Consider the following 460,262-nt stretch of genomic DNA (forward strand, 5'->3'; position numbering starts at 1 on the left):
ACAGCATTGAGAGCATCCTCAACGCGCGCCTTCTTTTCTTTCAGTTCGAGTTCGGATGCCGCGCCGACACGAATGACAGCAACGCCGCTTGCCAGCTTGCCGAGACGCTCCCGCGCACGATCCACTGCAAATTCATCTTTCGCCTCAGCCAGCATACGGCGGAGCTTTTCTATCTCCTCCGCAATCGCTGCCTTGTCGCCTGCACCGCCGACGATAATAGTCCGGTCCTTGCGGACAGTGACCTTCTCCGCCTCGCCAAGCATATCTACCGTCGCCTTTTTCAGATCATATCCGGTCTCTTCGCGAACGACGGTCGCGCCCGTGAGCAGAGCCAACTCATCCACCAGCGCCTTTTTGCGCTCCCCCACGCCAGGCGCACGCACCGCAACCGAGTCAATTGCGCCCTGTAGCTTATTGATTACCAAAGCTTTAAGCGCTTCGCCTTCCACATCCTCTGCAACAATCAGCAGCTTTCTGCCGCATTGCGCGACCTTGTCCAAAATTGGGATAATATCACCCAAACTGCTGATTTTCTTATCCGTAAACAAGATATAGGGATGCTCCAGCATAGCCTCCATCTTTTCCGTATCAGTAACCATGTACTCTGAAAGGTAGCCCTTGTCAAATTGGCTGCCCTTCACAATCTCAAAGGAGGTATCCATAGTCTGCGAATCTTCAATGGTAATGACGCCATCCTGGCCCACCTGATCCATGATCTCTCCCAGAATCTCGCCAGTCTGGCGGTCCGCACCGGAAATCGAAGCGACCTGCACAATATCCTCCTTACCCTTCGGCAAGTATGCGCTTTCGCTGATCGACTGCACAGCCGCATTCACTGCACCCTGAATGCCCCGGCGAAGCCCCATCGGGTTCACACCGGCCGCCATATTGCGAGTGCCTCCGCGAATAATCGCCTGCATCAGCAACATCGCAGTCGAGGTACCGTCGCCGACGGCCTCGTTGGTCTTTTCTGCAACCTGCTTGAGCATCTGCGCGCCAAGATTTTCCGTGATATCGGACAGTTCGAAGTCCTTGGCAACGGCCGATCCCTCGTTTGTAACGAAAACCCTGTCACCGAAGCCGGCGACCATAACATTGCGCCCCTTGGGGCCGATTGTAGTTTTTACTGCGTCTGCCAGCTGATTCATGCCCGCTTGCAGACGCTTTCTAGCTTGATCGCCATAATATAAATCTCTTGCCATGTTGTGTTTACATCTCCCTGACTGCTTTCGCACAGATAGGCATGCGGAAAACACCGCATGCCTATTGTACCTGCAAAGTATTTAGGAAAGGATTAAACCTTTTTTTCTATTATCTCACACTCGCTCGCTTCTTGCAAGGCCCCTCGCACATTAGCGTTCTCTTCAATCGTTCTCTCCCTGTCCTCTGCTTCCTTGATCGCTATGATCTCCGCATGGAGGCCGCTGCGCTCGTCTTCCTTCAGCCACTTTAACAGGCCAAGCATCATACCGGCCAGAATCAGGAGGAATGGGGCGGAAATGATAATCGCAATGTACTTGATCGAGTCGAATGAGGCGCCAACCAGCAGTACAGACATCGGGATGATCGCCAGCAGCACACAGAAGAAGATGCGAAGCGCCATCTTCGGCGTACCGCGCTTGGTTACGGTTTCCGCCAAAGCCAGAGAAGCGGAGTCCATGGACGGCGCGACGAAACCGACGATCAGCACCAAAATCAGGAACGGTAGAAGTGTCGAGCCCAGCGGCAGAGCCTTCAAAATCTCATAAATCGCTGCATCACCAATACCGCTTGCAACCAGGCCGGTTACGTCAACCATACCCTGGGTATGTGCATAAATCGAGAAGCTGCCGTCGATGCCGAAGATGCACATGCCGCCGAAGGACATGATAAAAATGGTGTAGATTGCAATCTCACGGATGGTTCTGCCTTTGGAAACCTTCGCAATGAAGATACCCATCATTGCAACATAGTTCAGGTAGAAAGCAACGAAGTAAATCGTCCAGCTTTCTGCAAAGCCTGTATTCGCGATCGGGTCGGTGAACAGCGCCATACGCGGCAGATCCTGAATCAGATAGCCCAGAGAGTTGACAATATTCTTGAAGATGAACGTCGTTGGCCCCATAAACAGTACATACAGCAGGAAGAAGATACACACGACAGAAGCGATATTACTGATCGTCTGCATACCCTTCTTCGTGCCGAGGAAAGAGGTAAACGTATAAACCAGCGCGATGAATACGATAACGCCAATCTGAACAGCCGGCGTCGCCTCGATACCCCAGAGCGTATTCAGGCCAGAAGTTGCCAGCGGTACACCAAGACCCAGCGAAGAGCTGAGCGCACCCAGAATGCCAAAGATGACCAGAAAGTCGATCACTTTGCCGATGATAGACTTCCCCTTGACCTTTTTGCCCAGCATTGCGCAGCATACCGCGCTCGTCTGGAAAGAAGGGAGTTTTCTGACATACACACCGTAAGCGATCGCCACGCCGGCAATCGTATACAGGGACTGGTTGACAAAGCCCCAGTGGAAGAACTGGTACGCCAGCGAGGACTCGAGCGCTTCCAGGCTTTGCGGCTCCATGCCAAGGCCGGGTGCCTGGTAGTAACTCGCCCATTCTACGAACGACCAGTACAGTGCAGCAGACGCCAGAGACGCCAGCAGCATCATAGCAAAATAGCTAAAGTTCGAGTATTCCGGCTTGCAGTTACCCAAGCGGATCTTGCCATATTTGCCAAAGCCCAGATAAAGGGATACCAGAAAAGAAATAAACGCAACCAGCAGGAAGAACGGCCCCAGCGCATCTATCATGACATTAAAGAAGTTCATGATCGTGTTGAGTGTTCCTTCCGCATTCACAACCATACAGATGATAAATGCAACCAGTATGGCTACGCTAACAATAATCAAGCCTACTTCTACATCAGCGTTTTTATTCTTTTTGGAGTCATTATCCATCTTCCTATTTCGCCTCCTCATAACGGTGGTAGGTTTTACGAGCTCAAAAGCGCTCTCATCAAGTCAGTAATCGGGCGGCTGGTGCGGTTTTCCACATCATAGCCTACATATACCGACTCACACAGGAGGATCAGGTCATCCTCACCTTGATGATAGATCTCAAACTGTATGGTAAAGCTTTTCTTGCCGATTTTGATCTTGCTGATACCAACTTCAAGCATGTCGCCCGCATATGCGCTGGAAACAAATTCATAGGTAGACTTTTTATGACATACCTCAGAGTCATGCTTTTCTGCCAGTTCTCGGTAGGAGTATCCCTTGGAGCGGAGGAATTCCTCAAACGCCAGGTCGGTATATGCAACATAATTACCGTTGTAAACAATGCCCTGCTGGTCTACCTCGCCGTAGCGAACACGAAACGGAGGGCAAAAGTAAAAGCAATCACGCCTCATTATGGCTCTCCTCGCTTTTTTCTGTATTCTCTGGATCTGTTCAGGCGTTTTACTGCCGCACGCAGCGCGGCAGCAGAATTAGCCGAACGCTTACGGACCTTGTGTTTCAATGCACCTGGAGCGCAGACATCCACACAATAGCCGCAGTTAATACACGTCAAAAACGCTTTTCCAACCGCATGCGGATAGCCCTCTTCATCCACGCTGATGACACGCATCGGACAGATATCCACACAGGCATTGCATTTTACGCATTTTTCCTTGTCCGGAGAAATCAGTTCAACAGCTTCCACAACAAAATCCCCTTCAAAACAGAATCCATCCAACGTTCAATGTCCTTGTATACACCAGGCCATGAATATCAGATGGATCGTTTTACCTTTGATAGATCATCAACCTGCCTGGTGTATTGCACCCTCTGCGAGCAACTTGTCGATTCTCTCCTGATCATAGCCAAGGCTGTTCAAGATTTCGATGCTGTTCGCACCAGGGAATCCGGCCGTCGAAGCGTCCGGATCTACCGGAGTCTCGCTGAAGAGGATAGGCGTATTGGTCACAGTGTATTCCCCTACGCCAAGCTGATTGATCTGGGTAATTACATTCAGTGCTTTTGTTTGCGGGTTATTGTCAAACTCCTGAAGCGACTGCACCGCAGCAGCGGGTACGCCAGCCTCATGGAGTTTGTTTTCAACATCATATCTTCCCATTGCACCTGTTGCTTTTTCCAGTTCCACGATCAGCGCATCTCTGTTCTGCACACGCAGTTCGTTATTGCAGAACCTCGGATCCGCCGCCAGATCATCCACCCCAAGCGTATAGCAGAGGGTTTTCCACTCCCCCTCGCTGCTCACGGCAATGACAACATTGCCGTCCTTGGCAGCGAATTCGCCATAGGGCGCATACCAAACATAATGGTTGCCGGACTTTTCGGTGAACTTGCCGGTCACCGAATGCTCCAGGACAGGAGCTTCACACATATAAAACGCACAATCGAGCATTGCGATGTCAACGCGAAGCCCCTTGCCGGTCTTCTGCTTATACAGCAACGCCATCGACAGGCCTCGCATCATCTGCAACCCCGCCCATGTATCGCACATGGAAAAACCAGGCTTAATAGGGGCATCGCCCGCCTGACCACTCTGCGCAACCAGACCGCTTCGGGCAGCAGCGATAATATCCATACACGGCAGGTGGGACAACGGACCATATGTACCGAATCCAGAAATAGATCCGTAAATCAGACTGGGATTGACTTCCACCATCTTGTCATAGCCGAGCCCCAGCTTTTCCAACGTGCCTGCCTTGAAGTTCTCAATGACAATATCTACCTGCGCAACCAGATCAAGGACAACCTTCTTGCCCTCTTCCGAACGCATGTCAATTGCAATTCCCTTTTTGCCGCGATTATATTGACAGAAATATAGGCTGATGTCGTTGACATACGGGCCGTATTCACGGGAAATATCGCCGTTTCCGGGCCGCTCTACCTTGATTACGTCTGCTCCCATGTCTGCCAGCATCATGCCACAGAACGGTGCAGATAGAACTTGAGAAAAATCAAGAACTTTAATTCCTTTGAGAGGTCCCTTCCTCATTTTTCACTCCCCCAAACTCATGATCTCAGGCTTATCCAATACTACCGTTCAAATGACGCCTTCTCTATGCAGATTTTCCATCGCCGCGGCATCAATTCCAAGGGAGGTATAGACCTGCTCATTCTGCGCACCGATTTCGGGCGCCGCAGACAGCGGCTCCTCTTCTTCTCCGCAGAACTTGACCGGCTTGCCCGGCATCTCAAGTTCGCCAAGGTCGGTATCATTCACAGAAACAATCATGTTTCTTACACGCAACTGCGGCTGCTGCAGTGCTTCTTTGGTGGTACTGCACATCGTACCTGGGATAAGTGCCTGATCGCAGATATCGGCAATTTCCTGCATCGTGTAACCCGAGAATAGATCCTCCAGTTTAACACGCAGATCACCGAAATAGTGGTAACCCCTCACCAGATTGGAACAGTATTTTTCATCTTCTGTCCATTCCTTCGGACAGTTGAATGCATTACAGAACTTTTCCCACTGAGCGTCGGACGAAATCCCCATCGCCACATAGCCGTCCTTACATTTCAGGATGTCATAAGGGTTGATCAGCGGGTGTGCATTACCGGTACGCATCGGATCCTCATGCTCCGCGCCGTAGGTGATAACCTTATCTTCAGTGATGGCAACAGCCGAGCCACAAAGTGTCGTTTCCACTACCTGCCCCTCGCCGGTTTCTCTGGCATGATAAACCGCCAAGCACACAGCAGAGGAAAGGAAGCTAGCCGCGTAGTGCTCCGATATCGCAAAGCCAATGCGGGTGGGTGGTTTTTCCGGAAAACCAGTAAAATGCATCACGCCGCTCTTCGCCTGCGCAATCAGATCTAACTGCGGGGTATCCGCTTCGTCGCCTGTGGAACCGTATGCGGAAATGCGTCCGTATACAAGAGATGGTTTGATGACTGATAACACATCATATCCGAGCCCAAGCTCTTCCATTGTTTTGGGCGGGAAATTTTCCAGAACAACATCGGCCGTAGCCACCAGCTTTTTGAAAATCTCCTTCCCTTCCGGATGCCGCAGATCGAGCGTTATGCTCTTCTTTCCGCGGTCACGAAAGGCATGATGAACACTGGCACCATTTTTTAATGGTGCCAGTGTTCTCAGCGGGTCTCCACCGGGAGACTCCACCTTAATCACCTCTGCTCCGTAATCAGCCAATTCCATCCCGCAGTAACCGGAAAGTGTCATCAGGTCAAGAACTCTTATTCCTTCTAAAGGGAACATAGCAACCTCCTAATTACTGTAAGAAGCAAGCCTCACGGAAAATATTACTCCTCGTAAGCCCAGCCAGTATAGAGCTCGATGCCGCGCTTCTTAATCTGGCCACCAATGACGTTGCGCTGGATCTCGGAAGTGCCTTCCCAGATACGGTCAACGCGCTGGTCACGCCACAGACGCTCGACAGCATTCTCGCGCATGTAGCCGCGGCCACCCAAAATCTGAACGCCCTTGTCGGTTACACGGTTTACCATCTCGGAACACCACAGTTTGATCGCAGATGCACGGGCATGCTTCAGTTTGCGATCCATATCGCCCGAAATTTCCCAGCATACACGATAAAGCAGGCTCTTGGCCGCCATGATGTCCATGGTCATGTCAACCAGCATATGCTCGATGACCTGATAATCGCGGATGACGCGGTCGCCCTGTACACGGTTCGCAGCGAAGTCGTTGGCTTCCTTCAAAACACGCTCAGCGCCGCCTACACAGCGAGCCGCAATACCCAGACGTGCTTCCACAAACCAATCCTTGGTCATGTTAAAGCCTTCGCCAATTCCCTTCAGGATTTTGGACTCATCTACAACTACATCCTCGAACAGGAATTCCGGATGCTTGAATGCAAAGTGGTGGGTGAACTCAGGGGTGCGCTTAATGCTTACGCCCGGGGTGTCCTTCTCTACGAAGAATACGGTCGCCTTGTTCGGGTCGCCGTCGATGTGGGTGTGAACCAGCAGGTAGTCAGCGATGTTACCAACGGTCACGTACCACTTCTCGCCGTTGATCTTGTAGCCACCGTCACACTTAACAGCGGTGGTCTGGCACATGGTCGGGTCAGAACCAGCGTCCGCCTCCGTGATTGCATATGCATCGCGGCGCTTGCACTGACAGGTCGGGATCAGGTACTCTTCGATCTGCTCCTTGGTGCCGAACTTCATCGGGAAAGACGGCTGCGGAACAGCGTCCCAGATAGCGCCGGTGGACATACCAAGCTGCTCACTGATCAGAGCCTGCTCAAACAAGGTGTAGCCGGTGCCTCCGTGCTCTTTGGAATGGTTGGTAGCGTTGAACCCCCACTCCATTACCTGCCCGTTAATGTACTTATGACTCTCAGGACTCAGACCGTTGTTCTCCTCAACTTCCATCTCGTACGGGAACAGGACCTGCTCAGTAAACTCTCTTGCCTTTTCCTGCAGCGCGCGGTGCTCTTTGCTCAGTTTGAAATCCATAAATATGCTTCCTTTCTGAAATGAAATCAATTCGTCCGAACTCGGTTCATCTGTGTTTTGTTCGTCCGCTCTCGGATGATTCTATTATAAAATATTCCAAAAAAAAATCAAGTGCTTCCTCAATCTTTTATGCAATTTGTATGTTTGAACAAAAATACATACCCTAATTTGTGCATTAGTAAATGTCATTCTGCACTTTCTATTTTTTCTAGATTTTTTTACATGCCGCCCTGTGCAAAAACAGCGTAATTATACGCAGTCTGAAAGGTTACGGCGCTCCCACTTCACTTCCGATTTCTAGCCTTTTTTCATGTCAAAGTATAAAACTATTGACGGTCTTCGGCAAATATGTTATTCTAACATACATATGCTGAGAAGAGGTGATGGTAAGTGGACGAGCGGGAGAGTAATCTGTTCGACAGGTTTTATAAAAGCTGGCGCGGGATAGAGGTCGCGTATGAAAAGATTGCGTCAGACTGTGGCGTTACCACCAACGTCATGTATATTCTTACACTACTGTACAAAAATTGCGAACCGATGACACAAAACGAGCTGAGCAAGGAACTGCATTTATCCAAGCAGACTGTGACCAGTGTGGTGGATAGTCTGGAAAAACGCGGCTGGGTCACCCGTAGCATTGACCCCAACGACCGACGCAACCGAATCGTAACCCTCACGGAAAGCGGCCGAGAAACTGGGCGCCATATTGGCAGAACAATGCGTCGTGCCGAATTCTCTGCGTTCGAAATGCTTCCGGACGAGGAGAAGCTCAGTCTGGTCAACAGTATGGAAAAGCTGTGGGATGGGTTTGCACACCTTTGGGCATAGGATGCGGTATTCACGCCATTTTCTATCGGCACGATGAAGTGCCTGTTCATTATTTACTCCTTATTGGAAGAGCAAGGATAAACAACTTTTACATCCAGTGGATCTTTTTTCCATTGGATGTTTTTCATTTTTATGCATTCGATGCTTATTCAGCAAAAGCCGGCTCATAGAGCTTGGGATGCATGGAAAATCCCCTTTCCGCATGACATCCTGAATTCCTTTATAAGTATAGCGCAGTCTTACTTCTGAGCGTTTTCTTTCTTCTCTAACTCGCTCAATCTTAGCAAAGTATCCTCTATTTCCGCCAGACACAGCTTATGTTTGAGCTGCTCAATTTCGATTTGCGCCCACTCCAGTTCAGTGCAGGGAAGTTGGTTTTTCTTGAGGCAACCGCGCCGATCCTCCAAGCCAGCTTCTCCATTTGCTCAAAGGAAAGCGTCCTACTACGCACCTGCTGGCAAATCACCCGGCACTTTCACGCCATCTCGCCGTAGTTCATCCCTCTTTTAATCCCGCATATCACAAAATTTACTGAAAATGGCTTGTCCCGTTGTTTTTTTGCCTCATTTTGTTCTTATAGGATCGCAGGTATAGAAACCCCACCATACGCAAAAGCATAGATTTTATGCGAGTCTGCGACCTGTTTGTACTTTCGGGATTGCAACAGAGGAGAAACCCATTCCTACTTCCGCAGTCACTGTTACAGATGAGACGCAGGTTCTTCCCAACCGTGCGCTCTATATATGGCACCATCAAGGCGATCGCCAAAGACACGGATGGATCTATCACTCGTCTGCACATGATCTCGGATCGCTATGGCGAGTTATCATGAATATCACGGAGCAAACCGCGTGGAACGCCAGAGGAAACCATACGTCTGGTGATCCCGCTAAGTTGCAGGAGGAGCAGAGCCTTTATGTGTTCACAGCGCCGTGGAGACCCGTTCTCTGTCGTCCCAATCTGCTGCCCGTGGTCTGGGATATCCCCATAGACACCGGTGCTGCCTAACTCCACAAGGCAGAGGACATTTCTTTAAGATTACTATCGATAATGGTGGGTCGCACACCTTAGCCGATAAGGACACTGCACTGTCTGTCCATGGATCGGATGAGACTATTGCGTTGGAGAATATTCAGGCAGGTGACCAGATGATAGCTTGGTATGAAGGCTATGCCGCCGCCTATCCTGCGCACCCCCACGGCGAACTGGTTCAGATGATATATGCGCAGGCTGGTAAGCCTGTTGTGAACTTTGCCATGGATTACGCTGATGTCATACCGGACGTGGCGTATGCTGATTCCATTCGCTGGTCCTCCAGCGAGAATCCGGTCAGCGGATACGAAAACGGCATGTTTGGCATACAGGACACTGTGACCAGAGAACAACTGGTGGCAATCCTCTGGCGCTATGCCGGCACCTCTATACTGGCGGATTATCCCGACCTGAGTTAGTCCATTGACGCGGACAAGATTTCCTGCTTCGCCCAGCCCGCGGTTGCTTGGGCTCATCAGAAGGAGGATATCACAGCCGTGGATGATGTCCTAGTGTCTCAGGATAGCGTTATCCACGACTTGGCCGAAACCGTTCTGACCGCTCTTGCCCAACAGTGGTCCAACCCTTTTCACTCAGCTTATAAATCATCAAACAGGCATCTATGCACTACCACGTCTGAATGCCTGTTTGTAATGATATTCATGGGAAAGCGGCTCTACTCTGTGAGTTTATTTAAAAACGCGCTCAGTCTATACTCATCCAAGAGCGCTATAGAATACCAAATGGGATAGAAAGCGAAATCCATCCTATCATATGCCCAGACTACTATCCGACTATCGGAAAACCAAGATATGCAGACTGTCTGGTAAACTTCAAGACGGAAAAGTCCTCTTACAAGACCCAGCACAGCATTGAAAACAGGTGATTGTTGAAAGCCACCATGAGCCGATTATCAACAAGGAAACACGGAAACGGGTGCAAAAACTTCGCAATCAGCGAAACGCCCCAACTGCTATGATGAAGTGGTGCTGCTCTCTGGGATTTTGTTTTGCGCCGACCGCGGTCATGGGATGTATCAGCAGAGATACCAGACGGGCAAGCGGCAGCAGGATTGCTACACCTGCGAGAGTTACAAGAATCAGACAGGGGACTACACCGCCCATTTTATCCGTACCGACCTATTGACCGCGGGCGTCCTCTCCAATCTCCGGCAAGTAACGGAATATACCGCCAAGCACAAGAGCTGTTTTGTGAAGCTACTTTATCCAGCAGAACGAAATCGGCAGCAAGAGAAAGGCCACAGCCGCCACCAAGCAGCTTGAACCGGCGTAGGAACACACGTTTACATACCTTCCCATAGAAGCAGGGCTTTCACTTCGGGCAGGAAGAAGATGTGCCCGGCAAGCTGGTAAAATTCCGCTTCCCCATGCCCCCCCCCCGACCTCTGGGACAATGCTCTCCACGGTGGCTCCTCTGGTAATAAGGCAATGGACGTGTTTCTGCCGCTCGCCTTTTTCATAATACTGCTTGCGCTGTTCCAGCCGCTTAGCCCGATGCTGGTATTGCTGCAATTTGGCTTCATTTTTGGCGTACTCCCGCCTAAGCTCGTCTAACTCTTTGCCCATGGTGGTTGACCTCCTTTAGCTGAAAATGGGTAAAACAATGACCGTTCTCTGGGGCGTTCACGGTGAGCGGTCAGGGTGTCGGTTTTGGTTTTCAGACCCGCCGAACCGACGTAGCCGCGTAAGCGGGTGTATCGGTTCGGCGGGTGCGCAGGGTAAGCGGCGTAAGCCGCGCAAGAGGTGCAGCCCCTTGGACGGAGCGTAGCGACGCATAAGCGGCAGGGTTGTCTCCATCTGCAATCCACCGCTTTGCCTCGCAGAGCGCACTTCTATTCTGTACATGGCCGTTAGGCTATGTATAGAAGTGTGCCTTTCTTCCAGAGGGGCAGTTTATGGGCGGCGGCTCTGGAAGTGATTATGGCCGTTCACGGCCTTTGTCTTGCCCTTCAAAATGGCCGTTTCCGGCAAATACTTTTTCCATACGCTGACGGGTGCTGTCCTGATGGAACAGCAGCTTCAAGAACAAACTGACCTGTTCATCCGTGACAGCTTCCGTGTTGGGAATGTAGCTTTCCAGCATGGCGGCTCTGGTGCAAACCCGGTGCGTCCGTTCCTTCCGGGTGAACTTCTTTCTCTGGTGTTCCAGTATCTTTTCTTCGTGCTGCGCCCTCCGCAGCCTTGCTTCGGTTTTCTCTATCTCTTGATTGAGTTTTTCCAACTTTTCATTCATAGACGACTGTCCCCCCTTGTTTGGGATAAGCACATATATCTCGTTGGGTTCTCCAAATCCCTGACGTACCCGCCGTATCAGTCCGGCGTCCTCCAATTCATTCAGGGAACGCTTCACGGTCATGGCGCTACGGGCAAGTGCCGCCGCAGCTCCACAATGGGGAAATGGATAAATAAAATCCCGTTGGCGTCCTCTATGCCGGATAAGAAAATCATATCCAACATCCGGGCGTACATGACTTTGGCGGTGCTGCTGATCGGGAGCTGCAGCATGGCTCTCAGCAGCAGCATACAGGGCAGCAGGGCAGTGTCTACGGTCATAAACTCAACTTCCATTCAATCGGTAGCCTCCTTTGCTTTTCGTTTTGGGCCGTTTGGAAAGATAATGGGGCAGTCCAAAATGACTGCCCTGAAACTCTGCTTACAAGCGCGCTGGCATTTCCGGCAAAGGTCGTTGTAGGCTCTGCGCTCCTGGTCATTGAGGAAGAAAGCAAGTTCCTTCTTCATCTTCTTTGACATTCTCGGCATAGTGCCTCCTTAATGAAAAATCCGCCCATTTCAGCCGCAATAGCTGGGTAGCAGATTCTATTATCGTGTTCCGTGGCGATTTTCGGGGTAAAACTGGCTTTTAAGCCGTCTGGAAATCCCCTGTAGTATTACGGGTAGGGCAGACTATGCTCTATCGGGTTGTTGTGTTTTGGTATCGATTCGATGTTCATTTTCGCCGTTTCTCCCTGATGTCGTTCCTGCCCCCAGCTCTCATAACGGCGTTTCGCTTCCTTTGGTACGCTCGTTGCGATTAGGGGTTCCTCCATTTCCCCGCCGCAGGTCATGGCGCTACATCACCGGGTAGCCTATCCCATACAAGCCGGTCATTCGATTGGAATAATCCATCGATGAGCTACCTGTATCATAGAATATTTTTGTGACTTGTGCTGTATGTCCACAAAATAGGATTTCTGGAAGAAAAACAGAAATTTCCACGATTGCGGAAAGTATGGTATAATCCAGTTAAGCAGTGGGAGAACAGCCGCCAGGAAGGATTGCGTGTCCATGATAAGAGCGACTACCATACAGGAACGCCTTTGGGAGTTACGCAAGGTTAAAAGCTTAAAGTTGGAAGAACTGGTGGAGCAGACCGGCATTTCAATCTGCCCCCGCCAGCTATGAAGCCAATAACTACAAAGAAATCAACCACAGAAATCTTGTCACGCTGGCAGACTTCTACGGGGTATCTGTTGATTATCTGCTGTGCCGGCCGGAGAACAGGGAGCAGGCTAATATGCCTTTAATGGAATTGCACCTGACGGATGATATGGTGGCGCTGCTGAAAAGCGGACGTATCAACAATCGGCTTCTATGTGAGATTGCTACCAATGATAATTGAGCAGCTTATGATCGACACGGAGATTTACATAAACGGTCACGTCACCGCTACCTTCCGCACCCTTTATGAGTCTTTGAGAGAACAGCGACAACTTATTACCCGTAAATATAAGCAGGCGGAAAATGACTTCTATTCGCAGACGATTCTTGCCGCAAAAGTAAAGAAATAAAATTTCTTCTGCCATGTGACACACAAAACATGGGGCGCCATTCTCCACGACATACGGAAAGCCCATGAGCATGACATTGACACCACGCCGGATAATTCCGCTGCAAAGAAAGTGGCTTTGGAAATCCGTAAAGCTATCCAATCCTCTGGGGATTATCTCGAAAAGGTGTGGGCGGTCATTTTCAATATGCACGGACTTGACTTTTACCAACTGCCACCGGATGAACAGAAGATCCTGTAAAAATCTCCCAATACCCAAAACAGCCCCTTCAATTTCCGGCGCAAAAAGAAATGAAAAGCAGCTGTCTACGGATTTCGCGTCCGTTGGCGGCTGCCGTTTTATCTGTATTCAATTTTTATATTAGTGGTATTATTACCATACTTTTTCTGCAATCCGCTTTATAAGGGCTAATTTTTCCACTGTTCTTCATCTGTTAATTTGTTTCCAATTTCGCAGGAAACAAAACCACATTGCGGACTTAAACATGGATTTTCGATGGTAACAAACTGAGTTGCCTCGTGAATACGGGCAATAATGGCTTTTTTATCTTAAAGGTCAGGTGATTTAGATGTTATCAATAGTAAGCTTTATCCATGCTCCTGATTTGGTCCCGCACCTCATCTTCCGATATGCCGTCGCATTTGACCACACGCTAAACACGGAAGTCTGCAGCGCGGCCTACAATCACACAGCTTCCCTGGCTGGTAATATGCAGTACAGCTTCCTGCTGTGCCCTGAAGCTCTACTGAAATGCTGCAGTTTCCCATCTCCAGGTTAGGCTGTCCCAAGCATAGAGAGTGCAGCAGGCTGTACGGATGTTTTTCATCCATATCCTGAAGGAAGTTAAGAGCCAATCCGCTCTCTTTTGCGACCACAACCAACAGTTTTTTATCATAATAAGGAATACGCAGCTTTTGCGCAATTTTCTTTTCGATCTCACGACCTCGGCTTCCGAACCACCATCCGACTGTGACAATTATTTTTTCCATAAAGTCGCTCTTAAAAGTCCGACTATGTACTTTTTAAGTAGTAATAGAAGAAATCATGCAAAATGTCAAACCCAATAAAAGATGGCTTTCTCAAGATAAAATATATAAGGATTCGCTAACATATTAAATGATATTGCACAATAAAATTTATATAGGGTTATCTTGACAACACTTATTTTTACGCATTATAATTAGTCTTGATTTAGACTAATTGAAAGAGGGCGGAGTATGGAAAAGCTCTATCAGCTCAGCGATAGCTATAATGCGATATGGCTTGAAACAAGTCAGTTATATGAAGCATGGGCACGACAGCGGGGAATATCGTTTTATGAGTTGTTGGTGATTCTTTCTATCACTGAGGCGGATGGCAAGGTGCTTCAAAAAGATATATGCCAACGATTTACGATTCCAAAACAAACGGTGAATACTGTTATTAAAACGCTGATACGCAAAGGATGGCTGGATCTGGAGGTTTCCGAGCAGGATCGCAGAAGCCGGAATCTCTGCCTGACGGCTGAAGGCAGGGAAAACACCGCGCAGATCGTACAGGAACTCCAGAACCATGAAGCTCAGGTTTGGCTCCAGTTAGGGCTGGATCGGGCGGAACATCTGATTGAATACACCGCCCTATACAACCGGTATTTCAGAGAGGTCAGTGACAAAAATGCACGTTCGTAAGGAATTTTTCCGATATGTAATCCCTGCTATGCTGGCATTTGCGCTATCCGGCATCTATGCGATTGCCGATGGCTTTTTTGTTGGAAATGCGCTGGGAGATGGCGCTCTGGCTGCTGTCAACATGGCTTTTCCATTGACGGCTCTCCTTCAAGCAATAGGAACTGGCATCGGCATGGGCGGCGCGATTGAGTACGCAATTAACGCTGGGAACAGAAATGAGAGCAGGGGCAGGCAGTACATGGGTATGGCCATCGTCCTGCTGAGCGGACTCAGTATTCTCTTTACTATCCTGTTTCTGTTTGCCGGCCTGAATATCCTGGGACTGTTCGGTGCGTCGGGCGAGATACTGGACTATAGCAGTGAATATTTGCGCTTTGTCAGCTATGGTGCAGCATTTCAAATTGCTGGCACCGGTCTGGTTCCTTTTATCAGAAATATGGGTGGAGCTGTCATGGCTATGGCGGCCATGGTAACCGGCTTTGTCACGAATATTGTTCTGGACTATCTCTTTGTATGGGTGTTCCCTTGGGGAATGATGGGAGCGGCCATCGCCACAGCCATCGGTCAGGCAATGACCTTCTTGGTGTGTCTTGTATTGTTTATCTTCAAAAAAAGCGCCCCATCCTTCCGGTTCGATGGAGATGGGAAATCTCTTGCAGTCCGCATCTTGAGCGTAGGACTTTCCCCCTTTGGGTTGACCTACTCGCCCAATATTACGCTGATCCTGCTTAATAAGAGCGCTGTAATCTTTGGCGGAAATATTGCCGTGACCTGTTATGCACCCATCAGTTATATTTCTTCGGTGGTCATGCTGCTGATGCAGGGCGTCAGCGATGGAAGCCAGCCGCTGATCAGCCTAGCTTATGGCGAGGGGAAGCACCGTATTACAAAAGCAGTGCGAAACCTAGCGTATCGGTTTGCTTTTGGGGTTGCGGCAACCTGTTCGGTTATCCTTTTCCTACTGCGGGGCAGCGCCGCATATTTATTTGGCGCTTCTGAGCAAATAGCAGCACTCGTTGCTCAAATCTTACCGATTTTTATTATTGGCTTCATCTTTGTTAGTGTATCCAGAGTAACCACTGCTTATTTTTACGCAACGGGAAGAAATCTATGGGCCTATATCTTGATTTATGGAGAGCCGCTGACGCTTTGTATTTCACTTTTAATCCTTCCCAATGCCATGGGAAACGTAAACGGGACCTGGATTTCGGTTCCTTTATCTCAAATTGTCGCGATGCTACTCAGCTTGCTTTTGATTCAAAGAAACAGAGCGCGGGAAAAACAGCAACAGCTTATGAAACAGAATCAGGCAACAAATGGAGACAGAGCATCTGACATATCAGATGAAGAGAAAGACGGATAGGAAGCAATGGCTTCTTATCCGCCTTTTTCTGCTATTATTTCGCAGCGTTATTGGGAAACTTTCCAGCCGGCAGCTTCCTGCCTATCCGTTACAAAATCGGCGTACAGGCTTTTCCGCCATAGTAGCGGAGACAATCCGGTCATGGGTTTCTGTCTTATCCTTTGGCATGCTTTCCTTCTTGTTGAAGAGTTTTCCGGGTGCATCGGCCCCGCGTGCTCTATTGCTATGTGATTCTCAGCGCACGTCATCGGTGGAAGCGCAAGCCATCCTGATCCTGTTTCAAATACCTCGTACTCCCGTACTTTGGAAGGACTCCTCGGCGGGGTGCCGTCCGCCTAGCTGAGCTGACCCAGCTGGATACCACCATCTCTTTTCGTATTCACATGTTCTGAAAGCAGGACCATCTCTGAAGGTGGGACGCGGTGTGTTGCTTGGTTCCGTCTCCACCGGCTTACGAGAGCCAACCCTGTTTTTTCCAACGCCGGAACTCCCGCAGTACCAACACCAGGGAGAGGAGAAAGGAAACCACGTCGGCAACGGGGGCTGCCAGAAGCGCTCCATTGAAGCCAAAGGTCTGGGACAGCAGCAGTGCCAGGGGAATCAGCACCACAGCCTGCCGGATTAAGGGAATGGCCAGCGCCTGCACGGGCTTCCCAATCCCCTGGAAAAAGGAGGCGGTAGCCATGTGAATCCCATAGAGGAAAAAGGCCAGCATGTAAACTCGGAAGATGTGCTGGCAGGCATCTAGGTACACTGGGTCCCCTGAGACAAACAATGTGCCAATGGCCCGGGGGAAGATCTGATAGACCGCAAACCAGCCCACAGACACCACCAGCGCAATGGTGGCCGCCATACGGTAGGTGGCCCGCACCCTGTCATACCGTTTGGCGCCGAAATTGTAGCCGTTGATGGGCTGGGTGGCTGAGGACACTCCCACGAACATGGCGTGGGCAATCTGGTACACCTTCATCACCATGCCATAAACCGAAAGCGCCACATCCCCGCCATAGGCCGTCTGGGCCCCATACCGGGTCATCAGGTTGTTCATGGTCACTTGGACGGCAGCGGTCATAATCTGCGTGAGGAAACTGGGGATGCCCAGCTTAAAAATCCGGCCCGTGAGGGCCGCCGTGGGACGCAGCCAGGCCCGGCGAATCCGCACCGACTGAAGCCGCCGCAGATAGGCTAGGCACAGACCGCCGGCCGCCACCTGTCCAATGACGGTGGCAATGGCGGCCCCCACCACCCCCATGTGCAGACCGAAAATGAAAACAGGGTCCAGCACCGTGTTGATCACCGCCCCTAAAATCATGCACTTCATGGTGTATTTGGGGTTGCCGTCCGCCCGGATGATGGCCGTGAGAGCAGAGCTGAAGAGCAGGAAGGGCAGCCCCCAGACGATGATCCGGGTATAATCCAGAGACGCCTGAAAGGCCGTCTCCGTGGCCCCGAACAACAGGACAATCTGCCGGGCAAACAGGCTTCCCCCCACCGCTAGGAACCCCCCCGCGGCCACCAGCAGGGTCACGGTATGGCTGGCGGTCCGGTCCGCCTCCTCTTGCTGCCGGCGGCCCAGACAGAGGCTCATATTCGCCGCGCAGCCGTCCCCGATCATCAGTGCCAGGGCAATGGTGACAATGGTCAGGGGAAAGGCCACGTTGGTGGCGGCCATCCCCATAACCCCCACCCCCTGGCCGACAAAGATCTGATCCACAATGTTGTACAAGTAGTTGACCATCAGGGTCAGGGCTGTGGGGATCGAGTACCGACAGATCAGACGGCCGATGGGTTCGGTCTCTATAGGATTCTGTTTCCGTTGGGGTTGTTCCATAGCTCCCGCTCCTTTCTTCCACGGCGGGGCAGACGGGCAACAAAAAGCACCCGGATACGCCCCTGATCTCAGGGCCGCCGGATGCCATCCCAAGCTCACGTTACAGACAACAAGGGGATGGGAGGCCGCCCGTGACACGCCGCAACCTCTTTCTTCTCCCATCCAGACCAACTGTTGGCTTCGGACTTTCACCGAATCAGCGCATGGCTCGCGGGCTTTGACCGCCAGTAGAGAATACCTCGTTTCCGAAGAAAGCATTTCTTTTGCTTTAGGATAGCACACCTTCCCCACCTGTGTCAATGGAAATTTTCTCATTTCAGTAATCAATATTAAATAGTACACTTTGCAAATATAGGCTAATAAGCAGCCACTCAAAAGCTGAAAAGAAATAAGCATCTGACATATCAGATGAAGAGAAAGACAAATAGGAAGCAATGGCTTCTTATCCCCCTTTTTCTGCTATTATTTCGCAGCGTTATTGGGAAACTTTCCAGCCGGCAGCTTCCTGCCTATCCGTTACAAAATCGGCGTACAGGCCTTTCTGCTTGATCAGCTTTTCATGCGTTCCGTGCTGAGTAATATGGGCGCTGTCCAATACAAGGATTTGGTCGGCGTTTCTGACAGTCTTTAATCGATGGGCGATCAGGATAATGGTTTTATTATGGGGCAGGGCTTCGATTGCGCATTGGAACTCGACCTCGTTTTCGGGATCTACGCTAGTCGCCGCTTTATCCAGGATAATGATGGGAGCGTCCCTGAGTATGGCGCGAGCAATGAAGATGCGCTGTTTTTCATCGCCGGAAAGATGGCCACCGCCCCCGACGCAGAGGGTATCGTATCCTTAGTCCAGCGCACGGATGAAGCCGTCGCATTCGGCGACCTTGGCTACCGCTTCCACCTCTGTGTCGGAAGTGCTCATGCAGCTCGTGCGGATATTCTCACGCACGGTGCGGTCAAAAAGATAGTTGTCTTGGGACACATAGGCGATTTGCCGATTGAACTGCGCCAAAAGAACTTCTTTTAAGTCCACGCTGCCCAAAGTGACGCGTCCGCCGGACACATCCCAAAAACCGGCGATCAGCTTGGCGATAGCGCTTTTGCCGGAGCCGAAGTAACCTACCAGCGCAGTCACCGTACTGGAGGCAATATCGAGGGAAATACCATGAAGCACCTCGCCGTCTTCCTGCTTGTAGGTAAAGGAAACATGCTCCATCCGGATGGCAGCATCGTTCAGCGAGGCGTATTTTTTCGGCCGGTGGAGCTCTGCTGCCTCCAGAATGGCGTTGATTTCTCCAACACTGGTGCCTACTACGGCCAGTTCGTCCGCAAAGGTCATCGCAGAAAGCAGTGGACCGGTGAGGCCCAGGAACAACGCTACAATGTGGTGAGGCAGTGCGGCGGAAAGGCTTCCAAAAGATCACAGCAAAAGACCGGCCGGCAGCACCGGAAGCAACACGGAGGGGATTACTGTCTGCATGACCGCTATAGCCCCCTCCATATCCCCGCTCCTCCTGCAGTCGGTAGACGAGCCGCATCGTCGTGTGCTGCTGCTTCCGTGGCACTTTTCGATCTGTTTCCATCCATTCGTCTATCGTGAGATGTATTCCTCCAGCGACGGATAATTTTCTGCCTCCAGGTTTGGTAGTTCATTCTGGCCCCAGTCCTCTTTATATGCGTACTTTTGTACCGTATGGAAACTCAGGTTCGTCCGCCGCGCGATCTCCCGCTTGCATAGGAAAGATAAAAATTCAATTCGTCTTGCGGCGCTTGTTCGTGTAAGATTTCATACATTTCAGTACATAAACTGCCATAATAACTCTGCTTTGATTTACTCATTTCACACACCCTAAAACTGTTTATAAGTTTGGCTCGATAAAATGCACAGCAGAGGTTTCCCAATATTTCTTGTAAACCCGATCTTCCTGACTGTCAAGATTTAACTGGTACATACGGAAGATAACAGGTATATTCTTCGGTTGCCACTGTTCCACATAAGAATACTGATACTTCATGCCAACATTCTTCATCACATTCCCACTACGGGGATTATTGCGGTCATGGGTCGCGGTAATATAGGGAAGTCCATCCCGCTTTACCTGGTCGACGACAGCCCCTCCAGCCTCACTTACAATGCCCCAGTGCCAAAATTCTTTTCGCAGACCATAGCCAAAATCATGGTGTTCCTCCATATCGACTTTGATATAGCCAATCGGAAAATTGTCACTTTTCAAGCAAATAGCATAGGCATACGCTTGTGGTTGCCGGTACTTAGCAGCACACCTTTTCTCGTAAAACTTTCTAGCCTCGTCTATGCATTTGGCAGGATACCACGGCAGGAAAGTATTGACTTCTTCGTCCTTTAAAATGAAAAAAAGCATTTATATCTTCTTCCGTTGTCCTCTGCTCTTTCTTGTAGTCCAGCACAGGCAGGTGCCTTTGTCCTCCCACTCTATCCCGTGCCGCTCCATCACCACGGCCAACCGCTCTCTTTCCGAGCGTATCCACTGGCTCCACTCCATGTCCCCTCTGGTGGCACCCTTGAAGCCTTGCGCCGCTAACGCCTGTTTGAGCGATCCCCTGATATCAAGTCTCCACTTGCTCCCCGTGGTGAAGGGTACAAAGTCGATGTAAATATAGCCGTAGTTCATAAAGATTGCGCCGAGATCTTTCTTGGCGATCTGCTTGCCGCCTGCGGCGAACTTGGCCACCGCGCCGGTCGGTGTCGCCTTGGAAGACTGGCCGCCCGTGTTGGAATACACCTCGGTATCCAGTACCAGCAGATTGATATCGCGGTTCTGCGCCAGAACATAGTCGATGCCGCCGAAGCCGATATCGTATGCCCAGCCGTCACCGCCGATGGCCCAAACCGACTTTTTCGCCAGATATTCTTTGTTTTCCATCACATACTGCACATCTTCAGTCTGTTTGCACTGCGCAAGCGCTGCGAGCAGGGCGCCGGTCACCGCGCGGGACTGACGCTTGTCGTTCCAGTTTTCCAGATAGCTGCCGACCGCTTCGAGCGCGACGCCGCTGTAAGCGTACGAACAGCCGGCCGCATTGCCGACGTACATACGGTCGCCCACCAGCTGGCTGACCATCTTAAGGTAAGTGGTCTCGGCACAGCCCGCGCAAGCCGTAGAGAACCGGAAGTATGGCTTGGAGAATTCCAGAAACTTGATGTTCCTGTCGCTGATGACATCCTTCTTGAGATAGGACTCGTTCATCGCCGTCTCATCGAAGTGCGCCTGCTCACCTTTCATCTCGTCGAACGGGGTCATGGTCAGTGCGCCCTCGACCGGACAGACAGTCAGGCACACGCCGCAGCCCAGGCAGTCATAGGGAGAGACCTGCATGCGGTAAAAATACGCCGGCGCATCCTTGCCCAGCCCCTTGGCGGGTACAGTCTCAAACAAAGCGGGAACGTTCGCTTTCTCCTCCTCGGTCAGCAGCACCGGCCGGATAGCTGCATGCGGGCAGGCCGCCGCGCAGCGGTTGCACTGCGTACACTTTGCGCCGTCCCACTTGGGTACGCTGGTCGCTACGCCGCGCTTGGCATAGGCCGAGGTGCCGTTCTCCCATGTGCCGTCCAGCATGCCGTACTTCTGGAACACGGAGGCTGGGAGCTTGTCGCCCTGTTGGCGATCCATCGGGAGCACGATGTCGCGCACGAACGGCGGCATCCCGCACGCTTCTAACCGGCTTTCTTTGCTTATGTGTGATAAAGAAGTAATAGAAGTGTAAAAAATTTTGCCGTTCCTATCCGGCACTTAGCTCTTGTGTCGGATAGGTCGGGCGGTTATTCGGGCAAGTCCACCTTGCCAACAAAAGAATAATAAATCTCAATATCCTGTCTGCGGGTCTTGTTCTCGTCATAGCTGCACTCATGCACAACGATTTTCTCTACAAACTCCCGCAGCAGAGTAGGGGTAAGTTCTTCAAAGCTGGTATGCCTCCGGACAACATTCATAAACTTTTCTGCGTTCACGGTGGCTTCCTGTGCTTTGGAAAGCTCCGCTTGGATAGCAGCGGCTCTTTCTTTCAGTTCCCGTTGTTCTGCTTCATAGTCTGCCGACAGTTCTGTGAAACGCTCGTCTGATATGCGCCCAGTCACGCTGTCCTCATACAGCCGCTTGAAGATAGCGGATAACTCGGCTATGCGTTTCTCGGCGGCTTCCAGTTCCTTTTTCTTGGCGGCGTTCCTGCGCTTGCCCCCGTCCTCGTTCTGCTCAATCAAGAGCTTCATAAACCGGGCTTCATGCTTTGCCGCATAGCTGGTCACTTTCCGCAGATTGGAGAGTACGCCAGCGGTCAAGAGGTCGGTGCGGATAAAGTGCGCCGTACAGTCATGGGTGCGTTTCTTGTAGTTGCCGCAGATATAACAGTCCTGCTTGCGCTTGTCTGTCTGGTATCGCTGCTGATACATGACGCTGCCACAGTCCGCACAGAACAGTATGCCGGAGAACAAGCCCACTTCATCATAGCGGTTGGGGCGTTTGCGCTGCTTGCGAAGCTCCTGCACCCGTTCCCATGTTTGGGTGCCTATGATAGGCTCGTGGTGGTTCTCAAAGATTGCCTGCTTATCCTCGTCATTGTAAATAATTTTGCTGCACTTGTAGGATTGCGTGGTAGTCTTGAAGTTTACCAAACAGCCCGTGTATTCCCGGTTTTCAAGGATATGCACAACGGTATTGGTCGCCCACTTACACTCATAGCCGGGGTGGTAGCGGTGGGTGTGTCCCGTCCTGCGGTATTCCAGCGTTCCCGGCGTGGGGATTTGCTGCTCTGTGAGCATACGGGCTATCTTGGTCGGACCGTTCCCGGCAAGGCAGAGGTTGTATATCTGCTTGACTACGGGTGCGGCTTCCTCGTCAATAATGAAATTTTCGTCCTCGTCCATGAGGTAGCCATACACAGGCTTGCTTGTGATGGGCTTTCCACTCATGCCTTTTGAGCGTTTTACCGCCCGTATTTTCTTGCTCGTATCTCTCACCAGCCATTCGTTAAAGATATTCCGCAGCGGGGCAAAATCATTGTCGCCCTGTGCGCTGTCCACTCCGTCATTGATAGCGATGAAGCGGACGCCTTTCTGTGGGAAAATCATTTCTGTGTACATTCCCACTTGCAGGTAGTTTCGCCCTAACCTCGACATATCCTTTACGATAACTGTCCCGACTTTTCCGGCTTCAATGTCCGCAAGCATGGCTTGAAAACCGGGTCTTTGAAAGTTCGCACCAGAATAACCGTCGTCCGTGTACCAGCGCAGATTGGAAAAGCCGTTCTGTTTTGCATAGGTTTCAAGGATACGCTTCTGATTGGAAATGGAATTACTCTCGCCTTGCAGCTCGTCCTCATGGGAAAGTCTTGGGTAAAGGGCGGTAATTGGTTGTTGGTTGGTCTGTCTTAACATAAAATCCTCCGTTTCCGACAGCCAGCCCCACTATTCCGTACCTTGATTGTACCACATGGGGCGGCTGTCTGTATAGCGGCAAAAGCGTCAAATCTGCTTCTTTATGGTCGGTCAAATCGCCGTTTTTTGTGTAGCAGCTTCCGCTTCCAGCACTTTCATCATCTTGTCGGCTGCGGTATCGGTTGCACCCTGCTTGAAGAAGCCGGAAACGGTAAGGACGGAGTTGCCCATGCGGATTTCCGTCACACAGTCCGGGCGGCGGTCTGTTTTGGTGGTGCTTGTCTGTTTCATTTCTGTCATAGGCTCTCCTTTCGCTGCTTCATCAGTTGCTTTAAGCGTTCCAGCTTTTCCTGTGCGGTTTCCTTTCGGAAGTTGCTGCCCGTGAAGCGGACGGGGGCGCACATGGAAGTCAGCCTGTCATAGATACGGGCGTGGGGCGTGTCCTGCGGGTGCTGCAATTCCTCCAGCGTGAGGTTGGTCGTGGCGATCAGCGGCTTGCCGCTTCGGTAACGGCTGTCAATCACGCTGTAAACCTGTTCCAGCCCGTATTCTGTCCCTCGCTCCATACCGAAATCATCAAGTATCAGCAGAGGGTAGCTGCAAAGGCGGGAAATATATTCGTTCCTGCCCTCAAAGCTGGAAGCAAGGTCATTAAGTATCGTTGCAAAGTTTGTCATGCAGACGGCGACCTCTTTTTCCATAAGGGCGTTGGCGATACAGGCGGCAAGGTAGCTTTTTCCCGTCCCCACGCCGCCCCAAAACAGGTAGCCGATATTTTCAGCCTGCATGGTTTCCCAGCTCTCCACATAAAAGCGGGCGGTTTCGGTCTGTGGGTTTCTGCCGTTGTCATGCTCAAATGTCCAGTTCCGCATAGCAGGGTCGGTAAAACCCCGGCGTTTCAAGTCCTCCACTGTTTCAAGGTGCTTCTGTCGGCTTTCAGCGGCTTCCCGTTTTTCACGGGCTGCCCGCTGGCAGTCGCACTCTGCCGGGTGTCGGTCATGCCCTAACCATTGGGCGGTTTCTTTTGAAAAGTAGGCTTCTTTTGGCGTATGGCACTTGCCGCAGTATAAAAGCCCGTCCTCGCCTGTGTAGTCCTCCGCTTCGGCGGTAGTGGCTGTAATGTCCGTAATCATAGCTTCCATCTCGTTTTTCATAAGCTCTCGCCCTCCTTGCATGAATAATCGGGTATGCCCTGTTTCGGGGCAGCCTTGCCTTTGACAGCGTCCTCCTGCGCCCACAAATGGTGGCTGCATGGCTGTGGTACTGCTTCCCGATGGAAGCGATATGGCAGGAAAGGCGGTCAAGGTAATACTCCCACTTGCCGGGAAAGTCCTGTTCCAGCTCCAAAAGTTCTGTGTCAGAAAGGAATACATTTTTATATCTGCCATAAGCGGCGGGAGGCTGCCCCTCACTCGCTCCTTTTGTTTGGCTCTCTGTAAGGTTGTTTATATTAGTTTGGTTAGGGGACGGTTTTCCGACCGTCATAAGGTCAGTTTTCCGGCTGTCAGTCGGTCGGTTTCCCGCCCTTATGAGGGTCGGTTTTCCGTCCGTCAGTTGGTCGGAAAACTGTACCACTGGAATATCCGGCACTTTCACATACAGGCGGTTGGCGGCAGAAAAGCCCGTCCGTCTGCGTTCCAGCAGCCCGGCAGCGTCCAGTTCGTTCAGTGCGCCCTTTATGGTGGTGCAGCCTTTATCCAGCATTTCCGCTATCTCTGCTATGGGGTAGACAATGTATGTCCGTCCCTCGCTGTCCTGCCAGCCGTTCTTCTGCGAAAGGGTGGAACGGTCTAACAGCAGCGCATACAGCAGCTTGGCGGTGTGGGATATGTCCATTTTCAGCAGGAAACGGGGGTAAGGCAGGTAAGCGGGCAGCTCCGTTTCTGCGGTCATATAATCAGCGATAGTGTTCACCTCCTTGTGGTGTCTGTCTGTGGGTTCTGTTACGCTTTTAGAGGGCGTTTTTGGGGGAAAAGGATAAATGTATCACGCCCCCTTTGACCCCCTCCAAAAAAGCCTTGATTTATGCGGGTTTGAAATGCCCTAAAGCGTGACATTTTCCCTTTGTTTCCGCTTCCGTCTGGCGGCGTTTATCCGCTTCATGCGTCCGGCGCAGTCCGGGCAGTATTTCCCCCGGTTGGATTTGGGGGCAAAGAACGCCCCGCAGACAGCGCAGCGTTTCCGGCTTCCCCGGCGCAAGAGGGCGGCTTCCAGTGCTTCATCAAGGGGCAGGACAGCGGCAGTAAACCAGCGGCAGAGCAGCGAATAGCTGATACTCTGTACACACACGCAAGGCTCGCTGTCCTCCAACAGCAGACAGTTCCCGCTGTCATAGTTGCAGCACTCATGCACAAGGCGGCGGGCTGCCCGGTACTGGCGGTAGTCCATGCGGGGGATATTACCGTTCATGGCTCTGCTCCTTTCTGCGCTGCGGCTCGTTCCGGCGTAAAATCTGGTCGATATTGCCCTTGACAGTCTGTAAGCGGCGGTATTCCTCCCGTTTTGCCCGGTAATCGTTGTAGCCGCTGTTTTTCTCTTTGATAAGGATTTCAATCTCTGCTTGCAGGGATTTATAGCTCGGCAGCTTGGAAATGCCGTTCTCCTTGAAATAACGGGCGGCTGCGTCCGCTATGATAAAGTCGCTTTCGTGCTTCTGTCGGTAGGCTGCTTTTGCTTTGGCGTTTTTCTGCTGTTTCAGCCCGTCCCGGACAGGGCGGGTCTTGGAATAGGCAAGCACCTGCCGTTGCAGCTCCTTTTTCCCGTTCAGCGTCTTTTCTACCTGCTTCAGCCCTGCAAGGCTTTCCTGCATGGCGGCATAGGCGGCAGAACAGGCTTCGTCCAGTTCCTCCGGGGAAGAAAAGCCGTACTGCTGGTAGGCGGTAACGGTAGCCGCCATCTGCTTTAGGTTGTGCTTTGCCGCCCAGCGGTCATAGCCTATGCCCTTGCCCTCGGCTCGCTTGGCTTCCCGGTCAACCATACGCTGCAAGGTGTTGTCTGCCGGGGTGGTTTTTGTGGCTTTTTCCCCTTGTAACGGCTTTTTGACTGCGGCAGGATATTCGGGTATGGCTGTGGTCTGTTCGGCGGCTCTGTGGGCGTTCTGCGTGAGCAGGGCAAGGACAGCAGCCTTGTCAAAATCGTCCCCCAGCTTCCGGGCTGTGATGGGCTTCGTCCTGTCCGGCGTGAGGTAGGAAAGCCGCCCCCGGCTCTCCTTGACAGTTACGCCCTCCCGCAAAAGCAGGGAAGAAAATTCCTCAAAGCTGCCAGCTTGGGAAAGTGCCTGCCGTATCGTCCGGCGCAGCTTCGCCTTGTCGGTTTCAAACTTGGTGGGCTTGGTCGGCTGTCCGGCGGCTTCTCTGGCGGCGTTCTCTTTGTCAAGGGCAAGCTGCCCTTTCTTTGCCGCCCAGTATTCCCGTTCGGTTATCCGTTCCTTGCTGCCGTTTAGGAGGTCGATTTGATAAAGCCCCTCCCGGTGGCACATCTCCATGACTTCACTCTTGAAATATTTCATAGCGGCGTTGGTGCAGCGGTGCTTGCAGCCCTCCAGTGTGTCGGCTGGTCTGTCCATGTAGGGCAGAAGCGGGACTTCGTAAATCCGCAGGGAGTTGATGACGATATGCACATGGATATTGCCGCTGTGGTTATGCCCGTCCGGGTGGGTGCAGATTAGGGCTTGGTGTCCGGGGAAATGTTCTTTACAGAACTGCTCGCCCAGCTCCTGCGCCCGGTCTACGGTCAAGCCGTTGTCTGTCCCGTCCCGTGGGTCAAAGCTGATGATATAGTGGTGGCTTTTCACATCTTCCCGTTTTTGGTTTTTCTCATAGCGGAGATTGGCTCGCATACAGGCAACGGCAAAATCCTCGTCCCCGCAGTTAAGGGAAGAAATGCAGTAATCCTCCCTCGGTATCAGACGCCCGTTTTCATCAAGGATGGCTTTCATGGTAAACTCGTCATGCTCAAATGTGAGGTAGGCTTCCGCTGCGCCATAGTCGGCATTTTTAGAGCTGATATGTTTGAATGTTGCCAACAGCGTCACCCACTTTCTGCAAGACTTCAAACTTTAGGGCAGCAAGGTCGGAAACCGCCGCCCGTACCTCCCCGGCAAGCTGCGGGAAGGGACTGTGCCACTCGTTCAGCGTCCGGGCTATCTGGTTTAAGTTGCCGCCGATCCTGCCGTATTCGGCGGTCAGCTTCCCGACAGCGGCAAGCAGCTCGTCATTGACGGGAGAAACGGTTATGATGGGGCGTATGGCTGCCCCGGTTATGGCTTGCCGGATAAACTCGGCTTGGCTCATGTTGTAAGCAGAAAGTCTTTCCGCAAACTCGGTGTATTCTTCCTCGGTCATGCGTGTCTTGACTATCCGGCTGCGGTGCGGCGTGTTGTATCGTTTCATGGTCGGCAGACCTCCTTTCTGTGTGTGGTGTCCTCTCACTAATAGGAGAAAAACAGGGTGTGAAGCGGAACTGTTTTTGAAAAATCCGAAAAAATATTTTGAGGGATTTTTCAGCGGCGTAAGCCGCATAAGCAGGGTTTGGGGAAGGCACTCCCCAACAAGATTCCCGCAGGGGCAAAATGAGCAGAAAGCGAATTTTGGCACCTCGGTAGAATCTTGCTCTAAGAAACTGTCGGACTGCCGTTCACTTCCTACTGCCACTTTTTCAAAAAATCGCAACTAACTTTTTTATAAAGAGCTGCCGGATTGCCCTCACTTGCTACTGCCACTTTTTCGGGAAACCTATAACCAGCTTTTTTCATAAAAGGCGGCGGGCTGGCATTCTCTCCTTACTCCCTACAAACCACAAAAGAGCAGAATGGACGGACTTTCCGGCAGGAATTTTTCTGTGGCTCGGTCTTTCCCGACAATAAGGCGTTTCGGAAGCTGTGTTTTGCCCGCTGTCTGAAAAAAACGGCAGCCTTTTTTGGCTTCACTGTCTAATACGGAACATTTGGAAATTTGCCAAAATGGGCGCAAAAAAAGCAGCAAATCTTTTTCGGATTTACTGCTTCGTGTGCCGCTGCGGGACGGCGGGATATTCAGTTATATAAACATCAACAGTGTGATTATAAGTTTTTATACCCTCGATTTTGAAATATTATTTTTATGGTGTTTCTATCATTGTTTGCAAAAGTTCAATCCACTCAGCTTCCTCTATGCCCTCACTTAGTGATAATGAATATGCAAATTCGCTATCCGTCCAGACAGCCAAAGTATATTTTTCATTCCTGCCCTTTAGTGTGACATTAATACTATTTAACGATATTTTGCTTGTCAATTCATAAGAATTATAGTCACCGCTTACATCATCAGAGCCAATACCTTTGCGAAAAAGCGCTGTTTTTTCATCATTGCTATAAATGATTTCAGCCATTTCCGTCCAATAAGCAGTATAAACCACACTTTTTGGGGTAAACGGTAATTTCCACGGCTCGACCACATCAAAGCCTACTGTTTCCGATAATTCTTCGACAGAAGATACTTCGACAATATCGTTATTTCCAATAACAGGCGGCTCTTGAGAAATATTCAGCAAATTAGGCAGGGTTAACGCTCCAACAAGCATAATGGCAAGACAAGCTGCAAGTGCTGCAAAGCGCTTTACAGTTGGAAAACGAACAATCTTTGCCTGTTTCTTTTCTGCAAAATCCATGTTATTGATATTGCTCAAAATTCGGCTACGCATTTCAGGCGTAACTTCAATATGTTCCATCACTTCGTCATATTTATTATCCAAAGTCATACGCCTCCTTTAACACAGCTTTCAGCTTTTCTCTGCCACGGGATAAATTTGAACGGACAGTTGTTTCTTTCATTCCCAATATTTGAGCGATTTGAGCCGTTTGGTAACCCTCGTGATAAAAAAGATGTACGACCTCACGATACTTGTCCGGCAAATCCTTTACCGCTTCCCATACAAAAGAAAGGTCATCCCTGTTTTCTGCAACCAGTTCCTCCATCAGCTCATCTGTCTGGCGGATGGCATTGTACTTGATACGGTTCTTACTCAGATTAGCAGCAACATGAAGAAGCCACGCCTTTTCATGCTCTTTTGTGTTCAGCACAGGTGCTGTCCTCAGAAACTGGACAAGCGTATCCTGCAATACTTCCTCCGCATCAGCGGTATTATGAAGATAAGAGTAGGCAAGTCGCAAAACGGCATTGCCGTACTCGTTAAGCATTCGTTCTGCCTGACAATTGATTTTTTCACGGCTGTTCGTCACTGTCAAATCAGTTTGACGGCAAGTGGTTCCAAATAGTGTTACTGCAAGAAAGTAAAATAATTTTTTTAGCATATCTCTGAAAGACGGTAAGTATCTTTCTGCTACAAGGCAATATCCCACATCATCCCTCCTGTTCATGCTTCAAAGGACAGACCCAATGAGCCTGTCCTTTGAGCTATAATCTTATTTTACGCTGCCCACAAGTACCATCATATCGGTCTGAGAAAGTGCGCTTCCAACGCTGATAGAATAAGTATACTCGCCGTTTGTCCACAGGGCAAGAGAAAACTGCCCGTCTGTGCCTTTCAGGGTTACGCCGTCTACAGTTTCGGTCTGTGCATACTCATTATAATCTCCGCTGATATCCTCGTTACCAAGTGCTTTACGAATCAGCATATCAGTGCCGTCCTCACCATAGAAAGCTTGAATCATTTCGTTTTCAATCGCTTCCAGCTTGTCAGCAGTTTTAGGCAAGGTCAAATCAAAGCCAGCCATTTCTTCGGCAGCATCCAGTGTGTCACAAGGCTGAAAGGGGCTGGGCGGCTGCACGCCGTTATCGCTGGGCTGATTATCAGGGCCCCAAGTAGCCGGGTCACCGCCGATGGGCTGGTTACCGGGTCCCCAAGTAGCTGGATCGCCACCGATAGGAGTATTATCATCATTGTTGACAGCCTTGATGAAATCTGTCATAACAGTTTTGTCCATTGCTTCTGTGCTGTCGATAGAGTATGAATAGCCGTCCGCACTCCAAGTGGCGAGATTCACTTTACCATCTGAACCTTTCATCTGAACGGTAGAACCATCTACATTGACATCGCTCTTTTCGGAAAAATCGTTATAGTTGCCGCTGATGTCCTCATCGCCAAGCCCCTTGCGGAAGCGAATCTCATCATCATCGCTTTGGAAAATAATTTCAATCATACCATCAGTTTTGTTTGCCCGGAAAGCACAGTCATCATAACCTTTGATAACTTCAGGAATGGAAATCTCAATTCCCGTCATCTCGATTGCTTCTTCCAGTGTGTTGCAGTCCACATAGTTGCTGGGCGGCTGTACCGCACCGGGCTTATTGTTATCGGCTACGGGAGTGTCATTGCTGGCGTAAGCTACCGTGGAAAGTGCTAAAGCAGCACCCAAGGCAAGCGAAAAAAATCTTTTGAGTTTCATGTTTAAGTCCTCCTAATTGTTATATAATCTTGAGTGGCGTTTTTGCCTCTCTGCCCTATATACAACTGGGAAAAATGAAATGTTGCAAAGGTTTCTAATTTTTTATCTAAAATATGATTTTCTTTCTGTGCAATTTTCGTTTGTCATAATATTTATATAATCTGTGTCAGCCTTTGGAATATTTATAGTATGAGAAGAATATTGGCGGAATAGTGATAACTGGCTGTTTCTATTTATATTTTTTGTTATGCTTCTTTATTAACCATGAGCATTGAAGTAGGAGTTGTAATTGTTTTTCTTCATATTCTCGACTGCGACATACAGCGGAATGACCTTGGTCAGGGTAAAGAATGCCGCCTATAGGATATCATCTCCCCTGCGATCTTCGCCGCGTCAATGATGTAGAACCGCGCGTGCTTGTGATGCAGGTCGCGCTTCATCTTGGCGGGCAGGCGGTCCTCCAACTCCTCTGCGCTCCACGGGCAGTTGAGCAGATAGATGCCGCCGTCTTTGAGGTCCTCGGTCGTGTCGTATTTATTCACATAGGTCGGCGCATGCACAGCCACAAAGTCTGCCATGGAGACCAGATAGGTCGAGCGGATTGGATCGTCGCCAAAGCGCAAGTGGGACTGCGTCAGGCCGCCTGACTTCATCGAGTCGTAGGAGAAATACGCCTGCGCGTATTTGTTGGCGGTCAGGCCGATCGTGGTGATGGCGTTCTTGTTCGCGCCCACGGTGCCGTCGCCGCCAAGTCCCCATATCTTGCAGGAAACCTGCCCTGATGCGGCAGCTCGATCTCCTTGTAATCCAGCGATTAAATGTAACATCACCGTTGATGCCGATGGTAAAGTTGCTTCGGGGCTTATCCTGCCGTAGGTTATCGTACACCGCGGTAAACATACCGGGCGTTACGTCCTTGGAGGGCAGGCCATAGCGCCCGCCGACCACAGTAATATCGCCCCTGCCGGCCTGGTTGAGCGCTGTGACCACATCCAGATAAACCGGCTCGCCAACCGATCCGGTTTCCTTGGAACGGTCAAGCACCGCAATTTTTTTCAGGCTGCGGGGATGGCCTCCACAAAATGTTTGACAGAGAACGGGCGGTACAGGTGGATCTGCACCATACCGACCTTACGGCCGGCTGCATTGAGGAAGTCCACAGTTTCCTTGACCGCTTCCGAGGCCGAGCACATCGCAACAATGACCGCTTCCGCGTCCGGAGCGCCGTAATAGTTGAACAGCTTATAGTCCCGACCGGTGAGGGCGTTGATCTCGTCCATATAATGCTGCACCGTGTCCAGCACAAGGGCGCTCTTGACGTTCGCGCCTTCCTTGCTCTGGAAGCAAATATCGGGGTTGACATTGTTGCCGCGGTTGGTCGGGTGCTCGGGGTTGAGCGACTGGCGGTGGAACGCATTGAGGGCGTCATAATCCACTAGGCCGCGCAGGTCCTCATAATCGAGCACCTCAATGCGCTGCATCTTGTGCGAAGTGCGGAAGTCGTCAAAGCAGTGTATGAAAGCATACTTTGCATGGATTGCCGAAAGGTGCGCCACCGCGCCCAGATCCATTGCCTCCTGCGGGAAGGAGGACATCAGCATCGCATAGCCCGTCATGCGGCAGATCATAAAGTCGGTATGGTCGCCAAAAATCGAGTGGTGGTTGCTCGTCACCACGCGCGAGGCAATGTGAATGACGTTCGGCAGGAACTGTCCACCCATCGCATACATCGCCGGTATCATCAGCATCAGGTCCTGGGACGAGGTAAAGGTCGTCGTCAGCGCGCCTGCCTGCAGCGAACCGAGGCAGGTGCCTGCGGCACCCGCCTCGGACTACATCTGGATCACGTCCACCGTGGAGCCGAACAGGTTCTTCCGGCCCTTGGCAGACCATTCATCCACCTTTTCCGCCATCGGGGAGGAGATAGATCGCAGCAACTTCGGTAAACGCGTAGGCCACATGAGCCGCAGCGGTATTGCCGTCCATCACAGCATATTTCTTTTTCATTCTGATACTCCTCTGCTTCCTCATGAATACATCTGCTGCAGCAGGGAACGCCCCCTGCTGTTTTAACACAGATTTTTGAACCTGCACAATTTATTTAAATAACCATATCACACGCAAAATGGGGTTGTCGAGGGAAGCGTGCTGAATAGTGTTATAGAATTATCAATCTAATTTTGTGAAATCCGTCTAAATTTAATTTTCACTTTATGCCTACAAATTAGTGCATTTCTGTAACTCCCGTTGTATTTAGCCTGCGCCATTCCTAACGCAGATACCTCATGCAGGATTTTCCATAATAACGTGTAGAGAGAGACGCGGGCTTAGTATCTAAAAAGAAAATTTCTCCACAGAGCCAATCGTTCTGTGGAAAACTCCCTTACTTTGAGTTGGGCTTTACCGCTGCCCTTGTGCAGACGCGCCTTAGCAGGACAGCGGTTTTTAACTTTTAGCACCTGCACTGTCTCCATTACACTGATATCTGCCGACACATCCTTACTTTAATAAGGGTAAAAACATTTCATCTTTCCAGAGCAGGTAAACCGTGTTATATTAAAGGAGAAATCAGGTCAGAGTAATTCGTGTCAGAGTAACCCGCCCAGGAGGCAGTCTGCCTGTCTGGACCGCACACCAGCTCCGTACTTGATTCATCACCTGACTAGACCATACAGAAATCCACTATCGGATGCTGTATGGTCTTTTTTTGCGTCAAAACAGAGAATGGAGGAAAAAGACAATGAGCGAACAGAACAACAGCATGAACGGAATGGATCTTGGGATCGGAAATAGCCTGGAGGAGCTTTTCGGTTCCGCACTCCCGCCGGTAGACCTTGGGGACCAGATACCCGCATCAGCGCAGGTAATGCAGCCCCAGCCGGCGCCTGTCGGAAGCCAGCCGGCCTCAGCTCCGGAATCGCAGCCGCAGATGCAGCCGTCCCAAACTGCGCCGTACCGTGCAGGGCAGCCCGTCCTGCAGCAGATGCCGCAGGGCGTCCCCCTCCCCGCACCGCAGCCAGTACAGCAAACGGTAAGCCAGCCTCAGGCGCCCACACAACAGACAGCAGGCCCCGTAACGCAGGCAGCCACCGCTGCACCAGTACAGCAACCTGCAGCAGCGCCCGTCCCGCAGCCCGCGGCCGGCCAGGTCATAGACCTGTTCGGCGCGGTCGCGGAGGACGATGCGGAGGCCCGCCTCGCACGGCTGGCCAACGCAACCCCTGTATTCGAGTACGGCTCTATCCGGGAAGATATCACAGACCCCGCCATGACCTTTGAACAGCTCCGCGTCAAAATGTCCGCGGACTGCCCTGAGCTCGAAGCGCGCAGCCATGTGTCCTGGACTGTGAGCTGCGCCGGTATCACGGAGCGGGTATCCAGCGCGGACGCGAGTATCTTCGAGACAAAGGCCAAAATCGAGAAGGGCAGGAAATTTAAGGACGCACTGAAAAAGCTGAAGGAAAAGGACAAGGATCCGGTATGTACCGTCAAGCCTACGGTCACGGCCCAGAAAAAGGGCGTACTGCGTTTCCCAGGCTACAAGGGGCTGTTCTGCAGCACAGAACAGGCGGAGCAGTCGGATAAGGCTATCGCATACATCCCCGCACAGGACGGCAGGGTATACGAAATGCGCCGCAACGGGATCGGCACATTTATCGCGCCGTCCCAGCATATTGCGGAGCTGGAGGGCGTCCGGTCAGGCTTCCATATGAGCCTGCCCCGGCTCCCGGCGGCTCTGCTCGCGCAGATCATCGCATTTTTCCGGCGCGTGTGCGTGGACTACGGCAGGGATGTAGAGGCGCTGGTCAACGTACTGTGGGACCGGCAGGGACGCCAATACGTCCTGCACGTCCCGCCGCAGCGCATTGATAAGGCCAGCGTGGAGACAGACCTCTCGCAGCAGCCGGACCCAGAGCGGTACCTGCACGTCATGGACGTGCACTCGCATAACACGATGGCCGCCCGTTTTTCCCGTACAGACGATGCAGACGAACAGGCCACGCGCCTGTACATGGTCATCGGCCGCCTGGACCGGTATTATCCGGACATCCGCTGCCGCTTTGCGTGCGGCGGCCGCCATGTTGAGGTACCGGCGGAGCAGGTCTGCGAGCGGACAGACGTCCCTTTCGCCCCTGAGTGGCTGAAAGCCGTTCAAGAAACCGGCCTGAAGGAGGCGGCGTGATGCGCTTCCCTGCCTCCTGCCCCATCCATATTGTGATGCTCGGCTGCGGCGGCACGGGCGGGCATATCGCCCCGCACCTGTACCGCCTGCTGTATTCGGTGTTCCGCCCTTCCACGGCCATCCTCTGTGATGGGGATCTGGTGGAAAAGCGTAACCTTGTCCGGCAGAACTTCGTCTCCCACGACCTCGGCCGCAATAAGGCGGAGGTACTCGCGGAGCGGTATTCGGCAGCGTTCGGTATGGAGTGCTGCTATATGCCGCGCTACATCGAAAGCGAGGACGAGCTCCGGCGGCTGCTCCAACCGGAACAGGAAGACGCGCTCGTTATCCTGCTCGGCTGCGTGGACAACAACCGCAGCCGGAGGATGTGCAACGAGGTGTTTTACCACGCGCGCGACCTGGTCTACATCGATTCCGGCAACGGGCTGGCGAACGGGCAGGTCGTGTGCGGCGTCCGCAAAGGCGGGCGCACGCTGCGCAAACCTGTCGCGGGGTTTTATCCGGATATCCTCAATCCAACGGACAAATTCCCCAGTGAGCTGTCCTGCACGGAGGCTTCCGTATCCTCGCCGCAGGCCATGACGGCCAACCTCATGGCGGCCACGCTTACACTGTGCATGCTGTATAACATCATCGCCGGCGGCGAGCTTACCACCCGCATGACTACCTTCTCCAGCAGGACAGTGAACGTCCGGCCGCTGCTCCCGAAACGGAGGGCGGCATGATGGAGCAGATCCCGTATGCCTGCGGCCGTCTGGGCGAGCTTGCGCAGGATATCCGCTGGTGTGCCGGCCAGCTTCCCGCCCTGCGGGAGGCAGGCGGCGCGGCGGAACTGCGGCAGATCGCGCAGCAGATACAGAAGCTGGCATCCGCCCTCCATGAAGCAGCGCTCCTGCTCGAAGAGCTGGACCTGCCCAGGGTCTCCGCCTATACGGCGCAGCTCAGCGCGGCGGTATCCAGTTTCCATATCCAGACGCCGGATTACAGCAAGCTGCTAAAAGCGTTTTCGGACTGGCTGGCTTACATCAGGCCGGTGCTGCCGGATGCGGGGACAAAAACCGTATCCGCCGCCGCGATCGGACGGCAGATGAACAGCGTCCGCCTCGGGTACTATCCCACAGACCCGGCGCATGTCGCGTATATCCGCCGCGCTTTGGTGTTCCCAGAAGGCAAAACGGTGAACCTGCTGGACCCCTGCTGCGGGGAAGGCAAGGCCCTCCATCAGCTTGGGGACGGCGGGAACGCCGTGACCTACGGCGCAGAACTGGATGACAGCCGCGCGGAGGCGGCGCAGGAACAGCTGGACCACGTCGCGATGGGCAGCTACTATTTCTCCCGCATCTCGCGCAGCGCGTTCCACCTGCTGTTCCTCAACCCGCCGTACCTGCAGCTCTATGGCGGCGCGCGGAGCGAGAAACGCTTCCTCGGCGAGAGCTATAACCACCTGATGCTGGGCGGGGTGCTGGCCTGCATCATCCCCTATTACCGTCTCACCGAGGACGTGTGCCGCTTCCTCGCCGCCCACTTTGACAGTTTGATGGCGTACCGCTTCTGTGAAGAGGAGTTCCGGAAGTTCCGGCAGATCGCGGTGCTGGGCGTGCGCAAGCCGCGCGCGGAGAACCCGCGCATGGCGCGGCTGCTGGAAATGGCGTCGCTGTCTCCGGATAAGCTGCCTGCGCTGGACCAGATCCCACCGGGCAGTTATCCGCTGCCGGATGCAGAGAAGGCTGTTCCCCTGTTCCAGGGCGCTCGGTTCAACGTGCGCGAGCTCGCGGACCAGATGCGCCGCATGGGCAGTATGCTGCCGCGGCAGTCCGCGCTGGACGGGCGTGAAAAGCGCCCGCCGCTGCCGCTCACCATCGGCCAGATCGGCCTGGTGGGCGGCTCCGGCCTCATCAACGGGCTGATCGAGTGCGGCGCGCCGCATGTCCTGAAAGGCCGTGTTGTAAAAGCGGTCCGCCGGCGCACCGGCGAGCAGTACGACGAGACAGACGGTACGACTACCACAGAGATTGTCGAGACGACGAGCAATAAGATGGTGTTCAATGTGCTCACGCCCCAAGGCGTGAAGCTGCTGGCATGAAAGAAGGAACGAAAATGAAAACAGAAAATGCGCATGTGATCCATGAAGTACCGTTCCCCGCCGGTCAGATCGTTGTGACACGGCGCATTGCGGAGGAACTGAACAGCCTGGTCATCGGCCATCTGCTCAGCCGCCACCTGCGCTGTGACTGGGGAGACCTTTGTGACGAAGACTGGGCGCAGAATGACCATGCAGTGAAAAACGGCGAACGCCTGCTCTCCTCGTATCAGGCAGCAGGACAGAAGGTGTTCATCATCACCGAGTGGGACCGCTCCGTGACCACCATCCTGTTTGCGGACGAATATTAATGAGAAAGGACAGGAAGATGCTGAAATTGAACATGACGGATTTTATCCGCAGTCTGGACAGCCTGCCGGAGAGCAATGAGAACGAACCGCTGTTCGGCACAGGGTATCTTACGGAACACGTCGCCCTGCCGTTCCTGTTTGGGAAGGATATTTCCCTGTATGAAATAGACTGGGGTGCTTTCCAGCCGGAGGACGCCCGCGACATGTATTACCGCTGCGAAGAAGCAGACAGCCTTGGCGGCCCGGTCCTCCAGCTGTACCAGCCCGCAGTTTATACAAAGCCGGCGCCGCAGCCGCAGATCTTTTATGTCTGAGGGGGCGATATTCATGCGGAGCTATGAGGACTTGCAGTACGCATTCCTGCAGCTGGAACTCGCAGCCAGATATCAGGAAGCCGGCAGGCTGGACGAATTCATCCGGAACACTGGAAATGCGCTCTGGGGCGATGAGGACTTCCTCTATACCTACTGGTCCGAACTGCTCGATGCGCTGGCGGACTTCGTTGATATCCGCGAAGACGAGGATACGATGACCTGCCGGATGTACTTTTCGGACGCCGTGATACAGGACTATTTCCGCTTTGCGCAAAGGCACGCGGAACAGGCCGGTATCCCGCTCAAGCAGGACGTTTACTATCTGGACGCGCTCTCGTATTTCAATAACACCATGCTGGATTACTGCCCGTACAGCTGCTGGTTCCACCTGGTAACACAGACACACCATGAATGCGGGTTTGGCTTATCTGTCTGGATATATGAGGACCAGTTTACGGACTGGGAGCCCCTGCTGGCCGGCCTGCTGGATGTGATGGCGTATTTCCGCTCCAGTATGGAGCTGTTGGCCTCGGACGATAAGACGGGACAGGTCATAAGCTTTTCGCATTCCGCGCAGGCAAAGGAGGCGGCATGATGGCTGGAAGCATCCGCAAGGCTGTGCTGCATCTGGACCCGCTGAAAAGCGTGGTGAAGACCGAGCTGATCCGCGAAGACGGCACACGTGAAGTCAGGCATATCCCCGGATACGCGCTGTTGAGCGGGCTCGAGGCGCATACCCGGATGGCCCCTGTGCGGAGCGGCCTGCTCCCGCCGGGCGTCGCCTCGCTCACCGCGTATCCGGACGGCTGGGACGTGACGCTCCAAAACGTCACGGACCGCTGCACGGTCTATTATCATAAGACCGTATACCCAGATTTCCCGCTGCCTCGCCTTTTGCTGCGGTGCAGAATGAAAGGCGGGATGCTGAACGGTTTCCAGATGGCGGTGGCCGATACCGGCGCGCTCATGCCCGAAAGCCAGCTGTACCGGTTTCCGTTCCCGAATGTCAGCGGCTTCTCGCTCTGCGTGGGGACCAACCCGTTCACCGGCTACGATACGCTGTGGAAGCTGCGCGGGCTGATGCACCGCGTACTCTCCCTGCCCTTTGGGGACGATTATTATAAGCCGGACTGCACAAGGCTCGGCCTGTCCGCGCGGGAGCTGTTCGAGCACCTGAAGGACAAGGATCCCGCGTACTATTACAGCGATGTGCTGATCCCGAACGGGAAAACGCTTACGGATTTCATCGGGGGAGGTGTATGACGAATGACCGGAGCAGAACTGCACAAGCGGCTCAGCGAGCCGTTCGCGGCCGCGGACGTGGAGTGGCGCGTGACCAAAACGCGAAACTCGAACAGCGAAGGGCTGGCCGTGGCATTCATAGACAGCCGCGCGATCCAGAACCGGCTGGACGATGTGGTTGGGCCGTTTTTCTGGCGCACGAGGTTCATCCCGTGGCACCAGTACATCCCCAAGCCCGGCAAGTATGAGGACCCGTCCGAAGCGCCGAAAGCGCCTGTCTCCTCCCAGCTCTGCGGGCTCTCCATCTATCATGAAGAGCGCAGGGAATGGGTGGAAAAGGTGGACGGTGCGGAAAATACGGATATCGAGGCCATCAAGGGCGGTATCTCGGACAGCTTTAAGCGCGCGTCTGTGCTTTGGGGTATTGGCCGGTACCTGTATGAGATCCCTGCCAAATGGACGTCCCTGGACAGGTACAGGCAGATCGCCCATCCGGCGGAGCTGGATTCGTATTATACGGAGCAGCTGCAAAAGCTGGGGCTGGCCCCTGCGCAGCCGCCCAACACAGGCAATGCGCCGGCGGACATCTATGCGGTACGCAGCCTGCAGCCCGCGCCAGTGCAGGGCTATCCGGCTGCGGCGTGGGTCGATCTGGTCACGCCGACGGGCCGCGCGTTCAAGGTGTTCAGCCTCGGGACAAAGCCCGGGCTGGCAAACGGCGTGCGGATACAGGGCGCGAAGATCGTGCGGCGCAGCGCCGCCGGCGGGACGTACTATGAGTTGCAGGACTACCAGCCTGCCGCGTGAAATGGAGGATGCTATGGAACAGGATAAACGCATGTACTATGCTTATCTGGACGAGCTGCGGGACAGCGGGCTGATCGATATGTTCGGCGCCGCCAAGTATCTGGAACGCGAGTTCCCAGAGCTTGGATACAGGGAGGCTGTTTCCGTCCTGCATGGCTGGATGGAAAGCCATACGCAAGGGGGCGTGTGCTGATGGCGCAGATCGCTTCTCTGCAGATTGAACAGCTGGCCGTTACCGGCTTCGGCTGCTTTGCAGACGAGCACAGCTGGACGTTCGGCCGCAGGACGGCCGTCACGGGCCACAACTACCAGGGAAAGTCCACGGTCGCGGACGCGATCGCCTATGCGCTCACCGGCGCGCCGTACTTCGGCGGACGCGATCTGGACCGGCTGCAGAACGGGTCGTCTGCGGGCATGCGCGTGGAAGTCACCGTGCGCACGGAGGACGGCCAGACGCATGTGATCCGCCGCGGGCGGCACGAGGGGAAGACCTTCGTATCACTGGACGGCGTCCTGATGACACAGGAACGCTTCGCGGAGCGGTTCGGCAGCCGCGACCTCATCCTCTCCCTTCTCAATCCCCTGTACTTTGCAGAGGTACTCGGCGGGGACGGGCGGAAGCTGATCGAGCAGTACCTGCCCGCTGTGCCGCACGAAGCGGTGATGGAAAAGCTGAGCGAACACATGCGCGGCATCCTCGGGGACGACCGGCTGGAAATGCCGGAGGTCTACCTGAAAGAGAAGCGCAGCGAGCTGAAGGAGCTGGAAAAGGACCGGCTGGTACTGGACGGCCAGATGCAGCAGACGGACAGCCAGCGTGCAAGGCTGCAAAAGGAGCTGGACGAAAAGAAAGCCCTGCTTGCCCACACCGCTGCAGCGCTCGCGCCGCTCGTGCGCAAGCAGGAAGCGCAGGATTTTACTGCACTGGATGCAGAGATCGCCCGGCTCAGCGCGCAGTACGATGCGGTGCAGGACGGGCAGGCGGATGGCCGCCACGCGGCCCTGCAGGCAGAGCTGGACGCCGCGCAGCAGCGGCAGTACGAATCTGCCGGCGCGGCACAGCTGCAGCAGATGCAAAGTCAGCTTCAGCTCCTGTACGGCAAGTACAATGACGAGGCAGGCTGCTTACAGTATTTGCAGCAGCAGGGTGTCTGTCCGACCTGCCTGCGCCGCTTGGACGGCGCCGCATTTCCTGAAGTGCAGGCGGCCTTTACCCAGCGGCTGCAGAAGATCCAGACGGACGGCACTGCCCTGCGGCAGCAGAGTGAAGCGCTCGCCGCACAGGAAACCCAAAGCCGTCTGCAGTTTGAAGCGCAGAAAGCCGCCGAAATCTCCCGTCTTGCCACGGCGCTCCAGACACTGCCCACAGGCGCCGCCGCGCAGCAGCGGGGCAGCATTAAGGCAAAAATCAAGGAACTGTCCGCAGCCCTTTTGTTGGGTGGCTTGACGGCCGAAGAGGCGCAGCAATACCAGACCCTGTTCCATGAGCAAGGCAAACTGGAGAGCGAAATGGAGCAGATCCAGAAGCTGCTGAGCAGCCTGCCCAGGGGGCAGAAAGAGGCTTTGGACAAGCTGGATGAAGAAATTCGTGCAATAAACGACAAGATCACGGCGGCGAAAGCCTGCCAGTCCGAACGGGCGGCGCTGCTGTTTGCCCCTGTGAAAATGCGCAGGGCCGGCCTCAAGCTGTATGAGCCGATGAAGGAAAGCGGCGAACTGCGGGACGTGTTCAAGCTGACCTGGGATGGCCGCGACTATGTCCGGCTCTCCCTTTCCGAACGCGTCCGCTGCGGGCTGGAGGTGGCAGAGCTGTTATCCAGGTTATCCGGCAAAAGCTATCCGCTGTTCGTGGACAACACGGAGAGCCTGTGCGACCTCGGCGCCGCGCAGCACGGCGGGCAGATGATACTGGCCCGCGTCGTACCGCGGCAGACACTCCAGGTGAAAGCGCTGGACGAGCCGCAGCGGAAGGCCGGGTGACGGGATGGGCTATAAGACCTTCCCCATCCTGCCCACGGCAAGGAAGAGCGGCCTGCCGGTGGAGGACAGCGGGCAGCGGCAGGTGCATATCAACTGCCCGTTCTGCGGGGACCGCAGACGGCGGCTGTACCTGTACACGGGCACGGACCAGTACCACTGCTTCCACTGCGGGGCGCACGGAAATGCCGTTTCCCTGTACGCAAGGCGCACCGGGCTTTCTTACCGTGACGCCTACCACGAGCTGCTGGGGGACAGCGTGATCCACTTCCCCCGTCCGGCCGTGCAGCGCCCGCCAGAACGCGAACCCGCGCCGCTTGACCGGCGGGACGCGGTGTACCGCGCCATGCTGGGGCTGCTGCCCCTGTCCGCGGCGCATAGAGATAACCTGCTCGCCCGCGGCCTGACCGACGCTGCCATCTGGCAGAACGGCTACCGCACGCTGGGGAGCGGGAAGGGGCTGCGCGACCAGATCGCCGCGCAGCTTTCCGCCCGCTTTGACCTGAACGGTATCCCCGGCTTTTTCTACAAACTGGGCGCGTGGCGGACGTGCGCATACAGCGGCCTGCTGGTCCCAGTGCGCGCGGCGGACGGACGTATACAGGGCGTCCAGATCCGGCGCGACAACGCGGAACGCATGAAATACGCATGGATGTCCAGCGCGGGCAAGCCGTATGGGACAGGCGCAAGAAGCTGGGTGCATGTCGCCGGTGACCGCAGCCGGAAGGAAGCGGTGATCACAGAAGGCCCGATAAAGGGCGATGTGTCCAGCTTCCTGACTGGAGGGACGCTTTTCGTCTGCGTCCCGGGCGTGAATGCAGTCTCGTTCCTGGCGGATGCTCTGAAGGAGCTCCGCGTCTCACAGGCATGGGAGGCGTTCGACATGGATAAACGCTGCAACCCTCAGGTACAGGCGGCTGTCTCCCGCCTACGGCTGGAAATGAAAAAAGCCGGCGTCCCCTGCCGCACGATGGCATGGGATCCGGCCTGCAAGGGCATAGACGATTTTCTGGCGATGAAACGAAGTGCATAAGGAGGATTTGCATTATGACAAACAATGCGAACGGCTTTATGGTAGTACAGAACAGCACGGACGAGAGCCGGCTGCTGGGCAAATTCCTTTATTATTCGCTGGCCGATGTGCTGGTGGAGCAAAGCGATTTCGAGCGGATCTGCGCGGCGTTGGGCTTCCCGTATGCCGGGCGGCGCATCTCGGAGGTGGACGCCTTCCGGAATGCGACCGGCCGTGTGACGCGGCGGACCGTGTCCGGCTCCGGCGGCGCACAGGAGATCTTCCGTATCTACTGCCGCGACAACCAGCGGGACGGGAACCTTTATTCGCGCGAGCTGGTGCGGGAGACCGTTGGCCTGCGCACGAACCGGTATGAGAAGCTGGCCAACGTCTGCTATGACAGCGGCGCCGGCATGATGTACCACGATACTGTGCAGGGCGACCCGCTGTTGGATGTGGACCAGCTCTGCACGGACATGGAGCAGAAATTCGGCGTGTTCCGGAACTGCCTGGGCCGCAGCCAGATAGACACGGTGCTGCTGCACTATCTGAAGGCACTGGACGCGCTGCCGGTTTCGGTCTATGGCAAGCTGTATTTCATCCCTCGGGACAAAATGCATCAGGTTGGCCTGTTCGAGGAACTGATAGAGCAGCTGAACCATGCCAACCGGAACGACAAAGCGCTGGTGGTGAACAGCTTTTTTGTGGCTGACGATGCAAAGCAGCGTGGAAAGATGGCCGGCGAGTTTTATGCACTCGCACGCAGGGAGGCGCAGGAGTACCAGGAGAAGGCAGCTTACCTGATAGACAGTGGCTGCCAGAGCGCGGCCATCATGGAGCGCTGGGTCCGCCGTATAGAGGAACTGAAGGAGAAAAAACAGCGCTATGAGGCGCTGTTCCGGAAGGAGCTGACGGAGACAGACGAGGAATTTCATTCCCTGCAGCTGTACCAGCAGGAATTGCAGATACGGTCCCAGGGGATACGGGCTTTGAAAGCAGCCTGAAAGCACACTCTATTTATAGCGTATACCGAAAGGAAAGGCGTGCATAAGCACGCCTTTCCTGAATAATAAGTTCCATTTATATTTTTTAGTACCTTAGCTAAACCGGCTTCAAAGGGGCTTCCTGTAATCAGGCAAGCATACCTGATTATTTTCAACCCAAACAATTAAACGGGTATCCGCAATAACTGGTTGAAAATCGCAAAGCGGGAAGGATATTTTTCCATAATTTCTGGTTGAAAATATCGGACAATTTTTTCTTTATTTTGTGGTTGAAAAGCAATTGTTTATAAGAGCATGGCCGTAAGTGACCATGCTCTTTTGCTGTATGCTCAGATAAACGGAAGATCGTCCTCGTAGCTTTCGAGCTTGCTAATACCATCGTCGAAGATTTCACCAGTTTCAGGATCGTAGTCTTCCCAAGCCTTCAAACCGGCAAAAGGATCGCAAGAGAAGCTGTCATAATATGTACTCTCATCCTCTACTGTTTCATCTTCAATTCCTTTAATCTCCTCAAAGTGGAAGACGGGGCCTTTCTTGGGGATTGACGGTCCGAGAAGCATGCCGCTGGTTTCCAACGCCTGAAGGTTTACTTTTCTAAACAGTGTCCTTCCGCGCAAAACCTCAAAAGAACTGCCGCGCCCGCGAACGCTGTTCTCACGGATAATTCGGTTCGTGCATTCAGTAAATCCGTTTGTAATCGCTATTGGGCAATCCCAGTAATTGAAAATCTGCTCATAGAAGTTATGCACTGTTTTGGCGAGAGTGCGGAATGGCTCGAAGATGTCATCTGCTGGAATACTTTTCTCCCAGTCCGAAAAGGCTTTCTGCGCATTTTCTTTTGAGGTCCGATTCTCGTCATAGATATTAAAGAAGTCTTCCTTTAAATCAAATGCTATCGCCAATTTATTGAGTTTCTCGCTATTCCTGCATTCCTTTATTTGAGCAGCTTCTTCAGAAGTCATCTTGCTCTGCCTGGTTCTCAAGGTGTATGCCAAGCCTTTCTTTGTGGCAATGCGTTCTTTATCCGATAGACCTTTTTGAATTTCTTTTCTCACCGCATCCATCGCCAAGTTCGCATAGGCCACTAAATGATAGTGATCTATAACCCAGCGCGCATTAGGAAGGGCTTCTTTTATGGTTTTTTCAAATGGACGGTACATATCAGTGCAAACCCAGATGACTCTTTCTGGGTTTGGCATATTGGCGAAGTATTCCGTAAGCGTTTTCTGATTCCGGCCCAGCGTCATGTCGTAGAGCGTTTTATGCTCTAAGTCTGTGATGACAGTTACCTCACCGAGTTTTTTGATTTTTATTTCGTCCAAACCGATAAAGGCAGGGGTTTGAAATCTGAGCACATCGCCCTTCTTCCGTATGTAGTTAACGAAGATATTTTTTGCCGTTGTTGGGACGATCCCATATTCTTTTGCGACATCTTCGAAAGACTGCTTAATTGAACTGTTTGCTATTTTGGCAAACGCTCTGTTTGTAACATAATGTCCTTCGTCCACATCTTGGATGTCCGGTCTCCAAATCGTTCCACACTTCTTGCAACGTCTCCTCGGGAATGAGATCTCCGCTTCAGCGGGACTCCCTAAGAGAGTTGTATCAATAAAGCTAATGGTTCGTTCCCCGTGCTTGTATAGCTTCTCGCCACAATTCGGGCAAGTGACAGGAATGTTGCCATTGTACTTCATGACAAGAATAACTTTTTCGATGTTATTCTTTGTGGTTTTATCCAGATTGAGCAACTCAAAATGAGGAATAGTAAGGACATCACCGATTGAGTTATTTCCCATGTAACCCCCTATTTCGATTACACAAGATCGACATTTCATCGAGCTTGGCTTAGTCCTTGCCGTTTCCCTTACTCAAGAGCTTCATCAGGTCGGGCATATCTATACGTTTATTCTTATCAACAAGATCGTAGATGATTTCGGCAAGAGTATACCACGCCTGAGGATCGTTAATGATGCGGTCTGCCAAATCACCGAACTCGTTGTTCTTCAATGCAATCGCAGCAAGGCGAATGATGCTTTCCATACGGCCGTCTGCGATAATTGCTTCCTTGGAGTTCGTCGTGTTCTGGATCTGAACGCGTGCAACATCATCAGCGGCCACATAGTCGGCAATAGCATTGATTGTACGGGCGCCGGTAACCGGAGATGCCTCGCTGCCCCAAATCTCGTTGATGCGCGCCACAATTGCTCTGAGAGACTCCTTGCGGTTGCTGTGGCCTTTGCCGCCCGCCGTCATAGGTTTCAGCGCCGGCTCGTCGTTAGGATCTGGAACAGGAGCGGTAACTGCGGCAATCTTATAGTCTGAAAGAATCAGACTGCTGATATCGATTTCGTCCACGGAAATGCTGTCCAGCTTCTTGGAGAGAAGCTTCGCAAAGCTACGGAACACTTCAAGGTCAGGATCTCCAAGATCGACAATCTGTGAGATATAGTCATAGGCAGCGCAATACTTTTTCAGCTTTTTGCGGAAATCCATCAGCTTGTCCAGTTCATCTTGGATGTTTTTCAGCCGGGTTTCAGCTTGCTGCTCCGCGTCATTATCGCCAGTTTGTTTCGCTTTATCCCTAACGCTCAACCACATGTTATAAGCGTTCTGTTGAGCTCTCAGAGCGGAATTCCAACGGTCAGCAGGTACGGACACAGCAGCGTATATTTTTGCCCTATATGAATCTCTCCGCGTCTCTTCCACATCTGTCATGGATCTGTACTTGACCTTCTTATAGCTCTCAAAGTCAGGCGCAGTGTAGATGCCTGCATCATCCAGAGCGCGCTTCAGATCATAGATGAAGTTGAGATCTTGCGCTTTCTCCATCTTTGCGCCTTTATCATAGTGCTGGAAAGCCTTTACGACCTTGTCGGGATCGTTTACGAAGTCGACAATGAACACGCGGTCCTTACCGGGGAAAGTTCTGTTGAGGCGAGAATACGTCTGCACGATCTCGATGTCGTTGGCGATCGGCTTATCAATGTACATGGCGCAGAGCTTCTTCTGATTAAAACCGGTCTGGAACTTGTTCGCGACAATAAGCATGCGGCTCTCAGTCTTATCAAACGCGGTTTCGATTTTCTGATACCCGATGTTGTTCATGTTGTTTTCGGTATACTCAAAATCGCGCTTGATATAGGCGAACGGGTTTTCTTTCAGATAAGTGAACTCATCCACAATATGCGCATCTTCAGGTATGATCGCATCTGCGCCTTTGACCTTTCCGGAGAATGCAACCAGCGGTTCACCAGGAACAGTGAATTGTAGCCGCTTTTCGATTTTATCTTTGTCGTACTGAGGATGGGCCTTCAAATACGCATCGATTGCGTACTTGTAGCGGATGACAGATGCGCGCGAGAACGTAACGACCATGGCTTTTGCCTGACCGTCAAGGAGCTTTGCAACATTCTTTACAAAGTGCTCTACTATGAACTCCGCTTTGCTCATGACGTTTGTCGGGTGCATGGATTGCCAATGAGCGATGGTACGAATAGCCGCGCGTTCGTCAACTACATTTTCAGGAACAACGTCCTCTTTGAGACGATACGCTGTCCTATACGGCATATATCCAAGAAGAACATCAAGAATATATCCTTCCTCGATTGCCTGACGCATGGGATACTTATGGAACGATTCCGGAATCGGATTGCCGTCTTTATCGAGCTTTGTACCTGGGCGGCCGAACAGAGTCATAGTATCTGCTTTCGGGGTAGCCGTGAATGCGAAGAATGACACGTTGTCCGGCATGACCTTGCTCTCCTGCATCTGCAGGAAAAAGGCATTGATGGCATCTTCGTCGGTAGCATCTTCTTCACTGGTTTTGACTTTGCTTTTCTTGGAAGCATACTTCAAGGCAGCCTTCATCTTACCCGAGAATTGTCCTTCCTGTGAAGAATGCGCTTCGTCGATGAGAACAGCAAAGTTGGCCCCATGCAGCGAAGAATCGTTTCCGATAGCTTCCATCGCGAACGGGAAGGTCTGAATCGTAACAACGATGATCTCACGTTTGTCATGAAGAGCTTTGGCAAGTTGAGTGTTCTTGGAACCTTGCTTTTTCTCGGTTTCATCGCCGCCGATCATCTCGATCAGACCGACGGTTTTCTTCAGTTGCTTGATAGTGGCCTTGATATTTGTATCCAGACTAACACGGTCTGTGACAACGATGATGGAAGAAAACTTGCGCTCGCCATTAGGCTCCATGAGACGCATGAGCTCATGGGAAAGCCATGTAATGGTTTCTGTTTTGCCGGCGCCGGGCGAATGCTCGATTAGATAGCGCTGCCCTACGCCGTTTTGCTTCACATCATCGATGCATCTGGTGACAGAGTCCCACTGATGGAAGCGCGGGAACATTTGCGCACGGACTTCACGGATACGTCCCGTGAGGTCTTCTTTCTTTTCCACTTCCTCGAAAACGAAGTTGTGGAAGATACGAAGCCAACTATCCTTGCGGCAGATGTCGTTCCAGAAATAGCCCGTGGGATACTCCGTGTCGCCTTCCTGCATCGGCGGGTTACCGGCATGACCATCTTCGGTTCCCTTGTTAAAGGGCAGAAACTTCGGCTGCTTCGGACTCAAATCCGTGCACATCCAGATCTCGTCCTCGGAGATGGCAAAATGAACCACAGCCCCGCGTTTATACATGAGAAGATAGTTCTTTCGATTGGTTCCGGGTTCAATGGGTTTGCGCTCGTTTTGATACTCCACAATGGCATCTTGAACCTTCTGCGTAAGCTCCGTTTTAACCTCGGCCGTAGCTACAGGGATACCATTGATAAAGAAGACCAGATCCAGGGACTTTCTCCCAGCGGTCTGATAATGCACCTGACGCATGACGCGCAGAATGTTCTTGTCATAGTTCTCCTTCAGCTTCGGCAAGCGGGGATCATCTGGATAGTGTCCGGAGCAGGTAATCGTCTGATACCCGGCCATCTGGAAGCCTTCGCGGAGCGTCATGACAGTCCCGTAGTTCTCCAAAGACTTGACAAGAGAAAGCTCCAAATTCTTTTGCCAATTTGCCCCCATGTTTTTCTTCATCTTCTCAATCTTATCTGGGGCTATAGCCTCCTGATAAGCGATGAAATCCTGCATATACAGTGCGGAATTAGGATCGAATCCTGTGTTGTCATTACTGACCTGCCATCCTGAAGCTGCGAGCATAGCGAGCTTCCGCGTGATGTATGCTTCAAAATGAGTTTCTTTATGGAGAGCATCCTTGTTCATTTCACACTGTCTCCTTTCTGCAGTCGATTTTACCGGTGACCGCTTGATAGATAATGGATTTGCGATATTTTTCGAGCTTTTCGATTACTGCAGTTTGACGAGAAATCGATTCTTCTACTTTGTTCTTTGTATCATCAAGAAATGCTGCGATAGCTTTCTGTTCCTTCATTGGCGGAATAGGGTATTTGATATTCAGAAACTGGTCTGGATACAAACGAAGTCTGGATGGCCTAATTCCAGTTGACAGAGCCTTGTAATGCTGCACAAGGGGCGTAACACGTAGAAGATAGTCAAGATATAAATTGTCGTACTGATTATCGATTTGCCGATAGATATTGTAAGATGGGCTAATCAGTCCCCTGTAACTGGAAACACCTATGGCACCAGCCCACAACCACATAGTATTTGCGGGGATATCATTCACTTCACAGATTTTGTATCCCACTAAAGATTCGGCTTCAAACATATTGACGTTCTTCTGGCTTCTTGGTGTGATACCCGTATACTGAGATACAGTGAGCAGTTCTTCACTTCCGTCTATAGATCGCTCATTAGTTTTTACAAACAGGTATTTTCCTCTTTTAATATTCCACGACTCAGGAATCTGTGAGCTCCACTCCACACCGCTCGGCTTCATTTCGGAACTTGAAATCCCATGCAAAGTCGCATTTGCTATTGTCTCCGCAAGAAACATGTTGAGCTTCTCAATGATCTGCTTATGCCGTTCAATGGCGTCATCGATTGCGGCGCATTTGGAGTCAAGAAAAGCAACAATCGCTTCGCGTTCCTCTTTTGGTGGAACAAGAATTGTGGTAGATTTCAAAACTTTTTGAGAAATACTATACAGCTTAACTTCTGTCAGTTCTTTACGAAGCTGGTATCGCCATGCATCAGTTTGAAACAAATATCCGAGATACTTCCAGTCTTCTTCGGTCTTGGGCTTTAAATTGACGGTGTGATATCCAGCATATATGCCGTTCTGATCAACATAGGTGCAATTGCCACACCCATCAAGATCTTCAGATGTGTCAGCAAAGATAAATCCATTCTTCACTGCAAGAGATTCCGAACATCCATCCGTTATGCTATCAGGAACAAAACGAAGCAACTCGCCTACAATTCCCGTTTTTGCATTGTTCTTGGAATGAATCTGCCCGTAGCTCAGCACAGGGCAACCTGTGTCTACCAAATCAGCCTTGGTAATAGAAAGCCCTTTGCTAAAGTTGAATTTACTTTTTAATGGAACCACGTCCCAATGTGATGGGATTTTCCCCGCCCACGAAACATCAATCATTATAGGAACTCCTTCATGAACGATTCCAGACCGTTTTCCAACTCCAGGATTTCGGCGGCAATTACTTTCGGGTCTTTCGGCTCCTCGTACTTATAGAAAAACTTGTTGAACGAGATATTGGTCCCAACAATTCCAATCTTTCCATCCTGCAAAGGCCCTTTATCCACTACAGTCTCATCAATCCAAGTTTCCGGCGCATAGGGAAGCACCTCGGTCTCCATATAGGAATCAAAAGAGGTACCAAATGGGATACTTTCAGAATCTTTCAGATCGGGATCGGGCATCACACTGCCATTCTTGTCGTAAACGACAGGAAATTCAGGACCTTTGACGATGCAGAAATCACGCATGGCTTTTGCGATGATTGCCGCCGTGATTTCAGGCTTGCTCATTTTGGCACGAGCCGCCTTTGCCACGCTATCAGCGTTCTCATAGGAGATTTGGTTGCTGCCCGCGGCAATGTATTCCTGAGATAAAAAGCTCCGAAAAACGTCTTTATTTGTGTCAGAGAGCTTGGCAAACGGCTTGCAGGACAACATCTCATTCACGTTTGCTTTTGTGAACCGGATAACTGCATGTAGCGGCCTCTGCGTCGTGACCTTGCGGTACATGAACGTCTCTTTCGGTACGAGCACACTGCTTCCGTGATCGTGACCGTCAATGTATGTCTGAATAATCCAGTTGCGCTGATCTTCAGAGAGCTCAAAGCGCTTGTTGCCCTGGTTCTTCTTTATGGATGTCTTCATTTCAGACGCATCGATCAACTGAATCATGCCCTTGCGGCCTTCGGGCTTGTTGCTGTTCAGGATCCACAGATATGTATTGATGCCCGTTCGGAAGAAGATGGACTGTGGGAGCTTCACAATGCAGTCGATTACGTCTTTCTCGAAGAGCCATCTACGGATATTCGAGGGGCCGGAACCTGCATCACCTGTAAAGAGCGGAGATGCGGAAAGAACGATTCCTGCTCGGCTACCGCCGGTTCCATCCGCATTCGGCTGCTTCAACTTGCTGACGACATGCTGCAGAAAGAGCATGGAGCCGTCATCCACAGAAGGAGTACCAGCACCAAAGCGGCCGGCAAAACCAAGTCGCGCTTCGGCAAGTACATCCTCCTGCTCTGGCTTCCACTCCTTGCCGTAAGGTGGATTGGAAAGAATGTAATCGAAGTGGTCGCACTCGAATTTATCATCATTCAGAGTGTTCCCGTACATGATGTGAGCGCTCATATCCTTGATCTGATCATGGATATCTTTGTCCTTGGTTCCGACATTGCGCAGAAGAAGGGCGGCCTTGCCCATGGCCCAAGACTCTGGCTCCACTTCCTGACCGTATGCAACAATCGTCGCCGGAGCCTTCATCTTCTTCTCAGCCTGCCACTCTTCCAACTGATCCAGCGCGTCCGTAATGAACCCGCCGGTTCCCATGGTTGGATCGTACAGCGTTCTGACAACACCCTCATCGCCGCTGAGGAGTTCAACGTCATTGGCAAAAATCATACCGACGGCGAGCCGAACAACATCCTTGGGCGTCATGAAGTCTTCAGCGTTTTCGGCAATAGACTCGCCGAATTTCTGAATCAAATGCTCATAGATGTTGGACATGTCACGGTCACTGACATTTTCGGAAGAAAGGTCAAAACCTGCAAACTTGGTGCAAACGCTGTACAGCATCCCATGCTCTTGAAGCGTCTTGCAGGTTTCTTCCATCTTGAACCTAAGCATGATCTCCCTTGCGTTCGGAGAAAAACCGTTGATGTACTCCATAAGAGCATCCAACGTATCAACTGAACCCAGACTGTTCAGCCGGAAAGAGGTAATGTTGTAGAACGCTTTCTTGCTGAAATCGCAATAATGATCGTTCTCGCGGCCCCATTCTTTTTCGTTCTCCTCAAACGCCTTGACTACGGCATCCCTGGTCGGCTCCAAGGCACATTCCAGTCTACGGAGCATTGTAAATGGAAGGATAACTCTATTGAACTCAGAGGTTTTAATCGGGCCCCACACAAAGTTGGCTACAGCCCAGATTTCACTTTCATAGTCAAACGGGGTTTTCTTTTCGTTTGCCATACTCAATGATCCTCACTTCGAAGAAATAGTTTGCGCGCAGAATGGTAAAAAATTCAACCACAAAATGCAGAAAAATCCACCTATAGTGTACTGCTATAGGCGGATAATGTCAACCACTAAATACGGAAAAATTTTTCTTCGTTTTCTGGTGTTTCAACCACTAAATGCGGATACCCAAAATTTGAAAAGTAAAAACGATGGCCAGACGATAGGTTACAGGTTTTTCGGGGGTTGTTGCCGGGCCTCGTTGCCGATGCCCTTTGTCTGGCTTTTCTGATCTATGGAGGTAGCCTATGGGAAATGAAAAGACAATGACTTGCAGTAAGAAGTGTTTGGATATTCCGGTCTGGCGGCGCTATACCCTGACCATTGCGGAAGCCGCCGGATATTATCATATCGGAGAGGGAAAGTTGCGGATGCTGATCGACGAGCACCCCAGCGAGGATTTTTATGTGATGAATGGAAACCGCGCTTTGATCAAGCGGGAGAAATTTGAGAGGTATCTGGATCAGGTCACTGCGGTATAATAGCCGTTCAAAAATTCGATGGCAGATTGCCGTTCTTTCGCGGCAGAGGTATGCGGAGAGCTTGACTTGTGTTATGATAAGGGTGCAAGCTTGGCTCTCCTTTCTTTTGGAGGAGAGATTGCAATGAGCGTAAAAAGACGAGACAATCGCAATCGGATTTTGCGAGAAGGCGAGTATCAGCGCAAGGATGGGAGGTATCGGTCCCGCTATCTGGACGAGGATAGCAAAGAGCAAAATGTGTACAGCTGGCGGCTGGATAAAAATGATCCTATGCCCAAGGGGAAAAAGCGAGAGCCATCCCTGAGAGAAAAGGAAAAGCAGATTGAAGCGGATCTGTTCGATCACATCGTAACCAACGGTGGAAAGCTCACGGTTTTGGAGCTGGTGGAAAAGTATGTGTCCCTGAAAACCGGCGTCGCCATAATACGGTCGCAGGCTACAAGACGGTGATCAACATCTTGAAAAAAGAGCCGTTCGGCAGGCAGCGCATTGACAAGGTGCGTTTGTCGGACGCCAAGGCATGGCTCATCAAGCTTCAGAAGATGGATGGCAGAGGGTGCAGCTCCATTCATTCCATTCGAGGCGTTCTCAGACCTGCATTCCAGATGGCGGTGGATGATGACCTGATCCGTAAAATCCGTTCGGTTTTGCGCTGGCATCGGTGGTCGCCAATGACGTAGTGACGAGAGAAGCTATCAGCCGGAAACAGGAACGGGATCTTCTGAAATTTATCAAAGAGGACAAGCATTTCAGCGGATACTACGACGGGATCTATATTCTCTTTCACACAGGGCTTCGTATCTCGGAATTCTGTGGACTTACGATCCAGGATATTGCGTTTGAGGAAATGCGTATCAAGGTAGATCACCAGTTGCAGAGAACATCACAGATGGAGTATGTGATCCAGCAGCCAAAGACAGAAAGCGGTACCCGCTATGTTCCGATGACCGAGGAGGTAGCATCCTGTTTCCGCCGGATCATCGCCAACCGTGCGATCCCCAAAACGGAACCCATGGTTGATGGATACGTTGGTTTTCTGTTTCTGGACAAGAACGATATGCCCATGGTAGCGCTTCATTGGGAGAAGTATCTGGAGCATATTGTCCAGAAGTATAATAAAATCTACCGTATCCAGATGCCGAAAGTAACCCCTCATGTGTGCAGGCACACCTTCTGCTCCAATATGGCAAAATCCGGGATGAACCCCAAGGCATTGCAGCACATCATGGGCCATGCAGATATCAGCGTAACGCTGAATACCTATACCCATGTGAAGTTTGATGACGCCAAAGATGAACTGCTGCGTGTGGCAAACGCTTAAAATTGCCCGTTGGTAAAGCGGCTTCCTTTACCAACGCCTTTACCAATATTTCAGGAAAAAACATGAGAAATGCTGCGAAGATTTGAGAAGATATCCTCAAAGTAGATGGAAGCTCAGGCTGCACGAAAAGCGTGAAAAACCCTGTAATATCAAGCATTAGGGAAAAAATACAGGACTTATGAGGAGTTATAAAAAGATGATCAAAACACTTTTCGTTTGCCACTACGGCATTTGCACCGATGATTGCACCGTCCCCGATGTGCACGCTGGGCAGCGCCGTGACATGCTGGCCGATCCACACATCGTTTCCCACAACAGTATCCCCTTTGAGGGGCAGTTCGTCCAGCGCAGGCGTACATTTCTCCCAGCCATGCGCGAAAATATTGAAGGGGTAGGTCGTGACCGAAGCCATGCGATGATTTGCCCCTTTCATCACGAACTCCACGCCCTTGCCGATCGCGCAGAACTTGCCGATAATCAGCTTGTCCCCAAGAAATTCATAATGGCGCGTTACATGCGCTTCAAAATCCTCCCCGCCAGTGTCCGCGTCATCGTAATAGGTGTAGGCGCCCACCTCAATATTGGGTCGGGTGATGACATTTTTGATGTAGCAAAAGCTGGGGATGTTTTCATTGGGATGCACCGCATCCGGGTTCGGTCTAAACATACCATACCCCCCTTTTATCCGTTTTGCAGCCCGCGGTAAAACGCGCGGGCTTTGTCCAGATCGCGCGCATCGGGGTGCCCCTTGGCGATGCCGCACAACAGTTTCTGTCATCAATAGAATGAATGACATCAGTGTCTTTTTCTACTCACCATGCATTTTAGCCACTACCCAATCTCCATATTGGTCAATCCATCAAGCCCCGCGATATATTTTATGCAAAGGCTATTTTGTTGTCCTGCAAAAAAGACTCATTGTCGTATCTGCCTTGTCTCGAACGCGTTTACTCCCATATCACCGTTCTTATTTTTTCATTTGGAATGGATTATAAAGCATTATCGGCAGCTTCCAATACTACGGAACGTCCTTCACCTTGCGCAAGAGGAGGAGAGAGAGAGGGGGGATGGACCACACATCGCTATTTCTCTACAAAACGTGATAAAAGACGGCTATATCAGCCGTCTTTTATCAGCACATCACGCCACTTCACACCAAACTAGGCTCTCATGAAAAGCTGCATAATATACGTTTATTTTTTCGATCTCAAATGTTTCGCGAGGTAAATATAAAACCTTCCGATTATATCTGTCGTCTATGCCATATCTGCCAAAAGCCTTGCTGTGGCAGTATCGACAACCAAGGCATTAATATATCTACCTTTCATCGCTGCACAAATTGCCTTTGCTTTGGGAGGCAATCCGGCCACACCGATTCGAACCGGAATCCGCATATAGTCTTCCAATTCTATTGCGATAATACGATCGCGATATCTGTTTATAACCCGCGCACCGTTTTGGTCAAACAAATGCGTACCCACTTCCCCGACCAATTGTTGACCGGATTCTGACAGCGCAATATCATGGATATCGACTCCGACAAAGGAATATCGCATATCTACATTTTCATATGCACCAATACCTACTACAGCAATATTGCAGCGCCGCATGACTTGATAGGTATCAAAAAAACTCGGCTCCTGCTGCAGAGATTTTTTCATTTCCGCACTGCTGACCACAATCGGAGCAAACAGCATAAACGGCTTGGCTCCCAATCGTGCTGAAATATTATGAACAATCTCATTTGCTGCCGTATTCTGTGGCTCACTGTTACGGCTTCCAAGCATCTGCACTACGGTAATATCCTTTTTATTCACAAAAGGCATTTGCTCCGCCATGGCGGCCAATGTATTGCCACGCGTCATGCCGATCACATCGCCATCCCGTACAATAGTTGCAAGATATTGCGCAGCCGAAGCACCCAGATCGCGGTACACATCCGTCTCACCTGCGATATCTACAACACGAATATCGTGTAGCTGATATTTTTCTTTCAACTGGCTTTCCAACTCCAGCAACATTGTGCTTGGGCTGGCTGTAATAGAAATATGCACAATACCGTATTCCAAACAATCGCTTAAAATTCGATTGACTCGCTGCCGCGGCATATTCATACGCTGCGCAATCTGTTCTTGGGTACAGCCTTCTTTATAGTAATAGTGAGCCACGCGGGTAAATTCTGCAATTTGCGCCTCAGATAATTTCTTTTCGTGCATGCCAAAATCCCCCAATGCCATTCTATCTTTATTGTAAAGAATTTGTTTGAAAAAGTGTTTTGCGCGGGATAGGAAGCAGTCCTCCGGAAACAGCCGTTTTGACAAAAACTGGGGTGTGTTATGATGAATATATAAAAGGACGCTGCCGTTGACTATGAGCCCAGTGTTAAGGTCGTCGCAGTCCCTCTCTTGATATTCAAAATGGATATTGTTGCTGCCATTGAAAACATCCTTGCCGATCACTGCTTATTATCGATGAATGATGTTTGCTGTCTAAAACCAATAGGGAGCGACGCTGCAATCATTGGGACTGTCAATAATTTGCCCATAAATTAGACGTTTCCCTAAAATGCCGAAAGCGAACAAACGCTTTGCAGTAACCGATAAAGAGATATCATAAAGTGCGGTAAAGGATTTTATATAGAATTTACTCCCCCGAAGAGTATCTGTGCCAATTCAAATAGATTACAGGCGCTTTTTTATGTTAGCAACAGTTCGCCTTTCAGGAAAAAACTGTGAAATCAGCATCATTAACGGTTTCCCACAGGAAATTATTCATCCATTCAACGTAGTTTTTATACAATCCCTTTCGACAGAAAAATATCGTTCCAACAGCTGAATGAACTGCTGTTCGGTCGCATCAATCGGTTCTCCCGCACGTTTGACCAGCAAAAGCTCATTTACCGTATTCAATTCATTTTTGCTCTCCACCACTGGAAAAAAGCGAAGTGCCGGATTTTTGAAGCATCCAATCGCCCACTTGGCAACAAATAATACCGCATCTGTTTCTGCCAGAAAAGATTCACACGCGCTGATTGTATTAAAGAAAACAACGCGGTTCAGATTGAAATGATGCTGCGTTAAACCAAAACATTTGTCTTCTTTTGCGCGTGACCCCATATCCAGCACGATACAGGTGCTGTTTTCAGCCTCCCTTGTGCTGATGCAGTCTTTTTCGTAAAATGGTGCTTTCGGACCTGCGCAGGCATATACAGTAGCACGCGAAAGCACCTGAATATCTAATTTTTTTGCCTCTGTATGCCACAAAAAAGTCTTGTCATCCGCACTGCTTCGAACAAAAATACCAAGATCTACCGCACCGTTCAAAACCTGTTCAATAACGCTGTTTCGGTCGGTTTCCACCAAGTTATAGTGAATATTCTTATCTTTATTTTGTTCATATATTTCCAAAAACATTTGATAAACAAAATCAAGCTGCTGCGCACCAACAAATAGGCGAGACTCCCAGCCGTCTGTCTCAGCCAAGGAAGAAAAGCGCTGTTTCAACACCTGTGAAGCAGTCAGCACACCTTTTGCATAATGGACAAAGTCTTTCCCATCATCTGTCAGCTCGATACCGCGCGGTTTGCGCACAAAAATTTGAACACCGTATTCCTTCTCCAGATGGGAGATGGATTTTGTCAAGCTTGGCTGACTGATAAACAGTTGCTCTGCTGCTTTCGTGATCGATCCACATTCCGAAATTTTTACAATATACTCTAATTGCTGCAACTGCATGTGCCATCCTCTCCTTTTCTGTGGCGTTAAGCCCATCATAACGGAAAATGATCAGGCTGTCAAACCAAAGCTTGCGGTATGCATTGGGGTTATGGGTGGGAGATAGTATTTTGATATTTGTTAAGTGTTACAGTCGGTGTTATATTAAAAACAGAAGGAGAAAAACAGAAATATTTATATATTTTATACAAATTTTGCGATTTCTTTTTATGCGATTGCAAAACTGATATTCCTGTTTTTCATAACAGTATGCGTGTGTCCCGGACAGCACGTTGATCAAAAGGAGGAACACCCGGATGGCAGAAGAATTCTACGCAGTATATCCCAAGGATGCTTGGAAAGACTCCTCATACCGATTGATGGATAAGTTCTCACTGAAGGGCAAGAAGGGTTTTGTCACCGGCGGCGGCGGTGGCATTGGCAGAAACACGGCGGCAGCCTGGGCTGAGGCTGGAGCAGATGTCGCGCTGGTGGATATTCCCGCCTCCAAAGACCGATTAGAACCGCTCGCCAAGGAGATGTCCGAACGCTACGGTGTTAAAGTTGTTCCGCTGTATTGCGATGTATCGGATGAAGAACAGGTCAAAGCACTCAAGGATGATTTGATCCGCGAACTGGGCACGGTTGATTTTGCACACATCAACGCAGGTGTCTGCTTGATGGGCGATGACGTTGATGTGCCGTACAGCACTTGGAAAAAGATTATTGATATCGATCTGAACGGTGCGTTTATGACCGCACAAGTGGCACAGCAGATTATGCGTGAGCATAATCACGGCGGTTCGATCATTATGACCTCTTCTCTCTCCGGTTACAATGCTAACTTTATCGGCGGCGGCCCGTCTCCGGTCTGCGCCTACGGTACTGCAAAGGCCGGCATCTCTCAACTGGCGCGCTATATGGGCGCGGGACTCGCTCCTTATGGCATCCGTGTCAACACGATTTCCCCGGGCTATATCTGGTCGGGCATCCACGAAGGCGTAATGGATAAGGCCGGACATGATATGTGTCTGGAAGTAGTGCCGATCAAGCGCTTCGGTCGGACAGATGAGCTGCAGGGCGTTATGCTCTTTCTGGCAAGCGAGGCTTCTTCCTACATCACCGGCATCAACATTCCGGTTGACGGCGGCTATTCGATCTTCTAACAGAAAGGATGAATTCATACCATGGCGAAAGTACATGTTGAAAACGTACGCGATTTGGTGGTCAAGGCCGGCGAAATCCGCGAAAAGCTGGCGCTCGGCACGCGCCGTATCGGCAACGTACACATCGGCGGCCCTATGTCCGCAACTGATGTGACAGTAGCGCTGTATTACAAGTATATGGGCTTTGATCCGGACAATCTGGACGATCCCAACCGTGATATTTTTATTCTGAGCAAGGGGCACAACGGCATTCTGCTGTTCACCATCTTCTGCGATATGGGGATGTATGACTGGGATTTGCTGCTGGATACCTATAATACCATCGGCCATCCCTTCGGCGCGCATCCGAACCACAAGCACGTCAAGGGCATTGAGGTTTCCTCCGGCTCGCTTGGCCATGGCCTCTCGTGGTGCTGTGGTTTAGCGCACGCCAACCGCGGACGGAACATTAAATCCCGCATCTGGACGCTGCTGGGCGACGGCGAAATGGAAGAAGGCTCCAACTGGGAAGCGATTCTGTATGCCGCATCGCATAATCTGGACAACATTGTTGCCATTGTTGACTTTAATCATGCGTCGGCTGCGTTTGAAACCGGACAGAATGAGCGCTGGGGCGAAAAGGGCGGCCCCGAAGGCATGGCAGACTGCTTCCGTGCCTTTGGCTGGAATGCTACGGTAATTGACGGCACCAAGATGGCTGAAATCGATAAGACACTGGCCAATTTGCCGGAAGTTACACTCAACGGCAAACCGAACGCGATCATTTGCAGCACAACCAAGGGGCAGGGCATTAAGTTTATGATGGAGCGCCCTTGCGCATGGCATATCGGCGGCTTTGACGATGAAAAACTTGAAGAAGCGCTTAAGGATATCAGAGAATACACAGCGGAAAGACTGGCGGAGGTGTAATCAATGGGTGGATTTACTTTTTGCTGCGGTGATATGGGCCCCGCAATGGAAGCCAAGGGAACGGTTACAAACGAAATCCTCGAAATGATCGATGATGACTCCAGAGTATGTTATATCAACGCAGACGGCACAGGCAACGGCGGCCGTGTGCAGCAGAAACAACTGCAATATCCGGATCGCATCCTTGATGTAGGTATTCAGGAGATGAACATGGTCACCATGGCAGCCGGTCTTGCCAAGCAGGGCTTCCTGCCGTATGTGCAGACGTTCGGCCCCTTCCTGTGTGTGCGCGCGCTGGATCAGATCCACAACGACGTGGCATACAACGATTATCCGGTACGTCTCATCGGCACGCATGCCGGCCTGTCCTCCGGCTATGGCCCGACGCACAACACCATTATTGAATTCGGCGTGATGAACTCCCTGCCGAACATGACCATGATCGCGCCCTGCGATGCGGAGCAGTGCAAAAAGGTGCTGCGTAAATCGCTCAACTATCCCAAGCCGATCTATATTCGTATTCCGCGCGGTGAGGAGCCGTTAGTTTATAACCAGGATTACGACTATGATTTTGAGATCGGCAAGGCTAATGTCATCCAAGAAGGCACCGATTTGAACATCATCGGCACCGGCATGGGCGTATACGGCGCCGTGCAGGCGGCACGTCAGCTGGAGGAAGAAGGTTTTAGTGTAGGCGTAATTGATATGCACACCATCAAACCGATTGATAAGGATGCTGTCATCCACGTTGCCAAAAAGAGCGGTGCCATCATCACCGTGGAGGATCACAATATCCTCGGTGGTCTCGGCAGCATTGTTGCCGATGTGCTGATGGAAGCCGGTGTGTTCGCACGGCTGAAGAAAATTGGCATTCCTGATACTTTTGTGGAATTTGGTTATCCGGAAGAACTGTATCCATACTACGGCATGGATGGCGCCGGTATCGCCAAAACTGCGCGTGAATTCCTTAAATAATGAAAGTGCAGTAAGCAGTAAACCACAAAGCCGATCCGCCCGATTACATAATATGTTCACAGCGGATCGGTTTTTTATTTTCTGAATGAGGGAGCTTTCAAAGTGATGAAGCAACTATATATTACTTCGGTTCGTGATTTCGAAAAAAATACCATGGGAACCGTGGAGGCAAGAGAGGTGCCAGTTCCGGAGCCTGCCGATGACGAAATTCGTGTCAAAATCATCTACTCCTCCATTTGCGGATCGGACACTCACACGCTGACCGGCCATCTGGGCGAATTTGAAGAAAGCACCAAGGCTATGCTGCCTATGCCGTTCGGTCATGAAGTTTCCGGCATCATTGACAAGGCCGGCCCTAAGGCCGAAGCGCTCGGCTATCATGCCGGTGACAAGGTCGTTGCCAATTACGCAAAATACTGTTATGCCTGCGACAACTGCCGTAGCGGACATGAAAATCTTTGCACCAACGTGCAGTTTTGCATGAACGGTTTTGCGGAATATGCCGTTTATCATGTAACGCAGATCCATAAGCTGCCTGAAGAATACGATTTGGAAACCGCCTCCCTGATTGAACCGCTGACCATTGCGCTGGCGGCTGCCGAACAGGCCAATATCTCTTACGGCAAGTCCGTTGCAATCATGGGCGCGGGCGGTCTGGGATTGATGCTAGTGCAGCTTGCCCGTCTGGCCGGTGCGTCAGTTATCACCGTTTTTGATCTGGTGGAAGAAAAATGCGAGCTGGCAAAAAAGCTTGGTGCTGATTTTGCCTTTGACCCCCGTGAGGAAGGGGTAGCGGAAAAGGCCATCGCCGCTGCTGGCGGAATGTACGACTGTGTTTTGGAGGGTACCGGCGTTGTGTCCGCCGCAGAAACCGCGCTGCAGCTTCTGGCGCGGAATGGCGACGGCGTTTACTTTGCCATGTACGGAAAAGACCCCATCCTAAAAGTGAACCTGCACAATGACTTTTACTGGAATCAGAAGCACCTGCATGGCGTGATCATGGGATCCGGTTTGTTCCCCAAGGCCATTAAAATGGCTCGCCGGCTGGATTTGAAGTCTCTCATCCAGCGTGTACATCCCCTCAGCCAGTATGAAAAGGCATTTGAAGATCTCTATACTAAAAAATTTGCCAAAGTTGTTATTAAAATGGACGAATAACATCAGATTAAAATAGAAAAGAGGAAAGATTAGCTGCATCTACAGCCAATCGACAGCAAGATGGATAACGAAACAAAAGTTGCTGTACCACCAGAAAAAAACTATTATCATGGTGGGCAGGCCATCGCCAAAAAGCTTGCTTTTGCCTCCGGCGAATTGGTTTATAACCTCCCTTGGATGCTCGTCAGTTCTTACTTAGCATTTTTCATGACGGATATTGCCCTCATCCCCGCAGGCGCTGTTTCCATTCTATTTCTGGTGTGCCGCGTCTGGGATGCCTTTAACGACCCCATGATCGGCTCTCTGGCTGACCGTACCAACACCCAAATGGGGCGTTACCGTCCTTGGATGTTGGGCGGCGCCATTGGTCTGATCCCGTTAGTCATTCTACTATTCTGGGCTCACCCCGACTGGAGCGTTGGCGCCCGCACTGCTTATGGCTGCAGTCTCTATTTTATCACGGTTATCGCCTCTACTTCCTGGAATATTCCGTTCTCTGCGCTAAACGGCGTTATTTCCCCTTACCCCCGTGAACGCGCTTCTTTCTCCAGCTACCGCATTTGCATTTCCGCTCTGGCCTGTGCACTTTCAACTGCCCTCTTTATTCCGCTTGTTACCCTGTTCAGCGGCGCAGAAGGCAATTCCGTTCGCGGCTATCTCTTGGCTGCGGTTGTAGTCTGTGCGCTGGCAATTCCCTTTGTATTCACCTGTATTTTGGGTACCAAGGAAGTCGTCAAGGCTCCCCCCAAGCAGAAGGGTCAGAAAATGGGGGGCAAGGCCATGGCGAACTGCTTTCTCCAAAATCCGCCCCTATTGATCATCTGTCTGGCTTTTCTAGTCTACGGCTTCCTCAACTACGGCAGATCGACCGTCGGTATGTACTATTTCACATATGTCTGGGGCGATGCCGGTCTGTTTACCCTGTATGCGACTGCCAACGGCATCGTAACCGCCATTGCAGCGCTCTTCTCTGCCACGCTGGTCAAGCTATGCCACGGAAAACGCGGTGCGATGCTGTTCTCCTATATATTCAGTTTTATTGTTAACTTTATCTTGGTATTCCTGAATCCCGGCAACACTTCTTCCACCCTTGTTCTCGTTCTCCTGTTCATCGCGGGTGCGCTCAATGGCTTCTGCACCGCGCTGCTTTACGGTATGATTGGTGATACGGTAGAATATGGCCAATGGAAAACCGGTGTCCGTGCGGATGGTCTTTGCTCTTCCGGCACCAGCTTCATGCTCAAGCTGGGCGGCGCTCTGGCTCCCACCACTCTGCTCACTATGCTGGCGATGAATGGTTATGTGGAAGGCGCGGCCTCCCAGACCGCCAGCGCACTGTCCTCCATGAATGTGGTGATGAACCTCATTCCCGCAGTTCTGAGCATTGCCGGTGTCATCCTGTTTGCCTGCTATAAGCTGAATGATAAGATGCATGCGCAGATTATCGAAGATCTGAAAGCGCGCGGCGAATTCTTCGTCGATGAATGATCGGGAAACATAACCAAACATCTGATTCTCATAAAGCCCTCTGCCGGAAAACACGGTTGTTTTTCCGGCAGAGGGCTTATATGATAGCTGCCTTCCACTCACCGAAACCATTCTCGTACGGTGGCATGTGTCAAAAAAAGAGCAGCCTATCGAAAAAGCGTATTGCCGATGCGCGTCGGTAATGCGCGCGGCAGTGCGCATGAAACAGCATTTGCATTGCAACTGCATAAACAGTCAGGACATGCGCCGGACTATTTATAATTTGAGAGAGAAAAAGTTCCCATATGGGAACTTTTTCCGTCCGTGTTTGGCAAAGCCCAAACACAGGCTGTCGGAAAAACGAAGCTTTTCGACAGCCTCATAGATGGCGATATACCGCCATCTTCATCTGATCCGGAACCTGATATGCCGGTTTTGCTGCTAAACACTGACATATGAACCGGACGATACATACAGACACCAAAATATACGATTGAAAGCACAGTGTTTCCGCAGACACTCAGCCATGCATCAGCCGATGCTCCATATAATCGTGCGCGCTGTTTTCCAGCGTATCATCCAGAGGGCCAAGCGGTTCGCAGGTATCATACTTGCGTTCCAATGCGGTTTGCAGGATAAAATCACACAGGGCAGTTTTTTTCGGCAGCAACGAACCATGCGAATACGTGGCAAAAACATTTTTGCACCGTGCACCTTCGGTATGATCCTCGCCGTTATTGCCAAATCCTTTGAGCACCATGCCAAGCGGCGCCACATCTTCCCCTAAATAGGTGCCCGAGTGATTTCCAAACCCGACAATGACTGAGCCGCTGCTTTCCGGTGTGGTGCGGAACATATAATTACCGATCATGCGTTCCTTGGCGCCGATCGTATGCACATTGATGGCACCGATAAAATCCATCTGGCTGCTATCCCACGTTTTGTAGTACTGGCCAAGCATCTGATACCCGCCGCAGATGGCAAGAAACACCTTTTCATCTTCCACCGCGGTGCGGATATCGCGTCCCTTGCCGCCAGCCAGGTCGCGCAGTAGTACCTCCTGTTCAAAGTCCTGTCTGCCGCCGATGAAAAACAGATCGTATTTGTCGATATCCAACGGCTGTCCGATCATCTGTACGCCGATCCCACGTGCCTCCAGCCGTCGCTTCATTGTAAAAATATTGCCCCGGTCGCCGTACAAATTCAGGATATCCGGATAAAGGTGGCAGATATGCATTCCATCGTTTTCGTTCCTCCTTATTCGTAAAACGCTTTTACATCGGTATGCTTTCTGATCTCTCCGCGCAGCTCGAACATTGCGGTATAGCTCGGCATCAAAAAGGCAGGTGCCTCGTCTGCGCCGACGGCATCCAGCAATTCCTCATATGTGCGGATCACCTCGATCCGGTCGAATACAAAGCCGGCATATTTCAGCCGCAGCGCCATGTCATTCGCCCGCACGCCGGAAACCAGAATGCAGGTGAAACGCGCCTGCTGCGCGGCCAGCGCTTCAAAATCCACATCCCAGATCCAACTGATATCCGTGCCGTCTGCAAAACGGTCGTTCAGCAGGAAGGCCAGCTTGCAGCATCCCTCATCGTGCGAGATCAGATTGATCACCTGATTAAAGCCGGCCGGATTTTTGACCAGCATCATACGCGCCTGCGCCTGTCCGAGTGTGAACTGCTTGGCGCGGCCAAAACCACACTCAAACTGGCCAAAGGCAGTGATCGCGGTTTCCTCTTTGATGCCGATGATCCGTGCTGTTGCCGCCGCATTGTAGATATTATAGCCTCCCTGCAAATTGACATGCACCTCATGCACATGACCAAACAAGTCCAGCAGGATATCGGAAGAATCCGGGCCGGTTTTCAGCACCTGCGTAACCGCAACCTGCGGCTCCTGCCTGAGGTAACCGCAATGCGGGCAGGAAAAACCGCCCAGATGACCGTAAGTCGTATAGTCATATTGATATTCGGTTTTGCAGCGGATGCAGTAAGGGGCATCGGAAAGTTCCTGTGCGGTATTTTCATAGATCGGCACATTTACCCCAAACCAAACAATCTTATTCGGCACCTGCAAGGCCAAAGAGGCGGTGAGTGAGCAATCCGCATTCAAGCACAGCGTGGCATCCGGAATATGGGTGATACCATCACGGATGGCATGCAGGGTATGTGTGATTTCTCCAAACCGATCCAGCTGGTCGCGAAAAATATTGTTGACCACCAAACACTCAACCGGCAGATACTCACTGGTTTTGCGAAATGCAGCCTCATCACATTCAATCAGCGCATGGGTCATGGGTATACGGGCACCGTCCGGACAGGGTGCCGTGCTGTGCAAACACAGCAATAATACCGGTCAGCAGGTTTGCGCCAGTATTATTTCAGCCCGGCATCAGCAAAAGCCTGCTCAATCATATGGGCCGTGGTGGTTTTTCCGTTGGTGCCGGTCACCACGGTGACCTTGATGCCGCGCGACAGCTCACCCAAGATATCAGGGTCAATTCGCAGCGCGATCTTGCCGGGCAGATTGGTTCCGCCGCGGCCCAGCCGGCGCAGCACCGCACCTGACGCTTTACATGCCCAAACGGCCAGCTTTGTTTTAAACTTCATGGTTCTCCCTATTGTTCGTATCAAAAGTATACCGCATTTTTCGCCGCAGTACAAGCGCGTATCCGGCGGTTCGGGCGTTTTGCATAATTCCACATCTGAAATTTCTACACCGCGGCCGGGGGCTTTGGTGGAAAAGCGATGGGCGGCGCCTGCTTCACCCGCGCAAAACACTTTTCCGAAAAAGTTGCATTTTCCGTGCAAATATGCTATTATTACCCGTCTGCCGCCGAAAAATTTTCTTTTGCCTGCCATCAGAAAAAGGTTCTTCTGACCGGCTCTGGCGAATTGGCTCTTGAATATTATCAGACGATCTTTCAAAACCGGACACTCGGTTTTTCTATCGATCATTACCTTGGTCCGCATGATTGCCTTCCCGGGATTTCATATTTGGGAACTTATGATGCCCTTCCTAAAGTGCTTAGCCGATTTAATCCTGACGAAATCGTCATTGCATTGGAGGCAGACGATATCCTTATTTGCAAAATATCATTGCCAGCAGTGAAAAAAACGGTGTAAAAGTCTCTTTGATTCCTTTCTACAACAAATTTATGCCCTCACACCCCGTAATTGACGAGATTTGCGGCATCTCTCTTGTAAACATCCGCCATATTCCGCTTGATAATATCGGCAACGCATTTTTTAAACGTGCCACAGATATTGTTGGCTCGCTCATATTAATTATTTTGACTTCTCCGCTTATGCTGTTTGCTGCCATTGGCGTTAGGCTGTCCTCTCCTGGTCCTATTCTTTTCAAGCAGGAACGTGTCGGCTTGGGTAAAAAACCTTTTTATATGTATAAATTCCGTCCCATGCGTGTTAATGATCAACAGTCTACTGGCTGGAGTACCGACAGCGACCCACGAAAGACCAAATTTGGTGCATTTATCCGCAAGTTTTCTATCGATGAGCTCCCACAATTTTTTAATGTTCTCAAAGGGGATATGAGTTTAGTTGGTCCCCGCCCTGAGCTCCCCTACTTTGTCAACCAATTCAAGGAAAGCGTTCCTCTGTATATGGTAAAGCACCAAGTACGTCCCGGCATTACTGGCTGGGCTCAAGTGAATGGATTCCGCGGTGATACGTCTATTAAAGGACGGATTGAGCATGGTATTTATTATATCGAAAACTGGACGCTTCTATTTGATATCAAGATCTTGTTTATGACTATATTTCGTTTTAAAAACAGTGAAAATTTCACACCAATCCATATACTTTCTTTTGCTTTCAAATACGGTTTGTTATCATGCCAAAGGCCATGCCTGAAAATTCAAGCATGGCCTTTACAAGAACTCTGTATTCCTCTGCTCTGCCCGTAATAACCACTTTCTTTTGTTCCTAATCGCTGGTTTGACCATACAGATACCCATGTATTGGAAAAGGAGGGAGCCATTACTCCCTCTTTTTTACTCGCCGAACTTAGGAGATCATTTTTAAGTTAAAAACTGAAAACAATCCAAAACATTTCAGAAATAAGCGACTGAGCAGCATAAGAGAGCAAACGAAAGCCGCCTTTTAAAAAGGCAGAAATAGTTATGTGAGAGCCGCCCGAAAAGAGACCAGTGGTGTTGTGCGGCTGTAAAGAAACGAGCGGCTATGTATAGTATAATACAAAACAAGTCATCTGGCAAAAGGAGAAAAAATTTTTATCATCTTTTCATCTCAAAATCGGAAAATAAGATTTCCGTTACACAAAAATTCTCAATTCCCGCCGATCCAATCCATTTTATTGCGCTGAACCCTGTTTCTTACTGATATCTTCTATATCATACCTTTGGTCAATCCACATATCATCTTTTATTCGATCTACAGTACCGGAAATTAAATAGTCCTTGCTGCACCACCTACAAATTTCATGCTCGTCGTTTGCAAGTATTGCCCTGCACGTTTGGCAGTATCTCTCATCCATACAATCAGGCTCCCCTTTAGCTGTCTCCATATAATATCAAACATTATAGCAGCAAGATTGAAAAAAGACAACCGGTGTGTTTGTCAAATAAAACGTAATCAGACTTTATTAGCCGTTTAATATATGTATATGGTGATAAAGGAACCCGCTGACGCTCGAAATATCCCAATGAGACGAAAGCACTCCTGTGTAGATACCACACGGGAGTGCTTTTTAGGGTACTTACATATCGAAAGCAATCGTTTGTTTTTCTCCCATAGCAGAACTTTCTTTTTCAAGCCAAGCGTTGATCATCACAGGTAGAATCCCTGGGATCAGGTCAACAGCCATGGATAGAGAAAATAGCAAAGATATCAGCCAGTCGCCTTTGGCAATATTGGAAACGACAAATGCAACCGGAACCTATGCCACCATAAAGCGTATCAAATCCGCGTTTGCTCTGTTAAAACTTGGAAGGATAACCCCATATTACTGTATTACTACCCAATTTTCCCCTTTATTTTACCCCGCAGCCATTTCCTGCCCTCCATGTACGAGGTTATCTCCACATTCACAATATCCTCTGGGCGGAATTGACTGTCTTCAAACTGCCTGGCATAACGGCAAACGACCGTACAACCATCCGTCAGCCGCGCAAACACACCGCCCTTATATTTGCTGATGATAGTGGCAAGCCGTGTCGAACCCACAGGATGACGGTACTCCGCCCCAATATACGGATCAGGCGCGGCGTCCTTTACCGAAATTTCCAAATTTCCCTCGTCCACCGCTATCACTTTTGCTTTCAGCCTTTGTCCCGGCCGGTAAACAGACCGCAAGTCCCCAAGGCAGGAGTAGGACAATCCGGATTGAGTCACCGTATAGTCAAAGCCATGACAGGACATCGTCAGCAGGCCCGGCCCAACACTCAGGATCTCACAGCTTGTTATGTCGCCGGCCTGCAGCCTCTCAACCATTGTCATTTGCCATCTCCTGCGGTCCATCGCCCGTACCCGTGAGGCGATGGCAAATTCATTCAGCCGGTCTACCGCTATAATCACAAAATCCACATTCGCCCCGCCCATATGGTTGAGCAAGAAGCTCTCTCTTTCCTCGCCCGGCCACCATATCAACGGCTCCGGAATCAGTATCTTTACTCGGTACGGCACAACCACAATGCAAGTAATTTCATCCGGCCCGTCGCCATCTCCCTCTGCGCTGTCCATGAAAGGCGCTGCAATCTTCTCTACGCCGATCACAGTCCCATGCAGCAGCGCTCCGGACCGGTAGGAAGCATAAATGCTGTTCCATTCTGTCCGTCCTTCGGGAGTCAGTTCCTTATCCAGTTCTTTATAATCCGATTCAAAAAACCTTTGCCGTGAGCTTTCCAGCCATTGCTGCATTCTCTGGTCAATCCCCATGATGTTGTCCCTCCAAACTTTTTATTTTCAGGCAGCCTGCGCTGTCTGTGTATGCCGCTACACACGGAACATGTGTCCCGATCCGTTCCAATTGTCCTTCATCTGCCAGAAGCATCACCTGTAAGGTCTTTATCTGCGCTTTTTTCCGCATTACAGACAACTGTGTACCGCAGCGCCATTCCATCCCTACTGGGACATAAAGGATCAAAAGCTGTAATTCCCGTACGGCGTAGTATGCCAGCATCAGATACGGCCTTGGAGGTGTCATTATCTCAGGCGCATCCCCTTGTTCGGCAAACGAAAAAGCGATATCAAATGCACGGATAATATTGCGGTCACACTCCTTGCCAGGTATCACAAGATCGCCTGTGTTTTCATCAATATGGATATCCCCTTTATACCGCAGCTGCCGAATAATACTCTTTGCAGCCTTCTCCTCCATACCAAAGCACAGCCGGAGAAATGTTTTGGCCTGGCGCATCTTCATGCAGCCCAACTGTTCCAGGGCGTCCAGCAGCCTGATTTGCGGCTCGCTGTAATACATTGACTTCATATCGTCAACCTCCGTTTCACCTGGTTTAGCACGGGATCGAGCAGGGCTTCGCTCCCCATCTCCACGATCGTACTGAAAATGACCTTGGCGGTGTAGACCAGCGTGTTGGACAGCGTCTCGTTCTCGTTCCGCCGCAGCTTGTACAGCGCCTCATCGAGCACGTCGGCATCCAGCCGCCGGAGCGTGTCGCGGACATAGCCCCGCGGATAAGTACAGGCGCCCATGCCGAGCCGGCCGCAGTAGTACAGCCACGAGACCGCGTCCCGGAACACCGCCGCTTCCTCCGGCTCATAGCGGGAAAGCTCGCATCGCTGCAAGATCGCCGCTATGGCCCCGCGCCCGTCATCCGCGCCCGCGCGCGGGACTGTCGGAAGCTCCTCATCAGTATCCCTGTACTCTTTCTTACTCTTCTCTTTCTTACTTGTGTGCGGTTTTTGCAGGTCTAAAGCTGCCGTTTCAGCACTTCTGGAACTGCCGTTTTGGCAGGTCAAGACCTGCGGATTCGGCATATCAAGAACTGCAATTTCGGCAGGACTTTCAGACGTATTCTTGTCCGTATCCAGTTGTCCTTCCGGCATAGCTGGCTGTTCAGCTGCCGGTTCCGCTGTATCAGGCGTCTCGTTCTCCTTTTCCAGAACTGCCATTTCTACAGGTCTTGGCGTGGGGCAAAACGGCGCGCAGTCATAGCCGTAGGCCGCCTTTTCGTCCAGCGCCACCTCGGCCAGAAAGATACGGTTCGGCATACCGCGGCCCTGTCGCTGCTCCCAGATCAGTTCCCTGTCCGCCAGTTCCTTAAAGCAGGCTATCGCCTTGCGGTAGGAAACCTGCAGCTCCCGTGCCAGATCCTCGCGCGTGTAGATGATGTACACCTCGCCGTGCCGGTTCACCCAGCCGTTGCGGCGGGACAGCTGGTACCGGTTGAGCAGGAATGTGTAGGCCACTTTGCTCTCCAGCGCCATATCCATGTAACGCAGGTCGCAGAACAGCCACCGCGGCATCTGCATGTGGAAATAGGAAATAGCGCCGGACAGCTTCATCAGCGTAAAGTCCGGCCGGTCTTCTGCAGAGATGTTCTTTTTCATAAGGCAGCATCCTCGCTTTCGTTGTCTAATTCGTTGTTTCGATCCAGTTCCTGTTGGTATTGGTCGATCTGGTCGTCTGTTGGGATAAATGTCGTATGATCGGGCATATCATCCTCCTGATCGGGATCGTCCGGCTGCAGCAGGTCGGAATAAGGGGACTTCGGCTCTGCTGGCAGTTCAGGAGGGGGCACCGCCGATCCTGCATCCGGCGCAGGCTGCTTTTTGTTTTCCCCGCCCGCCGCACCGTCCGGCCTGTCCGGCGGGTAGTCATGGATGGACGCCGGCCGCAGCTTGCCGTAATCGGTAAATTCCGGCGGCGTTATCTTGTGCAGCAGCATCGGGTACTGGCCGCGCAGCAGGACGATGCACCTGTCGTTGCCCAGCCGCAGCACCTCGTCCGGCTGCATGAGCGCGCGCTGGGTGTTGCTGCGCGTCATGGAATACGGCCGGATGTTGTTCTGCAAGGGGGAGAACAGCGGCGTCTGCGGCTGTTGGTTATTAGTCACGCGGATGGTTGTCATGCCGCATTTCTCCGAAATGAATTTGGCGCTCGTCAGGTCGTTCACACCCAGGCAGATGGTGGCGTCGCAGCAGGCCGCGATCTCCTCCCACTCGTGCCGCGGGTACATGTCCGCCAGCTGGGAGATGGACTGCACCAGCACCTGGCAGCTCATGCCGAACGACCGGGTGAACGCGATGGAGCGCTTGAAATCCCCCAGCCTGCCGATGGACGGGAATTCGTCCAGCAGGAAGTTTACCCGCACCGGCAGCTTCCCGTCCTTCGTCTCCTTCCGCGCGTATGCCTCCAGACGGGAGAACAGCATGGTGAAGAACAGCGAGGACAGGAAGGTGTAGGTGCTGTCCTGCGCGGACAGGATGCAGAAATAGGCGCAGGGCTTCTGTCCTGGCAGGGTGAGGTCTATCGTGCTGTCCGAAGTCAGGCTGTCCACCAGCGCATCGTGGAACACGTTCAGCCGGTTGCCGAGACCGATCACGATGTTGCCGCGCAGATTCTCCTTGGCGTTCAGGAACAGGCCGTAGGGGCCTTTGGCCGGATGCCCGGCCGGCAGCCGCTTTATCGTCTCATCTATCTGCTTGAGGCCGTCCTCGCTGAGCAGGGCCAGCACCCTGCCCAGCCGCCGCATCGCCAGCGGCAGTCGCCGTCCGGACTTGTCCTGTTCGTTCTGGACATAGTACAACAGCGCCGTGAGCAGGTTAAGTTCAGCTTTAGACCAGAAATCGTTGGCCTCCTTCTCGCTTGAGGTGTTAGCGATGATGGTGGAGGCAATGACAGGGACAAGGCGCGGGTCGTGGTCCGCCTCGCCGATCGGATCCCAACGGTCCGAGTGCTCCATATCCAGCAGGTTAAACACCCGCACTTCGTAACCCTGATCGATCAAGTAGCCGGCCATGCTTTCATAAAGTTCATTTTTGGGATCGGTCAGGACGATGCTCTCGCGCCGCTTCACACACTGGAGTACAAACGGCCGGACGAACCCCCAGCTCTTGCCGGTACCCGGCGCGCCCACGACCAGCAGGCTGCCGGCGAGGCCAGCCTTTTTGCTGGACGCGACATAGTCCGCATAAGCATCGCTGTCCAGCGGGTCGTCCTTATGCTTGCCGTAGACCGTGCCGGAAAGGCTGTCCAGCCTGCCCACATCCAGTACCCGCCCCATCTCCTCCCGCTTCATGAACCGGCTCGAGCCGTGTGTGCCGTCCGGCAGGATATCGAACCCGCGCCTGTCCTTTACCGGATGATAGCCGGCTATCCAGTTATACCCCTTGCGCGTCAGCAGGCAGGCCAACGTGACCAGTGAGGCGGTGACAAAAATACCGGTGGGGGTAAACGGGGCGATCAGGTTGAGGAACGGGTTTACCGTCCAGATATCCGTGATCCCACTGTCCGCGTCAAAGGACTGGCAGACGCCGAGCCGGACGGAGTTTACCAGCATGCCGTAAAAGTACCAGATGACTACGCCAAGGGCGGCGTACAGCTTCCCGCTCCCCGGGTGCCGGTCCCGCCAGCGCTTTGTCTTTTTCAGTACCCGCTCCTCCAGCCTGGCAATCTGTTCAGACAGGCGGCGCATGGCGCTCACCGTCCTTCAGCCGATCCAGGATGTCATTGGACAGGGTGGCGGAGGAATAGAACGGCGGCCTGTAATACTGCTTCAGAAAGCGGTTCTGCTCCTGAAAGCCTGCCAGCACCAGCCGCTGGTACCCTTTCCGCCGGATCTGATGCGCGGTCTCCTCTATTTTCCGGATATCCATGTCCGCGACCAGCAGGAACGCCGTATGATCGTTCGGATCGATCCAGTCTGCACCGATCCCGCTGTCCATCTTGCCGCCGTAGCCCCACAAGGCCCTGCATATCTTTGTCCGGTAGTCCGGATACTTCAAGATATGGAGCTGGCGCACGCCCTGCATGGAGCAGGGCAGGTAAAGGCACGGCTCCTGTGCCATCCGGTAAAAGCGGCCGTATGATACGCAGCGGCTTCGTGCCGATACTGCTTTGGACGATCCGTGCAGGGCGCTATGGATCGCCGCATAGTCAGCGCCGCAAAACAGCAGCGCCCCGCAGGTACAGCCGGCGCCGGTGCAGACGCCTTGCAGGAGATCTGTCTCCCGCGCAGGATTTACGACCCTGTCCATGCCGGGCGAGACATAATACACCGCATATACGGTGTCCTGCAGCCGGAGCAGCCCTGCTATCTGGTTATTCCCCAGCACCTGTTGTCCCCGCCTTGCGCGCAGGGCAAATGCCGGCAGATAACCGTCCCTGCTCCGCAGCTCCTCTATCGCTGTCAGATAAGGGTAGATGCCGGCAGCATACATCGTCGCCGTGATCTCAGCATGCTCGAACCGCCGGCCCACCCGCTGTGTGTGGGCGTCAGGGTGCAGCGGGATGCCGCTGTCCTGTAAGAGGCGGTACCCTTTTCTTGTCAGCCGCCAGCCATATACGGGATCGCAGGCTTTCAGCAGTTTTTCCTTCTGCAGTTCCTCCATAAGGGACGTGCGGAAGACCGAACCTGCGTACCGTTGCACACATGCGTCCCCCACGTTGCGGCACCAGCCGATCAGCCGCGCGACCTCCTTCGCATTCCGCATCGCCATGCCGGTCCTGCCCCCTTTCCGGAAAGTACCGTTCTGCTTTGCATAGGCCGCGGTATTTTTCGCCTGTTGTCTGTCCTCTTCCAACTTTTCATGTGCTTCAACCTCCTGTAAGTGTATCTTTCGCTACTTTTACGCAGTACCGTCCGGTTTTGCAAACCAACAAAGCCGAACGGTACTACCGTATGCTTTTGCACCAAACTACCGTCCGGCTTTGCCCAAAGTACCGTATCCGTTTTTCAGGGCTTGGAGCGGTTTGCAGCCGTATCTTTCCCGAAATTCCGGCCGGAAAGATAAGCCGCGGCCTCGTGATACGGCAGCACCATGATCTCCGTACAGCCCCTGCCGTCCGGCACGGTGTCCAAGATCAGGCTCACGGTGAACTGGTCGTCGTCCTCGAACAGCACGCCCTTGAGGGCGTTGGTCACGGCCTTCCATTCGCGGTTATCCGGGTCGTAGACGCTGCCGCCCCTCCGGTCCGTGTGCTCCGTGATGGCCACGAACGCGTGCCGGTACCACGGCAGCACGCCGCCGCGCCCGCGCCACTGGCGAAGCAGCTCCAACAGGCTGTTCTCGATGTATCCAGTCGTCCGCCGCCGTGCGTTCTGCAGCAGCGTGTCCAGCCGGATCGCCGTCCAGCCCTCCCGCGTTACCGAGACCGTCCCCGTGAGGGCGGGAGCGCGCGGCGCGAGCCGCAGCGGTTTTCCCTGCCTGCCTTTCTCCAGCAGCCCGCCGAACGTGCGGCGGGCGGTGAGCACCGCGGTCTCCGCCGCGCACAGGGCTTCATCCGCCGTCCGGCTGCGTTCCGGCGCGTCCGGCGGGAGCTGTTCCAGCTCCCGCGCAAGATGGTATGCCTCCTGCAAATAGAAACTGGGGGTGTGTTCATTCGTCATATTCGGTATCCTCGTATTCGTCATAGTCGGTATCCTCCTGATCTGTGTCTGTCATTCCTGCCGCCCAGTCTGCGCGCTGCCGCCGGAGCCGTTCCAGCTCCTGCCGCTCCCGTATGCGCTCGATGTCCCGCGGGTCGGTGGTGATGAGTTCCAGCTCCCGTTCAGACGCGATGATATCCACGCCCAGCCGGTTGCGGCCCGCGCAGAGCAGCGCCTGCCCGCGCGTAAACTCCGCGTGCATCTGCATCTCTTCATCGGTAAGATGGTAATGCTGCTGGATGAGCGCCGCCTCCTCCGGCTCGGTCATCAGGGCGAACTTGATGCGCGCATTGTTGAGCAGCGCCTTGCCGTACTTGCCGTTCTCCAGCGCAAAGAAGTCCTCCAGGTCCTGCGACGCGCCGATGGCCGCCGCACCGTACCCGCGGACGGTCTTGAACAGCTCAAGGACGAACCCAGCCGCCTCGGGGTTGGAGCCCGCGCCGATGAGCGACCAGATCTCGTCCAAAATAATGATCTTCTGCTCGCTGCGCGAGCGCTTGCAGTAGTCCAGACAGATATCCGCCGCCAGCAGGGTGCCGAAAGCGAGCAGGTCTTTGCCAATGTCCGAGATATCCAGCACGATGTATTTGTTGCCCATGTCGATGTTGGTCTCCCCGCCGAGGTTTGCCGCAGAGCCGTTTACGAACCGGCTCAATACAGACGCCAGCGGTTTTGTTTCCTCCTGCTCCATCAGCAGGTCATAAAAGTCCCTTGGCGTGGGCTGCCGTCTGGGCTGCCCGTCCTCATCCAGCAGGCTGTCGTTATCCCGCGTGACGCCGAACCGCCCATATAAACGGATAAGGGCAACATCCAGCCTGCCCATATCCTCCTCGGTGAGGCTGCGGCGCAGCAGGGAGAAGTAGATGTGCAGCCGGCTGATCTTGTCCGCGAGCAGCGAATCCCCGCGCGTCTCCGTCCGCTCCAGCTCCGCGTCCACATCCAACGAAGTCCGCCGGATCTCCATGAAGTTGATGCAGTCCGTGGAGGATGGCGCGAGCCTGATGTACAGCCCGCCGATCGCCTCGCACGCGGCGCGGTATTCGTGGCCCTTGTACGGGGCGATGAGGAAGACCTGCCTGCCCTGCTGGCGGTACCGCATGGCGATAAGCTGCAAAAGGAAGGTCTTGCCCGCGCCGGACATGCCCAGCCCGACCACGTTGGCGTTGCTGTAGCGGTCGCTGTCAAAGATATCGAGCATACAGACCGAACGGCTGCGCCGGTCCCTGCCGATGAGGATGCCGTTCTGCTCGCAGAGCTCCATGGAGTAGAACGGGAACGCGCCCGCCACGCCGGACAGCAGCGCGTTGCGCCGCGCCTTGCGTGCGATCTCCGGCGCAACAGACACCACCGGTAAAAATGAATGGAACGCCTGCTCCTCCTCGTAGTCACAGCGCTTGCAGATGATGTCCTGCGAGGAACAGAACCGCTCCACCTCGGAGAGCCGCACCTCCAGCCGTTCGGGTGTGTCCGCCGTGACCTCTAGCAGGGTGTACATATCGTAGTAGTCCTCGTTCGCCCGGTTCATCTGGGACTTGATGTACTGCCCGGCATAGATGGCGCTGTCCATCTGCTCATAGTCCGCGCGGGTATCGTCCACGTCCCGCATCCGGCTGCGGCTCCACATCGTGGAGTTCGCCACCTTGGGCAATATCTTTTCCCGCGGCTGCCGGTGCAGGGTGACGGAGAGCGAGATCCCGTCCCCCAGCCCCACGAGCGCCGCCAGCCAGCCGCCGCGCACCAGGCTGCGGTAGCCGTAGCCCGCGATGTACAGATAGGCGTGGTACACTCCGTCCAGTTCGATGCAGTCCCGCGCGGTGAAGTCCGCCGAGGCGGGGCAGATCAGGTCCATCACGCCGGTGGGCTTGTATTTTTCGGTCTTTGCACCGCGTTTTTTCCGGCCACATTTTGGTTGGGCAGTCGTTTCTTCGTCTGTTGTCTCCACACCTTCGTTTTCCTGCCTCGCAGCGGCTCCCTCTGCCGCAGCAGCTTCAGCCGCGTCCGCTTCCGCTTTTTCCTCTGCCGCAGCAGACGCGAAGCAGTCCTCCAGCATAAAGCGGAAGCCTACCGGCAGGCGGATGTTCCGGCTGGTCCCCTTGCACAGCATCCCGAAGACCGTCTCCACCATCTGGTTGTCTATATACTGCGGCTCCACTACCGTGAGCCCGCAGCGGGCGAGGTACCCCTTTGCCGTGGCCGCAACGCGGTACAGCTCCGTGTATGGGCCTGGCCCCATGTCCGCTTCATACTGGTACGCGATGAAGAAACGGGTCGTGAAGGCGCCGTCCTGCACCATGCTGCGCACCTGCCGGATATTATCCTCGATGCACTGCCGGCACAAGGGGGCTGTTTCCCGTTCCCAAAATTCCTGCATCCGTCTGGTGTAGTGCTCCACATCCACGGGCTGGGACAGGCACAGGAGCTGTATCCGGCTGGGCGCGATGCGCAACCAGGCGGCAAAGCAGCTGATGATGCGCTCCCGCTCCGCTGTGTTCTGCAGGAAGAAGTTCATAGGCAGTACCTCGAACAGCCCGACCATCCTGCCGTCCCGTGTACGGATCACGCCCTGATCGATATCCGCGATGGGCAGGCTGCCCTGCAGGTCCTTATCTGCGGGCGCGAGGCTTTGCGCCGCGCCGGCCTGCGCGCCGAAGATGATCTCTTTTACGTTCATATTTGATAATACCTCCTTTGTTCAGTGCGATGCGGCGGTTTTTCCGCCAGCGGATATAGGTGATAAGGAACCGCGACAGCGGCTCGTCCCGAATGCCTGCCAGTGCAAAGCCGCAGACCGGCACCAGCAGGCAAAGCGAGATAATCAGCTTTACCGTCATGGAAAACGGGGTGAGGTTCGCGATCAGGGTGCATAGCCCCACCGTGGGGGCGGCGAGCACCGCCGCCTCGATGCAGTTGCGCAGCTCGAACAGGCCGAGCACACGGCCCGCGTCCGTGAAATTCACGGGGATATAGTAAATGTCTTCATTTGGATGCATCCTGACCACCTTCCGCTTTTTCCATTACAACATCAAATAATCTCTCGCGCTCACATTGGAAGTCCCGCAATGCAATGGCGGTATTTTGAATACGGCTGTGCAATATAGCTTCCAGAGCGCATAATATCCGCTCTCTGCTCCCTGGCGTGAGGGAAAATTCCGTCCGCTCGATACAGTTGATCCGCTGTACTGTAATGCCGGACTGTGCAGATAATTCACGAAGCGTTATGCCGTGTCTGATACGAAAAAGCCTTATGCGCAGCACATGTCCGTCTGAATATGGGTTCATGATTCTATCTCCTCCTCTCATCCCAGCACCCAGAACGGCCCGCCGGCCGCGGCGCCTTTGTTGCATTCCGCGAGGAACACGCCAAGGTCCCATTCCTTCTGGCTGCGCTCATAACTGGCGCAGTCCGCGACCAGGATCTTGCCGCTGTCCGTGACGCCCCGCAGCACGATGAAATGTCCCCCGCGGGTGAAATGCCCCGCGGACATGATCGCGATCACGAGCTTGCCGTCCTGCAGGGCCTTTACCAGCTCGGTCCCGCTCCGGCCGGCGCCGCGGCAGGGGACGTTGTAATGCGCCGCCCCGTCCGGGATCAGGCTGTGGTAGCTCCCGCTGCCTTCGCAGCGGTGGCCCGTTTTTACGGACCAGTCACAGACCTCCGGCGGCGTGACGATGGTATCCGTTAGCGTGGATACGCAGATGGCAAGCGACGTTGGCCCGCAGCCCGCCCCCGCGATCGTATTGGTCTGGCCGTACATCAGCCCACCCCAGCGGGGATCGTACTGGCTGAAATACACGACGTCCCTGGAATTACCCCTGCCGGTGAACACCACATCGGAGAAATCCATACCCGCTGTGTTGTCCACAGACCCGCCCGGCGCACTGTATTCCGCGTCGCAGATGGTATTGTAAATGACCTCCGCCCACATGCGCTGCTGCCCGTCCATGCCCAGCTTGTCCATGAGTTCGGCAGGCGTCATGTCTGAGATCACCAGCACATAGCCGATAAAATCCCCCTCCGCGTCATACTCCGCTTCGAGGTCATATTGGAGCTTGGCCTGCATGGTCCGGACGATCTTCGCCTCGTCTATCGTCATCACGTCCTGTTCGCTGTACACCGAGGTAATGGCGATCATCCAGTAATCGTTCGTGTTGCCGAGCCGCTTCTCGATGCGGATAAAGCCCAGATCCTCCGGCAGGAGCGATACGAACAGGTCTACCGCCTGCTGCTCCAGCGTGCGCTGCCGCTTCCATGCGGCGGTGAGCTCCTCCGCATGGGCGGTCATCTCCTGGATATCCGGAGACGACACGCTGGGCGCGCCGAACAGGCTGCACGGCACGGCGGCGAGCAGGAGCAGGGGCAGGCAAAGGCCGATGAGGAGCAGGGCCAGCACTGCTTTGCGCAGTACAGGCGCGGCGGCGGCCGCTGCTGCGCCGTGGACGCCTCCCACCCATACCGCCTGCGCGATCCGTGCTGCAGCGGCTGCGGTGTGGCTGTGATTATTTCTTTCTCCTGCGTTTTCTATTGCGGGTTCCTCCTCCCTTTGGTGTTTCCGGCGCCGCTTTACTTTTCAGCGGCTGTGCGCTGCGCCGTAGGGTACGGGGCTGGACGGCAGGCGGCGTTACCATATCCGGCGTGCGGACGCCCGGGGTGACGTCCGGATGGGATGCCGTATCTGGGCGCTCCGGTTTTTGTTCCCGTTTTGCTGGGGTAACTGTAGGGCAGCGGTCTGCGGGTGTAGCGTCCGGCTGCAGCTTTGCGGCTGGCTGCGCGTATGCCTGCGGCGGTGCGGCCGGTGTCACAGCTGCCACCTGTGCGGGCGTGACCTGTGCCGCCGCCTGTGCAGATGTCTTGTGCGGTGCAGACGGCGTCACCCGGGCAGGGGACGGAGCCCCCTGTTGTGCCGCAGGAGCCTCCTGACGCCTTGCTGGAGAGACAACGTTCCCCGTTGCCGGTCGTGCTTCCCGCAGCGGCGCTTCCCTGGCCGGTGAAATGTGGGCTTTATCTGCGTGTCTGGACGCCATGCTGCCTGCGGCAGCGGCAGCACTGGCAACCGGCGCCGCCGTTTGCTGTTCCTGTGGCGCCCCTCCGGCCGCTATGGGCGGGGAAATCGGCATCTCGCGGGCAGCGGGATGCACCGCCGACTGCTCCTGTACCGTGCCTGCGGCCGTTATGGGCGTCGGCACACTGGTTGCCTGTGCCGACGCTGCCGTAACGGATGCAGCTCCATGTACGCGGCTTTCCCGTGGTACATTGTCTGCAGGTGCAGCAACTTGTGAAGGAACCGCCCCCTTTCCCGTTGGGGGTATCCTGCCGGAAGGGGTGGATGGATTCGCCGGCATAACGCGCGCGGCCGTTGACCGTGACGCAAGCTGCGCCGCGTGAGCATCTGTGCCCTGCTTTGCCTGCTGCGGCAAGGGCGGCATCACTGGGCTGATTTTTCCTGCCTGCTGGGCAGGTTCTGTTTTCCTGCCTCCATACTCCGGCGCCGAATCACCGTGTCCCTGCGCAGTCTCTCTGCCGGAGAGAGCATGAAACGCCTGTTCCGGCGGCTGCGGTGTAACAGGGGAGACCATATGGCTGGCCTGTCCATCCTCTGTGCGCTGCGGCATGACCGGCGGCAACTTGCCGTCTGTCTGCAGCGGGCTCATGCGGCCGAAATTCTCCGTAAGCGGGCGCTTCGGCGGCGCCGGCGGCGTCACCCTGCCGCCCGCTTCGGAGATGGTTTCGGCGGCGCTGCTGTTTTTCTCCACATGGCTGCTGATATGGCTTTCACCATCAAAGTCATCCGCGTCGATGGAGACCGTCCTGCGCACCTGCCGCATCATCTCCGTATTGTCCGCACCGTACCGGCGGCGGAAGGCCTCCAATTCCTGCGCGGCCCGCATACCCGAGCCCGCACCGCGGGTCGCAGCCGTCCCACCTGCCGCTGTCCGGCTGCGGATGCTTTCCTTCCGGCTGTCTGACAGCCTGCCGCTGGAAACCGGTCCCCCTGTACCGTTCTTCCCCATACCGCCCCAGAGCGGGCCTTCCCGCGGCGGAGGGCTGAAGGTATTGCTGTGTCCGGCAGGCGGTGTGTGTTTCGCCGCCGTGCGCGTCACGACGGACGCGATGCTGCGCAGGGCCATGGCCGTGAGCGCGCCGGGGAAGCGCGCACCCAGCGGGTCCCCGGTGAGAGCGGGGTTCAGGCCGATGCGCAGGATAACGCCGTCCATCTTCTTCGCCATACGGACAATGCCAACCACGAGCATCGCCCACGGGATGACCGCCGCGCCGTTCGGGTCTGTGGAGAGCGCGGACAGCACCAGCTTGACGAACACCAGATTGAACACCATGAGTACGCACATGCTGGCGAACATCCGCAGCCAGCCGCGGAAGATATCGCCCGTGCTTTTCGACCCGCCCATCGCAAAGGCCAGCGGCGCGCAGTAGGTCAGGACACAGAGGATAACGTACCGCTCCGCGACCTCGAAGAACAGCCGGATAAGCTGCCACTGGATGACGATGTTTACCACGATGACGATGAGCCAGCCCGCGTTGGGGAGCGTATCAAAGGTTTCCTCCCCGAACGGGTCAAAGGTGACGGCGTCCGGCACCTGCAGCATCTCCATGACCGTGGCGGACAGGCCAAAGCCAATCGCGCAGATCTGCCGGCTGGCGAGCAGCAAAAAGGAGAATATCGCGCTGCGCAGGAACAGCCGCCCCGGCTCTTCCGCCTCGATGCCGACGCCCGAGGCCATGGAACGCATCGCCTGATACGCCAGGTTGCCGATGAGCAGCGCCCAGCCCACCGCTACGAAGATGTTCGCGATATCGTCTATGACCGGCACGCGCTCCGCGAAGTAGGACAGGTCTACAGTGAACAGCTCCATGAGCTGGTCCAGCAAATATTCCACCATCTCATACCACAGTGACGCCAGCCATTCAAACAGGGCTTTTACTAACTTTTCGAGAATTTCAGGTTCCCTCCCTTCCAGTAAAACAAAAAAACGGCGCCGCATCAGGGAAAATGTGATGCGGCGCCGCTAACAGAAAAGACGCTTCAGTAACAGAAGCGTCTTTATCTTATTCAGTTGTTATCCTCATGTTTTTTCTTTCCTGTCCCTGCAACTTCTTCGATCATCCCTGTAACCACGGTATTAAGCTGTGCTGCATTTTGTGAAGAGATAACAGGCCTTCCGGTTTCCGCCTCAAGAGCTTTTTTGGCTATTCCGGCTACGTTACCGCCACGGCGGGCAACCTCTACATTTTCTGCAAAAGTTTCCGGCTTGGCCTCTTTGGAAATATCCTTTGTTGAGGTTTCTGCAAGCATATTCAGGATAATTTCCGTTGTCGTCATATTATCCCGCAGATTTTCCTTTTTCAGACCCTTCAGCTTTTTATACTGCCGCGTCGTCATACCAGACCATGCACGGGTGATCTCGTCTGTAAGTATTGCATACTCAACACCCTTTTGCACACCGCGATCCTGCCATTCGTCTGTAAGCTCTTTGCGGACCTGGATCGCCTGCAGCCGTTGGTTGATCCATTCTCTGGAATACCCCTTTTTCAGGTAGGTCTCAAGCGCACGGTCTATGATGAGTTCCGGATCTATGGTTTCTTCGATCCGCTCCCGTCCGACTTCTGCAAGCCACAGTTTGAACGGCTCTGCTTTGGGAGAGGGGATCGATTGGATGATGCGCAGCAATTGTTCGGTGTTTGCAGCAAGCGTTTTGCGGAGCTTTCCTGTCGCGGTTCGCATGGCTATCTGGGGACAATTTGTCCCCAGGTACGTACCCAGCTGCGCATCTCGCTTACGCATCTTTTTTAAATAATCAGTGGGATTTACGCTGTCCGTCAGAATCGCAACAACATCAACGACAGAAAAGTACCATTCCTCTTTTTCCTCGTCCCATACCGTTCGGATCTCCTTGTTATCGAAAAGTTGCATCTTATCACGTTCCATTAGAGATATCCTCCTCAAAATAACATCATTTTACCAAGGATCAAGCCGTTTTTCAAGCGTCCAACAGAGGTTGGGCTGTATTTTGCATATTACTTTTGCTCTTGCGAATATAGCAGAATTATCCTATAATAATGTCATAATTTATGGAGGCAGCTGCAATGAAGATCAAGTCCTCTACCGTCCTTCGAAATGGCTATAATACGATCTCTACTCTCGCGCACGAAAACCAGGAGCCGATCTATATCACCAAAAACGGGGAAGGCGATATCGTCCTGATGAGCGTAGATGCATTGGAAAACCGTGAACAAGTTCTAAAGCACCGTGCGGCTATCCTTGAAGCGGAATTCTCCAGGCTCAGCGGCGAACCCACCTATTCGGTTGATGAAGTCCGCAAAATGCTGAAGGAGAAGTATCGCAATGCCTGACACACACAGCTAGTGATCCTTACCCCTGCATGGGAGGATATTGACCGTATCTCGGATCTGCATTTGATGCTGGTTGGGTCGAGATCCGCAGAAGAGATCACGGACAGACTGCTTGATACCATCTCACTTCTTGCAGAGCAGCCATACATGGGTGCTCTGCATCCGGATGCTTTTTTAGCGCAGCATCAGTATCGAAAGCTGATCTGCGGCAATTATGTCTGCATCTACAAAGTAATCGGCCAAACGGTCTATGTATACCGTATCGTAGACGGCCGGACGGATTATCCGAAGCTGCTGCGATAACGGTCATTCCAGCGTCGCCAGCCCGTCAAAAAGCGGGCGGACGTAGGCGATGAACGCGCCGATGCCGTTGATGATGACCCAGGCGAGCCAGACTCTTTTGAGCCACTCCCACGCGCTGTCAGCCTTTTGCTGCGTGCCGCTCATTTTGGCGCCGATGACCGCCACCGCGCTCATCAGGCCGGCGAGTACGGTTGAAATGGCGGCGATCTTGGAATACACGTCCTTGATGATGCGGTCCGCCGCCGTCCACATGTCTTCCACAGCAAAAGCCTGCGGGATCAGGACCGCGGCGATGACAGGCAGCACCAGCGCGATACGGTAAAATAAGAAGGCGCGTTCTATCCATCCGAGGGCGGGACGCGCCTTTTGCAGTTTATTTTGATTCAATGGGAAATTCCTCCTTTGGTTGACTGGCCTGTACAGCCCTGCTATAATAGGCAAAGCAATACAAGGTAAGAGGTGTGATGAAAATGGCATGGACCGATGGTAATCTGGCAAGCGCGCTTACCGAGCTGGAGGCCGCTGAACGCCGGCTGGAAGCAGGGGAGCGCAGCCGCGACCTGAAGCAGGCCGCGCAGCACGCATACAATAGCGCCTATGTCAACGAAAATCCCGCGCAGGCGGAATGGCGGCGCGAGATCCTGGAGCGGGCGCAGCATGTGATAGATGCATGCCTGAAGCAGTAAGGGAGACCACGGTCTCCCTTTTTGCTGCCCTTTTCCATCAGACCTGGTTTGCCGCACTGATGATATCCCAAAACGCCCAGTGCGAGGCAGGCACATCCGCAAATCTGGTCTGGATAGACTGCACACGCAGCGGCCGGCTGGTCACACGGTTAATGAGCTTGGCCGCTTCCGCACGGGTGATGGACGCGTCCGGTCTGAACATCCCGTCCTTATAACCGTCGATCCAGCCGTGCATCTGGCCGTATGCCACCGCATCATGTGTCTCCCCATAACTGGGGACATCTGGAAACGCCATCGTGCCGGCCGCCACCCGTGGGGATCCGCTCAGGCGGTACAGCCACACGGCCAGCTCCGCACAGGAAATGGGCGCGTCCGGCCGGAAATACGGCGCGGTCTCTACCCCTGCATCATAGAATGCATCCACTTCGTGGGCGTACCAGCCGTTTACCGGCACATCCGCCGTGCCGCAGGCCGGATAGTCTATCAGGCTGGAGTAGTTGGTTAGCCGTGCAAGCATCACGGCCGCTTCCGCGCGGGTCAGGGTGTCCTCCGGACAGAACCGGTAGTTTCCCATACCTTCAAAATACGGCGCGGTGATACCGCTGCGCAAATACAATGTGCCGCTGCTTTCGCGTACCGCACAGGCACTGAGCTGCACATCGTCACGGATATTGCTTACTGTTATCTTGAGGACGCCCTGATTGGACAGAGACATAGGGTATGACTTGCCCCCAACTCTAATACTGCTGTCCTCATCAACATGGGCAGTCTCCTGCCGGCTGCCCACGCGCAGCGTGACGGTATCCAGCGTATAACCTTTGTCCGGCGAAACCGTATACGTCGCCGAGCCGCCGTCGTTCACACCCGTGCGGGAGGCCGATACGGTACAATTCGGTGTCTTGCCGATAGTGATCGAATGATCGTAGTAAGTGGTCAGCTTAGAGGCAGTAGCAGAGACCTTGACCGGTGCATAAACATCATCCACACACAGAATAACATCCTCGCCGCTCTGCTGCAGTTGGTAGTCTATTCCATCCACACTAATCTCGTCCTCGTCCGCATCCACCGTACGGCTGGTGCCGTCCACGGAAAGCGTGATACGGCTGAGGCGGTAGTTTGTCTTGGCCGAAATGGTAAAGCGCACATCCGTACCCTTGGGAACCGTGCTGCCGCAATCCCTGTCAATGTCCACGCCCGTGCCTTCCGAGGTGGTAATAGGGATGTGCTCTTCGTCCAGCTCGGAGATAAAGTACGCCTCCATATCGGTTTGCACATCGGTAAGGCACAGCGTCACGCGGCCGCCGTCCCTGTCTATGCGGTACACCTTGCCGCCCAGCCAGATACGGCCCTCAGATACATATCCCGCAGCGGACTGCACTCCATCGTCCAGCCGTATCTCGGTGATCTCATAGCCGCGTCCGGCATCTGCAATAATGTTTGCATCGTTCCCGCGCCGCACCTTGACACGGCTTCTGTCCACGTCCACGCCCTTATCGCCGCTGACGCGGACGGTGAGCGGCTGTTCGCCCTGCTTACCGTTGCTGAAAAAGTGGATGCCAAGGCTTTCTCCTGCGGTCAGCATCATCGTAACCTTGCCGCCCGTCACGGAAAACGGATAGGTTTTATCCCCGATCTGGACAGCACCATCGGCCAGATCGGCCGTGTTTGCCTGTCCCGCATCCGTGCGCATCACCTGTACTCGGGTGATCTCGGCTTCTCCAGATGGCGCGGCGGTGATCGTAACCGTCTTGCCGATGCCGTATGTCCCCCCGCCGCTGGCCTCGATGCCGCTGTCTGCGCTTACATCCATGTGGCAGGAGACCGCTTCCACGGATGCTGATAAAACAAGATCTCCTGTACAGTTGCCCGGCACCGTGACGGTTATCTCCCGTCCGCTATGGCGGAGCGGCAGCACCATGCCGCCCACTATAAGCTGTGCGGGCTTGTCCTGAACCGTGGTGTTTACGGTCTGCCCATCATAATAGGCGGTGACTACTGCAAGCCGGTACCCGTCCAGTGGAGTAAAGGTGACGTCCCTCACCACGCCGGTCTCCCACATGTTGACGCCGACCGCGCTGGACGTATAGCCTGTACCCGCCTTGACTTCGACGCGGTGCATACCGCCCGCGGCATAGGACTGCGGGATGACCGTCGCCGCTATCAGCCACAACGCCAGCAGTAAAATCGGGATGCGCAGTTTCTTTATGGTCATGTTTTTCGCTCTCCTTTCCCTGTAAAAAGGGCCGGTATGAACAGAACGTCATACCGGCTCATGCCAATATTATAAGGTCTGGTCTGAAATGAGATAAGCGGCGGTCCTTTCAAATGCGGGCGAGCTTTCCTCCGCCTGTATATCCGGTATGGCGCGCCACAGGCGGTCCACCCGGGCGACGCCGCCCAGATCAGTGTAGACCACCAGCTGCTCCATCCCGACTTTGTCATTTTCCAACCGCAGATGGACTGCATATCGGGTCTCGTTGATCTGCAGCGGCTGGGTGTACTGGATCAGGTCGAATTCGCTCGCATCTGCCCAGTGGTACAGCTCACTCTCGGCCAGTTCGCGCACTGTGCCGTATTCGCCCAGCTGGACAGCAGCGCTGTTCAGCACCAGCTCCGCGCTGACCGATGTGAGTTCATCCGTTCCGGCAGACGGCTCCTCGCCCGTATCAAGTGCATACAGGGCGGCCGTACCTCCTGACGCGAGTTCCACATCACGCCGCACCAGCGGCACATCCTGTACCGTCTCATTCTCTGCGTCATCCCATCCCTCCAAACCTGTCTGTTCCATCTGTATAAATACCGCCGTATCCGTATCGGGTACCTCCATTTTTGCTTTGTCGTCCGCACAGCCTGTGGGCAGGAGCAGCAGCCCCGCCGCACAGGCAGCGATTATATTGCGGAATTTCATTGTATCACTCCTCTATCGAATTTCCTGTCCGATCACGCAGAACCGGTAAGCCGGTTCGTTTGCGATACAGGTGAGCATGGTGATCTGGTTGCCTGCCGTAGGGTTCAGCACGTCCGTATCCGTTGCAAGGATGCGTCCGGCAAAGGTAACGCGGTAGGTGCGGGCGCCGAGCGAGGTCTTATAAGTGACGACATCCCCGACCTGCACATATTTCAGGTTACCGAAATACGGCCACGAACCGCGGTTATGGTAGAGTAGGGAAGCACCGCCTTACTGCATTCCTGCGGCAGGTTTGCGCCACCCTCTCACGAAACCGTGCGTACACCTCTCGATGTACACGGCTTCCCCTCATTACTCCGTCTTGCAAAACTTTTTTCCATGAATCAGCTTGTGGCAGCTTTCACATACCACCATCGTTTTACGCCGCTTGGCAATCATGATTTGCTCCCAGGGTTCTTTACCCTGTAGATCCTTTACCTTGCGGACATGGTGGATTTCGTAATGTTCTGCGTCAGTTGCACCGCATAACTCACAGATTTTTGCGGCCAGACGTTTCTCAAAAGTTGTCGTAGTATACGCAAAGCGCACGGTAGCTTTTGAGATATTGTCGGTGAAGCTCATTGCATCTTTGCAGTCACCGTATTTGGCAAAATAGCAGCGTTTTCGTCCGCTCTTTGTCTCATATGGTATGCCCCAACCGCCTAATCCGTCCTTGTACATATTCCTGATTTTCCCGGTTTTGCATTTGTGCTTTCCTGCAAGGGTTTTCAAGCAGCTATATTCCATTAAATACGCAAAATAATCCAATTTCCCGAAATTACTCGCTATAGAATAGTAGTTGCATATTCCCCTGAGTTCCGCATTGTAGGCAGACACGATTTCCAGGTCAGTACACCGCAGCAAGGTTTTTCGGCGTTCCGGTTTTATCCTGCCGTCCTCCGTCTGACGTATCACTTTATGTTCAAACAGAAAAGGCATGATTTTTTCATTCAATGGCACGCAGAGCTCCACCATACCATTCAGCGTTCGTTTGGCACGTTTTCCTGGCCCTCCACGTTTGATTTTCCCGTCACGCCTGACCCGCACATCATAGTTCAAAAATCTGGCGTATTGATTGCTGTGGGTAATAAGCGTCTTTTCCTCACTAAGTTCCATTTTCAGCGTTCCCGCGATAAACTCTGATAGCTGGTGTTTGATTTGCGCACAGTCTTCTTTGCTGCCATTCACACCAATCAGAAAGTCATCCGCATAGCGCACATATTTCAGCTTCTTATCCGTCTGCGATTTACAGGGCGTTTTAATCAGCTCTTTGCGTAGTGTTTCCCGTCGACGTAAAAGTTCGGCCTTTTCATCATCTTCAGCGGTTTTAAGCCTTTTGCGGATATATTCCAGTTTACTGGAAATCTTCTGATATTCCGGTGTAAACTTTCTTTCTTTGGGTTTGTCAAAGTCCTTGGCAAGATTGACAACGAACTTATCCAGTTCATGTAAGTAGATGTTTGCAAAAATCGGCGAGCAGATTCCGCCTTGCGGCGTTCCGCTGTACGTCATGTGATACCGCCAATCTTCACAATATCCTGCTTTCAACATTTTCCAAATCAATTTGATGAGACGTGCATCTTTGATTTTATTGTTAATGATACCTACTAATACTGAATGGTTTATGTTGTCAAAACAGCCTTTGATATCTCCCTCTACAAACCAGCGGATGCCGTTAAAGCCCTTCTTGATGGACTTTAGAGCCGTATGGCAGCTCCGATTAGGGCGAAAACCATGCGAGCAGTCCAAAAATACTGGCTCGTACACTGCTTCCAATATCATTCGCAGAACCTCTTGAATCAGCTTGTCCGTAAAGGTAGGGATTCCCAAGGGGCGCATTTTACCGTTTGCTTTTTGAATATAAGTACGGCGGGCCGGGTGCGGCATATATGTTTCATCCGAAAGCATTTGAATGATTCGCTCAATCTTCGCCTGGCTGAAACCGTCCGCCGTGTCCCCATTTACCCCTTGGGTAGACGCTCCATTATTTGCGTATAGGTTTTGATTCGCCTGATAGTACAGGTCTGGACGAAGCATATATCGGTATAACCGTGTAAAAACCTCGTCCTTGTTCCTTGCAGAGTTTTGTTTGACATTCTCCAAAATCTCCATTGTTGGTTTCATTGTGAGGTGTTCCTCCCTAATCGCCGTCGATTTTGGCACGTAATGACTGCCGCCCTTCGCCGTGTAAGGGGTATTATCCCTCTCGTTGACTACTATGGCGGCTCCGTTGCCTTGCAGGATATTCAGACACTAAATGTCATAGCCGTTGCTCACCTCCCTGTGGCGTTCCTGTTTAGGCAATCCCCAGTTAGCATAGTTAGTTGGTATGCGGATTGTCGGATATGCTTTCGCTTCTTTACCACTGGCTCTCCAGCAGGTTTCATGAGTTGTTCGACAACCGTCCGTACTGCGGTCAATTACAGACGTACTCATGTCAGAGGTTTCAGGCACTTTCCTCTGTTCGGAACTAACGAAAACTCGAAGCTCACAATAACAAATCCAGTTCTATCCTCGTATCCGCTTGACATTGCGGTTCAGTCGTGCCAAATTGCCTTTAGGCAACTTACCGCTTTCCTGCCGTGCTATGTTCCCGTATTAGCTTTCGCCTTTCGGTTAAGCAGGTTGTCTCCCGTGTTGTCTTACGGGGTAGTACCATTTTTTCTACTTCTAACTACACCCTATCTGGGCGCACGCCGCACAGTGCGACGTTGCCGTTCCAGACGCTCGTCCCGTCCACATGGCCGGCGCCCTTTTTCATACTCTCATAGGTGGCGCCAGGGTAGACATAGGCGAAAATGCCGCGGCTGCCGATGGACACCGCACCGAAATGCCCGTTCGTGGTGACAAGCTGGCTTTGGGCAGTGTAGCCGCCGCTCATGCCCTCCAGCCGGTTAAAGGACAGGCCTTCCAGACCGTTCAGCTTTTCATCCGCAGCGATCTGTTTTTCCACTGCGCTGCCCCACGGATCTATGTACGACCCGATGGGGATGACGGGCGAGCCGGCGCGCGGCGTGGTCTGTTCTGCGTCCATGCCCATGCTGTCCGACGGGACGACGATCGCAGCGCCGCCGTGATCATCCTTGCTGTCCAGATCCAGCGCATGGTTACTGGACGTTGGGGTGTAGAAGTGGTCGTCATAGAGGTCTGCGCTGTAATGGTACTCCAGCGCCGAGACAAACGGCAGGCTGAGTATCAGCAGACCGCAGGCCAGTGCGCCTCTGAAAGCGTATTTGATCGTTGTTTTCATCGAACTCATCTCCTTCTGCAAAAAAATCCCCATCTTTGAGGGATAAACCGCACGAAGCGGCTCTCTTGACAAAGACGGGGGATATGTTATAATAATGATAAGAAAGGGCGCTGCATAGCGGTTGACCCTTAGGCTAACTTAATGGATAAGCTAACCGCTTGGTGCCAGCCGAGCGGTTAGCGCACTTTTATGAGGAAAATATGTAGCAACAGGATTGCCCATATCAGAGTTCTTACGAACTTCTTCATAAAGCATCACTCCTTTCTCAAGGAGTGGCCAACCGCTGTTTTACAGCGCCCGGACAGTAATGCTGTCCAACTGCATTATATCATACCTGTTTATTTCCCGTCAATCCGGACGGCTCTGAGACCACCATCTTGACAAATTGAAGTGAAAACAGTATAATAAATACCAGTAAGACGGCTGCTTGGTGCGAACAAGCGGTCGTTCCTAATCAAGTTTAGAGCTTGAGGAAACGCCGCTCGGTTTACACTGGGCGGTTATTTCTTTCTATACATAAAGCATAGGCCGATGACGCCGACGATCAGCAACCCGAACTGAAACAGATCGGAGTAAGTAACCACGGTATCACCTCCGTTCGGAGGAACAACCTGCCGTCTTAACTGGCGGTCTGATTATATCACATCCCTTCGCTTTCCATCAATCCAAGCCGCTATAAGGCGGCTTTTGTCATATCCTCACCTGAAACGCGTAGTCGCTCCCTACAAAGGACTCTACGACATGGTGCTGTCCTTCGCCGCCGGTCTCGATAGCGATATCCCTGCCTACCAGCCGTCTGGCGAGCCGCCGGCGCAGGATGACCGTGTACTCGGTTTCCTCATGCCCCTGTAACGCTGAAAGCCGCAGCTTCGGCGTCCGTACCCGCACATACTGGCAGCTCACAACGTCATGGATGCGGCGTTCTTCATTATAGACGTAGACTCGGGCGGTATGCCAGCGGATATACCGCCAGATCAGCACCAGAATGAGCAAAACCGCCAGCCCTGCCGCGAAGGCGATTTGCAGCACTGTGATATCTGGATCCAGCCCCGGCAGGACCGGTATCTTACTGCCCGTATAGGTCACGGTGTAGACCACGCTCCCGATGCTGGTTTTCCCCACTTCGCCCCTGTAGGCTGCTGTGGCGCGGTATCCGTCCGCCACTTCGCGGGTCGTATAGGTGGTCTTACTGTAAGTTGCCGTTGCCGTCCAGACCGCGGGAACATCGGAATCCTCCACGTTTTTCGTTTCAGACCAGCTCAGGCCTGTCAGCGGCAGGGTCAGCCCGTCTGCCTGCACCGTCTCCGGCACAAGGCTGCGGTCATTGTAGGCCAGCTCATACGTTTTGGTGACCGTATGTGGGTGGCTGTCCGTGACCGTGCTGTATCCGGTCGCCTCCACCTGAATGCTCTGCACGTCCAGCAGCAGTTCGCCGGTGTAGCCGTCTTTGCTGTATGATCGTGTCGCTGGGAACTGGCCGATCACATCCGCCAGTTCTCCGGAGGGCGCGTCCACCGTGATTGTTTCCTGGACCGGCTGCGTGTCTGTCGTCTCCTGGTCTGCCTTGTCCATCCGCTGATAACGGTACCAGTAGCCGTCCTGAGAAAACGGTTCCTCGCGCAGCAAGGACGGGTCGATCTCCGGTAACAGTTCGAAGGTCTTAGTGAGTGTCGGCACTCCGTTGATCTCAACCAGTTCGGTGCTGACCGGCTCAAAACTTGCTTTGTCGCCGTCGAGCAGCACCTGTTCGCTTTCCTGTACTGCGCCCGCCGCTCCGATAAACAGCGCGGCGAGCAGCGGCATAATCAGCCTCCGCAGTTGTTTCCTTTCCATACGTTTGATCTCCTCGCAATCAAATATAAGGGAGCGGTTCCGTTTGAACCGCTCCACAGAATATCCGCCTGTTTACTTTTCCCGCCGCTCGATCCGGATCAGGCGGCCCGGCTTTTGACAGGGGCGGCTATGCTGAAGTGTGAATACCATATCCGGCTCCCGTTCAAAAAATCCTATATCCTGTTTCCAGCTCATGCCGCATTTGCAGTGCTGCAGGCCGATGAACTGCTGCTTCATTTTTCGCCCGCACCCAGGACAGATTTTGTTGCTTTTTCTCATTCTATCGCCTCAAGTACAAATTGCATTTGTGAACATAGATATTATAGCAGACGCCTGCAATCTCAGTAAAGCTGCATTAAATTGAAGAGAATCAGAATCCGGTCTGCGGCAGTGTGGGACTGGTATATGTGGGCGCGCGGTAGATTTTAGTCACCCATGCGCTGGCAGCGTTGTCCCACTCGCCCTGATACGAGCCGCCGCAATCCGCCCTGTTGATGATGTTATAACCATTCGCCATGTAATCCGGCACATAGACCAGCAGCGTCGCTTTCTCAGTCATTTTGAAGCCAGCCGGTACGGTGCCGAACTCAAAGCGGATATCGGTCACATATTCGCCGGCCGCCAGTTTGAGTGAGCCGCTGTCGATCTTGAACGAGTATGCGTTAGTCGAAAGCAGGTTATCTGCCAATGTCCGGTAATCATTCATGTTGGTCTTAAAGGTGATCTTATACCAGACGCGGGCATTGTAGGTACCGGTGGTCAGCGTGGCCGCGCGCACCGCGTCCGTGGGGATGCGGTCATGCCAGAAGAAGTTGTCCAGCGGCACATTCGAGTTATTCGCGATGTTCGTGAAGTCATACCGCATATTCGAGCCGGCGTCTACCGTGTAGTTGCCGGTCTTTTCAATGGTGGTCTGGATGTTTGCCGGGTCGTTGTACATCTCGATCTGCACCACATCGCCTTCCACCTTGAGCCTGGCCTCTACCTTTTCGTTGTTCAGCTGATAAAACCGCGGCGCCTGCACCTCCTGCACATAGTAGCGTCCCAGCGGGAGCGGGTTGGAGGCGGCAATCCCTCTGGAATCCGAGGTCATGGTATCCACCACACGGCCGGTATCGGCATTGTTGATTTCGAACACCGCGCCCTCAAGCAGACTGCCCTTGGGCTGGTTGGTTACGGGGTTGTCCTGCGCGGATTTCTTGACCACCTGGATCTGGCCGAGAATCGGGGTGTTCTCGATGACAAGCTCGGTCGTCTCGCCGCGCCGGACGCGGAGCGTGCGCACAGTATCGTCCAGCACATAGCCCTCCGCGGCGGCGATCTCCTCGACCTTGAGCTTGATTTCGCTCTTGCCGTCCGTAAGGATGTCGTCCAGCTCGATATAGCCGTCCTGATCCGTACTGTACTCGCCGATGAGGTTGTTGTCCTCATCCTTGATAAGGAACCGAACGCCGTAAATACCCTCGCCTGTCACGGCGTCGACCTTTTTAATGCGCACGCCGGCGAGCTTTTCATTTTCAAAGGTGACGGTCGCCAGCTCCCCGGACTTTACAATCACGTTCTGCGGGGTGGCGTTCAGCCGGTAGCCCTCCGGGCAGGAGACCTCGGTCACAACATAGACGCCGTCCTCCAGACCGGAAACCGTCACAAGGCCGGAGGAATCCGTGGTGTAAGTGCCGGCCATCTCGCCGTTTGCCTTTTCCACCGTGAATGTGCAGCCGTCCAGCGGCTGGTTTGTACCCTTGATTACCTTGCGGATCTGCAAACCGTATGCCTTTTTATTCGTGAATACCAGCTCCATGCTCCCGCCATCCTTGATCTCAAAAGTCTTGGGCGCGTCCTGCAGGATATAGCCGTCCGGCGCTTTGATCTCCGTCACGATGTAGCTACCCTCCGGCAGTCCGTCCAGTGTGATAACGCCGTTTGCGTCGGTTTCAGCTTCCCTGACAAACTCGCCGTTAGACTTGGTGATCTTAAACACGGCATTCTTGAGCGGCTGGCGGGTATCCCCGTCTATCTTCTTAATGGTGAAACCGCCCTTTTTCGTGTTGGTAAAAGTCACCTCATAGGTCTGGCCTGCGCGGATTTCCACGGTCTTGAGAGCCTCGTCGATGGCATAGCCATCCGGCGCGGAAACCTCCGTGATGATGTATGTGCCAGTATCCAGCTCAGGCAGGTGGATGACGCCGTCCGCATCAGTCGTAACGCTCTCACGCACAACCGAGCCGTCCCCGCGCGTGATCTTGAACACCGCGCCCTGCAGCGGCTTCTTCGTCTGGCTGTCGATCTTCCTGATCAGCAGGCCGGGCTTTTTGGTGTTCTCAAGCGTCAGGGTATAGGTTTTACCCTCCTCCAGTGAAACGGGGTGCGGGTTGCTGTCGATCAGATAGCCGCCCGGTGCGGTGATCTCAGTCACGATATAATCACCGGCTTCCAGACCCTCAATAAACGCCGTACCGTCCTCTCCGGTGATGACATCCTCCTTGACCATATCACCGTTTGCCTTTTTGAGCTGGAACACCGCGTCTTTCAGCGGCTTGCGCGTCTCCGCGTCTATCTTCTGGATCAGCAGGCCGGGGCGCCTGGTGTTCTCAACCGTCAGCTCGGTGTCCTTGGCCGTCGTGTGCTCGATCTCCAGCACCTCATCATTCAGGATGTACTCCTTCAAGGTTTTGGCTTCCTGCACCTTGTAAGTGCCTGCGGGCGCATTTTTAATCTCAATACGGCCATTTTCATCCGTGGTGTAATCGCCCAGCAGTATGCCATCCCGCCAGATCTTGAACTGTACGCCTGCCAGCGGCTCTTTCGTCTCACTGTCTATCTTCTTCACAATGAAGGATTTCTGCTCGACGTTATCCAGCGTCAGCACAAGGTCGCGGTCTGTGGTATGCTCGCCCTCCAGCACCTGTGTACTCAGTTCATAACCGGCAAGCGTGTGCCTTTCCACAAACTTATATGTGCCGGGGTCTGCATAGTCAATGGTGAACGTGCCGTCCGGTCCGGTCGTGAACATGCCGATGCTCCTGCCGTCCTTGAAGCCCTCAAATACAACGCCCTGCATGGGCTTTCCCGTATCAAGGTCGATCTTCTTTACGATAATATCCTTTTTGCGGGTGTTGGGGATGGTGAAGAACGTGGGGTATTCACTGTTGTTCTCGATGGTAAACGTCGTTTCGTTGAGGACATAGCGCGGGTCTGTCACGATCTCCTTTGCCTGATATGTCCCCGGCTCTGCATACGGGAGCCAGATGCGGCCATGCTCGTCCGTGGTGTAGTTGCCCAGCAGCCTGCCGTCCTTCCAGATCTCAAAGGTAACGCCCTGAATCGGCTCCCGTGTTTCCTCATCGATCTTGTAGATACCGAAGTGCTTCTTGATGGTATTCTGGAAAATCAGCGTGGGGATCTCGGCCTGATCTCTGGCAAGTTCGATGGTCTGTTCCGGCGCGTCCAGGTTGTAATGCTCCTTATCACCGTCCACCTCAACAACGCGGTATGTACCGGGCTGGAGGTTTTCGATCATCGCTTCGCCGTCCTGACCCGTGGTAACGGAGGTGAGCTTGGCGTCGTTGTAGTATACGTCAAACTTCCAGCCCTGCAGGGGGACCTTAGTGTCCTTGTCCTGCTTGATGATACGGATGGACAGCTTCTTCGTGTTCGGCACATTGACCTCGCGGACGATCTGCGTCGGGTCTGCGGAGGGGTCTATGTAGACCTCGTGTTCCACTTCGTCCTTCAGGTAGCCCTGCGGCGGCTCGACCTCGACCACCTGATAAAAGCCCTTGGGGAGGTTGTACACCTTGGCATAGCCGTTCACGTCTGTCTTGACGGTCTGCAGCACCTGGCCATCCCTGCGGATCTCAAAGGTAGCGCCGGCCAGCGGCTCCTTGCTGTCCTTGTCATACTTGTAAATTTCGATGCCGGGCAGCGGGGCATTTTGGAAAGACAGGGTAATATCGCGGGTATTGTCCCAGCTGAAAGTCTGGATATCCGCACCGTCTGTTGCAAAGCCCTCCGGCGCTGCGATCTCATACACCTCGAAAGAACCGGTGGGCAGGTCCCTGCCCTGGATGGTGAACTCGCCCAGCGCGTCCGTTACGTAGGTATTGACAAAATCGTTATCTATGCCCTTAACCTCAAACTTTGCGCCCATCAGGTTCCGCCCGTCCGCCGAACTGGTCTTATGCACCTTGAAAACGTGGTCATCACTGTTGGCCAGTGTCACTTCAACGGTTTTGCCGCCAGTGGAGCCAGTGTTTACCACTTTATCCGGCAGCAGGGTATAGCCCTCCGGTGCTTCGGTTTCCTTGATTGTGACATCAGTGTTAAGAGGAAGGTTTCGAAAGCGGACTTCTCCATTTCCATCTGTCGTCCCCTCTTTTTGTTCAGAACCATAAGCGATTTGGAATGTACAGCCCTTTAAGCCTGCGCCGTTTTCATCTGTTTTAAGTATTTTTAGGTCGACGCTTTGTGGTAATACCCCTTCAGAAGAAAACCCAATGTTTGCACTCAATTTCTGTACCGCCGGTTCTACCATGATAACCGGCTGCACACCTGAACTGGTTGTGCTGGCTGCGTACACATTATAACGGTCTGCATTCATGCTGACAAAGAGTTGGGTTTCCAGGGGCGTGCTGGCTTCATCCATCTGCTCCGCTGTGGCCTTGGGGATACAGAACAGGAAGGTTTCACCATAGGCTGTATCGTTGCCGTTCTTGTACAGGTCATTGTTTTTCTGCACATTCTTCAGCGTAAGGCGCTGCGCCCCGCTTTCGTCATAGCTCTTGTTGCCCTGGCTGTCCATGAGAAACGCACCGGACGGTACGTTGTCCGCACGGACGAAGATCTGATTGCCGCGCACGAACGTAGCGGACGCCGCCGCCATAGGCAGCACCATGTAGTCCTGTCCGTCTATTTCCTTTTCTGCAAATACACCAGAGTTTACAATACCCTGCGGCAAATCTACTGAGCCGGTCTTTTGTGCGGCGGGCGCGTACTCCGTGTTGCCGGGCGTGTAGTTGATGGTTGCGCCCACCCACGGCGCATGCCCTTTGCCATTTGGCCCCCATACGCCATAGAACTCGTTGCCGTATTTCAGCATTTCGATAGCGGCATAAAGGGTAAGCGCTTCCGAGGTGCTGCTGGCGCTGAGCGTTTTGCCGCTGGCACGGTAGCCCAGTGACGTGGAGCTGACGTAATTCACGCCGTAGCTGCTGTTAGCCGCGATCTGCGCATCTCCCAGCGCCGCCCACATGGCCGCCTGCGACGCACTGAAATACATATCCGCTGTAAAGTTTTCATTCGTAAGGGGGCTGCCCACCGTGGAAATGAATTCATTAAGCGACATGCGCGAATCACTGCGCACGGCCACTCCGTACACATGCATATCCGATATGCGGCTGGTGACGGTATACGGCATACCGCCCATGCCGGGGTTGCCCTTACTGTGGTCTGCGCAGTATGCGCGGATCTCCGTACCGTCTGACGCTTCCGTGAACATAGGCCAGACGTTGCGCGGCGCGCCGTTCTGCTGGAACCATGCCTTTTGCACGCCTCTGTCCGCGATAGTGTACACCTCGCCTACATTGATCTCAATGCTGGACGCCTCGTTGTCCTCCTCTGCCAGCGGTATGATCCCGCCGTCTGCCGCGCCGGAAAACGGCACGGTGGTAAACAGGGTAAGGACGGACAATGCGCCTGCGGTTACCCGTCTGAAAATATCCTTTATCATAGTTTGCCTCCTCGTATTGAAATAAAAAAGCCGCCTTTCAAGAGAAAGACGGCGCGCGCTGATGACGATTTACTTATTTCATAGTCTGGATAAAAAGAAGGAGCAATTAGGTGAATCTAATCGCTCCTTTAAAAATTTATGCTCCTGCAAAAATCTGTGTCCAATAAAATGTTCCGTCAGACGATATGGCAATACCCGCACCGACTTCGACACATTCTTCGCTCAAAAGCCAATCTCTATGACCTTGAGATTGCATCCACGCATTTACTACGGTTTGAGGAGTTTTCTGCCCATAGGCAGCTACTTCACCTGCCAACTTCATCTCCAAGTCATATCCTACTTCGCCAAATACGGAATAGATCTCATCTCCGTTCGGTCTGAGATGTGCAAATTGTTTTGTCAACTCATTGGCACGGATAGCAGCAGCCTGCATGAGTTTATCGTTCACCTTCAATGCAGGTAGTCCAGCTTTTGCACGTTCCTCATTCGTTAAACGGATGACTTCCTGTGCGTACTCTTCCAGCGTATTGGTGCCTACTGTTTCACCAGAGCTATCGTTCTCAGCATTTCCGTTATCGGATATGCCTTCACCCAGCACCTTACGCAGCTCATCTGCCCAAAAGTGGTTTACCGTACGGTCATCTTCGAACGAAACCGCGTCCACCGGCGCGCCTTTCATGGCGTCCAGCGCAGCAATAACGTCCTCTACCGTGCTGTTCGCTTTACCCGTGATGACCGGCGCATATTTTTTTGCCGTCTCAAGATATTTTTCAGGCCGCCAGTTGCAGTCTATCATGGCCTGATTGAATTCTGACATGGTTTTGTTCCACTTCGTAATGGCGCTGCCACTGACAGGCGTTGTGCTTTCCGTGTACAGCGCATCCGTGTCGATACGGACACTCTCCGTAGCCGCGTCATATGATACGCCAAAATCGATCTGCTTGCCGATATCCTGCAGCTTCACATAGTTGTTTCCGCTGATCTGGTAGGCCGTCATGCTGGCCTGCTTGCCATCTATGGTGATTTTCTGATCCGTCACCTTGGCAGACGCGCCGCTTACAGCCTCGTCCTTAATGCCCGCCGTGCTGGGGGCCGTGCGCTCCGTGCTGATCTCTACGGTCTGCGTCTCGCCGTTCCACTCCACGCCGAAGCCCACAAGCGTACCAATATCGCGCAGTTTGAAATAATTGTTGTCCGCTATATTGTACCCTGTGGGATAGACGCGGGTGCCATCAACGTAGACCGTCTGGCCCATGTCACGGGTAGGGGTGGCAATTACCGTATCAGCCGCACTGGCGAAAGGCACTGTACCGGCAATAAATGTCGCTGTACAAAGTAAAGCTGCAAGACTGGTCTTCATAAGATTTCACCTTCGCTTTCCATTCCTGTATCTTTACTTTACAGCGAGTGCGCGATGCTGTCAACCAAATTATTTTGAACCGAAATGTTGTCAATTGCAAGGGAAGCCGCTTTTACATCATACGGCGGCTTCCCTGCAAAGATTTCACAGGATAAAGAGAAGCGACCTTGCCTTCCTATAGAATATATAACACGTTATCGAACAGGCGGCGGACGTTGCCTGTGAATAAGCAGGTACATTGTCGAACGCCTCCTATACAATTTGTTTAACCAAATTGGGTGTATCAATTTTCAAAAGAAACTGCGCCGGATCGTGTTCGATTCGACGCAGTTTTGCCAGTGCAGTTTCAAGTGCTGCATCCGTTTTCCGTTTGTGGTTTTTGATAAACGCTTCCAGTATAATCACATTCCCCTTGGAATCATAGGTGAAAATAACACGGCTCAAGGTCGTCTTGTATTTGTCCCGCAATTCAAATAGCCGCCGGTATCTATCCATTTGGAAATGTTTGACCGGTGGTTTTCCTATCGTATCGTGCGGCAACAGCAGCATTGTGATAAACCATAGCAGTCGTTCCTGTTGCTTTGGGTGTAGCGTTTGTAAAAACTGCTTGATTGCATCTCCACCTAAATCATGATATGTATAAAGTATCTTCATAACGAAAACTCCTTTATTTTTGATCAACAAGGTATGGGGCTTTTCTTGTTGCCAACATTCTGCCAACAAATCTGCAATTGCGAACAATCTGCTTTCTTCAAAAAATTATAAAATTCAGAACAAATAACGCGAAATAAGCCTTAATAATGTGGCCTAAAGGATTATAAAAAATATATATGAACACTTAAAATCCTCCGGTAGCGATACTGTGCCGGTTCGATTCCGGCTGGCGGCACCATCGTCCTCAAAGCCTGCAGCCATATGGCTGCAGGCTTTTTTCTGCCCGCCGGCGCAGCGCATCCCTGCCGCGCGCTGACGTGCCGGACGCGTCCACAGCCTCATCCTCTCGCCAAGCAAAACCCATGCCAGAAGTTGGCATGGGTTTTGCTTTATACTTTTTTGTGCCGTTGCGCTTACTGCTCGCCAAGCAAAGCCCCTCAACGCACAGACCGAAGACAGAGAGGAAGAACCAGATGGACGTCTTTGCAAACCACCCTGTTCAGCAGCAGACGCAAAACATGATCCTGTCCCAGCAGCAGCTGCAATCGCTGAAAATGCTCGAGCTGACCGCCCAGGAGCTGGAGAAATTCCTGCAGGAGGAATTCACAGAGAACCCCGCGCTCGAGTGGAAAAGCAGCTGGAGGACAGGCACCGCCCCCGCTGCGGAGCCGCTTTCCTACGAGGCCTCCTGCGGCCTGTACACCGACGAGGAGCAGTGGAAGCTGCATATCCTCGACCAACTGCAGCGGCATCCGTCTTTCCGCGCCCACGCCGGGGATTTTCTGCTTTTGCTGGACTGGGCAGACGACGATGGACTGTTCCGCACGCCGCTTGCGGAGTTCTACCAGTCCACAGGTATGCCCGCCGACACCGCGGCGCATTGCCTGGAGGTCCTGCGCGGCCTTGATCCGCCCGGCATCTTCGCAGCGGACGCCGCGCACTGTCTACTCCGGCAGGCGCAGGCACGCGGTCTGCTTGACGACACGCTGCGCAGCATCATCCTGCGGTATCTGAGCGAGATCGCCTCCGGCTATTACGCCAAGATTGCCGACGAGCTGCATCTGCCCCGCAAAGCGCTCGCCCGTTATATCGACCTCCTGAAGGAGCTTTCCCCCCATCCGCTGAACGGACTTGTGGGCGGGGACGCGCCCTACCTTATGCCGGATATCACGCTGCGCAAAACCGACGGCAGCTGGGAGATCCTGCTCAACGACCGCACGGCCGACACCTACTGCGTCAGCCCCTACTACGCGGCGCTCTATCAGCAGGCCCAGTCCCCCGAGCTGCACACCTACCTGAAGCAGTCGCTCGACCGCGCCCGTCTGATTATCAGCGCTCTCGCTCAGCGCCGCGAAACCCTCCTGCGGCTGATCCGCGCAGTCATCGCGCGCCAACGCCCGTGGCTGGACGGACGCGGCCCGCTCGCGCCGATGACCATGAGCCAGCTGGCGGCGCAGCTTCAGGTCCACCCGTCCACGGTTTCCCGCGCCGTGAAAGGGAAATACATCGAAACGCCGACGCACGGCACGCTCGCGCTGCGCGGCCTGTTTTCTCAGGAGGTGTCCGCCGAGGGTGTCAGCGCGAACGCCCAGGATGTGCGCGCCCGCATCCGTGGGTTGATCCAGCGCGAGCCGACCGACGCCCCATACAGCGACCAGAAGCTCTCCGCCCTGCTGGAGGAGCAGGGCATCTATATCTCCCGCCGCACGGTCGCGAAATACCGGCAGGAAATGTGCATCCCCTCCGCGTTCGCGCGGCGGGAGGGACCGTCCGGTCCCGCTTGAAAACTTGAAAAAACGCCGCGCACACCTGATATTTTTCCCGCGTTCCGCTTGGATGGCACCGTTTTTGCTGCACAAATCAGTATAATATGTTCGCCTACGTGATGGGACGATAAATTTTTCAGATGGGAGATGTTTTGCATGAATCTTTGCATCCACGAACGGGACGGAGAAAAAAAGGTCTTTGACGGCCGCCAAGTCTATTGGCTGCACACACCGGAAAAGACCGGCGGGAGTTACAGCTCGATCTGCACGGTCAGCTATGACCCGGGCGCCAAGGCCAAGCCCGCTCACGCGCATGACAACGGCGAGGAGACCGTTTATGTGCTTTCCGGAACGGGAAAGGTCAAGGTCGGCGACAAGGTCATGGGGCTGGAGCCCGGAACCCTGGTGCTGTTCCCGCAGGGCGTGCCGCATATGGTATGGAACACCGGCGATATCCCGCTGCACATGGTCTGCTTCTATGCGCCGAACGCGGACGCTATCCAATATACCTTTTACGAGGATTTTGACTTCTGAACCACGCAACTGCAGCCGCGTCCAGCGCTCCGGACGCGAAAGAAAAGAAAGGAAGGATACTATGAAACAGCTTTACATTGGGCCGGAAATCCACCAGTTTGATACGTTCAAAGACTTTGCGGAGGAATTTACGCTGTGTGCGTCCGACCTGATCCTGACCAACGAATACATTTACAAGCCCTTTATCGAGAAGCTGGAGCTTCCTTGCGGCCGGATCTATCAAGAGAAATTCGGCCTGGGCGAGCCGACCGACACCATGACGCAGGCCATCCTGGACGAAGCCGCCAAGGGAAATTACGACCGTGTGATCGCGATCGGCGGCGGCACGGTCATCGATATCGCCAAGGTTCTGGTCCTCGGCGGCGGCGCAACGGTGGACGAACTGTACGACAATATGGTGGGCCTGACCAAGGCGCGCCGGCTCATCATCATCCCGACGACCTGCGGCACCGGCAGCGAGGTGACCAATATCTCCATCCTCAACCGCACCAGGCTGGGTACCAAGCAAGGGCTTGTCTCCCCCGCCATGTTCGCCGACCACGCCGTGCTCATTCCGGAATTCCTGCAAAGCCTGCCGTACAGCGTGTTTGCCACCAGTTCGATCGACGCGCTCATCCACGCGGTCGAGTCCTACCTCAGCCCCAGCGCAACTCCGTATACCGAGATGTACTCCCTGCAGGCCATGCAGGATATCCTGCGCGGCTACTGCCAGATCGCCGAGCGCGGGCAGCACGCGCGCTTCCAGAGCAGCGCGGAATACCTGCGCGCCAGCAATTACGCGGGCATCGCGTTCAGCAACAGCGGCTGCGCCGCAGTCCACGCGATGAGCTACGCCCTGGGCGGCAAATACCATGTGGCGCATGGCGAAAGCAACTACCAGTTCTTTACCGACGTCCTGCGCAAATACCAGGAAAAGAAGCCGGACGGAAAAATCCGCACGCTGGACCATTTCCTGCAGAATACGATTGCCGCGGCCGGCAGCGGCGCAGAGCTTGAGGGAGACACTGGCATCGACCTGCTGGAATGCCTGCTGTCCAGGGTGCTGGAACGGAAGCGCATGGCGGATTACGGCGTCACCCGGGAGGACATCCCTGTCTTTGCCCAAAGCACCATCGACAATCAGCAGCGGCTGCTGAAAAACAACTATGTCCCCCTGACTCTGGAGGATATCACCGCGATCTATCAGGCGCGGCTGTAATCCCTTTCATTCCCGACAATCTCCTTTTCTTTCTCTTTCGATACCCTGGGCCTGCTTTCTCCTTGATTCAATTGTGCTATATATCTCTTCCTTTTAACTCTTTCTTATTGTCAACCTGTCGGCAGGCCCAGCGTATCCATACAAAAACCGGGGAGCCCTCCGCTTGCGGCTGCAAGCGGAGGGCTCCCCGCATCATTTTCCCCTGTCATTCCCGCCGGCGCAGGTGCTGGTAATCGATCTCCAGCTTCTGCATTTTGCGGTACAGCGTCCTCCGGCTAATGCCCAGACGCGCCGCCGCGTTTTTGACGTTGCCGCGCGACTCGTTGAGCTGTTTGAGGATCAGCTCCCGTTCCGCATCGTGGATCGTGCCGCGCGCCGGCTCGTTTACCGCCGGTGCAGGCGCGGCCGGCGCGCGGTAACGCAGCACCGACGCCGTGATATGCTCCGGCCGGATATACACATCGGTCGTCAGCAGGCAGGCGCGCTCGACCGTATTTTCCAGCTCGCGGATATTACCCGGCCATGGGTATTCCAGGAAGAGCCGCATCACCTCGTCTGTAACGCCGCGTATCTGCGCCTTGCCCGCCGGCTGGTATTTGCGGATGAAATAATCTGTAAGTATCGGGATATCCTCCTGCCGCTCGCGCAGCGTCGGTATCTGGAGGGAAAGGACGTTCAGACGGTAATACAGGTCGCTGCGGAAGGTCTTTTCCTCAATCGCCTGCTGCAGGTCCACATTGGTACCCGCAATGATGCGGATATTGAGCGGGATCGGCTTCTTCCCCCCGACGCGCGTCACCTCGCGCGTCTGCAGGATGCGCAGCAGGTGGACCTGCACCTCGTAAGGCATATCGCCGATCTCGTCCAGAAAGATCGTGCCGTTGTTGGCCAGCTCGAATTTGCCGGCGCTGCCCTCGCGCTTCGCGCCGGTGAACGCGCCCGACTCGTAGCCGAACAGCTCGCTCTCGACCAGGCTCTTGGGTATCGCGCCGCAGTTCACCGCCACAAACGGCCCGCAGGCGAATTCGCTACTGTTGTGGATCGACTGCGCGAACAGTTCCTTTCCCGTACCGCTCTCCCCGAGCAGCAGCACGTTCGCGGAGTTGGTGCTTGCGATCTGGGCGTATGCCTTGGCGGTTGTGATGGCGGAGGACTGCCCGATGATGTCGTCAAAGTTGAACGAGGCGGTCGCGCCGATATATTTTGTGACAAATTTGCGCACCTCCGGACTCTGCCGGAAGGTGATCAACAGGCCCGAGCCATCGCTTGAGGCGGCGTTCTGTACCATCTGTATCGTGACAAACGCGCGGATTGTGCCGTATTTGCCCTGCACCGTCAAATCGCGGTCATATACGTTTTTCTTCATCTTGAAGAAGTCGAACGAGGGCATGATTTCCAGGATGGACTGCCGGAGCAGCTCGTCCTTGGTATAGCCCAGGATCTGCAGCGCGGTGTCGTTTGTTTTGACGATGGTATAGCCGCTGTCCAGCAGGAACACGCCCTGGTTGATGGTCGAAATGATGGTTTGAAGCTGGTTTTCCGCCGCAGCAAGGCGGTTGTACAGCCTTTGCAGCGAAAACTGCCGCATGATCGCGTAGCTTGCCGCAGCCACCAGCCCCAGCGTGTGCGGGTGCGTCTGATTCCAGGCGCCCGACATGCAGATCGCGCCCCACAGCCGGCCGTCCGCGTCGATCAGCGGCGCGCCGATTCCAGTAAACTCATGCTCGGACGGATAAAACATCTCGTAGGAGGCAAGCTGGACGGGCTTCCGAATCGCCATCGGCGTGCCGATCCCGCCCGTGCCGAACACCGATTCATGCCGGCACGCCCCTTCCACCAGCGGGTTTTCCTTTGACTGGATGTCAGCCACCGCGTCCTTATCCCCGATCAGCTTCAGGATATACCCGTCGCTGTCCGACAGGAGAAGTACAAAGCCCGATCCCTTGACCAGGGTATGCAGGAACTCCATAAAGGAGGTGGCAACCTCCATCAGCACCGCGTTTTTCCGGCGGCGGGCCTCCAGCTCCTCCGGCGCGAGCCTTTTAACGGATTGCTTCTCCGGATCAAGCCCATAGGCCAGCGAACGCTTCCAGGAATCATAAACCACTTTGGGAAACACGCTGTAGTCTTCCGCCCCGCTGTGAAAAAATTGATATCTGGCCCGTTCCATCTGCTCGCGTTTCGCTTCTGCAATCAACAAAGGCTCCTCCTTTCAAAGCATTGCGTTTCAGTGTGTCATTATTATACACCAAAACCAGAATTTTGCACGAAAAAAATAAATTCTGCCGTTTCCCTCCCGCTGTCCCCGGCCGACTGGGACGCTGTGTGTCCCTATGTGACAAAAGTGTGACACACTTTCGAAAAACCGCTGCAAAACCGCGCCCCGCACGGCAAAGTATTCCTTTTTCAGCAATTGCTTCCTTCCCTTTCCTGTCACATGTGCCACTTCGTTGTCACATAAAATAAAAATGCACAGAATAATACAAATATTATTATATATATTGCACAAACCGCATGAAGCCCGTCCCGTCGATTGCGGGTCGGATGCGTCCCTGTTTTCCCACGCCGGGCGGCAATCCGGCCTTCTGTAAAAAAGCGGGTTTTTTCGGAGCGACGGTACAGTTGGCACAGGAGTTGCTTCTCTATCTTTTATATAAGATCCCTGCAAAAAACGGCTGGACAGCAAAAGGGGAACAGAAGCATGAAAGCATTGATGAAATGGGAGTCCGGCGCGGGCCATGTCGCGCTGCGCGAAACCGAGCGCCCCGTACCGGGGCCGGACGAGGTCCTCATCCGCGTGGCCGCGGCGGGTATCTGCGGCACGGATATCAAGATATGGCACGGCACCACCTGGAGCAACCCGCCCGTCATCCTGGGCCACGAGTATTCCGGCGTGGTCGTTGGGCTTGGCCGCAACGTCACCGGTCTGCAGCCGGGCGACCGCGTGGTCAGCGAGACCGCACAGGTCGTCTGCGGGAAATGCGCTTATTGCCGCAGCGGTCGGGAACTGATGTGCGACAGGCGGCTTTCCATCGGCTACGGCGTCAACGGAATACATCGCTGTGCGGCAGGGCATTGTCCACAAGATACCGGACAGCCTGGACTTTGACAAGGCCGCTCTGTGCGAGCCGTTCGCCGTTGCGCTGCACGGACTGCTCGACCATACGGCGCTTACCGCTGCCGACCGCGTGCTGGTCATGGGGCCGGGCGCGATCGGACAGCTTGTGGCGCAGGCCGCCCGCTCGTGCGGCGCGAAAACCGTGCTCGTCGGTCTGCCGCAGGATCAGGAACGGCTAGATGCCGCCCGACGCGCCGGTATCGACGTGACACTGACCCGACTGACCGACGAAGCGATGCAGGAGCTGACTGGCGGCAGGGGCTTTGACGTCGCCGTGGACTGCACCGGTGCGGAGCCTGCGATACGGCAGGCCATGAAGGCAGTCAAAAAGGCCGGCACGTTCATCCAGCTCGGCCTGACCAAGCCCGAGCTGACCATCGATTACTCCCTGCTGACCGCAAAGGAGCTACAAATTGTCGGCACGTTCGGCCACCAGTACCACAACTGGGAAATGGCGATCGAGCTGATGGCCAGCGGCAAGGTGCAGGTCGACCATCTGATCACCAGCCGCTACGATCTGGAAGACTGGCAGCGCGGCTTTGAGGAAATGCAAGGCAGCAAGGGCATCAAGATCCTGCTGTACCCGAACGGAGAGCAAGGAGTGGAACCATGAAAGCAGTCGTCAATTACGAAAGCGGGGCGAAAAAGGTCCGGCTGATGGAGGTCGAGCCACCGCTCCCCCAAGCCGGCCAGGTCCGCATCCGCGTCTCCTACTGCGGCATCTGCGGCACGGATATCCATATTTTCAGCGGCGACGGGGGCTACCCCACCAACCCGCCCGTAACGATGGGGCATGAGTTGTCCGGTGTGGTGGAATCCGTCGGCGCGGGCGTCGATCCCGCCTGGATCGGGCAGCGGGTCGTGAGCGAAACCTATTACCACACCTGCGGCGTCTGCCCCTATTGCCAGACCGGCCACAAAAACCTGTGTCCAGAAAAGCAGTCCATCGGCAGCGCGGTCAACGGCGCGATGGCAGAGCTTGTGGTGGTGCCAGCGAAAAACCTGCACCGCATCCCGCAGGGCGTCAGCATGGAGGAGGCCGCCATGACCGAGCCGCTCGCCTGCTGCGCGCAGGGCGTGTTGGAGTTCGGCGGCCTACGGCCGGGTGACAAGGTGCTGATCACCGGCCCGGGCGCGATCGGCCTGATGTGCCTGCAGCTCGCAGCCAGCGCGGGCGCGCGGGTCGTGATAGCCGGCACCCAAGTGGACGCCGAGCGGCTGGAGCTGGCCAAAGAGCTTGGCGCCTGCGCCGCGGTCTTTTCCGACCGGCCGGATGCGGAGGATCGGATCGCCGCGCTTTGCCCGCCCTACGGGCCGGATGTCGTGTTCGACTGCTCCGGCGCCGGCCCTGCGATCCAGATGGGTCTGCGCGCCGTGCGCAAGGGCGGCCGGTATGTGCAAGTCGGCCTGACGGGCAAGCCCACCACGTTGGATATGAACCTGATCACGCTCAAGGAGTTGACCGTTTACGGAACCTATGCCCAAAAAACCGAGTGGTGGATCCGCTCGCTCGAACTGCTGGGGCAGAAAAAGATCAGCCTCAAGCCGCTGATCAGCAACATATACCGTCTGGAGGACTGGGAACAGGCCTTTGACGGGTACATCCGGAAAATAGGTTTGAAATATTTGTTGGCGGCTACGGAAGAGAGGCGGTGAGAAGAAGGAGTGAGCTGTTTTGTGTAGCTGCTGCAAATAAAAAATCCCAACACACTAAGGAGGAAGAAAAATGAAAAGAGTTAAGCGATTGATCAGTTTGGGCCTGTCCCTCACCTTTGCCCTCAGCCTTGTGGGCTGCGGGAACGGCGCGGACACCTCCGACGCCAACGCGCAGGACACGCCATCCACAGGCGGCAACGTTGTCAAGATCGGCAGCCTGTGGCCGTTGACCGGCGGTTCCGCAACCATCGGCCAGCAGCATGCGGACGGAGCCGAGGCCGCGATCAAGGAGATCAATGCCAACGGCGGCATCAAGTCGATGGACGGCGCACAGATCGAGCTGGTCGTTGCGGATACGCAGACTGCGGCTGACCAGGCTTCGGTCGCATGCGAGCGCCTGATCACGGACGATGATGTATCCCTAATCATCGGTGCGTATAACAGCACCTGCTGTATCTCCGCATCTGAAGTCGCCCAGAAATACTCCATCCCATTTATCTCCCAGGGCGGTGTTGCGACAGACGTGACCGAGCGAGGCTACGATTATGTATACCGTATCAACAACACCGCGACGTTCGACGTGCAGGAGATGATTGTCGCGCTGGACGAGGTGTGTAAGGAATATAATCTGGATACCCTGACCTACGCTCTGATTTATGAAAACACAGACTGGGGTTCGGATAACGCCCGCATCTGGAAAGAGCTGGCAGACGAGCGCGGCTGGACTTGCGTGCTTGACGAGCCTGTGACCAACGGCCAGGCGGACATGACCTCCCAAGTGCTCAAGATCAAGGAATCCGGCGCGGACGTGTGCAACGTTTCGTTCTATACCGATGACGCCATCGTATTCGCCAATGCAATGTACGCCAACCAGGTTGATCTGCCCTACGGTATCTGGTCGGTCGGCGGCGGCTGGCAGGACTCCGCGTTCTATGAATCCGTCAGCCCCGAAGTCTATGAATACACGTTCGTCCAGGAGGACTGGGACATGTCCGGCGTCCAGAACAAGGAATGGATCAAGGAAGTCGCCCAGCAGTGCAAGGATACCTACGGCTATGAAATGAGTTCGTTCTTCGCCCAGGGCTGGACCGCGGCCTATGTCGCCTACTATGCGCTCGAATCCGCGGGTACCACGGACGCGGAGGCCCTGCGCGACGCGATCGCTAACCTGAACATCCAGAACAGCGACGAGGAGCGCGCGCTGCTCTCCGGCTACAGCGCCATCGTCTTTGACGAAAAAGGCCAGAACACCTTTGGCGGCGGCCCGACCGGCGGCACGATCGTCCAGTACCAGAACAGCGAGCCTGTCGCCCTTTATCCGGCTGAGCACAGCTCCGGCGGCACGGCGGTCCTCCCCATCCCCGCGTTCAGCGAGCGCTGACTTTCCCTGTACGGAAACAGCTCCATGCCAATACGGCGGCGGCCTGGGGCGGGAAGCCTTCCCGCCCCTCCGCTGCGCCGTTTTCGGCGTTATCCTTTCGGCATACCCGTTCCAGCCATACGCCCTTTACAACGCTCTGCAAACTGTATCGAGGCGGTAATTACAGAGGAAAGGAAATAGGTTATGAACAATTTGTTTTTGTCCATTCTGCACGGGCTGATCCTGGGAGGGGCATACGGCCTGATCGCGGTCGGCCTGAGCGTCATCTTCGGCGTGGTGCGCATCATCAACTTCGCGCACGGCGCCATGCTGATGGCCTCGGCTTATGCGTATTACGAGCTGTTCACGCGGTATGATGTCGATCCGTTTTTAGCCATGATCGTCATCGCGCCCCTGTTCTTTGTGATCGGCTTTTTGCTGCAAAAGGTTGTCATCCGTCCGCTGCTCATCCGCGAGCGCGCCAGCGTGCTCGAACCGACCAGCGTTATGCTGTTCACGATCGGCCTGGACTACGCGATCGCAAACCTTTACCTGATGATCTATACCTCGCGCTATAAAACGCTCAACACCTGGGCTTATTCGAATTACGCGCGCCTGTTCGACGGAAAATTCGTCACGCAGTATTCGCGCATCATCTCTTTCGTGCTGGCCTTTGTCGTCGCGGGCATCCTGTGGTTCATCATCAACCGCACCGAACTGGGCAAGCGAATCCGCGCGGTATCCCAGAACCGTGACGCAGCGGCGCTGTGCGGCGTCAATGTACATACGACCTACGGCATCGCGTTCGGTCTGGGTACCGCGGCGCTTGCCATTGCGGGCGCCTGCATGGCCTCGTTTTACCTGGTCTCCCCCTCCGTCGGCAATGTGTTCGGCACAAAGTCGTTCATGATCGTTGTGCTGGGCGGCCTGGGCAGCATCCCCGGCGCGATCATCGGCGGCCTGATATTCGGCCTGATCGAGCAGGTCGGCGCGCAGTTTATCACCTCTACCATGGCGTCCATGCTGTCGTTTATCCTTTTCCTGATCGTTCTGGTCATCAAGCCGGACGGTTTGCTGGGCAAGAAAAAGTGAGGGATGCGAGATATGAGCTATAAAGGAAATTCTATTTTTAAGGGTAAATTTTTCGTTTGGCTGGCAGCGCTGTGCTTTCTTGTCGCGCCGCTGCTGGCAAACACCTATATGCAGAGCATCCTGATCCTGGTTTGCTTCTATGCATTTGCAGCGGTCGCCTGGAACCTGATCTGCGGCTACGCCGGCACGATGTCGCTCGGCCATTCGGTTTACATGGGCATCGGCGGCTATATCTCTACGATCCTCCTGGAAACCAAGGGTGTTTCCCCCTGGATCGGCATGCTGATCGGCGCGGCGGTCGCCATGCTGATCGGCGTTGTCATCAGCTATCCGACTTTCCGCCTCAAGGGTCCGTATTTCACGCTCGCCTCCATCGCGATCTGCGAAATATTCGGCACCTTTGTCCTGAACACGGAAAACCTCGGCCCAATCCCGCTCAAGGGCGGCTCCGGCTGGTCGCTGACCCAGACGGGCTATCAGGCCGTTATGTATGAGTTCCGCAGCAAGCTGGGCTACTACTATGTTGCGTTTATCCTGCTGGCCATCGGCGTTTTTGTCACCTGGAAAATGTCCAGAAGCAAGCTCGGGTATTATCTGGTCGCGATCCGCAGCGACGACGACGCCGCGCGGAGCCTGGGCATCAACGTGACCAAGTACAAGCTGATCGCCATGGGCATCAGCTGCTTTATGATCTCCCTAGCCGGTACTTTCTATGCCCAGTACTTCCGTTACATCGGTCCGGACCGCATTTTCGGCTACGACCTGGCGGTACAGATCGCCCTGATCGCCCTGATCGGCGGGCAAGGCACCGTTATGGGTCCCGTGATCGGCGCGGTCGTGCTGGTCCCCCTGTCGGAATACCTGTCCGCCACCTTCGCGGGTACGATGTCCGGCCTGAACCTATTCCTGTACGGCGTTATCATGATGCTGGTCGTTTACTTTATGCCTCACGGTTTGTGCGAATATGTCGTAAAGGCGGCGCAGTGGATCGAGGAGAAGCTGTTCGGCGCGCATGGAAAGAGGAAACAGTCCAAGGCGGCGTCCAAATAACCGCCGCCGGCAAAGGCACCGCGCAAATATGTACGAAGCGAGGGATAAGAAAATGTCAGTAATCGTTAAAATGGAACATGTGACCAAGCAGTTCGGCGGCCTGACAGCGGTAAACGATTTTTCCGGCGAGATTGAGAAAAACGCGATCGTCGGGCTGATCGGCCCCAACGGCGCCGGCAAGACCACCCTGTTCAATATGATCGCCAACTACTACCACCCGACCAGCGGCAAAATCTATTTCAAGGACCAGGATATCACCGAGGCCAGGACCGAGGACATGGCCAGGATGGGGCTTGCGCGCACCTTCCAGGTCACAAAGCCGTTCGGCGACATGACCGTGCTGCAGAACATCATGGTCGGCGCGTTCCTGCACACCACCAACGCCAGGCAGGTGGAGCAGAAGGCGCGTGAGGTTGCTGGTCTGGTCGGCATGACCTGCGATCTGGATATGATCGCCAACAACACGACCACTGTGGACAAGAAAAAGCTGGAGATCGCCCGCGCGCTGGCGGTCGGTCCGGAGCTTATTCTGCTTGATGAGGTCATGGCCGGCTGCAACCCGCAGGAAAAGCTCGAGCTGGTCGACACTTGCCGCAAGGTGCGCGACGCGGGCGTTACCATCCTGATCATCGAGCACGATATTAAGACGATCATGTCCCTGTGCGACAAAATCTACATCCTGCACCGGGGCGAAAAGCTGGTGGAAGGCACGCCCGAGCAGGTCGCCAACGACAAGCGTGCGATCAGCGCCTATTTGGGGGAGGATTTTGACAATGCTGAAAATTAGCGATTTACGCACCGGCTACAACGGCGGTGAAATTGTCCACGGCATTTCGCTGGAGGTGCCGGACAATCAGATCGTCGCGATCGTGGGCGGCAACGGCGCCGGCAAAAGCACACTCATCAAGGCGATCACCGGCCTGATTCCGCTCACCAGCGGCACGGCGGAATACAACGGCGAAAAGCTGAACGGCCTCTCCCCCGACAAGATCATGCAAAAAGGCGTCTGCCTGGTGCCGGAGGGCCGCCAGCTCTTCCCCAACATGACGGTGGAGGACAATCTCGACATCGGCTCCTGCACCAAGGAGTCCCGCAAGCGCCGCAAGGAAAACAAGGAAGAGATGTTCCAGATTTTCCCGCGCCTGCTCGAGCGGCGCCGGCAGCTCACCGGTACGCTCTCCGGCGGCGAGCAGCAGATGGTCGCCATGGCCCGCGCACTGATGAGCAACCCCAAGCTGCTGATTATGGACGAACCCTCCTGGGGCCTCGCGCCGATCCTGGTGACCGAAATGTTCCAGACCATCGAGATGATCCGCGACCGCGGCACCGCGATCCTGATTGTGGAGCAGAACGTCGGTAAGACGCTGTCCATCTCGGACTGGGGCTATGTCATTGAGAACGGCACGGTCGTCATGCAGGACGTGGGCAAAAAGCTGCTGCAGGATGAAAGCCTGAAGAAAGCATACCTGGGCATTTGACCGGACGGAAAGGAGCCGATAGCCTATGCTCAAATTCACTGTTGACAGCGTAAAAGGAAAGGTCATCAACCCCGGCACCATCAACGAGCGGCGGATCAAGCTGTTCGCCTCGCCCTATTCGCCCGCCAGACGGGACGCCTACGGCTGCGGCATGGCCCTGATCGACCCGGGTCAGGTGCATGAGGAGCACGCGCATCCGGACAGCGAGGAGCTGATCTTCGTCGTCCATGGGACCGGCACAGGCCGGATCGCAGGGCAGGAGGTGCAGGTGCAGCAGGGCGACCTGATCGCGATCGAAAAAGGAGAGCCGCACCAGTTCCGCAACACCGGCGCGGAGCAGCTCCGGCTGCTCTGGATCTACTCGCCGCCCGGGCCGGAAAAGAAGTTCTTAGACGGTTGACCAAAACAATCCCTGAAAACCGAAGGAGATCATTATGTTAAGTGCCGAAAAAATTCGGGAAATGAAGGTATTTTCCAAGCAGGTGCAGATGGAGGTCGTAAAAATGATCGCCGGCCTGGGCGTGGGGCATCTGGGCGGCTCGCTGTCCATCACCGACCTGCTCTCCGTTCTGTACTGCAATCAGATGCGCTACGAGCCTAAAAACCCCCGCTGGGAGGGGCGTGACTGGTTGGTGCTGTCCAAGGGTCACGCCGGTCCGGCGCTGTACGCCACGCTCGCGCTCAAGGGTTTTTTCCCCGTGTCCGAGCTGGCAACGCTCAACCGCCCGCACACCAACCTGCCCAGCCATGTCGACCGGACGAAAACCCCCGGCGTTGATATGACCTGCGGCTCGCTCGGCCAGGGCGCCTCGGCCGCCGCGGGCATTGCGCTCGCGCTGCGGCTCGACCACAAGGATAACCGCGTGTTCGCCGTGTTCGGCGACGGGGAGATCGACGAAGGGCAGGTCTGGGAAATGGCGCTGTTCGCCGCCCAGCGCAAGCTCTCCAACCTGATCGCCTTTGTCGATTACAACAAGCTGCAGCTCGACGGTACGACCGACGAGGTCTGTGCCTTGGGCGATATCACCGCCAAATTCCGCGAATTCGGCTGGTATGCGCAGGAGGCGGACGGCCACGACGTTGCGGCGATCAACACGGCCATCGAAAACGCCAGGGCGCAGTCGGATAAGCCCTCCATGATCGTGCTGCATACGATCAAGGGCAACGGCTGGAGCAAATCCGCCGGCCAGGTGGGCAGCCACAGCCGCGGCCTGACAGCGGAGGAGCTGGAAGAGGCGCTTTCGGAAATGCAGTCTACGATCGACTCGTATTAAGTCCGCAGGAGGATAGACTTATGCAATTTCAGTTAGAAGAAAAGCTCAGCAACGACCCCGTGGAAATGCGTTCGGTCTTCTGTGACACACTGATGGAGCTGGCCGGGCAGAATCGGGACATCATGGTACTCGACGCGGACCTGATGGGCGCGATGGGTACAAAGCCCTTCGCCAAGGCATTTCCCGAGCAGACCGTAGACTGCGGCATCCAGGAGGCGAATATGATGGGCGTGGCCGCGGGCCTGTCCGCGGCCGGCAAAATCCCGTTCGCGCATACGTTTGCGCCGTTCGCAACACGCCGCGCGTGCGACCAGATCTTTGTATCCGGCGCTTACGCAAAGCTCAATGTCAAGATCGTCGGCTCGGACCCCGGCATCACGGCGGCGCTCAACGGCGGCACGCATATGCCGTTTGAGGATATGGGCATCATGCGCGGCATACCGACCATGACCGTGCTGGAGCCGGTGGACACCGTTATGCTGCGGGATCTGATGCGGCAGATTGCCGGCGTCTACGGCATGCATTACATGCGCCTCGTCCGGAAGACAACGGTCCGTGTCTTCCATGACGGCGCGACTTTCGATATTGGGAGAGCCGTGCTGCTGCGCGAGGGAACGGACGTCACGATCATCGCCTCCGGCTTCTGCGTCGCGGAAGCGCTCAAGGCGGCGGCCGCGCTGCAGGAACAGGGCGTCAGCGCCCGCGTACTCAACATCTTCACTTGGAAGCCGATCGACGCGCAGGCAATCATCGCGGCGGCCGCGCAGACCGGCGCAGTCGTGACTGCGGAAAACCACAATATCATCAACGGCCTGGGCAGCGCGGTGTGCGAGGTCCTGTGCCAAAACCAGCCCGCACCCCTCGAGATGGTCGGCGTACACGATGAATTTGGCGAGGTTGGGCCAGTGGATTACTTGGCCGACCGCTTCGGCCTGACCGCACCCTATATTGTGGAAGCGGCGAAAAAAGCAATCGCCCGAAAAGCACGGTAAGGAGGCTGTTATATGAAAGCATTGGTTATTGAAGAGCCTCTCAAAATGCACCTAACTGAGATCCCCCGTCCGGAGCTGGAAAGCGGCGAGGCGCTGATACGGGTGCAGTACATCGGTATCTGCGGCACGGATATCCATGTGTTTAACGGCCACCATCCCACGGCGGTGTTCCCGCTGGTACCCGGCCACGAGTTCGTCGGAGAATTGGTGCAGATCAGTGGGGAGGGTGCCGAGGGTTTTGAGCTGGGCGACACGGTCGTCGCGCAGGAGCTGCTGACCTGCGGACGCTGCGACGCCTGCGCCAAGGGCGAGGACAACGTCTGCGAGCATCTGAAGATCATCGGCGTACACGCGGACGGCGGCTTTGCCGAATATGTGCGCGTAAAAACCAGAAAGATGTACCGCGTCCCCAAAAGTGTGGACCTGCGGCGGGCAGCCCTGATCGAACCACTCGCGGTGGCGGTCCATGACGTGCGCATGAGCGGCCTGAAGATCGGGGAAAGCGCGCTCATCGTAGGCGGCGGCCCGATCGGCCAGCTCATCGCCTGCGTTGCCAAGGCCGCGGGCGCGCGCAGGGTGGTCGTTTCCGAGGTCGTGGAAAGCCGGCGCGTGCTGGCGGAAAAGCTCGGCTGCATCGCCCTCAACCCGCTCGACCACGATTTCGCGGCCAAGCTGCTCGCCGCGAACGGCGGCAAGCCCTACGACGTCAGCTTTGAGGCCGCCGGCGTCCCCTCCGCTATCACCAACTGCGTCGATTACACCAAGAATACCGGCACCATCGTCCAGATCGCCATGACGCGCGAGCCTTATCCGGTGGATACCGGCAAGCTGTTCGCCAAGGAGCTGCGCGTACAGGGGGTACGCATCCACAGCCAATATGCCTTCTCCTGCGCGGTCAATCTGGTTTCCTCCGGCATGCTGGACGAGGCGCTCGACCTGCTGATCAGCAAGGTATTTCCCTTTGACGCGGTCGCGGACGCGTTCGACTATGCGGAGACGCACAAGGATGCATTCAAGGTGCTTGTCCGGATCGGATCATAACATCTTCCATACACCTTTTGTACCGATATTTATCAAACAAGAAAGGATACTTGATCGATATGATGACCAAAGACCAATATATCGAGTCCCTGCGGAAGCTGCACCTGAACCTGTACAGCTTTGGGGAAAAGGTGGAGAATCCGGTGGATAACGCGATCATCCGCCCGTCGCTGAACTCGTTCGCGGCGACCTATGAGCTGGCGGAGGATCCGCAGTACGAGGACCTGATGACCGCGACCTCCAACCTCACGGGCAAGAAGATCAACCGCTTCACCCATCTGCATCAGTCCACGGACGACCTGATCAAGAAGGTGAAGATGCAGCGCCTGCTGGGGCAGAAGACCGCCGCCTGCTTCCAGCGCTGCGTCGGCATGGACGCGTCCAACGCGGTCTACTCCACCACCTATGAAACCGACGAGGCGTGCGGCACGCATTACTTTGATAACTTCGTGAAGTTCTGGACCGACGTGCAGGAGAACGACTGGGCGGTGGACGGCGCGATGACCGACGTCAAGGGCGACCGCAGCCTGTCCCCCTCCAAGCAGGCGGATCCGGACCTGTTCCTGCATGTGGTGGAGCGCACGGCGGACGGCGTTTACGTCACGGGCGCGAAAGCGCACCAGACCGGTTATATCAACAGCCATTATGTGCTGGTGATGCCGACGATCTCGATGCGCGAGGGGGACGAGGACTACGCGATCTCGTTCGCCTGCCCGACGGACGCGGAAGGCATTACGCTGATCCTTGGGCGGCAGTCGTGCGACACGCGCAAGACCGAGGAATACAACGACATCGACGTGGGCAACAAGGTCTACGGCGGGCATGAGGTGCTGGTGATCTTCGACCATGTGTTCATCCCGAACGAAATGATCTTCCTGAACGGGGAGGTGCAGTTCGCGGGCATGATGGTAGAGCGGTTCGCGGGCTACCACCGCCAGAGCTACGGCGGGTGCAAGGTAGGCGTGGGCGACGTGCTGATCGGCGCGACGGCGCTTGCGGGCGATATGGCAGGCTCGGCGAAGGCCAGCCATGTAAAGGATAAGCTGATCGAGATGACGCACCTGAACGAGACGCTGTACTGCTGTGGCATCGCATGCTCCAGCCAGGGAACGAAGACAAAGAGCGGCAACTACCTGATCGACCTGCTGCTGGCGAACGTATGCAAGCAGAATGTGACGCGGTTCCCGTATGAGATTGCGCGGCTGGCGCAGGACCTTGCGGGAGGTCTGATGGTGACGCAGCCGAGCGAGGCGGACTACCGGAATCCGGCGACGCACGACTACATCGAGAAGTACCTCAAGGGGGTGGCAAGCGTGCCGACCGAGGACCGCATGCGCGTGCTCCGGCTGATCGAGAACATGACGATGGGTACGGCCGCGGTTGGCTACCTGCCCGAGTCCATGCACGGCGCAGGCTCCCCGCAGGCCCAGCGCATCATGATCGCACGACAGTCCAACCTCGAAATGAAAAAAGAACTCGCCAAGAAGATTGCCCGTATCAAGTAATCGCAGGCATTGGAAAGGCGGAAAGATCAATGGATTGGAGAACCTATTATAAGGAGCATACGATGACGCCGGAGCAGGCAGTTTCGGTCATCAAGGATGGCGATCGGGTGGTGTTCGGCCACGCGGTCGGCGAACCGATCATTTTCCAGCGGACAATGGCGCGCTTGGCGGAACAGTTCCACCAGGTTGAGGTCGCGCATATGGTTTATCTCGGCTCGGGCGAGTACCTGCAGCCCGGCATGGAGCCGCATTTCCGCCACAACGCACTGTTTGTCGGCGGGCTGGGACGCAAGCCGATCGCGGAGCACCGCGCGGATTATACCCCTGTGTTCTTTTCCGATGTGCCGCGTCTGTTCCGCGACGGCACGCTGCCTGTCGATGTGTTCGCGTTTACCTGTTCCCCGCCGGATGAACGGGGCTATGTCAGCCTCGGTCTGTCCTGCGATTATGGCGCGCAGACGGTCAAATCCGCCAAAACCGTGATCGCAGAGGTCAACCCGAACATGCCGCGCACCTATGGCGAAACCTTTGTGCATGTGTCCGAAATCGATGGTTTCCTGTGCTCTTGGGAGCCGCTTCCCGAATCCAGGCCGGCGAAAATCAGCGACGCCGACCGGCAGATCGGCAAATATATCGCCGGCCTGGTGCAGGACGGGGACTGCCTGCAGCTTGGCATCGGCGCGCTGCCCGACGCTGTCTGCTCTTTTCTGGGGGAAAAGCACGACCTCGGCCTACACAGCGAAATGATCTCGGACGGCATCCTGCCGCTGCTGGACAGCGGCGTGATCACCGGCAGACGCAAGCAGCGCGATACCGGCAAGATCACGGTGACATTCCTGATGGGGACGCGCCGGCTGTATGATTATGTGGATAACAACCCGCTTATACGGATGCTTCCGGTGGATATTTGCAATGATCCCGCGGTTATTTCACAAAACGACAACGTGGTTTCGATCAACTCCTGCGTGGAGGTAGACCTGCAGGGACAGGTCTGCGCCGAGGCCATCGGCCTGCGGCAGATCTCGGGCATCGGCGGACAGATGGACTTTGTGCGTGGCGCGAACCTTTCCAGAGGCGGACGGTCGATCATCGCCCTGCATTCCACAACCAACGACGGTTCAGCCTCCAAAATCGTACCCACGCTGACGACCGGCGCGCCGGTCACGACCAGCCGGTGCGATGTCAACTATATCGTGACGGAATACGGCGTGGCGCAGCTTCGCGGCCAGACGCTGCGGGAACGCGCCCGCCGTCTGATCACCATCGCACATCCCAGCTTCCGCGAACAGCTCGCCGCGGAATATGAGCAGCGCTTCGGGGAAAAGCTCCCGCTTTCTCCCGTCTGACCGTGCGCTTTCTCTTTTACGATACACTTCTTCACTTCTCTTTCTTCTCCGTCCAGACGGGGTATCCCTCCGTCTGGACAAACCACAGGCGCCCGCAGCGTTTTGCTGCGGGCGCCTGTGGTTATTTTTACCGTCTGGCCACTTTCCGGTGGCCGCCCGAATAGTTGTCGGCACCGCAATCGGGAGAAGCGGCGGAATAGCGACCTCCTCATACGGCCTGGTTTCCAGCGCCGCGTAATCCCAGCTCGAGCGGCCGTTGGTCGCCACCGCAGCAACCGCCTTGCCTATGTCGATGCCACCGCCGCAGTCTGTTTTTCTTTTGCGCCGGCCGCGTTTTGCCGTATTGTCCCGTACATGCCGGATGTGTAATTGCATTTATTGATTACCTATTAAAAATATGATATAATTGGACGAAAAAGCATGAATTATTCACTTAATTTACCAAAATAATACTATTTTATACAATTTCTTCATTTTCTTTTTTGTCATCCTAGAAGAAATTCCTCATATTTCCAATGCTACCACTTAAATTTGTATAAAATCCGTTTTTTTACAAGTCACACCATTAAATTACCGCTTATAATTGGACTATTTCCATAAAACGACTTCTATTATCAGAGTCTTTGGGGAATCTATGTTGTATCATCAATGCAAGAGGTGATTCTCCATGTACTCTCATTTTATCGGCCAGCGCATTACGCAGCTTCGGCTTGAGAAGGATATATCCGAATACCAGCTCTCTTTGGAGTTAGGCTTAAGCAAAAGCTATATTCAGGGGATCACTTCGGGTAAATCGCAGCCTTCGGTCAAGCAGCTGCTCAATATATGCGACTATTTCGGTATCACACCCGCTCAGTTTTTTGACACCGATCCGGCGGCCACCCTGCTGTTTCATGAAACAGTTAATACATTAAAAGGACTCAACGACAGCGATATCAAACTGATTTTAAATTTTGCCCAGCGCATACAGGAGCTTACCTCGGAAAAACTGCCCAGCCCCCCATCCGTGCCGGCTTCTAACTGCCCTATCATCCCACAGAAATGAGTATGCTGACATGATATCTTTTCTTTTCGCCAAAACCGAAGAAAATGACCCCGCATCACAAGCCCTGCTCATCCATCTTTATGCGGATCACTACGGTCTATGGGTGAGCAAACTCAATTCGTTTTCCGGCATTGACGATGCCAACGATATCATTCAGGATACCTTTGTAGCAATGCTTTCCAAAACTGAACTGCTGAAAACGCTTCCCGAAGCAAAGCAGATCGCTTACATAACCAAGTCACTTCTCAACCGTGCGCGGCGGGTATACTCCAACCGAAGCCGCTACAAGGTAACGGATGAAATCGAAACCGGTCTGGCGGACCGGTCGATCGATCCTGCGCTGCTGTTTGATAAAAAGGCAACCGCCGAAGCGTTCCGGCGCGCGTTGGAGCGCTTGAGCGACCGAGACCGCGAGCTGCTGCTCGATAAATACTTTGAGGACCTGCCCGACGCCGCGATTGCAGATCTGGTCGGGCTCAAGCCGGCGTCTATCAGAAGCGCTCTGACCAGAGCGCGCCGGGCTTTGAAAAAGGAACTGGAAAAGGAGCTCGAAGATGCGTAACGACTCTTTTGAATATAAAGGGACCGACAAGGAAGCAGAACTCCAGAACCATCTGGAGGAGGCTTATCTGCGTCTGATGATGCAAAAATATATGGAGCAGTATGGGGAAGAACTGCTTGAAGAAGAGAAAAACCTGCCGGACGGCGTACCCAAGCAGCCGACCGAGGCGCAGATTCAGCAGTTGAAGGACAAGCTGGCGCAGGCTGCCCAAAAGTCCGCGCCCCCGAAGCGGCGCCGTATTGCAAAGCGGCTCATTCCGGTGGCGGCGGTGCTGATCGCGCTGTTTTTGGCCACCTTGGCGAACGCCGGAGCGAGGTCGAAATTCTTAAATTTTTTCAATACGGATAGCTCTGTTGCAACCGAATACGGAACACAAGATAATTCTAATCAAAAATATAACTTTGATTATCTTCCCCAAGGATTTAGTCAACATATGTATACAGAAATAGATAATTCAACTCGTATTTACTTTGTAAATATAAACAATGAAAATGAATATATTCTTATTAGTATTACAGACAATGACCGTTCGGTTATAACAGACACTGAAGATGTTGACATAATTTCATCTATAACAATAAATGGAAAGGCAGGCCAACTTTTTAAAAAAGGTGAACTTTGGAATCTGATTTTTACTGATCCGTCTACTGGCTGCACATTCCTATTACAATCTCAAATTAATCAAGACGAACTGATCAAAGTAGCTGAAGGAATTTCCGAAAAATAATTGGTGCAAAATTTACTCTGCTGTATTTATTAAATGGAGGATAAATCAGGAGGGTAAAAATGAAAAAAAGGCTACTATGTATATTCGCTATTTTGAGCATGATATTAAGTTCGAATTTCGCCTTTGCAGTTGATGTGTCAACTAAAGAAGACAGTGATATCGAATTAATGTATGAACAGGTTATGAATATGTCTGCCGGATTAAGTATCTCTAGTTTCGGGCAGGCGACCTGTTCAGGATTTGCAAGCGTACATCCTGGCTACAACATCCGCATGACTATAGAACTCCTAAAGATGGAAAACTATTCTTGGAAATCAATTAAGTCTTGGGTTCATACTGGCTCAGGTGTTGTTGGTGTGAATGCAAGTGATACATATTGGGTAGACCACGGCACTTATACTACTAAAATTACCGTTTATGTGACAGATTCTAATGGAAATTACATTGAATCTCCTTCCACTACTTCAGTAATAAAGGAATACTAAAATATAAAAATAAAAAAACATCCTCCACCCATCCTGAAAGGCTTGCCTCCGCGCAAGCCTTTCTTTTTCCATAAATTGTATTAATTTAAAAATATTTGTATATTTTTCCTGCAACCGCATATAAATTCAATCGACAAATATCGCGCTTTAATTCAGGATTTCCGACACTATTTCCCTTTATTTTTCCGCTAATTATTGGATTAAAAGGAAATTTTCGTCATTTTCCACAACCTGAACTATGAGTTCGTTTCTGTTTCATTTTTCGTGGTTTATGTTTCCTCTAAAGAAGGAGGTAATAAACCATGTCTCTAAATTCTACAATTTCTCGCGAACTCTTCAAAGCGCGCACCCAGCACGGCTGGACGCAACAACAGGTCGCTGAGGCGGCCTCGATCTCGGTACGCTGGTACCAGCATATTGAAAAAGGGACGCATCTTCCCAGTACGCCTGTTATGCTCCGGCTGATCATCCTACTCGAAATTGATGTCACGTCATTTACTCAGGAGGTCGGTCTCAATGCCACAGCTTCAGTATTATCCTGTTAGAGAAACGCTCTTTTCCGCGGAGGCCGGAACACGGTATGTCTCCTTCGGCCTGCGCTGCTGCGCGCCGGAACAGGGCGTTCCGCAGCTTGCTTTTATCCCTGATGTCTCTTGCGACGAGATTTTTGTCCGCGGCCTGGCGGACAGGTTCACCAGGCATCAGCTATCACCCTGTCATTTTCTCGACGCGGTGCTGGATTCCCTTTGCTGAATCCAGACCAGCCGCATAAAACAGCGCCGAAGCGGCTCTACAGCCGTTCCGGCGCTTTGTTTATCCTTTTTGTTCGTTCCGTATTAGGTCCATCACCTGCGCCATGTTCTTTTTGCCGAATGAAACCTTGCCGTCATTGACGACCAGACACGGTACGCTCATTACATGGTATTGCTCCCGCAGCATGGGGAAATGGTTCAGGTCATATACCTCCGCGGAAACCAGCGGACTTTCCGCCGCAATGCGCTGCGCCGCCGTGACCAACTCCGGACACATCGTGCAGGACAGGGAAACCAGTATCTTCAACTCGACCGGCTTGTCCAGCGCTTCCACCGCCGCCTTTACCGCAGGCTCGATGGCCTGCCCCGGCCCTGCCGCGTTGTACAGCCCCAGAACGAACGAGGTAAACTCATGCCCGCCCGGCACGCCATGGAACGCAAGGCCGGTCGGCGCGCCGTCCGCGCGGCAGATGCGGACAAACGGCTGGTCCGCCGCTTCGGACTGTACCACTTCGACCGACAGCTTATCGGTCAGGCCGGCCAGTTCCTCCATATAGGCTTTCAGTTCCGCCGAAACCGGACGGTCGTCCAGATACAGACACAGCCGCAGCGGGGACGCCATCTTGTCAAACACCGTATGAAGCTGCGCCAGCATATCGGCTGAGAACAAGCCGTCCTCCGCCGCTTGCGTTGCCTGCACGGGCGATTCCGGCTCCATCTGCGGCTTTTGCGGGATCAGCCCTGTTTTTCGCTGCAGCTCGGCCGCGCAGCGCTCTATCTCGGTCGCCGCGAGCGCACCGTCACCGACCGCGGTCACAACCTGACGCAGGCTTTTCACGCAGACATCGCCCGCCGCATACACCCCGGGAAGCGTGGTGCGCTGGCACGCATCGGTCACAACATAGCCCTGTGCGTTCAGCTCCGCCTTGCCTTGCAGCAGCGCGGTATCCGGCTGGTAGCCCGCAAACACAAACACGCCGAACGTATCCCCCTCGGGCGGACGGTACTCGGTGACCTCGCCGGTCTGGCTGTTGCGGTAGCGTAGGTAACGCAACGCCGTATCGCCCGACACCTCCTCCACCTGGGTATGCGTCCGTACGGTGATCTTCTCGTGGCTGCGCGCCGCAGCCGCCGCAGACGGCGCGCACTTGAAATCGTCGCCCCGTATCAGGATGGTGACATGCCTGGCATACTTGGTCAGGAACACGCCCTCCTCCGCGGCCGCGAAGCCGCCGCCGACCACAAAAACATCCTTGCCGGTGAAAAACTCGCCGTCGCAGGTGGCGCAGTACGCCACGCCATGCCCGCGGAACGCCTCCTCGCCCTTAAAACCGACCATCCGCGGGTGCGCGCCGGTCGCCAGCAGGACACAGAAGCACCGCAGGTCGCCCCGGCTGGTGCGGACCGTTTTGATATCCCCGTCCAGTTTAAGCTCCGTGACCTCGGCCAGCAGGAATTCCGCGCCGAAGCGCTGCGCCTGCCTGCGCATTGTTTCGGTCAGGTCCGCGCCGCTGGCGCGCTCCACCCCGGGATAGTTGACCACCTCGGCCGTAATCGTGATCTGCCCGCCGAACCGTGCTTTCTCCACAACCAGTACACGGTAACGCGCACGCGCCAGATATAATGCCGCCGTCAATCCAGCCGGACCGCCGCCGACAACAACAGCGTCATACAAAACATCTTGGTTCATCCTATGCTCTCCCCGCTGTTTTCCGCGACGCCCTTACAACTGGCCGACCAGATCCAGGCTGGGTTTGAGCGTTTCCGCGCCCGGCTGCCACTTGGCCGGACACACCTCGTCGCCATGCTCGGCAACAAACTGGCTCGCCTGTACGCGGCGGAACAGCTCGTCCGCGTTACGGCCCACATTCCCCGCCGTTACCTCGTAAGCAACGATCCGGCCCTCCGGATTGACGATGAAGCTGCCGCGCTCCGCCAGGCCGTCCTTCTTGATATACACCTTAAAGTCCTTTGCCAGCGCGTGCGTCGGGTCCGCCAGCATCGGGTATTCGATCTTCTTGATACGGTCGGAGGTGTCGTGCCATGCCTTGTGGACAAAATGCGTGTCACAGGACACCGCATAGATCTCGCATCCGACGGCCTTGAACTCCGCATACTTGTTGGCCAGGTCCTCCAGCTCGGTCGGACACACAAAGGTGAAGTCCGCGGGGTAGAAGAAAAACACGCTCCACTTGCCGAGGATATCCTTCTTGGTGACGGTATGAAACGCATTATTCTGATAGGACTGCACGGAAAAATCGCTGATTTCCTTATGAATCAAAGACATAAACAAAACTCCTTTTTATTTTTAGTTAGCAATAGCTAACTTATTTTTGATTATATATTTCATTTGATAGTTTGTCAAGTTTAGACAGGGATATCCTTATCATTCTGGAAAAATTCCGGCATTGGCCCTGTTTTACCTCGCGGAAGCTGTGAATTCTGTCCAAAAACGGATATTTTCCGCCGCTCCGCCCTGTTAGCATGTCCGGACGCTTTTGTTTTATCCGTTTTCGGCAAAAAAGCACCGGAGCTATGCTCCGGTGCTTTTTCATCCATTTCGGGTCAGTCCCCCATGGACAGCCCCAGATCGCGCGCCGCCTGCACGATATCGCTGTCCGGCGGGACGGTCTTGAGCTTGCCCGCCACCTCGGACAACGGCACGGGGACGATCTTATCGTCCTGCACCGCAACCATGTTGCCGAACTTCCCGTCGCGGATTAACTGGGCCGCCGCCACGCCCAGGCGGCTGGTCAGCAGGCGGTCCGCCGGACAGGGCGCGCCGCCGCGCTGGTAATGGCCGGGGATGGTCACACGGATCTCCTGGCCGGTCAGCTCCTTCAATTCCTCCGCGATCCGGTAGGAGATCGAGGGATACGGCATGGCTTCCCGAGCGGCCTTGAACTCCTTTTTGCTCATTTTCGCCTCCTCCTGGCTGATCGCGCCCTCGGCGACCGCGAGGATGGAGAAACGCTTGCCGCTTTTTTCTCGCTTCTGGATGGCCTTGGCGATGGCCTTGGCGCTATACGGGATTTCCGGAATAATGATTACATCCGCGCCGGACGCAATTCCCGCGTACAGCGTCAGCCAGCCTGCCTTATGCCCCATGACCTCCACAATGAACACACGCGAATGCGAGAACGCGGTCGAATGGATGGAATCGATGACCGTTGTCGCGATATCGACCGCGGACTGGAAGCCAAACGTCATCTCCGTCCCCCACAGGTCATTATCGATCGTCTTGGGCAGCGTCACCACATGAACGCCATGCTCGGACAGCAGATTCGCGGTCTTGTGCGTGCCGTTGCCGCCCAGAATCACCAAACAGTCGAATTTGGCCTCCTTAATGGTTTTGAGCATTTTCTCGAGCTTGGTTTCCTCGTTCTCCTCCGCCTTGAGCATGGATTTGAACGGCTGGCGCGAGGTGCCAAGAATGGTGCCGCCCACCGTCAGGATATCCGAAAAATCGGATTCCTTCATCTCATGGTAATCTCCCTCGATCAGCCCGCGGTAGCCGTCCCGAATCCCGTACAGGGTCAGCTTGTCCCCAAATTCGTTATACAGCGTCTTCGCCACGCCGCGCAGCGCGGCGTTCAAGCCCTGGCAGTCGCCGCCGCTTGTCAGCATTCCGATTCTCATGGCAGTTCTTCCTCCCATTCGTTTTTATATCCTTATCATACGCCATTTTCCCCCGCTTGTGAAGAGCTTACCCAAGGTTTTACACAGTTTTACATTTGTTCGCTTTTTGACGGGACAGGCAGACTATGCTGTTTTTTTCACAAAATTTTTGTCAGTTTCGGCAGTTGCCTTTCCCTGCCCGCTATGATATCCTAAAGCCATGACAGATTCCCTGCGACTGACGGGCAAGGTGGAGCGTAAACCACCGGGAAGCAGGGGTTCCGCAATAAATGCCGACCGTCTGGGCAGTGTCGCAAGCAACAAGCGATGCTGCCCTTTTTTGCATGCAGAAAAGGGCAGCCGGACCAGGAAAAGGAGAAGCGATCAATGAACGCATGGCACAACTTCACCGGCGGCGATTGGCAGAAAGAGATCAACGTCCGCGACTTTATTCAGAAAAACTACACCCCCTATGACGGCGACGGCGCCTTCCTCGCACCCGCGACCGAACGCACCGTGCGGATGCGCGAAAAATTCGCGGCCCTGCTCGCGGCGGAACGCGAAAAGGGCGGCGTGCTGGATATCGATACCGAAACCGTTATCACGATTGACGCGTTCGGCCCGGGCTATCTGGATCGGGAAAACGAGGTCATCGTCGGCCTGCAGACCGACGAGCCGCTCAAGCGCGCCTGCAACCCGTTCGGCGGGATGCGCATGGTGCGCGACGCCTGCAAGGCCTATGGCTATGAGGTCTCCCCCAGGATTGAGGAAGAATTCAGGCATCACAAAACGCATAACGACGGCGTGTTCTCCGCCTATACGCGGGATGTGCGCGAGGCGCGGCACGTCGGCCTGCTGACCGGCCTGCCGGATGCGTACGGCCGCGGGCGCATCATCGGAGACTACCGCCGCGCCGCGCTGTACGGCGTGGACCGCCTGATCGTGGAAAAGCAGAAGGACAGGGACGCGCTGGGCGGGATCCCGACCACCGAACAGGAGATCCGCTGCGCAGAGGAGCTGTCCGACCAGATCAGGGCGCTCAAGGACATAGTCAAAATGGCCGCGTCCTACGGCTTTGATATCGCCCGTCCCGCCGAAAACGCGCGGGAGGCGGTTCAGTGGCTGTACTTCGCTTACTTGGCGGGCATCAAGGAGCAGAACGGCGCGGCGATGAGCCTGGGCCGCACCTCCACCTTTCTGGATATCTACTTCGAGCGCGACCTGCGCGCAGGCGTGCTGACCGAAGCCCAAGCGCAGGAGATCATGGACGATTTCGTACTGCACCTGCGCATGGCACGCCACCTGCGCACGCCGGAATACAACGAGCTGTTCGGCGGCGACCCGATGTGGATCACCGAGGCGGTCGGCGGCGTGGGTGAGGACGGCCGCCATATGGTCACCAAAAACAGCTACCGCATGCTGAACACGCTGTATAACCTCAACCCCGCGGCCGAGCCCAACCTGACCGTGCTGTGGAGCGAGCGGCTGCCCGAAAACTGGAAGCGGTTTACCGCCAAGGTGTCGATCGATACGGACGCGCTGCAGTACGAAAACGACGATGTGATGCGCCCCTTCTACGGCGACGACTACGCGATCGCCTGCTGTGTTTCCGCGATGCGCGTGGGCAAGGACATGCAGTTCTTCGGCGCGCGCGCCAATATCGCTAAGCTGATGCTGCTGGCGATCAATGGCGGTCGGGACGAAAATAAATTTGAGCAGGTCGGTCCGGAAATGCCGGTTTACGAGGGCGAATATCTGGATTATAATGAAGTTATGAGGCGGATGGATTTTTACCGCCCCTGGCTGGCCAAAACCTATGTTTCGGCCATGAACACCATCCACTATATGCACGACAAGTATGCCTATGAAAAAAGCCAGATGGCGCTGCACGACACCGAGGTGCGCCGCCTGATGGCGTTCGGCATCGCGGGCATGAGCTGCATGGCGGACTCCCTCTCGGCGATTCGCTATGCCAAGGTGCGCCCGATCCGCCATCCAGAGAACGGCGTCATCGTCGATTTTGAGATCGAGGGCGATTTTCCCCGCTTCGGCAACGACGACGATCGGGCCGACCAGATCGCGTGCGAGCAGGTGCGCAAATTCTACGAAGCCCTCTGCGCGTTCCCGCTGTATCGCGGCGCGGTGCATACGCTGTCCATTTTGACCATCACCTCCAACGTGATGTATGGCAAAAAAACCGGCAACACGCCGGACGGGCGCCGCAAGGGCGAGCCGCTGGCACCCGGCGCGAACCCGATGAGCGGGCGCGACGCCTCCGGCGCGCTGGCGTCGCTCAATTCGGTCGCCAAGCTCAGCTATGAATACTGCCGCGACGGAATCTCCAACACGTTTTCAATCACGCCGGACGCGCTCGGTAAGACCGAAGACACGCGCATCGGCAACCTGGTCTCCATCCTGTCCGGCTACTTTGCGCAGAAGGCCCACCATCTCAATGTGAACGTCCTCCATCGGGAAACACTGCTGGCGGCCTACGAGCATCCGGAGCAGTACCCCAACCTGACCATCCGCGTTTCCGGCTATGCGGTCAATTTCTACAAGCTCAGCCGCGAGCAGCAGCGCGAGGTCATTTCCCGCACCTTCCACGAGGCGGTATAACGGCCGCGAACGGGCAGCTCATTCCGCCTGGATTCAGAGAATTCCCGCAGCGGCTTTCGCCGGTACTCCCCGCTTTTGCCGCGGGGCCATCCGTTCCTATCCCACCAGAAAGGTTGTGCAACGATGACCGGACGCATCCACTCCATCCAGTCGCTCGGCGCGGTAGACGGGCCGGGTATACGGTATGTCGTATTCCTGCAGGGCTGCCCGCTGCGCTGCGTCTACTGCCACAATCCGGATACCTGGGCGGCAGAAGGCGGCGACACGGTTGAAGCAGACGCGCTGGTTCAAAAGGCGTTGCGCTGCCGCGCTTACTGGGGCGATTCCGGCGGCGTGACGGTATCGGGCGGCGAGCCGTTGCTGCAGGCACCGTTTGTGGAAGAAATTTTCGCAAAGCTTCAGGCGCAGGGCGTACATACCGCGCTCGACACCTCCGGCGTCGGCAATCTTGCCGGGGCTGAACGTGTGTTGCGCCATACCGATCTGGTGCTGTGCGACCTGAAATTCCTCACCCAGGCGGACTATTTCCAATACTGCCGCGCCGACCTCACGCAGGTGGAACGCTTTTTGCAGCTCACCGCCATGAAGGGCGTCCCGCTCTGGATCCGGCATGTGGTCGTCCCCGGCCTGACGGACAGCCTGGAGCATCTGCGGCTGGTCAAGGCAAAGGCGGAAAGCTACCCCAATCTGGAAAAGCTGGAGTTCCTGCCGTTCCACAAACTCTGCCTGGAAAAATACGACCGGCTGGGGCTGGAATTCCCCTTGCGCGACACCCCCGCCATGAACGACGCCTGGCTCAAGCTGCTGCTTGACAAGCTGTAATAATAAAAGAGAGGGAACGGGCGTTCCCTCTCTTTTTTACACCGCGCTGTCAGCGCTCCTCTTTTTCCGGCCGGCGGCCGCAGAAATGCACCTCGTACCGGTCCATGCAGGCTTGGATCACCTCTATCGCGGTCTCCCGATTGAGCGCGTCCGACGTGGCCGTATGCTTATGCTCCAGGCCTTTATACACCTCAAAAAAGTGCGATATCTCGCTGCCGTAGTGCGGGGGAAGCTGGTCGATATCGTGATAAAAATTCCAGGTCGGGTCCTCATACGGGATCGCAATGATCTTATCGTCGATCTCGTCGTCGTCAATCATGCGGATCACGCCGATCGGATAGCATTCCACCTCAACCAGCGGGTCGAGCGATTCCGTACACAGCACCAGTACGTCGAGCGGATCCCCGTCGTCTGCATAGGTGCGCGGGATAAAGCCGTAGTTGGCCGGATAATGCGTGGAGGTATACAGGATGCGGTCGAGCCGCAGCAGACCGGTCTCCTTATCCAACTCATACTTTTTCTTGCTGCCGGCCGGAATCTCGATCACAGCCGTAAAGCGCCCCGGCGATATGTAGCGCTGGTTAATGTCGTGCCAAATATTTCTCATGCCACGTCTTCCTTTCTCTTTTTTTCAGTGTATCAAATCCTCTCCCTTTCCGCAAGTCTTACGCTGCCGAAAAACGCGCATTATTTTACGCGGTTTTTACAAAATACGCATTGTATGGGCGCGGAAATACGGTATAATAATAGTAAGATATTATAATGCAAGCCGTGTGCGCATTCCGCCGCGGCCCTGTGTGGGGAAAAGAGGGGTACAGCATGACACAGGCGATTTGGGAACAGGGTTATACACAAAACCGCGAGCTGTCGTGGCTGCAGTTCAACGCACGCGTGCTGGCCGAGGCGGAGGATGAGAGCGTCCCCCTGCTCGAACGGCTGAAGTTTCTTTCCATATTCACCAGCAATCTGGACGAATTTTTTATGATCCGCGTCGGCAGCCTGGACGACATGGCGGCAGTCGATAAAAACCACATTGACAACAAATCCGGCATGACCGCCCGCGAGCAGCTGCGCCGCATTTACACGGCGGTGGAGCCGCTGTACGAGCGGCGGGACGCCGCGTTTTCCGACGTTGAACGCCGGCTGCGCGGCGAAAGCCTGTGCCGTCTGCACATCAGCGAGCTGGACGCGGCGGGACAGAAGTACATCAAGCACTATTTCAAAAATGTGATGGCGCCCGTGCTGTCGCCGCAGATCGTGGATTCGCACCACCCTTTCCCGCATCTGGAGGGCAAGGTGCTGCACATCGCCGCTCTGTTGGCCCATAAGAAAAACGAGCGCCTCGGCCTGCTGCCCGTACCCGCCTCGCTGCCCGCGCTGGTATTCCTGCCCGGCCAGCCCGGGCAGTACGTTCCGGTCGAGGATATCCTGCTCGAATACGCGGACCATGTGTTCGAGATGTACGACGTGCTGGAAAAAACCGTGTTCTGCGTCACCCGCAACGCGGACATCAATCCGGACGACGAAACGTTCGGCGCGGAGGAGGGGGACTTCCGCAAACGGATGGAAAAGCTCCTGCGCCAGCGCCGCCGTATGGCCGTGGTGCGCGTTGAACTCAACCGCCCGATCAGCGACCACTTCAAGGAATACTTCCGCACCCGCTTCGAGGTAACCGACGCGCAGATTTTTCTGTCGCGCCGGGCGCCGCTCAAAATGGCGTATGCGTTCAGCCTGGGCGAGCACCTGCCGGAAAAGCAGCGCGCTGCGCTTTCCGACCCGCCGTTCACGCCACAGCAGCCGGGCATGCTGCCCGCTGGGCAAAGCCTGCTCAAGGCGGCGCTCAAAAAGGACATCCTGCTTTCCTATCCTTATGAAACCATGGAGCCGTTCCTGCAGATGATCCGCGAGGCCGCAGGCGACCCGCACGTTGTCTCCATCCGCATCACGATCTACCGTCTCGCGCGCAAGGCCAAGCTGGTTGAATACCTGTGCGCGGCCGCAGAAAACGGCAAGGATGTGACCGTGCTGATCGAGCTGCGCGCCCGTTTCGACGAGCAGAACAACATCGACTGGTCCGAACGGCTGGAGGAGGCCGGCTGCAAGATTATCTACGGCTTTGAGGACTACAAGGTCCACTCCAAAATCTGCCTGATCACCCGCCAGGACCGCGCGGGCCTGCGCTATATCACCCAGGTCGGTACAGGCAATTACAACGAAAAAACCGCCGCGCAGTATACCGACGTGTCGCTCATCACCTCCAACGAGCATATCGGCATGGACGCGGGCGCGTTTTTCAACAACATGGCGCTTGGCAATCTGGAGGGGAAATACGAGCGTCTGCTCGTCGCGCCCAATAGCTTCAAGGACCATATCCTCGCGCTGATGGACGAGCAGATCGCCAAGGGCGGCGAGGGCTACATCCTGCTCAAGTTCAACTCCCTGACCGACATCGATGTGATCGAGAAGCTGCGGCAGGCGTCCTGCGCAGGCGTTCGGGTCGAAATGATCGTGCGGGGCATCTGCTGCCTGCTGCCCGGCGTCAAGGGCCATACGGAAAACGTTTCGGTCACCAGCATCGTCGGCCGTTTTCTCGAGCATTCCCGCATCTTTGTATTCGGCCGCGGCGCGGATGAAAAAATGTATATCTCCTCGGCCGATCTGATGACGCGCAATACCGAGCGCCGCGTCGAGATCGCCTGCCCGATCGACAGTCAGGAGGTCCGCGCGCGCCTGCATGATATCTTATACGCCATGCAGCATGACACCGTTAAGGCTCGCGTCCTGCAGCCGGACGGAACGTACTGCAAAAAGCCGGCCGTTCCCGATCCGGTGTGCGCGCAGGCGCTGCTCATGCAGCAGGCAATTTCCGAAGCGCACCAGCAGTCGGCCAATCCCGCGCCGCCGGCGCCCGGTTGGAAAAAATTCCTCCATCATTTGTTCGGCGGCGAGGACTGACCCCGCGCCCGCTCCCCCAAAGCAGCAAAAAGCGGTTCCTACCGGAACCGCTTTTTTCATTTTTCCCATTTTTCAGCCGTCCGCTCTCACGCGCGGCTCCACTGGGTACCCTGGCGGGTATCCTTGATGGTCACGCCCATAGCGGCCAGCTCGTCGCGGATGCGGTCTGCCTCGGCAAAGTTCTTTTCCTTCTTCGCCGCCGCGCGCTGGGCGATCAGCGTCTCGATCCTGTCCGCGTCCGGATCGGCGGCCGCGTCCTCGCGCTTCTGCACCAGGTTGAGCACGCCGGTCAGCTCCATAAACAGGCTGTGCGCCGCGGTCAGAAACGCCTTTGTCGCGTCCTGGTGCGCGCCCATCCAGGCGTTGATCTCGCGCGTCAGCTCGAACACAGCGGAGAGCGCGTCCGCGGTGTTCAGGTCGTCGTCCATCGCGTCAATGAATTTCTGCTTGTACGCCGCGAGGGTTTCCAGCTTGGCGGACTCCTCCGCGGTCATTGCGTCGCCCTCGGCCTTGCTGATGCGGAACTCCATATTATTGCGGGCTTCGTACAGGCGGGCGAGGGATGCCTTGTTCATCTCGAGCGACTCGGCCGAGTAGTTGAGCGGGGTGCGGTAGTGCGCGGACAGCATGAACATGCGGATAGTCTCATAGCCGAACTCCTTTGCCGCGTCGCGCACCATGAAGAAATTGCCCTTGGATTTGGACATCTTCTCGTTGTCGATGGTCAAAAAGCCGTTGTGCAGCCAGTAATGCGCAAACGCGCAGCCGTTGGCGCACTCGGACTGGGCGATCTCATTCTCGTGGTGCGGGAAGATGAGGTCAAGGCCGCCGGAGTGGATGTCGATGGTCGGGCCGAGGTATTTGTTGACCATAGCCGAGCACTCGATATGCCAGCCGGGACGTCCCTTGCTGCCCCACGGCGTGTCCCACGCCGGCTCGCCGGGCTTGGCGGCCTTCCAGACCGCGAAGTCCATCGGGTCCTCCTTCTGCTCGCCCACTGAGATGCGCGCGCCCGCCTGCAGCTCCTCCATCGGCTGATGGCACAGCTTACCGTAGTCCGGATCGGATTTGGTGCGGAAGTACACATCGCCGTTCGGGGCAAGGTAGGCGTGGCCGGTATCGAGCAGCTTCTGCACAATGCCGATAATTGCGTCCATGGTTTCGGTCGCGCGGGGATGCACGGTCGCCTTGCCGATGCCGAGGCCCTCCGCGTCCGTGTAGTATTCCTTGATATAGCGGTCGGCAATCACGTCATAGGTCACGCCTTCCTCGTTGGCCTTGTTAATCACCTTGTCGTCGATATCGGTGAAATTCTGCACGAACTGCACCTTATAGCCGCGGTATTCAAAGTAGCGGCGCAGCAGGTCGAACACGATGAACGGGCGCGCGTTGCCGACGTGGAAATAGTTGTACACGGTCGGGCCGCAGGAATACATTTTGACCTCGCCCGGGGTGATCGGGACAAACTCCTCTTTCTGACGGGTCAGGGTGTTGAACAGTTTCATGGCTTTATCTCCTTTTCGGATTTGTTTACAATGGCTGGTTGATCTGTTTGGCGCAGTTCAGATACTCGGATAATCTGGTTTTTACGGACGGCAACAAAAACGCGCCGTCTCGGCGTGAACAGAGGCAGATGCCTGCTTTTGCAGGTGTACCAGCCTGCGGGCCGACGTATCAGCGGGCGCAGGCGTACCGTACGGCGCTTTCTGCCAGAAAAGCGGGGCTTTTCCCTTATTTCCAGTACCTCCGCGGCAAAATAATCCTCCGCCTTACTGGTGTCCGGCCAAAAGCCAAGCAGCACCTCGCCCACCGCTGTCAAAAGATCATCCCACATGTGGTCTCCTTCTATCAACAAAGCCGCCCCTTTTATCCAAAGAGGCGGCTTTACGTCGCGGTTCCACTCCTGTTTTTCACTCGAAAGCGCGGTAACGGGCGCATTCCCGCGGGGCGCTTGACCCCGATGCTCGGCGGGCGCACTTCTCCGCGCGGCGCGCAAGACCCTTGCAGCCGGAGGGGCCTCTCTCTTGGGCGCGCCGGAAAACGGTTACTCTTCCCGCGTCGTCGCATACGTTGCGATCTGAATTTGATTTCAGTATACCATATACTGCCCGAAAGTCAAGCCGCCCATGCGCTTTATGCGGTAGCTGCGTATTTCGCCACCAGTGTCTGCGCCATGGCAAGCGACTCCTCCCCGCGGTTCAGCCGCAGCGACAGGTACGGCGACGAGCCTGCGTTCAGCAGCAGACGGCCCCTGAAGTCGCTGTCCCCGCACAGTACGGACAGGCGCGCAAAGTCGGTTTCCGCAAAGGTGAGCAGCAGACGGCCGTCCTGCTGTTTGATCTCGGCAATACCCTGCCCGCTCGCCTGGCTGCGCAGCAGCGCGATATCAAGCAGCGCCACCGCCTCCGCGGGCGGCTCGCCGAAGCGGTCGATCAGTTCGTCGAGCATGTCGCTCTTCTGCTCCTCCGTGCGGATAAGCGCGATGCGGCGGTACAGGTCCACGCGCTGGCCCGCGTCCGGCACATAGGCGGCGGGCAGGTTCGCGGAGAGCAGCAGCTCGGCCGCACAGTCCACGCGCGGCTTGGGCATTTCGCCCTTTTCCTCCTGCACGGCCTCCTCGAGCAGCTTGAGATACAGGTCGTAGCCCACGCTCATCATATGACCGGACTGCTCGGGGCCGAGCACGTTGCCCGCGCCGCGGATCTCCAGATCGCGCATGGCGATCTTAAATCCCGAACCGAACGCCGCGTACTCGCGGATGGCGGACAGGCGCTTCTGCGCGATCTCGGAAAGCGCCTTGCCGCGCCGGTAACACAGGTAGGCATAGGCGTGGCGCGACGAGCGGCCCACGCGCCCGCGTATCTGGTGCAGTTGGGCCAGCCCCAGGTTATCCGCGTTCTCGATAATCAGCGTATTTGCGTTTGGAATGTCGATACCGGTTTCGATGATAGTCGTGCAGACTAGGATATCGGTTTCGCCATCCGCCATGGCATTCATGGCAGCGGCGATCTCCTTCTGCGTCATTTTTCCATGCACCACGCCGATGCGCGCTTCCGGCAGGCGCTGCTGGAGCAGGTTCGCGCACCGCGCGATGGATTCCACATGGTTGTGCAGGTAGTATACCTGCCCGCCGCGCGCCAGCTCACGCCGGATCGCGTCGAGCAGCACACCGTCGTTCTGCTCCAAAACATAGGTCTGTACCGGATGGCGGTCGAGCGGCGGCTCCTCTATGGACGACATATCCCGAATGCCGGACAGAGCCATATTGAGCGTGCGCGGGATAGGCGTGGCCGACAGCGTCAGCACGTCCACGGTTTTGGAAAGCTCCTTGAGCGCCTCCTTATGGGAAACGCCGAAGCGCTGCTCCTCGTCCACGACGAGCAGCCCCAGGTCCTTGAATTTGATCCTCTTGTTGAACAGCTTGTGCGTGCCGATCACCACGTCCACCGAGCCGGCCTCCAGTTTTTGCAGCAGACGCGTCTGCTCCGAGCCAGTCTTGTAGCGGGTGAGCAGCTCGATCGTCAGCGGATGCCCCTGGAAGCGCTGCAGCGCGGTCAGGTAATGCTGGCGCGCCAGCACGGTTGTCGGCACAAGGATGGCGGCCTGCTTGCCCGCCAGCACGCACTTCATCACCGCGCGCAGCGCGACCTCGGTCTTGCCGAAGCCCACGTCGCCGCACAGCAGGCGGTCCATCGGCCGATCGGACTGCATATCCTCCTTGATTTCCGCGATACAGCGGAGCTGATCCTCGGTTTCCTCATAGGGAAACGCGTCCTCAAATTCCCGCTGCCATTCGTCGTCCGGCGGGAAAGCGAAGCCGCGGACCTTGGCGCGCTCGGCATAGAGCCGGATCAGCCCCTCGGCCAGCTTCTTGGCCGCGGCCTTGGCGCGCGCCTTGGCCTTGGACCAGTCCGCGCCGCCCAGCTTGTTCAGGCGCACGCGCTCGTTCTCCCCGCCGCCGATGTATTTGGAGATCAGATCGAGCGAGGTCGCCGGCACATACAGGAAATCCGTTCCGGCAAACGCAATCTTGATAAAATCACGCTCCGCGCCGTCCACAGTCATGCGCTCCATGCCGACGAACCGGCCGATGCCGTGGTGCTCATGCACCACCAGGTCGCCCGGCATCAGGTCGGTAAACGACTTGACCCTGTCGCGGTTGGATTTTTTGACCGGCGCCTTTTTGCGGCGCGCAAGCACCTGCCCCTCGGTCATCACGACCAGCCCGAGGTCTGGGTACTCAAAGCCCGCGGACAGCGTCCCCTCCAGAACGCTGACGTGTCCCCCCTTGGGCAGCAGGTCGCTGACCGCCGCGCGGATGCCCGCGCCCGTCAGCGCGTCGCACATGTTGCGGCAGCGCAACCCGCTGCCACAGACCACCGCCACCGCGCGTCCCTGCTGGATATAGGCGCGGATATCCGCCGCCGCCATGTCCAGATTGCCGCCGTAGGCGTTCATCTGGTTGGCTACAAAGTTTTCCAGATGCTGCGGCACCAGTTCGGGAACGTTGTTCAGGAAGCTGTCCAACCGCAGCACCGTACGCGGCACGCGGCACAGGCTGGCAAAATCGAGCGCATATCCGTCCAGCCCGGGCGGCAGCTCGCCGCGCTCGAGCAGGGCGGTCACATCGTCCGCGATGCGGGCGTGGAAATCGCGCGCCGCGTCCCGCAGGCGCGGCGTGTCCTCAATGAGCACAAGCGCGTTTTCCGGCAGGTAATCGAACGCGGACGCGGGCTCCGGATAGACGAGCGGCAGGTACTTGTCCGCTGCGGGCAGTCCTCCGGTCTCGCGCAGGCGCTCCGCGTCGCGTTCCAGGTTGGCCGCCAGGTCGGGATGCTTTTTGCGGCGGGTGGAGAGCAGACCCAACACAGCCTTTGCCAGCCCCGCCGCGCCGCCCTTGGCCAGCGCGGGCAGTGTCTCCATGCACGGCAGACAGCGCAGAGCCTCCGCCGTGTCCAGCCGCCGTTGGCTACCCACGTCAAAGGTTGCGATTGAATCGACCTCGTCGTCCCAGAATTCCACGCGGTATGGGTGCTCCGCCTGCGGCGGGAATACATCCAGAATGCCGCCGCGCACTGAAAACTGCCCCGCGCCTTCGACCTGCGTACACCGCTCATAGCCCGCGCGGGTCAGCTCCTGCGCCAGACCGTCCAGCGGGGCCTCCTGCCCCGTGCGGATGGTCACCGACGCACTCCCGAGCGCGTCGGGCGGCAGCGTCCGCAGCGCCGCGGCCTGCACCGAGGCGACCGCAAACCGCGCCTCCGGCAGACCGTCCAGCGCCGCCAGCCGCTTCTGCTCATAGCCGCGCGACACGCCCGCCACATCAGCCATGACAAGGTCGCGCGCCGGCAGGACGGTCACCGGCTTTTCCGAAAACGCATGCAGGTCGGAGGCAAAGCGGTTGGCCGCGTTGTCGTCATCGGTCAGTACGAACACCGGCCGGCCGGTCTCCGCTCCCAATGCCGCCGCCAGATGCGCTTTGTGGATCGCCGACAGGCCGACTGCAAGCAGCGGTGTTTTTCCGGCAAGCAGGGCTTCTTTTAACTTTTTGTATTCTTTTAGATATGTTATACTTTTTGTAATTTCCGTCATCGTGTGCCACCCTTGCGGAACGATTTTTGTTTCTATCTGAGTCCCCGTATGCTATACTGAAAGTACCGCAATAAAAAGAAAGAGAATGGGAAAATGTATTTCATGAAGCATTTGCATCGCATCGCAGCGGGCCTCGCCGCCCTGCTGGCCGTTTCCCTGTCCGCCTGCGGCAGCCAGCCGGCAGATAATGCCGGCGCGGATACGGCGGACCACGCCGCCGCTCTGATGCCCTATGACGCGCCGAGCGGACGGTTCACACTGTCCGTACCCGAAATCGAGGGAGGCTGGACCGTAACCGACGGCGGTAACGACGAGCATCTGGTGCTGGACAACAGCGACCAGAGCTTCACCGTGATGGTGCAGGCCCTACCGCTTGACCAGTCGCTCGCGTTCTTTTCCAACCTGGACGAACTGGCCACATACCACCAGCAAACCACGCTCAGCACCTTCGGCGACGCGGCCGAGGCCGAGGTCGCGATCGGCGGCGGGCCGGACGCGCCCGAGATCGAAAACGTCAAATCCGCATCCTACACCGTCGAACTGAGCGGCGTGACCGCCAGGGCGCAGGTCAGCTATTTCCAAACCGACGGCGCCTACTACATCCTGACCATCACAGGGCTTGCGGACGTATACGACGCCAATATCGGCAAAATGCAGAGCGCCCTGTCTTCCTTCCATGAAAACGCGCTTTAACGCTTCCATCCCCTCAAGGCAGGCCTGCAGCCTGCCTTTTTTCTATATATCAAGCATGCCAAAAGGGCAGATTTTGCAATCTGCCCTCATTATATGCGTTTACGCGCGGCTTAATGCGTGTGGTGGTCGTGCTCGTGGTGGCACGCTTCGCAATCCAGGCTGCAGCCGAGGATCTCGGCCGGATCCTTGCCCATGCGCTTGTAATAATCCGCGATGGCCGAGCGAAGCGCCTCCTCCGCCAGCACCGAACAGTGCATCTTGACCGGCGGCAGGCCGTCCAGCGCCTCCGCGACCGCCTTGTTGGTCAGCTTGAGCGCCTCTTCGAGCGTCTTGCCCTTGACCATTTCGGTCGCCATCGAGCTGGTTGCGATCGCCGCGCCGCAGCCGAAGGTTTTGAACTTGACATCCTCGATCACGCCGTCGTCCGACACCTTGAGGTAAATCTTCATGATATCGCCGCACTTGGCGTTGCCGACCTCGCCAACACCGTTCGCATCTGCGATCTCGCCTACGTTGCGCGGGTTGGTGAAGTGGTCGAGTACCTTTTCACTGTACTGCATAATTACGACTCCCTTTATATCTCAAATCTATCAAAATGCTTGGTTTTCATCTTTTGGGGCTTATCCGTGCAGGTTGGAGGCCGCGGTCAGGTTGGGTCTGCCGTCTTCCCACACCGGACTCATGGCGCGCAGCGTGCCTACGACCTGGGTGACAGTCTCGATGATATAATCGACGTCCTCCTCGGTATTCTGCTCGCCCAGCGTCAGGCGCAGGGAACCATGCGCGATCTCATGCGGCAGGCCGATGGCCATAAGCACATGGGAGGGATCGAGCGAGCCGGTCGAGCAGGCCGAGCCGGTCGAGCCGCACACACCCGCAAGATCCAGGCGCAGGATCAGTCCCTCGCCCTCGATGGCCTCGAACACGAACGAAGCTGTGCCAGGCAGCCGGTTCACCGGATCGCCCGTGTAGTGCGTATAGGGAATTTTCATCACGCCCTCGACCAGACGGTCGGTGAGCTTTTTGACATAGCCCATTTTTTCATCCAGGCCCTCGACCGCTTCTTTCATGGCCGCCGCAAGGCCGATGCAGCCCGCGGTGTTCTCCGTGCCGGAAACCAGGCCGCGCTCCTGCCCGCCGCCGTATACCAGCGGCTCCAGCGCCACGCCCTTTTTGACATACAGCACGCCCACGCCTCGCGGGCCGCGGAACTTGTGCGCGGAAAGCGAGAGCATATCGATACCCATTTCCTGCACGTCGATGTGCATGTGGCCGACCGCCTGCACCGCGTCCGTATGGAACTTCGCGCCCGCTGCGTGCGCCAGCTCGGCAATCTCCCGAATGGGCTGGATGGTGCCGATCTCATTGTTCGCCGCCATGATGGTGACGAGCGCGGTATCCTCGCTCAGCTCGCGCTTGAGCTGCTCCAGATCGACGCGCCCCTGCTTGTCCACATCCAGATATGTGACGCGAAAGCCCTCCTTTTCCAGCGCCTCGCAGGTATACAGCACCGCGTGATGCTCGATCTTGGAGGTGACGATATGTTTGCGGCCCTTGGCGCCCGGCCCGTGCATAAAACCGCGGATAGCGAGGTTGTCTGCCTGCGAGCCCCCTGCGGTGAAAATAATCTCGCCCGGCGCATAGTCATTCGCTTCATTGACCGGCATGGCCGCGTTCAGGCACTTGCCGACCGTGGCGCGCGCCTCGTTAAGCGCTTCCTTTGCCGCGCGCCCGATGCGGTACAGCGAGGAAGGGTTGCCGTAATACTCGGTCAGCCACGGCTTCATCGCCTCGAACGCGGTTTCGGACAGCGGCGTGGTCGCCGCATTATCCGCATAGACAAATTTTTTCATCTTATATCAGCCTTTCTCTGCAAAAGGTTCGTTTTGCTGCATGCCCCCATTTGCCAGTAAATCGGTAGGTTCAGGGGGTACTATTAATATACACCTGAAACGCGCATTTTAGCAAGCAAAAAACTGACGAAACCAGACGCACAGCGACAGCGCTTTTGCATCATTTCGTGCATTTTGTGCAGTTTATCCCTTTTTATCCGAATCCAAATGCCGCTTCAGTCGCTGCAGCACGTCGTCGTACTGGGCCGACCGCGCGCTCGGATTGCCGCGCAGCATTCTCTTACGCGTGCGCTTCAGGCTTTCCGCGCGCTCGTTGAAACGCTGCTGGATCTCATCCAGCCGGTCCAATATCTGCTCCTTGGTATCCGACCATTGCTCGCGCGCGTCGTCCATTCTTTCGTTGAGCTGTGCGCGCGCATCGTCCATTTTCTCCGACCACTCGCCGCGCGCCTCGTCCACCCGATAGGATAGATTCGTCAGGCGCACCATCGCGGTCTGCGACAGCTCATGCCGCAGTGCCGCGCCCTGCTCGCGCAGTTCGTCGAGCTCCTCAAGCAGTCTGGCAAGATCGAGCGCCGTGCGGACGGATACCGCCACGTCGCCCGCGAACGCAATGGTCAGCAGCGCCACCAGCACCGCCAGCAGCACGGACGGGAGGCCCACCGCCAACACCTCGACCGGCGGATGGATAACCCGCGCCAGAAGCACCCCAAAAAATCCCCAGCACAAGGACGATTGCAGGCAGATCCGTCCCTGAAACTGGAATCGATGGGAAGAATAGTCCCAGTATTTTACCTTGAACAGTTTTTCCATGACTACGCCGACAATATACTCAAATATTGTTGCTACCAGCATGCTGACAGCAAAAAGCGCCGCCGGATGGTTATACAGCGGCAGCGAAACGTGCAGCAGAAGCGTAGCCCCAAAGCCATAAATCGGCAGCATCGGCCCACGGAGAAAGCCGCGGTTGACAAAGCGCCTTTGCTGCACGGAAACGACCGTGGACTCAAAGCACCAGCCCAAAAAGCAGTAAATATAAAATATCAGCATCCATTGCAGGAACGAATAATCGTAAACCATATTCAGCCTTTCTCCATCCGCCGCAGCCCTCATCCCATATGGTAATTATTCTATCTAACTTTTTGACTTTTGGCAAGCGCACAGGTATAATATAACTATCTTATAATAAGAAGGGCGGGCGAACCCCACTATGCTGAATTTCACCATCCATACCACAACCGAAGTCGTTTTCGGACGCGATATCGAAAAGGATATCGGCCCCAAGCTCAAGGAGATTGGCGCGCACCGCGTGCTCGTGCATTTCGGCGGGTCGAGCGCCCGCTCCTCCGGCCTGCTCGATCGGGTGGAGCACAGCCTTTTTGAAGCGGGCCTGTCGTTTGTCGAGTTGGGCGGCGTGGAGCCAAATCCTAAAATTTCGATGGTGCGCCGCGGTATTGAGCTGTGCCAGCGCGAGGGCATCGACTTCATCCTGGCGGTCGGCGGCGGCTCGGTCCTCGATTCCGCCAAGGGCATTGGCATGGGCGTCGCCACAGGCCGCGACCCCTGGGAGTTCGCTGCGACCGGCACCGCGCCCGATCAAACGCTTCCGGTCGGCTCGGTGCTGACGCTTTCGGCTTCCGGCTCGGAAACCAGCAACTCCTGCGTGCTTACCAACGAGGAGCTCAAGGAAAAGCGCGGCATCACCAGCCAGACCAACCGCCCCCGCATCAGTTTCCTCAATCCGGAAAACACGTTCACTGTATCCAAATTCCAGACCGGCTGCGGCATTGTGGACATCATGATGCACACGCTGGAGCGTTACCTGACCGCTGGCGGCGAAACCGACATCACCGACCGCATCGCCGAGGGGCTGCTCATCGCAACGCGCGACGCGGGCCGGCGCGCCATCGCCGACCCGAACGACTATGAGGCGCGCGCCACGCTCATGTGGGCGGGCAGCATATCGCACAATAACCTGACCGAATGCGGCCGCCTGCGCCTGTTCCCTGTCCACAAGCTCGAGCACGAGCTTTCCGCTTTCCGTGATGAAATCGCGCACGGCGCGGGCCTGTCCGTGCTGTTCCCCGCGTGGGCGCTGTATGTGATGGAGCATGACGTGCCGCGTTTCGCGCAGCTCGCGCACCGTGTCCTCGGGGTGGAAATGGATTTCTCCCATCCGGAACGCACCGCGCGCGACGGAATCCTGACCCTCAAGCGGTTTTTTGAGGAGATCGGCATGCCTGTGCATATGGCGCAGCTCGGCATCAAGCCGGAAAACTACGAAACGCTTGCCGACAACGCGATCAGGACTGCCGGCGGGCCGGTCAAAAGCTATGTGCCGCTGGATAAGCCGGCAATCCTGGAGATTTTCCGGCTGGCGGAATAACCTGTTTGGAAAGACCCCCTCGGCAGCGGGGACAGTGCGCCGCCCGGCGCGGGGGCAAAAGGGGAGGACAACCCGCATGGGTTGTCCTCCCCTTTTGAATTCCCTGCTTTCCTTTTTTCACGGCTGCAAGGCTTTGGCGCTTCCACAGGGCCGGTTTACGGCATTTGCTCCCGCGCGCTCCGCGCGCAAGGTAGGTCGTGCGTTCCACCTGCCGCCCATTTGCTGTATCACGGTAAGCGCAACGGCTTCCACCCCAAGGGGGTGGTGGGTGGGGTGGGCGGCGGCTTCTCCCTCCCGCGCACTGTTACGCGCGCATAGACCGTTTCGGACAGGCGGCATCCGTTTTCCCGCTGTCCCGCTCTAACCTCCGCGCGAACAGAGCTCCCGCAACAGCCTCCGTATTTTTTTCGGAGCGGTCCCGATCAGAAATAGGAACGGCGCAGCCGTTCCGGCCTCCGGCCTGCGCATCAGGGAAAAGGGGTGATTGGCAAGAGGGGAGAAACCGACGGTTTCTCCCCTCTTGTCCGCCCGCGCCGCGCAGGCGCAGCTTCCCCGCTTTCGCCAAAGCGGAAACCCACGCCCTCCCCCTCCGCTCCCCGATCGCTATTTATAAATTTCCTGTTTTTCTTATCTTTACCTATTGACAAACTGAAATAATGCGCGCTATAATATTTAGGCTAACTGTAATAGATGTACCAGCATCTTTGGACATTCCTCAATAGCTCAGTTGGTAGAGCATGCGGCTGTTAACCGCAGGGTCGTTGGTTCGAGTCCAACTTGAGGAGCCATACAGGGGTATAGCTCAGCTGGTAGAGCATCGGTCTCCAAAACCGAGTGCCGTGGGTTCGATCCCTACTGCCCCTGCCATTTTGCTGCTGTAGCTCAGTAGGTAGAGTGCATCCTTGGTAAGGATGAGGTCACCGGTTCAAATCCGGTCAGCAGCTCCAGTAGAGAAGCCCGTCGTTCGCGCTATGCGCCGGATGCCGGGCTTTTTTCGTACACCGTGCGCGGCGGCAGCCGAAAACACGCCAGCTCTTCCCGCAGACCTGCCGACCAGACGAACCCCATCTCAAAGGCCTGCTGCTCCAACAGGTCGGCATAGTCCATGCACGCATCCCACAGCCGTTCGCCGCTTTCCCCTGCCTCCGTCATGCTGTGCAGGCGGTCAAAACGGCTCAGGAGCGCCTCCTTGCGGGGCTTTTCGCCCTGCTCGCTCCACAGATAGAAAATCTCTGCAAAGATACTTTTCATTTTCTCACCTCTTTTCCTCTGTATAGATAATACACTGAAATCAGTGTATTATCAATTATTAAATTTCACAAAAATAACACAAAATTTTGTACTGATTTCAGTACAACCATGAGGGATTACTATGCCAATCAGTGAAGCACGCCGCAGGGCAAACGAAAAGTACAACGCCAAAGCCTACGACCAGATCCAGTTCCGCGTCAAAAAAGGGCAGAAGCAGGTCATTCAGGCGCATGCGGAACGCCAGGGCGAAAGCATGGCCGCCTTTATTGCCCGCGCTATCCAGGAAACCATGGAGCGCGACCTGCAAAACAAGGGGAACCCATGACCCTTGTCCTACACCAAATCTCCTGGGAGGAAATCCTGTGAAGCTCCGCAATTCTCTTCTGTTATTCCTTACTGCTACCATCTGGGGCTTTGCGTTCGTTGCGCAACGCGTCGGTATGGATTATGTTGGCCCACTTACATTCCTGTTCGCGCGCAGCCTGATCGGCGGTATCGTGCTGTTGCCAGTGGTCGCCGTGCTGCACCGCTCGGGGCCGGGGCACGCGGGCGAAACGCCTGCCGACCGGTGCAGGGCGCGCAAAACACTGCTGCTCGGCGGTATCTGCTGCGGCACTGTACTTTGTGTGTCTGACCTTGCGCAGCAAGTTGGGTTACTCTATACGACCGTTGGTAAATCCGGCTTCCTTACAGCATGCTATATTCTGATCGTCCCGTTGATTAATCTGCTGTTCTTCCATCGAAGATGCAGGCGGTTAGTTTGGGGCGGGATAGCGCTTGCTATTGTGGGAATGTACTTCCTGTGCATGACCGATGGCTTGACCATCAATTTTGGGGATGCAATCAGCCTTGTCAGCGCGCTCTTGTTTTCCGTTCATATTCTGGTAATCGACTATTTCTCCCCGCGCACGGATGGGGTCAAAATGTCATGTGTCCAGTTTTTTGTATGCGCGGCGATCGCTGCCGTTGGCATGCTGCTGTTTGAACAGCCCAGCCTGGGCGCGCTCCTTGCTGCGTGGAAGCCCGTACTGTACGCGGGCGCGCTGTCCTCCGGCGTGGGCTATACGCTGCAGATCGTCGGACAGAAAGGGATGAACCCTACTGTCGCTTCGCTTATCATGAGCCTGGAATCCGTGATTTCGGTCATTGCCGGCTGGCTGATTCTGGGCCAGTCGCTATCCGGCCGCGAGATATTCGGCTGTGTGCTAATGTTCGCCGCCATCGTGCTGGCACAGCTCCCCAACGCGCCAAAGGAAAACGCCGTCAATTAGATGCTCCCTCATAAGGGTATCTACAATTGCATGGAATCCCTCTGCGGATATCGGTTCACGATGCCCGCAGGGGTGTTTCTATTTCTGTGCCTTTTATAGGTTTTCAGCTTGATCTCGAATAGCAGGGTTGCCAACCATGCCAATATCGGTGTAGTGAATTACTTCGGTTTGGCGTGCATGTATAGAATACTTTACGTCTTTTTCATGCACCACGATTTTCTGGATGAACAGACGCAGCAGCTCCGGCGTCAATTTCTGAATGTTGGTGTAACGCTTGTCCTTGGTGATGATGATTCCGATTTTATCATTTTCCATGTCCGGCATCACGCGCTGGAAATCCGTGCGGTTGAAGTTGGCATCGGAATATCCGTCATCTACATAGAATTGCGGGTTTGGGAACAAACCAAGGATGGGGGGAGTTTTAAGACCAAGAACAGTTCGGCCAGAAATTGAAATTTGATCTATACGGAAGTTTTTTCCGAAGCTACAATGAAGGGAGAATCGGTCTGACGACGCGATGCTTGCGCTATTCATGCTCATGGCCGCAAACTGTCAACCGTCGCTTTCGTTGCAGCGTTCGATTTTGCAGATCGAGGTAGCGGCGTGGCCGCATGCTCGAATAACAACGCAAGCTGAATAGGAAACAAATTAGGATTGGTATTGATTTCATGTATTGCTGGAGGGAGCTATATGATGAATCAAACGATCACTACTGTTGGCATTGATGTGTCTAAGGGAAAACGTGCGGTCGCTGTCCGCAGGGCTGATAGGAAAATTGTCCTCCCTCCGGTTCAGATCGACCATACTGCCGATGGAGTCTCTCGACTAGTGGAACAGTTACGAGAAATCGGCGGCGATATGCGAATCGTCATGGAGCATACCAGAATGTATTGGCGACCTATAGCGCACATGCTTAGAGCAGCTGGGTACTTTGTCAGTGTTGTCAACGCGATCCGCATCCATAACTTCAGTGACAATTCCCTCCAAAAGATGAAAACCGATAAAACTGACACCCTTAAGATCGCAAATTATGGTCTTGCATTTTGGACAGATCTACGCAATTTCTCTGATGAAGATGAAACCATACAAATGTTGAAAATGCAATGCCTCCTGTATGAACGAACACAGAAAACCAGTGTTGAACTGCAGAACGGACTGATCTCACTGCTAGATCAGACGTTTCCTCCCCAGCGCTCCGTTGCATAGCGTGATTAAGCCCCCCAGACTGTCAGCACAAGCAGCACCACTGCCGAAACGCTCAGCAACAGGCCGATCAGTCGGGTGATCATCGTCACCCGACTGATGCTCATGCTGTGGAATGTTTCAAACGAACTGATCGGATAGGGGAAAGCCAGAAACGCCAGGCCGGCGACCAACTGGCCGATATACGCGCCGACCATGTGCAGCGGCCCGTCACCGCCAAAGAATGCGCTGATCATAAAGCCCAAACCGCCTGCGAATACCAGCAGGTACAGCGCGGTTTTGAACCGTCGGTCGAGCTGTACATAGCGCTCAGTACGCGCACGGCATTCTTCACAGCATACGCCGAACGACCTGGTATGCACTTTGGCCATCAGTTTGTTTTCCGGCAGGGCTTTACCGCAGTAAACACATTTTTCCATGTGATTTTCCTCCTGAACATGCGCGGCAAAGCCGCACGGCTTTACTTTTTCCGATAGTTCTGGAACGAGTTGAGCACAACGCCTATCTGCTCGTCAGTCAGCAGGTTGGGCTGCTGTCCCGCCGCACGCACGCGGTAATACAGCTCCGCGCAGAATTCAATCTGCTCGGCCACATCCAATGTGTAGCCGATGTTGCTGCCGCAGCACAGCAGGCCGTGGTTGCCGAGGATGCAGGCGTAATTGTCGCCCATGGTTTCACAGGCGCACTGCGCCAGCTCATAGGTGCCGAACTGAACATAGGGCGTACACGGCACTTCGCGGCCGGAATAGGCAACTAGGTAGTGCAACGGTGGGATGGACCACCCCATGCAGGACAGCGCGGTGGCAAAGGTCGAATGGGTATGCACCACAGCATGGATGCCCGGGCGCTTCTGATAGAAAATGCGGTGCATGTCCACTTCACTCGAGGGCTTGCGGTCGCCGTCTACCTTTTCGCCTTCCGGCGTCAGCACAACCACGTCCTCCGGCGCGGTTTTGAAATAATCCATACCGCTCGGGCTGATGGCAAACAGATTCTCCTTTTCATTATACACGCTCAGGTTGCCGAAAGTACCCACAGTCAATCCTCGCTCGATCATTTGTTTGCCGTATTCTACAACCAGTTCTCTTTCTTCCTTCAGCAGCATAGCATATTCTTCCTTTCATTAGTCCAGAGTGATCGAAGCGGCATTGACCACACGATCGTTGACGCCGCTTTGCAAAAAGCGGTCCGCTTCACGCATCAGCAGAAACGGCGCGCGCGGGATCGCGTCCACCGTCGTTCCCGCGATGTGCGGGGTCAGCAGCACATTGTCCATTTGTAGCAGCGGGGAGTCCGCGTCGAGCGGTTCGCTGTCGTATACGTCCAGTGCCGCACCTGCCATGTAGCCCTGCTGCAGCGCCTCAACCAGCGCAGGCTGATCGACTAGGCCGCCGCGCGCGGTGTTAATGAAGTACGCTGTCTTTTTCATGCGGGAGAAATACTGCATGCCAATCATATGCTCGTTTTCAGGTGTCAGGCGCAGATGCAGCGAAACAATATCGCCCTGCTCGAACAGCGCTTCGAGCGAATCAACCAGCTTGACCGCGCCCAGCCCCACCTGCGTGAGCTTTTCCGGGTTGGTATAAGCATCATAGGCGATGACCGGTACGCCGAGCGCGAGCAGACGGCGCGCTAGCGCCGCGCCCACGTTGCCGATACCGGCCAGCGCGACCGTGTGGCCGGACAGGGTCATAAGGAAATCCGAGTTATAGTAGTTTTTGCACCATTCCCCGCCGCGCATTTTCAGGTGGGATAGTGCGATGTCGCGCGTCAGGCACAGAATCATGCCCAGCGCGAAGTCTGCCACCGGTTCGGCGTTGCGGATGACATTGAGCACCGGGATATTGCGCGCGCTGGCGGCTGCCAAATCGATGTGCTCCAGACCGCCGCGGCAGGTCAGGATCAGCTTAAGGCTTTTGGCCTTTTCCAACAGCGCGGCTGGCACCGGGTTGAAATGCACCAGAAGGACGTCTGCATCCGCGATTGCTTCGTCCAGTCCATCGGCGTAAGGGACGGCCTCTGGGCCGCCGCGCTCAAGCCTGAGTTGCCGGGCGGTGAATTCCTGCTTGTCGGTCGACCCCCAACGCAGCTTCCGGATTTCGCCGCAGCAAAGCGCGCTCGCGCGGACGGCCTGCTCCATGGTTTCGGGCGAAACGAACGCGTCGCCCACAACAACGACCTTTTGCGGCCGCAAGGTGAAATCTTTCATTTGGTCTCCTTTTCCTAAATACGATAGCCGCCGCTGCAAAATGCAGCAGCGGCCGATTAGTTGATTATTGCGTTGCAAACCTTATACCAAAAGCAATGGACTTAATAAGCCGAATACTCTGCGGCAGAGCGCTCCAGATACTCGACAAAACGGGCTTTATTCTTGCGGAACAGGAAGTACATCACGAAGTATACAATTACAACCGCGCCGATGATGATCGGGTTCTTGCTCAGGAAGCAATAGAACAGGCCGGCAATCAGCGGATGGCAAAGGATACCGAAGCTGGTGATGTACACGCCTGCCTGCGGCAGCTGGAAGCCGGCTTCTACAGCTACCTGAGTGAAAGTCGGCGCCAGCTGAGAGGCGATGATCAGGCCCAGCGAGAACCAGATCGCACCGCTGACCACACTCTTGGCAATGTTGCCGTTGGATACGCAGATGAAAATTTCAACCATGTACGGCAGCGCGCACAGGTCGGCCATCGGCAGAATGATGTTGCCCGGCAGCACGAACGAGAGCAACAGCATGATTGGGATCAAGATGATGCCGGTAACCAACGTGTTCGGTTCGCCGTAACCGCAGGCGTCGTTAACGGACAGGTACCACTCGCGGCCCTTGCCGGCCTCGACAGCCTTGGCCTTATAGGCGTCGGACATCGTGGTGAATGCGTTAGCAAAGATACCTGCAACCTTGGGGAATACCGCCATGATCGCCGCAGTCGAAACCGCAGCCGAGCTGACCGTGCCCCAAGCTGCCAGCGCGCCTTCGCCGAACAGCATGTTGTAGTTACCGATCACGCCAATGATGGCGCCGACAATCAGGCCGATGAACATCGGCTCGCCCAGCAGGCCGAGCTTTTTCTGCAGGGTTTCAGCGTTAAGCTTGATCTTGTTGAAGCCGATCTTACCCAGCAGCCAGTTCATGATAACCGCAAACGGCAGGCTTTCCAGATGGTGCGGCGCCGTCATACAGCAGTTGTCATATTCATAATAGGTGGACCAGCGCTTGGCACAGGCTTCAGAGAACAGCAGGATATAGAGCAGCTGCATAATCATGCAGGCCATCGCAAGCATCATGTTCTCCGTCAGGGCATAAATCAGCGAGCCCCAAACCATGAACGAATAGTTGTTCCAAAGGTCGGATGCCATGAAAACGTCCGTCCACTTCGCCAAGAAAAGGACGATCTGCAGTACGATGGCTACACCGATAAACAGAACGCCGACTTTGGTGGAATACGCGATGACCGAAACCGATTGCCAGCCGGTATCCAGGCCGGGCAGGTTAACGCCGGCGTTGGTGACCATTTGATTGACAACCGGCGCGATAATCGCCGAATAGCTGTTAACTACAAAGTTGAAGCCGGTCAGACCGACTGCACACAGCAGCGCGGACTGAAAGGCTTTTTTTGCAGGCGCGCCCATGCACATACCAATGATGAACAGGATGATGGGCACGAACACCGTTGCGCCAAAGGTTGAGAACACATTGCTCAACGTCTGCAGAAATTCTGTCATTTACTTTTCCCCCTTTTTTGTCTGAACGGGACAATCGGAATTGCGGCGGCATAAGGTCTGTATCGGTTTGCTGGATGCAGGCCGGAAATCAGCCCTTGGCTTCCAGAATAGCCAGGCAGTCTTCGACCACCTTGTCTTCTGCCATGCCGGTCAGCATGCCGACAGCCTTCACCTTCGGGATGCCGAAGTCCTGACGGACCGGGCTGACGCAGGCGATCAGGTCAAACTGCTTGCCCGAGATTTCAGAAGCAATGCTGTTGGGGCTGGCTTCGGTCATGGAAGCGTCCCAGCCTTTTTCAGCCAGCTTTTCCTTGAGCTTGCCGGCTACCATTGCCGAGCTAACCGTGCCGGAACCGCACACGCAGAGAATCGTACAGCTTTTCATGATTACATTCCTCCTGTTGTAAACGGAAAATGAGATGGATGGGTTTTAACCGATATATTTCTGCGCGGCTGCAAACAGCTCGTCGTCTGTTTTTGCCGCGCGGAATTCCGCGACTACTTCCGGCTGCTGGAAGACGCCGAGCACTTTCTGCAGCAGCTCAACCTGCTCATCGGGGTCCTGAATGGCCATCATAAACAGCATTTCCGCCTCAACGAGCGTATCAGGATCGCCCATATGGGCGAAGGTGACCGGATGCGCCAGTTGCGCGATGCAGACACCGGGGCGATATACGTGCTGCGGGTCGGTATGCGGCATGGCCACGCCTATTTCCGCCAGCTGCAAGCCGGTGGGATAGGTTACCTCGCGCGCTAACACCGCATCGATATAGGTATCCTTGACAAAGCCTGCGTCAAAAAAGCGCTGACCGACCTGCCGGATCGCGTCCTCGGCATTCTTGGCCTCCACATTGCGCAGGATCAATTCACGAAAGGTTGCCTGTTCCATAGTGTTTGCCTCCCTTGATCATTCGTTCAGTCCGTCGAGAAAAGCGACGATCTTGTTGCCGACTTCCTGTTCGTTTTCGCCCTTTACTTCAATGGTGATGGGCGTGCCTTTTTTCAGTCCAGCGCTCAAAATACCGATAATATTTTTGGGGTTGATCGACCCTTTCTCGGTAATAAGGCGGATTTCTTCCGGAAATCCCTTGCAGAGCGCGGTAAGCTGCGCCGCGGGACGGGCGTGCAGGCCAGTCTGGTTCTTGATTGTAAATTCTTGGCTAAACATGATGCTTTTCCCTCCGATTACTGTCGAATTATATCCGTTTTGCTTGATTATTGTATTTTACTCTGTCTATGCTGTCAACGCAGAATAATTTGACATTTGCGTCAAAATCGGTTATACTATGTTCAAATGGTGAACAAAGTTTCACGTCATTGTTGGTGAGAGGAGCCTTTTTGTGAGCAATCGTGTTGATTTACTGGTGCATATTTCCGAACTTTATTATCAGCAGGAACTGAGCCAGCAGGAGATCAGTCAGATCATGGGAATTTCCCGCCCAACGGTTTCACGCCTGTTGGATGAAGCCAAGGAAACCGGCGTTGTCGAGGTGATTATCCACAGCCCGATCGTCAAGCATCCCAAGCTGTCCTATGCGCTGCGCACGGAGTTCGGTCTGCGTGACGCGATTGTGGTTTCCGGCAACTATGAGTTCGACAAGGCGCTTGCCCGTTGCGCAAAGTGCGCCGCCCATTTTCTCAACACGGTTTTGGAGAACAATATGTCGATCGGCATCTCGTGGGGCCGGGCGCTGGAAGCGCTGTGCAATGCGGTCGAGCCGAGCGAATATTATAATGTTAACGTGGTGCAGATGGTCGGCTGTCTGGGTACCGGTAATCCCCGTGTAGACGGGCTGGAGTTGGCGCTGCGCCTGTCGAAAAAGGTAGGCGGCACATATTCCAACATCTATGCGCCGGTTTATGTGGACAGCGAACTGGTTTATTCCTATCTGGTTGCTGAACCGCAGATCGAAACAACACTGAAAAAGGCGCTCTCGGTTGATATTGTAATCACCGGCATCGGCTCGCTGGACGATCCGAATGCTTCACTGTATCAATCCGGCTGCTATAGCCCGGAGGATCGCGAGGAGCTGATGCGCCGTGGCGCAGTATCCAGCCTGCTTGGCCGTATGTTTGATATCAACGGCAAGGAAGTGCAGCTGGATGGCCGCTTTGTGATTTCCGCCCCGCTGGAAGCGATGTATTATCCGACGTGGTCGATCGGCATCAATGCCGGTGCAGCCAAGGCAGAATGCACGCTGGCAGCGCTGCACGGAAAATATCTCAATACCCTGATCGTGGACGAACCACTTGCCCTCCGCATACTGGAACTGGAGGGCAAGCCGTTCGAAACATGAGGGGTGAAAAAATGCGAAGGCAGGGATGCAGGCATCCCTGCTTTTTTATGCTTATTTCAGCGAGCCGTCCAGCACGATAACGCCCTTGGCGCCTTCGCCGCGGATCATCTTGTCGAAGCCGTCGCGCCAGTTTTCCAGCGGATCGATCGAGGTGACGATCTTCTCCGGTACGACCGTACCGGCTGCGAGCAGTTCGAGCGACTTGACCCAGGAAGAGGGCTTCTGGCTGCGCGAACCGACGTAGGCAATTTCCTTGTGCAGGATCAGGTCGGTCCAGATGCTTTCGTGTGCTTCCGGGAACACGCCCATCTGTACGACCGTGCCCTTGCGGCGGACGATCTCAAGCGCCTTATTGGCCGCAGGTACAGCGCCCGAGCATTCGAAGCACTTGTCTGCGCCGACGCCGTTCGTCATTTCCATGACGATTGCTTTCAGATCCTCGGTCATCTGGTCGACACAGCGGTCCGCACCTGCGCTTTTTGCGATTTCGAAGCGCTCGGCATCGTGTGTCAGGCCGGCGACGATAACGGTTGCGCCCTGGCTCTTGGCGACTTGCATGACCATTTGGCCAATCGCACCCGCGCCAAATACAACGCAGACGTCGTTGGGCTGTACGTTGCCCTTTTCGATCGTCGCATGTACGCCGCAGGCAAGCGGTTCGGTCAGCGAAGCGGAAAGCAGGCTGACATTATCCGGCAGCACATGGACGCTTTCTTCACGGCTGACCAGATATTCCGCCATGGAACCATTGATCTGTGTACCGATGCCCTGCCGGTTGCCGCAAAGATTGTAGTCCTTGCTTGCGCACATCGGGCAGGTGCCGCAGGTTTTATAAGTGGTTTCGCTCGTCACGCGGTCGCCGACCTTGATGTTTTTGACATCGGGGCCGACTGCGGTGACAATACCGGAAAACTCATGCCCTAAAACCACTGGCGGTTTGGTGCTTGCATAAGTGCCTTTAAAGGCATGTAAATCGGTTCCGCAGATGCCGGAATACGCCAGCTTGATTTTGACCAGATCTCCCATCGCCTCCGGTTCCGGGATATCCATATATTGCATATGGTCGTATCCCGCTTCGGTTTTGACAACAGCTTTCATCATCGCATCCCCTCTTGCTTGAAAATATGTTCATATATAGAAATAATGTTCTTTCTTCGTTTGACAAATTATCATATCCAGTTGCATTTATTATAGCGTGATCGGCTGTATTGTCAAGCAAAAACCAGAAAAATATTGTTTAATTTGATCATTTCAACAAAAACCAAATGGGGTTTTTAGTCAATATATCCATTTTAATGCAGTTGACATTTGTTCATATTTATGAAATAATAAAAGCACGATAAACGGTGTATCGCTGCACCCAGCAGCAGTGGGTTGCATAATCCGACATTTGTTTTCACGCGCTTATCAGAAAGGAGTCAATATTATGGCGGAAAAAAAATATTCTACCGAAGAAGTCCAGAAAGTAGCCAACCAGATCCGCAAGCAGATTTTGGGCGTAGCCCTGCAGACCGGCGGCTGCTATCTGGCGCAGGCATGCTCCTCGGCAGAAATCATTGCTTCCCTTTATACTAAGGTGATGAACCTCGGTCCGTCCGTCGGTAACTGGGAGCCAATCCCGTTCCCCGGCGTTCCCGGCCCTGATAACATGGACTATCAGCGCGGTTCTGCGTATAACGGCGCCCCTGCGCCAGACAAGGATCGCTTCTTTGTTTCCTGCTGCCATTACGCATCGGTTATTTACAGTGCGCTGGCGGCGACCGGCCGTATCAGCCCGAACTGCATGGAGAAGTTCAATGTCGACGGCTGGAATATGGAAATGATCGGCGCAGAGCATTCTCCCGGTTTTGAAAACACCGCAGGCTCGCTCGGCCAGACAATTTCGATTGCAGGCGGCACTGCCCATGCCCGCAAGCGCCGCGGCGACACCGGCAAGTGCTATGTGCTGCTGGGTGATGGCGAGCTGCAGGAAGGCCAGACTTGGGAGTGTATCCAAGCGGCTGGTCACTATAAACTGGACAACTTTATCGTTGTTGTCGATGCCAACGACCAGCAGGTTGAAGGCAAGATCGCGGATCAGATGACCGAGGAACCGATCGTTGCTCGTTTCGAGTCCTTTGGCGCGACCTGCGTGGAATGCAACGGCCACGATATTGAAGCGTTCTGCAAGGCGTTTGAAACCCCGCATAAGGGCCGTCCGCTCGTTGTTATTGCACGCACCAGCGGCGCAACCGGCATTAAGCCGCTCGAGAAGCCCCGTTCGATGCATTTTATCCGCATCGGCAAGGACGAGCGCGATGAATTCCAGAAGATCTACGACGCGATGTAAGAGAGGGGTTCAACCATGAAAATTGAAGTCAATACCCACGAAAAAAATATGATCCGCTTTGCCGCGGAGCATTCGGAGGTCGTGGTTATGTCCGCCGACCTCGGTTCGTCCTGCGAGGTCAAGAAGTTCCGCCAGGTTTATCCGGACCGTTATCTGACCATGGGCATCGCCGAGCAGAATATGTGTTCCTGGGCGGCTGGTATGGCGCGAGAGGGCTACCGCCCCTTCCTGCACACCTTTGCCGTATTCCTTTACCGCCGCATTCTGGACCAGCTTGAGATGAGCGTGGCCTATCCGAACCTGCCGGTCGTATTTGTCGGCTTCGTTCCCGGCATCACCACTCCGGGCGGCGTTACCCACCAGTCGATCAATGACGTCGGTGTGCTGCGCACCGTGCCGAACATGACCATTTTCGATATCGGCGACGCAACCGAAATCGAAGGCGTGCTCGATCTGGCATATGAGTGCAACGGCCCTGTTTACATCCGCATGCTCCGCAAGGAAGTGCCGCGTCTGTTCCCTGCCAACGAGCCGATGCAGTTCAACCGTGCCCGCGTGCTGTCCGAAGGCGACGATATCGTGCTGCTGTCCTCGTCGATCTGCACCGAGGAAGCCATGCGCGCCACGGCAGCGCTCAAGGAAAAGGGCGTTTCTGTGCAGCATATGCATGTTTCTACCCTCAAGCCGTTTACCGACCCGACCATCGTCGAGGCGATCAACAAGAGCAAGTACGGCGTTATCACGATCGAAAACCATCTGGACATCGGCGGTCTCGGCACGGCAGTTGCGGACATAATCGCAGAAAACGGCCTGGGTAAACGTCTGGTCAAGATCGGCCTGCCGGGCTATCCGCACGGCGCGTCCAAGATGTACCTAATGAAAAAGTACGGTATCGATGCAATGCATCTGGTCGAAGCCGTCGAGGAGCTGACTGGAAAGAAACTCGGTATTCAGGAAGACGACCTTGAGAAGGTTCGTTTCGTCGATTTCCTGGAGGTATAACGTGCCCTATCGTGCCTGCGTGTGGGATATGGACGGCACACTGCTCAACACCCTGCCGACCATTCTGTATTACTGTAACCAGTCGCTGGCGCATTTCGGGCTGCACAGCATTGCGATGGAGGACTGCCGCGATCTGTGCAGGCTGCCGATCTCGCATTTTTATCATCGTCTGCTCAGATTGAGCGGCTGCCCGGAGCAGGATGTGGAACGGCTACAGCCCGCGATCCGCGATTATGACTGCGCCAGTTACCTGAAGGATTTTTCCCATCTGACCGAACCGTATGAAGGCATACGCGAAACCCTTGAAGCGCTGCGGGATATGGGGATCAAAAACGCCGTGCTGACCAATAAGCCGGATGCACTGGCCCACTCATTGACCAGGCAGTTCTTCGGCGGACTGATGGAAGCTTGCATCGGTCAGACACCGCAAACCATTTCTAAACCTGACCCGCGTTCGATGGACCGGGTGCTGGATACGTTGCATGTGCAGTGCAGTGAGATCCTGTATGTCGGCGATACGGATATAGACATGCAAACAGCGCACAACTCTGGCGCAGCCGCAGCCGCGGCCTGCTGGGGGTATCAGTCCATCGAGCAGCTCATGCCCTATTCGCCCGAGCATGTGATACATGCCCCGGGCGATCTGATCGAAATATTTAGGAGGTAACCGCTATGTTTTCCGAAATGAAAAAAGAAATCATTGATGCCGGCATCATGCTTGACCGCTATGAGTTGGTTTCACTGACCTGCGGCAACCTGAGTGTGCGAATGCCGTCAGGTGAGATCCTTGTCACTCCATCCGGTATGATGTACGAAAAAATGGTTGAGGATGACATGATCGTCATGGATCTCGACGGCAACATCATAGAAGGTACACGCAAGCCGTCATCAGACACACCTGCTATTCTACATATCTTCCGCGAACGCCCGGATATCAACGCTGTTATCCACACTCACCAGCCCTATGCAACTGCAGTTTCTCTTATCCCCGGCCTAACCGAGTTCCGTGTATGCATCACCGCGTTGGCAAACGCTGCGGGCGGTAACGTGCCTATCACCCCGTATTCGGCCGCCGGCTCGATCGATATGGGCATTGACACCGTTAAGTATGTCGGCGACGGTCATGCTGTTATCCTGTCCCAGCATGGCGTTATGACCGTCGGCAAGGATCTTAACCAAGCACTATATGCTGCGGTTTATCTGGAAGAAGCCGCCAAATGCTATCTGGCAGCGCGCGCAGCCTGTGTCAACGGCGAAACCAAGCAAATGAGCGATGCCCAGATTCAGCAGATGGTCGATGTGTTCAAATACTACGGTCAGGGAACAGCCACAATCCCGCAGGAGATGGTTCAGCGTTTGGGCTAAGCAACCGGAAAAAGCCGCCTGCGCGAGCGCTTTCCCCAAGCACACACTGCATGACGTTTATGATGTAACATCTAAAACCCCTTGATTGCATGATCAAGGGGTTTTAGAATAACCTCATTAGGAGAAATGCCCATTTTACACCATCGACTTATACGCATGAAAAGAATAGGCTTGCATCGGATGATTCCCGCAGCAGTCGAGATTGAATCTGCTTTTCAGTCTTATACTCTAAACGGTTTCAGTGTTGTCCCTATGGGACCGCACCTTTGACGGCGTTTTTTGTGCATCTTTTTTTCTTTCCCGCTATTGACAAATCACCGTTCTCGGACTAATATGAATACATGAACATATGAGCAATCATTCATATATAATTCAGGAGGCGAGATTATGGCGAGCGAAAGAACGCGCACTGCCTTACAAGTGCCGGACGAACATACAGCCGAACAGAGTCATCATCCGGAAACGTGCGGCTGCGGCCGCGATCATCAACACAAGCATCACCATCATCACGACGACGGTTGCGCCTGCGGCCACGAGCACGAGCATCACCACCATCACGACGACGGCTGCGCCTGCGGCCACGAGCACAGCCACGGACAGGAGCGCCATCGCACGAGCGCGCACGGCATAAAACGGGTATACACCCTGCAAAACCTCGGCTGCGCGCACTGCGCCGCCGAGATGCAGCGCCAGATCAGCCAACTCGACGGCGTGGACGACTGCGTACTGGTCTACGAGACTAAGCAGCTCCGCGTGACCGGCAAAAATCCCGACGCTCTGCTGCCGCGCATCCGCGAAATCTGCCAATCCATCGAAAGCGAGACACAGGTTATCGCTTCAGAGGATGAGGCCGGCACCGGCCGCAGCCATCCGCTTGCCGGTATCCTGATCGGCGCGGGGCTGTTCCTCGCCGGTGAGCTGGCGCTCGGCGGCATGCCAAAAGTACTCGTCATGCTCGCAGCGTACCTGCTGCTCGGCTGGCGCGTGTTGCTGACCGCGGTCCGCAATATCGGCAGGGGCCGCGTGTTTGACGAAAATTTCCTCATGGCGCTTGCCACGGTCGGCGCGTGGGCGATCGGCTCGTTCGACGAGGCGGTCGGCGTTATGCTGTTTTACCGCGTGGGCGAATACTTTGAGGACCGTGCGGTCGAGCGCTCGCGGCGGCAGATCATGGCCGCGGTCGACCTGCGTCCGGAAACGGTCAACCTCGTCGAGGCGGACGGCGGTGTCCGCCCAATCCCTGCGGAGGACGCTGCGGTGGGCGATATCGTGCTGGTCCGCCCGGGCGACCGCGTACCGCTGGACGGAGAGGTCGTGGAGGGCGAGAGCCGCCTGGACACCTCGGCCGTGACCGGCGAGCCGGTGCCGGTGCGCGTCGCGGCTGGCGACCGCGCGATCTCCGGCTGTGTCAATACGGACGGTGCGATCAAGCTGCGCGTCACCCATGTGCTGGCGGAGAGCATGGTCCAGCGCATCTTGGACAGCGTGGAAAACGCGGCCGCGCGCAAGCCCAGGATCGACCGCTTTATCACCCGCTTCTCCCGCGTGTACACCCCGGCTGTCGTCGCCATCGCGCTGCTGACCGCCGTCGTACCCAGTCTGGCCACCGGCGACTGGAGCAAATGGGTGTACACCGCGCTCACCTTCCTTGTCATTTCCTGCCCCTGCGCACTGGTACTCAGCGTGCCGCTGACCTATTTCGCGGGCATCGGCGCAGGCTCCAGGCGCGGTATTCTGTTCAAAGGCGGCGCCTCGCTCGAAGCGCTGAACGATGTGAAGGCCGTTGTCATGGATAAGACCGGTACGATCACCAGGGGCAACTTTGTGGTGCAGCGCGTATGCCCGGCGGAGGGCGCGGACATCGACGAAAACGAGCTGCTTTGGCTCGCCGCTGCGTGCGAGGGCGCGTCCACCCACCCAATCGCAAAATCCATCCTCGCCGCCTATGAGACGTGCAAGGAAACAGCGGAAAGCGCCGGTCGGCCCAGCCTGATCTCGGTCGGCGCACCCGAAGGTATCCGCGAGCAGGCCGGTGAGGGCGTGGAAGCCGTGCTGTGCGGCAAGCCCGTGCTGTGCGGCAACGCCAAGCTGCTACGGCGCCACGGCATCGGTCTGTCCGGCTACCACGGTACGCTGGGCAGCACCGAGGTCCTGCTGGCGATGGATGGCCGCTTTATCGGCCATATCGACATCGCGGACACGGTCAAGCCGGACGCGCGGCAGGCGGTCGCCCGCATGAAAGCGCAGGGCCTGACGACCGCGATGCTGACCGGCGACGGGCAGGACAGTGCGGACGCGGTCGCGCAGGCGGTCGGCATCGACGAGGTGCGCGCGCGCCTGCTGCCGGAGGATAAGCTTTCCGCCCTGACCGATATCCGCGAAAAGCGCGGCGCGGTGATGTTTGTGGGCGACGGCATCAACGACGCGCCCGTGCTGGCGGGCGCGGACGTGGGCGCGGCCATGGGCAGCGGCGCGGACGCGGCGATCGAAGCCGCGGACGTGGTGTTTATGAACGCCGACCTGTCCTCCATTCCAACCTCGGTAAAGATCGCGCGGCGGGCAAGCTTGATCTCCAGGGAAAATATCGTGTTTGCGCTGGCGGTCAAGCTGCTGGTCATGATACTCGGCCTGAAGGGAATCGCCTCTATGTGGCTGGCGGTGTTTGCCGACACCGGCGTCGCCATGCTGTGCGTGCTCAATGCCGTGCGCATGCTGTATATGAAAACTGAATAAACGTCTGCGGAACAGAAAAAGAGGAAACCGAGGCCGGTTTCCTCTTTTTTCAGTCTTCTGTGGCGAGTTGATACAGGTGCGCGTACGCGCCGCCCCGCGCGAGCAGCTCGGCATGCGTCCCCTGCTCGGCCACGCCGTCCTCGGTCAGCACGACGATCTTGTCCGCGTTGCGGATGGTGGACAGGCGGTGCGCGATGGTCAGCACCGTGCGCCCCTTGGCCAGCCGTTCGAGCGACTGCTGCACCAAGCGCTCGGATTCATTATCCAGCGCGCTGGTCGCTTCGTCCAGAATCAGGATGGGCGGATTCTTGAGGAACACGCGCGCGATCGAAATGCGCTGCTTCTGCCCGCCGGACAGCCGCACGCCGCGCTCGCCGACAAAGGTATCATAGCCGTCCTGCGTGGCGCTGATGAACTCGTGCGCGCCCGCCTGCTTGGCCGCCTCGACGACCTCCTCGCGCGTCGCGCCCGGCCGCCCGTAGGCGATATTGTCAAAGATCGTGCCTGAAAACAGATACACATCCTGCTGCACCACACCGATCTGTCCGCGCAGCGAATCCAGTTCGACCGTGCGCACGTCATGCCCGTCCACCGTGACGCGGCCGCCGGTCACATCGTAAAACCGCGGGATCAGGTTGCAAATCGTGGTCTTGCCGCCGCCCGACGGGCCGACCAGCGCCACGCTCTGCCCTGCCCGAATGTCCAGCTCCAGATGGTCGAGCACCGGCGTATTCGGGTCGTCCGCATAGGCGAAGCAGACGTCCTCAAAACGGATATTGCCCTGTACGCGCGGCAGCTTTTCCGCGTTTTCCGGACTCTCAATATCCGGCTCCACGTCCATGACCTCGAAAAACCGCTCGATGCCGGTCATGCCGCGCTGGAACTGCTCGGCGAACTCCACGATGCGGCGGATGGTCGCGAGCAGCGTCGCCACATACAGCAGGTAAGCCATAAAGTCCGCGGGGTCGATGCGGCGGTGTACCATGAACAGGCCGCCCGCGATGATGACCGCAATATACATCAATCCGTCAAACGCGCGGGTGGTTGCGGTGAACGCGCCCATCCAGCGGTAATTCTCCTTTTTGATCTCCAGCCAGTCGCGGTTGCCCTGCTCGAATTTCTCGATCTCGCGCGCCTCGCCGGTAAACGACTTGACCACGCGCACCCCCAGCAGGCTGTCCTCGACCTGCGCGTTGACCTCGCCCACCTGTCGGCGGTTTTTCGCAAATGTCCTGCGCATCGCCATATTGAACTTGCCCGCGACGATCGCCATGACCGGCACAATGGCGAAGATGATGATGGTCAGCGGCACGTTGACCGTACACAGGATGACGAACGACACCACGATCTTCAGCCCCGCGATGAAAAATTCCTCCGGACAGTGATGCGAGAACTCGGTCACGTCGAACAGGTCGCCCGTGATGCGCGCCATCAGCTGACCGACCTTGGTGTTTGCAAAATAGCCGAACGACAGTTTCTGCAGGTGACCGAACAGGGCCGAGCGCATGTCGGTTTCGATGCGTGCGCCCATGACATGCCCGATGTTCGCCATAAAGTAGGAGGCGGCCACATCGATCAGCCGCAGCACGATATACAGCGCCGCCACGCGCAGCACCAGTCCGCTCGTCAGCAGGGAAACATCGTCCATGCCGACCTGCGCGAGGCGGCGCATCATCATCGGCAGGCCGATCTCGCACAGCGTCGTCAGTGCGGCGCAGAACAGGTCGAGCAGCAGGACGCCCGCGTAGGGCTTGAAATAGGGGGCAAAGCGCCGCATCAGGGCGCCGGTCGATTGCTTCAACAGAGCACCGTTCCTTTCTCTTTTCCGGCGTGCAAAGCAAAAAGGAGCTGCAGGGCTGCAGATCCTTTTTGCCGGTTTGCTTTTTGTTTTTTACAGCATGCGCGCGCGCAGCTCCTCGCCCGTCCGCGCGGACAGGTAGGCGGGCGCAATATCAAACACGGTCTTGGCGCCGCTCATACCCTCCTGCGCCATGCGGTAGGCCGCTCGGGCGTAGGCAGTCAGCACCGCGCCCGTGAACTCCGGATTGGAGTCAAGCTGCAGACGATATTCGATGATATGCCTGTTGCCGGCGCCGGTTTCGCCGCTGCGGATGACGAAGCCTCCGTGCGGCAGGCCCGCATGCTCGCGCGCGAGCGTGTCCGCGTCGATGAAATGCACGGTCGTGTCGTAATCCGAGAAGTAGTTTGGCATCTCCTTGATCTCCCTCTCGATGCGGGCGCGGTCCGCTCCCTCCTCCGTGACGACATATACCTCGCGAGTATGCTTCTCGCGGGTGGTCAGCGCGGGGTTCCGGCCCGCGCGCACGGCCTCGAGCGCCGCCGGCACCGGCACGGTGTACTGGCGCGCGTCCTTTACGCCCGCGATGCGGCGCACCGCGTCCGAATGGCCCTGGCTCACGCCGCGACCCCAGAAGGTATAGTCCTGTCCCTCCGGTAGGATGCAGGAGGCGTACAGGCGGTTCAGCGAAAACATGCCCGGGTCCCAGCCGCAGGAGATAACGCCCACCTTGCCGGCTTTCTTCGCCGCCGCGTCAACGCTGGCGAAATGCTCCGGAATGCGGGCATGGGTGTCAAAGCTGTCGATCACGTTGAACAGGGCCGCGTATTTGGGGGTCTGCTCGGGCAGGTCGGTCGCGCTGCCGCCGCAAAGCACCAGCACGTCGATCTCGTCCTTCATGCCTTCTGCCGCATCCACATGCAGCACCTTTGCGCCCGCGTCCGCGATCCGGAGGGCTTGCGGGTCGCGGCGGGTGAACACCGCTTTCAGCTCCATATCCGGATTCTGGCGAACCGCGGCCTCCACACCGCGGCCCAGATTGCCATACCCCAAAATACCGATACGAATGGTCATAGTTCAGAAGTCTCCTTTACTGTGTGCCGAAAAAGCGTGTTTTTTCTGCTCCTATGATACCATGTCCGCCGGCGTCTGTCCAGTATTCCTATTGGTTTTCCTTGTTTTCCGTCGGGCGGCTCAAAGCCTGTCCAGAAAGCTGTGCCGCCCCGCCCCGTCCCGCCAGCCGAGCAGCTTCGCGGTATCCACGTTTTTGACCGCGTTGAGGATATTCGCCTCGACCTGTGGGTTTTCCGCGGCCAGCGACGCGATCAGCTTTTTGACCGCCGCGCGGCGGGTATCGTTTGCGAGCGCTTTCGCCGGACAGTCACACGGGAGGAACGTCAGCCCGCAGTAATCCGCCCAGGCCTGCACGCTGCGCTCGCGCACCAGGCAAAGCGGCCGGATCAACTCCATCCCCGCGTAATTTTTCGCCCGCATGCGCGGCAGCATGGCCTGCACCTGACCGCCGTACAGCAAGCCCATGAGCACGGTTTCGATCGCGTCGTCATAGTGGTGGCCGAGCGCGATCTTGTTGCAGCCGCGCTTCCGCGCCTCGGCGTACAGGTAGCCGCGCCGCATTTTCGCGCACAGAAAGCAGGGATGCGCCGCCGCGTGGCGCGCCGCGACGCGCAGCACATTGGTGTCGAATATCTCAAGCGGAAGAGCAAGGCGCGCGGCGTTCTCCTCCAGCCGCGCGCGGCCGGCGGGCGCGTATCCTGGGTCCATGGCAAGGAACACCAGTTTAAAGTCCACCGTGCGCTGCAGATCCTGCAGCAGCAGGGCGAGCAGCATCGAGTCCTTGCCGCCGGAAATGCATGCCGCGATCCGATCGCCCGGCCGCACCATGCCGTATTCCCGGACCGCGGCCGCAAACGGCCGGCGCAGCAGGCGCACAAATTCGCGCTGCAGCGTCCTTTTGATCTCCTGCGCGGTCATCCGCCGTTTTTCCTGTGCTGGAAATGATAGGTGACGCGCGCGAGCAGGCAGTCGGGCGCGAAGTGGCGCGCCAGGGTCATGGCTTTCATCGCCGCGCCCGGCACAACGACGCCCCTGCCCGCGAACAGCCCGCCGACCGCCTCGCGCGCCACGCGTTGCGCGCTCAGGCCGCCGAGCGAAAACCGCACGCCCGCCACCTTGTTGAATTCGGTATCCACCGGCCCTGGGCAAAGCGCGCAGACCTTGACTGGACTGCCCGCGCGGCGCAGTTCCTCCCGTATGGCCTCGGTCAGCCGCAGGACATAGTTTTTGGTCGCATAGTAGGTCGCCATGAGCGGGCCGGGCAGAAAGCCGGCCGAGGACGCCACATTCAAGACGTACCCGCGCCCGCGCGCAGCAAAATCGCGCACCGCCAGCTTGGTCAGGATATGCACCGCGCGGATGTTCGTGTCGATCATGCGCAGTTCCTCCTCCAGGCTGGTCGAAGCGAATTCACCGAACAGGCCGAAGCCCGCGTTGTTGACGACCACCTCCAGCTCCTCCCCGCGCACCGCCTCGTACAGCAGGCGGCATTCCCTTTCATCCGCGATATCCGCCGCGATCACACGGCACGCGGTGGGCAGTTCGGCAGCGAGCTGCCGCAGGCGCTCCTCGCGCCGCGCGCACAGGATCAGGTCATACCCGCGCGCGGCGAGCAGGCGCGCGATCTCTCTCCCAATGCCGGAGGACGCGCCGGTAACAAGTGCTTTCATCATTTTTTCCTCCTTTGCCGGACTTATTTTCTCCCATCCTTAGTGTATCATGCCGCTGGAGGAACGTCAAACCATGCCTTACGTCAATTTTCCTTTTATTCGGACAGCAAAGATGGTATACTGATACCAGAAGAAAAGAGGAAGAGGAGGGCTATTTATGCAAGATCATGCGCTGGAAAGCAGGCTGCTTTCGCTGCTCACACAGCCCATGCGGTTGGATGAGCTGCGCCGCGCCCTGCCGGAAGCCGGCAAGCAGGAGGTAAAGGACGCGCTCGACCGCCTGACCGCGGACGGTGCGGTCATGAAAAACAAGAAAAACCGCTTCGCTGTTTCCGCGCATTACGGCTGCGTCACCGGCACCTACCTCGCCACCGAGCGTGCGTTCGCGTTCGTCACGCCGGATGTAGCCGAGGGCGAGCCCCGTCCGGACGACCTGTTCATCCCGCCCAACGCCTCGGGCGGCGCGTGGCACGGCGATCGGGTGCTGGTCAAGCTCTCCGAACGGAAAAACGGGCGCGGGCGGCGGGAGGCCGCAGTCGTGCGCGTCCTGCGCCGAGCGGACAGAGAGCTGACCGGCGCGCTGGTGCAGCGTGGAAACGCCTTTTTCGTGCAGCCCACCTCAAAAAAATATCCCGAAATCACGATTGACCGGCACGACTTGGGCGACGCGCGGCCCGGCGACCGCGTGGCGGTATCGATCTCTTACTATGGGGACGAAAAATTCGCGCCGCAGGGCGTGGTGCAGGCCGATTTGGGCGAGGACGGGACAATGGAGGCCTCGATCGCGGCCATCCTGCATGAAAACGGCGTATTCAATGCCTTTCCGGACGAGGTGCTACGGCAGGCGGACGCCATCCCGCAGACGGTCGACCTGGCCGCCGCCGGAGAGCGGCTCGACCTGCGGGACAAGCTGATCTTCACCATCGACGGGGACGACGCCAAGGACTTTGACGATGCGGTATCGCTCGAGCCGCTCGAAAACGGGCATTACCTGCTCGGCGTACACATCGCGGATGTGTCGCACTATGTAACGCAGGGCAGCCCGCTCGACCAAGAAGCGTACCGGCGCGGCACCTCGGTCTATTATCCCGGCCATGTCGTACCGATGTTGCCGTTTGCGCTGTCGCACGGCATCTGTTCCCTCAACCCGGGCGTGGACCGGCTGACCTTTTCCGCGCTCCTGGAGGTGGACAGGGACGGACGGCGCTATCGGGCGAGCTTTGCAAAGTCCGTCATCCGCTCCCAAGCGCGCATGACCTATAACAAGGTCAACCGCATCCTCGCGGGCGACGCGGCGCTGCGGGAGGAATATGCGTTCCTCGTCCCCACTGCGGAGAAGATGAACGGCCTTGCACACGCGCTATATCAGCGCCGCATTGAGCGCGGCGCTTTGGAACTGGATATTCCGGAGGCGCAGATCACAGTGGACGAAACGGGCAATCCCGTGGACATCTGCTTCCGCGAACGGGGAGAAAGCGAAAAGCTGATCGAGGAATTCATGCTGCAGGCCAACGAGGCGGTCGCGGAATTCATGTGCAAGCGCGGCCAGCCCACCGTGTACCGCGTACACGAAAATCCGGATCCGGAAAAGCTGCGCGTATTCGCGCAGTTCGCGCGGCCGTTCGGCTACCGCATCGACCCCGGCAAGCCGGAGGATACGTTCCAGTTCCAGGCCGTGCTGCGCGGCGTGAAAAACGACCCCAGGCAGCGTATCCTGCCGACGCTGCTGCTGCGCTCGCTCGCCCGCGCGCGCTATGCGGACGATTGCATCGGCCACTACGGCCTCAAGGCGAAATTCTACCTGCATTTCACCTCGCCCATCCGGCGCTATCCCGACCTCGTCGCGCACCGGATGCTGCAAAAGGCGCTCGCCGGCGAAGCGTTCACCGCCGCCGACCAAAACGCGTGCGAGGAGGCCGCGGCGCAGTCCACCACCCGCGAGCAGGCCGCGGACAACTGCGAGCGCGATATCGACAAGCTGTTCATCGCGGCGTATATGAAGCCTTTCGTCGGCGAGGAATTTGACGCGGAGGTGTCCGGCGTGCAGGCGTTCGGCATCTTTGTCGCGCTGGAAAACGGCTGCGAGGGGCTGATCCGCATCGAACTGCTCACGGGCGATTACTACCAGTATGACGAGCAGCACATGGCACTGCAGGGCCGCCATACCGGCAAGCGCTTTACGATCGGCACGCCCCTGCGCGTGCGGCTGCTCGCCGCGAGCGAGGTGACTGGCCAGATCGACTTCGCGCCCGCCGAGGGGAGCCTCCCGACCGCCGATGTGCCTGCCGTTCCCCCTGCGCGGGAGCGCACGGACGAGCCGCGCGGGAACCGCGCCCAGCGGCGGCGCGGCGCACGCGGGGGCAAAAGCCGGAAAAAGCCACCCACGCGCAAACGCCGGTAGGCTCCGGCGTACCGGACGGGCGCGCCGCGCGCCCCTGTTATCTGAGAAAGGTTTGAAAAAATGCCCGCACTTGTTTTGGAGGGCGGCACGTTCCGCCCCATCTTTTCCTGCGGCGTGATGGACGCGCTGCTGGACCATGATCTTCTGTTCGACTATGTGATCGGCGTTTCCGCCGGCATCACCTACGCGGTTTCCTACCTGTCCCGCCAGCGCGGGCGCAATCTGGAGGTCCTGCGCCGGTACCGGAACGACAAGCGCTATCTGGGCGCGCGCAACCTGCTGCGCGACCATTCGGTATTCGGCGTGGATTTCGTATTCTCCACCATCCCAAACGAGCTGATCCCGTTCGATTGGGAGGCGTTCCACACCTACCGCGGGCGCGCGCTGGTCGGCGTAACCAACGCCCGCACCGGACAGGCGGAATATCTGGACGGGATGCGGCTTGACCGCCCCAGCACCATGCTGCGCGCAACCTGCGCCATCCCGATCTATTTCCCGCCCATATCCATCGGCAGCGAAACCTATTACGACGGCGGCCTGGCCGACCCAATCCCGATCCTGAAAAGCCTGCGCGACGGCAACCACAAAAACCTGATCGTGCTGACACAGCCGGACGCTTACCGCAAGGAGCTGACGTGCGGCACGCGGTTCGCCGCGCGCGCCCTGCACCATCGCTACCCCCGGCTGGCCGCAACCATGCTGTCCCGCCCCAAGCGGTACAATCAAACGGTGTGCTTCTGCCACAGGCTTGCGGCGGCCCAGCCGGAAAACACCGTGCTGCTCCAGCCCGCCGAACGGCTTGAGAGCTTTGAAAAGGATGTAAAAAAGCTTGAATGGGGCTATGAAATGGGGTATAATATGGCCTGCTCGCGCATGGAGGATATCCGGCGCCTGTTTGACTGAGGAACGCCGCCGCGCGTTTTTCATACAGCGCCGCACGGCGCGGCGCAAAAGAAATGAGAGGGGATAAAAGAAAAATGCAGACAAACAGAATCATCCAGGTAGAGGACAAGGTGCCGCCCCGTCTGCTGGTGCCGCTGTCCATCCAGCATATGTTCGCCATGTTCGGCGCGTCCGTGCTGGTGCCGTTTATGTTCGACATCAATCCAGCGATCGTACTGTTCATGAACGGTATCGGCACGCTGCTGTTCATCTTCATCACCAAGGGCAAAGCGCCCGCCTACTTAGGCTCGTCGTTCGCGTTCATCGCTCCGGCGACGCTGGTCATCCAGAACTGGGGCTACCCTTATGCGCTCGGCGGCTTCGTGGTGGTCGGCCTGTGCGGCTGCGTCCTGGCGGCAGTCATTTACAAATGCGGCACCAAATGGATAGACGTGGTGCTGCCGCCTGCCGCCATGGGTCCGGTCGTCGCGCTGATCGGCCTCGAGCTGGCCGGAAGCGCCGCCTCCACTGGCGAGATCGTGGGGGACGGCGTGACTACCGCCTCGGTCATTACCTTCTGCGTCACGCTGGGCGTGGCGGTGCTGGGCAGCGTGCTGTTCCGCAAATTCCTGTCCGTTATCCCGATCCTGATCGCGATCCTCTGCGGCTATGCCGCCGGCCTTGTCACCGAGTATTTTGCCGGAGAGCGCGTGATCTTGGACGGCATTATCGCCGCTTTCCACCAGCCGTTATTCCAGCTTCCGAATTTCCAGGCGCCCAAGTTCGACCTGGAAGCTATCCTCATCATCCTGCCGGTGATCTTGGTCATTGCCAACGAGCACATCGGCCATCAGCTCGTCACCAGCAAGGTGGTCGGGCGTGACCTGCTGCGGGACCCCGGCCTGCACCGCTCGCTGTTCGCGGATAACTTCTCGACCATGCTGTCCGGCTTCATCGGCTCGGTGCCGACCACGACCTACGGCGAAAACATTGGCGTAATGGCGATCACCAGGGTCTACTCGGTGCGCGTAATCGGCGGCGCGGCTGTGCTTTCCATCATCTGCTCGTTCGTCGGCCCGCTCGCGGCGCTCATCCAGACCATCCCCGGTCCGGTCATCGGCGGCATCTCGTTCCTGCTGTACGGCATGATCGGCACCTCCGGCCTGCGCATCCTGGTGGATAACCATGTGGATTACGGAAAAAACCGCAACATGGTGCTTACCTCGGTCATTTTTGTCACCGGCCTGTCGGGCGTAACGCTGTCGCTTGGCAACGTCGCCCTGTCCGGCATGACGCTGGCCGCCATCGTCGGCATGCTGATGAGCCTGCTGTTCTATGTGTTTGACAAGTGCAGGATCTCCAACGACCTGCAGGAATAATCTATAGTGAAAAAGAGTCCCGCTGCTCCCTGGGGGAGCAGCGGGACTCTTTTTTACTGCCGTTTCCTGCCGACTGCACGCGCCGCTTTCCTGACGATCTCCCGGGCGTTCAGCCGGTATTCCTCCTGCAGAAACCCGATCGCCCCGACTTGTCCAAAACGATCCTGTACGCCGACCATTTCAACTGGTATCGGACAATGCTCTGCAAGCACGCGCGCCACAGCCGCGCCCAGCCCAACCGTGCAGTTATGATTTTCCGCTGTTACAATGCATCCGGTTTTCGCAGCCGACTGGAGCAGCAGCTCTACGTCGAGCGGTTTCCAGGTAAACATATCGATCACACGCGCCGATATCCCCCGTTCTGACAGAATCTCCTGCGCTTTAAGGGCCTCGTCCACCAAGAGTCCCGATGCAACAATCGTTACATCGTTTCCCTCGCGCAGAAGCACGCCTTTGCCGATCTCAAAATCCGCGCCATCCTCGTATATGCGCGCGGAATTTTTGCGCACCATGCGCAGATAGCTGACACCATACCACGCATACAGCTTTTTCAGTAGGTTAATAAACATCACATAATCAGACGGATCGAGGACTATTGCATCCGGCACTGCCAGATACAGAGCGCAATCCTCAAACGGCATGTGCGTGCCGCCATTATACGCCGCACAGATACCGGGGTCCGAACCGATCAGCTTGACATTCAGCTTCGCATAGGCCGCGGACAGGAACGCCTGATCAAACGCCCGCCGTGAGATAAAGGGTCCAAAAGAATGCACAAACGGTATCTTCCCTGCCGCCGACAGACCCGCCGCGATGCCGACTGCATTCGCTTCCGCAATTCCAGCGTTAATCACCTGCGCCGGATAAACCTTTGCGATCTCCGACGCTTTGCTGCAGCCAGCAAGATCACAGTCGATATGGACAACGGAGGAATCCTGCGCGATCAGCTCGACCATCGTCTGTGCATATCCGTCCCCGCCCATCCGCTCATCTATTTCATGTTTTCCCGCGATTCGATACTGCATACTGCCTCCTTTTCAAGCCTGCGCTGTCAGACGTTCCAGTTCACGCTGTGCAAATGCAAGCGTCTCATGCCACTGTTCCGCTGAAAAGCTGGAAAAATGCGCGCCAGTCTGCTCCGCCAGGGGCAATCCTTTCCCCTTGACTGTATTCAATATAATGCAGGCTGGCTTTCCGACGTTATGGTACGCGCGGTCTACTGCTTCATACACCTGCTCTACATCGTTTCCATCCCGTACCTCGGCCACATCCCAACCGCAGGCACGAAATTTTGCACCGATGCCTTCCCCATGACTCATTACTTCGCTGCACAGGCCATCCAATTGTCTTTTATTGTTATCCACCAGACATATCAGCCGGTCCAGTCCGTAATGCGCCGCAAATTGCGCACTCTCCCATACCTGGCCCTCGTCACACTCGCCATCTCCCAGTATGACAAACACATGATTGTCCCGTCCGTCAAGCCGGTTCGCGTAAGCAATGCCGACCGCCGCTGAGATACCCTGTCCGAGAGAGCCGGTCGTCATGTCTACCCCTGGGGTCTTGAGGCGGTCTGTATGAGAGGGGAAATCCGTATGCGGCTGGTTCAATGTGTAGATATTCTCCAGAGGAAAAAAACCTTTCAATCCTAAGGCCGCGTATACTGCCGGCCCCGCATGCCCCTTGGACATAACGCACCAGTCGCGCTCCTCCCATCCCGGGTTCTGGGGATCGATTTTCATGATGCCGCCGTACAGCACAGCCAATGCCTCTGTAACCGACATAGTGCCTCCCGTGTGGCCAAAGCCCAGCGTTGCGAGTGCGCGTATGGTTTCTACCCGTATCTGTTGTGCAAAAACCTGAAGCTCCCTGATCTTATCCTCCTGCTGCATGAAACGCTCCTTTCCGTTATTCTTCCAGTATGCCACGCAGGAACCGACCGCCAGTCTGTGCATCGCACACCAGCTGCTGCAGCGTAGCGCCATGGCTCAAATCACGCCACACGCGGGTGCGTTTGGCATTAAAAGCCGTAGTCAGCACAAACGGCTCCATCACGACCGCACCAGCATAGCCGGCTTGACGCAGCGCCCGCCCAATCGCTCTCCAGTCCAGATTGGCCGCGCCGACCCCCGGCACTCGCCGGTTGGATTCCCCCGCATGGAAGTGTCCCAGCCGGCCACTGACACCCGCGAAACAGATCGCGGCACAGGTATTATCCTCCTCGATATTCATGTGGTAAGTATCCAAATGCACCTTGGCGCGCGGGCTTCCCACCGCCTCGGCGAATGCCACTGCCTCCTGTGCCGTATTAAACAGAAATTGCTCGAACCGATTGACCACCTCAAAGCAGTAATCAATCCCTTCCCGCTCAGCGGCACGCAGGATCGGCTGCAGACTTTGGACCGCATATCCGCAGGCGCGCACTTTCTCTTCCTGCGCATCCCCCTCTGGCTGCGGCGCCCGCAGCCAGGCGGAGTAGTTGACCCCCGACCACAGAGTCATTTCCAGCTCGCTCATGCGTTCCAACACCCGGATACAGTATTCAATGCCCTTTCGGCGCGCCGCTTCGTCGCCGGAAGCAATGTCATTCGTTGCATCCAGGCCGCCGTTCAGCGTAAACCGTACGCCGCAGTCCTTGGCACGACGCAACAGCTTCTGACATGCTTCCGGCGTCATCCGCAGCAGACAAGCCGGATTGACTTCCAGTATCTCCAGTTCTGCCTGCGCGGTTAACTCCAGAATACGGTTTAAATCATCGGATGCTTCGGTTCCCCACCAATATCCCATGTGCAGTCCTATCTGATTTTTCATATTGATTCCCTCTTTGCCGCGCTATGAAGCGCCCAGCAGATTCGGCACCAGCATGACAATCCCCGGAATAAAGGTAAGTACCAGCAGTACGCCTACCAACGCCCCCATATAAGGCAGTGACTCCCGAATGTAATCCTCAATGCGACAATTGCAGATGCCGCAAGTTGTAAACATCTGACTGCCGAACGGTGGAGAAAAGCCCGCAATTGTCAGGTTGATACACATAACGATGCCGAAATGGATCAGATTGATACCCATAGACTGTGCGACCGGTACAAGCAGCGGTGCAAGCAGAATCATCGCCGCGCCGCCATCGAAAAAGCATCCAATGGCCAGCAGCAGGATGTTGACAATCAGTAAAAACAGGTATGGCGAATGGATACCATTGATGATCGCCTCAGAGATCATCATAGGGATGCGTTCCCAAGTCAGGTAAGCGGACAGCGCCTGCGCGCCCGCCAGAATGAACATGACACCGGCCGTTGCTGTCAGCGACTCCATGATGATTGCTTTGATATGCGCAAACTTTAGCTCTTTATAGATAAACGCGCCAACCAGGATTGCGTAAAGGATGGAGATAGCGCCCGCCTCGGTCGGCGTAAAGGCGCCAAAACGCAGGCCCATTACGATGCCGAACGGTACCATCAGCGCCCAAACTGCATCCAGCAGTGCGCGGCCAAATTCTCGGGGTGTGACACGCTCCGTACGCGAAGGGCGGTAATTCCGCTTTTTGGAGATTGCATAGTTTAGTATCATCAGCGTCGCCATGATGCAAAGACCCGGCAGGTAGCCCGCATAAAACATGCTTGCAACCGACACGTTGGACGCCGTAGAATACAGGATTAATACAATGCCTGGAGGAATGATCGGCGTAATACAGGCAGACGCCGCGGTAACGACGCAGGAATAGGCCTTTGAATAACCCATGCGTTCCATTTCAGGCACCAGCATCTTGCTTTCCATTGCCGTATCTGCAATTGCCGACCCAGATAGGCCTCCCATCAGAGTGGAAAGCACGATATTGACATGCCCCAGCCCACCAACCAGATGGCCAACCAGCATATCTGCAAGCACCATCAGCCGGTGTGTGATGCCGGAATAGTTAAAGATAACACCCGCACAGGTGAAAAACGGGATAGCGAGAAACACGAATGACGAATTTGCTGCCACCATTTTCTGGCACATCAGTAAAACGTTCATTGCATTTGGGCTGAAAACAAAATACAGGGCGGTAGCAATCAACATCGCAAATGCCACCGGTACGCGCATAAAAAACAGCACAAACAAAATTACAATCGGCAGCCATGTCCACAGTTGTTCCAAAACAGCTCCTCCTTTCCTACGACCGTTCTTCCAGAGCCGCCACTTCGGTTTCCTGCCCCCGAATGGTCTGAACCAGGAATTTCAGCGAATAACCCGCAAGACAAACCGCCGCCAACGGGATCGGAATATCAAAGAAAAAATAAGGGATATGCAGCGAGGGGCTTTTCCGCGTCCATGCAGACATCGCAAACTGCCAGCCCCAGACAACAAGCGCAACACAGATCGCCGTGATCAGCGCATAGTTCAAGATCAGCACCACACGGCGTGCTTTTTCCGGCAGAGCGTTTACCAATACGTCAATTGCCGTCAAACCCTGGTACCGGTAGACCACTACAACACCAAAGAAAACCGCCCAGTTGAACAGCATGTAGGTCACTTCTTCTGCCCAGTTGAATGAGGTGGCAAACAGAAAACGGCTGATAACATTTAAAGAAATCAGAACCACCATGCCCACCAATGAAACACCGCCAATGACCGATGCAACCCAGTTAACGGTATTCTCCAGCTTTGCTCCTTTCCGTTTCATACAATCATTATCCTCCCGTTTCTTTTTGTTGCGCTTTCAGATACGGCAAGGGCAGCGCCGGCTTGACAGCGCTGCCCTGTAACTGCCGTCATTTATTGCCGCGCGCTTCCTCCAGTACAGCTGTCAGTTCATCGTATACCCCCGGCGTCCAATCTGGGAACTTATCCGGAATGCTCTTTGCCGCCTCGATAAACTCAGTCTTGTCAATTGAGGATACCTGCACACCGGCATCGATCAATTTCTGCTTATATTCATCCTGTACGCCGCCAGACAACTCCAAGAATTCCTGCATATATTTCTGAGCGGTTTCATCCATCGCCGCTTTTGCCGCGTCTGACAACGTGCTATAAACTTCACTGGACATGACGATCGCTGTATAGCCCACCAAATGCTCGGTCTCGATGACATGCGACAGTACTTCATTCCACTTATTCGAATACATGACAGAGTACACACCCTCAGCCGCATCCGCCACGCCCTGGCTGAGCGCCTGGTAAGTTTCGCTCATGGCGATATTTGTCGGATTGCCGCCCAGCATTTCTGCCACAGCATTCCACATCGTCGTGGAAGCGCAGCGGATCTTGAGCCCGTTGACATCCGCACGGGAGGTGATATCTTTTTTCGTCAGCAGATTACGAGTCCCCTCATAATTCAGCGCGATCAAATGCAGCCCTTGAGCTTCCAACTCGGTACACATATCCTGGAATACCTCAGAATTCCATATCGCCATAATCTCCTCCGGCTTCTGGATCAGATACGGGGACATAATCGCCGCCATATCCGGTACATAGTTTGCCAGCCATGCCAGGTCGCAGTCCGCAACCACGCGTTCACCCAGCGCAGCCTGTTCGATCACGTCCGCTGTCGGACCCAGGCTCTCCGTGGTATATATCTCGCCGACGATCTCTCCATTTGAAGCAGCCTCCAGATCGTCAAAAAACCGGCCATACCACTCATACTGGGGATCGGTATTGGATTTGACCAGGTTGAATTTCAACGTGGTGGCTTCCGCCGCAGCACTCTGTCCGCCGCCCGGGTTTTCACCGCCCGGGTTTGCATTGCTGTCCGTTCCTCCTCCGCATGCGGCCAGGGAAAAAGCCATTATTGCTGCCAGCATTCCTGCGATCAGTTTTTTCATTCCTTTTTCTCCTCTCTTCTGCTGTAAAATTAATAGTTGGATGCTTTAATAGCGCTCTGCGCTTAAAAATACATTTTTCATTTTATGGGATACGCGTTCAGCCAAGTGATCCCTGCCGGCACCTATGTATTTCCGGTAATCAATTTGTTCCGGCGCTTCATGCAGATATTTTCTGATCGCACCTGTCATAGCAAGCCTGAGATCGGTGTCCACATTGATCTTGCAGACCGCAAGCCGAGACGCCTGTGCCAGCATTTCCTCAGGAATACCGATTGCTCCGCTGATGTCACCTCCCATTGCATTAATCTCCGCGATATCCTCCTGGTTAACTGACGATGCCCCGTGCAGTACGATCGGCAGACGCGGCATCAGCCGGCTGACCTGCTCCAGAATATCAAACCGCAGCATCGGCTTTTGTCCCGGTTTAAATTTGTAAGCCCCGTGGCTGGTACCGATGGCGATTGCGAGGGAATCCACCCCTGTCCGTTCGGCAAAGTCGCGCGCCTGCTCCGGATCGGTATAGAGTGACTGTTCCGCGCTCCTGCCATCCTCAACACCGGCCAGCGTTCCCAGCTCGCCTTCCACCGTGATGTCATACCGGTGCGCATATTCGCAGACGCTTCGCGTCAGCGCCACATTTTCCTCATAGGGAAGGTGGGAACCGTCGATCATGACTGAAGTAAAGCCAGCTTGAATGAACTCCTTGCAGGTCTCCAGATCTTCGCCGTGATCCAGATGCAGGGCGACCGGCACATCCGCCAGCCGCGCCGCGTTTTCCGCGATGCCGACGATATAGCCTAAATCCGCATATTGGCCCGTAAAGGATGATGCCTGTAGGATGACTGGCGACCGCTGTTCTTTCGCCGCCTTTGCAACCCCCTGGATCACCTCCATATTGTTGACATTGAATGCGCCGACCGCATAGTGGTGATCATAGGCATGCAGCAACATGTTTTTGGTATTGACAAGCGCTCTCAACTCTGTACTCTCCTTTCTCTACTGTGCAATATTTTCTACCAGGTGCCGGTTTTTCCGGATATATTGCCGGACACTTTCCACGTCCGGTACGCCGCCGACCGCACCGGGCGCCTGTATGGTATAGGAGGCGGCAGCCGATGCGAACAACGCGCTCTCATATAGATCGAGCGACAGAAGCTGTGCGGCTTCAAATCCCGCAACGAAGGAATCTCCTGCCCCCGTAGTGGAAGCGATCGATTCCACTGGAAACGCTGGCAGGAAAAACTCTTCCTTGAAATCCGTCATATAGCAGCCCTTCTCTCCCAGCTTAACGCCAAATACTGATAATCCGAACGGCTTGAGCACGTTCCGCATGGCTCGGACATCGGTCTCACCTGTGATCTGCACCGCTTCCTGGTAGCTCGGCAAAAAGATATCTGTATGGCGCAGGGTAGGCGCAATGCGTGGGAGCCATTCCCCTTTCCGGTTCCAAACCGTATCGACTACAGTTCTCACTCCATACTGTCTTGCTTTCTGAAACAGCGGCACGATCCCTCCGTCATCCAGATTCTTCAGCCGGTAATGGCCGTTCAGGCTGAGCAGGCGTGCCTGCCGCAGCCACTCCTCCGGCACCTGCTCCGCGTAAAGCGTATCGAATATCTCCGTATTGGTCAGAAAATGCCGTTCCCCGTTCGGTTCAACCAAAGCGATACTGGTGCCAGTTGTTTGCCCGCCCCGTACTGCCAGCGAACGGATATCGATATGCCGTTCGTCCAGCCAGCGCCGAAGGAACGCGCCATTTGGATCATCCCCTACGACAGAGACAAGCGCGGTTTCCATACCGAGCGCCGCCGCGTTACAGGCTACATTGCAGGCATCCCCACCTGGCAGCATCTGTATCGTGTCTACCGGCGTTGCGTCCAAAGACAGCGCCTTTTCGGTCACCGGTTTGACGATGATATCGCACATTAACAGGCCAATACAGATAATATCCATTTCATCACTCATTTCCCGCTTCACAATATCGATTTTTATAGATTAGATCAAATTTTATCAAAAATGTTTTTATAAATTGATCGATAATAAATCATCTCTCTCTTGTTTAACATTAACTTAACACATGCGATAATATTTGTCAATATTTCGATCAATATTTGACATATTTAAAAATATACAAACTTAACCTTTCCTTTTTGTATATTTAAATGATAATATTCATCTTTTTAATGATAATATTTGTTTCATTATTATTTATTCTCTTATTGACGAAAGTGGAAAGATAAGGTATCATAAAGGTAAATAACAAGGTCATCTTCCCTAAAAATCACGAAAGGAGATGTCTTAAATGGCCGTTCGCACTTCTCGTCTCGACCAAATGGAGGAATATATCCGTAAGCACGATTTTGTTCCTCTCGACGATTTATGTGTAGCATTCCAGCGTTCTAAAATTACGATCCGCCGCGATCTCTCCATGCTGGAGGAAAAGGGAGTGATAGAAAAGGTGTATGGGGGCGCGCGCCCCAGGCACCGCGATATCGGACGTCCCGTTGCGTCATTTACCGAGCGAAACATCTGTTTGACCGATCAGAAGCAATATATCGGTAAACTGGCCGCACAGCATGTCAACGACGGGGATACGCTTTACATCGATTCTGGTACTACCACACTGACCATGCTCCCTTATCTTGCTGAACGTTCGGTCACGATTTTGAGCAACAATTTATATGTGATCATGGAATGTATGAACTATCCCCAGATTAATGTAATCTCTTTCGGCGGCCGGCTGAACGTAAAAACCGCATCTTTAACCGTAGACGACCCCGCTGAGCTAAGTCGCTTCAATATCACAAAGGCTTTTATGGGTACAACCGGCATCAGCTTGCGAAGTGGTGTGACCGATACCTTTGTTGGGGAGAGTACGCTCAAAAGCACGATCACCAAGAACAGCCGGACACGGTATTTGTTGGCAGATCATACCAAATTCGAACTGGTGGCGGTTTCCACCTATGCACGCTTAAGCGATTTCGATTTTCTGGTCACCGACCTTGCACCATCACAGGAGTATCTGCAGTACTGCAAGGAGCACCAGCTCACCTGCTGTTATTAAACAAAAGCGTCCCCTGGCTTCCCTAAGGAAACCAGGGGACGCTTACTGCCATACACCCTATTCCTCCTGCTTATCCCGTGCAAGCAGGAAAATGGTGGACAAAATCAGTGCAAAGCCGATCAGGTCGGTCGGGCTGAAATCCGCTTTCATCCAGAGAACGGCAAGCACCGTCGCGGACACCGGCTCGATCGAGGAAAACAGGCTGCCCTTCTCGGGTCCGACCAATCGGATCCCCTCCAGATGCAGCGTGAACGCCGCGACCGAGCCGACCAGAACAACGACCGCGAGCGCGCTGACCGCCCCGGCGTCCAGCGTCACAGGCATCCGCCACGGGCGGAACAGGAAGGACAGCGCCGTGCCGCCGAGCAGCATGCCCCATGCTGTTACAAGCGCCGCACCGTATTTATGCAGCAGCGGCACCGGCTGCACCGCATAGATCGACATGGCTACCGCGCTCAGCAGCCCCCAGAACAGCGCACGGCTGGACAGGACCATCTCCCCCGGATGCCCGTGCGTCGCCAGCAGGAAGGTTCCGCCCACGGCCAGCAGGATGGACAGCACCTCAATGCCCCGTGGCGGGCGGCGGCTGCGGACCGATAGGTACACCAGGATCAGGACCGGCGAAAGATACTCCAGCACGGTGGCGGTCCCCGCGTTGGAGTATGTGATTGCGGAAAAATATGTATACTGGCACATGCTCATGCCCAGCACGCCAAACACCAGGATGCCGGCGGCGTCCTGCTTCCAGATGCGGAACACCTGCTTTTCGCCCCGCAGCAAGCATAGCAGCAGCAGGATCGCGCCGGCCGACAACAGGCGCACCGAAACCAGCCATCCGGTCGGTACGCCCTTTGCCTGCAGCAGGAACTGGCCGCAGGCGCCGGAAAGCCCCCAAAAGATACCGCCCGTCAGCGTCAGCAGCACGCCGCGCAGCATTTTATCCCGCTTCACACAGTTTTCCCCTTTCACAAAAAGACCTCTTGTGCAGATCACAAGAGGTCTTTTGGTTTTACGTTGCTACAGGACTGACTTACTTGTTGTCAACCTCAGCCATGTGCTCGATGAGCATCAGCAGCTTGTTGGAGTAGCCCCACTCGTTGTCGTACCAGGAAACAACCTTGACGAAGGTGTCGGTCAGCGCGATGCCAGCCTTCTTGTCGAAGATGGAGGTGCGCTCGTCGCCCAGGAAGTCGGAAGAAACAACGTCCTCGTCGGTGTAACCCAGAACGCCCTTCAGGCCGCCCTCGTAAAGCGGCTTCTCAGAAGCAGCCTTCATCGCCGCGCAGATCTCGTCGTAGGTGGCCGGCTTAGCCAGATTGCAGGTCAGGTCAACAACGGACACGTCCAAGGTCGGAACACGCATGGACATACCGGTCAGCTTGCCGTTCAGCTTCGGGTAAACCTTGCCTACCGCCTTGGCAGCGCCAGTGGAGGACGGGATGATGTTGCCGGAAGCCGCACGGCCGCCGCGCCAGTCCTTCTTGGAGGGGCCGTCAACGGTCTTCTGGGTGCCGGTGGTGGAGTGAACGGTGGTCATCAGGCCCTCGGTGATGCCGAACGCCTCGTCCAGAACCTTGGCGATCGGCGCCAGGCAGTTGGTGGTGCAGGAAGCGTTGGAAACAAAGGTCATATCCTTGGTGTAGGTGTCCTGGTTAACGCCCATAACGAACATCGGGGTGTCGTCCTTGGACGGGGCGGACATGATGACCTTCTTCGCGCCGCCGTCGATGTGCGCCTGCGCCTTTTCCTTGGTCAGGAAAACGCCGGTGGACTCGACAACGTAATCAACGCCGTCCTTACCCCACGGGATGTTCTTGGGATCCATCTCAGCGTGGAACAGAACCTTCTTGCCATCCACGGTGATGGAGTTGTCGTCATACTCAATGGTACCGTCATAGCGGCCGTGCATGGTGTCGTACTTGAGCATGTACGCCATGTAGTCCGGCGTCATGAACGGATCGTTTACCGCTACGAATTCGATATTCGGGTTCTTCAGACCAGCGCGGAAAACCATACGGCCGATACGGCCAAAGCCATTGATACCTACTTTAATAGCCATTTGCAGTGTTCCTCCTCAATTTTGACAATTATCTTCTTGTCGATGGCTTTATTATACACTATCTGGACGATATGCCGCAAGGTGTAATATTTGTGAAATTTTTGTCATTATATTCTGGGTTTTTGTACATTTTTCTTTGCAAAGCGGTCCCGTCTGGTGGTATAATAGAAGCATCATACAAAATATAGTATTGCAGTCCGTAAGCAGCCTTATACCCACAAAGAAACAGAAAGATCAGCGATTCGGAGGATAGAGATGGCGGATACATTTTTCTCTCAGCTTGACAGCGCGGCTCTGCGCGCCCTGCTGAACCGTACCGCGCTGCACGACGCAGCATTGCTCACAGTAGGACCGACGCTATATATTGAGGCCTGCAACGACGCCGCGGCGCGCCTGACCGGCCTGCACCCGCTCGAACGCATCGACCAGCTCTTGAGCGGCGCCTCCGCCGGCGCGCTGCGCGACTGCATCGTGCAGCAGGCACCGCGCACCGTTTATGAGGAGCTGGACGGCGCCGAATACCGCCTGGAACTGCTGCCGCACCGCGGCGGCGCGCTGCTCGCGTTCCTGCACGACAACCGCTCCTCTTACGACGGGAGCCTGCGCGTACTGCACGCAAAAAGCGCGCAGTATCTCGGCACGCTTTTCGCCTGCGCAGAACAGGTGCAGGATCCCGCCCTCGCGGCCGAGCTGCGCAAGCAATGCCTGCGTATGCACCGCATACTAACCCATTCCGATTTCCTGCACGACCCGCCTCTCACCGAGCAGCTCCGCCTGTACCGCACCGACCTCGTGGCTCTCTGCCAGACGGCCGCGGCCAATGCGGTGCTGTACGGCCCGTCGCACGGCACCAAAAACATCACCGTACACGCGCCCGATTTCTGCGACGCGCTGATCGAGCCGCAGCTGATCCAAAAGGCTCTATACAACCTTCTGTCCAACGCGCTGCACGCGTCCCCCGCGGGCGGCGATATCGTCCTTACCCTGACCGACGACAGCAGCTTTGCGACCATCACGGTTGCGGATCGCGGCCCCGGCCTGGATGCGGAGCTGTTTGAAGCGCTCCTGACTGGCTGGGAGCGGCAGGTTTCGCTGGACGATTACCTTTCCCTGGCGCGCTGCGGCGCGCCGCTCGGCCTCGGTCTGCCCCTGATCCAGCGCATCGCGCAGGCCCACGGCGGCAGCCTGCTCCTGTCCCCGCGGGAGGGCGGCGGAAGCGAGCTGCACATGAGCATCGCCCACCTGCCGGCCGCGCTTGCGGATAACAACCTGCGCGCGCCGATGATTTTGGAGGAGGGCTACTCGCTCGAAGAGATCGAGTTTTCCATCTTTGACTGACTGCCTCGGCATAGGCAAAAAACCGCCGTATCCACCCGGATACAGCGGTTTTTCTTTTGGGGTTGTCTTACCGGCCGGCATCCGAGGCGATGTTTCTCAAAACCTGCGCTAGTTCCGCGCGAAGCACATTGCCCTGCGGAGCGAACGAACCGTCCGTGTTGCCGTTCATCAGCCCATTCTTCAGGCAGAACGCAACGCTGTCCGCCGCCCAATCCGAGATCTGCGAAGCGTCGGTGAACTCCTGCACGGCCATGCCGTCGCCCGGCACAGTTTCGGTCAGGCCGTTCTCCTCCAGCAGGCCGAGGTAGCGCGTCAGCATCACCGCGAACTCCTCGCGGGAAACCGTTTTCCCAGGGCGCAGGCGTTTCTCGTCGTCGCCGGTGAGGATGCCTGCGTCAAAGCAGAAAGTCATCGCCGGATAGTAGTCCTGACCGATATCCGCGTAGTCGGCCATCTCGCGGATGCCCATGCCCGCGGCGCCCGCTGTCAGCTTTTCGTCCCTGTTTTTGGCATCACGGTAGAGCGCGTCCGCAACCGCCTGACGGCTGACCGCGTGCAGCGGCCAGAAGCCCGCGTCCACCGGCGCGGCAAGATCCATCAGTCCCTCCTCCAGCACATAGTGGACCGCCGGCGCATACCACGCGGTATCGGCCACGTCGGCCGGCAGGGCAGTCTCCAGCCCATCCACCACCGTATTGGCGCCCGTATCCTCCGCCGCGTCGGACGCGGTGTCCGCCGCCAGTGCGGTGGCCGACATGGACAGCACCGTCGCGCCGGTCAAAAAAAACGAAAGCACCTGTTTGAATGTCATTTTTATAAATCCTCCTTTTGGAAGCTGTTATTTTCCTTAGCTGCTCCCTATTATAACACGGCGTCCCGCGCCCGCCTGCAAAATGTAACAGAGGTGTAATAAAAACGGCGGCCGGTATCCGGCCGCCGTCTTGTGCGTTTTCCGTCTCAGTCCTTATAGAACGCCCCGAAGCCCTTGTAGGCCATATACAGGTCGAGCTTGGCGATCACCTCGAACGGCGCGTGCATGGAAAGCACGGGTACGCCCGCGTCCACCGTATCGATGTTGCGGTTGGCCAGGTACATCGCCACTGTGCCGCCGCCGCCCTGATCGACCTTACCGAGCTGGCCTGTCTGCCAGACCACGCCCGCCTTGTCAAAAATGCAGCGGATGCGCGCCATCAGCTCGGCGGTCGCGTCCGACGTGCCGGACTTGCCGCGCGCGCCCGTATATTTGACCAGCGCAAAGCCGCAGTTGGCGCGGGCATCGTTGCGCTTTTCAGACACCTCAGGGAAGTTGGGGTCAAAGGCGTTGCATACGTCTGCGGACAGGCACACCGAGTTTTCATAGCATTCCTCCACCAGCGCGCCCTGCGCACGGCACAGGTCGGCCATGAAGGTATCGAACGCGCGCGACTGCATGCCGGTTACACCGTCCGAGCCGGTTTCCTCCTTGTCCACCAGCAGGCAGACGCAGGTGTGCGCGGGCGTGGTTTTGAGATCGAGCAGCGCAGTCGCTGCGGTGTAGGAGCACACGCGGTCGTCGTGGCCGTAAGCGCCGACAAACGAACGGTCAAAGCCAATGTCGCATGCGGGGAAGGCAGGCACGCAGCACAGCTCGGCGGAGAGGAAGTCCGCTTCCACCATGCCGTACTGCTTATTCAGGTATTCCATGACCGCAAGTTTGATCTTCTCGCCGCATTTCTCGTCCACGGTCCCGCTCGGCACCGAGCCGACCAGCACGTTCAGGCCCTCGCCCTTAACAACCTCGGTCGCCTTTTTGGTCATCTGCTCAGAGGCCAGATGGGGCAGCAGATCGGTGATGACGAACCTGGGGTCCTCCGGCTTGTCGCCGATGCGCACCTCGACTGTTTTCATTTGCCCGTTGTGGCAAACGCACACCACGCCGCGCAGCTCGAGCGGAATGGCGGTCCACTGGTACTTTTTGATGCCGCCGTAATAGTGGGTCTTGAAAAAGGCCATGCCGCCGTCCTCGTACAGCGGCACAGTGCGGATATCCACACGCGGCGCGTCCAGATGGGCAGCGGTCAGACGCACGCCCTCCTTGAGGCTCTTTTTGCCGATCACGGCCAGCGTGATCCCTTTGTGACGGTTGACCTGGTAGAGCTTGTCGCCAGGCTTGACGGTATCATCCCGCGTCCATGCGCGGAAACCCTTGGCCTCCGCCAGACGAACCATTTCCTTGACCGCGTCGCGCTCGGTCTTGGCTTCGTCCAGAAATTTCTTGTAGTCCCCGGCATAGGACTGGATGTTCTTTTTGTCGCTGCCGGTCAGCCGGTCGAAGCCGGTTTTCTTGTCATAAAAAAGCTGTTCAGAGGTCATTTTCGTTCTCCTTTGCTCAAAATGGTATATAAAGCATCGGTTTCCCGCCAGAGCGCGGCGAGGTCGCCGTTGTTTTCCAAGATATGGTCGCAGCGGGCGCGGTAAAAGCCATCGTCCGGCTGGGCAAGGATGCGCGCGCGCGCGGCCTGCTCGGAAATGCCGTCGCGGGCCATCACGCGCCGCACACGCGTTTCGGTATCCGCCAGCACGCCGACCGTCTTTTCGCACAGATCGTCCGCGCCCGCCTCAAACAGGGTCGGCGCGTCGTACAACACGATCGGGCAGGCGGCCTGCGCCTGTATGGCCGCGCGCGACGCGGCGCGGATATAGGGGTTCGTGATACGGTTCAGCTCGCGCAGCCGGTCGGGATCGGAAAATACGAGCCGCGCCAGCTTCGGGCGGTCGAGCGCGCCGGTTCCATCCAACACGCCGCCGAACGCCGCGTCCAGCGCCGCGAGCATCTCGCGGTTTTCCGCACACAGGCGGCGGTAGACCGCGTCCGCGTCCACCCAGCCCGCGCCCTGTTCGCGCATCCGCGCGGCGACCGTGCCTTTGCCCGTGCCGCTGCCGCCGGTCAAGCCTATGATTTTCATTATCCCACACCCCCTGGCTGGATATGCACCCCACTCAAAGCTCGATCACCGCGAAACCCGCCGCCTTTTTAATGCGGTTTGCTACCGCCAACCCCAGCCCCTCGTCAGACGGACACTGCGCCCAGATCTGCCGGACGTCGGTTTCGTCGAACGCCCGCAAGCGGTCGAACACCTCGCGCGCCTGCGCCGCGAGGTCGGCTTGGGAACCGAAGCACTCCACCACGCAGGTAGGGAAGCACTCCCTGTATTCATCAAAGCACAGCACACCAGTGGGGCCGCTGATATGCTCTTTAATATACTGCGCCGTGTGTTGTGGGTCGCCCCGCACAACCGTTACCGGCGCTTTCGGGGCATAGTGGCGGTATTTCATGCCGGGCGCGGACACCCTGACCTCATCCCCTATCTTCTCATACAGCGCGCGGTCGACCTCGACCTCGCCCAGCACGGCACGGAGCTGTTCGAGCGTCACGCCGCCCGGCCGCAGCAGGCGCGGCTTGTCCAGCGCGAGAGTGACGACCGTGGATTCCACGCCCACGCCGCACGGCCCGCCATCCAAAATCGCAGCGATCTTGCCGTCCAAATCGCACAGGACGTGTGCCGCCGTAGTGGTCGAGGGGCGGCCGGAGGTGTTTGCGGAGGGGGCGGCCAGCGGCACGCCCGCCGCACGGATGAGCGCGCGCGCCAGCGGGTGCGACGGAAGACGGATACCCACCGTGTCCAGCCCGCACGATACCTCGTTTGGAATGCAGCTCCCTTTGGGTACGATCATGGTCAGCGGCCCGGGCCAGAACGCTTCGGCCAGCGCCACTGCCTGCGGCGGCACCGCGGGACACAAATCGGAAATCTGATTAAAATCCGCGATGTGGACGATCAGCGGATTATCCTGCGGCCGTCCCTTGGCGCGGAAGATTTTCGCCACCGCTTCCCCATTCAGGGCGTTTGCCGCCAGCCCGTACACGGTTTCCGTGGGCATCCCCACCACTTCACCCCGCCGAATCAGGTCTGCGGCGATCCTTATGGCATCTTTATCAAATTGTGGGGAAAGTATGCTTGTTTTCATCAATTACACTTCCATCAGTGGGAAATTTAATGCTCCAGTGTGCGGTCCGTTCCTGTGACGCGACCATTTTGCAGGTAAATATCCAGGGTGGACTCGTCAAACGGCATGTCAATGATGTAGGCCAGCAGCTCCGGCGAGTCGGTATAGTCCGGCGCGGTCTTCGCCCAGTTTTCCGCGGTAAAATCGCGCGGCACGCCGAGGCCAAGGCCGAAAAAGCCGTTCGCCTGCCAAACGCCCCCGCCCAGCAGCAGCACGCCCGCGAACAGCAGGATACTCCCCGCCAGAAACACCAGGATGCCGAGCAGCGTCAGCCCAAGGCCGGAATACAGCGCCAAGTCCCATAGCGATCTCTCCTGCCCTCATTATAGCAGCGGCAAAGCGGAGATTTGTAACCGCGCTGTTAAATCGCGAAAAACGGCAGCGCCAGCAGGCCGACGGGCGCGTCAATCACGCCCGTATAGATGCCGACCGCGATCAGCAGCGCACCGGCCGCCAGAAAGATCAGCTTGCGGGTCAGCTTCAGGAGCAGCAGCACAATGTTGATCAGCACCAGCGCGCCGCCCACCACCAGCCATGGCGCGGACTGCCAAAGGGCAGAAATTTCGTTCATTGGGATTCTCCTTTCCAGGGATCATGCTTCGCCCTGCGCCTTGAGCTTTTCAGCCGTGTCGGCGGCGATCAGGGCGTCGAGTATCTCGTCCATATCCCCGTTCAGGAATTGGTCGAGCTTGTAGAGCGTCAGCTTGATGCGGTGGTCGGACACACGGTTTTCCGGAAAGTTATAGGTGCGGATGCGCTCCGAACGGTCGCCCGTGCCGACCTGGCTTCTGCGGTCCGCGGCGATCGCGGCCTTCTGCTTTTCCTCCTCGGCTTCGTACAGACGGGCGCGCAGCACGCGCAGCGCCTTATCCTTGTTCTTGTGCTGGCTGCGCTCGTCCTGACATTCGACCACCGTGTTCGTCGGGATATGGGTCACGCGGATGGCCGAGGATGTTTTATTGATATGCTGGCCGCCTGCGCCGGATGACCGGAACGTGTCGATGCGCAGGTCCTTGGGGTCGATGTAAAAATCCACCTCCTCGGCCTCGGGCAGCACGGCCACCGTGGTGGTCGAAGTGTGTACGCGGCCCTGCGACTCGGTTTCCGGCACGCGCTGGACGCGGTGTACGCCGCTCTCAAATTTCAGGCGGGAATACACCTTATCGCCCGCCACGCGGAACACGATCTCCTTATAGCCGCCCAGCTCGGTTTCGGACGCGCTCATCACCTCGGTCTGCCAGCCGCGCTTATCCGCGTACATGGTGTACATGCGGTACAGGTCGGCGGCGAACAGAGCACTTTCCTCGCCGCCCGCGCCGCCGCGGATCTCGACAAAAATGTTCTTGTTGTCATTCGGGTCCTTGGGCAGGAGCAGGAGCTTCAGCTCGTCCTCCAGCCGCGCGATATCAGCCTTGGCCTGCTGCAGCTCCTCCTGCGCCAGTTCCTTCATATCCGGATCGGACAGCATATCCAGCGCGTCCTCCTGCGCCCGCCGTGCCTTTTGGCAGGCGCGGAACGTCTGGATGATCGGTTCCAGCTCGTTGCGCTCCTTGAGGAGCTTGGCCGCGCGGCTGGGGTCGTCATACAGGCCCGGCTCGGCGAGACGGGCCTCCAGCTCGTCCATGCGCTGCGCAAGAGCGTTCAGTTTGTCAAACATAACAGGTTCCTTTCCGATTCCGCCGCCTTACGCGGCCGGCATATCCTTTCCCGTGCCGCCCTGCCACCTGCCGGTGAGCATCAGCCCCAGGATGGAGCAATACTCCCGACAATGCACCGCCACGCGCTGCGCCGGATAGGGCGTCGGCGCGGGGATGCCGGCCGCGTCCAACCCACCGCGCACCATCAGCACGCGGGCGCGTGCAAGGTGGTAATCGCTCGTCACCACCGCGGTCCTGTGTCCGTCCCCGATCAGGGCACGGGCGTTTTCAATGTTCTGTATCGTATTGTTGGATTCGTCCTCGAGCAGCAGACGGTCCGCGTTCATGCCTCTGGCGGTCAGGTAATCATACATCGCCTCCGCCTCCGGACACGGCTCGTTGCTCCCCTGCCCGCCGCACAGGATGGCGGTAGCCTCGGGGTGCGCCTGCAGGAAATCATACGCCGTATCCAGCCGTGCGGCCAGCGCCGCGGACGGACGGCCGTCCTCATACACCCGCGCGCCCAGCACCAGCAGGTAATCCGCGTCTCCGGCTTCCGGATCGGCGCGCATCCCGTGCAGGATGACGCCCTGCACCGCGACGAACGATACTACGAACAAGCCGAACAGCACACGTCCCACAACGGACAGCACGCGGCATACCCTGTGCCGCTCCCGCAGGCGCAGCATCAGCCATTCGCCCGCGCAGCCGGCGGCCAGCGTAAGGAAAAACACGCCGCCGAACCGCGAGGGCGCCCAGGGTAGCTGCACCACGCCGCCCGCAGCGAACACCGCCGCCAGCGCGAGCCAGATCTTCCGTTCGCTCATTGCTGCAGCTCCTCCAGCTCGGCGGCCACGGCCTCCCATTCGTCCATTTTCGCGGCGAGCGACTCGTCGCATTGCTCCTTTTTGGTCATCAGTTCGAGTAGCCGCGCCGAGTCCGAGGACGCGTCGATCATCTGCTGCTCCAACTCGGCCGACTGCAGCTCGAGCTGGGAAATTTCACGTTCGAGCGCGCTGAGTTGCTTTTGCAGGTTTTTGGTGCCGCCGGTGCGCTTGGGTTTTTCCGGCGGACGGGGTACGTCGTCCAGCGTCGGCGCATCGGGCTTTTTCCGCCTGGGGGCCGGCGCGGAGGCAGGCGCCTCGGGCAGCTCGCCCCGTTCACGGAATTTCAAAAAGTCGGAATACGAGCCGATGAAGTCGGTCAGCCGCCCGTTTTCCAGATACAGCACGCGGGTGGCGAACCGCTCGACGAAGTACCGGTCGTGCGAGACGAACAGCAGCGTGCCGTCGAACGCCTCCACCGCCTCTTCGATCCACTCGCGGCTGGCAAGGTCGAGGTGGTTGGTCGGCTCGTCCAGAATGAGGAAATTCAGGGGGTCGTACATCAGCTCGCACAGGCGCAGGCGGCTTTTTTCGCCGCCGGACAGCATATCGACCGTTTTCATCTGCGTTTCGCCCGTGAACTGGAACGAGCCCAGCCGGTTGCGCGCGACCTGCATGGACACGTTCTTGTCATAGATCAGCGTGTCGATCAGGTTGCGGTGTGGGTTGGCGAAATGCACCTGCTGCGGCAGATAGGCAGGCTTCAGGCCCACGCCCTTGCGGATCGTACCCTCGTCCGGCGTTTCCTCCCCCAGCAGGATCCTGAGCAGGGTGGTCTTGCCCGCGCCGTTTGCGCCCAGCAGGGCGACTTTCTCGCGGTTGCGGATGTTGAAGCTGATACCGTGTAATATTTCACGCCCTTCATAACTCTTTGTAATATCCCGAACCTTTAACACTTCTTCGGTCTCGTAGTTCGGGTCGCCGAAGGTGACGGTCAGCTTTTTGTCCTTTTTCGGGCGGTCGGTTACGGTCATGCGCGCGATGCGCTTTTCGATTGAGGCGGCGCGCTTGGCCAAATGCTCGGTGCCGTGCTCGTGCATGATGCGGGCGACCGCTTCCAGCCGTTTTTTCTCGGCCAGCTCGTGCTCGTGATGCTTGAGCTGTTCCTCGCGGCGGCGTTCGCGCTCGACCGCGTAATAGGAGTAGTTGCCGTTGTAGAACTCGCAGGTGCAGTCGTGAATCTCGATCACACGGTCGCAGCACTGGTCAATGAACCAGCGGTCGTGCGAAATAATCATCACCGTGCCGCGATAGGACTCGAGGTAACTGCCCAGCCAATCGACCGCGTCCATGTCCAGATGGTTGGTCGGCTCGTCCAGCAGCAGAATGTCGGTCTGCTCCAGGATGATGCGCGCCAGGTTGATGCGCGTCTTTTCGCCGCCCGAGAGCAACGCGAACGGCTGCGCGCGCATGGCTGCGGGGATTTCCAGACCGTTGCACACACGGTCGATCTCAAAATCACGGTTGTAGCCGCCGAGGAGCTCCAGACGGGTTTCAAGCTGGGCGTAGCGTTTGAGCAGCGAGGCGTCTTCCGGCTTGCGGGCCATCTCATCGGTCAGCGCGTCCATCGCGGCGGCGACCTCGTCGGATTCGCGGAAAGCCAGGCGCAGCACATCCTCGACCGTGGATTCCGGCGGGAAATCCGGCATCTGGTCGATCACGCCCGCGTTCTTGCCCGCGCCAAGCGAAACATGCCCCCCGTCATAGGGCAGGCGGCCGGTGAGGATATTAAGCAGGGTGGTCTTGCCCGCGCCGTTCGCGCCCAGAATGGCGACCTTTTCCCCTGGCTGGATATCAAAGGAAATATCCTGTAGGATGAGGCGGTCGCCGTAATATTTGGTGAGATTTTGTACGGAAATGTCAGCCACAGCCGCGGCTCCTTTCAAATATCGGGATAAATGGATATATACCGTTTTATTATAACACAAAAGATAGATAAGGGAAAGCCTCTCCCCCGCATTTTACCGCTCAACAACGCATCGACGCACCGTAGAACGCCGCTAATACTGCCTCAACTTTGCGTCGGTTGCACCAGGCTGTCTGATACGGTATACTTTTCCCCAAAAGGAGGATATAGCAATGGATGCAATAAAAACAGGCGTTTTTATCGCCGCGGTACGTCGGGAGCGGAACATGACACAGGCAGAGCTGGCGGCCAGGCTGCATGTGACTGATAAAGCGGTCAGCAAGTGGGAACGGGGCGCGGGCCTGCCGGATATCAGCCTCATCGAACCGCTTGCGGCGGCGCTGGACGTCAGCGTGCTGGAGTTGATGCAGGGACGGCGAATTCCCGCCGAGACTGTCCGCCACACCGAGGCCGCAGAGGTGCTGACTGACATCCTCGGGATGGCAAAGCACACACGGGCAGACAAGCGCAGCCATCTCAAGCAGGCAGACCGATTTCTGTCCAGACTGCTCGAAGCCATTGGCCTGCTGTTCCTGCTGTGCTCGGTATATTGCAGGACACAGCTCCAAACGCCGATACCGCTTTGGCTCACCATCAGCGCCCTAGTCCTTGCGGCAGCCGTCCTGCTTGCCAAATGCGTCTTACATCGGGCGGTGGGAAATCAGACATAATAAAAACGCAACAAACCCCCGGAACAGCTTTTCCGGGGGTTTTATCAACAAACAGGGATCAAAACCGCATTAGCGGGATCTGGTGCGGCTCCGCCTCGCCCGCCGGCAGCAGCATGGACGTAATATCCGGCCGCGCCGTTTCAATAAAGTTGACGCCGCTGCGGATCAGCCCTGCCAGCGTGCGCTCGTCATTTGTCGGCAGGCTCATGGTGAACAGCCCCGCCCTCCGGCAGGCCGAGAGCAGCGCCGGCGTCAGGTCGCCCGCCGCCGCGCGCAGGCCGAACAGGCCGGTCGTCTGCGCCGCGCGCACCAGCGCGTCTATATTGTCCGGCAGCGCGGGCAGCTCGCCCATGATGTGCAGGTCAGGGTTAGCGACTGCGATGCGCGCCGCCTCCACCAGGCCCAGGCCGACAAAGATCGTATTGTCCAGCCATTCGGAATGGCGCAGGGTGATGCGGAGCTGCGGCAGAAGCGTCTGGTTATGTACCGTGATCGCGATTTTTGCCCGGCAGGTGCGCGCCAGCTCGATCGCCTGTCCGGCGGGGACAAGCTGCGGTGCCGCCTGGTGCAGCTCCGCGTAGCTGTAATCCGTGATGCTCAACCGCGTTCCGTCGTTCGCCACGCAGTACCCGTCTGACGACAGCACCGCGATACCGTCCGCGGTCATATCAACCGACAGACAGCAGCCTTTTGCGCCCTCCTCATTCCCTGCCAGGATGGACTCCAGCCCATCCGGCTCGGTATCCATACAGCCGACCGCGGAAAGGACGAAAATCTCTTTGTTGGTATAATACAATACCATTCCCCTTCTTTCCGTTTACAGGGTTTCAGGCGCCTCGTACGCCACGCCCAGCGTATCGACGGTCACCTTGCGCATGCGCTGCTCCTGGCGCGGACGGTCGTGCCAGTCGCGCGGGGCGTTCACGATCCCGTCGACCACATCCATGCCCTCGGTCACCATGCCGAAAGAGGCGTACTGGCCGTCCAGATGCGGCGAATCCTCGGTCATGATGAAGAACTGGCTGCCCGCGGAATCCGGCACCGCGGTGCGCGCCATGGACAGCACGCCGCGCGTGTGGTTCAAGTCGTTCTGGAAGCCGTTGGCGGTGAATTCGCCGCGGATTTCATAGCCCGGGCCGCCCATTCCGGTGCCTTCCGGATCGCCGCCCTGGATCATAAAGCCCGGAATAACGCGATGGAAGATCGTTCCGTCATAAAAGCCCTTCTGGATCAGCGAAATAAAATTGCGCACCGTATTCGGCGCGACCTCGGGATATAGCTCCGCGCGGATGATACCGCCCTGTTCCATTTCAATCGTAACGATAGGATTGCTCATTACCATACTCACTCCATTATTACCGCGAATTTGCGGATATTCATTTATATTGTAGCAAATTTCCACGCAAACAGCAAGACATGTTTCCATAATGAAACTCTGTGCCGCAGCACGCCCTTTCCGGCGGACGAAATCCACTTTATACACAAAGCTTTCCACCATGCATTGGGGATAACTCTGTGTACAAAGTGGATAACTTCCGGTATTTACTTGTAAAAGCTGCCTGTTCTACCGGATCCGCTGTTTACAGTCTGTAATATTTCCCTGCTCCGCGCGGGCCGCGCATGAAAACCACCACCGCGAAGCATACTCTACCGTAGGGATTTTTATATCAAAAAGGAGGAGCGATATGGCGGAGGAACACCCATCCATCCAGGCGCCGGAAGAAAATAATATTATGGAGACCGGCTCGATCACGGCTAAAACCTCGCGCGGCACGGTCCACTGCATCACGATCGTAGGCCAGATCGAAGGGCATATGGAGCTGCCCGCGCAGAACAAAACCACAAAATACGAGCATCTGATCCCGCAGATCACTGCGGTAGAGCAGGCGGAGGAGATCGACGGCATGCTGATCCTGCTCAACACCGTGGGCGGCGATGTGGAAGCCGGCCTGGCGATCGCCGAACTGATCGCGGGCATGACCAAGCCGACGGTCTCGCTTGTGCTGGGCGGCGGCCATTCGATCGGCGTACCGCTCGCCGTGGCTGCGAAAAAGAGCTTTATTGCTGCCTCCGCCGCCATGACCATCCATCCGGTGCGCATGAACGGCACCATTATCGCCGTGCCGCAGGCCTTTGAATACCTCGCCAAGATTCAGGAGCGCATCGTGGATTTCATCACCACGCACTCGCGCATTTCCGCCGAACGGCTGCAACAGCTCATGCGCGAGACCGGACAGCTCACTGCGGACGTAGGTACGGTCATCTCCGGCAAGCAGGCGGTCACGCTCGGCCTGATCGACGAGGTGGGTACCCTGTCCGGCGCGCTCGACGCGCTTTACCAGATGATTGGCCAAGCAAGGGAAACGCATCTGTAACGCCCGCGTTTCGGAAAAAGCGAACAAGAAAGGCCTCGTCCCTATCGAACGAGGCCTTTTACTTCCAGATCTCCATAGATTCTCTTTTCTCAGCAGGATATTTCCCGCTGTCCTTTTTTATTTTTTGCTGTCCGCTTTTTCATCCTACGTTCACGGGAACCACCCGGCTGCGGTTCTTCGGGTAATGAACACATTTCGGTTTGTTACCTTAACTACATTCAGGAACTCTATATCAAGTCAGATTTTGAAATGCGTCTCTTCCTGGCGGGCAATCGTTCGATTCTATTCCTGTATGCCCGAACCATTTTCAGCAGGCTTTGATATGATCTCTGTCCTGTGCTCTGGTCCGCTTTTGCCGCATCATACTCATCAGTATGCCCATCGGCCTTTTTTCTTGGATGCGCACTATTTTTGGCGATTACAGGTATCGTACTGATCAATTTTCATATTCGCCAACGCATTGCTTCAGGGTTCTTTCATGCATGAACCTTACTTTCCTGCTGCCTCGATCCGCTTACATCGTCAGTATGCTTTCACGGATATATTTTCACGAGGATAGCTTCCTCACAGGTGCCGTTCCTTACTATCAGAAGCCGATCGCGCTTTTCAGGCGGTTCGTTTTTTTAATTTGGAACTCGCTCTTTTTATAAATAGCTATCACCTTGATCGTTTCGGTCACAGCGCCGCGGCGAGTCCCGCGAACTGGTAGGATGTTTCTTCTGATACCATTGGACTCACCCCTTTCTCCGGTATCATTTGGCTTTGTACGCCAACCCTTCAGAATAAGAATGGGTTCTCGCCCTTTGTAAAGCCCCTGCTTTACGTCCCTTGGTGTTTGCCCTTTTCTTTTCTGTGACATTATAATATCATCAACCTTGCACAACGTCAAGCATTATTTTATGTTTTTTCATGGTTATATTAAACAAAACATTCTTGTCCTTTTCAGCGTTTTCCCTCTTCCCACGCTTCCGCTGATTTGCTATAATTGTATTGTTGGGTGCGTTTCGGCCCCAGCCGGAAAACGTACAGCAAGCAGCATTCGCATGGGGGTCGTTGGACCCCCTTTTTTTGAGGGAGGTTTTCTCGTTGGATATTTTCAGCTTCTATATGCCCACCCGCCTGTTTTTCGGCAACGGCGCCGTGCGCAAGCTCGCCAAAGCGCGCCTGCCGGAGGGCTGCGGCCTGATTATCACCGGCGGCACGTCGACCACACGGCTCGGCTATGTCGACCGTGTGGCCGACGTGCTGCGGCAGGCCGGACACGAAACGGCTGTTTACAACAAGGTACAGCCCAACCCGACCATCGAAGGGGTGCGCGAGTGCGCGGCGCTTTGCCGCGCGGCGCACATCTCATTCATCGTCGGCCTGGGCGGCGGCTCCTCGATCGACACGGCCAAGGCGGCCGCTGTCATGGCCACCAACGACGGCGACTGGTGGGACTATGTCCACGGCGGCACGGGCGGCGGCAAGCGCATCGCCAACGCCGGTTTGCCGGTGGTCGCCATCCCGACCACTGCGGGCACAGGCACCGAGGCAGACCCGTTCACGGTCATCACCAACGGCGAGGAAAAGATCGGCGGGGGCGGCGAAAAGTGCTTCCCCGCCATCTCGGTCGTGGACCCAGACTTTATGATGACCGTACCGCCGCACCTGACCGCCTATCAGGGCTTTGACGCGTTCTTCCACGCGGCCGAGGGCTATATCGCCCGCACCGCCAGCCCGATGAGCGACATGTTCGCGCTCCGCGCGGTCGAGCTGATCGGCCGGTCGCTCGCGACCGCCGTGCATGACGGCGGCGACCGTGAGGCCCGCGCCGAGGTCGCGCTCGCCAACACGCTGGCCGGCTTTGTCGAAACGCTGTCGAGCTGCACGGGCGAGCATGCGATCGAACACGCCCTGAGCGCGTTCCATCCCGCGCTGCCGCACGGCGCGGGCCTGATTATGATTTCGCGCGCCTATTGGAGCCGGTTCGCCGAGGTTTCCGGCGACCGGATGGCCGCGCTGGCGCGCGCGCTCGGGCGCACGGGCGCTACTGGCGCGGCGGATTTCCTGGCGGCGCTGTCTGGCCTGCAGAAGCGCTGCGGCGTCCACCAGCTCCGCCTGTCCGGCTACGGCGTCCGGCCGGAGGATTTCGGGAAGATCGCGGACAACGCGGCCGCCACCATGGGCGGTCTGTTCCGCGCCGACCCGCGTCCGCTCAGCCGCGAGGAGATCATTGGCATCCTTGCGGACAGCTACCAGTGAACCGCGGACGCGGGGAGGGCAATCAATGAAAAAGGTGCTTTTGATCGCCACCGGCGGCACAATCGCGTGCCGTGAAACGGCAAACGGGCTGTCCCCGACCCTGACCGGCGGGGCGCTTGTCCGCCTGCTGCCCGCGCTGGAGACGGTCTGCGCGGTCACGGTGTGCGAGCTGATGCGGCTGGACTCCACCGACCTGACCGCCGCGGACCGTATGCAAATGGCGCGGGCGGTCTGGGAAAACCGAGGCCGGTACGACGGCTTTGTCATTGCCCACGGCACGGACACGCTTTCCTATACCGCCGCGCTGCTGCACCATGTGCTGCGGAACATCGACCGCCCCGTGGTGCTGACCGGCTCGATGCTGCCCATGGGCGCGCCGGGTTCGGACGCGCCCCGCAACCTTCTCGACGCATGCCGCGTCGCGGCGGCGGACTGCGTCGGCGTGCTGGCGGTGCTGCACGGAAAGATCATCCACGGCCCACACGCCGCAAAGCGCCATTCGCTCGAAGCGGACGCATTCACTTCGGTCGGCGCGCCGCTCGCGGGCGTAATCGACGGAGCTGGGTGCGTGCGGCTGGCGCACCCGCCGAAGCGCGACGGCACGCCGCGCTTCGTGCGGGACATCGACACGGACGTTCTGCTCGTCAAGCTGACGCCCGATCTCCCGCCCTCGTTTTTCAACGTCCTGCACAGGTATCCCCGGGTGGTGGTCGAGGCGTTCGGAGCGGGCGGCATCCCCCGCCGGCTGGAGGACGCGGTGCGGTCGCTGCTCCGAAGTGGCACGCGCGTCTATCTCATCAGTCAGTGCGCTGAGGGCGGCGTGGACCTGCACAAATACGAGGTCGGCCGGCGGGCCGAGGCCATGGGCGTCATCCCGCTCGGCAGTCGGACGACCGAGGACGCGCTGGCCGCCATCCAGTGCCGCGAGCTGTGACGCGCGTCTGTTTGATTTTTCCAGCTTTCCCGTTTTCTCCCCGCAAGACATACCACTCATAACGCCGCTCCTTTCTGCGCATACTGTGTGCGAGAAAGGAGTGTTTGTTTATGCAGGTCACGATCGACCGCGGCGGCTGCATTTCCTGCGGCCTGTGCGAAGCAACCTGTCCCGATGTGTTCCGCATCGCCGGAGATGGTCTGGCAGAGGTCTATCACCAGCCCGACACCGCGGCGCAGGAAGCGGACTCTCAGGAAGCCGCAGGCGGCTGTCCGGTCTCTGTTATTCACACCGAGGGCTGATTTTTGTATTAATTGCACAATTCTTTCTTATCTAATTTGTATAATTCATACAATCAGCCTCTTGTTTTTCCCCCAGAAAAAAGGTATGATATAAGCAAATCTTAAAAGAAAGAAGGCCGCAATATGAACAAGTTTGTAAAGGCACTTAGCAACATGAGCGAAGCATCTATGCAGAACAACGGTTATGTCCGTAACCTGCTGCGCACCTATGGCGGCAAGGTTTCGAACAGAGCCAACACCCCGAAGGACTAAGCCCCCATCGGGATCATGCCATAGAACGAAAAGACGTCCGGAGGCGCTCGCCTTCGGACGTCTTTTCTATATTTTGCGGATATTCTCCCGATAATAGGCTTCAAACAGGCTCATCATCAGGCCCTTGCGCCGCCCCTCACCCCTGTGCCGCAGGTAGCGCCAGCAGGACCGCGCGGTCAGCAGCCCGCCGACGGCGCAGACGATCATATCCTGCATCGTGTCGCCCACGCCGGTGGACGCGACCTGCTGCGGGTCCGCGCCGGAAAAGGAAACCGCGTATTCCCATATCTCCCACAAGACCGCGCTCAGCACCGCGAACATCCAGGTATACAGCGAGGCGTTGAACGCATCCGCCCGATCGAGCGCGTGGCCTGGCTTTTTCGCAAAATACACCACCATGCCCAACACGGCGAACAGAAAGCCCGACAAAAAGTGCAACAGCTTATCCCAGCAGGGAATCCACTCATACCCGCCGAACAGGCTCGCAAACGGCACAGCCGCCAGCACGAACCAGTCGAACACGATCTCAAGCAGGTACACCGGCCGCAGCCGGCAGACCCGATAAAGCGCAAACGGCACAGCGGGCAGGGCGAGCGCCGCAGCGGCAAGCAGGGCGTTGTATGCCGTCAGGTCCCGCCGCAGGCCGTATACCGCGGCGCACAGCGTGAACATATAGTAAAACAGCAGGGTGCCTCCCCGCAGACCGCGCAGCCTGTCCATCCGGCCGGCCTCCCATCACTTGTATTTCTGGTACTGACTTACCGCCAGCTCGTCGCAGCGGTTGTTATAGGGGTTATCCGCGTGTCCTTTCACCCAATGGAACCGGACCTCATGCTTTTCGAGAAGAGCGAGCAGCCGTCCCCACAGCTCCGGATTTTTGGCCGGTTTTTTATCTCCCTTGATCCACCCTTTCGAGCGCCAGCTTTTCGCCCAGCCCTTTGTGATGCCATCTACCACATATTTGCTGTCCGAGTACAGGTCGACCGAGCAGGGCTCGGAAAGCGCTTCCAGCGCGGTGATCACGCCGAGCAGCTCCATGCGGTTGTTGGTAGTCGATGGCTCGGAGCCGGACAGCTCCTTCTCATGCGCCCCGTACCGTAAAATGGCACCCCAGCCACCCGGCCCTGGATTGCCGGAGCAGGCCCCGTCCGTATAAATCGTCACGTTTTTCATAGTATCTCCCATTGTTTTTTCTTTATTATAGCACGGACCGCCGGAAAAAAGAAGTGCGACCGACGCACGCCGCAAAAACAAGCGCCGTCCGGCTCTCCGGACGGCGCTTGCCGCAACAGCGTGTAAAAAGTGTCTGTATCAGGCGATGACCGTTGCGGGTACATCCACCTGCTCGTAAACGATGCTGATGATCGAAAGCACAACCATTGCGGTTGCCCGGCAGATATGTATCAGGTCGTCGTCAATCCCATGATGGCGGCCGGCCGCGCGGTATTCGTCATGCATGGCGCCGATGCGGTTGATCAAAGCGTCCACCGAGGCCGGCGGGATAATCGGGCTTGCCCACTGCTCGAATTTCGCTTCGGTCATCCGGCGGCGGATCACGAGCGCAACGCGCTTTTCGTATACATAATGCGCCAGCAGGTTGCGGTCGTAGATATCGTCGTTATGCGGATAGGTGAAAAAATCGGTCATAAAGTGGCATATCTCGCCCAGATCAATCGAAAGCTCATGTCCATTCACCGGACCGATGGTGTATTTTTCGGTAAACGCGCGGATTTTTTCCATCACCTCGTCCATCATGATCGACGGATTATGGCGCTTGGTCAGGTAGGTCCCTGTCAAATCCGGCTTCAGGTTTCCATAAACGAAGCCGCTCTGGTCAAAGGTAACGCCGCAGGTCTGCTCGACATAATCGAGCAGCAGGTGTGCAACACGAATGTGGGATACGGAATCCATTAGCAATCCTCCAGCCGGAATACGCTTTTCTTAACAAGTTCTTAACAGCACGGCCGCTCAACAGCCTTTCATTTCCCCAAATCATCAATAGTATAGCACATCTCCGCGCCGTTGTCTCGTTTTTTTCTAAATTGTAACGAAATCAACATCTTAATTTCGCGTTTTCTCTGTTTTTCACAATACAGGCAAAATTATTTTAGCTATCTCGCACGAAATGCTTCGTTGCGGAATTGCACCTCGCCCGCCAATGCCTGCCGCAGGCGTTGACACATCGCCTCCCGATCGCGGTTGAGCGTACCGGCAAGGTTGACATAATTGGAGGCGTGGTTGGCGCGGAACACGCTGCCCTCGGCGTCGATATGCTCCAGAAGCGTGAGCGTCTCCCGCGCGATCTCGACCGGCTGCATCAGATAAAACCGCCCTGCCCGCCAATCCCGCATCAGGGGCGTTTCCAGCTCAAACAGCAGGGTCAGCAGGCCGATATACTCCGGCTTCATGCGCGACAGGGCCAGCGCGGTCCCGATCGCGTGCTCCTCGCTCAGCTCCAGCGAGCCAAGGCCCGCGATGCAGGTGACCGACAACTTCATGCCCGCCTTTTTCACCATCAGGCCCGCGCGCACGATCTCGTCCACCGTTTCTCCCTTATTGACGCGGCGCAGCACCTCGTCCGAGCCGGATTCCAGCCCCATATAGACCATTTCCAGGCCAAGCCCGTGCAGCTGGTCCAGCTCCTCCTGCGTTTTGACCAGGATGGACGCGGGCGAGCCGTAGCTTGTCACCCGCTCGCACTCAGGAAACAGGCGGCGGATATACCGCAGGAGCTCGGCCATATGCTCCGCACGGCACATCAGCGCGTCGCCGTCCGCAAGGAAAATGCGGTCCACGCGGCGGTACATGCGCCGCGCCTCATCGAAATCCGCTTTCACATCCTCCAGCCGCCGCACGCGGAAGCGCTTTTCCTTATACATATCGCAAAACGTGCATTGATTATGGCTGCAGCCGACCGTCGCCTGTATGATCAGACTATATGCCTCTGACGGCGGGCGGAACACACGTCCCTCGTATTCGATCACGTCCCTCGCTCCTTTCTCCCGGCAATAAGGAACGGGCGGAGGGTGGCTCCGCCCGCTTTGCCTTATTCCTCGTCTTCTTCGGCCTGATCTTCCTCCGCTGGCGCCTCCGGCTCGGCAGCCGCAGGCGCTTCCGCTTCCTCCGGCACCTCTTCGTCGAACGTGTCCTGATAGGAGGCGTCCGCCGCCGCGCACTCCTCCGCGCAGGCGCAGGAGGCGCAGTCGGATTCAGCGCGCATCATTTCCTCCAGCTCGTCCATTGCCTTGAGCTCCGCCTCATGATAAACTTCTTCCTCGCGCTTTTTCTGAAGCAGAACGAGCGCCGCCGTCGCGCCGGCCGCACAGGCCAGACTGGTCAGCAGCAGCCCGGTTTTTACTTTCGTCGATTTTTTCACGGTATCCACTTCCTCTCAAAGTGATGCGGAATATTTGTCTTTACTTTACCATATGGTCTACCTAAAGTCAATGGCGAAGGGTGGCTATTTGCCCAGTTCGTATGCGCGGGCAATGCAGTTATCGCACGCTTCCGCCAAAATATCGTACAGACCGCGCGATTCGAGCACCTTCATCGCCTCGACCGTGGTGCCGCCGGGCGAGCAGACCGCGCCAATCAGCTCGGCGGGCGTCCGGTCCCCCCGCAGCAGCATTTTGGCGGAGCCGATCATGGTCTGGCAGAACATCCGGAGCGCGTCCGCCTCCGGCACGCCGTGCTGTACGGCGCTGCGCACCATCGCGTCCGCGAAGGCGTAAATATAGGCGGGCGCCGAGCCTGCATAAGGAATGACCTCGTTGAGCATGCTTTCCTCATCGAACACCGCGGTCGCGCCCATGGTATCGAACAGGGCGCGCACGGCGTCAAGCTGCTCCTGTGTCGCGGCCGCGTTTTTCACAAGCTGCGCCGCCCCCTCGCCCAGCATGAGCGGCGTGTTCGGCATCACGCGGACAACCGGCGTATCCGCGCCGAGCGCGCGCTCGATCTTCGCAAACGTTATGCCCGCCGCGATCGAAACCACCAGCGGCTTTTCACACCGGCACCCTGACAGGACCGGCAGGATCTCATCAAAATTCTGCGGCTTGACCCCCAGCACGACCGTATCACACGCCGTATACACTTCGGTATAATCCCCCGTGACCGCAAAGCCCTTTTCCCTGTTTTTCTCGCGTTTTTCCGCGCTGCGGTTGAACAAAAGCGCCTGCGCGGGCGGGAACAACCCCGCGCGCACCGCGCCCTCCACGATTGCGGTACCCATGTTGCCCGCGCCCAGCACACCGAAACGGTAGGTTTTCATCCGAACACACTCCTTATTTTATGGCTGCCTGTAGGATTTATTATAGCACAGCGCGCTTTTGTGTGCAAACGCCTTGTGAAACGGTCTGTTTCATGGTACAATACTTTTATTATTCTATTCCGGAGGCGACGCCATCGTGGGACATTTGCTGCCGCATATCGGGCTACGGACGGTCAAGACCGGCCTGGCGGTTGCGCTGGCCCTGTTTTTTGCCGATCTGCGCTCCTCGCCCGCGGCGATCTTCGCAGCCATTGGCGCAATCGTCGCCATGAACCGCACGGTGGGCGACGCGTTCCAGTCCTGCCGCACACAGTTTTTCGGCATCCTGTTGGGCGCGGGCTTCGGCGCGGTGTTTGTCAACCTGTTCGAGGGGTTCCGCTATATCGGCGTCGGGTTGGGGTTGATCGCCCTGATCCTGCTCTGTGTGGAGCTCAAGCTGCAGTTTGCGGTGCCGCTGGCGTGCATCGTGTTCGTGTCCATCTGCCTGTCCCCGGCGGACGAAGCCTTTTTTTACGGCGCCAACCGCCTGCTGGACACCTCGATCGGCTTGGCCACCGCCCTTGTGGTCAACATTGCGCTCAAGCCGTACAACAACCGCGCGCGTATCACGGAGCAGTTCACCCATTTCCTGCAGTCCGTACCCGCTTATGTGGAGGCGCGTGTCATCTGCGGGCGGTATCCGGACCTTTCCCCGCTCAGCCGCCAGCTGGGGCGCATCGCGGAGGAGCTTTCCATCTTTGAAAAGCAGAACGTGTTCCGCTTGCCGGACCACCGCACGCAGGCGGTCTATCTGCGCGGCTGCGAGCAGCTCGCCAACGCCCTGCTGCAGGAGCTGACCGCGCTGTGCGCCATGGATGAAAAGGGTCGCCTGTCTCCGGAAAACGCGGAAAAGCTGTCCGCGCTCGGCCTGCATGTGCCGGATACGCTGCCCGCGCCGCCGCAAAGCGACGCGGATGTGGTGGGCAATTACCACCTGTCCGGCCTGCTTCAGGCCTACCACTACCTGAGCGAATTCAACCTCATGGAATGAGCCGTCCCAGGGTCGGGCATCCGGCATGGGGCAACAGAGAAAGAAATGTAGTAAGGGAGTTTAAAACAACACATGGAAAAGAAAAAGAGAAGCAGTTTTTCCAGCCGCATCGGCTTTGTGCTCGCCGCGGCCGGCTCGGCGGTGGGGCTGGGCAACATCTGGCGCTTCCCCTATCTTGCGGCAAAGTATGGCGGCGGCATCTTTCTGCTGGTCTACCTAATCCTGGCGGTCACGTTCGGCTTTGCGCTGATGATCACCGAAATCGCGATCGGCCGCCGCACCGGCCTGTCCTGCATCGGCGCGTACAAGGCGCTGGACAAGCGGTTCTCCGGCCTCGGCTGGCTCGCCTCGCTCGTGCCGGTTATCATCACGCCGTACTACTGCGTCATCGGCGGCTGGGTCATCAAGTATTTTGCCGATTATCTGTCCGGAAGCGGCAGCCTGCTGGCTGAAAGCGCCTACTTTGACCGCTTTATCGGCTTTGCCGGCGAGGGGCTGTTCGCCACCCCGCTGCCCTGGTTCCTCCTTTATGTGCTGCTGACCGCGGTGGTCGTGCTGCTCGGCGTGGAGAAGGGCATTGAGAAGGTGTCCAAGTTCATGATGCCCGTGCTGGTCATCCTGTCTATCATCGTGGCTGTGTTCTCGCTGACCATGGAGGGCGCACTGGAAGGCCTCAAGTTCTATATCGTACCGGATTTCAGCAACTTTTCCGGCAAAACCGTGCTGGCGGCCATGGGGCAGATGTTCTATTCCATGTCGCTGGCCATGGGCATTATGATTACCTACGGCTCCTATATGCCGAAAGAGTCCAACTTAGAGCGCTCGGTCGGCCAGATCGAGATCTTCGACACCGCGATCGCCTTTATCGCGGGTCTGATGATCGTACCGGCGGTGGTGGCGTTCAACGGCGGCGACCCATCCGGCATCAACGCCGGCCCCGGCCTGATGTTCGGAACGCTGCCGCAGGTATTTGAACGCATGTGGATGGGCCATCTGATTGGCGGCGTGTTCTTTCTGCTGGTGCTGTTCGCGGCGCTGACCTCGTCCATTTCCCTGATGGAGACCGTCGTCTCCATCGTGTGCGACAAGCTGCACTGGAAGCGCCGGCCGGCCACGGTCGCCGTGACCCTGTTCGTACTGCTGCTCGGCCTGCCCTCCTGCCTGGGGTACGGCCCGCTGGCTTCGGTCCAGATCCTCGGCATGGCGTTCCTCGACTTTTTCGACTTTATCTCCAACTCGGTACTCATGCCGATCGTGGCGTTCTTCACCTGCCTGCTGGTCGGCTGGGTGGTCGGCACCAAAACCGTGTCCGACGAGGTGGAAAAGAACTTCCCGTTCCACCGCAAGCGCCTGTTTGAGATCATGGTCCGCTGGGTCGCCCCTATCCTGGTGGTCTGCATCCTGGTTGGGCAGCTGCTCGATGTGACGGGCATCATGAAGCTGTAAAGCAAAAAACCAGGCTTCCTGCTAATGCAGGAAGCCTGGTTTTTTGCTATCCCAGCCACTCCGCCGGACAGCGCAGCAGCTCTTCCAAGTAACAAAAGAACAAATGACAGTGATACCCGTCCGCCGCCGCGTGATGGATCTGCAGCGTAAACGGCAGTACGGTTTCGCCGCCGGACGCGGTCAGCCTGCCCCATACAATGAACGGGCGCAGGAAGATGCGGTCGTCTTTCATCCGGAAAGAAACCTCAGTATAGGAAAACCACGGCACGCAGGAAAGCAGCACGGCGTTTTCCCGCGGCGCCGTACGCAGCCCTTGCATATGGAAACGCCGGATATCCTGCACCATCGCGGCATAAAAATCAGGGAATCGGTGCGTATATGCCGTACACAGGCTGTCCATCCGCCCCGTCTCCTCGGACAGCACGGTGTATTCCGGATGCACGGTGTCAAAGCGTCCCAGCCGCCCCGCGCTGTCATAGCCGAGCCGGAACTCTGGCCGGCTGTTCACGGCCGCCGCCACCGCCCAGGTAAACGCCGGAAAAAAGCGCAGGCCGCTTTCCTTTGTGTACCGGCGGAACGCGGTGACGCAAAGCTCCCGCGTCAGGCTGTAAACGCAGCCCGCCTGCATGAAATGCGTAAAGGTATCCCGCTGCTCCCAGCCTTGCAGGTCGATTGGATGGAACATATTTCCGCCCCCTTTTCCCCCATTATAGCACAGCCGCGCCCCCTGCGGCAAAAAAAGCAGGCCGGACCTGTAGGGTCCGGCCCGCTTCGGCAGGGAGGTGATATTGTCTGTTTTGTCAGATCAGCTGGCCGCGCAGGAGCAGTGTGTGGACGTTCAACTCGTCGTCCAGCAGCAAAACATTCGCGAGCTTGCCCGGCTCGAGCGAGCCATAATCGTGCTGCACGCCGATCGCGCGGGCCGGATTGGTCGAGGCAGAACGGATGGCCTGCCCCAGTGGTATGCCCATTTTGACCGCGCTGCGCACACAGTCGAGCAGGTTGGTGGCCGAGCCGGCGATCGTACCGTCATGCAGCGTCGCGCGGTTGCCGCGCACGGTGACCGCCTGCCCGCCGAGCGAGTACTCGCCATCCTCCAGGCCGGTGGCCATCATGCTGTCCGAAATCAGCATAACGCGGTTCCAGAACATTTTGAACGTCGCGCGCACCACGGCCGGATGGATATGCACCCCGTCCGCGATCAGCTCGACCGCGACCTCGTCGTTATCGGCCGCGGCACCGATAACGCCGGGCGCGCGGTGCGACAGGGGCGGCATTGCGTTATACAGGTGAGTGACCTGCCGCGCGCCGCGGCGAAACGCCTCGCACGCGGTATCGTAATCCGCCTCGGTGTGGGCGATGGACAGGCGCACCTCGCCCGCCAGCGCCTCGATGGTTTCCATCGCGCCCGGCAGCTCGGGCGCGAGGTCGCACAGCTTGAACAGCCCGTTCGCCTTTTTCTGCAGGCGGCGGAACATATCCGCGTCCGGCGCGTGCAGGTAGGCCGCGTTCTGGGCGCCCTTTTTGGCCTCCGAAATGAACGGCCCCTCCATATTGATGCCCACTAAAGCGGCGTTCCTGCTCTCCGTGCGGTAGCTCGCGGCAGCCTCCGCGATCACGGAAAGCTTATCCTCCGGATAGGTCATGGTCGCCGGACAGATAGCTGCGACGCCGTTCTGCGCCTGGTATCTGGCGATCGCGGAGATCGCCTCATGCGTCCCGTCGCAGAAGTCATAGCCCACGCAGCCGTGGAAATGCAGGTCCACCAGACCCGGCACCGCGTACAGACCGCCCATATCGACCGCCTCCGCCGTTGGCTCGGCGGCGGATATCCGGTCGCCCGAAATGGTCAGGCTGCCCGTGCGGAACGAGCCGTCCGGCTGGTATACCTTCAGATTTTTAAACTCCATACTTTCCCTTCTTTTCCTTTACAGCAGATCCCCGCACTTGGACAGCGCCGCTTCGTCCGCAACCACGGATACGTCGGTGTGGAGCTGCAGGATAGTCGCCGGCACGCGCGGCGTAACCGGCCCAAAAAACGCCTGGCGCACGATATCCGCCTTATTCTCTCCGGAAACGACGATCACTATGCGGCGCGCGAGCATGATGGTCTGCACGCCCATGGTATACGCCTGACGCGGCACATCGTCCGCGGAGGCGAAAAAGCGCTTGTTTGCCTCGATGGTGGACTCGGTCAGGTCGACGCAGTGCGTACCCTTGGAAAAGAACTCATCCGGCTCGTTAAAGCCGATATGTCCGTTCAGGCCCATGCCCAGCAGCTGCAGGTCGATCCCGCCGGCCGCTCGGATCGCCGCGTCGTAACGCGCGCACTCGCGCTCCGCATCGAGCTGAGCGCCATCCGGCAGGTTGATGCGCTCCGCCGGCACATTGATGGCGTCGAAAAAGTTTTTGTGCATAAAATAGTGGTAACTCTGGTCATGATCCGCGGTCAGGCCGCGGTATTCGTCCAGATTGAACGTGGTACAGGCGCCGAAATCCACGTCGCCCTTATTATACCACTTGATCAACTGCTCGTAAATGCCAATCGGGGAAGAGCCGGTCGCCAGGCCGAGTACCGAATCCGGCTTGAGGATGACCTGCGCCGAAATAATGTTGGCCGCCTTACGGCTCATATCGTTATAGTCCTTTGCGCGAATGATTTTCATATCCAGCACCTCTCCAACAAATAATAGATTATTTTATTATATCACAGCGGCGCGTTCCCATTAAGCGGTGCGCCGCCGGTCGCTGGGCTGATTTCACGGCCGCAGCACAGGGACAGGCACTGCCCGCCCGCAGAACGAATGCACACTGCCCATCCCTGCACGGGATGGCCCTGCCTGCGCTTGGAAAGCAGGGAGGCGGGCTGTCCGCCCGCCTCCCCGTTGCGCGGAGCGCAAATCCATGGGTTTTCTGTTTTTACAGCATCTTGTGCATCTCGTCGGCTACGAATTGCACCTTGGTACCCACAATGACCTGTACCGAGGTCTTGGACGGACGCATGACGCCCGCCACCCCCGCGGATTTGATCTTCTTTTCATCCACCAGCGTGTAGTCCTTGATTTCAACGCGCAGGCGGGTGATGCAGTTATCCAGCGAGGTGATGTTGTCCTTGCCGCCGAGTCCCTCCAGCACGGTGGCAGCGATGGCGGTAAAGTCATTGTTCGCCAGGGTCGCGCCCGCGTCCTGCGCGGCGGTATCGTCGTCGTCATCCTCACGGCCCGGGGTCTTGAGGTTGAACTTGCTGATTGCGATGCGGAACACGATATAGAACACAACGAACGCCGCGATGCCCAGCGGGATAATCAGCAGGGTCTTGGCCGCCGCAGGCAGAGAAGCGGAGAATACCAGGTCGGTCAGGCCCGCGGAGAACGAGAAGCCTGCGCGGAAGCCGAGCGCCACGGTGACGAACGCGAAAATGCCGTACAGCAGCGCATAAACAACGTACAGGGCGGGAGCCAGGAACATGAACGCGAACTCAAACGGCTCGGTAACGCCGCAGATGAACGCACAGAGCGCTGCGGAGCCGACCAGACCGATCGCGATCTTCTTCTTGTTACTCTTGGCGCAGTGAACCATTGCCAGGGCCGCGCCCGGGATACCGAACATCATGCAGGGGAAGAAGCCGGACATATACATGCCGAGGCTCCAGGTGATCGGCGCATTGGTCAGGCTCATATCGCCGGTGACCTTGCCGGCCCAGAAGTTCTGCAGGTCGCCCAGGCCGATGGTATCGAACCAGAACACGTTGTTGAGCGCGTGGTGCAGGCCGGTGGGAATAAGAAGGCGGTTAAAGAATGCGTACAGGCCGGCGCCAACTGCATCCAGGCTGACGATCGCCTCGCCCAAGGCAACCAGTGCGCCGAATACGATCGGCCATACGAACAGCAGGATTGCCGCAACCACAATGGATACGACAGCGGTTACAATAGCGACGCAGCGCTTGCCCGAGAAGAACGACAGCCAATCAGGCAGTTTGGTATCCTTGAACCGGTTATAGCAGGCCGCGCCAAGCAGGCCGGCAATGATGCCGATGAACGGGTTCTCAATCTTGCCGAACGCCAGCATCGCATCCTCGTTGTTCGCGATCGACGGCATGATGACCGTAACGACCGCGGTGTTCAGCAGCTTGGTGATCATCAGCCAGGATACCAGACCGGCAAGACCCGCCGTACCGTCCTTATCCTTGGCCATACCGACCGCAACGCCGATGGCGAACAGCCAGTGCATGTTGTCAATGAGCGCGCCGCCCGCCTTAATCAGGAAGAAGCCGATCGTGTATGCCGCGCCGCTGGCGACATAACCATTGACCTCGCCCGCCATGGCAGCGGGAGCGAGCGCGTAGCCAATCCCCATCAGGATGCCGCAGATCGGTAGGCACGATACCGGCAGCATCAGGGCTTTGCCCAGTCTCTGCAAATACTTTAACATAGGATTTTCCCCTCCTCATTTCTTTCAGGCCTTTCTTTATCCGGCCCTATGTAGTGCCGCGCGCCTTACCGAGCCGAACGGCAAGGCGCGCATTATTCCACTGCCCCTCGGGGCAAAATGAAAACCTCTTACAGGTTTGCCTTGAGGAACGCCTCGATCGCTTCCGCGGCCGCATCCTCGTCCGGCCCCTCGATCGTGACCTTGAGCGGATCCCCCTTCTTGGCGCCCATGCTCATCACACCCATAATGCGCTTTGCGTCAACCTCTTTCTTCGGGGAGGCAACCATGATTTTGGACTGGAACTTCGCAGCCTCTTTCACCAGCATGCCGGCCGGACGCGCGTGGATGCCGAGCTCGTCGGTAATCGTGTATTCAATGGTTTTCATAGGGATGACTTCCTTTCCTGAATAATATTTGAATTTTTGAGGGTAAACTGGTTTATTTTGCCTGCAGCGTCAGCAGCACGTCTCCGGCCGCGACCGGTCCAGTCTTTTCCGTCTTTACAGCGGCGAATCGGTCCGTGTTGCAGATAATGACAGGCGTGACCGTTTCATAGCCCGCGGCCTTGACCGCCTCGGGGTCGAATTCGATCAGCAGATCGCCTTTTTTGACCCTGTCGCCCGCCTTGCAGCACGCCTTGTAGTGCTGGCCGTTGAGCTGGACCGTGTCAATGCCGACGTGGATCAGCACCTCGGCCCCGTCCGCCGTGGTCATGCTCACCGCATGGCCGGTGTCGAACATCACGTCGATCGTGCCGTCCGCGGGCGCCGTTACGCGGCCTTCGGCCGGCAGGATGGCCGCGCCCTGCCCGAGGATGCCCTGCGCAAACGTCGGGTCAGGTACCTCCTCCAGCGGGACGACCGTTCCCGCCATCGGCGCGGCGATCGAGATGCCGGCGGAACCGCCGAACAATCCCTTGAGTTTCCCAAACATACAATCACACCCTTTTTCGACGAGTATGTCCTCCTGATGCAAAAAGTATCCAAAAACGAAAAAGAACCAAATTTCGCCGCAGTAACACAGTCTTACCTAAAAGACAAACTACGAGAAATTTGGTTTTGCCCGCCGGAGCGGTAACAATCCAATCATTCAGAGGACATTGTTTACTTGTTGAGTGTATTGTAACAAATTGTTCACAATTTTGCAAGCCCGATTTGCACGGCAAACTATCCGAAAATGTCATCCTTTTTTTGTGAGTTCATACCAATAAAATCGGTTTCACCAACAAAAAAGGAGGCCTTTCTTTGGCCTCCCGCTTGCTTTAGCCAGCATTTTTATCCATCACGCGCGCGATATGTATGGTGAGGTAAAGCAGCTCGTTCTGTCCGGAGGCGAAGCCCTTTTCCCGCTTGACGTAGGCGCACACCTTTTGCGCGGAGGCGAACGCGCGGGGGTATTTATACCGCACGACGCCGAGCAGGTCCGCGTCCTCATCCCCGTACTGCTGGCCGCTCACGATGCGCCGCGCGAAAAACTTCAGGTGCGTCACAAAGCGGTAATAGTCGATCGAATCGCAGTCCGGCTCAAAGCCGTAAGCGCTCCGCACGATGCGGAACACCTCCTGCATGAGATAGGTCATATCGTACACGTCGCGGATCTCGCCGCCCACCTGCGCGTTGACAAAGTGCATGGCGATAAAGCCCGCCTCGTCCTCGGTGAATTCTACGCCCGTTTCCTCACGGACGATCTCATTGGCCTTGCTGCCCACCTGGTATTCATCCTTGTAGAACTGCCGGATATCCCACAGCAGGGGATTGGGCAGGCGGATGCCCTCCTTATACCGGTGGATAGCGGCCGAGATATGGTCGGGCAGGGTGACATAAATACTGTCCGACAGCTCTTTCCCCAGCGCGATCTTGGCATGGTTGATAATGCGCTCGCTCATCAGGAAGTGCGGAAGCGGGATGCTGGTGATGAGCTGCTGAAACCGGTCTGAAAGCTGGTCCGAGTGCAGCGTGAAGCGTTTTTCCACCTGCGCGGCCGGCGCCTCGTCCCCCGCGCGCCGGCCAAAGCCCAGCCCACGCCCCATCAGCACGGTTTCCGCGCCGTTTTCGTCCAGCGCCACAACCACGTTATTGTTCAGTACCTTTTCAATCCGCATGGCTTTCCCCCTATTCTGCGCCGCAAAGCGCGTCCAGCGCGCATCGCGCGGCGCGGACAGCCGCCTCATCGCACCGCCAGACCTCGAATTCGCTGATGCCGGGCAGCCCCATCGGCACCCCCTCGCGCCGGTAGGTCATGCGGCTGTTTTCTGTCCGCTTGGCGGACAGGTGGAACGCGTCCGCCCCTGTCATCGGCTGCAGCGCGCGGATCACGTCCGCGTTCACGCCCGCGCCGACCAGGATCTGCGGCCGGCCGCCGCTCCTCCCGACCAGCTCGCGCAGCAGCGCCGCGCCCTCGGTGCAGCTTGCCTGCCGGCCGGAAGTCAGGATGGTGTCCACGCCCAGACGCCGCGCCGCCGCGAGCGCCTCAAATGGGTCGCGGCACACGTCGAACGCGCGGTGCAGCGTGATCCCGCAGCCGCCCGCCAGCGCGATCAGCTCCGCCATGCGCGGCTCGTCCAGCGTTCCGTCCGCCCGAAGCACGCCGATCACGACCCCATCCGCCCCCAGCGCGGCAAAGCGCCTGACCTGCCGCCGCAGCAGCTCGAACTCCTCCTCCGAATACAGGAAATCCCCGAACCGCGGCCGCAGCAGCACGCGGATCGGGATATCCACCCGCCTGCGCACCATGCGGAATAGGTCCTCATCCGGCGAGGTGCCGCCGATCACCAGGTTCGCGCACAGCTCGAGCCGCATCGCGCCGCCGCGCGCCGCGCTGACCGCGGATTCGACCGAATCCACGCATACCTCCAGCACCCGTGCCATGTCCCATCCCTCCCTTTATCAGGGCGCTTCCCGCCCGATTGCGCCGCGCCCCGTCCGGCGCAGCTATTTGCTTTCAGTATACCATGCGCCGCAGCCGCGGTCAACGCCGCCGCGGCGCGCAATATCTTCGGAAAGATATTGTCTTTTTGCCGGTAAAACGGTATAATCGCTATGGGCATTAAGAAAATATTAAGATTCGTATCGGAGGCGCATTATGCGTATCATTATTGTAGGCTGTGGCAAGGTCGGCTCAGCTTTGGCCGAGCACCTTTCCAGCGAGGGGCATGACCTGACGCTCATCGACCTGTCCGAGCGACGGCTGGAGGACCTGACCACCTCGCTTGACGTGGCCTCAGTCAAAGGCAGCGGCACCAGCTACCATGTGCTGCAAAGCGCCGGCATCGAGGACTGCGACCTGCTGATCGCCGTAACCGCACATGACGAGATCAACCTGCTCTCCTGCCTGATCGCGCGCAAGGCATCGGGCTGCCATACCATCGCGCGCGTGCGCGATCCGGAATATGTTTCCGAGGTCGGCTTTATCCGCGATGAACTTGGCCTGTCCATGGTCATCAATCCGGAGTTATCCACGGCGCGGGTCGTTTCCCGCCTGATCCGTTTCCCCTCCGCAATCGGCGTGAGCACGTTTGCCAAGGGGCGTATCGAGCTGCTGGACATCCGCCTCCCGTCCGGCTCCCGTCTGGCGGGCATGCCGGTCTGCGAGATCAACGTCTCGCTGCATACCCATGTGCTGCTGTGCATGGTTCGGCGGGCGGGTACCACCTTTATCCCCAAGGGCGACTTTATCCTGCAGGCGGGCGACGATATCACGATCATTATTCCCCCAAACGAGCAGGTCTATTTCTTTGAAAAGATCGGCGTGCCGCACAGCCATATCGGCTCGGCCATGCTGGTGGGTGGCGGAAAAATATCGTTTTTCCTGGCCGGCATACTGCTCAACTCGGGCATTTCGGTCAAGATCATCGAAAACCGGCTCGACCGCTGCGAGATGCTGTCCGAGCTGCTGCCCGGCGCGACCATCATCCACGGCGACGGCACCGACCGCGACCTGCTCGACGAGGAGGGGCTGGCCACCTGCGGCGCCTTTATCGCCCTGACCGGCATGGACGAGGAAAACATCCTGCTCGCGCTGCATGCGGGCCGCCATTCCAAGGCCAAGCTGTTCACTAAGATCAACCGCGTCAATTTCGAGGAGGTCATCGAAAGCCTGCCCATCGGCGCCATCATCCGCCCTAAGCAGACGACCGCCGACCTCATCAGCCAGTACACCCGCGCGATGCAGAATTCCATGGGCTCCAATGTGGAAACGCTGCACGAGCTGCGCGGCGCGGAGGCGCTCGAATTCCGCGTGGCCGCGCACGACCTGACCGGCGTGCCGCTGCAGGACATGCCCATCCGGCCCGACGTGCTGCTGTGCTGCATCAACCGCCGCGGCAAGCGGATCATCCCGCGCGGCCAGGACATACTGCAGGAGGGGGACACAGTCATCGTCGTTTCCACCCGCGAGGGCATGAACGACCTGCAGGATATCTTTCTGCCCCGTGAAACGGAGGAACAGAGGCCATGAATCACGCTATGGTGTGCTACCTGGTCGGCTGGATGTTGAGTGTGGAGGGCGGCATCCTGCTGCTGCCCATGCTGACAGCAGTTATCTACCAGGAACCGATCGCGTTCGCCTATTTGGCCGTGTCCGCGCTCTGTCTGGTCTTTTCCTGCCTGTTTACCCGCTGCAAGCCCAAGAACACCCGCTTTTACGCGCGGGAGGGCTTTGTCACCGTATCGCTGTGCTGGATCGTACTCGCGCTGACCGGCGCGCTCCCGTTCTGGCTCAGCGGCGAGATCCCCTCCTATGTGGACGCGCTTTTTGAAAGCATCTCCGGCTTCACCACAACCGGCGCGACCATCCTTGGCGATGTGGAGGCGCTGTCGCACGCCTCGCTTCTTTGGCGCAGCCTGACCCACTGGGTCGGCGGCATGGGCGTGCTGGTGTTCATGCTGGCCGTGCTCCCGCTCGCAGGCGGGCAGACGATCTACCTGATGCGAGCGGAAAGCCCCGGTCCATCGGTAAACAAGCTGTCGCCCCACCTGCGCGACACCGCGTTCATCCTGTACGCGATCTACCTGGGTATGACCGTTCTGGAAATCGTGCTGCTGCTGCTCGGCGGCATGCCGCTGTTCGATGCCGTCAATACTGCTCTGGCAACGGCCGGCACGGGCGGCTTCGGCATCTGGAACAACTCCATGGCGCATTACAGCGGCTATTACCTGCAGGCCGTGGTCACGCTGTTTATGATCCTGTTCGGCGTAAATTTCAACATCTATTTCCTGATCCTGACGCGCCGCTGGAAGCAGGCGCTCCGGATCGAGGAGCTGCGCGTTTACCTTGGCGTAATTGCCGCCTCCGCCCTGCTGATCGCGTGCAACGTCCGTCATCTGTTCGGCGGCTTTTTTGACAGCCTGCACCACGCGCTGTTCCAGGTCGCCTCCATCATCACGACCACCGGCTTCGCCACGGTGGACTTCAACCAGTGGCCCGCGTTCAGCAAGTGCATCCTGGTGCTGCTCATGTTCATCGGCGCCTGCGCCGGCTCCACCGGCGGCGGCATCAAATGCTCGCGTGTCCTGCTGATGTGCAAAAGCATCAAAAAGGAGATGCAGTTCCTGATCCATCCGCGCTCGGTGCGCGTCAATAAGATGGACGGCCGGCGCGTGCAGCATGAGGTTATGCGCTCGGTCAATGTATTCCTGATCGCCTATCTGATCATTTTTATCCTGTCCACTCTCGCGCTGTGCCTTTCCAGCCAAGACCTTGTCACAAATTTTACCGCGGTCGCGGCCACGCTCAACAACGTCGGCCCTGGCCTGGAGCTGGTCGGTCCGTCTTCCAATTTCGGCTTTTTCGACCCGCTCAGCAAGATCGTGCTGATGTTCAACATGCTGGCGGGACGCTTGGAGCTGTTCCCCATGCTGCTGCTGTTTGCGCCGGATACCTGGCGCAGAAACCGCTGACGCGGCGCCGTACAAACGCGAAAAACCCCCGAAGCCTACTTCGGGGGTTTTTCAGCGGATCCCGCTGTTCAGCGGACGATCTCCTTTGCCGCGGCGGAGAGTGCCTCCACCTTTTCGGCGGCCGCCGCCTTGCTGTCGCCCTTGGCCATGATATAGACCTTGACCTTAGGTTCGGTGCCGGACGGACGGATGATAAATGTCGTTCCGCCCTCCAGTTCGTAATACATGACGTTCTGGCCTTTCAGCTCCATCTGCTCCGCGCTGCCGTCCGCCATGCGGGTGCGGATGCCGGACATATAATCGCGGGTGTACTCCACCTGATGCGTGCCGATCCTGCCGAGCGGCTTTTCGCGCAACTCTGCCATCAGTTCTTTCATGCGCGTCAAGCCGGAAACGCCGGGCATGGTGATGGAAACCGTCTTTTCGCAGTAATAGCCGTATTTTTCGTACATTTCCTCCATCGCGTCGTACAGGGTCTTGCCCTGCGTGCGGTAATAGGCCGCCATCTCCGCGATCAGCATGGAGGCGGTCACGGCGTCCTTGTCGCGCGCGTAGTCGCCCGCGAGATAGCCGTAGGACTCCTCAAACGCAAAGAGGTACTTGTGCGAGCCGGTCTTTTCAAACTGCTTGATCTTTTCGGCCAGGAATTTGAAGCCCGTGAACGTATCAAAGCACGCCACGCCGTTCTTTTCCGCCGCTGCGCGTGCCATCTCAGTCGTCACGATCGACTTGAGCACCGCCGGATGCGCGGGCATGGTGTTCGTCAGCTTGCGGGCGGTGATGATGTAATCGATCAGCAGCACGCCCACCTGGTTGCCCGAAAGGGTGACATAATCGCCGGTCTTGTCCTTGAGCACAATGCCGGTACGGTCGGCGTCCGGATCCGTGCCGATAATGAGGTCGACATCGTTCCGCCGCGCCAGCTCGATCGCCAGGTTGAAGCCTTCCTTGTATTCCGGATTGGGGTTTTTAACCGTCGGGAAGTCCCCGTCGATCTTCATCTGCTCCGGCTCGCAGATGATATGCTTATAGCCCAGCCGGCGCAGGATCTCCGGCACCAGGCGGTAGCCCGCGCCGTGGAACGGGGTGTAGACCAGCTTAAACTCATCCGCGACCTGCTTTACACAGTCCGGATTGACTGCGACCTTGAGCACCTCGTTGAGATATGCCTCGTCCGTTTCCCTGCCCAGAATGCGGATCATGCCGCTTTCCACAAATGCGCCGTAGTCGCCCGTGCGCACGCCGCTGAAAATATCGGTCGCCGCCATTTCCTTGGCGACCACGTCGGCCTCCGCGGGGGGCAGCTGCGCGCCATCCTCCCAATACACCTTATAACCGTTGTATTCCTTAGGATTGTGGGATGCGGTGATATTGATGCCCGCGATGCAGCCGTAATGGCGGATCGCAAAAGAAAGCTCTGGGGTCGGACGAAGCTCGTCGAACAGCAGGGTCTTGATGCCGCTCGCCGCAAGGATGCAGGCCGACTGTTTGGCAAATTCAGGCGAAAAATGGCGGCTGTCGTACGCGATCGCAACACCGCGGTCCATGGCGGCTTTTCCGTTGGATACGATCAGGTTGGCCAAGCCCTGAGCGGCCTGTCCCACGGTAAAACGGTTCATGCGGTTGAGGCCTACGCCAAGCACGCCGCGCAGGCCGGCTGTTCCAAAGGACAGCGGGGCAAAAAAGCGGCTTTCGATCTCTTCCTTATTTTCCTGAACGGACTGAAGCTCCGCGCGCTCGTTCTCAGTAAGCGCCGGATTCTCCAGCCAACGTTTGTATTCTGCAATATAGTCCATTGGTATCACCTCATCCTGTAATTTGGCCAAAGCCACTATATAAATTATACAATATCTATCTGTCAATGCAAGGGCTTTTGTGCGAATTCGTGAAAAGCACCTGATACTCCGGCACTTATATACAAATATAAATATGCATTTTTGTGTATATTGTTTCATTGCAGTAAGGTTTTACAAACAAAACAAAAATCAGGGAAAAATTTATTTGGCATCTATGGTTATTCATTGCCTTTCCTGCATATAAGGAAAATATGCTTCAATTTTCCATTTTTATAAAATGTTTATTTTAGAGGGTATTTTTGACCGCATTCCGGCAATTTCCTCTATATTATGTGCAGTATCGCGCCATCAGAAAAAGGTTCTCGCACTGGTGCTGGCGTTCGCATGCGCGTTCACCATGTTTGCCGGTGCGGCGTTCACGGACGAGGCCGATATCCAGGCCAAGGACGCCGTGAACATGCTGACGGCGCTGGGCGTAATCGAGGGCGACCCCGATGGCTCCTTCCGTCCGGACGCAACCGTTACCCGTGCGGAAATGGCGAAGATGATCTTCGTTGTCCGCAACAACTCCATTGACGACTCGGCTTACGAGAACAACTCCTCTAAGCTGACCGACATCAACAGCCACTGGGCCAAGGGCTACATCAAGTTCTGCGAGTCCCAGGGCATCATCGCCGGCTACGGCGACAACACCTTCAAGCCCGACGCGACCGTAACCGGCGTGGAGGCTGCGAAGATGCTGCTCGTTCTGGCAGGCTACGACGCTGACAAGGCTGGTCTGGTAGGCCACAACTGGTCCACCAACACCCTGCGTTACGCTGGCTCCGCCGGCCTGCTGGACGACGTCAACTCCGGCCTGGAGCAGGGCCTGCCGCGTCAGTACGCCGCGCAGATGATCGCAAATACGCTGGACACCAACCGCGTGAAGTGGTCCACCGACTCCGATTCCTTTGACGACATCCTCAACGGCGGCGTCAAGGAAACTGTCGGCTCCGCTTACATGGGCCTGTCCTACGACTACGGCACCCTGACCTCGATCGAGACCGACTCCCTGACGATCAAGATCGATGCTGACTACGACTCTGATAACTACCACAACTCCGACCGTAACTACAGCAACGGCGACCTGGTCAACTTCACCAAGGTTTCCGAGGACTACACCTCCCTGCTGGGCCAGAAGGTCAAGGTCATGTTCAAGGATGGCAAGACCAACAATGTCCTCGGCGTTTACGCGGTTTCCGACAACACCGTTTACAACACCCTGATGAAGAATGTTGAGCTGGACGGCCAGAAGCTGAAGTTTGAAGGTTCTTCCTACTCTGTGGACAGCACCAAGTCGATCGACCTGACCTTTGTCGGCATTGACGGCGTTGAAACCGACACGGTTGCGTACACCTACTTTGACAAGGATGCTGCTGCGAATGAGCACGACACCAATGGCAACACCTCCTTGGCTGAGGTAACCTTTGTTGACTCCGACGGCAACAACAAGATCGACACCGCGATCGTATTTGAGAAGATCGGCGGCGAAGTGACCAACGTTGCTTCCGACAAGATCACCTTTGCCGGCAAGTCCTACAAGTTTGCCGATGAAATCATCGATGAAGAGCTGGAAGCGGACGATTACGCGGTAATGTCCTACAGCATGTACGAGGACTGCAAGGAAATCGTCAAGGCTGACATTGTCACCGACGAGCTGGAGGGCAGCAAGAACAAGACCTCGGATAACGGCAACTACAGCCAGTACGAGATCGCCGGCACCTGGTATAACATCGACACCACGGACAGCGACACCGGCTATGAGAACGTATCCGTAGGCGACACCGTTAAGGCGTATGTTGCCAACGGCGTTATCCTGAACGTTGACACCGACGACGGCACGGGCGCAATCCCGACCAATGTCGCGGTTGTTGTCGGTAACGGCAGCGGCTCGACCACCCTGTACGGCGATCAGGTCAAGCTGCGTTACTTCGACGGCACGCTCAAGACTGTCACGATCGACAGTGATAACAGCATCGCAGGCAACGACACTCAGCTCGGCCGTGCGTACAAGGTTTCCGGCAGCGACAGCGCTACCAAGCTGGAAGAGCTGAAGAACCAGAAGTACAACGGCTACCTGGCGCTGGTCTATGGCAGCGAAGACGCTAAGAACGTTGCACTGGGCAGCAACAACACGATTGCCGGCAAGCGCGTCGCGGACGACGCTGTGATCGTTGTTTGGGACGAGAACGGCTCCTCCAAGACCATCACCGGCAAGCAGTTCAACAACCTGACCTCCTCCGCTGATCTGGTAACCACCAAGGGCGCTGGCGCGGTATTCACCAAGGATTACAACGGTCTGGACCGTGTCCGCTTGGCCTCTGTTGAGGTTAAGTCTGGTTCTACCATTGGCGATATCTCCGGCACCTCCAACGATAACTACGGCTACATCACCGCGGACGCGGTTGAGCGCAGCAACGGCGACGTCACCTACACCCTGTGGAACGGCTCCGAGAACCTGACCGTTAAGGAAGAGAACGGCACCGCGAGCGACCGCGCCAAGGGTACCGTGATTGGTTACGGCAGCATCGATGCTGACGGCTACATCCAGGATGTTGACGACAGCTACGGCCTGCTCAAGAGCGTAAGCAACACCACGCCGAGCCAGAGCAACCTGGCGGTAGGCGCGAACAAGGCTTCCACCACCCGCTCCATCTCGGTTGGCGACAACCAGCTGAACGTCACCGCGGACACCAAGGTGCTCGTGATTGACTCCAGCGAGGACGACGACGCGATCGGCCAGGAATACATCTACGGCACGACCACGCTGCGCAAGGCTGACAAGGATGTTAACGACGATTACATGAACAACGTTGCATATATCCTTGACGAGGCTGTGGTTGATGGCGAGGCTGATCTTGAGCTCCTGATCATCGACAACACCGGCAAGTTCGATTGGATCGACGATGGCAGCAGCGACGATGAGGAAGAGGAAGAAGAGGGCGGTTCTTCTACCAAGGATAACATTACGGTTACCACTGATGCTTCTCTGGCAGTTGATAAAGTCCTGACCTCTATCGATGGCTCCGGCAACCTGACCATTGCTCTGCCTGCACCGACCGGCGCGGCTTCTGTAACTGCAGATATTACCGTTAAGGTTGATGGTATCAACGCTACGGCTGCCGAGGGTTCGATTACCGTCGATCAGAAGACCTGGACTGTTACCGGCAAGAACCTGAGCGACAAGAATAAGATCACGGTTGACGTGAAGAACTACAAGGTAGTTATGACGGTCGCTGAGGGTGCTCTGACACTGTCTGATGTTCCGGCTAAACCGGTTGATGGAACGGCTGAGGCTGCTTTGCCTACAACTGCTCCGACAACCACTCAGGCCGGCTTGGGTACGATTAGCGCTGTAACTTGGGCTGAAACCACGGATAATGGTACGCCTAACCAGGTTGATAGCACGGATGTTTGGACTGCAACGTTCACCATTGCAGCAGATAACGGCTACCAGTTTGTGAACGGCGGCACTTACACTTTGGGCGGAGCGACAGTAACTGCGACCACAACTCAGTTAACGGTTGTATTTACGTTCACCATTGATTAAGGTATTCGCTACAATCCGTATGGAAAGGGGCTTCTCTCATATGAGAGGAGCCCCTTTTGTTTCAAGTTTACTTGAACACGATATACCGATACGGATTTGCCACACTGTCCTCCGTGTTGGTGCAGTTGAGCATGCCTTTCACCTCAAAGCCCGTGGAGGTGACAACTAAATGATATGCTGCGATATCTGGCATTGCAAGCTCCATGCGCTGGGGATTATCTACGTTGCCAATCCATCTGGCGTTTGCAACCAGCACGGCTTTGGGTTGGTAGCCTAAGCGGATTGCTTGCGTATTCTTTTCACCGTTGCCGTTATAGCTGCCAAGATAAATCTCGCATTTCTGTGCCTCCACCTCGGTCAGACGGGTATCCAGTGCGGAAACAGCCGCTTCCCGCGCCTCGCTTTCGGTATTAAGCGACGTCTGGGTTGCTTTTGCGTCCAGTTCGGCGGCAAGCTCCTCTGAGAGCATCTCCCGATCGATCGTGTCCCCGAACGTATCCACCACGATGCCCTCCACACGCGCCTCCAGCCGTGAAGCCTCGTCGCAGATTCCGTTCACCGCCTGCCGCAGCTCCTCCGGACTGCTGTCGAATCGCGCTTTCAGCTCGTTTGCCGGCAGGCTCGGCTGGTCGGGCAGGTCGGTGATTTTGTGCTGGAACGCTGTGATTTTATGATCGCTGAATGACATGAAAAACCTCCTTTTGTTTGGGGCGGCCGGAGCTCCCCCTCGCGCGCGTTCCTCTGACCACGCGGGCGCGCGCGTGAGGGGTTCCCCGCCCGCCGTTTGCACCGACACGGGAAAGTAAGCGTCTACCAGAATAGCAGAAACGGGAAAAAGCGCAAGGGCAAATACTTGCCCTTGCGCTTTCCGTTTTTTGGGCTATTATAACGGTTGCTTACTTTCCCCGCATGAAAAACCAGACGGGGCGGCTCCGCCCCACGCGCGCCCGCGCGCGCTGTCCAAGGAACGCGCGCGGGCGGCACCGACAAAAAGGAGGAAACCATGTCTTTTTCTGACCACAAGATCACGCAATTCACACACAAAATCACCGACCTGCCCGACCAGCCGAGCCTGCCGGCAAACGAGCTGAAAGCGCGGTTCGACAGCAGTCCGGAGGAGCTGCGGCAGGCGGTGAACGGAATCTGCGACGAGGCTTCGCGGCTGGAGGCGCGTGTGGAGGGCATCGTAGTGGACACGTTCGGGGACACGATCGATCGGGAGATGCTCTCAGAGGAGCTTGCCGCCGAGCTGGACGCGAAAGCCGAACAAACCGCGCTTACCGGCGTTGACAGCCGTCTGCAGTCCGCAGAAGCTACCCTGCAGGCGCACACCGCGCAGCTTGCACAAAAAGCGGAGGTGTATTTCGGCACCTACACCGGTGACGGCGCCGCCAGCCGTTTGATCAATATTGGTTTTACGCCAAAAGCCGTGATGGTGATGTGCGGCGGATATGCGACTTATTCCAAGGGTAGCCAGACCCACTGGTACGGCGGCCTGGCGCTGGCGGGAAAGCCGGTGAAAGCATCGGACGGCAGGTCGGTATTGAACATCGAGGCGGGTGGTTTCCGCGTTTACACGGAGAGCACGCAGGTTTTTGCCGACTATGTCATGTCGAATACGGCAGAGCGGTCTTATCACTACATAGCCGTGAAGTAAAAAGGGAAAACCCCTCTCGAAAGAGAGGGGTTTTCAAGTTAAATTTGCTTCAAGCTGCGCATTAAGCTACAGTGATATCCAAGGTGTAAACCCAAGAAGTAGCAGTATGCGTGCCAGCAACCCAACCGCCAGCCGGAGCAGCGGGAGCGGCACCCAGAACATGGTTAGCATCTGCTGCTGTAATAGTCAGGGTAGCGGTTGCGATATCGTTTTGCTCAATCGTGCCCTCAGTAGCCCCGTTATTTGTCTTTTCAACAACAGAAACCGCAGCACTCAGGCCAGTTGTCATACCAGTCACCGTATAACCACCGTTAACAGTGGCTGCGGGGTCGCTGGCCGTCGGAAGACCAGTCAAAGTACCAAGCGCAGTGATGGTCTGCGCTGCCACCGAGAACTCTACGGTCTTGGTAGCGCCGCCAACCGTCAGTTCCAGAACGTAATCGCCTTTATCCGCGCCATTCAGAGTAACCGTGGTGCTCTGTGCAGCAGCGTCGTTATTGGTGGGCAGAGTAAAAGCAGCACCAGCGGTGAACTTGGAGCTAACCAGATTGGTCTTGGACGAATCGCCCTTCGCATAGATGATGTAAGACGGACGCTTACCTACTGCATTCTCATATACGATATCGAGGTTTGCAACAGTAGTATCGCCAAAGGTCCAGCTCGGCTTGAACTCAAGGCTGGTGATCTTCTCGCCGGTAGACGGGGTCGTGTTGCCAGCAGCCGTAAAGGTCGCGGTAACATTGCCTGCGCCGGTAACGATCAGCGAATCAAACAGGTTGTATTCGCCGCCCTTGACAGACAGGGTAACCGTACCGTCGTTGTCGTTAGTCTCGATATCGGCAACATTGGTCAGCGTCAGCGTGCCATCCTTGTCAGCGTAGAACGAAAGCTGCATGATCGCGCCTTCGTAAGCCGCGCCCTCGTCGGTGTCGTTCGTGCGGGTGTTCAGCCACTGTACGTCAGACAGGCCGGAGATAGAGGGCAGCGTGTAAGCGCCATAGCGCTTGCCGGCGATCTCGTTAACGTCGATTACAATAACCTCGCCGCCGTATACCAGCAGGTTGGTCGCGTAGTAGGTAGTGCCGTTAACCTTCTGGCTATTCGCCTTGGTTGCAACGCCATCTTCCAAGCCGGTGCCAGCCTTGGAGTCAACGTACAGAACAGTGCTGTAATCATCCAGATCCTCATACGGGAGGTTAATCGTGCTGGATTCGATCGTGGTGCCCTTGGAGTTAACAGAGGTGATGGAACCAGCCGTTACACCAGAGGTGATCGCAACAGCGTCGGTCATGACCTTGTTGCCATCCTCATCATTGATCGCGGTGTAGCCAACGATAGTACCCTTGGTGAAGTCGTTCTCGCGGGACTTTTCAGCTACAACCTCAACGTTTTCAGCGCCGGTCCAAACGGTGAACTTGATGTTGCCGTTGGAGAGCTTAACAGCGTCCTTGGTGATGAAGCCGTAGTTCGCATTCGAAGAAATATTGTCGAATGTAGTACCCAGAGAACCGTTGCCGTTGAACTCAACAGCGATAACGGAAGCGCGGTTCAGGCCGTCCACGTCGGAGGTGAAGTAGCCCAGAGTAGCCTGATACAGGTTGTTGGAGCTGCCATCGACATCGAGCGTACCGTCGCTTACCAGCGCCTTGAGCTGCTTGCCGGTGATGTGCTTGATGTCAGCCTTGGTCGTGTTGGCCGGCGTACCGTGGCTGTCCGTCGTCCAAACGATAACGTCTGCGCTGTCAGAAATGCGGTCAGTGTCGACCTTATCGCCAGCGGTATCCAGATCCTCCTTGCCCTCGTAGGTGAAATCACCGTAGAAGTCAGCGGTGGAGGCAAGGGCAATCAGCTCATAGGTGCTGCCGGACTTGCTGTACTCGTAGAACTGGCCGGGAACAATAGCGGTACCCTTATCGCCGTTCTGCTGCGTAAAGTAGGTGTTCTTCAGGTTGATGGTCGCCTTGTCGCCGTTCGGGAACATGACGCGCGCCTGATCGTTGGACAGGCCGTCCTGGCCAACATAGGACACGAACAGAACGTCGGTCAGCTTGTCGGAACCAGCGGAGGTCTTGTCAGCGTAGAACAGAATGCCGTTTACGGCAACATATTCTGCCTCAACACCCGGCTTTACGTTGGTGTTGATGTCCTTGTTGGAGGAATCGGTTTCATTGAACCACTCGTCGCCGATCTGGTACTGCTTCCAGCCGGTCTTATCCTTGGTGGCCTCAACAGTGCCGGTCGCCTTGGAGGCTACGACGATATCGTTGTTGTCGTTGTACAGGTTCTTGGTGATAATGACCCAGTCGTCCTTCTCAACGTCCTCGTCGATCGTGTCTTCGGAGAACTTGTAGGTTTTGCTGCCCGCGATGATCTGCGAGGAAGCGACATAGGTAACCTTGGCAACGTCTACCGTCTTGATGTAAGCGGTATCGATCTTGTTGTTGTCATCGGTGTCGATCAGGGTGATCACGTCCGCCGACTGCTGATCCTTGAACGCGCCAGCCTTCCAGTTTTCGTTCAGCTCTTCGCCGTCACGGATTACAGTCACGCCGTCGGTTTCAACCGAGTAGCTCTCGTCGTCAATGACGATCTTGCCGGCGTCGACGCTGATCTCGTTCTGATTGACCGTGACAACACTGTTGTCGTCGATCGGGTAAACGCCGAGAACAGAGTTGTTCTTGCCGTCCTTGAACAGAACCTTGACCTTCTGGCCCAGCAGGCTCGAGTAGTCGGTGTCAACCTTGACAAAATGCTCGTCGTCGCTGTCGCTGTCGGTGCGGTCAGAAGAGGACATCTGGATATCGAGGTCGGAGCCGTCGATGCTGATCAGCGTACCAACGTTGGTCCACAGATCCATCCACTTGCGGCCAACGGAGATCGAAGAGCCGCCCAGAGCGAGGCCGTCCTCGGAATCGTTGACGAAATCCTCAACGATTTCGGAGTAGCGGACAGCGGTCATATCCAGCGCGTTGGCGAGGATCTGCGCCGCGTCCTGACGGGTGCAGGCGCCGGTGATGGAAGAGTTAACGTCGTTCAGCAGGCGGTTGGTGGTTGCCAGGGTGACGGTGTTGGTCAGCCACTTGGTGCCGGTCAGACCAGCCTTGTCCGCGCGGTAGCCGCCCAGAACGAGCGCCATCTTGAGCGCTTCGCCGGTGGTTACGTTGCCGTCCGGATCGAACTGGGTCGCGGTCTTGCCCGCAACGATGCCGGTATTCTGCAGGTACTTGATGTAGCCCTGATACCAGCTGTCGGTCAGGTCGGTGAACGAAGTCGGGTTGTTCGCATGAGCGGAAGCGTCGTCGTTGCCGCCGTTGCGGATGACATAAATCATCTTGGCAAACTCAGCGCGGGTGACGTCTCCCTCAGGATTGAAGCTGCCGTCGCTGTAGCCATTGATAATGTTCAGCTCCGTCAGCAGGTCCACGGCTTCTGCGTTGACAATGTCCGCCTCGTCCGTGAACGCCGCACCGGCAAACATGGTGAACGCGCATGCGAACGCCAGCACCAGTGCGAGAACCTTTTTCTGATGGCATTAAAAATAATTTTTTGATGTTTTTTGATGCCGCATTATAGCACGGATCGGTCATAATTGCAACTATTATTTTTATTTTTGATTTTGAACTTCCTGGATTATATTTCCATGTCTTAACAGTCGGAATTTGAGTATTCATTCATGCAAAAGAATAATTATAAAAATACGCCCCTCTTTTATAAGAGGGGCGTATTTTATTCTTCTACAGGCTTCTCTTCGTGATACGCCTGCGCTTCCCCACCGGAGGATTTCCTGCGGCGGCGTCCACCGCGTCTGCGACGGCGCTTGGGGGCGTCGCCGGTTGCGCCTTCGGCAGCCGAAGCGCTTTCCGGCGCGGCAGGCTCTGCCGCTGAGGGTGCGCGTTCGGGCTTGCCCGGCTGAGCGGACTGCTCTGCGCGCGGCGGACGGACAGATTCGGCTTCCTCCCGCCTGCGGCGCTCCTCGGCCAGCGCGGCGATGTTCTGCCGGTTGCGGCAGGCGCCCTTCACCACGCAGCAATCTGCGCACTGGAACTCGGTCAGGGAATGCTCCGGACTGTCGTCCAGCTGCACCTTGCAGGTGCCGCGCAGCATTTGCGTGGAAATGACCTTTCCTCGCCCCTCCGGCGTATCCACCACGCTGCCCTGCTTGGGCGTGACCTTTTGCAGCTCGGCATAGGCTTCGTGCTCATATTTGAGACAGCACATCAGCCGCCCGCAGGTGCCGGATATTTTGGCAGGGTTAAGCGACAGGTTTTGATCCTTGGCCATATTGATCGAAACCGGATGGAAGTCCTCCAGATAAGAGGAGCAGCACAGCTCGCGGCCGCAGGTGCCCAAGCCGCCGATCATCTTCGCTTCATCGCGCACGCCGATCTGCCGCAGCTCGATACGGGTGCGGAATACGCTGGCCAGATCCTTGACCAGCTCGCGGAAGTCCACGCGGCCATCTGCCGTAAAATAAAACAGCATTTTGTTCATATCAAAGGTACATTCGACCGTGACCAGGTTCATGTCCAGCCCGCGTTCCTCGATCTTGCGCTTGCAGACGATAAACGCCTCGTCCGCGCGCTTTTTATTCCGCTCGAGCGTTTTTCGGTCCGCGTCGGTCGCCACGCGCAGCATGCGTTTGAGCGGCTGCACAACCGTCTGGTCAGGTACGTCGGTGTTCGCCTGCACGCACTCGCCGTACTCCAGGCCGCGCGCGGTTTCCACGATCACGCCCGTCCCTGTCTCCACAGGGATGTCCTGCGGGTCAAAATAATACATCTTTCCGTTTGGCTTGAAACGGACTCCGATAATTGTAGTCAAAAGCTGATATCCTCCTATATTATAGAAAGCAGATGCGGTATACATCGCTTGTCAGCGCACAGGTCACTGCCGCCGCCGCGGCGTTGCGGCCGATCCGACCGATCAGCTCTCCAATCCAGTCATATACCGCCAGCAGGCGGCTGGCGGGTACCGTCCGTGCCAGAGCGCGCGCTTCGGTTTCCAGCGCGGGCTGCAAAGGCGGCTGCGGCAGGGCTTTGGCGAAAAACACAGCGTCGCGCAACGCGGCCTGCAGAATGCCCAGCACACCCATCAGCGTCCGGCGCGGCGTTTTTTCGAGCGCCAGCGCGGCCAGCATCATCCGCTCCTCGCGCTGCGCGGCCACAGCGGTCAGATACGGCGCGAGCAGCGCGGCCGCCTCCCCATCCGAAACCGCTGCGCCGGCCGGCGCGAGCGCGAATTTCGTGCAGCGGGAACGCACGGTCTGCAGCAGAGCGTCCGGCTGTTCGGCGGCCAGGATGAAAAATGCATAGCCCGGCGGCTCCTCCAGCTCCTTGAGCAGTGCGTTCTGCGCCATGGGGTTGAGGTTCTGCGCGTGGCAGATCACAGTCACGCGCCGCGCCCCGTCATTGGGGACGATCGCGTTTTCCGCCTTAATGCGGCGCGCGAGATCGACCTTCAGCTCCTCGTCGCCCGCATCGATCATCATCAGGTCGGGATGCACGCCCTGCTCCACCTTGCGGCAGGACAGGCAGGTCCCGCAGGGCCTCGGCCCACCGCTCTCGCACAGGATCGCGGCGGCTAGGACGCAGGAAAGCGTCTTCAGCCCGTCGGGATCGTCGCCGGAAAGCAGGACGGTCTGCGGGAAACGGCCGGACAGCGCGTTCCGCAGGCTGCTTTTGAGCGCCGTGTTGCCCGGCAGACTGTCAAACGAGATCAAAGCTTTTCAAACCGCTCGACATGCAGCACGAACACGGTCGCGCCGCCGACCTCGACCTGTACGGGCGTGGATGGGAAAAAGCCCATGCCCAGCTCGGCGGTGGTCGGGATGATCTGCTTGCGCGAGGAGGAATGCTCGCGGATGATGTCGAAGCAGGCGTCCAGCCTGGATTCCTCCAGTCCGATCAGGATGGTGACGTTGCCGGCCTTGAGGAAGCCGCCGGTCGTCGCCAGCTTGGTGATGGAAAAGCCCGCTTTCATCAGGCTGTTGATTACGTCCTGTGCATCATCATAATTGATGATCGCAAGTACCATTTTCATAAAAGGTGTCCCCCTTTTCCGCTCTGCTGCGAGATAACCACGGTGATTTCTTCTATTTCATTGTACCATCTTTCCCGAATAAGTTCAATGTGCGCCCGTGTAATTTTCTCCCCCGGCCACAGCAGCGGCACGCCGGGAGGATAGGGCGTGACCGGCCGCGCGCAGACCAGCCCCTCGGCCGCAGCGGGCGCGACGCGGCCGGTGTGCGAAAACCACGCCTGCCGCACGGGCATGACGCGCGCAGCGGGCGGGAAGGGCGCGGCCGCCAAGGGAAGCGGCTCCTCCCGTCGCCGGCCGGACAGGCAGCGCAGGCCGCGGCGCAGGCGGTAGATCGAGGCGCCGGTATCCGCGCCGGTCAGAATGAACACGGCGTTGCGGTCGTCCGCCATCTCACAGGCCACGCCGTATTCGCTCCAAAGCATGTCGGCCAGGCGACGGCCGGTGATATCCGTACCCGCGGTGCAGACCGTCAGGCGGCAGGGGTCGAGCGCGGGGAAATCGCTCTCGGCCAACGGTGTGAAGCGGGTGCGGCGCGCGATATAATCCCGCAGGTCGCCGCAGGTTTCCGCCGCGCGGCGGTAGGCGGCTCGGCCCGGGCCTTCGGTGTAGGCGCGCGCCAGGTCGATGGACGCCATGATCGGGTATGACGGGCTGGAAGTGCCGAACAGCGCGGTATTTTCGCGCAGCGCGCGCTTATCCGCGCCCGCGCCGGCCAGAAGGACCGCCCCCTGCCCCAGACAGGGCAGCGTTTTGTGCATGGAGAGCACCGCCATGTCCGCGCCCTCCGCGACCGGCGCGGGCAGGCCGAGCGCCGGAAAATGCGCGCCGTGCGCCCCGTCGACCAGCAGAAGCCTGCCGTATGCGCGGCACAGATCCGCGAACGCCGGTATCGCGCGGCACACGCCGTAATAGGTGGGAGAGGTGAGCAGCACGGCGCGGATCTCCGGATGGTCGAGCAGCGCCCGCTCGGCCGCGTCCACGGGCAGCGCGCCCGACACCGCGAACGGCTCGATAAGCGGCGCGGAGATAAAATGCGGTGTGATATCCAGCAGCGCGCAGGCGTAGCAGACCGACTTGTGGCATTCGCGGTCCAGCAGCACGCTGCCGCCCTCCCCCACGGCGGCCGCAAGCATGGCGAGGACGCCCTGGGTCGAGCCGCCGGTCAGAAAAAAGCAGTCGTCCACGCCGAAATAGCGCGCCGCGGCGACCTCGGCGTCGCGGATCGGCCCGTCGCCCAGGTACAGGTTGCCCGTGCCGTAGGTTTCGGTGAAATCGATGGCGAATATCTCCGCATAGCTGTTGAACAGCGGCTCGCCCTTATGCCCCGGCATATGGAAGCGCGCGGAATCGCCGGTCGCAAGCAGCTGGAGCGCGTGGAACAGCGGCGCGCCCGTGAACGGCATCAGCCGGTTGATCTGGCGGTGGGTGAGCTGCGGCGCCCGGGCTCTTTTTTTGTGATGGAACATGGGCCGCGGCCCCCTTTCTCTGGCATGCCCACGCTTCTGGTATTTTGTTATTATAGCATGCGCGCGGGGCGCTTGGCAAATCCTTCCGCACACGCTCTGTCCATAATGTGCAGACATTCGTCTTTTTCAGATGGATTTTTGGGCTATATTCCCGTAGTAAATATCTTTCCCTTATATTATAATGAATACTGCGTTCTTTTTTGGAACAGCATGTTGAAATTTGAAAGGCAGGTAACTATTCACTATGGCTGACAATCGTATCTACAATTTCTCCGCAGGCCCGTCCATGCTTCCGGTACCCGTGCTTGAGCGCTGTGCCTCCGAAATGCTGAACTACAAGGGTTCCGGCATGTCCGTCATGGAGATGAGTCACCGCTCTAAAGTATATGACGCGATCATCAAGGAAACCGAGGCCGCGCTGCGCCGCGTACTCTCCATCCCGCAGAACTATCGGGTGCTGTTCCTGCAGGGCGGCGCGACGACCCAGTTCGCGGCCATCCCGATGAACCTGATGCGCACCGGCAAGGCGGATTACGCCATCACGGGCAACTTCGCCAACAACGCTTATAAGGAAGCGGTCAAATTCGGTGACATCCATGTCGCGTTCTCCTCCAAGGAGGGCAACTTCGACCGCGTGCCGACGCAGGGCGAGCTGGACATCCGTCCGGACGCGGATTACTTCTACATCTGCGCCAACAACACCATTTACGGCACCGAGTACCAGTACGACCCCGAAACCCCGGCAGGCGTGCCGCTCGTGGCCGATATGTCGTCCAACATCCTCTCCAAGCCGGTGGACGTTTCCAAATACGGCGTAATCTACGCGGGCGCGCAGAAGAACATGGGCCCCGCGGGCGTGACCGTGGTCATCGTGCGCGAGGACCTGCTAGGCCATTACCCGCTGGAGAAGTATCCGGTCATGCTGGACTGGAAGACCATGGCGGATAAGGAATCCATGTACAACACGCCCCCCACCTACGGCATTTATGTGCTGGGCCTCGTGCTCGAGTGGGTCGAGCAGATGGGCGGCGTCAAGGCGATGCAGGAGCTGGCGGCCAAGCGCAGCGGCATGCTGTACGACTACCTCGACGGCCAGGACTTCTACAAGGCGGTCGCGGAAAAGGCGTCCCGCAGCCACATGAACGTCACCTTCCGCACCGGAAACGACGAGCTGGACGCGAAATTTGCCAAGGAGTCCGCGGCAGCGGGCATGAGCAACCTCAAGGGCCACCGCTCGGTCGGCGGCATGCGCGCTTCCATCTACAACGCGATGCCGGTCGAGGGCGTGGAGCACCTGATCGACTTCATGAAGAAATTCGCGGCGGAAAACGCCTGATCCGCGGGCGCGCCCGCCGCGCCCGTCCATTCCAAAAGAGTAAAGGGGATTGATTCCTGTGTTTAACGTAAAGCTGTATAACAAAATTTCCAAAATCGGCCTCGATCAGCTCGATCCGGCGGGCTATGCCTGCTCGGAGGATTTTGAGGACTATGACGCGGTCCTTGTCCGCTCGGCCAAGCTGCACGACGTGCAGTTCCCCAAAAGCCTCAAGTGTATCGCGCGCGCGGGTGCGGGCGTGAACAACATCCCCCTCGACCGCTGCGCCGAAGAGGGCATCGTGGTGTTCAACACCCCTGGCGCGAACGCCAACGCGGTCAAGGAGCTGGTCATCTGCGCGCTGCTGCTCGCCTCCCGCAAGGTGGTGCAGGGCGCGAACTGGGTCAAGGGCCTTGCCGGCACGCCGGACATTGGCCCCGCCGCGGAAAAGGGCAAGGCGACCTACGCCGGCCCTGAGATCGCGGGCAAGCGCCTCGGCGTGATCGGACTGGGCGCGATCGGCGTCAAGGTGGCCAACGCCGCGGTCGGCCTGGATATGGAGGTCTGGGGCTACGACCCGTTCCTCTCGGTTGACGGCGCGCTCGCGCTGTCCCGTTCGGTCAAGCATGTGACCGAGCTGGACCAGATCTTCGCCAACTGCGATTATATCACCGTACACGTCCCGCTGCTCGCGGACACCCGCGGCATCATCGGCGCGGAGGCGATCGCCAAGATGAAGGACGGCGTGCGCGTCGTCAACCTCGCCCGCGGCGAGCTGGTTGACGAGCAGGCCATGGCTGCCGCGCTCGAAAGCGGCAAAGTCGCGGCGTATGTGTCCGATTTCGCCTCTGACGCGATCCTTGCGCAGGAAAACGCGGTCACGCTGCCCCATCTCGGCGCCTCCACGCCGGAGAGCGAGGACAATTGCGCGAAAATGGCGGTCAAGGAAATCGTGGACTACCTCGAAAAGGGAACCATCCGCAATTCGGTCAACTTCCCCAACCTCAAGGTGCCGTATGAGGGCGGCTACCGCATCTGCATGATCCACCGCAACATCCCGAACATGATCGCCTCCATCACCGCGGCGGTCAAGTGCAACATCGAGAACATGGGCAACCGCTCCAGAGGCGACTACGCCTACACCATCGTGGACGCGGCCGAGCAGCCCACCGAAGCCAACCTCGAAGCCCTCCGCGCGATCGACGGAATGATCTCGGTGCGCACCATCTGAACGAAAAATCAAAAATGACCGCACGTTCACCGGCTCTAAAGCCGTGATTCCGGTCGAAACAGAGGAAATCAGCCCCCAAACCAGCCGGTTTGGGGGTTTCCTGCTGCCGCCGGACGACAAAATGCGCCCTTTTCCGCCCTGCATCCGATCGCGCCCGCGTCCGCCGGATTGCCCCCGCGCGGCGGAGACGGGTGGAACACTTCCCCTTGACAAATCCAGTTTTATGGTTATTCTATCCTCTGTATGATTTTTATGGAAAAAGACGGTATACCCCCCGGTACAGATGTTCGAGCGGGCGTCGTAACACAGCACGCGAAACGCGCATATCCATGCAGCGCGCTTACCTTATTATATATAATCCCGTAATTTTCGTATTTTGTGACAGTCACGGATGCGTAATATTACCCGTTTGTTACACTTCACGCAATCTTCTTGACGCATTTATTCCCGCATGGTATGATTGTCAACGTAATAAGGGCGAGCAATCGCCTGAAAATTTTAAAGGAGGAAAAAACCCCATGAAGAATCTCAAAAAGGTTCTCGCACTGGTGCTGGCGTTCGCATGCGCGTTCACCATGTTTGCCGGTGCGGCGTTCACGGATGAGGCCGATATAAAGGCCAAGGATGCCGTGAACATGCTGACGGCGCTGGGCGTTATCGAGGGCGACCCCGATGGCTCCTTCCGTCCGGACGCAACCGTTACCCGTGCGGAAATGGCGAAGATGATCTTCGTTGTCCGCAACAACTCCATTGATGATTCGGCCTACGCGAACAACTCTTCGAAGATGACCGACATCAACAGCCACTGGGCCAAGGGCTACATCAAGTTCTGCGAGTCCCAGGGCATCATCGCCGGCTACGGCGACAACACCTTCAAGCCCGACGCGACCGTAACCGGCGTGGAAGCTGCGAAGATGCTGCTCGTTCTGACCGGTTATGACGCAAACAAGGCTGGTCTGGTAGGCCACAACTGGTCCACCAACACCCTGAAGTATGCCGGTTCCGCCGGTATCCTGGACGACGTCAACTCCGGCCTGGAGCAGGGCCTGCCGCGTCAGTACGCCGCGCAGATGATCTACAACACGCTGGAAGCCAACCGCGTGAAGTGGTCCGACGATTCCCAGTCCTTTGACGACGTCCTCAACGGCGGCATCAAGGAGACTGTCGGCTCCGCTTACATGGGCCTGTCCTACGACGTAGGCACCATGACCGAGATGAGCAAGGACTCCCTGACCATCAAGATCGACGGCAGCTATGATTCCGACAACTACCACCAGTCCAAGGATTACAAGACCGTTTCCTTCACCAAGGTAGGCTCGGATTACTCCAAGCTGCTCGGCCAGAAGGTCAAGGTCATGTTCAAGGACGGCAAGACCAACAACGTCCTCGGCATCTACGCGATCTCTGACAACACCTCCTACACGGTTGCTGCAAACGGCACCGAGAAGGACGGCGACAAGGTCAAGTTCGGCGGCTCCTCCTACTCTGTTGAGTTCTACGGCGACGCGGACAACAAGACCATCTACGACTCCAACAAGGGCGACGCGATCGCTACCTACATCGACGGCCAGGTTGCTGAAGGCACCACGCTCGACGAGCTGGACAACAACAAGCTGAACCCGAACATGTACACGTTCGTCGATACCGACGGCAACGGCAAGATTGATACCCTGAACGTTACCACCTACAACGTTGCCAAGGTATCCTACGCTTCTTCCGACAAGATCATTGCCAGCGGCAAGACCTACAAGACCGCGGATGAGAACATCGCGGACGGTATCGCCAAGGACGACTGGGTCGTTATCACCGAGAACCTGTACAACGACAACAAGGATATTGTTAAGGCTGACATGTCCACCGGCACCCTGAACGGCCTGCGCGACAACCAGTCTGCTAACATCTTCTTTGACGGCGGCGACGTTTCCACGAGCAAGGTAACCTACAACGAGTACCGCGTGGGCGACGACTGGTTCAAGGGCGCTGCGAAGGTTCAGTCCACCGCAAGCGAATCCGACCTGAACACCGTTAAGGCTGGCAACGAGGTAGAGTATGTTGTTGTCAACAACATCATGTTCTATGTCAAGCGCGTTTCCGGCAAGGCGGACGGTAAGGTTGACGAAGTTGCGATGATCGTCAACAAGGGCACCACTGGCATCGACAACGAAGTCAAGCTGGCGTTCTTCGACGGCACCACCAAGACGGTTGAGGTCGACAGCGACAGCACGATCAAGTGGGATGACCTGAAGACCGGCACCGTTTACGGCTACGACGTATCCGGCGACGAGTACAGCTTCGAGGCCCTGAAGGATGGCGTTGCTGACAGCAAGTACGAGGAGTACTACGGCGACATGACCTACATGGGCTCGCAGCAGACCTCCGGCACGAACGCATTCAACTCTCTGGGCAAGTACACCATTGACGACGACGCAGAAGTCCTGCTGTTCCTGCCGAAGCGCACCACCAACATTGGCGACGATGCTTCCGGCAACGATTCCAAGAAGATCTCCGGCAAGCAGTTCAAGGCTCTGGCTAACGGCAAGATCATTAACTCTTCTGAGATCTATGGCTTCTACGGCAGCATGAGCGGCATTGACCGCGTCGGCGCTATGGCTGTTGCAGTCAACAGCCTGGACGGCATCGTCAAGACCTGGAGCAACTACGGCTACATTGTTACCAAGCCCTACAAGGTAGACAACAGCACGATCGAGTACACCTTCTGGAACGGTTCTGAGAATGTAACGGTTCAGGAGGACAAGAACAGCACTTCCGACCGCGCGAAGGGCACCGTTATCGGCTACGATACGCTCACCGAGAAGGACGGCGTAAAGGTAATTGACGACGTGGATCATCTGACCGCTTCTGACATTACGTTCACTGCTGTAACCAGCGTAAACGACAAGAAGGATACTGCGATCTTTGCGAAGCAGCCGGTTGGCGCAAGCCAGTCTGAGCTGGACAAGGTAAGCAGCAGCGACGTATTCTACATCGACACCGATGCTGACAAGGATCTGGAGATCGGCGTAGAGGACGGCGAGATCAAGGAAGCGCAGAAGGTTGACGGCGACTACCTGGCGAACGCTCTGGTAATCGGCAACGACGACGAGATCGAGCTGCTGATCATCGATCAGGGCGAGTATCTGGACAACGACGTTTACACGGTTGACACCACCGGTGGCGTTGTTGACGGCGAGGATGCGAACGCTTCTGACGTCAAGATCGGCTCCATCAATGACGTGGCAGTTGGCGAGTCCGTTGATATGGACGTGACCGTTACGACCAAGAACATCAACAAGGGCACCTCTGTCCGCGTTTCCCTGAGCAACGCTGACGGCCTGACCGCTTCGGCTACCGATATCGACAGCGACGGCAAGTCCGTTGTGACCATCAAGGGCACCCCGAAGAAGGAAGGCACCGCTACGCTGAAGGTAACGGTTGACGGCAAGACTGTTGACAGTAACTTCACCATCAACAAGGAAGCGAGCAACGTTGTCCTGAAGACCAGCTACGACACCACGGACGACGCTACTTTCGGCACCGTTAAGACCTACACCGGTACGGTTGGCTACCAGAACGCCTGGATGCTTACCCCGGACGTAAAGGTTGTTGACAATCAGGGCACTGACAAGTCTGCTGACTTCACTGTGACCAAGAGCAACCTCTCTCTGATCACTGACAACAACGCTGCGGCTAAGACCTTTACGGTAGCGACCAAGGCCACCACCAAGGTTGGCGATTACAAGATCGTTGTTACCCTGGGCGATCAGAAGACCGAGCAGGCGATCAAGGTTGTTACTGCTGTGGTTGCGGCTCCGACCGTTAACCTGACCAAGATTGCTAATGGTCAGAACCCGACCCAGGCGCAGGCTAGCTGCTCCAGCACGGGCGTTAACAGCGGCAACGTTGTAACCGAGTGGTACAAGGCTGCTGACACGACTGGCACCAAGATGGGCGATTCGGAAACTGTCGCTACCAGCGATAAGGTTTCTGTAAAGGTTATCCTGACTGCTGCGGAAGGCTACACCTTCACCGGCGGCAGCTACGATACCGTTCAGCTCTTTAGCCAGACTGCTACCGCGACTATTGCTCCGGATGGCACCACCCTCACTCTGGTTGTGAATAATCAGACGGTTTAATCCGTATAACGAAAACCCCTCTCGAATGAGAGGGGTTTTCCCTTTTTACAGCCCAAAGGCGATGTAACCGTAGGTTTTTCCGGATTCGTTGGGGTTGTTGCTGCGGTTGATGCTCATACTATCCGATTCGGAGACGCGGAAGCCGTTTTCCGTCAGGTGGGACTCGGAAAGTTCCGGAGGGGAGCCACCGCAGAGCCTGTGACATACCGTTATCGTTTCCAGCATTTCAAAATTGCCTATCGTTGGCGCAAGTATGACCAGATACGGCTTAAAACCAAGGGAAATCAACCGGTTTTCCGTCCCGTCGCCGGTATAGGTGCCGTAAATGACCTGCGCCCTTTTTGGCATCGCCTGTTCCAGGCTGCTGACACGGTTTTTCAGCGCGGTGGTTTCACTGGTCAGCGCGGCCTGGGTTGCTTTTGCGTCCAGCTCGGCGGCAAGCTCGTCTGAGAGCATCTCCCGATCGATCGTGTCCCCGAACGTGTCCACCACGATGCCCTCCACACGCGCCTCCAGCCGTGAAGCCTCGTCGCAGATTCCGTTCACCGCCTGCCGCAGCTCCTCCGGACTGCTGTCGAACCGCGCTTTCAGCTCGTTTGCCGGCAGGCTCGGCTGGTCGGGCAGGTCGGTGATTTTGTGCTGGAACGCTGTGATTTTATGATCGCTGAATGACATGAAAAACCTCCTTTTGTTTGGGGCGGCCGGAGTTCCCCCTCGCGCGCGTTCCTCTGACCACGCGGGCGCGCGCGTGAGGGGTTCCCCGCCCGCCGTTTGCACCGACACGGGAAAGTAAGCGTCTATCAGAATAGCAGAAACGGGAAAAAGCGCAAGGGCAAATACTTGCCCTTGCGCTTTCCGTTTTTTGGGCTATTATAACGGTTGCTTACTTTCCCCGCATGAAAAACCAGACGGGGCGGCTCCGCCCCACGCGCGCCCGCGCGCGCTGTCCAAGGAACGCGCGCGGGCGGCACCGACAAAAAGGAGGAAACCATGTCTTTTTCTGACCACAAGATCACGCAATTCACACACAAAATCACCGACCTGCCCGACCAGCCGAGCCTGCCGGCAAACGAGCTGAAAGCGCGGTTCGACAGCAGTCCGGAGGAGCTGCGGCAGGCGGTGAACGGAATCTGCGACGAGGCTTCACGGCTGGAGGCGCGTGTGGAGGGCATCGTGGTGGATACGTTCGGGGACACGATTACAGAAGAAATGCTGTCCGATGAGTTGGACGCAAACCTGATGCGGCGAAGCGACCTGTATTTCGGCACCTACACAGGCGATGGTGTGTATCCCCGCGAGATAACGCTGGGCTTTGCTCCCAAAATGGTGTTTATCATGCGCGCGGACGGAATGACCGGTTCCACCGGTTACACCTATCAGTTCCTTGCGTTTCCGGTCGAGGAGTCTGAACAACCGGACTATTGCCTGCTTACGCAAACCGGCTTTCGTCTGAACAGCCCCGGCGACAAGTCACGGATAAATGCCAAAGATATAAAATACGTCTATATCGCCTTAAAATGAAAAGGGAAAACCCCCTCGAAAGAGGGGGTTTTCTCTTTTTGTTGTGAAAAAATTACGCAACAACAGTGAACGTATAAGTTGCAGTTGCAATACCATTCGTTAAACTGAACGAGTCAGCATCAGCATTCGTGCCTGCCAGAGTCGGAGCTGCGGTAGCAGTAATTGCGTAGTCTGCATCCGGAGTAAAGGTAGCGGTGATTGTAACCTTTTCACCTGCAACCGGAGTGTAAACAGAGGTATCTGCGCTCGGACGATCGTTAGCCACAATTTTAAACGAAGCCTTCACATTAGTGGTTTCATTTTTCTTGAGCTTGCCAACGATGGTATCCAGTACACCAGCCTTGACCTTACCAGCTTCGGTAAACGTTGTGGTGCTGTCGCTTGCAGTAACAGCATTCAGAGTGGCAACCGGCTTTGCAGTAACCTCAAAGGTATCTGTCAGCAGAACAGTATTGCCCGCCTTGATCTGAATATTATACGTGCCGATTGCGGTGGAAGTACCAACTGTTACAATGATTTCCTGCGTGCCGTTATTCTTTACAGCAAAGGTACCATCGCCAGAAGCAGTAATGTTGACGTTATCCTCAGAATTGATAGAGGTAGTAACATCGGCTGCATCTGCTGCATAGTTGGAAGCAGTCAAGGTGTACTTCAGAGTTGCCTCCGTACCCTTTGTGGTCGATGCATCGCCGGAAGTCTTCACAGCGGTCAGCTTGGGCGCATTCACATCATCCAGCTCAAAGCCGTCGAACGCGCCGGTGGAGTCGATGACCAGAACCTCGATGTCTGCATCGTCGTCGCCAGTCTCATCCATGATCCAGAACGCATTGACCAGGTACTTGTCGTCTGCGCCATCCTTGTACTTGGAGCCCTCCGGCAGCTTGTCGCCGTAGGTGTACTCCAGGCCGATCTTCTTGTCGTCGTCCGCCTTGGAGTCAACCAGAAGAACCGTGGTGTCCGCGGTTACGTTGAACTGCGCGCCATAGATCGCAATGTACTTGGATACGCTGGCTTCGTTGCCGCCGCGGTACATCTCGCCCTGATTCAGAGTATCACCCTTGTTCACATCATCCGCAGCCTTGATTGTGCCGTAATCCTTAACGTCGTTGATGATGCCATCCTCGTCGATATCGGAGTAGCCGATCAGGGTACCCTTGGCGCGGGTATCCTTGGAGTAAGAAATGTCCTCGGTAACGGTCACGTTCTCAGAACCGGTCCAGATGGTGTACTTAACGCCGCCGGAAGCCTTGACGCCCGCTGTTACGATGTAAGCGTAGTTGTCAGAGGACTCGCCGACCAAATCAGTGCTGCTGACCTTGATCGCCGCCAGCTTAACGCGGTTCAGACCATCCGTTTCCTTGGTGAATACCGCGGTCGCAGGTGCATTCTTAACACCCTTCGCGTCCTCGCTCAGGGACTTGAACTGCTTGCCGTTGATCTGCTTGGAGCGGCCGAGCTCGGTGTACAGGATGATGACAGCGTCGTCAGCAACCTTTTCATTCGCGATTGTGTCGGTGTTGCCCGCGGTAGCGGTCAGCGTAGACGTATAATCGGTTTTGCCGTTGCCCAGCAGGGACAGATAGCCGTTGTACTTCTTGGAGTCGATTACTTCAAGCTTGCAGTCAGAATCCGAGCCGGAAACCTTGTAAGCGTTGCCGAGCTTGGGATTTACGCTGTCGTCAGACATGGTAACGGTCTTGGTGGTGCCGTTGAAAAAGCGCAGCTTCGCCTGATCGCCGTTGAGCGAATCAACATGGCTGGAAACGCCGACTACGACCGCGATGTCATCCGGAATCGCGCCGTTGCTGTCGTCCGCGCTGATGTCGAGCGCGATGCCGTTGTAAACGTAAGCCTTAACGGTGTCGCCAGTATCAACATCGGCCTCGTCCTTTGCGTTGTACCAGGTGCCGTCCAGCTCATACTGCCAGTAGCCGTCCTTCTCCTTGATGCCGGTCAGCTCGGTGGTCAGGATGTCCGCGCGGACGATGTCCTTGCAGTCCTCGTAGAGGTTCTTGGACATAACTGCAAAGTCGTCCTTGACGATCTCTTCGTCAATGTTCTCATCGTCAAACTCATAGGACTCGCCAGCAAAGGTGATCTTGTCAGAGCCGACATAGGTGACCTCGCCGCCGGTGTAGGTGGTGATGATCGCAGTGTCGATCTTGTTGTTGCTGTTGGTGTCAACAAAGACAACCTTGTTCATGGAAACCTTATTCAGGTTATTGCCGTCTAACATGGCGGTGTCGTCGAAATCGGTGATGTCAGTCTTGGCAGCAGTAGCGCCATCCACGATGACGTCGATCTGAACGCCCTTAGCGGTGCTATCCATGTCCTCAACCGAGTAGGAAGAACCGCCGAACTTGATCTTTTCGCCGTCCATTTCGGTCTTGTTCAGGTAGGTTTCGTAAACCGTGTTGTCCGAGATCGCGTAAACGCCGAGGACATTGTTGGTCTTGCCATCCTTGAACATGACCTTGACCTTCTGGCCCAGCAGGTCGGAGTAGTCCGTGCCTACCTTGGAGAAAGTAACGTCCGTGTACTTCGTGGACTGATGGTAGTTATCAGAATCATAGCTGTCGTCGATCAAGACGGTCAGGGAGTCGCTGGTGATCGTGGTCAGGGTGCCGTAGTCGTAGGACAGGCCCATGTAAGCGGAGCCGACAGTCTCCTTGACGCCGCCGTTGAGGATGTCGTCAAAGGAGTCGGAATCGGTGGACCACTTCACGCGGTTGGTGTCCAGCGTATTTGCGATCATCTGCGCGGCGTACTGGCGCGGCAGGCCGGACTCCAGACCGGAGTTGACGTCGTCCAGGATACCGGCGGAGCCAGCGTAACGCAGGGTGTTGGTGGACCAGTCGTGGCCTACCAGACCAGCCTTGTCAGCGTCGTAGCCTGCCAGAACGAGCAGCATCTTCGCAGCCTCCACGCCGGTTACGGTCGCGTCGGGCTTGAAGGTGTTGTCGCCGTAGCCGGCGATGATGCCCTGGGACTCGCAGAACTTGATGTAGCCCTTGGCCCAGTGGCTGTTGATGTCGGTCAGCTTAGAGGAGTTGTTCTCGTAAGCCGAGTCGTCAATGGTGTTGTTGCGGACAACGAAGATCATCTTCGCCATTTCCGCACGGGTAACGGTTGCATCCGGACGGAAGGAGCCATCGGGGTCGCCCTCGATTACGCCCAGCGCCGTCAGCATGTTCACGGCGTCGGTGGCCTTAATGTCCGCCTCGTCCGTGAACGCCGCACCGGCAAACATGGTGAACGCGCATGCGAACGCCAGTACCAGTGCGAGAACCTTTTTCTGATGGCGCGATACTGCACATAATATAGAGGAAATTACCAAAATGCAGTCAAAACTGTCTTAATAAAAAACTTTTCCGTGTTAGGGAAATTTTGGATAATCAATAATAAACAAAACAAACAGCCAAATTCGGCTTCCACGATTCAGAAAAAATTTTGCAATTATTTTGTGCAGAAACACTATTTCTGTTTTCCCCTGCTTGTACAAGGATACAAAATGCGGTATACTTTTATATATCATTTTACAAACAGAAAGGGCAGCTTATGAAGCTCAAAACCAGGATAGCCGTTATAATATGCAAAGTATCCGGTGCGCTGCTGCGCAAAATGGGACGCGGCGGGACCAACCTGCCCGGTAAGCTTGCATTGAAGATTGATAAAAATATTTTGGGAGAGCTATCGCAGAGTGTCAAAGTAACCGTTGTGACCGGCACAAACGGCAAAACCACGACCTCCCGCATGATTGAACAGGCGTTTTCGGATGCAGGATTTCGATATTTTTCCAATAAATCCGGCGCAAATCTGTTGACCGGCATTATTGCGGTATTTGCTCAGTATTGTTCCCTTTCCGGAAAATGTCGGTATACCCATGCGCTGATTGAATGCGACGAGGCCGCGTTCCGGAAAGCAAGCGAATTCCTGCCGGTAGAATGCCTGGTAGTCAATAACATATTTCGGGATCAACTGGATCGGTACGGCGAGATCACCCATACGCTCAACGCTATTCGGGAAGGCATCACGCATATTCCGGACGCTGTGCTGTGCTTGAACGCGGATTGTTCGCTTACCGCCTCGCTGGCTGAAAAGATCCCTAACAGGGTGGTTTGGTTTGGCGTCAATGTGCCGATTTATACGCATGCGGCGCACGAGCTGTCAGACGCCCCCTACTGCATTCACTGCAAAACCGAGTATCAGTATGATTATGTGACATACGGCCATCTGGGGGGGTTCCATTGCCCGAACTGCGGATATGGCAGAAAAACGCCGTCCATAGCGGTCACCCAGATATTGACGGCTGGTGCGGATGCCTCTGATATCGTGCTGGATATCTGCGGACGGGAGTACGACGTACATGTGAATCTGCCGGGCGGCTACAATATTTATAATGCCGCGGCCGCGGCCGCGGCCGCCAGTGTCGCCGGTATTGACGATGAGACGGCCGTCAGCGCATTGGGGCAATTTGAATGCGGCTTTGGCCGCGCAGAGCAGTTTACACTCGGCAAAGCACAGGCACGGATGATGTTGGTCAAAAATCCGGCGGGCTTTAATCAGGTCATCAACCTGATCGCGCATGACGAAGGCAGCTATAAACTGGCGTTTCTTCTGAATGACCGCTTTGCGGACGGAACGGATATCAGCTGGATTTGGGACGTTGATTTTGAGGCGCTGGCGGAACAGCAGGAACGGTTCACCCAGATCCTGGTTTCTGGCGTCCGTGCGGACGATATGGCGCTCCGCTTAAAATATGCCGGCTTCCGGACAGACAGACTGGAGGTCGTGCGGGAGTATGAGACCCTGCTGGATCGCGTGGGCGCGGATGAAACGCCAGCCTTTCTGATGCCGACCTATACGGCAATGTTCGACCTGCGCAATGAGATCAGCCGGCATACGGATATCAAGGCATTTTATGAATAATGGAGGAGACGGGAAATGGAACTGAATATCTGTCATTTATATCCGGATATCCTCAATCTTTACGGCGACCGTGGCAATATCATAACGATGAAAAGGCGCTTGGAAGCACGCGGTATGGCGGCTCATATAGAGGAATGCTCGATCGGGCAGCCTCTGGATATCGAGGCATACGATATCTTTTTTATCGGCGGCGGTCAGGATTTCGAGCAGGAGGTCCTTCTGCGTGATCTGGCGGGCGGCAAGGCGCGGGACATCCGTGCGGCGGTCGAGGATGAGAAGGTGTTTTTGGCGATCTGCGGAGGCTATCAGATGCTGGGTCAGTATTATAAAACCTGGGACGGCAGTCAGATGGATTTTATCGGAGCAATCAATATCCATACCATAGGCGCCAAAGAGCGTATGATCGGCAATTATATGTTCCGCACAACGCCGGAAAGCAGCGGGACGATCGTGGTAGGGTTCGAAAACCATTCGGGTAAAACCTATCTGGGCGAAGATGTCGCGCCGCTGGGCATGGTGCTGAGCGGTTACGGCAACAACGGCGAGGATCAAACCGAAGGGGCGCGTTATAAAAATGTGTTCGCCACCTATTCGCATGGTTCGCTGCTTCCCAAAAATCCGGAGCTGTGTGATTTTATCCTGCAGAAGGCGATACAACGGAAATACGATGTTGTTCAGCCGCTATCCCCGTTGGATGATACGCTGGAAAATAATGCGCATGCATATATGCAGCAGCGCCTCAGCAGAAAAGCATAGAGAGAGTTCGGTGCGGCCTCCCATAAAAGGGAGGCCGTTTTGTATGTTATAGACAAATTTCTTTTCTTACTTTTGGAGGGCTCATTTGTGCCAAACAGGCGCAACCCGCATAGGCGGCTTTTGCGGATAAAAAATAGAGGCTTTTAAAAAAGTTTGTCCATTTAGTTATTTTATACGGAAAATCAAATAACAGAAGGGTTTTTGTTATATAATCCGCCATCAGAAAAAGGTTCTCGCACTGGTGCTGGCGTTCGCATGCGCGTTCACCATGTTTGCCGGTGCGGCGTTCACGGACGAGGCGGACATTAAGGCCACCGACGCCGTGAACATGCTGACGGCGCTGGGCGTAATCGAGGGCGACCCCGATGGCTCCTTCCGTCCGGATGCAACCGTTACCCGTGCGGAAATGGCGAAGATGATCTTCGTTGTCCGCAACAACACCATTGACGACTCGGCTTACGAGAACAACTCCTCTAAGCTGACCGACATCAACAGCCACTGGGCCAAGGGCTACATCAAGTTCTGCGAGTCCCAGGGCATCATCGCCGGCTACGGCGACAACACCTTCAAGCCCGACGCGACCGTAACCGGCGTGGAGGCTGCGAAGATGCTGCTCGTTCTGGCAGGCTACGACGCTGACAAGGCTGGTCTGGTAGGCCACAACTGGTCCACCAACACCCTGAAGTATGCTGGCTCCGCCGGCCTGCTGGACGACGTCAACTCCGGCCTGGAGCAGGGCCTGCCGCGTCAGTACGCCGCGCAGATGATCTACAACACGCTGGACACCAACCGTGTCAAGTGGTCCAACGATTCTCAGTCTTTTGACGACATCCTCAACGGCGGCGTCAAGGAGACCGTTGGTAAGGCTTACATGGGCCTGTCCTCGGATGTCGGTACCCTGATCTCCATCGATCGTGACTCCCTGACCATCAAGCTGGACGAAAGCTACGATTCCGACAACTACCACAAGATCGCCCGATACGACGATGTGACCTTTACCAAGGTTTCTGAGGACTACACCAGCCTGCTGGGCCAGAAGGTCAAGGTCATGTTCAAGGATGAAAAGACCAACAACGTTCTGGGCGTCTATTCCATCTCGGACAACACGGTTTACACCACCCTGATGAATGGCGTTGAAAAGGACGGCGCTAAGATTAAGTTCGGCGGCAAGTCCTACTCGATCGACGGCACCAAGATCGCCACTACCTTTATCAGCGTAGACGGCGCGCAGGCGGAAAAGGCTCAGTCTCTTGACTATTTCGACAAGGGCGCTGCACTCAACGAAAATGAGTCCAACGGCAACCTGTCCACCGACGAGGTAACTTTCGTCGATGCGAACGGCAACGGCAAGATCGATACCGCTATCGTATTCGAGAAGCTGGTCGGCGAAGTGACTTACGTTTCTTCCGATAAGATCACCGCTGGTTCCAAGACCTACAAGTTCGAGGACGAAAACATCGACGAGGACATCGAGCAGGACGACTGGGCGGTTGTTTCCGCGAACCTGTATGAGGACTGCAAGGATGTTGTCAAGGCTGATATCATCAGCACCACACTGGACGGCTCCCGCGACAAGAATGACAAGATCAACGGCGACTACAAGCAGTATAAGCTGGACGGCACCTGGTACAACATTTCCGACGAAAACGCTTCGGATGTTTCCAACGGCGACTCCGTCAAGGCTTATGTTGTCAATGGCGTGATCGTTAAGATCAAGTCCGACGACGGCAAAGGCGGCTTCCCGACCAACGTTGCGGTCGTAGTCAGCAACGGCACGATCAACGGCGATCAGGTCCGTATCCGCTACTTCGACGGCACCTCCAAGCTGGTTACCATCTCCGACAACACCAAGGTCACCCTGGGTTCCAGCTCGGCTGGTAAGGCTTACAAGGTTTCCGGCTCGGATACTTCGATGAAGTTCGAGGCGATCGACACCATCAAGTACAATGGCTACCTCTATGTTGGTACCGGCACGGCCGATCCGAGCAATGATAAGGTAACCGTAAGCACTAAGGACTATACCGTGGATGATTCCGCCGCGGTTATCCTGTATGACGGCAACGGCCGCTCCAAGATGCTGACCGGCAAGCAGTATAACGCGCTGAATACCAATGATTTGGCTACCTCTAAGGAAGCCGGCGCGGTATTCACGAAGGACAAGAACGGTCTCAACCGTGCGATGATGATCACTGTCAAGACCGACGATATGACCATCAGCGGCGAGTCTTTCGACAACTACGCATATGTTGTCACCAACAACGGCCAGAACAAGGACGGCAATGCTTCCTACACGATCTGGACGACTGACAACGAGTATGTTGACGTTATCGAAGAGAACGCGACTGCTCGCGCTAAGGGTACGCTGATCGGCTACTCCGCGATCAACTCCGACAACGTTATCAGCGACGTAAGCGAGGTCGCCAAGATCGCAGATGTTGATACCTCCAAGCAGACTGCGGTTAAGGGTACGGCATCTTTCGGTAATGACGGTACCGTTTACTATGGCGGCAACCAGAGCACGGACACCAAGTTCATCAGCGTTAATAACAAGAAGTTCAACGTAACCGCGGACACCGCTGTCCTGTTCGTTGACTCCGCTGCAGACGAAGATAAGCAGATCGGCGTTGACTTCGTCTACGGCACGTCTGCGATGGCCAAGGCTGAGAAGTACATTGACAGCAACGATCAGACTGCTTACTCCTCCAACGTGATGTTCCAGGTTGACGAAAACGGCAACGATGATGTTGACCTGAAGGTTCTGGTTGTTGATACCACTGGCGCGTTCGACGGCAAGAGCCACGAGAGCGGCGATGACAGCGGCGAAACTCAGGAGAAGGGCGACTACAGCACCAAGTATGCTGAAATCTCTGTTGAGGATAAGGATATCATCACTGGCGCAGGCTCCAAGTACGTTTCTGGCGATAAGGAAGTTCATGTCCAGTTGACGGTCGAAGGCGATTTCGCGGAAGCTACTGCTAAAGCATCTATCGATGTGGATGGATACAAAACCACGCAGAACATTACCCTGAAGCCGGGCAACACTGCTGACATTGTTATTGCTGATGTGGATACTGCTGATGCTAAGGTTTCCGTTAACATTACGGATATCACCTTCACCAAGGTAAACGTGGGTGTAGCGGCGGTAGAGACTGCTAATCTGAAGCAGGACAGTGCCACGGCTACTACTAAGGACATGGCTGTGACCGCTGTGGCGGCCGCGGCAAAAGCGAAAGACGAGACGGTTACCATTACTGTAACGGGCACGAACATCGATAATGGTGGAACGGCTGCTAAGTATGAGTTGACGCTGTCCAACGGCACCAAGCTCCAGAATAAGGCTGGCGGCTCTACAACCGAAATCACTTTTGAGTATACTGTGACAGAAAACGATATCAAGGCAGGCAAGGCGATTACCCTGACTGCTACTGAGATTAAGGATGTTCAGTAATCTTTAAAGGTGGAAAAAACCCCCTCGGAATTTCGAGGGGGTTTTCCCTATTTCAGCGCAACATACCGGAATGGACCATTGGCCGAAAGGTTCATATAGCGGCTTACCTGAAAACCGGTACTTGTGATCGAAACATATGGCGACGCCGCATCCTCCACCGCGATATGTGCCAGTGTTGCGCCGTAACCGGCAATATTGCTCGCGTTGCTCGAGGAAATAATAACCGCTTTCGGCTGAAAGCCGAGAGAAACGGTTTTCGTATTACTATGGCTGTAATCCCCGTCCCAGCTTCCGGCATAACTGCCGCAGTAAATTTCACATTTCTGTGCGGTCAGTGTTTCGTTAGCCGTTAAACGGTCGGCAAGGGCCTTATCCGATTGGACACGCGCTCCCGCTTCATCAGAGAGCGCGGCCTGGGTCGCTTTCGCGTCCAGCTCGGCGGCAAGCTCCTCTGAGAGCATCTCCCGATCGATCGTGTCCCCGAACGTGTCCACCACGATACCCTCCACACGCGCCTCCAGCCGTGAAGCCTCGTCGCAGATTCCGTTCACCGCCTGCCGCAGCTCCTCCGGACTGCTGTCGAATCGCGCTTTCAGCTCGTTTGCCGGCAGGCTCGGCTGGTCGGGCAGGTCTGTGATTTTGTGCTGGAACGCTGTGATTTTATGATCGCTGAATGACATGAAAAACCTCCTTTTGTTTGGGGCGGCCGGAGTTCCCCCTCGCGCGCGTTCCTCTGACCACGCGGGCGCGCGCGTGAGGGGTTCCCCGCCCGCCGTTTGCACCGGCACGGGAAAGTAAGCGTCTACCAGAATAGCAGAAACGGGAAAAAGCGCAAGGGCAAATACTTGCCCTTGCGCTTTCCGTTTTTTGGGCTATTATAACGGTTGCTTACTTTCCCCGCATGAAAAACCAGACGGGGCGGCTCCGCCCCACGCGCGCCCGCGCGCGCTGTCCAAGGAACGCGCGCGGGCGGCACCGACAAAAAGGAGGAAACCATGTCTTTTTCTGACCACAAGATCACGCAATTCACACACAAAATCACCGACCTGCCCGACCAGCCGAGCCTGCCGGCAAACGAGCTGAAAGCGCGGTTCGACAGCAGTCCGGAGGAGCTGCGGCAGGCGGTGAACGGAATCTGCGACGAGGCTTCACGGCTGGAGGCGCGTGTGGAGGGCATCGTGGTGGACACGTTCGGGGACACGATCGATCGGGAGATGCTCTCAGAGGAGCTTGCCGCCGAGCTGGATGAGAAAGCAACCCAGGCCGGACTCGCCGCCGAGCAGCAGGCCCGCGAAGCGCTTTCCGGACGGGTCCGCGCGCTGGAGAACGCGGTGCCGCAGAAAAGCGAGATGTATTTCGGCACCTACACCGGAACCGGCAGCTATCCGCGCACCCTGTCGATCGGGTTCACACCCAAGGCGGTCATTATCGGCCATAAGGACGGCCTGATCGCGGACGAAACCGCGGTTTACAGCACCTTGATGCTGCAAGGCTACAAAACAGATTACTGTGGCATTGTTTCCAACGGTTTTACGCTGTATGAGTACAAATACAGCAAGCTCAACTACAACGGCGCGCAGTTTTACTACATCGCGTTCCGGTAAAAGGAAAAGGGAAAACCCCCGAGGAATCCTCGGGGGTTTTCGTTGCTGCCTTAAAATTGAAACAGATTTAAGACAGAGTAACCACAGGGCTGGTATACACTACAGTCAGCGTAGCGCCATCATCAGATACGGTCGCATCGTCAACCGTCCAGCTGGTAGCAGTTGCACCGGTGTAGTCACCAGCGAACTTAAAGTTAGCCTTAGCAGTGTAGGTCACAGTTACTTCAACAGTGTAGCCAATACCGGTTGTCGTCGGCAACTTATCATAGTTGTAATAAGTGTTGCCATTCAGCTTGTAGCTAACTGCAGCCGTTGCATTAGTAGTATCCGTTGCCGTGAACAAGTCGTTAAAGGATGCAGCGGAATTCCAAGAAGTATTAGTGGTCAGATCCTTAGCAGTAACAGTCGCACCAGAGATCTCGGAAGTTTCAATTGCCTTATTAACAACCGTAATGGTAGCAGAGGCATCGAACTCGTTCTCCGTACCCTTGCCAACCGTAAAGGTCAGGGTAATTACGTCGTCAACCGTTGCAACCGGCACATTGGTCATGGACAGCGTGGTGGAACCGTTTGCCGCAACCTTGGTGCTGGCAGTTAAAGCCATGCCGGTCAAAGAAGTACCCTTGGAGCTGATCGCGTTCTTCAACTCAACTGTAGTGTTCGCCGGAACATTCTTGGTCGTCAGCGTGAGAGAAACAGGCTGCGCGGAAGCATCATACTCCTGGGTCACATTTGCAATCGAGCCGGACCAGGTCGTGGTATCGTAAGTTTCCTTGAGTGCGTCAGCGTACTTGCCGCGGAACTGGTTGTCGCCAGACTCAACGACCAGCACTTCCAGATCGTCGCTGTCCTTGATCAGGTACAGGGCGTTGGCAATGTATCTGTCGCCGCTGGTGATCATCGCGCCGTCCGCATCGTCATACCACTTGGTAGCCTTGCGGATCGAGCCGGTCGAAGAACCAGTCTTCGCGTCGGTATCGATGTAGAATACCACGGTGTCAGCGGTTACGTCGCGCTCGTAATTCTGAACAGCGGAGCCATCCCAGCCAGCGATCTGAACCGTGGTCTGCTTGCTGTTCACATCGGTGATAGCGCCCAGACCGAAGTTGGTCTCGCCCAGCTTGTACAGATGTACGTCGTCGATGTAACGCTTGTCGGCATCCTCACCGTCGAGGGACTTATAGCCGATCAGGGTGTTCTTCTTGCGGTCACCGGTCTTGGCGTTCTTCTCGTAAACCGTTACGGCCTCGTCAGCGCCCTCGAGCAGCACGTTGTAGGAAACCTCGTTCGTGCCGGATTCCTTCGCGTCGGACAGGATGTAGCCGTAGAAGTCGTTGGAAGTGGTGGTTTCGGGCAGCTTGTCGACCTCAACAGCAATCGCCGCAACGCGGGTCAGGCCGTTTACGTCAGCGGTGAAGTAAGCCGCATCGCCCTCATAAGTGACAGCGGAGCTTTCCAGCGCCTTGAGCTGCTTGCCGGTGATGACCTTGGAGTCATTGCCGGTATCCTTGCCGTTATCCTCGAACAGGATAACCTTGGCAGTGTCGTCAATCTTCTTGCCGCCCAGAGCATCAGCCTTAGCGGTGTACGAAGCGGTGCCGACATAGGTGTAATCGCCGTAGTAATCGTCTTCCGTGGACAGACCCTCGAAAGAGTACTCGCCGCCGGAGATGCTGTACTCATACAGCGCGCCGACCTTCAGGGAAGCATACTTGATCGTGCTGTCATCGTCAACGTCAACAACCTTGGTAGTGTCGTTGAAGAACTGCAGCTTGACCTGATTGCCGCCAATGCCGGCATCCTTGTTAACGACCATCGCAATGTCGGTCACATCAGCCAGAGAGCCGTTGCCCGAAGAGCGCTTGATCTTCCATGCAACGCCGTTTACAACAACAGCCTCGACCTCGTCGCCCGCCTTAACGGTGCTGATATCGGTACGGCTGTCCTTGTCGGTTGCGCCATTGTACCACTCGTCGCCGATTTGGTACTCATGATACTTAACGCCAGTACCCTTGTTTGCGTTGTAGTTCTCGGAAGTGCTGTCCTTCTTCAGGCCGTCCAGCTTGCCGGTGATAACGTCAGCCTTGGCAACGCGGGTGCAGTCGTTGTAGCGGTCGTAGGAGATAATCGCCCAGTCGTCCGCCTTGAGGTCGTCGTCGATGTTCTCTTCGTCGAACTCATAGCTCTTGCCGGCAACTACCTTGGAGGAGGTAACAGAGGTGACCTCAGCCGCGGCGTAGTCGGTGATGATAACGGAGTCGAAGCGGCCGTTGCCGTCGGAATCGACGAACTGCATTACCGCAGAGGAGGTATCCCAATCGTCGAACAGCTCTTCAGCCTCAAAGCCGTACTTGCTGTTGGCAGCAGTGTACTTGACACCCGCCTGAGAGGTGAAGCTCTTGGAGGTACTCGAAGAGGCGCCATCCTCACCGGTTACGGCAGTTTCCTTGCCCTCGATGTCAGTGTAGTAAACATCGATGTAGTCATTGCCGTAAGCGTTCTCGATCGAGTAGGACTTGCCGCCGAACTTGACCTTATCGCCATCGGACTCTACTTCAGAAGCGTTAACGGCGTAGGCTTCGTTGTCGGAAACCGCATAAACGCCGAGGACGTTGTTGGTCTTGCCGTCCTTGAACATGACCTTAACCTTCTGGCCCAGCAGGCTGGAGTAATCCTCCTTCACCTTGGTGAAGTTGGTAGCGTACGGATTGCTGCCGGAGTAAACCTTATCGCTCTCCGCCTCGTCGATACCGGTCAGGGTGAGGGAGTCCTTGCTGACAGTAGTCAGGATACCAACAGACTTGGTCAGACCCATGTAAGCGTAGCCAACGGTCTCCTTGTAGCCATTGCCGAGGTTGTCGTCAAAGGAGTCGGAGTCGGTGGACCACTTGACACGGTTGGTGTCCAGCGTGTTGTAGATCATCTGCGCGGCGTACTGACGCGGCAGGCCGGACTCCAGACCGGAGTTGACGTCGTCCAGGATACCGGCGGAACCGGCATACTTCAGGGTGTTGGTGGACCAGTTGTGACCGGTCAGGCCAGCCTTGTCAGCGTCATAACCGGTCAGAACGAGCAGCATCTTCGCAGCTTCCACGCCGGTTACGGTCGCGTCGGGCTTGAAGGTGTTGTCGCCGTAGCCGGCGATGATGCCCTGGGACTCGCAGAACTTGATGTAGCCCTTGGCCCAGTGGCTGTTGATGTCGGTCATCTTCGAAGAGTTGTTCGCGTAGGCCGAATCATCAATGGAGTTGTTGCGGACAACGAAGATCATCTTCGCCATTTCCGCACGGGTAACGGTTGCATCCGGACGGAAGGAGCCATCGGGGTCGCCCTCGATTACGCCCAGCGCCGTCAGCATGTTCACGGCGTCGGTGGCCTTAATGTCCGCCTCGTCCGTGAACGCCGCACCGGCAAACATGGTGAACGCGCATGCGAACGCCAGTACCAGTGCGAGAACCTTTTTCTGATGGCGGGCCTGTTCCTGATTTTCCCCTTAATCGCCCCGTTTTCGGCCAAATATCTTCTATTTTGCAACAAATCGAAAAAAACGCTTTTTCGCCGTTCCCCTGAAAACAGGAAAAGCTTTTTTCTCCTCCTCCCGCAGTTTCCGGCCGCTTTTTTACAAAAAGACAGCCCTCCTGCCGCGTCAGTATCCACGGCAGAAAGGCTGCTTTATTCACCTTTTATTCAGAGCATCGTCAGCAGCTTGGCAAATTCCGCGCGGGTAAAATTACCCGCCGGCTGCAGCGTACCGTCCGCATAGCCCTTGACCAGTCCCTTTTGCATGCACAACGCCACGGCGGCACGGTACTCCGGTGTGATCGTCTCCTGGTCGGAAATGGACGACAGGAGCTCGTCCGTTTCCGCCTCGTCCGGCAGCGCGCTACCTTTACCGACAAGCAGGTTCGCGAACACCTGCATGGCCTCCTCTCGGCTGATCAGGGCGGTAAAGTCAAGCTCCAGACCATCCAGCAGGCCTGCGGCCTGCATCGCGCTGACATCCTTTGCATACCAAGCGTCCGCGCTGACGCCCTCCAGCACCGTATCCGGCGTCTCGAGCGCCGCGCTCCGCGCGATGGTCGCACACAGCTCTGCGCCTGTGAGCAGGTCGTCCGGCCGGAACAGCCCGTCCGCGTCGCCCTGCATAACGCCGTCCTGCTTGACCTGCTGAATATACTCCGCGGCCCAATGGCTGTTGGGAACGTCACGGAAGCCGGTCAGGCTGGTCTCGCGAATAAACGGCGTTTTCAGCGCCTGGTAGCATTCGCCCGACTGATCGACCGCCTCCTGCAGCTGCTCGAATGTGAGCAGGTAACTCTCGGTATAGGCGCGGCGCGTTTCGCTCTCATATTCATTATAATAATAGGTCACGCCCTTTGTGCTCATGCGCGGGAAGCTGTACAGGTAAAACGCGTGCGTATCCGGCAGGAGCGCCTTGACCGTTTCCACATAGCCGCTCGAAAGAAGATCGTTCAGCCCATACTGCTCGCCCGTGCGGATATCAAACGCCAGGTTATTGTTCCAGACTGACGAGCCCGCGCCCTTTCCGCTGACGCAGTTCGCCCAAACCACCAGCACGGAACCCTCCAGCGACGCGCCGTAACCGCCTTCGAGCGCCTCATACTCCGCCGACACTGAGGGGCCTTCCAGGAAAAATTTGCGGATGGCCTCATTGATCTTCTTCTGCACATCGGCATCCGGCAGACCGGAGATCTCCGGAAAATCCACGTTCCAGCCATATTCGCTCCCATCCGCCTGATAGCCGAAAAAGCGCTCGTAATGCACGGTGGTCGCCGTGATGCCCTTGCCGAGATCGAACGAGGTCGGCTGCTCGAACAGCGTCCGCCCGTCGGAAAGGTTAACATACTTCTGCTTTCCGTCCTGCGTGACGCGCACCACGTTCTCGCTGAGCAGCGTCGGATTTTCCGCATTCTTCAGGCTGGCGAAATAGCCGCCGTTCTTTTTGAAAAAGATCAGGCTCCCGTCCGAGGTCCCGTGCCATGCCAGGCCGTAGCGCAGCTCGTCAAAGCCGCCGACATAGCTAAGCGTGCGGTAGGCGATGTTGCCGTTGGCGTCCACCGCCGCGGCCGAGCCGTCCTCGCTACGCGCCGCGTACAGCCCGTCCCCCATATAGGACAGGTAATAGTAGGTCGGCGGGGTGAGCAGCTTGCCTGTGGTGTCCATCAGCCCCCAACGGTTGGCCTGGCGGACCATGGCGACGCCACCGTGGAATTCCGAGATCGTGTTATACAGGAAATCCGTGATATAGCTGCCGCTTTCCAGAGAATACAGCGCCTGATTGGTCCCGTCGGAAAGCACAACCGTATCTGTGCCGAAAATGGTCATATAGGACGGGGTGATATGATGCTCCAGCGTGTAAAGGGTCTGCCCCTGCGTGTCGATGGCAAGGTAGGCGCCATCGGTCGTGCGCACCAGCGCGCGGCCGTTCAGGAAAACGCCTGCGTCGCTGTATTCCCCTTCAAAGGCCGCCGTACCATCCTGCCTGACGTAGGAATACAGGCCGGAGGCCGGGCTTTTGCAGAGCAGCAGGCCATCCGAAAAGAAATCCAGCGCGCCCGCGTAGGAGCCGACCAGCTCCCCCTGCAGGGTGTAGTAGACGCTGTGGTCGGCGTAGCGGTACGCCACCATATCTTCGGAAAAATCGACCGACACCGGCGACGCGGTATAAGGGATAACCAGTCTCCCCTCCCGATCGATCACCGCGGTCTGCCACTTTTCATCCTCGACCGCGGCCAGGCCGCAGTCCGCGAACTCGCCCGCCTGCGCATAGGCGAACGAGAGTACGGTCCTGCCCTCTTCGTCCAGATAGCCGGATCGGCTCACGCCGTCGATATCCGTGCGGGTCACGGGGAAGATCGTGCCCGCCGCCGCGGCTCCTATCACCATGATACACGCCACAAACAGGGCGGAAATTGTTTTTTTGAGCATAGTCATTTCCATCCTTGGATATTATCGTAATTAAATTATAGCGTTTCCTCCCATTTCTCACAATAGCAGGCGGAAAAGTGTAACAATCGTGACATAAGCGGGTATAATGTTACAGGTTTGTTGCAATGCGGCCGTTTTTTCTTTACATCGATATGGCAAGGGATTAAAATAATTCCAGAGTATAAGGCTCCACTGCCCCATCCGCGCGGTCTTTCGCGGCTCCAACGTAGTGCCTGCCTTTGACCGCTTCAGAGAGGAGAAAAGCCATGCCCATAATCTCGATCGTGGTCCCCTGCTATAACGAGGAGGAGGCGCTGCCCCTGTTCTATCAGGAGGCAACCCGTGTTGCCGGGGAAATGTCAGGGATCGATTTTGAATTCGTATTCATCGACGACGGTTCGCGCGATAATACCCTGTCCGTGCTGCGCCGCCTTGCCGCGGCGGACAGACGCGTGCGGTTCGTATCGTTTTCACGCAATTTCGGTAAGGAGGCCGGCATGCTCGCCGGTCTGGAGGCCGCGACGGGCGATTACGTCGCCCTGATGGACGCGGACCTGCAGGACCCGCCCGCCCTGCTGCCCGAGCTGTATCGCGCGGTCACCGAGGAGGGCTACGACTGCGCCGCCACCCGCCGCACCACCCGCGCAGGCGAGCCTCCCATCCGGTCGTTTTTCGCGCGCCTGTTTTACCGGCTGATCCATAAAATATCCGACGCGGACATCGTGGACGGCGCGCGCGATTACCGCCTGATGCGGCGCGCCGTGGTGGACGCGATCCTGTCCATGCGCGAGTACAACCGTTTTTCCAAGGGAATATTCGGCTGGGTGGGCTTCCGCACCAAATGGATCCCGTTCGTCAACGTCGAGCGTGTGGCCGGCGAAACCAAGTGGTCGTTCTGGAAGCTGTTCCGCTATTCGCTGGAGGGGATCGTGGCTTTCTCGACCGTGCCGCTCGCGCTCGCATCCGTGCTGGGCGTGCTGCTGTGCCTGATCGCGTTCGTGTTCATCCTGGTGGTGCTGGTCAAGACGCTGGCGTTCGGCGATCCGGTCGGCGGCTGGCCGAGCATGATATGTGTCATTCTGTTCCTCGGCGGCGTGCAGCTTCTGTGCATCGGCATCCTCGGTCAGTACCTCTCCAAAACCTATCTGGAAACCAAGCGACGGCCGATCTATCTGGTGCGCGAAACGGAGGAAGGCATCAAATGAGCAGGCTGTCCGGCATTATTGACCAAAAGCTCGCCAGATTCCTGATTGTGGGCGTGGTCAACACGCTGGTCGGCACGGCGATCATGTTCGGGCTGTACAACCTTGCCCACTGCTCCTACTGGGTGTCAAGCGCGGCCAATTACCTGCTGACCAGCATCCTGAGCTTTTTCCTCAATAAATACTTTACCTTCCAGAGCAGCGAAAGGAGCGCGGGGGAGATCGTCCGCTTCGCGCTCAACATCGCGGCATGCTATCTTTTGGCCTACGGCATCGCCAAGCCGCTGTGCCGCGCACTCCTGTCCGGCGTGGCCGCGGGCGTGCGGGACAACGTCTCCATGTTCGCGGGCATGTGCCTGTTTACCGGCTTCAACTACCTTGGGCAGCGGTTTTTTGCGTTCCGCGGGAAATAAGCTTGCAATCCGGCCCGTATTGTGCTACCTTTTTTATAAAGGAGGTCCGCCACGGCGGGCATACCGGTTTCATCCAGAGAGGGAGCCGGAAAGGCCCTTCTCTGAGAAAAAGAGGAGGGTTTTTTGTGAAAAAATGTTTGCTTTCCCTGATTCTGGCCGTGTCTCTGTGCATGGGGTTAACCGTTCCGGCGTTTGCCGCACAGGCTGGGGACACCACGCTGACCGATATCCACGGCTGGCAGTACACGCTGTCCCAGCCGATCATCGGCACGGAAACCATGCAGGACGTTATTGGGGGAGACGAGTTTACCGTGCTTCTCGTTCCTGCCGGCACGGTGCTGACGGTGGATGCGCCGCGCGGCTTCTGTGTCAGCACCTATGATGCAACAAGGGGCTGGATCACCACATTTGATCTCCACATCAATACGCTTGCGCTGGAAACCGGCAAGACAGTGATGTGTGTCCAGGACAACGGCGGTGCGTATGCCGGCGAGCAGCGAACCGCTTTCCGCGCCGTGGAGCAGGGCGGCTCCACGACCCAGCCCGCACAGGACACGGAAACCGATACCGGCTTTTCCGACGTAAAGAGCGGCGCCTACTACGCGGACGCAGTTGCCTGGGCTGTTGAGCAGGGCATCACCACCGGCACCAGCGACACCACCTTCTCGCCCGAGGAGCTTTGCACCCGCGGCCAGATCATCACTTTCCTGTGGCGCGCGGCGGGTTCGCCCGAACCGGAAAGCATGGCGGGATATTTTGCCGACGTTTCGAAGGACAGCTATTATTTCAAGGCTACGCAGTGGGCAAATGAGCAGGATATGACCACCGGAATCGGCTTTGATCCGGACTATTCCTGCACCCGCGCGGATGCGGTGGACTTCATGTGGAAAATGGACGGCAAGCCGGAATCGGCCGCGCCCGCCGCTTTCACCGACGTTCCGGACTACTATACGGACGCGGTGGCTTGGGCGGTTGAGCAGGGCGTCACCACCGGCACCAGCGATACCACATTCTCCCCGTCCGATACCTGCACCCGAGGCCAGATCGTCACCTTCCTGTACCGCGCATTCGCATAAAGCAAACGTAAAAAGCGGCCATAAGGCCGCTTTTTACGCTTTACTGCAGCACGATCGCGGGCGTCGCGCCCTTGGCGATCGAGATCTTCTCCACATAGGGAACATGCGCGTAAACGTTCGCCGTGGTCGCGATATCCGCGTGGCCCAGCCATTCCTGGATCTGCTTGAGCGAAAAGCCCTGCTGGAGCAGGATGGTCGCAACCGAATGGCGCAGGTCGTGGAAGCGGATGCGCGGCAGCGCCGCCTTACGGCATACCCGCTCGAATTCGCGCGAAATATAGTCCGGCCGGAGGGGCGAACCGTCCTCATGGCAGCAGACATAGTCGGTCTTGCAGTATTTTTTGCCGTACCGCTTGCGGTTTTCGTTCTGGCGGCGGCGCAGGTCGCTCAGATAGCGCTTGAGTGAGTCGGAAAGCGGCAGGGTGCGGTAGCTGGACTTGGTCTTGACGCTGTCCGCGTAAATGACCCGCCCGCCCGACTGCACCGCCGTATGGTTGATGACCATGGTGCGGGCGCGCAGGTCGATCGCGCTCCAGCGCAGGCCCGCGCATTCGCTGCGGCGCAGGCCGTAGGTGGCCGCCAGCACGAACGCCGCCTCGGCCGGCGAGTGCAGCGCTGCGGCCAGGAATACGTTGATCTGCGTGCGGTTGTACACCTGCCCACGGTATTTGTAGCGCTTGGGCAGCATCACGTTGTCCGACGGGTTGAGCGGGATGATCTGCAGCGCGACCGCGTATTTCAGGCACTTGTGCATGATGGAGTGGAATTTGACGATCGAGGTCGGCGATAGGCCCTGCGAAAACTTCAGGTTGACAAAGTCCTGGAAATCCATCGGCCGCGCGGTGGCGAGCGTGGTGCCGCGCGCGGTGAAGAACGGCCGGATGTGCTTTTCAAACGCGTAGCGGTAGCCGTCCATCGTGTTTTCGCGGACCTGCGTTTTCATCTGGTCGAGCCACTGGTCCATAAAATCCACGAAAGAGGTTTTGGCCTCCTCCGAATAGCGCAGCCGCATCAGGTCCTCTGGACGCAGCATGAAGTGGATGTAACCGTCCTCCTCATAAATATGCGGCATACCCATAACAGGTGACATGTCCATCTTGATAAATCCCCTTTCCGCTTTTTTGATTGGATTTTATTTTATCACAAAAATTCGTATTTCGTCGAATTTTGTCGGTTTATTATGGATTAAGGGGCAGATGCTTCCATTTATGTATGATTTTTACATTGTTTAGGGTTCGGCCGCGTTTTCAAAAAATAACAGTACACAAACATTTCTTTTAATGGTAAAATAGGAATAACAATACCGAAGAGGTGATCGCTGTGAAAAGACTGATATCCGCAGTGCTGGCGGCCGCCATGCTGCTGTGCATGCTGCCGGCCGCGCTTGCTGCGTCCGATATCGAAAACCACTGGGCAAAAACCTATCTGACCGAGCTGCACGAGCTGGAGATCATCAACCCGTCCTCGTCCGGCCAGTACACGCCGGACCAGCCGATCGCCCGCTGGGAATTCATGCGCTATATCAACCGAGCGTTTGACTTCACCGAAAAAGCGTCCATCAGCTTTACCGACGTACCCTCCGGCTCCGCTTATTACGACATCGTCGCCACCGCTGTCTATTACGGCTATATCAACGGCGTGGGCAACAACAAAATGGACCCGCAGGGTACGCTTACGCGCGAGCAGGCCGCAACCATCCTGGGCCGCCTGCACAAGTATACGCCGGACGCCGATCCGGACGACATGACGTTTTCGGACAAATCCGCGGTGAGCAGCTATGCCCGCGCATACGTCGCCGAGGCGGTCGCGCTCAAGTACATCAACGGCTATCCCAACGGCACCTTTAAGCCGCAGGGTACCATCACCCGCGGCGAGATCGCCAAGATCCTATATTATTTTCTCGGCACCTCCCTGCATAAGGAGGGCGGCAGCTACACTGGCGCGGATCTGGACAGCGTTACCGACAACGTCTCCATCACCCGGCCCTGCACCCTGTCCAACGCAACCATCGACGGCAACCTCTATATCACCGAGGGGGTTGGTGCCGGAAGCGTGACCCTGCAGAATGTCACGGTGGAGGGCAGGATCATCGTCTCCGGCGGCTCGGTCGTGCTGAACGGCGTGTCCGCGCTCGACCTGACCGTTTCCAGCCCCTGCGACCAGACGCTCTCCGTCACCTGCTCGGGCAACACCAGCATCGCGCATACTGAGGTGCAGTCGGACGCCATGCTGTATGAAAGCGGCCTGGGCATCAGCGCAGGCGGCCTCTCCGATCTGGACGTCAACGGCGAAAACCTTTCGCTGACGCTGGACGCCGCACTCTGGGACGTCAACGTCAAGCAGGCCTGCACCATCCTCACGACCGGCAGCACCACGATCGACAGCCTGACCGCGGACGGCAAGGTCACGCTCACCGGCGGCGGCTCGGTACAGAAGGCCGCGCTCAACGTCAGCGGGTGCGACCTGGTGATGGAGCCCTCCACTGTCGAGCTGGCCAGCGGCGTGACCGCGACCATCGCCGGAGAGAGCGTGCAGTCCTCCAACAGCATTTCCATCTCCCCCGCCGCGCTGACGTTCGACGCCGGCAACGCGGATTCCATCGCCCATTCCTATGACTTTACCTTCAACGCGGATAAGGACGACCTGGTCCGCATCACCGTGGATGGCGACACGCTCACGCTCGGCGAGGATTACAACCTGCTGACCGATAAAAACGGCATCCGCATTTACAAGACCTATCTCACCACGCTCGAGGCCGGCACCTATACGGCCAAGCTCACGTTCTCGGACCGCTCGACCGCCGCGCTCACTATCATCACGAGCAATTCCGGCCAGATGGCGGTCAGCCCTTCGCAAATCACGTTTGACAAATACGAGGAATCCGCGGGCTACGCCAATGTGCCGCTCACGGTCTCCACACCGGCCGGCGTGACGCTCAGCAGCATCAAGCTCGGCAGCACAGTACTCGAACGCGGCACGGACTACACCTACAACACCTCCACCGGCCAGGTGGTGCTGATGGCCGAAACGCTCGCCAAAAAGAGCAAGGGTTCGTACACCATCAGCTTCGTACCCAGCAAGGGTTCGACCACCACCTGCTCTCTGACCATCACGGACTCCAAGCCGGTCAACAAGATCGCGCCGGAGGAGGTCGATTTTGACGCGAACACCAGCTCCGGCGGCTACCGCGATATCGCCGTCACCCTGACGCCCGCCAACGGCGCGGAGCTGCGCAGGATCCGCTGCAATAACAAGGAGCTGGAGGAGGACTGGCAGTATAAGGTCAGCGGCAACCAGGTCACGCTGAACAAATCCGCGATTTCCGAATTTGCGGAAAAGGGCGCGTCCTATGCGGATTTCACCTTCGTCATGTCGAACGGCCAGAACCCCACGCTCCGCGTCAACTATGTCACCACCTATGCGCTGACCGCGAGCGTCGTGGACGACCTCGGCCTGCCGATCGAGGGCGCGTCCGTCACCTTTACGCCTGCGGACTCCGCCACCGGCACGGCCACCCAGACCGCCACCACAGACGAGGACGGCAAAGCCACCGTATACGTCAAGCGCGGCTCCTATACGCTGACCGCGGCGCATGAGCGCTTTACCGAATCGATCTCGCAGACAACGAGCGTATCCTCCTCCCGCACGGTCAAGATGACCGGCGAGATACTGGAAAACGTGCAGGTTGTCGTCACCAACAAATACGGCGCCATGCTGTCGGGCGCGGTCGTTTCGATCGGCGGCAAGGCGGCCACCACCGGCGCGGACGGCGTTGCCTCGTTCAGCCTCCGCCGCGACAATTATGTCATCCAGGTCTCCTGCAGCGGCTATACCACAACGACCAAACCCATCACAGTCACCGGCAGTATCCGCACACAGGTGCAGCTTGAGTGACGGCTATACCGGAACAACAACGCCGCCCGGCGCAGGCTGGGCGGCGTTTGTTATTTCCCAAAACGAAAGGCCGGTTTATCCGGCCTTTCGTTTGTCCTGACAAGGGACTGGTATAAAGAGAAGAAAAGAAGTTCGTTTACCGGTAAAATGATGGGAAATGGCGGTAGCTGCGGTCCTCCTCCAGATCATGCGAAAAAATCAGCTTAGCCTGGTATTCCCGCTCGAGCCTGCGCAGGCGTCTGACGCTTTTTTCATAGCCCAGACTGTCGTACAGGATGGTGGTCGGCCTGGTCGGCGGGCCGTAATTGAGGCGGCAGGAGCAGGCGTCGTTCGGAAACAGGTAGTTCCCGTTTTCCGCCTCCAACAGCAGCACCGCAACCGCCGGCGTGTGTCCGGACATCAGGAACAGCCGGACGCCTGGGAACAGCTCGACGTCCTCCTCAAGCAGGTGATAGGTAATCCCGCCCGCGGTGACGACGCTGCGCCAATAGGGGGAGGTGGTCTTCCGCTCCTCGTCATTGGTCAGTGCTGAGAGGCAGGCATACGCAAAATCCTCTCGGGGTACATACACGTTCTGCGCTGCTTTGGTACCCTTGAAAAACTTGATGCCGCCTGCGTGGTCATAATGCATATGGGACAAAATAATACAGGAAATATCCGAAAGCTCGATGCCGTGCCTGGGTAATATCCGATCGACATAATCCTCCCGTTCCATGCGGGGCTGGAAATATTCCTTCCAGTAATCCGGACGGGGGATGCCGTCTTCCCCGTCTGGGAAATCGCCAACATCATACAGGATATAGCCAGCCTCCGGATGGCGGATCAGGATAAACGACGCGGGAAACTCGGAGAACACGCTCTCCGTCCGCGGCTGGTGCGCGGTCGCCGGATTGGGTACCGCCACGTTAAAGGCCGGATCGTTCCAGATCGACCCATACCGGATGATGGCAAATTCAAGTCCTTTCATTTGTTTTGCTCCTTTATGCAGGGGGTTAGTCGTCTTTCTTCATTCCGCTGAGCAGCAGGCCCACCAGGATGATTACACCTTGGATGATATTCTGGTCCCCTGCGTCCATGTTGAGTACCGCGATCAGGCTGGACATGACCACCATGAACAGGCTGGCGAGTATGGTGCCGAAAATGCTGCCCTTGCCGCCGGTGAACGCCGCGCCGCCGAGCAGCGCGACCGCGATCGAGCGCGTCTGGTAGTCCTCGCCGAGCTGCAGGCTGGCGGTGCCGATATAGGCGGATATCTGCAGCCCTGCAAGCGCGGCAAACAGGCCGCAGAGCACATAGCAGGTCAATTGTATCCGCACTGGATCAACGCCCGACTGGTACACTGCCATTGGATTGACGCCGGTCGCCATGATATACCGTCCGATCGGCAGGAAACGCATGACCAGTATCACCACCGCCGCTATCACCAGCCAGACGATTGCGGCCATCGGTATCTTTCCGGCAAAGCCGGTACCCAGAAAACGGAAGTTATCCGGAATCGAGCCTTTCGGCGAGCCGCCGCTGTACAGCAGCGTCACGCCCAGCAGCAGCGTGCTCATGCCCAATGTAACCACAAAGCTCGGCATATGCATGACCGCGCACAGGAAGCCGTTGACCAGACCCACCACCATGCCGATGCACAGGCATAACAGCGCGACCGGCACGGCGCGGGACGGGTCGTTCATCATCATCTGCGCGGCAACCACGTCGATCAGCACCATGACTGCCGCGACCGACAGATCCAGCCCGCCGATCATCATAACGATGGTCTGGCCGATCGCGACCAGGATCATCGGCGCCGCCTGTCGGGTAAAGTCAAGCAGGTGCGCCGGCTTGACCGAGTTCGGGGACACAAAGCCCAGTATCACCACCAGCAGGAGCAGGCCCCAGAAAATGATGGGAACGTTCAGCCTGGCAAAGCGGTCTTTCCATTTTATGCTTTTTTCCATTTGCACCGCCCTCACCCTTTCTGCTTATCCTTGATTGAGAATACCAGCACCGTGACCAGCAGGATTAAGCCCTTGAAAACATACTGATAATACGAGCTGACGCCGACCATGTTCAGGATATTGCTGATTCCGGTCAGGATAAAGGTCGAGGCCAACAGGCCCACGATATTGCCCTGGCCCCCGAACAGGCTCACGCCGCCCAGTACGCACACGGTCACGGAATCCATACTGTAGGTCTCGCCCAGCGTGGCGTCGCCCGAGCCCATGCGCGCGGCGACGCAAATGCCGCCCACCGCCGCCAGGACCGAGCACAGGATATGCGCCTGCATGCGCACCCGCCCGACCGGTATGCCGGAAAGTGCGGCGGTCGTCGGGTTGCCACCGACCGCATACAGATTCCGTCCCAGACGGCGGCTGCCCAGCAGCCAGACCAGCAGCGCGCCGGCCACCGCCCACAGCAGCACCGCGTGCGGGAAAATGCCGATCCGCCCGAACAGCAGATCCATGAATTCATAGGGGATCGACCCGCCCGGTACGGGCCGGATTTTGAGCGCGACGCCGTTGACGATGCACATGGTGGACAGCGTCATGATAAACGGCGGGATGCGCAGGCGCACGATGCCGAAGCCGTTGAACACACCGACCAGCGCGCCCGCGGCCAGCGTAAGGAGGATATTGAGCAGGATACCCGCCGCGCCGCCGGACAGCTCCAGCGACATGATCGCGGTAGACATGCTGACCACCGCGCCGACCGACAGGTCAATGCCCGCCAGCAGTATGGTCAGCACCTGGCCGAGCGCCACGATGCCAAGCCCCACCGCCTGCTCCATGATGTTGCCGAGGTTGATTCCGGTCAGGAAGCGCGGAGAGGATACCGCGCCCACCACCGCAACGGCCAGCAGGATCGCGTAAACGATAAACAGATTGTCATGCCTTTTGATAAACGCACGCAGATTCATACCGCCGCCTCCTTCGCCACGCCCGTCGCAAGGCGCATCACGCTTTCCTCGGTCGCGTCCGCCGCTGCAAGCTCGCCGCTGATGCCGCCGCCGTAAACAACCAGGATGCGGTCGCTGACATTGAGCACCTCCATCAGGTCGCTTGATACCATCACGACTGCGACCTGTTCCTCGCGCGCCAGCTTTTTGAGCAGCGTATAAATCTCGATCTTTGCCGCCACGTCGATGCCGCGCGTGGGCTCATGCACCAAAAGGACCTTGGGTGCGGGCGACAGGCATTTCCCGAGCAATACCTTCTGCTGGTTGCCGCCGGACAGCTTTCGCACCAGCTTGGCCGAGCTTTCCGCCTTAATGTTCATCAGCTCCATGTAGCGCTGCGTTTCCTGCCGTTCCGCCTGCACGGTGAGGAACGGTCCGGTCTTCAGCCTGCGGAATACCGGCAGGCTGATGTTGCGATAGATCGGCAGGTCCAGGCACAAGCCCTCGTTCTTCCGGTCATCGGTCAGGAAGGTGACGCCGTGCGCCATCGCCTCCCTGGTGCTGCGGATACGGACCTCCTGCCCGTCAATAAAGATTTTCCCCGCGGCCAGCCGGTGCAGCCCAAACAGCGCACGCAGCAGCTCCCGCTGTCCCTGTCCCTCCAGTCCGGTCACGCCGAGTATCTCTCCCGCGCGGACGGAAAAACTTGCCGGCCCCTTGCCGGGCGCAATCACCAGGCCTTCGGCCTGCAGCCGTACCTCTCCCGCCGCCTCGTCGCGCGGCGGGAAAATATTATCCAGCTTGCGGCCGACCATCAGGCTAACCACCTCGTCCTTTGTCGTCTCCTCCGTGCGCAGGGTCGCGGCCATAACACCGTCCTTGAGCACGGTAATACGGTCCGAGATATCAAACACCTCGTTTAGGCGGTGGGATATGTAAATGATCGTCCGTCCTTCGTCCCGCAGCCGACGCATGGCCGCGAACAGCGAGCTTACCTCTACCGGCGTGAGCGCCGCGGTCGGCTCGTCCATAATGATGATCTGGGTATCCAGCTCGATCGCTTTCATGATCTCGACCATCTGCTGCTGCGCCACCGTCAGGCTGCACACCGGCGCATCCGGTTCCAGTTCCATGCGCATCATGCGGGACAGCTCCTCTGTACGCCGCCGCATGGCTGGAAAATCAAGGTTCCCACCCTTTTTCCGCAGTTGACGCCCTAAAAAGATATTTTCCGCGATGCTCATGTGCGGCACCAGATTAAATTCCTGATGGATGATGCTGACGCCCGCCTGCTGCGCCTGCAGCGTGCCGGTGAATTTGACCGGCTTGCCGTTCAGGTACAGCTCGCCCGACGTCGGCTGGTAGACGCCGGAAAAAATACGCATCAGCGTGGATTTTCCGGCGCCGTTTTCCCCAACGAGGGTATGGATCTCGCCGGACGTACAGCTAAAGTTTACATGATCAAGCACCAGGTTATCGTAAAACGATTTGCAGATGTCCTTAGCTTCGAGAACCGTCTGTCGCAAATCCATTCCCTCTCTTCCTGTCAGTCACTCAAGATAGTACTGGTCCGCTACCTCCTTGGGCATCTTGGTGTTGCACCAATAGGCATCCGAGTATTCCGGCCGGACATACTGGTCAATATCGGCGTCGGTAATCGTCGGCACCGGAATATAGTTGTACTTTTCGATCGGCTCGCCGGCCAGCGCCTTGAGCGCGGCCTCAAGCGCGACCTCGCCCTGCCAAGCGGCATCGCTCGCCGCGATGGACTTGAAGCCTTCGGACTGCGCTTCTTTCCACAGCTTGAGGAAACCGTTGCTGTCCTCGCCGGTCATCGGTACCAGCGGGCGTCCTGCCGCCTGGAACGCTTCGATCGCGCCTTGCGTCATGGCACCGCCCTGCGACCATACGCCGTCAATATCCGGATAGGCCGCGAGCGCCTGCTCGGTCGCCTGCTTGCCCTTGTCATAGGCCCAGTCGGCATAATAGGTGGCGAGGATATTGATGTTCTTGCCGCCGTCCGGCAGCTCGTCCAGCGCTTTTTGCAGCCCTTGGTGGCGCATCTCGCCGACACCCGCGCCGGCCGTGCCGTCCAGAACGATGATGTTGCCCTTGCCATCCAGCTCATTGAGCAGCCATTTGCCCATAACATAGCCGAACTCGATCGCGTCCGTACCCACATAGCCGGTAAACGCACTCTCGTCCTCTACCTCGGAGTTGAAGACAATGACCGGTATGCCCTGGTCGATCGCTTTCCTGGTCACCGCGTTGGTGGCGGTCGTGGAGCCCGGCGCGACCAGCAGCGCATCGATGCCGCGCGCCATCAGGTCCTGAATATCGGATACCTGCTTGGAGGTATCGCCGCCCGCGTCCGTCGTATACAGGGTCACGCCCGCCTGCTCGGCCGCGTATTCCAGCTCGCGCACCATCTGCACGCGGAACGTGTTGACCACCGAGATGTTGGAAAAGCCAATGGTATACGGCCCGTCCTTCTTGAACTGCGAGGTATCCACCATGCCCTCGCCCACATCCGTGGTTTCGGCCTGGGCGTCACCCATATCCTCATCGGTCTGGCCGCCTGTTGTCTGGCCGCCGTTACCGCAGGCGGTCAGGGTCAGCATGCCCGCCAGCAGCAGGCTCAGTAATGACAGCATTCTCTTTTTCATAATATTGCCTCCTTATCTCTTGTCTCTTTCTTCTCCGTCTCCTGTCGGATCGCAGTTTTAGTATAAGGGTCAGTTCCCCGCATGGAAATGCACAAACTTACGAGAAATTTTCGCAGCCCGCCCCACTAACAAAAAAATATCAGAAAAATTCGTACCTCCTCCATTTTCCGCATTATTTTTTCTACATTCCCCATTTATTTTTCGTATTTTTTGCAAATATACAACATTTTCCTACACAATGCACCCATGCGGAATTTGTTTCCAGTTGCAACAGCCTCCGGTTTCCGATATGATTTTTTATTATGGTATACTGTTGCAGCCGCGCGTTTTATCCGCTGCGCCGGACGGAAATGGAGGAATGCTCATGCCGGTCAGAAAACCGCTCCTGCTCGCGATCGCCGCGATTGTCGCCGGCATGCTGCTGGTGGAAAGCGTGATCCTGTTCCAGCCCTCCGGCCGCGGCACGGCCACGCCTGACGTTGTGATCGGCCTTGTGCTGACCGACTGCGAGGACGACTGGAAGCAGCAGATGTACGACAGCATCCAGCAGGCCGCGCGCCGCAGCCATATCCAGGTAACCACCATCCAGACCGCGCGCACGCAGGCCGACCAGATCGACGCGATCCGCACGCTCCTGGTTTACCGGACGAATGCCATCATCTTTTCCCCGGTAATGGAAAACGGCTGGGAATACATCCTGTCCGAAGCCGCAGAGGCTGAAATCCCGCTGATTACGATTAACGAGCGTCTGTCCCAATCCGCCGCGGGCGGCCCGCAGGATAGCGCCTGTCAGGTCTACCATGTCGGCTTCGACTATTACGCCCTGTCCGGACAGCTTGCGGCAACGCTGTGCCAAAGCGGCAGCGACGGGTTCCAGCTCGTCCAGCTCGGCGGCACGGTAGCCTCCTCGGCGGCGCACGATATCTCGGACGGGTTTCAGGATTCGCTTTCCCAAAGCAGCCAATACCGTCTCTGCTTCAGCGTGGGCGGGGATTATATGCGCTCGCGCGCCTATGAGCTGATCCGCTCCCTGCTGCGCAACGAATATGAATTCGACACCGTGCTGTCCTATAACGATGGAATGACGCTCGGCGTGATCGACGCGCTCGAGGCAAACGGCCTGCGGCCGGGCAGCGACGTGCGTATATTTTCCCTCGGCGGCGGGGAAAGCGTGATGCAGGCCTTTTCCGATGGCAAAATCAACGCGCTCGGCCAGTGCGACCTCACCGATTTCGGCACAACGGTCATCGATCTGGTCTGGATGCTGGAACAAGGCGGGTCGCCCGCTGAGAACACGCTTCTCCCCGGGACCCTGCTGGTCAACGGAGGGATCGGGCCATGAAAAAACAGCAGAGCATTCAGCGCCGCCTGCATTCCTCTTATCTGTTCATCGTGGGCCTGCTGTCCGTGCCGACCGTACTTCTGCTCCTGTTCCTGCTTCCCACGACCGCGCGTTACCACCAGCATATCAACTATATCTCGGATGCGCGCGCCATCGTTGATCTGTCCGGCGCCCGCCTGGAAAGCGAGCTTTGGGATATCGTTGCCGGAAACCAGGCTTACCAGGCAGGAGCGCAGGAGCATATCATGGATGAGATCTCCACCCGCCTGGACCGCCTGCTTTACGAAACCGAAATCTATGAAAGCCGCCAGCAGGTAGAGGCCGCCGTGCGGCTCGTGGATACGATGTCCTCCTATATGGAGGAGCTGGGCGCACCCTCCTACCGCCATTCGGTCATGTATTCCAACGAGCAGATCCTGCGCGAGATCCGAAGCGTGTCCGACCTGCTCCACACGGTCCTACAGGAGTATATTTTCATTGAGATCGGCGTGATCTCGGATATCAACGGACAGCTGCGCTCCTGCTCGATCGCAATCACCTTTCTCGCCGCGCTGCTGCTGCTGGTGATCATCATGGCGGCGGTGGATTCCTGCCGGTCGGTGCAGCGGGACATCCGCGAGCCGATCGGCAGGCTGGAGGCCATGTCGGTCCAGCTCGCGGCGGGCAATCTGGAGGCGCGCGCCGCGCCGCCCTCCGTATCCGAGCTGGACACCCTGACCCGCAGCCTCAACACCATGGCCGACCAGCTTGACGAGCTGATCGAGAACCGCATTGCGGACCAGCGCAGTCTGCGCAAAGCAGAAATGCGCACCCTGCAGGCGCAGATCACCCCGCATTTTATTTATAACACGCTGGATACGATCGTCTGGCTGGCACAGCAGAAGGAAAATCAGGCGGTCGTGGATATCACTATGGCGCTGACCCAGTTTTTCCGTATCTCGCTGAGCGGCGGCAGCGACTATATCACTGTCGGCCAGGAGCTGTCCCATGTGGAAAGCTATCTGAAAATACAGGCCGTGCGCTATGAAAGCATCATGCAGTACCGCATCGATGTGGAGGCGTCGCTCGCCCCCTGTCCCATACTCAAGCTGTTGCTTCAGCCCCTTGTGGAGAACGCGATCTATCACGGCATCAAGAAAAAGCGGGGGCGCGGCCTGATCACTGTCACCGGCCGGCGCAATCCCGACCAGACCATGACGTTCTCAGTGTCGGATACCGGCATCGGCATGCCCGCGGAGCGGCTGGCAGAGGTGCGCGCGGCGCTGACCTCGGACGCCGGCCCGCAGGCCGGCTTCGGCCTGTACAACGTCAACCAGCGTATCCGCCTTTATTACAACAACTCCGGCCTGGATATTCAAAGCGCCTACCGGTCCGGCACGACCATATCATTCACCATCCCCTGCCGTATGGACTGACGGAGGAAACACCATGTATCAATTATTTATTGTGGACGACGAGGAGGTCGTGCGCAAAGGCATCCGCGAACTCCTGCAGAGCGCGGAAAACCAATACGCCATCTGCGGGGAAGCCTCGGATGGCGAGCTGGCCCTGCCCATGATCCAGGAGCTTAAGCCGGATATCCTGCTGACCGATATCCGCATGCCCTTTCTGGACGGCCTGGAGCTGTGCGAAATGATCCGCGCGAAAATGCCTTGGGTGCATATCCTCATTTTGAGCGGCCACGACGAATTTGAATACGCGCGCAAGGCGGTCTCGCTCGGCGTGGATGAATACATCCTCAAGCCGGTCACCATGCCGCAGCTTCTGGGAAGCCTGGAAAAGACCGCGCGCAAGATCGAGGAGGAGCGCGCCTCCTATTTCACCGGCCTAGATACGGAAAACGCCTCCGCGCGCAAACGCGGTGTAATGGTCAGCCATTTCCTCAACGAGCTGCTGGATGAGGTCTTTTCCGCCTCGGACGCGCTGGCGCGGGCGGAAAAGCTCGGCCTTTCGCTCGCCGCGCGGCAATATCTGATCTGCTGCCTGGACATCCGCTCGGATACAGGGGATGTTTCGGAAAGTCTGCTGCGCCGCCAATTCTGCCTGCTGCTCGGCCGCATGCTCGACGAACGGGAGGATATCCTGTGGTGCGGCCGCGGGGACGGCTTCCTCCTGCTGCTCAAGGCCGGAGAAAATGATGGACTCCTTGAAACCGCCTATGAAACCGCGCAGGCGCTCAAGCACGAGGCCGAACGCATGATGAACGCCAGCCTTTCCGCCGGCATCGGCTCGATCGTGCCGCGGCTGAGCGAGCTGCCGCGCTCCTATCAGGATGCCAGGCGCTCGCTCGGCGGGCTGGTCGGCCAGCCGCACGGCTCAATCCTCAGCGCGCTTGATCTGGAACACGGCCTGTTCCCCCAGTTCGATTTCACCGAAGCAGTCCCGCTTGCGGAACGGTTGCGCCACGTGTCGCAGGAGGATATCGATTTCCTGCTCGAGCACCACTTCGGCTCCGCGCGTGAGGAAAACGGCTCCAGCCTATTGTACCGGTATTACCTGCTGGCCGATCTGGTCGTTTCCTCCATGCGCCTGCTACAGAGCATCGACGCGGAGCAGCCCGCCATCCTGCGGGACGCTGGAAACAGCGATACCCTGATGAAAGCTGTTGTGACCTATCCGGACACGCTTGCCTTTGCCCGCTCGCTGGTGGAGGCCGTCATCCTGCAGCGCGACCGCAAGCAGGGCGTGCGGTACGGGGAGGAGCTGCAACGCGCCAAGGACTATATCCGCCGGCATTTTGCGGACAACGACCTTTCGCTCAACACGGTGGCGGCCGAGGTGGGCTTCAGCCCCAACCATTTCAGCACGGTATTTTCCCAGCAGATGGGACAGACCTTTGTGGAATACCTGACGCGGTTCCGCGTCGAGCGGAGCAAACGCCTGCTGCGCGAGACCGACCTGCGGCTCGCCGACATCGCCTACGCCATCGGCTACAATGAGCCGCACTATTTCAGCTATATTTTTAAAAAATACACCGGCATATCGCCCAGTGTCTACCGGAAACAGGCGCAATAAAAAGGGGAGAGCGGCTTCGCTCTCCCCTTTGCTCTGGCTGACCGGTTACAGGCCCATCTCTGCTTTCAGTCTGGCAAGCTCTTCGTCTACCGCGGAGGAAGCGCCCGCTTGGGCGTATTTCTTTTCCAGCTCCGCGGCTTCGTCCTTCGGCTGCCCGTTCAGCTCGGCCATCGCGCTTGAACGGTCAAGCATCTCGTCGGCCTTGGCCTCCATGCGCTCGAACGCGCTCATCGCACCCGCGGCCTTGTCCGCGGACGAGGAAAACTCGTTGACCTTCTGCTGGGTCTTGGCAACCGCGACCTTTGCCTTAATCATTTCGCGGCGGGCGTTCAGCGTGCCAATGTCCTCGACCAGCTTATCGTGCATCTGGCGCATCTTCTGTGCGTTTTCGTGCGCGGCGTCATAGGTCGCCTGCAGCGAGGCGGCCTTTTCAGTAAGCCGCTGCTTTTTGGCGAGGAACACGCGCGCGTCGCCCTCATTTCCAGCCTGCAGCGCCTTGCGCGCCAAACCGTCGTATTTTTCGGTCTCGACCCGATTATCCTCCACCATGCGCCTTGCGCGAGATTCCTGCGCCATCACGCCCGCGGTCTCCTTTTTTACCTCGGCCAAGTTCTCGGTCAGGTCGCGCAGGTATTGGTCGATCATTTTCGCCGGATCCTCCGCCCGATCGAGCAGGTCGTTGATGTTTGCCTTGATAATGTCGGTGAAACGTTCTAGAATGCCCATGATTTTTTACTCCTTTTCCACACGGTTTCTTTTTGCTTATGGTTTATCCTCATATTTCTTTGCCAGATCCTCAACTTCCTGGTCTTCGAACTTTTCCAGCGGCGTTTTCAGGATCTCCTCGGTGCGCTTCTGCTCCCGCTCCCGCTGCTCGCGGCGCTTTTTGAGCGTCAGGAACACCAGAACCGCCACGACCACCACGGCGGCGCAGACCGCCACCGGCACCACGGGCGATCGGGTCACGGTCATGATCCGCTCGCCGGTTTTGGCAAAGGCGTTGGAGAAAATCTCCTCCTCACTAATCGAATAGTCACTGTAATACCGGTCCAGATAGTCGGCAAGGATGCCGACCGCCTCGTCGTCCATCACGGACTTGGCCATGCTACCGGCCGTATAGCCGCAGTTATAGGAGCCATGCCCGTCGTCGCAGAACACCAGCAGGAAATGCCCCTCATCCTGAAATAGCTGCGGATACAGCTCCTCCGCTTTTTCGGTCAGCTCGCTGACCGAGGTAACCGCGCCGTTTGGCAGCAGGTACAGGTAGGGCTGCACGCCCGTTTCCCGATAAAACTGCTTCATGCCGGCCTCCAGACGGTTGGCGTTGCCAAACCAACCGCCCTCGTCCGTATAATAGCCGGTCTCCTGCACGGCCGAGACGGGCAGCTTTTCCCGCTCCACCGTGGACTTGGCCACCCCGCCGCCTGAGGGAATACCGCCCGAAGCCAGCAGAACACCGATAAACAGCAGCACGGCGATCACGGCGACCAGCACCGTCATACCGCGTCCGCCGCCGTTCCCGCCGCTCGGCCCGCCTCCACCGTAGTAGCGGCGCGAATTGTGAATAATAACCGGTCCCGTGCGGAACCCGCCGAAGCCGCCGTGGAACCCGCCGCCGCCAAAGCTGCCGCCGCTGCGTCCCCCGCCGCCGGAAAAACCGCCGGAGGACCGTCCGCCGCCGCGAAAGCCGCCCCCGCCGCGGAACCCGCCTCCGCCGCCGCCTGATCTTCCCATTATGTTCCCCCTCCGTCAGTTTTTTTCCGCCCTGCAGGTATCGCGCAGGTGCTTGATCACGTCATGCCGCGTGACGATGCCGATGAACATGCCGCGTCCATCCGCGACCGGCACAAAGTTCTGCGCGGTTACGAGATCCACCATATCCTCCATTTTGGCGTCGATGCTCACCGACCGATGCCGCACGCGGCGCTCGACCTCGCCCACGGTCATTTTTTCGAGCTGCTCAGGCGTTTTGCGCAGCAGAAGACGCAGGAAGTCCCCTTCCCCGATCGTGCCGATGTAACGCCCATTATGGTCGATCACCGGAATCGCGGTAAACCCGCTTTTCATCATATCGTCAAGCGCCTGCCGCACCGGACAGTCGTCGAACAGGTACGAAACCTCTATTTTCGGTTTGAGAAAAAAAGATATGTTCATATGGTTTTCCTCCGTTTGATTCCTTTGTTATTGTATAATGCCGCGGCCTTTCGGTCAACCGTTATCGGTCAATACTTACAGTTTATTTACAATTTGGCAGGGTATTCTTGTAAAAGTTGACAGCCAGCCGCGACCGCAGCAAAAAAATGTGCCCTGCAGCCTTGACTTATGCCCTTTTAACTGCTAAACTGTAAAAGTCAACAGGCTTTACCGGTTTTTGACACGCATTTTATGCAGAAAAGGGGTTTACTCATGAAAAAGAGATTGCTCGCCGCACTGATGGCCGGCGCGATGGCGCTTTCCATGGCTGCCTGCGGCAATTCCAACACCGATTCTACGACGCAGGACACCGGCAGCGGAGACGATGCCGCCGCACAGGCCGGCGATTACAATGTCGGTATCGTGCAGCTTGTACAGCATGAAGCGCTCGACGCAGCAACCCAGGGCTTTCAGGATAAACTGAAAGAGCTGATTGAGGCGGCCGGCGGCTCGGTCGAATACGCTTACCAGAACGCCGCGAATGATTCGGCCAACTGCTCCACCATCGTCAACGGCTTTGTTTCTTCGGGCGTGGACCTGATCATGGCCAACGCAACGCCTGCGCTGCAGGCCGCGCAGGCCGCGACCGCGGATATCCCGATCCTCGGCACCTCGATCTCGGACTACGGCACCGCGCTCGGCGTGGATAACTGGACCAGCACCTCTACCAGCGGAACCAATATCTCCGGCACGACCGACCTCGCCCCGCTTGACGGGCAGGCCGAAATGTTGCAGGAGCTGTTTCCGGATGCAAAGAACGTGGGCCTGCTGTTCTGCTCGGCCGAGCCGAACTCCCGCTACCAGGTGGACACCATCAAGCCTTTCCTGGAGGAGATGGGCTACACCTGCACCGAGTACGCCTTTACCGACTCGAATGACGTAGCCTCCGTCACCCAGAACGCGGCTTCCGCCTGCGATGTCATCTATATCCCCACGGATAACACCGCCGCCTCCTGCACGGAAGCGATCGCCAACGTGGTCCTGCCGGCGGGCGTGCCGGTTATCGCGGGCGAGCAGGGCATCTGCGAGGGCTGCGGCGTGGCGACCCTGTCCATCGACTATTACGAGCTGGGCGAGGTCACCGGTGAGATGGCGTTCGAAGTCCTTGTAAACGACGCGAACCCGGGCGAAATGACCATCGAACCCGCGCCCAACTTCACCAAGATGTACAACGCCGCCAACTGCGAGACGCTCGGCGTCACCATTCCGGACGGCTACGAGGCGATCGGCCAATAACCCGACCCACCGGACGAAAAAAGCGGAAAAGGCTTTGCTTTTCCGCTTTTTTTTGTTATACTATATGTAATGTGCTTTTGCACTTTATCAGATGATTACTTATTGGGGGAATCAAAGTGGAATTCTTCTCCAACCTGCTGTCCGCGCTGCCCGGCGCGGCGGCACAGGGTTTGATCTGGGGCCTGATGGCGATCGGCGTGTTCATCACGTTCCGCGTGCTCGACCTGGCCGACCTGACGGTAGACGGCACCATGGCCACAGGCGGCGCGGTGTGCATCATGCTGATGACGAGCGGTGTCAACGTCTGGGTGGCGCTGCTGTGCGCGTTCATCGCGGGCATGCTGGCCGGCCTGATTACCGGTATCCTGCATACCTTTATGGGCATACCCGCGATCCTCGCCGGTATCCTGACGCAGCTTGCGCTGTTCTCCATCAACCTGCGCATCATGGATAAAAAGGCCAACATGGCGATCAACCCGAACAATTATGACCTGCTGGTATCGCTGCGCAACGTCAAGCAGCTCACCCTCGAAAACCCAATCTTTGTCGCGGGGGTGTTCACCGTGATCGTGATTGCGGCGCTGTACTGGTTCTTCGGCACCTCGCTCGGCTGCGCTATCCGCGCCACCGGCGCCAACCCGAACATGAGCCGCGCGCAGGGCATCAACGTCAATTTCAACAAGGTGCTCGGCCTGATGCTGTCCAACGGCCTGGTCGCGCTGGCCAGCGCGCTGTACTGCCAGTACCAGGGCTTCGCGGATGTCAACGCCGGCCGCGGCGCGATCGTTATCGGCCTGGCGGCGGTCATCATCGGCGAGGTCGTGTTCAGCCGCATTTTCCGCAACTTCGCGCTGCGCCTGCTGGGCGTGGCGTTCGGCGCGGTGATCTACTATGTGGTCATCCAGGTGGTGCTGACCGCCGGCCTGGACACCAACGATCTCAAGCTCATCACCGCGGCGGTCGTGGCGGTCTTCCTCGCCATCCCCTACTGGAAGAACAAATACTTCAAGGGCGCGGCCAAGGCGGTCGCCAAGTCCGGCGGCATGGAAAAGGAGGAGGACGGCAATGCTTGAGCTGAAGGGCATCTATAAAACGTTCAACGCGGGTACGGTCAACGAAAAGCGCGCCATCGACGGCCTGGATCTGACGCTGGAAAACGGCGATTTCGTCACGGTTATCGGCGGCAACGGCGCGGGCAAGTCCACCACGCTCAACCTGATCGCGGGCGTGTATCCGGTGGACGCGGGCCTGATCCGCTTAAACGGCTTCAACCTCACGAACCTGCCCGAGCATAAGCGCGCGCGCTTCCTCGGCCGTGTATTTCAGGACCCCATGATGGGTACGGCCGCCACCATGGGCATTGAGGAAAACCTCGCCCTGGCCTACCGGCGCGGCAAGTCGCGCGGCCTGGGCCACGGCATTACCAATGAGGAACGCGCCCTCTACCATGAAAAGCTCGCCACGCTCGGCCTCGGGCTGGAGGACCGCATGACCAGCAAGGTCGGCCTGCTGTCCGGCGGGCAGCGCCAGGCGCTGACGCTGCTGATGGCGACGCTGCAGAAGCCCGATCTGCTGCTGCTCGACGAGCACACCGCCGCGCTCGACCCCAAGACCGCAGACAAGGTGCTGCAGCTCACCGAGGAGATTGTCGCGCGCGACAACCTGACCACGCTGATGGTCACGCACAACATGAAAAACGCGATCCAGTACGGCAACCGCCTGATTATGATGGACGCGGGCAAGGTGATCGTCGATATCCGCGGGGAGGAAAAGAAAAACCTCACCGTGCGCGACCTGCTGGAAAAGTTCAATATCGAAAACGACCGCATGCTGCTCAGCGAATAACGGCGGCAGCCGGTTTCAGGAAAAAGGGCGCTTGTTTAGGCGCCCTTTTTCCCATATGATAAGAGGAGGATGAATATGGAATACAAGGTGGACGACCGGACGCTGCGCGCGGATGTGTTTCTCCCTTTCGTCAATGCGGTATGGCCGGGGGAATATGATCGGGAGCGGACGCAGACCGCGTTATCCAAAACCATCAATATCACCGCGTATGACAGCGGGACGCTTGTGGGATGCCTGCGCATCCTTTCGGACGGTTATTACTTTGGGACCATCACCGAGCTACTCGTCCTTCCCTCGCACCAGAGGCGGGGGATCGGCAGCCGGCTGCTGCGGCTCGCCCAAGCGCATACCCCGACCATGCTGTACTTCGGCGCGCAGCCGGAGGCGCAGGCGTTTTATGAGAAAAACGGCTGCCCGCGCGGGCTGACCGCGTACACTATCCCCAAAGACCACCGCTGATCCGCTTTTGCAGAAAAGGACGCCTTCCGGCGTCCTTTTCTCCTGTTTTGGCGACCATTACCCCAACACGCCCAGATGCTCAAGCAGGATCTTGAGCCCCATCAGGATCAGCACAACGCCGCCAAACAGCTCCGCACGGGCTTTATACTTCGCCCCGAATACGTGTCCGATCTTAACGCCCGCGCAGGACAGGCTAAAGGTCGTGGCCCCGATAAAGCACACCGCCGACACGATATCCACCTGCAGAAACGCGAACGTCACGCCCACGGCCAGCGCATCGATGCTGGTCGCCACCGCGAGCGGCAGCATTGTGGCAAAGGAAAAGGAATCGCTCAGGCTTTCCTCCTCCTGCGCGCGCGACTCGCGGACCATGTTGCCGCCGATCAGGGCCAGCAGCACAAACGCGATCCAATGATCCACGCTGGTAATCAGCGTTTGGAACCGCACCCCGAGCGCGAACCCGATCAGCGGCATGAGCATCTGGAAGCCGCCGAAATACAGCCCCGTGACCAGCGCATACCGCAGCCTGAGCGTGCGTACGCTCAACCCCTTGCAGATGGATACCGCAAACGCGTCCATGGACAGCCCCACCGCGATGATGAACAGCTCCAACAAACCCATTTCTTGTCCTCCTTGTCGTACACGGGCGGCAGAAAAGCATAAAAAATAAGACCCATCTGCCTCCTCGAACAGATAAGTCTCGTCATTTCATGCAAAGCCAGAGGAGCGTCCTCCCCAGTATGTTGGCCCTGCCGCACGGCTGGAACGCTCCGTGCCGACTACTCCCTTATTGCGCTTTATCATACCATATGCAGGCGCAGAAGTCAATATGATCTGCGGCAGGAGATGCGGGTTTACAGCGTATATTTCATCATATTATACAAATTAATATATTTACTTTTGTGCTATTTGTTCAAATATCGTCTTGTTTTCTCCTCTCAAACCGCGTATGATAAATACCATCCAAAAATCAAACCGCAAGGGAGGCCACAGAACATGAACAAGTTTTTGCAGGCGATCTGCACCATGAGCGAGCGCTCGATCGAGAACAATACCTATGTGCGCTATCTGATCCGTCAGTACAACATGCCGGAAAAGAAAAAGCGCGGCTGAGCCTGCGCCAAAGGGATACCCCCATCCGAAGCGAATGCTTCGGATGGGGGTATTTTTATGCCTGCGCAAAGGCAAGGCCATAAACATAAAACAGGCGGCGTGCCGCCTGTTGGCCAGCACGCCGCCTGTTCGGCATATCCTTTCCGGATATCCCCGACCCCCTAAAGGTTGTAACCTTATGTCTGATGGAGTATCCTTACGCTGTCTCCCTCCTCAATAGTCGCCGGATATATCACTCTTCGGGGTATCCCCTTTTTCGCATGCATCCGCTGGTAGACAATTTCCCCAGCCGCAACACCCATCTCAAAGCTGCTGAACCCTACCGTCGTTAGCTTGACACGCGCGTTTTTTACAATTGGGGTGGTATCAAAGCTGATAATGCTGATATCATCGGGTACCAGCACCCCGTGTGCAAATAAGGAATTCAACAACCCGATTGCCATCATGTCATTGGAAACAAACACCGCGGTAAAGTCATGCTCCGCCGTGGACAAAAATCGCCCCAGCTCCTCCCCGCTTTCTTTCGTCAGGTCTCCCTGAAAAATATTTTTGCTGGAAAAAGGTAGACCCGCGTCCAGCAGCGCATCCTGAAAGCCCAATAAACGGTCCTGGCTTACCACCGAGCTTGGCAGGCCTGCCAGATGGATAATATTTTTATGTCCCGCATCAATCAAATACTTTGTTGCTGTATACCCGCCCCTGTAGTTGTCCACACAGATTGCATCCACATCGGCCGAGCGCAGATAACGGTTCACAAACACGACCGGACACCGCACGCTCGTCAGCTGCCGGCTCAAATCAGGCGTCTCCGATATATTTAACAGGACGACCGCGCCAAACTGGTTGTTTGACGCAAACCTTAAATATTGCGCCTCCTTCGCCGGATTGGCATCACTGAAAGCCTCCAGGCAAATGTATCCCTTTTTGCTCAGATAATCGGTTATTCCCTGGAAATAGTTGATATATACCTGGCTGGTAATGTTTGCCGAAATGACCATGACGATTTTTTTGACCTGGTCAATCGCAATCTGCTGTGTCATTTTCGGGGTATATCCTGTTTCCTCCACCGCTTTTTCAATGCGAACACGGATCCGATCACTGACGTATCCCCGATTCGTCAACGCTCTGGAAACTGTAGCGGGAGATGTCCCTGCAAGATCAGCAATCGTTTTCAGCGTAACCTTCATATAGCTCACCTCGCAGTTGTCTATTCAATTTATATCCCTGTTTTTTGTTCCACCTCTTTAGTTATAACTGTTCTGCCGCGTATTTATCCAAGTAAAAAATAGCATTTATCAGCATTTCCCGGGAAACATAAAACGGCATATTGCTGACGTTCCAGCGTTTCCCATATACCTCGTCCACCAACTTTTCCACATACTTATCACGATTTTCCTCGGTAAGCCCAATATCTGCCGTGCATACCGGCAGGCCGATATTTTTGCAGAACCGGAAAAGCTGTTCAAACCGTTTGATCTCGTTTGCCACGATCAACTGAACCAGCATGCAGTAACCCACGCCCGCCCCGTGCATCAGCGCTTTCCCCGGCAGTACATGAAAGCCGGCCTGCAGGCCATGCGCGATTGCTACACCCGTGCATTCAAATCCGATGCCGGAAAGCAGAACCGTCGCTTCCGCCACATCCTCATAAGCCGGTGTGCGCAGATGGTAGCGTGCGGCCATGACCGCCGCCTCGCCCTTTTCCAAAAGAACCTGATAGGACAATTTGGCCGTCTCCATGCCAAGCTGTGTGGGGCGGTATTTCCCATCGCCCGCATTGCATACATTATTGTTGGCATAGGAGGCTTCCGCCTCTATATAGGTTGCAAGCGCATCCCCAATACCTGATATGAACATCTCAACCGGAGACTGGACTGTAATTTTCGTGTCAACGACAACATAATCCGGATTTTTGTAATGCACCATCAGATAGGGAAGCTGATCCTGATTGTTCATGATCGAATGGGTAGAGGTCGGGGCGTCCGTCGCCAGTGAGGTGGGAACATTGATAAACGCCTTGCGGAAAGTAGCGCCGACCGCTTTATTCATATCACAGGTCTGGCCGCCTCCAATCCCGATAAACACATCCGGAATCTCCGGCAGCTCTTTACAGTAATCGACCAGCAGTTTCAGGCTGTCATCCGAGCATACGCCGGGAAAACAGACGGTATACGCTTGCATGCCGGCGTCGCGGAACATTTTCTGAATTTTGCTTTGATATTCGTCGTAAAAAAACGGATCAATGATCGCCAGCGCTGTTTTTCCAAAATTGGCGGAAAACACAGGCAGGTTATTAATTTCATCCGGTCCCTGGATATATCTGGACGGACTCCCAAACGCACGGGATTCCATTGCTTTTGCATCAGGCATTGCTTTATATGCTCCTTATAAACAAATTCCCACTATTCTGTGAGCTTTCTGTACCGCTTGTTCCATGTGCTCCTATCCCTACCGCTTGGCAGGATGATCCTTCCGGTACCTTTTGTATTTAATAAAGGTCTTTATCAGTCCTACAAGCCCACCAGCCGCAAATACTATGCTGAAAAAAAGCATGATACAGATCCCCTTTGGTTCCTGTCCGGCTTCCCCGGCTCCTCCCAGCAGCTTATAGGCGCAAAAGAAAAGGAAAAGGCTTGCGGCCGCTTCGATAACCATCCTTGTTGTTTCATCAAAGGACAGCATTTTTCGCTTGTCCATATGGTTCCCCTCCCTTTCCGATTCACGGCGTTTTACGGTTCACATGCTTTCAAATGGCTTATCGCCTTTTTCGCGGCGGTTTCTCGATCCGGATCCGGCAGGCATTCGACTGTTACGAAACCGCTGTAGCCAATCTCCTTGAGCACCGCAAGGATGCGCTTAAAATCAAACTGTCCGCTTCCAGGGTATCTTCTGGAATTGTCCGAGACATGGAAATATCCCAGCCGTTTTCCGCACAGGCGTATTGCCTCATAGGGGTCGTATTCCTCAAGCCCCATATGATAGGTATCCAGATGTACATAGCAATTATCCAAAGCATTCTCACACAGGAAATCCACCGTCTCCTTTGCCGTAATGAAAATGTTGGTTTCATAATGGTTGATAACTTCTATCACCAAGCGCACTTCCTGCGCTTTGGCATACTCATTCAGGACCTTGAGGCGCTGTGCCAGCAAGGACATATAATGGTCCCTGTCTCCCTTTTCGGGAACCTGTCCTTTCAACCAGCCAATCACAACATCAACGCCAAGCTTGTGCGCGCTGTCGATATACTGGTACATTCCATCCATCGCACCCTGAACTTTTTCCGGCGTATCGCCCAGCAAGCTCATTCCGCCCTGCGTATACAATCTGCCGGATACAATGGCACAGATATCCCCTGCGCCATCCTCCCGCATCCGTTCGATCCGGTCAAAATCAAACGGATAGGTCTCGCGCGTATGGAATTCCACCGCATCATACCCATATGCCTTTGCCCGCCGCATATTTTCATATAGATCTCCTTCCAACGGCAAGGGTGCGGTAAGTGGGGTCTTTTCGGCAAGCGATATCCCATATTTCCAATCAGGCATAGCATTCCATCCTTTTTTATTTTGGTCGCACGCAAAGCCGCAAGTGCCTGTCGTACAGGTCCTCCGCTTCGCGTTCATATAACGAGCGGTTCTTTTTCAGAAACAGAAGGATATCCTCCTTCAGTTCTGGATCAGACAGCACATATCCGTATGTGATATGCAGCATCTGCCTTGCATCGTTCTGCAGCAGATAGCTGGGCAGCGCCTCGTCTACCATTTCATCTAACGGCGACACCTTTGTCAGATCACAATGCACTACATAATATTTTTTTGCCTGCTCCACACTTTTCATCGCGGCGCGATGGATCCGTCTGTATAAGGTGGGGTCGGTTTTGGAGATGGTTTCCACAACCTCCAGCCAGCTTGTTCCCGAAGTCTTAATATGGTAATGCCAGCCGGACAGCTCTGCCAGCATGGCTAATACCGAATATTTCTCGCTTGCAGAATGCAGGCTGAGCTTATATCCGAAATAGCCAGAAATCTTTGCATGCACCGCCATTTGCGCCTTTAATTCCTGAAGATCTCCGATATAATCGATCGCTTTTTGAAATTCCCCCACGAATTTCGGCGCAACGCTGGTCACATAGACCTTGGCGCATTCCAACTCTTTAGCCACAAAATAATGCGCTTCCGGCGTAGTCATTTCCTCGGTTTCATCCAGTGAGACCTCCAGATCGATCGGCCGGTTTGCCGGAATCAGAACTTCCCAATAGGCTTTCCTGATAAGCTGCAGCGCATCATCATATATATCGTGCAGACGAGCCACCTCCGCTTTGGAGAAGCGCAATTCCATACCGTTCAGCCTGCCATCCGACAGATAATTCCGAAGATCCCGCTGCTTTTGTTCCTCCGGCAGCCGGTCGAATGCCTGCTGCAGGGCGCTCTCGTCCTGATTGTTATGCTTGAGTACCAGCGAGCAGTCGATTGTGACCATACTGCAGCCCTGCGCAACCGCTTCCTGGATTTCCTCCACTGTTTTCAGGTGGTCCCCATCGCAGGCATAGCCGGACCGGTACCCCTCCCGAAAAACCGCCCAGGCTGCGCAATCGATAACGTCCGACAGGGTGCGTCCGGTCAGCTGTAGCTCCCGCAGGCTTTGCTGCGCTAAAACCGGCTGCAGCGGCGTTTTTGAAACGGCTTTGACCTGTGCGGCATTCGCAAATCCCAGACGGTCCCCAAACCCAAAGGAAGCGCCCTTGCGTCCGAACGCGGTCGGAGCCGTATATGGCAGCAGCCGGTTCAACGCAAGACGGTTCGTATGGCTGGTCGGGCAAAGCAGGTATCCATCCCTCTGCTCTCCTTCGAACAATTCGCAAAGCTCACCGCTGACAGCGAGGCAGTTCTCCAATCCACACTGAACCAGAACGATTTCGCCATTCGGCCATTTTGTATAAGAGCTTTTGAAAATATGATCGTCTTTTCCCAAATCGCTGTTTAAGCAATTAAGAAGTCCCATAACAAAACACTTCCTTTGCCGCTCATTCCAATCCCAGATACGCTTTTTTGACCTCTTCGCTCTTTCTCAGGTTTTCCGCCGTATCCGACATTACGATATGTCCGGTCTCCACCACATAGCCTCTATGCGCCACACTCAGCGCGGCGTTGGAATTCTGTTCCACCAACAGGATTGTACGACCGTCCGCATTGATCTGCCGGATGATTTCAAATATGCTGTTTACAACGATCGGCGCCAGGCCAAGAGACGGTTCATCCATCATCAAAATTTTAGGATCCATCATTATACCACGGCCAACGGCCAGCATTTGCTGCTCGCCGCCTGATAACGTGCCAGCTAACTGGTTATCGCGCTCCTTCAGCCTGGGGAACAGGCCATACACATATTCATAATCTTTCTTGATCTTATTCTGGTCTTTTCTCAAAAAAGCGCCCATCTGCAGGTTTTCCTTGACAGTCAGGTGGGAGAACACCTGCCTACCCTCCAAACATTGCGCAATCCCCAAGCCTGTGATTTTATGCGCGCTCAAATGGGTGATATCCTGCCCTTTAAACAGGATCTGCCCGCTCTGCCCGCCGCGGATCAGGCCGGAGATAGCGCGCAGCGTCGTGGTTTTTCCCGCGCCGTTTCCGCCTATCAGCGTTACGATCTCCCCCTCTTCGACATAGAAAGAGATGTCATCCACCGCCTTGATACGCCCATAAGAATAAGAAAAATTGTTGACCTCCAGAATCTTAGTCGCCAATTATGCCACCTCCCAGATAGGCTTCGATCACGGCCGGATTTGCCTGTATTTCCTCAGGCGTGCCTTGCGCAAGCTTTTTCCCGAAATTCAGAACTGCGATCTCATCGGTCACTTTCATGACAAGCTTCATGTCGTGTTCAACCAGAAGTATCGTCATGCCTCTTGCGTTGATCTTGCTGATCAACGCGGTCAAGTCCACCTTTTCCTTTGAATTCATGCCTGCCGCCGGCTCGTCGAGCAGGAGCAGCTTGGGCTCGGTCGCCATGGCGCGGGCGATCTCCACACGCCGCTGATCGCCATAAGAAAGATTCCGCGCCAGCATGTCTCTTTTTCCGGTCAGACCGACAAAGTCCAATAGACCCAGGCACTTTTCTTCAATAGCCTTTTCCTCTGCCTTCTGCGCCGGCGTATGCAGGATGCCGCTCAGCAGGCCTGATTTGACCTTGCTGTGGCAGCCGATCTTTACGTTTTCAATTACGGTCAGATCGTGGAAAAGGTTGATATTCTGATAAGTACGCGCAATCCCCTTGCAGCAGATCTGATATGGCTGCAGGCCGGTGATATCCTCGCCCTCCAGCATTATCTTGCCGTTATTTGGCGCATAGACGCCGCTGATGATGTTAAACAGCGTTGTCTTGCCCGCGCCGTTCGGACCGATCAGGCCGAAAATCGCGCCATCCTTTACTTCAAAATCCACCTCGTTAACGGCGGTCAGACCGCCGAACCTGATGGTGACCTGATCTATTTTCAGCATTTTTTCACCCGCTTTCCGACAAATCCCTTCACCTTGCCGACTAGGTCGCAGCCCAGTCCATAGCAGCCCTTCGGCATAAACAGCACCGCAATCAGGATCAGGATTCCATAAATCAGGGTCTTGTACGTATTAAATCCCTGCAGCGACTCATTCAGGATTGCAATAACCACCGCGCCTAGGATCGGCCCTATGGAATTGCCCATGCCGCCGAACAGCAGCATTGTCATCAGCAGGGTGGATTGCGTGCTGTTAAAGGTTTCCGGACTAATGAACCGCACAAAATGCGCGTACATCGAGCCTGCGAACGAGGTGAAAAGCGCACTGATCACAAACGCCATGATCTTGTATTTGCGCACGTTGATTCCCATTCCCCCGGCGGCCACCGTGTTTTCACGAATTGCCATAAACGCACGTCCGGTGGCGGAAGTTATGATCCGCTGCTTCAAAAACAGGAACACGATAATCATTATAAAAGTAAATACGCCAAAGCTGAATTTTGAGTGCAGCTCATATCCGAAAATGCTCAGATCCGGTATACTTCGGATACCGGCCATCGCATTGGTGATCTCTGCTTTGCACAGGAATACATAGGTCATATTTCCGGCGGCGATCGTGAGCAATGCGAGGAATTGGTGGACCAGCTTGGATGCGGGAATCGCCACGATCGCGGCAAGTATTCCCGTGATAACCAGCCCTGCAAGGATAGCCAGCCAGGGGTTCAGCCCATAATTGACCGTCAGAATCGCCGATGTGTACGCACCGGATGCATAAAACATAGCGTGTCCCAACGCGATCTGGCCGGAATAACCGAATAAAATATCCAGGCCGGACACCGCGATGATATAAATACCGCAAAAGACAAAAATCGTAATGAAATATACATTCTGACTGATCGCGCCAAAAAGCAGCGCCCCTATGAGGATGGCCCATACAGCAGCCGGAAGCTTTTTGATCAAGCTCATAACACAGTTAACCTCCCTTTTGTATGGTTATCGGTCATATACGTCGCCCTTCAAAATGCCGCGCGGTAAGAAAACCATGCACAACGCAAGGATTCCGAAAGTAATAAAATCCTTATAGTTGGATGTAATATAAGCGGCAGAAAAGGTTTCCGTAAATCCTATAATCAGGCCGCCGATAATTGCACCATACATATTGCCGTAACCGCCGATTACCGCTGCGGCAAACGCTTTCGTGCCGATCGTCGTACCCATCGAAATGCTCACGCCCTGTACCGGCCCGAGCAGGATGCCCGCGACGCCTGCGAGCGCGCAGGAAAGCCCCCAGGTGATGCCTGTTGTGATATCCACATTGATACCAACCGAACGAGAGGCCAGCGGATTCATGGCGGCGGCGCGCATTGAGGTGCCGAATTTCATTTTGTTCATAAACAGATGAATCGCAACCATTGCAAACGTGCTGATAAAAATACAGACAAATGCCTCCGGCTGAACCTTTGTCCCCAGGATGTCAATAACATCCATGCCAAAAATGGAGGGGAACTGTACAGCTGTTGTTCCCCAGATCTGCTGTGCAGAATTAATCAGTACAATGCCCAGTGCTATGGTCGCCAATACAATATAAATGTCTTTTGCCTGCCGTTTGAGAATCGGCCGTATCAATAACCGTTCAATCAGCATGCCGATAATAAACATCACTAGCATTGCAGCAACTAACGCAAGTGCGAACGGCCAATTCAAATATCGGTAGAAGGACAGGCCAACAAACGCACCAAACATCAGAATCTCACCCTGACAAAACGTCATAAGGCCGGATGCCGAATATATTAGGCTATATCCCAATGCGATCAGTCCATATACACTGCCTATGACCAATGCGCTGATCGTCAATGAAAGCACCATGTCGCGCATTCCCCTTTCTGCGACTCTTTCATGTAATGTAAAGCGGAGGACAATTAAATCGTCTCCTCAACTGTCCTCCGCTCTTTTCTTGAACCGAACGGTTATTTATTTTCCAGATAAGAATCCAGAGTAATGATTTTTCCATCCTGAATAACGTAAGTCGTACCGCTCGTGATGCCTTCTCCAGAACCGTCAGAGAAGTCAAACTCGCCAGCGATACCGGTAAAGGTATTGCCCAAGATCGCTTCACGGATCGCGTCCCCGTCTGTAGTACCAGCCAATTCGATCGCTTGACACAAAATATTAGTGCCGTCATATGCACGATAGGCTACTTCAGAAACCGGTAGCTCGCCGTATTCTGCTTGGTATGCAGTAAGGAAATCCTTTTCCGCATCCGTTAAAGCATCGTCAATATTCTGCGGAACAAAGTAACAGCAGGAAAAAATAACGTCATCCGCATACTCGCCGGCAAGCTCCAGCGTCTGCTGATCCGCTAGGGACTCAATGCCGTAAATGTAACCTTCATAACCCTGCATACGCAACTGCTTGACGATCTTGCCCAGATCCTCACCGCCGCCGTTTAGAAGGATTCCGTCCGGTTCCGCCGCCAGCATTTTGGTGATCTGGCCGGAAAAATCCGTATCACCGGAAGTGTAACCTTCCTGATCTACGATCGTCATTTTTCCACCCTGCTCAATCAAGTCTACGACCGTCGCCGTAGCGAGCTGCGCGTATTCCGTCTCGGCGGACAAAGTAGCGATTTTAGTCGCTCCCATCGTCACCATCGAATCATAGCAGCCCTGATTGAAGAAATCCGAGCAAACCGTCGGACGGAAAGTATAGGAAAGGCCGATGTTAGTCCAGATGCCCGATGTACCTGTACCGAACTGGACTACCTTTGCCTCCTCGCTAACATCCGAAGTAGCGAGTACCGCAGCGGACAGGTGCGAGCCGATAATTCCAACAACCTGATCCTGCTCAATCAGACGCGTTACATTTTTTACAGAAGTTTCAGTATTTCCCTGATCGTCATATTCCATCAATTCAATCTGTTTCCCCAGGATACCGCCATTTTCATTGATCTGCTTTATCGCGAGCTTGGTCGCCATATTACCGGTAGTACCTACAGAAGCCGCCGAACCGGACAGCGGTCCATACCAACCGATTTTGATGGTTTCCGCCCCTGAATCTTGTTGTCCATCATTACTTGCTTGCTCGTTGTTTCCGCACGCTGCAAGATTCAATGCCAACGCTACGGCCAGGATGGATGCGAACACTCTTCTCTTCATTTTTCTCTCTCCTTTTGTGCATCACAGGGAACCCTGTTTAAGATTCAGAAGCTGTTCTGAATTTTGCAAATTCATTCTTTCATAATGCATTTACATTCTTCGCTTCTGTGCTTATACACTATCACTTCTTACAATCAATGTCAACAATATTTGAAACTTTTTATCGTTAAAAATAATGCATTTTTCATATTTTATGCAATTTTTCATAACTTATTTATGAAATATTTCATACTTTAGTTACGCTGTTTTAATGGTATTAATTGCTATATTTTTAATAAAAATGAATTTATAATATGGATAAATTGCATATTTGTTGGGATACATAAAAAATGAACGCCTACAGCTTCTACCGTAGACGCATCCCCACCTATCCATTATCCTTGTTTTCCATCCTGCAATATGATAGAATCAATATGTAAACCGCACGATCCTGCTGCAAATGAGGTGTCTGCCACTTGTATTTTCAATATGGCAAAACGGAAACGGATTATCTAAAAAAGAAAGACGCCCGATTGGGCGCGTTGATCGATCAAATCGGTCCGATCCGCCGTGAGACCGACCCCGACCTGTTTTCCGCAGTTGTCCACCACATTGTCGGGCAGCAGATATCCACCAAAGCCCAGACTACCATCTGGAACCGGATGCGGGAAGCGCTCGGCACAGTTGACGCGAAAACCGTCATATCCGCCGGTGCCGCACGTCTACAGGCGTGCGGCATCTCGTTCCGCAAGGCGGAATATATCCTCGATTTTGCCCGCAAGGTCCAAAATGGCGCGTTTGATCTGGAACAGGTCTGGCATATGTCGGATGCGGAGGCGGTCGCCGCGCTTTCTTCCCTCAGGGGGATCGGCGCATGGACCGCGGAAATGATCCTTCTGTTCTGTATGGAGCGACCGGATGTATTCAGCTTTGATGATCTAGCAATCCAGCGCGGGCTGTGCATGGTGTACCATCACAGAAAGATCGACCGCCGTTTGTTTGAGAAATACCGCCGCCGGTTCAGCCCCTTTTGCAGTGTTGCAAGCCTGTATCTATGGGCTGTCGCAGGTGGGGCTGTGGAAAGATGAACGACTACGCGCCAGTACACAAAAAAGCGCGGGAAAATAAAAAAGCCGGAGATTTTCTCCGGCTTTTTTCCAACGATTAACGCTTATTTTAAAATATCTTCCTTTTTCGCAAGGATGTCCGCTACAATCGCGCACGCGGGGCAATCACAATATTGTGCTCCTGCCGCCTTTATCTCTTTGGCATGAGCCACAATACCGGCCGCAGTATCCGCGCCGAAATACGCCGCGCCTTGTTCCGACCCTGCAAATCCAATCAGGTTATCGATCGGCATGATATCCGCTTCCAGCTCCTCAACATACTTGCCTGTCTGCTCCTTTTCCGCAGCCGTACCGACCGCAGACAGCCAGGCTTGCGCAGCGGCTTTTGTTTCGCTGCTGCAGGTTGGCGCCTGCATCAGTTCATGCGTTTTGGCGGTAACATACTCCAGTATTTGTCTATCCATTGATCATATCCCCGCTTTCTTTATAAGGATTTGTCCTTATTCTATCATGCCAGTACACAAAGCGCAAGATGGCACCGTCTACCCCTGAAAAAAACATCCTACCCTGTCGGTTTTTTACTTTTCTTCCCCGCTGTCCTTCGGAATCACCCGATCGCCCGCATCATTTACAACCGTCCGCACTGCGTTCAGTCCCTTGACGAATATTTCCGGTACGTCGATGCCCAGCGCCACCATATTTTCCACAATGGAGGTCAGTTCATTGATGATATACACCGCCAGTACAAACCAGCCCAAAAGCTGAAGAAAGCCCAAATCAACTCCAAGCTGCGCCCCCAGTGAAATCAGGAAGCCCGATACCGAGAACGCAATTGCGATAATCACCCAATAGCTGACCTTTTTCAAAACGCCGCGCGCCCCTTTCTCGCTCGACAGCGTTTGGGTTGCCCTTGATTTTGCATACCCGTATATGCAGTCGATCACATTGAGCGCCAGGAACAGAAGGAACACAAACCAGTATTCCCCAAATATCCACGTCAGGACCGCGATCACTGCGCCCCACAGCAAATTTGCCTTGTCAAAAAATTCCTGCATTTTTTCTCTCCTTTTTCTGATTTTTCCCATACCTGTGGATAACTCCCCATCCCCGCCGCATGCCATACCACAGTCCGGTCATGATATCGTTAAAATCCCTGTCCTTTTGACCTCTGGTGGTCAATCCCGCCGCCTATATTTTTTGATATGTTGGGGCGGTCAGCAAAGCAAGGCTGCAGGCATACGGATTTCGCGATAAAAAAACCGCGCCCGCCCGCAAAAGGGAGGCGCGGTTTCCGCTTTGAAAAGGAATGATGCGGAAAGACGCTTATATTTTCTTTTAAGGCGCCGTACTGTGTTTTGGCACAAAATACTCTTTCTTCAGGGCGCCCTCCAATTGGAGAAGGGCAATTTTTTTATCAATGCCGCCGGCATATCCCGTTAAGCTGCCGTTTGCTCCAACAACGCGATGGCAGGGGACGATAATGGATATCTCATTTCGCCCAACGGCTCCGCCCACCGCTTGGGCAGACATACGTTCCAAACCGCGCCTGGCCGCGAGCTGCTTTGCGATCTCCCCATATGTCGTGGTCTGTCCATAAGGGATAGAGGAAAGGATTTCCCATACCTCATTTTGAAAATCCGTGCCGATAAAATGGAGCGGGATTTTGAAATCCGGCTCTTTCCCCGAGAAATAAATAGCAAGCCATTTTTTAGCTTGTTCGAATACCGGAATCTCCTTTTCCTCACGCTCTTTGTCCAGATAAAACGCAAAATATTTTTGCCCCGCAAACCATAATCCGGTTAGGCCGAGCTCATCTGCGGCCAGCAAAATCTCCCCCAGGGGAGACTGGTAATGACTGATATACTGCATATTATCCCTACCTATCAGAAGCACCCTTTGTTCCCGTTTCTTTTTCTGCTCTATTATAATTTTACCATACAAGCTCCATAATTGCCAACAGCAGAAGCATTATCGCAACCCGAGGAGACACTGTCAGGGATTCAGAAAGCTTATTGGAAAAGAGTAAAAAACCCGTTATTTCTTTGGAAATAACGGGTTTTTTTGGAGCTTGCGGCCGGACTCGAACCGGCGACCTGCGCATTACGAATGCGCTGCTCTACCAACTGAGCCACGCAAGCATTTCAACTTGTCAGCCTTATTAGTATACCATGATTCTGCGGTTTCGTCAATGTTTTTTTCTTGATTTTACTTGACTTTTTCTCCCTGTTCGATATAATAGTAAGGTATCCTTGCTCACATCATTGGATGTGGGCCAAAAGTCCAAAAGGAGGTGCTAAGAAAATGGCAAAGATTTCTGGCAAGTACGAGACGATCTTCATTGTCAACCCCACGCTGGAAGAAGCAGCGGCTACCGCTGTTGCGGACAAGTTCAAGTCTCTCGTCGAGGCAAACGGCACGAACGTGGAAGTGGAAGACTGGGGCAAGCGCCGTCTGGCGTACCCGATCGAGGACCAGACCGAGGGCGTTTACACCCTGATCCGTTTTGAGTCCGCTCCCGCTTTTCCGGCTGAACTGGACCGTATCTACAAGATCACGGACGGTATCATGCGTTCCATCATCGTCTGCCTGGACGACTAAGGCGGTGAACTGAAATGCTCAACAAGGCGATTCTGATGGGTCGTTTGACCCGCGATCCCGAGCTGCGCCATACCCAGAGCAATATGGCTGTGTGTTCGTTCCGCCTTGCGATCGACCGCGACCGCAAGGGCCCGAACGGCGAACGTCAGACCGACTTCATCGACTGTGTCGCATGGGGCCGTCAGGCGGAATTCGTTGCACAGTGGTTTGCGAAAGGCGTCATGGCGATCGTAGTCGGCCGCATCCAGTCCCGCCAGTGGCAGGACCAGAACGGCAACAACCGCACGGCCATTGAGGTCAACTGCGACGAGGTTTCCTTCGGCGAAACCAAAAAGTCCCGTGAAGCAAACGGCGGCTACGCAGGCGGCGGTTACGGCTATGATAACGGATCGCAGATGCGGCCCGAGCCTGCCGCGTCCCAGGTTGCTCCCGCATTCGATCTGCCCGCGGGCGATTCGGATTTTCAGGAGCTGGCCGATGACGACGGCGATGTCCCATTCTAACAAAGAGGAGGTTACGCGACAATGGAAGAAACCAAGAAGGAATTCACGCCCCGTCCGGAGCGTGCAGAGCGCCCGCAGCGCGGCCGTCGCCGCCGCAAGGTTTGCGCTTTCTGTGTTGATAAAATCGAGCACGTTGATTATAAGGATGCCGGCAAGCTGCGTAAGTATATGTCCGAGCGCGGCAAGATCCTGCCCCGCCGTATGACCGGCACCTGCGCGCATCACCAGCGCCAGCTGACCGAGGCGATCAAGCGCGCCCGTCACATTGCTCTGCTGCCCTACACCGCAGAGTAATCCGTTACGTTTTTTCAAAAAAGGATACAGAAAGACCGTTTTTCTTCGGAAAGACGGTCTTTTTTTATTTACCAAAAGGGGAACAGACGGCCTGCTTATAAAAATTGTCCACAAGGATGTGGACAATTTTCTCGCTTTCCGAATAAAGGAAAAGCCGCCCCTAATGGGGCGGCAAAAAGCTTACGCCTGCGTTTCTTCCTCGGAAGCTTCCTCTTCCTCCTTATCCGTGCGCGCAATCGAGATCACCTTGACGTCCTCGCCTGTGCGCATCACAATAACGCCCTGGCTGCCACGTCCGCACTCGCGGATCTCCTCGCAGCCGGTGCGGATAATTACGCCGTCGTCCGTTATAATCATCACGTCGTTTTCATTATCCACGACCGCGATGCCCGCCACAAGGCCGGTTTTGGCGGTCAGATTATGCAGCGTCATTCCGCCGCCGCCGCGGTGGTGGATGGTAAAGTCCTCCACCGGCGTGCGCTTGCCGTAGCCGTTTTCCGTGATGGAAAGCACATACGCGCCCTTTCTGGCGCGCGCCGCGCCTACCACATAGTCGCCCTCGTTCAGCCGGATGCCGCGCACGCCGGTCGCGGTGCGGCCCATCGCACGGACCTCGGTTTCGTCAAAACAGATCGCGCGGCCCTCATGCGTGGCGATCAGGATATTCTGCTCCCCGTCGGTCAGGCGCACATCGACCAGCGCGTCGTCCTCGTTCAGGTTCAGGGCGCGCAGGCCCGCGCGCCGGATGTTCTGCAAGTCGCTCAGCACCACGCGCTTGGCGACGCCCTGACGGGTGACGAAGAACAGGAATTTATCATCCGCAAATTCCTTGATGGGGAACATGGCGGTGATTTTTTCGTCGTTTTCCAATTCCAGCAGGTTGACGATATTCATGCCCTTGGCCGAGCGGCCGGTCTCGGGTATCTGGTAGCCCTTAAGCTTGTACACCTTGCCGCGGTCGGAGAAGAACAGGATGGTGTCATGCGTCGAGGCGGTGAAAATATCCTTGGCAAAGTCCTCCTCGCGCGTACTCATCGCGGAAACGCCGCGCCCGCCGCGCCGCTGCGCGCGGTAAACCGAGGTCGGCTGGCGCTTGATATAGCCGAAATGGGTCAGCGTATATGCGCAGTCCTGCTGCTCGATCAGGTCCTCAATGTCGATCTCGTCCGCGACGTTGGCGATCTCGGTATGGCGCTCGTCGCCGTACTTTTGCTTGATCTCCTGCAGCTCGTCCTTGACCACCGCGAGGATGTTCGCGTCGCACGACAGGACCTCCTCAAACGAGGCGATGCGCCCCTCCAGCTCTTTGTACTCATCATTGATTTTCTCCTGCTCCAAGCCGGACAGACGGCCCAGACGCATGTCCACGATCGCCTGTGCCTGCGGCTCGTCCAGATGGAACTCAAAATGCTCCGATCCGTCCACGATGCCGAGCAGGGCGATCTGGTCGATCCAGAACGGCTCGGCCATCAGGTTTTCCTTGGCCTCGGCCTCGTTTTTGGAAGCGCGGATGATCTGAATGATGCGGTCGATGTTATCGGTCGCGACCTTGAGGCCCTCGAGGATATGCGCGCGGTCCTGCGCCTTTTTGAGATCAAAGCGCGTACGGCGCTCGACCACGTCCTTCTGGAACGCGACATACTGGTCGATGATCTGCCGCAGCGTGAGCACGCGCGGCTGCAGCTTGCCCGCCGCGCCGGTCGGCACAAGAGCGATATGGATCATCGAAATGGTATCCTCAAGCTGGGTATAGGTGAAAAGCTGGTTGAGAATGACCTGCGCGTTGGCGTCGCGGCGGATATCCACCACGATCTGCATGCCCTCGCGCGAGGAATGGTCCTGAATATTGGTGATGCCGTCCACGCGCTTGTCCTTGACCAGGTTAGCCATCGCTTCAACCAGGCGCGCCTTGTTGACCATGTACGGGATCTCGGTGATCTGGATCTGGCTGCGGCCGTTCGCCAGCTCGACAATCTCGGCCTTGGCGCGCACCTTGATCTTGCCGCGGCCGGTGGCATACGCCGCGCGGATGCCGCTGCGGCCCATGATGACGCCGCCGGTCGGGAAGTCCGGCCCTTTGATGAACTGACAGATCTCGTCCAGCTCGGCCTCCGGATGGTCGATCACATAGCAGATGCCGTCGATCACCTCGGTCAGGTTATGCGGCGGGATGTTGGTCGCCATGCCGACCGCGATGCCCGACGAGCCGTTTACCAGAAGGTTGGGGAAACGGGAGGGGAGCACGAGCGGCTCCTGCCGCTCCTCGTCGAAGTTCGGGCCGAAATCCACTGTGTTTTTCTTAATATCCGCCAGCATATGATTGGCGATCCTGGCCATGCGGGCTTCGGTGTAACGGTAGGCCGCCGGGGGGTCGCCGTCCACCGAGCCAAAGTTGCCGTGGCCATCGATCAGCGGATAGTGCAGGGAAAACGGCTGCGCCAGGCGCACCAGCGCGTCGTATACCGAAGCGTCGCCGTGCGGATGATAGCGGCCGAGCACGTTACCGACCGTGGTCGCGGACTTGCGGTAGGGCTTGTCCGAGGTCAGGCCGTCCTCATACATCGCGTACAGGATGCGGCGGTGGACCGGCTTGAGGCCGTCGCGCACGTCGGGCAGCGCGCGGCCGACGATCACGCTCATCGCGTAATCGATATAGCTCTTGCGCATCTCCTTTTCCAGGTCCACCTGTAAAATTTTCTGCTGTTCGTATTCTTGACTCATTCTATGCCTCCGAAAATGTTGGCGTTATTGACCGGCCGGCCTGATACGGTACAGCCTGCCGAAAACCGCATCATACGTCCAGATTCATTACGTATTTCGCGTTTTTCTCGATAAATTCGCGGCGCGGCTCGACCTTTTCGCCCATCAGCAGCGCGAACGTCTCGTCCGCGGCGGCCGCGTCGTCCATCGTCACCTGCAGCAGCGTGCGGTTTGCCGGATCCATGGTGGTTTCCCAAAGCTGCTCAGGATCCATCTCGCCCAGACCTTTGTAGCGCTGCACGCGCACATTGTCGCCCATCTCGGCAATACAGGTGCGCTGCTGCTCCTCCGTATAGGTATAACGCACATCCTTGCCCTTTTCGTTCTTAAACAGCGGCGGCTGGGCGATATACACATGCCCGTGCTCGATCAGCGGCCGCATGAAGCGGAAGAAGAAGGTCAACAGCAGGGTGCGGATGTGCGAGCCGTCCACGTCGGCATCAGCCATGAGGATAATCTTGCCGTAGCGCAGCTTGGACAGGTCGAAATCATCGCCAAAGCCCGCGCCGAACGCGGTGATCATCGGGGTGAGCTTGTCGTTGCCGTATACGCGGTCCAGGCGCGCCTTTTCCACGTTCAGCATCTTGCCCCACAGCGGCAGGATAGCCTGGTGCCGTCGGTCGCGGCCCTCCTTGGCCGAGCCGCCCGCGGAGTCACCCTCCACGATGTAGATTTCGGTATAGGTGGGGTCCTTTTCGATGCAGTCCGCCAGCTTGCCCGGCAGGGAGGCCGAGTCCAGCGCGGATTTGCGGCGCGTCAGCTCGCGCGCCTTTTTGGCCGCCTCACGGGCGCGCGCGGCGGTCTGCGCCTTTTCGATGATGGTGCGCGCGACCTGCGGATTTTCCTCGAAAAAGGTCATCAGCTTGTCGGACACCATGGTGTCTACCAGCGCGCGCATATCGCTGTTGCCCAGCTTGGTCTTGGTCTGGCCCTCGAACTGCGCCTCCTGCAGCTTGACCGAGATAATCGCGGTCAGTCCCTCGCGCGCGTCCTCGCCCTTGAAGGATTCGTCGTCCTTGAGCAGCTTATATTTCCTGCCGTAATCGTTAAGCACGCGGGTAAGCGCAGCCTTGAAGCCGGTTTCATGCGTGCCGCCCTCAGTGGTGTTGATGTTATTGGCAAAGGAAAGGATCAACTCGTTATAGCTGTCCGTATACTGCATCGCGACCTCGGCCATCGAGGTATCGCGGCTGCCCTCCATATAAATAACCTGCTCGTGCAGAGGGGTCTTGGTGCGGTTGAGATGCTCGACAAACTGGCGGATGCCGCCCTCGTAGTGCATCACATCCTCCACCGGCTCGTCGTCGCGCTCATCCCGCAGGGTGATCTTGAGGCCCGCGTTGAGGAACGCCTGCTCGCGCAGGCGCTTTTCCAGCACGTCGTAATCAAATTCGGTCGTCTCGAAGATCTCCGGATCGGCATGGAAGCGGATGGTGGTGCCGGTTTCGCTCTCGCAGGGCGTATCGCGCATTTTAACGGCCGTCACGCCGCGCTCAAAGCGCATATAGTGCCTGGTATGACCGTCGCGCACCTCGGCCTCCATCCAGTCGGACAGCGCGTTGACGACCGACGAGCCCACGCCGTGCAGGCCGCCGGACACCTTGTAGCCCGAACCGTCAAACTTGCCGCCCGCGTGCAGCACGGTCAGCACGACCTCGAGCGTGGGAATGCCCATCTGCGGATGGATACCGCAGGGGATGCCGCGGCCGTTATCCGCCACACGGATGATGTCGCCCTTTTCGATCGTGACCTCGATATGGGTGCAGTAGCCCGCCAACGCCTCGTCGATCGAGTTGTCCACGATCTCGTAAACCAGATGGTGCAGGCCGCGCGCGGAGGTCGAGCCGATGTACATGCCCGGCCGCTTGCGGACCGCTTCCAGCCCCTCGAGCACCTGGATCTGGCTCTCGTCATAGGCGTCGGTCACCTTCAGGTCGAGTACCTCGTCCTTAATTTCCAATTCTTCACTCATATTTCCAGATTTCCTTTCGAGAAATTGCGGTAACATACTTCCTTCATGCGCGGCGTTATACGGCATACCCCTTTTCCGCGCGCCTTTGCAGCGCCTGCGGCGAAAGCTGGGTCAGGTAAAGCGTTTCGCCCAGCGCGTTCTCGCACAGCACGGCCGCGCGCGGCAGGTCCTCGTACAGCTCGATGATACGCCCCTCCTCCTGCATGCGGGAGAGCAGCCCACGCGTCCGTTTGGACGCGGTCGCCGTATCCATATCGAACACCGCCACCACGGTCTGCAGGGGAACGATATAATCCTGTCCCAAATGCAGATACATAAAAAACCCCTGTTTTCACGAAAAATGGGCAGAAGAAAACACAATGGAGCATGCATCGGCCGGCGTTTTCTCCCGCCGTGCCTGGCATGCGCCACCGGCCCTGCCCCAACGTGGCATTCTATTATAGATTATACCACTTTTTTCTTCATTTGTGTACTGAAAAGCGCGAAAAGGTCAAATAATTTTACCGTTTTTTATATGGAAAACCGCGCCGGCGCGCAGCTTGTCCGATATCCCGTCCTCGCAGCAGGTAATCATCACCTGTCCGTCCGCGATGCGGTTGAGGACAAAATCCTGCCGCCGGCGGTCCAGCTCGGAAAGCACGTCGTCGAGCAGGAGTACGGGGTACTCCCCATCCTCCTGAAAGAACAGCTCGCGCTCGGCGAGTTTGAGGGAAAGCGTACACGTCCGCACCTGCCCCTGCGAGCCAAACGCGGCCGCGCTGCGGCCGTTCAGCAGGAGCGTCAGGTCGTCCTTATGCGGACCGGACAGGCAGCTTTTCGCCGCCAGCTCCGCGGATCGGTGGGCGTAAACATGCGCGGCAAGCTGCTGCTCGATCTGCTTTGCGTCCGCGAACGGGTCGGTGACCGAGGAAACCGTCTGATACGCGCCGGAAAGCGCCTCCTGCGGCGCGATATCGGCGTAGACGGCCGCCGCCGCTTCCAGCAGCCTGCGGCAGTAGTACGCGCGGTAGCGGATGATCCGCGCGCCGAAGTACGCCATGCGGAGGGAGAAATCCTCCCACAGGTTCAGCAGGGTGGGTTTTTCCTCGCTGTCGCGCAGGATGCGCGTCTTGTGGTCGTGCAGGCGGTTGTATTCCTCCAGATAACGCGCGTAATTGGGCCGAAGCTGGCACAGCGCCACATCCAGGAAGCGCCGCCGCGCGCCCGCGCCCGCGCGCACCAGCATCAAATCCTCCGGACAAAATAAAACGGTTTTCAAAAGCCCCTGCATATCCGCCTGGCGCTTCTGCCGCACTCCGTTTTTGTAGATTTCCATGCTTTTGGCGCGCGAAAGGCGCAGCTCTACGGTAAAATCCCGATCGTGCGCCGCAAAATCCGCGCGGATGAACGCATGGTCGGCCTCAAAGCGCAGGCCCTCTTTTTTCTGCGCCGTGCGAAACAGGCGCATGGTCGAGCAGACCGCCACCGCTTCGAGCAGGTTGGTCTTGCCCTGCCCGTTCTCGCCGCAGACCAGGTTGACCGACGGGTCGAAAGCGAAGCGCGCCTTTTCATAATTGCGGAAATTTTCCAGCGCAAGCGTGTGAACGTTCAAAGCGCGCTCACCTGGATGGACGGGTTTTTCCTCTTCAGCAGGCCGAGCAGCGCGTCCTTACCGTCCGGAATGGCGGAAAGCGGGAAATAATAGGCGTTGTCCTTGGTCGTAAAGCAGAAGATCTCGCTGTCGTATACTGCGCCCGTAATCTCGTCATAAGGCAGAAAATAGTCGCGGACCAGGCCGTCGTTGCCGACCGTGACCTCCTTATCGCTGCAGCAGACCGTGCAGGGGACGCTTTCCTTGCCGAATTCTTCCCGATAGTATTTAAGGATCTTGTCTACCCTCCTGCCGTTCATGCCGCCGAACGTGTTGCGCAGCCACCAGAACAGCACCGCCGCAATGCCGACCAGGAACAGCACGAATCGGGTCGGCAGATAGGCAAGCACCAGCACCAGCACCATAATCCCTGCTTTGAGCAGCGAGGACCGTCTGCGCGTCCGGTAAAGCGGCAGCGACGGATAAATTTTTTCATAGAACCGGCGGAGCAGCGCTTCATCCTGGTTATAGTTGATCTCCATTGCCTGTCCCCTCCTCTTCGTTCCGTATCGCAACGGTTTCGCCGTTCAGCGTCACCGTATCGCCCGATCGCAGCTTTTTCCCGCGCATGGTGCAGGGCTGCCCATTCACCTGTACCTCGCCGGACGCGATGCGGAGCTTGGCTTCCCCGCCGGAGGCGGTCAGGTTCGCGAATTTGAGCAGCGCGTCCAGCTTGATGTATTCCGTGTCAATCCTGATTTCAGTCATTGGCCTTCAGCCTTACCGGCAGCACAAGGTAGGTGTACTTGTCCCCCTCCAGCGGGGAAACGACGACCGGATTGAGCGGGCCTTTGAGCTGCAGCAGCACGGTGTCGTCTCCCGCGGCGCGCAGCGCGTCCAGCACATAGCGGTTATTGAAGCCGATTTCCAGCTCGTCGATCGTCCCGTCGAACGCGCATTCGTCATAGCTCTTGCCGACCGCGGTGATGCACGACATCTGCACATAAGAGCCGTCAAAGTGGAAGCGCACCGGATTTTTCAGCTTTTCGGAGACGATCAGGGACACGCGCTCGATACAGGTGATCAGCTCATGCCGGTCGGCCTTGACCACATGCTCGAACTCGGCCGGTATCGCGGCGCGGTAGTTGAGGAATTCGCCGTCGATCAGGCGGGTGATGAGCGTGGTGCCGCCGATGCGGAACAGGATGTTTTTCCGGTCCGGAAAGATCTCGACATCCCCCTCCTCTTCGGTGAGGATGCGCTCAATTTCGCGCAGGGAGGAGCCGGGTACGACGAATTTCATGTCCCCGGAAATGCCCTCCACAGTTTCGCGGCGCACGGAAAGGCGGTACCCGTCCACCGCGACCACGTTCAGGCGGCTGCCCTCCAGCTCGAACAGGCATCCGGTATGGATGGGCTTGGATTCGTTATCCGAAACCGAAAAGATGGTCTGTGCGATCATGCTTTTGAGCATGGATTGGGGAAGAGAAAAGCCGGTTTCGCTCGACACCTCGGCCAGCGCGGGATATTCGTCCGCCTCAGTCGCAATCAGGTTGAACACCGCGCGGCCGCATTTGATGGTGGTCAGCAGCTTGTCGTCGGTTTCCAGGTAAACTGTGTCCTGCGGCAGCTTGCGCACGATATCGTAAAACAGGCGCGCGTTGAGGACGATGCTTCCGGATTCGATCACGTCGGCCTCGGCCGTGGTGCGGATCCCCATGGATAGGTCGTAGCCGGTCAGGGTGAGCGAATTGGGCGCGGCGTCAATCAGCAGTCCTTCCAGCAGCGGCATGGCGCTTTTTCCCGTGACCGCGCGGGAGGCGGTGCCGATCAGGCTGAGCAGGGTTTCTTTTTCACAGGAGAATTTCATTGGGCATTCTTCTTTCTTTTCGGAAATCTAACAAAAAAACAGGATAGGTTTTTATCGTCGTAGTAGAGGCTGGGGAAATTGGGGAAAAACGGTGTACAGCGAGATTTCCCGCGGGAAATGACGTACACAGCAGGCTGTGGATTGTTTTTTTGTCGTCCACAGTCGGCGGGGGTCGCATTTTTTTCCACAGGGCTTAGGCTGTGCAATCCACAGGGAATTGTGGAAAATCCTATTCCCCGCGGATGTTGTTGTGCAGCTTTTTGATGACGTCCTCGGTTTCGCGGGAATTTTTTCGTTCCTCCTCGATTTTGTTGCAGGCGTGCATGACCGTGGTATGGTCGCGCTTGAATATTTTAGCGATATCGGGGAAGGAATATTCCAGTTCCTGCCGGATCATGTACATGGCCATCTGGCGGGGATAGGCGACGTCCTTGGAGCGGTTCTGCGAGATCATCTGCTCGACCGGTATGTAAAAATAATTGGCGACCGCTTCCATGATGCGCTCGGGTGTGGGGTTAAGGCCGGGGTTTTCCGTGCGCAGCGCGTCGATCGCGTTTTCAGCCAGCTCAATGGTGATCGCTTCGTCCATCAGCTCGTGCATGGCCTTGATTTTTTTGACTGCGCCCTCAAGCTGCCTGATGTTTGCCTGGATGTTTTCCGCGATGTAGGTGGAAACATTGTCCGGCAGAGCCACGCCCATCTTGCCGGCCTTGTCACGGATAATGGCGATGCGCGTTTCAAAGTCCGGCGGCTGGATATCGGCCAGCAGGCCCCACTCGAATCGGGTCTTCATGCGGTCTTCCAGAGTGTTGATCTCCTTGGGAGGGCGGTCGGAGGTCAGGACGATCTGCTTTTTCGCCTCGTACAGCGCGTTGAAGGTATGGAAAAACTCCTCCTGCGTGCGCTCCTTGCCAGCGATGAACTGCACGTCGTCCAGCAGCAGCAGGTCTACCACGCGGTATTTGTTGCGGAAGGCCTGTACGTTGCCCTCCTGGATGGCGGTGATCAGCTCGTTGGTGAAGTCCTCGCCCTTGACATAGATGATGCGGAATTCCGGATGGGTCTTGCGGATGACGTTTGCAATCGCGTACATCAAATGGGTCTTGCCCAGACCGGAGTTGCCGTAAATGAAAAGCGGGTTGTTTTCCGCCGCGGGATGCTGGGATACCGACAGCGCGGCCGCGTGCGCGAACTTGTTCGACGAGCCGACGATGAACCGCTCGAAAGTATAATCGTCGTAAGGGGAGGAGCTGGCGGTCGGCGCGGTGTATTCGCCGGTCACGACCACAACCGAAACCGGATCGCCGAGAAGCTCCTGCAGAACGTTCTGCAGCGGGTCGATAAACCGCTGCTCGATGATCTCCTTTTTGAATTGTACAGGGGAATGCAAAATCAAACGGTTGTCCGCAAAAGAAACAACCGTGACATCGTCAAACCAGGCGGAAATGGTGGACGGTGAAAAATTGGGTTCCAGCCGTTCGAGCGCCATTTCCAGTATATTATTGGCCATGGGGCGCCTCCTGTCGATATAAATACAATTCTATAATAGCATAATCGGGCGGCGGATTCAACGCAAATTGTTGATAAAACAAACTTCTCGCCGTTGTTGCCACCCCAATTATTGTGCTGTTTTTTTACCAATCCCCAAGATGTTGATAAGGGGCTGAAAACATAAAAAAATCTTGACATTCGGCGCTTTTTATAAGATAATAATTATTGTCTCATATTCTGCGGACAGGCAGCGGCATATGCCCGCGTCATGCGCCGGACCTATGCCGGTGCCCATCCGTAAATCCATCAAACAGGGAGGTGCTCGAAGTATGAAGAGAACGTATCAGCCTAAGAAGCGTCAGCGCTCCAAGGAGCATGGTTTCCGCAAGCGCATGCGCACGTCGAACGGCCGCAAGGTGCTGGCCCGCCGCCGCGCGAAGGGCCGCGCTAAGCTCACTGCGTAAGCTTGGCTGGAAGCTACAGCTTCCATGCAGGTTTTGATAAAAAGCCTGCTTTTCTATTTTCATCGCGCCTGCGGCGCGGAAGTGTTCGTAACGAGCCGCTTATGCTGTAAGCGGTTCGTTTTTTCTTAGCAGAAAACCGGCGCAGATCGTTTGGGCGGCGCCCGCCGGAGCGGAAAAAGGGGCGTCCGCCGGCTTTGCAGTGTACTTAGATGCAAAGAGGTTCGTTTTTCAGGGGCATCGGAAAAACGAGGGGTTTCAGAAATGAAAAATACGATATCCTTAAAGGAAAACCATGAATTCCGGCGGCTGTACCACCGCGGCACATCGTCCGCGGGCAGGCATCTGGTGCTGTACTGCCGCAAAAACAAGCTGGGCCGCAACCGGCTCGGCCTGACGGTCAGCGCAAAGCTGGGCAAGGCCGTGCAGCGCAACCGCGTAAAGCGGCTGTTTCGGGAAGCCTACCGCTTGCATGAAAATGAATTTGCAAGGGGAATCGACATCGTGCTTGTCGCGCGCAGCCGCGCGGTGGGCGCGACCTATTTGGAAATTGAAAAATCGCTGCTGCGGGCGCTCCGCGAGAACCCGTCCGCCGCAGCACGGTCTTGAAACGCTTTATGCTGGCGGCGATCCGCTTTTACCGCCGGCATATTTCGCCCGCCAGACCGCCCTGCTGCCGTTATATCCCGACCTGCTCGCAGTATGCGATCGAGGCGATCGAAAAATACGGCGCGCTCAAGGGCGGCTGGCTGGCTTTCAAGCGGATCATGCGGTGCCATCCGTTTTCCAAACGGGGTCCATACGATCCGGTGCCGTAAGGGGGAAAGGGGGCGGCGCGGCCGTTTTCCATCCTCCGCGCGCTGCGGCGCGCGAGAAAAATTGAATTTCCTTCCGGCGGGGGCGGCCGTCCCCGCCGGATTACGGGAGGATTATAATGGGAGAAGCATTCGGTCTTATTATCGTCAGGCCACTCGGCCTGATCCTGCTGGCAATCTTCAAGGCGGTCGGGTCGTACGGCCTTGCCGTTATCCTGTTCGCGCTGCTCGTCAAGCTGATCTGCATACCGCTTGCCATTAAGGGCAAAAAGAGTATGCTTGCGATGAGCGCGCTCAACGCGGAGCTGCAGCAGCTTCAGAAAAAGTATGCCAACAACCGCGTCAAGCTCAACGACGAGATGCAGAAGCTGTATGACAAGCACGGCGTTAACCCTATGTCGGGCTGTCTGCCGCAGTTCATCCCGCTGCCGATCATGATGGGCCTGTACTACGCGGTGCAGCAGCCGCTCAAGTTCATGATGGGCTTCAGCGACGAGGTTATCGCTAAACTGGCCAACGAGGTGGGCGTGGATATCGCGACTGCCGGCTACTATGGCCAGATCACAATTGCCGAGAAGCTGGGCGATATGTTCCAGAGCGCAGGCAACGTCTGGCCTGAGGCCATCACCAAAATCACGGACGGTATGGGCGAACTGCTCAATATCGATTTCCATTTCCTCGGCCTGAACCTGGCGCAGACGCCGTCCATCACCGATCCCGGCTTTATCTGGATCATCCCGATCCTGTCGGGTGCGACCGCGTTCCTGTCCAGCTATGTCATGCAGAAGATGCAGAACATGCCGAGCAACGCCGCCGCCGGCCAGATGAAGATGCTCAACCTGCTGATGCCGCTGATGTCGCTGTATTTCGGCTTTATCCTGCCGGGCGCCATCGGCATCTACTGGATTTTCAACAACGTGTTCTCCTGCGTGCAGGAGATTATCCTGACCAAGTACCTGCGCGGCAAGCGTGAAAAGAAAGAGGCGGAGGAAGCCGCGCGCATCGAGGCCGCCAAGGAAGCCAAGCGCATCGCCAATCGGGAAGCGCAGCGGCAGCAGTCCCTGGAAGCCAAAAAGAAAAAGGGGGACAAATAAACCATGCAGAAATTCATTGAAACGACCGGGGAGACCCGCGACGCCGCGATCCAGGCCGCTTTGAAGCAGCTCGGCCTCGATCGGGACGACGTTTCGGTAGAAGTGCTGGATAATGGCAAAAAGGGCTTTTTGGGCATCGGCGCGACACCGGCCCGCGTCCGCGTGACCTATGAGGCGCCGGACGAGCCAGTAAAGCCGGCCGAACCTGTCCACACCCCTGTGGAAAAGAAAAAGGAAGAGAAGCCGGAAAAGCTCTCCATCACCACGGATGACGATACGCCCCGTCTGGTCAAGGCCGCACCCGCAGACTTCGTGCCGGAAAAGCTGGAGGTGGAGCGCCCGCCGCGCCGCGAACGCCGCGAGCGCGGGGACCGTCCGCGCCGCGAGCGTCGGGAGCGCCGCCCGCGTGAGGAGCATCCCATCACGCCGTCCGTTCCCAAGGAGCGCGAGCTGATTCCGGTTTCCGAGGAATGCATGAAAAAGGCCGAGGTTCTGGCGACGGATTTCGTCGCCGGCCTGCTGGAAAAAATGGGTGTGGAGGGCAAGGTCACCATTCTGCCGCAGGTCGAATGCGACCAGCTCCGCATTGAGATTTCCGGACCGGATATGGGTCCGGTCATCGGCCGCCGCGGGGATACGCTGGACGCGATCCAGTACCTTGGCTCGCTAGTGCTGAACAACGCGCTGGACGAGCATGTCCGCCTGTCCGTGGATACCGAGAACTATCGCGTTAAGCGGATGGAAAGCCTGGAACGCCTGGCGCGCAAAATGGCGATGAAAGTCGTCAAGTCCCATCGTTCGATGACGCTCGAGCCGATGAACCCCTACGAGCGCCGCATCATCCATGCCGCGCTGCAGGATTTCAACGGCGTGACGACCTATTCGACCGGCACCGAACCCGGCCGCCGCGTGGTGATCGCGCCTGACAGCAGCTATCGCCCGCATCACTGATTTTCTTGGGGGATAGCATTGATGAACGATACCATTGCCGCCATTTCATCCGCGGGCGGTCCGATCGGATTGATTCGGGTATCGGGCGAACGGGCGATTGAAGCGGTCGCCGCGGTTTTTGATGCGAAAAACGGGAAAAGCCTGGTAGATGCTCCCTCGCAGAAGCTGGTTTACGGCACGCTACGGGATAAAAATGGCAAGGTCGTCGACTGCTGCTTTGCGGTCGCGCTGCACGCGCCGCACACCTATACCGGCGAGCCTATGGCCGAATTACAGTGCCATGGTTCGACTGCGGTGCTGCAGCTCGGGCTGGACGCTTTGTTCGCGCAGGGCGTCCGCCAGGCGGAAGCGGGCGAGTTTACCCGACGAGCTTTCCTCAACGGCAAAATGGGGCTTTCCGAGGCCGAAGCGGTTCATGACTTGATTACCGCGCGCACGGCCGAGGCCGCTCAAAATGCGGCCGCGCAGATCATGGGCGCGGTCGGCTCGCCGGTGCAGGAAATGCGGGACGAGCTGATCGGTATGGTTGCGCATTTCCACGCGGTTGTGGATTTTCCGGACGAGGATATCGACCCCGTGCTGTTCGAGGACGCGGCCGCGCTGCTCCACCGCACGACCAGCCGCCTGTACAGCATGGCGGAAAGCTATGAGCGCGGGCGTATCTTGCGGGAGGGCATCCCCTGTGTGATCCTGGGGCGGCCGAACGCGGGCAAGTCCACGCTGCTCAACGCGCTGCTGGGACGGGAGCGTGCGATCGTGACCGATATTCCCGGCACGACGCGCGACCTGATCGAGGAGAACGTCAAAGTGGGCCAGCTTTTGCTGCGCGTGACCGATACGGCTGGCCTGCGGGATACGAACGATCCCATCGAGCAGGCGGGCATCGACCGCGCGATGGCGGAGGCTGCGGCGTCTGCTCTGATCCTCGCGGTGTTCGACGGCTCCCGCCCGCTGGGTGACGAGGATATGCTGGTGCTCGCGCGTTCCGCGGGGCATCGGGCGATCGCGGTGGTCAATAAGGACGACCTGCCGCGCCGGCTGGAGGAAAAGCTGCTGAAAAAGCATTTCCTGCATATCGTACCCCTTTCCGCTAAGACGGGGGAGGGCCTGCAGCGGCTGCTCGACCTGATCCCCAGAACGGTCGGCTTTGGCGACGGCGCGTTTGACGGCGCGCTGATCACCAATTCCCGCCAGGCCGCCGCGCTGGCCCGCGCTGCGGAGCGGTGCGAGGCCGCGCTGTACGCCGCCCAGTCCGGAATGACGCCCGACGCCGTTGTGATGGACGCGGAGGGCGCGATCGCCGCGCTGGGCGAGATCACCGGCGAAACCGTGACCGAGGCTGTCGTCTCGCGCATCTTCAGCGATTTTTGTGTCGGTAAATAAACCGGCCGCCCGATGGAAATGCAGGGCCGCTGCTGAGGCAGCGGCCCTGTTTGCGTTTGCCGCTTTCTATAAGAGAATACGATCTGTATATTATAATATAAAAATAATATTATGTATTTAACAGAATCCACATTTGGCAGAAGTTATCCCAAGTTTACACAGAGTTATCAACAGCTATGTACAAAATAAAACACAGAAATACGGACGCTTTGCTGTATTTTACAGGACCATCCGGTCAGAAAAGGAGGATTGTGCGTCATGCTTTTTTCGTCTGAGCCGTTCGACGTTGCCGTGGTCGGGGCGGGGCATGCGGGGATTGAAGCCGCGCTGGCCGCGGCGCGCCTTGGCATGAAGACCGCCTGCTTTACGATCAACCTGGACGCGGTTGGCAATATGCCCTGCAATCCGGCGATCGGCGGCACGGCAAAGGGACATCTGGTGCGCGAGATTGACGCGCTGGGTGGAGAGATGGCGCGCGCGGCCGACGCGGCCTGCATTCAGTACCGTATGCTCAACCGTGGGAAAGGGCCGGCGGTACATTCACTGCGCGCGCAGGCTGACCGCGGGCAATACAGAACGTATATGAAGCATGCGCTTGAACAGCAGGAGGGCTTGCAGCTCATGCAGGACGAAGTCGTTTCGGTGGAAACCGAAAACGGCGCGGTCAGCGCGGTTACGACCGCGATCGGCGCGTGCCATCCGGTTAGGGCGGTCATCATCGCAACCGGCACCTTTTTGGGAGGCCGCATCATTATCGGGGACTATACGCGGGAAAGCGGACCAGACGGAATGGCGGCGGCAGGCCCGCTGGCCGAGTCGCTGCGTGCGCTCGGCCTGCGGCTGCAGCGCTTCAAAACCGGTACGCCGCCGCGCATCCATCGCCGTTCGATCGACCTTTCCGGCTTGGAACTACAGAGGGGGGAGGAGGAGATCATCCCCTTTTCGTTCGATACCGAACAGCCGCCGGAAAACCGGGCGGTTTGTTACCTGACCTATACGACCGGCAGGACGCATGAGATCATCCGCGCGAACCTGAACCGCTCGCCGCTGTACGGCGGCAGGATCGAGGGGGTCGGCCCGCGCTACTGTCCGTCGATCGAGGACAAGGTCGTCCGCTTCGCGGATAAGCCGCGCCACCAGCTTTTTTTAGAGCCGATGGGGCTTGAGACGGAGGAGATCTATGTGCAGGGCTTTTCCTCCTCCATGCCGTTCGACGTGCAGCGCAATATGCTGCATACGGTTAAGGGCTTGGAGCATGCTGAGATCATGCGGCCGGCCTATGCTATTGAATATGACTGCGTCGATCCGTTGGAATTGCGTCCCACGCTGGAAACGAAAAAAATCAGAGGTTTGTATGGCGCGGGGCAGTTCTGCGGCTCCTCCGGCTATGAGGAGGCCGCCGCGCAGGGTTTGATCGCGGGCATCAACGCCGCGCTGTGCCTCAAGGGAGAGAAGCCGCTCATCCTTGACCGTGCGGACGGCTATATCGGCACGCTGATCGACGACCTGGTGACGCGCGGCACGAACGAGCCGTACCGGATGATGACCTCGCGCTCGGAATACCGTTTGCTGCTGCGGCAGGACAACGCAGACGAACGCCTGGTACCCATCGGCGTGCGCGTGGGGCTGAACCCGCCGGAACGTGGCGCGCGCGTGCGGCGCAAATATGAGCAGGTACAGCAGGAGATCAACCGCGTGGCGTCGGTGGGCGTGCCGGTGACGGATGCGCTCAACGGCTTTCTCGCGGGGAAGAACAGCGCGCCGCTCAAGGCGGGCTGCAAGCTGATCGACCTGCTGCGCCGCCCCGAGCTGTGTTATGCCGATCTTGCGCCGTTTGATCCCGACCGGCCGGCGCTGCCGGCGGTCATTCGGGAGCAGGTCGAGATCCGCATCAAATACGCGGGTTATATCGACCGTCAGGAGCGCGACGTGGAGCAGTATCGTAAGTTGCAGAGCCGTCCGCTGCCGCCTGAGCTGGATTATAGCGCGATTGATTCGATCCGCCTGGAGGCGCGGCAAAAGCTGAACGCGGTCAAGCCGCTCAATTTCGGACAGGCTGCGCGGATATCGGGTGTTTCGCCTGCGGATATCACGGCGCTGATGATCTATATGGAAACACGGTGGAAAGGAGGGAACGCATGAACGAACGCATGCTGCTGGAGGACGGACTTAAGCAGCTTTCCCTCTCTTTTTCTCCACAGTCTGTGGAAAAATTGCTACGCTTTTCCGACCTCCTGCTGGAAAAAAATCGGGTGATGAACTTGACCGCAGTGACCGATCCCACGGAGGTCGTGACGCGGCACTTCCTTGACTGCGCGGTGCTCGCGCCCCATCTGCCGGCTGGCCAGACCGTGCTGGACGTTGGTACGGGCGCGGGCTTCCCGGGTGTGCCGCTCGCCATCCTCTGTCCGGACACGGTGTTTACCCTGCTGGACGCGCAGCGCAAGCGTGTCGATTTCCTGCAGGAGACAATCGCGGCGCTCGGCCTGTCCAACTGCACCGCTGTCCACGCGCGGGCGGAGGAGTTCGCCAAAGCACATCGCGCCGCGTTCGATGTTGCGGTGTCGCGTGCGGTTGCCGAGCTGCGTGTGCTGTGCGAGCTGACCCTGCCGATGGTCAGAGTGGGAGGCGCGTTCTATGCCATGAAAGCCGCGGACTGCATGGATGAGGTCGGTTCGGCTGCGCATGCGTTCGCTGTGCTCGGCGCGCCCGCCGCCGAGCTGCTGCACTATACCGTGCCGCATGCCGGAGTAGAGCGCACGATGGTCCGCCTGCAGAAGCTCGAGGATACGCCCGACCGTTACCCCCGCCGCTTCAAAAAAATACAGACCGACCCCCTGTAATTACAAAATGTAAACCCTCTGTTGAGAAATAACAGAGGGTTATTTTTTGTCCGAAAATGCACGGAAATGTGTGTTTTCTGGTAGGAAATGACTGGTAACGGTCGAAAAAGCAATGTTTTGCGGTCGATTTTCCTTGTCAAAATGTAATAATATGGTAATCTATTACCAAAGGACATAAGGAGGTAATGAATTTGATGTCGGTTTTGACACTTGTGACAGGAAAAGAGGATCGTACATTGCGTCGCATCCGCGTGAGCGATATTGCGCGCAACCCCAACCAGCCGCGTAAATATTTTGATCCTGAGGCGATTGCCCAGCTTGCGGAAAGCATCCGTCAATATGGGGTACTCAATCCGCTGACCGTGCGGCGCGCACCGAACGGCGGCTATGAGCTGGTCGCGGGAGAGCGCCGGCTGCGCGCGGCCCGCGTGGCGGGACTGAATGAAGTACCCTGTCTGGTAATCGCTGCGGATTCGCAGGATTCCTCCGCGATTGCGCTGGTGGAAAACCTGCAGCGGCGCGACCTGGACTTTTTTGAGGAAGCAAACGGTTTCAAGCGGCTGATCGACCAATACGGCTTGACGCAGGAGGAAGCCGCGCGCAAGGTTGGCAAAACACAGTCGGCGGTGGCGAACAAGCTTCGCCTGCTCCGCCTTTCGCCGCAGAATATGGAGATGATCCGCAGCGCGAACCTGACCGAGCGGCACGCCCGCTGCCTGCTCCGTCTGGAACAGGAGGAGGATCGGATCAACGCGACCAAGTTTATTATCGAGCATGATCTGAACGTCAGCCGCGCGGAACAGTATATCGATACCCTGCTAAAGGAAAAGGAAACGCCGTCGGGACAGGAGCGCAAGGTGATCCGGCTGATTAAAGATGTTCGCTTTTTCCTGAATACGCTCAACCGCGCGGTCGGCGTTATGGTGGACGCGGGTATCGGTGCGACCGTCGAGCAGCAGGAAAGCGACGACGGGCTGACGCTTACTATCTGCATTCCGCATGCCCGCTGCAACTAATTTTGATATTGATACGGCAGTGTTTCACGTGAAACAAAAATCTTGGGTTGTTTCATGTGAAACATTGCTGTTTTTTCTTTGCTTTTGATTGGTGTTGTGCTATAATAAAACCCGTAAGAAAATAAGGGAAAGCCGAGGAGAAAAACGCTTATGGGTAAAATCATCGCGTTCGCCAATCAAAAGGGCGGCGTCGGCAAAACGACCACGGCCATTAATCTTGCGGCTGCGTTGTTCGAGCGTGGCAAGCGCGTACTGCTGTGCGACTTTGACCCGCAGGGAAACGCAACGTCCGGCTTCGGCGTTGATCCGCGCTCTTTGAAGACCTCGATCTATGATCTGATCGTCGCGGATGAGCCGGATGTGAAAAGCGCCATTGTATCGACCAAATGGGTCGACCTGATCGGCGCAAATGTCAACCTGGCAGGTGCGGAGCTGGACCTCATCATGATGGAGGGACGGGAAAACCGTCTCAAGGGCGTGCTCGATCGTGTCAGGGAAGAATACGATTATATTTTCATTGACTGCCCGCCCTCGCTGGGACTGCTGACGCTCAACTGTCTTTGCGCGGCGGACAGCTTCCTGGTGCCGCTGCAGTGCGAATATTACGCGCTGGAGGGCCTGAGCCAATTGATGACAACCGTCCGTATGGTGAAAAAGAGCATGAATCCGTCGCTCGCGCTGGAAGGCGTGCTGCTGACCATGTTTGACGGACGCACCAACCTGTCCATCCAGGTGGTCGAAGAGGTGAAAAAGCACTTTCCGGGCGAGGTATTCTCGTCGGTTGTGCCGCGCAACGTGCGCCTGAGCGAAGCGCCCAGCCACGGCAAGCCGATCACGGATTACGACCGGATGTGCCGCGGCGCGGAAGCATATCTTTCCCTCGCGGATGAAATACTGAAAAAGAATAAGCAGGAAAAGGGGAGAGTCTGATGTCATCGACCAAAAGGGGACTGGGCGGCGGCCTGTCCAATCTGTTCGGCGGCGATGTCACCGACCTGAGCGCCGCAGGCGCGGCGGCGGGCGGCGTCACCCAACTTTCCCTTTCCAGAATCGAGCCCAATCCCAATCAGCCGCGCAAGGTCTTCGACCCAAACGCGTTGGAGGAGCTGGCGGAGAGCATCCGCCTGCACGGCGTAATCACACCGATCACCGTGCGCGCAGGGGAGAAGAGCGGCTACTACCAGATCATAGCCGGTGAGCGCCGCTGGCGCGCGGCGCGGATGGCGGGACTCAAGGAGATACCGGCCATGGTGCTGGAAGCGCGGGAAAGCGAGATCATGGAGCTGGCCCTGATCGAAAACCTGCAGCGGCAGGACCTCAATCCTATCGAGGAGGCCGAGGGCTATGACTTGCTGATGCGGCAGTTCGGGCTGACGCAGGAGGAGGTCGCGCGCCGCGTGGTCAAATCGCGTCCAGCGGTAGCGAACGCGCTGCGCCTGCTGGCGTTGCCCGACGAGGTACGTGTTATGGTCAGTGAGGGCAAGCTGTCCGGCGGTCATGCACGCGCCGTGCTGGCAGTGTCCGAAGCGGACAAACGTGTGGAAGCGGCCAGACAGATGGCCGGCATGACCGTGCGGCAGGCCGAGGCGTTGGCGAAAAAGCTGAACAAAAAGCCGGTGCAAAAGACCGAAAGCGCCGTTTTTTCCGTGGATTACCTGTCCGAAGCCGCGCGGGAACTGGAAAGTGTGCTCGGCCGCAAGGTCAGCATCCAGCAGGGGAAAACAAGCGGCACCTTGACGCTGGAATATTATGGATCAGACGATCTGGAACGCCTGATTGAAGCGCTGCGCAGCCTGCGCGTATAAGGAGGAAAACATGGACGAGCAGAAAAAAACGCCGGACGGGCCCAAGCCGGAAAAAAAGCTCAGCCGCACGACGCTTACCTTTTATATCATCGGCCTGTTTACCGTGGCGCTCGCGCTGATTTTAATCAGCTATATCGCGCAGGCTCGCGCGGACAGGCAGCTTGACACGCTGACTAACCAGTTGACCGAGCAGCAAACGGTCGCGCAGGGCGCGACACAGAAAATGGAAGACCTGCAAAAGCAGTTCGACGCGCAGAGCAAGGCGCTGGACGGTGTGCGCAGCGCGCTCGACAGCGAGCTGGCGCACACTGATGTGGTCGCCGCCGCTACGCTGCGCATGGAGGAACGCGACGTATACGCCGGCTTGGCGCGCATCAGCGCACAGCTTTTATCGGAAAACACGGAGGACGCGGTGCGGGAATACGACGCGCTGGTGGAAAAATACGGTGCAGAACGTCTGCTCGGCCGCGCAGCGGAAAATTCGTTCGGCTCGGATATCAACAAATTATTTGAAGCCGTGCAAAAGCAAATAGAGGATTTAACAACAGAAGAATAAAAAGGAGTAACGTAAAATGCTGGATATCAAATTTGTCAGACAGAATCCGGACGCGGTGAAAGAGAACATTAAAAAGAAGTTCCAGGACGAAAAGCTGCCGCTCGTTGACGAGGTCATCGAATTCGACGCCAAATTCCGCGCCGCCAAGACCCGCTGCGACGAGCTGCGCGCCATGCGCAACAAAAAGTCCAAGGAGATCGGCGGCCTGATGGCAAAGGGCCAGAAGGACGAAGCCGAGCAGGTCAAGGCCGAGGTCAAGGCCATGGCGGACGAGATGGCAAGGCTGGAAGAGGATGAAAAGACCTTTGCCGAGGAAGTCAAAAACCGTATGATGGTCATTCCGAACATCATTGATCCGTCCGTGCCGATCGGTAAGGATGACTCGGAAAATGTGGAGATCGAAAAGTTCGGCGACCCCGTTGTTCCGAATTATGAAATACCGTATCACGTCGATATCATGGAATCCTTTGATGGCATCGACTTGGATGCTGCCCGCAAGACGTCGGGCAACGGCTTCTATTACCTGAAAGGGGACATCGCGCGGCTGCATTCGTCCATCCTGTCCTATGCGCGCGACTTCATGATCGACCGCGGCTTCACCTACTATATCCCGCCGTTTATGATCCACGGCGACGTGGTCAAAGGCGTCATGTCCTTCAAGGAAATGGAGAACATGATGTACAAGATCGAGGGCGAGGACCTGTACCTGATCGGCACCTCCGAGCATTCCATGATCGGCAAGTTCATCGATTCGATTAACGACGAGGATACCCTGCCGCAGACGCTCACCAGCTATTCGCCCTGCTTCCGCAAGGAGGTCGGCGCGCACGGCATAGAGGAGCGCGGCGTTTACCGCATCCACCAGTTTGAAAAACAGGAAATGGTCGTGGTCTGCAAGCCGGAGGAATCCCCGATGTGGTACGACAAGCTGTGGCAGAACACGGTGGACTTCTTCCGCTCGCTGGAGATTCCGGTGCGCACGCTGGAGTGCTGCTCGGGCGACCTGGCCGACCTCAAGGTCAAGTCGTGCGATGTGGAGGCGTGGTCACCGCGCCAGAAGAAGTATTTCGAGGTCGGCTCCTGCTCCAACCTGGGCGACGCGCAGGCGCGTCGTCTGGGCATCCGCGTGCGCGGCAAGGATGCCAAGGAACTGTACTTCGCGCATACGCTCAACAACACGGTTGTCGCACCGCCGCGCATGCTGATCGCGTTCCTGGAGAACAACCTGCGCGCGGACGGCTCGGTGGCTATCCCGCAGCCGCTTCAGCCGTATATGGGCGGCAAGACTGAGATTCGCAGAAAAGGAGAATGAGGCATGGAAATTGGCATCAAGGGCGAGCAGAAGCTCACCGTCACCGCAGATAAGCTCGCATCCAACGTCGGCAGCGGCCTGGTGGCCGTGTTTGCGACGCCGATGATGGTCGCCGCGATTGAGAATACCGCCGCGGCCAGCGTGGAGGCACATCTGGAAGCAGGCAAGACCACGGTCGGTACGCTGGTTAACGTCAGTCATGTTGCGGCGACGCCTGAGGGTATGGAGGTCCGCGTCGAGACCGAGCTGACCGAGATCGCGCCGAACGGCAAGATCTTAACCTTCCATGTCGCGGCCTATGACGAGGCCGGCCTGATCGGCGAGGGTACGCACCAGCGCGCCATTGTGGACAAGGCGCGCTTTGAAGCCAAGGCGCAGGCGAAAAAGGGATAAGGAAAAAGCGCCGCAATGCGGCGCTTTTCTGCTGTTTTTCAGAGAACAGGGACATAAAATTGGCACCTTCCCCGCTGCACGAGGGAAAGCGGATAGGCTTCCAGCATCGGGCGGGATGGGTCGGCGGATAATCCACAGCAACCAACGGTGCGGACAGCCGTGCCGTATATTTCGGAAAGCGCCTCCGGCGTGTGCGGCACAGTAAAACAGACGTAACGCCCGTCCGGCAGGTAGCCTGAACGGGTATCCGGCAGCCGCGCCGCCAGCCGGAGGACAAGGCAGGCGTCATACCGGCAGGCTTCGGGCGGCGTGCAGGCGGGGTCGTCCCAGGCGGCGCAGAAAATGACTGACCCCGCATCCAGCAGGTCGGCGTCCCGTGCCAGACGTTTGAGCCGTTCCACCAGCGCACGGTTTTCCGGTCCATAGGGGCCGGTGCGGCGCAGGAAAGCAATCGGCAGGGCGGGCAGTTCGATCAGTTTCATAACAGAATGTTCCTTTCAGTGGATTGACCGGTCTGGGAACAGGATAACCCGATTTAAAATGCTTTTCAAGGGTGTTTTTATAATATTTTAGAACTTTTTTCGGAAATCATTTTGCTCCGCAAAATGCTGCGGCGAACGCCCCGCCGGCCTGCGCGGCAAAACGCGCATGGCCCTCGGCCGTGAAATGCACCCCGTCGAAGCACAGGGGGATATCCCAGCATCCCGCGTCGGCAAAGGCCGCGCCGCTTTCGCCGGCCAGTATCCGGTAATACCCTGCAAGGTGCGCGGAGGCGGCGAGCAGCGCCTCCTCCCGCACCCAGTCGCCGGGATGGAAGCATGGCGGGGCGATCAGCAGGAAGGGAACGCCTAAGCTCGATAGGCATACGAGCAGACGCTCCATCCGCGCGGCCGCAGCCGCGGGCGGCACGCCGAGCAGCAGGTCATTCGAGCCGAGCATCACGCAAAGCCCGTCGAACGGCCGCAGCGCCGCGAGCTGGCCGCACAGCGTCCGCAGCTCGAATGGGGTATGCGGGATGGCGCGGCCGTTTTCCCCAAGGTTGTAGATGATCCATTCCGGCCGCGCGTTCAACCGCGCGGTCCAGCGCACACAGTCCGGCCAGCGTCCGCCGCCGAAGCCGCGCGGGTCGTAGCCCCAGGTGTTGGAATCCCCCAGACAGACGATCGCTTTAGACAAACCGGACCCCTCCTCAAAAGCTGTTGGTGACAAACTCACAGTAATCGACAGAAAAACGGGTATAATAAAAGCATACCAGAAATACAAATAGAAAAGGAGCTGTTGACAATGGCAATGCTGCATATTACCAAGGAAAACTATCAGGAACTCGTGGAACAGTCTGCGCAGCCGGTGCTGCTGGAATTCTGGGCGCCGTGGTGTACCTACTGCCGCCGGATTGCGGGCGTGGTCGCCAAGCTGCCCGAGGCCTACGCGGGGCGCGCGGCGGTCGCCCAGGTCAACATTGACGAGCAGCCCGAGCTGGCGCAGCGGTTCTCGGTCGATACCATCCCCTCACTCATCCTTGTGAAAAATGGGGCGGCGGGCGAGAAGTTGGTCGCGCCGGGTTCCAAGGCGGATATCGACGCTTGGATGCAGGCGCAGTCCGTATAAACAGGAAAGCGAGACAGGCCTATGGGAAAAATATATGATATGCTGGTCATTGGCGGCGGGCCGGGCGGCTATACCGCAGCGCTGTACGGCGCCCGTGCCGGACTGAGCGTGCTGGTGATCGAAAAGCTGTCCGCGGGTGGGCAGATGGCCACCACCGAGCAGGTGGAGAATTACCCGGGCTTTGACGAGCCGATCGACGGCTTTGAGCTGGGCGAGCGCATGCAGCGCGGTGCGGAGCGGTTCGGCGCGGAATCGCTGCTGGCGACCGTGACAGAGGCTAGCCTGGAAGGGCCGGTCAAGCGGGTCACGACCGACGAGGGCGTAGTCGAGGGGCGGACGGTGGTACTCGCCACAGGCGCGTCGCCGCGTCCGCTCGGCGTGCCGGAGGAGCAGGCGCTGGTCGGCCGCGGCATGGCCTACTGCGCAGCGTGTGACGGGATGTTCTATAAGGGACGGACGGTCTGCGTGGTCGGCGGCGGCAACACCGCGGTCGGGGACGCGCTGCTGCTTGCCAAGCTGTGCGAAAAGGTGTACCTGATCCACCGCCGCGATACGCTGCGCGCCTCCAAGGTATATGAAAAATCCCTGCAGGCCGCGGAAAACCTGGAAATTGTCTGGGACAGCCGCGTGACAAGGCTGCTCCATGCCGAGCGCGTCACCGGCGTGCAGGTGGAAAACGTCAAAACCGGCGCGGTCCGCTCGATCGCGTGCGACGGCGTGTTCGCGGCGGTCGGCCGCGTGCCGGACACCGCGCTGCTGGCCAGCCAGGTCGCGTTGGACGAACAGGGCTACCTGATCGCGGACGAGACGACGCGCACCAGCGTCGCGGGCGTGTTCGCGGTGGGCGACGTGCGCACCAAGGCGGTGCGGCAGATCGTCACCGCCGCGTCGGACGGTGCGGTCGCCGCGCATTTCGCGGAGGAATATCTCAACAGCATAACATGACGTTCCGACAGGGAGCGGACAAAAACGGCCGCGTAAGCGGCCGTTTTTTGATGCGGGCAGCGTCCGGTCAGCGCAGGCTGTCGCCGGCGGTGCGGTACAGGCCGTCGATATTGGTCAGCGCGATGCTGCCGCGCTCCAGCTGTACGAGCCCTTCGCTTTGAAAATACCGGAGCAGGCGGGTGACGACCTCTCGCGCGCTGCCTAGGTGCGCCGCAACGCGCTCATGCGTCAGCGGCAGGATATCCGCGCCGGACAGGCCGCGCTCTTCCAGCAGGAACGCCGCGAGGCGGCTGTCCAGCTTGCGGTTGAGGAGTTGGTCCATCAGCCACATCACCTCGGAAAAGCGCGCCGCCATCAACTCGTTGGTATAGCCGGCCACAGCCGCGGATTGCTCCATAAGCGTTTTGTAAACATCCGGCGGGATGCGGAGCACATCAGTCGGCTCCTCCGCGGAGATCATCACGTCAAACTGGATGCTGCGCATAATGCAGGAGGCGGAAAACAGGCAGATATCGCGTTCAAGCAGGCGGTACAGCGTCAGCTCCTTGCCCTCGCCGGACAGGGTGTAGGCGCGCAGCCGTCCCTTGACGACGATGAACAGCCCCGCGCAGTCGCTGCTGCCCGCGTGCAGGATATTGCCGGCCTCAAAGCGCGCGCTGGAAACGGCGCTTTGCAGCAGGTCGCGCTGCGCGTCGGTCAGTTTCGGCCAGAAAGGGAAATATTGCTCGACAGACATAGCAGAAGCCCTCCAGAATCAGTAAAGCGGAAAACCGGCCCCTCCAGGCCGGTTTTCGCCGTATGGTGCACCCGAGGGGAGTTGAACCCCTACCTCCTGCGAGACCAGAACCTAAATCTGGCGCGTATGCCAATTTCGCCACGGGTGCGGATACGTTTCCAGTATACCCGCAAAAAGCGGATTTGTCAATCGAAGCGCGCCCGCGCGCTGGAAAACCGGATAAAAATTATGCAATTTCCAGTACCAAACGGGTGGGCTTTGTGCTATACTAAATCTGTATAAGTGTCTGCATTGATTGTGAACGGGAGAGCTTCATGAAATTGATCCGAACCATCCCCGTGCTGGCCGTGCTGCTGTTTGCGCTGTCCGGCTGCACGTTCCCATCGGGCGACGACCTGCTCGCCGCGCCCAAGCCATCCGCCAACTACCAGACCCTGCAGGTCGAGCTGGAAAACCTGCTCTCGTCGGGCGTTACCTATACCGCGCCGACCGACGGGGAAAACCGCTCGCCTATCCAGCTTGTCGATCTGGACGGGGACGGGGCGGATGAAGCGATCGCGTTTTTCCGCGGTTCCAGCTCGGTGACGAGCAACGCGTTCAAGGTCTATGTTTATAAAAAACAAGACCAGCAGTATGTCTGCACGGGCGCGATCGAGGGGAAAGGCACCGCGATCCTGTCGGTCGATTACCCCACGATCACACCGGCCGGCCGGCGCGGCATGTTGATTGCCTGGAAGCTGCCGGGAGACGGCGTGGGCGCGCTGACCATGTGCGATTTTGATAAAAACTGCGCACCGGGCTTGCTGCTTGAGACCGAATACTCGGCCATGGAGCTGGCCGACCTGACAGGCGACGGCGCCAAGGACCTGCTGCTCATTACGAACAACCCCGCCGGACAGCGCGTGGCGCGGCTGTATCAGTACCATATCGGGTTGGACCTGGTAGGCGAGGCGGCTACCAGCGCCGAGGCGGTTTCGGTCGAACGGATGACAAGCGGCCGCGTACAGAAAAACCAGCCCGCTGTGTTTGCAGAGCAAAAAACAACGAGCGGTGTCGGACTGACAACAGATATTTTTGTCTATGAGGACGGGACACTGCAAAATCTCGCGCTGGACAGCGAGGACTCCATCCATCGGGGTACCTATCGGCCGGTATCGGTCTACGCGGCCGATATCAACGGCGACGGCGTGACCGAGCTGCCGCGCGCCGTACTCATGGCGGGCTACGACGAAGCCGCCGCGACGGACGCGCTTTTCATGCTCGATTGGTATGTGTATAGCGTGGATCGGCCGCCAGTGCTGATGATGACCACCTATCAGAATGTGTCTGACGGATGGATGTTTAAGATCGATGCAGAATGGCACGACCAGATCACGGCGGTCAAGACGAGCGAAAGCGGGATCAGCGCGGTTGAATTCGCGCAATATATCGGTGGTGGGCAGCAAATACCGTTGTTCACCATCTATTGCGTCACCGGAACGCTGCGGGATTATTATATCGGCCGTACCGACCTGCTTCAGCTCGGCCAGACCTCGCAGGCGGTCTACTTCGCGCGCTTTTCGGAGGACGCACAGCAGAGCGCGATCCAGATCGATGCCAACGGCGTAAAAGAGCGCTTCTCGCTCCTCACCCAGGCCTGGAGCAATGAATGAATGGTAAATCAAAGGAGGAACATCCATGAAACGCAAAATACTGGTTTTGGAAGATGAAGAAAATATCCGCTCCTTTCTGGTCCTCAACCTGAAGCGGAGCGGTTACGAGGTGATAGAGGCCGAAACAGGCGAAGCGGCGCTGGAAAAATACCATGCCAACCAGGATATTGCGGTTGCGGTGCTGGATGTGATGCTGCCCGGCATCGACGGGTATGAGGTCTGCCGCGCTATGCGCGCCGCGGGCTATCAGGCGGGCGTTATCATGCTGACCGCGCGCACCCAGGAGGCGGACAAGGTGACCGGCCTGATGAACGGCGCGGACGATTATGTGACCAAGCCGTTTTCCGTGATCGAGCTTGCCGCGCGCGTGGACGCGCTGTACCGGCGCGTGTCCGGCTCGCCCTTCTCGGAGGAGGATGTGATCAAGTCCGGCCCGTTCAAGCTCAACCTGCGCGCGCGAGAGGTACTCAAGAACGGCATCAAGATCGAGCTGACGCAGATCGAGTACGGGCTGCTGAAAGCGTTTATGGAGAACATCGGCAAGGCGCTCTCCCGCGACGAGCTGCTGGAGATGGTCTGGGGCCATCACTATGTGGGCGAGCTCAAGATCGTGGATGTAAATATCCGCCGCCTGCGCATCAAAATCGAGGATGATCCGGCGGAGCCATCGCATATCGTGACCGTGCGCGGCTACGGCTATATGTGGGAGGGTTGACCGCCGCAAGCAGGGAGCGCGCTGCCGCCCCCTGTGCGTTTGCCGCAACAGCCTGAGATGAGAAAGGCAGCTTACCTATGATTTATCGCAGATCTAAAAAACAGCCCAAGGCGCCGCCACAGCCAGCCGCGCCCAAGGTGTTGCACTCGCCGGGCGGCATCAAGGGCCGCTGGATGATGAACTCGCTTTCGTTCGTGCTGGTCATCCTGGCGGCCGTGGTTATTCTGGTCACGGTCGGCGTGTCCGGCTACTATTACGCCTCGGTGCGGGACAACCTGACCTCGCGCGCCACGCTCAAGGCCGAAACCTACCACAAGTATTTTACCGAAACCTACGACCAGTTTTACGCGCAGGCGGAATCTGACGTTTCCACTTTCAGCGAGCAGGAAAAGCTCGAGATGCAGTTCCTCGACCGCAACGGCCGTATCCTGCTGTCCACCTCGGCACTGACGGGCGGCGGCATGGCCTCCACCGAGGACGCCGCGCAGGCGCTGTCCACCCAGAAGACCGCGGTGTTCCCCGGCCGCGACCCGCTTACGGACGAGCGGGTCATGAGCGTGACCACCCCTCTCCTGTCCTCCCGCGGGGAGCTGATCGGCGGCGTGCGCTTCATCACCTCGCTGCGCATCGTTGAGCGGCAGATCTGGATCATCATCGGCATCGTCATTCTGGCCTGCCTGGTGTTCCTGATGCTGGTCGTCGCCTCCAACAGCTATTTTGTCAAGTCCATCGTGGATCCGGTCCTCAAGATCAACACGATCGCCAAGGAGATCGCGGCCGGCCGCTACGGGGTGCGCCTGCAAAAGACCTATGACGACGAGATTGGCGAGCTGTGCGATACGATTAACTACATGTCAGACGAGATCAGCCGCGCCGAGCGCATGAAGAACGACTTTATCTCCTCGGTTTCGCACGAGCTGCGCACCCCGCTCACCGCCATCGGCGGCTGGAGCGAAACATTGCTCGCGGGCGGGGGAGAGGACCCAGAGGAGGTTATGCAGGGCCTGACCATCATCCAGAAAGAGGCGGGCCGCCTGACCCGCATGGTTGAGGAGCTTCTGGATTTCGCGCGCATCGAGTCCGGCCGCATGAAGCTCGAGGTCGAGCTGTTCGACCTATCGATCGAGCTGTACGAGGCCGTGTATATGTATGAAAATCTGCTGCAGAAAAGCGGCATCCGGCTGAGCTACGACGAGGACGTGGACGCCAACTACTATATCAACGGCGACCGCCATCGCATGAAGCAGGTGTTCCTCAATATCCTGGACAACGCCGCCAAATACGGCGCGGACGGGAAAAAGATCGATATTTCCCTGCGGCGGGAGGGCGGCAAAATCGTCGCCTCGGTGCGCGACTACGGCCAAGGCATACCGGAAGCCGAGCTGCCTTTTGTCAAGGAGAAATTTTATAAAGGCTCCTCCAAGCAGCGCGGCAGCGGCATCGGCCTGGCCGTGACCGACGAGATCGTCGTCCTGCACGGCGGCACGCTGGATATCGCGTCCACGCTCGGCGCGGGTACGACGGTCACCATCACCCTGCCCGCCGCGGAGGCGGAGGAAGCGCTCGGCATCACGGGGGCTATCCCCAAGGTGCCGGAAACCCCTTATACCCCTGAACCCAAAGGAGATAGCTAATGCCAACGCAAAAGAAAACCACGATCGGCGGCCAGGCGATTATCGAGGGCATCGTGATGAAAGGTCCCAGACGGGTCTGCACGGTTGTCCGCAAGGCAAACGGCGAGCTGGTCGTAAAGGAGGAGGACGCGCACCAGCCCTCCGCGTTCTGGAAGCTGCCGGTGCTGCGCGGCGCCTACGGCCTGTTCATGGCCATGAAAGACGGCATCCAGGCAATCAACTATTCGGCCTCGTTCTTTGAGGACGAGGAGGTGGACGCGCCGCCCTCCAAATTCGAGATCTGGCTGGAAAATAAATTCGGCTCCGAGGGTCTGAACCGGCTGATCCTCGGTATTTCGACCGTAATCGGCATCGCGCTGCCGGTCGCGCTGTTCCTGCTGCTGCCGAGCTTCCTCGGCGGCTTTGTGCCGGAGGGCTGGGGCGTACTCGCCCGCAACGTATTGGAGGGCGCGGTGCGCGTGGTGATCTTCCTGCTGTTCATGTGGTCGGTGTCGCACATGAAGGACATCCGCCGCACGTTCGAATACCACGGCGCGGAGCACAAGACCATTTTCTGCTACGAGGCGGGCGAGGAACTGACCGTGGAGAACGTCCGCCGCCAGAACAAATACCATCCGCGCTGCGGCACCAGCTTTATGTTCGTGTTGATTATTATTGCGACGATTGTTTCGTCCATCGTGTTTTCCATCGTGGATATCACCAACCCGTTTCTGCGCATGCTGGCGCATCTGGTCCTGCTGCCGCTCGTGGTGGGCATCAGCTATGAGTTCAACCGCTACGCCGGCCGTTCGGAGAGCGTGCTTTCCCGTGCGCTGCGCTGGCCTGGCCTGATGATCCAGCACCTGACCGTGTTCGAGCCGGACGATTCCATGATTGAGGTGGCGATCACCGGCATGAAGGCGGTCATTCCGGAGGACGGATCGGACAACTGGTGAATAGGCGTCCATATCGCTGTATGGAAAGCCGCCGCGCGCCCTGCGGCATGCGTAAAACACATTTAGGGGGTGGGCCAAGCCTTGACCAAGACCATCAACGACGTATATATGGAGCTGTTCAAGCGCTTGAAGGAGGCGGACGATCCGCAGCCTTCTCTTTCCGCGCGCGAGATAACGGCATACGCCTGCAAGGCGGATAAAAACAAAACAGCCGACTGGGGTCATGTCTATCTGGACGACGCGACGGTGGACTATGCGCATCTGCTTTGCGACCGCTGTCTGGACGGCGAACCGCTTGCATACATACTCGGCGAATGGGATTTTTATGGGCTGACGTTCCAGATCGACCGCTCGGTGCTGATCCCGCGCTCGGATACCGAGCGTCTGTGCGAGTTGGTCATCGGACAGGCGCGGCAGCGGGTTTCGCCGCGCATCCTCGACCTGTGCTGCGGTTCGGGCTGCATCGGCATCGCCGCCGCGCATGAGGTGGAGGACGCGCGCGTCGCGGGCGTGGATATTTCCGAGGGCGCGCTGCGCGTTACGCGGGAAAACGCCCGTCGGCTGGGGGTGCAGGGCCGGTATGTCGCGCTCAAGGCGGACGTGCGCTTCCGCCCGCCGAACAATATGGGGCAGTTTGACATCCTAGTTTCCAATCCGCCCTACGTCACCCGCGCGGAGATGCGCGCGCTCGAGCCGAGCGTCGCGGATTACGAGCCGCACGAAGCGCTGTTCGGCGGGGAGGACGGGCTGGATTTTTACCGTTCGATCTGCGCCAAGTGGGGGGAGCTGCTCGTGCCGGGCGGCGTCATCCTGTTCGAGTGCGGCTACCGGCAGGCGACGCAGGTCGCCGCCATCCTGGAGGATAACCGTTTTGCCGGCATCGGCATCACGGAGGACCTTTCCGGGGTGCCGCGCATTGTGTATGGGTACAACACCCTGCTGGAATGAAACGGGGGAAAAGCCTCCGGAATATGTACCGCTCAGCGAACAGATCGAACGCGGCGCGCAGGCCGCCGCGCCGTCCACAGACGAAAGTGAAAAATAAAAAGCAGGAAAACATCGAACAAATTTTCGATTTTTCTTGCTTTTATTTTTTGCCACTGGTATAATGGATGCAGGAATCAACAAACAAGCAGGAGGCTCTTTATGGCTACCAAAAAACAGCTCGAACCGGTCGCGCCCGCGGCCGATAAAAAGAAAGCGCTCGCCGCGGCGCTCGGTCAGATCGAAAAGCAGTTCGGCAAGGGTTCGGTCATGCGTCTCGGCGAGAACGCCGGCATGCAGGTAGACCATATCCCGACCGGCTCGATCGGGCTGGATCTCGCGCTGGGCATCGGCGGTCTGCCGCGCGGCCGCATCGTGGAGATCTACGGGCCGGAATCCTCCGGCAAGACCACGGTTGCGCTGCACTGCGTGGCCGAGGCGCAGAAGCTGGGCGGCACCGCCGCGTTCATCGACGCGGAGCATGCGCTCGACCCCATATACGCCAAGGCGCTGGGCGTGGATATCGACAGCCTGCTGGTTTCCCAGCCGGATACCGGCGAGCAGGGGCTTGATATCGCGGAGGCGCTCGTGCGTTCGGGCGCAATTGATATTGTGGTCATCGACTCGGTCGCCGCGCTCACCCCGCGCGCCGAGATCGAGGGAGAAATGGGCGATTCGTTCGTCGGCCTGCACGCCCGCATGATGAGCCAGGCCATGCGCAAGCTGGCCGGCTCGATCGCCAAGAGCCAGTGCGTAGCTATTTTTATCAACCAGCTTCGTGAAAAGGTGGGCGTGATCTATGGCAGTCCGGAGGTCACGACCGGCGGCCGCGCGCTCAAATTCTACGCCTCCGTGCGTATCGACGTGCGCCGTACCGAGCATATCAAGTCCGGCGCGGAGAATATCGGCAGCCACACCCGCTGCAAGGTGGTCAAAAACAAGGTCGCGCCGCCGTTCAAGGAGGCCGAGTTCGACATCATGTACGGCGAGGGCATCTCGCGCACAAGCGAGCTGGTCGATCTGGGCGTCAAATACGGCATTGTGGGCAAGTCGGGCGCGTGGTTCTCGCTGGGCGAAATGCGCCTGGGACAGGGGCGCGACGCGGCCAAGCAGTATTTCAAGGACCATCCCGAGCTTGCGGACGATGTGCAGAAGCAGATCATGGAAAAAGTTGAGGAGGAGCGGCAGAAGGCGCATCAGACCGCGGCGGCCCGTCCGGCGTCCGTAGCGGCGCCTGCGGCCAAGCCCGCCGCACCCAAGGCCGGCGCTTCGCGGGCCGTGTCCATCGACGCGGATGATTTTGACGACCTGGATGAAGAATGAACGGGGATAAATACCACGCGGCGCTGGACGCGGCGGCGAGGCAGCTCTCATACCGCGCGCTGAGCGCCAGCATGCTGCGGGACAAGCTGCTCGACAAGGGCCACGACGAACAGGCGGCGGAGTACGCGGTCGCTTGGCTGCTGGAACGCGGCCTGCTGGACGACGCTGCCTACGCGGAAAGCGTGGTGCGTTCCTGCGCGCGCAAGGGGTACGGAGAGCTGCGCATCCGGCAGGAGCTGGCCCGCCGGGGCGTGGCGCGCGAGACGGCGGAAGAGGCGCTGCAGCCGTTTTCTCCGGACAGGGCGAAGCTGCGCGCGCTGCTTGACAAGCGGCTGCACGGCGATGTGTCCGACCGGCGGGAGGTCGAAAAGGCGGTCGCGGCGCTGCAGCGCCGGGGGTTTTCCTGGCCGGATATTCGGGCGGCGCTGGCTGAGTACGGGCAGGACCTGCCCGACACGTTCTAAAAGTGCATAAAAGAGCGCAAAAGGGGCGGGAAAGCAAATTTTCCCGCCCCTTTCTTAACAATCAGGTTTTTCCGTGCTATCCTTTCCCTAAAGAGAAGCCGCGCGCGGTTTCCTCAATAACCGACAATAAAAGGAGGAGCATGGATATGGGTTATGGATGGCTTAACATAGGGAGTATTCTGCTGGGAATCATCGCGCTGGCGGTGCTGTTCCGCGGTGTTGCAGCCGAGAAGAAATGGAAGCCGCGTCTCGCGGTCAGCGCGGCGGCGTGCGCGGCCGCCATCGGCCTGCAGGCGCTTTACCGCTTCCGTTGGCGACTGGGCCGGCCTTGCCGATACGGAGGGCCTGGCGGAGATGGCAAGCGTTTTCCTTTTGGCGCTGACCGTCCTGATCAATTTCATTATGATCCGCGTACACTGTTCCGTCAGGCAATGAACCGTTTTTTCGCCCTCTGTTGGTAAACAGAGGGCTTTTTCTTGCATGTTCTGTCCGGTTGCGGTATCATAATAACATACAGTAAACCATACCGGAAAGGAAGGATTTCCATGGAAATGACCAGGATACCAGCACGCGCGGAGGTGCCGGACAGTGGCAAGTGGGCGGTCCGCGATCTGTTCGCGAGCGATGCGGACTGGCGTGCCGCCTACAACGCAGCCAAGGCGTTTGTTCCGCGCGTCGCGGCGTACCGCGGCCGCCTGTCCGAAAGCGGGGAGACGCTGCTGGAATTTTTCCGCCTGGACGACGAGATCAGCCTGGCGTTCGACGCGCTTGTCCATTACGCCCAGCGCCGCAGCGACGAGGATACCCGCGTCGCCGCGTATCAGGAGATGGTGAGCCAGGCGACGCGGCTCGCGGTGGAGTTGCAGGCCGCGGCAGCGTTTGAAACGCCCGAGCTGCTCGCCATTGACGATCAGACGCTCGCCCGCTTTTACCGCGAAACGCCCGCGCTCGAAAACTACCGGCTGGCGATGGACCGCGTGCGCCGCCGCCGCGACCATGTGCTTTCAGACAAGGAGGAGGCGTTGCTCGCGGCTGCGGGCGAGATGGCGTCCGGTCCGGACGATATCTACTCCATGCTCAATGACGCCGATCTCCGCTTTCCGGACGCGGCCGATCAGGATGGGAACAGGCATCCGGTCACGCACGGCACCTTTATCCCGCTGATGCAGTCCTATGACCGCGCGCTGCGCCGGTCCGCATTCGATTCGCTGTATTCGGTGTACGGCCAGTTCCGCAATACCGCAGCGGCGACGCTGTCCGCGCAGATGAAGCAGCTGCTGTTCTTTGCCAACGCGCGCAAATATCCCTCCACGCTGGACGCGGCGCTCGACGGGACCGAGGTGCCGACCGCCATTTACCACAACCTGATCGACGCGGTGCGCCGCTCGCTGGCGCCCATGCACCGGTATGTCGGCCTGCGCCGCCGCCTGCTTGGGCTGGAGGAGCTGCATATGTACGACCTCTATGTTCCGGTGGTCGAGGGCGTGGAGATGAAGTTCACCTTTGAGCAAGCCAAGGAAACCGCGCTCAAGGCGCTCGCCCCCCTGGGCGAGACATACCTGGACCTGCTGCGCCAGGGCTTCGCGGGCGGCTGGATCGACGTATATGAGAACGAGGGAAAGCGTTCGGGCGCGTATTCCGCGGGCGCGCGCGTTCATCCGTATGTGCTGCTCAATTTCAAGGGGACGCTGGACGATGTGTTCACGCTCGTACACGAAATGGGCCACGCCATCCATTCCTACCTGTCCAATCGCACCCAGCCCACCGCGTATCAGGATTATGTGATTTTCGTAGCCGAGGTCGCTTCCACCTGCAACGAAGCGCTGCTGATGGAATACCTGCTGTCGGTCACGCAGGACCGGAAGCAGCGCGCGTATCTTATCAACCATTTCCTCGAACAGTTCCGCGGCACGCTGTACCGCCAGACCATGTTCGCGGAATTCGAGCTGGCGGTGAACGGGATGACCCAGCGCGGAGAGGGTACGACCGCCGAAGCGCTCTGCGCGCTGTACCGGCGGCTCAACGAGCAGTATTTCGGCCCCGATATGGTCGTGGACGAGGAGATCGCGCTGGAATGGGCGCGTATCCCGCATTTCTATTATGATTACTATGTGTACCAGTACGCCACCGGCTATGCGGCGGCGATCGCGCTGTCGCGCCGCATCCTGCGCGAGGGTGAAAGCGCGGTCAGCGATTACCTGGGTTTCCTGTCCGGCGGCTGTTCGGCCGACCCGATCACGCTGCTGCGCGGCGCGGGCGTGGATATGGCAAGCCCCGTGCCCATCGAGGACGCGACCCGCCTGTTCGACGAGCTGATTACGGAAATGGAGCGGCTGCTGTAAAGCGGCGGGGAAGAGGGAAGCCGGACGGCTTCCCTCTTTTTCTGCGCGCGCGGACGAAATACAACAGATGACAAAGGCGGGTTTGTGATGTATAATACCATTGGACAATAGTGGGACAAAAAAGGAGGATTCCATGCCGAAAATAGGACTGATTTCGCTCGGCTGCGCCAAAAACCTGGTGGACAGCGAGCATATGCTCGCCCTGCTGCGCGCGGCGGGCTGGGAGGTCGCCGAGGATATGGCCGAGGTGGACGTGGGCGTGGTCAACACCTGCGGGTTTATTGAAGCCGCCAAGACCGAGGCGATCGAGACCATTCTCGAAACCGCGCAGTACAAGCAGAGCGGCAAAATGAAAGGCCTGGTCGTGACCGGCTGCCTGGTGCAGCGCTACGCGGAGGAGATGCGCGCGGAGCTGCCCGAGATCGACGCAATCTGCGGCACGGGCAGCTATGAGAGCATCGTGGACGCGGCGAACGCCGCGCTCGGCGGGCATAAGGCCGCGTACCTGGCGGATATGGCCAGCGCCGCGCTAGAGGGCGGCCGCGACCGCCTGACCCCGCCATATACGGCCTATTTCAAAATCGCGGAGGGCTGCTCCAACCGCTGCGGCTACTGCATCATCCCCAAGCTGCGCGGGCCGTACCGCTCGCGCGGGATGGACGCGCTGCTCGCCGAAGCGCAGGCGCTGGCCGACGCTGGGGTGAAGGAGCTGATCGTCATTGCGCAGGACATCACCAAATACGGCATGGACCTGCCCGGGCATCAGCGCCTGCTGCCCGAGCTGCTGCGCCGCCTGTGCGAAATGGATTTCCATTGGGTGCGTCTGCACTACCTGTACCCCGACCAGATCACGGACGAGCTGGTGGAGGTCATTGCGTCCGAGCCCAAGATCGTCAAGTACCTGGACATCCCGCTCCAGCATGTATCAAAGCGCATCCTGCGCGCGATGCACCGCCCAGGCGATGGGGAGGAATTTGCCGCGCTGCTCCAAAGCCTGCGCGACCGCATCCCGGGCCTTGTGCTGCGCACCAGCCTGATTGTCGGCCTGCCGGGCGAGACCGAGGACGAATTTGCCGCGCTGTGTGCGTTTTTGCAGGACGTACAGATCGAGCGCGTGGGCGTGTTCGAGTTTTCGCCCGAGGAGGGTACCGAGGCCGCGGAATTACCCGACCAGATCGACGCTGCGGTCAAGGCCAACCGCCGCCTGATCGTGGAGGAGCTGCAGTCGGGCGTGCTGGACGATTACAACACCTCCCGCCACGGCGAGGTCATGGAGGTGCTGTGCGAGGGGTTTGACGAGGAGCAGCAGCTCTGGTACGGCCGCACCTACGCGGACTCGGTCGAAGTGGACGGCCATGTGTACTTTGAGGCGGAGGACGCGCCCGTAGCGGGCGGGTTTGTCCCCGTCCGCATCACAGACAGCCTGGGACCCGACCTGCTCGGCGTCCGGCAAAAGGGGGAATAAAAATGACCACAGCAAACAAGATCACGCTGACCCGTATTGCAATGATCCCATTTTTTCTGTATTTCGCGTCGCAGCCGATGTTTTCCGTGGATTATCAGGCAAGCGGTCTGTTGTTCCCAACGAATACGGTTATCGCATTGGTGCTGTTCTGCGTGGCGAGCTTCACGGACTTTCTGGACGGTTATGTCGCCCGCAAGTATAACCAGGTGACCGATTTTGGCAAATTTGTCGATCCGTTGGCGGATAAACTGCTGGTGACGAGCGCACTTGTGCTGTTCGTGGGGCAGGGCGCAATGGCGGGCTGGATGGTGTGCGTCATTCTGGCGCGCGAGCTGATCATCACTTCGCTGCGCGTGGTGGCGGCCAACAAGGGCCGCGTGCTCGCCGCGACATGGACGGGCAAGGTCAAGACCTGTGTGCAGATTGGCGGTATTATTTTAATTTATCTGTATTATATCCTGATTGGTGCGGCCGGCAGCGGTGCATTCGACTCAATGATGGTGTCGTCTGACGGCAGTTTCACCAGTACCAGCACTGTTATGGTTATCAGTGGAACGGACGGCTATCCGATGTTCGCATACCTGGTCGGCTGGGTCGTGACGCTCGTCACTATCTACTCAGGCTTTGACTATTTGCGCAAAAACTGGGATATTATCAAGGATGGCGCGGTCAGGGAAAAATAACGGCGCAATACGGCACAAAGGGGGAAGACCGTGGTCTTCCTCCTTTTTCCGAGCGGATGTCCCGTGCATGGGCGCAAAAACCTTGCGTCCGTGCCGGAAAAAGGGTATACTAACCATATCTGAACTGTCTGGAGGAATACTGGAATGCAGGATGGATTTGTCAAAATTGCCGCCGCGACGCCCGCGTTGCGGGTCGCGGACTGCGCCTATAACGCTTCCGAAATCGTCAGGCTGGCGGAACAGGCCGCGGATAAGGGCGCGCGCCTGATCGTGTTTCCGGAGCTTTGCCTGACCGGCTATACCTGCGGCGACTTGTTTTTGCAGCAGACGCTGCTGGATGGGGCGCTGGAAGCGCTCCGCACCGTGCGGGACGCGACTGCGGCGCTGAACGCCGCCGTGGTGGTCGGCCTGCCCCTGATGCATCAGTGCAAGCTGTATAACGTGGCGGCGGTGCTGTGCCGCGGAGCGGTGGAAGGGCTGGTGCCGAAGCACAGCATCCCGAATTATTCCGAGTTTTACGAGCAGCGCCACTTTACGTCGGGCGCGGGGCTGGATATGGAGCCGGTCGAGCTGCTGGGCCAGACCACTATGTTCGGTGGTGTGCAGGTGTTCTCCAGCGCGGCGATGCCGGATTTCGCGTTTGGCGTGGAGATCTGCGAGGACCTGTGGGTACCCGAACCGCCCTCCACGCGGCTGGCGCAGGCGGGCGCGACCGTGATCGTCAACCTGTCCGCGTCGGATGAGATCATCGGTAAGACCGCCTACCGCCGCGACCTGGTACGGCAGCAGTCCGCGCGGCTGCTGTGCGCCTACGCCTATGCGGACGCGGGCTTCGGGGAATCTACGCAGGACCTGGTGTTCTCCGGCCACGACCTGATCGCGGAAAACGGCGTGTTGCTGGCCGAGAGCCGCCCGTTCGAGAGCGGCGTGATCTACGCGGATATCGACGTGCAGCGGCTCGTGCATGAGCGCCGCCGCATGAACACGTTCACGGTATCGGGCGGCGGCTTTGCGGCCACGATGGAGGTAACGCCCGGCGAAAACGACCTCGCGGACCGCCGGTTCCCGCGCACGCCGTTCGTTCCCGCCAATAAGGCGCTGCGCAACGAGCGCTGCGAGGAGATCCTCACGCTGCAGGCGACCGGCCTTGCCACCCGTCTGCGCCACACGCATGCCAGGGCTGCGGTTGTGGGTCTGTCCGGCGGGCTGGATTCCACGCTCGCGCTGATCGTGCTGGTGCATGCGTTCGACCTGCTCGGGCTGGACCGCAAGGGCATCCTGGCGGTGACCATGCCCTGTTTCGGCACGACCGCCCGCACGCGCGGCAATGCGGAAAAGCTGGCCGACGCCTATGGCGTGACGCTGCAGACCGTGGATATCAAGGCCGCGGTGGATCAGCATTTTCGCGATATCGGTCAGAGCATGGACGACCTTTCGGTCACGTTTGAGAATGCGCAGGCGCGTATGCGCACGCTGGTGCTGATGAACCTGGCCAACAAGCTGGGCGGCATGGTGGTCGGCACGGGCGACCTGTCCGAGCTGGCGCTCGGCTGGGCGACCTATAACGGCGATCATATGTCGATGTACGGCGTCAACGCCTCCATCCCCAAAACGCTGGTGCGATATCTGGTCGCCTATGAGGCCGACTGTGCGCTCGGCGAGCTGTCCGACGTGCTGCAGGATGTGCTGGACACGCCGGTATCGCCCGAGCTGCTCCCGCCCAAGGATGGGGAGATCAGCCAGAAAACCGAGGATTTGGTCGGCCCGTATGAGCTGCACGACTTTTTCCTGTATTATATGCTGCGCTTCGGTTACCCGCCGCGCAAAATTTACCGCATTGCACGCAAGACCTTTGCGGGTGTGTACGACGATGCAACGGTGAAAAAATGGCTCGTGACCTTTGTCCGACGCTTTTTCACCCAGCAGTTCAAGCGCTCCTGCCTGCCAGACGGCCCCAAGGTCGGCACGGTCACACTCTCCCCGCGCGGCGACTGGCGCATGCCCTCGGATGCATGCGCGGCGTTGTGGCTTTCCGAGGCGGAGCGCCTGTAAACGGGCATGGGGCGCTGGAAAAGCCCCGGTATAAAAGCCGCGCCGCTGGCGCGGGAATCCCCTCACAAAGGAGCAACTCCCTTTGAAAACCCTTGTCCGCAGGCTGGCGGCGGTCCTGACCGCCGTGCTGCTCTGCTTCAACCTGTATTATGAGCTGGCGCCCGGCTATATCGTGGGGCCGGAGCAAAAGCTCGCGGTCGCGGCGGCGTTCGCGCTGCTGCTCGGCACGGCGCTGTTTTACGGCGTGCCGGCCGGCGCGTGCGCCAAACGGCGGCACGACTATATGCTGCTTTTGTTCTGGTACTATCTGTGGGTGCTGGCGAACGTGCTGTTTTTTGATAATGCGTTCGGCCGCGGCTTCCACGCGGGCGCAGACCTCGGCGCGGTCAACCTGGAACCGCTGCGCACGATTAAAAATTATCTGATTGCCTACGGCTATGGCAATATCTCGCTGCGGCTGGTGGTACTCAACCTGCTGGGCAACCTGGCGGCGTTTGCGCCCATGGGCGTGTTCCTGCCCGCGCTGTTCCGCTGGCAGAGGAGCATTTTCTTCTTTACCGCCACGCTGACGCTCGGCATCACGGCAGTCGAGGTGGCGCAGGTGTATACCGGCGCCGGCTCGTGCGATGTGGACGATCTGATCCTGAACCTCGCAGGCGCGCTGATTGTGTTCGTCCTCTGCCGGATTACACCAATCTGGAAGCAGCTCTGCCGGGTCAACCCAAGGCCGCAGAAGGAAGCATAAAAAAAGCAGGCTGGCATATGCCAGCCTGCTTTTTTGTTACTTCCCGCCTATTCCTTTAAAAAAGGGACGCTTTCCTTCAGCATGTTCAGAATGACCGCCAGCTGGTTGTCCGTGCAGGGGCCGAGAAGCTCGTTGATTTCCCGCAGGTAGACGCTTTTTTCCCGGCTCCTGCCGTTCCCCTTGCCTGAAGCCGGTATGATATCATTGGCGGTGATGCCGAAATACTCAATCAGGTCAACCAGCTTATCTAGGCTGAACCGACGCTCGCCGCGCTCGCACTGTCCAAGATAATTGGTTTCCGTCTCCAGTACCTCTGCCAGCTTCTCCAGCGTCAGCCCTTTCAATTTCCGGTATTTTCGTATATTTTTACCGATCTCAAAGGATAAGTCATCCATCCTTACAGCCCCTTTCCATGCTACATTTTATCGAGGCGGGACGATATTCACGAGTTACGCTTTGCAATGAAAAGCATTGCAAATTGCCAATAAAGCATATTGACTATGCAATTTGCATGTAATATAATAGCAATAAGCATAGATTATTAATCCATGCCGGACAAAATAGGGAGGGGATTACATGGAAGAAAAAATCATTATCAAATCCGTACAGTACAATATCAAGCTGATCAGCCTGATCATCGTTGGTATTGGCGTCGTTCTTTTTATTTGGCTCGGTCTGCCCTTGGCGATCGATATTTCGAACAGGAGAGATGGATTAGACCTGTCCTATTTTCTGACCAGCGCATTCCCGTATTATGCGTGCTTTACGCTGCTCCCATTCCTGATTCTCGCAGGGCTGTTCTATTGGTACTGCTCGCGGATCAGCATAACGGTGAGCGATAAGCGTGTTTTCGGCACGGCTGTGTTCGGCCAACGCGTCGATCTGCCGTTTGATATGATTTCCGCAGTCAAAACCACCAGGCTTTGGCGGGGGATTGCGGTCGCCACGGCTTCCGGTTTTATCAGATTCGTTTGGATCAAAAACGCCGCTGAGATACATACTGAGATCAACCGGCTTCTGCTGGAACGGCAGGACAAGCGGGCAGCATCCGCAGCGCGGCAGGAGGCTGCCCCGCAGTCCAACGCAACAGCCGGTGCGGAAGAACTGAAACGGTATAAGGAATTGCTTGACAGCGGTGTGATCACACAAGAGGAATTTGACGCAAAGAAAAAACAGATCCTGGGATTATAACAGCTGGCGGCCCGCATAGAGATGTGGACCGCCTTTTTCATTGACAAACCTCGTTCGCCACGCTACAATTTAACTAAGTAAAACATCAAGACCAAGGGGATTGTATCATGTTTGACACCGTACTTATTGCCGGCCTCGGCCTGATGGGCGGCTCGATGGCGAAAACCATCAAGGCGCGCACGCTCAGCCGTGTGCTGGGCTGGAACCGCACCCGCGCCACCGCCGAGCAGGCGCGCGCGGACGGCACGATCGACGCGGTCGCAACCGAGGCACTGTATAAGGAGGCCGACCTGGTCATCATCGGCCTGTATCCGCAGGCGACGGTGGACTGGCTGCTGGAAAACATGCCGAAAATGAAAAAGGGCTGCGTGGTGGTCGATATGGTCGGCGTCAAGCAGTTCATGGTCGAGCGGCTGGAGCAGGCTGCGCTCGACGCGGGCGTGCATTTTGTCGGCGGGCATCCGATGGCGGGGCGAGAGTTCTCCGGCCTGGATTTTGCGCTTCCGACCCTGTTCGACGGGGCGAGCATGATTTTCGTCCCCACCAGGAGCAGCACCGAGCGGGTGCTGGAGCAGCTCGAAGCGTATTTTACGGCGCTCGGCTTTGGGCAGACCGTGCGCTGCACGGCCGAACAGCATGACCGGATGATCGCCTTCACCTCGCAGCTGGCGCATGTCGTGTCCTCGGCCTACATCAAAAGTCCGGAGGCGGATAAGCATAATGGCTATTCCGCGGGCAGCTATAAGGACCTGACGCGCGTGGCCAAGCTGAACGAAATCATGTGGAGCGAGCTGTTTCTGTGCAACGCCGAGCCGCTTGCGCGCGAGATCGACGAGATCATCGGCCATCTGGACGAATACCGCCGCGCCATCCGCGCGCAAGATAGGGAAACCCTGACTTTGCTCCTGCGCGACGGCCGAGAACGAAAGGAACGCCTCGGTTGACGGAGAGCGAAAAGGCGCCGCTGAAAAAGCGGCGCCTTTGGCTTGTTCGCTCTTGCGCGGGAGCGGTTTCGGGTGTAAACTGAAAGGGCGACAATGGGAAATGGGGGAGAACAGGATGCAAGCATTGATGCGGCGCCGCTTGATGCGATGCGCTTACCGGACAATGCTGCTCGGCGGCCTGCTTGGGTCGAGCAGCGGCGTGGTGATGAGCCTGCTGCAGGACCGCTATGCGCTGGGGTACGAATGGGGCGGCGTGCTGCTCGCGGCGTTGAGCGTGGGAAATCTGCTGTCTGGCTTTACAACGGGTATGCTGACCGTGCGGCGCGGCATGCGCAACACGACGCTGCTGCTGTCGACCGGCGGTGCGGCCGGTTATTTCGCCATGGCGCTGACAGGGAACCCCTGGCTGCTGGTGCTGGCGTTCGGGCTGGTCGGCGCGGCAAAGGGCTGCGTGCTGAATACGGACAGCGTGCTGGTTGCGATATCAGCGGAGGACCGCACCCAGGGAATGAACCTGGCGCATTCGCGCTTTGCGCTCGGCTCGCTGGTATGCCCGCTGCTGATCGCGGCGCTCGGCTTGCTGCACTGGCGCGCGCCGATGATCGGGCTAGGCCTGTGCGGCTGCCTGCTGTGGCTGAGTTATTACGCGGGCCGACTGCCGCGTCGGGCGAGCCGGACGGCGGACGGCGGGGGACAGTGGGACTTTTTCCATTCCCGCCGCTTCTGGCTGCTGACCGCGGTGCTGTTTTTCCAAAACTGCACCGAGATCGCGGTCACCGGCTGGATGGTTACTTATTTCAAGGATACAGGCATCCTGTCCGGCACGGCCGGGCAGCTCACGGTCACGGTCATCTGGGGCGCAATGCTGGCCGCGCGGCTGGTGATCGCGTTGGTGCTGCATATCCGCAACGGCTTCCGTGCGCTGACCCTGATGACCGCCTGCTGCATCGGCGCGTACCTGCTTCTGCTACAGGCGGAAACGGCGGTCTCCGCGCTGGTGCTGCTGTTTGTGTTCGGCGTCTCGATCGCGGGCGTCAACCCGACCGCGGTTGCGAGCGCGGGTAAATCGCTGTCGAGCGCGGGCGTGGGCGTGATGTTGCCTGCGGCAGGTGTCGGGGCGATCCTGATGCCGTATATCACGGGCCTGGTCGCATCCGCCTGGGGGATCCATGCGGGGATGATGAGCATTACGTTTGCGGTCGCGGGCATGTTTGTCAGCTCGGCGCTGCTGCTGGTCGTGCGCGAGCGGGGCGAAGCGCACACAGGCTCCCGTGACGAGCGGCCCTGATGGAAAAGCGCGGCCGCCCGCCGGAATTCTTTCCGGCGGGCGGCTTTTTTAATTCTTTTGCGAGCTGTGCGCCAGATGGCGCGCGAACGAGGTGGACTGGAGCGCTTTTTGCAGCGCGGGCGTGAGCAGCATCGCGACGATCACACCGACCACGGCGTTGATTAGGCTGGAGGCGATGCTGGCCGCGCAGCCGGCCACCGCAGGGACAAAAGCCGAGCCAGCGAGCATCATGCCCATGATCTTGCCCCCGATATACAGGGTCGAATAGGTCAGCGCACCCGCGATGGCCGCGACAAGGTTGCGGATCGTCCGGCGTCCGTTTGCCCCGCCCCAGTGCGAGATCAGCCCGCACAGGCCGGCCATGATAAAGTACCGGAGGAATGTGACATAGGCGGTGGGCGCGTATTCCGGATCGGTCAGGTCGAACAGCGCGCAGCCGATGCCGGCGGCCAGGCCGCCGCGCCAGCCGCCCAGCAGCGTGCCTGCCAGCAGACAGATGCCGTTGCCCAGCTTGACCATGGTTGAGCCGCCGGGCGTCGGGATCTTGATTTTGAAAAAGAATGTGGCAATGAATACAAAGGCCGCGAGCAGCCCCACGGCCACGATATCGTACAGCGTGATCTTTCGTTTGTTGTTTTCCATAACGGTTTCCCCCTTTTCTTTCCTCAGATAGGATACGGCATATTTGACCTGTTTTAAATAGCCAAACTTTGATTATTTTATAAGGTCAGATGGATAAACGGCAAAAAAACCGCGCAAAATAGCAGAAACATGGGAGTAGCCTCCCGAAGAGGAGAGATGCGCATGAAACTGGATAAGCAGAAATACCAGCAGATGTTGGAACAGAAAAGCCCGAATTCGCCGCTTTGGAAGGACTGTCTGAAGGCGTTCCTGTTCGGCGGGGCGATCTGCACGGTCGGCGAGGGCGTGAGCAATTTCTGGCAGTCGCGCGGCCTGGAGACAGCGGACGCGGCGGCGGCGACGGCCATCACCATGGTGTTCCTCGGCGCGCTGCTGACCTGCCTGCACCTGTATGAAAAGCTGGCCAAACACGCGGGCGCGGGAACGATCGTACCGATCACAGGCTTTGCCAACGCGATCGTGTCGCCGGCGATGGAATTCAAAAGCGAGGGGCTGGTGCTGGGCGTGGGGGCGAAGCTGTTTGTGATCGCCGGCCCTGTGCTGGTATACGGTATTTCGGCCAGCGTGCTCTATGGGCTGGCGCTGCTGCTGATGGGGGGAGGCGGCGCGGGATGATCCGGAGGATAGGGAAGCGCACGCTACAGTTTGCGGAGCGGCCGTTTCTGCTGTCGCATGCGGCGGCGGTCGGGAAAAAGGAGGGCGACGGCCCGTTGGGCGCGCAGTTCGACTTCGTGACCGAGGACGACCGCATGGGTCAGAAATCGTGGGAGCTGGCGGAAAGCGAACTGCAAAAGACCGCGATCGACCTCGCGGTAAAAAAGGCGGGTCTGCAGAAGAGCGATTTGGATGTGATCCTCGCGGGCGACCTGCTCAACCAGTGCATCGGCTCGTTTTTGGCCTCGGTGGGGTCGGACGTGCCGTATCTCGGGCAATACGGTGCCTGTTCGACTATGGCGCAGGGGCTGGCGCTCGGCGGGTGTCTGGTGGAGGGGGGCGCGGCGCGGCGCCTGCTCGCTGCCGCGTCCTCGCATTTCTGCTCGGCCGAGCGGCAGTACCGGTTCCCGCTTGCCTACGGCGGCCAGCGCACGCCGACCGCCCAATGGACGGCCACAGCGGCCGGCGCGGCCGTGCTGTCCGCCGCGGACCCGCGGGGCGGCTCCTCCGGCATCCGTGTCACGCATGCGCTGTTCGGCAGGATGGTGGAGATGGGCGTTAAGGACGCGAATAACATGGGGGCGGCGATGGCACCCGCCGCTTACGACACGCTTTCTACGCTTTTGTCCGACCTTGGTGCGCAGCCGGCCGATTTCGACTGCATCGTGACCGGTGACCTCGGCCATGTGGGGGCGGATATCCTGCTCACCCTGCTGCGGGAGGATAAGATCGACCTGTCGCCCGTGTACTCGGACTGCGGCAGCCTGCTGTTCGGGGATGAACAGGACGCACATGCGGGCGGTTCGGGCTGCGGCTGCTCGGCCGCGGTGCTGTGCGGCCCGCTGCTGCGGGATATGGAGGGCGGCCGGCTCCGGCGCCTGGTGTTCGCCGGCACGGGCGCAATGATGAGCCCGACCTCGGTGCAGCAGGGACAGCCCATCGCGGGCATCTGCCACGCGGTCGTGATCGAAAGGAGCGGCGCATGAACTGGATGGAATATGTCAATGCCTTTTGGGTGGGCGGCGCGATCTGCGCGGTCTGCCAGGTGTTCATTGACAAAACAAAGCTGACGCCCGCGCGCATTCTGGTTAGCTTGGTGGTGATCGGCGTGTTCCTGCAGGCGATCGGGGTGTATCAACCGCTCGTGGATTACGCGGGCGCGGGCGCGACCGTGCCGCTGCTCGGCTTCGGCTATTCGCTGGCCAAGGGCGTGGCGAAGGCGGTCGCGGAAAGCGGCCTGCTGGGCGTGTTCACCGGCGGCGTGACCGGCGCGGCGGGCGGCATCGCGGCGGCGATCGTGTTCGGCTGCCTGTTCGCCCTGCTGGCAAAGCCGAAATCCAAAAGCTGAGCCGCTTGCGGGCAAGGGAAAATCCCGTTATAATAGAACACAATGGGATCAATTGACAAAAGGGGTTTTTCCATGCAGTATTATTTCGCCCCCATGGAGGGCGTGACCGGCGCGGTCTACCGCCGCGCGCATCATGCGTATTTCCCGGGGATAGACAAGTATTTCATGCCATTTATCACGCCGACCGCGAACGGCCGTCTGACCCCGCGCCAGAAGCGCGACGTCGCGGCCGAGGCCAACGCGGGCGTGCCTGCGGTGCCGCAGCTGTTGACCAGGTCCGCTCCGGATTTCATCTGGGCGGCGAACGCCCTGGCGGAGATGGGCTATCCGGAGGTCAACCTGAACCTTGGATGCCCCTCGGGTACGGTAACGGCCAAGGGTAAGGGCGCGGGTTTCCTCGCCCATCCGGACGAGCTGGACCGGTTTTTTGACGCGGTATTCTCGGCGTGCAGGGCGGCGGTGTCGGTCAAAACGCGCCTGGGTGTGCGCGACCCCGCGGAATTTGACCGCCTGCTCGCGGTCTACAACCGCTATCCGATTGCCGAGTTGACCATCCACCCGCGCGTGCGGGTGGATTTTTATCGGGGCGGCGTGCGCGAGGCGGCGTTTGCCGCAGCCCTGCCGCAGTGCCGCATGCCGGTCTGCTATAATGGAGACGTTGTCAGCGAAGCGGTCGCCGCCGCGGTCGGCGCGCGGTACCCCGCGGTGCGGGCGGTGATGATAGGCCGCGGGCTGGTCGGTGACCCCTCGTTGGTCACGCGGCTGCGCGGCGGCCCGCGTGCGGATAAGACGGTGCTGGAGGCGTTCCACAATACCCTGTACGAGCGCTACTGCGCCGCGTTCGGCGACCGTCGGATCGCGATGCTGCGCATGAAAGAGGTCTGGTTTTACCACCTGAACCTGTTTGCAGACAGTGAAAAATACGGCAAGCGGCTGCGCAAGGCGGCAGGACCGGACGATTTCCTCGCGGCAGCGGCGGCGGTGTTCCGCGATTTGCCGCTGCGCGAACAGGTGGAGCCGGGCTGGTTCCGCTAAAAAAGGAAAGGCTCCTATCCCGAAAGGATAGGAGCCTTTTTTGCCGCCCCGCAGTACGGGGTAGTAAGGGGGGGGATCGCCGTCCCCTTGGGGGACGGCGGATTGTGTTACAGGGCTTGCTGCTGCAGCCAGCGGTACGCGCCCGCCATGCCCGCGCTGTTGCCCAGTTCGGCAAAGGCGAGACGGGTGTGTGCCAGCATGAACGGGTTGGCGAAGCGCTGCAAATGGCTCTCGAGCAGAGGGCGCAGATAGGCACTCTGCCCCATGATGCCGCCGCCGAGCACGACCGCCGCGGGGTCCATCACGCACATGCACGCGGCGACGCCCTGCGCGAGCGTCCCGCACAGCGCGTCGATCGCCTGCGCGCAGACCGTGTCGCCCGCCTGCGCGCGGGCGAAGATCTGCCGCCCGTCCAGCGTTTCGCCGGTCTGCTCTGCAACGCGTCGGATGAGCGCGGTGGTCGAGGCCTGCTGCTCGAACGCACGGCCGTTTACCGGCATGTAGCCGATCTCGCCCGCGCTGCCCGCATGCCCGTGCCAGACCTTTCCGTCCAGCACGACCGCGCCGCCGATGCCCGTGCCGACGGTCAGGCAGAGCACGCTGTCCGCGCCCCGCCCCGCGCCGTAGGCGGCCTCGCCAAGCGCGGCGCAGTTGACGTCGTTTTCGACCGCGCAGGGCAGGCGGAACGCCTGCTCGACCGCGGTTTTGAGGTTGCGCCCCGTATAACCGGGGATATTTTCATTGGCGTACAGGATCGCGCCCGTCCGGTGGTCCACCATGCCGGCGGTCGAGACCGCGATGCCAGACGGGTTGTACTTGCCGACCAGCCCGCCGATCAGGTCGAGCAGCTTGCGCTCCACGCCCGCGCCGCCGAGCGTTTTGGCGTCGGTCGGCGTTTCCCAGCGCGAGGAGAAAACGATTTCCCCGCCGGGATCGTGCGCGGCGCCGTATTTGATCGAGGTGCCGCCAATATCAAAGCATAGAACCATTGCGTATCCATCCTTCCGGCGGCCGGTTCAGGCGAGCAGAGCGCAGAACTCCTCCGGCGTTTTGGCCGAGAAAAGCTGCTCCATGCGGCCGTCGTCCATCAGGACCTCGGCCAGCTCGCCGAGCAGGTCGATGTGGCTGTCAGGGTCGGTCGCGGCCAGGGTGATAATCAGGCGGACCGGATCGTTGTCGCCCGCGCCGAACGATACCGGCGGATTGAGCGTGGAAAAAGCGAGCGCCAGACGGTTGGCGCCGCATTCCGGCCGCGCATGCGCCAGCGCCAGGCCCTTTGCCAGCACGAAATACGGGCCGTTCTTGTGTACGGATTCGATCATGCCCTCGATATAGCTTTGCTCGATATCTCCCGCGTCCCGCAGGGGGGCCGCCGCCTGGCGGATCGCATCCTCCCAGTCCGCGGCCGCAAGGCCGATCTGCACATCCTTTGCCGTGATCTTTTCTAACAGCATGGTAATGATTCCTCCTAAAACTCTGCGATCAGCGAGGGTACGTCCACGTCCGCGAGCGAATCGCACAGGCGGTACTGACCCTCAAAGGTACAATACTTGGTCACGTCGTTGGGTACGACCAGCACGCGCATATCCGCGTTGCGGCCGGCCAGCAGACCGTTGAGCGAATCCTCAACCACCAGGCACTCGGCCGGCGTGCAGCCGAGCTTTTCGGCCGCCTTGAGGAACAGGTCGGGGTTGGGCTTGATGCGTTCGACGTCTTCAGCCGTGACCAGCAGGTCGAAATACTGCATTAGGTGCAGGCGTTCGAGGTGTACGGTCGGCTTTTTGCGGCCGGAGGAGGTCGCCAGCGCGACCGACAGGCCGTTTTCCCTGGCGCTTTTCAGGAAGTCCTCCACGCCGGGCTTTGCCGGCAGGCGGCCGCTTTCCTCGATGAAGCACGCCAGCGTGTCCTGCGCGAACTCGTCGCGGTCCACGTGGATGCCCTTGGCGTCCAGCTTGCGGAACAGGTCCTCCGCATTGGAGCCGACACAGGCCAGGAATTCCTGCACGGACAGGTCGTACTGCTTGTGTACACGGAACCATTCGACATAGATCCGGTACCATACGACCTCGGTATCGACGATCAGGCCGTCAAAATCCATGATAATCGTTTTCAGCATACTGACTCTCTTTTCAATAAACGGGTAAAGGAAGCGCCGCCGCTGGACCAGCGGCGGCGCCGCCCTTACAGGCTGTTACTGCTTGTTTTCTCGGGCCTGCTTGATCTTTTCGATCAGCTCGTCATACTGGGGCGCGTTGATGAAGTCGGTCACTGCGATGCAGTAGGCGTCCTTCTGCACGTCCTTGACACGGTCGAGCAGCAGCTCCTGAGTGACGACTACCTGACATTCGGTCGGCAGGTTTTCGATTGCGATATGGAATACCGTAACGTCGTCCAGGCCGGCGGCCTTGCACTTTTTCTGCAGCACGGTCGCGCCCATGGCGGAGGAACCGATGCCGGCGTCGCAGGCGTAGGCGATGCGGGTAACCTTGGAGAAGTCAAAGTCTTCGATGCTCTCGAATACGGAGGAAATGCGGCTCTTCTTGCCCTTCAGCTCGTTCATGGTCTGCGCCGCTTCCTTGAGCGAAGCGTCGTCGCCGCCGCCCGCGCGCTTAATCAGCGGGATGGACAGCACGAACGTAATTGCGCACGCCACCAGGATGCCCAGGCAGATCTTGAGCTGGTCGCCGGGCGAGGACATCAGCATGATGGAGATGATGCTGCCGGGGGAGGCAACGCCGACCAGGCCGACGTTCAATATGGTGAACATCAGGGTGCCGCACGCGCCGCCGACGATCAGCGGGAGGATGAGGATCGGGTTCATCAGCACGAACGGGAAGTATATCTCATGGATGCCGCCGAACAGGTGGATGATGGAAGCGCCCCACGCGGAGGACTTGGAAGAGCCCTTGCCGAAGAACATGTAAGCGAGCAGCACGCCCAAGCCGGGGCCGGGGTTGGATTCGAGCAGGAACAGGACGGATTTGCCCAGGCTTTCCAGCTGCAGCGTACCCATCGGGGTCAGGATGCCCTGGCCGATGGCGTTGTTGAGGAAGAGCGGCTTGGCCGGCTCGATCAGGATTGCGGTCAGCGGCAGCAGATTGTTCTGCACCAGGAAATCCACGCCAGCGGCGAACACGCCGGTCAGGGAGGCGATCGCCGGCCCAAGCCATACGCATCCGATCACGGCGATGATCGCGCCGATGATGCCGACCGAATAGTTGTTGACGATCAGCTCGAAGCCCATCGGGATCTTGCCGTCGATCAGCTTGTCAAACTGCTTGAGGATCCAGGCGGAAAGCGGGCCGAGGATCATTGCGCCGATGAACATGGTCACGCTGGAGCCGATGATGACGCCGATGGTGGCGACCGTGCCGATCACGCCGCCGCGGTAGTCATAGACCATCTTGCCGCCCGCAAATGCGATCAGGAGCGGGAGCAGGTAGTTGAGCATCGGGGTGATGAAGCTGCGGAGCATGTCGTTGTCGATGGCGATGCCGACTGCGGTCAGCAGGCCCCAGGCAATGAACGCGCCCAGATTCGGGATGACCATGCTGCTGAGCTTGCTACCAAATTTCTGCACCTTTACTCGTACTGACATTCTTTTGCCCTCCTTAAAATCCGTGAAATGAGTCTCTACCGTTTCTCTTTATGTGGAAAAGCGCGGGGGAATGCTTACAGGGAAACCTCCTTGCCCTCCGCGATCGAGCGCTCGATCGCGTCGACCACGCGGAGCGTGTTGAGGGCGTCCTCCGGCGTGATGATGGACTTGGTGCCGCTCAGGATGTTGCCGATAAAGGCCATGATCTCCTCGGACAGGTCGCCGGACGGCGCGCCGTTGCAGTTGTACCAGTGGCGCGAATCCGGATACAGGACGCCGCTGCCGGTCACGAAGCGTACGCCGTTGTCGCACGCATCGACATAGGCCACGCCCTTGGTGCCGACCAGCTCGACCTTGTCGTCGATGATCGTGGGCGAATTCTCCGGCAGCACCCAGCATGCCTCAAGGCACGCGACCGCGCCGTTTTCATAGGTGACGAGCGCGTAAATCACATCGTCCATGCCGTATTCCTTGAGCAGCACGCTGCGGGCCTTGGCGAACACCTTGACCGGCTTGCAGCCCATGAACCAGTTGACATAGTCGATGTCGTGGATCATGACGTGCATGGACAGGTCGGACGCGCCGATGTAGCGGCGGGGGCCGACGATCGGGCTGTTGCGGCGGCAGTACATATGGATGATGTCGCCCAGCTCGCCGGCGTCCAGGCGCTGCTTGATCATGTTGAAGCGCGGGTCAAAGCGGAGCAGGAAGCCCAGCGAGAACACCTTGTCGTAATCCTTGAGGATCTCGTACATTGCCTCCCCGTCGGCCAGCTCCTTGGCGAGCGGCTTTTCGAGCAGGATGTGCTTTTTGTTGGCGACCGCGATCTCGACCGCCTCGCGGTGCATGTTGTCGGGCAGGACGATCGAAACCGCGTCGATCTCCGGATTTTCGAGCAGGTCCTTATAGTTCTTATAAGTCTGACAGCCGTACTCCTTTTCCGCCTCCGCGCGGCGCTCGTCGTTAAATTCGCATACCGCGACGAGGTCTACGCCGGGCAGCTTGTTATAAATGCCTGCATGGATCTGGCCCATCTGGCCGAAGCCAATGACGCCTACTTTGAGGTTCTTGTTCATGATGCATTCTCCTTTTCTATGTTGGACCTTTTTGTGGAAGGTTTGCCCACGGGTTGGGGGGACGGCGCCGCGTTTTTTTCGGCGTTTTTGCGTTTGCCTGTTGCAAAATCGCGACGGTTATACTATGATTGTTAAAGAATAAACTATCTTCAGGAGGAAACCATGGCTGATCTGAGTTTTCAAAACCGGCTGCAGTTTTTCGGCTTCCGGCTCAGCAAAAGTGAACAGAAGATCGCCGCTTATATCGTCGCCCATCCGGAGCAGGCAGCGTCGATCGCCAGCCAGGAGCTTGCGCAGGCCATCGGCACGTCCAACTCCACGCTGACCCGCTTCTGCAAAAAGCTGGATTACCGGAATTATATCGAATTCCAGACCCTGCTGGCAGCCGAGGGGACGCCGGGCCAGACGCCCGACCAGACCATTCGCCGCATCGACCATTATTACGAGCGCACGCTGGACGCGGCCTGCGAGCTGGTGCAGCCCGAGGACTTGGACGCGTTTGTCGACCGAATTCACCAGGCGGACAAAATCCTGATCTTCGGCCTGGGCAGCTCGGGCCTGACCGCGAGCGAGTTCAACATGCGGCTGGTGCAGATGGGCTTTACCTCAAGCGTGATGACCGATACGTTCCTGATGCGCGTGCAGTCCAGCCTGTTCTCGCCGAAGGACCTGATTATCGCGGTGTCCAACTCCGGCGAAACGCCCGAGGTGGTCAGCGCGTGCCGGATCGCGAAATCGGCGGGCGTGCAGATATGCCTGCTTACGCAGAGTAGCCGCACCGAGCTGGCGAAGATGGCGGATGCCATCCTGCTGGCCGGGGACATCGGGCAGGTGGGGGACGAGAAGTTCATCAATTCCCAGATGCCCCTGGTGTTCCTGATCGATGCGATTACCTACCGGCTGTTGGAGGACCCGAAATGCAGGGAAAACCGCGACCGCGCGCTGTATACCCTGTTCCACCGGAATTTTTGAATCGGAAGAGCGCTCCGGCGCTCTTTTTTTGCGCCCGCTTTACGTTGCGTAAATCGCGTCGGTAAAGGCTTTGGTGATCAGCTGGGGACGGGTGATCGCGCCGCCGGTGACAACCGCGTGCGCGCCCAGTTCGATGCAGCGGCGCGCCTTGGCCGGGGTATCGACGTGGCCCTCCGCGATGACCGGAATATGTACCGCGGCGAGAATGGCCTTGAGGCGGGAGAAATCGTCGTCCGCGATATTGTGTCCCGCGGACTGGGCGGTATAGCCCATGAGCGTGGTGGAAACGCAGTCAAAGCCGAGCCGCTCCGCGCGGACCGCCTCCTCCAGCGTGGCGATATCCGCCATCAGCAGCTTGCCGGGCGCGGCGGCGCGGGCCTTTTGGAAAAAGTCCCCGAGCGTCTCGCCTTGATAGCGGGGGCGGTCGGTTGCGTCAAACGCGATCATGGCGCAGCCCGTTCCGGCCAGCTCTTCTATTTCGCGGAGCGTGGGGGTGATATAGATGGGGGAACCCTCGTAGTCCCGCTTGACGATGCCGATGATCGGCAGGTCGGTGTTTTGGGCGATTTCGTTGATATCAGCCGCGGTGTTGGCGCGGATGCCTACGGCGCCGCCCTCGGCCGCTGCGCGTGCCATGCGCCCCATGATGAACGAGGAGTGCAGGGGTTCGTTTTCCAGCGCCTGACAGGATACGATCAACCCGCCTTTGACCTGATCGAGCATACTGTCATCCTCCTATCGGTATTGTTTTCATTTTTATTATACAAAGTGAAAATATTTTCGTCAAGACGATGGAACAATTTGGATGGACAAATTTCAAAGGGATTTTTGAGCAGTTTGACCATATGTTCGTCTGTTTGAATAGGAAAGCAATAGTTAAATTGACATATATGGAAAAAGCGTGACAAAAAGGCGTATTCCGGCCGCGCCTGCCGCAAAATTACCGTCTCTATAGGAAAGTCCGTTTTAACGGACAAGCAATCCGCTATACTGAAGCCATCAAAAGGAAGCGGAGGAATACCGGATGAAAAAAAGACTGGGCAGTGCCCTGCAGGCAGCGGGGGGCGCGATCTTATTTCTGGCGGCGGGGGCGTCGGACACGGGCGCGGTTTCGGCCGGCGGGCTGGCCTTTTCTATCTTATGCGCCGCGCTTCTGTTTTTCACAGGCCGCGCGCTGCGCCGCCGGAAAAAGCCTGCATCCTGCCGCCGCATGGGGCGGGCGCTGCCTGCCGCCGCGGGACGGTAAGGGGGACGGCAAGGGGCGCCGAAAGCATGTGCTTTCGGCGCCCCTGTGTTTTTTCCTATCCGTATGTCCGTCCGCTGCGGAGAGTTAATAGCCCTTTTCGACCGCTGCGGTCAACACTCTGGAGGCCACTGTACCCGCGACCGACGAGCCGCCGCCGCCGTTTTCCACCAGCACGATGAACGCGTAAGGGGTCGCCTCGTCGCGCAGGAAGCCGGTGAACCAGGCGTTTGGGGTCTTGCCCCCGCCGACCTCGGCCGTGCCGGACTTGGCGCAGATGTCCATGCCCGGGAAGCGGTCCTGTCCATAGGTTTCGATCACGTTGTTGTGCATCATATCCGCGATGGTATCCGCAGTGTCCGCGTCGATCAGCTTATCCGACTTATGGGCGAAGTAAAGACCGGTCGGCAAACCGTAGTCCGTGGTGGTTTTTTCGATCAGGCGCGGCAGGGCGGCCTTGCCGCCGTTGGCGATTGCGCCCATATACAGCATCATATTGATCGGACACATGGTATCCTCGCCCTGGCCGACACCCGCCCAGGCGAGCTGGTTGTCGTTTCCGTCAAAGTTGAAGCGGCCCTCCGAGGTGCGGATGCCGTCCACCCGTATGGCGGTGGTCAGGCCGGCCGCGTCCGTATATTTCTGCATGGTATTCCCACCCAGTTCGACCGCGAGCTGGCCGAACACGCCGTTGCAGGAGTTCGCCAGCGCATCCTCAATGTCCATCTGCCCATGCGCATACGGGCAGGTGACCGTATCGCCCCCGATTTCGACCGAACCGGTGCAGTTCCAAGTGCGGGAAAACAGGTCGGGCAGGTTCTCGACCGCCGCGTTGAGTGTGACCACCTTGAAGATCGAGCCGGGGATGGAGTTCGCGGACAGCAGGCGGTTGACGTACACACCCTCCCACGAGGGGTCGTCCGGATCGATGGCCGGCGGGTCGGCGGGGTCGAACGACGGCGTGGATACCATGCACAGGATCTCGCCCGTCTTATAGTTGTACACGCCCACCGTGCCGTTCATGCCGCCGAGCGCCTGATAAGCGATATTGTTAAGATAGGCGTCGATCGTCAGGTACAGGTTGTTGCCCGTGCCGAGCGGAGAATACACGCCGGTCAGCAGGTTATAGCCGGAAAGCTTGTCCGCGAACGCGGTCAGCGCACCCGCGCCGATGTTGCCGGCCGGATCACCGACCGCGTGCAGGGTGGCGCGGCGCACGGCGCTGTCCGGATAATAGGTGCGGTTTCCGTTTTCATCCAGCGAGGAAAGCACGTCGCCGTCCCGATCGAGGATGGTGCCGCCCTTGAGCTGGCCGGAATTGCTGTACAGGTGGCGGTTATAGGGATAGGAGGCCCAGTCGCCGCCATCCACCACGAAACGGAAGCAGAACAGCAGCAGCCCGACGCCCAGCAGAGCCGCGAGGATCAGGCAGAACACGCCGCGTTTTTCGATTTTCCGCACTCAATCCACCTCCCCGCGCAGCTCGCGCCGGCTGGGCAGCCGAACCGCGAACGAAGCGTTTTGGCGCGTGTCCGTGGCCTTCAAAAAGGCGAGCATGCCCCACGCGGACAGCATGGACGAGCCGCCGTTCGAGACAAACGGCAGGGTCACGCCCGTGAACGGCAGGATATCCACCGCGCCGAATACGTTCAGGCAGGTCTGGAACACGAGCAGGCTGGTCGCGGCGCAGGCCGCGATTGTGTAAAAGCTCGACCGTCCCGCGCGGCAGGCACGCACCGCAAACACAGCCAGCGTGATGATGCACAGCACGGTCAGCACAGCGATTACCAGCCCCCACTCCTCGCACAGCATGCCGAACACGATATCCGTGTCCGCCGCGGCCAGACCGGAGAGCCAGCCCTTGCCCGCGCCCACGCCGATCATGCCGCCCGAAGCAGCGGCGGTCAGCGTGTGGGTCTGCTGGAAGCCCGCGCCGTACACATCCTCCCAGATATGGCCCCAAGAGGCAAAGCGCGCCGCAACATGCCCCTTGACGGTCAGCAGCACCATGCCGCCGGCGAAGCAGCCCGCGCAGATCAGGCCGAGCGTCGCGAAGTCGCCCGAGCGCAGGTAGGCGATGACCAGGAAGGTGACGAAAAACACCAGCGCGGTGCCGAAGTCGTTCTGCAGCGCCAGACACGCGCCGCAGATGCCGGTCAGGCCGATGAACAGCCACAGGTTGCGCTTGTTGAACAGGCGGTCGAGTGTGGCCGCGCCCGCGAAGATATAGCAGATTTTGGCCAGCTCGGAGGGCTGGAGCGACAGGCCGCCCAGCCGGATCCATGCCTTGGCGCCGCCCTCGCTTGACCCGATCAGCAGCGTGATCACCAGCATGCCGACCGCCGCCGCGCCCATGATCCAGCGCACCCTCTGCGCACGGGTCAGGTCGCGCAGGAAAAAGCCGAGGACCAGGAAGATCGCCAGCCCCATCAGGATGGCGACGAGCTGCTTGGGGCATTCGTCCGGCACGGTCGAGCCGGTCACGGCCAGCGACAGCGTGCACAGGAAAAAGGCGATGGTTTCCATCTCAAAGCCGATGCGTCGGAACGAGCGCAGCACGATAAAATAGCCCCAGCACACGGCCGTGAATGTGAGGAACGTGAGCGGGACGGTAACGGAGGCGTTCTCGCCCGCGGCAACGATGAGCTGCAGCGCGGTCAGCACCTGGAACAGCGTCAGCAGCACAAGCGAGCCCCACATGCCGGCCGGCCGGCCCTCCACGCGGCGCTCGGCCATTTGCTCGCGCTTTTCCTCGGCCGAGATCGGCACCAGCATGGTCGGGATGCCGCCGAACGAGAGCGTGTCCCCATCCTCGACGACCGCGTATTCGTCCACCGGCAGGTCGTTTACCTTGACGCCGCCCTTGGAGCCGAGGTCGTATACCGTCCACGAGCCGTCGTCCTCGCGGATGAGCGCGGCGTGCTGGCGGGACACCGAGGGGTATTCGAGCTGCACGTCGCACGCGGGCGCGCGGCCGATGATGTTTTCCCAGTGGGTGATGGGCAGGCGCACGCCGTTGGCCATGCCGAGATAGCCCCAGACCTCGTCCGGATGCTTGACTTTCCACAGCGAGCGGATCGCGCCGACCAGGATCATCAGCGCCAGCAGCGGGAACACAAAACGGACGACCGTTGTGTACCACGCGCCGACGAGCGGGTTTTCCGCCAGAAAGACGGTCAGCGTATCCAGAAGGCGCTGTAAAGCGTCGGTCATGTTTGGTTTCCTCCCTTCAGGGAACTTGGGTTGATAACCTATATATTATAGCACGGCTTGTCAAGCGAAGCGTGAACGGACGGTAAAAAACGGGGCTTTCAGCCGTTTTCCGCTCCTTCCCGCCGGAAAAATGCCGTGCGGCCGCGGGCTTCGTTTCGGAGGCTGCTGAATATTTTTCCTTTCGACTGTTTTTTTCCCAATTGGACGGATTCCAGCTTACCTGATAATGCACTCGTTAAATGGATGGAGCTGAAATTCATAAAGCTAAATGAAAGAACGGAGGGCAGAGGCTCCCTTTTACCCTTTGGACTGATCTAGGCTTACCGAATAATTTCTTCGTCGAAATGCACAGAAAAAGCTCCACCCTTTGAATAGGCGGAGCTTTTATGATATAATTATGTTTTATTTAACAGGTCGGGACTTAACTTTTTCTTTATTCGCAAATGCACTAACCAACATTGCAATAATGCTAATTAAGAGATAACATCCGCCATACAATAAAAACGCCGGCTCACCCATTTCAAAGAATGTCCATGTACCTGCTAAGAAAATGATAATTGTAACAATTGGCAGCCACCATAAAGTTTTAACATTCTTGCCTGCAAATACGCCAACGATTATAGAATAAATAGGATTAACAGTAAAAAGCAAAAAAACAGTGGTAATCATTCCAGCGTCATTTGGTACTAATGTAACAGCAAGCCACGGTAAAATAAACATGAGGAAAACCGATGCTATTAGATAATAAATAATCTTCTTCATATAGACCTCCTTAACTTGAACTGTCGTTCTGTATCTTTTGTATCATTTTATTAAATTTTCTATTTATTTTACAATACTTTAGTGTTTCTTTCAACGTATGAAAAGATGCCGAAGTTGCCTTTGGTTCTTTTCGAGCCTTGTATTGGTCGAGCAGTGAATTTAGTGAAAATGATGGAGTTGAAGCCCATCAGTCCAAATGTAAAAAGGGAGCGCAGGGGACCGCGCTTGACAGATGCACCGCGAAATGGTACACTAATATTCTAAGATTATATCGCGACAAACGAAGTTTGCAGGAAAAAGCCGCGCGGCTTGCCGAAGGAGCAAAACTCTCAGGTGTCCGGTTTTCCGGATGAGGACTGTAAACGGATGCGGCTCTGGAGAACGCCCCGCAGGGGGGCTGCCGAAGGTGCAACGCGTGCGGCTGGGGGCCGCGCGCCAATCTCTCAGGCAAAAGGACAGAGTTTGGGGACTAATCGGGCACGGGCCGGCGCTTTGCGCGCGGCGCGGCGTCCGTTCGTTTTCTGTGAGCCGGAACCCTTGGTGGTTCTGGCTTTTTTGTTTGCCGCGGAAAGAAAAAGGGGATTGTAAGACAATGTCAATGGATCAACTGGCTGATCTGGTAAGCAAGGTCAGCGACATCGTGTGGAACAGCGTGCTGCTGTATCTGCTGGTCGGCACGGGTGTCATTTTCACCATCCGCACGCGCTTTGTGCAGGTGCGCAAGTTCGGCGCGGGCTGGAAGCGGCTGTTCGGCAGCTTCTCGCTCAAGGGCGAAAAGGCGGGCAAGGACGGCATGAGCCCGTTCCAGGCGCTCACCACCGCGATTGCGGCGCAGGTCGGCACGGGCAACATCGCGGGCGCGGCCACCGCGCTGTACTCGGGCGGCCCGGGCGCGATCTTCTGGATGTGGCTTTCCGCGTTCTTCGGCATGTCCACCATCTACGGCGAGGCCGTGCTTGCGCAGAAGTATAAAACCGTGGACAAAAACGGCCATGTGACCGGCGGCCCGATCTATTACATCAGGGCGCGCTTCACCGGCAGGTTCGGCAAGTTCCTGGCCGGCTTCTTCTCGCTGGCGATCATCTTTGCGCTGGGCTTCACCGGCAACATGGTGCAGGCCAACTCGATCAGCGTGGCGTTTAAGACTGCGTTCGGCACGCCCCAGGTCGTCATCGGCGTGATCTGCGCGGTGATCGCGGGCTTCATCTTCCTGGGCGGCGTGGGCCGTATCGCGGCGTTCACCGAAAAGGTCGTACCCGTCATGGCGATCTTTTACATGATCGGCTGCATCGGCATCCTGTGCGTCAACCACGCGGCGATCCTCCCCGCGCTCAAGTCCATTTTCGTGGCGGCGTTCGACCCACAGGCGATCCTGGGCGGCGCGGTCGGCATCACCGTGCGCGAGGCGATGCGCTACGGCGTGGCACGCGGCCTGTTCTCCAACGAGGCCGGTATGGGCTCCACCCCGCACGCGCATGCGCTGGCCAAGGTCGAAAAGCCGCAGGACCAGGGCGAGATCGCGATTGTCTCGGTGTTCATCGACACCTTTATTGTACTCACGCTCACCGCTATGGTTATTTTGACCTCGGGCCAGCTTCAGTCCGGCGTGCCGGACGGCCTGCAGGGTACTGAGCTGGCGCAGGCGGCGTTCAATGTCACGCTCGGCTCGGTCGGCAACGCGTTTGTGGCGGTGTGCATGCTGTTCTTCGCGTTCTCAACCCTCATCGGTTGGTACTTCTTCGGCGAGACCAACGTCAAGGCGTTGTTCGGCCAGAAGGCCACCAAGGTCTACGCGGCGATCGTCGTGGTGTGCATCGTGATCGGCTCGGCGCTCAAGGTCGATCTGGTGTGGAACCTGTCCGACCTGTTCAACGCCCTGATGGTGTTCCCCAACCTGATCGCGCTGCTGTTCCTGTCCGGCATTGTCGCCCGGGCGGCGCACGGCGAGGATATCACAAAAAAATAAACCCGCGGTTTTCCGGAGGCGCGCTTGCCAGCGCGCCTCCTTTTATTTTACCGCTTTGCCGTGTTAGTGTGCGTATTTGCGCGGAAATGGGAAACATAGTATAATAAAGCTTATGAAAAGAAGGAAAAGGGGGAGGCTTATGCAGCGGCTGCGCGGGAAGAACCTGCTGCTGGTCGGGTTCACATTGTTTTCCATGTTCTTTGGGGCGGGCAACCTGATCTTCCCGCCCTTCCTCGGCGCGCAGGCGGGTACGAACACCTGGCCGGCCATGGCGGGCTTTATCCTCAGCGCGATCGGCTTTCCGGTGCTGGGCGTGATCGCGGTGGCGAAGGCGGACGGCCTGCGCCGCTTGGCGGGGCGGGGGCATCCGGGCTTTGCGGCGGTGTTCACGCTGCTGGTGTACCTGTCGATCGGGCCGGGGCTTGCCATACCGCGCACGGCGAGCACCTCGTTCGAGATGGTCGCGCCGCTGGCCGGCGGCGGAGGAAGCGCGTTGCAGGCAGGCTACTCGGCCGTGTTTTTCGCCGTGGCGCTGCTGGTCGCGCTGCGGCCGGAAAAGCTGACCGACCGCCTGGGCAAGCTGCTCTGCCCGACGCTGATCGTGCTGATCGTGGCGCTGTTCCTGGGCTGTGTGGCCAGGCCGGTCGCCGCGCACTACGGCACGCCCGGGGCGGCGTATGCCTCCCTGCCAGCGGTCGAGGGCTTCCTCGGCGGGTATCAGACCATGGACACGATCGCGGCACTCAATTTCGGCGCGGTGATTGCGCTCAACATCCGCGCCAAGGGCATTGAGGAGGAGAAGCAGGTCGTGCGCGGAACGATCCGCGCGGGCTGGGTCGCGGGCGCGCTGCTGCTGGCGATTTATTCCATGCTCGCGCATGTAGGTGCGCTATCTGGAGCGGCGTTCCCCGGCGGCGAAACCGGCGCGGACACGCTGACGCGCATGGTTTCCGCGCTATTCGGCGCGCCGGGCAGCGTGCTGCTGGCGGCGATCTTTGTGATCGCGTGCCTGAACACCTGTATCGGCCTGCTGTCCTGCTGCAGCGAGTATTTCCACGGACTGATGCCGCGCGTCTCTTACCGGATGTGGGTCGTCTTTTTCGCGGCGGTCAGCATGGCCATTTCCAATATCGGGCTGGCGGGCATCCTTAAGCTGTCCACGCCGGTCCTAAACGCGATCTATCCCGCGGCGCTCGCGCTGATCCTGCTGTCGTTCGCACCCGGCCTGCACCGGCGGCGGCTGGTCTATCCGCTCACCATCGGCTTTGTGAGCGTGCAGAGCGTGGCCGCGGCGCTCGCGCAGGCGGGCGTGTCCATCCCGTGCGTCACAGCGCTGCTGGACAAGATACCGCTCGCGCCGCTCGGCTTCGGCTGGGTGCTGCCGGGCTTGGCGGGGCTTCTGCTTGGGCTTCTGCTGTCCGGCCGGCCGGAGGAGGCGTAAAAAATAAAGAGGAGGAGGGGTGGAACGCCCCTCCTCCTCTTTATTCAGAACCCTTTTTCCTTTAGCCCTTTAACCAGCCCGATGTAAAATTCGCGCACATCAAAGCCGGGGATGTCCTCGCGCATCAGATCCACCACATCGCCATGCGACACGCCGCGCCGGCCGGACGCGGAAAGATTGCCGAGGAAATGCCCCCATTCTGCGGAGGAGCGGGCAACCAGCCCGTCGTTTGCCTCGCGGTCGTATTTGCGCACCAGATGCCAGGTCAGGTTGAGGGGGAAGCCCGCGCTCGACGGCTTTTGCATCGTGCTCATCACGCTCTGGTAAAACACGCCCTCCTGGTCGGGCGTTTCGCGGTTAAAGCACAGGCAGTTCTCCCGCGTGAGATCGCGCACGCCGCCGAGGAAATCCGGCGAGGCGTCGCCGAGCGTGCGGAACAGGCCGTTGTACCGGCGCTCCATCCAGGCGATCACGCCTTTCGGCAGGGTGCGTAGCAGCTCCTCCGCGAAGATGCAGCCGCGGTGCGGGGTGTTGACCGTGGTCAGGGACGCGACGTGCGGCGCAAGCCCCAGACGGGTGATCGCGTAGCGGCTGTCCAGTCCGCCCTTGGAGTGGGCGATCAGGTTGACCTTTTCCGCGCCGGTTTCCCGCAGAACGGCCCGCAGGCGTTCCGCCAGCTCGGCGGCGCTCTGCGCCACCGGCAGGGCGGACTGCTGCCCGCCGTAAAAAACGGTCGCGCCGCAGCGGGTCAGTGCCCGCGGGATGCGGCCCCAGTAGTTGACCAGCTGCCAGTCGCGGAAAAAGATGCCGTGAACCAGCACGATCGGGTAGCGCGTTTCACAGTCGCGGTTTTCCGCGTGGACGGCCTCGTTTTCCAGGCGGGAAAGCTCGAAATAATACTCATGCCGCACGGCTTTGAGCACGCGGTAGAACAGGTACAGATTGAAAAGCGGCACCCACCAGCACAGCAGGAGCAGCACCCGCCAGACCACGCGCAAGTGCTTGGAGGTGAGCAGCACGCGGAAAAAGCCGTTGACGAGCAGCGCGCCCACCAGCGGCACGAAAAGCAGCAGGTTCGCGGCGAGGAATACCCAGTCCGGCGCGGCGCCCAGCGCCGGGACCGCGCGGTGCAGCGCGCCCGTCGCCAGAAGAAGCGGGTAAAACGCCATTTCCGCCAGGATCACAAAAAATGCCACAAACAGCAGCTCGTAGCCGCCGAGCAGCGCGCGCAGGCGGTGCGTCGCCCCCTTGGCGCGCCGCGGACGGATATGGAACCAAAGATAGTACGCCAGCAGGCCGAACAGCAGCGGCAGCGTCAGCCAGTCGGGCGGTGGCGCCAGCGTTTCCAGCAGCGCTAGGTTTGCCAGCACGAACACCAGCAGCACCCGCAGAAAGCGTTTGCAGTACTCCATCGATCATCTTTCCCCCTTGCCAGGCCAGTATACCATAAAATGCTGCAGAAAAAAAGCCGGGAGGCCGTAAATGGCCACCCGGCGGCGGGTGCTTCCGCTTACATCAGGTCGAGCAGCTTGTAGCAGCGCGCCTTGGTATAGCTCTGCTTGAAGCTGGCCGCGGCGAGCTGGCCCGCAGTCTCGTCCTCGCTCTGGGCGGCGGCGTTTTCTGCGCCCTTGTCGCGCTCCTCCACCCAGGTCTTATAGCTGGCTTCCTCGGAGGCGTACTGGTCCGCGTTGAGGACGGTCGCCAGATAGTCGTACATCTCGCTGAGCAGGGTGTCCCAAGCCTCGAACGAGGTGGAGGTCAGCTCCAGCTCCTCCTCCGGCGTCGCGGCAGCAGAGATCTTCTGGTCGTTTGCCTCCTGCTCGTCGATGCGGTTGCTGAACATCTGCTTCTGCTGTTCCTGCTTCTGCTGGGTCTCCTCCTGGCGCTGGGCGGCCTCCTGCGCCTCGGTCAGCTGCTTTTGCAGGTCTTCGACCTGCTTTTTCTGGTCGTCGGTCAGGGTGTCGTCCGCGGCGAGCGAATCCAGCTTGCCCGCGGCTGCGTCATATTTCTGATCGCTCAGGTAGCTCTGCGCTTCCTGGATATCCGCGGCGAACTGATTGTCAGCCTGCGCGGTCTGCGCCTTCTGGATCATTTCCTCGATCGCGGCGTACAGCGTGGAATCCGGATCGGTGACGCGGTTCTGCAGCTGCTTGAGCGCGGCGACCGCTTCCGTGTACTGGCCGTTGTCCATGTAATCCTGTGCGTCTTGATAATCGCGCAGAAGCTGGATGGTCGCGTCCAGCGCGGATGGGTCCTTGGCCTCGGCCTGCGCGGCGAGGTAGTATTCGAGCGCTTGGTCGAAATCGCCGCGGTTCATATACTTTTCCGCCAGAGTAAGGTTTTCGTCCGGCTGGCGGGACAGGAAAAACCAGACGCCGCCCCCGATCAGGGCGAGCACCAGGATGACGACCAGGGCGATCACCGCGCCCTTTTTGCCCTTGCTGGGCTTGCGGTAGGGCCGGTAGTCCGGCTCATCGCGGCGCTCAAAGCGCGTGGTGTGCGGGTCGTCCGGCGTACCCGCCGCGCGGCGGACGGGCGGCATGTCGATGGGCGGCAGCTCGTCGGGCGCGGGGGCGCGCGGGTCGGTCGCGCCGAGCGGGTCGGAAGACGCCGCGCCGCCGGCCGAGGGGTGCGCGTCGCGCATGGCGGCGTCAAAGGCCGAGGTGTCGATCGGGCCGTTCAGCTCCTCCGGCAGGGTGGTGAAAACGGCGGTTTCGTCGTTCACGCCGGCCTGCTCGACGGGCGCGCCGCAGAAAGGACAGAATTTGCCCGCGATGGGCAGCTCCTTGCCGCAGTTCTTGCAAAGCATAGGTGGGTTCCTCCTCTGAAACAATACGATTCAATACACTTTAGTATAGCACGGGGGAAAAAGGTTGTAAACCTCCCTCTGCGTTGGACGGTCGGGGGGATTGGGTTCCGGCGGGCGGCCGGGAAAAACGGAAGCCTTTCCAGCGGATACCGCCTCCAGCGGGGCGGGGCATAGGGGAAAATATGGAAATGCGCATTGTAGCGAAACTGAAACCGCGCTTTCGCTTGACAAGCCCGCCGGTCAACCGTAAAATGAAGATATTACGGTTCATACAGGGGGAAGCATTACCTTGAAAAGACGTGTTTTGAGCGGCCTGTTGGCCGCGGTCCTGCTTTTTACGACCGCCTTTGCCGCGGGCGCCGATCCGGTGCCGGAGGAGGAGACCCAACCAGCCGTGCTGACCTATGCGGTCGCGCTGCCCGAAGGCGCGGACGACAGTCGGATGGACGATGAGACAATGGAGCGGGTGCGCGCCGTATTGGAGCGGCGGCTGGCACAGCTCGACCTGGCGCAGGCGGAGGTGTCGTTCTCGGACGATCGGGCGGCGGTCACCGTGACCCTGCCCGTGGACGCACCCGACGAAGGCGTGGCGGAATTCCTTGCCCTGCAAGGCCGGCTTTCCTTCACGGACGCGGACGGGAAAGCATGGCTGACCGGCGCGGACGTATCCGCGGCCGAAGCGGGGCTGTCCGCGTCTGCCGAAGGGGAAGAGGCGCAGACTGCATACATATTGCTGACGCTGACGGATGAGGGACGGCGGGCATATGCCGAAGCGCAGGCCGCATTGGATGCGCGAGAGGATGGCAGCAGCACGCTGTCCGCTGTGCTTGACGGCGCAACCATCGCACAGGCGGCGCCCGGGGAGCAGGAGGGCGGCGACCTGCTGCTGACCGGCGATTTTACCGAGGACGAGGCGAAGCTGCTCGTCGCCCGCATCATGGCGGGCGAGCTACCCGTTGCGCTTACGCTGACGGACGCACCCAGCCAGCCCGCTGTGCCGGAGGAGCCGTCCGAGCCGTCCTTCCCCGATATCGCGGGCCACTGGGCGGCCGCAGAGCTGGAACGCGCGGTCGAGCTGGGGCTGCTCAACGGCGTGGACGGGAAAATGCTGCCTGACAATCCGGTTAAGCGCTCGGAGGCCATCGTCATCCTCAACCGGACGCTCGGCGCGTCGGTGCAGGACGCTACTGCGGGCCTGAAAAACGTGCCGCAGAACGCCTGGTATGCGGCCGATCTGGGAAAAGCGATCCATCTGGGGCTGATCGGCGCGGACGACAGCCGGAATTTCGACGCTGCCGCGACCCGCGCGGAGGCGTTCGTGCTGCTCGCCCGCGCGTTTGCCTATGACAGGGCGGAAGCCGCGTCCGATGTGCTGGACGCCTTTACGGATACCGCCTCCATGACCGCGGAGCAGAAGCAGGCGGCCGCAGCGCTGGTCGCGGCGGGGGTCGTCAACGGCGACACCGAAACCACGCTTGCGCCGTCCGGCGCGCTGACCCGCGCGCAGTTCGTGACCATGCTGCTGCGCATCGTCCCCTACTTCCCGACTGAGGACGCGGACCTGTCCGCGCTGACCGGCGGCGCGCTGCTGACCGGTAGCACGGTCGAGCTGTCCGGCTCCGCGCCGGCGGGCGACCGTGTGTTTGCCTGCGGCACAGAGGAAGTGACGCTCTCGGGCGTGACGGCGGACGGCCGCGTCGTACTCAAGGGCGCGGAGGCGGTCAAGCTGACCGCTTCAAAGGATACCGCGCTGTCCGTCCTTGCCGTCGATCCGGCGGGTACGGCCGAGGTGACGCTGCGGGACGATTCGCACGCGGATACACTGGTAATCGCGGGTACTGGCGGCGCGGTAGCCTGCCAGGGCGAGGCGTCCAACATCGAGATCACCGCCTCGAACCGCACGATCGACCTGTCCGGCATGGAAGCGGACACGCTCACCGTCACCGGCAGCGGCAACACCATCGTGGTGGACGGCGCGGTGCGCGCGGTATCGGTCAACGCAGGCGCGGCGGGCAACACGCTGACCCTGAATAAGAAGGTGGAGACGCTGCTTGTTGCGGGTGTCGGCACTAAGGTAGACGGAAAGGGAAAAGCGGAATCGGTCGATATCCGCGCCGTGGATTGCGAGGTTTCGCTCAGCGCGGACTCCAAGATCGAAAACATCGACACGGGCCTGGCGGGGGTCACAATCGAAATGGACGTGCCGGCTTCGGTCAAGGCGGGCGGTTCGCTGCTGACCAAGGTCAGCTTCACGGGCGTGAGCGAGGAAAAGCTCTGCTCGGCCCAGTGGTATCAGAACGGCCAGCCGCTGGAGGCGTACCGCAACAGCCGGTTCGCGCTGACCGCGGACAAGACTTCCAGCCATACAACCTATTTCACCTTTACCAAGGATATGGAAACCAGCGTAACGATTGGCTTCCGGCTGACCTACGACAACCCTTCCACCGGCGAAACCGAGGAACTGTACGCGGAAAAGACCGTGCCGATCGAGAATTACTCGGACGAATGGTATTACCAGCGGGACGTTAACCGCGTGCTGAATCTGGTGTCCTCCACCTATCGGGGCAACTACACCACGGCCTATGCGGTCAATAACGACTATGAAACCTATGAAAAAGAGGTCTGGGTCAACGCGAAGGGCTATTCGAGCAGCACCAAATACCTGCTCTGGATCAACCGCGCCTACCAGCATGTCAACGTGTTTGAAGGCTCGAAGGGCAACTGGAAGCTGATAAAATCTTTCCTGGTCGGCACGGGCGCGGCCAGCACCCCGACCCCGACCGGCCTGACCACGGTTTCCTACAAGTCCGCGGGAGGCTGGACGACCAGCACCTATACCGTGCGGCCGGTGGTCGGCTTCTATCCGGGAACGGGCTATGCCTTCCATTCGCGCCTGTGCTATCCGGGAACGGATACCGAATATGATTACAGCGCGGGCTATCCGATCTCGCACGGGTGCGTGCGCATGTACAAGAGCGATATCTGGTGGATTTACAACAATATTCCGGTCGGCACGACGGTCGCGATATTCTGACGACGCCGGTAACAGGAAAGCGCCTGCGGGCGCTTTCCTGTTTTTTTCATGCGCCCGCCCTCTCCCTGCGGGCTGGACGAGGAAAGGGTTTTTCTTGGTTCAGCGCGGGAAAGGACGCTGCACAATACGGGCAGGACACTTGCGTGCAAGCATGTTGAACAAGCGGACAAAAGGGATAAAATACGCTTTTGTGGGTTTCAACAAGCGACGGTATTTGACATTTTTGCAGGACAGGAGTAAAATATATGCATAATGAACGATTCAAGCGGAAGGAGCAAGCCCGATATGACGACACAGCCGTCCTTTGTCAACCCAGTGCTTTTGCAGGAGCTCAGCGAGAGCTTCCGCCTGCATAACCAGATCCCGTCGGATCTGTATACCCGCTTCCGCATCAAGCGCGGCCTGCGCAACGCGGACGGCACGGGCGTCCTGGTCGGCGCGAGCCGCCTGGGCAACGTTCACGGCTACATACTCAACGAGGGCGAGCGCGAGCCGATCGAGGGCCGCCTGACCTACCGCGGCTATAATGTGTACGACCTGATCCACGGCCTGGAGCAGGAGGACCGCTTCGGGTTTGAGGAGGTCGGCTACCTGCTGATGTGCGGCGCGCTGCCCACCCGCCGCCAGCTGGACGAATTCCAGCGCTCGATCGGCCTGGAACGCGCGCTGCCCGATAATTTTACCGAGGATATGATTATGCGCGCGCCGAGTCGGGACATTATGAACAAGCTCGCGGGCGCCACGCTCGCGCTTTACTCCTACGACCCCAATCCGGACGAGACGACGGTCGAAAACATCATGCGGCAGGGCATCAGCCTGATGGCCAAGTTTCCGGTTATCATTTCGCATGCGTATCAGGCCAAGCGCCGGTATTTCGACGGGGATTCCATGTTTCTGCATGTACCCGACCCTGACCGCTCCACGGCGGAGAACATTCTGCATCTGGTTCGGCCGAACGGCAAGTATTCGGACGACGAGGCCAAGCTGCTCGACCGCTGCCTGATTCTGCACGCCGAGCATGGCGGCGGCAACAACTCCTCCTTCACTGTGCGTGTCACCTCCTCGTCGGGTACGGATACCTATTCCGCGATCGCGGCGGCGGTTTCCGCGCTCAAGGGGCCGCGGCACGGCGGCGCTAACCTGCGCGTCGTGCGGCAGTTTGAGGAGATGAAAGAAAACATCAGCGACTGGACGGACGAGGGCGCGGTCGCGGACTACCTCTGCAAGATCCTGGACGGGGAAGCGGGCGACGGGTCCGGCCTGATCTACGGTATGGGCCACGCCATCTATACATTGAGCGACCCGCGCGCGGTGGCGCTCAAAAAAGCCGCGCGCCCCCTGGCGGAGAGCAAGGGCTTCAGTCGGGAAATGGATCTGATCGAGTTGGTTGAAAAGCTCACGCCGGCCATTTTCGCGGAGAAAAAAGGCAGCGACAAGCCCATGTGCGCCAATGTGGACATGTATTCCGGCCTGGTGTATAAAATGCTCGGCCTGCCGAAGTCGCTGTATACGCCGCTGTTTGCAACCGCGCGTATCGTCGGCTGGATGGCGCACCGCCTGGAGGAGGTCACCACGGGCGGCAAGATCATCCGTCCGGCTTACAAGCCGCTCTGCAAATCCGTGGTATACAAAAATCTGGACGAACGCGGATAAGGCGATTAAAAAAGCGTGTTTCCCCAAGAGGGAAACACGCTTTTTTCAAATGGATGCGTGGCGGGCGCGGGGGAAAGGGCGCGCTCAGAGCGAAGCCTTCCAAAGCCCGTGCAGGTTGCAGAATTCGTAAACCGCTTCCGCTTTTTCGCCCTCGGCAAGGCGGAACACGGCCTCCGGCGCTCCAGTGTGGTCGAGTACGGCGCGGTGTACGGCCTTATCGGTCACCAGCCAGATGAACGCGATGTGATGCTCCTCGGTCATGGGATGGGTCACCTCGCCGACGCAGGCACGGATCACATCGCCCTCGGCCTTGACGACCGGAACGTGCTTCTCCATGGCGCCGTCGGTCTCGCCGGCCTTGAATTCCTTCATTGGCTCGCCGCAGCAGATCACTGGAACGCCGTGATCCTCGATCTTCTCAATGATGTTGCCGCAGTGCATGCACTTGTAAATTTTTAACTCCATAACGAAACTCCTCCTTTGCGTGTCTATTATGCCACGCGGTCCTGTGTTTACGCGCGCGGGAGGGGAAAAATACCCGCGCCGCGCGCCCGATGAGAGCAGCCGTTTCCGGCGGCCCGCTATAAAAAGCCGGCCAGTGCGTCCGGCTCCTTATCCTGGTGAAGATACCCCTGTCCAGCCGCGTCAATAGCCGCGTCGGCCGTCCAAAACGTCGTCGTGGTAGATCCAGTCGCGCACGCTGATGGTATCGTATGTATCGTTGTCGCGCCGGATGACCACCCGTTCGATACCCGCGTTGATAATCAGGCGCTTGCACATGGTGCAGGAATTGGCGTCGGGCATGATTTCGCCGGTGGACATGTCCCGCCCGACCAGATAGAGCGTCGCGCCGAGCATCTGTTCGCGCGGCGCCGCGATGATGGCGTTGGCCTCGGCATGGACCGAGCGGCAGAACTCGTACCGTTCGCCGCGCGGGATGCCCAGCTTCTGCCGGATGCAGGTGCCGATGTCGATGCAGTTCTCGCGGCCGCGCGGCGCGCCGGTGTAGCCGGTGGAAACGATCACGTCGTTTTTGACGATCACCGCGCCGAAATTGCGCCGCAGGCAGGTGCCGCGCTCGAGCGCGACCTGCGCCATATCCAGATAATAGTTGTCCTTATCCCGCCGGTTCATAACATGCCTCCTGGAATAAATACGGATTCAGCCGGAAAGCACGCCGCCCTCCAGATACAGCCGCCGCGCGGCGCGGGCGGCCGCCGTATGGTCATGCGTGATGAGTACGACCGTGTTGCCCCGCTCATGCAGCCCGTCGAGCAGGGAAAGCACCTCGGCCGCCGCTTCCGGGTCGAGTCCGGCCGTGGGCTCGTCCGCCAGAACGACGCAGGGGCGCGTGACCACCGCGCGCGCGATCGCGACGCGCTGCTGCTGGCCGCCGGAAAGCTGGTTTGGCTTGTGTGCCGTGCGGTGGGACAGGCCGACCGCACGCAGAGCCTCCGCGGCGCGCGCCAGCCGCTCCGGCCGCGCCACGCCCTGCAGGGTGAGCGGCAGGGCGACGTTCTCCAGCGCGGTCATGCCTGGGATGAGCTGGAAGCGCTGGAACACAAAGCCGATCTTCTCGCCGCGCAGGCGGGCGAGTGCCTGCGGCGGCAGGTCGGAAACGTCGGTCCCGCCGAGCAGGTAGCGGCCCTCGGTCAGCGTATCGAGCAGGCCGAGAATGTGCATCAGCGTGGACTTGCCCGAGCCGGACGCGCCGGTGATCGAAACATAGTCGCCGCGCCGGACGGACAGGTTGACGCCGCGCAGCGCGCAAACGCCGCTTCTGTCATATATTTTACTCGCATGGACAAGCTTTAGCAAGGCATTTCCCCCTTTTTCTTTTTTATTTTGGGAGGAAAAGCGCAAACTATACGCCGGCGGGACGCAGGGGGACGGAAAAGCCCGCCGGCAGACACGCCGCCGGCGGGCTTTTTTTCTCTGGCCGGGCGTTACAGCTCCGGTAGGTTCTTTTTCCAGAGGCCGCTCCGGTAAAACCAGAAGGAGATGCCGGTACCCAGTAGCCAGCCGATCGGCCAGGAGAGCCAGATGCCAAGCTCCTGCCAGAACCGGAACAGCAAAACCGAGAAGCCCACGCGCAGGATCAGGTCGGAGAACGTCGTCACCATGAACAGCCGCATGGCGCCCGCGCCGCGCAGCACGCTGTCGCACACGAATTTGACGCATAGCAGGCCGTAGAACGGCGCTACGATAAACAGGAACTGCCGCCCCACGCCGATCACGCCCGACGCGCTGCCCGCGGGGACGAACAGGCCGACGAGCGGGTTGGCCAGCAGCATGTAAAGCGCGGTGAAAATCATCGCGAGGCCGATGGAATAGCAGGCACCCGCCCTAAGTCCGGGCGGGATGCGGTCCAGCCTGCGCGCGCCGATGTTCTGCGCCACATAGCTTGACAGGCCGGAGGAGAACGACATGCAGCAGGTCAGCGCGAACATATTGACCTTGGTTGCGGCGGAAAAGCCCGCGATGACCGTCGCGCCGCACAGGTTGACATAATACTGGATGATGACGTTGCCGACCGAGACAAAGCTCTGCTGGGCGATCGAGGGGATGCCGTAGCCCACCAGCCGGCGCAGCATATCGAACGAAAAAAGCAGGAAATGGCCGCCCGTATCGAACGCATGCACGCGGCGCAGGAGCAACAGGAACGCCAGCACGCCCGCGCAGCCCTGGGCGATGAACGTCGCCCAGGCGACACCTGCGACGCCCCAGTGGAAAACCGCGACAAAAACCAGGTCGAGGATCACGTTGCTCACCGAGGACAGGATCAGCAGGACCAGCGGTGTGCGGCTGTCGCCCATGGCGTTGAAGATGCCCGTACACACATTGTAGAGGAACAGGAACAGCAGGCCGAAAACGTAAACGCGTAGGTAGAGCGCGCCGTCGGAAAAAATATCGGCCGGCGTTTTCAGCGCGTCCATGACCGTGTCCGTTCCCAGTGCGCCGGCCAGCGTCAGCAGCAGCGCGACCGCAGTTGTGGTCAGCAACGCGGTAGAAACCGCGCTTTTCATGCGCACATAGCGCCTGGCGCCGAACAACTGGGAAACCAGTACGCTTGTGCCGATGTTGATGCCGGTCGCCACGGCCATGAAAAGCTGGGTGACCGGATAGCTCGCGCCCACTGCGGCGAGCGCCAGCTCGCCCGCCTGGACGGAAACGGCGAAACGGCCGACAATGACCGAGTCGGCCATCTGGTAGAGCTGCTGGAACGCCACGCTGAGAAGAAGCGGTAGCGAGAACCAGAACAGCTTTTGCGAGGGCTTGCCCTCGGTCAGATCAGTAGTCAAAAGGATACACCTTCCAAGGTAGAGAAATGGAATCCCCCGAAATCGGGGGATTCCTGCGTTTTGTTTTCAGTTTTGCGCGCGTTTTTTCTGCTGGGCGGAGATCACAAGAATCGCGCAGAACAGCAGGATCACGCCGACGACCAGGGCGACGAAGCCGTTGCCGCAGAAGCCACCGACCAAATAACCGATGAAGCAGAACACCGCTACCATCAGCGCGTAGGGAATCTGCGTGGAGACGTGGTCGATATGGTTGCACTGCGCGCCCGCCGAGGCAAGGATGGTCGTGTCCGAGATCGGGGAGATGTGGTCGCCGCAGACCGCGCCGGACAGGCAGGCCGCGACTGTCATGACCAGCATGGTGCTGGGTGCGTCGCCGAAGACCGCGACCGCGATCGGGATCAGGATGCCGAACGTACCCCAGGAGGTGCCGGTGGCGAATGCGAGGCCGAGCGCGATCAGGAAGAAGATCGCGGGCATCAGCACGGATACCATGGAATCGCCGTTGACAATCGAGGATACATAGCCGCCGATGTTGAGATAATCCTCCGAGCAGACGCCGGACAGCGTCCACGCTAGCGTCAGGATCATGATGGCAGGCACCATGGCCTTGAAGCCTTCGGTGAACGCCTCGCAGAACTGGCTGAACGTCAGGATCTTGCGCGGGATATACAGCAGGAAGGTGAATATCAGCGTAAAGAACGAGCCGAGTACCAGCGAGGTCGAGGAGGAGCAGTTGGCGAACGCGTCGATGATGTTCGCGCCCTCCAGAATGCCGCCCGTGTACAGCATGGCCGAAATGCACAGGACGATCAGCACACAGATCGGCAGGATCAGGTCGTATACCTTGCCCGTGCCGCCGACCACATGGTTTTCCTCCACGCTGGAAAGCTCGTCCTTCTTATGCTCGGCCTCATATTTACCCATGGGACCGAAGTCGAAGTCCGCCGCCATCAGCCATATCAGGAACATGAGCGTCAGGAGTGCGTACAGGTTCATCGGGATGGTCTGAAGGAACAGTGAGAAGCCGTCCATCGAGCTGGATTCAGGCAGCGAGGAGCCGACCGCGGCGGCCCAGCTGGAGATCGGCGCGATGATGCAGACCGGCGCGGCGGTCGCGTCGATGATGTACGCGAGCTTGGCGCGCGTGATGCGGTACTTGTCCGTGACCGGCCGCATGACCGTGCCGACGGTCAGGCAGTTGAAATAGTCGTCCACAAAAATGAAAACGCCCAAAAACGAAGTTGCGAACGCCGCGCCGCGTCGGGTACGGATGGTCTTGACCGCCCAGTTTCCGTATGCGCGGGAAGCGCCCGATTTTGTGACGAGCGATACCAGTATGCCGAGCAGCACCAGGAAAATACAGATCTCGATATTGTCCCCCAGCTTGCTGCCCATGACCTCAAACGTGGTTTCGACCGCGTGCAGCGGGTTGAAGCCGGTGAGCAGCAGCGCGCCCGAAAGGATACCGATCAGCAGAGACGAATATACTTCCTTGGTGATGAGCGCCAGCGCGATCGCAATGACCGGCGGCAGCAATGTCCAGACGGTGGATGTCAGGTCCATATTCAGTTCCCCCTCATTCTTTTTGCAGGATCCGCAGGCTCCATGCAAGTCTATTTTATTATTCTATATGCATTTCTCTGGCTTGACAAGATGGAATCCGGCATTTACAAAACGGATTGTGTAAATTTGTGCAATCTGTGCGGAAAGAGCGGGGGAGAAAAGGGGGATTTGTCAAATATCCTTCGCACGGCGGTAGCGGCGCCACTCCGCGAGCGCTTCCCGCCGCAGGGCGAACACGCCGACCAGGTTGGGCAGCGCCATCAGCCCGTTGAACGTATCCGAAAGCGCCCAGGCCAGGTCGAGCCGCATCGTGCAGCCGAGAGCAGCCGCGGCGATGAACAGTGCCTTGTAAAGCAGCGCGGACCGGCTGCCGAACAGGTACTCAGCCGCCCGCTGTCCATAATAGGACCAGCCGAGCAGGGTGGAAAACGCGAACAGCACCAGCGATACCGCGACAAAGCCGCCGCCGAGCGGGCCGAACACGGTAGAGAACGCCGCGGCGGTGAGCGCGGCGCCGGTCTGGAGTTGGGCGAGCAGCGGCGTACCCGCGGCAAGGCCGTACTGCGCGGCGTCGTAAACGCCGGAGGTCAGGATGACCAGCGCGGTCACGGTACACATCACGATCGTGTCGAAAAACACCTCGAATACCGCCCACATCCCCTGCTCGCACGGCTCTTTGGCATCCGCCGCAGCATGCACCATGACGGAAGAACCCAAGCCGGCCTCGTTGGAAAACACGCCGCGCGATACGCCGATGCGGATGGCCTGCGCCATGCCGTAGCCCAGCACGCCGCCCGCGCCCGCCTGCCAGTCGAACGCGCAGGCGACGATTTGTCCACAGGCCTGTGGAAGCGCAGCGCGGCCGTGCCACAGCACGGCCAGCGCACCGGCCATATAGAACAGCGCCATAAACGGGACCAGGGCTTCGGTCACGCGGGAGATACGCTTCAGCCCGCCCAGCATGACTGCGCCGAGCAACACGGCGGTCGCCAGACCGGTCGCGGGGGGCGGCACGCGGAACACGTTGGACAGGCCGCTGGCGATCGAGTTGCACTGGCTCATATTGCCGATGCCGAACGAGGCAAGGACGCAGAAAAGCGCGAACGCCGCGGCAAGGAACGGGCTGTGCAGCCCGTTCTTGAGATACAGCATGGGGCCGCCGCGCCAGGCCCCGTCCGGTCCGCGCTCGCGGTACAGCATGCCGAGCGTGTTCTCCGCGAACGCGGTCATCATGCCGAAAAAGGCGGATACCCACATCCAGAACACCGCGCCCGGCCCGCCAATGGTCAGGGCGGTGGCCACGCCCGCGATATTGCCCGTACCGACCGTCGCGGCCAGCGCGGTACACATGGTCGCAAAGGGGGAGACCGCGTTTTTCGAGCTGGTGCGCCGCGCCGCACCGGAAAAGCAGGAGAGCAGCGTCTTGCGCAGCCACAGGCCGGTATAGCGCACCTGGAACAGGCCGGTGCGCACGGTGAAATAGATGCCCGTACCGGTGAGCAGCACCAGCATGGGTACGCCCCATACAAATGCGCGCACCATTTCGTTCATCAGCGCGATTTTGTCAAGCATCATGGAATTCCCCCTTGTTCAGCGTCCATCCTAACTATATGCTTGACTTTCCGGTGAAATCCGCTATAATGGAAAAGCAACTGAAGAACAGACAGTTCGGAACCATCCTGTCTATAAACAAAACTACGGGAAAGGCTTCGATCGAAACGGAGTTCCGGTCGGGGCGGGCTGCGCCGCACAGTGCAGTACGCGGGAAAAGCCCAAGCGCGATTTTGCACGCCGCAAAAACGGCATGCAGAACCGTTGCCTTGTATCAAAAATCAGGCGCACGTCCTGGCTTTTGATGAAAATTTGTATGCTGCGCAAATATGCAAATTTTCTGTCGGATATGCGCCTTGCGGCGCGGTGATGGTGTACCGTTACGGTGCGCCTTATTTTTTTGCAAAAGGGAGGGGGATCGGTGGAACTGACCCGCTATTCGGTGATCGAGGGCAAGAACCCGCGCGAGATCGTGCTGCTGCGCGGCCGCGGCTGCGCGTGGCGGCGCTGCAAGTTCTGCGATTACCATTTGGACGCATCGCGCGATGAGCAGGCCAATCTTGCGCTCAACCGGAAGGCATTGTCTCAGGTCATGGGTGTGTTCGGCCGGCTGGAGGCAATCAACTCCGGCTCATTCGCGGAGCTGGACGAATCCACTGTGCGCGAGATCGAGCGCGTCTGCCGCGAAAAAGGCGTCCGCGACCTGCACATCGAGAGCCATTGGCTGTTCCGAAGGACGCTTCCCGCCCTGCGCGCGCGGTTTTCAGCGCAGGGCGTGCGGCTGCACGTCAAGATCGGTGTCGAGACGTTCGACGCGGACTACCGCGAGCGCGTGCTGGACAAGGGCATCGATGCGGCCGATCCCGCTGAAATCGCGGCCGATTTCGATGACTGCTGCCTGCTGTTCGGCCTGGCCGGACAGACCGCGGAGAGCATGGCGCGCGATATCCGCACGGGCCTTGCCTATTTCGACCGAGTATGCGTCAACATCATGGTTCCGAACACCACGTCTGTCAAGCCGGATCAGGCGGCACGGGACGCCTTTATCCATCAGGTGTATCCGCTCTATCGGGATGAGCCCCGCGTGGACATCCTGCTGGACAACACGGACTTTGGTGTAGGAGAACTGGAATGACAAATGAAATTTTACTGGCGGTTTCGCTCGTTGTGCTGTATGGGACGGTGCTTCTGTGGTTTTACCTGTTCGGTACGGGCGGGATGATGGCGTTCACGGTGTTTGCGACGATCGCGGCAAACATCGAGGTGATGATTTTGGTGGATGCGTTCGGCATGGAGATGACGCTCGGCAACATCCTGTTCGCAACGACGTTCCTTGTGACCGATATCCTGAGCGAGGTCGCGGGGAAAAAGACCGCGCAGCGTGCGGTTTGGGCGGGCATCGCGGCAAACGTGCTGTTTATCCTCGTCTCGCAGTCCTGGCTGCTGTATGCGCCGTCGGTGAACGACTGGGCGCAGGAGCCGATGCGGGCGGTGTTTTCCAATACGCCGCGCATGATGCTTTCCTCGCTTGCGGTATACGCGGTCGCGCAGATCTTCGACGTCTGGCTTTACCATAAATGGTGGGCCTTTACTGAAAAGCGCACGGGCGACCACCGCGCGTTCCTCTGGCTGCGCAACAATGGTTCGACGCTGGTTTCCCAGCTCGTCAACACGGTTCTGTTTACCGCGCTGGCATTCTGGGGAACGTATGACATGCCGACGCTGCTGTCAGTCGCGCTGTCGAGCTATGTAATCTTTATTTTTACCTCGCTGCTGGATACGCCGGTCGTATACGCGGCGCGGCGGCTGTATGAGAAAAAAATGGGCCGCGCGGCGCAGGAGGATTGACTGGTTTGCGTTTCCGCTTTGGCGAAAGCGGGGAAGCTGCGCCTGCGCGGCGCGGGCGGACAAGAGGGGAGAAACCAACGGTTTCTCCCCTTTTCACTCAAAATCCCCTATTTTTGCGGCTCTTGAGGTACTTTGCAGATGGTATACACCATTGTTACACCAATCCGCTACATGGCTTCAAGCAGCCTTTCCGCCTCGGCCCTCTCACTTTCAAGCGCATGGATATAGGTATTATAAGTGGTTGAAATATTCGCATGCCCCATCCACTTGCTTACCACGCTGATCGCAACGCCCGCTTTTAATGCGCGGGTCGCAAATGTGTGCCTGAGCTGATGGATTGTCAGCGGCTTGTCGATACCAGCGTGCTTTAACATACGGGCCAGCAGGCGGTGTATCCGTTCGTTGTTCAAAGGCGTATTGTTTTTTGAACTCGCTACATTGTCACTTGTAATACCATACTTTTTATAAATGGCTTTCAGATTTTTCAGCGCTTGTACAGCCTTACTATTTAATGGGACGGTGCGTTTACCGCTTTCTGTTTTTGTGCTTTTTACATGGTTAATATGCCTGGAACCGCTTTTACCCTGTCCGCGGTCTTTGATCCGCGCCAAATTCCTGCTTACTGTCACTGTTTTCCGCTTAAAGTCTATATCAGACCATTTGAGAGCAAGCACCTCGCCGCACCGCAGGCCGGTATGGACGATAAATATAATCAAATTGGCATGGGTCAGTACCGGCCGGCCGTTTTTGTTTTTCAAATTTGCGGTTTCTTCCAGCCTGCAGACTTCTTCATCTTCCAGCACAAGGATTTTCCTGGGCGGCTTGAAAAGCCCCTTTTTCAGCATAACCACATTATTTACAGGATTTTTGGCTATATCACCCTCTGTATAAGCGTACCGGAACACCTCGGCAAGCAGCGCACGGATTTTCTTTACGACTGTGTAGGAATACTGGCCGCTTTTTGTGTTCAGAAGCCTTTGAATATCAGCCGCTTTTATACTTCCAAGCTGGCAATATCCCAATACTGGTTCGATATGGTTTCTGTAAACTGCTTCGTACTGGTCAAAGGTGCTGCGCTCTACGGCATGGAACTTAAATGTATAAAGCCATTTCTCCATATACTCCCTGAAAAAGACTTTTTTACATTCAGAAATACCGCGCGCTGCATCCCGCTTCAACTCCCGCAGCCTGCGCTTTACTTCAGCTTCGGTTTTTCCATACAGGTACCGCGGTTTGGACATTGCTTCATCACGGTATTTTGCAACCCAGCGGCCGTCTTTCCGCTGGTAGATACTTCCCTCCCCATAACTACGGCTTTTCTGCTTTTTATCTGTTGTACTCATATTTATCCGCTCCTGTTCAGCAAAGGCGGCAGCGTACAACAACTAACATAGTTATTATACGCCATGCAGCCCTTTCAAAGCAACGCCCATGCCCCAATCAGTAGAAAATTTCACGTCCCTTGTTCCGTTCAAACCACCGGTCAAGCTCTTTTTCGCTTATCAGATAGTCCCTGCCCACTTTTACTACCGGCAGGACGCCGGAACGCAGCAACTGCCCCAGCTTGCTTTTTCCAAACGGGAATATTTCCAGCAAATCATCCTGTGTTAAAACCTTATAATCCATAGCTTTACAAACCCTCCTGTTCCTGCCTTGGATTGATATAGCATAATTCCTTTATTTTTGTGCGCTATGCCCGCTGTCTGAACAGACAGCAGCATGATATAATGAAACCGTAATAACCGTTTCTGTTTTCCATTGTGGGGTATGACTTTATGAAAAAACAAATCGTTTCTATCCTGTGTGCGGCGGCTGTCACCTGTTCGGCTGGGGCCGCCAGTGTTTCAGACCTTTCAGACGTCCGGCCTTCGGACTGGTATTATGACGCGGTCAACCATGTTTTTGAAAACGGCCTGATGAATGGCACATCAGATACGGCTTTCAGCCCGAACGCCACCACCAGCCGCGGCATGATCGTGACCATCCTGTACCGGCTGGCGGGAACACCCGATATGCCGGAAAGCAGCTGGGGCTATCCGTATGCGGATGTAGATGCAGCAGCGTATTATGGCACGCCGGTTTACTGGGCTCGTATGAATTCCCTTGTCACTGGATACAGTGACGAACAGTTTGGCCCGAATGACGCTGTTACCCGTGAGCAGCTGGCGGCCATCCTGTACCGATACGCGGACAGTCTGGGTCTTGATACGGATACTGGCTTCATACCGGATAAATACTACGATTTTTCGGACTATCAAACAGTCTCCCGTTACGCTTCGCAGGCCATGAACTGGTGCGTCAACAAGGGTATTATCAACGGCTCGGACGGAAAGCTGAACCCGCAGGGGACAGCCACCCGCGCCGAAGCCGCAACAATGCTGATGAACGCGGAAAGCATTTTACAGGCTGGAAGCGGAACGGAGACGCCGGACAAAACGCCCGCACCAGAGGACAATACCGGCAATGAGCCGGCCGGCGATCACGAAACCGTCACGGATGAAACCAGCCAGCGCCCAACCGGAAAATCAGCAGTAGACGAATACGGCGGTTATTGGGACTATGACCTCGCGAACGCCACATTCGATGCGATCAACGGCCTGCGCGAGCAGAACGGCTTAGACCGTCTTGCGTACTCTTTGCAGGTGCAGGAATGGGCGGATATTCGTTCCCGCGAGCTTTGGATAGTGGATGAACGGGACGGGGATATTTCGCATACCCGTCCAGATGGTTCAATGTTTGCAACCGTAGGAAAAGGCTGCAATACCGAAAATGCGCTGTTAGGTATACTCCCCATAGATGCGCAGGAAAACTTAAACAAATGGTACGCTTCCCCTGGACATAGAGAAAACATGTTGAATACACGTTCCAAAACAGCAGCAGTCTCCCTCTATGTGCAGGGCGAAAAGGTTTACGCTGTCCAGCTTTTCAATATCCTTTCCGCGGAAGAACTGAACCAGTTATGACATTGGAAATCCCCCGTTTGGAACGGGGGATTTCCTTTGCCCTGGACTATCAAATCCAGTATTCTTTGCCGTCTGTATCCAGCACATAGTCGTGCTCGTGCGAAACCTCAGTCACGATGCTTACAGACGAACCGCTTACATCAGGATAGCTTTGGATATGCCCGCTGAAGCCGGAGGTATCAGGGGCGGTATCGCGGCCGGTAAGCTGGCAGATCAGCTTCGCAAACGTCAGACGGGATACATTACCGCTCAGCCCCGCGCTGTTTCCCGTGACATACCGTACCAGCGTGTTAAGCTGGCCGTCCGTCGCCCAAATCCGCAGATACCCTTTTTCCGTAATCTCGTAATTTACTTCGTAATCTGTATCTTCGGTCATTTGCGTCGTATCGAACGAGCTTTGCGGCAGTACGCCGATGGAAACGAAATACTTCGCTTCTTCCGCGATATTGTACTCGTAATCCGGTACGGTCACAGTGCCGCGGTCCAGCCATGTGTTGCCGCCGTTTGAAATCAGGCGGTACGCTACGGTACACGCTTCCTGCAAAGAGATACGGTCCGAGGGACGCCAAAGCCCGTCCTCATACCCGTTGAATAGCTGGTAGTGGATACCTGTGAGCGGGTCAAGAACCGAACTGACAATCGCAATTTCAGGAGCTTTACCCACAGCATTTCCGTTATCACCCTCACCGGCTGCATAGTTGACATAGGTTTTCCCGCCCGCATCAGGCTTGAATTGAACGGTAAGCACAACCGTATGCACCTGTCCTGGTGCAATATCGCCCAGTTCCAAGGTGAAAACCTTATTGGCGAAGCTCCATTGATCGCTCAGGACGCCATCCACATAAACATTGTTTTGTAAAACAGGCGTCAGCATGGAGGTGTCCAGCGTATCTTTCAGCACAACGTTTTCCCATGTTTCGGAGCTGTTGTTGCCTGCCGTTATCGTGAAAGTTGCCGTCTGCTTTTCTTTCGATGCACCTCTGCTTACATCAACTACCGTCTTGTCCACGTCCTTTGCTACATAAAAGCCGGCAGGGCCAGCAGGATTTTTGTCCATCTCCGGCACGGTCACTCCACCGTCAGCCGCGGTATCGCCGCCGTTGTCGCCGGTCACATCCACGCTGTTTTGCAGCGTCGTACCGGCTGCGTTATCCATTACCTGGACTTCAAACGACACCACCACGCTTTCACCCGCAGCGAGATCGCCAACCAGTACAGACAGCGCGCTTCCGTTTAGCTTATACAGCGCCGACCTGTTATCGATATACACGCCGCCCACCAGTTTAACGCCTGCGGGAAGCGTGTCGTACACCACGACATTTTTCCAGGGTGCGGTTGCATGGTTGCCGTTCTTCACCGTGATCTCATAGGCGAACGTACCGCCTACCTCCGCTTCGGTCACACTTGCAGTTTTGTTCACAATCGGGTCCGCTTCGCCCCCGTCAATCTGTACACCGGCGTCCGGCAGGGGCGTTTGTTTATCACCGTCTGTCAGGATTGCAGTATTGACGATATATGCGCCCTGCATCCCCTCGTCTATGGTCACATCAAAGGTGTAAACGGCCTGTGTGTCCGGCGCAATCGCGTAGGGCGTAAGCGTCAGGGTACGGGCCGCGGAATCATAGGAATATTCCGTGGTCGCCCGCCCGTCTTTCCGGACGTTGCCTGCAAAGGTTACGCCGTCCGGCAGGGCGTCGGTCACAGACGCGCCCGTCCAGTCCGCCGTTGCAAGCGCGCTGTTTTCCAGCGTGACAGAATATGTGACCGTATCGCCCACGCGCGCCGTCGTCCGGTTTGCGGACTTTGCGCCCGCGTGTCCATCCGCCGCGCCGTCCTCTATGGTCACGCCATCGTCCGTACCCTCTGCATCTGGTGTGTTGCTGCCGGATGCAGCCGCCGTGTTCTCAATCGTCATGCCATAAGCAGTGCTGTTCACCAGCACATCAAAGCAAATGGTCTTTGTCTGGCTGGGTGCGATGCTGTCCAGCGGGACAGTCAGCGTATGGGCCGTATTATCAAACTGATAAGCCGCCGCATACCCGTCTACCGTGACATTACCCGAAAAAGTCAGGCCGTCAGGGACGGTATCCCGCATTACCACGTCGCGGATATTGACCTGCGCGCCCGCGCCGTTGGACACCTGCACCGTGTAGGTCAACCGGTCGCCCACTTTTGCCACCGGCGTATTGACTGACTTCACGACCGACAGGTCGGTGCGGCCGTCCGCGATCACAACGCCATCATCCTTATCCTGTACCGGCTCGGTGTTATCCGAAGTCAGGGTGGCAAGGTTCTGGATGGTACTGTTATAGGCGTCCCCGTTCACCGTCGCGGCGAAAGAAACCGTCTGGCTGGCGTCAGGGTCAATACTGCCAACATGCACGGTCAGCAGGCGGGCCGCTTCGTCATAGGTGTAACCGCTTGTCGGGCGGCCATCCAGCATAACCGAACCGTACTCGAACGTCAGGCCGGAAGGGATACTGTCAGAAACGGCCGCATTTTCCATCGGCACCGTTGCCGTTTCACTGTTTGAGAGCGTCAGGGTATAGATGATCTTATCGCCTACGCTGGCGGAGGACTTGTCCGCCGTCTTTTCGATACTGGGGCGGGCTTTGCCGTCACCCACTGCAATACCCTCGTCTGTGTCCTCAACATCTGGAATATTGTCGCCTGTCATAACTGCCGTGTTGTAAACCATCTTGCCATAGGCTGTATCATTCACGGCCGCCGAGAACGTGACAACCTTTTCCGTCGCCGGTTCAATGCTGCCCAGCGGCACGGTTAGGATGCGTGTTTCATTATCGAAAGAATACCTTGCCGCTGCGCCGTCCACCTGCACGCTGCCATCCACGAAATCAAGTCCGGCGGGGATAACGTCGGTCATGGCCGCGCCCTCGATCTTGTAGACCGCACCCTCCGCATTGCCATGCGTGACCGTATAGGTGAGCTTGTCGCCAACCATGGCAGAGGGCTTGTCCGCTGTCTTGGTGACATAGGGCGCGGTATCGCCTTTATTGATATGCACGCCGTCGTCCGTGTCCTCATACTTGCCGGTCTCGCTGCCGTTCCCGTCCTCCACGGTGCCGTTTTTACCCTGGGCAACAGCGGTGTTGAAGATTGTCTGGTTGTACATATCCGCATTGACCGCGGCTTTGAATGTTACCGTTACCGTCTGTCCCGCGGCAATGTCACCCAACTTGACGGTAAGCTGGCTATTTTCAAACGAGTGCTGCGCCGCCTTGTTATCTGCGTACACGCTGCCATCTATGAATGTCAGCCCATTCGGTAGTGTATCCGTAAGCACGACCTCTTTCCACGCGGAAGAAGCCGCTTTATCATTGGATAACTTCACGGTGTAAGTCAGGGTATCGCCCACGTTGGCGGTTTTGACATTCGCTGTTTTTTCGATGGAGGGGATTGCATCCCCGTTCGTGTATTGATAGGTGATCGTGCGGATATAGCCGCGGTACTCATAGGCGGGAATGGCCCTGGGCGAAGTCTCGGCCCTGCCTGCCGTCGTGACAGTCTCGGCCAGTTCCCTGCCGCCGGAGTCCACAAACTTCTCGATGATGATGTTATATTTGCCGTCATGGTAAGACAGGCCATGCCATTCTTCCGCGCTGTGCGGAACGGTAGCTTCCATCAGGCCGCAGTAGCCCCAATGCTTTTCCGCCAGATCGTTGTACGGGCATTTCACGCCCAATTCTTTCAGCTTGTCCAGTGTAACGCTGCGGTTTATCATACCGTTTACCAGCCGCACGACTTCGGCTCGGCTGATTGGTTCGTCCGGCCGGAAAGTGCCGTCTGGATAGCCCTCCGCCCAGCCTGCACCCGCAGCGGCATTGATATAGCTGTACGCCCAATGACCGGCCGGAACATCCTCAAAGATGTTGCCGCCCTTGTAGTCCAGTCCGGCAAAGCGCGCGGCCATGACTGCAAACTCGGCGCGGGTAACAGGTGCGTCCGGCTCGAATCTGTGTTCATTCGTACCGTCTACAATGCCAATATTATACAGCGTTTCCACTTCCTTGTAGAACCAGCGGCCGGTTTTTACGTCGTCAAACGTATTGTTTGACATGCGCCGTTCAAACGCCGGATATTCGCTGTCATAGAGGCGGTAAAACACCGCTGCGGCTTCCGCGCGGGTCATGGACGCATCCGCGCGCACGCTTTCGTCTGGATAGCCGATAATATACGTCAGGTCCTTGTGGGAGTAGATATATTCGACACTTTCCGTGTAATCGGTGTAGGTGTAGTTTGCTATCTTCTGCGGATGCCGTTCCTCATGCGTGACACGGTACGTTTCCGGTTCGGTGATTGCTTTTCCGTTCTCCGCGTCAAGAAACTTTGCGGTGACCTCGGCAAGCGTACTGGCGTTATCCTGCGCGGCAAACGCCGTGGCCGGAAGCGCCGGTACTGAAAAGAGCAGGGCCAGCCACATAGATATGGCCCGTTTCAAGTGTTTTTTCAAAAATGCCATTTTCCCATCCCTTTCTGTTCTGGTCTCGTTTCGGGCTTGCTGCATGGGCACCCCATGCGCGGAACAGCACATGGGAACCACCCCCTTTTTTCAAATTTGGCTTATCTATGACAAAACCGCGTGGAAGCCCACGCGGTACAAGCTGGGCTTTATCCGTGAAAGCCCTCGATTTTCATTTGCCCGTCTATATTCCGGTCCTGCATCCACCAGCGGAATACATCCTCGCCGGTCGTCCCTGCCCGCCATGAACCGTCCAGTTTACCGCGCGCCGCACGTTCTGACAGCATCCGGTCAAATGCGCGGATGTAGGCGCGCTGATACGTTGGGTACCGCCCAAACTCAAAAAAGCGCTTCCGCCGCCCTGCCATGGGGCAGCCGACACAGCCGACACGATGAAAACCGTAGCCATACAGCGGATTGACGGTGATCCTCTCCGCTCGGATATAGGACCATACATCATAGTCCGTCCAATCTACGATAGGGTTGCAGACCCGTTTCGCCTGTATTTTGCAGTTTTCAAACAGGCGGCGGGTATCCGTGTTATCGTTATTAATAATGACCTTTTTGCTTATATCATGCGGCACGCTTTCGTAGACACCGCGATTGTTCCGGCGCTTGACGCTTTCAGACCAGCGGACGCCGGTCACGATCATGCGTCCGACGCCGCCCGTTTCTTTCAGGACCGCACAACAGTAACGCACTGTCCTTGTAGGCGGCATGAGCTTTTGCGGGATAAGCGTCCACATATTGACCGGTACGCCCTTGTAAACCGGATAATTGACAGTGCATTTCACTCCCGCAAGTTCCAGGCGCCGAAACGTATCCCGCACATGGTACATGGTTTCCGGCGCGTCCACGCTGGTATGATTGTGCATGACCTCGTATCGGATACCGGAAGCGGCGGCAAGGTGCAGGCATACGTCTGAATCCTTGCCGCCGCTCGTGGCAATTACCAGAGGCTGGCCGTAATATGTTTCACTCATTTGCGCTGCCAGACGCAAACGGTCTACCGCTTTGTGCGTCAGGTCCATGACTACCGCCTGCGGTTATAAAACTCTTTCGGCCTGGGCGGTATTTCCGACCAGAAGATACACGCCCCGTAAAGCTCATGCCGGAAGCTGTCCCTGCCAAGGTACAACTGCACGTCCATTTTGCCGTTTGGGTACAGGCACAGGACCTTGGAATACTGTTCCGGCAGTTTCTTATTTACACTAACCCATTTCATTTGATTTCCCTCATTAAATCGTTATGGAACAGGAAAGGCCGGAGTGGGAACAGGGCGCCCCCCGTTTCCGCTTCCGGCCTTTCCTGTATTTACCTGCAATTATTTTATGCAATCATATATATCATCAACTGCCTTTCGACGGGGAGAAAAACTCCCTCTACTTATAAGGTCACTTACACGGCAAATGCGAATACCCTGAACAGGGAAATTAGAAATATTTTCGCATGGCTTTCAGGCCGCGCTGGATAGACGCCTGTACCGCACGGCAGGTAACGGCTTCTTCTGCGGCGATATCCTGTACCGACTGTCCCAGCAAATAATGTGCTTCAATACGGCGTCCCTGAGCATCCGGCAAAGCATTAAGGGCGTGGCATAATTTTTGGTATTCTTCCATCAGCACAAGGCATTGCTCCGGTGACAGTTCATGCAAAGAAATAAATCGTTCGGTATTCGTTGATGCATCCAGAGAAATGACTTTGTTGCGTTTCATGCGCCGGCTGTATACGGATTCATACCGCTTACCTGCACAAAGCTCTGCGGCAATTTCCTCCGAAACATTAATCAATTCATCTGTTATGTACCAGTAATAATAGTCCTTTAAGTTGATTTCCACCTTTTTATCCTCCATTTCGATTGTTTGTTGAATCGAAATGAAGCGGGTGGGCCGCGGCAATGAAACCAAGAGCTATAAATACTTGTTGCGCTGCTGCTGAATACAGATAATTTATGCAGCCTATCGAATAGAACGCATAAGGACAAAAAGTAGCACAATAAAAAAACAGGAGTTAACGCATTGTCGCAATAGATAAGGAAAAGATTATCTTATTGATACCTCCACGCTGTTTACCTAAAAATAAAGCGCCCAGAGAGTTAACCTCTCTGGGCGCTTATAAATTTTACTTGACAATTAGCAATCAGAACGTAATTGTATTTGTTTTGATCTGCTTTGTGTAACCATCAGCATAGAACGTAACATTTGCATAATAGCGATGACCCTTGGTAGCGGGCACGGCGCAGCTATCCTGATACTCAATCCCCGAAGACATGGGGCCGGCATAAATTTTGTTGCTGCCTGTCGTTACATCATACAGCTTAATGGATTTAATGCCAAGCTGGCTGTTGATAGTGTTGGTCTTTACATAAAAATCCAAATACAGGGTAGACGACGTAGCACTAAGCGATGCTTCCGTTTTCCTAAATTCTTTGCTTTCATATACCGCAGCCTGTGCGCTAAAAGACAACGCACATACGACCAGTAAAAGAACCGAAACCATTCTCTTAATCTTGTTTTTCATTTTTTAATTCCTTTCGTAAACGGAATCCACGATCTGTTTCATTTTTTCAACCGATACTGGGCCGCCGAACGAAACCTCACGATTTCCTATGAGCGCCACAGCATATACATTCTCCAAATTATGCATGATGTACCAATCGATGTCTCCTACCGTATAGGTTATTACCGGCCTGTCGTCCTTTTCGAATACTCCGTTGCTGGCTCCTGTCATCATCATAGCGTCAACCGAAAAAACATATTCGCTTTCAGGGTTTGTGTAATAGGCAGAGAAATCCGTTGTATTGTCTCTATAATCTTTGGTTACGCGAACCTCTGCCTGAACAAATCCCTCTGGAAAGACGGTCGGAAAAAGCTTTTCCGAAACGCCAAATGCCTCAGCCGTTTCAATGATATCGCTATTGACGATATAGATATATTCCATCGTATGGGCTTGATTCCATTCAGAAGATTCTTTTTCCAAACCCAAAGCGGCAACATCTGTATCTGGTATGTTGGCAAATTGGGACTCTGATTCGGCTGCCGGAAGCGGAAGTGGGTTCTCGTTCGAACCAAGCGTCGCATTCTGGTCGTATAATGGCTGTTTTTCCTGCGGAATCTCCGTATAGGTTCCGCGATCGTATTCCGGCATGCCGGTACGATTCTGCGATGAGCCATCAGGATAGTAAACGATATTTCCATCTTCGGATGTTTCAAAATCAGATTTACGGAAAAATCCGAAAGTTTCTTCACCCCATTTTGCGGCATAACTGAACATGCTATGTCCAAAAGCTGCTATACACATAGCATTTAAGATTATAATTACCGCAGCAACTACGACCAAGCGGTACCCCCATCGTTTCCGGCGAGAGTTCTTGGCTGTTTTTGCAGACTGAGCTTTCTTCTTTTCATCCAGTCTCGCAATCAGCAGCGCATGTTTACTGCGAAAACGATCTAAAGAGGCTTCCACATCAATTGGTTCTTTCGGTTTGGCAGCATCACCTAAAGCATCTAAATACTCATGGAATATCTTTTCATCAAAATTAGATTCATCCATTTGATTTACTTTTGCTTTCAGTTCTGCTAAATGCTCATGGTCCGGTAAGGAGTTATTCTGTCTGGGGTTCTCCATCCCATAGCACCTCCCATATTTTCTTTCATCTGAATAACACGGAAACACAAAAAATTGTGACGGACATTTTTCTATCAGCCTAATTTTTTTCGTTCCCGTTCCATGAGTTTAGCGCAACGCTTTTTCGCTCTATGCATCTGCGCACGAGTCGCATCATAGGAGCGGCCAAGCCTTTTAGCAATTTCCTCATATTCCATGCGTTCTTCATACCGCCAAGTGAGGAGTTGACGATCTTCCGGTTTCAAATCCTTTGGTAACGAATCTTGAAAAGAAACCATATCCTGCTGTTCCGCAGCGATTTGCGGGACCTCATCTAAAGATACTTCATTATGACTTTTCTGTTCACGCAATTCGTTATATGATTGATTCCGCACTACTGTAACAAGCCATGCAAAGATATTGGTATGGTTTTGAAGGTTGTCCTGTTCTGTAAGTAAAATGAGGAACGCTTCATGTACTATTTCCTCCGCTAATGCATCGCTTTTGACAATGGACTTTGCATAACCGAAAAGGTCTAAATAATATTTGCCATACAGATCATCAAAATAAGACTTGTTTTGATTATCCAAAATCCAGTTCCCCCCTTAAATGCTTATGTAGATTCGCCGCTTTGAAGTGCTTGAATTTGTTTCACCAGCAAAACAATCTGTTCCAAGACTCCAACATCAAATTGCTTGGCCGCAAGTATCCCCAAAAGCTGATTAAGATGCGCAACTTTAACTGTATTAGGCAGGTTTGCACCTACAATACTGTTGGCATCGGCTCCCAATGCATAGCAGATCGACAGCAATGCAGGCAAACTGACTACCGTACCTCTTTCTACATTACTGATATGCTGCACAGAAAGACCTGTTTTCTCAGCAAGCTTGGACTGTGACCAACCTTTTTGTTCCCTGAACAGGCTGATGTTTCGACCGATTTCTGCATAGTCAACCGTAAATTCCATAGATGTGTTCATCCTTTCGAGCGTCGAAACAATTTTAAAATAGTCTCGCTCGGCGGAAAACAATCTATACCAATAATACTATTATTGCAGTTCTATTTTACGGCGTTTTTCAAAAATTTTCAATAAAATAAAATTTAAGCCTGTTTTGCGTAACCCATCCAATTAAATAACACATAAATCGACTATTTGTGACGAAAAATTCAAAAAAATATTTCTGGAGAAATTTAAGTTTTTCGTCACAAATGAGGATAACTTGGTGTTATTTAGATAGAGGGGGAGAAAACATTCATTATCTTTTCGAGCGTCAAGAAAGATTATCTAAATATTCTCCCTCTCTACGTTAGAGAATAAAGTTCCAGATTTTTTGTTGGCGCGAAAATACTTGGAACAATTCTTAATACCTACAGAAAGAAGGGATATTTTAATTCAAAAAGCTAAACATTTGATCGCAAAAACGAGAGTTAAAGTAGTATGAATTTTATTTAAGAGTCTAGTTCATTTTGCAACTCAATTCTCTATTGTCAAAACGGGAGGCTCGTAACATGAAGCAGATAAAAGATATGTTTTTAATTCGCAAAGCAATGTCATTTATATTAATTCTATCCCTATTAACCGTCCCTGCTTTTGCCGCTACAAATACTAAAAGCGCCAATTTTAGTTGTAATAGCACACCACCGTCGGGATTTAATCTTTTTCACCCGACTACAGGATCGATCACTGGCACCTATAATTCTGCCTCTACAACCGTTTCCACTAAGGTTAACTTCAGCTATACCACAGCAGCAGTGTCTAAAATCAATGCATACAATACTTCTAAAAAGTATACTGGTATTGATATAAAGGATGTCGGGAATTCTTTCCATGCGTATTCGGTTACAAGTACCGCGCCAAATATTAAAACAGACATTGAAACGAATAGTGGCCATGACTATTACAATGAAGCCGAAATTGTCATATTTGGCTCTTTAACTGCTGGAAAAACCTATAGCATGACAGCTTCCTGGACCGACTATCGCAAGGGTTTTCTCAGCAACGTATTTAGAGTACATGCCGAGCTGAGCGAAAAAGGTGTTTCAGATTATAACGTTATTGCGGGAGGCTATAAACAATTGGCCGATCTATCTTATGGTAAAACCGCAGGGTATCCTTGAACTGTTCAACTAACTTATCACGCTTAGACAGAAACGGAGGTTTTATTCATGAAAAAGTTTTGGGGATTAAGTATTGTTGCGCTATTGCTTTGTCCAACTATACTATTTGGCAGCTTCGCAAGTGCAGATAGCACCTCTCCCATAATACAGCCGCAAAATATCCAAACTCGTAATCAATTGGCAGAATACGTTGATAACATAAATAATATCAATCACACAATAGATCAAACAGTGGAATCCTCTTCCCACATTGCGGCTACTATTACTTTTTCCCAATACCTCTCTTTTGATGAACTGCAAACTTATATCAGCAATTATGATGTTGAATTACAACAAATTCAACTCAGGGGTATAATGGAAGATGGCACACGAGTAACTATCGCAACGCTTACCGATAAGGGTATGGAATATACCGAGAATTTGATGTATACTCAAGCGGCAGAACAAAACTTTAATCTGGTTGGGATTACAGATGTATACGCATACATTTCTCCTAATCAAATTGATGAATTATCAAATGATAATTTAACATATCTGGTCGATACCTCGGGAAACGATTCTGGTAATGGAATTACAGCCGTAAATGACGAGAGTGGAGCGACTTCGTCTTCGGTATTCCCGAAATCCTTAACTTGGGAGCTTGAAGAACTGGGTTTGCTGTAAAAAGGTAGCATCATGCGGACAAAAATTATCATAGGCTTAGTAATTCTTGTTTTTATCTTTTCCGGATACTGGTTATTGAGTCCCGTCGAATATCAGGTTCCTCCTGAATATGATTGCTTGCATATTTCTGTTTCCGGTGCGCCAGCATTTGAAATCAGCGATCCTGATACAGTAGAATCTCTAGTTGAAGCTATTAACTCTACTACCTACAGGAAACGAATGCAGCGTATTACAGATGCTCCAGAGAACTTAGCGGCAGTAATTCAACTCGTAGATCGTGATACAAACACATCCGTGGTCGATGTAATTGTCCTGTCGACATATGAAGGGAATCATTCTTTTGGAATATCTGATGGGGACAAGGATTTGATAGCGGTTTCCCCTGATCTGTTAGAAACCTGTATTGATTCTCTGATAGACAGGGTTCAATAAGCACCGGTTCTACAAAGCCCTTAACCGAATCGCATGCTAACGTAACGTCAGACAAGCAACACATCTGCCTTATGATATGCAGATGTGTTGCTTGCTGTTTTTATTTTGTTATACGAATGAACGGTTTATTTTCCAATTGCCGCTCGCTTTTTCAAGCTGCAGCTTGAACTGAGAAACCAGCGTCATACCCGTGCGCCGGTCAAGGTACTGCACCGCTGTATCGGCCGTCACAGTATCGTCCTGTCTGGTGTAGACCGGATTTACCAGCCCCGCGAATACATAGCTTTCATTTTCAATCACCGGCAGTACGCCGCCGCTTGCATAGTAAGAAAGCTCCTGCCCGCTGGCCGCAGGATACAGCTTGAAAAACGCAGTCAAAAACTCCGTGATCTCGGCGCTTTCCTGCGCGGATACCGTGCCGTCCGGCTCGGCTACTTTGGGTGCATAGCCGGACTTTGCAGGCTTGCCCGTTATCGTCGGGTTCCGGATAATCACCATATCGCCCGAATCATCTGCATAAACGCAAACCTCGTATGCAGATGTTACAAGCCTGCTTTCCGTCCCATCCGTAATATCCTGCGATACCGTAAAGATAACGGAATACGCGCTGTCCCCAGCTTGTTCCACAGACCAGACCTGTACATCCTGTACCTTAGAGGATACCGGTATGTCGCTGCGCACCGTATCCGCGTTCAGTGCCTGCAGCCCGTCCGTGAGGTAGTATTTCAGGTTTTCCGTCCGTTGCTCTATTGCAGCCGCAGATTTTTCCCACGAGTAATATACCCTGGCAAAGTTGGTTGTAAAGCTCTCGATTGCATTTGTGTCCGTGACTTCCGCCTGCACCACCGTCGTTTCATGGACGGTGTGCGTATCCACCGCGGTAAAATCCTTATACACCGCGAAAGCAAACGCGCAGACAAGCAGCGCCCACAGCGCGGTCACCACCGGCCGCCGCGTCCCGATATGCAGGACGCGCGGCTTTTTTTCTTCTGCCTGCTTTTTGTCTCTATTCTGGAACATATCATTTCCCTGCCTTTCTTAAATTCATTGCCTTACCCGTCCGGCGCAGACGAGATGCGCCTGCCAATAGGCGCCCGTCAAATCCGCGTAACCGATCGGATTGCCCGCATGGTACATCCGGTTACCGCCAGCATAAATTCCAACATGCGTGATATAATCCCCGCAGTGGTACGTCCCCTGAAAGAACACCAGATCGCCCGGCTTTGCATCCTCAAACGGGATGTGCTGGGCCGCGTCATACTGCGCCTGCGCGGTGCGCGGCAGCGTGATACCCACCGTACCGAAGCACCATTGCGTCAGGCCGGAGCAGTCAAAGGAGGAGGCGGGAGACGCGCCGCCATAGACATAAGCCCACCCCTGGTACTTTAACGCTTCATTCATAATGGCCTGCACGGCCGCATCATCAAAGTGCGCGGCATACAAATACTGCGATACCAGCCGGACATAAAACATATTGCCGTAGTTATACCGCCAGCCGCCGTTTTCCGCTACCGAAATTTCATTCTCATAAGGTACGCGCACCCCGCCGGACTTTTCCTCCGCGAAAGCCTGTGCCAACTGGAAGCTGTACCTGCCGCCGCGTGCCGCAGCATAATCCAGAAAGCCGCCGCCGTAGTTGTACGCCTGTATCGCGCTGTCCAGATCACAGCCGAGCCGGTCTGCTTTAGCGAGCAGTTCTGCAAAATACCTGCACCCCTGACGGATAGAGCTTTCCGCATCCAGCGAGTTCGGGGGCAGCCCCATGGATTCCGAGGATTGCATCACATCCTCCAGCATGCCGCCGGATTCCACCTGCATGATCGCCAGCAGGACGTTTACATACTCGGATATCCCGTACTGCGCCGCGTACCGTTCCACCATCGGCCTGTATGCCAGCACCTCCGCAGACAGGTCTGCGCCGCCATAATAAACGCCGCCCCCGCCGTTGTCGTCAGATGCAAACAGGATGGCAGCCAGCAGGGGCAGGCAGAAAAGGGCGGCGAGCATCCCTGCAAATGGCAGCGCCAGATATTTCAGCTTCATTTGCCCCCGCCTTTCTCCGCGCCGCCTGCGCGGCTTTCAGGAGAAGCGCCCTTTTTCCCCTGTGTTATCCGGCCGGCCTTGTTGTACGCCTCCTGCCTGTGCGGGGGCGCAGCTTTCATCCGCGCGGCGGGCTTTACTGCGGGCCGTGATACAACGGGCCTGTCCTGCTCCGGTGCGGACGCTTTTCCCTGTCCCGCCGCGGGCTTGTCCGGCGTATCCCGCCGCACCGCAGGACGGTCCGCGGCAGGCGCAGGGGGATGGCCTGTGCGGGCGGGCGCCGCCGCCCGTTCCTGTGCTTTCCCCGTCAGCCGCCGCACCGCACCGCTGGCTTTCCCCTCCACTGGAATAACCGCCGGCCGCTCATGCGGTCCTGTCTCGGGTTGGCGTGCGGCATGTCCCGCAGCAGTCGCCTTTTGCTGGTTATCCTCTGCTGCCGGCCGCGCCTGTCTGGGTGGAGCGGGGGGCTGGGCCTGTACCCCTGGCGCCTGCCCCGTCTGGGAAACATCAGGCACAATGGCCGGCCTTTCATGCGTCTGCGGCGCTGTCTGCCGCTTTGCCGGTTCCGACTGTGCGGGTACTTCCGTCCCGCCATACGCTGCGCCCTGTCCCGCAATACGGCTTTCACGGGCTGCGCCGTCCGGCCTGTCCGGCTGTCCGGCAGGGGAGGCCGGACCGCTGCCCTGCGGCGGCATACCCGTCCCGCCCGCTGCCCCTTTTACAGGCGGTTCCGGCAGCGTCGGTTCGGTATTTCCCGTCCACGCCCTGGCACTGTCCGGCCGGTTCCTCCGTCCGCCGCTGTACCGGCTGCCCGCTGTGTATCCGGCATGGCCGTTTTGCTTACCGCCGCTTTCATTGGCCCTGCCCGCCGCACGCATCGTCCGGTTGAGCCTGTGGAGCTGGTGGTACAGGAACATCCGCGGGCGGTGCATGATATACCGCCCCATGCCGCGCGCGCCGTCGTCATGCAGGGAAAACATGCTGAGCAGATCGCCCAGCTTGAAATAGACGCCCGCGAACACGACCACCTGCAAAAATGCGATAATAAAGAACGGGTAACCGCTGGAAATCCGGTACAGCATGGAAGAAATGCTGAAAGCAATTGTAATGACCAGCGTAATGCCCGCCCTTGCAAATATGGTATTGAACAGCTTGATAACCGCCCTGCGGCCTGTCCCCTCAAACGTCGGCGCCATGCTCAAAACAAACGCTGCGGGCAGGAACATGGCATAGATGATAAAAAGCACCTGCGAAAAGAGCATCATACCGGTAAGCAGGAACACGAAAAACGAAATACCGATATTGAACAGGAACAGGAAAAACACCGTTCCCAGCCGGTTCACCGCTTTCGTGACCGTGAGGTTGGTGTTCCCGTTGTCCTCGATCTCGGCTTTTACGGCGTTTTCTCTGCTTTCTCCGTTGTTTTCACTGGGGCTGGCTGAAATCAGGCTTTCAACACGGTCCGCGCCGATCATGTCCGTATCCGTATCCCCGAATTGCAGGAGCAGCCACGGTTGCTTTACCTGGATGGAAAACAGGCTGTCCCGTATCAGGGAGACGCTGTCCCCGCCGCTGTTATCCGTATCCGGCATGACGATTTTTGTCCCCACGGAAAGGCTCGCCGTACTGATATCCTCGGAAAACTCGTTGAGCCGCCTGACACAGTCCGGCGCATAGGCGATCAACGCGCCGGACAGGACAAAGACCAGCACCATATTGAGCGCCGCACGCACGGCTTTGGTCGTCTCGCGCCTGATAATGCCCGTGTATGCAGCATACGCACCCACAATCAGGATAATCAGCAGGAGGAAGCCCGCGTAAAACCCATCCGAGGAAAGCCCGCTGGGCGAGATACCTGCGATAGCCTGGATATTCCGGCCAACTGCATCCGCCGCATCCGAAATAAAGTCGAGGCTGTACGCTTCCTGCACCAGATAGCCGGACGCGCTGGACAGATACAGGTTTATCGTCCAGATAAAATTCGTGATGCAGTACAGGCCGTACATGACCTGCCTGCCGATACCGTCTATCCAGTTCCACGGCAGCCAGTCCCACCCGTTGTCTACATAAAAATCAAGCTGGTAATTTTCCAGAGGGTAGCGGCTGTACTCGTGCGCTGCGTCCACGGTATCCTCCACCAGCCCTGCCGCGCCCGCGGACGGGCAGAGCGCCGCAAACAGTAAAACGGCGGCCACAAGGAGCAAAACACCCGTGGCGGCCGTCTTTCTGAATAATGCCTTATCCGCTTTTTTGCATGTCATACTCCCACCCCTGCTTTCAGCGGCGGTCTGGTGTCAAAGCTGTGGAACAGGTCTGCAAATATCGGATGGAATTGCACGACGCCCACATGCCCGTATAAGTCCTGCATCAGGCATTGGCCGTTTTCCAAATTCCGCAGCCGCTTTTGACTGTTTTCATCCCCGGTATCCAGGCCGAAAAACTCCAGTGTCTTTTTAATCTCCGCGATATCCGTACTGCGGAACGCGAATTTCAGGCCGATGTTGTTTTTCAGGCTTTCGTCCGCAAGGTCCGCCGCGTTCTGCGTCACAAAATAGACCGCCGCGTTCATGGCGCGGCCCGCGCGCACCAGCTTGTTTGCCAGCGTCTTGCCCTGCGCCACGTTCAGGAACGACCATGCTTCATCAAGGTCTACAATCTTGAATACGCTTCGGTCCATATGGATAAAGTCCAGCGCAAAGGTGCTGATAACGATAAGCATAGCGACAGATAAAAGCTCCATCGTCGTATATTCTTCAAAGCGCGTGTCCCTGTCCGGCAGCACCAGACCGGCCACCTGTACGATATTAAGCTGTTTTTCAAGGCTGATAGAACGCTTTACATCACCTGCAGAAAACAGCAAATGCGCAAAATCGTAGTCCGTGAAGCTCTCGATATGGTCTGCGATACTCACCGCAAGCGGCGAGCCCTCCCTGCGTAATTCCTCAATGACACAGAGCAGGCCGCGCCGCCCGCTGTTCGTCACCGTGCGCACCGCCCGCCGCAGGACAGGGAAGCGCCCGCCGTCCCGCGAAGAAATACCGGTTAAGAACGTAAGAATATCTATCGCAAGGCTTTCCGCGTCCTTGGGGCGGCGCATGATGACATAGGGGTCCAGCATACCCCTGTTCTGCCCGTCCGAACACAGGTTTACAATGTTGACCTCGTCCGCGATCTCCGGCAGGTCGTGCTTCCAGTTCCCACGCTCGGCTTTCGGGTCTACAATGAGCGCCCGCGCACCGTTCAGCACTGCGTAGTACACCAGCAGGTTATTGGCAAAGCTCTTGCCGCCGCCGAGCGAGCCGAGGAACGCCGCGGACAGTGCGTTTGTAACCGAGCCTTTCACGCCCTGGCTGGCAAGCGCGGGCTGCAAATACACGTTCCGGCCGGTATCCACGCCATAGCCGATATAGATACCGTCCTTTTCGCCCAGCATTTGCGCCGCGCCGAAGCCGAGGCCGGCAAGAAAGTCGCTCGTCACATACTGGATATAATCATTCATATACCGCCTGCCCGCAGGGATAAACTCATGGTGCAGGCCGGCCATATCGCCCACCGGACGCACTAACTTGACGTTCATATCGTCATAGAAGTCCCGTACCGCATCGCACCGGCGCTTGAGTTCTTCCGCGTCCGGCGCGGTGACGCGCACCACATAGGACAGCTTGTACATGGCCTCCCTGCTTTGCCCAAGTTCGGTTTCCAGTTCGTTTACGCTGTCCAGCGCTTCCGCGACCGTTGTGCCGGTCTCGTCCCCGCTTTCCCATGCGTGGCTGTCCAAATCTTTCAGTTCTTTCTTTTTGTTCCGCACCGTGGACAGGGCTTTCCTGTTGGCGATAATCTCAACGTTCATAGACGTATCCACCGGAAAGGAAAACTGCTGCTGCTGGTAATAGAAAATCTCGGACGACGGGAAATCCAGTTCCCCGACCACATCTGAGACGGTAAAACAGGCGGCAAAGGTTTCCGCATCCTCCCGCACGATACGCAGGTAACGCCCGTGTTCTTCCATGAGGCAGCGTGCGGGCTTGATCAGGTCGTACCGCTTGACGATGGTTTCCCCCTTTAACTTCTTTTTTGGCAATTGGAAGCTGTAACCCTCATACGCGGCGCCGCTCTTTCCGTACAGGTGTTCGAGCAGATAGCCGAAATCGTTTTTATCCAGCCGCCGCACCTTGAAGCGGCGGGAAATCCTGCTTTCCAGCAATTTTTCCATCTTCTGATACCGCAGGATTTCATCATCCGGCATGGACATGAAATCACCCATCAGGGTATGGTTTACATCCCGCAGGAAACCGGAAAAGATATTCGCCGCCTGACGGCCAATATTCCCGCTGTCCTGTTCGTTGAGCAGCAGCTTGAAGCCGATATAAAACCGGTAGTCCGCCTGATTTTCCCCGATCATGGAGATAAGCGCTTCGGTCTGGCCGTCTATGCGCCGCAGGGCGGCCCCGCGCAGCTTGCCGGAAGCGTGCGTTCCGGAACGCTCCTGCGCTGCACGGATACTGGATTCCGTGCTGATCTGCAAGGCGTGTATCCTGCCGTCCCTGTTCTGCGCGATAAGCTGACGGAACGCATCGTGTACCGCTTCTTTCTGCTCCACGCTTAAAAACGAGTAATTATAGGGGATAAGCTCATAGTAAGCGAAGCATTCCCCGTCATGGTTCCACACAAGGTTGTTTTCAATATATTTAATCGGATACTGCATGAATGACCTCACTCCTTACCGTGGTGATCTCGGGCCTGATATGCACCCGCTTCAACTTGACCGGCTTGCCAGCAAAGGTCTGTTTGGGGCGCAGCAGATAGGCCGTATAGGACCTGACAAAGCGGAACGGCTTTTTGCCGTCCCATGTTTTCCGGCTCATAAACCATGTGATACCGGCGGGGACGCCAAAATATTTAAGCAGCGCGCCGTCTATCATGGAAAGCGGCGGCAGCCCGCCCAGCGCCAGCACCGCAAATTCGCACGCGACAAACCATGCCATTTGCGAAAAGGTGATGGGGAACGGCAGGCGCAGGTCGTTGATCGCGTAAATGACCTTTTCCACAGACCATATGCTGCTGTAACTGCGTATTTTCTTCAAAACAAATCCACTCCAATCTGAAATCATCAAGGTAAAAGGGGGCGGGGAACGAGGCCCGCGCCGCCCGCGTCTTTCCCCGCCCCCTGCGTCCGGTTATGGATAACCGCCATGCAGTTACCCACAGCCGGACGCACCCCCACTCCATTCTCGCGGCGCCGCCGCAGAAAGGAAAGCGTTTAGCGTATGATCTCGAAAACACCGTCCCGCGTCTCGACAAACGTCCCCCCAAAGAATAAGTCCCGCCCATAGGCTTCATAGTCTATATAGTTTTGCAGATGCGCCGGTATCTCACCGAACGCGCCTTCCTCCACCATTTGACGCGCCACATCCGCCATATCCTCACAGCCGGACCACAGGATAATATCGTCTGCATGGTCGCACAAATCCTCGATGCTCCCAAAATAACTTTGCAGTTCTTTCAGGTTGTCTTGGATATACTCCGGCAAATCCTCCACCATTTCACACAGGCGGTTGACTTCTTCGATAGGCGTGTACTCGTCGATATCAAAGGGCAGCTCGTAGTCATGGATGGCGTATTCTTCATAAAATTCGTTCAGGCCGATGCGCTCCGCCATTTCGTCATAGTCTATGGGCGGTTCAAACCACGCGCCTACCAGTTCACCCTCGTTGTATTTGCCGAGGTTCGCCACATACACCCGCATTTCCTCCATAGTAAGATCGCCTCCTGTCATGCAGGCATAAAAAAACGGCCGGTCCATTTCCGAAACCAGCCGTTACGCGCCAATAATCTGATTAAACAGGGTAAGCAGCACATCCTTGACGCCCGCCGCGTTGAATACAAGGCCGACCGCGATCAACGACACGACCAGAAAACCGATCAGCTTGGTAAACTCACGCTTGAAGCCGAGATAAATGCCGATCACCACGATAGCCATAAGCACAAGCGACTGGGCGTTCGTGAGAAACCAGTTGTACAGGTTAACGCCGAAATTCATTGGTTATATCCCTCCAATCAAAAATGCAGCCCTGGAACAGGGCTGCATGCAAAGTTTTCGTTCAAAGCAGTTTTTCGTAGTCTCTCCCGCCATAGAAAAAACGCAGGATAAACACGGTACTTATGCTTTGGACAACTTTATAAATCATCACATAGTTTTTTATAACAGCACGCCGGTATCCCAGCGCTTTAAGCCGGATATCCCTGCACGGTTCATACATTTCCGGCATTTCCGCTAATCTGGCATAGCACGAATCCACTTCATCCACAAAATCCACCGCGGCGGACGGGCTGCCTAATTCCTTTACCATATAGTTCAGGATTTCATCCAAATCCTGACCGGCAAGGCGCGTGCTTTCCACTTTATAACCCATACTTCGCCCTCAAATCTTTTAGGGCTTGACGTGCATCGCCCGTGGCGCCTGCGCGGATTTCCTCCTCAGCCTGCGCCAGTTTCGTATACACATCCATTAAATACATTTTTTCTTCATAGGCCTTCATCCCCATAATCACCATATCGCCATATCCGTTTTTGGTGATATAAACCGGCTCGGTGGATTCATTGCACATTTTTGAAATTTCGGTGGTGTTTTTCAAATCACGAATCGGTATAATACGCGGCATAAAAAACAACTCCTTTCGTGCCATAATTATACCACAACGCATTTCCCGCTGCAAGTGCGTTACATGATAACCACCTCCCTGATTTCCCGAAGCTGCTGTTCTATGATCTTGCGGTGCTTTTCGGACAACTCCGTACCCGCGATCATTTCCTCCATGACGTTTGTACCGCCTTTGCGGTCTAATTCGAGCAGCATCTTCCATGACGGCGCCACCTGATGGGAAAGCCAGTTCAGCGTTTTTTGCAGGGTGTACGGTTCGGGCTTTGCCGTTAATTTCAGCCGGTCACGGCGTCCGCCAATGAACACCGCCCACATGCTGTTCAGCGGCCAGTCCTCACGCGCCCTGCGGTTATCCCTGTCCACAATCCGCATATACCGGTTGATGATGCCGAACGCGGTGCGTTCCGCATCCTCATAGCTGACAAGATCATACACCGCGAAATAAGCGCGCTCGTTTTTCAGCCGTATCTCAAAGCGGTTTTTGACCTCGGTATCCTCCAGCGGCGTACCGCTTCTGGCAAGCTGCTCGTAGTCCTTTTCATAAATGCAGAAATACAGGTCTGAATCAAACGCCCCAGCGTACAGCGTATGCCCCATGCCGGCGGCGTTTTCTTCCTCATGCCCGCTGATGAACAGCCCTGAACGGTACATGCGGAATTTGCGGAACACCGTGATACATTCGCCGGCGTCGCATTTGCGCATCAGGCAGGGGATATCCAGCAGCCGTACACGGTCATTCAGGGCAAGGTCAATGCGCTTGAACACGCAGTCCTCGTCCAGACAGCGGCGGAAAAAGGAATACCAGTCCCGACCCTGTCCATAGAGAAAGGCTTCCATCTGGCGGCAGCCTTTCCCTTTCAGTTCAAGCAGCACGCCCTTGCTTTCATCCGGCGAGGTATACACGGTGATATCCCCGTGATAAAAGCGGCTGGTGTAGGTGTATGCGCCGCGCGCTTCCTGCGCCATATACTGCATTTTTATCATCAGGATACGCTCGACGACATACCGTACATCCATCGTCTTAAAACGGATGCGTACATAATCGATCAGCAGGAACAGCGCGTCCGGCGCGATAATGTCAAACGCACGCTCTATCCTGCGGCGCACTTCCTTTGTGACAGGTACCCGCCCATTTTCCACGCGGCTCAAATGTTCTGCGGACAGCCCTGCAAGCGCGGCAAATTCCTTTTGCGGGATATGCAGGCTTTCCCTGCGCTGCTTATAACCGTTTTCCTGCCCATTTGTCCGGTTCATTTCACATCCCCTTTGCGTCTTGATTGGAACTTTGGAAAATCAAATTTGGCGGAGAGCCTTGAAAGGCAGACGCGGCAAGGGGTTTTGCCTGTTTTCGGACAGGTGATCTTCCGATTTGTACCCCCCTGTTAGATACAGGGGGGTCCGGCATGCGGGCGCGGCTGCGCCGCGCCCGCCATCCGCCCGTGCCGCGCTGGCGGCTTTACGCGCTGCACGCCGCGCGCGGCACGGCGGGAGGTGCGGGCAGGCGTAACATTTCCGTCCTTATCCCTTGCTGGCAGCGCCAGTTCAATCCGGCTTTTCATCGGAAACCACTCCCTCCGTCAGCGCGCCGATCTCCCGCAGGAAATCATACCCTTTTGGCACGATTGGCGTATAAAACTCGGTAATCACACCTTTTCCCGTATCTGCGTATCCACGGCCCTTGACGTTCTTGAAGAAAAACTCTTTTCCGGCTTCGCCAAACATCATGCTGTACCCCAGTTCGGACATACGCCCCAGCGCCACACGGAAATTAAACTGGTCGCGGATACCGTCCCCAAGATACTTTGCGTCTGGACGCTGGCAGGCGAGTATCAGGAAATACCCTGCCTGCCGCCCCAGCATGACGATCTGCCTGAGCTTGTTTAGCACGTCCTCGCGTTCGCGGACGTTCAGCATTTCCATGAACGCAACGTATTCGTCGAATATCAGGAAATGCGGCTCCAGACCGAGGCAGGCGTAGTTCCCGCCGGTCCTGTACCCCTGCATGGATTTCATGCTTTCGCTGCGCTGCATCATCCCGTCACAAAACCGGCTGACACAAGCCGCGATATCCTCCTTGCGGTAATATACCTCCGGCGTCACAGTGGACAGGTCCGCCAAATCTGCATTTTTCGGGTCCAGGACATAAAGCGCGGCTTTGGCCTGCAAAAGCGCCTGGATAAGCGTCAGGATAAAATACGTCTTGCCGCCGCCCGTACCGCCTGCAATCAGCATGTGCGGGAGTGTGTCATACTCCCACCAGACATTCTTCATCAGGCGCAGCCTGCCGCCCTCGGCTTTCACTTTGGAGATCGGGATACGGTTTGCCGCCATATCATAAAGAAGCGTATACTCGATAAAGCCGTCCTGCAGCTCGCGGCTGACGAGTTCGCAGTACAGGCCGCTTTCCAGCCTGTTTTCCAGATGCAGGAGCGGCTCCTGATATTTCCCCAGTGTGATTTCCACCCAAAAATGCAAAAGCCCGTTCTCCATGCGGTAATACATCCGCGGAAAACGGGCTGCTTTCGGTTTTGCATCCGTGCCGGATAAATCCTTAAAAAAACTCTCCCGCCTTGTCCGTCCGGCCTGCTCATACCACTGGTTCTCAAGTACCATGCGCGCCAGCTTTTGACGGTGTATGAGTTGACGGACCGTATCAGGGAACAGGCGGTACGCCATAACGGGCGCGGCAGCCCCCGCCAGAAGCGCCGCGATACCGCTGAACAGCAGGCAGGGGACGTTCCAATCCTGCCCGACGATATCCGGTATGGACAGGCTGCGCCAGTCTGTCCGCAGGATGCCTTTCAGGTTCAGCAGTACGAACACCGCCAGCGCCACAGGGAGCGCCGCACAGCAGGCGGACCGGAACACGAGGTCTTTATCCGCCGGACGGATGCGTTTGCCGCGGTACCGGAAACGCTTCACAGGGCTTACGCTTTCTTATCCGGCTGGGCGTCCCTGCGCGGCTGGGCGGGCTGGCCGCTACCCTGTGCGCCGTCACGCTTCGCCAGCACAATATCGTCCGCCTTGATATACCAGTCCACATCCGCATGATTGCCGAACGTCACATGCGCGATTGTGTTCACGACAGGGTTTACCATATCGACTTCGGCATTGTACGCATAATCGCGCAGCGGTACGCTCGCGGGGATGCTTACCTGAATCATACGGCCCTGCGTCCGGCTTTTCAGGTCATAGGTGCGTTCCCTGATTACATCGGAGGGCGTGCCGTCCCCGTTCTGCTCCCGCACCTCGCGCCGCAAGGCGGAGAAAAGCAGCGTGCCAAAGGTTTCTTCCTTTTCAATGGTAATACCGTTTGCCAGTCTCATAAACTTCACCTTTCCTTTCTTACGCCTTAATCATGTCGTCTGCATGGAGGATATAATCAGTAAAGCCGCGGCCGCCTACCACATAGCCCTCCGCGGTGATACGCGGGTTTACCAGCTTTACCGGCTCCATGAAACCAAACTTTTTTTCACCTGCTTTGCCGGGGAGAATGACTTCAATATCATCCGCTGGCTGGATACTGGAAAACAGCTTATAACGCCGCCGGACCACGGCGACCTGCTGATTGTTCCGCTGGGTGTCCCCGCGCCCCAGCTCAAGCGCGCTGCCAAATTCCAGTTTCCCGAAAGTTGTTTCCATGTTGGGGACCACATATTTCAATTCCATAAAAATCCTCACTTTCTGTTATCCTGATGCCTGGTTTACCGCATTACTTCCGCAATACCCGCCATGATATATTCCGCGCAGGGCAGGGCGATTGCGTTGCCGAGCGCGAAACAGCGGGCATGGCTACTGACCTTTTCACCTTTGCAGCCGTATGCCGTCCAGCCCTCCGGCAGGCCCATGAGCCGTTCACATTCCAAGGGCGTAAGGTCACGGACGAAACCGTCCTGCTCTTTCCCCTCATACCAGAACGCAAACGGCTGGCCTACACTGGCAAGCAGAGTTGGGAAGGGTTCGCCGTTTTTGCCGAAGCACGCGCGGAAGCCCCTCTGGTCTCCCCGCTTTGCCATTGACCGCATCCGCCGGAGCTGGAAGGGGAGCACGACGGGTATCTGCCGCCCTGCTTCAAAAGCAGGTATCCGATCTCCGGCGGCGGCGGGCAGCCGGCTTTCGCCGCAAGACGCAGGAAACGGGAACATACCGCGGGGCTTAAATAATACTTCCGCGGCGCGTCCGCCTGCAAAATCCGCCACGACGAACACCCGCCGCCGACGCTGCGAAAGGGCGGGTTCTCCCCAATACTGGGCGTCCATGAGCCGCCAAGCGGTATCAGCCCGTCCCCCTCGCACCATTCCGGCGTGCGCCCAGATACCGCTGTCAGGCACTGGAACTTCGGTATCTGTGAAAGCGCGGAGCACGGCTGCAAAATCCAGCCGGTCATTTGAAGAAAAAGCTCCCGCGACGTTTTCCCAGACAGCGAAAGCTGGATACCGGTTATCTGTTGCATTTCTCATTTCCTCAATAATACGCATGGCCTGATAGAACAGGCCGGATTTACTGCCCGCCAGACCGGTACGGTTGCCGATCTGCGACAGGTTTTGGCACGGTGAGCCAAACGTAACGATATCCACGGGCGGTATTTTGCCGCCGTCTATCTGCGTAATGTCCCCTAAATGGAGCATGTCAGGGAAATGCCGCTTTGTGATGGAAACCGGCGCTTTTGCGATCTCGTTTGCCCACACGGGGACAATGCCGCAGTGCGACGCGGCAAGCGGAAAGACGCCGATACCGTCAAAGAGGCTGCCGAGCCTAAGTGCGGACACGGGCTGGTCCCCTGCGGCCATAATCCCTGCCGTTATTCCGCTTCGGGGATTTGCCGCGAATACGGGACAGGCAATCGCAATGTTCGTCTGGGTCTAAATTTGCCCCGCAGCAGGGGCAGGTGTGATAATACATGGGCGTCTCCTTTCCGTCTGGTTAATTTATTCGTGTATCTGCATAGACACGCTGGGCGGCGGTCTGGCAGGGGGAACAACGGGTTTCGGGCATAAAAATAACCGCGCTGTCAGCGCGGCTCGGTAAGGTATCTGATGGTGCATGCTTCGTTCCTTTCTATGGAAATGGGAAAAGCCGGTCCCTGTTTCCAAAGACCGGCTTTCCGATACGTTTTCTTATTTATACTTTTGATGTGTTAGTTGTTAACTGCCGTCCTGTTTTTTGACACCTGTTTTTACACCAGAATTCTTAATTGGGGGCATTTTGAAGCAGGCTGGAACACGTCTGTTTGGCAATCTGTTATTTCCTGCATTTTAGACCAGAAAGCTAAATTGTTCGGGGATTTCAACCTCTGACGTGACAATTAAGTTACAGGACGCCCGAAAGTTGCTATAAGCTGTTTCCGCTGAAACCTTGGAGAGAGAACACCAACGGTTTCTCCCCTCTTGCCAATCACCCCTTTTCCCTGATGCACAGGCCGGAGGCCGGAACGGCTGCGCCGTTCCTATTTCTGACCAGGACCGCTCCGAAAAAATACGGGGGCTGTTGCGGGAGCTCTGTTCGCGCGGAGGTTAGAACGGGACAGCGGGAAAACGGATGCCGCCTGTCCGAAACGGTCTATGCGCGCGTAACAGCGCGCGCGGGAGGGGGAAAGCCGCCGCCATCCTGCCCCCTGGGGTGGAAGCCGTTGTGCTTACCGTGATATAGCAAATGGGCGGCAGATGGAACGCGCGACCCACCTTGCGCGCGGAGCGCGCCCTTATTTGCGGGAGCAAATGCCGTAAACCGGCCTTGCGGAAGCGCCAAAGCCCTGCAGCCGCGAAAAAAGGAAAGCAGGGAATTCAAAAGGGGAGGAAAACCCATGCGGGTTGTCCTCCCCTTTTGCCCCCGCGCCGGGCGGCGCACCGTCCCCGTTGCCGAGGGGATATAAAGCGGTCAATACTTCCGGCGGTGTTTCTCTCGAACGGCATCCTCCCGCGCCATAGCGAGACAGAGCCGGAGCATCCCGCGCCAGAAGCGCTGCGGGTCGTCCCGTTCCAAGCGCTGGAGGTAGTCTTTATCATGGCGGTGTTTTAGAGCAAAAAATTTTTCATTCATCATATATCACTCAAACAATATATACATAATAGTATATTATAAATAATGAATTGTCAATTTGATTATTTATAATTAATGTATATATCAGGTGATATAAATGAATTCTATCAGATTGACAGTCCGTGAGGCTATGGAATCAAACGGATTGAATCGTTACAAAGTTAATAAATTAACGGGAATCCCGTATCAGACATTGGATAGATACTTTAAGAATGAAGTGGCGCGGTATGACAGTGATGTATTACTGAAACTGTGCGTCGCCCTCGACTGCGGCATCGAAGACCTGATCGAAGTCGTCCGCTGAACCGGACGTAAAAAGCACGGATGGAAAAGCCATCCGTGCTTTTTTATGCTCTGCGGCGGGAGACGCGCAGCTTTTTCCACAGCATCGCGGCTTCACGCGCGGTCAGGAAATCCCCGCCGCCGAAATACCGCGCGTCGAGCGCGTCCGACAGGAACCGCAGCTCCCCTTCGCAGTCGGGATAGAGCGCGTTCATGCGCATAAGGAACTGGCGGCAGGTTTCGCCCTCCTGCCGGCCGAGCCGCCTGCGGCGCGCCTGCCGCTGGATGCGGTGCAGCACGCCGGGCGCGGTGTTGCGCTCGGTCACATACCGCATTGCAAACCGTATCCGCGTCTGCAGCCGCGCCCAAAGCCCGCGCAGCAGCGCGGACAGGCGCGGCCGCTCGCGCTGGACGCCCAGCTCGCCGCGCATCCCGCCCACCGTCAGGCGCAGTCTGCCGCGGCGCAGCAGCAGGATCAGCGCGGCCGCCAGCCCGACGATAATCAGCACGAGCAGCGCGTACAGCATCAGCTCGGAAAACCGCGCGGCCTGCTCGGACTGCTCGGCGGTCACGTTGCCGGGTAGGGGCGTTCCCTCCAGCGTGCCGGACTCATCCGGCGTGAAGTGGGACAGGAGCCACAGGAAAAACGCGTTGAACGCGTGGTACAGGCGGGAAACGAGCGCCCGCAGGAGCGCCCAGCCGCCCAGCAACACGGATTTGATCTGTCCGCTCAGCGTCAGGATCACACCGCCGGCAATCAGCGCCATGCCACCCACGGCGGCCAGCAGGATCGCCGCGCCGCGCCCGCCCGCATGGGAAGCGGAACGCCCGCCTGCCGAGCGGCGCGCGACCGCGGCCGCCATCGTCAGCACGGCGGCCAGCAGCAGCGGCAGCAGAGGGCGCATCGGCCGTCCCGTCAGCGAATAGTAGGCCAGACCGATGAACAGGAGTACGATGTTTCCATCCAGATGCGAGATCAGGCGCTCGGGCGTGACCGGACGAAGCAGGGTGCCATAGCTGATATAATAGCAGCTCAGCCACATGATGACTGCGAACAGGATGCCCATGGTCGAGGAAAAGCGGCCGTAGACCGCGAAGGATACCGTGGCCTGCGCCGCGAAAAACAGCGCCGTGACCAGCGCAAGGCGGCGCACCGGCTGCGCGCGCCGCAGCAGGCGACTGAGGCAGAAATGATACGCCAGCAGGAAGCAGGCCCATACGGGCAGGCAGGCCGAGGTGAACGAGCCGGTCTCGACCTGTGAGAAAAAGCCGAAAACAAACGACAGCGAGGCGATGGTGGAAAACAGCACCGCCGCGCCGAACAGGGGGGAGCGCCCGTTCATACCGCCGCCCCCTTTGCCAGCCGCCGCAGCGGCACAACACGCAGGTCAGGGGCGGCGGACGAGGCGACGCCCGCGGCGGCAAATACGGTCACACGCGTCGCACCCAACCGGCCGACCAGCCCATGCACGGGTCCGTCCGGCGCGCAGGTGATCAGATAGACGCGGCCGGCCTCGGACGCGGCGGTCAGGACGGCGCGCTCGTCAAAGCGGGAGGGCGCGCACTGTTCCAGCCGGTCGCCGTTTTCCGCGAACAGATGCTGCGCCAGGCAGTCGTAGCCCGCGAGCAGGCCGAGCAGCTCAGCGGCGGAACGGCCCTCGACCGGCGGCAGGGTAACGGCCGAATACCGGCGGGAGGCGGGCAGCGCAAGCCCGCAGGTCACGCCGCGCCGGAACAGCCGCGCGATGACCGAGCCGAGGAGCTCAAGCGCTTGCTCCAGCTCGGCATAATCCGTGGACAGGCCGCAGAACGATTCCCCGTCCAGCACGAACAGCGCGGAAAGGGGCTGGATGGTTTCGTAAAAGTTGACCTTAAGCTCCTGCGTGCGCGCCGCCATGCGCCAGTTGATGCGCTTCCAGCTGTCACTCGGCTGGTAGGGGCGCAGGCCGCGCAGCACGGCCATATCCTCCTGATAGCCGGCCGAGCCGGCCGACTGCCGCCACTGTTCCTGCAGGAACAGTGAAATATCGACCGGCACGCTGCGCGGGTAAACCAGTACTTGGGGAAGCTTGCTCGGCGGGCAGGGGGCCTCGACCTGGGACAGCCCGAAGCCGTCGCCCGAACGGAGCATCAGCCGGTCCATGCGGTAGACGCCGCGCCGCCGCGCAGTCCACACGCTGCGCAGGGTGAGCGTTTCGTGGCCCATTACGAATGAAAAGGTGCGGCGATAGGCGTCGGGGGCGGGGCGGTCCGCTGTGTCCGGCGTGGATTCCCGCCCCTGCGCTTCGCCGGAAAGGCAGGCGTACCGCTCGAAGGTCTCGTCAGGCGTGAGGCAGTCGCGCTCGGGAATTCCCTGGGACAACTCCAGCCAGATCAACGGCAGAAGCTTGTCGTTTTTGACTGTGTAGGAGAACGTGGTCTCCATGTCCGGATACAGGCGGGTGCGGGAGCAGTCAACCTCCAGCGTGACATGCCGGATCGACCGCGCGCCCCACAAAAACGCCGCGCCGGACAGCAGGAACAGGAACGCGAAGGCCGCGGACAGCACGAGCAGGTCCCCGACCGCGGCGGCTACGCACAGGATAAGCCACAGCGCGACCGCGGGCAGGGAAACGAGTATGCTGGACGCGCGCCCGAACTGTAGGCGCTTATTCATCGTAAATACCGCTCTGGGCGGGCGGCACGGGTACGCTTTCGAGCAGCTCCGCGACCACGGTCTCGCCCGTCCGTCCGGCGAGCTGGGCCTCGCTTTCGAGCAGCAGGCGGTGCGGCAGGACAAAGCGGGCGAGGTACTGCACGTCGTCCGGCGTGACGAACGCGCGCCCGCGCATGGCGGCCCAGGCTTTGGCTACGCGGAACAGTGCGCGAGAGGCGCGGGGGCTGGCACCCATGGCGACGCCGGGGCAGCCGCGCGTCGCGGCGACGAGCGCGACGATGTACTCCGTAACCGCGTCCGACACCTGTATATTCTGAAGCGAGGCGCGCAGCGCGAGGATCTCCTCTGGTCCGGTGACCGCCCGCACCTGGTCGAACGGCATGGCGTCGCCCAGGTTGCGCAGCATCTGGGCCTCCTCGGCCGCGTCCGGATAGCCCATGGACAGGCGCATCAGGAAGCGGTCCATCTGTGCGGCGGGCAGGCGGAACGTGCTTTCGGATTCCACCGGATTCTGGGTGGCCAGCACGAAGAACGGCGCGGGCAGGGGCAACGTTTCGCCGTCAATGGTGACGTGCTGCTCCTCCATGGCCTCGAGCAGCGCGGACTGGGTGCGCGGCACGGCGCGGTTGATCTCGTCCGCGAGCAGGATGTGTGTGAACACCGGTCCGCGCAGCAGCCGGAATTCGCCGGTGCGCTGGTCGAAGATGTTCATGCCCGTGATGTCCGAGGGCAGCAGGTCGGGGACGAACTGCACACGGCGCGACGCGCAGCCGGACGCGAGCGAGAGGGTCTTGACGAGCGTGGTCTTGCCGACGCCGGGCATGTCGTCGAGCAGGATATGCCCGCCGGCGAGCAGCACCGCAATGATCAGCTCGATGCGGTCGTGCTTGCCGAGGATGATTTTTTCGGTTTCCGCAGCCAATTTTGCTGCAAATGCAGAGATTTCCATAGTTGTTCCTTTCCAGCCTTGTTTCGTTCAGATTGCCGCAATAAAAAAGCCTGCCTGCGTGGGATAACGGGATATCGTATTCTATCATAAAGCGGGGGGAAAGTAAATCAGCCGCGCCCGCCCTCTTGACAGCAGCTCGTCAACGGCGGTATAACTGAAAGATAAGGGAAAAGCCGTTGTCTGGAAACGGCAGGGGGAATGGGGAAATGGATATGTTCTGGTCGCTTGCTGGGGAAGTCGGGAAGCTGTTCCTGATGATGCTCATCGGCTTTGTGGTTTACCGCCTGGGCATCATCACGGTGGAGGAAAGCAAAATCCTTTCCAAGATGATGCTGTACATCGTGTTGCCAGCGGTCGTGCTGCATTCGTTCATGGTCGAGTTCACGCCGGATAAGACCAGGGGGCTGCTCCTGTCCTATGCGGCGGCGCTGGGCGTCAGCCTGGTGCTGGTGGCCGCCGTCACGCTGCTCAAGCGCCCGCTGCATCTGACGCCGGTGGAGTCGATGTCGGTCATCTATTTCAACACCGGCATCGCCGTGCCGATTGTGGGCGCCGCGATCGGCCAGGAGTGGGTGGTGTATGCCACGGCGATGATCTGCGTGCATACGTTCCTGGTGTGGACGCACTGTAAGTTCACCCTGTCCGGCGAGCGCACCGTAAGCTGGAAAAAGCTGTTCCTCAATCCCAACATGATCTCCATGCTGATTGGCATCGCGCTGTTTACGCTGCAGCTTCCAGTGCCTGCGGTGGTCAGCGGAACGGTGGAGGGAATGGCCGACCTGTTCGGCCCGCTCAGCATGGTCGTGACGGGCATTTTGATCGGCAGCCTGAGCTGGGAAAGGGTGCGGTCGTACCGCAGGCTTCCCCTTGTGGTCGGGCTGCGAATGGTCGCCTGCCCGCTGGCCGCGCTTCTGCTGGTCAAGGCGCTGCATCTGGCGCAGATGGCGCCGGACGGCTCGCTGATCCTGACCGCCGCGCTCTTGTCCGTAGCTACGAATTCAGGCAGTACGATCACTCAGATGGTGCAGGTCTACGGCGGGGACGCGGAGTATTCCAGCGTGATCTGTGCGGTGACGTCGCTCCTGAGCATGGCGGCGCTGCCGCTGTTCGGGCAGATGGTCCGGATACTGTAGGGAAAAGCCGGCAGGCGCCGCGGGTATGCCCGCGGCGCTGATTTTACGCCTCCGCGGGCGGCATCTGCCCGATCTGCTGCCGCAGGCGGCGCATCTCCGGCACGATGAAGAACGCGACGATCGCGGCAGAGGCCGCATCCGCGATGGGGGCGGAATACAGGATGCCGTCCAGGCCGAAGAACAGCGGCAGGATCAGGATGAGCGGGATCAGCAGCAGGAGCTGGCGCAGCATGGACAGCACGGATGCTTTAAGCGGCTGGCCGGTGGCCTGGAAATAGTTGGTGGATACGATCTGGAAGCCTGCGCAGAAGATGCTGAACAGGTAGATGCGCAGACATTTGACCGCAAAATCCGTGAACGCGGCGTTTTCCTTGCCGAAAATGCCCACAATCGTCTCAGGAAACAACTGGCAGAGCAGCCAGCAGAACGCAATCAGACCTGTGGCGAATGTGACCGCAAGCAGATAGGTGCGGCGGATGCGGGCAAAGTTTTTCGCACCCCGATTGAAGCCGAGGATGGGCTGCGCGCCGATCCCCACGCCGATGCCGAACGCGGCCATAATCATGGCGATCTTCATCACGATGCCCATGGCGCTCAGCGCCACGTCGCCGCCGATGGCGCTCTGGTCGCCGTAATGCACCAGGGAATTATTCATCACAACCTGCATGATGCAGCCGACCGACTGCGTGATGCCGGAGGAGACGCCAAGCGCCATCGCGCGGCGCACCAGATACCAGTCCGGCCGGCGGTAGGCGCGGCGCAGGCGCATGTGGCGCGGGTTGCCGCGGCTCGGCCGCAGGAAATACAGGGTCAGTACAACGGCGGAGATGATCTGCGAGGTGATCGTGGCAATCGCCGCGCCCTTGACGCCCCAGTGCAGGACGAATATGTAGATGGGATCGAGGATCGTATTCAGGAAAGCGCCGATCATCATACCGTACATGGACATGCGCGGATGGCCGTCCGTGCGCGCCAGGTTGGACAGCACGACCGAAACCATGTTAAAGGGCGTGCCGAGCAGGATGATCGAGGTGTAGTCAAGCGCGTAAGGCAGGATGGAATCGGTCGCGCCGAACGCGCGCAGCAGGGGGCGCAGGAAGAGCAGGCCGAGGACCATCAGCACGACGCTGAGCAGGATGGAAAAGGAGAACGCGGTGTTGAGCGTACGCTCGGCTTCCTCCTCGTTCTTTTCCCCCAGACGGATGGCCGCGTGCGCGCTGCTGCCCGCGCCGATCAGGGTGGAGAATGCCAGCAGGATGGTCATGACCGGAAAAGCGACCGTTGTCGCGGCGTTGCCCAGATAGCCGACACCCTGCCCGATGAAGATTTGGTCCACGATGTTGTAAATCGAGTTGATCAGGCAGGAGACGATGGCGGGAAGGGAGAAGGTCACCAGCAGCCGGCCGACCGGCTTGCAGCCGAGCGGGTTCTGGGGAACGGAGGCGTTCGGTTCAGCCCGCAGGGTCTGCATGGGGCAGCTCTCCTTTCCGGCCGGCGATTTCCTTCAGTGTGCTGCAGGAATGTTCCGACATGGCGCGCAGGGCGGCCAGCAGGCGCTCGCGCTCGGCTTCCCCCAGCCCGCTGGTGAGCGACGCGGTCCAGTAATCCCGCACCGTGTACACGCGCTCGACAAGGGCGCGCCCCTTGTCGGTCAGGTGGAGATGGTGGACGCGCTTATCCTGCTCGTCGGGCGTGGCGTAAACATATCCCTCCCCGCCGAGCTTTTGGACTGCGCGCGTCACCGTACCCTTGTCAAAGCCGCCGAAACGCGCGAGGTCGAGCAGGCTGACGCCGTCCTGCTCGAAAATACACAGCAGGAAGAATTGCTGCCCGCCGCCGATATTATCCCGCTCCAGCGCCAGGTCGAAATACCGCTGGGTGTTGCGCTGCAGCAGGGATATGTACCGCAGCACAGTGATTGGTTGATGCTTCATCATGTTCATTCCTCAAATAGTTGATTGCGCAATAATTATCGCAGTATTATCGTACACCTTATCGGTTGCGCTGTCAACTATAAGGGGGCTAGAAAAGGGACGCGGGCAGGGGATTACTGTCCGCGTCCCTGCAGGGCTTAACGGGAGGACCGGAGGCTTTTGCAAAGCTGAATTACCAGCGTGGGCAGGAACGCGAGCAGCGCGGCCGCGCCGAGCTGTCCCACGGTGAACGGCGCGACCTGGAACAGTCCCTGCAGGCCGGGGATCAGCAGCACGGCGGCCAGCAGCGCGACACCCGCAGCAAAGGCGCACAGGCTCGCCTTGTTGGTCAGCAGGCCGAGACGGAAGAGCGGCAGACTGCCGCGGCAGTTAAAGCCGTGGAACAGGCGCGCGAGCGTCAGGGTGGCGAACGCGAGCGTCATGGCAAGGCCGTCGCCGCCGGCGCGCAGGCCGATGAAATACGCGGCCATAGCGGCGCAGGCGATGAGCGCACCGTAAAGAAAGATGCGCAGCAGCAGGTCGCGGGTGAGGATCGGTTCCCCAGGGTCGCGGGGCTTCTGGTCCAGCAGATCGCCGGACGCCGGCTCCACGCCGATCGCAATTGCGGGCAGAGAGTCGGTCAGCAGGTTGATGAACAGCAGGTGGACGGGCGCGAACGGCACGGGTAGCGCGAGGATCGAGGTGAAAAGCACGCACAGGATGCCCGCCATGTTGCCCGAGAGCAGGAAATTGATCGCGTTTTTGATGTTGGTGTATACGCTGCGGCCGTTGACGACCGCGCCCACAATCGTGGCGAAATTGTCGTCGGCCAGGATCATGGAGGCCGCGTCCTTGGAAACCTCGGTACCCGTGATGCCCATGGCCACGCCGATGTCGGCGGCCTTGAGGGCGGGCGCGTCGTTGACGCCGTCGCCTGTCATGGAAACAATGCGTCCTTTGCGCTGCCAGGCCTCGACAATGCGGATCTTATGCTCGGGGGAGACGCGCGCGTAGACCGAAACGCGCGCCAGCCGCTCGTCCAGGGCGCTGTCGTCCAGCTCATCCAGCTCAACGCCGGAAAGCGCCTCGTCTCCGTCGCGGAAAATGCCGATCTGCCGCGCGATCGCGGTGGCCGTGACCTTGTGGTCGCCTGTGATCATGATGGTGCGCACGCCGCCGCGCGCCGCGTCCGCGACCGCGCGCACCGCCTCGGGGCGCGGCGGGTCGATCATGGAAACCAGGCCGATAAACGTAAAGCCGTGTTCGTCCGCCAGCGTCAGCCCGCGCACGGCGTCGAGCGTCCGGCTGGCAAACGCCAGCACGCGCAGCCCCTCCTGCGACAGCTCGAGGTTGACCGCCGCGATCCGTGCCTTCCATTCCTCCGTCATGGGAACCGGACCGGCGGAGGTGAGGACATAGTCCGACCGGTCGAGCAGCACGTCGATCGCGCCCTTGGTATATAAGGTGGGTACGCCCTCAATATCGTGCAGCGTGCTCATCAGCTTGCGGTCGGAGTCGAACGCAAGCTCGGCCAGGCGTGGGTGCTGCTTCCGGTAGGCGCTTTCGTCCACGCCGAGGCGGTCGCCGATCATGACCAGTGCGACCTCGGTTGGGTCGCCGATCGCCTCGCCAGTCTGCTCGTCGGTGGTGGCGTCGCTGGCGAGCAGGGCGGCCTTGAGCAGCAGGCGCTGCACGTCGTTGGCAAGGTCGAGGTGCGATTCGTCCAGCAGCATGTCGTCCGCGTAGATCTTCTGCGGGGTCATCTTGTTCTGGGTCAGCGTGCCGGTTTTATCCGAGCAGATCACGGATACCGCGCCCAGCGTTTCCACCGCCTTAAGCTCCTTGATAATGGCGTTCTGCCGGGCCATCTTCTGTGTACCCATGGCCTGAACGATGGTCACGATCGAGCTGAGCGCCTCGGGAATCGCGGCCACGGCCAGCGCGACCGCGAACATCAGCGAATCCAGCACCGCCTGAAAGCCCCAGCTGCCCGCGTGGTACAGCGAAAGCGCGAACACGCCCGCACAGATCGCCAGGATGATGCCGGCCAGACGGCGGCTGAAGTCGTCCAAGCTGCGCTGCAGCGGGGTCTTGCGCTCACGGGTCTGGTTCATCAGGGCGGCGATGCGGCCCAGTTCGGTCTGCATGCCGGTCGCGGTGACGACCATGACCGCGCGGCCATAGGTCGCCAGCGAGCCGGAGAACACCATGTTTTTCTGGTCGCCGAGCGCGACCTTGCCGCCGGCAAGCGGGTCGGCGGTCTTTTCCACGCCCTCGCTTTCGCCGGTCAGCGAGCTTTCGTTGACCTTGAGCGAAAAATTCTCCAGAATGCGCCCGTCCGCGACGATCATATCGCCGGCCTCCACCTCCACGATATCGCCGGGAACGACCTCGGCGGAGGGGACGACCAGCCGCGCGCCGCCGCGTACGACCTTGGCCGAGGGCGAGGACATGGCCTTGAGGCTTTGCAGAGACTTTTCCGCCTTGCAGTGCTGGACCGTGCCGAGCACGGCGTTCAGAAGCAGCACGGCGAAAATGACGATCGTGCTCTCCGCATTGCCGGACAGCATGGAGATCACAGCCGCCGCGAGCAGGATAACGACCAACAGGTCCTTAAACTGGGAGAAAAACACCTGCAGGACGGATTTACCGCGCTCTTCCGCAAGGGTGTTGCGTCCGTACCGCGCAAGGCGCGCGGCGGCCTCGGCGGGGGAAAGGCCGGCGCGGTCGCTGTCCATATCGCTGAGCGCCTGCGCGGCTGTGCGGTCATAGAAAACAGGTTGCATGTAGCCAAAACTCCTTTTTGTCAAAAAAGTGGGGATGCGGCGGGGGATGGGATAGTTTGCCGCCGGCGGCCGGTTTTTATCTGCGGCGGATCCTGACGCAAATAAAAAAGACTTTTGAGTAAGCGCTTCGCGGTGTGGAAGCGCTTACTCAAAAGTCTTGTGACCGGCCGTGCCGGCGTCCGCCGCCAGACCGGAAATCCGGACGGGATGTTGACAGCGGAACTTATCCTACTCCCTTTTGAGGATGTAACCATTATAGGGGAGGCGCGCGCGTTTGTCAAGAGGAGCTTGCTGCCGTGCCCTGTAGGAAAAAGCGGCGGCGGGGGAGAAAGCGCGCTTTCTTCCCCCGCCGCCCCGCCTCAGCCGATCATATGGCCGACGCCCTTCGCCGCCTTGTGCATTGCATGCTCGGCCTTGTTTGCCGCATGCTGAGCGCTCCGGCGTACCGAGGGGTTCATCATCGCGCCCGCCGCGACCATAGAGACGACCGCACCCGCCACCGCGCCGGTCGCAATGCCGGAAATGAAGGGAGATACACGCATAAAAGTCCGCCGCCTTTCATAATTTGATTTGCTTCGGTGCTGCAAGCATAGTATGTCCGGAATGTGCGCAGACTTGCATGTGTGCGGCGGCAACAAAAATTGCATAAAAAAACAAATTTGTTTTGGAGCTTCGACTGTTTACAAAACCCGCGGCATACGATATAATATATCCAACAATCCGCCTTTAAGGCGCGGCCCGTGAGCCGCCAAGGCAGAAAACAGTGCGTACGCTGTCGGCCGCAGAGTGGGGGACAGGTGTAGCTTGGTACGGCTTTCTGCTTGTGGCGCAGGAGGCTGTTTTTTTACCATTTTTTGAGGGGAGGCCGCAGGATGGCCGGGCAGAAGGCCGTAATTATGGACGCGGACGGCGTGCGCCGCGCGCTGACCCGCATTGCGTTTGAGATCATCGAAAAAAACAAGGGCGCGGAGGACCTGCTGCTCGCCGGGGTGAAAACGCGCGGCGTGTTCCTGGCGCAGCGCATCGCCGCCAAGCTCGGCGAGGTGGAGGGCAAGGCGCCGCCTGTACTCGAGCTGGACGTCACCCCCTGGCGGGACGATAAGCCGCGCGCGGACGGGCCGTTGCCGCCGCCCGATCCTCGCATCGGCGGCGCGACCGTGGTGCTGGTGGACGACGTGCTGTACACTGGCCGCACCGTGCGCGCCGCGATCGAGGCCGTGTCGCACTGCGGGCGCGCGGGCCGCATCCAGCTCGCCGTGCTGGTGGACCGCGGCCACCGCGAGCTTCCCATCCGGCCGGACTATATCGGCAAAAACCTGCCCACCGCGCGGGGCGAGCGCGTATGCGTCCGCCTGACCGAGGTGGACGGGGAGGACAACGTTGTGATCCTGGGCAGTGAGTAGAATAACCGCCATGCAGCGATAGAAAGGAAGAACATCTATGTCGATCCAAACATTAGTAGAAAAGATCAAGGAAAAAGGCAACCCCACCGTCGCGGGGCTGGACGCCCGCCTGGAATACATCCCGCAGCATATCGCGGGCCGCAACATGATGCTGCACGGCGAAACGCTGCGCGCAGCGGCGGAGAGCATGGTCGCCTTCAACTGCGGCCTGATTGACGCGCTGTGCGATATTGTACCCGCAGTCAAGCCGCAGGCGGCGTATTACGAGCTTTTAGGCTCGTACGGCGCGATGGCTCTCAAAGAAACCATCGACTACGCGCACGCCAAGGGCATGTACGTCATCGGCGACATCAAGCGCAACGATATCGGCGCGACCGCGACCGCGTATGCCGAGGCCTACCTCGGCAAGACCCGCGTGGGCGACACCGAGATCGCGCCCTACGGCTGCGACAGCGTGACCGTCAACGGATATCTGGGCACGGATGGTGTCGAGCCTTTCCTCAAGGAGTGCCGCGAGCGGGATAAGAGCTTGTTCCTGCTGGTCAAGACCTCCAACCCCTCCTCGGGCGAGCTGCAGAACCGTGATATGGAGGGCAAGCCGCTTTACGCCCGCATGGCTGAGATGGTGGCCAAGTGGGGCGAGGGGTTGGACACCCCTTGCGGCTACAACCAAGTCGGCGCGGTGGTCGGCGCGACCTGGCCGGAGGAGCAGAAGATCATCCGCGGCCTGCTGCCCAGGAGCTATTTCCTAGTGCCGGGTTACGGCGCGCAAGGCGCGACCGCTAAGGACATTGCAAACGCCTTTAACGACGATGGGCTGGGCGCGATCGTCAACTCCTCGCGCGGCATCATGTGCGCGTGGAAAAAGACCGGCAGAAACGGCGAGGACTACAAGGAAGCCGCCCGTGCGGAGGCCATCCGCATGCGGGATGAGATCGTCGCGGCGATTCGATAAAATCTTATAGGGGGTATCCAATACCACCCTATAATATACGGAAGCCGGTTCCGGAGAAAACGGCTTCCGATACCCCAGGACGCGGCCCAAGGCCGCAAGGTCGGGGTGTCAAAAGTCCGGCAGAGCTGGACTTTTGATGACGCAAGCGCGGCTTGCGTCTGGATTGAATGGAAATTCTGTGAATTTCAAAATGGGAGCGTGGAGATACAAGAATGAAAAAAGCGTATTTACTGCTCGCGGATGGCACCCTGTTCGAGGGGTATTCCGTCGGCTACGAGGGACAGAGCATCGGCGAGGTCGTTTTCAACACCGGCATGGCCGGCTATCAGGAGGTGCTGACCGACCCCTCCTACTACGGCCAGGTCGTCACCATGACCTACCCGCTGATCGGCAACTACGGCATCAATTTTGAGGATTACGAGTCCCGCAAGAGCTGGGTCTCGGGCTTTATCATGCGCGAGATCGCGGAGCATCCCTCCAACTGGCGCTGCCGCCTGACGCTGGACGAATACCTCAAGGAGCAGAAGGTCGTCGGCCTGGCGGGTATCGACACCCGCCGCTTGACCCGCAAGCTGCGCGGCGAGGGCGTCATGAACGGCGTGATCTACACCGAGGGCTTCGAGCCGGACGAGCAGGCCGTCGCGGCGATGAAGGCTTATGTCGTCAAAGACGCGGTGAGGGCTGTAACCTGTGAGGAAAGCCGCACCTATCCCGCCGAGGGTGAGCAGAAGTACCGTATCGCGCTGTACGACTACGGCGTGAAGTACAATATCGAGCGCGAGCTGCAAAAGCGTGGCTGCGAGGTCGTCACCATTCCGGCGCTCACCCCGCCCGAGGAGGTCGTGGGCAGGTTTGACGGCGTGATGCTCTCCAACGGCCCCGGGGATCCCGCGGAAAACGTTGAGATTATCGCTAACCTGAAAAAGCTTCTGGAAAGCAATATCCCGATCTTCGGCATCTGCCTGGGCCACCAGCTTTTGAGCCTGGCCATCGGCGCAGAGACCTGCAAGCTCAAGTATGGCCACCGCGGCGTCAACCATCCGGTCAAGGACCTGGACGCGGACCGCACCTATATCACCAGCCAAAACCACGGCTACGCGGTTGTGGGCGGAAGCGTCGATCCGGCGGTCGCCCGCGTGCGCTATGTCAACCTTAACGACGGCACGGTCGAGGGCGTGGAGCACGTCGGCCGGCCAGTGTTTACCGTGCAGTACCATCCTGAGGTATGCCCGGGCCCGATGGACACCTCCTATCTGTTTGACAAATTCATCAAAAACATCGAAAAGGCGAAAGGGGGCGCTCAGTAATGCCGCTTCGTAAGGATATTCACAAGGTAATGGTGCTGGGCTCCGGCCCGATCGTCATCGGCCAGGCGGCCGAGTTCGACTACGCGGGCACGCAGGCCTGCCGCGCGCTGCGCGAGGAGGGTCTGGAGGTCGTGCTCGTCAACTCCAACCCCGCGACCATCATGACCGACAAGGCCATGGCGGACAAGGTCTACATCGAGCCCATGACCGTCGAAGCCGTGCAGCAGATCATCAAGAAGGAGCGCCCGGACTCCCTGCTGCCCAACCTCGGCGGCCAGACCGGCCTCAACCTCGCCATGGAACTGTGCGAGAGCGGCTTCCTCGACCAGATGGGGGTCAAGCTGCTGGGCGCCAAGCCGGACACCATCGCCAAGGCGGAGGACCGCCAGATGTTCAAGGACACGATGGAGAAGATCGGTGAGCCGTGCATCGCCTCCAAGGTCGTGCATACGGTGGAGGACGCGGTTGAATTCACCCGCGAGATCGGCCTGCCGGTCATCATCCGTCCGGCGTATACCCTCGGCGGCACGGGCGGCGGCATCGCCTACACCTGGGACGAACTGCGCGAGATCGCCGCGACCGGTATCATGTACTCCCGCGTGGATGAGATCCTGGTCGAGAAGTGCATCACCGGCTGGAAAGAGATCGAATATGAGGTCATGCGCGATGCCAAGGGCAACGCCATCACCATCTGCAACATGGAAAACGTCGATCCGGTGGGCGTACACACGGGCGACTCGGTCGTCGTCGCGCCCAGTCAGACCCTGTGCGACAAGGAATATCAGATGCTGCGCACCTCTGCGCTTAACATCATCACCGAGTTAGGGATAGAGGGCGGCTGCAATGTGCAGTTCGCGCTGCATCCGACCTCGTTCGAGTACGCGGTCATCGAGGTCAACCCCCGCGTATCGCGCTCGTCCGCGCTGGCCTCCAAGGCCACCGGCTACCCGATCGCCAAGGTGACGGCCAAGATTGCGGTCGGCTACGGCCTGGACGAGATCGAGAACGCCGTGACTAAAAAAACCAAGGCCTGTTTCGAGCCGACCATCGACTACTGCGTGGTCAAGTTCCCGCGCTGGCCGTTCGACAAGTTCGTGTATGCGGACAATACGCTTGGCACCCAGATGAAGGCCACCGGCGAGGTCATGGCCATCGACAACAGCTTTGAGGGCGCGCTGATGAAGGCCGTGCGCGGCTGCGAGATCAAGCTGGACAGCATGATCGTCCCGCGCATCCGGCAACAGACCGACGCGGAGGTCAAAAAGGGCGTGGCCCGCACGGACGACCAGCGCCTGTTCCACATCTGCGAGGCGCTGCGCCGCGGCATCATGACCATTGAGGAGATCCACGAGGTCACCACGATGGACACCTTCTTCCTGCACAAGTTCCAGAACATCATCGACACCGAAAAGGCGCTCGCTACGGCGGACGCGGTCGACGCGGCGCTGTACCTGCGCGCCAAGAAGATGGGCTTCCTCGACAAGACGATTGAGCAGCTTTCCGGCAAGGATATTTCCGCGGTAAAGCGCCTGCCGGTCTATAAGATGGTGGACACCTGCGCGGCCGAGTTCGAGGCCGAAACCCCGTACTACTACTCCACCTACGACGAGGAGAGCGAGGTCAAGCCCGCCTCCGGCAAGAAAAAGGTGCTGGTGCTCGGCTCCGGCCCCATCCGTATCGGCCAGGGCATCGAGTTCGACTACTGCTCGGTACACGCGGTCTGGGCCCTGCAAAAGCTCGGCTGTGAAACCGTTATCATCAATAACAATCCGGAAACCGTGTCCACCGACTTCGACACGGCCGACCGCCTGTATTTCGAGCCGCTCACGCCCGAGGACGTGACCGGCGTGGCCGCGGCCGAGAAGCCGGACTTTGCCATCGTGCAGTTCGGCGGGCAGACCGCCATCAATCTGGCCGCGCATATCGAAAAGCTGGGCATCCCGATCCTCGGCACACCCGCATGGAGCATCGACGCAGCCGAGGACCGCGAGAAGTTCGACGTGATCCTGGAGAAGTGCGGCATCCCGCGTCCGGCGGGCCATACGGTCATGACCGAGGAGGAGGCTGTCAAGGCGGCGGACGAGCTGGGTTATCCGGTGCTCGTGCGCCCGTCCTACGTTCTCGGCGGTCAGGGCATGGAGATCGCCTACAAGGAGGAGGACGTGCGCGAGTTTATGCAGGTTATCTCCCGCAACAAGGTCGAGAATCCGGTGCTGGTCGATAAATACATGATGGGCCGCGAGATCGAGGTGGACGCCATCTGCGACGGCGACGACATCCTCATCCCAGGCATCATGGAGCACTTTGAGCGCGCGGGTGTACACTCGGGCGACTCGATCTCCATTTACCCCTCCATCAACATCGAGCAGAAGCACAAGGACACCATCATCCGCTACACCGAGGCGCTGGCCAAAAACTTGGCCGTACTCGGCCTGGTCAACATCCAGTTCGTGCTGTATAACGATCAGGTTTATGTCATTGAGGTCAACCCGCGCTCCTCGCGCACCGTGCCGTATATCTCCAAAGTCACGGGCGTACCCATGGTCGATCTGGCCACCCGCTGCATGTTCGGGGAAAAGCTGCGCGACATGGGCTGCGGCACCGGCCTGCATCCGGAGAGCGATCACTACGCGGTCAAGGTGCCGGTGTTCTCCTTCCAGAAGCTGCGCGACCTGGACACCCAGCTCGGGCCGGAAATGAAATCCACCGGCGAGGTGCTGGGCGTGTCCACCTCGTTCCGCGAGGCGCTGCTTAAGGGCCTGACCGGCGCGGGCTTCCAGATGAAGAAAAAGGGCGCGGTGCTCATTTCCGTGCGCGATTCGGACAAGCAGGAGGCCATCCGCATCGGCGAGCGGTTCGAGTCCCTCGGCTTTGACATCTACGCCACCAGCGGTACGGCCAACGTCCTCAACCGCCACATGGTCGCGACCAACGCCATCCGCAACGTGGACGAGCCATCCCCCAACATCATCGACCTGATCGAGTCCGGCAAGATCGACTATGTAATCGCCACCTCGGTCAAGGGCCGCCATCCGGAGCTTGGCTCGGTGCATATCCGCCGCACCGCGGTCGAGCGCGCCATCCCCTGCCTGACCTCGATCGACACCGCCTCCGCGCTGCTGCGCTGCCTGGAGGGCGATGTGAAGATCGAAAACTGTGAGATGGTGGATATTAACAAAATCTGAGGCTGTATTGTATAGAAAAAGCACCGGAAACACGCTTTCCGGTGCTTTTTGTCTGGGAAAATGCTTTACAGGGTGGATTCTGAGGCGGCAGGCCTGCGATGCAGGATGTCAACACCAGCAGGATGGCGGCCGCAGCAGTCAGCGCGCCCGTTGCCTTTGCGTCCATATGTGCACCTCCCTTTTGTGCTTCCAGCATAGCAGAAAGCCTGCTCCGCGGCAACCGAGATACAGAAGAAGGGCGCTCTACCAGCGGTAGAATGCCCCTCCAAAGTGTGTCAATCCACGCAGATGCGCTTGAACATACGGTAATGCAGGCCGTTTTCGTCCCGATATTCGCCGTGCTGCTCGAAAGCGAATTTGCGGTAGAAGCCCTGCGCGCGGGCGTTGTGCTCGGCCGCATGCGCGCATAAGTACGTCTTGCCGAGTGCGCGGTATACGCTGATTGCCTGGCCGAGGATCTGCCCGCTCAGGCCGCGGCCGCGATAGCGTTCGTCGATGCAGAAGCCGCCGACCAGCCCTATGTCCGGCTCGTCGTCATACCAGGTCTTGAGGTAGACCAAGGCGGCTTCCTCACCGCTTTCCAGACAGCCGAAGCAGCACGCGCGCGGGCTGACCCGCTGGGCGCGCGCCACGTCCGCCAGCAGCGCGTCCGGATCGAGATTCGCGTCCGTGCCGTAGGCGTTCCGGTGCAGCTCGCGCAGGAAAGCGACGATCTTGCCTGCGTCGCCCGCGTCCATCGGGTCGGCGCGGCGGAACCAGAGCTGCGGCGTTTCCGGCACGCCCTTGTTGTCCTTCCAGCCGATAGCGGCAAAAGTGGAAAGGCGCTCCGGCAGGTGGGAGGCGTCGTTCTCGTACACCACCGCGAGCCGATCCGGCCCGTCGAATTCAAATTTCGCCACGCAGGTGTTGTCGCCCCAGCCGATCTCGCCCATCTGCTCGGGCGTGAAGCTGTGCGCGATGGTCAGCGCGCCGCGGATGGCCGAGCCGTGGGTAACGACCGCGATCGTGCCGCCCTCGTGCTGCCGCACCAGCCCGCGCACCCCGTCCAGCATGCGCTGACCGGCCTGTAGCACGCTTTCGCCGTGCGGCGGGCGCGCGTCCCACGGGCGGGCGCGCCAGACCGCATATTCCTCCGGCCAAATGCGCGGCAGCTCGGCCCAAGGGAGGTCCTCCCAGTCGCCCATGTCGATCTCGCGCAGCACGGGGCGGAGCTCCACGTTCAGCCCGTGTGGCTGGGCGACCGCCTTGGCGGTTGTGCGCGCGCGGAACAGGTCGGAGGCGTACACCGCGTCCAGCGGCACGCCCTCGAAGCGTTTGGCCAGACAGGGGAGCTGCTCGTAGGCGCGCGGGGTGAGCAGGCTGTCATACTGCCCGTGACAGCGGCGGTAGACGTTGCCTTCGGCCTCCGCGTGGCGGATCAGGTAAACCGTGGTCATAGCTCACGCCTCGACCGCGCCGGACAGCTCGCGGACGGATTTCACACCATGCGCGTCCATCCACGCCTCCAGCTCCTGAAGCGCCTTGACCGGCGCCAGCGGGTCGGCAAACAGCACCGTACCCATCGCGACCGCGTCCGCGCCCGCGAGCAGCATCTCCACGATATCGCGTCCCGTACGGATACCGCCCATGCCGAGGATCGGCACGTCCACCGCCCGGCGCACCTGGTACACCATGCGCACCGCGACCGGAAATACCGCCGGTCCGGACAGGCCGCCCATCACGTTGGACAGGATGGGCCTTCTGGTTTCGATGTCAATACGCATGCCCAGCAGGGTGTTGATGAGCGAAAGCGCGTCCGCGCCCGCGGCCACCGCCGCGCGCGCGATCTCGGTGATATCGGTCACGTTCGGGCTGAGCTTGACGATCAGCGGCTTTTTCGCCTTGCGCTTCGCCGCGGAGACGACCTCCTCGACCATCGCGGGCTGGGTGCCGAACGCCATGCCGCCGCACTTGACGTTCGGGCAGGAGATATTCATTTCGATCAGGTCCACGTCCGCGTCCGAGATCTTTTCCACCATGCCCTCGTATTCCTCGACTGTGCTGCCGGACACGTTGGCGATGATCGCGGTGTCATACCGCCGCAGGAACGGGATCTGCTCCGCGATGAAGCGGTCGATGCCCGGGTTCTGCAGGCCCACGCAGTTCAAAATGCCCGATGGGGTTTCCGCGATGCGGGGCGCGGGGTTGCCCAGGCGCTCGGTCGGGGTCAGGCCCTTGACGCCGATACCACCAAGCGTGGACAGGTCGAAAAATTCGCCGTACTCGTGCCCGAAGCCAAACGTGCCGGACGCGGTCGTGAGCGGGTTTTTCAGCTCCACGCCGCAGAAATTGACTCTCAGATCCGCCATTACCACGCGACCTCCTTTGCGTCGAACACCGGCCCGTCCTTGCAGACGTGGCCGTATCGGGTTTCACCGTTTTCCGCCTTGAGCGCGCACGCGCATACCAAGCACGCGCCGATGCCGCAGCCCATGCGCTCCTCCATCGAGACCTGGCAGGGCAGGCCTGCGTCCTCTGCGAGCGCGGCGATGGCCTTCAGCATGGGCTTGGGGCCGCAGGCGGCCACACCGGTCGCGCCCGCGAGCAGCTCTTTCAATACGTCGGTCACAAAGCCGTGGCGGGCATAGGAGCCGTCGTCGGTCGTGACAAAGGTTTCGCAGACGGCCTGGAAATCTGCCTCAAGGATGACCGCGCCCCGATTGCGGAAGCCCAGCACCGCGCGCGGCTGTGCGCCCGCGTCCTTTGCGGCTTTCGCGGTCTGCAGCATGGGCGGCACGCCGATGCCGCCGCCGATCAGCACCGGCTTTGCGCCGAGCGCGGCCACGCCGAACCCGTGGCCGAGCGGGCCGAGTACGTCCAGCACATCGCCGGCCTGCCGCGCGGCGAGCCACTTCGTCCCCTCGCCCTTAGTCTGGAACACGACGCGCAGCGCATCGCCCTGCCAGCCGCAGATCGAGATCGGTCGGCGCAGCAGGTTGCCCTCGCCGCACGCGATATGCACGAACTGGCCGCACTGTGCCTGTGCGCAGATGGCGGGCGCGTGCATCGTGAGGGCATATAACCCCTCGCCCAGCCGCGTATTGGCCACGACCCGGCAGTTTTCCTGTATTGACATAACATATCCCCCTTCTGGTGGTTTTACGCTTCATGTTCCTATTGTACAGGAAAAACGCGGAAAAGGAAAGACAATGCGGGAACTTTCCCGCGCGCGCCGTTTTCATCCGGTCAGGCCGAGCAGGACGGCAAGGAGGGAGAGCAGCGCCAGTCCGGCGAGGTTGGCGGCGGCGAACACGGCCAGAAAGCGCGGCAGCGAGGCGCCCTCGGCGCGTAAGTACAGCTTGAGCGAGATCAGGCTGGCAAGCGAGGCGATCGGCGTACCCAGCCCGCCGACGTTCACGCCCGCCAGCAGGGCCTGCCAGTTGCCCGTAAAGCCGGAGAGCAGTACGGCGGCGGGTACGTTGCTGATTACCTGGCTGGCGGCGAGCGAGGTCCAGTAGGAGCTGCGCCCCATCAGCAGCTCGAGCGCGCCGCGCACAGGCTCGATGCGGCCCATGTTGCCCGCGAAGATGAAAAAGCACACGAACGTCGCGAGCAGCGCGTAATCCACCTGGGCGAACAGCCCGCGCGCAAACAGCAGCAGGCACAGCAGGACGACGCCGGTCAGGACGCCGTAATGCAGCACATGCACCACGGACAGCAGGCACAGCACGAACAGCAGGCACAGCAGGACGAACAGGCGTGGCTGTGTGATGGACTCGCGGCGCGGGAAAGCGATTTCGATTGTTTCGCCCGGCGTGGCGAGCGCGGCCGCGGACAACGCCAGCAGACTGGCTGCGGCCAGCGGCAGGACGACGGACAGGAACGAGCGGAAAGACAGCGTGTAATACGAGCACAGAAACAGGTTCTGCGGGTTTCCGACCGGTGTCGCCATGCTGCCCAGGTTCGCCGCGAGCGTTTGCAGCACCACCACGCGGACGAGCGCCTCCGTCCTGCTGATGCGGCCGAGTACCAGCACGGTGAACGGGACGAAAGTGAGCAGCGCCACATCGTTGGTAATCAGCATGGAGCAGAAGAACGGCAGCAGCGTCAGCACAAGGTAGAGCAGGCGAAGCTGCTTCCGGCCGGACAGCAGGCGCTGGGAAAGCACCTGGAACAGGCCGCATTGCTGCAGGCCGGCCACCACCGCCATCAGGCAGAACAGCAGGCACAGCACGCGCAGGTCGATATAGCCGGCATAGCCCGCGTCCGGCGGCACGGCCAGCATGGACAGGGCCGCGCAGAGCAGCGCGATGGACAGCACCGCCTCCCGCCGCAGGAAGGCGCAAAGGCGCGTCGGAAGAGAATGCACAACATTTTCCCTCTTTCTCATTTCTCTGATACAGGTGCGGAATGGATGCAAAAAACGGCAGGTATTGCGTGAGCAATACCTGCCGTTTCCGTCAAGCAGAAAAGCGGCTTACTTGAGCTCGACCTTGGCGCCGGCAGCCTCCAGCTTCTCCTTGATCTCGTTCGCCTCAGCCTCCGGAGCGGCCTCCTTGATGGTCTGCGGAGCGGAATCAACCTTCTCCTTGGCTTCCTTCAGGCCCAGGCCGGTGATCTCGCGGACAACCTTGATTACGTTGATCTTGGAGGAGCCAGCCTCAACCAGAACAACGTCGAAATCGGTCTTGGCCTCGGCAGCCGCAGCGCCGTCAGCCGCGCCGCCGCCAACGCCGGCAACAGCAACAGGCGTAGCGGAAACGCCAAATTCTTCTTCCAGAGCCTTTACCAGCTCAGAGAGCTCCATAACCTTGAGCTCTTTTACAGCATCCATAATCTCCTGAACAGTCATGGGATAAACCTCCATTATAAGTGATTTGTCAATGATTTTTTAATTATTCCGCAGCGGGAGCTTCCTCCGCAGCCGGAGCCTTCGCGGCGACCAGCTCGGCCACCTTCATCTCCTCGTTGCCCTCCGCCTTTTTAACAATAGCGTCGCAGGCAATAGCAAGCTGCATAATGGGGAAATTGAAGCTGTACAGAACCTGCGCGACAAGGACTTCCTTGCTCGGCATGTTGGCCAGCTTCTTCACCTCGTCCGTGTCGATTACCTTTCCTTCCAGGTAACCGGCCTTGATGGTGAAGTTCTCGTGGGTCTTGGCGAAGTCGCCCAGGATCTTCGCGGGCGCGATCACGTCCTCGGACGTGGAGATCGCCAGCGCGGAAGTACCGTTCAGGTGTTCGTCCAGCGCGTCGAAGCCCAGCTCCTTGGCGGCAAAGCGGATCAGGGTGTTCTTGATGACCATATACTCAACGCCCGCTTCGCGGAGCTGGCGGCGGAGCTTGGTGTCATCCTCAACGTTGATGCCCTTGTAATCCACCAGGACGCCGGCGGGAGAATTCTTGATCTTCTCCACCAGGGAAGCGACCAGAGCTTTCTTTTCCTCCAGAACCTTTGCATTCGGCATCTTAATTCACCTCCTAAAAAATAAAAGTACCCTCCCGGTGCAAAGACACAGGGAGGGTACACAGAAAACCTCATAAAGGATCCTAAAAAATCCGTTCCGTGTTGACCTCGGCGGGCGGCGGGGAACGCCATTAAAGCCATGCGGCTGCCAGCTGTCTTTGACCAAGCTCATATATTATATCCGAAAAGCGCGGTGCTGTCAAGGGGATTTAAAATAAAAATCATCCGAAAGTTCGGGCCTGCGCAGCTCGTCCAGATATTCCTCGTACTCCTCGCGGGGGGTGAGGTCCCTGCGCCGGAAATAGCCGCAGGCGTCCTCGTCAAAGCGCACGGGGCGGGCAACATCGAAGTCAACGCACAAGCCGTAATCAGTTTCGTAATAGTCTTCCATATTTTCGTGATAGAGGAACAGCGTCTGATAATACCTGCAGTCCTTGCAGCGGAAGTCGTTTCGGTTGCGCATAGAATATCCCCTCCTTGCTCAAAGTATACACTATATAATGACTATTTGCAACCAATTACATTAAACTTATTGCATCGGTATAATAGTAGGCAGGAGGGCGCTATTATGGCTGAACCGTACTTGAAATATAGAAAACGTTTTACTTCATCGCTGAAAAATGAGCTGGTTCCTCTGTTTGATGGCTTGGCACAGCAGACGCGGATTCCCAAATCTCGGTTGCTGGACGAAGCCATCGAGGACCTGCTCAAGAAATACCATTATGAAATCCCCGAAAAATAAAAAGCGCGCCGTATGGCGCGCTTTTTGCATCCCTGTGGGTCGGTTATGCCGCAATGGGGCTTAGCCCATCATCTTCGCCGCGTTCACCTTGACGCCCGGCCCCATGGTGGAGGCCACGACGCAGGAGCGGATATACTGGCCCTTGGCCGCGGCCGGCTTGGCCTTGATGATCGCGCCCATGAGCGCGTCAAAGTTATCCTGCAGCTTTTCCGCGCCGAAGGACGCCTTGCCGATCGGGCAGTGGATGATGTTGGTCTTGTCCAGACGGTACTCGATCTTACCGGCCTTGGACTCCTGAACGGCTTTGGCAACGTCCATGGAAACCGTACCCGCCTTCGGGTTCGGCATCAGGCCCTTGGGGCCGAGCACGCGGCCCAGGCGGCCGACAACGCCCATCATGTCCGGCGTGGCGATAACCACGTCAAACTCAAAGAAGTTCTCCTTCTGGATGCGCTCCATCAGGTCCTCCGCGCCTACGATATCGGCGCCGGCGGCCAGCGCCTCGTCCGCCTTGGGGCCCTTGGCGAAAACAGCGACGCGCACGTTCTTGCCGGTGCCGTGCGGCAGCACAATCGCGCCGCGCACCTGCTGGTCCGCGTGGCGGGAGTCAACGCCCAGCTTGACGTGCAGCTCGATGGTTTCGTCGAACTTGGCCTTTGCGGTCGAAATAACGGTGGAGAGCGCCTCGGACGGATCGTACAGACGGGTGCGGTCGATCGTCTTTGCGCTGTCTACATACTTTTTACCTTTATGCACAATAAATCCTCCTTAAGTGGTAATGCGGGAATAGGCTAAACCTAACCCTCCCACTTTGACCGGCGCCTGCAAAAAGCGCGGTCAAAATCCATTCAGCTTATTCTTAAATTATTCCTCGACGGTAATGCCCATCGAGCGCGCGGTACCCGCGATCATGCTCATCGCGGCTTCCAGGGAAGCGGCGTTCAGGTCGGGCATCTTGGTCTCCGCGATCTTCTGGCAGTCCGCCTTGGAAAGCTTGGCGACCTTGGTCTTGTTCGGTACAGCCGAACCGGATTCGATGCCGCAGGCCTTCTTGATGAGGACCGGCGCCGGCGGGGTCTTGGTGATGAAGCTGAACGAACGGTCCGCGTAGACCGTGATGATAACCGGAATAATCATGCCGGCATCGTTCTTGGTGCGCTCGTTGAATTCCTTGGTAAAGGCCATGATGTTAACGCCATGCTGGCCGAGGGCCGGACCGACCGGGGGAGCCGGGGTCGCCTTGCCCGCGGGAATCTGGAGCTTGATATAACCTACTACTTTCTGTGCCATGTCGAAAGGTTCCTCCTTCAAAAAATGTGGTGGCTGGCGAGTATGCGTTCATACTCTCCCACTTGCCGTGAAAACGGAACGTGCGTTCCGGTGGATCACTCCTCGAGTGTTTCCACCTGGTCGAGCTCAAGCTCGACAGGGGTTTCGCGCCCGAACATGGAAACCGTGACGTTTACCCTGTTCTTGTCCGGCTCAAGGGCCGAAACGACGCCGATAAAGCCGGCCAGCGGCCCGTCGATGACGCGCACACTGTCGCCCACTGCGTAGTTGACCTCGATCTCGCGCTTCTCCACGCCCATCGCGGCGATCTCGTCCTCGGTCAGCGGGATCGGCTTGGAGCCGCCGGACTTGTCCTGTCCGACAAAGCCGGTACAGCCGCGCGTGTTGCGGACCAGGTACCAGGTTTCGTCGGTCATGACCATCTTGACGAGCACATAGCCCGGGAAGAGCTTGCGCTCGACCTCGCGGCTTTTCCCGTCCTTGACCTCGGTGACGGTCTCGGTCGGGATGTTGACCGCGGGGATCAGGTCGTGCAGCTTGCGGTTTTCGACCGCTTTTTCGATCGAAGAGGCTACCTTGTTTTCGTAGCCGGAGTATGTGTGGACCACATACCATTTTGCAGCGTCTGACATAAATGCCTCCTTTTAGGCGGCGAAATGCGTAAGCAGCGTCTGGATGCCGAGATTGAATACGAGGTCAAGGATCCAGATAAAGATACCGATGACGATAACGCAGGCGATAACGACAAGCGTATTGTTCACTGTCTGCTGGCGGGTGGGCCAGACGATCTTGCGGCACTCGCTTTTCAGTTCGCGGAACCACTTGCCAATCCGTGCAAAGAGACTGGGCTTCTTAACCTTGGTTTCTTCAGCCATGAAGCTACTTCCTTTCTCTTACTTCGTCTCGCGGTGCAGCGTGTGCTTCCGGCAGAAACGGCAGTACTTGTTCATTTCCAGACGGTCCGGATCGTTCTTCTTGTTCTTGTTCGTGTCATAGTTCCTTTGCTTGCACTCCGTGCAGGCGAGCGTAATCTTAACGCGCATAAATAACGGCACCTCCTTTTAATATTTCGCCCCATCCCATACCCCTGCGGCATGGGCGCGGGACTGTTTGCCTCCCTTTGCCAGTGTTCCGGCGCCATTTTCCGAGACACGCGAAAAATGGGCGCAAAAAAAGAACCTGCATAGGTTCTTTCAGTATAGCATGGGGGTGGTGGGCGGTCAAGGTTTTTTTGCGAAAAAGTGCTGAAATTTTTATGTTTTTATGATATACTGAGTTTAACCACAAGATATAGGAGTATACATATGCGTATTTTGGGCGTCGATTACGGCGACGCGCGTACCGGCCTTTCGGTTTCCGACCCATCGGGCTTTCTGGCCGGCTCGCCGAGCGTCATCCACGAATGGAATTATGAAAGGCTGGTGGACCGGCTGGTGGCATTTGTCGCGGAAAACAGGATCGAGGAGATCGTGCTGGGCTGGCCGAAAAACATGGACGGCACGGCGGGGCCGCGCGCGGAAAAGTGCGAGGCACTGGCGCGCACGCTGGAGGAGCGCACCGGCCGGCCGGTGACGCTCTGGGACGAGCGGCGCACCACGGTCGCCGCGCACGATATCCTGCACCAGAGCGGCAAAAAGAGCAAAAAGCACCGCGAGAGTGTGGACGCGGTCGCCGCGTCGCTGATCCTGCAGGGCTATCTGGATTTCAGACGCCGGCAGCAACAGGCCGGCGGCAGGCGGGAGGAATAAAAAGGGGAGGGCAGCCCGGCGGGCCGCCCTCCTTTTTCCCGCGGCAGGCCGCGGGGCGCTTTTATTTATATGGGTTATCCGCCTTGAGGTAGCAGCACTTTTTGTACTTTTTGCCGCTGCCGCACGGACACGGATCGTTCGGGCCGATCTTTTTGCCCACGCGCTTGGGCTCGGGCTTGGCCGTGCCGTCGGACGCGCCGGCGGCGCTCGTCTCCTTGGCGACCTGCTCGCGCTTGGGCTCCTCGCGGGTGCGCACCTGCGCCAGGAAGATCATGCGCACGGTGTCCTCGCGGATGGCGTCGATCATCGCGTCGAACATGTCGAAGCCCTCGCGCTTGTACTCGACCACCGGATCGTGCTGGCCGTATGCGCGCAGGCCGATGCCGTTGCGCAGCTCGGTCATCGCATCGATATGGTCCATCCACTTGGTATCCACATTTTTCAGCAGCACCACGCGCTCCAGCTCGCGCATGATTGGCGGTGTGAGCGCCTGCTCCTTTGCCTCGTAGACGCGGTGCGCCTGGTCCGCCAGCACGTTGGTGAGCTGGTCCGCGGTCAGGTCGTCGCACTCCTCGGGCGTGAACGTGCAGTCCTCCGGCCGCAGGAATACGCCGAGGAACGGTCGCCGTGCCTGCTCGACCATCGCAGGCTCGATGACGGTATGCTCACCGACCGCCGCGTGTACCGCGCGGGCGATGGTGTCGTCGATCATTTTGACAATGCTGTCTTTGACATCCTTGCCCTCAAGCACCTGCAGGCGCTGGCTGTAGATGGTCTGGCGCTGGGTGTTGAGCACGTCGTCGTACTCAAGCACATGCTTACGGGTGGCAAAGTTGCGGGATTCGATCTTTTTCTGCGCGTTTTCGATCGCGCCGGACAGGATTTTCTGGTCGATCGGCTCGTCCTCCTCGATGCCGAGGGAATCCATCATATTCTGGATCTTTTCCGAACCGAACAGGCGCATCAGGTCGTCTTCAAGCGAGATATAGAACGAGGATTCGCCCGGGTCGCCCTGACGGCCGGCACGGCCGCGGAGCTGGTTGTCGATGCGGCGGGATTCGTGCCGCTCGGTACCCAGGATATACAGGCCGCCTGCCGCGCGCACCTTTTCCGCGTCCGCGTCGGTTTCCTGCTTGTATTTCCGGTACAGCTCTTCAAACTTCGCGCGGATGGCGAGTACCTCGGGGTCGTCGGTTTCCGCGTGGCCGTTGGCCTCGTAGAGCAGCTCGGGGGTGTAATCGCCCTTCTTCAGTTCGTCGAGCGCCATGGTTTCGGCGTTGCCGCCGAGCATGATGTCCGTGCCGCGGCCGGCCATGTTGGTCGCGATCGTGACCGCGCCCGGCTTGCCTGCCTGCGCGACGATATCCGCCTCGCGCTCGTGATACTTGGCGTTCAGGACGGTGTGCCTGATGCCCTTGGCCTTGAGGATCTTGGATAGCTCCTCGGATTTCTCGATGGACACCGTGCCGACCAGGATGGGCTGACCCTTGGCATGGCATTCCTCGATGCGCGCGATGGTGGCTTTGATCTTGCCGCGCTCGTTCTTGTACACCGCGTCCGGATTGTCCTTGCGGGCGACCGGCTTGTTGGTGGGGATCTCGATTACGTCCAGCTTGTAGATGTGGCGGAACTCCTCCTCCTCGGTCAGCGCGGTGCCGGTCATGCCGGACAGCTTGCCGTACAGGCGGAAATAGTTCTGGAAGGTGATGGTGGCGAGCGTCTTGCTCTCGTGCTGGACCTTGACGCCCTCCTTGGCCTCGATCGCCTGGTGCAGGCCCTCGTTATAGCGGCGGCCGAACATCAGGCGGCCGGTGAACTCGTCGACAATGATGATCTGCCCGTCGCGCACGACATAGTCCACATCGCGCTGCATGACGCCGCGCGCCTTGATGGCCTGGTTGATGTGGTGCTGCAGCGTGGTGTTCTCCGGATCGGACAGATTGGCCACCTGGAAATACGCCTCCGCCTTGGCCTGGCCGTGCGGGGTCAGGGTTGCGGTGCGGGCCTTTTCGTCCACGATATAGTCCGCGTCGATATCGTCCTGCTCCTCCTTGGCGTCAACCTCCTTGACGCGAAGCTGCTTGAGGCCGGCCGCGAAGCGGTCCGCGAGCTGGTACAGCGCGGAGGACTGCTCGCCCTGGCCGGAAATAATCAGCGGGGTACGCGCCTCGTCGATCAGGATGGAGTCCACCTCGTCCACGATGGCGAACGCATGGCCGCGCTGCACCATGGACTGCTTGTAGATCGCCATATTGTCGCGCAGGTAGTCGAAGCCGAACTCGTTGTTCGTACCGTAGGTGATATCCGCCTCGTACATGGCTTTGCGTCGGGCCGGCTCGACCTCATGGATCACCAGACCCACGGTCAGGCCGAGGAAGCGGTAGACCTTGCCCATCCACTCGCTGTCGCGCTTGGCGAGGTAGTCGTTGACCGTGACGATATGCACGCCTTTGCCGGCAATCGCGTTGAGGTATGCGGGCAGGGTGGCGACCAGCGTCTTGCCTTCGCCGGTTTTCATCTCCGCGATGCGGCCCTGGTGCAGCACGATGCCGCCGATAACCTGCACGCGGTAGTGCCGCATGCCCAGCACGCGCCACGCCGCCTCGCGGCAGGTGGCGAACGCCTCGGGCAGGAGCTGGTCGAGCGTTTCGCCGTTCTGGTAGCGGGTCCTGAACTCGTCGGTCTTGGCGCGCAGCTCGGCGTCGGACAGCTTTTTATACTGCTCCTCCAGCGCGTCGACCCTGTCCGCGATGGGATTGATCTTTTTCAGCTCATGACTCGAATGGGAGCCGAAGAGTTTGGTCAAAAAATTTGCCATCTGTTTGATTCAGCCTTTCAGGAGGGAATACGCGTCCCTTTTTCATCATATCAGACCTATTATACCACATATATACGCGGATACAAACAAATTTTTTGTGAACAGGGGGCGTGGCCTACCGCGCGATCAGATACACGGTATATGCGATGTAGCACAGCGCCATCAATGCGCCGGGGAAGCGGCCGAGCCGGCCCCTGCGCGCGGGCAGGTAAAAAACGATGGTGATGCCGATCAGGACAAGGCAGTCCACGATCGAGGTGGACAGCACCGGAATCGGCGTAATCACGGACGAAACGCCGAGGATCAGCAGGATGTTGAAAATGTTGGAGCCGATCACGTTGCCCATGGCGATTTCATTCTGTCCCTTGTGCGCGGCGACCAGCGAGGTTACCAGCTCGGGCAGCGACGTACCGATGGCCACGATGGTCAGGCCGATCAGCGTTTCCGACAGACCGAACATGCGCGCGACGCCGGTCGCGCCGCTTACCGCGAGCTGCCCACCTAGGATGATGCATGCAAGGCCGAGCAGAATATTCACGCCGATCATCAGCGGCGGCATGACGATATCCTCGGCCGCGTCGTCGAGCGGGCTGCGGCCCGTCAGCGCGGCGTGGATCTGTAGGAACAGCGTCAGTGCGAACACAGCGAGCAGCACCGCGCCCTCGAGCCGCGAGAGGGTCAGGTCGGGCGCGATCATCGCGCAGAGCATGACCGCCGCCAGCAGGGACAGCGGCCAGTCGCGCCGCAGTAGCGTGCGGTCCATCACCAGCGGGCAGATCAGCGCGGAAAGGCCGGCCACGACCAGCAGGTTGAACAGGTTGGAGCCCAGGACGTTGCCGACCGCGATCTCATTGGCGCCTTGGAGCGCGGCGGTCACGCTGACCGCCAGCTCAGGCGCGGAGGTGCCGAACGCCACAATGGTCAGACCGACGAGCAGCGGCGACACCCCCAGCCGCCGCGCCAGCGCGGACGCGCCCGCGACAAATTTGTCCGCGCCCCATACGAGCAGCGCGAAGCCGAGAACAAGCATGATGAATGACTGCATAAAAAACACCCCTAAGAAAAAATAACATATTTGTACGCAAAAAAAGAGACTTTTATTGCGCCTTGAGCAATAAAAGTCTCGCTGCTTCCGGAACGACACGGGCTGCCAAAACAGCCGGGTATGGCGATGCCGACCACGCACCGGACAGGCGCGTGAGCTACTCCCTTTTACTTATACAGACCTAAATATAGAGACTGGCGCCGCATTTGTCAAGCAAAACTGGAAAAAATCTTTACATTTGCGGGATGGGCCGTTATACTATAAGGTACTGAAAAATTCATGAAGGAGCATTTTGCATGCTGCAATTCGAGGAATACAAGGTCAAGCTGAACAATCTGAAGCCCGAGCTGGAGGAACTGTACCGCTCGCTGGGCATGGAGCAGGCAAAGCGCGAGGTGGAGGAGCTGGAAATCAAGTCCGCCCAGCCCGGCTTTTGGGACAATCCGGAGGAGAGCCAGAAGATTGTCTCCCGCATGGGCGCACTCAAGGGCAAGATTGAAGCCTATGAGCGTATGAGCAGCCTGTGCGAGGACCTGCTGACCATCTGCGAAATGGCCATTGAGGAAAACGACGAGTCCATGCTCGAAGAGCTGGAAAGCGGCTATCAGGAGTTGGAGGAGGGCGTGGCCGAGCAGAAGCTGTCCACCCTGCTTACCGGCGAATACGATAAAAACAACGCGCTGGTGTCCTTCCACGCGGGCGCGGGCGGCACCGAGGCCCAGGACTGGTGCGAGATGCTGTACCGCATGTATACCCGCTGGGCCGAGCGCCACGGCTATACCTATAAGATCATGGACTATCAGGATGGGGACGAGGCCGGTCTGAAAAGCGCGGACATCCTGATCGAGGGTGAAAACGCCTACGGCTTTCTCAAGGGTGAATCCGGCGTACACCGCCTGGTGCGCATTTCGCCGTTCGACGCCTCCGGCCGCCGCCATACCTCGTTCTCCGCGGTCGAGGTCATACCGGATATTCCGGATGATTCGGCGGACTTTGAGATCAAGCCCGAGGACTACGAGATGCAGGTGTTCCGGTCGAGCGGCGCGGGCGGCCAGCACATCAACAAGACCTCCTCCGCCGTGCGCCTGATCCATAAGGCGACCGGCATCGTGGTTTCCTGCCAAACCGAACGCAGCCAGTTCCAGAACAAGGACAACTGCCTGCGCATGCTGCGTTCCAAGCTGGTCGAGATCAAGGAACGCGAGCATCTGGAAAAGATTTCGGACATCAAGGGAGACCAGAAGAAGATCGAATGGGGCAGCCAGATCCGCTCCTATGTCTTTATGCCATACACGCTCGCCAAGGATACGCGCACGGGCTTTGAAAACGCCAACATTGGCGCCGTGATGGACAGCGAGATCGACGGGTTCATCAACGCGTATCTGTCCGCGCTGGCGACCGGAAACTGGGCTGGCAAATAACCGCAGAAACAAATCAAAGGGAGGAAGCCTCAGGCTTCCTCCCTTTTTCTGTCGGACGCGGTGCGCAGCAGGTCGAAGATCTCGCGGTACGTTTGCGCGAACACGCTGCTTTTCCGCCAGAGGAAGGTGAAATCGTGCAGGACCGGAAAACCGGACAGCGCGATCTCACGCAGCGCGCCGCTTTCCAGCTCGGCGCGGACGGTCGGCTCATACAGGAACGCGACGCCCTGCCCCATGCGGACGAGCGCTTTGATGGCGTTCAGACTGCCGATTTCGGTGACCGCGCGGAAGTCCCGCACGGTCAGGTTATGCTCCCGCAGGCGGCGCTCCAGGATCTCCCGCGTGCCGGAGCCGGGCTCACGGGTGAGCAGGCGCTCGCCGAGCAGGTCCTCCAGGGTATGCACTGGCTGCCGGAAACGGTAGCCGGGCGCGCAGACCGCTACATATCGTTCGGTCAGATAGGACAGGCTGTCGTATTCGCTTTTTTCAAAAAAGCCCTCCACAATCGCAAAATCAATGTCGCCCCGATCAAGTCCGCGCAGCAGCTCGGCGGTGTTGGCGACGACCATGCGGAGACTGACGTTCGGCTCCGCGGCCAGCAGGCGCGCGAGCGGGGCGGGCATGACGTATTCCCCGATGGTGAGCGTCGCGCCGAACACCAGCCGCCGCCCGCCGCCGGACAGGCTGCCCAGCGCGTCGCGCAGGTGCTGCGCGTCGTGGCGCATGGTGGTCGCGGTGCGCAGGAATAGCCGCCCCGCGTCGGTGAGGGTCAGCTTTTTCCCCTCAAAGGAAAAAAAGCGGACGCCGTACTGCGCCTCCAGCGCCCGAATGTGCTGCGAGACCGCGGGCTGCGTAATATGCAGCGCGGCTGCGGCGCGCGTAAAGCTCATGCAGCGGCAGACCGCCAGAAAGGTATCCACACGGAAATCCAACATAGAGATCAGCTCCTGCCTTTATCATAACATAAAATTATGATAAAATAAAGAATGATAATTTTACATAATAAGAGCGGCGGCGTATACTATTTCCAGACAAAAATGGGAAACAATGTGGAGAGAGGTAACGCAAAGATGGAATTTTTCAAAAAGAACGGTCTGGGACTGCTGCTGTGTCTGGCCATTGCGGTGCCGGCATGGCTGCTGGGACAGGCGGCGCCGGTTGTGGGTGGGCCGGTGTTCGCTATTTTAATCGGTATGACACTCACACTTTTCTGGAACGATAAGGGCAGGATGCAGGCGGGGATCGCCTTCACCTCCAAAAAAATCCTGCAATACGCGGTCATCCTGCTGGGGTTCGGGCTGAACCTGTCCGAAATCGCCAAGGTGGGCGCGCAGTCGCTGCCGATCATCGTGTCCACGATCACGACCTCGCTGGCCATGTCGGTCCTGCTGTGCAGGCTGCTGAAGATGAAGGCCAATATTTCAACCCTGGTCGGCGTCGGCTCCTCGATCTGTGGCGGCTCGGCCATCGCGGCGTCCGCGCCCGTCATCGGCGCGGACGATGAGGAGATTGCACAGGCGATATCGGTTATCTTTTTGTTCAATGTGATCGCCGCGCTGACCTTCCCGACGCTGGGCGGCGCGCTTGGCCTGTCGAACGATGGATTCGGGCTGTTCGCGGGTACGGCGGTCAACGATACCTCGTCCGTCACGGCGGCCGCGGCGGCATGGGACGGGGCCCATGGCAGCAATACGCTGGACACCGCAACCATCGTCAAGCTGACGCGCACGCTCGCCATCATCCCGATCACGCTGGCGCTTGCCGTCTGGCGCGCGGCAAAGGCCAGACAGTCGCGCGGCGTCACGAGTGGCACGTTTTCGCTCAAAAAGGTTTTTCCGTTTTTCATCCTGTTCTTTGTGCTGGCGTCGGTCGTGACGACGGTCTGCACGGCGGCGGGCATACCCGCGGCAGCTTTTTCACCGTTCAAGGCGCTGTCCAAATTTTTTATCGTCATGGCGATGGCCGCGATCGGCCTGAATACCAATATCGTCAAGCTGGTCCGGACGGGCGGCAAGCCGATCCTGATGGGGCTGTGCTGCTGGGTCGGCATCGCGTGCGTCAGCCTGGCGATGCAGCGCGTGCTGGGTATCTGGTAACGGCGGAAAACGCACATAAAAAAGGACCCTCCGGCGCAAACTGTCGCCGGAGGGCTTTTTTATGAAAAACAATACCAGGTATGCCGTAACGGGCGCGCTGGCGGGCGCGGCCAATGGCTTTTTCGGTGCGGGCGGCGGGCTGTTTCTGGTGCCGCTGCTGGTAAGCTGGTGCGGCATGGAGCAGCGCCGCGCGTTCGCGACCTCGGTCGCGGTCATCCTGCCGCTCAGCGCGGTATCGGCAGCGATCTACTGGATGAAGGGCGGGCTGGATGTGGCGGCGGCGTGGCCCTATCTGCTGGGCGGCGCGGTTGGCGGCGTGATTGCAGGCCGTATTTTCCAGAAAATGAGCATGGTCTGGCTGAGGCGGGTGTTCGGGCTGCTGATTCTGTATGGCGGCGTAAGGGCGGTGCTGCTGCTGTGATGACGGTGATTGCGGTGGCGGCCGGCCTGCTGACCGGCATCCTGTCCGGCTTCGGCATTGGCGGCGGCTCGCTCCTGCTGCTGTATCTGACGCTGTTTGCAGGCGTCGACCAATACCAGGCGGGCGGGATCAACCTGCTGTACTTTATCGCCTGCGCCCCCGCCGCGCTGTATTCGCATATCAAAAACGGGCTGGTGCAGAAGGACGCGGTCAAGTGGTGCGTGGCCGCGGGCGTGCTGACCTCGATCGCGGCGGCGCTTGCGGCCGCGCGCATGGATACCGGATGGCTGCGCCGGGCGTTCGGCGTGTTCCTGCTGTATATCGGCGCGAAAGAGCTGTTTACAAAGCGGAAACAATCGGGAACGGAGGGAAAATAATCCCCGTCTAACAGGATAACCAACAAAGGGAAAGGGGTGTCCTGATATGAAAAGACGAGGGTTTTCTCTGCTGTCTGCGCTGGTCCTGCTGCTGGCGCTGACGGCCTGCGGCGCGTCGGGTGGCGCGGACGCTTCCGGCAGCACGTCGGCGGCGGAGGACAACAACGCCGGCTGGACGGAGAGCGCGGCCGCGTCGTCGGAGGGCGGCGGGACGGTTGATTTTGCCGCGGTGCGGCAAAACGCAAAGCTCATCCTGTCCGCGGATCTGACGCTGGAGACGCAGTCGTTCGACCAGGCCGGCGCGGATATCGAAGCGCTGGCAGCCGGCGCGGGCGGCTATATCGAGGCGAGCAGCGTGTCGGGCGAGTTGGGCGGCCGGTACGCCAGCTATACGCTGCGCGTGCCGCAGGAGAAATTCGAGACGTGCTTCGCCCAACTCGGCGAGACCTGCCATGTGGTGTCGTCGAGCCGCTGGAGCGAGGATGTGACCGAGCAGTACACCGATATCGAAACGCGCCTGGCCACGCTGCAGACCAAGCATGAGCGGCTGGTGGAGTTGCTTGGCCAGGCCGCCCAGATGGAAGACATCATCTCGCTGGAAAACGCCCTGGCGGATTGCGAATATGAGATCGACAGCCTGACCGGCGAAAAACGCCGTTACGATAACCTGGTCGATTTCGCAACCATCACGGTATCGCTGCGCGAGGTGCAGGCGCTGACCGCGGTTTCCGGCGGCACGGGCTTTGGCGCGCAGCTCATGCAGGCGGCGCAGAGCGGCTGGCGCGGGCTGGCCGGCTTTGTGCGCGGCGCGGTGCTGTGGGCGGTCGCGGCCTGGCCGCTGTTGCTCGTGGCCGGCGTGGGCGGCGGTGCGGCGCTCCGGTTCCGCCGACGCAGGAAAAAAGGCGCCCCACCGGACGAGCCGAAGCCATAAAAGGGTAAAAAACAAGGGACAGACGGGCGTCTGTCCCTTGTTTCCTGCTTGCAGAGGTTACTTGGCGTAATCGACCGCGCGGGTCTCACGCACCATATTGACCTTGATCTGGCCGGGATAATCCAGCTCATCCTCGATCTTTTTGGCCACGTCGCGGGCGAGCAGCACCATCGCGTCGTCCGAAATCTTATCCGGATTGACGATAATGCGGATCTCACGGCCCGCCTGGATGGCGTACGAGCTGGAAACGCCGGGCGTTTCGTTGGCGATGCCCTCCAGCTTTTCCAGGCGCTTGATATAGTTTTCCAGGTTCTCGCGGCGCGCGCCCGGGCGCGCTGCGGAGATCGCGTCCGCCGCCTGCACCAGGCAGGCGATGGTGGTCTTGGCCTCCACGTCGCCGTGGTGCGCCTCGATCGCGTGGACGATGCCGGGCGCCTCCTTGTATTTACGGGCCAGGTCGACGCCGATCTGCACATGGCTGCCCTCGACCTCATGGTCGATCGCCTTGCCGATGTCATGCAGCAGGCCGGCGCGGCGCGCGGGTACGGGGTCGATGCCCAGTTCGCTGGCCATCATGCCGGCGATGTGCGCGACCTCAATCGAATGCTGCAGCACGTTCTGGCCGTAGCTGGTGCGGTAGCGCAGGCGGCCGAGCGTTTTGACCAACTCGGGATGGATGCCGTGGATACCGGTTTCAAAGGTGGCGCGTTCGCCCTCGGATTTGATGATCTGCTCCACCTCACGGCGGGATTTTTCCACCATTTCCTCGATGCGTGCCGGATGGATGCGTCCATCCACGATCAGCTTTTCCAAGCTCAGGCGCGCGATCTCGCGGCGCACAGGGTCGAACGAGGAAAGCGTAATGGCCTCCGGCGTGTCGTCGATGATCAGGTCCACGCCGGTCAGTGTTTCGAGCGTGCGGATATTACGGCCCTCGCGGCCGATGATGCGGCCCTTCATCTCGTCGTTGGGCAGCGGGACGACCGATACGGTCGCTTCGGAAACATGATCGGCCGCGCAGCGCTGGATGGCGGTGGAAATGATCTCGCGCGCGGTCTGTTCGCTTTCGTCCCTGACGCGCTGGTTGATCTCGCGCAGCTTAACCGCCGCGTCGTGCGTGGCCTCAGCCTCGATCGACTGGACCAGCATCTCGCGCGCCTCGTCGCGGGTCATGCTGGCGATCTGCTCCAGCTTTTCGAGCTGCTCGGCCTTGACACGGGCCAGGTCGTCCTTTTCCTTCTGGGCTGCCTCCAGCTGGCGGGAAAGGTCTTCGTTTTTGCGCTCGAGCGTATCGCTTTTCTTGTCCAGCGCCTCCTCGCGCTGGATCAGGCGGCGCTCGAGCTGCTGGGTCTCGTTGCGGCGCTCCTTGAGCTCGCGGTCGGCTTCGGTGCGCTGCTTGTGGATCTCGTCCTTGGCTTCGAGAATCGCTTCCCGCTTTTTGGTTTCGCCGGCCTTGATGGCCTCGTTGATGATGCGCGTCGCTTCGGTCTCGGCGGAGCCGATCTCTTTTTCCGCAACACGCTTGCGGTACAAAAAGCCAATGACAACGCCCACAACGAGACACACGATACCGGTCACGAGCGGTATGATGATGTCGTTCATTGCTTTGGTGTGTCCTCCTATTGATTTTTTTGAGTGCAGTGGCCCCCTGTCGGACAGAGGTACGGTTATAATGCCCTTGAAAAAAGCCGTGCGTATTTTTACGCAGGCTATATAACAGCAGGTATTATACTAAAAATATTGTAAAGCCTGTTGGTCAAACTGTCAAGAAAAACACGTCCGCGAGCGGGCAGATTTTGGCGCTTTTTGAGAAGAACGGTTTTGCGCCCTTGTGGAGGGGGGCCGCATTTGATATAATAATACAACTGAATCGGGAGGAAAAACGCATGCATCGATCCATGTGCCGCGTTCAGAGCGGCCCATTTGTTTATTATACCTGCCGCCGGCTGCCGGTGCGGCATGCCTTTACGACTAAGTACGGCGGCGTGAGCACGGGACACTGTGAAAGCCTCAACCTGGGCTTCAGCCGGGGGGACGAGGAGACCAGCGTGCGGGAAAATTACCGCCGCCTGGCGGAAGCGCTCGGCGTGGATGAAAAACGCTTCACGCTGACCCGTCAGATCCACGAAACCGAGGTTTCGGTTGTCGGGGAGGAGCAGGCCGGCATGGGGCTGCACCGCCCGATGGCGTGGCGGTCGGACGCGATCGTGACAGCGCTGCCGGACACGCCGCTCTGCGGCTTTTACGCGGACTGCGTAGTGACCCTGCTGTACGATCCGGCGACGCATACTGCGGGCGTGGCCCATGCGGGCTGGCGCGGCATGGCGGGCGGCATCCTGCCCAAAACCGTGGAGGTGATGGTGGCGCGCCTGGGTGCGAGGCGCGAGAGCCTGATCGCGGTCTTGGGGCCGTCCATCCGGCAGGAGTGCTTTGAAACCGACGCGGATGTGCCGGAGGCGATGGAGCGCCTGCTCGGCGTGGCCGTACGGCCCTATATTCGGGAAAAGGGAGCAAAATTCCATGTCGATCTGCAGGGCATCGGCGTAAAGCTGCTGCGGGACGCGGGGCTCGCGCCGGAAAACGTGATCGACAGCGGGCTGTGTACCATGTGCCACAGCGATGAATTCTGGTCGCACCGCGCGACCCGCGGCGTACGCGGCGTACAGGGCGGCGTGATCTGCCTGTGACGGAAAGGGAGTCCGTTTTATGAAATGGAAAAAACGCGCGCTGGCGGCACTGCTGGCGGCGCTCTGCCTGCTGACGGCCTGCGGGGAAGGCGGGCTGGGCGGGGATGACGGGCCGGTTGATACGGTCGAGGTGTCGGACGCATATTTTGGCATGGCTTGGTACCAGAACGGCACGCTCAATCCGGTGCTGGACAGCACCAGCATCAACCGCCTGTTGTGCGAGGCGCTATATGAAGGCCTGTTCGAGGTCAGCGGCAATTTTACCGCGCAAAATGTGCTATGCGCATCGTATACGGGCGATGGGACAACGTTCACCTTTACGCTGCGGGACGACGTGACGTTCTGGTCGGGCGAGAAGCTGACTGCGGCCGACGTGGTCGCCAGCCTGCAGGCCGCGCAGTATAATGAGGCGTCGCCGTACCATAACCGGCTGGTCGAGGCTGCCTCGATCGAGGCGCTGTCCGGCAGCGAGGTGCGTATCGTGCTGTCCTCGCCCAACATTAATTTCCCCCGCCTGCTCGACATCCCGATCTACCGGCAGGGTTCGGCCGAAAGCGGCGACTTCGCCGACGGGACCGGCCCGTTCCAGCCGGTCAAGGACGGCAACCAGTGGAAGCTGGAGGCCAATGAGAGCTGGCACGGCGGGGTCCTCGGCTCCATCCGCCATATCACGCTGGTACCCATGACACGGGCGGACGCCGCGGAATCCAGCTTCCGCACAGGGGATGTTTCCCTGCTGCGCGAGCCGCGCATCGCACCCGACGGGGCGAGTACGATCATCGGCGGGTCGATCGACACCGTGCGCACCGCGAGCGCGGACCTGCATTACCTGGGCGTCAATTACAGCAACCCCTATCTTGCCAACGCCAAGGTGCGGCAGGCGCTCAGCGCCGCGCTCGGCCGGCAGAGCCTGTGCGACACGCAGCTGCAGACCTTTGCCGCGCCGGCGGTCTTGCCGGTCAATCCGCAGCCCGCAGCCGACGGGCTGACGCTCAATATGTCCGCCGATACCGAGACCGCCGCGCGTCTCCTGCGCGAGGGACTGGAGCAGGCCGGCGGCGCGGGGGACACGGGACAGGACGACGGCGAAACGGATACGGGTGAGGAAGACGCCGACGGAGAGGCCGGCGGGACGGATACCGGCAGCGGCGGCGCGTCCGGCGGGGACGCGGCCCTGTCCATCCGGCTGCTCGTCAACGCCAACAATACGTTTAAGGTGGCGGCGGCGGAACAGATCGCGGCCTCCTGGAAAGCGGTCGGCGTGTCGGTGACCGTGGACCGGCAGCCGTATGAAACCTATGTGTCCATGCTGCAGTCGGGCGATTTTGACGTATATTATGGGGAAACGCTGCTGACGCCGGATTTTGACCTGCGCCCGCTGCTTTCCTCCGACGGCAGCCTGAACTACGGCGGCTATTCCAGCCAGACCATGTCCGCCGCCGTCGCAGCCGCGCGCAGCGGTGACAATCTCGCGGCGTTCTACACGGCGTTCGCGGAGGAAATGCCCTTTATCCCGATCGCGTTCGAGTGCGGGCAGCTGATCATCCGCAAGGGCCTGATCGATAATTTCAGCCCCGCGCCGTACAATGCGTTTGCAGGGCTGGAGGAGTGGACCTCGTCCGGCGAATAAGCGGCGGACGTTCTGTGAAAATGAGCGCGGGGCGCTCATTTTCTTTTTGATGGCAGCCCCGAACAGTAGGAGATTTTACAAGAATGATGGAAAAAGTTGTGTTAGGATTATCAGGCGGCGTGGATTCCGCGGTCGCGGCGGCGCGCCTGCGCGCGCAGGGCTTTGCGGTATACGGGCTGTTCCTGGAGGTCGGTTTGGGCGGCACGGAGGCCGCGCAGCAGGCGGCAGACGAGCTGGGCATCCCGCTTTACGTCGCGCACCGGCGCGAGGCGTTCGAGCAGCAAGTGTGCGCCTATTTCGCGGACTGCTACCGCACCGCGCGCACGCCTAACCCGTGCGTGGTGTGCAACCCGCTGGTCAAGTTCCGTGCGCTGACCGACTATGCGGATGAGATCGGCGCGCCCTATGTCGCCACCGGCCACTACGCCCGCACCGGACGGGACGCGCAGGGGCGCGCGCTCCTGCTGCGCGCCCGCGCGGAAAAGGATCAGACCTATATGATGCACCGCCTGCCGCGGCGGACGGTCGCGCGCTGCCTGTTCCCGCTGGGGGAAAGTGCGGGTAAGGACGAAACCCGCGCTGCGGCGCGCGATATCGGCCTGTCCGTGTCCGAAAAGCCGGACAGTATGGATATCTGCTTCATTCCGGACGGGGATGTGCAGGGCTGGCTCGAGCGCCACGGCGCGGCCTGCCCGCCGGGCAATTTTGTGGACGAGGCGGGCAATGTTCTGGGGCGGCACAAGGGGCTGCACTGCTATACGGTCGGCCAGCGCAAGGGGCTGGGCGTGGCTGCGGCAGGCCGCCTGTTCGTCCACGCGCTGCGGCCGGAGACCGACGAGGTGGTGCTGTCGCTCGAGGACGTGTTCGAAAAGGAAATCAAGGTGCGCGACGTACACTACATCGCGCCCGAATACGCGGAAAACGGCGCGTTCCCCTGCGAGGTGCGCGTGCGCTTTTCCAGGCGCAGCGACCGCGCGCTGGTTTATCCGGAGGCCGGCGGCGCGCGCATCATGTTCGAGGACGTGGTCCGCGCGCCCGCAAGGGGGCAGAGCGCGGTGTTTTATGACAACGATATTGTGATCGGCGGGGGCTTTATCTGCTGAGCCCGCCGGGGCGCGGATGGCCGCGACCGCTGCATAGAGAGGGGGATACCATGAGGGAAAATCACAGGCTGCAGGGGCATTTGCTCGCTATGCTGACTGTGCTGGTATGGGGTACGACATTTGTTTCGACCAAGGTGTTGCTGCGCGCGTTCACGCCGCTGGAAATCATGGTCGCCCGCTTCGGGCTGGGCTTTGTAGCGCTGTTCGCCGCAGGGCGCGGGCTCGTCAGGCCGCAGAAATGGCAGCATGAGCTGCTGTTCGCACTGGCGGGGCTGACCGGCGTGTCGCTGTACTTTCTGATGGAGAATATCGCGCTGACCTATATTTCCGCGTCCCTGGTCGGCGTGATCGTGGCGGCGGCACCGCTGTTCACCGCGCTGGTCGCGGCGGTCGTGCTGCGCGAGAAACTCAGCCGCTGGTTTTTCCTCGGCTTTGTGTGCGCGATAGCGGGTGTGGCGATGACGTCGCTGGCGGGGGTGAGCGAGCTGAACCTCGACCCGCGCGGCGTACTGCTCGGCGTGGGGGCGGCGTTTGTTTGGGGCGTGTATTCGGTGATCGTGCGCAAGCTGGGCGCGATGGGCTACCGCACCGTGCCGCTGACCTGCCGCATTTTCGGCTACGGCCTGTTGTTCCTGCTGGTGCCCGCCCTGCTCGAGGGCTTTCCCGCGCTGCTGTCTGCATGGACCGAGCCGCTTCACGTCGCGAACCTGCTCTTCCTCGGCCTGCTGGCCTCCGCGACCTGCTTTGTGACCTGGAACCGGGCGGTGTTCCTGCTGGGGCCGGTCAAGACCAGCGCGTACATCTATGCCACGCCGGTGATCACCATTATCAGCTCGGCGCTCATCCTGCACGAAACTATGACGCCAATCATGTGGCTGGGCACCGTGCTGGCGCTGGCCGGCCTAGTGCTCTCCGAGCGGCGGGAAAAGCCGGCGGGCGGAGAGGACGCATAAGGGCATAAACGGAAAAAGGGCGGAAGCCATAGCGGCTTCCGCCCTTTTAGTTGAACACCTCGTCGTCCCGTGCGGCGAACATGCGCTGCACGCGCGCAGATAAGGTTGGATAGCCCTCCAGACGCGGATCGGCGGCAAGAATGGCCTCGGCCTCCTCGCGGGCGGACTGCATGAGTGCGAGGTCGGCCGCGAGATCAGCAACATGCAGCGCAGGCAGGCCGTGCTGCCGCCGGCCGAAAAAGTCGCCCGGCCCGCGCTGGGCGAGGTCGGCGCGCGCGATCTCGAACCCGTCGCCGGTCCGGCACAGGATTTTCAGGCGTTCGCGGGCAGATTCTCCCTTGTCCGCGCCGAAAAACACGCAGTAGGACTGCCGCGGCCCGCGCCCGACCCGCCCGCGGAGCTGGTGGAGCTGGGACAGGCCGAAGCGGTCCGCGTCCTCCACTACCATCAGGTTGGCGTTCGGCACGTCCACGCCGACCTCGATCACGGTCGTGGCGACCAGGATATCATACTGCCGCGCGGCGAAATCGCGCATCACCTGCTCCTTGTCCGCGTTTTTCATGCGGCCGTGCAGCACGGCAACGCGGCGGTGCGGCAGGGCGGCCTGCAGGTCCTTTGCGTGCTGCTCCGCGCTTTTGAGGTTTAATTCGCCCTCCTCGACCAGCGGGCAGACGACGTAGGCCTGCCCGCCTGCCGCAATCTGCTTGTCGATAAAGGCGGTGATGCGCCGGCGCATATTTTCTCCCACCGCGTAGGTCTCGACCGGACTGCGGCCGGGCGGCAACTCGTCCAGCACGGATACGTCCAAGTCGCCGTACAGAATGAGCGCGAGCGTGCGCGGAATGGGCGTAGCTGACATGACCAGCACATGCGGCGTTTCCCCCTTGGCCGAAAGCGCGGCGCGCTGTGCCACGCCGAAGCGGTGCTGCTCGTCCGCAATGACCGCGCCCAGCCGGTGAAAGGCCACGCCCTGCTGGATGAGCGCGTGCGTGCCGACCACGACCTGCGCCGCGCCGGTTTCGATTGCGGCGAGCGCGGACCGCTTCTGCGCCGCGGTCATCGAGCCGGTGAGCAGGGTGCAGGAAATGCCCAGCCGGCCCAGCAGGGGGGCGAGCGTTTCCGCGTGCTGGACGGCGAGGATCTCGGTCGGCGCCATGAAAGCGGCCTGCCAGCCGTTCTGCGCGGCCAGGGCGCACAGCGCTGCCGCCACGACCGTCTTGCCCGAGCCGACGTCGCCCTGCACCAGCCGGTTCATCGGCCTGCCGGAGGCGCAGTCCGCCGCAACCTCCCCGATCGCGCGGCGCTGCGCGCCCGTGGGGGCGAAAGGCAGCGCGTCCAGATAGGCGTCCAGCCCGCCCTGCGCGAAAAGGATGCCGGAATCGGCGCGGCGGCGCTCCTTGAGCTGCTGCAGGCCGCAGCACAGCAGGAACAGCTCCTCGAACACCATGCGGCGGCGCGCCTCGGCAACTTCGTCCGCTGTCTGTGGGCGGTGGATGGCGGCCAGCGCGTCGGCCGCGTCCGGCAGGCGGTATTTGGCGCGCAGCACCTCGGGCAGCGGGTCGGGCCAGTCGCCCGGCACGGCGGCGAGCGCGGCTTCGGTCACGCGCTCCAGGTCGCGCTGGGTCAGCCCCGCGGTCAGCGGATAGACCGGCACGATGCGGCCTGGGTGGTCCGCGTCCGGCGCGACCTTTTCGGACTGGGGCGAAATGAGCGTCCGCGCGCGGCCAAAGCCCTGTATGCGGCCGTAAAACACATATTCCTGCCCCGCGCGCACCAGCGCGGCGGCGTAAGGGTTGTTGAACCAGGTGACGTGCAGTAAGCCGGACTCGTCAAAAATCGTGCATTTGACCAGCGTCAGCCCCTTGCGGATGCGGCTGAGCTTGGGTTCGGTACCCACGACCGCGCGGACGGTGTATTTGTCCTCCGCGCCGATATCCGCGATGCGGGTGATGCGGGTGCGGTCCTCATAGTCGCGCGGATAGGTCTCAAGCGCGTCGCGCAGGGTGCGGATGTGCAGTTTTTCAAACAGCTTCGCCTTTTTCGGGCCGATGCCCTTGACGAATTGGATGCTGTCGTCCAGTGCCGGCATAGGCGTCGCTCCTTAATATTCCCGATAGACCGCTTTGACCACGCCGAGGATCTGGCAGCCCGTACCGTTGATAGGCGGGTAGGCCGGATTTTCCGGCATCAGCCATACGCCGTCCTGCGTGAGGTTCAGCGTTTTGCAGGTGGCCTCGTCCTCCAGCAGGGCGATGACGATATCGCCGCTGCGAGCCTGCGCGTCCTGCCGGACGATGACGAGGTCGCCGTCCAGGATGCCGGCGCCGGTCATGGAATCGCCGCGGATGCGCAGGGCATAGTATTCCCCGCCGCCGGCCGCCGGCTCGAACGGGACGTATCCGATATGCTCCTCCACCGCAAGGATGGGCAGGCCGGCCGTTACCCGCCCGAGGATGGGGACGCGCGGCACCATGGACGGGCCGCTGACCGGCGTCAGCGCGCGGGATTTATGGTCGCTCGGCTCGAGATAGCCCGCCTCCTGCAGCTTTTTCAGATGCGCGTGTACGGTCGAGGGGGAACGCAGGTCCATTTCAGCGCAGATCTCTCGCACGGAGGGCGGGTAGCCATGCTCCAGGGAGAATTCGCTGATATAATCGAGGATGCGCTGCTGTTTTGGGGAAATTTTTTTCATGGGGTCTGCACTCCTTCACACCTTGCCTGAAAGGAACATACGTTCGCATTTTCTTCATTATACCGTATTATGGCGGGAAAAGCAAACATTTGTTTCTATTGTTGCCGGAAATTTATAGATTCATGACATGCTTTCCGCATTTTGCTTGTATTTACAGGGCATTTGATATAAAATATAAGGTAAGTAACCAGACAGCCAACCAATCACAGGGAGGGTTTTCTATGACGATCAAGACTGATCTTGGATATATCGAAATCACAAACGAAGTGCTGGCCGGCATCGCGGGCTATGCGGCTTCCTCCTGTTTTGGAGTGAAGGGCATGACCATCCGCTCGATGTCGGACGGACTGGCGCACCTGCTCGGACGGGAGAACCAGTCCCGCGGCGTTAAGGTGGCCGAGGCACCGGACGGCGGCGTCGATATCGACCTGCACATCGCGGTGGAACACGGGGTGAACATCGCGACCGTGTGCCGCTCGATCATCGGCGAGGTGCGCTACCATGTGGAGCGTCTGACCGGTGTAGACGTAAAAAACGTGGACGTTTATGTGGAGAGCATTCGCGCGGACTGATAAGCAGGGGGTGCAGACCCCTGTATCCCCATACCGCCGCCGTTCGCGGGGCGCGGACGCGGTCTGAAAACAGAGATTAGGGAGAGTATGCATATGGCAGATCAGAAAATAGACGGCGCGCTTTTCAAATCCATGGTGATCGAGGGCGCGCTCGCCATTGCGGAAAACAAGGAGCGCGCCAATGAACTGAACGTGTTCCCCGTACCGGACGGCGATACAGGCACCAATATGTCCATGACCATGGCGTCCGCCATGACCGAGCTGGACAAGCTGGAGGAGCCGACGCTGGCAAAGGCTGCGGACACGGCCGCCTCCGCGCTGCTGCGCGGCGCGCGCGGCAATTCGGGCGTTATCCTGTCGCTGCTGTTCCGTGGCATGGCGAAAAAGTTGCGCGAGGCGGAGCAGGTGGACGGGCGTGCGCTGGCGCTCGCGCTGCGTGAGGGCGTGGACACCGCCTACAAGGCGGTCATGAAGCCGGCCGAGGGTACGATCCTGACCGTGTCGCGCGTATCCGCCCAGCACGCGGTCGAGGCCTGTCAGGCCGATTCGGCGCTGTCCGCAGAGCAGGTGCTTTGCGCAGTCCTCGAACGCGGGCGGGAGGCGCTCGCGGAAACCGTACACCAGAACCCCGTGCTGGAAAAGGCGGGCGTGGTGGACGCGGGTGCGTTCGGCTTCCTGACCATCCTGGAGGGCATGCTGGACGGGCTGCGTGGCGTCCGCAAGGAGCGCGCGGCCGCGCAGCCGGCGGCGAAGGCCGCCGCGGACTTCGCCGCCATTGCGGACGAGGAGATCACGTTCACCTACTGCACTGAGTTCATTGCCGCGCGCAAGGACAAGGCCCGCAACGTCGGCCGCCTGCGCGCGATCCTGAGCGATATTGGGGATTCGCTGGTTGTAGTGGAGGATGACGACATCGTTAAGGTGCATGTGCATACCGACCAACCGAACAGAGCGCTGGAGGAGGGGCTGAAATTCGGCCCGCTGCTCACGGTCAAAATCGAGAACATGCGCGAGCAGCACACCGCCAAGGTGATCGAGGGTACGGCGGACGCGCCGGCCGAGCGCGTGATCGCCCCGCCGGAGAAAAAATACGGCTTTGTCGCGGTCGCGGCGGGCGACGGCCTGAAAAATGTGTTCACTGACCTGGGCGTGGACATGGTCGTGCAGGGCGGCCAGACCATGAACCCCTCGACCGACGATATCGTGCGTGCGGTGGACGCGGTGCCGGCGGAAACCGTGTTCGTGCTGCCCAACAATAAAAACATCATCATGGCGGCGGAGCAGGCCGCGCACCTGGCGGAGGGCAAAAAGCTGGTGGTCGTGCCGACCCGAACCATTCCGCAGGGGATTTCCGCGATGCTCGCCGCCGATCTGGACAGCGAGCAGGACAGCGGCCTCGCGGCGGCGATGGCCGACGCGGCGGCGCAGGTGCGCAGCGGACAGGTGACCTACGCCGCGCGCGACAGCGAGTTCGACGGAAAGAAAATCAAACAGGGCGAATACCTGTCTCTGTGTGAAGGCAGGCTGTGCGCGAGCGGCCGCGAAAGCGTGGTGCTTAAAAAGCTGGTGCGCGAGATGGTGACCGACGACAGCGCGTTCGCCACCGTGATCTACGGCGAGGGCGTCAGCGCGGAGCAGGCCGCCGAGGTGGAGGCGTTGCTGCGCCGCGAGAACAAGGATATGGAGATCTCGGTCATCGACGGCGGACAGCCGGTGTACTATTATATCCTGTCGGTAGAATAAAAAACAGCAGACGCCTCCCGTCGGGGGAGGCGTTTTGTTTGGAGAAGGACCATGTCAGTATTCGATATTTTCAAAAAGCTGGACGAGCAGAAAGCCGCGCAGGCGGCGGGGCCGGTGGAATGGCTGGTCGTCGGCCTGGGCAACCCGGGCAGCAAATATGACAACACGCGGCATAACGCGGGTTTCCGCGCGCTCGAAGGCTGGTGCGCGCGCAGCGGACGGAGGATCGACCGCATGAAATTCAAGGCTCTGGTGGGCGAGGCCGCGCTCGGCGGCAGCCGCGTGCTGCTGATGAAGCCGCAGACGTTCATGAACCTGTCCGGCGAGGCGGTGCGCGACGCGGCGGCGTTTTACAAGATACCGCCCGAACGCATCATCGTGCTGTCGGACGACGTGTCGCTCGACGTGGGTACGCTGCGCGTGCGCGCGAAAGGCTCCGCGGGCGGGCAGAACGGGCTGAAGAACATCATCTACCATCTGGGCAGCGAGGATTTCCCGCGCGTCAAGATCGGCGTGGGCAAAAAGCCGCATCCTGATTACGACCTGGCGGCCTGGGTGCTGGGCAAGTTCACTGCGGACGAGCAGAAAGCCATCGACAAGGCCTGCGCGGACGCGGTGGAGGCCGCGGCTTGCATCATTGCGGAAGGCTGCGCCGCCGCCGCGCAGAAATACAACGGCAGGCGACTGTGAAAACAGCGTCCGGACCCGCAGGTCCGGACGCTGCTTTTATTCGGCCGAAAGCACGAACGACGGGTTCTCTGCCGCCGCGTCCGCCAGGACGCGCAGCAGCAGTTCGCCGTAGTTCCCCATGTTGTCAACCAGCTTTTCCGCGTGCCGCAGCGTCAGCCGCGCGGGCGGGCAGGCGGTCAGCAGGTCGTAAAGCGCGTCCAGCGTGCGCCCGTAATCGGCCGGAAACCCGAACGCCTTTGCCAGCGCGTCATGCGCCTGCGCGCGCGTATACAGGGTTTCCGCATCCAGAAGCAGCTCCCTCATCTTGTCCATTCCCCCAAATATGAAAAATGCAGGCCCGTTCCGGAAACGGGACGTCCGGTTTTCAGCCTATTCCGCGCGCGGGCCGGAAACAATGATCTCCGTCGGGCCGTCTGCGCCGCCGATCACGCCGACCGAAACGGCCTGCGCGCAACCGGCCAGCAGCGCAGCCGTACCCAGCAGCGCCAGCAGGAGGCATACCGCCTTTTTCATTCCGCACCTCTCTTCCTATGTCGCGTTCGGATAGAACAGGATATACAGCTTGTGATAAAATTCCTGCCCGCGGCCCCCCTCGATGCCGCGCAGCTTGCCGTCTACAAACACAAAGCCGTCCGCGTTGACGCTGATTGAGCTGCCGTTTTCAAAGGTGACGGTCAGGCGGTTGGCGGTCAGCTTATCATCGCCGGGCTGGAAAAAATGCGGATAGGGCGTATAGGTGTAGCCGCCGAGCAGGTCGGTATAGGAAGCGATCTGTTTTTCATCCGTCACTGCGGGGAGCGAGGTGTCGTTTTCGCTCAGCATCAGCGACGCCTGCACGCCCTTGCCCGCGATATCGGTAAAGGACTGGTGATAAAATTTGATGTACAGCATGCGCCCCGCGATGAACAGGAGAATGACCAGCAGGGTGCCGCAGAGCGCAAAACCAAGCGCTGTCGATTTACGCATGATACTTGCTCCTTGATCCGTAAAAATATGGCTTTTGTCCATATCAGGACACTATTAGCATACCGTAAAACCGGAGGGCTGTCAATGTTCCAAACTGTAAACAAAGTATGACTTGACAGGAAAATTCTACTGATGTAGAATAAGGCTGGAAAAAGGTTTTACAACCGTAGAAAAAGGGGTGGGACTATGGACGAAATCAAACGCCTGCCGGATGCGGAGCTGGAGGTCATGCAAACGATCTGGGCGCTTCAGCCGCCGGTGACCGCGGCCGAGGTGCAGCAGAACGCGCCCAAGGAGTGGAAGCCGACCAGCGTGCTGACCTTCCTCTCCCGACTGTGCGAAAAGGGCTTCCTGCGGTGCGAAAAGCAGGGGCGGCAGAACTATTATACGCCGCTCGTTCGGGAGGAGGCATACCTCCAGCGGGAGAGCCGCAGCTTTGTGCAGCGCCTGTGCGGCGGCTCGGTGAAAAATCTGGTGGCGAGCCTGTCGGACGCGGGCGCGCTGACCGAGCGGGATATCGACGAGCTGCGTGCCTTTCTGGACGCGCAGGGGCGGTAAGGACAGGAGGGGTAGGATATGGCACAGAATGAATTGCTGCTGGGGCTGGCGCAGGCCGGCCTGACGGTGTCGGCGGTCGCGCTCGCGCTGTTTTTGCTGCGCAGGACGCTGAAAAAACGCTATCCGGCGCGGGCGGTCTGCGTGATCTGGGCGCTGCTGGCGGTGCGGCTGCTCTTTCCGGTGCAGCTCACGCTGCCCGACCCGCCCATACAGCTCACGCCGCCCGAGAGGACGCTGTATGTGACCTATCATCAGGATGAGACGCAGGCGGCGGGTGCGGCGCAGGACGGTGTGGCGCAGCCCTCACTGCCGCGAGGCGCGTGGATGACCGAAAGCGAGTTTACGCAGAGCGTACAGGTGCAGGAGAACTGGAAAAGCGCCATTCATGTGGACGGTGTGCTGGCGCTGGTCTGGCTGACCGGCGTGCTGTACAACGTGTTTTGGCAGGCGCGGGATTACCGCCGCTACATCCGGCGCCTGAAGGAAGCTTCCGCGGATGTGCAGAGCGAGGCGCTGCACGGCATTTTCGAGGAGCAGAAGCGCTCGCTCGGCATCCGCCGCGCCATTCCGCTGTGTGTGAGCGGTGCGGCGGACTGTCCGATGCTCGCGGGATTTGCCGAGCCGGTGTTGTGGCTGCCGCAGGAAGACCTGTCCGAAGAGGACGCCATGTTCATCTTCCGGCATGAGCTGACGCATTATAAGCGTGGCGACCTGTGGCTCAAGCTGCTGCTGGTGGCGGCGCGGTCGGTACACTGGTTCAATCCGCTGGTGCGCCTGCTGACGCGCTTTGCACAGGAGGATATCGAGCTGGCGTGCGACGACGCGGTGGTGCGCGGTATGGACGGGAGTCAGCGTCGCGCTTACGGGGAAACCATCCTGCGGTCCGCGCAGGCACAGGCGCAGCGGCGGGCGCTGGTGTCGTGCTTCACGGGGGATAAGGAAACGCTCATGCGCCGCTTTGAAGGGCTGTTCGACAAGCGCGCGAAAAAGCGCGGCGCTGCGCTCATTGTGGCTGCGGCGGTGCTGGTCGCCTCGCTCGGCTGCGCGGTGTCGGTAGGAGAGAGTAAGGAAAAATTGACAGAGGAAACGCGGCTGGAGATTGCGGAATGGTGGGCAGCGCAGATACACGAGCATATCAACGGCGAAGCGGAGCTGCTTGCCAGCACAGCGGTGCTGCGCGGGGAGGAAACCTATGCCGTAGCTGACCTGCTGCTGATAGAGGAACAGGGAAACATCCCCTATCGGGCGGTGCAGCAGTTGGATTTTCAACGCGATATGGACGGCAAATGGATGATGAAAAGCGCAAAGCCGGTTGCACGGGATGGCGTGACCTCGCTGGAAGAATTCCGCATCCTGTACGAAAACGACCTCGGACTGCCGGAAAACACTGGGACGGCATCGGACGACGCTGCGGAGCAGTGCAGAGAGATTTTGCGGCTGTCCGGCGGCAGCACGGAGGTCGTCCGCCGCTGGGACGTGACCAACGACGGTGAAAACGACCTGGCCGAGGTGCGGCATACCTTTGACAATGGCGAACAGCTCAGTATCATTATGGCGGCCGGTCAGCCGCAGGACTATACCTACGGCGGCGGGGAAAACGCCCGTACCGCCGCCGACCTCGCGCAGCAGTACGCGCGCGCGGTGGCATATAAGTCGGTGTGGCCGCTGTATCCGGTGCTGTCCGAACAGGAGCAGCAGGCGCTGGTGCGGCAGCAGCAGCACCTTGCCGGCAGCGAGGACGAAAACGCCGTATGGTATACCAAATACGGCGGCTCGTCGCCTTCCTACCGCAATTATGTGATCGTACCGACCGAGGAGGCAAATACCTGTGTCGCGGTGTTCCAGATGTACGGCGGCGGCACGACCGATTACCGCTCCGCGATTGCAATTACCGCCGGTGAGGAAAACGGCCGCAGGGTCATTTCCAAAATGCAGCGGTGTGACGATCACCTGTCGTTCATACAGGATCAGCTGGCAGGACAGGACGCGGGCTATACCATGCGTGAGATATTTGGCCTGTATTATGACTCAGGCCTGCCCTGGCCCGACCTGCAATACGGCAATACCGGGGAAACGGTAGTTAATGCCTCGTTTTATAATGGCGGCCCGATCACTGATCTGGAACAGCCGCTGACCGCAATCGAAAATATCTTCGGCTATTTCGGTGAAACATACGAAGAGATGGAAGGCAACACAACATACATCCGGATGCGGACATGGCTCACCGCCGAACTGGTTTCGCAGACGGATACCGAAGCCGTCGTGCGCCTGCACTTCATCGACGGCAGCCCGTCCGTTGACGTGCGCATGGAGAAGACCGAGGGTTATTGGCTGCCGGTCGGGCTGGCGGAACCGCTTGACGGGGGCTTTGCCGCCACGGGGGGCGGGGTAAGCCTGCCCGTGGGCGAGACCACCGAGCAGGCGGTGCGCAACGCCGCGGGCAGCATCCCGCTGCTGCGGGCAGGCGACACCATCGAGCTTTTGTTCGACCCCACGCCGGCTGGCGAGGTCACGATTGCGGACGCGGTCGTCCGTGAGGACGGTGCGCGCCAGTACGACGAGCGGGTGACCGAAACGGACAGCTTTTCCTATACGGGCGGTGCGGCCAGCATGTCGTACAGCTATCCCGTGGAACATATCACGGCGGAGGCGCTGTCCTCGACGCAGCCGGCTGATGTGTACCGCGGCGTGACCGTGTCCTACACGGCGGCGGATGGAACGGCGCATACCGCCGCATTCGTATTCCGCATAGCGGGCGGCGCGGCGGAAGCCAGTCGCACAATCGACTCCACCGCTTATGTGAACGACGTCTACGGCTATACCCTCACCCTGCCGGCGTGCTTTGTCGGGCAGGGGTATGTAACCGAGAAGGATGGCTGCGCCATGTTCGGCCTGAAAAACGCGTGGCCGGAAGCGACCTCCGACCCGTATGGGGCGGGTACGGTGATGATGCTTGCCGTAGAAGCGACAGACTATCTGCAATCTACCTTTGGCGAGGACTGGCCGGTACCCAGCAAGACGCTGGCCGAGCGCGACGGGCTGACCTATTACCTGACGTTTGCGTCCGACGTGCAGTATGATACGCAGGACAGGGACATCGCGGCCGCGTATCAGGAGATGGATCAGGCCGCGTGGGCGCTGGACGGCGGCTCGCTTACCATCCATGCGCCGGACGAAGCCCAGCGGCGGGCGCGCATGGAAACCTATCTGAACGGTGTGGCGTTTCTGGATGGGCTTGCGCGCTATACGCGGGACTACGACAGCACGATCTGGACCGAGCGTGACACGGTCGGGATAGACGGCGGCAGCGCGACGGTGGCGTATGAGCTGTGGGACAGGCAGCACCGCCCATACCGCGCGGTGGAGGCGCTGGAGGCCTCCGACAAGGGCGGTTATCACCTGACCCGACAGGAGTGGTTGCTGGATGAAACCACGCCGACCGATTCGCTCGAACGCTTCCTGCTGCGGTACGACAACAGCGGGCTGGGCCTGCCGGAGTTCAGCGAAGCGCGGGTGCGCGCCCTGCTGGCGAACGCTTCGCTCACCGCCCTGCGCGATCCGGCGCGGGCGATGGAATGGACGCTCGGCCTGTCGGGCGGCACGGCGGGCGACCGCATTGTGCATCCGGTGAAGCAGGGCGAAAGCTGGGTCTATACCTTTGCGGACGGCGGTCAGGTGCGCGTCGGCATGAGGGCCGTGCGGCTGGGGGATGCGGTGCAGCCCATCTACCTGCCGGTCTGGTGGTCTTTGGACACGGCGGGCGGCTCGGGTTGGGAATTCGACCCGTACAGCTACATGATGCGCAAGGAAACAAACGATTTTTCCGGCTGCACCGTGGAGGAGCTGGCGTATTACCTTAGCCTGTCGGACGGCGCATATGCCGAGAATATCCTGCATGAACTGGACCTGCAGTGGCGCTGGTCGCCGCAGGAGGTGGAAAACGCGGTTGCGGGCAACGATATCGCGCGCGCGGCCTGGGAACGGCACCGCGGCAGCTTTGAAGCGCGGTTCCCGCCGGATGAGATTGAGGCCGCGTACCAGGCCGTGCGCGATTACACGGCGGCAAATGGGTTTTCGGTCGAAAACCTGCGCTATGATCCGGCCAGCGAGCGTGCATGGTCGGAAAACATTATGGAAAGCGGCGTGCTGCGGGACAACGTGCAGGAGGACGGCCTGACGATCGACAATGTAATTACCGTCATAGGCGACGCGCGCTTCGGCGAAGGCGCATGGCGCGACAAGGCCGACGGTTACTCGTTCACCCTGTACCGCGGCGCAGACGGCAAGTGGGTGCAGGAGGATGGTGCCTTTGGCTACTGACCCGATAAACCTTAGCGAATCCTTTGCGGGTTTCCGCTTGACACCCCAGCGGGCCCGATGGTAAGATATCCTTAAACAAAGGGGAGTAGTCGGCGCGGCATGCCGCGCGGCAGCGCCAACAAGCATGGCGGGGCGTGCGATCCCGTTCTGGCTGTTGCCTGAAATGACCAGACCTGCGTTTTCCTGTGGGAAGACGCAGGTCTGTTTGTCTTTCCCAGAGGCATCCCAGGTCCGGAAAGCGGCGTCTGGAATGGAGATTCTGCCATATATTATGTATAGGGGGCGGTAACGTGGAATTTTTGTATGAGGGCCTGCTTTCGATCACTTGGCAGCAGGTGGTGATGTACTGCGTCGGTGGGTTCCTGATCTGGCTGGCGATCGAAAAACAGTATGAGCCGTCGCTGTTGCTGCCCATGGGCTTCGGCGCGATCCTGGTCAACCTGCCGCTTTCCGGCGTGATCGACCAGATGACGCAAGGCGTGGGCGAGACAAACGGCATTATTCAATGGCTGTTTGAAGCCGGCATCGAGGCGAGCGAGGCGTTCCCGCTGCTGCTGTTCATCGGCATCGGCGCGATGATCGACTTCGGCCCGCTGTTGGCAAACCCCAAGCTGTTCCTGTTCGGCGCGGCGGCGCAGGTCGGCATTTTCCTGACCATCATCGCGGCCGCGCTGCTGGGCTTCGACATCATCGACGCGGCCTCCATTGGTATCATCGGCGCGGCGGACGGGCCGACCTCGATCCTGGTGTCGCAGGTGCTCGGCTCGCGCTATGTCGGCGCGATTGCGGTTGCGGCGTACAGCTATATGGCGCTGGTGCCGATCATCCAGCCGTTTGCGATCAAGCTGGTGACGACAAAGAGGGAACGCGCGATGAAAATGCCTTACGCGGCCGGTCAGGTCAGCCGCCGCACGCGCATCCTGTTCCCGATTGTGGTGTCGATCGTCGCCGGACTGGTCGCGCCCGCGTCCGTGTCGCTGGTGGGCTTTTTGATGTTCGGCAACCTGATCCGCGAGTGCGGCGTGCTGGAGAGCCTGTCCAAAACCGCGCAGCATGAGCTGGCCAACCTGATTACCCTGCTGCTGGGCATTACAATCTCGTTCTCCATGCGCGCGGCGCAGTTTGTGACAAAAGAAACGCTGCTCATCCTGTGTCTGGGGCTGATCGCGTTCGTGCTGGATTCAATCGGCGGCGTGCTGTTTGCCAAGGTACTCAACCTGTTCTGCAAAAACAAGGTCAACCCCATGATCGGCGCGGCAGGCATATCGGCCTTCCCCATGTCCGCGCGCGTGATCGAGAAGCTCGGCATGCAGGCCGACTGCACCAACCACCTGCTGATGCACGCGGTGGGCGCGAACGTCGCGGGTCAGATCGCCTCGGTCGTGGCCGGCGGCGTGATCCTTGGATTTTTCATGTGAGAAAGGGGCGCGTAAAGGATGAATGAAGCTGTATGGACGGCGATTGCCCTGCTCGGGCAGGGCATGGCGGGTATTTTTACCGTGCTGATCGTGATTGCCCTGATCGTGGCGCTGATGGGGAGGCTGGATAAAAACAATAAAACTTGACCGCAGAAAGGCTTGCAAACCCCGTCCTGTTCTGGTATAATAATCAGGTAACCAAATGAATGGGGTTGTAGCTCAGCTGGTCAGAGCGTTCGCCTCACACGCGAGAGGTCGTGGGTTCGAGCCCCGCCAACCCCACCAGTGAAAAACCGTCACGAAAGTGACGGTTTTTTGTGTTTTCGGGAACTTTTCAAGGCTCTCCCCTTTTGCGGTTCTGGTTTTCCCGTATTCGCGGTTTTTCGACAAACCGGATAAAACGGACGCGAACGCAGGCAAATGACAAAATGCGTTGCAAATGTGTTGCAAAATATCACGCCTCTTTGGCTGCTTCGTGCAGGCCGAGCTGGGCGATGTCGTCCACGTCGACGTGGTCGTAGATATTCGCTGTGGTCGTGATGCTGGCGTGTCCCATGAGATATTGCGCGGTTTTCAGGTCGACGCCCTGACGGCGTAGGTTGGTGCAGTAGGTGTGCCGGAGATAGTGCGGCGTGATCGCCGGGTCGAAAGCGTGCTCGATGATCTTGTTTCGGTACAGCTTGGCACCGGCCTCCCTGTCGCATGCGCGGTGGAAGCTGCCCCACATGCGGCGCAGATGGGTGAGCGTGAGCATCCTGCCGTTTTGCCCGTGGAAGAAATAGCGGCCGGAGGTGTCCAGCTGTGCGAGCAGCGCGGGCGGCATGGGCAGGTACCTCTCCCCTGCCGCTGTTTTTGTGGCTTTGCGCTTGGCCTGATTGCCCTCGGCGTAGGTGACGGCGCTGCTGATCCGCAGCATCGTGCCGCCCTTGCACAGGTCGGCCTTGCCGATCGGTACGGTCTCGCCGCGCCGCAGGCCACAGTCCAGCATGAGCAGCACCCACGGCCCCGCCCAGTGCCGGGCGGCCACCTTGCGGACGAGCGCTTCCTCCTCCCGGGTCAGCGCGCGCCGCGCTGCCTTGCCGGTCGCGGTGTTCTCAATGCGGCGGCATGGCGTGACCTCGATCAGACCATTGATCTCGGCCTGCTCGAAGATCTGCCGCAGCGTGTACAGGATCTGCCGCACCGTGCCCTGCGCCAGCGGCTGGCCGTCCTCGCGCCGGGCATCGTTGACGAGCTGCTGCAGGTGGTAAGGCCGCACGGCGGTCAGCGCCATAAAGCCGATCACCGGCAGGATATGGCGGCGCAGGTTGGTCTCGTAGTTGATGCGCTGGCTCGCGCCGATCTTCGGCTCTTTGTAGGTGTGATACCACTGCCACGCCCACTGCTCGACTGTGAGCGACCGGCCGACGATCTGCACGCCGTGGGCATTGAGGTTTTGGTAGTAGCGCACCTTTTGCTCAAAGACCGCTTTGTTGTTCTCGCGGATATACTTGCGGATCGGCTTGCCGTCCGGCTTATGCCCGACCGTGATCGCCTTGACGTATTTGTAGGTGTATTTTTTCTTGGGCTTTTCGGGCATGGCGGTTATTCCTTCACCAGCTTTTGGTTTTCTGCGTCCCATTTGTACTTTTCTGTTTGCTCTTGATAATCGTTATTTGCAAAGCGAAATACCAGCTTTATACCTTCGCCGGTAATATTATCGATGCCAAGGCTGCAGTAATATTGGTATTCTTTAGCCGTCATTTCGAGCTTGTCTTTATCCGTATTATCAAGTTTTCCCCACTTTGCTTCACAAAATAAGATGTTTTGGTCGGAAGAATCGTTATAGTTCCCGTGGAGGAAAGCAATTGCCCGTTTGTGAATCAGGATATCCGGACGTCGCTCGCTGTTAGAAGAGTCGGTTTTTGAATCCGACCCATGCCTATTGTATTCACAGTCCACTCGGTAACCTGCTAATTCAAAGCGCTCAAAGTCTATGCCGGTGAGATTGTGTCGTAATTGATCGCGCAGGTGCATGGCAAAACGAGTGGTCAGCGCAGCTTCATGCACATGAATGTTTTCCGGGTTGCAGAATAATTCGTTGTCGTAACGGTATAAGCTTTTCAGTGCTGCAAGGATATATTTCTTGAGGTTCTTTTGCATGATTTCTGCGATGTCGTGTTCTGTCATTTGCGTTCGTGGTGCTCCTTTCTGAAACAAAACATTTGTTCGGTTTGCAGGGGCGTAAAAATGCAGACCACAAGAGAATGGTGTTCGGTTGTGGTCTGCGGGTTGATTAGAGGATACCGGCTTCGGCGTCGTCGACGGCATCCCAGAAGTCATTCTCATTTACGATGACAACATGGGCACCCTGCTTGCGCAGGTTCATCGCTTCTTCGATTTTACGGCCATAGCAGGCATACGCCCAGCATGGATTGCCGGAGTTGCCGACAACGAGGTAATCCGTCTTGCTGGAAACAGATTTTTTCGCCTTTCCGCCAAGTTCGGTCACCTTATCAAGCAGGTCTTTCCGCTGGCCGCGGTTGAACTCGCCGGTAAAGCAGAAGGATTTGTCTTGAAATGTGATCTCAGGACAGGACGCGCAGATACCGGCAACGCAATATTGCTCGCGCAGGTTGACGTATTCCTGTTCGGTCAGGTTCAGCGAGTCCTTAAACTCGATGATCGTGCTCAGAAAGGCCAGCAGTGTATTGCGTTCGTCCTCCGTGATTTTATGATCGGCCATAATGGAGGAGAGCAGGCTGTTGATCTCGTCGAAAGGATATGTACCGGCCAGAAAATCATTGGCGTTGATCCACGCATACAGTGCTTTAATTTCTGCATCGCCTAACGTGTTGTCGGCCATCATGCCATGGATCATGCCGGCAAGGAACTGGATCGACGAGGTGATCTCGTCGTAGTATTTCCCGCTGGAGGCAAAGCTGCTGCACACCCAAAGGATATCCTTGGACTCTTCCTCGGTAATCACGCCATCTGCACAGGCGTTTTCTATGATAGGGAGGATCTCGGAGAAAGGGTGACGGTCGCGCAGCGGCGCATGCAGCTCGCACCAGTGGGCAAGTTCTGCGATCTCGTCAGTCTGCACGGTCGTGTCGGTAGCGATGCCTGCAACGATACCGCGCAGCATATTGATCGCTTTGTGCAGCTCAGCAGGGCCGGTAAACATACGATAATCCTGATCCATAAATATCCCCCTTAAAGATTGACAAATTTAGCCAACTTTGTATAATGGTGTTGGAGGATTGTGTGAAACACTCCACCTTTGCCCGTTCCGGTGCGTCACCACTGGGGCGGGCGCTTTTTGTGTCCAAATTGAACACCTGTATTTTGTGAATTTTTACTATATATTGAAATTGCTCTTGCCAAACGTCAAGATAAAGTGTATTATTGGGAATACAAACGCTTGTTCGGTTTTTGGAAGGAGCGAAAGCATGACGGATCGAGAAAAACAACTGATAGAGCTGATACGGAAATCAAATGATCCGTCTGCCGCGATGGAGAAGGTCATGAATTTTCTTTCTTCTGATCAGTCTCCAGCATCCGAAGCGCGGCCTCCTGCAGAGCAGGAGAGACTTTCCTGAAGCGCCTGAGGAGTTCGGCTTCCTCCGTGCTTAGTCCTGCGTCCTCATAAGAGGGCGCTTTTTTTATGTCTGTATTACCAAGGATGTAGTCGATGGATGTATTAAATATCTTTGACAATTCACGAAGTGCATCCAAATCCGGTTCGGATCGGCCAGTTTCCCATGTGGACACGGTATTTTGTCGGACTTTAAGCTGATTCGCAAGGTCAGCTTGGAGAATACCGGCTTCCAAACGAAGTTCTTTAATCCTGTTCATTGTTCCACCTCGTCAATATCATATCACAAAAAGTAATATCAAAAAATATAGAGCACAAAAAACAGAATTTCCTATTGACATATCACTGGTAATGATATATAGTAAATATCACAAAGAATGATTTTGTATGGAGTAAGTGATATAAGGAGGTGAGAACTTGAAAAGGCCAAAGAAAGAATGGGATGGTGGTGTGCCTGATTGGGCTTGGGGTATTACATGGGGGATTATGGCTTTGGCAATTCTATTAACCCTAATTCTGATAGTAGTGAGACTCCTGCAATAACAAGAGCAATTAAAGCGATTGCCGTGGTAATAGCATACCGTATCAATTCAGCTCTTTTTTCTGCGGCGATATCAGCTTTTCGTTCAAAGTAGCATCTGCCGCTATCGGTCAGGAAAATTGCCTTAAAGGAGCTTCGGTCTACAGAGCGATAGGTTATATATCCCATCCCGCATAATACGTCGACCACCTCCTGAGCATCAATTTCTTGAGGTAGCCCGTGGTGGTATAGATAATCTGGCTGAATATAAGTGCTTTTCTTGTGTTGTGCGTGGAAATCAATGATAGCACGCATCGCGATATCGCGATTCTTTTTTGAAATCATATCTTTCCCTCCATTCTGTTTCATGGTAACACATGGACTGGGAAAGGGCAAGAAAGCGATAAGTAGGTGAGAGAGGATGCTTTTTAAAGTTCTGGCGTTGCTTGTTTCGATAGCCGCGTTGTTGTTGGCATTGGATGAATGGATGTATATGCGTGCACTTCAAAAGAAAAACCGAGAGGAGGAAGACGAGGAATGGCATGTCTCGTGGTTTCATTGATGGGATTGTTTACTGTACTTTACTGCCGAAAGCTTATTCGCAATCTTTTTGGCCCATGGTGATAAATGCTCGCGTTTGATGTCATCGTGCAGGATGTGGATGACTTTATCAATTATCTCATCCAGTGCGGCGGGTCCGCCAGGCGCGCGCCAGTTTTCTTGGAGCACAACAGCAGCCGTAGCGTTTAGAGCTCGTATTACATGGGGAGGTGCAAACAGCGCAGCGGTATACAGCGCCGATGTAAGACGTTCCTTAGCCGGAACGGAAGGTTCATATACATAGGCCGCGAAGGCGTGCAGGAATTGATCGTATGCGTCAGATTTTTTTTGGAATCGGATTTGAAAATTTGCAATACAATAGCCTGTCTGTACACCGTGGAACGCAATTAGAACAGAAATAAGTGATATTAACGCAGATGCAACTTCAATAGGATTTTCAAGTATTATGTCAAGCATTTTGCCACTTCCTTTCCCTGCCATTCTAACACAGGGAGAGAGAAAACGCCAGAAAGGAGGGAGTCCATGAAAACCATCAAGCGATACCGCGAGGCGCGGGGTATCAAGCAAATTGAGTTAGCGGCACGGTTTGGCGTGGCGCAGCCGACAATCGTTAAGTGGGAGAGCGAGGAGGGCTATCCACCGAGCCGGTACATACCCGAGCTGGCTGCCTTTCTCGGTTGCACCATCGATGATCTGTATTCAGACGAGAACAAACGGGAGGTGAGTTAAATGTCTGGTAAATACCTAACGATCGCAGAGGTAGCGGAGCGCTGGCTCTGCTCGAAAGACTACGTCCGCAAACTGATCGTCAGTGGTCAACTGTCAGCGACCAAGCTCGGCGGGTGGAAAGTCCGGCAGGACGAGCTGTTACGATACGAAAAAGCAAAGGAAAAAGCCGATATGGAGTACCTGCGTCAACAGCGCGTGGGCTTTCTCCCTGGTATTTGACCGCATTATAGCACGGAATGGAGGATTGAACCAGTGTGCGAAACGAACGAAATATCTATCAAACTGCGCGCGAGCTAAAGGGTTTGACGCAGGAAACCGCCGCGGAGCGCATAGGCGTTTCCGTGGACACAATGGGCGCATATGAGCAGGATCGCCGCCGCCCGCCGGACAGCACGGTTTTGCGGATGGCGCAGGTCTATGATTTCCCGTATCTCTGCTATCAGCATATCGCATCGGGCGAGCTGGGCGGGGTGCTGCCGGAGGTGCAGTCGAGGCCGTTGGAGCAGGCGACAATGCGGCTGTATCGGCTGATTGGGAAATTCGCCAGAGATGGGCGGCTGGATCAACTGATGGAGATTCACGAGGACGGTATAATTACCGCCGAGGAGCGTCCACTGCATGACGCGATCATGGAAGAGCTGCGGGATATCATTGCAACCGGCATGGAATTGGATTATGCAACGCAATGGCAAAAGGAAAGCGCCCAGGGCGGCGGCAACCGCGACTGAGCGCAAAGAAATAAAAGCTACTTACAGGATAAAACAAAAACCCTGCGCTGTCAAGAGGCGGCGCAGGGGAAACGGAGGAATAAACGATGGTTACAAATTGGCTGTTGATGATGCTGGGGATAGGGTGCCTGTATCTGGCGATCGGGATTTGTATGGACCGGCTGCTCGGCCGTGCGCTGGAGAGGAGGGGGCGGCGGTGAAAGTCACCGAGGCCCTGCTGGCCGAACGACTAACAGCGCGGCGCGCTGTGCAAGTGGCGGCCCCAGCACCGCCCCCACGCCGACGGGGCGGCAAAAGGAAGTTTTGGACGGCTGCGCACACCAAGCACAAGATCGATAACCTGATCGTGGCGGGCAAGCTACCCCGCTGCGGCAGGCCGCAGGGAAGGGGAGGGGGCGGTAAAGGATGACTTATCATTTCGACGGCCGGATCGCTGCCATGTATGGCGTGGATGAGGCGGTCTTTATCGCCATGCTTCAATTTTGGATCGCAAAAAACGAAGCCAACGACCGCCATTTCCATGACGGCCGGTACTGGACATATAACAGCATCCGTGCAATGGAAAGGCTGTTTCCCTGGTGGAGCAAGCGGCAGATCGAGCGCATCGTCAAAAAACTGAAAGACGCCGGGGTCGTGCTGACGGCAAATTACAACCGAGACAGCCATGACCGGACGCTGTTTTATTCGCTCGATGAGAGTAAATTGCCCATTTCCCCGTTTTGTCGCGAGCTGTCCCCAAACGGTGACAGCACCCCGTCCCCAAACGGTGACGACTTGGCACCAAACGGTGAAATGTATAAGGAACAGTTAAATACACAGTTAAAAGAAGAAGAGGAAAAGCCGGACGGAAATATCAAACCGCTGGAACTGATGGAGCGGTATAACACGATCTGCACCGGTATGCCGCAGGCGGTCAAGCTGACGGAGAAACGGGCGAAAGCGGTGCGCCGTCTTTACGCAACCGGCTATACGTCCGAGCAGCTGATCGATGTATTTTACCGCGCGCAGGCAAGCAGCTTTTGCACGGGCAGCAACGACCGGGGCTGGCGGGCAGATTTCGACTGGCTCATGAGCGAAAATAACCTGGTCAAGGTGCTGGAGGGCAAGTACGGCGGCAGCGCCGCGCCTGCACCGCACCGTCAGAACGGAGGATACGAGCAATGGTAGAAAAGGCAACGCTGGACGCGGAATACAGCGTGATCGGCTGCCTGCTGGTGGACCCGTCGATCGTGGGCGAGCTGATCAGCCTGACACGGGCGGAGGATTTCAGCATCCCCGAGCTGCGCACGGTGTATCAGGCGGCGGTGCGGTTGTTTACGGCGGGACGGCCGGTGGACGCGGTAACCATTCGCGGCGTCTGCGGCGCGGAGTATAACAACCTGCTGCTGCAGTGCATGGATATCACGCCGACGGCGTTCGGCTGGAAAACGTATATAGCCGCGATGCAGGAGCAGACGCGGGTGCGGCGGCTGCGGGCGCTCGCAGAGCAGCTTGCAGGGGTGCGGACAAGCATGCAGGCGCGCGAGCTGATCGGGCAGGCGGGCGAAATACTCAGCGAGAAAAACCGGACGCGGGTCGTGACGATGGACCAGGCGCTGCTGCAGTTTTTCACCGAGCAGG

Annotated in this window: 425 protein-coding genes, 6 tRNA genes, 10 pseudogenes, 3 riboswitches and 1 other annotated feature (2 of these 445 cut by a window edge); of the genes and pseudogenes, 190 read left to right on the top strand and 251 right to left on the bottom strand. The window is 57.3% G+C overall.

Going from position 1 to position 460,262, the window contains the following annotated elements:
- The 7 genes from groL to DBQ51_RS07650 all read right to left on the bottom strand — a co-directional run.
- On the bottom strand, positions 1 to 1,202 hold the 5' portion of the coding sequence (gene groL, locus DBQ51_RS07620; protein WP_107631178.1) for a chaperonin GroEL. 433 nt of this gene lie to the left of the window's left edge; the window shows 1,202 of its 1,635 coding nt (coding positions 1-1,202); the start codon lies at positions 1,200 to 1,202; its stop codon lies beyond the left edge, outside the window.
- A gap of 92 nt (positions 1,203 to 1,294) precedes the next feature.
- Positions 1,295 to 2,941 carry a BCCT family transporter gene (locus DBQ51_RS07625; RefSeq protein ID WP_159068108.1) on the bottom strand — a complete coding sequence of 549 codons (1,647 nt, stop codon included), beginning with the start codon at positions 2,939 to 2,941 and terminating at the stop codon, positions 1,295 to 1,297.
- 35 nt (positions 2,942 to 2,976) lie between these two features.
- Entirely contained in the window at positions 2,977 to 3,393 is a 417-nt protein-coding gene (locus tag DBQ51_RS07630; protein ID WP_054327874.1) for an acyl-CoA thioesterase, read from the bottom strand.
- The gene (locus tag DBQ51_RS07635) at positions 3,393 to 3,719 is read right to left on the bottom strand and encodes a 4Fe-4S dicluster domain-containing protein (RefSeq protein WP_107631180.1); all 327 of its coding nucleotides are present in this window, start codon (positions 3,717 to 3,719) and stop codon (positions 3,393 to 3,395) included. The genes DBQ51_RS07630 and DBQ51_RS07635 overlap by 1 nt, the downstream gene beginning before the upstream one ends.
- Positions 3,720 to 3,785: 66 nt before the next feature.
- Positions 3,786 to 4,988, bottom strand: coding sequence for a CaiB/BaiF CoA transferase family protein (locus DBQ51_RS07640; protein ID WP_107631181.1), 1,203 nt, complete (start codon positions 4,986 to 4,988; stop codon positions 3,786 to 3,788).
- A 48-nt stretch (positions 4,989 to 5,036) separates the two neighbouring features.
- Positions 5,037 to 6,215 (bottom strand): CaiB/BaiF CoA transferase family protein, encoded by a 1,179-nt coding sequence (locus DBQ51_RS07645; protein WP_107631182.1) that lies wholly within the window; start codon positions 6,213 to 6,215, stop codon positions 5,037 to 5,039.
- A 44-nt stretch (positions 6,216 to 6,259) separates the two neighbouring features.
- Positions 6,260 to 7,468, bottom strand: a complete 1,209-nt coding sequence (locus DBQ51_RS07650) for an acyl-CoA dehydrogenase family protein (protein ID WP_199855194.1) — start codon at positions 7,466 to 7,468, stop codon at positions 6,260 to 6,262.
- A gap of 360 nt (positions 7,469 to 7,828) precedes the next feature.
- On the opposite strand from DBQ51_RS07650, the gene DBQ51_RS07655 reads away from it, so the two are divergent.
- Positions 7,829 to 8,266: a MarR family winged helix-turn-helix transcriptional regulator gene (locus tag DBQ51_RS07655; RefSeq protein WP_054327868.1), complete on the top strand. Its 438-nt coding sequence runs from the start codon at positions 7,829 to 7,831 to the stop codon at positions 8,264 to 8,266.
- A gap of 239 nt (positions 8,267 to 8,505) precedes the next feature.
- Here DBQ51_RS07655 and DBQ51_RS16540 read toward each other — a convergent pair whose 3' ends face one another.
- A complete protein-coding gene (locus tag DBQ51_RS16540) occupies positions 8,506 to 8,673 on the bottom strand; it encodes a hypothetical protein (RefSeq protein WP_159068109.1) in 168 nt (55 codons plus the stop codon).
- A gap of 714 nt (positions 8,674 to 9,387) precedes the next feature.
- Here DBQ51_RS16540 and DBQ51_RS07660 point away from each other — a divergent pair.
- Positions 9,388 to 9,717, top strand: a complete 330-nt coding sequence (locus DBQ51_RS07660; protein ID WP_107631183.1) for an S-layer homology domain-containing protein — start codon at positions 9,388 to 9,390, stop codon at positions 9,715 to 9,717.
- A 392-nt stretch (positions 9,718 to 10,109) separates the two neighbouring features.
- Positions 10,110 to 10,588: pseudogene (locus DBQ51_RS07670) on the top strand (recombinase zinc beta ribbon domain-containing protein); the annotation flags it as partial.
- A 122-nt stretch (positions 10,589 to 10,710) separates the two neighbouring features.
- Here DBQ51_RS07670 and DBQ51_RS07675 read toward each other — a convergent pair.
- The 4 genes and pseudogenes from DBQ51_RS07675 to DBQ51_RS07690 form a co-directional block, all read right to left on the bottom strand.
- Positions 10,711 to 10,884 (bottom strand): annotated as a pseudogene (locus tag DBQ51_RS07675) (DUF3847 domain-containing protein); the annotation flags it as partial.
- A 352-nt stretch (positions 10,885 to 11,236) separates the two neighbouring features.
- Complete coding sequence (locus tag DBQ51_RS07680) at positions 11,237 to 11,551, bottom strand: DUF3847 domain-containing protein (RefSeq protein ID WP_054327863.1); 315 nt, start codon at positions 11,549 to 11,551, stop codon at positions 11,237 to 11,239.
- 119 nt (positions 11,552 to 11,670) lie between these two features.
- Positions 11,671 to 11,886: a hypothetical protein gene (locus tag DBQ51_RS07685; RefSeq protein ID WP_456236516.1), complete on the bottom strand. Its 216-nt coding sequence runs from the start codon at positions 11,884 to 11,886 to the stop codon at positions 11,671 to 11,673.
- A pseudogene (locus DBQ51_RS07690) lies at positions 11,876 to 12,078 on the bottom strand (hypothetical protein). The gene DBQ51_RS07685 and the pseudogene DBQ51_RS07690 overlap by 11 nt, the downstream one beginning before the upstream one ends.
- A 525-nt stretch (positions 12,079 to 12,603) precedes the next feature.
- Here DBQ51_RS07690 and DBQ51_RS17590 point away from each other — a divergent pair.
- Positions 12,604 to 12,975 (top strand): annotated as a pseudogene (locus DBQ51_RS17590) (helix-turn-helix domain-containing protein); the annotation flags it as partial.
- Between the two features lie 748 nt (positions 12,976 to 13,723).
- On the opposite strand, the gene DBQ51_RS07710 reads toward DBQ51_RS17590, so the two are convergent.
- On the bottom strand, positions 13,724 to 14,095 hold the full coding sequence (locus DBQ51_RS07710) for a cytidylate kinase family protein (protein ID WP_107631186.1): 372 nt from the start codon (positions 14,093 to 14,095) through the stop codon (positions 13,724 to 13,726).
- 228 nt (positions 14,096 to 14,323) lie between these two features.
- Between DBQ51_RS07710 and DBQ51_RS07715 the strand changes: the two genes are divergently transcribed.
- Both DBQ51_RS07715 and DBQ51_RS07720 read left to right on the top strand, forming a co-directional pair.
- On the top strand, positions 14,324 to 14,773 hold the full coding sequence (locus DBQ51_RS07715) for a MarR family winged helix-turn-helix transcriptional regulator (protein WP_107631187.1): 450 nt from the start codon (positions 14,324 to 14,326) through the stop codon (positions 14,771 to 14,773).
- On the top strand, positions 14,760 to 16,136 hold the full coding sequence (locus DBQ51_RS07720; protein WP_107631188.1) for an MATE family efflux transporter: 1,377 nt from the start codon (positions 14,760 to 14,762) through the stop codon (positions 16,134 to 16,136). The genes DBQ51_RS07715 and DBQ51_RS07720 overlap by 14 nt, the downstream gene beginning before the upstream one ends.
- Before the next feature lie 451 nt (positions 16,137 to 16,587).
- Here DBQ51_RS07720 and DBQ51_RS07725 read toward each other — a convergent pair whose 3' ends face one another.
- Complete coding sequence (locus DBQ51_RS07725) at positions 16,588 to 17,967, bottom strand: MATE family efflux transporter (RefSeq protein ID WP_107631189.1); 1,380 nt, start codon at positions 17,965 to 17,967, stop codon at positions 16,588 to 16,590.
- A 146-nt stretch (positions 17,968 to 18,113) separates the two neighbouring features.
- Positions 18,114 to 18,224: riboswitch (FMN riboswitch) on the bottom strand.
- Positions 18,225 to 18,808: 584 nt separating this feature from the next.
- Entirely contained in the window at positions 18,809 to 19,303 is a 495-nt protein-coding gene (locus DBQ51_RS17140; RefSeq protein WP_242977861.1) for an ATP-binding cassette domain-containing protein, read from the bottom strand.
- 139 nt (positions 19,304 to 19,442) lie between these two features.
- On the opposite strand from DBQ51_RS17140, the gene DBQ51_RS16835 reads away from it, so the two are divergent.
- Positions 19,443 to 19,589 (top strand): hypothetical protein, encoded by a 147-nt coding sequence (locus tag DBQ51_RS16835; protein WP_199855233.1) that lies wholly within the window; start codon positions 19,443 to 19,445, stop codon positions 19,587 to 19,589.
- A gap of 234 nt (positions 19,590 to 19,823) precedes the next feature.
- On the opposite strand, the gene DBQ51_RS07740 is transcribed toward DBQ51_RS16835, so the two are convergent.
- The 14 genes and pseudogenes from DBQ51_RS07740 to DBQ51_RS16845 all read right to left on the bottom strand — a co-directional run bounded on the left by DBQ51_RS07740 (position 19,824) and on the right by DBQ51_RS16845 (position 32,554).
- Entirely contained in the window at positions 19,824 to 20,345 is a 522-nt protein-coding gene (locus DBQ51_RS07740; RefSeq protein WP_107631190.1) for a GNAT family N-acetyltransferase, read from the bottom strand.
- A 156-nt stretch (positions 20,346 to 20,501) separates the two neighbouring features.
- Positions 20,502 to 21,638 (bottom strand): annotated as a pseudogene (locus tag DBQ51_RS07745) (4Fe-4S dicluster domain-containing protein); the annotation flags it as partial.
- A gap of 125 nt (positions 21,639 to 21,763) precedes the next feature.
- A complete protein-coding gene (locus DBQ51_RS07750) occupies positions 21,764 to 23,374 on the bottom strand; it encodes a recombinase family protein (protein ID WP_107631192.1) in 1,611 nt (536 codons plus the stop codon).
- A gap of 111 nt (positions 23,375 to 23,485) precedes the next feature.
- Entirely contained in the window at positions 23,486 to 23,674 is a 189-nt protein-coding gene (locus tag DBQ51_RS07755) for a transposon-encoded TnpW family protein (RefSeq protein ID WP_107631193.1), read from the bottom strand.
- Positions 23,671 to 24,528: an ATP-binding protein gene (locus DBQ51_RS07760; protein WP_107631194.1), complete on the bottom strand. Its 858-nt coding sequence runs from the start codon at positions 24,526 to 24,528 to the stop codon at positions 23,671 to 23,673. Before DBQ51_RS07760 ends, DBQ51_RS07755 begins: the two co-directional genes overlap by 4 nt.
- Positions 24,525 to 25,267 (bottom strand): annotated as a pseudogene (locus DBQ51_RS07765) (replication initiator protein A). The gene DBQ51_RS07760 and the pseudogene DBQ51_RS07765 overlap by 4 nt, the downstream one beginning before the upstream one ends.
- A 150-nt stretch (positions 25,268 to 25,417) precedes the next feature.
- Positions 25,418 to 25,783: a cysteine-rich VLP domain-containing protein gene (locus tag DBQ51_RS07770; RefSeq protein ID WP_107631195.1), complete on the bottom strand. Its 366-nt coding sequence runs from the start codon at positions 25,781 to 25,783 to the stop codon at positions 25,418 to 25,420.
- Entirely contained in the window at positions 25,773 to 27,398 is a 1,626-nt protein-coding gene (locus DBQ51_RS07775) for a relaxase/mobilization nuclease domain-containing protein (RefSeq protein WP_107631196.1), read from the bottom strand. The genes DBQ51_RS07770 and DBQ51_RS07775 overlap by 11 nt, the downstream gene beginning before the upstream one ends.
- A complete protein-coding gene (locus DBQ51_RS07780; protein WP_107631197.1) occupies positions 27,370 to 27,765 on the bottom strand; it encodes a plasmid mobilization protein in 396 nt (131 codons plus the stop codon). Before DBQ51_RS07780 ends, DBQ51_RS07775 begins: the two co-directional genes overlap by 29 nt.
- Before the next feature lie 706 nt (positions 27,766 to 28,471).
- Positions 28,472 to 29,104, bottom strand: coding sequence for a hypothetical protein (locus DBQ51_RS07785; RefSeq protein WP_107631198.1), 633 nt, complete (start codon positions 29,102 to 29,104; stop codon positions 28,472 to 28,474).
- The gene (locus DBQ51_RS07790; RefSeq protein WP_242977862.1) at positions 29,097 to 29,711 is read right to left on the bottom strand and encodes an RNA polymerase sigma factor; all 615 of its coding nucleotides are present in this window, start codon (positions 29,709 to 29,711) and stop codon (positions 29,097 to 29,099) included. Before DBQ51_RS07790 ends, DBQ51_RS07785 begins: the two co-directional genes overlap by 8 nt.
- A 63-nt stretch (positions 29,712 to 29,774) precedes the next feature.
- Complete coding sequence (locus DBQ51_RS07795; protein WP_107631199.1) at positions 29,775 to 30,758, bottom strand: hypothetical protein; 984 nt, start codon at positions 30,756 to 30,758, stop codon at positions 29,775 to 29,777.
- A 338-nt stretch (positions 30,759 to 31,096) separates the two neighbouring features.
- On the bottom strand, positions 31,097 to 31,585 hold the full coding sequence (locus tag DBQ51_RS16840) for a 2-oxoacid:acceptor oxidoreductase family protein (protein WP_199855196.1): 489 nt from the start codon (positions 31,583 to 31,585) through the stop codon (positions 31,097 to 31,099).
- A 228-nt stretch (positions 31,586 to 31,813) separates the two neighbouring features.
- Positions 31,814 to 32,554, bottom strand: a complete 741-nt coding sequence (locus DBQ51_RS16845; RefSeq protein WP_307718899.1) for a pyruvate:ferredoxin (flavodoxin) oxidoreductase — start codon at positions 32,552 to 32,554, stop codon at positions 31,814 to 31,816.
- A gap of 944 nt (positions 32,555 to 33,498) precedes the next feature.
- Between DBQ51_RS16845 and DBQ51_RS07805 the strand changes: the two genes are divergently transcribed.
- Genes DBQ51_RS07805 through DBQ51_RS07860 form a run of 12 tightly spaced genes read left to right on the top strand, consistent with a single transcriptional unit; the run spans position 33,499 to position 43,688 of the window.
- A complete protein-coding gene (locus DBQ51_RS07805) occupies positions 33,499 to 34,941 on the top strand; it encodes a Mov34/MPN/PAD-1 family protein (protein ID WP_107631200.1) in 1,443 nt (480 codons plus the stop codon).
- The gene (locus DBQ51_RS07810; RefSeq protein WP_107631201.1) at positions 34,941 to 35,666 is read left to right on the top strand and encodes a ThiF family adenylyltransferase; all 726 of its coding nucleotides are present in this window, start codon (positions 34,941 to 34,943) and stop codon (positions 35,664 to 35,666) included. The genes DBQ51_RS07805 and DBQ51_RS07810 overlap by 1 nt, the downstream gene beginning before the upstream one ends.
- Entirely contained in the window at positions 35,663 to 37,024 is a 1,362-nt protein-coding gene (locus DBQ51_RS07815; protein ID WP_159068111.1) for a DUF6094 domain-containing protein, read from the top strand. The genes DBQ51_RS07810 and DBQ51_RS07815 overlap by 4 nt, the downstream gene beginning before the upstream one ends.
- 14 nt (positions 37,025 to 37,038) lie before the next feature.
- A complete protein-coding gene (locus tag DBQ51_RS07820) occupies positions 37,039 to 37,332 on the top strand; it encodes a hypothetical protein (RefSeq protein WP_107631203.1) in 294 nt (97 codons plus the stop codon).
- Positions 37,333 to 37,349: 17 nt separating this feature from the next.
- Positions 37,350 to 37,646 (top strand): hypothetical protein, encoded by a 297-nt coding sequence (locus DBQ51_RS07825; protein WP_159068112.1) that lies wholly within the window; start codon positions 37,350 to 37,352, stop codon positions 37,644 to 37,646.
- 13 nt (positions 37,647 to 37,659) lie between these two features.
- The gene (locus tag DBQ51_RS07830; RefSeq protein WP_107631205.1) at positions 37,660 to 38,241 is read left to right on the top strand and encodes a hypothetical protein; all 582 of its coding nucleotides are present in this window, start codon (positions 37,660 to 37,662) and stop codon (positions 38,239 to 38,241) included.
- The gene (locus DBQ51_RS07835) at positions 38,238 to 38,909 is read left to right on the top strand and encodes a hypothetical protein (RefSeq protein ID WP_159068113.1); all 672 of its coding nucleotides are present in this window, start codon (positions 38,238 to 38,240) and stop codon (positions 38,907 to 38,909) included. Before DBQ51_RS07830 ends, DBQ51_RS07835 begins: the two co-directional genes overlap by 4 nt.
- Before the next feature lie 3 nt (positions 38,910 to 38,912).
- Complete coding sequence (locus DBQ51_RS07840) at positions 38,913 to 39,695, top strand: Rad52/Rad22 family DNA repair protein (protein WP_107631207.1); 783 nt, start codon at positions 38,913 to 38,915, stop codon at positions 39,693 to 39,695.
- A gap of 13 nt (positions 39,696 to 39,708) precedes the next feature.
- Entirely contained in the window at positions 39,709 to 39,888 is a 180-nt protein-coding gene (locus DBQ51_RS07845) for a hypothetical protein (RefSeq protein WP_107631208.1), read from the top strand.
- A complete protein-coding gene (locus DBQ51_RS07850; RefSeq protein WP_107631209.1) occupies positions 39,888 to 41,675 on the top strand; it encodes an AAA family ATPase in 1,788 nt (595 codons plus the stop codon). Before DBQ51_RS07845 ends, DBQ51_RS07850 begins: the two co-directional genes overlap by 1 nt.
- Before the next feature lie 4 nt (positions 41,676 to 41,679).
- Positions 41,680 to 42,705 (top strand): DUF3854 domain-containing protein, encoded by a 1,026-nt coding sequence (locus tag DBQ51_RS07855; protein WP_107631210.1) that lies wholly within the window; start codon positions 41,680 to 41,682, stop codon positions 42,703 to 42,705.
- Between the two features lie 14 nt (positions 42,706 to 42,719).
- Positions 42,720 to 43,688, top strand: coding sequence for a DUF6744 family protein (locus DBQ51_RS07860; protein ID WP_107631211.1), 969 nt, complete (start codon positions 42,720 to 42,722; stop codon positions 43,686 to 43,688).
- Positions 43,689 to 44,017: 329 nt separating this feature from the next.
- Here DBQ51_RS07860 and DBQ51_RS07865 read toward each other — a convergent pair whose 3' ends face one another.
- Genes DBQ51_RS07865 through DBQ51_RS07880 form a run of 4 tightly spaced genes read right to left on the bottom strand, consistent with a single transcriptional unit; the run spans position 44,018 to position 52,277 of the window.
- On the bottom strand, positions 44,018 to 45,484 hold the full coding sequence (locus tag DBQ51_RS07865; protein ID WP_159068114.1) for an ISL3 family transposase: 1,467 nt from the start codon (positions 45,482 to 45,484) through the stop codon (positions 44,018 to 44,020).
- Between the two features lie 49 nt (positions 45,485 to 45,533).
- Complete coding sequence (locus DBQ51_RS07870; RefSeq protein WP_107631213.1) at positions 45,534 to 48,914, bottom strand: type I restriction endonuclease; 3,381 nt, start codon at positions 48,912 to 48,914, stop codon at positions 45,534 to 45,536.
- Position 48,915: 1 nt separating this feature from the next.
- A complete protein-coding gene (locus tag DBQ51_RS07875) occupies positions 48,916 to 50,208 on the bottom strand; it encodes a restriction endonuclease subunit S (RefSeq protein ID WP_107631214.1) in 1,293 nt (430 codons plus the stop codon).
- Entirely contained in the window at positions 50,208 to 52,277 is a 2,070-nt protein-coding gene (locus DBQ51_RS07880; protein WP_107631215.1) for a type I restriction-modification system subunit M, read from the bottom strand. The genes DBQ51_RS07875 and DBQ51_RS07880 overlap by 1 nt, the downstream gene beginning before the upstream one ends.
- 293 nt (positions 52,278 to 52,570) lie before the next feature.
- Between DBQ51_RS07880 and DBQ51_RS07885 the strand changes: the two genes are divergently transcribed.
- The 4 genes from DBQ51_RS07885 to DBQ51_RS17605 all read left to right on the top strand — a co-directional run bounded on the left by DBQ51_RS07885 (position 52,571) and on the right by DBQ51_RS17605 (position 54,125).
- A complete protein-coding gene (locus DBQ51_RS07885) occupies positions 52,571 to 52,804 on the top strand; it encodes an excisionase (RefSeq protein WP_107631216.1) in 234 nt (77 codons plus the stop codon).
- Between the two features lie 123 nt (positions 52,805 to 52,927).
- Positions 52,928 to 53,254, top strand: a complete 327-nt coding sequence (locus DBQ51_RS17595; protein ID WP_199855198.1) for an integrase DNA-binding domain-containing protein — start codon at positions 52,928 to 52,930, stop codon at positions 53,252 to 53,254.
- A complete protein-coding gene (locus tag DBQ51_RS17600; protein ID WP_407923238.1) occupies positions 53,251 to 53,484 on the top strand; it encodes a hypothetical protein in 234 nt (77 codons plus the stop codon). The genes DBQ51_RS17595 and DBQ51_RS17600 overlap by 4 nt, the downstream gene beginning before the upstream one ends.
- Positions 53,484 to 54,125, top strand: coding sequence for a site-specific integrase (locus DBQ51_RS17605; protein WP_407923239.1), 642 nt, complete (start codon positions 53,484 to 53,486; stop codon positions 54,123 to 54,125). Before DBQ51_RS17600 ends, DBQ51_RS17605 begins: the two co-directional genes overlap by 1 nt.
- 211 nt (positions 54,126 to 54,336) lie before the next feature.
- On the opposite strand, the pseudogene DBQ51_RS17610 reads toward DBQ51_RS17605, so the two are convergent.
- The 3 genes and pseudogenes from DBQ51_RS17610 to DBQ51_RS07905 all read right to left on the bottom strand — a co-directional run.
- Positions 54,337 to 54,792: pseudogene (locus DBQ51_RS17610) on the bottom strand (CatB-related O-acetyltransferase); the annotation flags it as partial.
- Positions 54,793 to 55,381: 589 nt separating this feature from the next.
- Entirely contained in the window at positions 55,382 to 56,584 is a 1,203-nt protein-coding gene (locus tag DBQ51_RS07900; protein WP_107631217.1) for a sugar-binding transcriptional regulator, read from the bottom strand.
- 312 nt (positions 56,585 to 56,896) lie between these two features.
- Positions 56,897 to 57,859, bottom strand: coding sequence for a LysR family transcriptional regulator (locus DBQ51_RS07905; protein WP_159068115.1), 963 nt, complete (start codon positions 57,857 to 57,859; stop codon positions 56,897 to 56,899).
- A gap of 296 nt (positions 57,860 to 58,155) precedes the next feature.
- On the opposite strand from DBQ51_RS07905, the gene DBQ51_RS07910 reads away from it, so the two are divergent.
- The 5 genes from DBQ51_RS07910 to DBQ51_RS07930 all read left to right on the top strand — a co-directional run bounded on the left by DBQ51_RS07910 (position 58,156) and on the right by DBQ51_RS07930 (position 63,534).
- Positions 58,156 to 59,004, top strand: coding sequence for an SDR family oxidoreductase (locus DBQ51_RS07910; RefSeq protein ID WP_107631219.1), 849 nt, complete (start codon positions 58,156 to 58,158; stop codon positions 59,002 to 59,004).
- Positions 59,005 to 59,025: 21 nt separating this feature from the next.
- Positions 59,026 to 59,913 carry a transketolase gene (locus DBQ51_RS07915; protein ID WP_107631220.1) on the top strand — a complete coding sequence of 296 codons (888 nt, stop codon included), beginning with the start codon at positions 59,026 to 59,028 and terminating at the stop codon, positions 59,911 to 59,913.
- Positions 59,914 to 59,916: 3 nt separating this feature from the next.
- Positions 59,917 to 60,888: a transketolase family protein gene (locus tag DBQ51_RS07920; RefSeq protein ID WP_107631221.1), complete on the top strand. Its 972-nt coding sequence runs from the start codon at positions 59,917 to 59,919 to the stop codon at positions 60,886 to 60,888.
- A 105-nt stretch (positions 60,889 to 60,993) separates the two neighbouring features.
- A complete protein-coding gene (locus DBQ51_RS07925; protein ID WP_107631222.1) occupies positions 60,994 to 62,046 on the top strand; it encodes a zinc-dependent alcohol dehydrogenase in 1,053 nt (350 codons plus the stop codon).
- Between the two features lie 60 nt (positions 62,047 to 62,106).
- Positions 62,107 to 63,534: a glycoside-pentoside-hexuronide (GPH):cation symporter gene (locus DBQ51_RS07930; protein WP_107631223.1), complete on the top strand. Its 1,428-nt coding sequence runs from the start codon at positions 62,107 to 62,109 to the stop codon at positions 63,532 to 63,534.
- A gap of 499 nt (positions 63,535 to 64,033) precedes the next feature.
- Here the strand turns inward: DBQ51_RS07930 and DBQ51_RS07935 are convergent, their stop codons facing one another.
- The 3 genes from DBQ51_RS07935 to DBQ51_RS17155 form a co-directional block, all read right to left on the bottom strand.
- Positions 64,034 to 64,750 (bottom strand): type 1 glutamine amidotransferase, encoded by a 717-nt coding sequence (locus DBQ51_RS07935; RefSeq protein ID WP_107631224.1) that lies wholly within the window; start codon positions 64,748 to 64,750, stop codon positions 64,034 to 64,036.
- A gap of 20 nt (positions 64,751 to 64,770) precedes the next feature.
- Complete coding sequence (locus DBQ51_RS07940; protein WP_242977864.1) at positions 64,771 to 65,814, bottom strand: Mur ligase family protein; 1,044 nt, start codon at positions 65,812 to 65,814, stop codon at positions 64,771 to 64,773.
- An 80-nt stretch (positions 65,815 to 65,894) separates the two neighbouring features.
- Positions 65,895 to 66,491: a Mur ligase family protein gene (locus DBQ51_RS17155; RefSeq protein ID WP_242977865.1), complete on the bottom strand. Its 597-nt coding sequence runs from the start codon at positions 66,489 to 66,491 to the stop codon at positions 65,895 to 65,897.
- Between the two features lie 113 nt (positions 66,492 to 66,604).
- Between DBQ51_RS17155 and DBQ51_RS07945 the strand changes: the two genes are divergently transcribed.
- Positions 66,605 to 67,444, top strand: coding sequence for an exopolysaccharide biosynthesis polyprenyl glycosylphosphotransferase (locus DBQ51_RS07945; RefSeq protein ID WP_242977866.1), 840 nt, complete (start codon positions 66,605 to 66,607; stop codon positions 67,442 to 67,444).
- Positions 67,445 to 68,513: 1,069 nt separating this feature from the next.
- Here the strand turns inward: DBQ51_RS07945 and DBQ51_RS07955 are convergent.
- The 12 genes from DBQ51_RS07955 to DBQ51_RS08010 form a co-directional block, all read right to left on the bottom strand.
- A complete protein-coding gene (locus DBQ51_RS07955) occupies positions 68,514 to 69,434 on the bottom strand; it encodes a hypothetical protein (protein ID WP_107631226.1) in 921 nt (306 codons plus the stop codon).
- On the bottom strand, positions 69,424 to 69,978 hold the full coding sequence (locus DBQ51_RS07960; RefSeq protein ID WP_159068117.1) for a DUF5697 family protein: 555 nt from the start codon (positions 69,976 to 69,978) through the stop codon (positions 69,424 to 69,426). The genes DBQ51_RS07955 and DBQ51_RS07960 overlap by 11 nt, the downstream gene beginning before the upstream one ends.
- 5 nt (positions 69,979 to 69,983) lie before the next feature.
- On the bottom strand, positions 69,984 to 71,069 hold the full coding sequence (locus DBQ51_RS07965; RefSeq protein ID WP_107631228.1) for a replication initiator protein A: 1,086 nt from the start codon (positions 71,067 to 71,069) through the stop codon (positions 69,984 to 69,986).
- Complete coding sequence (locus DBQ51_RS07970; RefSeq protein ID WP_107631229.1) at positions 71,066 to 73,156, bottom strand: VirD4-like conjugal transfer protein, CD1115 family; 2,091 nt, start codon at positions 73,154 to 73,156, stop codon at positions 71,066 to 71,068. Before DBQ51_RS07970 ends, DBQ51_RS07965 begins: the two co-directional genes overlap by 4 nt.
- Positions 73,140 to 74,180: a hypothetical protein gene (locus tag DBQ51_RS07975; RefSeq protein ID WP_147574224.1), complete on the bottom strand. Its 1,041-nt coding sequence runs from the start codon at positions 74,178 to 74,180 to the stop codon at positions 73,140 to 73,142. The genes DBQ51_RS07970 and DBQ51_RS07975 overlap by 17 nt, the downstream gene beginning before the upstream one ends.
- A 236-nt stretch (positions 74,181 to 74,416) precedes the next feature.
- Positions 74,417 to 75,094, bottom strand: coding sequence for a hypothetical protein (locus DBQ51_RS07980; protein WP_147574223.1), 678 nt, complete (start codon positions 75,092 to 75,094; stop codon positions 74,417 to 74,419).
- On the bottom strand, positions 75,060 to 77,780 hold the full coding sequence (locus DBQ51_RS16860; protein WP_199855199.1) for a VirB4 family type IV secretion system protein: 2,721 nt from the start codon (positions 77,778 to 77,780) through the stop codon (positions 75,060 to 75,062). Before DBQ51_RS16860 ends, DBQ51_RS07980 begins: the two co-directional genes overlap by 35 nt.
- Positions 77,713 to 78,099: a hypothetical protein gene (locus tag DBQ51_RS07990; protein WP_107631232.1), complete on the bottom strand. Its 387-nt coding sequence runs from the start codon at positions 78,097 to 78,099 to the stop codon at positions 77,713 to 77,715. Before DBQ51_RS07990 ends, DBQ51_RS16860 begins: the two co-directional genes overlap by 68 nt.
- Positions 78,086 to 78,388, bottom strand: coding sequence for a helix-turn-helix domain-containing protein (locus DBQ51_RS07995; RefSeq protein WP_107631233.1), 303 nt, complete (start codon positions 78,386 to 78,388; stop codon positions 78,086 to 78,088). Before DBQ51_RS07995 ends, DBQ51_RS07990 begins: the two co-directional genes overlap by 14 nt.
- A gap of 17 nt (positions 78,389 to 78,405) precedes the next feature.
- Complete coding sequence (locus tag DBQ51_RS08000) at positions 78,406 to 79,557, bottom strand: C39 family peptidase (protein ID WP_107631234.1); 1,152 nt, start codon at positions 79,555 to 79,557, stop codon at positions 78,406 to 78,408.
- 49 nt (positions 79,558 to 79,606) lie between these two features.
- Positions 79,607 to 82,006: a hypothetical protein gene (locus DBQ51_RS08005; protein ID WP_159068118.1), complete on the bottom strand. Its 2,400-nt coding sequence runs from the start codon at positions 82,004 to 82,006 to the stop codon at positions 79,607 to 79,609.
- A 170-nt stretch (positions 82,007 to 82,176) separates the two neighbouring features.
- Positions 82,177 to 83,052, bottom strand: a complete 876-nt coding sequence (locus DBQ51_RS08010) for a BRO family protein (RefSeq protein WP_107631236.1) — start codon at positions 83,050 to 83,052, stop codon at positions 82,177 to 82,179.
- Positions 83,053 to 83,210: 158 nt separating this feature from the next.
- Between DBQ51_RS08010 and DBQ51_RS08015 the strand changes: the two genes are divergently transcribed.
- Positions 83,211 to 83,477, top strand: a complete 267-nt coding sequence (locus DBQ51_RS08015; RefSeq protein WP_107631237.1) for a type II toxin-antitoxin system Phd/YefM family antitoxin — start codon at positions 83,211 to 83,213, stop codon at positions 83,475 to 83,477.
- Between the two features lie 12 nt (positions 83,478 to 83,489).
- On the top strand, positions 83,490 to 83,780 hold the full coding sequence (locus DBQ51_RS08020; protein ID WP_242977867.1) for a type II toxin-antitoxin system RelE/ParE family toxin: 291 nt from the start codon (positions 83,490 to 83,492) through the stop codon (positions 83,778 to 83,780).
- 3 nt (positions 83,781 to 83,783) lie between these two features.
- Here the strand turns inward: DBQ51_RS08020 and DBQ51_RS08025 are convergent, their stop codons facing one another.
- On the bottom strand, positions 83,784 to 84,167 hold the full coding sequence (locus tag DBQ51_RS08025; protein WP_242977868.1) for a hypothetical protein: 384 nt from the start codon (positions 84,165 to 84,167) through the stop codon (positions 83,784 to 83,786).
- Between the two features lie 77 nt (positions 84,168 to 84,244).
- On the opposite strand from DBQ51_RS08025, the gene DBQ51_RS08030 reads away from it, so the two are divergent.
- Entirely contained in the window at positions 84,245 to 84,466 is a 222-nt protein-coding gene (locus DBQ51_RS08030; protein WP_107631238.1) for a hypothetical protein, read from the top strand.
- Positions 84,467 to 84,503: 37 nt separating this feature from the next.
- Here the strand turns inward: DBQ51_RS08030 and DBQ51_RS08035 are convergent, their stop codons facing one another.
- From DBQ51_RS08035 to DBQ51_RS08080, 10 genes and pseudogenes are all read right to left on the bottom strand, one after another.
- The gene (locus tag DBQ51_RS08035; RefSeq protein ID WP_107631239.1) at positions 84,504 to 86,678 is read right to left on the bottom strand and encodes an S-layer homology domain-containing protein; all 2,175 of its coding nucleotides are present in this window, start codon (positions 86,676 to 86,678) and stop codon (positions 84,504 to 84,506) included.
- A gap of 69 nt (positions 86,679 to 86,747) precedes the next feature.
- A complete protein-coding gene (locus DBQ51_RS08040; RefSeq protein WP_107631240.1) occupies positions 86,748 to 87,374 on the bottom strand; it encodes a hypothetical protein in 627 nt (208 codons plus the stop codon).
- A 12-nt stretch (positions 87,375 to 87,386) separates the two neighbouring features.
- Positions 87,387 to 87,617: pseudogene (locus tag DBQ51_RS08045) on the bottom strand (sortase domain-containing protein); the annotation flags it as partial.
- 108 nt (positions 87,618 to 87,725) lie between these two features.
- Entirely contained in the window at positions 87,726 to 89,537 is a 1,812-nt protein-coding gene (locus tag DBQ51_RS08050) for a reverse transcriptase/maturase family protein (protein ID WP_107631242.1), read from the bottom strand.
- Positions 89,538 to 90,087: 550 nt separating this feature from the next.
- Complete coding sequence (locus DBQ51_RS08055; RefSeq protein ID WP_107631243.1) at positions 90,088 to 90,663, bottom strand: sortase family protein; 576 nt, start codon at positions 90,661 to 90,663, stop codon at positions 90,088 to 90,090.
- 690 nt (positions 90,664 to 91,353) lie between these two features.
- Positions 91,354 to 92,496, bottom strand: a complete 1,143-nt coding sequence (locus tag DBQ51_RS08060; RefSeq protein ID WP_107631244.1) for a hypothetical protein — start codon at positions 92,494 to 92,496, stop codon at positions 91,354 to 91,356.
- Between the two features lie 72 nt (positions 92,497 to 92,568).
- Positions 92,569 to 92,733 (bottom strand): hypothetical protein, encoded by a 165-nt coding sequence (locus tag DBQ51_RS08065; protein ID WP_242977870.1) that lies wholly within the window; start codon positions 92,731 to 92,733, stop codon positions 92,569 to 92,571.
- Between the two features lie 133 nt (positions 92,734 to 92,866).
- On the bottom strand, positions 92,867 to 98,224 hold the full coding sequence (locus tag DBQ51_RS08070) for a SpaA isopeptide-forming pilin-related protein (protein ID WP_107631246.1): 5,358 nt from the start codon (positions 98,222 to 98,224) through the stop codon (positions 92,867 to 92,869).
- Positions 98,225 to 98,360: 136 nt separating this feature from the next.
- A complete protein-coding gene (locus DBQ51_RS08075) occupies positions 98,361 to 99,584 on the bottom strand; it encodes a CAP domain-containing protein (protein WP_107631247.1) in 1,224 nt (407 codons plus the stop codon).
- Between the two features lie 252 nt (positions 99,585 to 99,836).
- On the bottom strand, positions 99,837 to 100,238 hold the full coding sequence (locus DBQ51_RS08080) for a type II toxin-antitoxin system RelE/ParE family toxin (protein ID WP_107631248.1): 402 nt from the start codon (positions 100,236 to 100,238) through the stop codon (positions 99,837 to 99,839).
- Positions 100,239 to 100,711: 473 nt separating this feature from the next.
- On the opposite strand from DBQ51_RS08080, the gene rpoN reads away from it, so the two are divergent.
- From rpoN to DBQ51_RS08095, 3 genes are all read left to right on the top strand, one after another.
- Positions 100,712 to 102,022: an RNA polymerase factor sigma-54 gene (gene rpoN / locus DBQ51_RS08085; RefSeq protein WP_159068119.1), complete on the top strand. Its 1,311-nt coding sequence runs from the start codon at positions 100,712 to 100,714 to the stop codon at positions 102,020 to 102,022.
- 138 nt (positions 102,023 to 102,160) lie between these two features.
- Positions 102,161 to 102,538, top strand: a complete 378-nt coding sequence (locus tag DBQ51_RS08090) for a cupin domain-containing protein (RefSeq protein WP_054328347.1) — start codon at positions 102,161 to 102,163, stop codon at positions 102,536 to 102,538.
- 61 nt (positions 102,539 to 102,599) lie between these two features.
- The gene (locus DBQ51_RS08095; RefSeq protein WP_107631250.1) at positions 102,600 to 103,736 is read left to right on the top strand and encodes a 4-hydroxybutyrate dehydrogenase; all 1,137 of its coding nucleotides are present in this window, start codon (positions 102,600 to 102,602) and stop codon (positions 103,734 to 103,736) included.
- Between the two features lie 205 nt (positions 103,737 to 103,941).
- Here the strand turns inward: DBQ51_RS08095 and DBQ51_RS08100 are convergent, their stop codons facing one another.
- Complete coding sequence (locus tag DBQ51_RS08100) at positions 103,942 to 105,933, bottom strand: sigma-54-dependent Fis family transcriptional regulator (protein WP_054328349.1); 1,992 nt, start codon at positions 105,931 to 105,933, stop codon at positions 103,942 to 103,944.
- Between the two features lie 504 nt (positions 105,934 to 106,437).
- On the opposite strand from DBQ51_RS08100, the gene DBQ51_RS08105 reads away from it, so the two are divergent.
- The 20 genes from DBQ51_RS08105 (at position 106,438) to DBQ51_RS08200 (ending at position 123,220) form a co-directional block, all read left to right on the top strand.
- The gene (locus DBQ51_RS08105) at positions 106,438 to 106,845 is read left to right on the top strand and encodes an alcohol dehydrogenase catalytic domain-containing protein (RefSeq protein ID WP_107631251.1); all 408 of its coding nucleotides are present in this window, start codon (positions 106,438 to 106,440) and stop codon (positions 106,843 to 106,845) included.
- Entirely contained in the window at positions 106,799 to 107,467 is a 669-nt protein-coding gene (locus DBQ51_RS08110) for a zinc-dependent alcohol dehydrogenase (protein WP_107631252.1), read from the top strand. Before DBQ51_RS08105 ends, DBQ51_RS08110 begins: the two co-directional genes overlap by 47 nt.
- A complete protein-coding gene (locus DBQ51_RS08115) occupies positions 107,464 to 108,510 on the top strand; it encodes a zinc-dependent alcohol dehydrogenase (protein ID WP_107631253.1) in 1,047 nt (348 codons plus the stop codon). Before DBQ51_RS08110 ends, DBQ51_RS08115 begins: the two co-directional genes overlap by 4 nt.
- Positions 108,511 to 108,580: 70 nt before the next feature.
- Positions 108,581 to 109,891 carry an ABC transporter substrate-binding protein gene (locus DBQ51_RS08120; RefSeq protein WP_107631254.1) on the top strand — a complete coding sequence of 437 codons (1,311 nt, stop codon included), beginning with the start codon at positions 108,581 to 108,583 and terminating at the stop codon, positions 109,889 to 109,891.
- Between the two features lie 183 nt (positions 109,892 to 110,074).
- Positions 110,075 to 110,962, top strand: a complete 888-nt coding sequence (locus tag DBQ51_RS08125) for a branched-chain amino acid ABC transporter permease (protein ID WP_054328353.1) — start codon at positions 110,075 to 110,077, stop codon at positions 110,960 to 110,962.
- 12 nt (positions 110,963 to 110,974) lie between these two features.
- The gene (locus DBQ51_RS08130) at positions 110,975 to 112,012 is read left to right on the top strand and encodes a branched-chain amino acid ABC transporter permease (RefSeq protein WP_159068120.1); all 1,038 of its coding nucleotides are present in this window, start codon (positions 110,975 to 110,977) and stop codon (positions 112,010 to 112,012) included.
- Between the two features lie 52 nt (positions 112,013 to 112,064).
- Positions 112,065 to 112,799: an ABC transporter ATP-binding protein gene (locus DBQ51_RS08135; RefSeq protein ID WP_159068121.1), complete on the top strand. Its 735-nt coding sequence runs from the start codon at positions 112,065 to 112,067 to the stop codon at positions 112,797 to 112,799.
- Positions 112,786 to 113,490, top strand: a complete 705-nt coding sequence (locus DBQ51_RS08140) for an ABC transporter ATP-binding protein (RefSeq protein ID WP_054328356.1) — start codon at positions 112,786 to 112,788, stop codon at positions 113,488 to 113,490. Before DBQ51_RS08135 ends, DBQ51_RS08140 begins: the two co-directional genes overlap by 14 nt.
- Before the next feature lie 25 nt (positions 113,491 to 113,515).
- Positions 113,516 to 113,890 (top strand): cupin domain-containing protein, encoded by a 375-nt coding sequence (locus tag DBQ51_RS08145; RefSeq protein ID WP_054328357.1) that lies wholly within the window; start codon positions 113,516 to 113,518, stop codon positions 113,888 to 113,890.
- 34 nt (positions 113,891 to 113,924) lie between these two features.
- Complete coding sequence (locus DBQ51_RS08150) at positions 113,925 to 114,764, top strand: transketolase (RefSeq protein ID WP_107631256.1); 840 nt, start codon at positions 113,925 to 113,927, stop codon at positions 114,762 to 114,764.
- Between the two features lie 20 nt (positions 114,765 to 114,784).
- On the top strand, positions 114,785 to 115,756 hold the full coding sequence (locus DBQ51_RS08155; RefSeq protein WP_107631257.1) for a transketolase family protein: 972 nt from the start codon (positions 114,785 to 114,787) through the stop codon (positions 115,754 to 115,756).
- A 12-nt stretch (positions 115,757 to 115,768) separates the two neighbouring features.
- Positions 115,769 to 116,797, top strand: a complete 1,029-nt coding sequence (locus DBQ51_RS08160) for a zinc-dependent alcohol dehydrogenase (protein ID WP_107631258.1) — start codon at positions 115,769 to 115,771, stop codon at positions 116,795 to 116,797.
- A 59-nt stretch (positions 116,798 to 116,856) separates the two neighbouring features.
- A complete protein-coding gene (locus DBQ51_RS08165) occupies positions 116,857 to 118,302 on the top strand; it encodes a 4-hydroxyphenylacetate 3-hydroxylase family protein (protein WP_390125245.1) in 1,446 nt (481 codons plus the stop codon).
- 29 nt (positions 118,303 to 118,331) lie between these two features.
- Positions 118,332 to 119,648: an acetyl-CoA hydrolase/transferase family protein gene (locus DBQ51_RS08170; RefSeq protein ID WP_107631259.1), complete on the top strand. Its 1,317-nt coding sequence runs from the start codon at positions 118,332 to 118,334 to the stop codon at positions 119,646 to 119,648.
- 667 nt (positions 119,649 to 120,315) lie between these two features.
- Positions 120,316 to 120,693 carry a helix-turn-helix domain-containing protein gene (locus tag DBQ51_RS08175; protein ID WP_054328171.1) on the top strand — a complete coding sequence of 126 codons (378 nt, stop codon included), beginning with the start codon at positions 120,316 to 120,318 and terminating at the stop codon, positions 120,691 to 120,693.
- Between the two features lie 10 nt (positions 120,694 to 120,703).
- Complete coding sequence (locus tag DBQ51_RS08180; RefSeq protein ID WP_054328170.1) at positions 120,704 to 121,255, top strand: RNA polymerase sigma factor; 552 nt, start codon at positions 120,704 to 120,706, stop codon at positions 121,253 to 121,255.
- Complete coding sequence (locus tag DBQ51_RS08185) at positions 121,248 to 121,982, top strand: DUF4367 domain-containing protein (RefSeq protein WP_107631260.1); 735 nt, start codon at positions 121,248 to 121,250, stop codon at positions 121,980 to 121,982. The genes DBQ51_RS08180 and DBQ51_RS08185 overlap by 8 nt, the downstream gene beginning before the upstream one ends.
- Positions 121,983 to 122,041: 59 nt before the next feature.
- Positions 122,042 to 122,467 (top strand): hypothetical protein, encoded by a 426-nt coding sequence (locus tag DBQ51_RS08190; protein WP_107631261.1) that lies wholly within the window; start codon positions 122,042 to 122,044, stop codon positions 122,465 to 122,467.
- A 302-nt stretch (positions 122,468 to 122,769) separates the two neighbouring features.
- Positions 122,770 to 123,012, top strand: coding sequence for a helix-turn-helix transcriptional regulator (locus tag DBQ51_RS17615; protein ID WP_082397365.1), 243 nt, complete (start codon positions 122,770 to 122,772; stop codon positions 123,010 to 123,012).
- Entirely contained in the window at positions 122,984 to 123,220 is a 237-nt protein-coding gene (locus tag DBQ51_RS08200; RefSeq protein ID WP_054328168.1) for a DUF6514 family protein, read from the top strand. Before DBQ51_RS17615 ends, DBQ51_RS08200 begins: the two co-directional genes overlap by 29 nt.
- Before the next feature lie 60 nt (positions 123,221 to 123,280).
- On the opposite strand, the gene DBQ51_RS08205 is transcribed toward DBQ51_RS08200, so the two are convergent.
- The 4 genes from DBQ51_RS08205 to DBQ51_RS08215 all read right to left on the bottom strand — a co-directional run bounded on the left by DBQ51_RS08205 (position 123,281) and on the right by DBQ51_RS08215 (position 126,858).
- Positions 123,281 to 124,909 carry an FAD-dependent oxidoreductase gene (locus tag DBQ51_RS08205; RefSeq protein WP_054328167.1) on the bottom strand — a complete coding sequence of 543 codons (1,629 nt, stop codon included), beginning with the start codon at positions 124,907 to 124,909 and terminating at the stop codon, positions 123,281 to 123,283.
- A gap of 33 nt (positions 124,910 to 124,942) precedes the next feature.
- The gene (gene ahpC / locus DBQ51_RS08210; protein WP_054328166.1) at positions 124,943 to 125,506 is read right to left on the bottom strand and encodes an alkyl hydroperoxide reductase subunit C; all 564 of its coding nucleotides are present in this window, start codon (positions 125,504 to 125,506) and stop codon (positions 124,943 to 124,945) included.
- Between the two features lie 80 nt (positions 125,507 to 125,586).
- Positions 125,587 to 125,778 carry a hypothetical protein gene (locus tag DBQ51_RS16555; RefSeq protein ID WP_159068122.1) on the bottom strand — a complete coding sequence of 64 codons (192 nt, stop codon included), beginning with the start codon at positions 125,776 to 125,778 and terminating at the stop codon, positions 125,587 to 125,589.
- Between the two features lie 6 nt (positions 125,779 to 125,784).
- The gene (locus tag DBQ51_RS08215; RefSeq protein WP_054328165.1) at positions 125,785 to 126,858 is read right to left on the bottom strand and encodes a 6-phosphofructokinase; all 1,074 of its coding nucleotides are present in this window, start codon (positions 126,856 to 126,858) and stop codon (positions 125,785 to 125,787) included.
- A gap of 203 nt (positions 126,859 to 127,061) precedes the next feature.
- Positions 127,062 to 127,151, top strand: a riboswitch (ZMP/ZTP riboswitch).
- 73 nt (positions 127,152 to 127,224) lie between these two features.
- Between DBQ51_RS08215 and pflB the strand changes: the two genes are divergently transcribed.
- Entirely contained in the window at positions 127,225 to 129,453 is a 2,229-nt protein-coding gene (gene pflB, locus DBQ51_RS08220) for a formate C-acetyltransferase (protein WP_107631262.1), read from the top strand.
- Between the two features lie 123 nt (positions 129,454 to 129,576).
- Positions 129,577 to 130,275, top strand: coding sequence for a pyruvate formate-lyase-activating protein (gene pflA, locus DBQ51_RS08225; protein WP_107631263.1), 699 nt, complete (start codon positions 129,577 to 129,579; stop codon positions 130,273 to 130,275).
- 49 nt (positions 130,276 to 130,324) lie between these two features.
- Here pflA and DBQ51_RS08230 read toward each other — a convergent pair whose 3' ends face one another.
- Positions 130,325 to 130,882, bottom strand: coding sequence for an inorganic diphosphatase (locus tag DBQ51_RS08230; RefSeq protein ID WP_054328163.1), 558 nt, complete (start codon positions 130,880 to 130,882; stop codon positions 130,325 to 130,327).
- 212 nt (positions 130,883 to 131,094) lie between these two features.
- Between DBQ51_RS08230 and ppk1 the strand changes: the two genes are divergently transcribed.
- Complete coding sequence (gene ppk1, locus DBQ51_RS08235; protein WP_159068123.1) at positions 131,095 to 133,230, top strand: polyphosphate kinase 1; 2,136 nt, start codon at positions 131,095 to 131,097, stop codon at positions 133,228 to 133,230.
- Positions 133,231 to 133,316: 86 nt separating this feature from the next.
- Here the strand turns inward: ppk1 and cysS are convergent, their stop codons facing one another.
- The 3 genes from cysS to mfd all read right to left on the bottom strand — a co-directional run bounded on the left by cysS (position 133,317) and on the right by mfd (position 138,822).
- The gene (cysS, locus tag DBQ51_RS08240; RefSeq protein ID WP_107631265.1) at positions 133,317 to 134,735 is read right to left on the bottom strand and encodes a cysteine--tRNA ligase; all 1,419 of its coding nucleotides are present in this window, start codon (positions 134,733 to 134,735) and stop codon (positions 133,317 to 133,319) included.
- Positions 134,732 to 135,064 carry a hypothetical protein gene (locus DBQ51_RS08245; protein ID WP_107631266.1) on the bottom strand — a complete coding sequence of 111 codons (333 nt, stop codon included), beginning with the start codon at positions 135,062 to 135,064 and terminating at the stop codon, positions 134,732 to 134,734. The genes cysS and DBQ51_RS08245 overlap by 4 nt, the downstream gene beginning before the upstream one ends.
- 299 nt (positions 135,065 to 135,363) lie before the next feature.
- Positions 135,364 to 138,822 (bottom strand): transcription-repair coupling factor, encoded by a 3,459-nt coding sequence (gene mfd, locus DBQ51_RS08250; protein WP_107631267.1) that lies wholly within the window; start codon positions 138,820 to 138,822, stop codon positions 135,364 to 135,366.
- Positions 138,823 to 138,924: 102 nt separating this feature from the next.
- Between mfd and DBQ51_RS08255 the strand changes: the two genes are divergently transcribed.
- Positions 138,925 to 139,515: a hypothetical protein gene (locus DBQ51_RS08255; RefSeq protein WP_147574272.1), complete on the top strand. Its 591-nt coding sequence runs from the start codon at positions 138,925 to 138,927 to the stop codon at positions 139,513 to 139,515.
- Positions 139,516 to 139,625: 110 nt separating this feature from the next.
- Here DBQ51_RS08255 and nifU read toward each other — a convergent pair whose 3' ends face one another.
- The 3 genes from nifU to DBQ51_RS08270 form a co-directional block, all read right to left on the bottom strand.
- A complete protein-coding gene (nifU, locus tag DBQ51_RS08260; protein WP_107631268.1) occupies positions 139,626 to 140,075 on the bottom strand; it encodes a Fe-S cluster assembly scaffold protein NifU in 450 nt (149 codons plus the stop codon).
- 60 nt (positions 140,076 to 140,135) lie between these two features.
- Entirely contained in the window at positions 140,136 to 141,368 is a 1,233-nt protein-coding gene (locus tag DBQ51_RS08265) for a cysteine desulfurase family protein (RefSeq protein ID WP_054328160.1), read from the bottom strand.
- A 183-nt stretch (positions 141,369 to 141,551) separates the two neighbouring features.
- Positions 141,552 to 142,448, bottom strand: a complete 897-nt coding sequence (locus DBQ51_RS08270) for a putative ABC transporter permease (RefSeq protein ID WP_159068124.1) — start codon at positions 142,446 to 142,448, stop codon at positions 141,552 to 141,554.
- 130 nt (positions 142,449 to 142,578) lie between these two features.
- Here DBQ51_RS08270 and DBQ51_RS08275 point away from each other — a divergent pair, with 130 nt between their 5' ends.
- From DBQ51_RS08275 to DBQ51_RS08290, 4 genes are all read left to right on the top strand, one after another.
- A complete protein-coding gene (locus DBQ51_RS08275) occupies positions 142,579 to 143,754 on the top strand; it encodes an iron-containing alcohol dehydrogenase (RefSeq protein ID WP_054328158.1) in 1,176 nt (391 codons plus the stop codon).
- A 712-nt stretch (positions 143,755 to 144,466) separates the two neighbouring features.
- Positions 144,467 to 144,542 (top strand) — tRNA-Asn (locus DBQ51_RS08280).
- Positions 144,543 to 144,545: 3 nt separating this feature from the next.
- Positions 144,546 to 144,621 (top strand) — tRNA-Trp (locus DBQ51_RS08285).
- Positions 144,622 to 144,625: 4 nt separating this feature from the next.
- Positions 144,626 to 144,701: transfer RNA gene (locus tag DBQ51_RS08290), tRNA-Thr, on the top strand.
- A gap of 22 nt (positions 144,702 to 144,723) precedes the next feature.
- Here the strand turns inward: DBQ51_RS08290 and DBQ51_RS08295 are convergent.
- Positions 144,724 to 145,005: a hypothetical protein gene (locus tag DBQ51_RS08295; protein WP_107631270.1), complete on the bottom strand. Its 282-nt coding sequence runs from the start codon at positions 145,003 to 145,005 to the stop codon at positions 144,724 to 144,726.
- 121 nt (positions 145,006 to 145,126) lie between these two features.
- Here DBQ51_RS08295 and DBQ51_RS08300 point away from each other — a divergent pair, with 121 nt between their 5' ends.
- Positions 145,127 to 145,330, top strand: coding sequence for a type II toxin -antitoxin system TacA 1-like antitoxin (locus DBQ51_RS08300; RefSeq protein ID WP_054328155.1), 204 nt, complete (start codon positions 145,127 to 145,129; stop codon positions 145,328 to 145,330).
- Positions 145,331 to 145,367: 37 nt separating this feature from the next.
- Positions 145,368 to 146,276: a DMT family transporter gene (locus DBQ51_RS08305; protein ID WP_054328154.1), complete on the top strand. Its 909-nt coding sequence runs from the start codon at positions 145,368 to 145,370 to the stop codon at positions 146,274 to 146,276.
- A 93-nt stretch (positions 146,277 to 146,369) separates the two neighbouring features.
- Here DBQ51_RS08305 and DBQ51_RS17160 read toward each other — a convergent pair whose 3' ends face one another.
- On the bottom strand, positions 146,370 to 146,810 hold the full coding sequence (locus DBQ51_RS17160; protein WP_242977871.1) for a DUF4368 domain-containing protein: 441 nt from the start codon (positions 146,808 to 146,810) through the stop codon (positions 146,370 to 146,372).
- Between the two features lie 156 nt (positions 146,811 to 146,966).
- On the opposite strand from DBQ51_RS17160, the gene DBQ51_RS08315 reads away from it, so the two are divergent.
- Complete coding sequence (locus DBQ51_RS08315) at positions 146,967 to 147,482, top strand: IS110 family transposase (RefSeq protein WP_107631271.1); 516 nt, start codon at positions 146,967 to 146,969, stop codon at positions 147,480 to 147,482.
- A 5-nt stretch (positions 147,483 to 147,487) separates the two neighbouring features.
- Here DBQ51_RS08315 and DBQ51_RS08320 read toward each other — a convergent pair whose 3' ends face one another.
- The 7 genes from DBQ51_RS08320 to DBQ51_RS08350 all read right to left on the bottom strand — a co-directional run bounded on the left by DBQ51_RS08320 (position 147,488) and on the right by DBQ51_RS08350 (position 152,370).
- Positions 147,488 to 147,898 carry an eL24 family ribosomal protein gene (locus DBQ51_RS08320; RefSeq protein ID WP_054328151.1) on the bottom strand — a complete coding sequence of 137 codons (411 nt, stop codon included), beginning with the start codon at positions 147,896 to 147,898 and terminating at the stop codon, positions 147,488 to 147,490.
- Between the two features lie 41 nt (positions 147,899 to 147,939).
- Entirely contained in the window at positions 147,940 to 148,584 is a 645-nt protein-coding gene (locus DBQ51_RS08325) for an L-fuculose-phosphate aldolase (protein ID WP_054328150.1), read from the bottom strand.
- Positions 148,585 to 148,602: 18 nt separating this feature from the next.
- Positions 148,603 to 149,688 (bottom strand): 2-hydroxyacid dehydrogenase, encoded by a 1,086-nt coding sequence (locus DBQ51_RS08330; protein ID WP_107631272.1) that lies wholly within the window; start codon positions 149,686 to 149,688, stop codon positions 148,603 to 148,605.
- Positions 149,689 to 149,789: 101 nt separating this feature from the next.
- Complete coding sequence (locus DBQ51_RS08335; RefSeq protein WP_107631273.1) at positions 149,790 to 151,202, bottom strand: PTS galactitol transporter subunit IIC; 1,413 nt, start codon at positions 151,200 to 151,202, stop codon at positions 149,790 to 149,792.
- A gap of 88 nt (positions 151,203 to 151,290) precedes the next feature.
- Positions 151,291 to 151,587, bottom strand: a complete 297-nt coding sequence (locus DBQ51_RS08340) for a PTS sugar transporter subunit IIB (RefSeq protein ID WP_054328148.1) — start codon at positions 151,585 to 151,587, stop codon at positions 151,291 to 151,293.
- A gap of 45 nt (positions 151,588 to 151,632) precedes the next feature.
- Positions 151,633 to 152,091, bottom strand: a complete 459-nt coding sequence (locus DBQ51_RS08345; protein WP_054328147.1) for a PTS sugar transporter subunit IIA — start codon at positions 152,089 to 152,091, stop codon at positions 151,633 to 151,635.
- Between the two features lie 18 nt (positions 152,092 to 152,109).
- The gene (locus DBQ51_RS08350; protein ID WP_054328146.1) at positions 152,110 to 152,370 is read right to left on the bottom strand and encodes an HPr family phosphocarrier protein; all 261 of its coding nucleotides are present in this window, start codon (positions 152,368 to 152,370) and stop codon (positions 152,110 to 152,112) included.
- A gap of 172 nt (positions 152,371 to 152,542) precedes the next feature.
- On the opposite strand from DBQ51_RS08350, the gene DBQ51_RS08355 reads away from it, so the two are divergent.
- Positions 152,543 to 153,499: a sugar-binding transcriptional regulator gene (locus DBQ51_RS08355; RefSeq protein ID WP_107631274.1), complete on the top strand. Its 957-nt coding sequence runs from the start codon at positions 152,543 to 152,545 to the stop codon at positions 153,497 to 153,499.
- 63 nt (positions 153,500 to 153,562) lie between these two features.
- Here DBQ51_RS08355 and DBQ51_RS17620 read toward each other — a convergent pair.
- Positions 153,563 to 153,685 (bottom strand): annotated as a pseudogene (locus tag DBQ51_RS17620) (sorbitol dehydrogenase); the annotation flags it as partial.
- Between the two features lie 9 nt (positions 153,686 to 153,694).
- Positions 153,695 to 154,600, bottom strand: a pseudogene (locus DBQ51_RS08360) (zinc-binding dehydrogenase); the annotation flags it as partial.
- A gap of 325 nt (positions 154,601 to 154,925) precedes the next feature.
- Between DBQ51_RS08360 and DBQ51_RS08365 the strand changes: the two are divergent.
- From DBQ51_RS08365 to DBQ51_RS08385, 5 genes are all read left to right on the top strand, one after another.
- Entirely contained in the window at positions 154,926 to 155,828 is a 903-nt protein-coding gene (locus tag DBQ51_RS08365; protein ID WP_107631275.1) for a 1-deoxy-D-xylulose-5-phosphate synthase N-terminal domain-containing protein, read from the top strand.
- A 15-nt stretch (positions 155,829 to 155,843) separates the two neighbouring features.
- Complete coding sequence (locus DBQ51_RS08370; RefSeq protein WP_054328143.1) at positions 155,844 to 156,830, top strand: transketolase family protein; 987 nt, start codon at positions 155,844 to 155,846, stop codon at positions 156,828 to 156,830.
- 1 nt (position 156,831) lies between these two features.
- Positions 156,832 to 157,497 (top strand): HAD family hydrolase, encoded by a 666-nt coding sequence (locus DBQ51_RS08375; RefSeq protein ID WP_107631276.1) that lies wholly within the window; start codon positions 156,832 to 156,834, stop codon positions 157,495 to 157,497.
- A gap of 5 nt (positions 157,498 to 157,502) precedes the next feature.
- A complete protein-coding gene (locus DBQ51_RS08380; RefSeq protein ID WP_107631277.1) occupies positions 157,503 to 158,195 on the top strand; it encodes a class II aldolase/adducin family protein in 693 nt (230 codons plus the stop codon).
- A 387-nt stretch (positions 158,196 to 158,582) separates the two neighbouring features.
- Entirely contained in the window at positions 158,583 to 160,928 is a 2,346-nt protein-coding gene (locus DBQ51_RS08385) for a heavy metal translocating P-type ATPase (RefSeq protein WP_107631278.1), read from the top strand.
- Positions 160,929 to 160,977: 49 nt separating this feature from the next.
- On the opposite strand, the gene DBQ51_RS08390 is transcribed toward DBQ51_RS08385, so the two are convergent.
- The 4 genes from DBQ51_RS08390 to DBQ51_RS08405 form a co-directional block, all read right to left on the bottom strand.
- Positions 160,978 to 162,705: an ABC transporter ATP-binding protein gene (locus DBQ51_RS08390; protein WP_054327989.1), complete on the bottom strand. Its 1,728-nt coding sequence runs from the start codon at positions 162,703 to 162,705 to the stop codon at positions 160,978 to 160,980.
- Between the two features lie 114 nt (positions 162,706 to 162,819).
- Positions 162,820 to 163,800 carry a diaminopimelate dehydrogenase gene (locus DBQ51_RS08395; protein WP_054327990.1) on the bottom strand — a complete coding sequence of 327 codons (981 nt, stop codon included), beginning with the start codon at positions 163,798 to 163,800 and terminating at the stop codon, positions 162,820 to 162,822.
- Positions 163,801 to 163,920: 120 nt separating this feature from the next.
- Positions 163,921 to 164,718 carry a tRNA 2-thiocytidine biosynthesis TtcA family protein gene (locus DBQ51_RS08400; protein WP_054327991.1) on the bottom strand — a complete coding sequence of 266 codons (798 nt, stop codon included), beginning with the start codon at positions 164,716 to 164,718 and terminating at the stop codon, positions 163,921 to 163,923.
- A complete protein-coding gene (locus DBQ51_RS08405) occupies positions 164,715 to 165,470 on the bottom strand; it encodes an SDR family NAD(P)-dependent oxidoreductase (protein WP_054327992.1) in 756 nt (251 codons plus the stop codon). Before DBQ51_RS08405 ends, DBQ51_RS08400 begins: the two co-directional genes overlap by 4 nt.
- A gap of 157 nt (positions 165,471 to 165,627) precedes the next feature.
- Here DBQ51_RS08405 and rnr point away from each other — a divergent pair, with 157 nt between their 5' ends.
- From rnr to uraA, 3 genes are all read left to right on the top strand, one after another.
- Positions 165,628 to 167,871, top strand: a complete 2,244-nt coding sequence (gene rnr / locus DBQ51_RS08410) for a ribonuclease R (RefSeq protein ID WP_107631279.1) — start codon at positions 165,628 to 165,630, stop codon at positions 167,869 to 167,871.
- Between the two features lie 60 nt (positions 167,872 to 167,931).
- Entirely contained in the window at positions 167,932 to 168,774 is an 843-nt protein-coding gene (locus tag DBQ51_RS08415; protein ID WP_054327994.1) for a patatin-like phospholipase family protein, read from the top strand.
- A gap of 74 nt (positions 168,775 to 168,848) precedes the next feature.
- On the top strand, positions 168,849 to 170,132 hold the full coding sequence (gene uraA, locus DBQ51_RS08420; protein ID WP_054327995.1) for a uracil permease: 1,284 nt from the start codon (positions 168,849 to 168,851) through the stop codon (positions 170,130 to 170,132).
- Positions 170,133 to 170,185: 53 nt separating this feature from the next.
- Here uraA and DBQ51_RS08425 read toward each other — a convergent pair whose 3' ends face one another.
- The 8 genes from DBQ51_RS08425 to DBQ51_RS08460 all read right to left on the bottom strand — a co-directional run bounded on the left by DBQ51_RS08425 (position 170,186) and on the right by DBQ51_RS08460 (position 177,895).
- The gene (locus DBQ51_RS08425; protein ID WP_054327996.1) at positions 170,186 to 171,157 is read right to left on the bottom strand and encodes a transketolase family protein; all 972 of its coding nucleotides are present in this window, start codon (positions 171,155 to 171,157) and stop codon (positions 170,186 to 170,188) included.
- Between the two features lie 12 nt (positions 171,158 to 171,169).
- On the bottom strand, positions 171,170 to 172,087 hold the full coding sequence (locus tag DBQ51_RS08430) for a transketolase (RefSeq protein ID WP_242977873.1): 918 nt from the start codon (positions 172,085 to 172,087) through the stop codon (positions 171,170 to 171,172).
- The gene (locus DBQ51_RS08435) at positions 172,041 to 172,943 is read right to left on the bottom strand and encodes a sugar phosphate isomerase/epimerase family protein (protein WP_107631280.1); all 903 of its coding nucleotides are present in this window, start codon (positions 172,941 to 172,943) and stop codon (positions 172,041 to 172,043) included. The genes DBQ51_RS08430 and DBQ51_RS08435 overlap by 47 nt, the downstream gene beginning before the upstream one ends.
- A 21-nt stretch (positions 172,944 to 172,964) precedes the next feature.
- Positions 172,965 to 174,266 carry a TRAP transporter large permease gene (locus DBQ51_RS08440; protein WP_054327999.1) on the bottom strand — a complete coding sequence of 434 codons (1,302 nt, stop codon included), beginning with the start codon at positions 174,264 to 174,266 and terminating at the stop codon, positions 172,965 to 172,967.
- 16 nt (positions 174,267 to 174,282) lie between these two features.
- Positions 174,283 to 174,792, bottom strand: coding sequence for a TRAP transporter small permease (locus DBQ51_RS08445; protein WP_107631281.1), 510 nt, complete (start codon positions 174,790 to 174,792; stop codon positions 174,283 to 174,285).
- 88 nt (positions 174,793 to 174,880) lie between these two features.
- Positions 174,881 to 175,930, bottom strand: coding sequence for a TRAP transporter substrate-binding protein DctP (gene dctP, locus DBQ51_RS08450; protein ID WP_054328001.1), 1,050 nt, complete (start codon positions 175,928 to 175,930; stop codon positions 174,881 to 174,883).
- 45 nt (positions 175,931 to 175,975) lie between these two features.
- A complete protein-coding gene (locus tag DBQ51_RS08455) occupies positions 175,976 to 176,908 on the bottom strand; it encodes a ketose-bisphosphate aldolase (protein WP_256435209.1) in 933 nt (310 codons plus the stop codon).
- Positions 176,909 to 176,926: 18 nt separating this feature from the next.
- On the bottom strand, positions 176,927 to 177,895 hold the full coding sequence (locus tag DBQ51_RS08460; protein ID WP_107631282.1) for a carbohydrate kinase family protein: 969 nt from the start codon (positions 177,893 to 177,895) through the stop codon (positions 176,927 to 176,929).
- A 337-nt stretch (positions 177,896 to 178,232) separates the two neighbouring features.
- On the opposite strand from DBQ51_RS08460, the gene DBQ51_RS08465 reads away from it, so the two are divergent.
- On the top strand, positions 178,233 to 178,994 hold the full coding sequence (locus DBQ51_RS08465; protein ID WP_107631283.1) for a DeoR/GlpR family DNA-binding transcription regulator: 762 nt from the start codon (positions 178,233 to 178,235) through the stop codon (positions 178,992 to 178,994).
- Positions 178,995 to 179,051: 57 nt separating this feature from the next.
- On the opposite strand, the gene DBQ51_RS08470 is transcribed toward DBQ51_RS08465, so the two are convergent.
- A complete protein-coding gene (locus DBQ51_RS08470) occupies positions 179,052 to 179,945 on the bottom strand; it encodes a DMT family transporter (RefSeq protein ID WP_159068125.1) in 894 nt (297 codons plus the stop codon).
- 79 nt (positions 179,946 to 180,024) lie between these two features.
- Positions 180,025 to 181,053, bottom strand: a complete 1,029-nt coding sequence (gap, locus tag DBQ51_RS08475; protein WP_107631285.1) for a type I glyceraldehyde-3-phosphate dehydrogenase — start codon at positions 181,051 to 181,053, stop codon at positions 180,025 to 180,027.
- A gap of 255 nt (positions 181,054 to 181,308) precedes the next feature.
- On the opposite strand from gap, the gene DBQ51_RS08480 reads away from it, so the two are divergent.
- The gene (locus tag DBQ51_RS08480; protein WP_054328006.1) at positions 181,309 to 182,391 is read left to right on the top strand and encodes an ATP-binding protein; all 1,083 of its coding nucleotides are present in this window, start codon (positions 181,309 to 181,311) and stop codon (positions 182,389 to 182,391) included.
- Positions 182,392 to 182,458: 67 nt separating this feature from the next.
- Here DBQ51_RS08480 and DBQ51_RS08485 read toward each other — a convergent pair whose 3' ends face one another.
- From DBQ51_RS08485 to DBQ51_RS08525, 9 genes are all read right to left on the bottom strand, one after another.
- Positions 182,459 to 183,202 (bottom strand): S-layer homology domain-containing protein, encoded by a 744-nt coding sequence (locus DBQ51_RS08485; protein ID WP_107631286.1) that lies wholly within the window; start codon positions 183,200 to 183,202, stop codon positions 182,459 to 182,461.
- Positions 183,203 to 183,348: 146 nt separating this feature from the next.
- Positions 183,349 to 184,743, bottom strand: coding sequence for an aminopeptidase (locus DBQ51_RS08490; protein WP_107631287.1), 1,395 nt, complete (start codon positions 184,741 to 184,743; stop codon positions 183,349 to 183,351).
- Positions 184,740 to 185,336: a dephospho-CoA kinase gene (gene coaE / locus DBQ51_RS08495; protein WP_054328008.1), complete on the bottom strand. Its 597-nt coding sequence runs from the start codon at positions 185,334 to 185,336 to the stop codon at positions 184,740 to 184,742. Before coaE ends, DBQ51_RS08490 begins: the two co-directional genes overlap by 4 nt.
- 34 nt (positions 185,337 to 185,370) lie before the next feature.
- Complete coding sequence (locus DBQ51_RS08500; protein WP_054328009.1) at positions 185,371 to 186,396, bottom strand: L-threonylcarbamoyladenylate synthase; 1,026 nt, start codon at positions 186,394 to 186,396, stop codon at positions 185,371 to 185,373.
- A gap of 26 nt (positions 186,397 to 186,422) precedes the next feature.
- Positions 186,423 to 186,731: a hypothetical protein gene (locus DBQ51_RS08505; RefSeq protein ID WP_054328010.1), complete on the bottom strand. Its 309-nt coding sequence runs from the start codon at positions 186,729 to 186,731 to the stop codon at positions 186,423 to 186,425.
- Positions 186,732 to 186,796: 65 nt separating this feature from the next.
- Positions 186,797 to 187,006: a hypothetical protein gene (locus tag DBQ51_RS08510; RefSeq protein ID WP_054328011.1), complete on the bottom strand. Its 210-nt coding sequence runs from the start codon at positions 187,004 to 187,006 to the stop codon at positions 186,797 to 186,799.
- 21 nt (positions 187,007 to 187,027) lie between these two features.
- Complete coding sequence (gene prfA, locus DBQ51_RS08515) at positions 187,028 to 188,092, bottom strand: peptide chain release factor 1 (protein ID WP_107631288.1); 1,065 nt, start codon at positions 188,090 to 188,092, stop codon at positions 187,028 to 187,030.
- A 27-nt stretch (positions 188,093 to 188,119) separates the two neighbouring features.
- A complete protein-coding gene (locus tag DBQ51_RS08520) occupies positions 188,120 to 188,899 on the bottom strand; it encodes a YdcF family protein (RefSeq protein ID WP_159068126.1) in 780 nt (259 codons plus the stop codon).
- On the bottom strand, positions 188,896 to 190,824 hold the full coding sequence (locus DBQ51_RS08525) for an ABC-F family ATP-binding cassette domain-containing protein (RefSeq protein ID WP_107631290.1): 1,929 nt from the start codon (positions 190,822 to 190,824) through the stop codon (positions 188,896 to 188,898). The genes DBQ51_RS08520 and DBQ51_RS08525 overlap by 4 nt, the downstream gene beginning before the upstream one ends.
- A gap of 211 nt (positions 190,825 to 191,035) precedes the next feature.
- Between DBQ51_RS08525 and DBQ51_RS08530 the strand changes: the two genes are divergently transcribed.
- Entirely contained in the window at positions 191,036 to 191,533 is a 498-nt protein-coding gene (locus DBQ51_RS08530) for a helix-turn-helix domain-containing protein (RefSeq protein WP_107631291.1), read from the top strand.
- Positions 191,534 to 191,591: 58 nt separating this feature from the next.
- On the opposite strand, the gene DBQ51_RS08535 is transcribed toward DBQ51_RS08530, so the two are convergent.
- Positions 191,592 to 192,335 (bottom strand): hypothetical protein, encoded by a 744-nt coding sequence (locus DBQ51_RS08535; protein WP_107631292.1) that lies wholly within the window; start codon positions 192,333 to 192,335, stop codon positions 191,592 to 191,594.
- A 15-nt stretch (positions 192,336 to 192,350) separates the two neighbouring features.
- Positions 192,351 to 192,869, bottom strand: a complete 519-nt coding sequence (locus tag DBQ51_RS08540) for a peptidylprolyl isomerase (protein ID WP_054328039.1) — start codon at positions 192,867 to 192,869, stop codon at positions 192,351 to 192,353.
- 349 nt (positions 192,870 to 193,218) lie between these two features.
- On the opposite strand from DBQ51_RS08540, the gene DBQ51_RS08545 reads away from it, so the two are divergent.
- The gene (locus DBQ51_RS08545) at positions 193,219 to 193,908 is read left to right on the top strand and encodes a ClpP family protease (protein ID WP_107631293.1); all 690 of its coding nucleotides are present in this window, start codon (positions 193,219 to 193,221) and stop codon (positions 193,906 to 193,908) included.
- A gap of 586 nt (positions 193,909 to 194,494) precedes the next feature.
- Here the strand turns inward: DBQ51_RS08545 and DBQ51_RS08550 are convergent.
- A complete protein-coding gene (locus tag DBQ51_RS08550; protein WP_107631294.1) occupies positions 194,495 to 194,767 on the bottom strand; it encodes a hypothetical protein in 273 nt (90 codons plus the stop codon).
- A 248-nt stretch (positions 194,768 to 195,015) separates the two neighbouring features.
- Here DBQ51_RS08550 and DBQ51_RS08555 point away from each other — a divergent pair, with 248 nt between their 5' ends.
- The 4 genes from DBQ51_RS08555 (at position 195,016) to DBQ51_RS17360 (ending at position 197,640) form a co-directional block, all read left to right on the top strand.
- Positions 195,016 to 196,152 (top strand): iron-containing alcohol dehydrogenase, encoded by a 1,137-nt coding sequence (locus tag DBQ51_RS08555; RefSeq protein ID WP_107632157.1) that lies wholly within the window; start codon positions 195,016 to 195,018, stop codon positions 196,150 to 196,152.
- A 25-nt stretch (positions 196,153 to 196,177) separates the two neighbouring features.
- Entirely contained in the window at positions 196,178 to 197,086 is a 909-nt protein-coding gene (locus DBQ51_RS08560) for an asparaginase (protein WP_107631295.1), read from the top strand.
- A gap of 110 nt (positions 197,087 to 197,196) precedes the next feature.
- The gene (locus DBQ51_RS08565) at positions 197,197 to 197,388 is read left to right on the top strand and encodes a ferredoxin (protein WP_054328020.1); all 192 of its coding nucleotides are present in this window, start codon (positions 197,197 to 197,199) and stop codon (positions 197,386 to 197,388) included.
- Between the two features lie 123 nt (positions 197,389 to 197,511).
- The gene (locus tag DBQ51_RS17360) at positions 197,512 to 197,640 is read left to right on the top strand and encodes a hypothetical protein (RefSeq protein WP_256435208.1); all 129 of its coding nucleotides are present in this window, start codon (positions 197,512 to 197,514) and stop codon (positions 197,638 to 197,640) included.
- Positions 197,641 to 197,706: 66 nt separating this feature from the next.
- Here the strand turns inward: DBQ51_RS17360 and DBQ51_RS08570 are convergent, their stop codons facing one another.
- From DBQ51_RS08570 to proC, 6 genes are all read right to left on the bottom strand, one after another.
- Positions 197,707 to 198,360, bottom strand: a complete 654-nt coding sequence (locus tag DBQ51_RS08570) for a hypothetical protein (protein ID WP_107631296.1) — start codon at positions 198,358 to 198,360, stop codon at positions 197,707 to 197,709.
- A 15-nt stretch (positions 198,361 to 198,375) separates the two neighbouring features.
- A complete protein-coding gene (gene rnhA, locus DBQ51_RS08575; protein ID WP_054328040.1) occupies positions 198,376 to 198,813 on the bottom strand; it encodes a ribonuclease HI in 438 nt (145 codons plus the stop codon).
- Positions 198,814 to 198,951: 138 nt separating this feature from the next.
- On the bottom strand, positions 198,952 to 199,551 hold the full coding sequence (locus DBQ51_RS08580; RefSeq protein WP_054328022.1) for a zinc dependent phospholipase C family protein: 600 nt from the start codon (positions 199,549 to 199,551) through the stop codon (positions 198,952 to 198,954).
- A 200-nt stretch (positions 199,552 to 199,751) separates the two neighbouring features.
- Complete coding sequence (locus DBQ51_RS08585; RefSeq protein WP_107631297.1) at positions 199,752 to 200,624, bottom strand: radical SAM protein; 873 nt, start codon at positions 200,622 to 200,624, stop codon at positions 199,752 to 199,754.
- Between the two features lie 62 nt (positions 200,625 to 200,686).
- Entirely contained in the window at positions 200,687 to 201,016 is a 330-nt protein-coding gene (locus DBQ51_RS08590) for a hypothetical protein (RefSeq protein ID WP_107631298.1), read from the bottom strand.
- Positions 201,017 to 201,100: 84 nt separating this feature from the next.
- Positions 201,101 to 201,910 carry a pyrroline-5-carboxylate reductase gene (proC, locus tag DBQ51_RS08595; protein WP_107631299.1) on the bottom strand — a complete coding sequence of 270 codons (810 nt, stop codon included), beginning with the start codon at positions 201,908 to 201,910 and terminating at the stop codon, positions 201,101 to 201,103.
- Positions 201,911 to 202,046: 136 nt separating this feature from the next.
- Between proC and DBQ51_RS08600 the strand changes: the two genes are divergently transcribed.
- Positions 202,047 to 202,940 carry an FUSC family protein gene (locus tag DBQ51_RS08600; RefSeq protein WP_159068127.1) on the top strand — a complete coding sequence of 298 codons (894 nt, stop codon included), beginning with the start codon at positions 202,047 to 202,049 and terminating at the stop codon, positions 202,938 to 202,940.
- A 72-nt stretch (positions 202,941 to 203,012) separates the two neighbouring features.
- The gene (locus tag DBQ51_RS08605; RefSeq protein ID WP_107631301.1) at positions 203,013 to 204,386 is read left to right on the top strand and encodes a sodium-dependent transporter; all 1,374 of its coding nucleotides are present in this window, start codon (positions 203,013 to 203,015) and stop codon (positions 204,384 to 204,386) included.
- Between the two features lie 46 nt (positions 204,387 to 204,432).
- Here the strand turns inward: DBQ51_RS08605 and DBQ51_RS08610 are convergent, their stop codons facing one another.
- From DBQ51_RS08610 to DBQ51_RS08645, 8 genes are all read right to left on the bottom strand, one after another.
- Entirely contained in the window at positions 204,433 to 205,071 is a 639-nt protein-coding gene (locus DBQ51_RS08610; RefSeq protein ID WP_107631302.1) for a CatA-like O-acetyltransferase, read from the bottom strand.
- A 115-nt stretch (positions 205,072 to 205,186) separates the two neighbouring features.
- Positions 205,187 to 206,296, bottom strand: coding sequence for an N-acetylglucosamine-6-phosphate deacetylase (gene nagA, locus DBQ51_RS08615; RefSeq protein WP_054328029.1), 1,110 nt, complete (start codon positions 206,294 to 206,296; stop codon positions 205,187 to 205,189).
- An 18-nt stretch (positions 206,297 to 206,314) separates the two neighbouring features.
- Positions 206,315 to 207,052, bottom strand: coding sequence for a glucosamine-6-phosphate deaminase (gene nagB / locus DBQ51_RS08620; protein ID WP_107631303.1), 738 nt, complete (start codon positions 207,050 to 207,052; stop codon positions 206,315 to 206,317).
- A gap of 253 nt (positions 207,053 to 207,305) precedes the next feature.
- Positions 207,306 to 208,817 carry an N-acetylglucosamine-specific PTS transporter subunit IIBC gene (gene nagE / locus DBQ51_RS08625; RefSeq protein ID WP_054328030.1) on the bottom strand — a complete coding sequence of 504 codons (1,512 nt, stop codon included), beginning with the start codon at positions 208,815 to 208,817 and terminating at the stop codon, positions 207,306 to 207,308.
- A 128-nt stretch (positions 208,818 to 208,945) separates the two neighbouring features.
- Positions 208,946 to 209,203 carry an HPr family phosphocarrier protein gene (locus DBQ51_RS08630; RefSeq protein WP_054328031.1) on the bottom strand — a complete coding sequence of 86 codons (258 nt, stop codon included), beginning with the start codon at positions 209,201 to 209,203 and terminating at the stop codon, positions 208,946 to 208,948.
- A gap of 52 nt (positions 209,204 to 209,255) precedes the next feature.
- The gene (locus tag DBQ51_RS08635; protein ID WP_054328032.1) at positions 209,256 to 209,750 is read right to left on the bottom strand and encodes a PTS sugar transporter subunit IIA; all 495 of its coding nucleotides are present in this window, start codon (positions 209,748 to 209,750) and stop codon (positions 209,256 to 209,258) included.
- 328 nt (positions 209,751 to 210,078) lie between these two features.
- Complete coding sequence (licT, locus tag DBQ51_RS08640; protein ID WP_107631304.1) at positions 210,079 to 210,918, bottom strand: BglG family transcription antiterminator LicT; 840 nt, start codon at positions 210,916 to 210,918, stop codon at positions 210,079 to 210,081.
- Between the two features lie 10 nt (positions 210,919 to 210,928).
- The gene (locus DBQ51_RS08645; protein WP_054328034.1) at positions 210,929 to 211,684 is read right to left on the bottom strand and encodes a copper homeostasis protein CutC; all 756 of its coding nucleotides are present in this window, start codon (positions 211,682 to 211,684) and stop codon (positions 210,929 to 210,931) included.
- A 214-nt stretch (positions 211,685 to 211,898) separates the two neighbouring features.
- On the opposite strand from DBQ51_RS08645, the gene trkA reads away from it, so the two are divergent.
- A complete protein-coding gene (gene trkA / locus DBQ51_RS08650) occupies positions 211,899 to 213,272 on the top strand; it encodes a Trk system potassium transporter TrkA (RefSeq protein ID WP_054328035.1) in 1,374 nt (457 codons plus the stop codon).
- Entirely contained in the window at positions 213,269 to 214,714 is a 1,446-nt protein-coding gene (locus DBQ51_RS08655; protein ID WP_054328036.1) for a TrkH family potassium uptake protein, read from the top strand. The genes trkA and DBQ51_RS08655 overlap by 4 nt, the downstream gene beginning before the upstream one ends.
- A 68-nt stretch (positions 214,715 to 214,782) precedes the next feature.
- Here DBQ51_RS08655 and DBQ51_RS08660 read toward each other — a convergent pair whose 3' ends face one another.
- Positions 214,783 to 216,510 carry a phospho-sugar mutase gene (locus tag DBQ51_RS08660; RefSeq protein ID WP_107631305.1) on the bottom strand — a complete coding sequence of 576 codons (1,728 nt, stop codon included), beginning with the start codon at positions 216,508 to 216,510 and terminating at the stop codon, positions 214,783 to 214,785.
- Positions 216,511 to 216,880: 370 nt separating this feature from the next.
- Here DBQ51_RS08660 and DBQ51_RS08665 point away from each other — a divergent pair, with 370 nt between their 5' ends.
- Entirely contained in the window at positions 216,881 to 220,099 is a 3,219-nt protein-coding gene (locus tag DBQ51_RS08665) for an S-layer homology domain-containing protein (protein ID WP_159068128.1), read from the top strand.
- A 67-nt stretch (positions 220,100 to 220,166) separates the two neighbouring features.
- On the opposite strand, the gene DBQ51_RS08670 is transcribed toward DBQ51_RS08665, so the two are convergent.
- Positions 220,167 to 220,787 (bottom strand): hypothetical protein, encoded by a 621-nt coding sequence (locus DBQ51_RS08670; protein ID WP_107631307.1) that lies wholly within the window; start codon positions 220,785 to 220,787, stop codon positions 220,167 to 220,169.
- A gap of 315 nt (positions 220,788 to 221,102) precedes the next feature.
- Between DBQ51_RS08670 and DBQ51_RS08680 the strand changes: the two genes are divergently transcribed.
- Positions 221,103 to 221,756, top strand: a complete 654-nt coding sequence (locus tag DBQ51_RS08680; protein WP_107631309.1) for a hypothetical protein — start codon at positions 221,103 to 221,105, stop codon at positions 221,754 to 221,756.
- A gap of 61 nt (positions 221,757 to 221,817) precedes the next feature.
- On the opposite strand, the gene DBQ51_RS08685 is transcribed toward DBQ51_RS08680, so the two are convergent.
- From DBQ51_RS08685 to DBQ51_RS08705, 5 genes are all read right to left on the bottom strand, one after another.
- Complete coding sequence (locus DBQ51_RS08685; RefSeq protein WP_107631310.1) at positions 221,818 to 225,261, bottom strand: S-layer homology domain-containing protein; 3,444 nt, start codon at positions 225,259 to 225,261, stop codon at positions 221,818 to 221,820.
- A gap of 221 nt (positions 225,262 to 225,482) precedes the next feature.
- Positions 225,483 to 226,577, bottom strand: a complete 1,095-nt coding sequence (locus tag DBQ51_RS08690; RefSeq protein WP_107631311.1) for a PSP1 domain-containing protein — start codon at positions 226,575 to 226,577, stop codon at positions 225,483 to 225,485.
- Positions 226,578 to 226,596: 19 nt separating this feature from the next.
- Positions 226,597 to 227,475, bottom strand: a complete 879-nt coding sequence (locus tag DBQ51_RS08695; protein ID WP_107631312.1) for a DNA polymerase III subunit — start codon at positions 227,473 to 227,475, stop codon at positions 226,597 to 226,599.
- Positions 227,472 to 227,795, bottom strand: a complete 324-nt coding sequence (locus tag DBQ51_RS08700) for a cyclic-di-AMP receptor (RefSeq protein ID WP_107631313.1) — start codon at positions 227,793 to 227,795, stop codon at positions 227,472 to 227,474. The genes DBQ51_RS08695 and DBQ51_RS08700 overlap by 4 nt, the downstream gene beginning before the upstream one ends.
- Entirely contained in the window at positions 227,792 to 229,261 is a 1,470-nt protein-coding gene (locus DBQ51_RS08705; protein WP_159068129.1) for an aminotransferase class I/II-fold pyridoxal phosphate-dependent enzyme, read from the bottom strand. Before DBQ51_RS08705 ends, DBQ51_RS08700 begins: the two co-directional genes overlap by 4 nt.
- Before the next feature lie 244 nt (positions 229,262 to 229,505).
- Between DBQ51_RS08705 and serC the strand changes: the two genes are divergently transcribed.
- The 3 genes from serC to DBQ51_RS08720 all read left to right on the top strand — a co-directional run bounded on the left by serC (position 229,506) and on the right by DBQ51_RS08720 (position 235,940).
- The gene (gene serC / locus DBQ51_RS08710; protein WP_054328510.1) at positions 229,506 to 230,597 is read left to right on the top strand and encodes a 3-phosphoserine/phosphohydroxythreonine transaminase; all 1,092 of its coding nucleotides are present in this window, start codon (positions 229,506 to 229,508) and stop codon (positions 230,595 to 230,597) included.
- A 58-nt stretch (positions 230,598 to 230,655) separates the two neighbouring features.
- Positions 230,656 to 231,807, top strand: a complete 1,152-nt coding sequence (locus tag DBQ51_RS08715; protein WP_054328511.1) for a 3-phosphoglycerate dehydrogenase family protein — start codon at positions 230,656 to 230,658, stop codon at positions 231,805 to 231,807.
- Positions 231,808 to 232,325: 518 nt separating this feature from the next.
- On the top strand, positions 232,326 to 235,940 hold the full coding sequence (locus tag DBQ51_RS08720; protein ID WP_159068130.1) for an S-layer homology domain-containing protein: 3,615 nt from the start codon (positions 232,326 to 232,328) through the stop codon (positions 235,938 to 235,940).
- 45 nt (positions 235,941 to 235,985) lie between these two features.
- On the opposite strand, the gene DBQ51_RS08725 is transcribed toward DBQ51_RS08720, so the two are convergent.
- On the bottom strand, positions 235,986 to 236,615 hold the full coding sequence (locus DBQ51_RS08725) for a hypothetical protein (protein ID WP_107631316.1): 630 nt from the start codon (positions 236,613 to 236,615) through the stop codon (positions 235,986 to 235,988).
- A gap of 315 nt (positions 236,616 to 236,930) precedes the next feature.
- Here DBQ51_RS08725 and DBQ51_RS08735 point away from each other — a divergent pair, with 315 nt between their 5' ends.
- Positions 236,931 to 237,461, top strand: a complete 531-nt coding sequence (locus tag DBQ51_RS08735) for a hypothetical protein (RefSeq protein ID WP_107631318.1) — start codon at positions 236,931 to 236,933, stop codon at positions 237,459 to 237,461.
- A gap of 52 nt (positions 237,462 to 237,513) precedes the next feature.
- On the opposite strand, the gene DBQ51_RS08740 is transcribed toward DBQ51_RS08735, so the two are convergent.
- The gene (locus tag DBQ51_RS08740) at positions 237,514 to 240,798 is read right to left on the bottom strand and encodes an S-layer homology domain-containing protein (protein WP_159068131.1); all 3,285 of its coding nucleotides are present in this window, start codon (positions 240,796 to 240,798) and stop codon (positions 237,514 to 237,516) included.
- Between the two features lie 221 nt (positions 240,799 to 241,019).
- On the opposite strand from DBQ51_RS08740, the gene DBQ51_RS08745 reads away from it, so the two are divergent.
- The 3 genes from DBQ51_RS08745 to DBQ51_RS08755 all read left to right on the top strand — a co-directional run bounded on the left by DBQ51_RS08745 (position 241,020) and on the right by DBQ51_RS08755 (position 246,594).
- Positions 241,020 to 242,390 (top strand): Mur ligase family protein, encoded by a 1,371-nt coding sequence (locus tag DBQ51_RS08745; RefSeq protein ID WP_107631320.1) that lies wholly within the window; start codon positions 241,020 to 241,022, stop codon positions 242,388 to 242,390.
- 15 nt (positions 242,391 to 242,405) lie between these two features.
- A complete protein-coding gene (locus DBQ51_RS08750) occupies positions 242,406 to 243,146 on the top strand; it encodes a type 1 glutamine amidotransferase (protein WP_054328568.1) in 741 nt (246 codons plus the stop codon).
- A 241-nt stretch (positions 243,147 to 243,387) separates the two neighbouring features.
- Positions 243,388 to 246,594 (top strand): S-layer homology domain-containing protein, encoded by a 3,207-nt coding sequence (locus tag DBQ51_RS08755; protein ID WP_107631321.1) that lies wholly within the window; start codon positions 243,388 to 243,390, stop codon positions 246,592 to 246,594.
- 47 nt (positions 246,595 to 246,641) lie between these two features.
- On the opposite strand, the gene DBQ51_RS08760 is transcribed toward DBQ51_RS08755, so the two are convergent.
- Entirely contained in the window at positions 246,642 to 247,274 is a 633-nt protein-coding gene (locus tag DBQ51_RS08760; protein WP_107631322.1) for a hypothetical protein, read from the bottom strand.
- Between the two features lie 315 nt (positions 247,275 to 247,589).
- Between DBQ51_RS08760 and DBQ51_RS08770 the strand changes: the two genes are divergently transcribed.
- The gene (locus DBQ51_RS08770; RefSeq protein ID WP_107631323.1) at positions 247,590 to 248,198 is read left to right on the top strand and encodes a hypothetical protein; all 609 of its coding nucleotides are present in this window, start codon (positions 247,590 to 247,592) and stop codon (positions 248,196 to 248,198) included.
- 67 nt (positions 248,199 to 248,265) lie between these two features.
- Here the strand turns inward: DBQ51_RS08770 and DBQ51_RS08775 are convergent, their stop codons facing one another.
- On the bottom strand, positions 248,266 to 251,616 hold the full coding sequence (locus DBQ51_RS08775; RefSeq protein WP_107631324.1) for an S-layer homology domain-containing protein: 3,351 nt from the start codon (positions 251,614 to 251,616) through the stop codon (positions 248,266 to 248,268).
- Between the two features lie 269 nt (positions 251,617 to 251,885).
- Positions 251,886 to 254,147, bottom strand: coding sequence for an S-layer homology domain-containing protein (locus DBQ51_RS08780; RefSeq protein WP_054326642.1), 2,262 nt, complete (start codon positions 254,145 to 254,147; stop codon positions 251,886 to 251,888).
- A 266-nt stretch (positions 254,148 to 254,413) separates the two neighbouring features.
- Between DBQ51_RS08780 and DBQ51_RS08785 the strand changes: the two genes are divergently transcribed.
- The 3 genes from DBQ51_RS08785 (at position 254,414) to DBQ51_RS08795 (ending at position 256,838) form a co-directional block, all read left to right on the top strand.
- Positions 254,414 to 255,352: a glycosyltransferase family 2 protein gene (locus DBQ51_RS08785; RefSeq protein WP_054326641.1), complete on the top strand. Its 939-nt coding sequence runs from the start codon at positions 254,414 to 254,416 to the stop codon at positions 255,350 to 255,352.
- The gene (locus tag DBQ51_RS08790; RefSeq protein ID WP_054326640.1) at positions 255,349 to 255,762 is read left to right on the top strand and encodes a GtrA family protein; all 414 of its coding nucleotides are present in this window, start codon (positions 255,349 to 255,351) and stop codon (positions 255,760 to 255,762) included. Before DBQ51_RS08785 ends, DBQ51_RS08790 begins: the two co-directional genes overlap by 4 nt.
- A 125-nt stretch (positions 255,763 to 255,887) precedes the next feature.
- The gene (locus tag DBQ51_RS08795) at positions 255,888 to 256,838 is read left to right on the top strand and encodes an S-layer homology domain-containing protein (protein ID WP_107631325.1); all 951 of its coding nucleotides are present in this window, start codon (positions 255,888 to 255,890) and stop codon (positions 256,836 to 256,838) included.
- A 40-nt stretch (positions 256,839 to 256,878) separates the two neighbouring features.
- Here the strand turns inward: DBQ51_RS08795 and DBQ51_RS08800 are convergent, their stop codons facing one another.
- On the bottom strand, positions 256,879 to 257,934 hold the full coding sequence (locus DBQ51_RS08800; RefSeq protein WP_082396893.1) for a tyrosine-type recombinase/integrase: 1,056 nt from the start codon (positions 257,932 to 257,934) through the stop codon (positions 256,879 to 256,881).
- Positions 257,935 to 258,158: 224 nt separating this feature from the next.
- Between DBQ51_RS08800 and DBQ51_RS08805 the strand changes: the two genes are divergently transcribed.
- A complete protein-coding gene (locus DBQ51_RS08805) occupies positions 258,159 to 260,732 on the top strand; it encodes a X2-like carbohydrate binding domain-containing protein (RefSeq protein WP_107631326.1) in 2,574 nt (857 codons plus the stop codon).
- A gap of 136 nt (positions 260,733 to 260,868) precedes the next feature.
- On the opposite strand, the gene DBQ51_RS08810 is transcribed toward DBQ51_RS08805, so the two are convergent.
- Genes DBQ51_RS08810 through DBQ51_RS08830 form a run of 5 tightly spaced genes read right to left on the bottom strand, consistent with a single transcriptional unit; the run spans position 260,869 to position 266,282 of the window.
- Entirely contained in the window at positions 260,869 to 261,699 is an 831-nt protein-coding gene (locus tag DBQ51_RS08810; protein ID WP_107631327.1) for an MBL fold metallo-hydrolase, read from the bottom strand.
- A 25-nt stretch (positions 261,700 to 261,724) separates the two neighbouring features.
- On the bottom strand, positions 261,725 to 262,678 hold the full coding sequence (locus DBQ51_RS08815) for an ABC transporter permease (RefSeq protein ID WP_107631328.1): 954 nt from the start codon (positions 262,676 to 262,678) through the stop codon (positions 261,725 to 261,727).
- 11 nt (positions 262,679 to 262,689) lie between these two features.
- Complete coding sequence (locus DBQ51_RS08820) at positions 262,690 to 263,637, bottom strand: ABC transporter permease (RefSeq protein WP_054326634.1); 948 nt, start codon at positions 263,635 to 263,637, stop codon at positions 262,690 to 262,692.
- Complete coding sequence (locus tag DBQ51_RS08825) at positions 263,634 to 265,148, bottom strand: sugar ABC transporter ATP-binding protein (protein ID WP_107631329.1); 1,515 nt, start codon at positions 265,146 to 265,148, stop codon at positions 263,634 to 263,636. The genes DBQ51_RS08820 and DBQ51_RS08825 overlap by 4 nt, the downstream gene beginning before the upstream one ends.
- Before the next feature lie 18 nt (positions 265,149 to 265,166).
- Complete coding sequence (locus DBQ51_RS08830; protein ID WP_054326632.1) at positions 265,167 to 266,282, bottom strand: ABC transporter substrate-binding protein; 1,116 nt, start codon at positions 266,280 to 266,282, stop codon at positions 265,167 to 265,169.
- 364 nt (positions 266,283 to 266,646) lie between these two features.
- Between DBQ51_RS08830 and DBQ51_RS08835 the strand changes: the two genes are divergently transcribed.
- The 3 genes from DBQ51_RS08835 to DBQ51_RS08845 are packed head-to-tail and all read left to right on the top strand — an operon-like array spanning position 266,647 to position 270,639.
- Positions 266,647 to 267,624 (top strand): substrate-binding domain-containing protein, encoded by a 978-nt coding sequence (locus tag DBQ51_RS08835; RefSeq protein WP_054326631.1) that lies wholly within the window; start codon positions 266,647 to 266,649, stop codon positions 267,622 to 267,624.
- Positions 267,621 to 269,039 carry a sensor histidine kinase gene (locus DBQ51_RS08840; RefSeq protein WP_107631331.1) on the top strand — a complete coding sequence of 473 codons (1,419 nt, stop codon included), beginning with the start codon at positions 267,621 to 267,623 and terminating at the stop codon, positions 269,037 to 269,039. Before DBQ51_RS08835 ends, DBQ51_RS08840 begins: the two co-directional genes overlap by 4 nt.
- Positions 269,040 to 269,052: 13 nt before the next feature.
- Positions 269,053 to 270,639: a response regulator gene (locus DBQ51_RS08845; protein ID WP_054326629.1), complete on the top strand. Its 1,587-nt coding sequence runs from the start codon at positions 269,053 to 269,055 to the stop codon at positions 270,637 to 270,639.
- 45 nt (positions 270,640 to 270,684) lie between these two features.
- On the opposite strand, the gene DBQ51_RS08850 is transcribed toward DBQ51_RS08845, so the two are convergent.
- The 3 genes from DBQ51_RS08850 to DBQ51_RS08860 are packed head-to-tail and all read right to left on the bottom strand — an operon-like array spanning position 270,685 to position 272,793.
- The gene (locus DBQ51_RS08850) at positions 270,685 to 271,365 is read right to left on the bottom strand and encodes a PspA/IM30 family protein (protein ID WP_054326628.1); all 681 of its coding nucleotides are present in this window, start codon (positions 271,363 to 271,365) and stop codon (positions 270,685 to 270,687) included.
- A gap of 36 nt (positions 271,366 to 271,401) precedes the next feature.
- Positions 271,402 to 272,373 (bottom strand): hypothetical protein, encoded by a 972-nt coding sequence (locus DBQ51_RS16560; RefSeq protein ID WP_159068132.1) that lies wholly within the window; start codon positions 272,371 to 272,373, stop codon positions 271,402 to 271,404.
- A gap of 15 nt (positions 272,374 to 272,388) precedes the next feature.
- A complete protein-coding gene (locus DBQ51_RS08860) occupies positions 272,389 to 272,793 on the bottom strand; it encodes a CBS domain-containing protein (protein ID WP_107631332.1) in 405 nt (134 codons plus the stop codon).
- 252 nt (positions 272,794 to 273,045) lie between these two features.
- On the opposite strand from DBQ51_RS08860, the gene DBQ51_RS08865 reads away from it, so the two are divergent.
- The 4 genes from DBQ51_RS08865 to DBQ51_RS08880 all read left to right on the top strand — a co-directional run bounded on the left by DBQ51_RS08865 (position 273,046) and on the right by DBQ51_RS08880 (position 276,372).
- Positions 273,046 to 274,068 (top strand): ABC transporter substrate-binding protein, encoded by a 1,023-nt coding sequence (locus tag DBQ51_RS08865; RefSeq protein ID WP_054326627.1) that lies wholly within the window; start codon positions 273,046 to 273,048, stop codon positions 274,066 to 274,068.
- A gap of 116 nt (positions 274,069 to 274,184) precedes the next feature.
- Entirely contained in the window at positions 274,185 to 275,141 is a 957-nt protein-coding gene (locus DBQ51_RS08870) for an ABC transporter permease (RefSeq protein ID WP_107631333.1), read from the top strand.
- The gene (locus DBQ51_RS08875; RefSeq protein WP_107631334.1) at positions 275,134 to 275,913 is read left to right on the top strand and encodes an ABC transporter ATP-binding protein; all 780 of its coding nucleotides are present in this window, start codon (positions 275,134 to 275,136) and stop codon (positions 275,911 to 275,913) included. Before DBQ51_RS08870 ends, DBQ51_RS08875 begins: the two co-directional genes overlap by 8 nt.
- Before the next feature lie 75 nt (positions 275,914 to 275,988).
- Entirely contained in the window at positions 275,989 to 276,372 is a 384-nt protein-coding gene (locus DBQ51_RS08880; protein WP_107631335.1) for a GNAT family N-acetyltransferase, read from the top strand.
- Positions 276,373 to 276,429: 57 nt separating this feature from the next.
- Here DBQ51_RS08880 and DBQ51_RS08885 read toward each other — a convergent pair whose 3' ends face one another.
- The 11 genes from DBQ51_RS08885 to DBQ51_RS08935 form a co-directional block, all read right to left on the bottom strand.
- Positions 276,430 to 276,993 carry a manganese efflux pump MntP gene (locus DBQ51_RS08885; RefSeq protein ID WP_107631336.1) on the bottom strand — a complete coding sequence of 188 codons (564 nt, stop codon included), beginning with the start codon at positions 276,991 to 276,993 and terminating at the stop codon, positions 276,430 to 276,432.
- 668 nt (positions 276,994 to 277,661) lie between these two features.
- Complete coding sequence (locus DBQ51_RS08890) at positions 277,662 to 278,672, bottom strand: LacI family DNA-binding transcriptional regulator (protein WP_107631337.1); 1,011 nt, start codon at positions 278,670 to 278,672, stop codon at positions 277,662 to 277,664.
- A gap of 61 nt (positions 278,673 to 278,733) precedes the next feature.
- Positions 278,734 to 279,855, bottom strand: a complete 1,122-nt coding sequence (locus DBQ51_RS08895) for an iron-containing alcohol dehydrogenase (protein ID WP_107631338.1) — start codon at positions 279,853 to 279,855, stop codon at positions 278,734 to 278,736.
- Between the two features lie 78 nt (positions 279,856 to 279,933).
- A complete protein-coding gene (locus DBQ51_RS08900) occupies positions 279,934 to 280,182 on the bottom strand; it encodes a hypothetical protein (RefSeq protein WP_107631339.1) in 249 nt (82 codons plus the stop codon).
- Positions 280,183 to 280,214: 32 nt separating this feature from the next.
- The gene (locus DBQ51_RS08905; protein ID WP_107631340.1) at positions 280,215 to 281,033 is read right to left on the bottom strand and encodes a sugar phosphate isomerase/epimerase family protein; all 819 of its coding nucleotides are present in this window, start codon (positions 281,031 to 281,033) and stop codon (positions 280,215 to 280,217) included.
- Positions 281,034 to 281,049: 16 nt separating this feature from the next.
- Entirely contained in the window at positions 281,050 to 282,489 is a 1,440-nt protein-coding gene (locus tag DBQ51_RS08910; RefSeq protein ID WP_107631341.1) for a tagaturonate epimerase family protein, read from the bottom strand.
- Positions 282,490 to 282,511: 22 nt separating this feature from the next.
- Positions 282,512 to 283,222, bottom strand: coding sequence for an ABC transporter ATP-binding protein (locus tag DBQ51_RS08915; RefSeq protein ID WP_107632158.1), 711 nt, complete (start codon positions 283,220 to 283,222; stop codon positions 282,512 to 282,514).
- Position 283,223: 1 nt separating this feature from the next.
- Entirely contained in the window at positions 283,224 to 283,988 is a 765-nt protein-coding gene (locus DBQ51_RS08920; RefSeq protein ID WP_107631342.1) for an ABC transporter ATP-binding protein, read from the bottom strand.
- Complete coding sequence (locus DBQ51_RS08925; RefSeq protein ID WP_107631343.1) at positions 283,982 to 284,950, bottom strand: branched-chain amino acid ABC transporter permease; 969 nt, start codon at positions 284,948 to 284,950, stop codon at positions 283,982 to 283,984. Before DBQ51_RS08925 ends, DBQ51_RS08920 begins: the two co-directional genes overlap by 7 nt.
- 27 nt (positions 284,951 to 284,977) lie before the next feature.
- Complete coding sequence (locus DBQ51_RS08930) at positions 284,978 to 285,859, bottom strand: branched-chain amino acid ABC transporter permease (protein WP_107631344.1); 882 nt, start codon at positions 285,857 to 285,859, stop codon at positions 284,978 to 284,980.
- A 92-nt stretch (positions 285,860 to 285,951) separates the two neighbouring features.
- Positions 285,952 to 287,139, bottom strand: a complete 1,188-nt coding sequence (locus tag DBQ51_RS08935; RefSeq protein ID WP_107631345.1) for an ABC transporter substrate-binding protein — start codon at positions 287,137 to 287,139, stop codon at positions 285,952 to 285,954.
- 455 nt (positions 287,140 to 287,594) lie between these two features.
- Here DBQ51_RS08935 and DBQ51_RS08940 point away from each other — a divergent pair, with 455 nt between their 5' ends.
- Complete coding sequence (locus DBQ51_RS08940; RefSeq protein ID WP_107631346.1) at positions 287,595 to 288,206, top strand: DNA-3-methyladenine glycosylase family protein; 612 nt, start codon at positions 287,595 to 287,597, stop codon at positions 288,204 to 288,206.
- Positions 288,207 to 288,289: 83 nt separating this feature from the next.
- Here DBQ51_RS08940 and DBQ51_RS08945 read toward each other — a convergent pair whose 3' ends face one another.
- From DBQ51_RS08945 to DBQ51_RS08960, 4 genes are all read right to left on the bottom strand, one after another.
- Positions 288,290 to 288,649 carry a molecular chaperone Hsp90 gene (locus DBQ51_RS08945; protein ID WP_107631347.1) on the bottom strand — a complete coding sequence of 120 codons (360 nt, stop codon included), beginning with the start codon at positions 288,647 to 288,649 and terminating at the stop codon, positions 288,290 to 288,292.
- A gap of 114 nt (positions 288,650 to 288,763) precedes the next feature.
- Positions 288,764 to 289,240, bottom strand: a complete 477-nt coding sequence (locus DBQ51_RS08950) for a phage holin family protein (RefSeq protein WP_082396878.1) — start codon at positions 289,238 to 289,240, stop codon at positions 288,764 to 288,766.
- A 280-nt stretch (positions 289,241 to 289,520) separates the two neighbouring features.
- Positions 289,521 to 290,054, bottom strand: coding sequence for a methylated-DNA--[protein]-cysteine S-methyltransferase (locus DBQ51_RS08955; RefSeq protein WP_107632159.1), 534 nt, complete (start codon positions 290,052 to 290,054; stop codon positions 289,521 to 289,523).
- 193 nt (positions 290,055 to 290,247) lie between these two features.
- Positions 290,248 to 290,323 (bottom strand) — tRNA-Thr (locus DBQ51_RS08960).
- A 163-nt stretch (positions 290,324 to 290,486) separates the two neighbouring features.
- Here DBQ51_RS08960 and rpsF point away from each other — a divergent pair.
- Genes rpsF through rpsR form a run of 3 tightly spaced genes read left to right on the top strand, consistent with a single transcriptional unit; the run spans position 290,487 to position 291,580 of the window.
- Positions 290,487 to 290,783 (top strand): 30S ribosomal protein S6, encoded by a 297-nt coding sequence (gene rpsF / locus DBQ51_RS08965; protein WP_054326603.1) that lies wholly within the window; start codon positions 290,487 to 290,489, stop codon positions 290,781 to 290,783.
- Between the two features lie 14 nt (positions 290,784 to 290,797).
- Complete coding sequence (locus DBQ51_RS08970; protein ID WP_054326602.1) at positions 290,798 to 291,286, top strand: single-stranded DNA-binding protein; 489 nt, start codon at positions 290,798 to 290,800, stop codon at positions 291,284 to 291,286.
- Positions 291,287 to 291,307: 21 nt separating this feature from the next.
- The gene (rpsR, locus tag DBQ51_RS08975; RefSeq protein WP_054326601.1) at positions 291,308 to 291,580 is read left to right on the top strand and encodes a 30S ribosomal protein S18; all 273 of its coding nucleotides are present in this window, start codon (positions 291,308 to 291,310) and stop codon (positions 291,578 to 291,580) included.
- Positions 291,581 to 291,760: 180 nt separating this feature from the next.
- Here rpsR and gyrA read toward each other — a convergent pair whose 3' ends face one another.
- The 8 genes from gyrA to dnaA form a co-directional block, all read right to left on the bottom strand.
- The gene (gene gyrA / locus DBQ51_RS08980; protein WP_054326600.1) at positions 291,761 to 294,301 is read right to left on the bottom strand and encodes a DNA gyrase subunit A; all 2,541 of its coding nucleotides are present in this window, start codon (positions 294,299 to 294,301) and stop codon (positions 291,761 to 291,763) included.
- Positions 294,302 to 294,371: 70 nt separating this feature from the next.
- On the bottom strand, positions 294,372 to 296,312 hold the full coding sequence (gene gyrB, locus DBQ51_RS08985) for a DNA topoisomerase (ATP-hydrolyzing) subunit B (RefSeq protein ID WP_054326599.1): 1,941 nt from the start codon (positions 296,310 to 296,312) through the stop codon (positions 294,372 to 294,374).
- Positions 296,313 to 296,367: 55 nt separating this feature from the next.
- Positions 296,368 to 296,628, bottom strand: a complete 261-nt coding sequence (gene remB / locus DBQ51_RS08990) for an extracellular matrix regulator RemB (RefSeq protein WP_054326598.1) — start codon at positions 296,626 to 296,628, stop codon at positions 296,368 to 296,370.
- Positions 296,629 to 296,802: 174 nt separating this feature from the next.
- Positions 296,803 to 297,903: a DNA replication/repair protein RecF gene (gene recF / locus DBQ51_RS08995; RefSeq protein WP_054326597.1), complete on the bottom strand. Its 1,101-nt coding sequence runs from the start codon at positions 297,901 to 297,903 to the stop codon at positions 296,803 to 296,805.
- Complete coding sequence (locus tag DBQ51_RS09000; RefSeq protein WP_107631348.1) at positions 297,900 to 298,424, bottom strand: hypothetical protein; 525 nt, start codon at positions 298,422 to 298,424, stop codon at positions 297,900 to 297,902. Before DBQ51_RS09000 ends, recF begins: the two co-directional genes overlap by 4 nt.
- Positions 298,408 to 298,650, bottom strand: a complete 243-nt coding sequence (locus DBQ51_RS09005) for an RNA-binding S4 domain-containing protein (protein WP_107631349.1) — start codon at positions 298,648 to 298,650, stop codon at positions 298,408 to 298,410. The genes DBQ51_RS09000 and DBQ51_RS09005 overlap by 17 nt, the downstream gene beginning before the upstream one ends.
- Entirely contained in the window at positions 298,643 to 299,752 is a 1,110-nt protein-coding gene (dnaN, locus tag DBQ51_RS09010; protein WP_107631350.1) for a DNA polymerase III subunit beta, read from the bottom strand. Before dnaN ends, DBQ51_RS09005 begins: the two co-directional genes overlap by 8 nt.
- Before the next feature lie 229 nt (positions 299,753 to 299,981).
- Positions 299,982 to 301,262: a chromosomal replication initiator protein DnaA gene (dnaA, locus tag DBQ51_RS09015; RefSeq protein ID WP_107631351.1), complete on the bottom strand. Its 1,281-nt coding sequence runs from the start codon at positions 301,260 to 301,262 to the stop codon at positions 299,982 to 299,984.
- Between the two features lie 310 nt (positions 301,263 to 301,572).
- On the opposite strand from dnaA, the gene rpmH reads away from it, so the two are divergent.
- The 14 genes from rpmH to DBQ51_RS09085 all read left to right on the top strand — a co-directional run bounded on the left by rpmH (position 301,573) and on the right by DBQ51_RS09085 (position 313,872).
- On the top strand, positions 301,573 to 301,707 hold the full coding sequence (rpmH, locus tag DBQ51_RS09020) for a 50S ribosomal protein L34 (RefSeq protein WP_054326593.1): 135 nt from the start codon (positions 301,573 to 301,575) through the stop codon (positions 301,705 to 301,707).
- A 261-nt stretch (positions 301,708 to 301,968) separates the two neighbouring features.
- Positions 301,969 to 302,313, top strand: a complete 345-nt coding sequence (gene rnpA, locus DBQ51_RS09025) for a ribonuclease P protein component (protein WP_054326592.1) — start codon at positions 301,969 to 301,971, stop codon at positions 302,311 to 302,313.
- Positions 302,310 to 302,522, top strand: coding sequence for a membrane protein insertion efficiency factor YidD (gene yidD, locus DBQ51_RS09030; protein ID WP_054326591.1), 213 nt, complete (start codon positions 302,310 to 302,312; stop codon positions 302,520 to 302,522). Before rnpA ends, yidD begins: the two co-directional genes overlap by 4 nt.
- A gap of 116 nt (positions 302,523 to 302,638) precedes the next feature.
- Positions 302,639 to 303,613 (top strand): YidC/Oxa1 family membrane protein insertase, encoded by a 975-nt coding sequence (locus DBQ51_RS09035; RefSeq protein ID WP_054326590.1) that lies wholly within the window; start codon positions 302,639 to 302,641, stop codon positions 303,611 to 303,613.
- A gap of 3 nt (positions 303,614 to 303,616) precedes the next feature.
- On the top strand, positions 303,617 to 304,564 hold the full coding sequence (jag, locus tag DBQ51_RS09040; RefSeq protein ID WP_107631352.1) for an RNA-binding cell elongation regulator Jag/EloR: 948 nt from the start codon (positions 303,617 to 303,619) through the stop codon (positions 304,562 to 304,564).
- 21 nt (positions 304,565 to 304,585) lie between these two features.
- The gene (mnmE, locus tag DBQ51_RS09045) at positions 304,586 to 305,947 is read left to right on the top strand and encodes a tRNA uridine-5-carboxymethylaminomethyl(34) synthesis GTPase MnmE (RefSeq protein WP_107631353.1); all 1,362 of its coding nucleotides are present in this window, start codon (positions 304,586 to 304,588) and stop codon (positions 305,945 to 305,947) included.
- A gap of 258 nt (positions 305,948 to 306,205) precedes the next feature.
- Positions 306,206 to 308,089: a tRNA uridine-5-carboxymethylaminomethyl(34) synthesis enzyme MnmG gene (mnmG, locus tag DBQ51_RS09050; RefSeq protein WP_107631354.1), complete on the top strand. Its 1,884-nt coding sequence runs from the start codon at positions 306,206 to 306,208 to the stop codon at positions 308,087 to 308,089.
- Positions 308,086 to 308,790 carry a 16S rRNA (guanine(527)-N(7))-methyltransferase RsmG gene (rsmG, locus tag DBQ51_RS09055; RefSeq protein ID WP_107631355.1) on the top strand — a complete coding sequence of 235 codons (705 nt, stop codon included), beginning with the start codon at positions 308,086 to 308,088 and terminating at the stop codon, positions 308,788 to 308,790. The genes mnmG and rsmG overlap by 4 nt, the downstream gene beginning before the upstream one ends.
- Before the next feature lie 194 nt (positions 308,791 to 308,984).
- Positions 308,985 to 309,806: a ParB/RepB/Spo0J family partition protein gene (locus DBQ51_RS09060; protein WP_054326586.1), complete on the top strand. Its 822-nt coding sequence runs from the start codon at positions 308,985 to 308,987 to the stop codon at positions 309,804 to 309,806.
- Positions 309,807 to 309,956: 150 nt separating this feature from the next.
- Positions 309,957 to 310,736, top strand: coding sequence for a ParA family protein (locus tag DBQ51_RS09065; RefSeq protein WP_054326585.1), 780 nt, complete (start codon positions 309,957 to 309,959; stop codon positions 310,734 to 310,736).
- Entirely contained in the window at positions 310,736 to 311,611 is an 876-nt protein-coding gene (locus DBQ51_RS09070) for a ParB/RepB/Spo0J family partition protein (protein ID WP_054326584.1), read from the top strand. Before DBQ51_RS09065 ends, DBQ51_RS09070 begins: the two co-directional genes overlap by 1 nt.
- Positions 311,612 to 311,621: 10 nt before the next feature.
- Positions 311,622 to 312,167, top strand: coding sequence for a hypothetical protein (locus tag DBQ51_RS09075; protein WP_054326583.1), 546 nt, complete (start codon positions 311,622 to 311,624; stop codon positions 312,165 to 312,167).
- Between the two features lie 16 nt (positions 312,168 to 312,183).
- Positions 312,184 to 313,479 carry a serine--tRNA ligase gene (gene serS / locus DBQ51_RS09080; RefSeq protein ID WP_054326582.1) on the top strand — a complete coding sequence of 432 codons (1,296 nt, stop codon included), beginning with the start codon at positions 312,184 to 312,186 and terminating at the stop codon, positions 313,477 to 313,479.
- Between the two features lie 3 nt (positions 313,480 to 313,482).
- Positions 313,483 to 313,872: a thioesterase family protein gene (locus DBQ51_RS09085; RefSeq protein ID WP_054326581.1), complete on the top strand. Its 390-nt coding sequence runs from the start codon at positions 313,483 to 313,485 to the stop codon at positions 313,870 to 313,872.
- Positions 313,873 to 313,910: 38 nt separating this feature from the next.
- Here DBQ51_RS09085 and DBQ51_RS09090 read toward each other — a convergent pair whose 3' ends face one another.
- Positions 313,911 to 314,354 (bottom strand): GyrI-like domain-containing protein, encoded by a 444-nt coding sequence (locus DBQ51_RS09090; protein ID WP_054326580.1) that lies wholly within the window; start codon positions 314,352 to 314,354, stop codon positions 313,911 to 313,913.
- Between the two features lie 106 nt (positions 314,355 to 314,460).
- The gene (locus DBQ51_RS09095; RefSeq protein ID WP_159068133.1) at positions 314,461 to 315,048 is read right to left on the bottom strand and encodes a GDSL-type esterase/lipase family protein; all 588 of its coding nucleotides are present in this window, start codon (positions 315,046 to 315,048) and stop codon (positions 314,461 to 314,463) included.
- Positions 315,049 to 315,156: 108 nt separating this feature from the next.
- On the opposite strand from DBQ51_RS09095, the gene DBQ51_RS09100 reads away from it, so the two are divergent.
- Both DBQ51_RS09100 and trxB read left to right on the top strand, forming a co-directional pair.
- Positions 315,157 to 315,480, top strand: coding sequence for a thioredoxin family protein (locus DBQ51_RS09100; protein ID WP_054326578.1), 324 nt, complete (start codon positions 315,157 to 315,159; stop codon positions 315,478 to 315,480).
- Between the two features lie 21 nt (positions 315,481 to 315,501).
- The gene (gene trxB, locus DBQ51_RS09105) at positions 315,502 to 316,425 is read left to right on the top strand and encodes a thioredoxin-disulfide reductase (protein ID WP_054326577.1); all 924 of its coding nucleotides are present in this window, start codon (positions 315,502 to 315,504) and stop codon (positions 316,423 to 316,425) included.
- 67 nt (positions 316,426 to 316,492) lie between these two features.
- On the opposite strand, the gene DBQ51_RS09110 is transcribed toward trxB, so the two are convergent.
- A complete protein-coding gene (locus DBQ51_RS09110) occupies positions 316,493 to 317,161 on the bottom strand; it encodes a Crp/Fnr family transcriptional regulator (RefSeq protein WP_107631356.1) in 669 nt (222 codons plus the stop codon).
- Between the two features lie 63 nt (positions 317,162 to 317,224).
- Positions 317,225 to 317,309: transfer RNA gene (locus tag DBQ51_RS09115), tRNA-Leu, on the bottom strand.
- A gap of 166 nt (positions 317,310 to 317,475) precedes the next feature.
- Between DBQ51_RS09115 and DBQ51_RS09120 the strand changes: the two genes are divergently transcribed.
- From DBQ51_RS09120 to DBQ51_RS09180, 13 genes are all read left to right on the top strand, one after another.
- Positions 317,476 to 318,813 (top strand): hypothetical protein, encoded by a 1,338-nt coding sequence (locus DBQ51_RS09120; RefSeq protein WP_107631357.1) that lies wholly within the window; start codon positions 317,476 to 317,478, stop codon positions 318,811 to 318,813.
- Between the two features lie 25 nt (positions 318,814 to 318,838).
- On the top strand, positions 318,839 to 319,528 hold the full coding sequence (locus DBQ51_RS09125) for a response regulator transcription factor (RefSeq protein WP_054326573.1): 690 nt from the start codon (positions 318,839 to 318,841) through the stop codon (positions 319,526 to 319,528).
- A gap of 77 nt (positions 319,529 to 319,605) precedes the next feature.
- Positions 319,606 to 321,162, top strand: coding sequence for a sensor histidine kinase (locus DBQ51_RS09130; RefSeq protein WP_054326572.1), 1,557 nt, complete (start codon positions 319,606 to 319,608; stop codon positions 321,160 to 321,162).
- Positions 321,162 to 322,097 (top strand): DUF1385 domain-containing protein, encoded by a 936-nt coding sequence (locus DBQ51_RS09135; protein ID WP_054326571.1) that lies wholly within the window; start codon positions 321,162 to 321,164, stop codon positions 322,095 to 322,097. Before DBQ51_RS09130 ends, DBQ51_RS09135 begins: the two co-directional genes overlap by 1 nt.
- An 81-nt stretch (positions 322,098 to 322,178) precedes the next feature.
- Complete coding sequence (gene prmC / locus DBQ51_RS09140) at positions 322,179 to 323,045, top strand: peptide chain release factor N(5)-glutamine methyltransferase (protein WP_107631358.1); 867 nt, start codon at positions 322,179 to 322,181, stop codon at positions 323,043 to 323,045.
- Between the two features lie 198 nt (positions 323,046 to 323,243).
- Positions 323,244 to 324,404, top strand: a complete 1,161-nt coding sequence (gene recA / locus DBQ51_RS09145) for a recombinase RecA (protein ID WP_082396868.1) — start codon at positions 323,244 to 323,246, stop codon at positions 324,402 to 324,404.
- Positions 324,401 to 324,868: a regulatory protein RecX gene (locus DBQ51_RS09150; protein WP_054326570.1), complete on the top strand. Its 468-nt coding sequence runs from the start codon at positions 324,401 to 324,403 to the stop codon at positions 324,866 to 324,868. The genes recA and DBQ51_RS09150 overlap by 4 nt, the downstream gene beginning before the upstream one ends.
- 146 nt (positions 324,869 to 325,014) lie before the next feature.
- Entirely contained in the window at positions 325,015 to 325,329 is a 315-nt protein-coding gene (locus DBQ51_RS09155) for a hypothetical protein (protein WP_107631359.1), read from the top strand.
- Positions 325,330 to 325,413: 84 nt separating this feature from the next.
- The gene (gene pepF / locus DBQ51_RS09160; RefSeq protein ID WP_107631360.1) at positions 325,414 to 327,210 is read left to right on the top strand and encodes an oligoendopeptidase F; all 1,797 of its coding nucleotides are present in this window, start codon (positions 325,414 to 325,416) and stop codon (positions 327,208 to 327,210) included.
- A gap of 133 nt (positions 327,211 to 327,343) precedes the next feature.
- A complete protein-coding gene (rimO, locus tag DBQ51_RS09165; RefSeq protein WP_107631361.1) occupies positions 327,344 to 328,675 on the top strand; it encodes a 30S ribosomal protein S12 methylthiotransferase RimO in 1,332 nt (443 codons plus the stop codon).
- A gap of 2 nt (positions 328,676 to 328,677) precedes the next feature.
- Positions 328,678 to 329,358, top strand: a complete 681-nt coding sequence (gene pgsA / locus DBQ51_RS09170; protein WP_054326568.1) for a CDP-diacylglycerol--glycerol-3-phosphate 3-phosphatidyltransferase — start codon at positions 328,678 to 328,680, stop codon at positions 329,356 to 329,358.
- A gap of 144 nt (positions 329,359 to 329,502) precedes the next feature.
- Entirely contained in the window at positions 329,503 to 331,410 is a 1,908-nt protein-coding gene (locus tag DBQ51_RS09175) for an NAD(+) synthase (protein WP_107631362.1), read from the top strand.
- Between the two features lie 82 nt (positions 331,411 to 331,492).
- Positions 331,493 to 332,155: a VanZ family protein gene (locus tag DBQ51_RS09180; protein WP_107631363.1), complete on the top strand. Its 663-nt coding sequence runs from the start codon at positions 331,493 to 331,495 to the stop codon at positions 332,153 to 332,155.
- 47 nt (positions 332,156 to 332,202) lie between these two features.
- Here the strand turns inward: DBQ51_RS09180 and DBQ51_RS09185 are convergent, their stop codons facing one another.
- Complete coding sequence (locus DBQ51_RS09185; protein WP_054326564.1) at positions 332,203 to 332,550, bottom strand: helix-turn-helix domain-containing protein; 348 nt, start codon at positions 332,548 to 332,550, stop codon at positions 332,203 to 332,205.
- Between the two features lie 181 nt (positions 332,551 to 332,731).
- Here DBQ51_RS09185 and DBQ51_RS17165 point away from each other — a divergent pair, with 181 nt between their 5' ends.
- The 3 genes from DBQ51_RS17165 (at position 332,732) to DBQ51_RS09200 (ending at position 335,578) form a co-directional block, all read left to right on the top strand.
- Entirely contained in the window at positions 332,732 to 333,346 is a 615-nt protein-coding gene (locus DBQ51_RS17165) for an SHOCT domain-containing protein (RefSeq protein ID WP_054326563.1), read from the top strand.
- 107 nt (positions 333,347 to 333,453) lie between these two features.
- On the top strand, positions 333,454 to 334,290 hold the full coding sequence (locus DBQ51_RS09195; RefSeq protein WP_107631364.1) for a prephenate dehydrogenase: 837 nt from the start codon (positions 333,454 to 333,456) through the stop codon (positions 334,288 to 334,290).
- A gap of 115 nt (positions 334,291 to 334,405) precedes the next feature.
- On the top strand, positions 334,406 to 335,578 hold the full coding sequence (locus tag DBQ51_RS09200; RefSeq protein WP_159068134.1) for an MFS transporter: 1,173 nt from the start codon (positions 334,406 to 334,408) through the stop codon (positions 335,576 to 335,578).
- A gap of 48 nt (positions 335,579 to 335,626) precedes the next feature.
- Here DBQ51_RS09200 and DBQ51_RS09205 read toward each other — a convergent pair whose 3' ends face one another.
- The gene (locus tag DBQ51_RS09205; protein ID WP_054326559.1) at positions 335,627 to 336,220 is read right to left on the bottom strand and encodes an ECF transporter S component; all 594 of its coding nucleotides are present in this window, start codon (positions 336,218 to 336,220) and stop codon (positions 335,627 to 335,629) included.
- A gap of 162 nt (positions 336,221 to 336,382) precedes the next feature.
- Here DBQ51_RS09205 and spoVAC point away from each other — a divergent pair, with 162 nt between their 5' ends.
- The 4 genes from spoVAC (at position 336,383) to DBQ51_RS09225 (ending at position 339,257) form a co-directional block, all read left to right on the top strand.
- The gene (gene spoVAC, locus DBQ51_RS09210) at positions 336,383 to 336,835 is read left to right on the top strand and encodes a stage V sporulation protein AC (RefSeq protein WP_082396864.1); all 453 of its coding nucleotides are present in this window, start codon (positions 336,383 to 336,385) and stop codon (positions 336,833 to 336,835) included.
- Entirely contained in the window at positions 336,832 to 337,860 is a 1,029-nt protein-coding gene (locus DBQ51_RS09215) for a stage V sporulation protein AD (RefSeq protein WP_107631366.1), read from the top strand. Before spoVAC ends, DBQ51_RS09215 begins: the two co-directional genes overlap by 4 nt.
- 5 nt (positions 337,861 to 337,865) lie before the next feature.
- Positions 337,866 to 338,222, top strand: a complete 357-nt coding sequence (gene spoVAE / locus DBQ51_RS09220; RefSeq protein WP_107632161.1) for a stage V sporulation protein AE — start codon at positions 337,866 to 337,868, stop codon at positions 338,220 to 338,222.
- A 72-nt stretch (positions 338,223 to 338,294) separates the two neighbouring features.
- Positions 338,295 to 339,257 (top strand): tRNA dihydrouridine synthase, encoded by a 963-nt coding sequence (locus DBQ51_RS09225; RefSeq protein ID WP_242977877.1) that lies wholly within the window; start codon positions 338,295 to 338,297, stop codon positions 339,255 to 339,257.
- Between the two features lie 107 nt (positions 339,258 to 339,364).
- On the opposite strand, the gene DBQ51_RS09230 is transcribed toward DBQ51_RS09225, so the two are convergent.
- From DBQ51_RS09230 to DBQ51_RS09250, 5 genes are all read right to left on the bottom strand, one after another.
- The gene (locus DBQ51_RS09230) at positions 339,365 to 340,246 is read right to left on the bottom strand and encodes an ROK family protein (protein WP_107631367.1); all 882 of its coding nucleotides are present in this window, start codon (positions 340,244 to 340,246) and stop codon (positions 339,365 to 339,367) included.
- Between the two features lie 27 nt (positions 340,247 to 340,273).
- Positions 340,274 to 340,711 (bottom strand): PTS sugar transporter subunit IIA, encoded by a 438-nt coding sequence (locus tag DBQ51_RS09235; RefSeq protein ID WP_054326556.1) that lies wholly within the window; start codon positions 340,709 to 340,711, stop codon positions 340,274 to 340,276.
- 14 nt (positions 340,712 to 340,725) lie between these two features.
- Positions 340,726 to 341,373, bottom strand: coding sequence for an HAD family hydrolase (locus tag DBQ51_RS09240; RefSeq protein WP_107631368.1), 648 nt, complete (start codon positions 341,371 to 341,373; stop codon positions 340,726 to 340,728).
- Between the two features lie 75 nt (positions 341,374 to 341,448).
- The gene (locus DBQ51_RS09245; RefSeq protein WP_107631369.1) at positions 341,449 to 342,855 is read right to left on the bottom strand and encodes a PTS mannitol transporter subunit IICB; all 1,407 of its coding nucleotides are present in this window, start codon (positions 342,853 to 342,855) and stop codon (positions 341,449 to 341,451) included.
- A gap of 74 nt (positions 342,856 to 342,929) precedes the next feature.
- Positions 342,930 to 343,931, bottom strand: a complete 1,002-nt coding sequence (locus DBQ51_RS09250; protein ID WP_054326554.1) for a Gfo/Idh/MocA family protein — start codon at positions 343,929 to 343,931, stop codon at positions 342,930 to 342,932.
- Positions 343,932 to 344,093: 162 nt separating this feature from the next.
- On the opposite strand from DBQ51_RS09250, the gene DBQ51_RS09255 reads away from it, so the two are divergent.
- Positions 344,094 to 344,903, top strand: a complete 810-nt coding sequence (locus DBQ51_RS09255) for a MurR/RpiR family transcriptional regulator (protein ID WP_054326553.1) — start codon at positions 344,094 to 344,096, stop codon at positions 344,901 to 344,903.
- Positions 344,904 to 344,942: 39 nt separating this feature from the next.
- On the opposite strand, the gene DBQ51_RS09260 is transcribed toward DBQ51_RS09255, so the two are convergent.
- Positions 344,943 to 345,626, bottom strand: a complete 684-nt coding sequence (locus DBQ51_RS09260) for an N-acetylmannosamine-6-phosphate 2-epimerase (RefSeq protein ID WP_054326552.1) — start codon at positions 345,624 to 345,626, stop codon at positions 344,943 to 344,945.
- 301 nt (positions 345,627 to 345,927) lie between these two features.
- On the opposite strand from DBQ51_RS09260, the gene DBQ51_RS09265 reads away from it, so the two are divergent.
- Positions 345,928 to 346,149, top strand: a complete 222-nt coding sequence (locus DBQ51_RS09265; RefSeq protein WP_054326551.1) for a hypothetical protein — start codon at positions 345,928 to 345,930, stop codon at positions 346,147 to 346,149.
- Positions 346,150 to 346,233: 84 nt separating this feature from the next.
- Here DBQ51_RS09265 and DBQ51_RS09270 read toward each other — a convergent pair whose 3' ends face one another.
- The 3 genes from DBQ51_RS09270 to DBQ51_RS09280 all read right to left on the bottom strand — a co-directional run bounded on the left by DBQ51_RS09270 (position 346,234) and on the right by DBQ51_RS09280 (position 350,121).
- Positions 346,234 to 347,607 (bottom strand): penicillin-binding transpeptidase domain-containing protein, encoded by a 1,374-nt coding sequence (locus DBQ51_RS09270; RefSeq protein WP_054326550.1) that lies wholly within the window; start codon positions 347,605 to 347,607, stop codon positions 346,234 to 346,236.
- Positions 347,608 to 349,359 (bottom strand): FtsW/RodA/SpoVE family cell cycle protein, encoded by a 1,752-nt coding sequence (locus DBQ51_RS09275; RefSeq protein WP_107631370.1) that lies wholly within the window; start codon positions 349,357 to 349,359, stop codon positions 347,608 to 347,610.
- Positions 349,360 to 349,761: 402 nt separating this feature from the next.
- Entirely contained in the window at positions 349,762 to 350,121 is a 360-nt protein-coding gene (locus tag DBQ51_RS09280; RefSeq protein WP_107631371.1) for a hypothetical protein, read from the bottom strand.
- Positions 350,122 to 350,485: 364 nt separating this feature from the next.
- Positions 350,486 to 350,590: riboswitch (glycine riboswitch) on the top strand.
- Positions 350,591 to 350,719: 129 nt separating this feature from the next.
- Between DBQ51_RS09280 and DBQ51_RS09285 the strand changes: the two genes are divergently transcribed.
- Positions 350,720 to 352,087, top strand: a complete 1,368-nt coding sequence (locus DBQ51_RS09285) for an alanine/glycine:cation symporter family protein (protein ID WP_107632163.1) — start codon at positions 350,720 to 350,722, stop codon at positions 352,085 to 352,087.
- Positions 352,088 to 352,226: 139 nt separating this feature from the next.
- Positions 352,227 to 353,528 carry a branched-chain amino acid transport system II carrier protein gene (gene brnQ, locus DBQ51_RS09290; RefSeq protein WP_107631372.1) on the top strand — a complete coding sequence of 434 codons (1,302 nt, stop codon included), beginning with the start codon at positions 352,227 to 352,229 and terminating at the stop codon, positions 353,526 to 353,528.
- A 44-nt stretch (positions 353,529 to 353,572) separates the two neighbouring features.
- Here the strand turns inward: brnQ and DBQ51_RS09295 are convergent, their stop codons facing one another.
- Entirely contained in the window at positions 353,573 to 354,940 is a 1,368-nt protein-coding gene (locus DBQ51_RS09295; RefSeq protein WP_107631373.1) for an esterase/lipase family protein, read from the bottom strand.
- Positions 354,941 to 355,038: 98 nt separating this feature from the next.
- Positions 355,039 to 356,337, bottom strand: a complete 1,299-nt coding sequence (locus DBQ51_RS09300; protein WP_107631374.1) for a hypothetical protein — start codon at positions 356,335 to 356,337, stop codon at positions 355,039 to 355,041.
- 289 nt (positions 356,338 to 356,626) lie between these two features.
- On the opposite strand from DBQ51_RS09300, the gene DBQ51_RS09305 reads away from it, so the two are divergent.
- A complete protein-coding gene (locus tag DBQ51_RS09305; RefSeq protein ID WP_107631375.1) occupies positions 356,627 to 359,371 on the top strand; it encodes an S-layer homology domain-containing protein in 2,745 nt (914 codons plus the stop codon).
- 285 nt (positions 359,372 to 359,656) lie between these two features.
- On the top strand, positions 359,657 to 361,024 hold the full coding sequence (locus DBQ51_RS09310; protein WP_054326539.1) for a citrate/2-methylcitrate synthase: 1,368 nt from the start codon (positions 359,657 to 359,659) through the stop codon (positions 361,022 to 361,024).
- Between the two features lie 84 nt (positions 361,025 to 361,108).
- Here the strand turns inward: DBQ51_RS09310 and DBQ51_RS09315 are convergent, their stop codons facing one another.
- The 6 genes from DBQ51_RS09315 to DBQ51_RS09340 form a co-directional block, all read right to left on the bottom strand.
- Complete coding sequence (locus DBQ51_RS09315; RefSeq protein WP_054326538.1) at positions 361,109 to 361,489, bottom strand: desulfoferrodoxin family protein; 381 nt, start codon at positions 361,487 to 361,489, stop codon at positions 361,109 to 361,111.
- Between the two features lie 180 nt (positions 361,490 to 361,669).
- Positions 361,670 to 362,158, bottom strand: coding sequence for a deoxycytidylate deaminase (locus DBQ51_RS09320; RefSeq protein WP_054326537.1), 489 nt, complete (start codon positions 362,156 to 362,158; stop codon positions 361,670 to 361,672).
- A gap of 27 nt (positions 362,159 to 362,185) precedes the next feature.
- On the bottom strand, positions 362,186 to 362,842 hold the full coding sequence (locus DBQ51_RS09325; RefSeq protein WP_107631376.1) for an ABC transporter ATP-binding protein: 657 nt from the start codon (positions 362,840 to 362,842) through the stop codon (positions 362,186 to 362,188).
- 128 nt (positions 362,843 to 362,970) lie between these two features.
- Positions 362,971 to 364,326: an MATE family efflux transporter gene (locus tag DBQ51_RS09330; protein ID WP_054326535.1), complete on the bottom strand. Its 1,356-nt coding sequence runs from the start codon at positions 364,324 to 364,326 to the stop codon at positions 362,971 to 362,973.
- A gap of 66 nt (positions 364,327 to 364,392) precedes the next feature.
- Positions 364,393 to 365,889, bottom strand: coding sequence for a Na+/H+ antiporter NhaC family protein (locus DBQ51_RS09335; RefSeq protein ID WP_407923245.1), 1,497 nt, complete (start codon positions 365,887 to 365,889; stop codon positions 364,393 to 364,395).
- 171 nt (positions 365,890 to 366,060) lie between these two features.
- Complete coding sequence (locus DBQ51_RS09340; RefSeq protein WP_242977879.1) at positions 366,061 to 367,464, bottom strand: alanine/glycine:cation symporter family protein; 1,404 nt, start codon at positions 367,462 to 367,464, stop codon at positions 366,061 to 366,063.
- Between the two features lie 397 nt (positions 367,465 to 367,861).
- Here DBQ51_RS09340 and DBQ51_RS09345 point away from each other — a divergent pair, with 397 nt between their 5' ends.
- Positions 367,862 to 368,575 carry a radical SAM protein gene (locus tag DBQ51_RS09345; RefSeq protein ID WP_307718891.1) on the top strand — a complete coding sequence of 238 codons (714 nt, stop codon included), beginning with the start codon at positions 367,862 to 367,864 and terminating at the stop codon, positions 368,573 to 368,575.
- On the top strand, positions 368,572 to 369,288 hold the full coding sequence (locus tag DBQ51_RS09350; protein ID WP_107631377.1) for a queuosine precursor transporter: 717 nt from the start codon (positions 368,572 to 368,574) through the stop codon (positions 369,286 to 369,288). Before DBQ51_RS09345 ends, DBQ51_RS09350 begins: the two co-directional genes overlap by 4 nt.
- 167 nt (positions 369,289 to 369,455) lie before the next feature.
- Here DBQ51_RS09350 and DBQ51_RS09355 read toward each other — a convergent pair whose 3' ends face one another.
- Both DBQ51_RS09355 and DBQ51_RS09360 read right to left on the bottom strand, forming a co-directional pair.
- The gene (locus DBQ51_RS09355; protein ID WP_107631378.1) at positions 369,456 to 370,631 is read right to left on the bottom strand and encodes a tyrosine-type recombinase/integrase; all 1,176 of its coding nucleotides are present in this window, start codon (positions 370,629 to 370,631) and stop codon (positions 369,456 to 369,458) included.
- 97 nt (positions 370,632 to 370,728) lie between these two features.
- Positions 370,729 to 370,914 carry a helix-turn-helix domain-containing protein gene (locus DBQ51_RS09360; RefSeq protein WP_107631379.1) on the bottom strand — a complete coding sequence of 62 codons (186 nt, stop codon included), beginning with the start codon at positions 370,912 to 370,914 and terminating at the stop codon, positions 370,729 to 370,731.
- Between the two features lie 149 nt (positions 370,915 to 371,063).
- Here DBQ51_RS09360 and DBQ51_RS09365 point away from each other — a divergent pair, with 149 nt between their 5' ends.
- On the top strand, positions 371,064 to 372,251 hold the full coding sequence (locus DBQ51_RS09365) for a CAP and S-layer homology domain-containing protein (RefSeq protein ID WP_107631380.1): 1,188 nt from the start codon (positions 371,064 to 371,066) through the stop codon (positions 372,249 to 372,251).
- 49 nt (positions 372,252 to 372,300) lie between these two features.
- On the opposite strand, the gene DBQ51_RS09370 is transcribed toward DBQ51_RS09365, so the two are convergent.
- The 8 genes from DBQ51_RS09370 to DBQ51_RS09405 form a co-directional block, all read right to left on the bottom strand.
- On the bottom strand, positions 372,301 to 376,731 hold the full coding sequence (locus DBQ51_RS09370; RefSeq protein ID WP_159068135.1) for an isopeptide-forming domain-containing fimbrial protein: 4,431 nt from the start codon (positions 376,729 to 376,731) through the stop codon (positions 372,301 to 372,303).
- Between the two features lie 149 nt (positions 376,732 to 376,880).
- Positions 376,881 to 377,762, bottom strand: a complete 882-nt coding sequence (locus DBQ51_RS09375; RefSeq protein ID WP_242977881.1) for a phosphoadenosine phosphosulfate reductase family protein — start codon at positions 377,760 to 377,762, stop codon at positions 376,881 to 376,883.
- A gap of 2 nt (positions 377,763 to 377,764) precedes the next feature.
- The gene (locus DBQ51_RS09380) at positions 377,765 to 377,956 is read right to left on the bottom strand and encodes a hypothetical protein (RefSeq protein ID WP_107631382.1); all 192 of its coding nucleotides are present in this window, start codon (positions 377,954 to 377,956) and stop codon (positions 377,765 to 377,767) included.
- A gap of 208 nt (positions 377,957 to 378,164) precedes the next feature.
- Complete coding sequence (locus DBQ51_RS09385; protein WP_159068136.1) at positions 378,165 to 378,569, bottom strand: RNA polymerase sigma factor; 405 nt, start codon at positions 378,567 to 378,569, stop codon at positions 378,165 to 378,167.
- A gap of 301 nt (positions 378,570 to 378,870) precedes the next feature.
- Positions 378,871 to 379,251 (bottom strand): hypothetical protein, encoded by a 381-nt coding sequence (locus DBQ51_RS09390; RefSeq protein WP_107631384.1) that lies wholly within the window; start codon positions 379,249 to 379,251, stop codon positions 378,871 to 378,873.
- A 3-nt stretch (positions 379,252 to 379,254) separates the two neighbouring features.
- Positions 379,255 to 380,358: a DUF4367 domain-containing protein gene (locus DBQ51_RS09395; protein WP_107631385.1), complete on the bottom strand. Its 1,104-nt coding sequence runs from the start codon at positions 380,356 to 380,358 to the stop codon at positions 379,255 to 379,257.
- Positions 380,359 to 380,432: 74 nt separating this feature from the next.
- Positions 380,433 to 380,927, bottom strand: a complete 495-nt coding sequence (locus tag DBQ51_RS09400) for an RNA polymerase sigma factor (protein WP_159068137.1) — start codon at positions 380,925 to 380,927, stop codon at positions 380,433 to 380,435.
- A 23-nt stretch (positions 380,928 to 380,950) separates the two neighbouring features.
- Positions 380,951 to 381,304: a helix-turn-helix domain-containing protein gene (locus DBQ51_RS09405; protein ID WP_107631387.1), complete on the bottom strand. Its 354-nt coding sequence runs from the start codon at positions 381,302 to 381,304 to the stop codon at positions 380,951 to 380,953.
- Between the two features lie 542 nt (positions 381,305 to 381,846).
- On the opposite strand from DBQ51_RS09405, the gene DBQ51_RS09410 reads away from it, so the two are divergent.
- From DBQ51_RS09410 to DBQ51_RS16565, 3 genes are read left to right on the top strand one after another with little or no spacing between them, the layout of a single operon-like run.
- Positions 381,847 to 382,455, top strand: a complete 609-nt coding sequence (locus DBQ51_RS09410; RefSeq protein ID WP_107631388.1) for a hypothetical protein — start codon at positions 381,847 to 381,849, stop codon at positions 382,453 to 382,455.
- Positions 382,456 to 382,503: 48 nt separating this feature from the next.
- Positions 382,504 to 383,118, top strand: coding sequence for a hypothetical protein (locus DBQ51_RS09415; RefSeq protein WP_107631389.1), 615 nt, complete (start codon positions 382,504 to 382,506; stop codon positions 383,116 to 383,118).
- Between the two features lie 12 nt (positions 383,119 to 383,130).
- Positions 383,131 to 383,550 (top strand): hypothetical protein, encoded by a 420-nt coding sequence (locus tag DBQ51_RS16565; RefSeq protein WP_159068138.1) that lies wholly within the window; start codon positions 383,131 to 383,133, stop codon positions 383,548 to 383,550.
- Between the two features lie 108 nt (positions 383,551 to 383,658).
- Here the strand turns inward: DBQ51_RS16565 and DBQ51_RS09420 are convergent, their stop codons facing one another.
- From DBQ51_RS09420 to DBQ51_RS09485, 15 genes are all read right to left on the bottom strand, one after another.
- On the bottom strand, positions 383,659 to 384,570 hold the full coding sequence (locus DBQ51_RS09420) for a conjugal transfer protein (RefSeq protein ID WP_107631390.1): 912 nt from the start codon (positions 384,568 to 384,570) through the stop codon (positions 383,659 to 383,661).
- Positions 384,571 to 384,594: 24 nt separating this feature from the next.
- Complete coding sequence (locus DBQ51_RS09425; protein WP_107631391.1) at positions 384,595 to 385,593, bottom strand: bifunctional lytic transglycosylase/C40 family peptidase; 999 nt, start codon at positions 385,591 to 385,593, stop codon at positions 384,595 to 384,597.
- Positions 385,590 to 387,851, bottom strand: coding sequence for a CD3337/EF1877 family mobilome membrane protein (locus tag DBQ51_RS17170; protein WP_242977883.1), 2,262 nt, complete (start codon positions 387,849 to 387,851; stop codon positions 385,590 to 385,592). Before DBQ51_RS17170 ends, DBQ51_RS09425 begins: the two co-directional genes overlap by 4 nt.
- Complete coding sequence (gene tcpF / locus DBQ51_RS09435; RefSeq protein ID WP_107631392.1) at positions 387,848 to 390,295, bottom strand: conjugal transfer ATPase TcpF; 2,448 nt, start codon at positions 390,293 to 390,295, stop codon at positions 387,848 to 387,850. Before tcpF ends, DBQ51_RS17170 begins: the two co-directional genes overlap by 4 nt.
- Positions 390,279 to 390,674 (bottom strand): conjugal transfer protein, encoded by a 396-nt coding sequence (locus tag DBQ51_RS09440; protein WP_107631393.1) that lies wholly within the window; start codon positions 390,672 to 390,674, stop codon positions 390,279 to 390,281. Before DBQ51_RS09440 ends, tcpF begins: the two co-directional genes overlap by 17 nt.
- Before the next feature lie 176 nt (positions 390,675 to 390,850).
- Entirely contained in the window at positions 390,851 to 391,345 is a 495-nt protein-coding gene (locus DBQ51_RS09445) for an antirestriction protein ArdA (RefSeq protein WP_107631394.1), read from the bottom strand.
- 63 nt (positions 391,346 to 391,408) lie between these two features.
- Positions 391,409 to 391,630 (bottom strand): hypothetical protein, encoded by a 222-nt coding sequence (locus tag DBQ51_RS09450; protein WP_107631395.1) that lies wholly within the window; start codon positions 391,628 to 391,630, stop codon positions 391,409 to 391,411.
- Between the two features lie 61 nt (positions 391,631 to 391,691).
- Complete coding sequence (locus tag DBQ51_RS09455) at positions 391,692 to 392,003, bottom strand: type II toxin-antitoxin system RelE/ParE family toxin (protein ID WP_107631396.1); 312 nt, start codon at positions 392,001 to 392,003, stop codon at positions 391,692 to 391,694.
- Positions 391,993 to 392,253 (bottom strand): type II toxin-antitoxin system Phd/YefM family antitoxin, encoded by a 261-nt coding sequence (locus DBQ51_RS09460; RefSeq protein WP_107631397.1) that lies wholly within the window; start codon positions 392,251 to 392,253, stop codon positions 391,993 to 391,995. Before DBQ51_RS09460 ends, DBQ51_RS09455 begins: the two co-directional genes overlap by 11 nt.
- 59 nt (positions 392,254 to 392,312) lie before the next feature.
- Positions 392,313 to 393,506, bottom strand: a complete 1,194-nt coding sequence (locus DBQ51_RS09465) for a replication initiation factor domain-containing protein (RefSeq protein WP_107631398.1) — start codon at positions 393,504 to 393,506, stop codon at positions 392,313 to 392,315.
- A gap of 128 nt (positions 393,507 to 393,634) precedes the next feature.
- A complete protein-coding gene (locus DBQ51_RS16570; RefSeq protein ID WP_159068139.1) occupies positions 393,635 to 393,811 on the bottom strand; it encodes a hypothetical protein in 177 nt (58 codons plus the stop codon).
- Positions 393,795 to 395,174, bottom strand: a complete 1,380-nt coding sequence (locus tag DBQ51_RS09470) for an FtsK/SpoIIIE domain-containing protein (protein WP_107631399.1) — start codon at positions 395,172 to 395,174, stop codon at positions 393,795 to 393,797. Before DBQ51_RS09470 ends, DBQ51_RS16570 begins: the two co-directional genes overlap by 17 nt.
- 5 nt (positions 395,175 to 395,179) lie before the next feature.
- Positions 395,180 to 395,578 (bottom strand): YdcP family protein, encoded by a 399-nt coding sequence (locus DBQ51_RS09475; protein WP_107631400.1) that lies wholly within the window; start codon positions 395,576 to 395,578, stop codon positions 395,180 to 395,182.
- Between the two features lie 19 nt (positions 395,579 to 395,597).
- Entirely contained in the window at positions 395,598 to 395,921 is a 324-nt protein-coding gene (locus DBQ51_RS09480) for a YdcP family protein (RefSeq protein ID WP_107632167.1), read from the bottom strand.
- A 35-nt stretch (positions 395,922 to 395,956) separates the two neighbouring features.
- Positions 395,957 to 397,021: a DNA cytosine methyltransferase gene (locus DBQ51_RS09485; RefSeq protein ID WP_107631401.1), complete on the bottom strand. Its 1,065-nt coding sequence runs from the start codon at positions 397,019 to 397,021 to the stop codon at positions 395,957 to 395,959.
- Between the two features lie 1,400 nt (positions 397,022 to 398,421).
- Between DBQ51_RS09485 and DBQ51_RS09495 the strand changes: the two genes are divergently transcribed.
- The gene (locus DBQ51_RS09495; RefSeq protein ID WP_242977973.1) at positions 398,422 to 398,595 is read left to right on the top strand and encodes a helix-turn-helix domain-containing protein; all 174 of its coding nucleotides are present in this window, start codon (positions 398,422 to 398,424) and stop codon (positions 398,593 to 398,595) included.
- 43 nt (positions 398,596 to 398,638) lie between these two features.
- Here DBQ51_RS09495 and DBQ51_RS09500 read toward each other — a convergent pair whose 3' ends face one another.
- The 3 genes from DBQ51_RS09500 to DBQ51_RS09510 are packed head-to-tail and all read right to left on the bottom strand — an operon-like array spanning position 398,639 to position 402,178.
- A complete protein-coding gene (locus DBQ51_RS09500; protein WP_054326533.1) occupies positions 398,639 to 399,916 on the bottom strand; it encodes a hypothetical protein in 1,278 nt (425 codons plus the stop codon).
- Entirely contained in the window at positions 399,913 to 401,229 is a 1,317-nt protein-coding gene (locus DBQ51_RS09505) for a DUF58 domain-containing protein (RefSeq protein WP_107631403.1), read from the bottom strand. The genes DBQ51_RS09500 and DBQ51_RS09505 overlap by 4 nt, the downstream gene beginning before the upstream one ends.
- Complete coding sequence (locus DBQ51_RS09510) at positions 401,222 to 402,178, bottom strand: AAA family ATPase (protein ID WP_107631404.1); 957 nt, start codon at positions 402,176 to 402,178, stop codon at positions 401,222 to 401,224. The genes DBQ51_RS09505 and DBQ51_RS09510 overlap by 8 nt, the downstream gene beginning before the upstream one ends.
- A gap of 206 nt (positions 402,179 to 402,384) precedes the next feature.
- Between DBQ51_RS09510 and DBQ51_RS09515 the strand changes: the two genes are divergently transcribed.
- Positions 402,385 to 403,311 carry an AEC family transporter gene (locus DBQ51_RS09515; RefSeq protein WP_054326530.1) on the top strand — a complete coding sequence of 309 codons (927 nt, stop codon included), beginning with the start codon at positions 402,385 to 402,387 and terminating at the stop codon, positions 403,309 to 403,311.
- 43 nt (positions 403,312 to 403,354) lie between these two features.
- Here DBQ51_RS09515 and DBQ51_RS09520 read toward each other — a convergent pair whose 3' ends face one another.
- The 4 genes from DBQ51_RS09520 to DBQ51_RS09535 all read right to left on the bottom strand — a co-directional run bounded on the left by DBQ51_RS09520 (position 403,355) and on the right by DBQ51_RS09535 (position 408,552).
- Positions 403,355 to 404,782, bottom strand: coding sequence for an MATE family efflux transporter (locus DBQ51_RS09520; protein ID WP_054326529.1), 1,428 nt, complete (start codon positions 404,780 to 404,782; stop codon positions 403,355 to 403,357).
- Positions 404,763 to 405,248 (bottom strand): MarR family winged helix-turn-helix transcriptional regulator, encoded by a 486-nt coding sequence (locus tag DBQ51_RS09525; RefSeq protein WP_242977885.1) that lies wholly within the window; start codon positions 405,246 to 405,248, stop codon positions 404,763 to 404,765. Before DBQ51_RS09525 ends, DBQ51_RS09520 begins: the two co-directional genes overlap by 20 nt.
- A gap of 134 nt (positions 405,249 to 405,382) precedes the next feature.
- Positions 405,383 to 408,010: a cation-translocating P-type ATPase gene (locus DBQ51_RS09530; protein WP_054326527.1), complete on the bottom strand. Its 2,628-nt coding sequence runs from the start codon at positions 408,008 to 408,010 to the stop codon at positions 405,383 to 405,385.
- A gap of 359 nt (positions 408,011 to 408,369) precedes the next feature.
- A complete protein-coding gene (locus tag DBQ51_RS09535; RefSeq protein WP_054326526.1) occupies positions 408,370 to 408,552 on the bottom strand; it encodes a hypothetical protein in 183 nt (60 codons plus the stop codon).
- Positions 408,553 to 408,882: 330 nt separating this feature from the next.
- On the opposite strand from DBQ51_RS09535, the gene pyrR reads away from it, so the two are divergent.
- The 4 genes from pyrR (at position 408,883) to carB (ending at position 414,860) form a co-directional block, all read left to right on the top strand.
- The gene (gene pyrR / locus DBQ51_RS09540; RefSeq protein ID WP_107631405.1) at positions 408,883 to 409,413 is read left to right on the top strand and encodes a bifunctional pyr operon transcriptional regulator/uracil phosphoribosyltransferase PyrR; all 531 of its coding nucleotides are present in this window, start codon (positions 408,883 to 408,885) and stop codon (positions 409,411 to 409,413) included.
- 37 nt (positions 409,414 to 409,450) lie between these two features.
- On the top strand, positions 409,451 to 410,368 hold the full coding sequence (pyrF, locus tag DBQ51_RS09545; protein ID WP_107631406.1) for an orotidine-5'-phosphate decarboxylase: 918 nt from the start codon (positions 409,451 to 409,453) through the stop codon (positions 410,366 to 410,368).
- 212 nt (positions 410,369 to 410,580) lie between these two features.
- The gene (locus tag DBQ51_RS09550; protein WP_054326524.1) at positions 410,581 to 411,675 is read left to right on the top strand and encodes a carbamoyl phosphate synthase small subunit; all 1,095 of its coding nucleotides are present in this window, start codon (positions 410,581 to 410,583) and stop codon (positions 411,673 to 411,675) included.
- Positions 411,675 to 414,860, top strand: coding sequence for a carbamoyl-phosphate synthase large subunit (gene carB / locus DBQ51_RS09555; RefSeq protein ID WP_107631407.1), 3,186 nt, complete (start codon positions 411,675 to 411,677; stop codon positions 414,858 to 414,860). The genes DBQ51_RS09550 and carB overlap by 1 nt, the downstream gene beginning before the upstream one ends.
- Before the next feature lie 275 nt (positions 414,861 to 415,135).
- Here carB and DBQ51_RS09565 read toward each other — a convergent pair whose 3' ends face one another.
- The 7 genes from DBQ51_RS09565 to DBQ51_RS09595 form a co-directional block, all read right to left on the bottom strand.
- Entirely contained in the window at positions 415,136 to 416,296 is a 1,161-nt protein-coding gene (locus DBQ51_RS09565; protein WP_054326522.1) for a bifunctional histidine phosphatase family protein/GNAT family N-acetyltransferase, read from the bottom strand.
- Between the two features lie 3 nt (positions 416,297 to 416,299).
- Positions 416,300 to 417,208, bottom strand: coding sequence for a dihydroorotate dehydrogenase (locus tag DBQ51_RS09570; protein WP_107631409.1), 909 nt, complete (start codon positions 417,206 to 417,208; stop codon positions 416,300 to 416,302).
- On the bottom strand, positions 417,208 to 417,975 hold the full coding sequence (locus tag DBQ51_RS09575) for a dihydroorotate dehydrogenase electron transfer subunit (RefSeq protein ID WP_054326520.1): 768 nt from the start codon (positions 417,973 to 417,975) through the stop codon (positions 417,208 to 417,210). Before DBQ51_RS09575 ends, DBQ51_RS09570 begins: the two co-directional genes overlap by 1 nt.
- Before the next feature lie 102 nt (positions 417,976 to 418,077).
- Positions 418,078 to 419,208, bottom strand: coding sequence for an SLC13 family permease (locus DBQ51_RS09580; protein ID WP_242977887.1), 1,131 nt, complete (start codon positions 419,206 to 419,208; stop codon positions 418,078 to 418,080).
- Positions 419,209 to 419,316: 108 nt separating this feature from the next.
- Positions 419,317 to 419,691, bottom strand: coding sequence for a 50S ribosomal protein L7/L12 (rplL, locus tag DBQ51_RS09585; RefSeq protein WP_054326518.1), 375 nt, complete (start codon positions 419,689 to 419,691; stop codon positions 419,317 to 419,319).
- A gap of 43 nt (positions 419,692 to 419,734) precedes the next feature.
- The gene (gene rplJ, locus DBQ51_RS09590) at positions 419,735 to 420,307 is read right to left on the bottom strand and encodes a 50S ribosomal protein L10 (protein ID WP_107631411.1); all 573 of its coding nucleotides are present in this window, start codon (positions 420,305 to 420,307) and stop codon (positions 419,735 to 419,737) included.
- A gap of 11 nt (positions 420,308 to 420,318) precedes the next feature.
- Positions 420,319 to 420,486: a sequence feature (ribosomal protein L10 leader region), on the bottom strand.
- A gap of 19 nt (positions 420,487 to 420,505) precedes the next feature.
- Complete coding sequence (locus tag DBQ51_RS09595; RefSeq protein ID WP_107631412.1) at positions 420,506 to 420,769, bottom strand: hypothetical protein; 264 nt, start codon at positions 420,767 to 420,769, stop codon at positions 420,506 to 420,508.
- Between the two features lie 105 nt (positions 420,770 to 420,874).
- Here DBQ51_RS09595 and DBQ51_RS09600 point away from each other — a divergent pair, with 105 nt between their 5' ends.
- Entirely contained in the window at positions 420,875 to 421,048 is a 174-nt protein-coding gene (locus DBQ51_RS09600) for a ribbon-helix-helix domain-containing protein (RefSeq protein ID WP_107631413.1), read from the top strand.
- Positions 421,049 to 421,108: 60 nt separating this feature from the next.
- Here the strand turns inward: DBQ51_RS09600 and rplA are convergent, their stop codons facing one another.
- The 5 genes from rplA to rpmG all read right to left on the bottom strand — a co-directional run bounded on the left by rplA (position 421,109) and on the right by rpmG (position 423,381).
- The gene (gene rplA / locus DBQ51_RS09605; RefSeq protein ID WP_107631414.1) at positions 421,109 to 421,804 is read right to left on the bottom strand and encodes a 50S ribosomal protein L1; all 696 of its coding nucleotides are present in this window, start codon (positions 421,802 to 421,804) and stop codon (positions 421,109 to 421,111) included.
- Positions 421,805 to 421,912: 108 nt separating this feature from the next.
- A complete protein-coding gene (gene rplK / locus DBQ51_RS09610) occupies positions 421,913 to 422,338 on the bottom strand; it encodes a 50S ribosomal protein L11 (protein ID WP_054326515.1) in 426 nt (141 codons plus the stop codon).
- A 95-nt stretch (positions 422,339 to 422,433) separates the two neighbouring features.
- Entirely contained in the window at positions 422,434 to 422,970 is a 537-nt protein-coding gene (gene nusG, locus DBQ51_RS09615) for a transcription termination/antitermination protein NusG (RefSeq protein WP_054326514.1), read from the bottom strand.
- Positions 422,971 to 422,982: 12 nt separating this feature from the next.
- The gene (gene secE / locus DBQ51_RS09620) at positions 422,983 to 423,213 is read right to left on the bottom strand and encodes a preprotein translocase subunit SecE (protein ID WP_107631415.1); all 231 of its coding nucleotides are present in this window, start codon (positions 423,211 to 423,213) and stop codon (positions 422,983 to 422,985) included.
- An 18-nt stretch (positions 423,214 to 423,231) separates the two neighbouring features.
- Positions 423,232 to 423,381, bottom strand: a complete 150-nt coding sequence (rpmG, locus tag DBQ51_RS09625; RefSeq protein WP_054326512.1) for a 50S ribosomal protein L33 — start codon at positions 423,379 to 423,381, stop codon at positions 423,232 to 423,234.
- Positions 423,382 to 423,642: 261 nt separating this feature from the next.
- Here rpmG and ruvX point away from each other — a divergent pair, with 261 nt between their 5' ends.
- On the top strand, positions 423,643 to 424,086 hold the full coding sequence (gene ruvX, locus DBQ51_RS09630; protein WP_054326511.1) for a Holliday junction resolvase RuvX: 444 nt from the start codon (positions 423,643 to 423,645) through the stop codon (positions 424,084 to 424,086).
- A 61-nt stretch (positions 424,087 to 424,147) separates the two neighbouring features.
- On the opposite strand, the gene secA is transcribed toward ruvX, so the two are convergent.
- Together secA and DBQ51_RS09640 are read right to left on the bottom strand one after the other, a co-directional pair.
- A complete protein-coding gene (gene secA, locus DBQ51_RS09635; RefSeq protein WP_107631416.1) occupies positions 424,148 to 426,904 on the bottom strand; it encodes a preprotein translocase subunit SecA in 2,757 nt (918 codons plus the stop codon).
- 115 nt (positions 426,905 to 427,019) lie between these two features.
- The gene (locus DBQ51_RS09640; RefSeq protein ID WP_107631417.1) at positions 427,020 to 427,949 is read right to left on the bottom strand and encodes a calcium/sodium antiporter; all 930 of its coding nucleotides are present in this window, start codon (positions 427,947 to 427,949) and stop codon (positions 427,020 to 427,022) included.
- Positions 427,950 to 428,245: 296 nt separating this feature from the next.
- Here DBQ51_RS09640 and prfB point away from each other — a divergent pair, with 296 nt between their 5' ends.
- A complete protein-coding gene (gene prfB / locus DBQ51_RS09645) occupies positions 428,246 to 429,370 on the top strand; it encodes a peptide chain release factor 2 (protein WP_107631418.1) in 1,125 nt (374 codons plus the stop codon).
- A gap of 29 nt (positions 429,371 to 429,399) precedes the next feature.
- Here prfB and DBQ51_RS09650 read toward each other — a convergent pair whose 3' ends face one another.
- Complete coding sequence (locus tag DBQ51_RS09650; RefSeq protein WP_107631419.1) at positions 429,400 to 430,305, bottom strand: LysR family transcriptional regulator; 906 nt, start codon at positions 430,303 to 430,305, stop codon at positions 429,400 to 429,402.
- 135 nt (positions 430,306 to 430,440) lie between these two features.
- Here DBQ51_RS09650 and DBQ51_RS09655 point away from each other — a divergent pair, with 135 nt between their 5' ends.
- From DBQ51_RS09655 to DBQ51_RS09670, 4 genes are all read left to right on the top strand, one after another.
- Positions 430,441 to 431,466, top strand: coding sequence for a YeiH family protein (locus tag DBQ51_RS09655; protein ID WP_107632168.1), 1,026 nt, complete (start codon positions 430,441 to 430,443; stop codon positions 431,464 to 431,466).
- 61 nt (positions 431,467 to 431,527) lie between these two features.
- Positions 431,528 to 431,887, top strand: a complete 360-nt coding sequence (locus DBQ51_RS09660; RefSeq protein WP_054326509.1) for a sulfite exporter TauE/SafE family protein — start codon at positions 431,528 to 431,530, stop codon at positions 431,885 to 431,887.
- Positions 431,887 to 432,264 (top strand): sulfite exporter TauE/SafE family protein, encoded by a 378-nt coding sequence (locus DBQ51_RS09665; protein WP_054326508.1) that lies wholly within the window; start codon positions 431,887 to 431,889, stop codon positions 432,262 to 432,264. Before DBQ51_RS09660 ends, DBQ51_RS09665 begins: the two co-directional genes overlap by 1 nt.
- 46 nt (positions 432,265 to 432,310) lie before the next feature.
- Entirely contained in the window at positions 432,311 to 433,195 is an 885-nt protein-coding gene (locus tag DBQ51_RS09670) for a DUF4349 domain-containing protein (RefSeq protein ID WP_107631421.1), read from the top strand.
- A gap of 57 nt (positions 433,196 to 433,252) precedes the next feature.
- Here the strand turns inward: DBQ51_RS09670 and rny are convergent, their stop codons facing one another.
- The gene (gene rny / locus DBQ51_RS09675; protein WP_107631422.1) at positions 433,253 to 434,797 is read right to left on the bottom strand and encodes a ribonuclease Y; all 1,545 of its coding nucleotides are present in this window, start codon (positions 434,795 to 434,797) and stop codon (positions 433,253 to 433,255) included.
- Between the two features lie 284 nt (positions 434,798 to 435,081).
- Between rny and pgeF the strand changes: the two genes are divergently transcribed.
- From pgeF to DBQ51_RS09695, 4 genes are all read left to right on the top strand, one after another.
- Positions 435,082 to 435,882, top strand: a complete 801-nt coding sequence (gene pgeF / locus DBQ51_RS09680) for a peptidoglycan editing factor PgeF (protein WP_107631423.1) — start codon at positions 435,082 to 435,084, stop codon at positions 435,880 to 435,882.
- Positions 435,883 to 435,901: 19 nt separating this feature from the next.
- A complete protein-coding gene (locus DBQ51_RS09685; RefSeq protein WP_107631424.1) occupies positions 435,902 to 437,512 on the top strand; it encodes an ABC transporter substrate-binding protein in 1,611 nt (536 codons plus the stop codon).
- 83 nt (positions 437,513 to 437,595) lie between these two features.
- Positions 437,596 to 438,615 carry a tRNA 2-thiouridine(34) synthase MnmA gene (gene mnmA, locus DBQ51_RS09690; RefSeq protein WP_107631425.1) on the top strand — a complete coding sequence of 340 codons (1,020 nt, stop codon included), beginning with the start codon at positions 437,596 to 437,598 and terminating at the stop codon, positions 438,613 to 438,615.
- A 50-nt stretch (positions 438,616 to 438,665) separates the two neighbouring features.
- Positions 438,666 to 439,568: a DMT family transporter gene (locus tag DBQ51_RS09695; RefSeq protein WP_054327374.1), complete on the top strand. Its 903-nt coding sequence runs from the start codon at positions 438,666 to 438,668 to the stop codon at positions 439,566 to 439,568.
- A gap of 46 nt (positions 439,569 to 439,614) precedes the next feature.
- Here DBQ51_RS09695 and recG read toward each other — a convergent pair whose 3' ends face one another.
- Complete coding sequence (gene recG / locus DBQ51_RS09700; RefSeq protein WP_107631426.1) at positions 439,615 to 441,657, bottom strand: ATP-dependent DNA helicase RecG; 2,043 nt, start codon at positions 441,655 to 441,657, stop codon at positions 439,615 to 439,617.
- A 12-nt stretch (positions 441,658 to 441,669) separates the two neighbouring features.
- Positions 441,670 to 442,260 (bottom strand): transcriptional repressor LexA, encoded by a 591-nt coding sequence (gene lexA, locus DBQ51_RS09705; protein WP_054327375.1) that lies wholly within the window; start codon positions 442,258 to 442,260, stop codon positions 441,670 to 441,672.
- A 221-nt stretch (positions 442,261 to 442,481) separates the two neighbouring features.
- On the opposite strand from lexA, the gene DBQ51_RS09710 reads away from it, so the two are divergent.
- The 3 genes from DBQ51_RS09710 (at position 442,482) to pth (ending at position 445,265) form a co-directional block, all read left to right on the top strand.
- A complete protein-coding gene (locus DBQ51_RS09710) occupies positions 442,482 to 442,832 on the top strand; it encodes an Asp23/Gls24 family envelope stress response protein (RefSeq protein WP_054327376.1) in 351 nt (116 codons plus the stop codon).
- A gap of 93 nt (positions 442,833 to 442,925) precedes the next feature.
- Positions 442,926 to 444,575 carry a DAK2 domain-containing protein gene (locus DBQ51_RS09715; protein ID WP_107631427.1) on the top strand — a complete coding sequence of 550 codons (1,650 nt, stop codon included), beginning with the start codon at positions 442,926 to 442,928 and terminating at the stop codon, positions 444,573 to 444,575.
- Between the two features lie 51 nt (positions 444,576 to 444,626).
- On the top strand, positions 444,627 to 445,265 hold the full coding sequence (gene pth, locus DBQ51_RS09720; RefSeq protein WP_054327377.1) for an aminoacyl-tRNA hydrolase: 639 nt from the start codon (positions 444,627 to 444,629) through the stop codon (positions 445,263 to 445,265).
- A gap of 36 nt (positions 445,266 to 445,301) precedes the next feature.
- Here the strand turns inward: pth and DBQ51_RS09725 are convergent, their stop codons facing one another.
- From DBQ51_RS09725 to DBQ51_RS09730, 3 genes are all read right to left on the bottom strand, one after another.
- Positions 445,302 to 445,568, bottom strand: a complete 267-nt coding sequence (locus DBQ51_RS09725; RefSeq protein WP_054327378.1) for a barstar family protein — start codon at positions 445,566 to 445,568, stop codon at positions 445,302 to 445,304.
- A gap of 66 nt (positions 445,569 to 445,634) precedes the next feature.
- Positions 445,635 to 445,778, bottom strand: a complete 144-nt coding sequence (locus DBQ51_RS16575) for a sodium ion-translocating decarboxylase subunit beta (protein ID WP_147573789.1) — start codon at positions 445,776 to 445,778, stop codon at positions 445,635 to 445,637.
- A 15-nt stretch (positions 445,779 to 445,793) separates the two neighbouring features.
- The gene (locus tag DBQ51_RS09730) at positions 445,794 to 446,231 is read right to left on the bottom strand and encodes a hypothetical protein (protein ID WP_054327379.1); all 438 of its coding nucleotides are present in this window, start codon (positions 446,229 to 446,231) and stop codon (positions 445,794 to 445,796) included.
- A gap of 186 nt (positions 446,232 to 446,417) precedes the next feature.
- Here DBQ51_RS09730 and DBQ51_RS09735 point away from each other — a divergent pair, with 186 nt between their 5' ends.
- The 5 genes from DBQ51_RS09735 (at position 446,418) to DBQ51_RS09750 (ending at position 452,812) form a co-directional block, all read left to right on the top strand.
- Positions 446,418 to 446,789, top strand: a complete 372-nt coding sequence (locus DBQ51_RS09735; RefSeq protein ID WP_054327380.1) for a BlaI/MecI/CopY family transcriptional regulator — start codon at positions 446,418 to 446,420, stop codon at positions 446,787 to 446,789.
- Between the two features lie 18 nt (positions 446,790 to 446,807).
- On the top strand, positions 446,808 to 451,109 hold the full coding sequence (locus DBQ51_RS09740; RefSeq protein WP_107631428.1) for a M56 family metallopeptidase: 4,302 nt from the start codon (positions 446,808 to 446,810) through the stop codon (positions 451,107 to 451,109).
- 290 nt (positions 451,110 to 451,399) lie between these two features.
- A complete protein-coding gene (locus DBQ51_RS09745) occupies positions 451,400 to 452,527 on the top strand; it encodes a sodium ion-translocating decarboxylase subunit beta (RefSeq protein ID WP_107631429.1) in 1,128 nt (375 codons plus the stop codon).
- An 18-nt stretch (positions 452,528 to 452,545) separates the two neighbouring features.
- Positions 452,546 to 452,674: a hypothetical protein gene (locus tag DBQ51_RS17365; RefSeq protein ID WP_256435173.1), complete on the top strand. Its 129-nt coding sequence runs from the start codon at positions 452,546 to 452,548 to the stop codon at positions 452,672 to 452,674.
- Positions 452,675 to 452,735: 61 nt separating this feature from the next.
- Positions 452,736 to 452,812, top strand: a tRNA-Val gene (locus tag DBQ51_RS09750).
- Positions 452,813 to 452,981: 169 nt separating this feature from the next.
- Here DBQ51_RS09750 and DBQ51_RS09755 read toward each other — a convergent pair.
- From DBQ51_RS09755 to DBQ51_RS09780, 6 genes are all read right to left on the bottom strand, one after another.
- Positions 452,982 to 454,106 (bottom strand): tyrosine-type recombinase/integrase, encoded by a 1,125-nt coding sequence (locus tag DBQ51_RS09755; RefSeq protein WP_159068140.1) that lies wholly within the window; start codon positions 454,104 to 454,106, stop codon positions 452,982 to 452,984.
- 5 nt (positions 454,107 to 454,111) lie between these two features.
- A complete protein-coding gene (locus DBQ51_RS09760) occupies positions 454,112 to 454,696 on the bottom strand; it encodes a hypothetical protein (RefSeq protein WP_107631431.1) in 585 nt (194 codons plus the stop codon).
- Positions 454,697 to 454,802: 106 nt separating this feature from the next.
- Positions 454,803 to 455,711, bottom strand: a complete 909-nt coding sequence (locus tag DBQ51_RS09765; RefSeq protein WP_107631432.1) for a BRCT domain-containing protein — start codon at positions 455,709 to 455,711, stop codon at positions 454,803 to 454,805.
- Between the two features lie 320 nt (positions 455,712 to 456,031).
- Positions 456,032 to 456,364 carry a helix-turn-helix transcriptional regulator gene (locus DBQ51_RS09770; RefSeq protein WP_107631433.1) on the bottom strand — a complete coding sequence of 111 codons (333 nt, stop codon included), beginning with the start codon at positions 456,362 to 456,364 and terminating at the stop codon, positions 456,032 to 456,034.
- 224 nt (positions 456,365 to 456,588) lie between these two features.
- A complete protein-coding gene (locus DBQ51_RS09775) occupies positions 456,589 to 456,969 on the bottom strand; it encodes a hypothetical protein (protein WP_107631434.1) in 381 nt (126 codons plus the stop codon).
- A 210-nt stretch (positions 456,970 to 457,179) separates the two neighbouring features.
- Positions 457,180 to 457,641, bottom strand: coding sequence for a hypothetical protein (locus DBQ51_RS09780; RefSeq protein ID WP_107631435.1), 462 nt, complete (start codon positions 457,639 to 457,641; stop codon positions 457,180 to 457,182).
- A 66-nt stretch (positions 457,642 to 457,707) separates the two neighbouring features.
- Between DBQ51_RS09780 and DBQ51_RS09785 the strand changes: the two genes are divergently transcribed.
- The 5 genes from DBQ51_RS09785 to DBQ51_RS09810 form a co-directional block, all read left to right on the top strand.
- On the top strand, positions 457,708 to 457,914 hold the full coding sequence (locus tag DBQ51_RS09785) for a helix-turn-helix domain-containing protein (RefSeq protein WP_107631436.1): 207 nt from the start codon (positions 457,708 to 457,710) through the stop codon (positions 457,912 to 457,914).
- A complete protein-coding gene (locus DBQ51_RS09790; RefSeq protein ID WP_107631437.1) occupies positions 457,915 to 458,133 on the top strand; it encodes a helix-turn-helix domain-containing protein in 219 nt (72 codons plus the stop codon). It begins immediately after the preceding gene.
- Positions 458,134 to 458,168: 35 nt separating this feature from the next.
- The gene (locus DBQ51_RS09795; protein ID WP_107631438.1) at positions 458,169 to 458,642 is read left to right on the top strand and encodes a helix-turn-helix domain-containing protein; all 474 of its coding nucleotides are present in this window, start codon (positions 458,169 to 458,171) and stop codon (positions 458,640 to 458,642) included.
- A 405-nt stretch (positions 458,643 to 459,047) separates the two neighbouring features.
- Positions 459,048 to 459,809, top strand: a complete 762-nt coding sequence (locus DBQ51_RS09805; protein ID WP_107631440.1) for a hypothetical protein — start codon at positions 459,048 to 459,050, stop codon at positions 459,807 to 459,809.
- Positions 459,803 to 460,262 carry the 5' portion of a replicative DNA helicase gene (locus DBQ51_RS09810; protein WP_107631441.1) on the top strand. It continues 830 nt past the right edge of the window, so 460 of the gene's 1,290 nt are visible here — the first part of the coding sequence; the start codon lies at positions 459,803 to 459,805; the stop codon falls past the right edge of the window. The genes DBQ51_RS09805 and DBQ51_RS09810 overlap by 7 nt, the downstream gene beginning before the upstream one ends.

This window comes from Agathobaculum massiliense (genome assembly GCF_900291975.1).
GTDB classification, from domain to species: Bacteria; Bacillota; Clostridia; order Oscillospirales; family Butyricicoccaceae; genus Agathobaculum; species Agathobaculum ammoniilyticum.

Bases quoted from the DNA above. Each gene is read 5' to 3' on its own strand.
- tcpF (WP_107631392.1), bottom strand. From the start codon at position 390,295: ATGCAGTATCCGATTAAATATATTGAAAACAACCTTGTGTGGAACCAT.
- DBQ51_RS08825 (WP_107631329.1), bottom strand. From the start codon at position 265,148: ATGGATTTGCGACAGACGGTTCTCGAAGCTAAGGACATCTGCAAATCG.
- DBQ51_RS08545 (WP_107631293.1), top strand. From the start codon at position 193,219: ATGGCGGAGGAACACCCATCCATCCAGGCGCCGGAAGAAAATAATATT.
- DBQ51_RS07645 (WP_107631182.1), bottom strand. From the start codon at position 6,215: ATGTTCCCTTTAGAAGGAATAAGAGTTCTTGACCTGATGACACTTTCC.
- pepF (WP_107631360.1), top strand. From the start codon at position 325,414: ATGGAAATGACCAGGATACCAGCACGCGCGGAGGTGCCGGACAGTGGC.
- DBQ51_RS09710 (WP_054327376.1), top strand. From the start codon at position 442,482: ATGACGATCAAGACTGATCTTGGATATATCGAAATCACAAACGAAGTG.
- DBQ51_RS08555 (WP_107632157.1), top strand. From the start codon at position 195,016: ATGCCCACCCGCCTGTTTTTCGGCAACGGCGCCGTGCGCAAGCTCGCC.
- DBQ51_RS08460 (WP_107631282.1), bottom strand. From the start codon at position 177,895: ATGAGTGATGAAATGGATATTATCTGTATTGGCCTGTTAATGTGCGAT.
- DBQ51_RS08860 (WP_107631332.1), bottom strand. From the start codon at position 272,793: ATGAACATATCTTTTTTTCTCAAACCGAAAATAGAGGTTTCGTACCTG.
- DBQ51_RS07885 (WP_107631216.1), top strand. From the start codon at position 52,571: ATGGGAAATGAAAAGACAATGACTTGCAGTAAGAAGTGTTTGGATATT.
- DBQ51_RS09495 (WP_242977973.1), top strand. From the start codon at position 398,422: ATGGAATCAAACGGATTGAATCGTTACAAAGTTAATAAATTAACGGGA.
- DBQ51_RS08725 (WP_107631316.1), bottom strand. From the start codon at position 236,615: ATGTCATTCAGCGATCATAAAATCACAGCGTTCCAGCACAAAATCACC.
- DBQ51_RS08140 (WP_054328356.1), top strand. From the start codon at position 112,786: ATGCTGAAAATTAGCGATTTACGCACCGGCTACAACGGCGGTGAAATT.
- DBQ51_RS09425 (WP_107631391.1), bottom strand. From the start codon at position 385,593: ATGAAGCTGAAATATCTGGCGCTGCCATTTGCAGGGATGCTCGCCGCC.
- DBQ51_RS07840 (WP_107631207.1), top strand. From the start codon at position 38,913: ATGACCGGAGCAGAACTGCACAAGCGGCTCAGCGAGCCGTTCGCGGCC.
- DBQ51_RS08095 (WP_107631250.1), top strand. From the start codon at position 102,600: ATGAAACAGCTTTACATTGGGCCGGAAATCCACCAGTTTGATACGTTC.
- DBQ51_RS09265 (WP_054326551.1), top strand. From the start codon at position 345,928: ATGAAAAAAAGACTGGGCAGTGCCCTGCAGGCAGCGGGGGGCGCGATC.
- DBQ51_RS08275 (WP_054328158.1), top strand. From the start codon at position 142,579: ATGCTGAATTTCACCATCCATACCACAACCGAAGTCGTTTTCGGACGC.
- DBQ51_RS08610 (WP_107631302.1), bottom strand. From the start codon at position 205,071: ATGTTCCATCCAATCGACCTGCAAGGCTGGGAGCAGCGGGATACCTTT.
- DBQ51_RS08885 (WP_107631336.1), bottom strand. From the start codon at position 276,993: ATGGGTTTGTTGGAGCTGTTCATCATCGCGGTGGGGCTGTCCATGGAC.
- DBQ51_RS09110 (WP_107631356.1), bottom strand. From the start codon at position 317,161: ATGTCTGTCGAGCAATATTTCCCTTTCTGGCCGAAACTGACCGACGCG.
- DBQ51_RS08935 (WP_107631345.1), bottom strand. From the start codon at position 287,139: ATGAAGAGAAGAGTGTTCGCATCCATCCTGGCCGTAGCGTTGGCATTG.
- DBQ51_RS09445 (WP_107631394.1), bottom strand. From the start codon at position 391,345: ATGGAGGAAATGCGGGTGTATGTGGCGAACCTCGGCAAATACAACGAG.
- rpmG (WP_054326512.1), bottom strand. From the start codon at position 423,381: ATGCGCGTTAAGATTACGCTCGCCTGCACGGAGTGCAAGCAAAGGAAC.
- DBQ51_RS08485 (WP_107631286.1), bottom strand. From the start codon at position 183,202: ATGACATTCAAACAGGTGCTTTCGTTTTTTTTGACCGGCGCGACGGTG.
- DBQ51_RS07835 (WP_159068113.1), top strand. From the start codon at position 38,238: ATGATGGCTGGAAGCATCCGCAAGGCTGTGCTGCATCTGGACCCGCTG.
- DBQ51_RS08565 (WP_054328020.1), top strand. From the start codon at position 197,197: ATGCAGGTCACGATCGACCGCGGCGGCTGCATTTCCTGCGGCCTGTGC.
- secA (WP_107631416.1), bottom strand. From the start codon at position 426,904: ATGGCAAATTTTTTGACCAAACTCTTCGGCTCCCATTCGAGTCATGAG.
- pgeF (WP_107631423.1), top strand. From the start codon at position 435,082: ATGCATCGATCCATGTGCCGCGTTCAGAGCGGCCCATTTGTTTATTAT.
- DBQ51_RS08550 (WP_107631294.1), bottom strand. From the start codon at position 194,767: ATGTCACAGAAAAGAAAAGGGCAAACACCAAGGGACGTAAAGCAGGGG.
- DBQ51_RS09480 (WP_107632167.1), bottom strand. From the start codon at position 395,921: ATGGAATTGAAATATGTGGTCCCCAACATGGAAACAACTTTCGGGAAA.
- DBQ51_RS17165 (WP_054326563.1), top strand. From the start codon at position 332,732: ATGGAAGAAAAAATCATTATCAAATCCGTACAGTACAATATCAAGCTG.
- DBQ51_RS09295 (WP_107631373.1), bottom strand. From the start codon at position 354,940: ATGGAGTACTGCAAACGCTTTCTGCGGGTGCTGCTGGTGTTCGTGCTG.
- DBQ51_RS08395 (WP_054327990.1), bottom strand. From the start codon at position 163,800: ATGACCATTCGTATCGGTATTTTGGGGTATGGCAATCTGGGCCGCGGT.
- DBQ51_RS09320 (WP_054326537.1), bottom strand. From the start codon at position 362,158: ATGAACCGGCGGGATAAGGACAACTATTATCTGGATATGGCGCAGGTC.
- DBQ51_RS08890 (WP_107631337.1), bottom strand. From the start codon at position 278,672: ATGAAGGTTACGCTGAAAACGATTGCTGATCTTGCAGGGACATCTCCC.
- DBQ51_RS09665 (WP_054326508.1), top strand. From the start codon at position 431,887: ATGACGGTGATTGCGGTGGCGGCCGGCCTGCTGACCGGCATCCTGTCC.
- DBQ51_RS07755 (WP_107631193.1), bottom strand. From the start codon at position 23,674: ATGACAGAAATGAAACAGACAAGCACCACCAAAACAGACCGCCGCCCG.
- DBQ51_RS08205 (WP_054328167.1), bottom strand. From the start codon at position 124,909: ATGAACCAAGATGTTTTGTATGACGCTGTTGTTGTCGGCGGCGGTCCG.
- DBQ51_RS08700 (WP_107631313.1), bottom strand. From the start codon at position 227,795: ATGAAAATGGTACTTGCGATCATCAATTATGATGATGCACAGGACGTA.
- DBQ51_RS09575 (WP_054326520.1), bottom strand. From the start codon at position 417,975: ATGTCAATACAGGAAAACTGCCGGGTCGTGGCCAATACGCGGCTGGGC.
- DBQ51_RS08750 (WP_054328568.1), top strand. From the start codon at position 242,406: ATGGAACTGAATATCTGTCATTTATATCCGGATATCCTCAATCTTTAC.
- DBQ51_RS09335 (WP_407923245.1), bottom strand. From the start codon at position 365,889: ATGGACCTGACATCCACCGTCTGGACATTGCTGCCGCCGGTCATTGCG.
- DBQ51_RS16565 (WP_159068138.1), top strand. From the start codon at position 383,131: ATGCGGACAAAAATTATCATAGGCTTAGTAATTCTTGTTTTTATCTTT.
- DBQ51_RS07910 (WP_107631219.1), top strand. From the start codon at position 58,156: ATGGCAGAAGAATTCTACGCAGTATATCCCAAGGATGCTTGGAAAGAC.
- DBQ51_RS08180 (WP_054328170.1), top strand. From the start codon at position 120,704: ATGATATCTTTTCTTTTCGCCAAAACCGAAGAAAATGACCCCGCATCA.
- DBQ51_RS08845 (WP_054326629.1), top strand. From the start codon at position 269,053: ATGTATCAATTATTTATTGTGGACGACGAGGAGGTCGTGCGCAAAGGC.
- DBQ51_RS09760 (WP_107631431.1), bottom strand. From the start codon at position 454,696: ATGACAGAACACGACATCGCAGAAATCATGCAAAAGAACCTCAAGAAA.
- DBQ51_RS09230 (WP_107631367.1), bottom strand. From the start codon at position 340,246: ATGGTTCTATGCTTTGATATTGGCGGCACCTCGATCAAATACGGCGCC.
- DBQ51_RS08920 (WP_107631342.1), bottom strand. From the start codon at position 283,988: ATGCTGAAAATAGATCAGGTCACCATCAGGTTCGGCGGTCTGACCGCC.
- DBQ51_RS08345 (WP_054328147.1), bottom strand. From the start codon at position 152,091: ATGGAACAGGCAACCTTTCGTGAATTGATCCTGCGCAATGTGGAGGCC.
- DBQ51_RS07725 (WP_107631189.1), bottom strand. From the start codon at position 17,967: ATGGAACAACCCCAACGGAAACAGAATCCTATAGAGACCGAACCCATC.
- DBQ51_RS07970 (WP_107631229.1), bottom strand. From the start codon at position 73,156: ATGCGCCGCCTGTCTGAACAGATTGCCAGGCTGGAGGAGCGGGTACTG.
- DBQ51_RS08090 (WP_054328347.1), top strand. From the start codon at position 102,161: ATGAATCTTTGCATCCACGAACGGGACGGAGAAAAAAAGGTCTTTGAC.
- DBQ51_RS09390 (WP_107631384.1), bottom strand. From the start codon at position 379,251: ATGAAAAACAAGATTAAGAGAATGGTTTCGGTTCTTTTACTGGTCGTA.
- DBQ51_RS09740 (WP_107631428.1), top strand. From the start codon at position 446,808: ATGGCACAGAATGAATTGCTGCTGGGGCTGGCGCAGGCCGGCCTGACG.
- DBQ51_RS08315 (WP_107631271.1), top strand. From the start codon at position 146,967: ATGATGAATCAAACGATCACTACTGTTGGCATTGATGTGTCTAAGGGA.
- mnmE (WP_107631353.1), top strand. From the start codon at position 304,586: ATGAACGATACCATTGCCGCCATTTCATCCGCGGGCGGTCCGATCGGA.
- DBQ51_RS09565 (WP_054326522.1), bottom strand. From the start codon at position 416,296: ATGACCACGGTTTACCTGATCCGCCACGCGGAGGCCGAAGGCAACGTC.
- jag (WP_107631352.1), top strand. From the start codon at position 303,617: ATGCAGAAATTCATTGAAACGACCGGGGAGACCCGCGACGCCGCGATC.
- DBQ51_RS08115 (WP_107631253.1), top strand. From the start codon at position 107,464: ATGAAAGCAGTCGTCAATTACGAAAGCGGGGCGAAAAAGGTCCGGCTG.
- DBQ51_RS08790 (WP_054326640.1), top strand. From the start codon at position 255,349: ATGAGCAGGCTGTCCGGCATTATTGACCAAAAGCTCGCCAGATTCCTG.
- ruvX (WP_054326511.1), top strand. From the start codon at position 423,643: ATGCGTATTTTGGGCGTCGATTACGGCGACGCGCGTACCGGCCTTTCG.
- DBQ51_RS09005 (WP_107631349.1), bottom strand. From the start codon at position 298,650: ATGACTGAAATCAGGATTGACACGGAATACATCAAGCTGGACGCGCTG.
- DBQ51_RS08735 (WP_107631318.1), top strand. From the start codon at position 236,931: ATGTCTTTTTCTGACCACAAGATCACGCAATTCACACACAAAATCACC.
- DBQ51_RS08645 (WP_054328034.1), bottom strand. From the start codon at position 211,684: ATGGCACGGGTGCTGGAGGTATGCGTGGATTCGGTCGAATCCGCGGTC.
- DBQ51_RS09280 (WP_107631371.1), bottom strand. From the start codon at position 350,121: ATGAAGAAGATTATTTATTATCTAATAGCATCGGTTTTCCTCATGTTT.
- DBQ51_RS08075 (WP_107631247.1), bottom strand. From the start codon at position 99,584: ATGAAGACCAGTCTTGCAGCTTTACTTTGTACAGCGACATTTATTGCC.
- DBQ51_RS09075 (WP_054326583.1), top strand. From the start codon at position 311,622: ATGGACGAGCAGAAAAAAACGCCGGACGGGCCCAAGCCGGAAAAAAAG.
- DBQ51_RS08120 (WP_107631254.1), top strand. From the start codon at position 108,581: ATGAAAAGAGTTAAGCGATTGATCAGTTTGGGCCTGTCCCTCACCTTT.
- DBQ51_RS08925 (WP_107631343.1), bottom strand. From the start codon at position 284,950: ATGAGCTTGATCAAAAAGCTTCCGGCTGCTGTATGGGCCATCCTCATA.
- DBQ51_RS08400 (WP_054327991.1), bottom strand. From the start codon at position 164,718: ATGACCGCGCAGGAGATCAAAAGGACGCTGCAGCGCGAATTTGTGCGC.
- DBQ51_RS07845 (WP_107631208.1), top strand. From the start codon at position 39,709: ATGGAACAGGATAAACGCATGTACTATGCTTATCTGGACGAGCTGCGG.
- rsmG (WP_107631355.1), top strand. From the start codon at position 308,086: ATGAACGAACGCATGCTGCTGGAGGACGGACTTAAGCAGCTTTCCCTC.
- DBQ51_RS16570 (WP_159068139.1), bottom strand. From the start codon at position 393,811: ATGAAAAGCCGGATTGAACTGGCGCTGCCAGCAAGGGATAAGGACGGA.
- DBQ51_RS08335 (WP_107631273.1), bottom strand. From the start codon at position 151,202: ATGACAGAATTTCTGCAGACGTTGAGCAATGTGTTCTCAACCTTTGGC.
- DBQ51_RS09070 (WP_054326584.1), top strand. From the start codon at position 310,736: ATGTCATCGACCAAAAGGGGACTGGGCGGCGGCCTGTCCAATCTGTTC.
- carB (WP_107631407.1), top strand. From the start codon at position 411,675: ATGCCGCTTCGTAAGGATATTCACAAGGTAATGGTGCTGGGCTCCGGC.
- DBQ51_RS08670 (WP_107631307.1), bottom strand. From the start codon at position 220,787: ATGTCATTCAGCGATCATAAAATCACAGCGTTCCAGCACAAAATCACC.
- DBQ51_RS08040 (WP_107631240.1), bottom strand. From the start codon at position 87,374: ATGAAATTCCGCAATATAATCGCTGCCTGTGCGGCGGGGCTGCTGCTC.
- DBQ51_RS08295 (WP_107631270.1), bottom strand. From the start codon at position 145,005: ATGAAAAGTATCTTTGCAGAGATTTTCTATCTGTGGAGCGAGCAGGGC.
- pgsA (WP_054326568.1), top strand. From the start codon at position 328,678: ATGACCACAGCAAACAAGATCACGCTGACCCGTATTGCAATGATCCCA.
- DBQ51_RS09520 (WP_054326529.1), bottom strand. From the start codon at position 404,782: ATGCAGACCCTGCGGGCTGAACCGAACGCCTCCGTTCCCCAGAACCCG.
- serC (WP_054328510.1), top strand. From the start codon at position 229,506: ATGGCTGACAATCGTATCTACAATTTCTCCGCAGGCCCGTCCATGCTT.
- DBQ51_RS08945 (WP_107631347.1), bottom strand. From the start codon at position 288,649: ATGGATAGACAAATACTGGAGTATGTTACCGCCAAAACGCATGAACTG.
- dnaN (WP_107631350.1), bottom strand. From the start codon at position 299,752: ATGAAATTCTCCTGTGAAAAAGAAACCCTGCTCAGCCTGATCGGCACC.
- DBQ51_RS09460 (WP_107631397.1), bottom strand. From the start codon at position 392,253: ATGCCGCGTATTATACCGATTCGTGATTTGAAAAACACCACCGAAATT.
- licT (WP_107631304.1), bottom strand. From the start codon at position 210,918: ATGCGGATTGAAAAGGTACTGAACAATAACGTGGTTGTGGCGCTGGAC.
- DBQ51_RS07935 (WP_107631224.1), bottom strand. From the start codon at position 64,750: ATGCATATCTGCCACCTTTATCCGGATATCCTGAATTTGTACGGCGAC.
- DBQ51_RS07680 (WP_054327863.1), bottom strand. From the start codon at position 11,551: ATGAATGAAAAGTTGGAAAAACTCAATCAAGAGATAGAGAAAACCGAA.
- DBQ51_RS09085 (WP_054326581.1), top strand. From the start codon at position 313,483: ATGGAAATTGGCATCAAGGGCGAGCAGAAGCTCACCGTCACCGCAGAT.
- DBQ51_RS07805 (WP_107631200.1), top strand. From the start codon at position 33,499: ATGAGCGAACAGAACAACAGCATGAACGGAATGGATCTTGGGATCGGA.
- DBQ51_RS07780 (WP_107631197.1), bottom strand. From the start codon at position 27,765: ATGAAACGATACAACACGCCGCACCGCAGCCGGATAGTCAAGACACGC.
- DBQ51_RS09215 (WP_107631366.1), top strand. From the start codon at position 336,832: ATGATCCGGAGGATAGGGAAGCGCACGCTACAGTTTGCGGAGCGGCCG.
- DBQ51_RS07740 (WP_107631190.1), bottom strand. From the start codon at position 20,345: ATGCTTTTTTTCATTTTAAAGGACGAAGAAGTCAATACTTTCCTGCCG.
- DBQ51_RS09130 (WP_054326572.1), top strand. From the start codon at position 319,606: ATGATTTATCGCAGATCTAAAAAACAGCCCAAGGCGCCGCCACAGCCA.
- DBQ51_RS08930 (WP_107631344.1), bottom strand. From the start codon at position 285,859: ATGCGCGACATGGTGCTTTCATTGACGATCAGCGCATTGGTCATAGGC.
- DBQ51_RS09195 (WP_107631364.1), top strand. From the start codon at position 333,454: ATGTTTGACACCGTACTTATTGCCGGCCTCGGCCTGATGGGCGGCTCG.
- DBQ51_RS08580 (WP_054328022.1), bottom strand. From the start codon at position 199,551: ATGGATTCCGTATCCCACATTCGTGTTGCACACCTGCTGCTCGATTAT.
- DBQ51_RS09410 (WP_107631388.1), top strand. From the start codon at position 381,847: ATGAAGCAGATAAAAGATATGTTTTTAATTCGCAAAGCAATGTCATTT.
- DBQ51_RS08880 (WP_107631335.1), top strand. From the start codon at position 275,989: ATGGAATACAAGGTGGACGACCGGACGCTGCGCGCGGATGTGTTTCTC.
- DBQ51_RS17140 (WP_242977861.1), bottom strand. From the start codon at position 19,303: ATGACCTTTGCGGACGAACTGGCCGTAGTAGGCACCAGTGTTGGAGAA.
- DBQ51_RS09725 (WP_054327378.1), bottom strand. From the start codon at position 445,568: ATGAGGGAGCTGCTTCTGGATGCGGAAACCCTGTATACGCGCGCGCAG.
- DBQ51_RS09120 (WP_107631357.1), top strand. From the start codon at position 317,476: ATGAAATTGATCCGAACCATCCCCGTGCTGGCCGTGCTGCTGTTTGCG.
- DBQ51_RS09510 (WP_107631404.1), bottom strand. From the start codon at position 402,178: ATGGAAATCTCTGCATTTGCAGCAAAATTGGCTGCGGAAACCGAAAAA.
- DBQ51_RS08325 (WP_054328150.1), bottom strand. From the start codon at position 148,584: ATGCTGCTGAAGGAAGAAAGAGAACTGGTTGTAGAATACGGCAAACAA.
- DBQ51_RS08185 (WP_107631260.1), top strand. From the start codon at position 121,248: ATGCGTAACGACTCTTTTGAATATAAAGGGACCGACAAGGAAGCAGAA.
- DBQ51_RS08815 (WP_107631328.1), bottom strand. From the start codon at position 262,678: ATGGAAAAAAGCATAAAATGGAAAGACCGCTTTGCCAGGCTGAACGTT.
- DBQ51_RS09380 (WP_107631382.1), bottom strand. From the start codon at position 377,956: ATGAAATGGGTTAGTGTAAATAAGAAACTGCCGGAACAGTATTCCAAG.
- rpmH (WP_054326593.1), top strand. From the start codon at position 301,573: ATGAAGAGAACGTATCAGCCTAAGAAGCGTCAGCGCTCCAAGGAGCAT.
- DBQ51_RS09505 (WP_107631403.1), bottom strand. From the start codon at position 401,229: ATGAATAAGCGCCTACAGTTCGGGCGCGCGTCCAGCATACTCGTTTCC.
- DBQ51_RS07825 (WP_159068112.1), top strand. From the start codon at position 37,350: ATGCTGAAATTGAACATGACGGATTTTATCCGCAGTCTGGACAGCCTG.
- DBQ51_RS17160 (WP_242977871.1), bottom strand. From the start codon at position 146,810: ATGAATAGCGCAAGCATCGCGTCGTCAGACCGATTCTCCCTTCATTGT.
- DBQ51_RS07870 (WP_107631213.1), bottom strand. From the start codon at position 48,914: ATGAACAAGGATGCTCTCCATAAAGAAACTCATTTTGAAGCATACATC.
- DBQ51_RS08605 (WP_107631301.1), top strand. From the start codon at position 203,013: ATGGAAAAGAAAAAGAGAAGCAGTTTTTCCAGCCGCATCGGCTTTGTG.
- DBQ51_RS07980 (WP_147574223.1), bottom strand. From the start codon at position 75,094: ATGACGAATACGAGGATACCGAATATGACGAATGAACACACCCCCAGT.
- DBQ51_RS07830 (WP_107631205.1), top strand. From the start codon at position 37,660: ATGCGGAGCTATGAGGACTTGCAGTACGCATTCCTGCAGCTGGAACTC.
- DBQ51_RS09500 (WP_054326533.1), bottom strand. From the start codon at position 399,916: ATGAACGGGCGCTCCCCCCTGTTCGGCGCGGCGGTGCTGTTTTCCACC.
- DBQ51_RS08775 (WP_107631324.1), bottom strand. From the start codon at position 251,616: ATGTTTGCCGGTGCGGCGTTCACGGACGAGGCGGACATTAAGGCCACC.
- nagB (WP_107631303.1), bottom strand. From the start codon at position 207,052: ATGAAAATCATTCGCGCAAAGGACTATAACGATATGAGCCGTAAGGCG.
- DBQ51_RS07920 (WP_107631221.1), top strand. From the start codon at position 59,917: ATGGGTGGATTTACTTTTTGCTGCGGTGATATGGGCCCCGCAATGGAA.
- DBQ51_RS07960 (WP_159068117.1), bottom strand. From the start codon at position 69,978: ATGTATTACAGCGAGCCGCAAATCAGGCTGCTGGACGCCCTGGAACAG.
- nusG (WP_054326514.1), bottom strand. From the start codon at position 422,970: ATGTCAGACGCTGCAAAATGGTATGTGGTCCACACATACTCCGGCTAC.
- DBQ51_RS07965 (WP_107631228.1), bottom strand. From the start codon at position 71,069: ATGAAAAAGAACATCTCTGCAGAAGACCGGCCGGACTTTACGCTGATG.
- nagE (WP_054328030.1), bottom strand. From the start codon at position 208,817: ATGTTAAAGTATTTGCAGAGACTGGGCAAAGCCCTGATGCTGCCGGTA.
- DBQ51_RS09235 (WP_054326556.1), bottom strand. From the start codon at position 340,711: ATGCTGTTAGAAAAGATCACGGCAAAGGATGTGCAGATCGGCCTTGCG.
- DBQ51_RS09300 (WP_107631374.1), bottom strand. From the start codon at position 356,337: ATGCTTTGCAAGAACTGCGGCAAGGAGCTGCCCATCGCGGGCAAATTC.
- DBQ51_RS07720 (WP_107631188.1), top strand. From the start codon at position 14,760: ATGCACGTTCGTAAGGAATTTTTCCGATATGTAATCCCTGCTATGCTG.
- DBQ51_RS09350 (WP_107631377.1), top strand. From the start codon at position 368,572: ATGACAAATGAAATTTTACTGGCGGTTTCGCTCGTTGTGCTGTATGGG.
- DBQ51_RS17155 (WP_242977865.1), bottom strand. From the start codon at position 66,491: ATGCGGACCAAGGTAATGATCGATAGAAAAACCGAGTGTCCGGTTTTG.
- DBQ51_RS08175 (WP_054328171.1), top strand. From the start codon at position 120,316: ATGTACTCTCATTTTATCGGCCAGCGCATTACGCAGCTTCGGCTTGAG.
- DBQ51_RS08720 (WP_159068130.1), top strand. From the start codon at position 232,326: ATGAAGAATCTCAAAAAGGTTCTCGCACTGGTGCTGGCGTTCGCATGC.
- DBQ51_RS17365 (WP_256435173.1), top strand. From the start codon at position 452,546: ATGAATGAAGCTGTATGGACGGCGATTGCCCTGCTCGGGCAGGGCATG.
- DBQ51_RS07770 (WP_107631195.1), bottom strand. From the start codon at position 25,783: ATGAACGGTAATATCCCCCGCATGGACTACCGCCAGTACCGGGCAGCC.
- DBQ51_RS08380 (WP_107631277.1), top strand. From the start codon at position 157,503: ATGTTTTCCGAAATGAAAAAAGAAATCATTGATGCCGGCATCATGCTT.
- DBQ51_RS09245 (WP_107631369.1), bottom strand. From the start codon at position 342,855: ATGTCAGTACGAGTAAAGGTGCAGAAATTTGGTAGCAAGCTCAGCAGC.
- rnr (WP_107631279.1), top strand. From the start codon at position 165,628: ATGCAAGATCATGCGCTGGAAAGCAGGCTGCTTTCGCTGCTCACACAG.
- DBQ51_RS09060 (WP_054326586.1), top strand. From the start codon at position 308,985: ATGTCGGTTTTGACACTTGTGACAGGAAAAGAGGATCGTACATTGCGT.
- DBQ51_RS08190 (WP_107631261.1), top strand. From the start codon at position 122,042: ATGAAAAAAAGGCTACTATGTATATTCGCTATTTTGAGCATGATATTA.
- DBQ51_RS09135 (WP_054326571.1), top strand. From the start codon at position 321,162: ATGCCAACGCAAAAGAAAACCACGATCGGCGGCCAGGCGATTATCGAG.
- DBQ51_RS08265 (WP_054328160.1), bottom strand. From the start codon at position 141,368: ATGAAAAAATTTGTCTATGCGGATAATGCGGCGACCACGCCGCTGTCC.
- rny (WP_107631422.1), bottom strand. From the start codon at position 434,797: ATGAACGACATCATCATACCGCTCGTGACCGGTATCGTGTGTCTCGTT.
- DBQ51_RS07630 (WP_054327874.1), bottom strand. From the start codon at position 3,393: ATGAGGCGTGATTGCTTTTACTTTTGCCCTCCGTTTCGTGTTCGCTAC.
- DBQ51_RS07990 (WP_107631232.1), bottom strand. From the start codon at position 78,099: ATGCATCCAAATGAAGACATTTACTATATCCCCGTGAATTTCACGGAC.
- DBQ51_RS08155 (WP_107631257.1), top strand. From the start codon at position 114,785: ATGCAATTTCAGTTAGAAGAAAAGCTCAGCAACGACCCCGTGGAAATG.
- DBQ51_RS09200 (WP_159068134.1), top strand. From the start codon at position 334,406: ATGCAAGCATTGATGCGGCGCCGCTTGATGCGATGCGCTTACCGGACA.
- lexA (WP_054327375.1), bottom strand. From the start codon at position 442,260: ATGAAAAAAATTTCCCCAAAACAGCAGCGCATCCTCGATTATATCAGC.
- DBQ51_RS08510 (WP_054328011.1), bottom strand. From the start codon at position 187,006: ATGAACGAAATTTCTGCCCTTTGGCAGTCCGCGCCATGGCTGGTGGTG.
- nifU (WP_107631268.1), bottom strand. From the start codon at position 140,075: ATGCAGTACAGTGAAAAGGTACTCGACCACTTCACCAACCCGCGCAAC.
- DBQ51_RS07685 (WP_456236516.1), bottom strand. From the start codon at position 11,886: ATGGAAGTTGAGTTTATGACCGTAGACACTGCCCTGCTGCCCTGTATG.
- DBQ51_RS09150 (WP_054326570.1), top strand. From the start codon at position 324,401: ATGAACGGGGATAAATACCACGCGGCGCTGGACGCGGCGGCGAGGCAG.
- DBQ51_RS07815 (WP_159068111.1), top strand. From the start codon at position 35,663: ATGATGGAGCAGATCCCGTATGCCTGCGGCCGTCTGGGCGAGCTTGCG.
- DBQ51_RS08370 (WP_054328143.1), top strand. From the start codon at position 155,844: ATGAAAATTGAAGTCAATACCCACGAAAAAAATATGATCCGCTTTGCC.
- gap (WP_107631285.1), bottom strand. From the start codon at position 181,053: ATGGCTATTAAAGTAGGTATCAATGGCTTTGGCCGTATCGGCCGTATG.
- DBQ51_RS08540 (WP_054328039.1), bottom strand. From the start codon at position 192,869: ATGAGCAATCCTATCGTTACGATTGAAATGGAACAGGGCGGTATCATC.
- uraA (WP_054327995.1), top strand. From the start codon at position 168,849: ATGCAGACAAACAGAATCATCCAGGTAGAGGACAAGGTGCCGCCCCGT.
- DBQ51_RS08320 (WP_054328151.1), bottom strand. From the start codon at position 147,898: ATGGAAAAATGTGTTTACTGCGGTAAAGCCCTGCCGGAAAACAAACTG.
- DBQ51_RS09465 (WP_107631398.1), bottom strand. From the start codon at position 393,506: ATGAACCGGACAAATGGGCAGGAAAACGGTTATAAGCAGCGCAGGGAA.
- DBQ51_RS08895 (WP_107631338.1), bottom strand. From the start codon at position 279,855: ATGCCTGATGCAAAAGCAATGGAATCCCGTGCGTTTGGGAGTCCGTCC.
- DBQ51_RS16860 (WP_199855199.1), bottom strand. From the start codon at position 77,780: ATGAACGTAAAAGAGATCATCTTCGGCGCGCAGGCCGGCGCGGCGCAA.
- DBQ51_RS08785 (WP_054326641.1), top strand. From the start codon at position 254,414: ATGCCCATAATCTCGATCGTGGTCCCCTGCTATAACGAGGAGGAGGCG.
- DBQ51_RS08520 (WP_159068126.1), bottom strand. From the start codon at position 188,899: ATGAGCGAACGGAAGATCTGGCTCGCGCTGGCGGCGGTGTTCGCTGCG.
- DBQ51_RS07995 (WP_107631233.1), bottom strand. From the start codon at position 78,388: ATGAACCCATATTCAGACGGACATGTGCTGCGCATAAGGCTTTTTCGT.
- DBQ51_RS09185 (WP_054326564.1), bottom strand. From the start codon at position 332,550: ATGGATGACTTATCCTTTGAGATCGGTAAAAATATACGAAAATACCGG.
- DBQ51_RS17170 (WP_242977883.1), bottom strand. From the start codon at position 387,851: ATGACATGCAAAAAAGCGGATAAGGCATTATTCAGAAAGACGGCCGCC.
- pyrR (WP_107631405.1), top strand. From the start codon at position 408,883: ATGGCCGGGCAGAAGGCCGTAATTATGGACGCGGACGGCGTGCGCCGC.
- ppk1 (WP_159068123.1), top strand. From the start codon at position 131,095: ATGACACAGGCGATTTGGGAACAGGGTTATACACAAAACCGCGAGCTG.
- DBQ51_RS08850 (WP_054326628.1), bottom strand. From the start codon at position 271,365: ATGGGCATTCTAGAACGTTTCACCGACATTATCAAGGCAAACATCAAC.
- DBQ51_RS09405 (WP_107631387.1), bottom strand. From the start codon at position 381,304: ATGGAATTTACGGTTGACTATGCAGAAATCGGTCGAAACATCAGCCTG.
- DBQ51_RS08530 (WP_107631291.1), top strand. From the start codon at position 191,036: ATGGATGCAATAAAAACAGGCGTTTTTATCGCCGCGGTACGTCGGGAG.
- DBQ51_RS08415 (WP_054327994.1), top strand. From the start codon at position 167,932: ATGCCCGCACTTGTTTTGGAGGGCGGCACGTTCCGCCCCATCTTTTCC.
- DBQ51_RS08900 (WP_107631339.1), bottom strand. From the start codon at position 280,182: ATGGACAAGCGAAAAATGCTGTCCTTTGATGAAACAACAAGGATGGTT.
- spoVAC (WP_082396864.1), top strand. From the start codon at position 336,383: ATGAAACTGGATAAGCAGAAATACCAGCAGATGTTGGAACAGAAAAGC.
- DBQ51_RS09455 (WP_107631396.1), bottom strand. From the start codon at position 392,003: ATGGGTTATAAAGTGGAAAGCACGCGCCTTGCCGGTCAGGATTTGGAT.
- dctP (WP_054328001.1), bottom strand. From the start codon at position 175,930: ATGAAAAAACTGATCGCAGGAATGCTGGCAGCAATAATGGCTTTTTCC.
- DBQ51_RS07750 (WP_107631192.1), bottom strand. From the start codon at position 23,374: ATGTTAAGACAGACCAACCAACAACCAATTACCGCCCTTTACCCAAGA.
- brnQ (WP_107631372.1), top strand. From the start codon at position 352,227: ATGCAGCGGCTGCGCGGGAAGAACCTGCTGCTGGTCGGGTTCACATTG.
- DBQ51_RS09595 (WP_107631412.1), bottom strand. From the start codon at position 420,769: ATGCGCAACCGAAACGACTTCCGCTGCAAGGACTGCAGGTATTATCAG.
- DBQ51_RS07710 (WP_107631186.1), bottom strand. From the start codon at position 14,095: ATGGAAAAAATAATTGTCACAGTCGGATGGTGGTTCGGAAGCCGAGGT.
- DBQ51_RS08165 (WP_390125245.1), top strand. From the start codon at position 116,857: ATGATGACCAAAGACCAATATATCGAGTCCCTGCGGAAGCTGCACCTG.
- DBQ51_RS08135 (WP_159068121.1), top strand. From the start codon at position 112,065: ATGTCAGTAATCGTTAAAATGGAACATGTGACCAAGCAGTTCGGCGGC.
- DBQ51_RS08060 (WP_107631244.1), bottom strand. From the start codon at position 92,496: ATGGAAAGGAAACAACTGCGGAGGCTGATTATGCCGCTGCTCGCCGCG.
- prfA (WP_107631288.1), bottom strand. From the start codon at position 188,092: ATGTTTGACAAACTGAACGCTCTTGCGCAGCGCATGGACGAGCTGGAG.
- DBQ51_RS07940 (WP_242977864.1), bottom strand. From the start codon at position 65,814: ATGACCCATGCGCTGATTGAATGTGATGAGGCTGCATTTCGCAAAACC.
- DBQ51_RS09225 (WP_242977877.1), top strand. From the start codon at position 338,295: ATGCAGTATTATTTCGCCCCCATGGAGGGCGTGACCGGCGCGGTCTAC.
- DBQ51_RS08465 (WP_107631283.1), top strand. From the start codon at position 178,233: ATGGCCGTTCGCACTTCTCGTCTCGACCAAATGGAGGAATATATCCGT.
- DBQ51_RS09340 (WP_242977879.1), bottom strand. From the start codon at position 367,464: ATGATGCTTGACAAAATCGCGCTGATGAACGAAATGGTGCGCGCATTT.
- DBQ51_RS09655 (WP_107632168.1), top strand. From the start codon at position 430,441: ATGGAATTTTTCAAAAAGAACGGTCTGGGACTGCTGCTGTGTCTGGCC.
- trkA (WP_054328035.1), top strand. From the start codon at position 211,899: ATGCGTATCATTATTGTAGGCTGTGGCAAGGTCGGCTCAGCTTTGGCC.
- DBQ51_RS16555 (WP_159068122.1), bottom strand. From the start codon at position 125,778: ATGGATGAAAAAGCACCGGAGCATAGCTCCGGTGCTTTTTTGCCGAAA.
- DBQ51_RS08830 (WP_054326632.1), bottom strand. From the start codon at position 266,282: ATGAAAAAGAGAATGCTGTCATTACTGAGCCTGCTGCTGGCGGGCATG.
- DBQ51_RS08950 (WP_082396878.1), bottom strand. From the start codon at position 289,240: ATGCAGGAATTTTTTGACAAGGCAAATTTGCTGTGGGGCGCAGTGATC.
- DBQ51_RS08245 (WP_107631266.1), bottom strand. From the start codon at position 135,064: ATGTGGGATGATCTTTTGACAGCGGTGGGCGAGGTGCTGCTTGGCTTT.
- DBQ51_RS09805 (WP_107631440.1), top strand. From the start codon at position 459,048: ATGACTTATCATTTCGACGGCCGGATCGCTGCCATGTATGGCGTGGAT.
- DBQ51_RS07715 (WP_107631187.1), top strand. From the start codon at position 14,324: ATGGAAAAGCTCTATCAGCTCAGCGATAGCTATAATGCGATATGGCTT.
- serS (WP_054326582.1), top strand. From the start codon at position 312,184: ATGCTGGATATCAAATTTGTCAGACAGAATCCGGACGCGGTGAAAGAG.
- prfB (WP_107631418.1), top strand. From the start codon at position 428,246: ATGCTGCAATTCGAGGAATACAAGGTCAAGCTGAACAATCTGAAGCCC.
- rpoN (WP_159068119.1), top strand. From the start codon at position 100,712: ATGGACGTCTTTGCAAACCACCCTGTTCAGCAGCAGACGCAAAACATG.
- DBQ51_RS08365 (WP_107631275.1), top strand. From the start codon at position 154,926: ATGGCGGAAAAAAAATATTCTACCGAAGAAGTCCAGAAAGTAGCCAAC.
- DBQ51_RS08905 (WP_107631340.1), bottom strand. From the start codon at position 281,033: ATGCCTGATTGGAAATATGGGATATCGCTTGCCGAAAAGACCCCACTT.
- DBQ51_RS07880 (WP_107631215.1), bottom strand. From the start codon at position 52,277: ATGGCAAACGAAAAGAAAACCCCGTTTGACTATGAAAGTGAAATCTGG.
- DBQ51_RS09250 (WP_054326554.1), bottom strand. From the start codon at position 343,931: ATGAACAAGAACCTCAAAGTAGGCGTCATTGGCTTCGGCCAGATGGGC.
- DBQ51_RS08760 (WP_107631322.1), bottom strand. From the start codon at position 247,274: ATGTCATTCAGCGATCATAAAATCACAGCGTTCCAGCACAAAATCACA.
- DBQ51_RS08390 (WP_054327989.1), bottom strand. From the start codon at position 162,705: ATGCGGCGCTTTGCCCCCTATTTCAAGCCCTACGCGGGCGTCCTGCTG.
- DBQ51_RS08500 (WP_054328009.1), bottom strand. From the start codon at position 186,396: ATGAAAACAAGCATACTTTCCCCACAATTTGATAAAGATGCCATAAGG.
- rpsR (WP_054326601.1), top strand. From the start codon at position 291,308: ATGGAAGAAACCAAGAAGGAATTCACGCCCCGTCCGGAGCGTGCAGAG.
- DBQ51_RS09775 (WP_107631434.1), bottom strand. From the start codon at position 456,969: ATGATTTCAAAAAAGAATCGCGATATCGCGATGCGTGCTATCATTGAT.
- DBQ51_RS17360 (WP_256435208.1), top strand. From the start codon at position 197,512: ATGAACAAGTTTGTAAAGGCACTTAGCAACATGAGCGAAGCATCTATG.
- DBQ51_RS08125 (WP_054328353.1), top strand. From the start codon at position 110,075: ATGAACAATTTGTTTTTGTCCATTCTGCACGGGCTGATCCTGGGAGGG.
- DBQ51_RS16835 (WP_199855233.1), top strand. From the start codon at position 19,443: ATGACCGCTATAGCCCCCTCCATATCCCCGCTCCTCCTGCAGTCGGTA.
- DBQ51_RS16575 (WP_147573789.1), bottom strand. From the start codon at position 445,778: ATGAAAAAGGCGGTATGCCTCCTGCTGGCGCTGCTGGGTACGGCTGCG.
- DBQ51_RS08630 (WP_054328031.1), bottom strand. From the start codon at position 209,203: ATGAAAACCATTGAATACACGATTACCGACGAGCTCGGCATCCACGCG.
- DBQ51_RS08430 (WP_242977873.1), bottom strand. From the start codon at position 172,087: ATGCACAGACTGGCGGTCGGTTCCTGCGTGGCATACTGGAAGAATAAC.
- DBQ51_RS08270 (WP_159068124.1), bottom strand. From the start codon at position 142,448: ATGGTTTACGATTATTCGTTCCTGCAATGGATGCTGATATTTTATATT.
- DBQ51_RS09685 (WP_107631424.1), top strand. From the start codon at position 435,902: ATGAAATGGAAAAAACGCGCGCTGGCGGCACTGCTGGCGGCGCTCTGC.
- DBQ51_RS08865 (WP_054326627.1), top strand. From the start codon at position 273,046: ATGAAAAAGAGATTGCTCGCCGCACTGATGGCCGGCGCGATGGCGCTT.
- DBQ51_RS16560 (WP_159068132.1), bottom strand. From the start codon at position 272,373: ATGGGAAGATCAGGCGGCGGCGGAGGCGGGTTCCGCGGCGGGGGCGGC.
- DBQ51_RS17615 (WP_082397365.1), top strand. From the start codon at position 122,770: ATGTCTCTAAATTCTACAATTTCTCGCGAACTCTTCAAAGCGCGCACC.
- DBQ51_RS09515 (WP_054326530.1), top strand. From the start codon at position 402,385: ATGGATATGTTCTGGTCGCTTGCTGGGGAAGTCGGGAAGCTGTTCCTG.
- DBQ51_RS08170 (WP_107631259.1), top strand. From the start codon at position 118,332: ATGGATTGGAGAACCTATTATAAGGAGCATACGATGACGCCGGAGCAG.
- DBQ51_RS09535 (WP_054326526.1), bottom strand. From the start codon at position 408,552: ATGCGTGTATCTCCCTTCATTTCCGGCATTGCGACCGGCGCGGTGGCG.
- gyrB (WP_054326599.1), bottom strand. From the start codon at position 296,312: ATGAGTGAAGAATTGGAAATTAAGGACGAGGTACTCGACCTGAAGGTG.
- DBQ51_RS09355 (WP_107631378.1), bottom strand. From the start codon at position 370,631: ATGAGTACAACAGATAAAAAGCAGAAAAGCCGTAGTTATGGGGAGGGA.
- DBQ51_RS09650 (WP_107631419.1), bottom strand. From the start codon at position 430,305: ATGTTGGATTTCCGTGTGGATACCTTTCTGGCGGTCTGCCGCTGCATG.
- DBQ51_RS08385 (WP_107631278.1), top strand. From the start codon at position 158,583: ATGGCGAGCGAAAGAACGCGCACTGCCTTACAAGTGCCGGACGAACAT.
- cysS (WP_107631265.1), bottom strand. From the start codon at position 134,735: ATGAAACTGTTCAACACCCTGACCCGTCAGAAAGAGGAGTTTGTCCCG.
- coaE (WP_054328008.1), bottom strand. From the start codon at position 185,336: ATGAAAATCATAGGCTTGACCGGCGGCAGCGGCACGGGCAAAGGCACG.
- DBQ51_RS09285 (WP_107632163.1), top strand. From the start codon at position 350,720: ATGGATCAACTGGCTGATCTGGTAAGCAAGGTCAGCGACATCGTGTGG.
- DBQ51_RS09375 (WP_242977881.1), bottom strand. From the start codon at position 377,762: ATGGACCTGACGCACAAAGCGGTAGACCGTTTGCGTCTGGCAGCGCAA.
- DBQ51_RS08055 (WP_107631243.1), bottom strand. From the start codon at position 90,663: ATGAAAACAACGATCAAATACGCTTTCAGAGGCGCACTGGCCTGCGGT.
- DBQ51_RS08480 (WP_054328006.1), top strand. From the start codon at position 181,309: ATGGCGGATACATTTTTCTCTCAGCTTGACAGCGCGGCTCTGCGCGCC.
- pyrF (WP_107631406.1), top strand. From the start codon at position 409,451: ATGTCGATCCAAACATTAGTAGAAAAGATCAAGGAAAAAGGCAACCCC.
- DBQ51_RS08340 (WP_054328148.1), bottom strand. From the start codon at position 151,587: ATGAAAAGCTGTACGATTCTCTGCGTGTGCGGTTCCGGCACGGTTAGC.
- DBQ51_RS09670 (WP_107631421.1), top strand. From the start codon at position 432,311: ATGAAAAGACGAGGGTTTTCTCTGCTGTCTGCGCTGGTCCTGCTGCTG.
- DBQ51_RS09475 (WP_107631400.1), bottom strand. From the start codon at position 395,578: ATGAGACTGGCAAACGGTATTACCATTGAAAAGGAAGAAACCTTTGGC.
- DBQ51_RS09755 (WP_159068140.1), bottom strand. From the start codon at position 454,106: ATGCCCGAAAAGCCCAAGAAAAAATACACCTACAAATACGTCAAGGCG.
- spoVAE (WP_107632161.1), top strand. From the start codon at position 337,866: ATGGAATATGTCAATGCCTTTTGGGTGGGCGGCGCGATCTGCGCGGTC.
- DBQ51_RS09765 (WP_107631432.1), bottom strand. From the start codon at position 455,711: ATGGATCAGGATTATCGTATGTTTACCGGCCCTGCTGAGCTGCACAAA.
- DBQ51_RS08435 (WP_107631280.1), bottom strand. From the start codon at position 172,943: ATGAAAAATCAGATAGGACTGCACATGGGATATTGGTGGGGAACCGAA.
- DBQ51_RS07955 (WP_107631226.1), bottom strand. From the start codon at position 69,434: ATGGGGATTGACCAGAGAATGCAGCAATGGCTGGAAAGCTCACGGCAA.
- DBQ51_RS08745 (WP_107631320.1), top strand. From the start codon at position 241,020: ATGAAGCTCAAAACCAGGATAGCCGTTATAATATGCAAAGTATCCGGT.
- DBQ51_RS09730 (WP_054327379.1), bottom strand. From the start codon at position 446,231: ATGCGTAAATCGACAGCGCTTGGTTTTGCGCTCTGCGGCACCCTGCTG.
- rnpA (WP_054326592.1), top strand. From the start codon at position 301,969: ATGAAAAATACGATATCCTTAAAGGAAAACCATGAATTCCGGCGGCTG.
- secE (WP_107631415.1), bottom strand. From the start codon at position 423,213: ATGGCTGAAGAAACCAAGGTTAAGAAGCCCAGTCTCTTTGCACGGATT.
- DBQ51_RS09395 (WP_107631385.1), bottom strand. From the start codon at position 380,358: ATGGAGAACCCCAGACAGAATAACTCCTTACCGGACCATGAGCATTTA.
- DBQ51_RS16840 (WP_199855196.1), bottom strand. From the start codon at position 31,585: ATGTTACATTTAATCGCTGGATTACAAGGAGATCGAGCTGCCGCATCA.
- mnmA (WP_107631425.1), top strand. From the start codon at position 437,596: ATGATGGAAAAAGTTGTGTTAGGATTATCAGGCGGCGTGGATTCCGCG.
- DBQ51_RS07625 (WP_159068108.1), bottom strand. From the start codon at position 2,941: ATGGATAATGACTCCAAAAAGAATAAAAACGCTGATGTAGAAGTAGGC.
- DBQ51_RS09735 (WP_054327380.1), top strand. From the start codon at position 446,418: ATGGACGAAATCAAACGCCTGCCGGATGCGGAGCTGGAGGTCATGCAA.
- DBQ51_RS07875 (WP_107631214.1), bottom strand. From the start codon at position 50,208: ATGATTGATGTTTCGTGGGCGGGGAAAATCCCATCACATTGGGACGTG.
- DBQ51_RS09660 (WP_054326509.1), top strand. From the start codon at position 431,528: ATGAAAAACAATACCAGGTATGCCGTAACGGGCGCGCTGGCGGGCGCG.
- DBQ51_RS07795 (WP_107631199.1), bottom strand. From the start codon at position 30,758: ATGAAACTCAAAAGATTTTTTTCGCTTGCCTTGGGTGCTGCTTTAGCA.
- rplK (WP_054326515.1), bottom strand. From the start codon at position 422,338: ATGGCACAGAAAGTAGTAGGTTATATCAAGCTCCAGATTCCCGCGGGC.
- remB (WP_054326598.1), bottom strand. From the start codon at position 296,628: ATGTATCTGCATTTGGGACAGGATTATATCGTTCCCCTGCAGACCGTG.
- DBQ51_RS08705 (WP_159068129.1), bottom strand. From the start codon at position 229,261: ATGTTCCATCACAAAAAAAGAGCCCGGGCGCCGCAGCTCACCCACCGC.
- DBQ51_RS09310 (WP_054326539.1), top strand. From the start codon at position 359,657: ATGACGACACAGCCGTCCTTTGTCAACCCAGTGCTTTTGCAGGAGCTC.
- DBQ51_RS08560 (WP_107631295.1), top strand. From the start codon at position 196,178: ATGAAAAAGGTGCTTTTGATCGCCACCGGCGGCACAATCGCGTGCCGT.
- DBQ51_RS07810 (WP_107631201.1), top strand. From the start codon at position 34,941: ATGCGCTTCCCTGCCTCCTGCCCCATCCATATTGTGATGCTCGGCTGC.
- DBQ51_RS08035 (WP_107631239.1), bottom strand. From the start codon at position 86,678: ATGACCATAAAGAAACTGCGCATCCCGATTTTACTGCTGGCGTTGTGG.
- DBQ51_RS09205 (WP_054326559.1), bottom strand. From the start codon at position 336,220: ATGGAAAACAACAAACGAAAGATCACGCTGTACGATATCGTGGCCGTG.
- DBQ51_RS08330 (WP_107631272.1), bottom strand. From the start codon at position 149,688: ATGAAAGATTTCACCTTGCGGCCGCAAAAGGTCGTTGTTGTGGGCGAC.
- DBQ51_RS07820 (WP_107631203.1), top strand. From the start codon at position 37,039: ATGAAAACAGAAAATGCGCATGTGATCCATGAAGTACCGTTCCCCGCC.
- DBQ51_RS08535 (WP_107631292.1), bottom strand. From the start codon at position 192,335: ATGGTATTGTATTATACCAACAAAGAGATTTTCGTCCTTTCCGCGGTC.
- DBQ51_RS09315 (WP_054326538.1), bottom strand. From the start codon at position 361,489: ATGGAGTTAAAAATTTACAAGTGCATGCACTGCGGCAACATCATTGAG.
- DBQ51_RS08570 (WP_107631296.1), bottom strand. From the start codon at position 198,360: ATGGACAGGCTGCGCGGTCTGCGGGGAGGCACCCTGCTGTTTTACTAT.
- DBQ51_RS09365 (WP_107631380.1), top strand. From the start codon at position 371,064: ATGAAAAAACAAATCGTTTCTATCCTGTGTGCGGCGGCTGTCACCTGT.
- pflB (WP_107631262.1), top strand. From the start codon at position 127,225: ATGAACGCATGGCACAACTTCACCGGCGGCGATTGGCAGAAAGAGATC.
- DBQ51_RS07855 (WP_107631210.1), top strand. From the start codon at position 41,680: ATGGGCTATAAGACCTTCCCCATCCTGCCCACGGCAAGGAAGAGCGGC.
- DBQ51_RS09570 (WP_107631409.1), bottom strand. From the start codon at position 417,208: ATGGCGGATCTGAGAGTCAATTTCTGCGGCGTGGAGCTGAAAAACCCG.
- DBQ51_RS08910 (WP_107631341.1), bottom strand. From the start codon at position 282,489: ATGGGACTTCTTAATTGCTTAAACAGCGATTTGGGAAAAGACGATCAT.
- DBQ51_RS09370 (WP_159068135.1), bottom strand. From the start codon at position 376,731: ATGGCATTTTTGAAAAAACACTTGAAACGGGCCATATCTATGTGGCTG.
- DBQ51_RS08780 (WP_054326642.1), bottom strand. From the start codon at position 254,147: ATGCTCAAAAAAACAATTTCCGCCCTGTTTGTGGCGTGTATCATGGTG.
- DBQ51_RS08810 (WP_107631327.1), bottom strand. From the start codon at position 261,699: ATGAAAGGACTTGAATTTGCCATCATCCGGTATGGGTCGATCTGGAAC.
- DBQ51_RS08800 (WP_082396893.1), bottom strand. From the start codon at position 257,934: ATGGACATGTCACCTGTTATGGGTATGCCGCATATTTATGAGGAGGAC.
- DBQ51_RS08215 (WP_054328165.1), bottom strand. From the start codon at position 126,858: ATGAGAATCGGAATGCTGACAAGCGGCGGCGACTGCCAGGGCTTGAAC.
- DBQ51_RS09785 (WP_107631436.1), top strand. From the start codon at position 457,708: ATGAAAACCATCAAGCGATACCGCGAGGCGCGGGGTATCAAGCAAATT.
- DBQ51_RS08350 (WP_054328146.1), bottom strand. From the start codon at position 152,370: ATGTTTAGCCAAGAATTTACAATCAAGAACCAGACTGGCCTGCACGCC.
- DBQ51_RS07865 (WP_159068114.1), bottom strand. From the start codon at position 45,484: ATGGGAAATAACTCAATCGGTGATGTCCTTACTATTCCTCATTTTGAG.
- DBQ51_RS09090 (WP_054326580.1), bottom strand. From the start codon at position 314,354: ATGAAACTGATCGAACTGCCCGCCCTGCCGATTGCTTTCCTGCGCCGC.
- DBQ51_RS09260 (WP_054326552.1), bottom strand. From the start codon at position 345,626: ATGCTCGATCAGGTCAAAGGCGGGTTGATCGTATCCTGTCAGGCGCTG.
- DBQ51_RS09450 (WP_107631395.1), bottom strand. From the start codon at position 391,630: ATGAATTTCGGCGTTAACCTGTACAACTGGTTTCTCACGAACGCCCAG.
- DBQ51_RS08050 (WP_107631242.1), bottom strand. From the start codon at position 89,537: ATGAAACCAACAATGGAGATTTTGGAGAATGTCAAACAAAACTCTGCA.
- DBQ51_RS09000 (WP_107631348.1), bottom strand. From the start codon at position 298,424: ATGGAGATCAACTATAACCAGGATGAAGCGCTGCTCCGCCGGTTCTAT.
- DBQ51_RS09035 (WP_054326590.1), top strand. From the start codon at position 302,639: ATGGGAGAAGCATTCGGTCTTATTATCGTCAGGCCACTCGGCCTGATC.
- dnaA (WP_107631351.1), bottom strand. From the start codon at position 301,262: ATGGCCAATAATATACTGGAAATGGCGCTCGAACGGCTGGAACCCAAT.
- DBQ51_RS09100 (WP_054326578.1), top strand. From the start codon at position 315,157: ATGGCAATGCTGCATATTACCAAGGAAAACTATCAGGAACTCGTGGAA.
- DBQ51_RS07640 (WP_107631181.1), bottom strand. From the start codon at position 4,988: ATGAGGAAGGGACCTCTCAAAGGAATTAAAGTTCTTGATTTTTCTCAA.
- DBQ51_RS07925 (WP_107631222.1), top strand. From the start codon at position 60,994: ATGAAGCAACTATATATTACTTCGGTTCGTGATTTCGAAAAAAATACC.
- rplJ (WP_107631411.1), bottom strand. From the start codon at position 420,307: ATGCCGAATGCAAAGGTTCTGGAGGAAAAGAAAGCTCTGGTCGCTTCC.
- DBQ51_RS08150 (WP_107631256.1), top strand. From the start codon at position 113,925: ATGTTAAGTGCCGAAAAAATTCGGGAAATGAAGGTATTTTCCAAGCAG.
- DBQ51_RS07915 (WP_107631220.1), top strand. From the start codon at position 59,026: ATGGCGAAAGTACATGTTGAAAACGTACGCGATTTGGTGGTCAAGGCC.
- DBQ51_RS08425 (WP_054327996.1), bottom strand. From the start codon at position 171,157: ATGCAGTATCGAATCGCGGGAAAACATGAAATAGATGAGCGGATGGGC.
- DBQ51_RS07850 (WP_107631209.1), top strand. From the start codon at position 39,888: ATGGCGCAGATCGCTTCTCTGCAGATTGAACAGCTGGCCGTTACCGGC.
- DBQ51_RS08080 (WP_107631248.1), bottom strand. From the start codon at position 100,238: ATGAAGATACTTTATACATATCATGATTTAGGTGGAGATGCAATCAAG.
- DBQ51_RS07860 (WP_107631211.1), top strand. From the start codon at position 42,720: ATGACAAACAATGCGAACGGCTTTATGGTAGTACAGAACAGCACGGAC.
- rimO (WP_107631361.1), top strand. From the start codon at position 327,344: ATGCCGAAAATAGGACTGATTTCGCTCGGCTGCGCCAAAAACCTGGTG.
- DBQ51_RS09780 (WP_107631435.1), bottom strand. From the start codon at position 457,641: ATGCTTGACATAATACTTGAAAATCCTATTGAAGTTGCATCTGCGTTA.
- proC (WP_107631299.1), bottom strand. From the start codon at position 201,910: ATGAAAACCTACCGTTTCGGTGTGCTGGGCGCGGGCAACATGGGTACC.
- DBQ51_RS08105 (WP_107631251.1), top strand. From the start codon at position 106,438: ATGAAAGCATTGATGAAATGGGAGTCCGGCGCGGGCCATGTCGCGCTG.
- nagA (WP_054328029.1), bottom strand. From the start codon at position 206,296: ATGGAGTTTAAAAATCTGAAGGTATACCAGCCGGACGGCTCGTTCCGC.
- DBQ51_RS08875 (WP_107631334.1), top strand. From the start codon at position 275,134: ATGCTTGAGCTGAAGGGCATCTATAAAACGTTCAACGCGGGTACGGTC.
- DBQ51_RS09275 (WP_107631370.1), bottom strand. From the start codon at position 349,359: ATGACCGACGCTTTACAGCGCCTTCTGGATACGCTGACCGTCTTTCTG.
- pth (WP_054327377.1), top strand. From the start codon at position 444,627: ATGTCAGTATTCGATATTTTCAAAAAGCTGGACGAGCAGAAAGCCGCG.
- DBQ51_RS09360 (WP_107631379.1), bottom strand. From the start codon at position 370,914: ATGGATTATAAGGTTTTAACACAGGATGATTTGCTGGAAATATTCCCG.
- DBQ51_RS08635 (WP_054328032.1), bottom strand. From the start codon at position 209,750: ATGTTTGGGAAACTCAAGGGATTGTTCGGCGGTTCCGCCGGCATCTCG.
- DBQ51_RS08010 (WP_107631236.1), bottom strand. From the start codon at position 83,052: ATGGAACGTGATAAGATGCAACTTTTCGATAACAAGGAGATCCGAACG.
- DBQ51_RS08030 (WP_107631238.1), top strand. From the start codon at position 84,245: ATGAAAATGGCATGGACCGATGGTAATCTGGCAAGCGCGCTTACCGAG.
- DBQ51_RS09770 (WP_107631433.1), bottom strand. From the start codon at position 456,364: ATGAACAGGATTAAAGAACTTCGTTTGGAAGCCGGTATTCTCCAAGCT.
- DBQ51_RS09240 (WP_107631368.1), bottom strand. From the start codon at position 341,373: ATGCTGAAAACGATTATCATGGATTTTGACGGCCTGATCGTCGATACC.
- DBQ51_RS08255 (WP_147574272.1), top strand. From the start codon at position 138,925: ATGAAGCATTTGCATCGCATCGCAGCGGGCCTCGCCGCCCTGCTGGCC.
- DBQ51_RS08065 (WP_242977870.1), bottom strand. From the start codon at position 92,733: ATGAAGCAGCAGTTCATCGGCCTGCAGCACTGCAAATGCGGCATGAGC.
- DBQ51_RS08970 (WP_054326602.1), top strand. From the start codon at position 290,798: ATGCTCAACAAGGCGATTCTGATGGGTCGTTTGACCCGCGATCCCGAG.
- DBQ51_RS08840 (WP_107631331.1), top strand. From the start codon at position 267,621: ATGAAAAAACAGCAGAGCATTCAGCGCCGCCTGCATTCCTCTTATCTG.
- DBQ51_RS09420 (WP_107631390.1), bottom strand. From the start codon at position 384,570: ATGTTCCAGAATAGAGACAAAAAGCAGGCAGAAGAAAAAAAGCCGCGC.
- DBQ51_RS08145 (WP_054328357.1), top strand. From the start codon at position 113,516: ATGCTCAAATTCACTGTTGACAGCGTAAAAGGAAAGGTCATCAACCCC.
- DBQ51_RS09065 (WP_054326585.1), top strand. From the start codon at position 309,957: ATGGGTAAAATCATCGCGTTCGCCAATCAAAAGGGCGGCGTCGGCAAA.
- mnmG (WP_107631354.1), top strand. From the start codon at position 306,206: ATGCTTTTTTCGTCTGAGCCGTTCGACGTTGCCGTGGTCGGGGCGGGG.
- DBQ51_RS08835 (WP_054326631.1), top strand. From the start codon at position 266,647: ATGCCGGTCAGAAAACCGCTCCTGCTCGCGATCGCCGCGATTGTCGCC.
- DBQ51_RS09175 (WP_107631362.1), top strand. From the start codon at position 329,503: ATGCAGGATGGATTTGTCAAAATTGCCGCCGCGACGCCCGCGTTGCGG.
- DBQ51_RS08015 (WP_107631237.1), top strand. From the start codon at position 83,211: ATGAAGATCAAGTCCTCTACCGTCCTTCGAAATGGCTATAATACGATC.
- recG (WP_107631426.1), bottom strand. From the start codon at position 441,657: ATGCCGGCACTGGACGACAGCATCCAATTCGTCAAGGGCATCGGCCCG.
- DBQ51_RS08680 (WP_107631309.1), top strand. From the start codon at position 221,103: ATGTCTTTTTCTGACCACAAGATCACGCAATTCACACACAAAATCACC.
- rplL (WP_054326518.1), bottom strand. From the start codon at position 419,691: ATGACTGTTCAGGAGATTATGGATGCTGTAAAAGAGCTCAAGGTTATG.
- DBQ51_RS09695 (WP_054327374.1), top strand. From the start codon at position 438,666: ATGAGGGAAAATCACAGGCTGCAGGGGCATTTGCTCGCTATGCTGACT.
- DBQ51_RS07975 (WP_147574224.1), bottom strand. From the start codon at position 74,180: ATGGCGATGCGGAATGCGAAGGAGGTCGCGCGGCTGATCGGCTGGTGC.
- gyrA (WP_054326600.1), bottom strand. From the start codon at position 294,301: ATGAGTCAAGAATACGAACAGCAGAAAATTTTACAGGTGGACCTGGAA.
- DBQ51_RS17595 (WP_199855198.1), top strand. From the start codon at position 52,928: ATGAGCGTAAAAAGACGAGACAATCGCAATCGGATTTTGCGAGAAGGC.
- DBQ51_RS07930 (WP_107631223.1), top strand. From the start codon at position 62,107: ATGGATAACGAAACAAAAGTTGCTGTACCACCAGAAAAAAACTATTAT.
- DBQ51_RS09255 (WP_054326553.1), top strand. From the start codon at position 344,094: ATGGCTGATCTGAGTTTTCAAAACCGGCTGCAGTTTTTCGGCTTCCGG.
- DBQ51_RS08660 (WP_107631305.1), bottom strand. From the start codon at position 216,510: ATGGACTATATTGCAGAATACAAACGTTGGCTGGAGAATCCGGCGCTT.
- DBQ51_RS09415 (WP_107631389.1), top strand. From the start codon at position 382,504: ATGAAAAAGTTTTGGGGATTAAGTATTGTTGCGCTATTGCTTTGTCCA.
- DBQ51_RS08820 (WP_054326634.1), bottom strand. From the start codon at position 263,637: ATGAATCTGCGTGCGTTTATCAAAAGGCATGACAATCTGTTTATCGTT.
- DBQ51_RS09530 (WP_054326527.1), bottom strand. From the start codon at position 408,010: ATGCAACCTGTTTTCTATGACCGCACAGCCGCGCAGGCGCTCAGCGAT.
- DBQ51_RS09600 (WP_107631413.1), top strand. From the start codon at position 420,875: ATGGCTGAACCGTACTTGAAATATAGAAAACGTTTTACTTCATCGCTG.
- DBQ51_RS09525 (WP_242977885.1), bottom strand. From the start codon at position 405,248: ATGATGAAGCATCAACCAATCACTGTGCTGCGGTACATATCCCTGCTG.
- DBQ51_RS08770 (WP_107631323.1), top strand. From the start codon at position 247,590: ATGTCTTTTTCTGACCACAAGATCACGCAATTCACACACAAAATCACC.
- DBQ51_RS08200 (WP_054328168.1), top strand. From the start codon at position 122,984: ATGCCACAGCTTCAGTATTATCCTGTTAGAGAAACGCTCTTTTCCGCG.
- DBQ51_RS09155 (WP_107631359.1), top strand. From the start codon at position 325,015: ATGGGTTATGGATGGCTTAACATAGGGAGTATTCTGCTGGGAATCATC.
- DBQ51_RS08130 (WP_159068120.1), top strand. From the start codon at position 110,975: ATGAGCTATAAAGGAAATTCTATTTTTAAGGGTAAATTTTTCGTTTGG.
- DBQ51_RS08070 (WP_107631246.1), bottom strand. From the start codon at position 98,224: ATGATAAAGGATATTTTCAGACGGGTAACCGCAGGCGCATTGTCCGTC.
- DBQ51_RS08300 (WP_054328155.1), top strand. From the start codon at position 145,127: ATGCCAATCAGTGAAGCACGCCGCAGGGCAAACGAAAAGTACAACGCC.
- DBQ51_RS08955 (WP_107632159.1), bottom strand. From the start codon at position 290,054: ATGCAGTATATCAGTCATTACCAGTCTCCCCTGGGGGAGATTTTGCTG.
- DBQ51_RS09640 (WP_107631417.1), bottom strand. From the start codon at position 427,949: ATGCAGTCATTCATCATGCTTGTTCTCGGCTTCGCGCTGCTCGTATGG.
- mfd (WP_107631267.1), bottom strand. From the start codon at position 138,822: ATGACGGAAATTACAAAAAGTATAACATATCTAAAAGAATACAAAAAG.
- DBQ51_RS08160 (WP_107631258.1), top strand. From the start codon at position 115,769: ATGAAAGCATTGGTTATTGAAGAGCCTCTCAAAATGCACCTAACTGAG.
- rnhA (WP_054328040.1), bottom strand. From the start codon at position 198,813: ATGAAAAACGTGACGATTTATACGGACGGGGCCTGCTCCGGCAATCCA.
- DBQ51_RS09715 (WP_107631427.1), top strand. From the start codon at position 442,926: ATGGCAGATCAGAAAATAGACGGCGCGCTTTTCAAATCCATGGTGATC.
- DBQ51_RS07905 (WP_159068115.1), bottom strand. From the start codon at position 57,859: ATGCAGTTGCAGCAATTAGAGTATATTGTAAAAATTTCGGAATGTGGA.
- rpsF (WP_054326603.1), top strand. From the start codon at position 290,487: ATGGCAAAGATTTCTGGCAAGTACGAGACGATCTTCATTGTCAACCCC.
- recA (WP_082396868.1), top strand. From the start codon at position 323,244: ATGGCTACCAAAAAACAGCTCGAACCGGTCGCGCCCGCGGCCGATAAA.
- DBQ51_RS07760 (WP_107631194.1), bottom strand. From the start codon at position 24,528: ATGAAAAACGAGATGGAAGCTATGATTACGGACATTACAGCCACTACC.
- pflA (WP_107631263.1), top strand. From the start codon at position 129,577: ATGACCGGACGCATCCACTCCATCCAGTCGCTCGGCGCGGTAGACGGG.
- DBQ51_RS08655 (WP_054328036.1), top strand. From the start codon at position 213,269: ATGAATCACGCTATGGTGTGCTACCTGGTCGGCTGGATGTTGAGTGTG.
- DBQ51_RS08230 (WP_054328163.1), bottom strand. From the start codon at position 130,882: ATGAGAAATATTTGGCACGACATTAACCAGCGCTACATATCGCCGGGG.
- DBQ51_RS09550 (WP_054326524.1), top strand. From the start codon at position 410,581: ATGAAAAAAGCGTATTTACTGCTCGCGGATGGCACCCTGTTCGAGGGG.
- ahpC (WP_054328166.1), bottom strand. From the start codon at position 125,506: ATGTCTTTGATTCATAAGGAAATCAGCGATTTTTCCGTGCAGTCCTAT.
- trxB (WP_054326577.1), top strand. From the start codon at position 315,502: ATGGGAAAAATATATGATATGCTGGTCATTGGCGGCGGGCCGGGCGGC.
- DBQ51_RS08445 (WP_107631281.1), bottom strand. From the start codon at position 174,792: ATGAAACGGAAAGGAGCAAAGCTGGAGAATACCGTTAACTGGGTTGCA.
- DBQ51_RS08005 (WP_159068118.1), bottom strand. From the start codon at position 82,006: ATGGTGGAATATTTGCTGGACCAGCTCATGGAGCTGTTCACTGTAGAC.
- DBQ51_RS08490 (WP_107631287.1), bottom strand. From the start codon at position 184,743: ATGACCTCTGAACAGCTTTTTTATGACAAGAAAACCGGCTTCGACCGG.
- DBQ51_RS09125 (WP_054326573.1), top strand. From the start codon at position 318,839: ATGAAACGCAAAATACTGGTTTTGGAAGATGAAGAAAATATCCGCTCC.
- DBQ51_RS09790 (WP_107631437.1), top strand. From the start codon at position 457,915: ATGTCTGGTAAATACCTAACGATCGCAGAGGTAGCGGAGCGCTGGCTC.
- DBQ51_RS08405 (WP_054327992.1), bottom strand. From the start codon at position 165,470: ATGAAAGCACTTGTTACCGGCGCGTCCTCCGGCATTGGGAGAGAGATC.